Source organism: Brevundimonas sp. NPDC007368 (assembly GCF_042869015.1).
Taxonomy (GTDB): Bacteria; Pseudomonadota; Alphaproteobacteria; order Caulobacterales; family Caulobacteraceae; genus Brevundimonas.
On the sequence record NZ_JBIAFA010000004.1, the window covers coordinates 53652 to 468850 of the forward strand.

The 415199-nt window shown below is 68.5% G+C and carries 405 protein-coding genes, 5 tRNA genes, 1 other RNA gene, 3 pseudogenes and 1 riboswitch (1 of these 415 only partly in view); of the genes and pseudogenes, 211 read left to right on the forward strand and 203 right to left on the reverse strand.

Annotated elements, in window-relative coordinates:
• Nucleotides 1–329, forward strand: partial view of a reverse transcriptase family protein gene (locus tag ACFYLW_RS09405; protein WP_181543096.1) — the end only. Its footprint begins 559 nt before the window's first position; 329 of the gene's 888 nt are visible here — the last part of the coding sequence; its start codon lies off the left edge, out of view; its stop codon occupies nucleotides 327–329.
• Between the two features lie 90 nt (nucleotides 330–419).
• On the forward strand, nucleotides 420–1193 hold the full coding sequence (locus ACFYLW_RS09410; protein ID WP_312065731.1) for a hypothetical protein: 774 nt from the start codon (nucleotides 420–422) through the stop codon (nucleotides 1191–1193).
• A 190-nt stretch (nucleotides 1194–1383) separates the two neighbouring features.
• On the opposite strand, the gene ACFYLW_RS09415 is transcribed toward ACFYLW_RS09410, so the two are convergent.
• A complete protein-coding gene (locus ACFYLW_RS09415) occupies nucleotides 1384–2058 on the reverse strand; it encodes a DsbA family oxidoreductase (protein ID WP_312065732.1) in 675 nt (224 codons plus the stop codon).
• A gap of 63 nt (nucleotides 2059–2121) precedes the next feature.
• A complete protein-coding gene (locus ACFYLW_RS09420) occupies nucleotides 2122–2397 on the reverse strand; it encodes a hypothetical protein (RefSeq protein ID WP_292085626.1) in 276 nt (91 codons plus the stop codon).
• A gap of 120 nt (nucleotides 2398–2517) precedes the next feature.
• Here ACFYLW_RS09420 and ACFYLW_RS09425 point away from each other — a divergent pair, with 120 nt between their 5' ends.
• The 4 genes from ACFYLW_RS09425 (at nucleotide 2518) to ACFYLW_RS09440 (ending at nucleotide 5171) form a co-directional block, all read left to right on the forward strand.
• Nucleotides 2518–3285: a ribonuclease gene (locus ACFYLW_RS09425; RefSeq protein WP_312065734.1), complete on the forward strand. Its 768-nt coding sequence runs from the start codon at nucleotides 2518–2520 to the stop codon at nucleotides 3283–3285.
• Nucleotides 3286–3343: 58 nt separating this feature from the next.
• On the forward strand, nucleotides 3344–3721 hold the full coding sequence (locus ACFYLW_RS09430) for a hypothetical protein (RefSeq protein WP_312065735.1): 378 nt from the start codon (nucleotides 3344–3346) through the stop codon (nucleotides 3719–3721).
• Nucleotides 3722–3748: 27 nt separating this feature from the next.
• A complete protein-coding gene (locus ACFYLW_RS09435) occupies nucleotides 3749–4522 on the forward strand; it encodes a hypothetical protein (RefSeq protein WP_312065737.1) in 774 nt (257 codons plus the stop codon).
• A gap of 97 nt (nucleotides 4523–4619) precedes the next feature.
• Complete coding sequence (locus ACFYLW_RS09440) at nucleotides 4620–5171, forward strand: hypothetical protein (RefSeq protein ID WP_312065739.1); 552 nt, start codon at nucleotides 4620–4622, stop codon at nucleotides 5169–5171.
• On the opposite strand, the gene ACFYLW_RS09445 is transcribed toward ACFYLW_RS09440, so the two are convergent.
• The 4 genes from ACFYLW_RS09445 to ACFYLW_RS09460 all read right to left on the reverse strand — a co-directional run bounded on the left by ACFYLW_RS09445 (nucleotide 5168) and on the right by ACFYLW_RS09460 (nucleotide 9438).
• Nucleotides 5168–6514 (reverse strand): GGDEF domain-containing protein, encoded by a 1347-nt coding sequence (locus ACFYLW_RS09445; protein ID WP_313471932.1) that lies wholly within the window; start codon nucleotides 6512–6514, stop codon nucleotides 5168–5170. The genes ACFYLW_RS09440 and ACFYLW_RS09445 overlap by 4 nt on opposite strands.
• Nucleotides 6515–6635: 121 nt before the next feature.
• On the reverse strand, nucleotides 6636–7640 hold the full coding sequence (locus tag ACFYLW_RS09450; protein WP_313471931.1) for a hypothetical protein: 1005 nt from the start codon (nucleotides 7638–7640) through the stop codon (nucleotides 6636–6638).
• A gap of 95 nt (nucleotides 7641–7735) precedes the next feature.
• Complete coding sequence (locus ACFYLW_RS09455) at nucleotides 7736–8503, reverse strand: ABC transporter permease (RefSeq protein ID WP_292085617.1); 768 nt, start codon at nucleotides 8501–8503, stop codon at nucleotides 7736–7738.
• Nucleotides 8503–9438: an ABC transporter ATP-binding protein gene (locus ACFYLW_RS09460; RefSeq protein ID WP_312066216.1), complete on the reverse strand. Its 936-nt coding sequence runs from the start codon at nucleotides 9436–9438 to the stop codon at nucleotides 8503–8505. The genes ACFYLW_RS09455 and ACFYLW_RS09460 overlap by 1 nt, the downstream gene beginning before the upstream one ends.
• 137 nt (nucleotides 9439–9575) lie before the next feature.
• Between ACFYLW_RS09460 and ACFYLW_RS09465 the strand changes: the two genes are divergently transcribed.
• The gene (locus tag ACFYLW_RS09465; RefSeq protein ID WP_390182989.1) at nucleotides 9576–10160 is read left to right on the forward strand and encodes a lipocalin family protein; all 585 of its coding nucleotides are present in this window, start codon (nucleotides 9576–9578) and stop codon (nucleotides 10158–10160) included.
• 12 nt (nucleotides 10161–10172) lie between these two features.
• Entirely contained in the window at nucleotides 10173–11486 is a 1314-nt protein-coding gene (locus tag ACFYLW_RS09470; RefSeq protein WP_312066220.1) for a sorbosone dehydrogenase family protein, read from the forward strand.
• Nucleotides 11487–11537: 51 nt separating this feature from the next.
• On the opposite strand, the gene ACFYLW_RS09475 is transcribed toward ACFYLW_RS09470, so the two are convergent.
• On the reverse strand, nucleotides 11538–12095 hold the full coding sequence (locus tag ACFYLW_RS09475) for a hypothetical protein (RefSeq protein ID WP_390182990.1): 558 nt from the start codon (nucleotides 12093–12095) through the stop codon (nucleotides 11538–11540).
• 337 nt (nucleotides 12096–12432) lie between these two features.
• Here ACFYLW_RS09475 and ACFYLW_RS09480 point away from each other — a divergent pair, with 337 nt between their 5' ends.
• From ACFYLW_RS09480 to ACFYLW_RS09515, 8 genes are all read left to right on the forward strand, one after another.
• Nucleotides 12433–14232: a long-chain-acyl-CoA synthetase gene (locus ACFYLW_RS09480; protein WP_312066255.1), complete on the forward strand. Its 1800-nt coding sequence runs from the start codon at nucleotides 12433–12435 to the stop codon at nucleotides 14230–14232.
• 128 nt (nucleotides 14233–14360) lie between these two features.
• Nucleotides 14361–15230, forward strand: a complete 870-nt coding sequence (gene motA / locus ACFYLW_RS09485; RefSeq protein ID WP_292085609.1) for a flagellar motor stator protein MotA — start codon at nucleotides 14361–14363, stop codon at nucleotides 15228–15230.
• A gap of 473 nt (nucleotides 15231–15703) precedes the next feature.
• A complete protein-coding gene (locus tag ACFYLW_RS09490) occupies nucleotides 15704–15982 on the forward strand; it encodes a hypothetical protein (RefSeq protein ID WP_313471929.1) in 279 nt (92 codons plus the stop codon).
• Nucleotides 15983–16168: 186 nt separating this feature from the next.
• Nucleotides 16169–16450, forward strand: coding sequence for a hypothetical protein (locus tag ACFYLW_RS09495; protein WP_292085606.1), 282 nt, complete (start codon nucleotides 16169–16171; stop codon nucleotides 16448–16450).
• Nucleotides 16451–16565: 115 nt separating this feature from the next.
• Nucleotides 16566–18398 carry an FAD-dependent 5-carboxymethylaminomethyl-2-thiouridine(34) oxidoreductase MnmC gene (gene mnmC, locus ACFYLW_RS09500; protein WP_313471928.1) on the forward strand — a complete coding sequence of 611 codons (1833 nt, stop codon included), beginning with the start codon at nucleotides 16566–16568 and terminating at the stop codon, nucleotides 18396–18398.
• 58 nt (nucleotides 18399–18456) lie between these two features.
• On the forward strand, nucleotides 18457–18873 hold the full coding sequence (locus ACFYLW_RS09505) for a DUF6491 family protein (protein WP_312064576.1): 417 nt from the start codon (nucleotides 18457–18459) through the stop codon (nucleotides 18871–18873).
• 157 nt (nucleotides 18874–19030) lie between these two features.
• A complete protein-coding gene (locus ACFYLW_RS09510; protein WP_312064574.1) occupies nucleotides 19031–20158 on the forward strand; it encodes an efflux RND transporter periplasmic adaptor subunit in 1128 nt (375 codons plus the stop codon).
• 9 nt (nucleotides 20159–20167) lie between these two features.
• Nucleotides 20168–23272, forward strand: a complete 3105-nt coding sequence (locus ACFYLW_RS09515) for an efflux RND transporter permease subunit (RefSeq protein WP_312064573.1) — start codon at nucleotides 20168–20170, stop codon at nucleotides 23270–23272.
• 174 nt (nucleotides 23273–23446) lie between these two features.
• On the opposite strand, the gene ACFYLW_RS09520 is transcribed toward ACFYLW_RS09515, so the two are convergent.
• Nucleotides 23447–26077 carry a TonB-dependent receptor gene (locus ACFYLW_RS09520; protein ID WP_292085600.1) on the reverse strand — a complete coding sequence of 877 codons (2631 nt, stop codon included), beginning with the start codon at nucleotides 26075–26077 and terminating at the stop codon, nucleotides 23447–23449.
• Between the two features lie 231 nt (nucleotides 26078–26308).
• Nucleotides 26309–27520: a Na+/H+ antiporter NhaA gene (gene nhaA / locus ACFYLW_RS09525; RefSeq protein ID WP_312064572.1), complete on the reverse strand. Its 1212-nt coding sequence runs from the start codon at nucleotides 27518–27520 to the stop codon at nucleotides 26309–26311.
• Between the two features lie 226 nt (nucleotides 27521–27746).
• Here nhaA and ACFYLW_RS09530 point away from each other — a divergent pair, with 226 nt between their 5' ends.
• From ACFYLW_RS09530 to ACFYLW_RS09575, 10 genes are all read left to right on the forward strand, one after another.
• Nucleotides 27747–29207 (forward strand): protein adenylyltransferase SelO family protein, encoded by a 1461-nt coding sequence (locus ACFYLW_RS09530; protein ID WP_312064570.1) that lies wholly within the window; start codon nucleotides 27747–27749, stop codon nucleotides 29205–29207.
• Nucleotides 29208–29479: 272 nt separating this feature from the next.
• The gene (locus tag ACFYLW_RS09535; protein ID WP_312064569.1) at nucleotides 29480–29890 is read left to right on the forward strand and encodes a DoxX family protein; all 411 of its coding nucleotides are present in this window, start codon (nucleotides 29480–29482) and stop codon (nucleotides 29888–29890) included.
• A gap of 149 nt (nucleotides 29891–30039) precedes the next feature.
• Nucleotides 30040–30525: a MerR family DNA-binding transcriptional regulator gene (locus tag ACFYLW_RS09540; RefSeq protein ID WP_292085593.1), complete on the forward strand. Its 486-nt coding sequence runs from the start codon at nucleotides 30040–30042 to the stop codon at nucleotides 30523–30525.
• 2 nt (nucleotides 30526–30527) lie between these two features.
• Nucleotides 30528–32309, forward strand: a complete 1782-nt coding sequence (locus tag ACFYLW_RS09545; RefSeq protein WP_312064568.1) for an acyl-CoA dehydrogenase C-terminal domain-containing protein — start codon at nucleotides 30528–30530, stop codon at nucleotides 32307–32309.
• Nucleotides 32310–32420: 111 nt separating this feature from the next.
• Complete coding sequence (locus tag ACFYLW_RS09550) at nucleotides 32421–33584, forward strand: acyl-CoA dehydrogenase family protein (protein ID WP_312064567.1); 1164 nt, start codon at nucleotides 32421–32423, stop codon at nucleotides 33582–33584.
• 31 nt (nucleotides 33585–33615) lie between these two features.
• Complete coding sequence (locus tag ACFYLW_RS09555) at nucleotides 33616–34503, forward strand: bestrophin family protein (RefSeq protein WP_312064565.1); 888 nt, start codon at nucleotides 33616–33618, stop codon at nucleotides 34501–34503.
• A gap of 70 nt (nucleotides 34504–34573) precedes the next feature.
• On the forward strand, nucleotides 34574–34858 hold the full coding sequence (locus ACFYLW_RS09560; RefSeq protein ID WP_292085588.1) for a GIY-YIG nuclease family protein: 285 nt from the start codon (nucleotides 34574–34576) through the stop codon (nucleotides 34856–34858).
• A 43-nt stretch (nucleotides 34859–34901) separates the two neighbouring features.
• Nucleotides 34902–35621 carry a 16S rRNA (uracil(1498)-N(3))-methyltransferase gene (locus tag ACFYLW_RS09565; protein ID WP_312064563.1) on the forward strand — a complete coding sequence of 240 codons (720 nt, stop codon included), beginning with the start codon at nucleotides 34902–34904 and terminating at the stop codon, nucleotides 35619–35621.
• Between the two features lie 70 nt (nucleotides 35622–35691).
• Nucleotides 35692–37053, forward strand: a complete 1362-nt coding sequence (locus ACFYLW_RS09570) for a glutamate--cysteine ligase (RefSeq protein ID WP_312064562.1) — start codon at nucleotides 35692–35694, stop codon at nucleotides 37051–37053.
• Between the two features lie 91 nt (nucleotides 37054–37144).
• Nucleotides 37145–38722: an ATP-binding protein gene (locus ACFYLW_RS09575; protein WP_312064561.1), complete on the forward strand. Its 1578-nt coding sequence runs from the start codon at nucleotides 37145–37147 to the stop codon at nucleotides 38720–38722.
• Here the strand turns inward: ACFYLW_RS09575 and ACFYLW_RS09580 are convergent.
• A complete protein-coding gene (locus ACFYLW_RS09580; protein ID WP_312064560.1) occupies nucleotides 38719–39510 on the reverse strand; it encodes a TSUP family transporter in 792 nt (263 codons plus the stop codon). The genes ACFYLW_RS09575 and ACFYLW_RS09580 overlap by 4 nt on opposite strands.
• A gap of 135 nt (nucleotides 39511–39645) precedes the next feature.
• Here ACFYLW_RS09580 and ACFYLW_RS09585 point away from each other — a divergent pair, with 135 nt between their 5' ends.
• The 6 genes from ACFYLW_RS09585 (at nucleotide 39646) to ACFYLW_RS09610 (ending at nucleotide 44143) form a co-directional block, all read left to right on the forward strand.
• Nucleotides 39646–39852: a hypothetical protein gene (locus ACFYLW_RS09585; protein ID WP_312064559.1), complete on the forward strand. Its 207-nt coding sequence runs from the start codon at nucleotides 39646–39648 to the stop codon at nucleotides 39850–39852.
• A gap of 21 nt (nucleotides 39853–39873) precedes the next feature.
• Nucleotides 39874–40479 (forward strand): hypothetical protein, encoded by a 606-nt coding sequence (locus ACFYLW_RS09590; protein WP_312064557.1) that lies wholly within the window; start codon nucleotides 39874–39876, stop codon nucleotides 40477–40479.
• Nucleotides 40480–40545: 66 nt separating this feature from the next.
• The gene (locus ACFYLW_RS09595; RefSeq protein ID WP_312064555.1) at nucleotides 40546–41295 is read left to right on the forward strand and encodes a DUF72 domain-containing protein; all 750 of its coding nucleotides are present in this window, start codon (nucleotides 40546–40548) and stop codon (nucleotides 41293–41295) included.
• 77 nt (nucleotides 41296–41372) lie between these two features.
• On the forward strand, nucleotides 41373–42443 hold the full coding sequence (locus ACFYLW_RS09600; protein WP_312064554.1) for an NAD(P)-dependent alcohol dehydrogenase: 1071 nt from the start codon (nucleotides 41373–41375) through the stop codon (nucleotides 42441–42443).
• Nucleotides 42444–42541: 98 nt separating this feature from the next.
• Nucleotides 42542–43267, forward strand: a complete 726-nt coding sequence (gene phbB, locus ACFYLW_RS09605) for an acetoacetyl-CoA reductase (protein ID WP_312064553.1) — start codon at nucleotides 42542–42544, stop codon at nucleotides 43265–43267.
• A 129-nt stretch (nucleotides 43268–43396) separates the two neighbouring features.
• Nucleotides 43397–44143 (forward strand): DUF4908 domain-containing protein, encoded by a 747-nt coding sequence (locus ACFYLW_RS09610; protein WP_313471927.1) that lies wholly within the window; start codon nucleotides 43397–43399, stop codon nucleotides 44141–44143.
• Between the two features lie 27 nt (nucleotides 44144–44170).
• Here the strand turns inward: ACFYLW_RS09610 and ACFYLW_RS09615 are convergent, their stop codons facing one another.
• A complete protein-coding gene (locus ACFYLW_RS09615; protein ID WP_312064549.1) occupies nucleotides 44171–45049 on the reverse strand; it encodes an MBL fold metallo-hydrolase in 879 nt (292 codons plus the stop codon).
• A gap of 71 nt (nucleotides 45050–45120) precedes the next feature.
• Here ACFYLW_RS09615 and ACFYLW_RS09620 point away from each other — a divergent pair, with 71 nt between their 5' ends.
• The 5 genes from ACFYLW_RS09620 to ACFYLW_RS09640 all read left to right on the forward strand — a co-directional run bounded on the left by ACFYLW_RS09620 (nucleotide 45121) and on the right by ACFYLW_RS09640 (nucleotide 49125).
• Nucleotides 45121–45441 (forward strand): helix-turn-helix transcriptional regulator, encoded by a 321-nt coding sequence (locus ACFYLW_RS09620; protein WP_292085571.1) that lies wholly within the window; start codon nucleotides 45121–45123, stop codon nucleotides 45439–45441.
• A 10-nt stretch (nucleotides 45442–45451) separates the two neighbouring features.
• A complete protein-coding gene (locus ACFYLW_RS09625) occupies nucleotides 45452–45982 on the forward strand; it encodes a rhodanese family protein (protein ID WP_312064548.1) in 531 nt (176 codons plus the stop codon).
• Nucleotides 45983–45984: 2 nt separating this feature from the next.
• Nucleotides 45985–46755 carry a sulfite exporter TauE/SafE family protein gene (locus ACFYLW_RS09630; RefSeq protein WP_390182991.1) on the forward strand — a complete coding sequence of 257 codons (771 nt, stop codon included), beginning with the start codon at nucleotides 45985–45987 and terminating at the stop codon, nucleotides 46753–46755.
• Nucleotides 46756–46943: 188 nt separating this feature from the next.
• Entirely contained in the window at nucleotides 46944–47699 is a 756-nt protein-coding gene (locus tag ACFYLW_RS09635; RefSeq protein ID WP_292085566.1) for a Crp/Fnr family transcriptional regulator, read from the forward strand.
• Between the two features lie 28 nt (nucleotides 47700–47727).
• Nucleotides 47728–49125 (forward strand): transporter, encoded by a 1398-nt coding sequence (locus ACFYLW_RS09640; protein ID WP_313471925.1) that lies wholly within the window; start codon nucleotides 47728–47730, stop codon nucleotides 49123–49125.
• A gap of 36 nt (nucleotides 49126–49161) precedes the next feature.
• Here ACFYLW_RS09640 and ACFYLW_RS09645 read toward each other — a convergent pair whose 3' ends face one another.
• From ACFYLW_RS09645 to ACFYLW_RS09660, 4 genes are read right to left on the reverse strand one after another with little or no spacing between them, the layout of a single operon-like run.
• Entirely contained in the window at nucleotides 49162–50073 is a 912-nt protein-coding gene (locus ACFYLW_RS09645) for a hypothetical protein (protein ID WP_390182992.1), read from the reverse strand.
• A 35-nt stretch (nucleotides 50074–50108) separates the two neighbouring features.
• Nucleotides 50109–50846: a C39 family peptidase gene (locus ACFYLW_RS09650; protein WP_312064622.1), complete on the reverse strand. Its 738-nt coding sequence runs from the start codon at nucleotides 50844–50846 to the stop codon at nucleotides 50109–50111.
• Nucleotides 50843–51226, reverse strand: a complete 384-nt coding sequence (locus ACFYLW_RS09655) for a hypothetical protein (protein WP_312064624.1) — start codon at nucleotides 51224–51226, stop codon at nucleotides 50843–50845. Before ACFYLW_RS09655 ends, ACFYLW_RS09650 begins: the two co-directional genes overlap by 4 nt.
• A 54-nt stretch (nucleotides 51227–51280) precedes the next feature.
• The gene (locus ACFYLW_RS09660; protein WP_312064626.1) at nucleotides 51281–52162 is read right to left on the reverse strand and encodes a hypothetical protein; all 882 of its coding nucleotides are present in this window, start codon (nucleotides 52160–52162) and stop codon (nucleotides 51281–51283) included.
• A 307-nt stretch (nucleotides 52163–52469) separates the two neighbouring features.
• On the opposite strand from ACFYLW_RS09660, the gene lepA reads away from it, so the two are divergent.
• A complete protein-coding gene (gene lepA / locus ACFYLW_RS09665) occupies nucleotides 52470–54278 on the forward strand; it encodes a translation elongation factor 4 (RefSeq protein WP_312064628.1) in 1809 nt (602 codons plus the stop codon).
• Between the two features lie 85 nt (nucleotides 54279–54363).
• Nucleotides 54364–55749: a helix-turn-helix domain-containing protein gene (locus ACFYLW_RS09670; protein WP_390182993.1), complete on the forward strand. Its 1386-nt coding sequence runs from the start codon at nucleotides 54364–54366 to the stop codon at nucleotides 55747–55749.
• Here ACFYLW_RS09670 and ACFYLW_RS09675 read toward each other — a convergent pair.
• Complete coding sequence (locus ACFYLW_RS09675) at nucleotides 55632–56432, reverse strand: DUF3883 domain-containing protein (RefSeq protein WP_312064630.1); 801 nt, start codon at nucleotides 56430–56432, stop codon at nucleotides 55632–55634. The genes ACFYLW_RS09670 and ACFYLW_RS09675 overlap by 118 nt on opposite strands.
• A 169-nt stretch (nucleotides 56433–56601) precedes the next feature.
• On the opposite strand from ACFYLW_RS09675, the gene ACFYLW_RS09680 reads away from it, so the two are divergent.
• Entirely contained in the window at nucleotides 56602–57390 is a 789-nt protein-coding gene (locus ACFYLW_RS09680) for a hypothetical protein (RefSeq protein ID WP_312064631.1), read from the forward strand.
• A 97-nt stretch (nucleotides 57391–57487) separates the two neighbouring features.
• Complete coding sequence (locus tag ACFYLW_RS09685) at nucleotides 57488–60340, forward strand: pitrilysin family protein (RefSeq protein ID WP_312064632.1); 2853 nt, start codon at nucleotides 57488–57490, stop codon at nucleotides 60338–60340.
• Between the two features lie 62 nt (nucleotides 60341–60402).
• Here ACFYLW_RS09685 and ACFYLW_RS09690 read toward each other — a convergent pair whose 3' ends face one another.
• Nucleotides 60403–60831 carry a hypothetical protein gene (locus tag ACFYLW_RS09690; protein WP_312064634.1) on the reverse strand — a complete coding sequence of 143 codons (429 nt, stop codon included), beginning with the start codon at nucleotides 60829–60831 and terminating at the stop codon, nucleotides 60403–60405.
• A gap of 86 nt (nucleotides 60832–60917) precedes the next feature.
• On the opposite strand from ACFYLW_RS09690, the gene ACFYLW_RS09695 reads away from it, so the two are divergent.
• Genes ACFYLW_RS09695 through ACFYLW_RS09705 form a run of 3 tightly spaced genes read left to right on the forward strand, consistent with a single transcriptional unit; the run spans nucleotide 60918 to nucleotide 64582 of the window.
• Nucleotides 60918–61694, forward strand: coding sequence for an NYN domain-containing protein (locus ACFYLW_RS09695; protein ID WP_312064635.1), 777 nt, complete (start codon nucleotides 60918–60920; stop codon nucleotides 61692–61694).
• 45 nt (nucleotides 61695–61739) lie between these two features.
• On the forward strand, nucleotides 61740–63611 hold the full coding sequence (gene cobT, locus ACFYLW_RS09700; RefSeq protein ID WP_312064637.1) for a cobaltochelatase subunit CobT: 1872 nt from the start codon (nucleotides 61740–61742) through the stop codon (nucleotides 63609–63611).
• Nucleotides 63608–64582 carry an esterase-like activity of phytase family protein gene (locus ACFYLW_RS09705; RefSeq protein WP_312064639.1) on the forward strand — a complete coding sequence of 325 codons (975 nt, stop codon included), beginning with the start codon at nucleotides 63608–63610 and terminating at the stop codon, nucleotides 64580–64582. Before cobT ends, ACFYLW_RS09705 begins: the two co-directional genes overlap by 4 nt.
• 174 nt (nucleotides 64583–64756) lie before the next feature.
• On the opposite strand, the gene ACFYLW_RS09710 is transcribed toward ACFYLW_RS09705, so the two are convergent.
• The 3 genes from ACFYLW_RS09710 to ACFYLW_RS09720 are packed head-to-tail and all read right to left on the reverse strand — an operon-like array spanning nucleotide 64757 to nucleotide 66515.
• A complete protein-coding gene (locus tag ACFYLW_RS09710) occupies nucleotides 64757–65347 on the reverse strand; it encodes a demethoxyubiquinone hydroxylase family protein (protein WP_312064641.1) in 591 nt (196 codons plus the stop codon).
• Between the two features lie 10 nt (nucleotides 65348–65357).
• Nucleotides 65358–65897: a disulfide bond formation protein B gene (locus ACFYLW_RS09715; RefSeq protein ID WP_312064642.1), complete on the reverse strand. Its 540-nt coding sequence runs from the start codon at nucleotides 65895–65897 to the stop codon at nucleotides 65358–65360.
• A 36-nt stretch (nucleotides 65898–65933) separates the two neighbouring features.
• A complete protein-coding gene (locus tag ACFYLW_RS09720; RefSeq protein WP_312064643.1) occupies nucleotides 65934–66515 on the reverse strand; it encodes a YqaA family protein in 582 nt (193 codons plus the stop codon).
• A gap of 193 nt (nucleotides 66516–66708) precedes the next feature.
• Between ACFYLW_RS09720 and hppD the strand changes: the two genes are divergently transcribed.
• From hppD to ACFYLW_RS09795, 15 genes are all read left to right on the forward strand, one after another.
• Nucleotides 66709–67794, forward strand: a complete 1086-nt coding sequence (gene hppD, locus ACFYLW_RS09725; RefSeq protein WP_312064644.1) for a 4-hydroxyphenylpyruvate dioxygenase — start codon at nucleotides 66709–66711, stop codon at nucleotides 67792–67794.
• A complete protein-coding gene (locus ACFYLW_RS09730; RefSeq protein WP_312064645.1) occupies nucleotides 67795–67980 on the forward strand; it encodes a hypothetical protein in 186 nt (61 codons plus the stop codon).
• A gap of 28 nt (nucleotides 67981–68008) precedes the next feature.
• Nucleotides 68009–69088: an isoaspartyl peptidase/L-asparaginase gene (locus ACFYLW_RS09735; protein WP_312064647.1), complete on the forward strand. Its 1080-nt coding sequence runs from the start codon at nucleotides 68009–68011 to the stop codon at nucleotides 69086–69088.
• Nucleotides 69085–69453 carry a cupin domain-containing protein gene (locus ACFYLW_RS09740; protein WP_312064648.1) on the forward strand — a complete coding sequence of 123 codons (369 nt, stop codon included), beginning with the start codon at nucleotides 69085–69087 and terminating at the stop codon, nucleotides 69451–69453. The genes ACFYLW_RS09735 and ACFYLW_RS09740 overlap by 4 nt, the downstream gene beginning before the upstream one ends.
• Nucleotides 69450–69920: an isoprenylcysteine carboxylmethyltransferase family protein gene (locus ACFYLW_RS09745; protein ID WP_312064650.1), complete on the forward strand. Its 471-nt coding sequence runs from the start codon at nucleotides 69450–69452 to the stop codon at nucleotides 69918–69920. The genes ACFYLW_RS09740 and ACFYLW_RS09745 overlap by 4 nt, the downstream gene beginning before the upstream one ends.
• Nucleotides 69911–70201, forward strand: coding sequence for a hypothetical protein (locus tag ACFYLW_RS09750; protein WP_312064651.1), 291 nt, complete (start codon nucleotides 69911–69913; stop codon nucleotides 70199–70201). Before ACFYLW_RS09745 ends, ACFYLW_RS09750 begins: the two co-directional genes overlap by 10 nt.
• A gap of 67 nt (nucleotides 70202–70268) precedes the next feature.
• Nucleotides 70269–71276: a fumarylacetoacetate hydrolase family protein gene (locus ACFYLW_RS09755; protein ID WP_312064652.1), complete on the forward strand. Its 1008-nt coding sequence runs from the start codon at nucleotides 70269–70271 to the stop codon at nucleotides 71274–71276.
• 62 nt (nucleotides 71277–71338) lie between these two features.
• Nucleotides 71339–71860, forward strand: a complete 522-nt coding sequence (locus ACFYLW_RS09760; RefSeq protein ID WP_312064653.1) for a CcdC protein domain-containing protein — start codon at nucleotides 71339–71341, stop codon at nucleotides 71858–71860.
• Nucleotides 71857–72675, forward strand: coding sequence for a hypothetical protein (locus ACFYLW_RS09765; protein WP_312064655.1), 819 nt, complete (start codon nucleotides 71857–71859; stop codon nucleotides 72673–72675). The genes ACFYLW_RS09760 and ACFYLW_RS09765 overlap by 4 nt, the downstream gene beginning before the upstream one ends.
• Before the next feature lie 65 nt (nucleotides 72676–72740).
• Nucleotides 72741–72825, forward strand: a tRNA-Leu gene (locus ACFYLW_RS09770).
• 186 nt (nucleotides 72826–73011) lie between these two features.
• Complete coding sequence (locus tag ACFYLW_RS09775; RefSeq protein ID WP_313471920.1) at nucleotides 73012–73575, forward strand: TetR/AcrR family transcriptional regulator; 564 nt, start codon at nucleotides 73012–73014, stop codon at nucleotides 73573–73575.
• The gene (locus ACFYLW_RS09780; RefSeq protein ID WP_292085530.1) at nucleotides 73572–75257 is read left to right on the forward strand and encodes an MFS transporter; all 1686 of its coding nucleotides are present in this window, start codon (nucleotides 73572–73574) and stop codon (nucleotides 75255–75257) included. Before ACFYLW_RS09775 ends, ACFYLW_RS09780 begins: the two co-directional genes overlap by 4 nt.
• 13 nt (nucleotides 75258–75270) lie before the next feature.
• The gene (locus ACFYLW_RS09785; RefSeq protein WP_313471919.1) at nucleotides 75271–76392 is read left to right on the forward strand and encodes an HlyD family secretion protein; all 1122 of its coding nucleotides are present in this window, start codon (nucleotides 75271–75273) and stop codon (nucleotides 76390–76392) included.
• A 244-nt stretch (nucleotides 76393–76636) separates the two neighbouring features.
• The gene (locus tag ACFYLW_RS09790) at nucleotides 76637–77893 is read left to right on the forward strand and encodes a multidrug effflux MFS transporter (RefSeq protein ID WP_312065189.1); all 1257 of its coding nucleotides are present in this window, start codon (nucleotides 76637–76639) and stop codon (nucleotides 77891–77893) included.
• A 52-nt stretch (nucleotides 77894–77945) separates the two neighbouring features.
• Nucleotides 77946–79910: a M1 family metallopeptidase gene (locus ACFYLW_RS09795; protein ID WP_312065188.1), complete on the forward strand. Its 1965-nt coding sequence runs from the start codon at nucleotides 77946–77948 to the stop codon at nucleotides 79908–79910.
• 190 nt (nucleotides 79911–80100) lie between these two features.
• Here ACFYLW_RS09795 and ACFYLW_RS09800 read toward each other — a convergent pair whose 3' ends face one another.
• Nucleotides 80101–80532: a DUF488 domain-containing protein gene (locus ACFYLW_RS09800; protein ID WP_312065187.1), complete on the reverse strand. Its 432-nt coding sequence runs from the start codon at nucleotides 80530–80532 to the stop codon at nucleotides 80101–80103.
• Between the two features lie 75 nt (nucleotides 80533–80607).
• Between ACFYLW_RS09800 and ACFYLW_RS09805 the strand changes: the two genes are divergently transcribed.
• Both ACFYLW_RS09805 and ACFYLW_RS09810 read left to right on the forward strand, forming a co-directional pair.
• Complete coding sequence (locus ACFYLW_RS09805) at nucleotides 80608–82275, forward strand: amidohydrolase (RefSeq protein ID WP_312065186.1); 1668 nt, start codon at nucleotides 80608–80610, stop codon at nucleotides 82273–82275.
• 115 nt (nucleotides 82276–82390) lie between these two features.
• On the forward strand, nucleotides 82391–83365 hold the full coding sequence (locus ACFYLW_RS09810; RefSeq protein WP_312065185.1) for a complex I NDUFA9 subunit family protein: 975 nt from the start codon (nucleotides 82391–82393) through the stop codon (nucleotides 83363–83365).
• A gap of 189 nt (nucleotides 83366–83554) precedes the next feature.
• Here ACFYLW_RS09810 and ACFYLW_RS09815 read toward each other — a convergent pair whose 3' ends face one another.
• Nucleotides 83555–84361: an undecaprenyl-diphosphate phosphatase gene (locus tag ACFYLW_RS09815; protein WP_312065184.1), complete on the reverse strand. Its 807-nt coding sequence runs from the start codon at nucleotides 84359–84361 to the stop codon at nucleotides 83555–83557.
• A 115-nt stretch (nucleotides 84362–84476) separates the two neighbouring features.
• Here ACFYLW_RS09815 and ACFYLW_RS09820 point away from each other — a divergent pair, with 115 nt between their 5' ends.
• The 3 genes from ACFYLW_RS09820 to queG all read left to right on the forward strand — a co-directional run bounded on the left by ACFYLW_RS09820 (nucleotide 84477) and on the right by queG (nucleotide 87506).
• Nucleotides 84477–85445 carry a cation diffusion facilitator family transporter gene (locus ACFYLW_RS09820; RefSeq protein ID WP_312065183.1) on the forward strand — a complete coding sequence of 323 codons (969 nt, stop codon included), beginning with the start codon at nucleotides 84477–84479 and terminating at the stop codon, nucleotides 85443–85445.
• Between the two features lie 60 nt (nucleotides 85446–85505).
• On the forward strand, nucleotides 85506–86192 hold the full coding sequence (locus ACFYLW_RS09825) for a glutathione S-transferase family protein (protein WP_312065182.1): 687 nt from the start codon (nucleotides 85506–85508) through the stop codon (nucleotides 86190–86192).
• A gap of 198 nt (nucleotides 86193–86390) precedes the next feature.
• A complete protein-coding gene (gene queG / locus ACFYLW_RS09830; protein ID WP_312065181.1) occupies nucleotides 86391–87506 on the forward strand; it encodes a tRNA epoxyqueuosine(34) reductase QueG in 1116 nt (371 codons plus the stop codon).
• 156 nt (nucleotides 87507–87662) lie between these two features.
• Here queG and ACFYLW_RS09835 read toward each other — a convergent pair whose 3' ends face one another.
• Both ACFYLW_RS09835 and ACFYLW_RS09840 read right to left on the reverse strand, forming a co-directional pair.
• Nucleotides 87663–88205, reverse strand: coding sequence for an FKBP-type peptidyl-prolyl cis-trans isomerase (locus tag ACFYLW_RS09835; protein WP_312065180.1), 543 nt, complete (start codon nucleotides 88203–88205; stop codon nucleotides 87663–87665).
• A complete protein-coding gene (locus tag ACFYLW_RS09840; protein WP_312065179.1) occupies nucleotides 88186–89388 on the reverse strand; it encodes a threonine ammonia-lyase in 1203 nt (400 codons plus the stop codon). The genes ACFYLW_RS09835 and ACFYLW_RS09840 overlap by 20 nt, the downstream gene beginning before the upstream one ends.
• Nucleotides 89389–89536: 148 nt before the next feature.
• On the opposite strand from ACFYLW_RS09840, the gene ACFYLW_RS09845 reads away from it, so the two are divergent.
• Both ACFYLW_RS09845 and ACFYLW_RS09850 read left to right on the forward strand, forming a co-directional pair.
• Nucleotides 89537–90058 carry a hypothetical protein gene (locus tag ACFYLW_RS09845; RefSeq protein ID WP_312065178.1) on the forward strand — a complete coding sequence of 174 codons (522 nt, stop codon included), beginning with the start codon at nucleotides 89537–89539 and terminating at the stop codon, nucleotides 90056–90058.
• Between the two features lie 90 nt (nucleotides 90059–90148).
• Nucleotides 90149–90412 carry a hypothetical protein gene (locus ACFYLW_RS09850; protein WP_312065177.1) on the forward strand — a complete coding sequence of 88 codons (264 nt, stop codon included), beginning with the start codon at nucleotides 90149–90151 and terminating at the stop codon, nucleotides 90410–90412.
• A 13-nt stretch (nucleotides 90413–90425) separates the two neighbouring features.
• On the opposite strand, the gene ACFYLW_RS09855 is transcribed toward ACFYLW_RS09850, so the two are convergent.
• Entirely contained in the window at nucleotides 90426–91097 is a 672-nt protein-coding gene (locus ACFYLW_RS09855; RefSeq protein ID WP_312065176.1) for a LuxR C-terminal-related transcriptional regulator, read from the reverse strand.
• Between the two features lie 784 nt (nucleotides 91098–91881).
• Here ACFYLW_RS09855 and ACFYLW_RS09860 point away from each other — a divergent pair.
• The 4 genes from ACFYLW_RS09860 to ACFYLW_RS09875 all read left to right on the forward strand — a co-directional run bounded on the left by ACFYLW_RS09860 (nucleotide 91882) and on the right by ACFYLW_RS09875 (nucleotide 95691).
• Nucleotides 91882–92139, forward strand: coding sequence for a DUF6356 family protein (locus ACFYLW_RS09860; RefSeq protein WP_312065175.1), 258 nt, complete (start codon nucleotides 91882–91884; stop codon nucleotides 92137–92139).
• Nucleotides 92132–93307 (forward strand): aromatic amino acid transaminase, encoded by a 1176-nt coding sequence (locus ACFYLW_RS09865; protein ID WP_312065174.1) that lies wholly within the window; start codon nucleotides 92132–92134, stop codon nucleotides 93305–93307. Before ACFYLW_RS09860 ends, ACFYLW_RS09865 begins: the two co-directional genes overlap by 8 nt.
• Nucleotides 93308–93382: 75 nt before the next feature.
• Nucleotides 93383–93784 (forward strand): DUF3597 domain-containing protein, encoded by a 402-nt coding sequence (locus ACFYLW_RS09870; RefSeq protein WP_312065173.1) that lies wholly within the window; start codon nucleotides 93383–93385, stop codon nucleotides 93782–93784.
• A gap of 56 nt (nucleotides 93785–93840) precedes the next feature.
• Nucleotides 93841–95691, forward strand: coding sequence for a DNA polymerase III subunit gamma/tau (locus ACFYLW_RS09875; protein WP_313471916.1), 1851 nt, complete (start codon nucleotides 93841–93843; stop codon nucleotides 95689–95691).
• Between the two features lie 21 nt (nucleotides 95692–95712).
• Here ACFYLW_RS09875 and ACFYLW_RS09880 read toward each other — a convergent pair whose 3' ends face one another.
• Nucleotides 95713–96327 carry a malonic semialdehyde reductase gene (locus ACFYLW_RS09880; RefSeq protein ID WP_292085503.1) on the reverse strand — a complete coding sequence of 205 codons (615 nt, stop codon included), beginning with the start codon at nucleotides 96325–96327 and terminating at the stop codon, nucleotides 95713–95715.
• Nucleotides 96328–96486: 159 nt separating this feature from the next.
• On the opposite strand from ACFYLW_RS09880, the gene ACFYLW_RS09885 reads away from it, so the two are divergent.
• The 8 genes from ACFYLW_RS09885 (at nucleotide 96487) to ACFYLW_RS09920 (ending at nucleotide 101440) form a co-directional block, all read left to right on the forward strand.
• Nucleotides 96487–96816, forward strand: a complete 330-nt coding sequence (locus tag ACFYLW_RS09885) for a YbaB/EbfC family nucleoid-associated protein (protein WP_105562538.1) — start codon at nucleotides 96487–96489, stop codon at nucleotides 96814–96816.
• 208 nt (nucleotides 96817–97024) lie between these two features.
• The gene (gene recR / locus ACFYLW_RS09890; RefSeq protein WP_312066106.1) at nucleotides 97025–97627 is read left to right on the forward strand and encodes a recombination mediator RecR; all 603 of its coding nucleotides are present in this window, start codon (nucleotides 97025–97027) and stop codon (nucleotides 97625–97627) included.
• 245 nt (nucleotides 97628–97872) lie between these two features.
• Entirely contained in the window at nucleotides 97873–99090 is a 1218-nt protein-coding gene (locus ACFYLW_RS09895; RefSeq protein WP_312066105.1) for a DNA recombination protein RmuC, read from the forward strand.
• Between the two features lie 61 nt (nucleotides 99091–99151).
• A complete protein-coding gene (locus ACFYLW_RS09900; RefSeq protein WP_292085495.1) occupies nucleotides 99152–99610 on the forward strand; it encodes a hypothetical protein in 459 nt (152 codons plus the stop codon).
• A 10-nt stretch (nucleotides 99611–99620) separates the two neighbouring features.
• The gene (locus ACFYLW_RS09905) at nucleotides 99621–99815 is read left to right on the forward strand and encodes a helix-turn-helix transcriptional regulator (protein WP_105562535.1); all 195 of its coding nucleotides are present in this window, start codon (nucleotides 99621–99623) and stop codon (nucleotides 99813–99815) included.
• 6 nt (nucleotides 99816–99821) lie between these two features.
• A complete protein-coding gene (locus tag ACFYLW_RS09910; RefSeq protein ID WP_312066103.1) occupies nucleotides 99822–100769 on the forward strand; it encodes a TraB/GumN family protein in 948 nt (315 codons plus the stop codon).
• An 86-nt stretch (nucleotides 100770–100855) separates the two neighbouring features.
• Nucleotides 100856–100930: transfer RNA gene (locus ACFYLW_RS09915), tRNA-Gly, on the forward strand.
• 48 nt (nucleotides 100931–100978) lie between these two features.
• Entirely contained in the window at nucleotides 100979–101440 is a 462-nt protein-coding gene (locus tag ACFYLW_RS09920; protein WP_312066048.1) for an Lrp/AsnC family transcriptional regulator, read from the forward strand.
• A 103-nt stretch (nucleotides 101441–101543) separates the two neighbouring features.
• Here ACFYLW_RS09920 and ffs read toward each other — a convergent pair.
• An RNA gene (gene ffs / locus ACFYLW_RS09925) (signal recognition particle sRNA small type) lies at nucleotides 101544–101637 on the reverse strand.
• Between the two features lie 73 nt (nucleotides 101638–101710).
• On the opposite strand from ffs, the gene nudC reads away from it, so the two are divergent.
• Nucleotides 101711–102628, forward strand: a complete 918-nt coding sequence (nudC, locus tag ACFYLW_RS09930; RefSeq protein WP_312066046.1) for an NAD(+) diphosphatase — start codon at nucleotides 101711–101713, stop codon at nucleotides 102626–102628.
• A gap of 183 nt (nucleotides 102629–102811) precedes the next feature.
• Here the strand turns inward: nudC and ACFYLW_RS09935 are convergent, their stop codons facing one another.
• On the reverse strand, nucleotides 102812–103534 hold the full coding sequence (locus ACFYLW_RS09935) for a 3-deoxy-manno-octulosonate cytidylyltransferase (RefSeq protein ID WP_312066044.1): 723 nt from the start codon (nucleotides 103532–103534) through the stop codon (nucleotides 102812–102814).
• A 143-nt stretch (nucleotides 103535–103677) separates the two neighbouring features.
• Between ACFYLW_RS09935 and ACFYLW_RS09940 the strand changes: the two genes are divergently transcribed.
• Entirely contained in the window at nucleotides 103678–104382 is a 705-nt protein-coding gene (locus ACFYLW_RS09940) for a cytochrome c family protein (protein WP_313471915.1), read from the forward strand.
• Between the two features lie 130 nt (nucleotides 104383–104512).
• On the opposite strand, the gene ACFYLW_RS09945 is transcribed toward ACFYLW_RS09940, so the two are convergent.
• Nucleotides 104513–105316 carry an NlpC/P60 family protein gene (locus ACFYLW_RS09945; RefSeq protein WP_312066297.1) on the reverse strand — a complete coding sequence of 268 codons (804 nt, stop codon included), beginning with the start codon at nucleotides 105314–105316 and terminating at the stop codon, nucleotides 104513–104515.
• Nucleotides 105317–105395: 79 nt separating this feature from the next.
• Entirely contained in the window at nucleotides 105396–106781 is a 1386-nt protein-coding gene (locus tag ACFYLW_RS09950) for a leucyl aminopeptidase family protein (RefSeq protein ID WP_313471914.1), read from the reverse strand.
• A 94-nt stretch (nucleotides 106782–106875) separates the two neighbouring features.
• Between ACFYLW_RS09950 and ACFYLW_RS09955 the strand changes: the two genes are divergently transcribed.
• The 4 genes from ACFYLW_RS09955 to thrS all read left to right on the forward strand — a co-directional run bounded on the left by ACFYLW_RS09955 (nucleotide 106876) and on the right by thrS (nucleotide 110637).
• Nucleotides 106876–107712 (forward strand): tetratricopeptide repeat protein, encoded by an 837-nt coding sequence (locus tag ACFYLW_RS09955; RefSeq protein WP_313471913.1) that lies wholly within the window; start codon nucleotides 106876–106878, stop codon nucleotides 107710–107712.
• Between the two features lie 187 nt (nucleotides 107713–107899).
• A complete protein-coding gene (locus ACFYLW_RS09960; RefSeq protein ID WP_312064854.1) occupies nucleotides 107900–108370 on the forward strand; it encodes an iron-sulfur cluster assembly scaffold protein in 471 nt (156 codons plus the stop codon).
• Between the two features lie 81 nt (nucleotides 108371–108451).
• Nucleotides 108452–108700, forward strand: a complete 249-nt coding sequence (gene yidD, locus ACFYLW_RS09965; RefSeq protein WP_121481541.1) for a membrane protein insertion efficiency factor YidD — start codon at nucleotides 108452–108454, stop codon at nucleotides 108698–108700.
• Nucleotides 108697–110637: a threonine--tRNA ligase gene (gene thrS / locus ACFYLW_RS09970; RefSeq protein WP_312064852.1), complete on the forward strand. Its 1941-nt coding sequence runs from the start codon at nucleotides 108697–108699 to the stop codon at nucleotides 110635–110637. The genes yidD and thrS overlap by 4 nt, the downstream gene beginning before the upstream one ends.
• Nucleotides 110638–110712: 75 nt before the next feature.
• Here thrS and ACFYLW_RS09975 read toward each other — a convergent pair whose 3' ends face one another.
• The gene (locus ACFYLW_RS09975) at nucleotides 110713–111054 is read right to left on the reverse strand and encodes a hypothetical protein (RefSeq protein ID WP_312064850.1); all 342 of its coding nucleotides are present in this window, start codon (nucleotides 111052–111054) and stop codon (nucleotides 110713–110715) included.
• Between the two features lie 124 nt (nucleotides 111055–111178).
• Between ACFYLW_RS09975 and ACFYLW_RS09980 the strand changes: the two genes are divergently transcribed.
• The 7 genes from ACFYLW_RS09980 to arfB all read left to right on the forward strand — a co-directional run bounded on the left by ACFYLW_RS09980 (nucleotide 111179) and on the right by arfB (nucleotide 117419).
• On the forward strand, nucleotides 111179–111943 hold the full coding sequence (locus ACFYLW_RS09980; protein WP_292085467.1) for an electron transfer flavoprotein subunit beta/FixA family protein: 765 nt from the start codon (nucleotides 111179–111181) through the stop codon (nucleotides 111941–111943).
• The gene (locus ACFYLW_RS09985; protein ID WP_312064848.1) at nucleotides 111943–112872 is read left to right on the forward strand and encodes an electron transfer flavoprotein subunit alpha/FixB family protein; all 930 of its coding nucleotides are present in this window, start codon (nucleotides 111943–111945) and stop codon (nucleotides 112870–112872) included. Before ACFYLW_RS09980 ends, ACFYLW_RS09985 begins: the two co-directional genes overlap by 1 nt.
• Before the next feature lie 253 nt (nucleotides 112873–113125).
• Complete coding sequence (locus ACFYLW_RS09990) at nucleotides 113126–113407, forward strand: DUF167 domain-containing protein (protein WP_312064846.1); 282 nt, start codon at nucleotides 113126–113128, stop codon at nucleotides 113405–113407.
• A gap of 87 nt (nucleotides 113408–113494) precedes the next feature.
• On the forward strand, nucleotides 113495–114985 hold the full coding sequence (locus tag ACFYLW_RS09995) for an amidohydrolase (protein ID WP_312064844.1): 1491 nt from the start codon (nucleotides 113495–113497) through the stop codon (nucleotides 114983–114985).
• Between the two features lie 3 nt (nucleotides 114986–114988).
• Nucleotides 114989–116332, forward strand: a complete 1344-nt coding sequence (locus ACFYLW_RS10000; RefSeq protein ID WP_312064843.1) for an amidohydrolase family protein — start codon at nucleotides 114989–114991, stop codon at nucleotides 116330–116332.
• A gap of 230 nt (nucleotides 116333–116562) precedes the next feature.
• Nucleotides 116563–117021 carry a YaiI/YqxD family protein gene (locus ACFYLW_RS10005; protein WP_312064841.1) on the forward strand — a complete coding sequence of 153 codons (459 nt, stop codon included), beginning with the start codon at nucleotides 116563–116565 and terminating at the stop codon, nucleotides 117019–117021.
• The gene (arfB, locus tag ACFYLW_RS10010) at nucleotides 117018–117419 is read left to right on the forward strand and encodes an alternative ribosome rescue aminoacyl-tRNA hydrolase ArfB (RefSeq protein ID WP_312064838.1); all 402 of its coding nucleotides are present in this window, start codon (nucleotides 117018–117020) and stop codon (nucleotides 117417–117419) included. The genes ACFYLW_RS10005 and arfB overlap by 4 nt, the downstream gene beginning before the upstream one ends.
• 14 nt (nucleotides 117420–117433) lie before the next feature.
• On the opposite strand, the gene ACFYLW_RS10015 is transcribed toward arfB, so the two are convergent.
• The 3 genes from ACFYLW_RS10015 to ACFYLW_RS10025 are packed head-to-tail and all read right to left on the reverse strand — an operon-like array spanning nucleotide 117434 to nucleotide 120263.
• Nucleotides 117434–117886, reverse strand: coding sequence for a hypothetical protein (locus ACFYLW_RS10015; protein WP_390182994.1), 453 nt, complete (start codon nucleotides 117884–117886; stop codon nucleotides 117434–117436).
• 23 nt (nucleotides 117887–117909) lie between these two features.
• Nucleotides 117910–119493 (reverse strand): 2-polyprenylphenol 6-hydroxylase, encoded by a 1584-nt coding sequence (ubiB, locus tag ACFYLW_RS10020; protein ID WP_312064837.1) that lies wholly within the window; start codon nucleotides 119491–119493, stop codon nucleotides 117910–117912.
• Complete coding sequence (locus tag ACFYLW_RS10025; RefSeq protein ID WP_312064836.1) at nucleotides 119481–120263, reverse strand: class I SAM-dependent methyltransferase; 783 nt, start codon at nucleotides 120261–120263, stop codon at nucleotides 119481–119483. The genes ubiB and ACFYLW_RS10025 overlap by 13 nt, the downstream gene beginning before the upstream one ends.
• 178 nt (nucleotides 120264–120441) lie before the next feature.
• Here ACFYLW_RS10025 and ACFYLW_RS10030 point away from each other — a divergent pair, with 178 nt between their 5' ends.
• Entirely contained in the window at nucleotides 120442–120735 is a 294-nt protein-coding gene (locus ACFYLW_RS10030) for a 4a-hydroxytetrahydrobiopterin dehydratase (protein ID WP_312064835.1), read from the forward strand.
• Nucleotides 120732–121526, forward strand: coding sequence for an SDR family oxidoreductase (locus tag ACFYLW_RS10035; RefSeq protein ID WP_312064833.1), 795 nt, complete (start codon nucleotides 120732–120734; stop codon nucleotides 121524–121526). Before ACFYLW_RS10030 ends, ACFYLW_RS10035 begins: the two co-directional genes overlap by 4 nt.
• 19 nt (nucleotides 121527–121545) lie before the next feature.
• On the opposite strand, the gene ACFYLW_RS10040 is transcribed toward ACFYLW_RS10035, so the two are convergent.
• Entirely contained in the window at nucleotides 121546–122118 is a 573-nt protein-coding gene (locus ACFYLW_RS10040) for a cob(I)yrinic acid a,c-diamide adenosyltransferase (protein WP_292085451.1), read from the reverse strand.
• A 20-nt stretch (nucleotides 122119–122138) separates the two neighbouring features.
• On the reverse strand, nucleotides 122139–122342 hold the full coding sequence (locus tag ACFYLW_RS10045; protein ID WP_292085444.1) for a twin transmembrane helix small protein: 204 nt from the start codon (nucleotides 122340–122342) through the stop codon (nucleotides 122139–122141).
• 148 nt (nucleotides 122343–122490) lie between these two features.
• Here ACFYLW_RS10045 and ACFYLW_RS10050 point away from each other — a divergent pair, with 148 nt between their 5' ends.
• Nucleotides 122491–124650, forward strand: a complete 2160-nt coding sequence (locus ACFYLW_RS10050) for a TonB-dependent receptor domain-containing protein (protein ID WP_312064830.1) — start codon at nucleotides 122491–122493, stop codon at nucleotides 124648–124650.
• A 103-nt stretch (nucleotides 124651–124753) separates the two neighbouring features.
• Nucleotides 124754–125875 carry a hypothetical protein gene (locus ACFYLW_RS10055; RefSeq protein WP_312064828.1) on the forward strand — a complete coding sequence of 374 codons (1122 nt, stop codon included), beginning with the start codon at nucleotides 124754–124756 and terminating at the stop codon, nucleotides 125873–125875.
• A 183-nt stretch (nucleotides 125876–126058) separates the two neighbouring features.
• On the opposite strand, the gene ahcY is transcribed toward ACFYLW_RS10055, so the two are convergent.
• Nucleotides 126059–127450, reverse strand: coding sequence for an adenosylhomocysteinase (gene ahcY / locus ACFYLW_RS10060; protein WP_292085440.1), 1392 nt, complete (start codon nucleotides 127448–127450; stop codon nucleotides 126059–126061).
• Nucleotides 127451–127674: 224 nt separating this feature from the next.
• Here ahcY and ACFYLW_RS10065 point away from each other — a divergent pair, with 224 nt between their 5' ends.
• Both ACFYLW_RS10065 and ACFYLW_RS10070 read left to right on the forward strand, forming a co-directional pair.
• Nucleotides 127675–129159, forward strand: a complete 1485-nt coding sequence (locus tag ACFYLW_RS10065) for a globin-coupled sensor protein (RefSeq protein ID WP_312064826.1) — start codon at nucleotides 127675–127677, stop codon at nucleotides 129157–129159.
• Nucleotides 129160–129274: 115 nt separating this feature from the next.
• A pseudogene (locus ACFYLW_RS10070) lies at nucleotides 129275–130566 on the forward strand (amidohydrolase family protein).
• Nucleotides 130567–130637: 71 nt separating this feature from the next.
• On the opposite strand, the gene ACFYLW_RS10075 reads toward ACFYLW_RS10070, so the two are convergent.
• The 11 genes from ACFYLW_RS10075 to ACFYLW_RS10125 form a co-directional block, all read right to left on the reverse strand.
• Nucleotides 130638–131030: a hypothetical protein gene (locus ACFYLW_RS10075; protein ID WP_313471911.1), complete on the reverse strand. Its 393-nt coding sequence runs from the start codon at nucleotides 131028–131030 to the stop codon at nucleotides 130638–130640.
• Between the two features lie 60 nt (nucleotides 131031–131090).
• A complete protein-coding gene (locus ACFYLW_RS10080) occupies nucleotides 131091–132287 on the reverse strand; it encodes a divergent polysaccharide deacetylase family protein (protein WP_312064821.1) in 1197 nt (398 codons plus the stop codon).
• A gap of 127 nt (nucleotides 132288–132414) precedes the next feature.
• Entirely contained in the window at nucleotides 132415–133839 is a 1425-nt protein-coding gene (locus tag ACFYLW_RS10085; protein ID WP_312064819.1) for a S41 family peptidase, read from the reverse strand.
• Nucleotides 133840–133984: 145 nt separating this feature from the next.
• Entirely contained in the window at nucleotides 133985–135052 is a 1068-nt protein-coding gene (locus ACFYLW_RS10090; protein WP_313471910.1) for a peptidoglycan DD-metalloendopeptidase family protein, read from the reverse strand.
• Nucleotides 135053–135078: 26 nt separating this feature from the next.
• Nucleotides 135079–135543, reverse strand: coding sequence for a 23S rRNA (pseudouridine(1915)-N(3))-methyltransferase RlmH (gene rlmH / locus ACFYLW_RS10095; protein ID WP_207824803.1), 465 nt, complete (start codon nucleotides 135541–135543; stop codon nucleotides 135079–135081).
• Between the two features lie 21 nt (nucleotides 135544–135564).
• Entirely contained in the window at nucleotides 135565–135996 is a 432-nt protein-coding gene (rsfS, locus tag ACFYLW_RS10100; protein ID WP_292085429.1) for a ribosome silencing factor, read from the reverse strand.
• A 118-nt stretch (nucleotides 135997–136114) separates the two neighbouring features.
• The gene (locus tag ACFYLW_RS10105; RefSeq protein WP_312062992.1) at nucleotides 136115–136789 is read right to left on the reverse strand and encodes a nicotinate-nucleotide adenylyltransferase; all 675 of its coding nucleotides are present in this window, start codon (nucleotides 136787–136789) and stop codon (nucleotides 136115–136117) included.
• 102 nt (nucleotides 136790–136891) lie between these two features.
• Nucleotides 136892–137509 (reverse strand): DUF6655 family protein, encoded by a 618-nt coding sequence (locus ACFYLW_RS10110; protein ID WP_312062990.1) that lies wholly within the window; start codon nucleotides 137507–137509, stop codon nucleotides 136892–136894.
• A gap of 1 nt (nucleotide 137510) precedes the next feature.
• Nucleotides 137511–137951, reverse strand: a complete 441-nt coding sequence (locus ACFYLW_RS10115) for a VOC family protein (RefSeq protein ID WP_312062988.1) — start codon at nucleotides 137949–137951, stop codon at nucleotides 137511–137513.
• 3 nt (nucleotides 137952–137954) lie between these two features.
• Nucleotides 137955–138191 (reverse strand): zinc-finger domain-containing protein, encoded by a 237-nt coding sequence (locus ACFYLW_RS10120; protein ID WP_292035349.1) that lies wholly within the window; start codon nucleotides 138189–138191, stop codon nucleotides 137955–137957.
• 58 nt (nucleotides 138192–138249) lie between these two features.
• Nucleotides 138250–138543, reverse strand: a complete 294-nt coding sequence (locus ACFYLW_RS10125) for a hypothetical protein (protein WP_312062985.1) — start codon at nucleotides 138541–138543, stop codon at nucleotides 138250–138252.
• Between the two features lie 187 nt (nucleotides 138544–138730).
• Between ACFYLW_RS10125 and ACFYLW_RS10130 the strand changes: the two genes are divergently transcribed.
• The gene (locus ACFYLW_RS10130) at nucleotides 138731–139705 is read left to right on the forward strand and encodes an ABC transporter ATP-binding protein (protein WP_312062984.1); all 975 of its coding nucleotides are present in this window, start codon (nucleotides 138731–138733) and stop codon (nucleotides 139703–139705) included.
• A 199-nt stretch (nucleotides 139706–139904) separates the two neighbouring features.
• Here the strand turns inward: ACFYLW_RS10130 and ACFYLW_RS10135 are convergent, their stop codons facing one another.
• A complete protein-coding gene (locus tag ACFYLW_RS10135) occupies nucleotides 139905–140309 on the reverse strand; it encodes a Tat pathway signal protein (protein ID WP_312062983.1) in 405 nt (134 codons plus the stop codon).
• 77 nt (nucleotides 140310–140386) lie between these two features.
• On the opposite strand from ACFYLW_RS10135, the gene ACFYLW_RS10140 reads away from it, so the two are divergent.
• Nucleotides 140387–140869, forward strand: coding sequence for an RNA pyrophosphohydrolase (locus ACFYLW_RS10140; RefSeq protein WP_312062981.1), 483 nt, complete (start codon nucleotides 140387–140389; stop codon nucleotides 140867–140869).
• 215 nt (nucleotides 140870–141084) lie between these two features.
• Here ACFYLW_RS10140 and ACFYLW_RS10145 read toward each other — a convergent pair whose 3' ends face one another.
• The 5 genes from ACFYLW_RS10145 to ACFYLW_RS10165 all read right to left on the reverse strand — a co-directional run bounded on the left by ACFYLW_RS10145 (nucleotide 141085) and on the right by ACFYLW_RS10165 (nucleotide 146009).
• Nucleotides 141085–141354 carry an ATP synthase F1 subunit epsilon gene (locus ACFYLW_RS10145; protein WP_312062979.1) on the reverse strand — a complete coding sequence of 90 codons (270 nt, stop codon included), beginning with the start codon at nucleotides 141352–141354 and terminating at the stop codon, nucleotides 141085–141087.
• Between the two features lie 3 nt (nucleotides 141355–141357).
• Nucleotides 141358–142896: a F0F1 ATP synthase subunit beta gene (gene atpD / locus ACFYLW_RS10150; RefSeq protein ID WP_312062977.1), complete on the reverse strand. Its 1539-nt coding sequence runs from the start codon at nucleotides 142894–142896 to the stop codon at nucleotides 141358–141360.
• A 37-nt stretch (nucleotides 142897–142933) separates the two neighbouring features.
• Nucleotides 142934–143824, reverse strand: a complete 891-nt coding sequence (locus tag ACFYLW_RS10155) for a F0F1 ATP synthase subunit gamma (protein WP_312062976.1) — start codon at nucleotides 143822–143824, stop codon at nucleotides 142934–142936.
• A gap of 30 nt (nucleotides 143825–143854) precedes the next feature.
• Nucleotides 143855–145387, reverse strand: coding sequence for a F0F1 ATP synthase subunit alpha (atpA, locus tag ACFYLW_RS10160; protein WP_105563148.1), 1533 nt, complete (start codon nucleotides 145385–145387; stop codon nucleotides 143855–143857).
• A gap of 67 nt (nucleotides 145388–145454) precedes the next feature.
• Complete coding sequence (locus ACFYLW_RS10165) at nucleotides 145455–146009, reverse strand: F0F1 ATP synthase subunit delta (protein ID WP_312062974.1); 555 nt, start codon at nucleotides 146007–146009, stop codon at nucleotides 145455–145457.
• A gap of 324 nt (nucleotides 146010–146333) precedes the next feature.
• On the opposite strand from ACFYLW_RS10165, the gene ACFYLW_RS10170 reads away from it, so the two are divergent.
• Both ACFYLW_RS10170 and ACFYLW_RS10175 read left to right on the forward strand, forming a co-directional pair.
• Nucleotides 146334–147161, forward strand: coding sequence for a TerC family protein (locus ACFYLW_RS10170; RefSeq protein WP_312062972.1), 828 nt, complete (start codon nucleotides 146334–146336; stop codon nucleotides 147159–147161).
• 26 nt (nucleotides 147162–147187) lie between these two features.
• Nucleotides 147188–147961, forward strand: coding sequence for a glutaminyl-peptide cyclotransferase (locus ACFYLW_RS10175; protein WP_390183005.1), 774 nt, complete (start codon nucleotides 147188–147190; stop codon nucleotides 147959–147961).
• Between the two features lie 190 nt (nucleotides 147962–148151).
• Here the strand turns inward: ACFYLW_RS10175 and ACFYLW_RS10180 are convergent, their stop codons facing one another.
• On the reverse strand, nucleotides 148152–150314 hold the full coding sequence (locus ACFYLW_RS10180) for a primosomal protein N' (protein WP_312062969.1): 2163 nt from the start codon (nucleotides 150312–150314) through the stop codon (nucleotides 148152–148154).
• Nucleotides 150315–150503: 189 nt separating this feature from the next.
• Here ACFYLW_RS10180 and fsa point away from each other — a divergent pair, with 189 nt between their 5' ends.
• The 4 genes from fsa to ACFYLW_RS10200 all read left to right on the forward strand — a co-directional run bounded on the left by fsa (nucleotide 150504) and on the right by ACFYLW_RS10200 (nucleotide 153892).
• Nucleotides 150504–151157 carry a fructose-6-phosphate aldolase gene (gene fsa, locus ACFYLW_RS10185; RefSeq protein WP_312062968.1) on the forward strand — a complete coding sequence of 218 codons (654 nt, stop codon included), beginning with the start codon at nucleotides 150504–150506 and terminating at the stop codon, nucleotides 151155–151157.
• A 25-nt stretch (nucleotides 151158–151182) separates the two neighbouring features.
• The gene (locus ACFYLW_RS10190; RefSeq protein WP_312062966.1) at nucleotides 151183–151884 is read left to right on the forward strand and encodes a DUF484 family protein; all 702 of its coding nucleotides are present in this window, start codon (nucleotides 151183–151185) and stop codon (nucleotides 151882–151884) included.
• On the forward strand, nucleotides 151866–152795 hold the full coding sequence (locus ACFYLW_RS10195; protein WP_312062964.1) for a tyrosine recombinase XerC: 930 nt from the start codon (nucleotides 151866–151868) through the stop codon (nucleotides 152793–152795). The genes ACFYLW_RS10190 and ACFYLW_RS10195 overlap by 19 nt, the downstream gene beginning before the upstream one ends.
• 77 nt (nucleotides 152796–152872) lie before the next feature.
• The gene (locus ACFYLW_RS10200) at nucleotides 152873–153892 is read left to right on the forward strand and encodes an aspartyl protease family protein (protein ID WP_312062962.1); all 1020 of its coding nucleotides are present in this window, start codon (nucleotides 152873–152875) and stop codon (nucleotides 153890–153892) included.
• On the opposite strand, the gene ACFYLW_RS10205 is transcribed toward ACFYLW_RS10200, so the two are convergent.
• From ACFYLW_RS10205 to ACFYLW_RS10230, 6 genes are all read right to left on the reverse strand, one after another.
• Nucleotides 153879–154670: an SDR family oxidoreductase gene (locus ACFYLW_RS10205; protein ID WP_312062961.1), complete on the reverse strand. Its 792-nt coding sequence runs from the start codon at nucleotides 154668–154670 to the stop codon at nucleotides 153879–153881. The two genes, ACFYLW_RS10200 and ACFYLW_RS10205, sit on opposite strands and share 14 nt — an antisense overlap.
• Nucleotides 154671–154995: 325 nt before the next feature.
• Nucleotides 154996–156129 (reverse strand): methyltransferase domain-containing protein, encoded by a 1134-nt coding sequence (locus ACFYLW_RS10210; RefSeq protein WP_312062960.1) that lies wholly within the window; start codon nucleotides 156127–156129, stop codon nucleotides 154996–154998.
• 221 nt (nucleotides 156130–156350) lie between these two features.
• Nucleotides 156351–157763 (reverse strand): dihydrolipoyl dehydrogenase, encoded by a 1413-nt coding sequence (lpdA, locus tag ACFYLW_RS10215; RefSeq protein WP_312062958.1) that lies wholly within the window; start codon nucleotides 157761–157763, stop codon nucleotides 156351–156353.
• Between the two features lie 205 nt (nucleotides 157764–157968).
• Nucleotides 157969–160767: a TonB-dependent receptor gene (locus tag ACFYLW_RS10220; RefSeq protein ID WP_312062957.1), complete on the reverse strand. Its 2799-nt coding sequence runs from the start codon at nucleotides 160765–160767 to the stop codon at nucleotides 157969–157971.
• Nucleotides 160768–161017: 250 nt separating this feature from the next.
• Nucleotides 161018–161092: transfer RNA gene (locus ACFYLW_RS10225), tRNA-Gly, on the reverse strand.
• Between the two features lie 275 nt (nucleotides 161093–161367).
• Complete coding sequence (locus ACFYLW_RS10230) at nucleotides 161368–162150, reverse strand: SDR family oxidoreductase (protein WP_312065436.1); 783 nt, start codon at nucleotides 162148–162150, stop codon at nucleotides 161368–161370.
• 55 nt (nucleotides 162151–162205) lie between these two features.
• On the opposite strand from ACFYLW_RS10230, the gene ACFYLW_RS10235 reads away from it, so the two are divergent.
• Nucleotides 162206–162613, forward strand: coding sequence for a YkvA family protein (locus ACFYLW_RS10235; RefSeq protein ID WP_292085395.1), 408 nt, complete (start codon nucleotides 162206–162208; stop codon nucleotides 162611–162613).
• Here the strand turns inward: ACFYLW_RS10235 and ACFYLW_RS10240 are convergent.
• From ACFYLW_RS10240 to ACFYLW_RS10250, 3 genes are read right to left on the reverse strand one after another with little or no spacing between them, the layout of a single operon-like run.
• Complete coding sequence (locus ACFYLW_RS10240) at nucleotides 162610–163353, reverse strand: 2OG-Fe(II) oxygenase family protein (protein ID WP_312065435.1); 744 nt, start codon at nucleotides 163351–163353, stop codon at nucleotides 162610–162612. The two genes, ACFYLW_RS10235 and ACFYLW_RS10240, sit on opposite strands and share 4 nt — an antisense overlap.
• On the reverse strand, nucleotides 163350–164351 hold the full coding sequence (locus tag ACFYLW_RS10245; protein WP_292085393.1) for an NADPH:quinone oxidoreductase family protein: 1002 nt from the start codon (nucleotides 164349–164351) through the stop codon (nucleotides 163350–163352). The genes ACFYLW_RS10240 and ACFYLW_RS10245 overlap by 4 nt, the downstream gene beginning before the upstream one ends.
• Nucleotides 164352–164357: 6 nt before the next feature.
• A complete protein-coding gene (locus tag ACFYLW_RS10250; RefSeq protein ID WP_313471908.1) occupies nucleotides 164358–165035 on the reverse strand; it encodes a 2OG-Fe(II) oxygenase family protein in 678 nt (225 codons plus the stop codon).
• 184 nt (nucleotides 165036–165219) lie between these two features.
• On the opposite strand from ACFYLW_RS10250, the gene ACFYLW_RS10255 reads away from it, so the two are divergent.
• Together ACFYLW_RS10255 and ACFYLW_RS10260 are read left to right on the forward strand one after the other, a co-directional pair.
• A complete protein-coding gene (locus tag ACFYLW_RS10255; RefSeq protein WP_390183006.1) occupies nucleotides 165220–166101 on the forward strand; it encodes an isoaspartyl peptidase/L-asparaginase family protein in 882 nt (293 codons plus the stop codon).
• A 260-nt stretch (nucleotides 166102–166361) separates the two neighbouring features.
• The gene (locus ACFYLW_RS10260) at nucleotides 166362–169220 is read left to right on the forward strand and encodes a pitrilysin family protein (protein WP_312065433.1); all 2859 of its coding nucleotides are present in this window, start codon (nucleotides 166362–166364) and stop codon (nucleotides 169218–169220) included.
• Between the two features lie 120 nt (nucleotides 169221–169340).
• On the opposite strand, the gene ACFYLW_RS10265 is transcribed toward ACFYLW_RS10260, so the two are convergent.
• The 3 genes from ACFYLW_RS10265 to rlmN form a co-directional block, all read right to left on the reverse strand.
• Nucleotides 169341–170168 carry a serine protease gene (locus ACFYLW_RS10265; RefSeq protein ID WP_313101297.1) on the reverse strand — a complete coding sequence of 276 codons (828 nt, stop codon included), beginning with the start codon at nucleotides 170166–170168 and terminating at the stop codon, nucleotides 169341–169343.
• Between the two features lie 13 nt (nucleotides 170169–170181).
• The gene (locus ACFYLW_RS10270) at nucleotides 170182–170625 is read right to left on the reverse strand and encodes a DUF350 domain-containing protein (protein ID WP_292085385.1); all 444 of its coding nucleotides are present in this window, start codon (nucleotides 170623–170625) and stop codon (nucleotides 170182–170184) included.
• Between the two features lie 134 nt (nucleotides 170626–170759).
• On the reverse strand, nucleotides 170760–171935 hold the full coding sequence (gene rlmN / locus ACFYLW_RS10275; protein ID WP_292085378.1) for a 23S rRNA (adenine(2503)-C(2))-methyltransferase RlmN: 1176 nt from the start codon (nucleotides 171933–171935) through the stop codon (nucleotides 170760–170762).
• 119 nt (nucleotides 171936–172054) lie between these two features.
• Nucleotides 172055–172223, forward strand: a riboswitch (yybP-ykoY riboswitch).
• A 6-nt stretch (nucleotides 172224–172229) separates the two neighbouring features.
• Here rlmN and ACFYLW_RS10280 point away from each other — a divergent pair.
• Both ACFYLW_RS10280 and ACFYLW_RS10285 read left to right on the forward strand, forming a co-directional pair.
• Nucleotides 172230–172814: a manganese efflux pump MntP family protein gene (locus ACFYLW_RS10280; RefSeq protein WP_312065241.1), complete on the forward strand. Its 585-nt coding sequence runs from the start codon at nucleotides 172230–172232 to the stop codon at nucleotides 172812–172814.
• An 83-nt stretch (nucleotides 172815–172897) separates the two neighbouring features.
• Complete coding sequence (locus tag ACFYLW_RS10285) at nucleotides 172898–173122, forward strand: hypothetical protein (protein WP_312065242.1); 225 nt, start codon at nucleotides 172898–172900, stop codon at nucleotides 173120–173122.
• Nucleotides 173123–173756: 634 nt separating this feature from the next.
• On the opposite strand, the gene ACFYLW_RS10290 is transcribed toward ACFYLW_RS10285, so the two are convergent.
• Nucleotides 173757–173833: transfer RNA gene (locus ACFYLW_RS10290), tRNA-Met, on the reverse strand.
• Nucleotides 173834–174028: 195 nt separating this feature from the next.
• Here ACFYLW_RS10290 and ACFYLW_RS10295 point away from each other — a divergent pair.
• The 3 genes from ACFYLW_RS10295 (at nucleotide 174029) to ACFYLW_RS10305 (ending at nucleotide 178922) form a co-directional block, all read left to right on the forward strand.
• On the forward strand, nucleotides 174029–175249 hold the full coding sequence (locus ACFYLW_RS10295) for a PQQ-dependent sugar dehydrogenase (RefSeq protein ID WP_312065243.1): 1221 nt from the start codon (nucleotides 174029–174031) through the stop codon (nucleotides 175247–175249).
• 279 nt (nucleotides 175250–175528) lie between these two features.
• Entirely contained in the window at nucleotides 175529–176734 is a 1206-nt protein-coding gene (locus ACFYLW_RS10300; protein ID WP_312065244.1) for an acetyl-CoA C-acetyltransferase, read from the forward strand.
• Between the two features lie 16 nt (nucleotides 176735–176750).
• The gene (locus tag ACFYLW_RS10305; RefSeq protein WP_312065245.1) at nucleotides 176751–178922 is read left to right on the forward strand and encodes a 3-hydroxyacyl-CoA dehydrogenase NAD-binding domain-containing protein; all 2172 of its coding nucleotides are present in this window, start codon (nucleotides 176751–176753) and stop codon (nucleotides 178920–178922) included.
• A gap of 269 nt (nucleotides 178923–179191) precedes the next feature.
• Here the strand turns inward: ACFYLW_RS10305 and ACFYLW_RS10310 are convergent, their stop codons facing one another.
• From ACFYLW_RS10310 to ACFYLW_RS10320, 3 genes are all read right to left on the reverse strand, one after another.
• Complete coding sequence (locus ACFYLW_RS10310; RefSeq protein WP_312065246.1) at nucleotides 179192–180013, reverse strand: TIGR02186 family protein; 822 nt, start codon at nucleotides 180011–180013, stop codon at nucleotides 179192–179194.
• The gene (locus tag ACFYLW_RS10315) at nucleotides 180013–180936 is read right to left on the reverse strand and encodes a sulfite exporter TauE/SafE family protein (RefSeq protein WP_292085276.1); all 924 of its coding nucleotides are present in this window, start codon (nucleotides 180934–180936) and stop codon (nucleotides 180013–180015) included. Before ACFYLW_RS10315 ends, ACFYLW_RS10310 begins: the two co-directional genes overlap by 1 nt.
• Before the next feature lie 117 nt (nucleotides 180937–181053).
• A complete protein-coding gene (locus ACFYLW_RS10320) occupies nucleotides 181054–183885 on the reverse strand; it encodes a hypothetical protein (protein ID WP_312065247.1) in 2832 nt (943 codons plus the stop codon).
• A 221-nt stretch (nucleotides 183886–184106) separates the two neighbouring features.
• On the opposite strand from ACFYLW_RS10320, the gene ACFYLW_RS10325 reads away from it, so the two are divergent.
• On the forward strand, nucleotides 184107–184319 hold the full coding sequence (locus tag ACFYLW_RS10325) for a hypothetical protein (protein WP_312065248.1): 213 nt from the start codon (nucleotides 184107–184109) through the stop codon (nucleotides 184317–184319).
• A gap of 155 nt (nucleotides 184320–184474) precedes the next feature.
• Here the strand turns inward: ACFYLW_RS10325 and argF are convergent, their stop codons facing one another.
• The 4 genes from argF to ACFYLW_RS10345 all read right to left on the reverse strand — a co-directional run bounded on the left by argF (nucleotide 184475) and on the right by ACFYLW_RS10345 (nucleotide 188513).
• Nucleotides 184475–185392 (reverse strand): ornithine carbamoyltransferase, encoded by a 918-nt coding sequence (argF, locus tag ACFYLW_RS10330; RefSeq protein ID WP_312065249.1) that lies wholly within the window; start codon nucleotides 185390–185392, stop codon nucleotides 184475–184477.
• 42 nt (nucleotides 185393–185434) lie between these two features.
• The gene (locus ACFYLW_RS10335) at nucleotides 185435–186610 is read right to left on the reverse strand and encodes an aspartate aminotransferase family protein (RefSeq protein WP_312065252.1); all 1176 of its coding nucleotides are present in this window, start codon (nucleotides 186608–186610) and stop codon (nucleotides 185435–185437) included.
• A gap of 132 nt (nucleotides 186611–186742) precedes the next feature.
• Complete coding sequence (locus tag ACFYLW_RS10340) at nucleotides 186743–187639, reverse strand: M20/M25/M40 family metallo-hydrolase (RefSeq protein ID WP_312065250.1); 897 nt, start codon at nucleotides 187637–187639, stop codon at nucleotides 186743–186745.
• 49 nt (nucleotides 187640–187688) lie between these two features.
• Nucleotides 187689–188513: an ABC transporter permease gene (locus ACFYLW_RS10345; RefSeq protein WP_292085268.1), complete on the reverse strand. Its 825-nt coding sequence runs from the start codon at nucleotides 188511–188513 to the stop codon at nucleotides 187689–187691.
• A gap of 231 nt (nucleotides 188514–188744) precedes the next feature.
• Here ACFYLW_RS10345 and ACFYLW_RS10350 point away from each other — a divergent pair, with 231 nt between their 5' ends.
• Complete coding sequence (locus tag ACFYLW_RS10350) at nucleotides 188745–189290, forward strand: GcrA family cell cycle regulator (RefSeq protein WP_313101283.1); 546 nt, start codon at nucleotides 188745–188747, stop codon at nucleotides 189288–189290.
• Between the two features lie 364 nt (nucleotides 189291–189654).
• Here the strand turns inward: ACFYLW_RS10350 and apaG are convergent, their stop codons facing one another.
• Nucleotides 189655–190062, reverse strand: a complete 408-nt coding sequence (gene apaG, locus ACFYLW_RS10355) for a Co2+/Mg2+ efflux protein ApaG (RefSeq protein WP_312064210.1) — start codon at nucleotides 190060–190062, stop codon at nucleotides 189655–189657.
• Nucleotides 190063–190166: 104 nt separating this feature from the next.
• Here apaG and ACFYLW_RS10360 point away from each other — a divergent pair, with 104 nt between their 5' ends.
• Nucleotides 190167–191201 (forward strand): 2'-deoxycytidine 5'-triphosphate deaminase, encoded by a 1035-nt coding sequence (locus tag ACFYLW_RS10360; RefSeq protein ID WP_312064211.1) that lies wholly within the window; start codon nucleotides 190167–190169, stop codon nucleotides 191199–191201.
• 55 nt (nucleotides 191202–191256) lie between these two features.
• Here the strand turns inward: ACFYLW_RS10360 and ACFYLW_RS10365 are convergent, their stop codons facing one another.
• Nucleotides 191257–192510, reverse strand: a complete 1254-nt coding sequence (locus ACFYLW_RS10365) for an MFS transporter (protein WP_390183007.1) — start codon at nucleotides 192508–192510, stop codon at nucleotides 191257–191259.
• Between the two features lie 47 nt (nucleotides 192511–192557).
• On the reverse strand, nucleotides 192558–193034 hold the full coding sequence (locus tag ACFYLW_RS10370; RefSeq protein WP_312064214.1) for a cupin domain-containing protein: 477 nt from the start codon (nucleotides 193032–193034) through the stop codon (nucleotides 192558–192560).
• A gap of 49 nt (nucleotides 193035–193083) precedes the next feature.
• Here ACFYLW_RS10370 and dapE point away from each other — a divergent pair, with 49 nt between their 5' ends.
• Nucleotides 193084–194271, forward strand: coding sequence for a succinyl-diaminopimelate desuccinylase (dapE, locus tag ACFYLW_RS10375; RefSeq protein WP_312064216.1), 1188 nt, complete (start codon nucleotides 193084–193086; stop codon nucleotides 194269–194271).
• Between the two features lie 27 nt (nucleotides 194272–194298).
• Here the strand turns inward: dapE and uraH are convergent, their stop codons facing one another.
• The 5 genes from uraH to ACFYLW_RS10400 form a co-directional block, all read right to left on the reverse strand.
• Nucleotides 194299–194700, reverse strand: a complete 402-nt coding sequence (uraH, locus tag ACFYLW_RS10380; protein ID WP_312064218.1) for a hydroxyisourate hydrolase — start codon at nucleotides 194698–194700, stop codon at nucleotides 194299–194301.
• Between the two features lie 99 nt (nucleotides 194701–194799).
• Nucleotides 194800–195009, reverse strand: a complete 210-nt coding sequence (locus ACFYLW_RS10385; protein WP_292085260.1) for a hypothetical protein — start codon at nucleotides 195007–195009, stop codon at nucleotides 194800–194802.
• Nucleotides 195009–195350, reverse strand: a complete 342-nt coding sequence (locus ACFYLW_RS10390; RefSeq protein ID WP_312064219.1) for a RidA family protein — start codon at nucleotides 195348–195350, stop codon at nucleotides 195009–195011. The genes ACFYLW_RS10385 and ACFYLW_RS10390 overlap by 1 nt, the downstream gene beginning before the upstream one ends.
• 29 nt (nucleotides 195351–195379) lie before the next feature.
• Complete coding sequence (locus ACFYLW_RS10395) at nucleotides 195380–195520, reverse strand: hypothetical protein (RefSeq protein ID WP_292085258.1); 141 nt, start codon at nucleotides 195518–195520, stop codon at nucleotides 195380–195382.
• Nucleotides 195521–195586: 66 nt separating this feature from the next.
• Entirely contained in the window at nucleotides 195587–196900 is a 1314-nt protein-coding gene (locus ACFYLW_RS10400; protein ID WP_312064221.1) for an amidohydrolase, read from the reverse strand.
• 82 nt (nucleotides 196901–196982) lie between these two features.
• Here ACFYLW_RS10400 and ACFYLW_RS10405 point away from each other — a divergent pair, with 82 nt between their 5' ends.
• Both ACFYLW_RS10405 and ACFYLW_RS10410 read left to right on the forward strand, forming a co-directional pair.
• Nucleotides 196983–197354, forward strand: a complete 372-nt coding sequence (locus ACFYLW_RS10405; protein WP_312064222.1) for a hypothetical protein — start codon at nucleotides 196983–196985, stop codon at nucleotides 197352–197354.
• 28 nt (nucleotides 197355–197382) lie between these two features.
• Nucleotides 197383–197814 (forward strand): SRPBCC domain-containing protein, encoded by a 432-nt coding sequence (locus ACFYLW_RS10410; protein ID WP_292085254.1) that lies wholly within the window; start codon nucleotides 197383–197385, stop codon nucleotides 197812–197814.
• Between the two features lie 13 nt (nucleotides 197815–197827).
• Here ACFYLW_RS10410 and ACFYLW_RS10415 read toward each other — a convergent pair whose 3' ends face one another.
• The 9 genes from ACFYLW_RS10415 to ACFYLW_RS10455 all read right to left on the reverse strand — a co-directional run bounded on the left by ACFYLW_RS10415 (nucleotide 197828) and on the right by ACFYLW_RS10455 (nucleotide 207086).
• Nucleotides 197828–198814 carry a type II secretion system F family protein gene (locus ACFYLW_RS10415; protein WP_292085251.1) on the reverse strand — a complete coding sequence of 329 codons (987 nt, stop codon included), beginning with the start codon at nucleotides 198812–198814 and terminating at the stop codon, nucleotides 197828–197830.
• A 13-nt stretch (nucleotides 198815–198827) separates the two neighbouring features.
• Nucleotides 198828–199802: a type II secretion system F family protein gene (locus ACFYLW_RS10420; protein WP_292085250.1), complete on the reverse strand. Its 975-nt coding sequence runs from the start codon at nucleotides 199800–199802 to the stop codon at nucleotides 198828–198830.
• Between the two features lie 6 nt (nucleotides 199803–199808).
• Nucleotides 199809–201383, reverse strand: coding sequence for a CpaF family protein (locus ACFYLW_RS10425; RefSeq protein WP_312064223.1), 1575 nt, complete (start codon nucleotides 201381–201383; stop codon nucleotides 199809–199811).
• Between the two features lie 4 nt (nucleotides 201384–201387).
• Nucleotides 201388–202941, reverse strand: a complete 1554-nt coding sequence (locus ACFYLW_RS10430; protein ID WP_292085246.1) for a pilus assembly protein CpaE — start codon at nucleotides 202939–202941, stop codon at nucleotides 201388–201390.
• 5 nt (nucleotides 202942–202946) lie between these two features.
• Nucleotides 202947–203639, reverse strand: a complete 693-nt coding sequence (locus ACFYLW_RS10435; protein WP_312064224.1) for a CpaD family pilus assembly protein — start codon at nucleotides 203637–203639, stop codon at nucleotides 202947–202949.
• A gap of 5 nt (nucleotides 203640–203644) precedes the next feature.
• A complete protein-coding gene (locus ACFYLW_RS10440) occupies nucleotides 203645–205186 on the reverse strand; it encodes a type II and III secretion system protein family protein (protein ID WP_312064225.1) in 1542 nt (513 codons plus the stop codon).
• Between the two features lie 11 nt (nucleotides 205187–205197).
• The gene (gene cpaB / locus ACFYLW_RS10445; RefSeq protein WP_312064226.1) at nucleotides 205198–206151 is read right to left on the reverse strand and encodes a Flp pilus assembly protein CpaB; all 954 of its coding nucleotides are present in this window, start codon (nucleotides 206149–206151) and stop codon (nucleotides 205198–205200) included.
• A 107-nt stretch (nucleotides 206152–206258) separates the two neighbouring features.
• Nucleotides 206259–206771: a prepilin peptidase gene (locus ACFYLW_RS10450; protein ID WP_312064227.1), complete on the reverse strand. Its 513-nt coding sequence runs from the start codon at nucleotides 206769–206771 to the stop codon at nucleotides 206259–206261.
• Nucleotides 206772–206903: 132 nt separating this feature from the next.
• The gene (locus ACFYLW_RS10455; protein WP_312064228.1) at nucleotides 206904–207086 is read right to left on the reverse strand and encodes a Flp family type IVb pilin; all 183 of its coding nucleotides are present in this window, start codon (nucleotides 207084–207086) and stop codon (nucleotides 206904–206906) included.
• Nucleotides 207087–207371: 285 nt separating this feature from the next.
• Between ACFYLW_RS10455 and ACFYLW_RS10460 the strand changes: the two genes are divergently transcribed.
• From ACFYLW_RS10460 to ACFYLW_RS10470, 3 genes are read left to right on the forward strand one after another with little or no spacing between them, the layout of a single operon-like run.
• The gene (locus tag ACFYLW_RS10460) at nucleotides 207372–207773 is read left to right on the forward strand and encodes a pilus assembly protein N-terminal domain-containing protein (protein ID WP_312064230.1); all 402 of its coding nucleotides are present in this window, start codon (nucleotides 207372–207374) and stop codon (nucleotides 207771–207773) included.
• A gap of 3 nt (nucleotides 207774–207776) precedes the next feature.
• On the forward strand, nucleotides 207777–208325 hold the full coding sequence (locus ACFYLW_RS10465) for a TadE/TadG family type IV pilus assembly protein (protein WP_312064231.1): 549 nt from the start codon (nucleotides 207777–207779) through the stop codon (nucleotides 208323–208325).
• Nucleotides 208322–208879: a TadE/TadG family type IV pilus assembly protein gene (locus tag ACFYLW_RS10470; RefSeq protein ID WP_292085236.1), complete on the forward strand. Its 558-nt coding sequence runs from the start codon at nucleotides 208322–208324 to the stop codon at nucleotides 208877–208879. Before ACFYLW_RS10465 ends, ACFYLW_RS10470 begins: the two co-directional genes overlap by 4 nt.
• Here ACFYLW_RS10470 and ACFYLW_RS10475 read toward each other — a convergent pair.
• From ACFYLW_RS10475 to ACFYLW_RS10490, 4 genes are read right to left on the reverse strand one after another with little or no spacing between them, the layout of a single operon-like run.
• Nucleotides 208876–210198 (reverse strand): chorismate-binding protein, encoded by a 1323-nt coding sequence (locus tag ACFYLW_RS10475; protein WP_312064233.1) that lies wholly within the window; start codon nucleotides 210196–210198, stop codon nucleotides 208876–208878. The genes ACFYLW_RS10470 and ACFYLW_RS10475 overlap by 4 nt on opposite strands.
• Entirely contained in the window at nucleotides 210195–210971 is a 777-nt protein-coding gene (locus ACFYLW_RS10480) for a tyrosine-protein phosphatase (RefSeq protein ID WP_312064234.1), read from the reverse strand. Before ACFYLW_RS10480 ends, ACFYLW_RS10475 begins: the two co-directional genes overlap by 4 nt.
• Before the next feature lie 33 nt (nucleotides 210972–211004).
• On the reverse strand, nucleotides 211005–211319 hold the full coding sequence (locus ACFYLW_RS10485; protein ID WP_312064235.1) for a transcriptional regulator: 315 nt from the start codon (nucleotides 211317–211319) through the stop codon (nucleotides 211005–211007).
• Entirely contained in the window at nucleotides 211319–211945 is a 627-nt protein-coding gene (locus tag ACFYLW_RS10490; protein ID WP_312064237.1) for a hypothetical protein, read from the reverse strand. Before ACFYLW_RS10490 ends, ACFYLW_RS10485 begins: the two co-directional genes overlap by 1 nt.
• Before the next feature lie 101 nt (nucleotides 211946–212046).
• Between ACFYLW_RS10490 and ACFYLW_RS10495 the strand changes: the two genes are divergently transcribed.
• A complete protein-coding gene (locus ACFYLW_RS10495) occupies nucleotides 212047–212793 on the forward strand; it encodes a class I SAM-dependent methyltransferase (protein WP_312064239.1) in 747 nt (248 codons plus the stop codon).
• A gap of 106 nt (nucleotides 212794–212899) precedes the next feature.
• Here the strand turns inward: ACFYLW_RS10495 and ACFYLW_RS10500 are convergent, their stop codons facing one another.
• A complete protein-coding gene (locus tag ACFYLW_RS10500; RefSeq protein ID WP_292085230.1) occupies nucleotides 212900–214345 on the reverse strand; it encodes an AMP nucleosidase in 1446 nt (481 codons plus the stop codon).
• Nucleotides 214346–214454: 109 nt separating this feature from the next.
• Between ACFYLW_RS10500 and ACFYLW_RS10505 the strand changes: the two genes are divergently transcribed.
• On the forward strand, nucleotides 214455–214982 hold the full coding sequence (locus ACFYLW_RS10505; protein WP_312064240.1) for an SRPBCC family protein: 528 nt from the start codon (nucleotides 214455–214457) through the stop codon (nucleotides 214980–214982).
• Here ACFYLW_RS10505 and ACFYLW_RS10510 read toward each other — a convergent pair.
• Nucleotides 214979–215653 (reverse strand): hypothetical protein, encoded by a 675-nt coding sequence (locus ACFYLW_RS10510; protein ID WP_313471904.1) that lies wholly within the window; start codon nucleotides 215651–215653, stop codon nucleotides 214979–214981. The genes ACFYLW_RS10505 and ACFYLW_RS10510 overlap by 4 nt on opposite strands.
• Before the next feature lie 191 nt (nucleotides 215654–215844).
• Here ACFYLW_RS10510 and ACFYLW_RS10515 point away from each other — a divergent pair, with 191 nt between their 5' ends.
• Entirely contained in the window at nucleotides 215845–216177 is a 333-nt protein-coding gene (locus ACFYLW_RS10515) for a hypothetical protein (protein WP_312064244.1), read from the forward strand.
• A gap of 72 nt (nucleotides 216178–216249) precedes the next feature.
• On the opposite strand, the gene ACFYLW_RS10520 is transcribed toward ACFYLW_RS10515, so the two are convergent.
• On the reverse strand, nucleotides 216250–218358 hold the full coding sequence (locus tag ACFYLW_RS10520) for a S9 family peptidase (RefSeq protein ID WP_312064245.1): 2109 nt from the start codon (nucleotides 218356–218358) through the stop codon (nucleotides 216250–216252).
• Between the two features lie 71 nt (nucleotides 218359–218429).
• Complete coding sequence (locus ACFYLW_RS10525; RefSeq protein WP_312064246.1) at nucleotides 218430–220523, reverse strand: S9 family peptidase; 2094 nt, start codon at nucleotides 220521–220523, stop codon at nucleotides 218430–218432.
• Between the two features lie 103 nt (nucleotides 220524–220626).
• Here ACFYLW_RS10525 and ACFYLW_RS10530 point away from each other — a divergent pair, with 103 nt between their 5' ends.
• From ACFYLW_RS10530 to trxA, 7 genes are all read left to right on the forward strand, one after another.
• The gene (locus ACFYLW_RS10530) at nucleotides 220627–221466 is read left to right on the forward strand and encodes a 1-acyl-sn-glycerol-3-phosphate acyltransferase (RefSeq protein WP_312064248.1); all 840 of its coding nucleotides are present in this window, start codon (nucleotides 220627–220629) and stop codon (nucleotides 221464–221466) included.
• Nucleotides 221463–221924, forward strand: coding sequence for a tRNA (adenosine(37)-N6)-threonylcarbamoyltransferase complex ATPase subunit type 1 TsaE (gene tsaE / locus ACFYLW_RS10535; RefSeq protein WP_312064250.1), 462 nt, complete (start codon nucleotides 221463–221465; stop codon nucleotides 221922–221924). The genes ACFYLW_RS10530 and tsaE overlap by 4 nt, the downstream gene beginning before the upstream one ends.
• Nucleotides 221917–223005, forward strand: coding sequence for an N-acetylmuramate/N-acetylglucosamine kinase AmgK (gene amgK / locus ACFYLW_RS10540; RefSeq protein WP_312064252.1), 1089 nt, complete (start codon nucleotides 221917–221919; stop codon nucleotides 223003–223005). Before tsaE ends, amgK begins: the two co-directional genes overlap by 8 nt.
• Before the next feature lie 166 nt (nucleotides 223006–223171).
• Nucleotides 223172–223864 carry an N-acetylmuramate alpha-1-phosphate uridylyltransferase MurU gene (murU, locus tag ACFYLW_RS10545; protein WP_312064254.1) on the forward strand — a complete coding sequence of 231 codons (693 nt, stop codon included), beginning with the start codon at nucleotides 223172–223174 and terminating at the stop codon, nucleotides 223862–223864.
• 2 nt (nucleotides 223865–223866) lie between these two features.
• The gene (gene addB / locus ACFYLW_RS10550) at nucleotides 223867–226944 is read left to right on the forward strand and encodes a double-strand break repair protein AddB (protein ID WP_313471902.1); all 3078 of its coding nucleotides are present in this window, start codon (nucleotides 223867–223869) and stop codon (nucleotides 226942–226944) included.
• Nucleotides 226941–230390, forward strand: coding sequence for a double-strand break repair helicase AddA (addA, locus tag ACFYLW_RS10555; protein ID WP_312064144.1), 3450 nt, complete (start codon nucleotides 226941–226943; stop codon nucleotides 230388–230390). Before addB ends, addA begins: the two co-directional genes overlap by 4 nt.
• 125 nt (nucleotides 230391–230515) lie before the next feature.
• On the forward strand, nucleotides 230516–230848 hold the full coding sequence (gene trxA / locus ACFYLW_RS10560) for a thioredoxin TrxA (RefSeq protein ID WP_292036557.1): 333 nt from the start codon (nucleotides 230516–230518) through the stop codon (nucleotides 230846–230848).
• 174 nt (nucleotides 230849–231022) lie between these two features.
• On the opposite strand, the gene ACFYLW_RS10565 is transcribed toward trxA, so the two are convergent.
• The 8 genes from ACFYLW_RS10565 to ACFYLW_RS10600 all read right to left on the reverse strand — a co-directional run bounded on the left by ACFYLW_RS10565 (nucleotide 231023) and on the right by ACFYLW_RS10600 (nucleotide 238289).
• A complete protein-coding gene (locus ACFYLW_RS10565) occupies nucleotides 231023–232309 on the reverse strand; it encodes a folylpolyglutamate synthase/dihydrofolate synthase family protein (protein WP_312064139.1) in 1287 nt (428 codons plus the stop codon).
• A gap of 9 nt (nucleotides 232310–232318) precedes the next feature.
• Entirely contained in the window at nucleotides 232319–233209 is an 891-nt protein-coding gene (locus tag ACFYLW_RS10570) for an acetyl-CoA carboxylase carboxyltransferase subunit beta (RefSeq protein WP_312064137.1), read from the reverse strand.
• A 10-nt stretch (nucleotides 233210–233219) separates the two neighbouring features.
• Nucleotides 233220–234062: a tryptophan synthase subunit alpha gene (trpA, locus tag ACFYLW_RS10575; protein ID WP_312064133.1), complete on the reverse strand. Its 843-nt coding sequence runs from the start codon at nucleotides 234060–234062 to the stop codon at nucleotides 233220–233222.
• Nucleotides 234059–234541 carry a hypothetical protein gene (locus ACFYLW_RS10580; protein ID WP_312064130.1) on the reverse strand — a complete coding sequence of 161 codons (483 nt, stop codon included), beginning with the start codon at nucleotides 234539–234541 and terminating at the stop codon, nucleotides 234059–234061. The genes trpA and ACFYLW_RS10580 overlap by 4 nt, the downstream gene beginning before the upstream one ends.
• A gap of 2 nt (nucleotides 234542–234543) precedes the next feature.
• Nucleotides 234544–235758 carry a tryptophan synthase subunit beta gene (gene trpB / locus ACFYLW_RS10585; protein WP_312064128.1) on the reverse strand — a complete coding sequence of 405 codons (1215 nt, stop codon included), beginning with the start codon at nucleotides 235756–235758 and terminating at the stop codon, nucleotides 234544–234546.
• 32 nt (nucleotides 235759–235790) lie between these two features.
• Nucleotides 235791–236429, reverse strand: a complete 639-nt coding sequence (locus tag ACFYLW_RS10590; RefSeq protein WP_312064125.1) for a phosphoribosylanthranilate isomerase — start codon at nucleotides 236427–236429, stop codon at nucleotides 235791–235793.
• 202 nt (nucleotides 236430–236631) lie between these two features.
• Nucleotides 236632–237321 carry a pseudouridine synthase gene (locus tag ACFYLW_RS10595; RefSeq protein WP_312064123.1) on the reverse strand — a complete coding sequence of 230 codons (690 nt, stop codon included), beginning with the start codon at nucleotides 237319–237321 and terminating at the stop codon, nucleotides 236632–236634.
• Nucleotides 237322–237389: 68 nt separating this feature from the next.
• Nucleotides 237390–238289 (reverse strand): class I SAM-dependent methyltransferase, encoded by a 900-nt coding sequence (locus ACFYLW_RS10600; RefSeq protein ID WP_312064120.1) that lies wholly within the window; start codon nucleotides 238287–238289, stop codon nucleotides 237390–237392.
• A gap of 204 nt (nucleotides 238290–238493) precedes the next feature.
• Between ACFYLW_RS10600 and recQ the strand changes: the two genes are divergently transcribed.
• Together recQ and ACFYLW_RS10610 are read left to right on the forward strand one after the other, a co-directional pair.
• Nucleotides 238494–240368, forward strand: a complete 1875-nt coding sequence (gene recQ, locus ACFYLW_RS10605) for a DNA helicase RecQ (protein ID WP_312064118.1) — start codon at nucleotides 238494–238496, stop codon at nucleotides 240366–240368.
• An 86-nt stretch (nucleotides 240369–240454) separates the two neighbouring features.
• Nucleotides 240455–241957 (forward strand): S41 family peptidase, encoded by a 1503-nt coding sequence (locus ACFYLW_RS10610; protein ID WP_312064117.1) that lies wholly within the window; start codon nucleotides 240455–240457, stop codon nucleotides 241955–241957.
• A gap of 4 nt (nucleotides 241958–241961) precedes the next feature.
• Here ACFYLW_RS10610 and ACFYLW_RS10615 read toward each other — a convergent pair whose 3' ends face one another.
• Complete coding sequence (locus ACFYLW_RS10615) at nucleotides 241962–242840, reverse strand: alpha/beta hydrolase (protein ID WP_312064115.1); 879 nt, start codon at nucleotides 242838–242840, stop codon at nucleotides 241962–241964.
• Nucleotides 242841–242942: 102 nt separating this feature from the next.
• On the opposite strand from ACFYLW_RS10615, the gene ACFYLW_RS10620 reads away from it, so the two are divergent.
• Nucleotides 242943–243386, forward strand: coding sequence for a surface-adhesin E family protein (locus ACFYLW_RS10620; RefSeq protein ID WP_292085203.1), 444 nt, complete (start codon nucleotides 242943–242945; stop codon nucleotides 243384–243386).
• An 81-nt stretch (nucleotides 243387–243467) separates the two neighbouring features.
• Here the strand turns inward: ACFYLW_RS10620 and ACFYLW_RS10625 are convergent, their stop codons facing one another.
• From ACFYLW_RS10625 to ACFYLW_RS10635, 3 genes are all read right to left on the reverse strand, one after another.
• On the reverse strand, nucleotides 243468–244733 hold the full coding sequence (locus tag ACFYLW_RS10625; RefSeq protein WP_313471899.1) for a dicarboxylate/amino acid:cation symporter: 1266 nt from the start codon (nucleotides 244731–244733) through the stop codon (nucleotides 243468–243470).
• 209 nt (nucleotides 244734–244942) lie between these two features.
• Complete coding sequence (locus ACFYLW_RS10630; protein WP_313471898.1) at nucleotides 244943–246274, reverse strand: HAMP domain-containing sensor histidine kinase; 1332 nt, start codon at nucleotides 246272–246274, stop codon at nucleotides 244943–244945.
• Nucleotides 246271–246966, reverse strand: coding sequence for a response regulator transcription factor (locus ACFYLW_RS10635; RefSeq protein WP_312065848.1), 696 nt, complete (start codon nucleotides 246964–246966; stop codon nucleotides 246271–246273). The genes ACFYLW_RS10630 and ACFYLW_RS10635 overlap by 4 nt, the downstream gene beginning before the upstream one ends.
• 124 nt (nucleotides 246967–247090) lie before the next feature.
• On the opposite strand from ACFYLW_RS10635, the gene ACFYLW_RS10640 reads away from it, so the two are divergent.
• Complete coding sequence (locus ACFYLW_RS10640) at nucleotides 247091–248152, forward strand: hypothetical protein (protein WP_312065846.1); 1062 nt, start codon at nucleotides 247091–247093, stop codon at nucleotides 248150–248152.
• 151 nt (nucleotides 248153–248303) lie between these two features.
• Nucleotides 248304–248417: pseudogene (locus ACFYLW_RS10645) on the forward strand (arsenical resistance protein ArsH); the annotation flags it as partial.
• Nucleotides 248418–248527: 110 nt separating this feature from the next.
• Here the strand turns inward: ACFYLW_RS10645 and ACFYLW_RS10650 are convergent.
• Nucleotides 248528–248604, reverse strand: a tRNA-Arg gene (locus tag ACFYLW_RS10650).
• 136 nt (nucleotides 248605–248740) lie between these two features.
• Between ACFYLW_RS10650 and ACFYLW_RS10655 the strand changes: the two genes are divergently transcribed.
• Together ACFYLW_RS10655 and ACFYLW_RS10660 are read left to right on the forward strand one after the other, a co-directional pair.
• Nucleotides 248741–250024 (forward strand): hypothetical protein, encoded by a 1284-nt coding sequence (locus ACFYLW_RS10655; protein ID WP_312065844.1) that lies wholly within the window; start codon nucleotides 248741–248743, stop codon nucleotides 250022–250024.
• Between the two features lie 69 nt (nucleotides 250025–250093).
• Nucleotides 250094–250393, forward strand: coding sequence for a hypothetical protein (locus tag ACFYLW_RS10660; RefSeq protein WP_292085196.1), 300 nt, complete (start codon nucleotides 250094–250096; stop codon nucleotides 250391–250393).
• A gap of 179 nt (nucleotides 250394–250572) precedes the next feature.
• Here ACFYLW_RS10660 and ACFYLW_RS10665 read toward each other — a convergent pair whose 3' ends face one another.
• Nucleotides 250573–251178: a TlpA disulfide reductase family protein gene (locus tag ACFYLW_RS10665; protein ID WP_312065843.1), complete on the reverse strand. Its 606-nt coding sequence runs from the start codon at nucleotides 251176–251178 to the stop codon at nucleotides 250573–250575.
• On the opposite strand from ACFYLW_RS10665, the gene argH reads away from it, so the two are divergent.
• The 3 genes from argH to lysA are packed head-to-tail and all read left to right on the forward strand — an operon-like array spanning nucleotide 251177 to nucleotide 254112.
• On the forward strand, nucleotides 251177–252580 hold the full coding sequence (gene argH, locus ACFYLW_RS10670) for an argininosuccinate lyase (RefSeq protein ID WP_312065841.1): 1404 nt from the start codon (nucleotides 251177–251179) through the stop codon (nucleotides 252578–252580). The genes ACFYLW_RS10665 and argH overlap by 2 nt on opposite strands.
• Nucleotides 252577–252798, forward strand: a complete 222-nt coding sequence (locus ACFYLW_RS10675; protein WP_292085193.1) for a hypothetical protein — start codon at nucleotides 252577–252579, stop codon at nucleotides 252796–252798. Before argH ends, ACFYLW_RS10675 begins: the two co-directional genes overlap by 4 nt.
• A gap of 33 nt (nucleotides 252799–252831) precedes the next feature.
• A complete protein-coding gene (gene lysA, locus ACFYLW_RS10680) occupies nucleotides 252832–254112 on the forward strand; it encodes a diaminopimelate decarboxylase (protein WP_312065840.1) in 1281 nt (426 codons plus the stop codon).
• Nucleotides 254113–254186: 74 nt separating this feature from the next.
• Here the strand turns inward: lysA and ACFYLW_RS10685 are convergent, their stop codons facing one another.
• The gene (locus ACFYLW_RS10685) at nucleotides 254187–254726 is read right to left on the reverse strand and encodes a phosphoribosyltransferase family protein (RefSeq protein ID WP_312065838.1); all 540 of its coding nucleotides are present in this window, start codon (nucleotides 254724–254726) and stop codon (nucleotides 254187–254189) included.
• The gene (locus tag ACFYLW_RS10690) at nucleotides 254719–255600 is read right to left on the reverse strand and encodes a DUF3426 domain-containing protein (RefSeq protein ID WP_312065836.1); all 882 of its coding nucleotides are present in this window, start codon (nucleotides 255598–255600) and stop codon (nucleotides 254719–254721) included. The genes ACFYLW_RS10685 and ACFYLW_RS10690 overlap by 8 nt, the downstream gene beginning before the upstream one ends.
• A 74-nt stretch (nucleotides 255601–255674) precedes the next feature.
• Between ACFYLW_RS10690 and ACFYLW_RS10695 the strand changes: the two genes are divergently transcribed.
• Genes ACFYLW_RS10695 through ACFYLW_RS10715 form a run of 5 tightly spaced genes read left to right on the forward strand, consistent with a single transcriptional unit; the run spans nucleotide 255675 to nucleotide 259467 of the window.
• Entirely contained in the window at nucleotides 255675–256400 is a 726-nt protein-coding gene (locus ACFYLW_RS10695; RefSeq protein ID WP_312065834.1) for an ATP-binding cassette domain-containing protein, read from the forward strand.
• Nucleotides 256397–257278 carry an ABC transporter permease gene (locus ACFYLW_RS10700; protein WP_313471897.1) on the forward strand — a complete coding sequence of 294 codons (882 nt, stop codon included), beginning with the start codon at nucleotides 256397–256399 and terminating at the stop codon, nucleotides 257276–257278. Before ACFYLW_RS10695 ends, ACFYLW_RS10700 begins: the two co-directional genes overlap by 4 nt.
• Before the next feature lie 9 nt (nucleotides 257279–257287).
• On the forward strand, nucleotides 257288–257917 hold the full coding sequence (locus ACFYLW_RS10705; protein WP_312065517.1) for a YdcF family protein: 630 nt from the start codon (nucleotides 257288–257290) through the stop codon (nucleotides 257915–257917).
• The gene (locus ACFYLW_RS10710; protein WP_292085185.1) at nucleotides 257918–258625 is read left to right on the forward strand and encodes a 1-acyl-sn-glycerol-3-phosphate acyltransferase; all 708 of its coding nucleotides are present in this window, start codon (nucleotides 257918–257920) and stop codon (nucleotides 258623–258625) included.
• Nucleotides 258626–258678: 53 nt separating this feature from the next.
• Nucleotides 258679–259467 carry a MipA/OmpV family protein gene (locus ACFYLW_RS10715; protein ID WP_292085184.1) on the forward strand — a complete coding sequence of 263 codons (789 nt, stop codon included), beginning with the start codon at nucleotides 258679–258681 and terminating at the stop codon, nucleotides 259465–259467.
• A 6-nt stretch (nucleotides 259468–259473) separates the two neighbouring features.
• Here the strand turns inward: ACFYLW_RS10715 and hisC are convergent, their stop codons facing one another.
• From hisC to ACFYLW_RS10730, 3 genes are read right to left on the reverse strand one after another with little or no spacing between them, the layout of a single operon-like run.
• The gene (gene hisC, locus ACFYLW_RS10720; protein ID WP_312065514.1) at nucleotides 259474–260577 is read right to left on the reverse strand and encodes a histidinol-phosphate transaminase; all 1104 of its coding nucleotides are present in this window, start codon (nucleotides 260575–260577) and stop codon (nucleotides 259474–259476) included.
• A gap of 38 nt (nucleotides 260578–260615) precedes the next feature.
• Complete coding sequence (locus tag ACFYLW_RS10725) at nucleotides 260616–261308, reverse strand: hypothetical protein (RefSeq protein WP_312065512.1); 693 nt, start codon at nucleotides 261306–261308, stop codon at nucleotides 260616–260618.
• A complete protein-coding gene (locus ACFYLW_RS10730; protein ID WP_312065510.1) occupies nucleotides 261308–262369 on the reverse strand; it encodes a DUF2125 domain-containing protein in 1062 nt (353 codons plus the stop codon). Before ACFYLW_RS10730 ends, ACFYLW_RS10725 begins: the two co-directional genes overlap by 1 nt.
• 102 nt (nucleotides 262370–262471) lie before the next feature.
• Here ACFYLW_RS10730 and ACFYLW_RS10735 point away from each other — a divergent pair, with 102 nt between their 5' ends.
• On the forward strand, nucleotides 262472–262906 hold the full coding sequence (locus ACFYLW_RS10735) for a VOC family protein (RefSeq protein WP_312065508.1): 435 nt from the start codon (nucleotides 262472–262474) through the stop codon (nucleotides 262904–262906).
• A 9-nt stretch (nucleotides 262907–262915) separates the two neighbouring features.
• On the opposite strand, the gene ybaK is transcribed toward ACFYLW_RS10735, so the two are convergent.
• The gene (ybaK, locus tag ACFYLW_RS10740) at nucleotides 262916–263389 is read right to left on the reverse strand and encodes a Cys-tRNA(Pro) deacylase (protein ID WP_312065506.1); all 474 of its coding nucleotides are present in this window, start codon (nucleotides 263387–263389) and stop codon (nucleotides 262916–262918) included.
• 232 nt (nucleotides 263390–263621) lie between these two features.
• A complete protein-coding gene (locus ACFYLW_RS10745) occupies nucleotides 263622–266294 on the reverse strand; it encodes an ATP-dependent DNA helicase (RefSeq protein ID WP_312065520.1) in 2673 nt (890 codons plus the stop codon).
• 272 nt (nucleotides 266295–266566) lie between these two features.
• Here ACFYLW_RS10745 and ACFYLW_RS10750 point away from each other — a divergent pair, with 272 nt between their 5' ends.
• The gene (locus ACFYLW_RS10750; protein ID WP_312065504.1) at nucleotides 266567–267526 is read left to right on the forward strand and encodes an alpha/beta hydrolase; all 960 of its coding nucleotides are present in this window, start codon (nucleotides 266567–266569) and stop codon (nucleotides 267524–267526) included.
• An 18-nt stretch (nucleotides 267527–267544) separates the two neighbouring features.
• On the opposite strand, the gene ACFYLW_RS10755 is transcribed toward ACFYLW_RS10750, so the two are convergent.
• Nucleotides 267545–268033 (reverse strand): Lrp/AsnC family transcriptional regulator, encoded by a 489-nt coding sequence (locus tag ACFYLW_RS10755; protein ID WP_312065502.1) that lies wholly within the window; start codon nucleotides 268031–268033, stop codon nucleotides 267545–267547.
• A gap of 145 nt (nucleotides 268034–268178) precedes the next feature.
• On the opposite strand from ACFYLW_RS10755, the gene ACFYLW_RS10760 reads away from it, so the two are divergent.
• The 7 genes from ACFYLW_RS10760 (at nucleotide 268179) to ACFYLW_RS10790 (ending at nucleotide 275353) form a co-directional block, all read left to right on the forward strand.
• Nucleotides 268179–269411, forward strand: coding sequence for a 3-methyl-2-oxobutanoate dehydrogenase (2-methylpropanoyl-transferring) subunit alpha (locus tag ACFYLW_RS10760; RefSeq protein WP_312065500.1), 1233 nt, complete (start codon nucleotides 268179–268181; stop codon nucleotides 269409–269411).
• Nucleotides 269412–269413: 2 nt separating this feature from the next.
• Entirely contained in the window at nucleotides 269414–270439 is a 1026-nt protein-coding gene (locus ACFYLW_RS10765) for an alpha-ketoacid dehydrogenase subunit beta (protein ID WP_312065498.1), read from the forward strand.
• Nucleotide 270440: 1 nt separating this feature from the next.
• Complete coding sequence (locus ACFYLW_RS10770) at nucleotides 270441–272084, forward strand: 2-oxo acid dehydrogenase subunit E2 (RefSeq protein ID WP_313471895.1); 1644 nt, start codon at nucleotides 270441–270443, stop codon at nucleotides 272082–272084.
• A gap of 68 nt (nucleotides 272085–272152) precedes the next feature.
• On the forward strand, nucleotides 272153–272440 hold the full coding sequence (locus tag ACFYLW_RS10775) for a GIY-YIG nuclease family protein (protein WP_312065390.1): 288 nt from the start codon (nucleotides 272153–272155) through the stop codon (nucleotides 272438–272440).
• Between the two features lie 52 nt (nucleotides 272441–272492).
• Nucleotides 272493–273887, forward strand: coding sequence for a dihydrolipoyl dehydrogenase (gene lpdA, locus ACFYLW_RS10780; RefSeq protein ID WP_312065389.1), 1395 nt, complete (start codon nucleotides 272493–272495; stop codon nucleotides 273885–273887).
• Between the two features lie 236 nt (nucleotides 273888–274123).
• Nucleotides 274124–274480: a hypothetical protein gene (locus ACFYLW_RS10785; protein ID WP_312065388.1), complete on the forward strand. Its 357-nt coding sequence runs from the start codon at nucleotides 274124–274126 to the stop codon at nucleotides 274478–274480.
• Between the two features lie 69 nt (nucleotides 274481–274549).
• Complete coding sequence (locus ACFYLW_RS10790; RefSeq protein WP_312065387.1) at nucleotides 274550–275353, forward strand: hypothetical protein; 804 nt, start codon at nucleotides 274550–274552, stop codon at nucleotides 275351–275353.
• Between the two features lie 109 nt (nucleotides 275354–275462).
• Here ACFYLW_RS10790 and clpB read toward each other — a convergent pair whose 3' ends face one another.
• Nucleotides 275463–278048 carry an ATP-dependent chaperone ClpB gene (gene clpB / locus ACFYLW_RS10795; RefSeq protein ID WP_312065386.1) on the reverse strand — a complete coding sequence of 862 codons (2586 nt, stop codon included), beginning with the start codon at nucleotides 278046–278048 and terminating at the stop codon, nucleotides 275463–275465.
• Between the two features lie 169 nt (nucleotides 278049–278217).
• Here clpB and ACFYLW_RS10800 point away from each other — a divergent pair, with 169 nt between their 5' ends.
• Nucleotides 278218–278862, forward strand: a complete 645-nt coding sequence (locus tag ACFYLW_RS10800) for a LysE family translocator (RefSeq protein WP_312065385.1) — start codon at nucleotides 278218–278220, stop codon at nucleotides 278860–278862.
• A gap of 3 nt (nucleotides 278863–278865) precedes the next feature.
• Here the strand turns inward: ACFYLW_RS10800 and ACFYLW_RS10805 are convergent, their stop codons facing one another.
• Nucleotides 278866–281139, reverse strand: a complete 2274-nt coding sequence (locus ACFYLW_RS10805; RefSeq protein ID WP_312065384.1) for a TonB-dependent receptor domain-containing protein — start codon at nucleotides 281137–281139, stop codon at nucleotides 278866–278868.
• A gap of 152 nt (nucleotides 281140–281291) precedes the next feature.
• Between ACFYLW_RS10805 and ACFYLW_RS10810 the strand changes: the two genes are divergently transcribed.
• Both ACFYLW_RS10810 and ACFYLW_RS10815 read left to right on the forward strand, forming a co-directional pair.
• A complete protein-coding gene (locus ACFYLW_RS10810; protein ID WP_312065383.1) occupies nucleotides 281292–283202 on the forward strand; it encodes a BCCT family transporter in 1911 nt (636 codons plus the stop codon).
• Nucleotides 283203–283261: 59 nt separating this feature from the next.
• Nucleotides 283262–284914: a serine hydrolase gene (locus tag ACFYLW_RS10815; protein WP_312065382.1), complete on the forward strand. Its 1653-nt coding sequence runs from the start codon at nucleotides 283262–283264 to the stop codon at nucleotides 284912–284914.
• A gap of 59 nt (nucleotides 284915–284973) precedes the next feature.
• On the opposite strand, the gene ACFYLW_RS10820 is transcribed toward ACFYLW_RS10815, so the two are convergent.
• The 5 genes from ACFYLW_RS10820 to prmC all read right to left on the reverse strand — a co-directional run bounded on the left by ACFYLW_RS10820 (nucleotide 284974) and on the right by prmC (nucleotide 289866).
• A complete protein-coding gene (locus ACFYLW_RS10820) occupies nucleotides 284974–285378 on the reverse strand; it encodes a hypothetical protein (protein ID WP_312065381.1) in 405 nt (134 codons plus the stop codon).
• Between the two features lie 68 nt (nucleotides 285379–285446).
• The gene (locus ACFYLW_RS10825; protein WP_312065380.1) at nucleotides 285447–286178 is read right to left on the reverse strand and encodes a DUF4893 domain-containing protein; all 732 of its coding nucleotides are present in this window, start codon (nucleotides 286176–286178) and stop codon (nucleotides 285447–285449) included.
• 115 nt (nucleotides 286179–286293) lie between these two features.
• Complete coding sequence (locus tag ACFYLW_RS10830) at nucleotides 286294–287652, reverse strand: ATP-binding protein (RefSeq protein ID WP_312065379.1); 1359 nt, start codon at nucleotides 287650–287652, stop codon at nucleotides 286294–286296.
• An 82-nt stretch (nucleotides 287653–287734) separates the two neighbouring features.
• The gene (locus ACFYLW_RS10835) at nucleotides 287735–288685 is read right to left on the reverse strand and encodes a DUF4167 domain-containing protein (protein WP_390182995.1); all 951 of its coding nucleotides are present in this window, start codon (nucleotides 288683–288685) and stop codon (nucleotides 287735–287737) included.
• 284 nt (nucleotides 288686–288969) lie between these two features.
• Nucleotides 288970–289866, reverse strand: coding sequence for a peptide chain release factor N(5)-glutamine methyltransferase (gene prmC, locus ACFYLW_RS10840; RefSeq protein ID WP_312066019.1), 897 nt, complete (start codon nucleotides 289864–289866; stop codon nucleotides 288970–288972).
• A 66-nt stretch (nucleotides 289867–289932) separates the two neighbouring features.
• Between prmC and ACFYLW_RS10845 the strand changes: the two genes are divergently transcribed.
• Complete coding sequence (locus ACFYLW_RS10845; RefSeq protein ID WP_312066016.1) at nucleotides 289933–291192, forward strand: YihY/virulence factor BrkB family protein; 1260 nt, start codon at nucleotides 289933–289935, stop codon at nucleotides 291190–291192.
• Between the two features lie 45 nt (nucleotides 291193–291237).
• Here ACFYLW_RS10845 and prfA read toward each other — a convergent pair whose 3' ends face one another.
• Nucleotides 291238–292305, reverse strand: a complete 1068-nt coding sequence (gene prfA / locus ACFYLW_RS10850) for a peptide chain release factor 1 (protein ID WP_312066014.1) — start codon at nucleotides 292303–292305, stop codon at nucleotides 291238–291240.
• A 188-nt stretch (nucleotides 292306–292493) separates the two neighbouring features.
• Here prfA and ACFYLW_RS10855 point away from each other — a divergent pair, with 188 nt between their 5' ends.
• Both ACFYLW_RS10855 and ACFYLW_RS10860 read left to right on the forward strand, forming a co-directional pair.
• Complete coding sequence (locus ACFYLW_RS10855) at nucleotides 292494–293102, forward strand: response regulator (protein WP_312066012.1); 609 nt, start codon at nucleotides 292494–292496, stop codon at nucleotides 293100–293102.
• A gap of 78 nt (nucleotides 293103–293180) precedes the next feature.
• Nucleotides 293181–293963: a sulfite exporter TauE/SafE family protein gene (locus ACFYLW_RS10860; protein ID WP_292085148.1), complete on the forward strand. Its 783-nt coding sequence runs from the start codon at nucleotides 293181–293183 to the stop codon at nucleotides 293961–293963.
• A 59-nt stretch (nucleotides 293964–294022) separates the two neighbouring features.
• Here the strand turns inward: ACFYLW_RS10860 and ACFYLW_RS10865 are convergent, their stop codons facing one another.
• The 5 genes from ACFYLW_RS10865 to ACFYLW_RS10885 all read right to left on the reverse strand — a co-directional run bounded on the left by ACFYLW_RS10865 (nucleotide 294023) and on the right by ACFYLW_RS10885 (nucleotide 300553).
• On the reverse strand, nucleotides 294023–294619 hold the full coding sequence (locus ACFYLW_RS10865; protein ID WP_312066010.1) for a glutathione S-transferase N-terminal domain-containing protein: 597 nt from the start codon (nucleotides 294617–294619) through the stop codon (nucleotides 294023–294025).
• Nucleotides 294620–294621: 2 nt separating this feature from the next.
• Nucleotides 294622–295752, reverse strand: coding sequence for a flavodoxin-dependent (E)-4-hydroxy-3-methylbut-2-enyl-diphosphate synthase (gene ispG / locus ACFYLW_RS10870; RefSeq protein WP_312066008.1), 1131 nt, complete (start codon nucleotides 295750–295752; stop codon nucleotides 294622–294624).
• A gap of 64 nt (nucleotides 295753–295816) precedes the next feature.
• The gene (locus ACFYLW_RS10875) at nucleotides 295817–296857 is read right to left on the reverse strand and encodes a helix-turn-helix domain-containing protein (RefSeq protein WP_313471891.1); all 1041 of its coding nucleotides are present in this window, start codon (nucleotides 296855–296857) and stop codon (nucleotides 295817–295819) included.
• Between the two features lie 94 nt (nucleotides 296858–296951).
• Nucleotides 296952–299219: a phosphoenolpyruvate--protein phosphotransferase gene (gene ptsP / locus ACFYLW_RS10880; RefSeq protein ID WP_292085140.1), complete on the reverse strand. Its 2268-nt coding sequence runs from the start codon at nucleotides 299217–299219 to the stop codon at nucleotides 296952–296954.
• Nucleotides 299220–299278: 59 nt separating this feature from the next.
• The gene (locus tag ACFYLW_RS10885; RefSeq protein WP_292085139.1) at nucleotides 299279–300553 is read right to left on the reverse strand and encodes an aspartate kinase; all 1275 of its coding nucleotides are present in this window, start codon (nucleotides 300551–300553) and stop codon (nucleotides 299279–299281) included.
• On the opposite strand from ACFYLW_RS10885, the gene ACFYLW_RS10890 reads away from it, so the two are divergent.
• From ACFYLW_RS10890 to ACFYLW_RS10900, 3 genes are read left to right on the forward strand one after another with little or no spacing between them, the layout of a single operon-like run.
• The gene (locus ACFYLW_RS10890; protein ID WP_255413100.1) at nucleotides 300501–300623 is read left to right on the forward strand and encodes a hypothetical protein; all 123 of its coding nucleotides are present in this window, start codon (nucleotides 300501–300503) and stop codon (nucleotides 300621–300623) included. The genes ACFYLW_RS10885 and ACFYLW_RS10890 overlap by 53 nt on opposite strands.
• Complete coding sequence (gene ubiG, locus ACFYLW_RS10895) at nucleotides 300610–301428, forward strand: bifunctional 2-polyprenyl-6-hydroxyphenol methylase/3-demethylubiquinol 3-O-methyltransferase UbiG (RefSeq protein WP_313471890.1); 819 nt, start codon at nucleotides 300610–300612, stop codon at nucleotides 301426–301428. The genes ACFYLW_RS10890 and ubiG overlap by 14 nt, the downstream gene beginning before the upstream one ends.
• The gene (locus tag ACFYLW_RS10900) at nucleotides 301425–301967 is read left to right on the forward strand and encodes an AAA family ATPase (RefSeq protein ID WP_312065267.1); all 543 of its coding nucleotides are present in this window, start codon (nucleotides 301425–301427) and stop codon (nucleotides 301965–301967) included. Before ubiG ends, ACFYLW_RS10900 begins: the two co-directional genes overlap by 4 nt.
• Here the strand turns inward: ACFYLW_RS10900 and ACFYLW_RS10905 are convergent.
• Genes ACFYLW_RS10905 through ACFYLW_RS10940 form a run of 8 tightly spaced genes read right to left on the reverse strand, consistent with a single transcriptional unit; the run spans nucleotide 301964 to nucleotide 306730 of the window.
• Nucleotides 301964–302524 (reverse strand): lipocalin family protein, encoded by a 561-nt coding sequence (locus ACFYLW_RS10905; RefSeq protein ID WP_312065266.1) that lies wholly within the window; start codon nucleotides 302522–302524, stop codon nucleotides 301964–301966. The genes ACFYLW_RS10900 and ACFYLW_RS10905 overlap by 4 nt on opposite strands.
• Before the next feature lie 25 nt (nucleotides 302525–302549).
• On the reverse strand, nucleotides 302550–303038 hold the full coding sequence (locus ACFYLW_RS10910; protein ID WP_312065265.1) for a GNAT family N-acetyltransferase: 489 nt from the start codon (nucleotides 303036–303038) through the stop codon (nucleotides 302550–302552).
• An 11-nt stretch (nucleotides 303039–303049) separates the two neighbouring features.
• Nucleotides 303050–303508 (reverse strand): DUF6265 family protein, encoded by a 459-nt coding sequence (locus ACFYLW_RS10915; protein WP_312065264.1) that lies wholly within the window; start codon nucleotides 303506–303508, stop codon nucleotides 303050–303052.
• Between the two features lie 36 nt (nucleotides 303509–303544).
• Nucleotides 303545–304360: a helix-turn-helix domain-containing protein gene (locus tag ACFYLW_RS10920; protein WP_312065263.1), complete on the reverse strand. Its 816-nt coding sequence runs from the start codon at nucleotides 304358–304360 to the stop codon at nucleotides 303545–303547.
• A 3-nt stretch (nucleotides 304361–304363) separates the two neighbouring features.
• Nucleotides 304364–304798, reverse strand: coding sequence for a DUF1178 family protein (locus tag ACFYLW_RS10925; protein WP_312065262.1), 435 nt, complete (start codon nucleotides 304796–304798; stop codon nucleotides 304364–304366).
• Nucleotides 304795–305634 carry a carbon-nitrogen hydrolase family protein gene (locus tag ACFYLW_RS10930; protein WP_312065261.1) on the reverse strand — a complete coding sequence of 280 codons (840 nt, stop codon included), beginning with the start codon at nucleotides 305632–305634 and terminating at the stop codon, nucleotides 304795–304797. Before ACFYLW_RS10930 ends, ACFYLW_RS10925 begins: the two co-directional genes overlap by 4 nt.
• Complete coding sequence (grxC, locus tag ACFYLW_RS10935; RefSeq protein ID WP_312065260.1) at nucleotides 305634–305891, reverse strand: glutaredoxin 3; 258 nt, start codon at nucleotides 305889–305891, stop codon at nucleotides 305634–305636. Before grxC ends, ACFYLW_RS10930 begins: the two co-directional genes overlap by 1 nt.
• A gap of 32 nt (nucleotides 305892–305923) precedes the next feature.
• Nucleotides 305924–306730, reverse strand: a complete 807-nt coding sequence (locus ACFYLW_RS10940; RefSeq protein ID WP_312065259.1) for a ComF family protein — start codon at nucleotides 306728–306730, stop codon at nucleotides 305924–305926.
• On the opposite strand from ACFYLW_RS10940, the gene ACFYLW_RS10945 reads away from it, so the two are divergent.
• Nucleotides 306729–307616, forward strand: coding sequence for a methyltransferase domain-containing protein (locus tag ACFYLW_RS10945; RefSeq protein WP_312065258.1), 888 nt, complete (start codon nucleotides 306729–306731; stop codon nucleotides 307614–307616). The genes ACFYLW_RS10940 and ACFYLW_RS10945 overlap by 2 nt on opposite strands.
• A gap of 8 nt (nucleotides 307617–307624) precedes the next feature.
• Here the strand turns inward: ACFYLW_RS10945 and ACFYLW_RS10950 are convergent, their stop codons facing one another.
• Genes ACFYLW_RS10950 through ACFYLW_RS10965 form a run of 4 tightly spaced genes read right to left on the reverse strand, consistent with a single transcriptional unit; the run spans nucleotide 307625 to nucleotide 310553 of the window.
• Entirely contained in the window at nucleotides 307625–307807 is a 183-nt protein-coding gene (locus tag ACFYLW_RS10950; RefSeq protein WP_312065257.1) for a Flp family type IVb pilin, read from the reverse strand.
• A 24-nt stretch (nucleotides 307808–307831) separates the two neighbouring features.
• The gene (locus ACFYLW_RS10955) at nucleotides 307832–308248 is read right to left on the reverse strand and encodes a (deoxy)nucleoside triphosphate pyrophosphohydrolase (protein WP_312065256.1); all 417 of its coding nucleotides are present in this window, start codon (nucleotides 308246–308248) and stop codon (nucleotides 307832–307834) included.
• Complete coding sequence (argJ, locus tag ACFYLW_RS10960; RefSeq protein ID WP_312065255.1) at nucleotides 308245–309618, reverse strand: bifunctional glutamate N-acetyltransferase/amino-acid acetyltransferase ArgJ; 1374 nt, start codon at nucleotides 309616–309618, stop codon at nucleotides 308245–308247. Before argJ ends, ACFYLW_RS10955 begins: the two co-directional genes overlap by 4 nt.
• Nucleotides 309615–310553 (reverse strand): peptidylprolyl isomerase, encoded by a 939-nt coding sequence (locus ACFYLW_RS10965; RefSeq protein WP_292085124.1) that lies wholly within the window; start codon nucleotides 310551–310553, stop codon nucleotides 309615–309617. The genes argJ and ACFYLW_RS10965 overlap by 4 nt, the downstream gene beginning before the upstream one ends.
• A gap of 260 nt (nucleotides 310554–310813) precedes the next feature.
• On the opposite strand from ACFYLW_RS10965, the gene secA reads away from it, so the two are divergent.
• Both secA and ACFYLW_RS10975 read left to right on the forward strand, forming a co-directional pair.
• Nucleotides 310814–313666 carry a preprotein translocase subunit SecA gene (gene secA, locus ACFYLW_RS10970; RefSeq protein WP_313471888.1) on the forward strand — a complete coding sequence of 951 codons (2853 nt, stop codon included), beginning with the start codon at nucleotides 310814–310816 and terminating at the stop codon, nucleotides 313664–313666.
• A gap of 77 nt (nucleotides 313667–313743) precedes the next feature.
• Nucleotides 313744–314907 carry an aminotransferase class V-fold PLP-dependent enzyme gene (locus tag ACFYLW_RS10975; RefSeq protein WP_312065253.1) on the forward strand — a complete coding sequence of 388 codons (1164 nt, stop codon included), beginning with the start codon at nucleotides 313744–313746 and terminating at the stop codon, nucleotides 314905–314907.
• Between the two features lie 4 nt (nucleotides 314908–314911).
• On the opposite strand, the gene ACFYLW_RS10980 is transcribed toward ACFYLW_RS10975, so the two are convergent.
• The 3 genes from ACFYLW_RS10980 to ACFYLW_RS10990 are packed head-to-tail and all read right to left on the reverse strand — an operon-like array spanning nucleotide 314912 to nucleotide 316861.
• The gene (locus ACFYLW_RS10980) at nucleotides 314912–315415 is read right to left on the reverse strand and encodes a hypothetical protein (RefSeq protein WP_313471887.1); all 504 of its coding nucleotides are present in this window, start codon (nucleotides 315413–315415) and stop codon (nucleotides 314912–314914) included.
• A gap of 55 nt (nucleotides 315416–315470) precedes the next feature.
• Nucleotides 315471–316361: an alpha/beta hydrolase gene (locus tag ACFYLW_RS10985; RefSeq protein WP_312065342.1), complete on the reverse strand. Its 891-nt coding sequence runs from the start codon at nucleotides 316359–316361 to the stop codon at nucleotides 315471–315473.
• A 5-nt stretch (nucleotides 316362–316366) separates the two neighbouring features.
• Nucleotides 316367–316861 carry a Fur family transcriptional regulator gene (locus ACFYLW_RS10990; protein WP_312065329.1) on the reverse strand — a complete coding sequence of 165 codons (495 nt, stop codon included), beginning with the start codon at nucleotides 316859–316861 and terminating at the stop codon, nucleotides 316367–316369.
• 157 nt (nucleotides 316862–317018) lie between these two features.
• Between ACFYLW_RS10990 and ACFYLW_RS10995 the strand changes: the two genes are divergently transcribed.
• Complete coding sequence (locus ACFYLW_RS10995) at nucleotides 317019–317810, forward strand: SapC family protein (RefSeq protein WP_292085118.1); 792 nt, start codon at nucleotides 317019–317021, stop codon at nucleotides 317808–317810.
• Between the two features lie 214 nt (nucleotides 317811–318024).
• On the opposite strand, the gene ACFYLW_RS11000 is transcribed toward ACFYLW_RS10995, so the two are convergent.
• Together ACFYLW_RS11000 and ACFYLW_RS11005 are read right to left on the reverse strand one after the other, a co-directional pair.
• Complete coding sequence (locus ACFYLW_RS11000; RefSeq protein WP_312065330.1) at nucleotides 318025–318432, reverse strand: acyl dehydratase; 408 nt, start codon at nucleotides 318430–318432, stop codon at nucleotides 318025–318027.
• Nucleotides 318433–318446: 14 nt separating this feature from the next.
• On the reverse strand, nucleotides 318447–319469 hold the full coding sequence (locus ACFYLW_RS11005) for an NADP-dependent oxidoreductase (protein WP_312065331.1): 1023 nt from the start codon (nucleotides 319467–319469) through the stop codon (nucleotides 318447–318449).
• Between the two features lie 336 nt (nucleotides 319470–319805).
• Between ACFYLW_RS11005 and ACFYLW_RS11010 the strand changes: the two genes are divergently transcribed.
• Nucleotides 319806–320060 carry a hypothetical protein gene (locus ACFYLW_RS11010; protein WP_312065332.1) on the forward strand — a complete coding sequence of 85 codons (255 nt, stop codon included), beginning with the start codon at nucleotides 319806–319808 and terminating at the stop codon, nucleotides 320058–320060.
• Between the two features lie 63 nt (nucleotides 320061–320123).
• Here ACFYLW_RS11010 and ACFYLW_RS11015 read toward each other — a convergent pair whose 3' ends face one another.
• Nucleotides 320124–320921, reverse strand: coding sequence for a response regulator (locus tag ACFYLW_RS11015; protein ID WP_312065333.1), 798 nt, complete (start codon nucleotides 320919–320921; stop codon nucleotides 320124–320126).
• 195 nt (nucleotides 320922–321116) lie between these two features.
• Between ACFYLW_RS11015 and ACFYLW_RS11020 the strand changes: the two genes are divergently transcribed.
• The 5 genes from ACFYLW_RS11020 to ald all read left to right on the forward strand — a co-directional run bounded on the left by ACFYLW_RS11020 (nucleotide 321117) and on the right by ald (nucleotide 325335).
• The gene (locus ACFYLW_RS11020; RefSeq protein ID WP_292085110.1) at nucleotides 321117–321323 is read left to right on the forward strand and encodes a NepR family anti-sigma factor; all 207 of its coding nucleotides are present in this window, start codon (nucleotides 321117–321119) and stop codon (nucleotides 321321–321323) included.
• Entirely contained in the window at nucleotides 321320–321928 is a 609-nt protein-coding gene (locus ACFYLW_RS11025; RefSeq protein ID WP_292085109.1) for a sigma-70 family RNA polymerase sigma factor, read from the forward strand. Before ACFYLW_RS11020 ends, ACFYLW_RS11025 begins: the two co-directional genes overlap by 4 nt.
• Before the next feature lie 6 nt (nucleotides 321929–321934).
• Nucleotides 321935–323656, forward strand: coding sequence for a sensor histidine kinase (locus tag ACFYLW_RS11030; RefSeq protein ID WP_312065334.1), 1722 nt, complete (start codon nucleotides 321935–321937; stop codon nucleotides 323654–323656).
• A gap of 92 nt (nucleotides 323657–323748) precedes the next feature.
• A complete protein-coding gene (locus ACFYLW_RS11035) occupies nucleotides 323749–323886 on the forward strand; it encodes an entericidin A/B family lipoprotein (RefSeq protein ID WP_312065335.1) in 138 nt (45 codons plus the stop codon).
• 330 nt (nucleotides 323887–324216) lie between these two features.
• Nucleotides 324217–325335: an alanine dehydrogenase gene (gene ald, locus ACFYLW_RS11040; RefSeq protein WP_312065336.1), complete on the forward strand. Its 1119-nt coding sequence runs from the start codon at nucleotides 324217–324219 to the stop codon at nucleotides 325333–325335.
• On the opposite strand, the gene ACFYLW_RS11045 is transcribed toward ald, so the two are convergent.
• Nucleotides 325332–326075 carry a hypothetical protein gene (locus ACFYLW_RS11045; RefSeq protein WP_312065337.1) on the reverse strand — a complete coding sequence of 248 codons (744 nt, stop codon included), beginning with the start codon at nucleotides 326073–326075 and terminating at the stop codon, nucleotides 325332–325334. The two genes, ald and ACFYLW_RS11045, sit on opposite strands and share 4 nt — an antisense overlap.
• 96 nt (nucleotides 326076–326171) lie before the next feature.
• On the opposite strand from ACFYLW_RS11045, the gene obgE reads away from it, so the two are divergent.
• The 5 genes from obgE (at nucleotide 326172) to ACFYLW_RS11070 (ending at nucleotide 332416) form a co-directional block, all read left to right on the forward strand.
• Nucleotides 326172–327227: a GTPase ObgE gene (obgE, locus tag ACFYLW_RS11050; protein WP_312065338.1), complete on the forward strand. Its 1056-nt coding sequence runs from the start codon at nucleotides 326172–326174 to the stop codon at nucleotides 327225–327227.
• Nucleotides 327228–327409: 182 nt separating this feature from the next.
• Entirely contained in the window at nucleotides 327410–330313 is a 2904-nt protein-coding gene (gene polA, locus ACFYLW_RS11055) for a DNA polymerase I (RefSeq protein WP_312065339.1), read from the forward strand.
• Between the two features lie 20 nt (nucleotides 330314–330333).
• On the forward strand, nucleotides 330334–330642 hold the full coding sequence (locus ACFYLW_RS11060) for a GNAT family N-acetyltransferase (RefSeq protein ID WP_292085102.1): 309 nt from the start codon (nucleotides 330334–330336) through the stop codon (nucleotides 330640–330642).
• Between the two features lie 50 nt (nucleotides 330643–330692).
• Nucleotides 330693–331913 (forward strand): NAD(P)/FAD-dependent oxidoreductase, encoded by a 1221-nt coding sequence (locus ACFYLW_RS11065; protein ID WP_312065340.1) that lies wholly within the window; start codon nucleotides 330693–330695, stop codon nucleotides 331911–331913.
• A 143-nt stretch (nucleotides 331914–332056) separates the two neighbouring features.
• On the forward strand, nucleotides 332057–332416 hold the full coding sequence (locus tag ACFYLW_RS11070; RefSeq protein ID WP_312065341.1) for a zf-TFIIB domain-containing protein: 360 nt from the start codon (nucleotides 332057–332059) through the stop codon (nucleotides 332414–332416).
• Nucleotides 332417–332422: 6 nt separating this feature from the next.
• Here the strand turns inward: ACFYLW_RS11070 and ACFYLW_RS11075 are convergent, their stop codons facing one another.
• The gene (locus ACFYLW_RS11075; protein ID WP_390182996.1) at nucleotides 332423–334135 is read right to left on the reverse strand and encodes a hypothetical protein; all 1713 of its coding nucleotides are present in this window, start codon (nucleotides 334133–334135) and stop codon (nucleotides 332423–332425) included.
• 222 nt (nucleotides 334136–334357) lie between these two features.
• Between ACFYLW_RS11075 and ACFYLW_RS11080 the strand changes: the two genes are divergently transcribed.
• The 5 genes from ACFYLW_RS11080 to ACFYLW_RS11100 all read left to right on the forward strand — a co-directional run bounded on the left by ACFYLW_RS11080 (nucleotide 334358) and on the right by ACFYLW_RS11100 (nucleotide 337872).
• Nucleotides 334358–335062, forward strand: coding sequence for a response regulator transcription factor (locus tag ACFYLW_RS11080; RefSeq protein ID WP_292085097.1), 705 nt, complete (start codon nucleotides 334358–334360; stop codon nucleotides 335060–335062).
• Nucleotides 335031–336641: an ATP-binding protein gene (locus ACFYLW_RS11085; protein WP_312065936.1), complete on the forward strand. Its 1611-nt coding sequence runs from the start codon at nucleotides 335031–335033 to the stop codon at nucleotides 336639–336641. The genes ACFYLW_RS11080 and ACFYLW_RS11085 overlap by 32 nt, the downstream gene beginning before the upstream one ends.
• Complete coding sequence (locus ACFYLW_RS11090) at nucleotides 336638–337069, forward strand: serine kinase (protein WP_312065935.1); 432 nt, start codon at nucleotides 336638–336640, stop codon at nucleotides 337067–337069. The genes ACFYLW_RS11085 and ACFYLW_RS11090 overlap by 4 nt, the downstream gene beginning before the upstream one ends.
• A gap of 108 nt (nucleotides 337070–337177) precedes the next feature.
• The gene (locus ACFYLW_RS11095) at nucleotides 337178–337582 is read left to right on the forward strand and encodes a PTS sugar transporter subunit IIA (protein WP_292085094.1); all 405 of its coding nucleotides are present in this window, start codon (nucleotides 337178–337180) and stop codon (nucleotides 337580–337582) included.
• Nucleotides 337579–337872 (forward strand): HPr family phosphocarrier protein, encoded by a 294-nt coding sequence (locus ACFYLW_RS11100; protein ID WP_292085092.1) that lies wholly within the window; start codon nucleotides 337579–337581, stop codon nucleotides 337870–337872. Before ACFYLW_RS11095 ends, ACFYLW_RS11100 begins: the two co-directional genes overlap by 4 nt.
• Nucleotides 337873–337898: 26 nt before the next feature.
• On the opposite strand, the gene ACFYLW_RS11105 is transcribed toward ACFYLW_RS11100, so the two are convergent.
• The 13 genes from ACFYLW_RS11105 to mutM form a co-directional block, all read right to left on the reverse strand.
• Nucleotides 337899–338369 carry a peptidase S1 gene (locus ACFYLW_RS11105; RefSeq protein WP_312065934.1) on the reverse strand — a complete coding sequence of 157 codons (471 nt, stop codon included), beginning with the start codon at nucleotides 338367–338369 and terminating at the stop codon, nucleotides 337899–337901.
• A 207-nt stretch (nucleotides 338370–338576) separates the two neighbouring features.
• Nucleotides 338577–341006 (reverse strand): DNA topoisomerase (ATP-hydrolyzing) subunit B, encoded by a 2430-nt coding sequence (gene gyrB / locus ACFYLW_RS11110; protein WP_312065933.1) that lies wholly within the window; start codon nucleotides 341004–341006, stop codon nucleotides 338577–338579.
• Nucleotides 341007–341283: 277 nt separating this feature from the next.
• Nucleotides 341284–342429: a DNA replication/repair protein RecF gene (gene recF, locus ACFYLW_RS11115; protein WP_313471883.1), complete on the reverse strand. Its 1146-nt coding sequence runs from the start codon at nucleotides 342427–342429 to the stop codon at nucleotides 341284–341286.
• A gap of 12 nt (nucleotides 342430–342441) precedes the next feature.
• Nucleotides 342442–342957 carry a hypothetical protein gene (locus ACFYLW_RS11120; RefSeq protein ID WP_312065170.1) on the reverse strand — a complete coding sequence of 172 codons (516 nt, stop codon included), beginning with the start codon at nucleotides 342955–342957 and terminating at the stop codon, nucleotides 342442–342444.
• Nucleotides 342941–343432 carry a hypothetical protein gene (locus tag ACFYLW_RS11125; protein ID WP_312065169.1) on the reverse strand — a complete coding sequence of 164 codons (492 nt, stop codon included), beginning with the start codon at nucleotides 343430–343432 and terminating at the stop codon, nucleotides 342941–342943. The genes ACFYLW_RS11120 and ACFYLW_RS11125 overlap by 17 nt, the downstream gene beginning before the upstream one ends.
• Nucleotides 343429–344547: a DNA polymerase III subunit beta gene (gene dnaN / locus ACFYLW_RS11130; protein WP_292085086.1), complete on the reverse strand. Its 1119-nt coding sequence runs from the start codon at nucleotides 344545–344547 to the stop codon at nucleotides 343429–343431. Before dnaN ends, ACFYLW_RS11125 begins: the two co-directional genes overlap by 4 nt.
• Nucleotides 344548–344725: 178 nt before the next feature.
• Entirely contained in the window at nucleotides 344726–346192 is a 1467-nt protein-coding gene (dnaA, locus tag ACFYLW_RS11135) for a chromosomal replication initiator protein DnaA (protein ID WP_390182997.1), read from the reverse strand.
• Nucleotides 346193–346694: 502 nt separating this feature from the next.
• Nucleotides 346695–346964 carry a 30S ribosomal protein S20 gene (gene rpsT, locus ACFYLW_RS11140; RefSeq protein ID WP_292085084.1) on the reverse strand — a complete coding sequence of 90 codons (270 nt, stop codon included), beginning with the start codon at nucleotides 346962–346964 and terminating at the stop codon, nucleotides 346695–346697.
• 144 nt (nucleotides 346965–347108) lie between these two features.
• Nucleotides 347109–347894, reverse strand: a complete 786-nt coding sequence (locus ACFYLW_RS11145; RefSeq protein ID WP_312065167.1) for an enoyl-CoA hydratase — start codon at nucleotides 347892–347894, stop codon at nucleotides 347109–347111.
• A gap of 39 nt (nucleotides 347895–347933) precedes the next feature.
• On the reverse strand, nucleotides 347934–348152 hold the full coding sequence (locus ACFYLW_RS11150) for a helix-turn-helix transcriptional regulator (protein ID WP_312065166.1): 219 nt from the start codon (nucleotides 348150–348152) through the stop codon (nucleotides 347934–347936).
• The gene (locus ACFYLW_RS11155) at nucleotides 348152–348640 is read right to left on the reverse strand and encodes a hypothetical protein (protein WP_312065165.1); all 489 of its coding nucleotides are present in this window, start codon (nucleotides 348638–348640) and stop codon (nucleotides 348152–348154) included. The genes ACFYLW_RS11150 and ACFYLW_RS11155 overlap by 1 nt, the downstream gene beginning before the upstream one ends.
• A gap of 25 nt (nucleotides 348641–348665) precedes the next feature.
• Complete coding sequence (locus ACFYLW_RS11160) at nucleotides 348666–349130, reverse strand: hypothetical protein (protein ID WP_292085080.1); 465 nt, start codon at nucleotides 349128–349130, stop codon at nucleotides 348666–348668.
• Nucleotides 349131–349227: 97 nt separating this feature from the next.
• Nucleotides 349228–350091, reverse strand: a complete 864-nt coding sequence (gene mutM, locus ACFYLW_RS11165; protein WP_312065164.1) for a bifunctional DNA-formamidopyrimidine glycosylase/DNA-(apurinic or apyrimidinic site) lyase — start codon at nucleotides 350089–350091, stop codon at nucleotides 349228–349230.
• A 119-nt stretch (nucleotides 350092–350210) separates the two neighbouring features.
• On the opposite strand from mutM, the gene ACFYLW_RS11170 reads away from it, so the two are divergent.
• Nucleotides 350211–352259: an OPT family oligopeptide transporter gene (locus ACFYLW_RS11170; RefSeq protein ID WP_313471877.1), complete on the forward strand. Its 2049-nt coding sequence runs from the start codon at nucleotides 350211–350213 to the stop codon at nucleotides 352257–352259.
• A 5-nt stretch (nucleotides 352260–352264) separates the two neighbouring features.
• Here the strand turns inward: ACFYLW_RS11170 and ACFYLW_RS11175 are convergent, their stop codons facing one another.
• Nucleotides 352265–353134, reverse strand: a complete 870-nt coding sequence (locus tag ACFYLW_RS11175) for a LysR family transcriptional regulator (protein WP_312065162.1) — start codon at nucleotides 353132–353134, stop codon at nucleotides 352265–352267.
• Between the two features lie 83 nt (nucleotides 353135–353217).
• Here ACFYLW_RS11175 and ACFYLW_RS11180 point away from each other — a divergent pair, with 83 nt between their 5' ends.
• Nucleotides 353218–354276, forward strand: a complete 1059-nt coding sequence (locus ACFYLW_RS11180) for a YeiH family protein (protein ID WP_390182998.1) — start codon at nucleotides 353218–353220, stop codon at nucleotides 354274–354276.
• 128 nt (nucleotides 354277–354404) lie between these two features.
• Nucleotides 354405–356237: a translational GTPase TypA gene (gene typA, locus ACFYLW_RS11185; protein WP_292085072.1), complete on the forward strand. Its 1833-nt coding sequence runs from the start codon at nucleotides 354405–354407 to the stop codon at nucleotides 356235–356237.
• 80 nt (nucleotides 356238–356317) lie between these two features.
• On the opposite strand, the gene ACFYLW_RS11190 is transcribed toward typA, so the two are convergent.
• A complete protein-coding gene (locus tag ACFYLW_RS11190; protein ID WP_292085071.1) occupies nucleotides 356318–357982 on the reverse strand; it encodes a phosphatidylglycerol lysyltransferase domain-containing protein in 1665 nt (554 codons plus the stop codon).
• A 148-nt stretch (nucleotides 357983–358130) separates the two neighbouring features.
• Between ACFYLW_RS11190 and ACFYLW_RS11195 the strand changes: the two genes are divergently transcribed.
• Nucleotides 358131–358583, forward strand: coding sequence for a superoxide dismutase (locus tag ACFYLW_RS11195; RefSeq protein WP_292085070.1), 453 nt, complete (start codon nucleotides 358131–358133; stop codon nucleotides 358581–358583).
• Nucleotides 358584–358649: 66 nt separating this feature from the next.
• Here the strand turns inward: ACFYLW_RS11195 and ACFYLW_RS11200 are convergent, their stop codons facing one another.
• Complete coding sequence (locus ACFYLW_RS11200; protein WP_292085068.1) at nucleotides 358650–358907, reverse strand: GlsB/YeaQ/YmgE family stress response membrane protein; 258 nt, start codon at nucleotides 358905–358907, stop codon at nucleotides 358650–358652.
• Between the two features lie 182 nt (nucleotides 358908–359089).
• Here ACFYLW_RS11200 and ACFYLW_RS11205 point away from each other — a divergent pair.
• Together ACFYLW_RS11205 and hisN are read left to right on the forward strand one after the other, a co-directional pair.
• Nucleotides 359090–359362 (forward strand): annotated as a pseudogene (locus ACFYLW_RS11205) (helix-turn-helix domain-containing protein); the annotation flags it as partial.
• 64 nt (nucleotides 359363–359426) lie between these two features.
• Nucleotides 359427–360215, forward strand: a complete 789-nt coding sequence (hisN, locus tag ACFYLW_RS11210; protein WP_312065160.1) for a histidinol-phosphatase — start codon at nucleotides 359427–359429, stop codon at nucleotides 360213–360215.
• Here hisN and ACFYLW_RS11215 read toward each other — a convergent pair.
• The 3 genes from ACFYLW_RS11215 to ACFYLW_RS11225 all read right to left on the reverse strand — a co-directional run bounded on the left by ACFYLW_RS11215 (nucleotide 360212) and on the right by ACFYLW_RS11225 (nucleotide 363012).
• Complete coding sequence (locus tag ACFYLW_RS11215) at nucleotides 360212–361237, reverse strand: alpha/beta hydrolase (RefSeq protein WP_312065159.1); 1026 nt, start codon at nucleotides 361235–361237, stop codon at nucleotides 360212–360214. The two genes, hisN and ACFYLW_RS11215, sit on opposite strands and share 4 nt — an antisense overlap.
• Nucleotides 361234–362133, reverse strand: a complete 900-nt coding sequence (locus ACFYLW_RS11220; RefSeq protein WP_313471875.1) for a methyltransferase — start codon at nucleotides 362131–362133, stop codon at nucleotides 361234–361236. Before ACFYLW_RS11220 ends, ACFYLW_RS11215 begins: the two co-directional genes overlap by 4 nt.
• Before the next feature lie 78 nt (nucleotides 362134–362211).
• On the reverse strand, nucleotides 362212–363012 hold the full coding sequence (locus ACFYLW_RS11225) for a methyltransferase domain-containing protein (protein WP_312064707.1): 801 nt from the start codon (nucleotides 363010–363012) through the stop codon (nucleotides 362212–362214).
• Between the two features lie 267 nt (nucleotides 363013–363279).
• Here ACFYLW_RS11225 and ACFYLW_RS11230 point away from each other — a divergent pair, with 267 nt between their 5' ends.
• Complete coding sequence (locus ACFYLW_RS11230) at nucleotides 363280–363756, forward strand: Hsp20 family protein (protein WP_312064708.1); 477 nt, start codon at nucleotides 363280–363282, stop codon at nucleotides 363754–363756.
• Nucleotides 363757–363820: 64 nt separating this feature from the next.
• Here ACFYLW_RS11230 and ACFYLW_RS11235 read toward each other — a convergent pair whose 3' ends face one another.
• Genes ACFYLW_RS11235 through gpmA form a run of 3 tightly spaced genes read right to left on the reverse strand, consistent with a single transcriptional unit; the run spans nucleotide 363821 to nucleotide 366513 of the window.
• Nucleotides 363821–365098, reverse strand: a complete 1278-nt coding sequence (locus tag ACFYLW_RS11235; protein ID WP_312064709.1) for a pentapeptide repeat-containing protein — start codon at nucleotides 365096–365098, stop codon at nucleotides 363821–363823.
• Between the two features lie 60 nt (nucleotides 365099–365158).
• Entirely contained in the window at nucleotides 365159–365791 is a 633-nt protein-coding gene (locus tag ACFYLW_RS11240; RefSeq protein WP_312064711.1) for a bifunctional diaminohydroxyphosphoribosylaminopyrimidine deaminase/5-amino-6-(5-phosphoribosylamino)uracil reductase RibD, read from the reverse strand.
• On the reverse strand, nucleotides 365788–366513 hold the full coding sequence (gene gpmA, locus ACFYLW_RS11245; RefSeq protein ID WP_312064713.1) for a 2,3-diphosphoglycerate-dependent phosphoglycerate mutase: 726 nt from the start codon (nucleotides 366511–366513) through the stop codon (nucleotides 365788–365790). Before gpmA ends, ACFYLW_RS11240 begins: the two co-directional genes overlap by 4 nt.
• A gap of 191 nt (nucleotides 366514–366704) precedes the next feature.
• Here gpmA and ACFYLW_RS11250 point away from each other — a divergent pair, with 191 nt between their 5' ends.
• The 3 genes from ACFYLW_RS11250 (at nucleotide 366705) to ACFYLW_RS11260 (ending at nucleotide 370959) form a co-directional block, all read left to right on the forward strand.
• The gene (locus ACFYLW_RS11250; protein ID WP_312064715.1) at nucleotides 366705–368204 is read left to right on the forward strand and encodes a phosphomannomutase/phosphoglucomutase; all 1500 of its coding nucleotides are present in this window, start codon (nucleotides 366705–366707) and stop codon (nucleotides 368202–368204) included.
• A gap of 41 nt (nucleotides 368205–368245) precedes the next feature.
• Nucleotides 368246–369553: an FAD/NAD(P)-binding protein gene (locus ACFYLW_RS11255; protein ID WP_312064717.1), complete on the forward strand. Its 1308-nt coding sequence runs from the start codon at nucleotides 368246–368248 to the stop codon at nucleotides 369551–369553.
• Between the two features lie 119 nt (nucleotides 369554–369672).
• On the forward strand, nucleotides 369673–370959 hold the full coding sequence (locus ACFYLW_RS11260; protein ID WP_312064718.1) for a cystathionine gamma-synthase family protein: 1287 nt from the start codon (nucleotides 369673–369675) through the stop codon (nucleotides 370957–370959).
• A 39-nt stretch (nucleotides 370960–370998) separates the two neighbouring features.
• On the opposite strand, the gene glmM is transcribed toward ACFYLW_RS11260, so the two are convergent.
• Nucleotides 370999–372351: a phosphoglucosamine mutase gene (gene glmM / locus ACFYLW_RS11265; RefSeq protein ID WP_312064719.1), complete on the reverse strand. Its 1353-nt coding sequence runs from the start codon at nucleotides 372349–372351 to the stop codon at nucleotides 370999–371001.
• 191 nt (nucleotides 372352–372542) lie between these two features.
• On the opposite strand from glmM, the gene glmS reads away from it, so the two are divergent.
• From glmS to ACFYLW_RS11290, 5 genes are all read left to right on the forward strand, one after another.
• On the forward strand, nucleotides 372543–374357 hold the full coding sequence (gene glmS, locus ACFYLW_RS11270; RefSeq protein ID WP_312064720.1) for a glutamine--fructose-6-phosphate transaminase (isomerizing): 1815 nt from the start codon (nucleotides 372543–372545) through the stop codon (nucleotides 374355–374357).
• Between the two features lie 85 nt (nucleotides 374358–374442).
• Entirely contained in the window at nucleotides 374443–375321 is an 879-nt protein-coding gene (galU, locus tag ACFYLW_RS11275; RefSeq protein ID WP_312064722.1) for a UTP--glucose-1-phosphate uridylyltransferase GalU, read from the forward strand.
• 159 nt (nucleotides 375322–375480) lie between these two features.
• On the forward strand, nucleotides 375481–375834 hold the full coding sequence (locus ACFYLW_RS11280; protein WP_312064723.1) for a UrcA family protein: 354 nt from the start codon (nucleotides 375481–375483) through the stop codon (nucleotides 375832–375834).
• 138 nt (nucleotides 375835–375972) lie between these two features.
• Nucleotides 375973–377208, forward strand: a complete 1236-nt coding sequence (locus tag ACFYLW_RS11285) for an NAD-dependent epimerase/dehydratase family protein (protein WP_312064724.1) — start codon at nucleotides 375973–375975, stop codon at nucleotides 377206–377208.
• A gap of 18 nt (nucleotides 377209–377226) precedes the next feature.
• Nucleotides 377227–378165: an NAD-dependent epimerase/dehydratase family protein gene (locus ACFYLW_RS11290; protein WP_312064726.1), complete on the forward strand. Its 939-nt coding sequence runs from the start codon at nucleotides 377227–377229 to the stop codon at nucleotides 378163–378165.
• A gap of 62 nt (nucleotides 378166–378227) precedes the next feature.
• Here ACFYLW_RS11290 and ACFYLW_RS11295 read toward each other — a convergent pair whose 3' ends face one another.
• The 12 genes from ACFYLW_RS11295 to ACFYLW_RS11350 all read right to left on the reverse strand — a co-directional run bounded on the left by ACFYLW_RS11295 (nucleotide 378228) and on the right by ACFYLW_RS11350 (nucleotide 387327).
• Nucleotides 378228–378851 (reverse strand): EipA family protein, encoded by a 624-nt coding sequence (locus tag ACFYLW_RS11295; RefSeq protein WP_292085041.1) that lies wholly within the window; start codon nucleotides 378849–378851, stop codon nucleotides 378228–378230.
• A gap of 242 nt (nucleotides 378852–379093) precedes the next feature.
• A complete protein-coding gene (locus ACFYLW_RS11300; RefSeq protein ID WP_292085040.1) occupies nucleotides 379094–379645 on the reverse strand; it encodes a TIGR00645 family protein in 552 nt (183 codons plus the stop codon).
• A 2-nt stretch (nucleotides 379646–379647) separates the two neighbouring features.
• Complete coding sequence (gene pheT, locus ACFYLW_RS11305) at nucleotides 379648–382071, reverse strand: phenylalanine--tRNA ligase subunit beta (RefSeq protein ID WP_312064728.1); 2424 nt, start codon at nucleotides 382069–382071, stop codon at nucleotides 379648–379650.
• Nucleotides 382068–382466, reverse strand: a complete 399-nt coding sequence (locus tag ACFYLW_RS11310) for a hypothetical protein (protein WP_292085037.1) — start codon at nucleotides 382464–382466, stop codon at nucleotides 382068–382070. The genes pheT and ACFYLW_RS11310 overlap by 4 nt, the downstream gene beginning before the upstream one ends.
• A complete protein-coding gene (locus ACFYLW_RS11315) occupies nucleotides 382463–382858 on the reverse strand; it encodes a hypothetical protein (protein WP_390183000.1) in 396 nt (131 codons plus the stop codon). The genes ACFYLW_RS11310 and ACFYLW_RS11315 overlap by 4 nt, the downstream gene beginning before the upstream one ends.
• Before the next feature lie 36 nt (nucleotides 382859–382894).
• Nucleotides 382895–383284 (reverse strand): hypothetical protein, encoded by a 390-nt coding sequence (locus tag ACFYLW_RS11320; RefSeq protein WP_312064732.1) that lies wholly within the window; start codon nucleotides 383282–383284, stop codon nucleotides 382895–382897.
• A gap of 1 nt (nucleotide 383285) precedes the next feature.
• Nucleotides 383286–384362: a phenylalanine--tRNA ligase subunit alpha gene (gene pheS, locus ACFYLW_RS11325; protein WP_312064733.1), complete on the reverse strand. Its 1077-nt coding sequence runs from the start codon at nucleotides 384360–384362 to the stop codon at nucleotides 383286–383288.
• A 58-nt stretch (nucleotides 384363–384420) separates the two neighbouring features.
• Nucleotides 384421–384624 (reverse strand): dodecin family protein, encoded by a 204-nt coding sequence (locus ACFYLW_RS11330; RefSeq protein WP_292085032.1) that lies wholly within the window; start codon nucleotides 384622–384624, stop codon nucleotides 384421–384423.
• Nucleotides 384625–384770: 146 nt separating this feature from the next.
• Nucleotides 384771–385127: a 50S ribosomal protein L20 gene (rplT, locus tag ACFYLW_RS11335; protein WP_292085030.1), complete on the reverse strand. Its 357-nt coding sequence runs from the start codon at nucleotides 385125–385127 to the stop codon at nucleotides 384771–384773.
• Between the two features lie 111 nt (nucleotides 385128–385238).
• Nucleotides 385239–385436, reverse strand: a complete 198-nt coding sequence (rpmI, locus tag ACFYLW_RS11340; RefSeq protein ID WP_003166435.1) for a 50S ribosomal protein L35 — start codon at nucleotides 385434–385436, stop codon at nucleotides 385239–385241.
• A gap of 280 nt (nucleotides 385437–385716) precedes the next feature.
• On the reverse strand, nucleotides 385717–386238 hold the full coding sequence (gene infC, locus ACFYLW_RS11345; RefSeq protein ID WP_292085029.1) for a translation initiation factor IF-3: 522 nt from the start codon (nucleotides 386236–386238) through the stop codon (nucleotides 385717–385719).
• 126 nt (nucleotides 386239–386364) lie between these two features.
• Nucleotides 386365–387327: a glycosyltransferase family 9 protein gene (locus ACFYLW_RS11350; RefSeq protein WP_312064735.1), complete on the reverse strand. Its 963-nt coding sequence runs from the start codon at nucleotides 387325–387327 to the stop codon at nucleotides 386365–386367.
• A gap of 79 nt (nucleotides 387328–387406) precedes the next feature.
• Here ACFYLW_RS11350 and ACFYLW_RS11355 point away from each other — a divergent pair, with 79 nt between their 5' ends.
• The gene (locus ACFYLW_RS11355; protein ID WP_312064738.1) at nucleotides 387407–388147 is read left to right on the forward strand and encodes an alpha/beta hydrolase; all 741 of its coding nucleotides are present in this window, start codon (nucleotides 387407–387409) and stop codon (nucleotides 388145–388147) included.
• Between the two features lie 141 nt (nucleotides 388148–388288).
• Here ACFYLW_RS11355 and hslU read toward each other — a convergent pair whose 3' ends face one another.
• From hslU to hslV, 3 genes are all read right to left on the reverse strand, one after another.
• The gene (hslU, locus tag ACFYLW_RS11360) at nucleotides 388289–389593 is read right to left on the reverse strand and encodes an ATP-dependent protease ATPase subunit HslU (protein ID WP_292085025.1); all 1305 of its coding nucleotides are present in this window, start codon (nucleotides 389591–389593) and stop codon (nucleotides 388289–388291) included.
• 19 nt (nucleotides 389594–389612) lie between these two features.
• Entirely contained in the window at nucleotides 389613–390506 is an 894-nt protein-coding gene (locus tag ACFYLW_RS11365; protein WP_313471872.1) for a DUF4440 domain-containing protein, read from the reverse strand.
• A gap of 194 nt (nucleotides 390507–390700) precedes the next feature.
• A complete protein-coding gene (gene hslV / locus ACFYLW_RS11370; protein ID WP_312064704.1) occupies nucleotides 390701–391255 on the reverse strand; it encodes an ATP-dependent protease subunit HslV in 555 nt (184 codons plus the stop codon).
• Between the two features lie 129 nt (nucleotides 391256–391384).
• On the opposite strand from hslV, the gene ACFYLW_RS11375 reads away from it, so the two are divergent.
• Together ACFYLW_RS11375 and ACFYLW_RS11380 are read left to right on the forward strand one after the other, a co-directional pair.
• The gene (locus ACFYLW_RS11375) at nucleotides 391385–391795 is read left to right on the forward strand and encodes a BLUF domain-containing protein (protein WP_292085020.1); all 411 of its coding nucleotides are present in this window, start codon (nucleotides 391385–391387) and stop codon (nucleotides 391793–391795) included.
• A 31-nt stretch (nucleotides 391796–391826) separates the two neighbouring features.
• Entirely contained in the window at nucleotides 391827–392600 is a 774-nt protein-coding gene (locus tag ACFYLW_RS11380; RefSeq protein ID WP_312064702.1) for a molybdopterin-synthase adenylyltransferase MoeB, read from the forward strand.
• Here the strand turns inward: ACFYLW_RS11380 and ACFYLW_RS11385 are convergent.
• Complete coding sequence (locus ACFYLW_RS11385; RefSeq protein ID WP_312064700.1) at nucleotides 392597–393583, reverse strand: D-glycerate dehydrogenase; 987 nt, start codon at nucleotides 393581–393583, stop codon at nucleotides 392597–392599. The genes ACFYLW_RS11380 and ACFYLW_RS11385 overlap by 4 nt on opposite strands.
• A 68-nt stretch (nucleotides 393584–393651) precedes the next feature.
• Between ACFYLW_RS11385 and ACFYLW_RS11390 the strand changes: the two genes are divergently transcribed.
• From ACFYLW_RS11390 to fabB, 3 genes are all read left to right on the forward strand, one after another.
• Entirely contained in the window at nucleotides 393652–394206 is a 555-nt protein-coding gene (locus ACFYLW_RS11390) for an SH3 domain-containing protein (RefSeq protein ID WP_390183002.1), read from the forward strand.
• A 68-nt stretch (nucleotides 394207–394274) separates the two neighbouring features.
• A complete protein-coding gene (gene fabA / locus ACFYLW_RS11395) occupies nucleotides 394275–394814 on the forward strand; it encodes a 3-hydroxyacyl-[acyl-carrier-protein] dehydratase FabA (RefSeq protein WP_207824497.1) in 540 nt (179 codons plus the stop codon).
• Between the two features lie 60 nt (nucleotides 394815–394874).
• Entirely contained in the window at nucleotides 394875–396104 is a 1230-nt protein-coding gene (gene fabB / locus ACFYLW_RS11400) for a beta-ketoacyl-ACP synthase I (protein WP_312064696.1), read from the forward strand.
• 271 nt (nucleotides 396105–396375) lie between these two features.
• Here the strand turns inward: fabB and ACFYLW_RS11405 are convergent, their stop codons facing one another.
• Nucleotides 396376–397719, reverse strand: a complete 1344-nt coding sequence (locus tag ACFYLW_RS11405; protein ID WP_312064694.1) for a trypsin-like peptidase domain-containing protein — start codon at nucleotides 397717–397719, stop codon at nucleotides 396376–396378.
• 124 nt (nucleotides 397720–397843) lie between these two features.
• Here ACFYLW_RS11405 and ACFYLW_RS11410 point away from each other — a divergent pair, with 124 nt between their 5' ends.
• Complete coding sequence (locus ACFYLW_RS11410; protein WP_312064692.1) at nucleotides 397844–398650, forward strand: DUF3313 domain-containing protein; 807 nt, start codon at nucleotides 397844–397846, stop codon at nucleotides 398648–398650.
• Here ACFYLW_RS11410 and ACFYLW_RS11415 read toward each other — a convergent pair.
• Complete coding sequence (locus ACFYLW_RS11415) at nucleotides 398647–399837, reverse strand: acyl-CoA dehydrogenase (RefSeq protein ID WP_312064690.1); 1191 nt, start codon at nucleotides 399835–399837, stop codon at nucleotides 398647–398649. The genes ACFYLW_RS11410 and ACFYLW_RS11415 overlap by 4 nt on opposite strands.
• Before the next feature lie 155 nt (nucleotides 399838–399992).
• Here ACFYLW_RS11415 and ACFYLW_RS11420 point away from each other — a divergent pair, with 155 nt between their 5' ends.
• Together ACFYLW_RS11420 and ACFYLW_RS11425 are read left to right on the forward strand one after the other, a co-directional pair.
• Entirely contained in the window at nucleotides 399993–400259 is a 267-nt protein-coding gene (locus ACFYLW_RS11420) for a DUF6356 family protein (protein ID WP_312064689.1), read from the forward strand.
• A gap of 166 nt (nucleotides 400260–400425) precedes the next feature.
• Nucleotides 400426–401619 carry a CaiB/BaiF CoA-transferase family protein gene (locus ACFYLW_RS11425; RefSeq protein ID WP_312064687.1) on the forward strand — a complete coding sequence of 398 codons (1194 nt, stop codon included), beginning with the start codon at nucleotides 400426–400428 and terminating at the stop codon, nucleotides 401617–401619.
• A gap of 15 nt (nucleotides 401620–401634) precedes the next feature.
• Here ACFYLW_RS11425 and ACFYLW_RS11430 read toward each other — a convergent pair whose 3' ends face one another.
• The 7 genes from ACFYLW_RS11430 to ACFYLW_RS11460 all read right to left on the reverse strand — a co-directional run bounded on the left by ACFYLW_RS11430 (nucleotide 401635) and on the right by ACFYLW_RS11460 (nucleotide 413045).
• Nucleotides 401635–402042: a hypothetical protein gene (locus ACFYLW_RS11430; protein WP_312064685.1), complete on the reverse strand. Its 408-nt coding sequence runs from the start codon at nucleotides 402040–402042 to the stop codon at nucleotides 401635–401637.
• 113 nt (nucleotides 402043–402155) lie between these two features.
• Nucleotides 402156–403643: a 2-oxoglutarate dehydrogenase complex dihydrolipoyllysine-residue succinyltransferase gene (odhB, locus tag ACFYLW_RS11435; protein WP_312064683.1), complete on the reverse strand. Its 1488-nt coding sequence runs from the start codon at nucleotides 403641–403643 to the stop codon at nucleotides 402156–402158.
• Between the two features lie 56 nt (nucleotides 403644–403699).
• A complete protein-coding gene (locus tag ACFYLW_RS11440) occupies nucleotides 403700–406720 on the reverse strand; it encodes a 2-oxoglutarate dehydrogenase E1 component (RefSeq protein ID WP_312064681.1) in 3021 nt (1006 codons plus the stop codon).
• Between the two features lie 324 nt (nucleotides 406721–407044).
• On the reverse strand, nucleotides 407045–407947 hold the full coding sequence (sucD, locus tag ACFYLW_RS11445; protein WP_292085003.1) for a succinate--CoA ligase subunit alpha: 903 nt from the start codon (nucleotides 407945–407947) through the stop codon (nucleotides 407045–407047).
• A gap of 58 nt (nucleotides 407948–408005) precedes the next feature.
• Nucleotides 408006–409196 carry an ADP-forming succinate--CoA ligase subunit beta gene (gene sucC, locus ACFYLW_RS11450; protein WP_292085002.1) on the reverse strand — a complete coding sequence of 397 codons (1191 nt, stop codon included), beginning with the start codon at nucleotides 409194–409196 and terminating at the stop codon, nucleotides 408006–408008.
• A 133-nt stretch (nucleotides 409197–409329) separates the two neighbouring features.
• Nucleotides 409330–410697 carry a spinster family MFS transporter gene (locus ACFYLW_RS11455; protein WP_390183004.1) on the reverse strand — a complete coding sequence of 456 codons (1368 nt, stop codon included), beginning with the start codon at nucleotides 410695–410697 and terminating at the stop codon, nucleotides 409330–409332.
• A gap of 140 nt (nucleotides 410698–410837) precedes the next feature.
• Nucleotides 410838–413045 (reverse strand): TonB-dependent receptor, encoded by a 2208-nt coding sequence (locus ACFYLW_RS11460; RefSeq protein ID WP_312064678.1) that lies wholly within the window; start codon nucleotides 413043–413045, stop codon nucleotides 410838–410840.
• 177 nt (nucleotides 413046–413222) lie between these two features.
• On the opposite strand from ACFYLW_RS11460, the gene ACFYLW_RS11465 reads away from it, so the two are divergent.
• A complete protein-coding gene (locus tag ACFYLW_RS11465) occupies nucleotides 413223–413954 on the forward strand; it encodes a TetR/AcrR family transcriptional regulator (protein WP_312064676.1) in 732 nt (243 codons plus the stop codon).
• The gene (locus ACFYLW_RS11470; protein ID WP_312064675.1) at nucleotides 413954–414712 is read left to right on the forward strand and encodes a LytTR family DNA-binding domain-containing protein; all 759 of its coding nucleotides are present in this window, start codon (nucleotides 413954–413956) and stop codon (nucleotides 414710–414712) included. The genes ACFYLW_RS11465 and ACFYLW_RS11470 overlap by 1 nt, the downstream gene beginning before the upstream one ends.
• The last annotated feature ends 487 nt before the right edge of the window (nucleotides 414713–415199 follow it).

Below are 415199 nucleotides of genomic sequence, written 5' to 3' on the forward strand. Positions count from 1 at the left end.
GGCTCACTGTTTACATGGACGACATTACTGTTTCAGGTAACAATGTACCAGATTCGCTTATATGGGCAATCAAGCAAGAAATCCACAAGACTGGACTCCGCCTAAACAACAAAAAACAACGTCGATACTCAAACGGAGAAGGCGTTGTAACTGGAATAGTCGTCACTCCATCAGGCATCCGACTACCAAAAGGGTCACATCTTCGGCTGTCTGAAGCTCGAAAAGATTATGCCGCCGAAAGCGACCAGATGGTTAAATCGAAACTGCTCCGCCGTGTAAGAGGGATGGAATCTCAACACCGGCAAGTACAGGGTGAGAAATCTTCTTAGATGGCGCGTATTGCCTCCCCTTTGATGCCCCCCGTCCGATCCTGACGCACCCGTCCGCCATCCTGCTGCGCTCAGGCAGGAGGCGGCGAGATGGACGACGAGACCTACTGGCACGAGGGCGAGCCCCGCATCATCGCCTCGGGGCGGTGGGAGCAGGATGAGCACGGCGCTGCCACCTACATCCCCGACCACATCCGCCCCTCGACGGCGCCGCCCGCCGATGCCGACGCGGCCCCGATTGGCGATTTTGCGGGCGATCCTGGCGGCGAGAGGACCGGGGCCGACGGCTATCGCATCCGCTCCGACGCCGTCTGGGCGGCGGCGCGGCGCGACTATCTGGCCGGGGACGCGGCCGAGGCCGTCTGCGCCCGCTATGACCTGAAGCTGGGGACCCTGCGGTCCCGCGCCGCGCGCGAGGGCTGGCGCCGCAGCGACATCGAGGACGTCTGGCCCGATCCGCAGGACGAGGACGCCGATGCGACCCCGCCCGACCTGACCCGGATGGCGGCCCAGGCCCTGATGCGGCTGAACCGCGCCCTGCAGCGCGGCCGCGCCGCCGAGGCCGCCTCCTGGCTGCGCACCTGGCGCGCGCTTTCCAGCGTGAGTTTGGGCGACCCCGCCCTTCTGGCCGCCGCTGAACCCAAGGCCGAACCCGCCCCCCTCTCCACCCTGGAGCAGGACCTGCAAGAGGTCGCCGCCGTCGCCCGCGACGCCGCCGCCCTCTCCCCCGACGACCACGCCGGCCGCCGCGCCATCGAGGCGCGCATGGCCGCGCTCAAGGCCCGCCTCGACCCCGAGGGGGCGATTTCAGACGATTCAGACGAATTGGACTCTGTTTTTCCCGTCGAGCCAGCCCCGCCCTGACCCTGCCTCCGTCATCCTCCGGCAAGCCGCGCAGCGGCGCCGACCGGGGAACCCAGCGGCGCCGAAGGCGATCTTTGCAGCAAAGTCGAGCGTGATGGTTTGGCTGCTACGCGCCGCCCTTCGGGTCGCCCTGTCGGGCGCCGCTGGGTCCCCCGGTCTCGCTGCGCTCGCCGGAGGATGACGAAAGGGTTTAGACCTCCGCCGCGATCTGGCGCAGGGCCTGTTCGAAGGCCGCCGCCGGCTGGCCGCCGCTGATCAGATACTTGCCCTCGACGACCACGGCCGGCACCGAGGTGATCCCCCGCGCCCGCCACAGCTCCTCGGCGCCGCGCACCTCGGTGGCATAGCGGCCCGAGGCCAGGACCTCGCCCGCCTCGGCCCGGTCCAGCCCCGCCGCCTCGGCGGCCTCGGTCAGGACGCGGGCGTCGGTGATGTTGCGGTTGTCGGTGAAGTGGGCGGTGAACAGGGCGTGTTTCAGGGCTTCCTGCTTCTCCGGCGCCGTCTCATGCGCCCAGTGCAGCAGGCGGTGGGCGTCGAACGTGTTCCAGATGCGGCTGTCCGGCCCCATGCGCATGTCGAAGCCGACCTCGGCGGCGCGGGCGCGGATCATCTCGCGGTTCTGGGCCGACTGTGCGGGGGTGGAGCCGTATTTCTTGCCGATGTGCTCGACGATATTCTCGCCTTCCGGCGCCATCTGCGGGTTCAGCTCGAACGGCTGGAAGGCGATGTCGGCGGCGATCCCCTCGCCCTTGAGCTTGTCCAGCGCCGTCGTCAGCCCGCCCAGCCCCACGGCGCACCAGGGGCAGACCACGTCCGAGACGAAGTCGATCTTCAGGGTCTTCAGGGCGGGGGCGGCGTCGGTCATGGTGCGGTTCCTCGAGTTATCCGCACCATATGGTGTTGCTGATCGGGCGCGCCAGTGGCGGAGCTACCGTTTCCCCATCAAGGGGGTCAGCAGGGTGTTGACCTCGTCCATCTGGCCGTGGCCGAGAGCGGCGCGGCGCTCCAGTTCGTCGGCCCGGGCCTGCAGCTCGCGGGCGCGGGCGGCGCGGGGGTCGTCTTCGGGCACCGCCTCCAGATCGGGGCGGCGGGCCTCCAGCTCGGCCAGCAGTTCGTCGAAGCGGGCCTGGTTCATCGCCTCGCCCTGCTCGAACAGGGCGATCGCCTCTTCCAGGGCGGCTTCAAAGGCGGTTTGTTCAGGCATCACAGGGTCCCCTATGCTCACGCTTATCAATGGGCGAGACGGGCGCCGGGTTCCGTCTCGACCCCATGGCGTGAAGCGTCTAGTCGTCATTTTTTCCCGCCGACCCGACCGGAGCCCCTGATGCGGCCGACCCTGCTGATCCAGTCCCGCGTCCCGGGCGCCGTTCTGGGCGCCGCCCTGCTGCTGGCCGCCTGCGAGCCGCGTCTGTCGTCCCCGGTCATGACCGCCGCCGAGGGCGCGACCTGCGCCGTCCCCGCCGACTTGCAGCCCGCCCGCCCCTATACGCCGCCCGCCGACGAGGTCGCCGCCGACGTGCCGGTCGCCTTCAACATGCTGGCCGTCAGCTGGTCGCCCCAGGCCTGCCGCTCGGGCAAGGACTACCCGGACGAGCGTTACCAGTGCGCCCGGAACCAGTTCGGCCTGACCCTGCACGGCCTGTGGCCCAACGGCGCCGACAACCGGCACCCGCGCTACTGCGCCGCCCCCGGCCCGGCCATCCCGGTGGCGACGGTGAAGAAGCACTTCTGCATGACCCCCTCGCCGTCCTTGCAGCAGCACGAATGGGCCGCCCACGGCACCTGCGGCTGGGACAGCCCCGAGGCCTATTTCGAACAGGCCGCGCGGATGTGGAACGGCCTGAACAAGCCCGATCTGGAGGCCATTCCGGCCGAGCGCCTGACCGCCGGCGCCATCCGCGACGCCTTCGTCGCCGCCAACCCCGGCCTGCCCCGCAACGGGGTCTTCATCGCCACCACCGACGGCTGGTTCCGCGAGGCGCGGCTCTGCTACTCGAAAACCTATCAGCCCATGGCCTGCCCGCGCGGCCTCGGCGCCCCCGACCGCGAGCGGCTGAAGCTGGCCCCTACCGGCATGCAAACGACCCGTTAACCGAAGCGGCGCAGCCTCAGGCCGCAGTCCGCGTGGACCGCCCAGTGGAGCGCCGCCGATGTCGACCGTGCTGACCCAGAGCTATCGCCGCCAGCGCGACCATTTCGAGCCCCAGGACATGGACCCGCAGGAGCAGCGCCGCCTGCGCGGCCTGCTGGAGCAGATCGACTACGCCGCCTTCATCTCGAACCGCGAGGTCATCAGCCAGACCTTGTCGCAGGTGAACACCGGGACCTTCCAGAAGCTGGCCGTCCTGACCGCCAACGCCCGCGCCCGCTGGGCCGCCGAGGCCCTGCGCCTGTCCGAATCCGGCTCGGCCGTGACCCCCGACCAGACCGCCCGCCTGACCGCCGCCCGCACCGCCTATGAAGAACTGGCCGAAGCCTACGAGGCCCTGCGCCGCATGGTGGAACGCGGCTACCTGACCTTGCGATAGGGCCGCCTCCATGCGCCTATTTGAGGCATGATCGCCGCAGCAACCCTTCTGTCCGCCCTGCTCGCCGCCACTCCGGCGGCCGCGCAGGACAAGGACGGCTGGACCCTGACGGAGGCCGGCGGCGCCCTGATCGCCAGCGCCAGCTATGAGAGCGGCCAGTCCTTTGTCGTCCGATGCCGCAACAGGCGCCTGGACGTCATGATGACCGGCGTGCCGACCGAATCCGGCCCGCAAACTCGTCGGCTCGAATGGGCGGTGCAAGGCGAGGAGCATCAGAGACAGACCTGGCTCAACCTGGCCAATCAGCCCATGATCTTCGCCAGCCGCCCCGTCCATGTCGCGCGCATCTTGAGAAAGGGCGGTACGGCGTCGGTTCGATTGCCAGCCAGGAGCGAGACCGCCCAGGCCCGTCGATACGACCTGCCTCTCCCATCTGACGCTGACGGCCTCGATCAGGTCCTCGCCGCCTGCGAGACCCGGCTGGACGATCCGCGTGACGATCTGATCGAGATCGATCCGCCCTACGAACGTCCCGGCGTCTATCCCGACATCTGGCAGAGGCTCGCGACGCCGCAGTATCCCAACAGCGCCATGTCGGCCGGCGCTGGAGAGGTCCTGTTCAGCTGCATTGTGGCCGAGGGCGGCCGACTGCGCGATTGCCGCATTGAAATGGAGAACCCGCCGCGCGTCGGCTTCGGGCAAGCCACCCTGGACGCCCTGCCTTCCTCGCGCCTGCGCCTCGGACCGGGTGTGGAGCCTGGCCGTCTCGTCATTAGCCGCCTGCTCTACCGCCTGGAGTAGAAGGGCCTGTCCATCCGGACGACCGGCCCTCGCCCGAGATCACAGAACAAAGATACCCAGACTTGCGCCAAGCGTTGCCGTTCCCCTTATCGGGGGCATGAAACCTCTGGCTCCCCTCCTCGCGGCCCTGCTCCTGCTCACGGCCAGCGGTCCCTCGGCTCGCACTGACGACGCACCCGCGCCCGTGGCCGTGGCGGACAACCGGGCGCTAGCGGCCTTGTTCAGGGACGATCAAGCCGCGCGCAAGCACGGCGGGCCCGATCTGATGGAAAGCCTCGCCGACGCCGAGCGCCGGGACCAGGTCCAGTCCATGCTGGACCGAGGCAAGGTGCGGTCCGGCAGGGACTACTGGCGAGCGGGTTTCATCTTCCAGCATGGCGACCGGCCCGAAGACTTTCTGCTGGCCCACGCCCTGGCCACCGCCGCCCTGAGCCAAGGCGAACCGGACGGCGCCTGGCTGGCGGCCGCCAGTCTGGATCGCTACCTGCTGGCGACGGGCCGGCCGCAGATCTACGGCACCCAGTTCATCGCGTTTTCGAACCAGCCGACGATCCAGAGCGCCCTCGACCGCGACCTGCTCACCGACGCCATTCGCAAGGCGACCCGCGTGCCGGCCCTGGCCGAGCAGACGCCCCGGCCCGGACACTAGCCTCGTTCGACGCGGTTCCGGCCCGTGTTCTTGGCGCGATACAGGGCCTCGTCTGCGGCCTTGATGAGGTAGTTCTCGTCGGGGTGGCCGCCGTGCTCGGCGACGCCGATCGAGGCGGTGACGCTGAAGGGCTCCAGCCCGCCGGCCTTGATGGCGCGTCCCTGCAGGGCGGCGCGGACGCGCTCGGCGATGGTCATGGCCTGATCCAGCCGGGTCTCGACCAGCACCACCAGGAACTCCTCGCCGCCGTAGCGGAAGACGAAGTCGCTGGGCCGGACGTTCTCGGTGATGGCCTCGGCGACCTGACGCAGCACCTCGTCGCCGGCCTGGTGGCCGCGCGTGTCGTTGACGGTCTTGAAGTGATCCACGTCGATCAGCATGACCGACAGGGCGCTCTTGTTGGCGTTGGCGAACCCGATCTCGCGGCTCAGGATCGAGGGCAGGAAGCGCCGGTTCAGCGCCCGCGTCAGGGGATCGCGTCCGTTCTCCATGTCGCCCAGGACCTGGAACATCTCGTTCAGCAGATAGGCGACCTCCTCGACCGCCGTCTGCAGGGCCTTCAGGGCCTCGGCGCGATCGCCGCCGCTGTCGGGCTCCAGCCGGGGCAGCAGAACCCCGTCGATCCGCGCCATGGCCTGGTTCAGCGCAGCCAGATGCGGCGACGTCTCGAACAGGAAGCCCGCGCGGTGGCGAATCCACAGGCCGAAGGGCGAGTTGGCCATGGCTTCGCGGCCGTCGCCGGCGCCGTTGCCGAGGATGCGGAACAGGGTCTTCTGGCCCCACTCCATCAGGCTGGCGCGCTGGCTCTCGCGCTCCAGATTGACGTCCTGATCCAGGGAGAACAGGCGATAGGCCTCGTCGAGGCGGGCCCGGTTCATGGTGCCCTTCACATAGGACTGGCTCATCAGGCGGATCGCCGCGTCGATGCGCTCGTCGATCAGGCGGAACTGGCGAAAGCCGTCGGCCTCGTTCTCCAGCAGGTCGGCGAGACGGGCCTTCAGGACCGAGGCCCCGGCCATGACCAGGTGGACCGGGATCTTGATGCGGGCGTGGACCTCGCCGATCTTGATCTGGCGGGCGATGAAGGCCGCGTCGTTCGCGTCGCCGGTCGTGTCCAGCAGGTCCAGCAGCCAGTCGTGCAGCGACCGGCTCAGCCGCTCCTGAACAATGGAGTGATGCAGGAAGGCCTTGGCCTCCGGGTCGTCCAGCAGGGTGTCGTAGAAGGCCTGAACCAGGCCGTCGGCGTGCGCGTTCAGCAGAGCCCGGACCGAGGCCGCCGTCTCGCCCCTATGCCCCTCGCCGCCGAGACGCACGGCGAAGGCTGCTGGGTTGGAGGTAGGCATAGGCTGGACTCGCGCGACATTTACTGGGGACGGCAGAGCGCCCCGACCAGCGCGCCCTCTCAGACCCCGGCCATAGCCAAGCCCGACAGGCCGGACAAGCGCCTCCCGCCCCTTTGGCGCCCTAGTCCAGCGGCTGGGGCTTGGTGACCACCGGGGCGTCCGGGTCGCTCTGGGCCGGGCGCGCGGCGGTGGGCGGGGGACCGGCGGGCGGGGCCGGCTCCGACGCAGGCGCGACCACCACGACCGGCGGCGGGGCGACCGGCGCGGGCGCGACAGACGCCGCGGCCTGGGGCGTCGTGGCCTGAGGCGTCGTGGCTGGGGGCGTCGTGGCGGGGCGCGCGGCCCTGTTCGCCGCCAGGGTTTCCGGCGAGGCCGATTGAGCCCGGCGGGGGGCGGAGGAACGGGCGGCGGCTGGCGGCGGGGCGGGCGTCAGCGGCGCCGCGTCGGGCGCAACGGCCTCGGTCGCCGGGGCGGCCGCCGTCTCAAGCACGGAAGTCGCCGGCGCCGACGGCGCGACCGGTTCGCTGTTCGAGCGCGTGATCAGCCAGGTGGCCAGGGGCGCCCCGATCACCACCAGGACGGCGGCGGCGACGTAGAGCGGCGTGCGGCTGCGCGCCGGGGCCTTCGCGGCCGTCACCGCCCGGGGCGCCGCGATCTCAGGCGCGACAGCTGGGCGAGGCGCGGGCGCGGGCTCTGGAGCAGGCGTCGGCTTAGGCGCGACCGTCGGCTTCGGGGCCGGCTGCGGGTCGCGGGCCACAAGCGGGGCCGCCGGCAGGGGCCTGGGCGTGGCGTCGACGGGCGCCGACGGGGCGACAGGGCGCGGTGGCGTCGGCGTGGTCGGCATCGGCGCCGTGAGCAGGGTCGGTCCGACGGCGGGTTGCGGCGCGCGGCGCTGCGGCACCAGGGAGCCGCCGAAGACCCCGCTCGAACCTTGCGACGGAGCCGGTCGCGGCGAGGTCGCCGCCGGAGCCGCCGGACGGGGCGCAGGCTTCGGCGCTTGCGGCGCCGGTGGGATCAGACCCGTGCCGCGCGGCAGAGGCCCGGCCATGAAGGTCGTCTGTGGCGGGCGTCCCCACTGCACCTGACGGCGGGCGAAGGGAACGGGCTTGTCGTCGGCGTCGGACATTCGGGCTCCGGCGCCGGGCGGCGCGCATCACGGTAGGTCGGCAGACCTCAAACTGCTGAGCGAGTTCGGCGGTTTCGTGACACGCTGAATCGACCTCAGTTCTTCAGACGATAGCCCGTCTTGAAGATCCAGCCGACCACCGCCAGGCAGGCGAAGAAGAAGCCCAGCGTGGCCGTCAGGCTCAATCCCACGCTGACGTCGCCGACGCCATAGAAGGCCCAGCGGAAGCCCGAGATCAGATAGACCACCGGATTGAACAGGGTCACCGTGCGCCAGGCCTCGGGCAGCATGTCGATCGAGTAGAAGGCCCCGCCCAGGAAGGTCAGGGGCGTGACGATCAGCATGGGGATCATCTGCAACTGCTCGAAACTCTGCGACCAGACCCCGATGATGAAGCCGAACAGGCTGAAGGTGGTCGAGATCAGGATCAGGAAGGCCAGCATCCAGAAGGGGTGCAGGATCTGCAAAGGCACGAACAGGGCCGCCGTCGCCAGGATGATCAGCCCCAGCACGGCCGACTTGGTCGCCGCCGCCCCGACATAGGCGATGACGATCTCGAGAGGGCTGACGGGCGCCGACAGGATCTCATAGATGGTGCCGGTGAATTTCGGGAAATAGATGCCGAAGGAGGCGTTGAAGATCGACTGGGTGAACAGGCTCAGCATGATCAGGCCCGGCACGATGAAGGCGCCGTAGGGCACGCCCCCGACCTCTTCCATGCGGCTGCCGATGGCCCCGCCGAATACGACGAAGTAGAGCGCCGTGGTGATGACCGGCGTCACGATCGACTGCCACAGGGTGCGCAGGGCCCGCGCCATCTCGAAGCGATAGATGGCCCAGACGCCATGTCCGTTGAACGTCATCACGCGCTCTCCCCGTCGCGGTGAACCAGGCTGACGAAGATGTCTTCCAGCGAGCTCTGGCGGGTGTTCAGGTCCTTGAAGGCGACGCCCAGATCGGACAGGCGGCGCAGCAGCGACGGCACCCCGGTCTTCTCGGCGTGGGCGTCGAAGGCGTACTCCAGCTCCCCGCCCTCGTTCTTCAGGCTCAGATCCCATTCGGCCAGTTCCGGCGGGATCGCCGCCATCGGTTCCTGCAGGTTCAGAGTCAGGGTCTTCTTGCCCAGCTTCTTCATCAGGACGGCGGTCTGCTCGACCAGGATCAGTTCGCCCTTGAGGATGACCCCCACCCGGTCGGCCATCTCCTCGGCCTCCTCGATATAGTGGGTTGTCAGGATGATGGTGACGCCCTGATCGCGCAGCTGGCGCACCAGACCCCACATGTCGCGGCGCAGCTCCACGTCCACGCCCGCCGTCGGCTCGTCCAGGAAGAGGATGTCGGGTTCGTGGCTCAGGGCCTTGGCGATCATGACGCGGCGCTTCATCCCGCCGGACAGGGTCATGATCTTGGCGTCCTTCTTGTCCCACAGGCTGAGGTCGCGAAGGATGCGCTCGATCAGGGCCGGGTTCGGGGCCTTGCCGAACAGACCCCGGCTGAAGGTGACAGTGGCCAGCACGGTCTCGAAGGCGTCGGTCGTCAGCTCCTGCGGCACCAGACCGATCTTGGTGCGCGCGGCGCGATAGTCCTTCTGGATGTCATGGCCGTCGGCGACCACCGTCCCCGTCGAAGGCGTGACGATGCCGCAGATGATCGAGATCATCGTCGTCTTGCCCGCGCCGTTCGGGCCCAGCAGGGCGAAGATCTCGCCCTTTTCGATCTCCAGATCGACGCGCTTCAGCGCCTGATGACCGGACTTGTAGGTCTTGGTCAGACCCTGAATGGTGATGACTGACGGCATGGCCCCTCCCGGCTCAGGTTGCGCAGATAGGAAGGCGTGGAGACGCGCTCAAGGCCCGCCGCCGACAGGTTTTCCAACCGAAGTCATCCGACAGGGGACGGCGGACGTAAACCTGTGTTCGTCACACGGAGGCTCCCATGCCCGTCGCCGCCCCGCCCTTGCGTCGCCTCGCCGCTGCGGCGCCGGCCGCCGCCCTGGTTCTCATGCTGGTCCTGACCCTGGCCGCCTGCGCCACGGCCCCGTCCATGAGCGAAACCCGCGCGCCCCAGCCGCTGAAGCCCGTCGACGCCCAGCGCCTGTGGTCGGGCCGCTGGCACGAGGTGGCGCGCCTGCCCATGAAGATCACCGACGGCTGCGTGGCCGGGGCCAGCCACTACGTCTTCAGCCCGCCGACCCGCGTCGCCGTGCGCGACACCTGCCAGGTCGGCACGCCCCAGGGCCGCGAGAAGGCCATCGAGGGTCGCGGCGAAATCCTCGACCCCGGCATGAACGCCAAGCTGCGGGTCAGATACCTGTGGGGCTTCATCACCTGGGATTACTGGGTGCTGGACCGGGCCGAGGACTACAGCTGGTTCATCTCGTCGGACCCGACCTTCGACAAGCTGTTCATCTACACCCGCGAGGTCCCCACGCCGGATCAGCTGGCGCGGCTGAGGCGAAGGGCGGGAGAACTGGGGTATGATGTCAGCCGCCTGGAGTTCCCGGCCCTGCCCGAACGCTGAGGAGACAAGCCCATGAGCCGTCGCCGCCTCGTCGCCGCCCTGCCCCTGCTGACGGCGCTCGCCGCCTGCGGCACGGAAAGCACCCTGCCGGAAAGCGTCGGCTTCGGCGCCGACCCGCAACTGCCCGAGGCCCGGCCCCAGACCATCCCGACCGTCAAGATCGCCCCCGCCGTCGGCTGGCCCGCAGGCCGCACCCCGGTGGCGGCGCAGGGTCTGGCGGTCAACGCCTTCGCCACGGGCCTGGACCATCCGCGCTGGCTTTATGAGCTGCCCAACGGCGACGTCCTGGTGGCCGAAAGCAGCGCCCCGCCCAAGCCGGACGACAAGAAGGGCGGGCTGCGCGGCTGGGTTCAGGGCCTGGTCATGGGCAAGGCGGGCGCGGGCGTGCCCAGCGCGAACCGCATCAGCCTGCTGCGCGACGCCGACGGCGACGGCGTGGCGGAACTGAAGACCGCCTTCCTGTCCGGCCTGACCTCGCCCTTCGGCATGGCCTTGGTCGGCGAGCGCCTTTACATCGCAAACGCCGACGCCGTGGTCGCCGTCCCCTATCAAACCGGCCAGACGCAGATCACCGTCGCGCCGGTCAAGGTCGCGGACCTGCCCGCCGGCCGCAATCACCACTGGACCAAGAGCCTGGTCGCCTCGGCGGATGGCTCGAAGCTCTATGTCGGTGTCGGGTCCAACTCCAATGTCGGCGAGAACGGCCTGGACGAAGAGGTGGACCGCGCCGCCGTGCTGGAAATCGATCCGGCGACCGGCGCGCGGCGCGTCTTCGCCTCGGGCCTGAGAAACCCGGTCGGCATGGCCTGGAACCCCGAGGACGGGCGGCTGTGGGTGGCGGTCAACGAGCGCGACGAGATCGGCGACGATCTGGTCCCCGACTACATGACCTCGGTCACGCCGGGCGGCTTCTACGGCTGGCCGTGGAGCTACTACGGCCAGACGGTGGATGCACGGGTCCGGCCGCCCCGCCCCGACATGGTGGCCAGGGCCATCAAGCCCGACTACGCCCTGGGCTCGCACACTGCCTCGCTCGGTCTGACCTTCTACACCGGCGCCCTGATGCCTCGGTGGCGCAACGGGGCCATCGTGGGCCAGCACGGCTCGTGGAACCGCAACCCGCCCGCCGGCTACAAGGTCATCTTCATCCCCTTCAGCGGAGGAAAGCACGCAGGTCCGCCGCAGGACGTCCTGACCGGCTTCCGCAACGAGAAAGGCGAGGCCATGGGCCGCCCGGTCGGGGTGCTGGGCGTTCGCTTGGGCGCGCTTCTCGTGGCCGACGACGTCGGTGACGTGGTCTGGCGTGTGACCCCGTCACAGCCCTGAGCGCGAAGGAAAAGGCCCGGCGCGAGCCGGACCTTTCCTGACGGACGACGATCAGGTCGTCGGAACGATGATGACGGGCGCGGGCGGCGCGGCGGGCGTGACAGGCGCCGGCGGCGGCGTCACGACCGGAGCCTGGGGCGCGACCGAAAGATAGGGCTGCGGTCCGGTCGACACGATCGGCGCCTCCGCCTCTTCGACGGGAGCGGCGCGCGGGGTCCTGGCCGGGGCGGTCGGCGCCGGGGGCGCGCGACGCTCGACCGGGGCGGCGACCGACGGAGCCGCGGGCGTGGCCGTCGTCAACTCGGCCGGCGCGATCGGAGCCGCCGTCAGCGACGAAACCTCAGGCGAGACTTCCGGCGCGACCAGCGGCGCAGGCGGCGCAGGCGTCGCGGCCTCGATGGCCGCAGGCGTCGCCTCCTCGCCGGTCTGCATCAGCATGGCCGCCGCCGCGCCCCCGATCACCAAGACCCCCAACGGGGCCAGAATCATCCACGTCTTCACGGGTTTCTTCGACATCCGGCCGCTGCGGCGGGCATAGACGGGCACATAGGCCTCGCTGTCCAGGCGGTCAGCGGCGGGGCGAATTTGATCAGTATAGGTCACGGACATGATGTCTTCTCCTTGATCCAGGGCCACTCAACCCGGTCAAAAGAGCGTGGTTCCGCGAATAACGTCATCGCCCCCAAGAAACACCACTGGCGCCACAGTTCAGGCGAAAGCGTGATCAAGTCATCCAGCCGTCATTTCTTCGGCCATTCTCGCCGTTGATCGCCGCACAGGTTGACGTAACGTCGCGCATCAACCTTACCCAACGTCATCGAAAACGAGGCTCAAGCATCGCGCCGATGAAACATTGTGGCGATGTGCGCTTGCTACCTGTTGACCCGCCGTCGCCGCCCGTTCATCACCGTTGAAAGTCATAAACTCGGGAAGAGGCGGCGCAACCATGGGTCTGGCAGCGAACATCCGGCGCGATATGAGATTCGCGGGCGGGCTGTACCGCCTCCTGAAGCGCATCAAGCCCATCACTCTCGACAGCGACGTCCTGGTCTGTGACGACATCGAGGAGGCCGTCGACAAGTTTCCCGACAATGTCGCGCTCGAGGATGAACACCGCCGCCTGACCTATCGCGAGCTGGACGCCCTGGCCAACCGCTACGCCCACTGGGCCAAGGCGCGGAACCTGAAGCGTTCGGACGTCATCGCCCTGGTCATGCACAACAGGGTCGAATACCTGGCCGCCTGGATCGGCTTCTCCAAGGTCGGCGTGGCCACGGCCCTGATCAACACCAATCTGACCGGTCAGGCCCTGGCCCACTGCCTGACCATCTCCAACGCCTTCAACGTCGTCACCGATCAGGAAAGCTGGCGCGCGGTCGAAGAGGCCCGCCCCTTCATCGACCGCAACCTGATGGTCTGGGTCCACGGCCTGGCCGACGAAGACGAGACCAACGAGCGCCGCGACATCGACAACGCCGTGCGCAGCGCCTCCTCCGTTCGCCCGGACAAGGGCCTGCGCAGCGGTCTGACCAACCGCGACACGGCCCTGTTCATATTCACCTCGGGCACGACCGGCCTGCCCAAGGCAGCGCGCATCCCGCATTCGCGCGCCCGCACCTATATGCGCGCCTTCGCCGGGGCCACCGCCTCGACGTCCAGGGACGCCCTCTACAACTGCCTGCCGCTGTATCACTCGACCGGCGGCCTGGTGGGGGTCGGATCGATCCTGCTGAACGGCGGTCGGATGATCATCCGTCGCCGCTTCTCGGCCACTCATTTCTGGCCCGACGTGAAGACGTCCGGCGCCACCATGTTCGTCTATATCGGCGAGCTGTGCCGCTATCTGGTCAACTGCCCGCCCAACGAGGACGAGCGCGCCCACAAGCTGCGCCTGGCCTTCGGCAACGGCCTGCGTCCCGACGTCTGGACCGAGTTCCAGAAACGTTTCGGCATCAAGAACATCATGGAGTTCTACGGCTCGACCGAGGGCAATGTCTCCCTGTTCAACTTCGACGGCAAGGCGGGCGCCATCGGCCGCGTGCCGGGCTTCCTGAAGTCGCAGTTGAACATCCGCCTGATCGCCCTGGACCCCGAAACCGGCGAGCCGATCCGCGGCGCCGACGGCATGTGCCGTCTGGTGGCGACGGGCGAAACCGGCGAGGCCATCGGCCAGATCGCCGCGGACATCCGTCACGACTTCTCGGGTTACGCCGACAAGAAGGCCTCGGAGAAGAAGATCCTCACCGACGTCTTCAAGAAGGGCGATCGCTGGTTCCGCACCGGCGACCTGATGCGCCAGGATCGCGACGGCTACCTCTATTTCATGGACCGTCTGGGCGACACCTATCGCTGGAAGGGCGAGAACGTCTCGACCGCCGAGGTTGAACAGCGCCTGCACGACGCCCCCGGCGTTCAGGAAGTCATCGCCTACGGCGTCGTCGTCCCCGGCCAGGAAGGCAAGGCCGGGATGGCCGGCCTAGTGCTGGAGGGCAAGTTCGATCCCGCCGCCTTCGCCGCCTACGCCGATGAGCAGTTGCCGCCCTACGCCCGTCCGGTCTTCCTGCGCCTGATGAAGTCGGCCGAGACCACCGGCACCTTCAAATACCGCAAGGTCGATCTGGTCGCCGACGGCTTCGATCTGGAGAAGGTCGAGGGCCCAGTCTATGTGCGCGGCGGCAAGGCCGGCTACCAGAAGCTGACCGCCAAGGCCTATGAGGCCATTCTGGACGGCACGACCCGGCTTTAGGCGCCCGACGCCTGCGACATCTCGCGCCTTCATTGCGTCCCGAACCGGGATTCGTGAAACGCGCCCTTAAGCATTAACGCCGATAACGGGCGTCCTGAGCTTTCTCCCGCAGGACGTCCGACCCCGCCATGTTCCAGATTATCGGCATCATCATGCTGTTCGCCATGGTGTTCGGCAGCTACGTCCTGGCGGGCGGCAAGTTCGGCGTCATCATGCACGCCCTGCCGCACGAGTTCATGGCCATCGGCGGTGCCGGCGTCGCCGCCTTCCTGATCTCCAACAGCCTGCCGGTGATCAAGGCGTCGCTGGCAGGTTTCGGCAAGACCTTCGCCGGGCCCAAGTGGAAGAAGCAGGACTACAAGGATCTGCTGAGCCTGCTGTTCCAGCTGACCAAGACGATGAAGTCCAAGGGCGTCATCGCCCTGGAAAGCCACATCGAGAAGCCGGCCGAGAGCAGCATCTTCCAGAAGTACCCCAAGGTGCTGAAGGACCACTTCGCCACGGACTTCATCTGCGACACCCTGCGGATGATGACCATGAACCTCGAGGATCCGCATCAGATCGAGGACGCCATGGAAAAGCAGCTGGAGAAGCACCACCACGAGGCCCTGGCCTCGGCTCACGCCCTGCAGAACCTGGCTGACGGCCTGCCGGCGCTCGGCATCGTGGCCGCCGTTCTGGGCATCGTGAAAACCATGGGCTCGATCACCGAGCCGCCGGAAGTCCTGGGCGGCATGATCGGCGGCGCCCTGGTCGGCACCTTCCTGGGCGTGTTCCTGGCCTATGGCCTGGTCGGTCCCTTCGCCGCGCGCCTGAACGCGATCATCGAAGAGGAAGGCGCCTACTACAAGATCATCCAGTCGGTGCTGGTCGCCCACCTGCACGGCAACGCCGCCCAGATCTCGGTCGAGATCGGCCGCGGCGACATCCCCTCGACGGCCCAGCCGTCCTTCGCCGAAATGGAAGAGGCCCTGGCCGCCGCTCCGACGGACGCCTGACCGGTCTTCTCCCCTTCCGTTCACGGAGGGAACACGGATCGCTCACGACGGTTCTCCACAGGTCACGTTCGCGTGCATTCCTGTGGAGCCCTGCATGAAAGCCCTGCCCGCCCTGCTTCTCAGCGCCAGCGCCCTAACGGTCCTGGCGGCGTGCGAAGACGAGCCGTCGCCGGCGCCGGCCGCCCCGGCTGCCGAATCGGCGGCCGTCCCCGCCGAGGGCGCCGCGTCCGCACCGGCGCCGGACTCCGCCGCGCCTCCGCCCGGCGAATCGACGACGCCGACTTCGCCGCCCGCCCAGACACCGCCGCCCCTCCCCGAGGACAGGCCGCCGACCGACCCCATGGATCCGGCCGCCCGTCCGGTCCCCCCGGCCTGAGGCCGGTCCGGGCTTGTCGAACCCTGCAATCTCGCGTTACGCCTTGCATCGGCGGGATGGTCCCGCCGAAACTTGAAGTCAAAGGGGCTATAGTCACATGACCATCCGTCGCCTGATGATCGTCGCCGCGGGCCTGAGCGCCCTCTCGCTGGCCGCCTGCCAGCAGCCGGCGCCCAAGACCGAAGAAGCCGCCGCTGTCGCTGACGCGGCCGCCGACACCGCCACCGACGCCGCGGCCACCGCCGCTGACGCCGCCACGGCCGCCGCCGGCGCCGCCACCGACGCCGCCGCCTCGGCCGGCGACGCCGCTCAGACGGCCGCCGACACGGCCGCCGCCGCTACGACTCCGCCGCCCGCCGAGAAGGCCGCGCACTAAAAAAATCGGTCCCCCAAAGACCGTGAAAAGGCCGCCCCGACGGGATGTCGGGGCGGCCTTTTTGCTGGGAATAACGAGACTTCACGAACCCGTGAGAATTTCGCTTGCGGTTTTGCTCACGATCCCGTTATCTCCCCCCTAGCGAGGGTTCATGATCTCGCTTTTACCTTCTGAAGGATAACAACTATGCGCATCACCGCTCTGATCGCCGCTTCGGCCGCCGCTCTGGCCCTGGCTGCTTGCCAACCGGCCGCCACCGACAAGGCTGAAGACGCCGCCGCCGACGCCACCGACGCCGCCGCCACCGCCACGGACGCCGCTGCCACCGCCGACGCCGCCGCCACCGACGCCGCCGCCGCTGCTGGCGCCGCCACCGACGCTGCTGCCGCCGCTGCTCCGGCTGCTGCCGACGCCGCTGCTGCTCCGGCCGCCGCTGCTCCGGCTGCCGCTCCGGCCGCCGCTCACTAAGACTTACGTCTTGGATCGCGGCCTCCGGGTCGCGATGCGGAAAGGGGTCGTCTTCGGACGGCCCCTTTTTTCGTGCCCGCTATCCAGCCGGACGCCTGACGGCTAAAGCCCCGCCATGACCGACGACCCGCGCGAACAGTCCCCCGGCGACGCCTCCCCACAGCTGGTCTGGGCCGAGGACGGCTCGCCCCGCTCAGGCCGGTTCGGCGACGTCTATTTCTCCAAGGACGACGGTCTGGCCGAGACCCGCGCCGTCTTCCTCGACGGCTGCGGCCTGCCCCAGGCCTGGGCCGACCGCGCCGACTTCACCGTCGCCGAACTGGGCTTCGGCACCGGACTGAACATCGTCGCCCTGCTGGACCTGTGGCGTCGCGCCCGCCCCGAGAACGGCCGTCTGCACGTCTTCTCCGTCGAAGGCTTCCCCCTGATCCGGGACGAGGCCGCCCGCGCCCTGTCCGCCTGGCCCGAACTGGCCGAGACCGCCGAGGCCCTCCTCGCCGTCTGGCCCGAGGGAACGCCCGGCTTCCACCGCCTCGACCTGCCGCAGTGGAACGCGACCATCGACCTGGCCGTCGGCGACGCCGAGTGGGCGCTGGAACAATGGTCCGGCGTCGCCGACGCCTGGTTCCTCGACGGCTTCTCGCCCGCCCTGAACCCCGGCATGTGGTCGTCCGAGATCATGGCCCTGATCGCCGCCCGTTCCGCCCCCGGCGCGCGGGTCGCCACCTTCACCGTCGCGGGCGCCGTGCGGCGCGGCCTGGCCGAGCACGGCTTCGTCGTCGAGAAGAAGCCCGGCCACGGCCGCAAGCGCGAACGCTTGGAGGCCCATCTGCCCTCGCCCCCGCCCCCCGCCCGCCCGCAACGCCATATCGCCGTCGTCGGCGCCGGGATCGCCGGGGCCTCGGTCGCGCGCGCCCTGATCGCCGGCGGCGCCCGCGTCACCGTCATCGAGGCCGAACGCCCCGGCGCGGGCGGCTCGGGCTTTCCCGCCGCCCTGGTCACGCCGCGCCTCGACGCCGGCGACGCCCTGATCGCCGGCTTGCACGCCCAGGCGCTGGAGCGCGCCCGTGACCTCTACCGCGCCCTGCCCGACGCCGTGATCGCCGAGGGCGTGCTGCAACTGGAGCAGGCGCCCCGCGACACCGCACGTTTCGACAAGATCGCCGCCCAGGACCTGTGGCCCTACGACGCCATGACCCGTCTCGACGCCGCCGCCTGCGCCGAACACCTCGGCCAAGCCGTCCAGAGCGGCGGCCTGATGATGCGCGGCGCGCTGGCCCTGCGCCCTTCGGCGGTGCTCGAAGCCTGGCTGGCGGGCGCCGAACGCCTTAGCGCCGCCGTCGAGACCCTCCAGCCCGAAGGCGAGGGCTGGGCCCTGCTCGACGCCGACGGCGCGCTCCTGATCGAAGCCGACGCCGTGGTCCTGGCCGCCGGCTGGGGAACAGCCGCCCTCGCGCCCGACCTTCCCCTCGCCCCGGTCGCCGGTCAGGCCGACTGGGTCGAGGATCCGACCACTCCGCCCGTCGCCTGGGGCGGCTACGCCGTGCCCACGGGCGAGGGCCTGCTGTTCGGCGCCACCCACGACCGTGGGCAGGTGGACACCCTCCCCACGGAGGAGGCTTCAGCGCGCAATCTCGTAACCCTCAGCGCCGCCCTGCCCGCGCTCGCGGCCCAGGTCGAGACCGCAGGCCCCGTCCGGACCCGCAAGGCCGTGCGCGCCACCACGCCGGACCGTCTGCCGGTCGTCGGCGCTCTGGGCCGCCTCAACCTCTACGCCCTGACCGGTCTCGGTTCGCGCGGCTTTTGCGTCGCCCCCCTGCTCGGCGAGCATCTGGCGGCGTGCATCCTGAACCAGCCGTCTCCCCTGCAAAACACAGCGGCCGACCGCCTCGCGCCCGGCCGATTTCCGCCGGGCTCAGGCAACCCGCACGCCGCTTCGCGCGCTTAGACAGCCAAGGTTCATCTTCTCGGCGTTAGGGAACCGCAGCGCTTTCAAGGAGCCTCACATGCCCCGCCTCATCCCCGCACTTCTGACCGCCACCGCAAGTCTGGTCGCCCTGGCCGGCTGCGCCCCGACCGCCTCTAACCCGACCGCCGCCTCGACCTCCGCCGCCCAGCGACAGTGTCTTTTCCAGAACGACGTCCAGAGCTTCCGGGTTCGCTCGTCGGACCAGACCGTGTTCGTGCGCGGCATCGGCAAGGCCGTGTTTGAACTCCAGGTCTCGGGCGCCTGCCGCGACATGGACCACGCCATGGGCATGGCCTTCTGGCCGCAACGCGGACTGGATCGCCTGTGCACCGGCGACTCGACCCAGATCGTCTTCTCGGGCGGCACGCCGCCGGCGACGCCTTGCCACGCGCGGATCGTCAAGAAGCTGTCCGAAGCCGAGGTCGCCGCCCTGCCGGACCGGGACCGTCCCTAGCCGAAAAGACGGCAGGATTACTTCGCGGTAATCCTGCCGTGCGAGGTTTGAGAACGGCTCGCTGAAACGCTAAGAACGGGCCCAATCCCTAACTGCGTTCCGGCGTGGAACAGAAGGTTCGCACGCCATGCCCCGACCCTCTCAAGGATCCTCGCACGTGGCGAAAACCCCTCGCACCCCGGCCCTCTTCCTGATGGCCGCCGCAGCCCTGACGCTCGCCGCCTGCGGCGGACACGGCGACGACAAGTCCAAGGCCGGAGAAAAGGCGGGCGCCTCGCGCCAGACGGTCAGCGTCGCCACGGCGACCGAGGTCGCCCTTCCGCGCGTCATCGTCGCCTCGGGCAGCGTCTCGGCCTGGGAGGAGGTGCCGGTCGGCGCCGAGACCGGCGGCCTGACCGCCGTCGGCGTCTATGTCGATGAGGGCTCCTACGTCCGTCAGGGTCAGGTCCTGGTCAAGCTGAACGACGCCCTGCTGCAGGCCCAGCTGCGTCAGCAACAGGCAGGCGTACAGACCGCCGAAGCCAACGCCGCCCGCGACGACGCCGCGCTCGGCCGCGCCCAGGAATTGAAGTCTCGCGGCTTCCTCAGCCAGGCCTCGCTGGACACCGCCCTGGCCAACCAGCGCGCCTCGCAGGCCAATCTGGCCTCGGCCCGCGCCTCGCTGTCGGAAACTCGCACCCGCCTGGCCCAAAGCGAGATCAAGGCCCCCGTCTCGGGACTGATCATCAGCCGCAGCGTGACCAAGGGTCAGATCGTCGAGGCCGGAACCCAGCTCTTCCGCATGGTCCGCGACGGCCGTCTGGAACTGGATGCTCAGGTGCCCGAGACCGATCTGCCCGCCTTGCGCGCCGGCCAGACCGCCACCATCACCTCCAACGAGGGCGTCGCCACCTCCGGCACGATCCGCATCGTCACCCCCGAGGTCGACGCCCAGACCCGCCTGGGTCTGGCCCGCATCACCCTGTCGCCCGGCAGCGGCCTGAAGCCCGGCATGTTCGCCCGCGCCTCGATCAACGCCGGCGCCCAGCCCGCGACCGTGGTGCCTACCGGAGCCGTCCTCTACCGCAGCAACAAGTCGGGGGTCTTCGTTCTGGATACGCAAGGCGCCGCCCACTTCCGCCCGGTGACGGTCCTGTCGCGGCGCGACGACCAGACCTCGGTCAGCGGGATCGAGCCCGGCGTCCGCGTCGTGGTCCAGGGCGCCGGCTTCCTGAACGAGGGCGACAAGGTGACGATCGCCGCCGCCCCGACTGCCGCACCGACCGTTGCTCCGGCCGCGAAGTAAGGCCCGGCCATGAACAATATCTCCTCCTGGGCCATCAAGAACCCCATCCCCATCATCCTGCTGTTCCTGTTGCTGACCCTGGCGGGCGTGACCGGCTTCATGGGGATGCGGATCAACAACAACCCCGACATCGACTTCCCCCTGGTCTCGGTCACCGCCGCCCGCCCGGGCGCCGCCCCGGCTGAGATGGAGGTCCAGGTCACGCGGGTGATCGAGGACTCGATCGCCGGCCTGTCGGGCGTGCGCCACATCTATTCCAACGTCACCGACGGCGTGTCCTCGACCACCATCGAGTTCGAGCTGGGCACCGACACGGAACGCGCCACCAACGACGTGCGCAACGCCATGAGCGGCGTGCGCGGCTCCCTGCCGCAGGACATGCAGGAGCCCACGGTCCAGCGCATCGACATCACCGGCGACGCCCTGATCACCTATGTGGTCCGCTCGCCCACCATGTCGCCGGAACAGATCAGCTGGTTCATCGACAACGAGATGAGCCGCGCCCTGCTGGCGCTTGGCGGCGTCGGCGAGGTGAATCGCTCGGGCGGCGTCGATCGCGAAATCCGCGTCGAGCTGGACCCCGTGCGCCTGGCGTCGTACGGCGTCACCGCCGCCCAGGTCAGCCAGGCCCTGACCAACGTCAACAACAACCTGCCCGGCGGCCGCGTCACCGTGGCCGGGTCCGAGCGCGCCGTCCGCACCCTGGGCGCCGCCGGTTCAGTCGAGCAACTGCGCGAGACCCTGGTGCCGCTGGGCGACGGCAGAAGCGTGCGCCTGGGCGACCTGGGCGCCGTGGTCGACAAGTGGGGCGAGCCCCGCCGTCTGGCCCGCTACAACGGCCAGGAAGCCGTGACCTTCAACTTCCTGCGCTCCCGCGAGGCCAGCGAGGTCAAGGTGGCCGAAAAGGTCCGCGCCGAGGTGGCGAAGATCGACGAGGCCCATCCCGAGCTGACCATCGAACAGGTCACCTCCAGCGTGAAATACATCGAGGAGAGCTACCTCGCCTCGCTGGAGGCCCTGCTGCTGGGCGCCGTTCTGGCCGTCATCGTGGTCTTCATCTTCCTCCGTGACTGGCGCGCGACCCTGATCGCGGCCACCGCCATGCCGATGTCGCTGATCCCCACCTTCGCCCTGCTCGGGCCGATGGATCAGTCGCTGAACGTGGTCACCCTTTTGGCCCTGTCCCTGACCATCGGCATCCTGGTCGATGACGCCATCGTCGAGATCGAGAACATCGTCCGCCACATGCGGGACGGCAAACCGCCATACGACGCCGCTTTTGAAGCCGCCGACGAGATCGGCCTGGCCGTCGTGGCGACGACCGGGACCATCATCGCCGTCTTCGCTCCCGTCGGCTTCATGCCGGGCATCATTGGCCAGTTCTTCAAGGCCTTCGCCCTGGCCGCCTGCATCAGCGTCTTCTTCTCGCTGGTGGTGGCGCGGACGCTGACACCGCTGATGGCCGCCTATCTGCTGAAGCACACCAAGCACGAGGACAAGGACCCCTTCTGGATGGCGGGCTATCTGCGCGCCCTTCACTGGTGCCTGGGCAACCGCTGGAAGGTGTTCGTCATGGGCGCCCTCTTCCTGATCGGTTCGATCGGCCTGTCAGTCGTGGCCAAGATGTCCTTCGAGTTCATGTCGCCGGGCGACGAAGGCCGCGCCGCCTTCCAGGTCGAACTGCCGCCTGGCTCGACCCTGCGCCAGACCGACGCCGTGGTGCATCAGGTCACCGCCAGGCTGAACGCCAGGCCCGAGGTCACCTCCGTCTACGCCGCCATCGGCGGTCAGGACGTGGGTCAGGCCAACATCTACGCCGATTTGACCCCCAAGGGCGAGCGGGCGCTCAGCCAGCAAGCCTTCCAGCGCGTCATGGTCGACGAACTGAAGCAGATCCCCGGCGCCCGCATCCGGGCCGGCATCGCCCAGCAGGGCGGCGGCCCCGGCGACGGCACCAGCTACACCTTCTCCATCCTGGGCGATGATCCGGCGACCCTGGAAGCCGCGGCCCGCAAGGTCGAGGAGGAGATGCGCGGCGTGCCGGGGCTGGCCAATGTAGTCAACACCGCCGCCATCGCCCGACCGGAAATCCTGGTCACGCCGCGCCCCGACGAAGCCGCCCTGCTGGGCGTTTCGGCCGGCAGCATTTCCCAGGCCGTGCGTGTCGCCACCATTGGCGACATTGAGCAGAACCTGCCCAAGTACAACCTGGGCGACCGCCAGATCCCGATCCGGCTGCAACTGACCGAAGAGGCCCGCGAGGATCTGAACGTGCTGGAAAACCTGCGCGTGCCGACCGCCTCGGGCGCCTCCGTTCCGCTCAGCGCCGTGGCCGACATCGAGTTCGGCGCCGGCCCGGCCACCGTCAGCCGTCAGGATCGCTCACGCATCGCCTCGATCACGGCGGAACTGGACGGTATCACCACCGGCGCCGCGGGACAGGCCGTCAACCGTCTGCCTTCGGTCAAGAACCTGCCGACCGGCGTGCGTCAGGTGCCCGCCGGCGACGCCGAGTTCATCCAGGAAATGCTGGTCGGATTCGGCATCGCCTTCATTTCCGGCATCCTGCTGATGTACGCCGTCCTGACCCTGTTGTTCAAAAGCTTCGCCTATCCGGTCACCATCATGGCGGCCCTGCCCCTGGCGATCGGCGGCGCCTTCATCGGCCTGGTGATCGGCGGCAAGAGCTTCTCCATGTCCGCCCTGATCGGGGTGCTGATGCTGATGGGGATCGCGGCCAAGAACTCCATCCTGCTGGTCGACTACATCATCATCGCCGAGAAGGAGGGGATGACGCGGCGCGAGGCCATCATGGACGCCGCCCACAAGCGGGCGCGCCCCATCCTGATGACCACCTTCGCCATGGGCGCCGGCATGGTGCCCATCGCCATGGGGATCGGCGCCGACGTCGAGTTCCGCTCGCCCATGGCCATCGCCGTCCTGGGCGGTCTGATCTCCTCGACCTTCCTGTCCCTGCTCTATATCCCGGCCATTTTCACCATCGTCGACGACATCGCCGGCTTTGGTCGCCGGGTTCTGGGCCGCATGTTCGCCGGACAGCGCAAGCTGGCCGACGGCACCCGGCCGGGCGAGGCGACTGCCTTGCACGACTGAATACACCTCCAGACGAAGAGCCCCCGGAGAGCGATCTCCGGGGGCTTTTTCATGCGCGACCTCGGGGAGGCTTTCCGCCAAGGTCCGAAGATCGGTCCGGCTCAGATCGTCAAAAGAAAAGGCGGCCCGGATCGCTCCGGGCCGCCCTGACCTCGCCGCGAGGGCGAAGGCCGATCAGTATTTGACGCGCAGGGTGGCGCCGTAGGTGCGCGGCTGGCCCATGAAGGCGTTGTAGGTCTGGGTGTCCAGGGCCGGGTTGAAGTAGGTCCCGTTCGGCTGGACCGTCGTCTGGAAGGCCGAACCTTGCAGCGGGGCGTTGATCGCCACCTGCTTGTACTCCTCGTCCGTCAGGTTCTGCGCCCAGATGTCCAGGGCCCAGCGCTCGTCCTCCGAGCCCAGGGTGACGCGGCCGTTCACGAGGGTGAAGGCGTCCTGCATCTTGTAGGGCAGCAGGTCCGAACCGGTGTTGTATTCGGTCGAGTACTTGGCCGAGAGGTTGAAGCCGACCTTCAGGCCCGAGCCGATCGAACGATCAAAGGCGACCGAACCCGTGGCCGACCATTCCGGCGCGAACGACGCCCGCGCGCCGGGCAGCAGCGACAGCTGCGGGAAGTTGCCCGGGTTGGTCAGGTCGGCGGCGACGAAGTCCCCGTACTTGGTGTCGGTGTAGGTCAGGCCGCTGCTCAGCGACAGGCCCTCGATCGGGGTGAACCAGACGAAGTCGGCGTCGAAGCCCTGCGACTTCAGCTCGGGGATGGATTCGACAACGAAGGCCGTGCCCAGGAAGGTGTTGAGCTGGAAGTCCTCGAACTTCTGGTTGAAGTAGGTGAGGTTCAGCAGGACCGTACGATTGAACAGGGTGTTCTTCAGACCCAGTTCGAAGCTGTCGACGGTTTCCGAGGGGAACAGCAACGAGGCGGTCGGCGTGATGCCCGTCTGCACGCGGTCCAGGTTATAGCCGAACGACTTGTAGCCGCGGGCGTAGGAGCCGTAGGCCATGACCGAGTCGTTGAAGCGATAGGCCGCCTTGATCGTGCCGCTCAGTTCGCCGTCGTCGGTCTCTTCCGAGATGCGACGGTTGTCGAACAGCGGGTTGGCCCAGGGCAGGCAGACGTTGCCGGCGACGCGCTGGGCGCTGGCGGCGGCCGCGGCCGGGGTCAGACCCGCGCCGATGAAGGCGTTGGTCAGGTTGGTGACATTGCCCAGGGCGCCGCCGCAGGCCGCGCCATTGGCGCCCAGGTTGTCCTGCACGCCCAGAAGGCGCTTCTTGTCCTGGGTGTAGCGCAGGCCCAGGGTCACATCGAACTGGTCGGTGACATGCCAGGTGTTGTTGGTGAACAGGGCCAGCGAGTCCGAACGCTGGCTATAGTGGTCCTGCACCCCGTGGCCGACGCCGAAGCCCGGCCCGGTCGGCGCCAGGGGTCCCGAAGTCGAGGTGCCGCCGTTCAGCAGGCAGCCCGCCAGGAAGGTCGGGGTGGTGCCGGCCCGCGTCAGGCAGCCGATGATATTGCCGCTCTGCGGAATGGCGCCGCCCGTGCCGGCGTTCAGTTGCGACGAGATCAGCAGCGACAGGAAGGGCGTATAGCCGGCGCCGTACCAGTAGCTGTCGTTGCGGCTGATGTTCTCACGCGTGGCGAAGACGCCGACCAGCCAGTCCAGCTTGTCAGTCGAGCCCGCCAGGCGGAATTCCTGGGTCAGGTTGTCCAGTTCGAAGCCGTAACCGCCGTCATCGACACGATACAGCAGGTCCGCCGTCGTATAGTCGAGGTCCATGGCGTTGATGCCCTCCCAGTTCCGCCAGGAAGTGACGGAGGTCAGGGTGGCGTCCCACGAGGGGATGTCGATGTTGGCTTCCGCCGAGAAGCCCATGTCTTCCATGGTCTGGGCGGTGCTGCGGTTGGCGTAGGCCGTGCGCGAGAAGGGCAGAGCGCCGAAGCCGGGCGCCGGAGGCTGCTGCTGGCCGCCGACCGCCGTGACCGCACCATAGGTCTGGCCGGTGCGCACCTGGGTCGAGACGCAGCAGTATTCGTCGCGCTTGGAGTAGTCGGCGATCAGACGGATCGACACCTCGTCGGACGGTAGGATCAGCAGTTGGCCGCGCGCGGTCCAGAAGTTCTGGTTCTGGTCGTCCTTCTCGGTGCGGGGACCGGCGCCGGTGACCACGTCATAGAAGCCGTCGCGCTCGCGCTTGGCCACATACAGGCGACCGGCGATCTGATCGGTGATCGGTCCGGTGACCGAGCCGGCCACGCCCCAGGCGTTGAAGTTGCCGTAGGTGGCCTCGGCGTTGAAGCCGGGCGTGAACGAAGGCGCCTCGGTAATGATGTTGATGACGCCGGCCGAGGTGTTCTTGCCGAACAGGGTGCCCTGCGGCCCCTTCAGCACCTCGATGCGGCTCAGTTCGCCCAGGTCGCCGAAGCCGACGCCGTTGCGCGAACGATAGACGCCGTCGATGACTACGCCGACCGAGCTTTCCAGGCCGGGGTTGTCGCCGACCGTGCCGACGCCGCGGATACGGGCCGTGGTCGAGGCTTCCGACTGGGTCGAGGTGACGGTCATGCCCGGCGTCAGGATCTGCAGATCCTTGATGTCGCGCACGCCCGCGCCGTCTAGCGCCTCCTGCGACAGGGTCGTGACCACGATCGGCACGTCCTGCAGGTTCTGTTCACGCTTCTGCGCGGTGACGATGATGTCGTCGATCGTCGTCGGCCCCTCCTGGGCCGAGGCGGCGCCGGCGAAGCCGAAGGCGACGACGCCGACGACGGCGGCCGACGCGGTGCAGCGAAGGATGTTGTTGAAACGCATATGGCGGCTCCCCGGCTCTGTGGCCCGGCCGCCCGCGGCGACCGTGGCGATTCCTGTCCCTGTCGATCCACGCTCATTGAACGGCGTGAATTCTCCATGAACAGGGGTAAGCCAGGGTCGGGAAAGCGACAAGAAGCCGCAAAGCTGCGAATGGCGATTTCAGCCAACGTCGCTCTACGTGTGGCGAGAAAGCGACAAAAATCGATTACGCAAGGTCAATATTATCAACGTTCACTGCAAGATCTTGGCAGTTGAGGCGGCTTGCCTTTGTTGCTGACGTCGCGCCGCGAGGTTCAGAATCAACGCCGCCGCCAGGGCCGAGAGCACCGATCCGCCGATAACGCCCAGCTTGACCTCGATCTGCACGGGCGAATCCACCGCGCCGGGGAAGGCCAGGACGCCGATGAACAGGCTCATGGTGAAGCCGATGCCGCACAGCAGGCTGACGCCGTAGAGCTGAAGCCAGCTGGCGCCGGAGGGCTTGTCGCCGATCTTGAGCTTGGCGGCCAGCCAGGCGGCGCCGAAGACGCCGACCTGCTTGCCGACGAACAGACCAAGCGCGATGGCGATGACCAGGGGCGCGAAGGCCTGCTCCAGCGACAGACCGGCGAAGGACACGCCCGCCTTGGCGAAGGCGAACAGGGGCAGGACCAGGAAGGCGACATAGGGGTGCAGGTCGTGCATCGCCTCCTTGAGCGGGCTTTGAGAGGTCTCGGGACGCGGCGCGACCGGCACGATCATGGCGAAGGCCACCGCCGTCAGCGAGGTCGACAGCCCCGACATCACCGTCAGATACCAGACCGCGCCGAAGCCCAGGACCCAGAAGGGGCCGGCCAGACGGCGACGGCCGATCAGGGCCAGGGCGGCCAGAACCCCGGCCACGCCCAGCAGCGGCAGCCACTGCACGCCCTGACTGAAAAGGACCGCGATCAGGGCGATGGCCCCGAGGTCGTCGACGATGGCCAGGGTCAGCAGGAAGACCCGCAGCGATGACGGCAGGCCCTTGCCCACCATGGCGAAGACGGCCAGGGCGAAGGCGATGTCGGTGGCCAGGGGGATAGGCCAGCCCTGCGACGGCCCTCCCAGCGCCCCTGCGACGGCCAGATAGACCAGGCCCGGAACCGCCATGCCGCCCAGGGCCGCGATGATCGGCAGGGCCAGCTTCTTGGGATTGCTCAGCTCGCCCCTGAGTATCTCGTATTTGATCTCCAGCCCCACCACGAGGAAGAAGACCGCCATCAGGCCTTCCTTGATCCAGCCGGAGATCGTCTCTTCCAGCCGCAGCGGGCCGACTTGAAGTACGTGGACGCTCTTCAGCCAGGCGAAGTAGTCGGCGGACATAGGCGAGTTGGCGACGATCAGGGCGGCGACGGCGGCGAGGCCGAGCACCGCGCCGGAACCGGCTTCGGTCTTAAGAAAGTCGAGCGTGAGCTTCTTGGCCACGGCGGTCTCCGAAATCAAAAGGACTGTCGTGGCGTCAGGTTATCGACGGACGCCGGACCGGATTCGCACATCAAAGGACGGCGCCAGCCTGGCCCCGACGCACGACAAGCGAAGCGGGACCTGATCTCTGCTGTTGAAAATAGCCGACCCACCCACAGGTTCAAGACCAACTCGACCGTCGATGTTGCGGTTGCGAACCGAGCGACGAACGCGCATCTGCCAGTTCATGCCCGTCTCCCCCGCCTATCGTCCCGACCCGCGCTTCTTCGATCTCGGCCCCGACTTCGGCGATCCGGTGTCGGCGGCGGACTTCCCCCAAACGATCCTGCGAGTCCGCAACGACCGTGCGGCGGCGGACGTCGGGCTGGAGACGCTGAGCGACGACGAATGGCTGAGCGGTTTTGGCCGTTTCAATCCCCTGCCCGGCCAGCCCGCCCCCGTCGCCATGCGCTATCACGGCCACCAGTTCCGCACCTACAACCCCGACCTCGGCGACGGCCGCGGGTTTCTGGCGGCGCAACTGCGGGAGGTGGGCGGCGCCCAAGCAGCGAGCGACCGCGTCGCGAGCGATAGCGCCCCTCCAGGTCGACTTCTCGACCTGGGAACCAAAGGCTCGGGCCAGACGCCCTGGTCGCGGCGCGGCGACGGGCGGCTGACGCTGAAGGGCGGGATGCGCGAAGTCCTGGCCGCCGCCATGCTGGAAAGCCTGGGCGTTCCGACCTGCCGCATCCTGTCCCTGATCGAGACCGGCGAGGCGTTGGAACGGAACGATGAGCCCTCGCCCACCCGCTCGGCGGTCATGGTGCGGCTGTCGCACAGCCACATCCGTTTCGGGACCTTCCAGCGCGCCGCCTATTATGGTCGCAAGGATCAACTGGAAGTCCTGCTGGAGCACGCCCGCAGCCTGTATCATCCCTCGGTCACGCCCGGTGACGCGCCCGGCTTCCTGGCCGCCGTGGTCGAGGTCTCGGCGCGGCTGACGGCGAAGTGGATTTCCGCCGGCTTCGTCCACGGGGTGCTGAACACCGACAATCTGAACGTGACGGGCGAGAGCTTCGACTACGGTCCGTGGCGCTTCCTGCCCCACTATGACCCGGCCTTCACCGCCGCCTATTTCGACAATTCCGGCCTCTACGCCTTCGCGCGCCAGCCCGAGGCGGTATTCTGGAACCTGACCCAGCTGGCCGGCTGCCTGAAGTTGATCGCCGAGCCGCAGGTTGCGGCCCTGACGGAGGCGCTGAACGGCTTTGGGCCGGCCTATATCCGCCACCTGCGCGCCGCCTTCCTGAACAGGCTGGGGGTCAAGAGCCTGGGCGAGGCGGCGGACCAGAGACTGCTGGACGCAAGCCTGGCCCTGCTGCGCGACAAGGGGGAGGCCCTGCGTTGGGAGCCCCTCTTCTTCGACTGGTTCGGCGGCTTCAGCTCCGGCGCGCGGGCGCTGGGCGGCGTGCGCGGCAAGGCCTATCAGGGCGAGGCCTTCGACGCCTTCCGCTTCGCCCTGCTGGAGCACGAGCCCGACCGGCCCGAGCGGCTGGAGCATCCGATGTTCGCCTCCGCCGAGCCCGAGGAAATGCTGATCGACGAGGTCGAGGCTGTCTGGTCGGCGATCGATCAGGGCGACGACTGGTCGCCGCTGTACGCCAAGCTGGCCCGCCTGGAGGCGGCACGGCAGGCCTGGGCCCTATAATTTCGCTCATCCCCGCGGAGGCGGGGATGAGCGGATTTCGTTACACCGACACCTCATGTCATCAGTTGATGTCATCAAGCGTTGACAGGCCGCTTCGCGCGGCCTAATGCCTTTTGACGATCACTGTCGGATTACGGGGAATTGTGGTTTCAGCCACGCCGTCGCCGCAGGTCGCGCCTACCCCGGTTCACAGATTGTTACAGTTCCTTGACGACGGGACCCCGCAATCTGATCTAGCAACTGTTACCAATCAAACCTCCCCGGTTTCGACCATGACCTCGACCACCTTGACGCCCCGATCCCGCGCAAAAGCCGATTACCTGAACCTGACCCTGTGGACCTTCCAGGGCTGGATCACGATGTTCTTCATAGCCGCCGGCTACGCCAAGCTGACGGAGTCGATGGAGAACCTGACCGTGCTGATGCACTGGCCCGCCATGGCCAGCGTCAACTTCGTGCGCGGCCTGGGCGTGGTGGAGATCGTCCTGGCGGTCATGATGCTGGCCCCGCTGATCTCCTGGCGCTTCGGTCGCCCGCTGTTGCTGACCGCAAGCGTCGGCCTGCTGGCGCTGCAAAGCATCATGCTGATCCTGCACGCCACGGAGTTGGACATCGGCCTGGCCCTGACCAACCTCTTCCTGATCGCCATCACGGCGCCGGTCTTCTGGTTCCGCCGCCACTAGACCACCCCAACAGTTCCTCCCCGGATCGGCCGCGGCGGGGCGCAAGCTCCCCGCGGCCGATTTGCGTTTGCAGCGCCCGCTGTTCACAACTTGTCGAGGGGCGGCGCGAGAAGCTTCCCTTTACGTCCGCGTCAAGTTATGGATGACGCATGGCGACCGCAGACGATCACCGCACCTATTCCATCCGGCACCTGTGCCGCGAGTTCGGCGCGACCGCGCGGGCTCTGCGTTTCTATGAGGACAAGGGTCTGCTGACCCCGGCCCGCAAGGGCCAGACGCGAGTCTATGACAGCCGCGACCGCGCCCGGCTGAAGCTGATCCTGCGGGGCCGCCGCATCGGCTTCACCCTGCAGGAGATCCAGGAGATGCTGGATCTGTATGACCGCAAGGACCACAACGTCCATCAGATGGCCGTGGCCCTGCGCCGTCACCGCGCCCAGGTCGAGGCGCTGAAGCAACAACTCGAAGACATCGAGGGCGCCATCCAGACGGCCGAAGAGGCCTGCGCCTGGATGGAGTCCAAGCTGGGCGAACACCGCCCCGACCTGCTGCCGGGGGCGGACGAATACGCCAGCCTGCTGAGCGAACGGCTCAACCCCGACAATCAATTCCAGCCCTTCAAAGCGAGAGCCTGATCATGGCCTACAAGGCGCCTGTCCGCGACCTGTCCTTCGTCCTGCACGACGTGCTGGAGGTCGAACGCTACGCCAACCACTTCGCCGACGCCGATCTGTCGCGCGACCTGATCGACCAGATCATCGAGGAAGGCGGCAAGTTCGCCGAGGAGGTCATCGCCCCGATCAACCGTCCGGGCGATCAGGAAGGCTGCACCATCGAAGGCGACGTGGTGACGACGCCCAAGGGCTGGAAGGAAGCCTATCACCAGATGGTCGAGGCCGGCTGGACCAGCCTGGCCTTCGGCACGGAATACGGCGGTCAGGGCCTGCCCTCGATCGTGTCCATGGCGGTGGGTCAGTTCACGGCGGCGGCCTCGGCGGCCTTCTCCATGTATCCCGGTCTGACGGCGGGCGCCTATCACGGCATCGAGGCCTCGGCCTCGGATGAGCTGAAGCAGACCTATCTGCCCAAGATGGCGACCGGCGAATGGACCGGCACCATGAACCTGACGGAGCCGCAGTGCGGCACCGACCTGGGCATGGTCCGCACCAAGGCCGTGCCGAACGGCGACGGCAGCTACTCCATCACCGGCCAGAAGATCTGGATCTCGGCGGGCGAGCACGACTTCGCCGACAACATCATCCACACGGTCCTGGCCCGCGTCGAAGGCGCGGTTCCGGGCATCAAGGGCCTGTCGCTCTTCGTCGTGCCCAAGTTCCTGGTCAACGAGGACGGCTCGCTGGGCGAGCGCAACGGCGTCCAGTGCGCGGGCCTCGAGCACAAGATGGGCATCCACGGCAACGCCACCTGCGTCATGGCCTATGAGAACGCCAGGGGCTGGCTGATCGGCGAAGAAGGCCGCGGCATGAACAACATGTTCGTGGTCATGAACGAGGCCCGCCTCGGCACCGGCCTGCAAGGCCTGGCCATCGGCGACGCCGCCTATCAGGCCGCCGTCGAGTTCGCCAACGACCGCCTGCAGGGCCGCGCCCTGACCGGCGCCAAGAACCCGGACGGCCCCGCCGACCCCATCATGGTCCACCCCGACGTGCGCCGGATGCTGCTGGAGTCGAAAGCCTTCGTCGAAGGCGGTCGCGCCTTCATCCTGTGGACCGCCCTGCAAGCCGACCTGCAGAAGTCCTCGGACGAAGCCACGGCGACCAAGGCCAAGGACTACATGGGCCTGATCACGCCCGTGCTGAAAGCCTATCTGACCGACAAGGGCTTCCATGTCGCCAGCCTGGCCATGCAGGTCCACGGCGGCTCGGGCTATACCGAGCACTTCCCCGCCTCGCAGTACCTGCGCGATGCCCGCATCACCATGATCTATGAGGGCACCAACGGCATTCAGGCGCTCGATCTGGTGGGCCGCAAGCTGCCGTCGAACGGTGGCCGCGCCATCATGAGCTGGTTCGCCGACATCGACGCCTTCGTGGCCGAGAACGGCGCCGACGAGGCCATCAAGCCCTTCGTCGACGGCCTGGCCGACACCAAGAAGAAGCTGCAGGACGGCACCATGTGGCTGATGCAGAACGGCATGGCCAACCCGGACAACGCCGCCGCCGCCTCGACCGACTACCTGCACATCTTCGGCCTGACGGCGCTGGCCTATATGTGGGCGCAGATGGCGAAGTCGGCCCAGGCCAAGATCGCCGCCGGCGACGCCGATCCCTACTACGTCACCAAGCTGCAGACCGGGCAGTACTTCGTCGAGCGCATCCTGCCCGACGCCGCCGCCCATCTGACCAAGCTGAAGACCGGCGCCGAGGTGCTGATGCAGATGCCCGCCGAGGCCTTCTGATCCGCCACTGAACCACAGGGCCTCTCTCGCCGACGCGGGGGAGGCCCTTTCTCTATCGACCGCGCCCAGACGACCGCCAGAGTCCGAACCGCGCCCGCAGGAAACGCGACCATGAACGTGCTCAACACGCCCGAACCCGACTTCATGCTTGATGAGGAGATCACCCTCTTCTCCGACAGCGTCGGCAAATGGATCGACGAGCACGCCCCGCCCGAGAAGTTCCAGCAGTGGATCGCCGCCTCCTCGGTGCCGCGTCAGTTGTGGAACGACGCGGGCGACGCCGGCCTGCTGGGCCTCAGCCTACCGGAAGAAGACGGCGGCTTCGGCGGCGACTATCGCCACGAGGTCGTGCTGATGCGCCAGCTGGGCTGGAAGGGCGCGGACCACTTCGGCATCTCGCTGCACAACGCCATCGTCATGCCCTACGTCTGGCACTACGGCACGGCCGAGCAGAAGGCGCGCTGGCTGCCGCGCCTGGCGTCTGGCGAACTGGTCGGCGCCATCGCCATGACCGAGCCGGGCGCCGGTTCCGACCTGCAAGGCATCAAGACCACCGCCGTCAAGCTAGGCGACCACTACGTCTTGAACGGCTCCAAGACCTTCATCACCAACGGCCAGCTGGCCAACTTCATCATCGTCGTCGCCAAGACCGACCCCGCCGAAGGCGCCAAGGGCACGTCGCTGATCGTGGTCGAGACCGACGGCGCCGAAGGCTTCGAGCGCGGCCGCAACCTGCACAAGATCGGCATGGAGGCCAACGACACCTCCGAGCTCTTCTTCAACGACGTCAAGGTGCCGCTGGAGAACGCCATCGGCGGCGGCGAGGGCCAGGGCTTCGTCCAGCTGATGCAGCAACTGCCGCAGGAGCGCCTGAACATCGCCGTGCAGGGCGTGGCCGCCGCCGAGCGGGGGCTGGAAGCGACGCTGGACTACGTCAAGCAGCGCAAGGCCTTCGGTAAGCGGGTGATCGACTTCCAGAACACCCAGTTCAAGCTGGCCGAGGTCAAGACCAAGCTGACGGTGGCCAAGGTCTTCGTCGACCACTGCATTGGCCTACACCTGAAAGGCCAGCTGGACGCCGCCACTGCCTCCATGGCCAAGTACTGGGTCACCGACATCCAGGGCGAGACCATCGACGAGATGCTCCAGCTCTTCGGCGGCTACGGCTACATGAACGAGTACCCGATCGCCCAGCTCTACAAGGACGCCCGCGTCCAGCGCATCTATGGCGGCACCAACGAGATCATGAAGCTGCTGATCGCGCGCACGCTGTAAAACGGCCCGGCACAAGGGTAAGGGGTGGCGCATGATCGTCCGCTCCCGCCCCGGCCCGCTGGAAATCCTGTTCGCCCTGAACGGGTCCATCCTGCCGCGCGTGGTCGGACGGCTGGCCCTGACCGTGGTCATCACCGTGGCGGCGGTGATGCTGCACAGAGAACGGCCCGACCTGCCGGTGCATCTGGCGGCGGCGCCCTTCGCCCTGATCGGGCTGGCGCTGTCCATTTTCATGAGCTTTCGCAACAACGCCTGCTACGACCGCTGGTGGGAGGCGCGCAAGCTGTGGGGCGAGCTGATCATCGCCGTCCGCTCTTTCATCCGCCAGACGGCCCTGCTGCCCGAGGAGCGCCGCACGCCCATGCTGAACGGGATGGGCGGCTTCGTCTTCGGCCTGGCCGCCCGCCTGCGCGACCGTGACGAGACGGGCGAGATCGCCCGTTGGACGCCGGTCGAGCCCGCGCCCCACGCCACTGACGCCGCCCTGACCGGCGTGGGCCGCCAGTGCGCCGAACTGCTGCGCGACGGCCTGATCGACCCGATCCGCTATTCGGTGCTGGAGTTGCGGCTGACCGAGATGAGCCATGTCCTGGCCGGCTGCGAGCGGATCAAGACCACGCCCCTGCCCTTCGCCTACGCCCTGTTGCTGCACCGGACGGCCCATGCCTTCTGCCTGATGCTGCCCTTCGCCCTGGCGCCCGCTCTGGGGTGGTGGACGATGGCTGTGTCGCTGCTGGTCGCCTACACCTTCTTCGGTCTGGACGCCCTGGGCGACGAACTGGAAGACCCCTTCGGCGACGATCCCAACGACCTGCCGCTGGACGCCATGAGCCGGATGCTGGAACGCGAACTGCGCCACGCCCAGGGCCAGACCGACCTGCCCCCCGTCTGGCCCGCCCAGCGCGACCGGCTGACATAGAAAGTAACTGCGTTACCTTACCCGCTCATCCCCGCGAAAGCGGGGACCCAGTCCTTTTGCGGGGCAGATCGTGGCCTTCTTCACCTATATCGTCGCCAACGGGCGGAACGGCGCCCTCTACACCGGCTCGACCGACGACATCGTCGAACGCACGTCGCAGCACCGCGAAAAGGTGTTCAGAGGCTTTTCGGCCAAGTATGGGTGCGCCGTTCTGGTCTGGTACGAACTTCATCCGACCCGGCACGACGCCTTCATTCGCGAACGCCAGATCAAGAAATGGAATCGCGTCTGGAAACTGGAACTCATCGAGCGAACCAATCCGGGTTGGCGCGATCTGTTCAACGACCTGTTCTGAGGCTCTCACTGGGTCCCCGCTTCCGCGGGGATGAGCGGAAAAAATGATACGCCTTCACGTTACTTCAGACCTCGCCCCCGGCCACGCCGTCGCTCCGACCCTCGATCAGTCGCGCTACCTGACCCAGGTGATGCGGCTGAAGGCGGGCGACGACCTGCTGGTCTTCAACGGCCGCCACGGCGAATGGCGCGCCAGCGTGGCCGAGGTGCTGAAGAAGGGCGTCATCCTGCGCGCCGAGGAGCAGGTGCGCGAACAGACCCATGGCCCCGATCTGGAGCTGATCGTCGCCGTGGTGAAGAAGGCGCGGATCGAAACCATCGTCGAGAAGGCGACCGAGCTGGGCGCCAAACGCGTGCGGCTGGTCCTGACCCATCGCACCAACGCTGACCGCCTGCGGCTGGACCGGCTGGACGCCATCGCCGAGGAGGCCGCCGAGCAGACCGGGCGGCTGGACGTGCCCCTGGTCGATGATCCGGTCAAGCTGGACGCCCTGCTGGACGGCTGGGACGCCTCGCGCCGCCTGATGTTCTGCGACGAGACCGGCGGCGCGCCCGCCGTCTCGGCCCTGACCGCTGCGGGCGGTGGCAAGTGGGCCATCCTGATCGGCCCCGAGGGCGGCTTCTCGCCGGAGGAAGGCGAGCGGCTGCGTAGCCTCCCCTTCACCACCGCCGTGTCTCTGGGCCCGCGCATCCTGCGCGCCGACACCGCCGCCATCGCCGCCTTGACCCTCTGGCAGGCGGCTGTCGGCGACTGGGAACGATAGAAGTTTATCGCCTTGCCTCTTGAGCGGGGCCGTATCCTCGCCCATCTAGCCGCGACAGCAGGGGTTACAGATGTCCGACACGGCGCCGCTTTCGAAAGAGCAACTGATCCACGCCATGTCGAAGGGCGAGAAGCCCGCCGACCAATGGCGCATCGGCGCCGAGCACGAGAAGTTCGGCTTCGACAAGTCCACCCTGCGCCGCCCCGCCTATGAGGGCGAGAACGGCATCCTGGCCATGCTGACGGGCCTGCAGCGCTTCGGCTGGTCGCCGGTCGAGGAAGCCGGCCACGTCATCGCCCTGGAGCGCAAGAACGCCGAGGGCTTCACCGCCTCGATCAGCCTGGAGCCGGGCGGCCAGTTCGAGCTGTCGGGCGCGCCCTTGCAGACCATCCACGACATCTGTTCGGAGACCGGCCAGCACCTGATGGAGGTCAAGCAGGTCGCGGACCAGCTGAACCTCGGCTTCCTCGGCGCCGGTTTCGATCCCCTGTGGCGGCGCGAGGACGTGCCGGTGATGCCCAAGGGCCGCTACGGCATCATGCGCGCCTACATGCCCAAGAAGGGTTCGCTGGGCCTCGACATGATGCTGCGCACCTGCACCATCCAGGCCAATCTCGACTTTGATTCAGAAGCCGACATGGTGATGAAGTTCCGCACCTCGCTGGCGCTTCAGCCCATCGCCACGGCCCTGTTCGCCTGTTCGCCGTTTACCGAAGGCAAGCCCAACGGCTTCCTGTCGGCGCGCGCCAACGTCTGGACCGACACCGATCCGGACCGCACCGGCATGCTGGACTTCGTCTTCGCCGACGGCTTCGGCTACGAGCGCTACGCCGACTATGCGCTGGACACCCCCATGTATTTCGCCAAGCGCGGCGAGAAGTACGTCGACCTGTCGGGCCAGTCGTTCCGCAAGTTCATGACCGAGGGTCTGGACGCCCTGCCGGGCGAGCGCGCCACGGCCAAGGACTGGGCCGACCACCTGACCACCCTCTTCCCCGAAGTGCGCCTGAAACAGTATCTCGAGATGCGCGGCGCCGACGGCGGTCCGTGGAGCCGCATCTGCGCCCTGCCCGCCCTGTGGGCCGGCGTCCTCTACGACGCGCCGTCTCTGGCCGCCGCCTGGGACCTGTGCAAGGACTGGGACATCGCCGACCACGAGCGTCTGCGCCGCGACGTGACCCGTCTGGGCCTCAAGGCCGAGGTGGCGGGCCGCAGCGTGCGCGACATCGCCGTCGACCTGGTCGAGATCGCCAAGCACGGCCTGAAGAACCGCGCACGCTTCAGCGGCGGCATGGTCGACGAGCGCGGCTATCTGTCGGAACTGGAAGACATCGCCGACAGCGGCGTGACCCCCGCCGACCGTCTGCTGGAGCTGTACCATGGCGAGTGGCAGGGCGACGTCAGCCGCATCTATCGCGACTTCGCCTACTGATCCGCGCTGCCCGCGCTCCCCTGTCACACGATGGAAATGCGGCCTTAACCGGCGACCTTTAGACATGACGGCGAGTACGCAAGGATCGCCCATGACCATCGCCACGGCCGCCCCCTCCTTGACGGGAAAGCCGCAGTCGACCCGCGACGAGGCCGCCGACCTGGCGACCTTCTTTGACGTGTCCCTGGACCTGCTGGTCATACGCGACCTGCAGGGGATCATCGTACGGGTCAGCGCCTCATGGGCCTCGACCCTCGGCTATGAGCCGAAAGATCTGATCGGCCGGGCCATCCTGAGTCTGGTCCATCCCGACGATCTGGCCGCCACGCTAGATAGCGCGACCGAGGTCGAGAACCGCCGCCCCGACGCCCCGGTCAAGGGCCACGTCAACCGCTACCGGCACCGCGACGGCCACTACGTCACCCTGGAATGGCGGGCGCGCAAGTTCGGCGACCGCATCTACGCCGTAGCCCGCGACGTCACCGCCAAGATGGCTGCCGAACAGGCCCTGATCGAGGCCAAGGCCGCCGCCGAAGCCGCCAACCGCGCCAAGTCCGACTTTCTCGCCAATATGAGCCACGAGATCCGCACGCCTCTGAACGGCGTGATCGGCATAGTCGACGCCCTGTCGCGTACCGATCTGGCGCCCGAGCAGGCCGAGATGGTGGGGTTGATCAGCACCTCGGGCGTGACGCTGGAACGGCTGGTCTCGGATATGCTGGACGTCTCGCGCATCGAGGCCGGCAAGCTGGAGCTGGAACTGCGGCCGTTCGATCTGAACGAGGCCCTGGCCGCCCCGCTGGACACCCTGCGGATGCGGGCGGAGGACAAGGGGCTGGGCTTCCACGTCGAGCGCGCCGAGAACGCGCGCGGGGCCTTCATCGGCGACAGCGTCCGCATCAACCAGATCCTGGGCAATCTGCTGTCCAACGCCGTCAAGTTCACCAACCAGGGCGCCGTCACCGTCCGCTTCGCCCTGTCCGAGAACGACGGGGCCCCGACCCTGCTGAGCTTCGAGGTCGAGGACACGGGCGTCGGCTTTGACGCCGATCACGCCGCCCAGCTGTTCCAGCGCTTCAGCCAGGCCGACGCCTCCATCACCCGGCGCTTCGGCGGCACGGGTCTGGGCCTGTCGATCTGCCGCTCGCTGACCGAGATGATGGGCGGGCGCATCGAGGGGGCGTCGACGCCCGGCGTCGGCAGCCGGTTCCGCGTCGAACTGCCCCTGCCCCGCGCCCGAAGCCTGAGGGACTATGACGCCCGCGAGGCCGTCGCCCCCCAACCGTCGCGAGGGCTGCGCGTCCTGCTGGCCGAGGACCACCCGGTCAATCAGCGCGTCGTCCAGTTGATCCTGGCGGGCCATGTCGCCGAACTGGTCACGGTCGAGGACGGCGCCCAGGCCGTCGCCGCCTGCGAGAGCGGAAGCTTCGACGTGGTGCTGATGGACATGCAGATGCCGCGCATGGACGGGCTGAGCGCCACCCGCGCCATCCGCGCCATGGAGGCCGAGCGGCCGAACGCGCCGCGCACGCCGATCCTGATGCTGAGCGCCAACGCCATGGCCGAGCATCGCGACGCCGCCCGCGAGGCCGGCGCCGACCTGCACCTGGCCAAGCCGGTCACCGCCCGCGACCTGCTGACCGCCCTGACGATGCTGACGCCGACCTAGCCGAACCAGCCGGTCATCATGACCCGCAGCGGATTGGCCGGATCGGACAGCAGCCGCGCGGTGATGGCCAGGGAGATGATCACCAGCAGGGGCCGGATCAGGCGCGGGCCGAAGCGCATGGCCGCGTGCGAGCCTAGCCGTCCGCCGACGAACTGGCCCACGGCCATGATCCCCGCCAGGGCCCAGACCACGTGCCCGCCCGCCGCCAGCACCACGATGCCGACGACATTGCTCATCAGGTTCAGCGCCTTGGTATGGGCCGTGGCCCGCGTCAGCCCCATGCCCAGCAGCATGACCAGGCTGAGGGCGAAGAAGGAGCCGGTGCCGGGCCCGAAGAAGCCGTCATAGAAACCGATCCCGCCCGCCACGAAGGCATAGGCCAGCGGCGTCAGCCGCGCATGAGCGTCCTCGTCAGACGCCTTGGGCCCCAGCAGGAAATAGAGGGAGATGCCGATCAGCAGAACCGGCAGGACAATCATCAGCCAGCGCGTGTCCACCAGCGTCACGGCGAAGGCCCCCAGCCCCGCCCCGACGCCGACCAGGGCCAGGGGCCAGCGGATCAGGCGGAAATCGACGCGGCCTTTTCGCCAGAAGTTCCACAGGGCCGAGGCCGTGCCGACGCTGCCCTGAACCTTGTTGGTGGCGATGGCCGCCACCGGGTTCAGCCCCACCGACAGCAGGGCCGGCAGCGAGATCAGTCCCCCGCCGCCCGCGATGGCGTCGATGAAGCCGGCGATCACCGACGCCAGACCAAGAAGGGCGATGATCTCAGGCGTCAGTTCCGGCACGCGCACAGTTCTCCCACGACAGCGGCGCTATAGACCCCGACCGCACCGCACGCCACTCCTGCGCGCTTGACGAAAGGCGCCGTCGCGCCGTTGATGCGACCTCTTCGGCTCGGCCGGAATCGCAGGGGGTGCGTGATGAAGAAAACCGTGGTCGTGGGCCTTCCCATGGGGCTGATCATCGGCGTCGTCCTCGGCGCCCTGATCGACAACATGGCGATCGGCCTGCTGCTGGGCCTGGCGCTCGGTTTCGGCGTCATCAAGTTCGGGGGCGGCAAGAAGCCGGCCGACGAAAGCGAGGCCTCGCCGCCCCGCGACATGGACGAGAAAGCGCCCAAGCCCTAAGCGGTACAGCGGAGGGCCGACATGAGCGCATTCGAATTCTTCTTCAGCTTCTATGGCCTGGTTCTGGGTCTGTCGGTGGCGGTGATCGCCACCGGGGTCGCGCGGGCCTTCAAGCACCGCAAGACCGTGAAGGTCGGCTGGAAGACGCCGGTGCTGGCGGCCTTCGTCGCCCTGGACATCGCCACCTTCTGGGACGCGGCCTGGACCAATTTCAGCACCGCCCCCTACAGCTATGGTCTTCTGATCGCGGGCCTGGTCGTGGCCACGGTCTATTTCGTCGCCACCAGCCTGATCTTCCCCGAGCCGGACGACGAGGTGCAGGATCTGGACACCCACTTCTGGGCCAACAAGCGCGCCGTCATGCTGCTGCTGATCCTGGCCAACCTGATGATGCTGGTCGGCGCGGTCTGCGTGAACCTATCCAAGAGCAGCGGTCTGCAAGTGGCCGCCAGCTACGGGCTCAACCTGGCCATCTATCTGGTCCTGGTCATTCCGGCCGCCCTGACGCGACGGGCCTGGGTGTTCGCGCTGACCGTGGGTCTGCACATCGCCCTCTATCTCTTCCTGGCTGGGCTTAGCATTCTGAACCCCGCCCGCATGGCCGCCGCCGCGGTTGGCGCGTCCTGACGCGGCCGGTTGCCCGTCGCCCGGGCTCGGGTGCATGAAGAGGTCCGCATTCACGGAGGCTCGGCCATGACAGGTTCCATCCACATCGGCGTCGGCGGCTGGACCTTCGAGCCGTGGCGCGGGGTCTTCTATCCCGAGGGCCTGACGCAGAAGCGCGAGCTGGAGTTCGCCAGCCGGGCGCTGACGAGCATCGAGATCAACGGCACCTATTATTCCACCTTCAAGCCCGACAGCTGGATGAAGTGGCGCGACGAGACGCCTGAAGGCTTCGTCTTCGCCGTCAAGGCCAGCCGCTATTGCACCAATCGCAAGGTGCTGTCCGAGGGCGGCGAGAGCTTCGAGCGCTTCCTGTCGCAGGGGCTGACTGTGCTGGGCGACAAGCTGGGCCCGATCAACTGGCAGTTCATGGGGACCAAGAAGTTCGACGCCGAGGACTTCGAGGGCTTCCTGAAGTTGCTCCCCAGGGAAAAGGACGGGGTGCGGCTGCGTCACGCCCTGGAGGTGCGCAATCCGACCTTCGCCTGTCAGGAATTCTATGATCTGGCGGCCAAATACGGCGCGGCCATCGTCTATGCCGTCGACGCCGAGGAACCGACCTGGCCGCAGATCGACCAGGCCACCGCCGACTTCAGCTACGCTAGGCTGATGTCCAGCCGCGAGGACGAACCGACGGGCATGACCTCGGACGAACTGGACGCCGTGGCGGCCCAGACCCGCCAGTGGGCCAAGCGCGGCGACGTCTTCGCCTATTTCATTTCGGGGGCCAAGGTGCGGAACCCGGCGGCGGCCCAGGCGCTGATCGCGAAACTGAAATAGCGGCCGGGTCGTCTTGCGGCGACGCGGGGCGCGTCCCATCTGCGGCGCGCCTTCCCGCCCAGCTTGAGGACGTCCCCATGCCGATCGCCACGCGCGCCTTCGCCGCCACCGCCGCCGACCAGCCCCTGACGCCCTACAGCTTCGACCGCCGCGACCCGGGGCCCGACGACGTGGCCATCGAGATCAAGTATTGCGGCGTCTGCCATTCCGACCTGCACGTCGTGCACAACGACCTGGGCGGCACCCGCTATCCCATCGTGCCGGGCCACGAGATCGCCGGCGTCGTGACGGCGGTCGGCGCCAATGTCACGCGCTTCAAGGAAGGCGACCGGGTCGGGGTCGGCTGCATGGTCGACAGCTGCCGCACCTGCCCCTCGTGCCAGGCGGGCGAGGAGCAGTACTGCGTTCCCGGCATGACCCAGACCTACGGCTCGCCCGATCCCAAGGGCGAGGCGGTCGGCCAGACGATCACCCAGGGCGGCTATTCCGACCGGATCACGGTCGATCAGAACTATGTCCTGTCCATTCCCGACAGCCTGCCGCTGGACGCCGCCGCGCCCCTGCTGTGCGCGGGGATCACCACCTACAGCCCGCTGCGTCACTGGAAGGTGGGGCCGGGATCGAAGGTGGCGGTCGTCGGTCTGGGCGGCCTGGGCCATATGGCGGTCAAGCTGGCCGTGGCCATGGGAGCGGAGGTCAGCGTCCTGTCGACCTCGGACCGCAAGAAGGCCGACGCCGAGCGCATGGGCGCCAAACACTTCCTGATCAACTCCGACAAGGCCGCCATGAAGGCGGCGGCCGAGAAGTTCGACCTGATCATCAACACCGTGTCCGCCACCCACGAGATCGCCAGCCACCTGAACCTGCTGGCGCGCGACGGAACCATGGTCATGCTGGGACTGACGACCGAGGGCCTGCCGGTCTTCGCCATGCCCCTGCTGTGGCGTCGTCGCAGCGTCGCCGGCAGCCTGATCGGCGGCATCCGCGAGACCCAGGAGATGCTCGACTTCTGCGCCGCCCACGGCATCGTCTGCGACATCGAGACCATCGCCCCGCATCAGATCAACGAGGCCTATGCGCGCATGGAGAAGTCCGACGTCCGTTATCGCTTCGTCATCGACATGGCGCAGATTGATCAAGCCGCGTAACGACGCCCTCGCGCCGCCGCTTCCCCCTTGCCAATCCAGGGCGGGTTGCCGAGGGTAGGGCGACGTCGATGCGGCGTCGTCACTACAGGGGAGGGATCATGGCGCGTGTGGCTCTGGTGACCGGGGGAACCCGAGGGATCGGCAAGGCGATCGTTCAGCGGTTGAGAGAAGACGGCCTGGCCGTCGCCGCCGGCTATTCCGGCAATAACGAGGCCGCAGAGGCCACCGCCCGCGAACTGGGCGTCATGGTGGTCAAGGGCAATGTCGGCTCGTTCGAGGACTGCGAGCGGGCGGTGAAGGCGGTCGAGGCCGAACTGGGCCCCATCGACGTCCTGGTGAACAACGCCGGCATCACCCGTGACGGCTTCTTCCACAAGATGAGCGCCGATCAGTGGTCGGACGTGATCCGCGTCAACATGGACAGCGTCTTCAACATGACGCGGCAGGTGATCAACGGGATGCGCGACCGGGGCTTCGGCCGGATCGTCAACATCTCCTCGATCAACGGTCAGAAGGGGCAGATCGGCCAGACCAACTATTCCGCCGCCAAGGCAGGAATGATCGGTTTCACCAAGGCCCTGGCCCTGGAAAACGCGCGCAAGGGCGTGACCGTCAACTGCATCGCGCCCGGCTACATCGACACGGAAATGGTCGGGGCGATGGACCAGAAGGTGTTGGACGGCATCATCGCCCAGATTCCCGTCGGCCGCCTGGGCAAGGGCGAGGAGATCGCAGACATGGTGTCCTGGCTGTCGGGCGAACGTGCCGGATATGTCACAGGCTGCACCCTCTCGCTGAACGGCGGCCAGTACCTGGTTGGCTGAACCGGCTTTGCCTAAAATCCGCCGTTCGGGCGTTCCACGACTTCAACCATGATGACTACGGTCGAGGTTGCGGCGGAGAATCCGCCATGCTTCGCCGTCCCGGCGCCCCGCGCCAGGACGGTCGGAGGCGTGCGCCTCGAGCTTGCCGCCCTGATGGCGCTCGGCGTCTGCCTGTCGGCGACCCCGGCGGCGGCGCAACTGCGTTCCAACGTCCAGACCGAGCAGAGCCGGGTCATTCGCGACCAGTCGGTGACCCGCACCCTGCCCCCGCCCGGCCGCTATTCCTCCGAAGCCGGCCAGACCTTCATGCTGGACCGGGCCGGCAACCTGACCCTGCTTCGTTTCGAGCGCTCGACCGAGACCTGGGCCCTGCGCCCGACCTCGGCGCCGCGTGGCGACACCATCTATCGCAACGACGCCGGCGAGCAGGTCCTGCGCGTCACCCCCTCGGGCGGCATCACCGTCTATACGACGCGCAATCCGGGCGGCTCGCCCGTCTCCCTGACCGGCCCCGCCGTCAGCCTTGAGCCGACCAGCCTGGGGCCGGTGCAGATGTTCAACCTGATGACCCGGCGCAGCAGCCTGGTCAGCGAGGCTCTGGGCCGGCTGGTCCGCATCAATCTGGACGGCCAGGAGTCCGAAGCCCTGTGCATCGAGGCCCTGATCGTCACCACCGACGCCGTGGTCCGTATCGCCCGCTCGCCCAGCGCCCGCCCCTTCCTGGATCGCCTGCGCAGCATCACCGTGATCGAGGGCACACGCGCCTCGGTCAGCTATTCCAACGGCGACCTGCGTGTCGTGGTCGATCCCAAGCGCGGCATCGCCGGCCGTCCGTCCTCCGCCCGCGTCATCCGCGCGGTGATCCCCCAGGACTGACGACCAGGGCCGGCGCGAGCCGAACCCTCAGAGGGCGTTCAGCGGCGTCTTCAGGAAACGGCGCCCCGACGGCTCGGCCGGCGGCAGGGCGCCGGCGCGAATGTTGATCTGCAGCGCCGACAGGATCAGCTGCGGCGGGCTGAGCGTCGCGTCGCGGGCCTCGCGCATGGCGACGAAGTCGTCTTCGGACCGCCCCCCGCCGATATGGATGTTGCCGGCCTTCTGGGCGCCCACCGTCGTCTCCCAGGCGAAGACCTCGCGTCCTTTCGGCAGATAGTCGTGACCGACGAAGACGCGGGTCTCATCTGGCAGAGCGAGCAGCCGCTGGATTGAACGATACAGGGTCCGCGCGTCGCCGCCGGGAAAGTCGCAGCGCGCCGTGCCGTAATCGGGCATGAACAGGGTGTCGCCGACGAACAGGGCGTCGCCGATCCGATAGCTGACGCAGGCTGGCGTATGCCCCGGCGTGTGCAGGACCTCGACCTCCAGCTCACCCAGACGGAAGCGGTCGCCGTCGGCGTAGGTCTCGTCGAAGACCCCGGCGTCCGGCGTCACGTCGAGGGCCTCGAACAGGTCGCCGAAGGTCTTCTGAACCTGCTTGATCCGCTCGCCGATGCCGATGGGGACTCCGGTGCGAACGCGAATAACGTCAGCGCCCGTCAGGTGGTCGGCGTGGGCGTGGGTCTCCAGCACCCGTTCCAGACGCCAGCCGCGCTCGGCCACGATGGCCAGCAGGCGGTCCACCGATACAGTCGAGGTGCGCGCCGCCGCCGGATCGAAGTCCAGCACCGGATCGATGATCGCCGCCGCCCCGGTGACGGGATCGGCCGCCACATAGCTGATCGTGTGGGTCGCCGGATCGAAAACGCCGACGACGTGGGGAATGGACGGTGCGGCCTGGGTCATGAAACGATCTCCTTGCAGCGCCCTATATATTAGCAATTGCTAATTTAGCAATGACGCATATATTGCCCGCCATGATCACACACAAATCCATAGGACTGGAGCAGTTCCAGCAAAGCGCCGGCGAGGCGACGCGACTGCTCCGGTCGCTGTCGAACGAGCACAGACTGATGATCCTGTGCCAACTCGGCAGCGGCGAACTGCAGGTGTCGCAGCTTCAACTGCTGGCCGGTCTGTCCCAGTCCGCCCTTTCGCAACATCTGGCCCGCCTTCGCGAAGACGGACTGGTGGCCACGCGTCGGGACGGCACCGCCGTCTTCTACCGTATCCACGACCCGGCCGCCCTGAAGGTGATCGCCGTGCTCGCCGACATCTACTGCCCCCCGCAAGCCTGAGGACCCCGCCATGACCCTGATCCCCCTGTCCCCTGCAGACGTGGCCGCCCGACTGAAGTCCGGCGCGGCGCGTCTGATCGACATCCGTGAGCCGGATGAATACGCCCGCGACCACATCGCCGGCGCCCTGCCGGCGCCGCTGTCAGCCTTCGAGGCCGCCGACCTGACCCTCAAGGCGGGGCAGGACGTGGTCTTCATGTGCCGCTCCGGCAACCGCACCGGCGTCAACTGCCAGCGCCTGGCCGACCGCGTGGCAGGCCCGGCCTATGTCCTGGACGGCGGTCTGGACGCCTGGAAGAAGGCCGGACTGCCGACCCGGATCGACGCCAAGGCCCCGCTGGAGCTGATGCGTCAGGTCCAGATGGCGGCGGGCGGGCTGATTCTGCTCGGCGGGCTTCTGGGCGTGACGATCCATCCTGCCTTCTGGGGTCTGAGCGCCTTCGTCGGCGCGGGTCTGTTCGTGGCCGGGGCCACCGGGTTCTGCGGCATGGCGCGTCTGCTTCTGCTCGCCCCCTGGAACCGGGCCCTGAAGCGGAGCTGACCGTGGAAACCGTCCAACTCGCGCTCGCCGCCCTCAGCGGCGGGGTGGTCGCCCTGTTCCTGACCGTCTTCGGCGGCGGGGGATCGGTGCTGGCCGTGCCCCTGCTGCTCTATGTCGTCGGCGTACGTGATCCGCATGTCGCCATCGGCGTCTCGGCGGCCGGGGTATCGCTGAACGCGCTGACCGCCCTGGCCGGTCAGGCGCGCGCCGGCCGCGTGCGCTGGCCCTGCGCCCTCACCTTCGCCCTGTTCGGCGCGACCGGCGCCTGGTTCGGTTCGTCGATCGCCAAGGCGATAGACGGGGAGCGTCTGTTGCTCTTCTTCGCCCTCGCCATGGCGGCGGTGGGTCTGGCCATGCTGCGCCCGGCCCGCAGCGAAGGCTCGGCGGCGGTGCGCCTGTCGCCCCGCCTGGCGCCCGGCGTCGCCTTGTCGGGGGCCGGCGTCGGCGCCGCCGCCGGCTTCTTCGGCATCGGCGGCGGCTTTCTGATCGTGCCGGGCCTGATGGGCGCGACGGGCATGACCCTGGCTTTGGCGCAGGCCTCCTCGCTGGTCAGCGTCGCCGCCTTCGGCGCCACGACGGCGGTCAACTACAGCCTGTCGGGCCTGGTGTCCTGGCCCCTGGTGGGCGCCATGACCGCCGGCGGCGTGATCGGAACCCTGCTCGGCCTGCCCCTGGCCCGACACCTCGGGGCCAACGCCGCCCTTGGCCGCCGCCTGTTCGCCGGACTGATCATCCTGGTCGCTGTCTATGTGGCGGGGAAAGCTCTGCTCTAGGCTCACAGCCTCCCGACCGAAGCCTCGCCGTCACGCCCTGGCGCGGAAATACGTGTTTCTACGTACTTAACGGAACACCGGCGTTCGGCGGCCGTTTGGCCGGACGGAGGAGCGCCGGATATGCATTTGGCGAAGGAGGGGCGCAGCACGGCTGGAGGGCCGTCGCCGCGCAGGAAGGCATGCCGAACATGACGTCGCGAACGCTCAGCGTGCGACGCACCGCGTCCGTGCCCACGGACACGGCGGCCCTGCGCATACTCAACACGGTCGCCCGCCTGTCCGAAGAGGAACGCGCCCTGGTGCGTCGCCTGTGCGTCTTCCAGGAAGTCATAGCGGCAGGTGAAGCCTTCAGCGCCGAGGGCCGGGCGGTGACCCCGCGCCTGATCCTCAGCGGCTGGGCCTGCCGCCAGCGCACCCTGGCGGACGGCCAGCGACAGATCTTCGGCTTCCTGCTGCCGGGGGACGGCCTGGGCCTGGGCGCGGAGCCTCGCCCGCTGGACGAGACCACCACCGTGGCCCTGACGCGCGTCGAATGCGTCGATGCGGTCATGCTGCGCGAAATCCTCAGTCTTCAGGACCCGCGTCATGATCGGCTGCGCCGCGCGCTGGTGGCCGCCCGTCGCTATGAGGACGTTTGCCTGCTGAACCATGTCGTGCGGCTGGGCCGGCAGTCCGCCCTGGCCCGCATCGGACATCTGTTGCTGGAATTGCGCGATCGCCTGCAGCGCGCGGGGCTGTGCAGCGCTGATCGGATGCACCTGCCGCTGACCCAGGAGACCCTGGCCGACGCCCTCGGACTCAGCCTGGTGCACGTCAGCCGAACGCTTGGCCAGATGAAGCGCAGCCGCCTGATCTCCATGCAGAACGGCTGGCTGACCATTCTGGACGAAGCCTACCTGCGGACCGCCTGCGACTACGGCGCCGACTACCCCGTCCTTCATTGATCCCCTGTAGCAAGAGAAAGAGAGCGTCATGATCCTGCATCGTCCTTCGCCTCGGCAGCGCGACCTGCGCGGCTCTCGTCGAAAGGGAATCCGATCCAGCCTTTTGCTGGCGTCGGTCGCGACAGTCGCCCTGATCAGCCCAGCCGCCGCCTTTGCCCAGGACGCCGATCTGGCCGCGCGGGTGGCCCGGCTGGAAGCTCTGGTGCTCGATCAACAGAAACGGATCGAGGCCCAGGAAACGCTCCTGGCCGAGCGCGCCGCCGGGACGGTCTCGACCGCCGGGGACCCCGCATCCGAGGTCGATAGCCGCTGGCGCGTCCAGACCGATGCTTCGGGGCGCGCCATCTTCGCCGACCGCGACATGGCGGCCCTGCGCGCCGGCCAGGCGCCCGGCCAGACCGGCGCCGCGCCGCCGACCCAGGTCGCCAGCCAGGTGAACCCCAACGGCCAGATCCAGCCCACCCCGGCGCCGTCCGGCGCTCCGCCGGTCGCCCCCGCGCAAATGGAGGCCCGACGTGAGCAACTGGCGGCCATTCCGGAAGGCATCGCGGTGCTCAGCCGCGCCGGCAAGCTGTCGCTGGACCTGTCGACGGAATACACGCGCTCCAGCGCCAACCGCCTGGTCTTCCGCGGCATCGAGATCGTGCCCGGCGTCCAGATCGGCGTGATCGAGGCCAACGAGGCCGACCGCGACACCAGCGCGGTCAACATCGCCGCCAAGTACGGCCTGACCTCGCGCATGGAAGTGGACCTGCGCGCCAGCTACATCCGCCGCAACGACACCATCACCACCGTCCAGCAGCGCGATGAGGCCGTGACCCGCACCATAGACCTGAGCGGCGACGGCATCGGCGACGTGGAGGCCTCCGTCCGCTATCAGATCAATGGCGGCGAACGCGGTCGTCCGATCTTCATCGCCGGTCTGCGCGCCAAGAGCGACACCGGCGAAGGGCCGTTCGACATTCCGCGCGACGAGTTCGGGGTCGCCACTCGCCTGGCCACCGGCTCGGGCTTCTGGGGCGTGGAGCCCAGCCTCAGCTTCCTCTATCCCAGCGATCCGGCGGTCATCTTCGGCAGCGTCAGCTATTTCGCCCACCTGCCGCGCGACATCAACAAGACCGAGGGCGGCATCACGATCGGCGAGGTCGATCCGGGCGATGCGATCGGCATGTCCATCGGCTTCGGCTTCTCGCTCAATCCGAAGTTCTCGTTCTCCCTGGGCTACAAGCACAGCTACATTCGTCCCACCTCGAGCGAGTTGAACGACATCGTCGAGAAGTCCGACTCCCTGCAGGTCGGCGCCCTGCAGTTCGGCATGTCCTATCTGCTGACCGACCGCTTCAGCCTGAATGGCAATTTCGAGTTCGGGGTGACGGAAGACGCGCCGGATATGCGGTTCGTCCTGCGGCTGCCGATCGCCTTCTAGCCGCGCCCAGACCTCCGCTCGCGAGAGCGGGGGTCGTCAGCGGCCCAAGGATCCCACCAGGGATGTGTTGAGGTCGTAGGTCAACTGGGAAACACGCTGCTGCGCGACGCTGTTGGCCTGAATCGTCGCCAGATCGGGCAGGAATAGATTCAGCTCCATGTCCTGACGCAGATTGCGATTGTTGGCGTTGTTGACGATCAGGCTCTGCAGCTGGCCCGCCGTCACACTGTGGATCAGGGCCGTCGCGCCATTGCCGTCCACCAATGCAACGCCGCCGATGATTCCTCCGGCGACGACGGTGTTGGCTGTATTAGCTGTATTAGCTGTATTAGCTGTATTGGCTGCGTTGGCTGCGTTGCCCGTGTTGGCTGCGCTGCCTGTGCTGCCTGCGCTGCCTGCGCCGCCCACACTGTCCGCACCGCCTGCGCTGCCTGCGCTGCCTGCGCTGCCTGCACCGCTTGAGCCGCTCGCGCCGCTTGGGGTTCCTGCGCCGCCGGCGCTAGCTGTGCCGCCCGCGCTGCCCGCACCACCCGGGCCAGGCACGCCGCCGGTGATCGCGGTCAGATCAATGCCGTTGCTTACCAACGCGGTCACGGCGCTGGCCAGGTCCGTCACGCCGGGCACATTGCCCTGCACCTGCGTGGTCACAGGCCCCGCAGGCGTCCAGGTCAGCTGCGTCTTCAGCGCCAACTCATTGTTGATGTAGGAGCGAATGACGACACCGAAGCCGAAAGTGAAGCCGTTGGTGGTGACGAAGCCGCCACGCAGCCCCGACAGTTCCTCATCGGACAGCGCCTGGGGTCCCTTGGCTTCGGCCTGGGGCGCGTGCTCCGGTCCAGGGACATAGGACCGCAACCCGTCCTCCGGAGCCACCGGCTGGTCCCAGGTCGGCGCTCTGGCCACCGAGGTCGTCGTCAGGACGACCGGCGCGAGGGCCGTCAGGGCCATCAAAAGAGAGAGAGAATATGGGCGTCGCATGACCATCACCTCAGGAACGGATCTAGAGGGAAACGCGTGGTGACCTGGTAGAGCGGCGGCAGTTCCCGCGTCAGCTCCGCCAGGGAGCTGTTCGGCAGGGCCTGCCCGAGCCGCGCCCGGTTCCAGGGCGTCCATTCCGCCGCCTGGTTGAACTTGTCCGCGGGCTCACGAAGCACGAAGGCGACGCCGTTCCACATCGCCGTGAACTGCTCGCGCGTGTAGATCTTCAGCCCCAGGGCGGGGTCGCCGACCAGGACGCGTCCCGCATCGTCCCCCTTGAACACCACGAAATGCTTGTAGCCGGCCGTGTCGATCATGACGATCGCAGGCCGGTTCATGTCTTCGAGGTCTTTCAGGCTCAGCCGGAAGCCGTCCGCCTGATAGCCGTTGGCTTCGAGAAACTTCTTCATGTCGAGCAAGGAGAAGCCGACGCGCTGGATCACGCTCTGATCACCGGCGGCGTACATGGCGCGAAACACCTGCTCCTCGCCGACATCGCGGTTGTAGTGATAGCGCAGCAGCGTGGCCAGGGCGGCCGAGCCGCAGCTGAAGTCGTAACGCTGGCGCACCACCGTGCGGAACGGAATGTCACGGTAGCTGACGACGTTGAGCCGCGACTGCGCGGGACCGTTGCTGAGGATCACCTCTGCGCCCGCAGGCACCGCGCCCAGCCAGGCCGTACACAGGACCGCGAGCGTCAGGCCCGCGCCGCCACGAAAGCCATGACCCCCCGTGCGTTTCACGGCGTGGGCCCCGTCGTGACGATGTTGATCGTGATGGCGCCTTGCAGATTATTGTTGTGGCCGGTGTTCATCACGAAATTGCCGATGCCGTTGTAGCCCGCGAAGGCGCCGCCCGCGAAGGTGATGCCGCCGGAACCGACGCTATTGGCGTTGACGCTGTTGCCGCTGTTGGTCGCCTTTAGCAGCTGATCGCTGGCGATGACGACCACGACGCCCTGACGACCGTTGAGATCGTGCAGTTCCTCCAGGTCCAGAGGCTGGATGGCGGCCGGTGTCGACGTTGCGACGGTTTGCGACGCGACGGGCGGCACGACTTGCGGCGGCGGGGGAGCAGGATCCGAGCCGGCGAACAGCAGCCCGGCTGTTAGAACGATAAGCATGGCTTCCTCCCAGAAGAGATCGGCGGCCGGGAAACCCGGCCGCCGACTGCAGGCTTAGAGTGCGCCGCCGTTGCCGAAGGTCACATTGGCGTTGGCGCTGACGGCCGTTGCCGCCTGGCCGATCGAACCCATGCCGGTGTTGTTGCTCACCGTCTGGATGCCGGCGAAGCCGGCGAAGGCGCCGCCGTCCTGGCCGATATTGCCGGTGGCCAGCGTACCGATATGGTGATCGCTGCCGCCCGCCGCGAAGCTCTGGCCGCTTACGGTGGCGTCGAGGTCCTGGTTGGTCAGGGACACCCGGATATTCCAGTTCGTGGTCGAGTTATCGGTATTGAAAGAGTCGTCCACCCTGGTGTTGTAAGAGTCGTCCACCTTGGTGTTGAACGAGTCATCTACCGAGTTATCGACCGAATTATCCGTATTGTAGGAATCGTCAACCTTGGTATTGGTCGAGTTGTCCGTATTGTACGAGTCGTCGACCTTGGTATTGGTCGAGTTGTCCGTATTGTACGAGTCGTCAACCTTGGTGTTGTAAGAATCGTCAACATCAGTTTTCGAGTTATCGTTGAACGAATCTTCGTAGTCAGTCTTGGTGTTGAACGAATCGTCATAATCGGTCTTGGTGTTCACCGAATTGTCGGTCTTCGAGTTATCGTTGAACGAGTCGTCATACTTCGTGTTGGTCGAAGCGTCACTGTTATACGAATCATCAACCTTTGTGTTGGTCGAAGAGTCGCTATTGAAGGAATCGTCGACCTTGGTGTTGGTCGAAGCGTCGTTCTTGGTGTTGAACGAGTCATCGATGTCGTTCTGCGACTGGCTGTTATACGAGTCATCCGTCCCGTTCGGGTCCGGATGAGCCTGGGCCGAAGCCACAGTTGCAAAGGTCAGCACCCCCAAGAGAATAGCTGCCGAACTCATCAATTTGGCACGCATATCGTTAGCCTCCAGATCAAAATGGATACGGAGGTTCCTCCACCTCCGGACAACCCAATCGCTCTGAGAGACCCTCGTTCCCCATTCGCGCGGCAGGGGAATTGGCCCAAAAACGTACATTCTTCAGGCGCCTCCGCGACGCCGAACCTCATTTGTTATGGCGCCGGGCGGCCGGGCGCAGCAGGTCGGATCATTTGATCAGGCGACCACCCGGAATAAACTCTATCCCTCGCGGCGCTCGGCCAGAAAATCGCCTCGCACACCCGACGCATGGCGTTTGCGCGCGCCGGATGCTAAGCGCGCGACCATGACGACGCCCCCTATCGAACGTATCCGCAATTTCTCGGTGGTCGCCCACATCGACCACGGCAAATCCACGCTGTCGGACCGGCTGATCCAGCACACCGGCGGCCTGTCCGCGCGGGAAATGTCGGAACAGGTCCTCGATAACATGGAGATCGAGAAAGAGCGCGGCATCACCATCAAGGCGCAGACCGTGCGCCTGAACTACAAGGCCCAGGACGGGCTGGAGTATGTTCTGAACCTGATGGACACGCCGGGGCACGTTGACTTCGCCTATGAAGTCTCGCGCTCGCTGGCCGCCTGCGAAGGCTCGATCCTGGTGGTGGACGCCTCGCAGGGCGTCGAGGCCCAGACCCTGGCCAACGTCTATCAGGCGATCGACAACAACCACGAGATCGTGCCGGTCCTGAACAAGATCGATCTGCCCGCCGCCGAGCCGGACCGGGTGCGGGCCCAGATCGAGGACGTCATCGGCATCGACGCCTCCGACGCCGTCATGTGCTCGGCCAAGTCGGGCATCGGCATCGAGGACGTGCTGGAAGCCATCGTCACCCGCCTGCCGGCGCCCAAGGGCGACATCGACGCCCCCTTGAAGGCCATGCTGGTCGACGCCTGGTACGACCCCTACCTGGGCGTGGTCCTGCTGGTGCGCGTCTTCGACGGCGTGCTGAAGGCCGGCATGCGGGTCAAGATGATGCAGTCGGGCTCGACCCACCTGGTCGATCGCGTCGGCGTCTTCCTGCCCAAGAACACCCCGGTCGAGCAGCTTGGCCCGGGCGAGGTCGGCTTCATCACCGCCCAGATCAAGGAAGTGGCCCACGCCGCCGTCGGCGACACCATCACCGACGAGAAGAAGCCGACCGCCGAACCGCTGAAGGGCTTCAAGGACGTCCAATCCGTGGTCTTCTGCGGCCTCTTCCCGGTCGACGCCGCCGACTTCGAGGACCTGCGCGCCGCCATCGGCAAGCTGCGCCTGAACGACGCCAGCTTCACCTTCGAGATGGAATCCAGCGCCGCCCTGGGCTTCGGCTTCCGCTGCGGCTTCCTCGGCCTGCTGCACCTGGAGATCATCCAGGAGCGCCTGAGCCGCGAGTTCAACCTGGACCTGATCGCGACGGCGCCCTCGGTCGTCTACAAGATCGGCCTGCGCGACGGACGCGAGATCGACCTGCACAACCCGGCCGATCTGCCCGACGTGATGCAGATCGAGACCATCAGCGAGCCGTGGATCAAGGCCACCATCCTGACCCCCGACGAATACCTGGGCGGCGTCATCAAGCTGTGTCAGGACCGCCGCGGCACCCAGGTCGAGCTGTCCTACGTCGGCAGCCGCGCCCTGGTGGTCTATGAGCTGCCGCTGAACGAGGTGGTGTTCGACTTCTACGACCGCCTGAAGTCGATCTCGAAGGGCTACGCCAGCTTCGACTACGAGATCACCGACTACAAGGTCGGCGACCTGGTCAAGATGAGCATCCTGGTCAACGCCGAGCCGGTCGACGCCCTGTCGATGCTGGTCCACCGCGCCCGCGCCGAAACGCGCGGCCGCGGCATGGTCGAGAAGATGAAGGAGCTGATCCCGCCCCACATGTTCGTCATCCCGATCCAGGCGGCCATCGGCGGCAAGATCATCGCCCGCGAAACCGTCCGCGCCCTGCGCAAGGACGTGACCTCGAAGTGCTACGGCGGCGACGCCACCCGCAAGAAGAAGCTGCTGGAGAAGCAGAAGGCCGGCAAGAAGCGCATGCGCCAATTCGGCAAGGTCGAGATCCCGCAGGAAGCCTTCATCGCGGCGCTGAAGATGGACGAGGATTAGGGGGCGGCATCCAGCCCTGAATCAAAATCGTGGTTCAGGGCACCGACTTTAAACGTGATGCCGCATGCGTGACATTCCACACTGAGTGAGCAACGATAGCCGAACTCAAGTGAATTGGTTCGGCATGGCGACGCGAAGTATAAGTGATGAGGAAGTCGGCCTCATCAAGACGATGCTCGATAGGGAGATGAAGAACCGGGACATCCAGTTCTTCTTCAATCGCCCCGACCGACCTGTGAACTCAGGGCGTATCACCCAAATCCGACAGGGTACGTATGGCGCAAACGTCGCCAAGGCTCCAGCCGCTGCCCTTGATGCTTTTCTCACATCGCAAAAAACGACGCCACTAACACCCGCGTCACCCCCGCAGCCGCTTCAGAGGCGCGATGAGTTGGCTGCCATGTTCGAGCAGGCCACATCCGGATGGCGCCTTGTTGGAGGCGAGACCGAGCGGATCGAGTGCAAGCGCGAGATCGACGTAAAGAAGCTGACGCCAATCGTCAGGGCCATCGCCGCGATGGCCAACAACTGCGGCGGCACCATTCTGCTCGGCGTCGAGGACAAGTCTAGCCGGGTCGTCGGCTTGGCCGATGATAGCTTCACCAAGATGGACTTAGTAAAGCTAACCAACGCGGTGAAGGCGCATTTGCAGCCAACACCAACTTTTTCGAAAGGCGTATTCAATGTTGGTGGGCATGAAATCGGATTTGTCGACGTCGAAGCGCACCCAGACAAACCCGTCATTGTCTATCGACAAGGCGACCGCCTAGAGGACGGTGCGATCCTGTTTCGCTACCCAGCCGAGTCGGCGAATATCAAATTCGGCGATCTCCGTACGCTTCTCGACGATCGCGATGCTCGGCGGCTCAGGGCGCTTGCGATGGCGACCCGACGCATTGCAGAAATCGGACCCGAGAACGCGGCGGTGCTGAGCACACTAGACGGATCCGTGTCGGTCGGCGACCGACCGCTCGTTGTCGATAAGGATTTGCTTGATCGAGTTAACCTCATTCGTGAAGGGCATTTCGACGAAATAAACGGAGGACCGGCCCTCAAAATTCTTGGCGAAATCACTTCAACTGACGCAACTGCTGCGTCTGCGTCAGGAAGGCGCGTTATCACCGACGAGGACGTCCTTCGAAACTTCCTTGACCAAGAGGTCGTATTCGCCCCGATTGAATATCTGCGGTTTGCCGCCACCGCGACCAACCGCGACTGGCTGCCGATATTCTACTTCGCAGGTCAAGCAGGTCTGACAGGGGGAGAGCTATCGGGTCTGATCGGAACGTTCGAAACGCCCAAGACGAAACACCGCGCTGAGATGGTTGAGAGAGCCCAAGGCTCACGCTCAGCCTACGCGAAGCCTACCGGATCACCGGCTGCTTGGGTGGCCTTGACCTCGATCAGGCGCTCCTTGCCCGCCGGGTCGAAGCTGCGGATGTCGTATCCGGCGCCGTCGCCGTGCTCCTGAGACGTCCATTCGACCTTGCGGGCCAGGTCGGGGCGGTCATGGGCGGTCAGGAAGGCGCGTTCGTGGTGGAAGACGTGATGCTCGCCCCACTGGCCGAGGACGCGGTTGCGGTGGTCGCGGGCCGCGGGGTCGTATTTGCGGACGATGCGAGCGAGGCCCTCGGGGCGGGGCTTGCGACCGGGGCCGAGCGGCGGCGGGGCGGTGATGGGGAGGATGCTTCCTGAGGCGAGAGGCCCCTCCACCGCATAGCCTGTCCTCGGGTTCGCCTGCGGCGAAGCCCGGGGGCGGTCCCCCTCCCCATTCCATGGGGAGGAAAAGGGGGCGGCGGCTGGGTCTGAAAAGCCTGGACGGGCTTCGGCGGCGAGGCCCAGGCTCCAGGCGTCGGGGTGGGCATCGAGGTAGCGTTCGACGGCGGGGAAGATCGCGCCCTGGATATTGTCCTTTCGCTTGTAGCCGCGGATCGTCGGCAGGCCGAGATCGGCCAGCACCGACGACAGGTTCATGTGCTTGAACTCGACCGAGCGGTGCGAACGCCCGGTGCGCGCCATCAGGTCGCGGGCGTGGTGCGCCTTGACGAAGGCGCGCCCCGCCAGCTCAGCGGTCAGCATGGCGAAATACTCGGCGACGATGGCGTCGAGTTCGTCGGCCCGCCAGTCGGTTCCTACTTTTGATGGGTCGATCATGGCCCCTCCGCCTACCAGAGGTTAGCTTTGCCGTGAGGGGTTGACCAGGCGGGGGCGGGTGGGTCGCCTGGGGTATTATCAGCACCTTGAATCAAGGCCGCGCCTGCTCTGGCGGGCCGTTCCGAGTCTTTTGCCAGCCGAGGTCGGGCGCGGGTCTATCCTCTGACGCATGACAGACGCCCCGGAGCCGCCTCGCGGCGAGTTTCCCTTCCGCCGACCCAAGAAGGCACCGACGCCCGGCGCCGGAGACAAGCCGGCCCATTATCGGCTGTCGGGGGCGACGTGGGAGATCATTCTCGACGAGTACCGCAACGGGGCGACCGTGCCGGAGCTGAGCGAGCGGTGGCGGGTGTCGGGCCATGCCCTGCGCAAGCGCATCACCGTGCACGGCGCGACCAAGCGCGACTGGGGCGATCAGATCGCCATCGAGACAGCCAAGGCGCGCGAGGCGGCGCAAGGCGAGGCCGAAAAGGCCAGGGTGGAGCAGGAAGCCGCGGCCGAGGCGGCGCTGGCCCAGGCCCTGTTCGGGCCGCTGACGGCCGAGGACGCGCATGAGGGCAAGGCGGCGGTTCTGGCCTCGACGGCGATGATCGCCTCGGGCCGGGCCATGCTGATGCGGCGGCTGCCCGAGGCCCAGGGGCTGGCGCGACTGGCCGAGGTCTATGTGCGGCTGATGGACCGGCAGGAGAAGACCCACAGCTTCGAGAACACGCCGCTGGAGGTGCTGCTGGCGGCGCGCTTCAATGCGGAAATGATGAGCGCGCGCTTCGCCCTGACGCCGGAGTCGAAACACGACGACCCCCAGTATGAGCTGAAGGCCCTCTACTGGGATCAGCTGAAGCTAGAGAGGGACGTCTACCGGGACGTGGTGACGGAGGCCCAGCGCGAGGCCGCCGAGGCCCGGCGCGAGATGCGCGAGGCGCAGGCGGCGCTGGAGGCGCTGAAGGCGGCGACCTGAACATGAACAATCGTTCATGGACGCATGTGTCGCGTTGCCGTTCGGTGATGCACAGTTAAGGTCCGCCCCCAGCATTATCTGTTGGGGACTGAAATCCATGCGTCTTGCCGCCTCTTCCGTCGCGCTGGCCGCCCTTGTGGCCGTCGCTTCGCCCGTTCTGGCCCACGCGCCCGCCGCCGCGACGGCCGTGAGTGCGCCCTCGGCCACGCCGCTGCGCGGTGCGCCGGTGTCCGAACTGGTCGCCCGCGTCGACATTCCGTGGAAGCGCTTCCAGCTGGAGAACGGCCTGACCGTTCTGGTCCATGAGGACCGCAAGGCGCCGGTGGTGGCGGTGTCGGTCTGGTACAATGTCGGCTCCAAGGACGAGCCCAAGGGCTCGACCGGCTTCGCCCACCTGTTCGAGCACCTGATGTTCGGCGGGTCGGAGAACTCGCCGTCCAGCCACATCCAGACGATGAACGCGGCCGGCGCCACGGGCCTGAACGGCACGACCTGGTTCGACCGGACCAACTACTTCCAGACGGTGCCGACCCCGGCGCTGGACTACACCCTGTATCTGGAATCCGACCGCATGGGCTATCTGCTGGGGCAGGTCAGCCAGGAGGTGCTGGATCTGCAACGCGGCGTCGTCCAGAACGAGAAGCGCCAGGGCGACAACCAGCCCTACGGCCTGACCTATTACGCCACCCTGGAGGCCCTCTTCCCCGAGGGTCACCCCTATCGCCACTCGACCATCGGCTCGATGGCCGATCTGGACGCCGCCAGCATGGAGACGGTGCGCGACTGGTTCCGTCAGAACTACGGCCCCAACAACGCCATCCTGGTCCTGTCGGGCGACATCGACGAGGCCAAGGCCCGCGAACTGAGCCAGCGCTACTTCGGCGCCATCGCGCGCGGCCCGGTGCACACCCCGGTTCCGGCCGACGTCCCGACCCTGGCGGCCCCGGTCGAGCAGGTGCTGCATGACCGCGTGGCCCAGACCCGCATCAGCCGCACCTGGACGACGCCGGGCCTGAACGACCCGGACTCGGTGCCGCTGAGCGTCGGCGCCTCGGTGCTGGGCGGCCTGGCCAGCTCGCGTCTGGACAATGTCCTGGTGCGCGACGAGCAGATCGCCTCCAGCGTTTCGGCCGGCAACCAGACCTTCCAGCGCGTCAGCATGTTCAGCTACTCGGCCATGGTGAAGCCGGGCGCCGACGCCGACGCCGTGGCCAAGCGCATGGACGAGGTCCTGGCCGACCTGATCGCCAACGGCCCGACCCAGGACGAGATCGACCGCGTGGTGACGCAGTACGCCTCGCGTCGCATCCAGGGTCTGGAAATGGCCAACGGCAAGGCCTCGGTCCTGGCCGAGGGCCAGCTCTATTCGGGCGATCCCGACTTCTACAAGAAGGAGCTGGCGGCCTATGCGGCGGTGACCCCGGCCCAGGTTCAGGCCGCGATGAAGAAGTGGCTGAGCCGCCCGGTCTATAGCCAGATCGTCAAGCCGGGCGAGCGTGAGGCCTATGTCGACGCCGCCGCCGCCCCGTCGGGCGCGACCCCGACCCCGGCCGCGCCGATCCAGCGCGTGGCCCGCGAAGCCACGCCGGCCATCGGCCAGGTCTCCAACGTCGACTTCCCCGCCGTCGAGCGCGCCGCCCTGTCGAACGGGATCGAGGTGGTTTACGCCCGCTCGACCACCGTGCCGGTGACCCGCGTGGCCCTGGAGTTCGACGCCGGCGTCGCCGCCGACCGGGCCGACCGCCTGGGCGCCCACACCCTGATGCTGAACGTCATGCAGGAAGGCACCACGACGCGCGACTCCAAGGCCCTGGCCGAGGCCCAGGAACGTCTGGGCGCCAGCGTCTCGGTCGGCTCGTCGATGGACCGCACCACGGCCAGCCTGTCGACCGTGACCACCAACCTGCAACCGTCGCTGACCCTGCTGTCGGACGTGGTGCGCAACCCCGCCTTCGCTCCGGCCGAGGTCGAGCGTCTGCGCGCCCAGCGTCTGGCCGGCCTGGCCAATGAGAAGACCCAACCGGCCGCCATCGCCGGCCGCGCCCTGCCGCCGCTGATCTATGGCGAGGGCCACCCCTATGGCCGTTCGTTCAGCGGCTCGGGCGACGAAGCCGTCGTTCGCGGCCTGACGCGCGCCGATCTGGTCGCCGAGCACGCCGCCTGGATCCGTCCGGACAACGCCAAGCTGTTCGTCGTGTCGGACCTGCCGCTGGCCGAACTGAAGCCGCAGCTGGAAGCCGCCTTCGGCGACTGGCGCGCGCCGACCTCGGCCAAGGGGACCAAGGCCTTCAACGCCGCCCTGCCCCAGACCTCGGCGCGGATCGTCCTGATCGACCGTCCGCAATCGCCGCAGTCGCTGATCTACGGCGGTCAGGTCCTGCCGGTGTCGGGCACCGACGACATCCTGACCCTGACCACGGCCAACACCGTGCTGGGCGCGGACTTCCTGTCGCGGATCAACGCCGACCTGCGCGAGACCAAGGGCTGGTCCTACGGCGTGCGCGGCAATGTCAGCACCCTGCAGAACCGCTCGCCCTACATCGTCAACGCACCGGTTCAGGCCAACCGCACGGGCGAATCCATCGCCGCCCTGATCGGTCAGTACGAGCGCTTCCTGAGCGCCGACGGCGTGACCCAGGCCGAACGCGACCGCACCGTGCTGGGCGACACGCGCGGCCTCTCGGGCAGCTATGAGACCTCGTTCCAGGTCCTGGGCGCCCTGCGCTCCAACGCCCTGTACGGCCGTCCCGACGGCTATCAGGAAGCCCTGGCCGGCCGCATCAACGCCCTGACGGCCCAGCAGATGGACGCCGCCGCCCGCGCAGCCATCGACCCGGCCAAGTTCGTCTGGGTGGTGGTCGGCGACGCCTCGGTGGTCAAGCCGCAGCTGGACGCCCTGGGTCTGCCGGTCGAGGTCCGCTCGGCTCCGGCCCCGACGACGGCCCAGTAAGGCCCGTCAGTCGACACGAACGGAAAGGCCGGCGGGGCGACCCGCCGGCCTTTTTCGTTGGGCTAGCGCTTGCGGAAGCGCGCCGCGTCGGCGGCCAGACCCGCGCCCCAGTCGGTCGTGGGGTGATCGGGCTCGGGCACGAAGGGCAGCTCGCCGGCGACGCCGCGAATGGCCAGAGCCAGAGGCAGGGCGTAGTGGGGCATGAGACGCAGCGGCTTCCTGCGCTTGTCGGTCACGTCCCAGCCCAGGGCCTCGAAGGCCTCGGCCAGATCGGCGCCGGACAGGCGATGGATATCGTCCCAGTCGTCCGGCAGCGCGACAGCCTCGGCCGCATCGCCGCTCAGGCCGAACAGGGAGCCGGTCAGGGCGTCGATCTCGGGGAACTCGTCGCGGGCGTCGGGGTCGGCGTACCGCGGCTTCATCAGCGCCTTCAGTTCCAGATCATCGACGCCGGGCAGGTCGATCAGGCGGCGCAGGGGTGCATTGGTCATGGCCTGCTGTAGCACGCCCGACGCCGGTTGACCGCGCCCGCCCGCGGGTCGAGGCTGACGGCGTGTAAATCCAGAAGGCCTCGTCCATGCCGACCGACCTGCCCACCGCCGCCCGCGCGCCGCGCCTGGCCGTACTGATAGACGGCGAGAACGCCTCGGCCCGGATCGCGGAGGCCCTGTTCACCGAGATCGTCACCTTGGGCGAGGCCAGCGCCAGACGCATCTATGGAGACGCGGCCAATCCCTCGCTGAAGGGGTGGGTCGACGTTCTTCCGCTCTGGGCCATCCAGTGGCAGCAGAATTTCGCCAACACCAAGGGCAAGAACTCCGGCGACATCGCCCTGGTGATCGACGCCATGGACCTGTTGCACTCCGGGCGGTTCGACGGCTTCTGCCTGGTGTCGTCGGACAGCGATTTCACCCGGCTGGCGGCGCGCATCCGCGAGCAGGGCGTGCCGGTCTACGGCTTTGGCGAACAGAAGACGCCGGAGAGCTTCCGCCAGGCCTGCACTCGCTTCATCTACACCGAGGACCTGCCGATCCCGGCTTCGGCGACGACCGGTGACGCCGCGCCGCCCCCGCCCGCCCGTCGCAAACCATCCGCGGCCGTCCCCCTGATCACCGCAGCCATCGCGGCCGCCATCGCCGACATGGACGAGGACGGCGACGGCTGGGTCCATATCGGCCCCATCGGCAACCGGTTGAGGAACACCTATCCCGACTTCAGCCAGCGCACCTATGGCTACGCCAAGCTGTCAGACCTGATCCGCGACACGGGCCGCTTCGATGTGAAGAAAGGAGCTGGAAACGCCATGTATGCTCGCGTCAGGCCGAAGAAGGAGGCCGGCGGCAAGGCGAAGTAGCGCCCGCCCCCTTCCCCCGCGCGCGGGGTGGTCTATGTGTGGGCCATGGCCGCCGCAGAGACCCCGACCGAGACCTTCAAACGCGCACTGGCCAATGCCGCGCGCGCCCTGGCCGAGCAGGCCGAGCTGGAGGTCCACTTCGGTTCGGACGGACCGCGGCTGTCGAACGGCGTCCTGACCCTGCCCCATCCGCCGCGTGATCCCGGCGCGCCCGAAAGCGCGACCCTGCGTGGTCAGGCCGACCGCCTGGCCCTGCGGCTGGCCAATCATGACGAGGGGCTGAACGCCAGGCTGCGCCCGATCGACCAGACGGCGGCCGAGGTCTTTGACGCCGTCGAACAGGCCCGGGTCGAGGCCGTCGGCGCGCGCGAGCTGAAGGGGGTGCGCAACAATCTGAACGCCGCGCTTCTGACCCGGCTGGAGAAGTCGGGCGCCCTGAGGGCCGAGGCCGAACGGGTGCCGGTGGCCGAGGCCGCCGCCCTGCTGGTGCGCGAACGGCTGACGGGCGAGGCCGCGCCGGACGGCGCCAAATCTATGCTCGACCTGGTGCGCTCCAACATGGAGCTGAAGGCGGGCGCCGAACTGGACGCCCTGGCCGCCGTGGCCGATGACCAGACGGCCTTCGCCGCCCGACTGAAGGACGTGTTGCGGGCGCTGGACCTCGACCCCGGCGACGGTCAGGCCGAGGACGCCAACGACGAGGAGGGCGAGGACGAGCCCGACCAGTCTCAGCAGGATCAGCCCGACGAGCAGGAACAGGAAGAAGAGGACGGCGGCGAAGGCGGCCAGTCGCTGGAAGGCACGGCCGACGACCAGTCCGCCGAGGACGAGCGCCAGACCCGCCCCGACGGCGCCCCCGCCGAGCCCGACGGCGAGGCCTCGGACGACGGCCCCGAACTGAACGAAGGCGCCCTGCCCAACCGTCAGGACAGCCTCGACGACGGGCGCGCCGTCGACGCCTATCGCGTCTTCACATCCGTCTATGACGAAACCATCGGGGCCGAGGAACTGTGCGATCCGATGGAGCTGGACCGGCTGCGGTCCCTGCTGGACGCCCAGCTGGCCACCCTGTCGAGCGTGGTGTCGCGCCTGGCCAACAAGCTGCAGCGCCGCCTGATGGCGCAACAGAACCGCAGTTGGGCCTTTGATCTGGAAGAAGGCGTGCTGGACACGGCCCGTCTGACCCGCGTCATCACCGATCCGACCAGCCCCCTGTCGTTCAAGATGGAGAGCGAGAGCCCGTTCCGGGACACGGTCGTGACCCTGCTGATCGACAACTCGGGCTCGATGCGCGGGCGTCCGATCATGGTGGCGGCGGTCTGCGCCGACATCCTGGCGCGGACGCTGGAACGGTGCGGGGTCAAGGTCGAGATCCTGGGCTTCACCACCCGCGCCTGGAAGGGCGGCCAGTCGCGCGAGGCCTGGATCAGCGCCGGCAAGCCGGCCAACCCCGGCCGCCTGAACGACCTGCGCCACATCATCTACAAGTCGGCGGATGCGCCGTGGCGCCGGGCCAAGAAGAACCTGGGCCTGATGATGCGCGAGGGTCTGCTGAAGGAAAACATCGACGGCGAGGCCCTGACCTGGGCGCACGAGCGGCTGCTGGGACGCACCGAGTCGCGCCAGATTCTGATGGTCATCTCGGACGGATCGCCGGTGGACGACTCGACCCAGTCGGCCAACGCCGCCCTCTATCTGGACAAGCACCTGCGTCAGGTGATCGAGCAGATCGAGACGAAGTCGCCGGTCGAGCTGATCGCCATCGGCATCGGCCACGACGTGACCCGCTGGTATCGCCGCGCCGTGACCATCGTCGACGTCGAGCAACTGGCGGGCGTCATGACCGAGAAGCTGGCCGAGCTGTTCGAGGCCAAGCCCAAGACCGTGGCCCGATCTGCGGGGAAACGCGCGGCGTGAACCGGCGGATCTATGTCGCGGCGCTGGCGGCGCTGACGCTGGCGGCCTGCGCCGGCGCGGTCGTGACCTCGCAGCCGTGGTCGCCCACGCCCGAGGCCGATGGCTGGACGCCGGTCAGCGCCTCCACACGGACGGTCGGGCTGGGCCTGCCCGGCGCGGCGGCGCTGGGGCAAGGCGTGCGCTTCGCCGGGGGCGTGACCGTGCTGGCGGGCATGGACTCGCCCTTGCACAGCCTGTCCGACCTGAAGCTGACCGGCGACGGCGGCTTCATCAGCGTCTCCGACGTCGGCGATCTGGCGCGCGGCAAGCTGGCGCTGGACGGGCGCGGGCGGCTGATCGGACTGGAAGGCCTGCATGTGCGCCGCCTGACCCTGACCGACGGCACGCCGATCAGCCAGAAGATGGAGGGCGACGCCGAAGGGCTGGCGATCACCACCGGCGGCGACCTGCTGGTCAGCTTCGAGCGCGACCACCGTATCTGGAACTATGGCCCGCTGACCGCGATGCGAAACCCGCAGGCCGTGCGACGGCCCGACTTCCCCTTTGCTGAAAATGACGGAATGGAGGGGCTGGCGGCCTCCGGCGACGGCTGGCGGGTTGCGGGCGAGTCCGGCGGGGTCTGGGACTGTTCAGCCCTGCGTTGCGCGGTTGTGACCGCCCCGCCCGAGACGCCGCTGCTCGACAGCGACTATCGCATCACCGGCATGGATCGCGATCCGGCGGGCGGCTGGTTCGTGGTGCAGCGCTCCTATCGCGCGCCCATCGACGTGCGGGCGCGGGTGCGGCGGATGGCGGCGGACGGGACCCTGGGGCCGGTGCTGATCGAGCTGAAGCTGCCGGGCACGACGGACAATTTCGAGGGAATCGCAGCCGAGCGGCGCGGCGACCGGACGCGCCTCTACATCCTGTCCGACGACAACTTCAACGCCGTGCAGCGGACCATGATGCTGGCGTTTGATGTAGCCGCCTGATCCTTCTCCCCTTGCGGGAGAAGGTGGCAGCCGAAGGCTGACGGATGAGGGGTGTCGGCGCAGTCGGAAAAAAGCGAAGGCAGAGCGCATTGCGCACACTAGAAAAATGTCGCGCTGACACCCCTCATCCGAGCGCCTTCGGCGCCCACCTTCTCCCTCAAGGGGAGAAGGGCGCTAGATCCGTTCGCTGATCTTGATGGCGGCCTTGCAGCCGACCTTGATGACGCTGGAAAGCAGGCGGTAGGCCGGGGCTTCGCGGCTGCCGTGTTCGATGGCGTGGTCGTGGTGGGCCAGTTCCTCTTCGCGGAACTTCGTCAGTTCGGCGGCCAGTTCGGGATCGCGCTCGCGGACCTCCTCGATCTGGTCGGCATAGTGTTTTTCGATGACGCTCTCCACCGCCTCGGTGCAGGCGTGGGCGGCCTTCTCGCTGATCAGAGCCGTGCCGGCGCCGAGCGCCGTGGCGGCCAGCTTCCACAGCGGGATCATGGCCGTGGGGCGGACGCGGTTTTCCGTCAGCAGGGCCTCGAAGCGGGCCAGGTGGACGGCCTCGTGCCCCTCCATCTCGGTCAGGTCGGCGGCGATGGCGGCCTTGCCCTTGCGGCCTTCCAGCACGGCGCGCTGGGCGCGGTAGATGTGGACGGCGGCGAACTCGCCCGCGTGATCGACGCGCAGCATTTCGGCCATGCGGGCGCGGGTCTGACCCACGCCGGGGCGGGCCAGGGGGATGCGGCGAGCGGCGGCGACGGTGTCGGATGCCTCGGTCATGATCGCTTCCTTACGCCTTCGGCGCGCGCGCGTCCTTGGGACGTTTCGCCGCCAGCAGGCTGAAGATCGCCAGCGCCAGGGACACGAAGAAGTTCCAGCCCGCCATGGAAATCCCGAACAGGCTCCACGGCACGTCGCCGCAACCGACGATGGGCTTCATCTCGGCGGTGCCGTCGGCCAGGGCGCTGAGGGCGCTGAGGTCGATGGTGGTCGAGGGGATGGCCGAACAGGTGGCCGGCAGGTCCCACCACTTCAGCTCGCCGCCGGCATGGAAGCCGGCCGTGATCGCCCCGGTGAAGAAGACGGCGGCCAGCAGGAAGGAGGCGATGCGCGGCGTGCCGCGGCTGGCGCGGCTGAACACGGCCCAGAAGGTGGCGGCCCCGGCGATGGCCACGGCGGCCCAATAGACCTCGCGCTGCTTGAGGCAGAGGTTGCAGGGCGCCAGGCCCGCGAACCGCTCGAAGGCGTGGGCCGCGCCCAGCATGGCCAGAGAGGCCGCCAGAGCAAAGGCGGTCCACCAGCGGGTCAGGCGTTGATACAGGCGCGTCATGGCGCCTTTCTTAGCCTCAGCCGAGGCCCGCGTCGATCAGTGTCCGATCAGCTTGACGGCAAAGAAGGCCCCGACCAGCAGAACCACGAAAAGCACGGTGAAAAGCGCCAGTCTTTTCTCGATCACGGCCAGCATGGGCTCGCCCCAGCGCTTGAGCACAAAGGCCACCAGGAAGAAGCGGGCGCCGCGCGTGATCACGCACAGGGCGACGAACAGGGCCAGATTGAACTGGAAGATGCCCGAGGCGATGGTGATCAACTTGAACGGGATCGGCGTCAGCCCCTTGATCAGAATGACCCAGGCGCCGTGCTGCTGGAACAGGGCCTTGGAGGCCTCGAACGCATCCGCCTTGCCGAGAACGGCCAGCATCCACATCCCGACCGGCTCAAGAAAATAGCCGATGGCGTAGCCCAGCAGGCCGCCCAGCACCGAGGCGATGGTGCAGACCGTGGCGTAGAAATAGGCGCGCTCGGGCTTGGCCAGCACCATGGGCGCCAGCATGACGTCGGGGGGAATGGGGAAGAAGGAGCTCTCCGCGAAGGAGACCACGGCCAGCGACCGGGTCGCGTGACGGTGGCGGGCCAGGGAGAAGACCCAGTCATAAAGCTTGCGAAGCATACAGGCGTCCCGGTTGAGCCTGCGGCTCCTAGCAGGATGAAGGCCCGCGCGCACCCGTTGATCGGCGGCTGCGACACCGCAACGTGTCCTGTTTCGATGCAGCCCCGCCTTGCGCCCGACCGGGGCCGCCCATTAGGTTCCGCCCCAATCGGCGGCAGAGGTCGCCCTAAAAGACAGTATGAGGAGACGCGCCATGATGGACGCCGCCAAACTCGACCAGGAAAATCCGCTGGGCGTGGACGGTTTCGAATTCGTCGAATTCACCGGTCCCGAGCCGGAAGCCATGATCGCCCGGCTGGAGCTGATGGGCTTCACCCAGACCCATGTGAACCCGACCACGGACGCGGTGCGCCTGAAACAGGGCGACATCACCATGCTGGTCAACCGCAGCCCCAAGGGCCAGGCGGCGGACTTCGCCAAGGACCACGGTCCCTCGGCCAACGGCATGGCCTTCCGCGTCGCCGACGCCAAGGCGGCCTATGAGGGCGCGCTGGCGCGCGGCGCCCGCGCCGCCGAGGGCGTCCACGGCGGGGCCCTGGGGAACGACTATCCCTACATCCTGCAAGGCATCGGCGGCAGCTTGCTGTATGTCATCGACCAGTATGGCGAGCACGGCTCGCTGTATGACGCCTGGGATGAGATCGAGGGCTGGGAAGAGGCCGAGCGCAAGAACTCGATGGGTCTGGAGATCCTCGACCACCTGACCCACAACGTGCGTCGCGGCGAGATGCGCACCTGGTCGGGCTTCTATGGTTCGGTGTTCAACTTCGAAGAGCAGAAGTATTTCGACATCAAGGGCAAGGCCACCGGCCTGTTCTCGCAGGCCATGATCGCGCCCGACCGCGCCATCCGCATCCCGCTGAACGAGAGCCAGGACGACAATTCGCAGATCGAGGAGTTCCTGCGTCGCTATAACGGCGAAGGCATCCAGCACATCGCCCTGACCACCGAGAACATCTACGAGACGGTCGAGGCCATGAAGGCTCGCGGCGTGGACTTCCAGGACACGATCGAGACCTATTTCGAACTGATCGACAAACGCCTGCCGGGTCACGGCGAGGACGTGGAGCGGATGCGCAAGAACCGCATCCTGATCGACGGCTCGGACGAGGAAGGCCTGCTGCTGCAGATCTTCACCCAGGACACCTTCGGCCCGATCTTCTTCGAGATCATCCAGCGCAAGGGCAACGAAGGCTTCGGCAACGGCAACTTCCAGGCCCTGTTCGACTCCATCGAGCTGGACCAGATCCGTCGCGGCGTCATCAAGGTCGACGCCTGAATGAAGATGCGGCCGCCGCACTGGCTGCCCTGGCTCGGTCCGCTTCTGGCGGCCGGGGCCGGGGCGCTGGCCGGGGAATACTGGCTGGGGGGAGGCTTCTGGATGGTGCTGTTGGCGGCGCTGGTCTGCGGCTTCGCCCCCATCCTCGGCTACCGCATCTGGAAACGACTGCACCACCGGCGCTGAGGGGCGCCGTCAACCGGGGAAACCGTCGATGAAATCCGCCCTGACCGCCGCAGCCGTCCTGATCCTGCTGGCGTCGCCTGCCTTTGCCCAGGAGGCGCCGACCTGGTCGCTGGCCATTCACGGCGGGGCGGGCGTCATCGAGCGCGCCAACCTGAGCCCGGAACGCGACGCGGCCTATCGCGCCGGTCTGCAGGCGGCGCTGGACGCCGGGTCGGCGGTGCTGGCCCAGGGCGGCTCGGCGCTGGACGCGGTTCAGGCGGCGGTTGAAACGATGGAGGACAATCCCCTGTTCAACGCCGGGCGCGGGGCGGTCTTCACCGCCGCCGGCAAGAACGAACTGGACGCCGCCGTGATGAACGGCGTCGACCGCAGCGCCGGGGCCGTGGCCGGCCTGACCCGCACTCGTCACCCCATTGCGGCGGCTCGGGCGGTGATGGAGCGGTCTCCCCACGTCATGCTGATCGGCGAGGGCGCCGAGACCTTCGCCGCCTCGGCTGGTCTGGAACAGGTCGAGCCGGGCTTCTTCTTCACCGAGAGCCGCTGGCAGGCCCTGCTGAAGGCCTTGCGCGACAAGGGCCTGCCCCTGCCGCCGCGCCCGCAAGGCGCGCCGCCGGAACCGGCCACCCTGTCCCGGCCCGTCCCGCTGGCCTCGCTGAATGAAGCCCCGCTGGACGAGCGCAAGTTCGGCACCGTCGGCGCCGTGGCCCTGGACAGTCAGGGCCGTCTGGCCGCCGCGACCTCGACCGGCGGCATGACCGCCAAGCAGTGGGGCCGGGTCGGCGACGTGCCGGTGATCGGCGCGGGCACCTACGCCTCCAACGCCGACGGCTGCGCCGTCTCGGCCACCGGATCGGGCGAGTATTTCATCCGGGCCACCGTCGCCCGTGACATCTGCCACCGCACCGCCGCGGGCATGGGCGTTCAGGCCGCCGCCGACGCCGAGATCGCGGACGTCGCCTCGATCGGCGGCGACGGCGGCGTCATCGTCATGGGCAAGGACGGGACGGTCGCCTTCTCGATGAACACCTCAGGCATGTATCGCGGCGAGGCCGGTTCGGGCCGCGCCGCGCGCGTCGCCATCTACGCCGATGAGGACGCCTCGCGATGACCGGGCAGGTCGTCGATCTGGCGCAGAAGTTCGGCGGCTTTTCCGACCACTGGCGGCCGCGCGTCGCCGCGCAACTGAACGGGCAGGACGTGCGGCTGGTCAAGGTTCAGGGGGTCTTTCCCTGGCACAGCCACGCCGAGGCCGAGGAGATGTTCCTGGTCTGGAAGGGCCGCTTCCGGGTCGAGTTCCGCGATCGCGTGGAGACGCTGGAGCCCGGCCAGTTCATCGTCGTGCCGCGCGGCGTCGAGCATCGCACCGCCGCCGACGAGGAGGCCGAGGTGATGATCTTCGAGCCCTCGGACGTCATCAACACCGGCGACGCCCCGACCTCCGACTTCACCGCGCCCTCGGGGCAGACGATATGAGCACGCCCGACCATCCCGGCGTCATCGCCCCGCCGCCGCTGATCTATCTCGGCTTCCTGCTGGCCGGGTTCGGGATCGGGCGGCTGGTCAGCGAGCCGTCGCTCGGCCTCGACGTCGACTGGCGACGCGGCCTGGCCTTCATTCTGGTGATCGGCGGCCTGCTGCTGGACGGGATCGCGGCGGGGACCTTCCGCCGTCTGGGCACCCCGCCCGAGCCGTGGAAGCCGACCACGGCGCTCGCGACCGGGGGCCTCTACCAGTACAGCCGCAACCCCATCTATGTCGGGTTCGCGATCACCTACGCCGGCTTCGCCCTGGCCATGGACAGCCCGGTCGCCCTGGCCATGCTGGCCCCCTGCCTGATCGTGATCGACCGCTTCGTCGTCGCCCGCGAGGAGCGCTATCTGACGGCGAAATTTGGCGCCGAGTATCAAGCCTATCAAGGAAAGGTCCGCCGATGGCTGTGACCCCGAACCGTCCTGCCCCGCATGCCGACGAACTGTCGGAAATGGCCATCGAGGAACTGGACGCCGCCTGCGGCCTGTTGTGGGTCGAGATGAAGGCCATCACGCCCTGGGGTGATGTCTATGAGGGCATGGCCCCGTCCGGCCGCGCGGTCGAGATCGAGCGCCGCTACCTGTGGGCGCACGAGCCCGCGGGCGCCATCGCCGTCGAGGTCGAGGTGCGCGACCCGGCCCTGCGCACCGGCGCCGAGGCCCGCGCCGTCATCGCGCCCCCGAACAGTTGATCGAACGGCGTCCGCGCCAGCCATGTCTCCGCTTCCCAATCCCCTCGCCCAAGACTAGCTTCACCCCATGAAACTCGCCTCGCTCAAGCACGGCCGTGACGGCCGCCTCGTCGTCGTCTCCAAGGACCTGAACTGGTTCACGGACGCCTTTCTGATCGCGCCCACGCTGCAGGCGGCGCTGGATGACTGGGACCGTTGCGAGCCGCTGTTGCGCGCCCTGGCCGAGAGCCTGGAGCACGAGGCCGTTCCGCGCGCCCGCTTCCACGAGCGCGACGCCGCCGCCCCCCTGCCCCGCGCCTATCAGTGGGCCGACGGCTCGGCCTATGTGAACCACGTCGAACTGGTGCGCAAAGCCCGCAACGCGGAGATGCCGGCGACCTTCTGGACCGACCCGCTGATGTATCAGGGCGGCTCGGACCACTTCATGGGTCCGCGCGACGCCATCCCGCTGAAGGACGAGGCCTGGGGCTGCGACCTGGAGGCCGAGATCGTGGTCGTGACCGGCGACGTGCCCCTGGGCGCCAGCCGCGACGAGGCCCTGGCCTCGATCCGTCTGGTCGGTCTGGTCAACGACGTCAGCTTGCGCAACCTGATCCCCGGCGAACTGGCCAAGGGCTTCGGCTTCGTCCAGTCCAAGCCGGCCAGCGCCCTGTCGCCGGTCTTCGTCACGCCCGACGCCCTGGGCGATCGCTGGAAGGACGGCAAGCTGTCCGGCGCCCTGTCGGTGCAGCTGAACGGCAAGGACTTCGGTCAGGCCGACGCCGGCGTGGACATGACCTTCGACTTCGGCGTGCTGATCGCCCACCTGGCCAAGACCCGCGCCCTGATCGCCGGGTCGATCATCGGCTCGGGCACGGTGTCGAACAAGGACGCCGACGGCGGTCCGGGCAAGCCGGTGGCCGAGGGCGGTCTGGGCTATTCCTGCATCGCAGAGGTCCGCACCGTCGAGACCATCCTGACCGGCGAGGCGAAGACGCCCTTCCTCAAGCATGGCGACACCGTCCGCATCGAGATGCTGGACGACAGGCACCACACCATCTTCGGCGCCATCGAACAGACGGTCGCGCCCGCCTGATCTCCGCTTTTCGAGCGCCGTTCGCCGGGCTAGGCTGACGGCGCTCGGAGGGGAGTTTCCGCATGTCGCCGCAAACCATGGGCCCGCTGATCGGCATCGCCGTGGCCCTGATCATCATCCTGCTGCGCAACCGGCGCAAACGGACCCTGCGGCCGCACCTGCTGTGGGTCATGCCCCTGCTGGTCACCACAGCGATCGGCTTCGGCCTGTGGGCCAACACCCAGCACCCGCATTTCGGCCCCCTGGCCTGGATCGCCTTCGTGGTCGCCCTGGCCCTGGGCGGCGTCGCCGGCTGGTGGCGGGGCAAGACCATCACCATCGAGAAGGAGGCCGACGGCTCGCTGAAGGCCCAGGCCTCGCCCCTGGGGCTGATTCTGGTGATCGGCCTGTTCGCCGCGCGGGCGGGCCTGCGGGAAGTCATGCAGACCAATGCGGCCGCCTGGCATCTGGACGCCGTGGTCGTCACCGACGCCTTCATGCTGTTCGCGATCGGCCTGATCGTCATGCAGCGCGTCGAGATGTACATCCGCGCCCGCCGCGTTCTCGCGGGCGGAACCGACAGCCATGTGGAGGTTGCAGCATGAGCCCTGTTCGACACATCGCGACGGCGGCGCTTCTTTCAGCCCTGTCCATGTCGGGTCCAGCGGCGGCCCAGGACGCTGCGCCCCCGGCGCCGGCCGAAGTCAATCCGCCTGCCGACTGGGACATGGTGCGCGATCCGCGCAAGAAGATGGTCGCGGCCTACGTCAGCCTCGACAGCGGCGTCAGCGTCATCCTGCGCTGTTCCGACGGCGTCTATGACGCCCTGGTGTCGGGCCTGCCCGAAGCGCCCCGACGGGACACGCGCGTGCTGCGGATTTCCTATGACGATCATTTCCACGCCGAGACCTGGAATGTCGCGACCGTCCGCTCCACAGCCCTGAGCGCCCTGCCGGCGCCTTTCGCCCGCAAGCTGCGCGAAGGCGGCAAGGTGTCCATCGTGGTCCCCGACGGCGCCGGACCGGGCCGCAACCTGCGGCATGATCTGGAACTGCCGCGCTCCTCGACCGCCGTGGACGAGACCCTGACCGCCTGCAACCGGCCTCTGGTCGACGCTCGGGACGCCGCTCTGCCGGACCTCGACGAATACGGACAGTCGCCCAGGGTGACCTGGGCGCGCCCGCCGCGGCCCGCCTATCCCTTCCCGGCGAAATACACCGCCGGTTTCGCCATGCTGTCCTGCATGGCCCTGCCGGACGGACGCCTGGACGCCTGCCTGGTGGAAAGCGAGTTCCCCGTTGACGGCGGCTTCGGAAAGCAGGCGCTGAAGAGCACGGACGACGCCCGGCTCCAGTCGTCGGACGGCGCCCCCGTCTCGCCCCGGCTCGTCGTGTTTCGCACCAACTTCATGATGCGCTGATTTTCCAGGCCTGGCGATTGACCCGGCGCATTCCCTCGCTAGATTGCGCGGCCTCCCAGACCTGTGCCGGTGTGGTGGAATTGGTAGACGCGCTGGATTCAAAATCCTGTTCCGAGAGGAGTGCCGGTTCGAGCCCGGCCACCGGCACCACATCTGGATGAGCGCCCGAGGGCGCGCCCCCCTTTCGTCATCATCATCGCCCGGAACGCAGCCTTAGCCGTTCTGGCGCATTCCGCTGTGCAAGGAGGGATTCGCCCGCGCCCGCACACAGCGAAACAAAGAATGAGTCCGACCGCTCTTGATTAAGCGGACACAAGTGTCCACTTGGCGATCTTCATGACCCGTCCCCTGCGAAAAGACGCCGCCGAACGCCGCGAGGCCCTGCTGACGGCCGCCGCTGAAGCCTTTGCACGCGACGGGCTGGACACGCCGCTGCACGTCATCGCCGAGCAGGCGGGCGTGGGCCGGGCGACGCTTTATCGCAACTTCGCCGACCGGTCCGAACTGGCCCTGGCGGTTTTCGTGGGACAGATCGACGACCTGCACGAACGCACCCAGGCCCGCCTCGATGATCCCGAGGTCTTCCTGTGGTTTCTCGGCCAGATGGTCGAGCTGATGATCCAGAGCGCGGGCCTGGCCAGCGCCATCCGCGATCTGAAGGACGAAGCCCTGGCCCCGATCCGCAGCGGGCTGAAACGCGCGGGGGCCGAAGCGCTGGCGGTGTCGCAGGCCGCGGGACGGGTGCGCCCCGATCTGAGCGTGGAGGACACGCGCGTTCTGGCCCTGATGCTGGGGGCGCCGTCGCGCACTGTCGGGGCGGCCGACCGGGATCAACTGAGTCGCCGGGCGCTGGAGCTGGTGCTGGACGCCGTTCGGCCTCGGCCGGAGCCGCTCACATGAGCCGCCGCGACTGGAACCTGCCCTGGGACGAGTATCTGGCGACGCTGAAGCCGCACGAGCGGCCCGCCCTGCCCGGCTCGCCCGCCACGCCCGACCATTCGACGCCGATGCGCTGGGCCTATGCCGCCGTGGGCATTCTGGTCGCCCTGACCGGCAGCCTCGGCAATGCCGCGGTGACGGCCAACATCCCGCAGCTGGCGGGCGATCTGGGCGTGACCATCGCCGAGGCGACCTGGCTGCCCGTCATCTTCGTCATGACCAACGCCTGCATGAACCTGCTGCTGGTCAAGTTCCGGATGCAGTACGGGCTGCGGCTGTTCACCGAGATCATCCTGATGGTCTTCCTGGCCACGGCGGCCGCGCACCTCTTCCTCGAGGACTTCGGCTCGACCCTGGTGGTGCGCGGCATCGCCGGGATCGCGGCGGCGGGCATGTCGACCCTGGGCATCCTCTACATCATCCAGGCCTTCCCGGCGCAGCACCGCCTGAAGGGCATCATCATCGGCGTGGGCCTGTCCAGCCTGGCCATCCCCCTGGCGCGGCTGGGGGTCGGGCCGCTGCTGGACCATGATCTGTGGCGGGCGGTCTACATGTTCGACCTGGGGCTGGTGCTGATCGCCCTGCCCGCCGTCTTCGCGCTGAAGATGCCGCCGTCGCAGCGGGTGAAGACCTTCGAGAAGCTGGACTTCGTCACCTTCGCCCTGTTCGCGCCGGGCGTGGCCCTGCTGACGGCCGTCCTGGGGCTGGGTCGCATCGTCTGGTGGACCGAGGCGGCGTGGATCGGCTGGGCCCTGGTCGGCGCCCTGGTCCTGCTGACCGCCGCCGCCGTCATCGAGTACAACCGCGCCAATCCGCTGATCGACCTGAAATGGCTGGCGGGCGGCGACATCGTGCGGCTGCTGCTGGCCATCCTGCTGGTGCGGATCGTCCTGTCGGAGCAGACGACCGGCGCGGTCGGCTTCCTGCAACAGATGGGTCTGGGCAATGACCAGATGCATGGCCTGTTCTGGGTCATGCTGCTGGCCACGGCGGCGGGGACCCTGACCAGCGCCCTGACCCTGAATCCCATGAAGCTGTGGAAGCCCATCTCCATCGCGCTCGCCCTGATCGCCGTCGGCGCCTTCATGGACAGCCATGCGACGGTGCTGACCCGGCCGGTGAACCTCTATTTCAGCCAGGCCCTGCTCGCCTTCGCCGCCGCCTTCTTCATCGGCCCGACCATGATCATCGGCTTCGGCAAGGTCTTGCAGGGCGGCGGCAAGAACCTGATCAGCTTCATCGTCGTCTTCTCGATCGGCCAGAACATCGGCGGCCTGATGGGCTCGGCCCTGATCGGCACGATCCAGACGATCCGCGAGAAGTATCATTCCAACCAGCTGGCCGAGCACATCGACCTGGGCGATCCCGAGGTGGTGCTGCGGCTGCAGCAGCTGGGCGGGGCCTACGCCCACACCCTCGGCGACGCGGCCCAGCGCCAGGGCGCGGCGCTGAAGCTGCTGCAGCAGCAGGTCAGTCAGCAGGCTCAGGTGCTGGCCTACAACGACGTCTTCCTGCTGATCTCGGGCGCCGCCGCCGTCGGCGCGCTCTGGGTCGCCGCGAACCATTTCCGCCCCCGTATCGAGGCGCGCCGCGCCGCCAACCGCCAGGCGGCCGAGGCCGCCGCCGCCGCCGCTGTCGAATGACCCGGACCCGACCATGACCGACGCCACTCCCGCCCCTGCTCAAGCCCCCGCCGCTCCGGCTCCGGCCGCGCCCCCGCCGCCCGCCGCCGCTCCGCAACCGTCCAGCGGACGCAGGGTCATGATCAGCGTGGTGCTGGTCCTGATCGCCCTGGTCGGGGTCGGTCTGATCCTGCACGCCTGGCGCCTGCCGCCGTTCGACGGGGGGCCGCAGACCACCGACAACGCCTATGTGCGCGGCCAGGTGACCGTCATCAGTCCCCAGGTCAGCGGCTATGTGACCTCGGTCGAGGTGCAGGATTTCCAGACGGTCCAGCCCGGCCAGTTGCTGGCGACCATCGACGACCGCATCTATCGCCAGCGTCTGGAACAGGCGCAGGCGGCCCTGCATTCCGCTGAAGCGGCCCTGGCCAACTCCGCCCAAAGCCAGGCATCGGCGCGCGGGTCGGTCGCCCAGACCCGCGCCTCCATCGCCGGCGCCGAATCCGCCGTGACCAAGGCGCGCGCCGACGCCCAGCGCGTGCGCACCCTGTTCGCCGGCGGCTGGGTGGCCCAGGCCCAGGTGGATACCGCCCAGAACGCCCTGCGCGCCGCCGAGGCCCAGTTGGCCGCCGCCCGCGCCGCCGAAGGCGTGGCCCAGACCGGCGTCACCTCGGCGGTCGTCAGCAAGGGCTCGCTGGAAGCCGCCGTCGAGAACGCCCGCGCCCAGGTCCGTCTGGCCCAGATCGACCTGGACAATACCCGCATCGAGGCTCCGCGCGCCGGACGTCTGGGCGAGGTCGCGGTACGCGTCGGCCAGCAGGTCGCGGTCGGCACGCAACTGACCGCTCTGGTCCCCGATACGGTCTGGGTCACGGCCAATATGAAGGAGACGCAGATGCGCGACATCCGCGTCGGCCAGTCCGTCGAGATCTCGGTCGACGCCCTGGGCGGACAACCCCTGAAGGGCAAGGTCGAACGCATCTCGCCCGCCGCCGGGTCCGAGTTCAGCGTCATCCGCCCCGACAACGCCACCGGCAACTTCACCAAGGTGGCCCAGCGCATCCCGGTCCGCATCTCCATCGATCCGGGTCAGGAGGCCGCAGCCCGACTGGCCCCCGGCATGTCGGTCGTGGCGCGGATTCAGGTGCGGGAGTAGGCCTCCTCGCCGTCACCCCGGACGCCCCGCAGGGGCGATCCGGGGGCCAGGCGCCAGCCCCGGGCAGGACGCAGACATAAGCAACCGCCTGGGTTCCGGGTTCGCTGCGCGCCCCGGAATGACGGCAGGGAGACGAAGGGCATGACCAAATGGCTCAGCCCGAGCGCCGCCCTGTCTTGTTGCAACGCAAAATTCATGACGATCCGGGGTTGCGTCAGCCTGACGCAGCCCGCATCTGGTCCCGATGACCTCCGCCCCGACCACCACCACCGCCGCTCCCAAGGGGCCGGGGTTCGCCGAATTCGTCTGCCTGATCGCCATCATGATGGCGATGAACGCCCTGGCCATCGACGCCATGCTCCCGGCCCTGCCGCACATCGGCGAGGATCTGGGCGTGGTCAACGAGAACACCCGCCAGTGGGTCATCACCGCCTATCTGCTGGGTTTCGGCGGGGCGCAGCTGTTCTACGGCCCGCTGGCGGACCGGTTCGGTCGGCGGCCTATCCTTTTCATCGGCATCGGCCTCTATGTCGGCTTCAGCATCCTGGCCGCCTTCGCCCATTCGTTCGAGTGGCTGATCCTGTCGCGCATCGGCATGGGCCTGGGCTCGGCGGCGACACGGGTGCTGGCCGTCTCCATCGTGCGCGACCGCTATTCCGGGCGGACCATGGCGCGGGTCATGTCGCTGAGCTTCCTGGTCTTCCTGGGCGTGCCCATCCTGGCGCCGACCGTCGGGCAGCTGATCATGCTGGTGGCGCCCTGGCGCTGGATCTTCGGCTTCTTCGCCCTGTTCGGCGGCAGCTTCCTTTTGTGGGCCGCCCTGCGCCTGCCCGAGACCCTGCACCCCGAAGACCGCATGCCGATCAAGGTCAAGCGCATCGCCGGCGCCTTTGGTCAGGCCCTGAGCAGCCGCATCGGCATGGGCTACACCCTGGCCATGACGGCGATCAGCGGCGCCCTGTTCGCCTTCATCAACTCTTCGCAGCAGATCTTTTTCGACGTCTTCAAGTCGCCCGGCCTGTTCACCACCGTCTTCGCCATGGTGGCCGGCGGCATCGCCCTGGCCTCGGTGCTGAACTCGCGCATGGTGGAAAGGCTGGGTTCGCGCCTGATCGCCCACACGGCCCTGTTCGGCTTCATCGGCTTCAGCCTGCTGCACGCGGCCATCGCCTATGCCGGGCATGACAGCCTGTGGGTCTTCGCCGCGCTTCAGGCCTGCAAGATGTTCTGCTTCGGCTTCATCGCCGGCAATTTCGGCTCCATGGCCATGGAGCCCATGGGTCATATCGCCGGCACGGCGGCCTCGGCCCAGGGCTTCATCTCGACCATCGGCGGGGCCCTGCTGGGCTTCTGGATCGGCCAGCATTTCGACGGCACCACCGTGCCGATGACGGTCGGGTTCGCGGCGCTGGGCGTCGTCGCCCTGCTGCTGGTTCTGGCCGCCGAGAAGGGACGCCTGTTCAAGGCCCACCACCTGCGGCCGATGCCGGCGAAGGCTTGATCTTTCCGGCGCGAGGGAGCCTTTTCGCACGCATCTGAATACGGAGCGTTCGATGACCCTGAAGCTGGTTGGGCAGGTTTCCGCCCTCGCCCTCGCCGCCGCCCTTGTCTCTTCCCTCGGCGCCTGCGCCACCGCGCCCGGAGGATCGGACATGACCGCGCCCGCCGCCACGCCTGCGACGCCCGCCTTCGCCTATGCTGACGACATCCATTCCAACGCCCGCCCGGCCGAGGCGCGGGTCGGCCATGTGGCCCTGGACCTGACCGCCGACTTCGCGGCCAAGACCCTGTCGGGCTCGGCGACGCTGGACGTCACCGGCCGCGTCGGCGCGACCGAGGTCGTGCTGGACACCAAGAACCTGAACATCCGCGGCGTGCGCGACGCCCAGGGCCGCCCGTTGCGCCATGAGCTGGGCGCCGTGGACGCCATCAAGGGTCAGGCCCTGACCGTCCACCTGCCCGCCTTCGCCGGTAGCGAAGTGCAGAAGGTCGTCGTCGACTATTCCACCCGTCCCGACGCGGCGGCCCTGCAGTGGCTCAGCCCGCAGCAGACGGCGGGTGGGCAGAAGCCCTATCTGTTCAGCCAGGGCCAGGCCATCCTGACCCGCACCTGGGTCCCGACCCAGGACAGCCCCGGCATCCGCCAGACCTATTCGGCCCGCGTGGTCGCGCCCGCCGACCTGACCGTGGTCATGTCCGCCGAGCACCTGACGCCGGCCGGCGAAGCCGCCGTTGCCGGTCAGAAGGCCTGGCGCTTCGACATGGATCGTCCGATCCCGCCCTATCTGATGGCCATCGCCATCGGCGACATCGCCTTCGCCTCGTTCGACGGCCGCACCGGGGTCTGGACCGAGCCGAGCCGCCTGGAAGCCGCCCGCGCAGAACTGCAGTCCACCCCGCGCATGGTGGACGCGGCCGAGGCGCTTTACGGCCCTTATCGCTGGGGCCGCTATGATCTGCTGGTCCTGCCGCCCAGCTTCCCCTTCGGCGGGATGGAGAACCCGCGCCTGACCTTCGCCACCCCGACCATCATCGCCGGGGATCAGTCGCTGGTCTCGCTGGTGGCGCACGAACTGGCCCACAGCTGGTCGGGCAATCTGGTCACCAACGCCACCTGGTCGGACATCTGGCTGAACGAAGGCACCACGGTCTATTTCGAGAACCGGATCATGGAGGCCCTCTATGGTCGCGACCGCGCCATGCAGGAGCAGGTTCTGGGCTGGGGCGAGCTGTCAGCCGAGCTGGCGACCACGGCGCCGGACGATACGAAACTTCACATCGACCTGACCGGACGCGACCCCGACGACGGCCTGTCGGGCGTGCCCTATGAGAAGGGCGCGGCCATGCTGCGCACCATCGAGCGCATCGTCGGGCGCGAGACCTTCGACGCCTGGCTGCGCGGCTATTTCGACCGCCACGCCTTCCAGCCCATGACCGACGTCGGCTTCCTGGCCGACATCCGCGAGCACCTGATCAAGGGCGACGCCGCGCTGGAGGCCCAACTGCAGCTGGAGAACTGGATCTACCAGCCCGGCATGCCGTCGAACTGGGTCCCGCCGGTGTCCCACGCCTTCGAGGCCGTGGATCAACAGGCCAAGGCCTTCTTCGCCGACAAGGGCCCGGCCTCGGCCATCGACTGGAAGAACTGGAACACCCAGCAGCGCCAGCGCTTCCTGGCCTGGCGCCCCGAAGGTCTGGCGGCGGGTGCCGACTGGCTGACCACGGCGCAACTGGCCGATCTGGAGAAGACGCTGAACCTGGCCAATGAAGGCAACGCCGAGCTGACCTTCGCCTGGCTGCAGATCGCCCTGGCGCACCGCTATGAACCGGCCGTCGCCACCGCCGACCGCTTCCTGACCAGCCAGGGCCGCCGCAAGTTCGTCCTGCCCCTGTTCCAGACCCTGTGGAACGAAGGCGACTGGGGCCGGGCCAACGCCACGCGCATCTACGCCAAGGCCCGGCCGCTCTATCACCCTGTCACGACGGGTTCGGTGGACCAGCTGGTGGGCCGTCCGTAACGAAAAGATCCTCCCCCGCAGGCGGGGGAGGGGGACCGCGCAGCGGTGGAGGGGGCGGCTGCAGCCGCCGCCCTCAGCCCCTGGATCGCCGCTTTCGGAGGTCCAAAATTCCAAGCTGCGGGGCCATGATCTCGCCCCCTCCACCATGCTGCGCATGGTCCCCCTCCCCCGCTGCGCAGGGGAGGATCAGTTACAGATCCACCACCTCAACCCCGTCCTCGCGGGCCAGCCGGTCAGCGAGGACGGCGCGGTGGCAACCGCAGGCCTCGGCCTCGAAACACAGCAGGGCGACGCGCTTTTCGCTCGCCACATGGCGCAGCTGCTGGAAGGCGGCTTCGGCGTCGGGCTCCTGCATATGGGCGTTGAAGACGGCGTGCATGGTCGCCACGTCGCCCTTCCTCGCCGCGTCGCGCCCGGCCTTGGGCGTGCCCAGCGCCCGCAGTTGCAGATAGTCCAGCCCCTCGGCCTTCAGGCTCTCGCCCAGCACCGTCTTGGAAAAGCCCGCGATGCGCGACGAGGCCACGGCGCGCACGTCGGCCACCAGTTCGACGCCCGCCGCCTTCAGCCGCTCGATGACCTCGGGTTGGGTGGAGCCTTCATAGCCGATGGTGAACAGCTTCATGCGGCGATGATGCGCGCAGGATCGCTTGACGCCAAGCCCGGCTGCGGCTCCCCTGCCCCCGACCTGGAGGCGCTGATGTTCCGAACCCTGAAGACGACCCTTCCGCTGGCCGCCGCCCTGATGGCCGCCGCCGCGCCCGCCGCCTTCGCCCAGAACCTGCTGATCCGGGGTGGGACCATCCACACTGGCGTCGAGGCGGCGCCCACCGCCGAGGTCGTGGCCGTACGCGACGGGCGGATCGCCTATGTCGGCGCGGCGGCCGGCGCGCCTTCGAGCGACGGGCTGGAGGTCGTGGACCTGAGGGGCGCGACCTTGTTTCCCGGCTTCACCGACGGCCACGCCCATCTGGATGGCATCGGCTGGCGCGAGATGACGCTGAACCTGGAAGGCTCGGCCTCGGTCGTCGAGGCCATGGCGCGGCTGAGCGACTGGGCCAGGGCCCACCCCGAGGGGGTCATCGTCGGGCGCGGCTGGATCGAGACCCACTGGCCCGAGAAACGCTTCCTGACCGCCGCCGATCTGGACGCCGCCGCCCCCGGTCGCGTGGTGCTGCTGAGCCGCGCCGACGGCCATGCGGTCGCCGTCTCCAGCGCAGCGCTGAGCGCCGCCGGGGTCGATGCGGCGACGCCCGGCCCCTCGGGCGGCGAGATCCTGAAAGACGCCGACGGCCAGCCGACGGGTCTGCTGGTGGACGGAGCCATGGTTCTGGTCGAGCCGCTCATGCCCCAGGCCGACGCGGCGGCGACACGCGCGGCCTATCGCGCGGGCTTCGGCGTCTATGCCCGCTACGGCTGGACCGGGGTCCACTTCATGAGCGCGCCGTGGAAGGACGTGCCCCTGATGGAGGCGATGGCGCGCGAGGGCGAGGCGCCGCTGCGGGTCTATAACAGCATCGACATGGGCGACGCCCGCGCCCTGATGGCGGGCGGACCGCGCGACGCGGACGACGGGCGGATCATCACCCGGGCCGTCAAGTTCTACGCCGACGGCGCCCTGGGTTCGCGCGGGGCCAAGCTGTTTCAGCCCTATTCGGATCGCCCCGACACGTCTGGCCTGATGCTGGCGTCGCGGGAGACGGTCATGCCCCTGTATCAGGAAGCCCTGCGCACCGGCGTCCAGATCGCCACCCACGCCATCGGCGATCAGGGCAACCACGACGTCGCCGCTTGGTACGAGGAGGCGCTGCGGTCCGTGCCCAAGACCGAGTGGAAGCTGGCCGATCCGCGCTGGCGCATCGAGCACGCCCAGATCATCCGGCCCAGCGACTATCACTACTTCGACGACCTGCCGATCATCGCCTCGATGCAGCCCAGCCACGCGATCGGCGACCTGCATTTCGCGGCGGACCGACTGGGCGACGCCCGACTGGACGGAGCCTATGCCTGGCATACCCTGGTGGATCGCGGCGTGATCGTGGTCGGCGGGTCGGACGCCCCGGTCGAGCGCGGCGATCCCCTGATCGAGTTCTACGCCGCCGTGGCGCGGCGCGACCTCAACGGCTTCCAGGGGCCGGACTGGCGCCCGAACGAGGCCGTGGACCGGGCGACGGCGCTGAAGATGTTCACCCTGTGGCCCGCCTACGCCAGCTTCCGCGAGAAGGAGCTGGGCACCATCGAGGTCGGCAAGCGGGCGGACTTCTCCGCCTTCAACATCGACCTGATGACCGTGCCCGCCGCCGACATCCCCAAGGGCCATGCGGTCCTGACCGTGGTCGATGGTCGGGTGGTTTACAGGGCGGACTAAAGGCCCAACTCGCCCCGCTGTGCGTTGCGGCGGGGCGGCGCATCGGTTAAGCCCCGCCCATGGAATTCTCCTCCGGTCGCCCGTTGCGGCCGGGGTTTGGCGTTGGAGCGCTCAGATGGCTGATTTCGCCCCCGGACTGGTCACCGTTTTCGGCGGCTCGGGCTTTGTCGGAACCCAGGTGGTGCGAGCCCTGGCCAAGCGCGGCTGGCGCGTGCGCGTCGCCGTGCGCAAGCCGGCCCTGGCCTATGAACTGCGCATGGCCGGCGACGTCGGCCAGGTCCAGACCGTGCGCTGCGACATCACCGACAAGGCCGCCGTGGCCGAGGCGCTGAAAGGCGCCGACGCCGTGATCAACCTGGTCGGCATCCTGTTCGAGACCGGCGGCCGCAAGTTCGAGGCCCTGCACGTCGAAGGCGCCGTCAACGTCGCCGAGGCCGCCAAGGCCGCGGGCGTCAAGCGCCTGACCCATATGTCGGCCCTGGGCGCCGATGTGAACGGCAAGGCCGCCTATGCCCGCACCAAGGGCGCCGCCGAGGCCGCCGTGCGCGCCGCCTTCCCCGGCGCCGTGGTCATCCGCCCGTCGATCATCTTCGGCAAGGAAGACGCCTTCCTGAACAAGTTCGCCGCCATGGCGACTTTCTCGCCCGCCCTGCCCCTGATCGGCGGCGGCGTGACCAAGTTCCAGCCGGTCTATGTCGGCGACGTGGCCGAGGCCATCGCTCGCGCCACCGTCTCGCCGGAAGCCGAAGGCAAGACCTTCGAGCTGGGCGGACCGTCGGTCTGGACCTTCAAGGACATCCTGAAGTTCATCCTGCGCGAGACCAACCGCGATCGCTTCCTGGTCCCCGTGCCCTTCTTCGCCGCCCGTATCCTGGGGTCGCTGGCGCAGATTCCGGCGGCGATCGGCCTGAAGCCCGCCCTGACCAAGGACCAGGTCCTGCTGCTGGAGAACGACAATCTCGTCTCGCCGGGCGCCCAGGGTCTGGCCGAACTGGGCGTGGGGGCTACGGGTCTGGAAGCCATCGCCCCCAGCTATCTGTTCCGCTACCGCGTCGGCGGCCAGTACGCCGAAAGCCCGGCGGCGGCCTGATCGGGGCCAGTTACAAAAAGCCCCTCGGGACGCTGTCCCGAGGGGCTTTTCTTTGGGCGTTGACCTCTCCTCCCCACCATGTGGGGAGGTGGCGCGGCGGCGAAGCCGACGTGACGGAGGGGCCGCTTTCGCAGGAGCCCCTCCACCGCTACGCGGTCCCCCTCCCCACAGAGCGGGGAGGAAAGAAAGTTACAGCGCCCCGGTCACGGCCAGACCGACGATCCCCGCCACGCCCACCACGATGCGCCACCAGGCGAAGGGGCCGAAGCCGCGCTTGGACACGAAGTCGAGCAGGAAGCGCACCACCACCAGGGCCGTCAGGAAGGCGGCGACGAAGCCCACCGCGATCAAGCCGAAGTCGCTGAAGTCCAGAACGTCGCGGTTCTTGAACAGGTCATAGGCCACCGCCGCCCCCATGGTCGGCAGGGCCAGGAAGAAGCTGAACTCGGCCGCCGAACGCTTGTCGGTCTTGAGCAGCAGGCCGCCGGCGATGGTGGCGCCCGAGCGCGACACGCCAGGGATCATGGCCAGGCACTGGAAGAGGCCGATCAGGAAATAGATCCGCATCGGATAGCGGTCGGCGTCCAGATAGACCGGGAACTTGTCCACCCGATCCAGCCACAGAAGCAGCAGCCCGCCGACGATCAGGGCGATGCAAATGACCAGGGGCGTCTCGAACAGCACCGTCTTGATGAAACCGTAGGCGAAGAAGCCGATGACGGCGGCGGGCAGGAAGGCGACCAGCAGGCCGATCAGAAAGCGCCGCGCGGCCGGATCGAAGGGCCAGCGCGTCGCCAGCGTCCACAGCCGCTTGAAATAGACGCTGATGATGGCCAGCAGGGCGCCCAGCTGGATGACGATCTCGAACGTCTTGCCGGTGCTCTCGAAGCCGAGGAAATGCCCCAGCAGCAGCAGGTGTCCGGTGGACGACACCGGTATGAATTCGGTCAATCCCTCGACCAGACCCAGAAGGATCGCCGTCAGCCAGTCCGCCATGGAAACTCCGTCTCGACCGGCGACGGTTCGTCCGCCCCGGGCAGGCTTCTTCCTTAGCGCCCCGGACAAGACGCCGCCATTGGCGGATGCGCGGTTTTGCGCGACAAGGGCGGGGATGACCGCCTCCGCCCTCGACGACGCTCACGCCACGACCCGCCGCATCACCGCCCTGTCGGTGGGCACGGCGACGATCCTGATCGTGATGAAGGCCTTCGCCCTGGGCGCCTCGGGCTCGGTGTCGATCCTGGCGACCCTGGCGGATTCCGCACTGGACCTGATCGCCTCCCTGGCGACCTTCTTCGCCGTGCGCTGGGCGGCGGCCCCGGCGGACCCCGAGCATCGCTACGGCCACGGCAAGGCCGAGGCTCTGGCGGGTCTGGTGCAGGCGGGCCTGATCTTCGCCTCCGCCGTCTTCATCGGCTGGGAGGCGGTGCAGCGCATCTTCGATCCCCGCCCGGTCGCCGCAGGCGGCTGGGCCGTCGGCGTGGTCGTCGCCTCCATCGCCGTCACCCTGTGGCTGGTGTGGATGCAGACCCAAGCCTTGAAGAAGACCGCCTCCCTGGCCATGGCGGGCGACCGCGCCCACTACGCCGCCGATCTGGCGGCCAATGTCGTGGTGCTGATCGGGGTGATCTCGGGCGCCTATCTGGGCGCGCCCGGGCTGGACGCGGCGGCGGGTCTGGTGGTGGCGGTCTGGCTGTTTTGGGGCGCCATCTCGCTGCTGCGCGAGTCCGCCGATCACCTGCTGGACCATGCCGGCCCCGAGGAAGCGCGCGTGACCATCACCGCCGCCGTCCTGGCCGATCCCCGCATCTCGGGCCTGCACCAGCTGCGCACCCGCATGGCCGGGCAGGTGCTGATGGTGCAGATGCACGTCGATCTGGACCCGCAACTGACGCTGGAGGCGGCCCACGCCATCGTGGTCGAGGCCGAGCAGCGCATCCAGGCCGCCTTCCCCCACGCCGACATCCTGATCCACGCCGACCCGCGCGGCCGGGCCGAACTCCACGCCGCCGCCCCCTCCGTCGCCGCGTCCGAGGCCCCGGTCGAGCCCCTGGCGACCCGCCCCGGCCCCTGGTCATAGGCTGCGACGCGGCGTCGCGGTAAACGGAGCCTTAACGTGCATAGGCGCATGGGTGGAACAATGTCCGCGCCCGCCGTCCTCTATCATTTCGCCTTCCATCCCGGCTCGCGCACGGCGCGTCTGGCCCTGGGCGAGGCGCGCATCGATTTCGGCGAAGAACCGATCAAGCCGTGGGAAGAGGACTGCCCCGTCTTCGACCTGAATCCCTCGGGCATGCCGCCGGTCCTAAGCGTGGCCGAAAAGGGCAAGGTCCTGACCCTTTGCGAGACGGACGCCATCCTCGGTTGGATCGAGGACCGCTCCAAGGGCGACGTCCTGATGCCGGCCGACATCGGCGAGCGCGCCGAGGCGCGGCGGCTGGCGACCTGGTTCAACCGCCGCTTCATCGACGAGGTGGACGCCGTCCTGTTGCATGAGCGGATGGAAAAGCCCCTGCTGCGGCTGGGTCCGCCGGAGGCGCGGATGCTGCGCGAGGGCCGCGACGCGCTTCGCGTTCATTTGGCCATGCTGGAAGGCCTGGCCGCCGGGCGCGAATGGCTGGCCGGGCGTCGGCTCAGCCAGGCCGATCTGATCGCGGCGGGCCACCTGTCGGTGCTGGACTATTTCGGCGAGATCACCTGGGCCTCCTATCCGTCGCTGAAGACCTGGTATTCCAAGCTGAAGTCGCGGCCCTGTTTCCGCACCCTGCTGAGCGACCGTTTCCCCGGCGTCCATCCGGCGACCTGGTACGCCGACCTCGACTTCTGAGGTTCTCCCTTGCCGTCATCCCGGACGACGGCGCGCGCAGCGGGCCGAAGATCCGGGACCCAGACGGTGGAAATCAATCGCCCCCACCGTGCATGAAGCCGCCGCCTGGGTCCCGGATCGGCCTGACGGCCGTCCGGGATGACGGCAGGAGGTGTCAACGGACTCGACTCCCTCACTCAACCGCATCAAACGAGCCTCATGGCGGCCGATCCCCGCATCTTCATCCGACAACGCGCCGCCGAACTGGGCTTCGGCGTGTGCCGCTTCGCCTCGGCCAGCGAACCGTGGAGCGCGGGCGAGAAGCTGGCCCACTTTGTCGAAGCGGGCCGTCACGGCGACATGGGCTGGATGGAGACGACGCTGGAGCGCCGCGCCCACCCCACCGCCATGTGGGACGGGGCGAAGACGGCTGTCGTCCTGGGCATGAACTACGGCCCCGAGGCCGATCCCCTGCCGGAGTTGGAAGACAGGTCGGCGGGCTATATCTCGGTCTATGCGCGCGGCGACGACTATCACGAGGTCATCAAGGGGCGTCTGAAGATCCTGGCGGGGCAGATGGCCGCGCGTCTGGGCCAGGAGGTGAAGGTCTTCGTCGACACCGCCCCCCTGATGGAAAAGCCCCTGGCCCAGCGCGCCGGTCTGGGCTGGCAGGGCAAGCACACCAATCTGCTGAACCGAACGCACGGCAACTGGCTGTTCCTGGGGGTCATCCTGACCGCCGCCGAGATCGAGCCGGACAAGGCTGAGACCGAGCACTGTGGCCGCTGCACCGCCTGTCTGGACGCCTGTCCGACGAACGCCTTTCCCGCGCCCTTCCAGATCGATGCGCGGCGCTGCCTCTCCTATCTGACCATCGAGTTTGCGGACCCGTGGCCGGTGGAGTTCCGCATCGCGGCGGGGCCGCGCATCTATGGCTGTGACGACTGTCTGGGGGCCTGTCCGTGGAACAAGTTCGCGCAAGGCGCGTCGGAGGCGCGACTGCACGCCCGCGACAGCCTGAAGGGGCCGCGGCTGGCCGACCTGCTGGCGCTCGACGATCCGGCCTTTCGCACCCTGTTCACCAGGAGCCCGGTCAAGCGCATCGGGCGCGACCGGTTCATCCGCAACGTCCTCTATGCGGCGGGGAACTCGGCCGACGCTGATCTGATCGCCCCGGTCGAGACCCTGCTGGACGATCCGGCGCCCGTGGTGCGCGGGGCGGCGGTCTGGGCGCTGTCGCGGCTGGATGGAGAGCGGTTCGCCGCGCTGCGCGAGGCGCGGCTGGCGGGCGAAGAAGACGAGAGCGTCAAAGCCGAATGGTCCTTCTCCCCTTGAGGGAGAAGGTGTCGTGCGAAGCATGACGGATGAGGGGTGACGACGGCGCCCTGATAGAAGAGATCGACGTCAGCGCCGCGCGTTTCGAGCGCAGCGCTGACACCCCTCATCCGAGCGCCTTCGGCGCCCACCTTCTCCCTCAAGGGGAGAAGGGTCTTAGACTGCGGCCTGTCCCACGCCGCGACCGCCGCCCGGCACCGGGGCGACATCCAGCAGCTTCAGCCGGAACACCAGGACGGCGTTTCCGGGGATCAACGGCGGGCCGCCCGCTTCGCCGTAGCCCAGTTCCGGCGGGACATAGAGCAGCCACTCGTCGCCGGGCTTCATCAGTTGCAGGGCCTCGGTCCAGCCGGGCACGACCTGCTCAGGGCTGAAGACAGCGGGCGAGCCGCGCTTGAACGAACTGTCGAAGACGGTGCCGTCGGTCAGGCTGCCTTCGTAGTCGACGCGCGCCAGATCGTTGCGGTCGGGATGGACGCCGTCCGCCGGGCCGCTGGCGACCACCTTGTACTGCAGGCCCGACGGCAGGGTCTGCACCCCTTCCGCCGAGGCGTTGCTCTTCATGAAGGCGGCGGCCTCTTCCGCGTTCTTCGCCAGATCCGCGCCGGACACGGCGGGCTGGCGGTTACAGGCGGCGACCGCCAGCAGGGCGGCGGCCGAGGCCGCGACGAGTGCGGGCTTAGCCCATGCGAAGTTCATAGCCACGTTCCTTGAGGGCTTCGCCGATTTCCTCGGCATGACGGGCGTCGCGGGTCTCGACCATGATGTCGAACTCGGCGCCCTTGGCCGGCACGTCCAGCGCCAGCCGGTTGTGCACGACGTCGATGATATTGCCGCCCAATCCGCCGATCACGGCGGCCATGGCCGACAGCATGCCGGGGCGGTCGTCGCCCAGGATGCGATAGACGATCAGGCGCTTCTCGCGGACCATTTCGCGGTTCAGCACCACGGCCAGCATGCGGGCGTCGATATTGCCGCCGGTCAGCTCGATGCCGACCTTCATGCCCTTGAAGCGTTCCGGGTTGGCCAGGATGGCGGCCAGACCGCCGGCCCCGGCGCCCTCGGCCACCGTCTTCTCCAGCGTCGCCAGCAGGGCCACGCCCTTTTCAAAGTCGGCCTCCTCGCAGACAAAGACCTCGTCGATCAGCTTGTCGGCCAGGGCGAAGGGGATTTCGCCTACGGCCTTGATGGCGATGCCCTCGGCGATGGTCTGACCGCTGCATCTGGCGGGCTCGCCGCGACGACGGGCGGTGAAGGAGGGATAGCGGGCGGCCTCGACGCCGAAGATCTTGATGTCGGGCTTCATCGCCTTGGCGGCGATGGCGCTGCCCGCGATCAGACCGCCGCCGCCGATGGGGATGATCAGGGCGTCGAGATCCGGCGCGTCCTCGACGAACTCCAGGCCGCAGACCCCCTGCCCCGCGACGATGCCTTCGTCGTCGAAGGCCGAAACGAAGACATAACCGTGCTCGACCTGCAGCCGCCTGGCCTCCTCGGTCGAGCCTGAAAAATCGAGACCGTGGATGACGACGTTTGCGCCGTGGGCGCGGGTGCCGTCCACCTTCACGAAGGGGGTGCCCTCGGGCATGACGATGGTCACCGGCACGCCCAGACGGCCGCCGTGATAGGCCAGGGCCTGGGCGTGATTGCCGGCCGAGGCGGCGACGACGCCGCGCTTCATTTCTTCCGGCGTCAACTGCAGCAGCCGGTTAAGGGCGCCGCGCTCCTTGAAGCTGCCGGTGAAGTGCAGGTTGTCGTACTTGATCCAGATCTCGGCGCCGGTCAGCTGGGACAGGCGACGCGAATAGCGGACGGGGGTGCGGTCGACCTGACCGGCGATGCGTGACTGCGCCGCGCGGATGTCGTCGATGGTGACGGTCATGAAGCCCCTGAAAACGTTTCTCGGCCGGTCTCTGCGTCCGGTCTCCGGCGCCCTTTTGGCCCAGCCCGCGACGCCGGGCAACCTTGACTCGTCTCGCCTTCGGGCGTCATTCCCGTGGAGCTTGAAACGCGTTCCGGGAGCTCCCTCCATGTCGATCCGTCGCCCTTCCCTCGCCCTCGCCGCCGTCCTCGCGGGCGGCCTGGCGCTCAGCGCCTGCGCCACCACGCCCATGGGCGGCGCGACCGGCGCCGGCTCGACCGAGTTCAGCGCCGACGCCTTCGCCTGGTCGACCCGCACGGGTCAGGCCTCGATCGAGGGGCGCGTCGCCTACGCCCAGGACGGCAAGAGCTTCCATTGCGTCGGCAATGTCGGCCTGATCCCCGACACCGGCTATACGCGCGCCCGGATGCAGCGCCTTTACGGCTCGACCGAGCGCGCCGCCGTGCCAGCCGCCGTGGTGCGCGCGCGCTCGGCCGGCGAACAGGGCGCCGACTACCGCTCCTATGAACGCGCCCAGCCCTGCGCCGACAACGCCTTCCGCTTCTCCGGCCTGCCGGACGGCAGCTGGTTCCTGATCTCGCCGGTCAAGGCGGGAGACGACATCATCGTGGTCATGAAGCGCGTCCAGACGCGCGGCGGACGCATGATCAACGTCACCCTCGGAAGTTGAACCGACCAGGGGACCGGCGTTCGCCATCCTTTGGCCTTATCGGGCCGCTCTCTGAACTGATCCATTCCTGGACAGTCGGGGAGCGCGTTCTTGTCCCAGCATAATATCATCGGCTCCGAGGCTTTCTCGAAGGGCCCCTTCGTCATCATTCGCGGGGTCAAGTCCGGCGGCTTTCGGCGCCGCCGCTCGCGCTCGCTGGCGGCCTATGCCGTGGTTGCGGTTCTGGCCCTGTCGGCCGGCGCCGCCGCCGCCGCCTTCGCCCTCGGGCCGCTGCTGGTCCAGGTTGATCCCGCCGCAGCCGCACCGGCGATCGCCGCGCCCGCCCCCGCCGTTACCGGCACCCCCGCCGCCTAAGCGGGCCAGCGCTCTAGGGGCCGACGAAGCTCAGCGCCTCGGCGAACAGTTCGCCGCGGCTGCGCACGCCCAGCTTCTGATAGGCGTGCTTCAGGTGGGTGCGCAGGGTCTCGATGGAGATATCCAGCGCCTGGGCGATCCGACCGGTCTCGACCCCCGCCAGCAGCATTTCGATGATCCGTCCCTCGGACGGCGTCAGCAGATGGTTCTCGATCAGGGCCTGGAAACGGACTTCGCTGCGCGCCCTCTGCAGCGTCAGACCGATCAGGGCGTTGGGCGGGGCGCAGACTTCACGCGCCCAGGCCACCCAGTGACGACCGCCCTCGCCCGGCACCACGGCGCAACCCGCCTCCTCGGGCCGGGCCGCAACCACCAGACCCGCGATGATCGGCGAGCGCGGCGTCAGACGACCGTCGCAGACCTCGAAGGCCTCGCCGTCGTCGCGCAGCGCCCGCGCCGCCTCGTTCATCCACATGACGTCCAGATCGCGCGTGACGATCAGACGGGCGCGACGCTCGCCGTCGACCCAGTTGGCCAGGGCGCGACCGCAAAGGGCGTTCGGCGCGCCCTCATCGGTCGAAATCGCGCGGCGTCGATCGCCCGACACGCGACGATCGGCCGAAAACCAGAATGGCTCCTGCGACGCCTCAGGGGCGAAGCCGGCCTCAACTGAACCCTGTCTCACACCGACACTCCAAGCTCAGGCCGCCCCCGTCCGACCGGTTGTTGCACCACCCGCTTCACGCAACGCCACAATCCTGACGGATTTCACCATACCTCAAAATATTCTTGGTTACATCCCACAGATTGGTGATGCCAAAGAACATGGCGCAACGTAATTTCCACCGTCACGCCCATGTATTGGATATAATTAATACTGCTTTCAAAACCACGCAATCAATACTTGGAGATCAATATGCATAAGCTGAAGTGAAACAGCGATTACTAACAATAGGTTAATAATACAAATTGCTGAAATGACGAAGTTTTTTCAGGATCTCCCGGAACGCCGCGCCCTGGCAGACCCCGGATCGACGCTGAAAAGCCCCCGTTAGACTTCTCCCCGAGTTGAAACCTGTCGCGCCGCCAATGCACGCCAGGACCACGGCGCACGCCCCTCCTCCCCCGGGGTTCGCACGCCATCCAGACCCTGACACGCCGATCGCCACCACCGCGCTAGCGGGATCGGCGCGCCAAAGGGCGGGCCGGGCGAAGACGCATCCACGGCTTCGCTCAAACATGGGCGCTTCGGCGCGACGGCCTCACCGCGGAATCGCACGCCCCCCAGCGTTCCGCCCGACTGGAGTCGTCGCCGAAGCGCCAGGCCTGCGCCCGACGCTCGGATATTTCTTCGCGATCTTCGCCATTATGGAGAAAATTGATATCGCGCTTCACGCCAGGCGCGCGCGATTTCGGAAACTATTTCTCGCCAAACAGGGAGACATTCACGCCTTCAGCCGGAGGATGAGATGTTCAAGAGCCTGTTCACCGAACACCCCAGGTCCGTCGGCGAAAGCTATTTCGAACACATGGGCATGTCGGCCTCTTTCGGGGCCGCCATGTTCAAGGGGGCCGCGGCCTGCTTTGTTCACGCCCTGATCCCCGGCCTGTGCGTCCGCACCGGCAGCGGCGTGGTGACCGACCTGCATCACCGCATGGTCACCCACCGCAACAAGTCGGCCTGCGCCGAACAAACCACCGCAGCCTCGGCCGCCGCCGATGTTTGATCGCCTGCCGACAGCCAGAACCGACAGCCTCATGATGCTGGGCCGGCTGATGCAGGCCGACCCGCGCCCCGACAAGATCGACCTGGGCGTCGGCACCTATCGCGACGAGACCGGCGCCATTCCCATCATGAAGGCGGTCAAGACGGCCGAGGCCCTCCTGCACGCCGAGCAGACCTCCAAGGGCTATGTCGGCCCGGCCGGCGATGCGGCCTTCGCGCTCGGCCTTCAAGCCGCGACCTTCCCCAACCTCTCGCCCTCGCTTCAAGCCCGGATGTCGCGCATCCAGACGCCGGGCGGGACCGGCGCCCTGCGCCTGGCGCTGCAGATCATCGCCCAGGCCAATCCCTCGGCCCAGGTGTGGATCGGCACGCCCACCTGGCCCGCCCACCTGCCGATCATCGCCGCCTGCGGCCTGACAGCGCGGACCTTCGATCACCTGACGGCGGACGGCGGCCTGAACCGCGCCGCGTTGGACGAGGCCCTGGCGCAGGCGGCGCCGGGCGATGTCGTCCTGCTGCACGGCTGCTGCCACAATCCCACGGGCGTGGATCTGGACGCCGACGCCTGGCGCGCGGTGGCCGAGATCGCAACCGCCAAGGGTCTGCTGCCCCTGATCGACCTGGCCTACCCCGGCCTGGGCGACAGTGTCGAAGACGACGTGGCTGGAGTCCGGATCCTGCTGGAGCATTGCGAGAGCGCGCTGATCGCCCTGTCCTGCTCCAAGAGCTTCGGCCTCTATCGCGACCGGACCGGCGTTCTGCTGATGCTCAGCCAGGCGGAAGCCACCGCCGCCAACCTAGCCCAGGTCGCCGCCGGTCACGCCCGCCTGTTGTGGTCCAACCCGCCGGATCACGGCGCCGCCCTGGTGCGGATCATCCTGTCGTCGGACGAGCTGACCGGTCTGTGGCGGACCGAACTCGACGCCATGCGCCTGCGCGTCAACGCCTTGCGGGCGCAGCTGGCCGCCCTGCCCCTGCCCCGACTGGATCTGTCCGCCCTGTCGCGTCAGCGCGGCATGTTCGCCCTGCTGCCCCTGTCGGAAGCCTCGGTCGATCGCCTGCGCCAGGACCACGCTGTCTATGTGGACGCCTCGGGCCGCATCAATGTCGCGGGGCTGAACGCGGGCAATTTCGAGCGGTTCGCGACAGCGCTCGCTTCGCTGGACTGAGGCGTCGCGCAAGCGTCACGGAACCGGAAACGCCCTGACCCGCTGAAAGGACTTCACCCTTTCAGGAGCAGGCGAATGAGCATTCTCGGGTCCATTCTCGGCGGCATTTTCAAGAAAAAGAAGGACGAGCCCGCCGCACCGGCGGCGCCCGCGCCTGCGCCGACTGCGGCGCCTGTCGCGCCTCAGGCCGCGCCCGCTGCACCCGCCGCCGCAGCCCCGGCGCCCGAGGTCGATGTCGCCGGCATCCTCGACTTCATGAACGACCAGAAGGCGCAGAAGCTGAACTGGCGCACCTCCATCGTCGACCTGATGAAGCTGGTCGGGCTGGAATCCTCGCTGGCCGAACGCAAGGAACTGGCCGACGAATTGGGCTACACCGGCGACAAGTCGGACAGCGCCAGCATGAACATCTGGCTGCACGCCCAGGTGATTCAGAAGATCAGGGACAACGGCGGGCGTCTGCCCACCGATCTGTGAGCTGCGTCTCTCGCGAGGGGGTGCGCGACCGCGCCCTCTCGCGCTAAGACAGGATCATGAGCGACGTCGATCCGAGTCTTGATGGCCCTCCCTGGGAGGAGGACGTTCCCGAGCGGGACGAGAACACCGACGATATGTTCGGCGCTCCCGCCGCTGCGCCTGAACCTGTAGCGGCGCCCGTCGCCGCTGCCGCGCCCCCGCCCGCCAAGGCCGAGCCCTTCGCGGACGAGCCCGCCGACGACGGCGCCTACAAGGTTCTGGCGCGTAAATATCGCCCGCGCGCCTTCGAGGACCTGATCGGTCAGGAGGCCATGGTCAGGACCCTGACCAACGCCTTCGCCACCGGCCGCATCGCCCACGCCTTCATGCTGACCGGGGTGCGGGGCGTCGGCAAGACGACGACCGCCCGCCTGCTGGCCCGCGCCCTGAACAACGAAACGGACAGCATCGACAAGCCGTCGCTGGCCCTGACCGCCCACGGCCGGCACGACGCCTCGATCATGGCCGGCCAGCACATGGACGTCATGGAGATGGACGCCGCCAGCCACACCGGCGTCAACGACATCCGCGACATCCTGGAGAGCGTCCGCTACGCGCCGGTCGAGGCCCGCTACAAGGTCTATGTCCTCGACGAGGTTCACATGCTGTCGACGCAGGCGTTCAACGCCCTGCTGAAGACGCTGGAGGAGCCGCCGCCCCACGCCAAATTCATCTTCGCCACCACCGAGATCCGCAAGGTCCCGGTGACCATCCTGTCGCGCTGCCAGCGTTTCGACCTGCGCCGCGTCGAGCCGGAAGTCCTGGTCGGCCACCTGGGCCGCATCGCCGACCGCGAAGGCATGAAGATCGAGCAGGAGGCCCTGGCGCTGATCTCGCGCGCGGCCGAAGGCTCGGTGCGCGACGGCCTGTCCTTGCTGGATCAGGCCCTGGTTCAGGCCGAGAGCGGGGCGACGGTGCAGACCGCGACCGTGCGCGACATGCTGGGTCTGGCCGACCGCACCCAGACCATCGCCCTGTTCGAATCCATCATGGCCGGACGCACGGCCGAGGCGCTGGAAAACTTCCGCACCCTCTACGGCTATGGCGCCGATCCGGTGCAGGTGACCAATGACCTGCTGGAGCACTGCCACGCGGCCTCGGTCGCCAAGATGCTGGGCCCCAACGCCACCCGCCTGCCCAATGATCAGGCGCAGAAGCTGACGGCGCTCGGCGCGGCGATTTCCGCCGGAACCCTGTCGCGCACCTGGCAAATGCTGCTCAAGGCCCTGGACGAGGTGCGGCGCGCGCCCAACCCGGCCGACGCCGTGGAAATGGCCATCGTGCGTCTGGCCTACGCCGCCGACCTGCCGGGACCGGAAGAGGCGCTGAAGGCCATCCAGTCGGGGGGGACCCTGCCGGGCGGCGGCGCGGGCGGTCCGCGCGGCGGCGGCGGTGGAGGCGGCGGCGCCTCGGCCATGCTGGCGGCGCGGCCCGTGGCCCAGCCGGCCTTTCCCGATCCCCAGACCTTCGAGGCCGTGGTCGCCCTGATCGGCGACAAGCGTGAGATCACGCTGCAGATGGACGTCGAGCGCTATGTGAAGCCGGTGTCGTTCAAGCCGGGCGCCATCGTCTATGAACCGGCGGCGGGTTCGCCCGTCGATCTGGCGCGACGCCTGGCCTCGCGGCTCAAGGAGTGGACCGGGCGCACCTGGCTGATCGCCGCCAACGGCCAGGGCGGCGGCGAGACCCTGATCGAGATCGAGAAAAAGGCCCGCTCCGCCCGCCGTGCGGCGGTCGAGGCGGACCCCTTTGTGGTGTCGATCATGCAGGCCTTCCCCGGCGCCGAGATAAAGGAGATCAAGACCCTGGCCCCGGCGGTGGAAATGCCCGCCATCCCCGAGGACGACGAGGCGGGCGAGGACGACTGATCGTCCTCGCCGCTTTCGCGCTTACAGGATCTGCGCGGCTTCCTCGAAGTCGAGGCGGGGCGAGCGCGGGAAGAGGTTCTCGTCGGTGCCGTAGCCCAGGTTCATGATGAAGTTCGGCTCGACATTGCTGTCGGGGAAGAACTCGGCCTTCACGCCGGCGGCGTCGAAGCCCGACATCGGCCCCACATCCAGACCCAGGGCGCGCGCCGCGATGGTCAGATAGCCGCCCTGCAGCGAGGCGTTGCGGAAGGCGGCTTCGCGACGCCCCGCCTCGTCCAGGAACCAGTCGCGGGCCCCCGGCGCGTGCGGGAACAGCCTGGGCAGGGTCTCGTGGAAATCGATGTCCTGGGCGATGATCAGGTTGACCGGGGCGGCCAGGGTCTTGGCGCGGTTGCCCTCGCTCATGTGGACCGACAGGCGGGCCTTGGCCTCGGGCGAAGTCACGAAGACGAAGCGGGCGGGCGTGGCGTTCACCGCCGTCGGGCCGAACTTGGTCAGGTCGTAGAGCTTGCGGATCAGGTCCTCGGAGACCGGGCGGTCGCTCCAGCCGTTGCGCGTGCGCGCCTCGGTGAACAGCTGGGCCAGGACAGAATCGGAAACCGGAACGTCGCGGGCGGCAAGGGCGTCGAAGGCCATGAAAAAAGCTCCCGAACAGGATTAGCAACTTCAGTTGTGGCGAATATGGCCTGTCGCGCGCCGCCGTCAAGAGCACTGCCACAAAATCTGTTGCTGATTTGAATCCCTGTTCTGCAAGAGGGTCTGGAGCCGGACTGCGGATCGCCCTATCTAGGGGGGATGAAAGACCTCAACGCCCTGATGCAACAGGCCCAGGCGATGCAGCAAAAGCTGCAGGACGCCCAGGCCAAGATGGCCGAAACCACCGCCGAGGGCACCTCGGGCGGCGGCCTTGTCTCCATCGCCCTGAAAGGCCCCGGCGAGATCACCGCCGTGAAGATCGACGACAGCCTGATGGCGCCCGGCGAGGGTGAAATCCTGGCCGACCTGATCGTCGCCGCCCACGCCGACGCCAAGCGCAAGCTGGACGAGGTCAACAACGCCCTGATGCGCGAGGCCGCCGGCCCCATGGCCGGGATGAACATCCCGGGAATGCCGAAACTCTTCTGATGGCTGAGATGCGCTGGCCCTCTTTGATCCTCCCCCGTTCACGGGGGAGGGGGACCGCCGCAGGCGGTGGAGGGGGCGGCCTCAAGCTCGACCCTCGAGATTTGTCGCGCCCAGCCGCATCTGATTTCTCACCGAGTCGCTTGGCCCCGCCCCCTCCACCATGCTTTGCATGGTCCCCCTCCCCCGCTGCGCAGGGGAGGATGGGCTGATGGCCGCCTCCGCCGGCCCGGAAATCGAGCGGCTGATCAGCCTTCTGGCCAAGCTGCCGGGCATGGGTCCGCGCTCGGCCCGGCGCGCGGCCCTGGCCCTGCTGAAACGGCGCGAGCAACTTCTCGTGCCGCTGGCCGCCTCGCTGGCCGAGACAGCGGACAAGGTCGTCAACTGCTCGGTCTGCGGCGCGCCCGACACGCGCGACCCCTGCTCGGTCTGCTCGGACCAGAGCCGCGACAACGCCCTGATCTGCGTCGTTGAAGAGGCCGGCGCCCTGTGGGCCATGGAGCGCTCGGGCGCCTTTCGCGGCAAGTATCACGTTCTGGGCGGGCTGCTGTCGGCGCTGGACGGCGTCGGGCCCGAACAGCTGCGCATCGCCGAACTGATCGGCCGAGCGAAAGGCGGCGAGGCGCGCGAGGTCGTCCTGGCCCTGCCCGCCACCGTCGACGGCCAGACCACGGCCCACTACCTCGCCGAGCGCCTGTCCGCTGCGGGGGTCGAGGTCACGTCCCTGGCCCGCGGCGTCCCGGTCGGCGGCGAACTGGACTGGCTGGACGACGGCACCATCGTCCAGGCCCTACGGGCGCGACGGCCGGCGTAGAATTCCCTCTCCCGATGGGAGAGGGCTTGAGCCTCGGAGAGCCGAAGGCGAGCCGCCAGGCGAAAGGGTGAGGGTTCAAGCCTTCAGTCGGCGTGAGCCGTCGCACAGCGGCCTTCGGCCGACTTCACCCGCAAACCCTCACCCTTTCGCGCAAGGACGATCGCTGACGCTCTCGTGCGCTCAAGCCCTCTCCCATCGGGAGAGGGAGGCTATTATCAGCCTCCGACTCCGGCTAGGAACGGAGCATGAACACGCTCGAACTCATCCTGCTGGTCGTCGCCGTGGCTGCTGTGGCCGGCTTCTTCTGGGCCTTCATGGGCTGGCAGAAGGCCAAGGGGGCGCTGGACGCCGCCGACGCCCGGCTGGAGCTGATGGAGGAGAGCCGTGACTCCATGGCCGAGTTCCTCAAGGCCCAGGCCTCGCAGTCGGCCGAGGCCGTGGCCACCAAGCTGGTGGCCCGCGCAACAGAAACCTTCCAGGCCCAGGACCGCGTCGCCCGCGAGCGCATGGAGGCCCAGCTCAAGCCGGTCTCCGAGACCCTGGCCAAGTTCCAGGAGCACGTCGCCGCCCTGGAGAAGACCCGCGCCGAGGACACCGGCGGCTTGAAGGAGCAACTGGCCGCCCTCATGACCGCCTCGACCGCCACCCGCGACGAGGCGCGCCGCCTGACCGAGGCCCTGAAGGGCAATACCGGCCGTCGCGGCCGTTGGGGCGAGCAGACCTGCCGCAACGTGCTGGAAGCCGCCGGCATGGCGGGGCGCTTCGACTTCGAGGAGCAGAACTCCTCGGCCAATGACGAGGGGCGTCAGCAACGCCCCGACTTCATCGTCAAACTGCCGGGCGGCGGCATGTTCGTCATCGACGCCAAGGTGTCCCTGGCCTTCGCCGACGAGGCCGATGGGGACGACGAAGCCCAGGCCCAGGCCATGTCCCTGCGCACCGCCGCCAGCATGAAGACCCACGTGCGCCAGCTGTCGTCCAAGGCCTATCAGGACCAGTTCAAGCCCAGCCCGGACTTCGTCGCCATGTTCGTGCCCGGCGACGCCTTCCTGGCCGCCGCCCTGGATCACGAGCCGGACCTGATGACCACGGCCATGGCCTCGCGCGTCGTCATCGTCACCCCGACCACCCTGTTCGCCCTGTGCAAGGCGGTCGCCTATGGCTGGCGCGCCGAGGAGCAGGCCAGGAACGCCGAGGACGTCGCCAAGCTGGGCAAGGAGCTCTACAAGCGCCTGTCAGTCATGGGCGGCCACGCCGCCTCGGTCGGCAAGGCGCTGGACGCGGCGGTCGGGCGCTACAACCAGTTCGTCGGCTCGCTGGAAAGCCAGGTCATGGTGTCGGCGCGCCGGTTCGAGGACCTCAAGGTCGACCACGAGGGCAAGGACCTGCCGGAACTGCCGCCCGTCGAACAGTCGCCGCGCGCCCTCAGCCGCCCCGAACTGCTGAACGCGCCCGCCGACTAGGGCTTGCTTGACGGCGCACGAGGCTGGTGTAAAACACACTTGTCAACTTTGGAGGGGCGGCGTGGCCGGCAAGCGTAAACTTCTCATCCAGTCCGCCGTGGGGCTCGGGCTGGTCGTTCTGGCGGCCTTCGTCACCGGCGGCGTGCTGGGCTTCATGAAGGCCAGCGGTCAGGACGTCATGTCCAGTTCAGCCGCGCTCTGGACCGTCGGCGTTTTCGCCGTGATCACCATGCTGATCGCCATGTGGGTCAGTCTGAAGTGGATGTCCTCCATCGACGAGGCGGCGCAGGAAGCGCACAAGTGGGCCTGGTATTGGGGCGGATCCAGCGGCATGGCCGTGGGCGGCGCCTTGGTCATCATGGCCTCGCTTCCGCAGGCCGCCGCGATCAATATTCCCGCCTGGTACTCGGACCGGGTCGATCCCGCCGCCTACGCCGCCACGGGCGCCTTCGCCATGCTGACCCTGATGCTGATCGGTTACGGCGTCGCCTGGGCATGGTGGTGGTGGGCGCGGCGCTGAGGAGGCTCGCATGAACAATCGCCTCAAGGTCCTGCGCGCCGAACGCGACTGGAGCCAGGCGCACCTGGCGACCGAGCTGGGCGTCTCCCGCCAGACCGTCAATGCGCTGGAGACGGGGCGCTACGACCCCTCCCTGCCCTTGGCCTTCAAGATCGCGCGCCTGTTTCAACTGCCGATCGAATCCATCTTCTCGGACGAGGAATAGTTCCCCATGCGCATCGCCCTACTGTCTGACGGCCTTCGATCAGCCCTGACGGTCGGGGCGGCGCTGTCCGCCCTGCTGCTGGCGCCCTCGGCGATGGCGCAGACCTCGTCCGTCGCCCCGGCCGCCGTCGTCGCCGCGCCCGCCGGTTCGGGTCCGGGCCTGTGGGTGGTCAAGGACGAGGACTCCACCCTCTACCTGTTCGGCACGGTCCATGTGCTGAAGCCCGACACGCCCTGGGGCACGACGCGGGTCGACCGGGCCTTCGCCAGCGCCGACGAATACTGGTTCGAGATCGCCGATCTAAGCGACCAGTCGGGCGTCATGCCGATCATCCAGGCCAAGGGCGTCTCGCCCGACCGCCCCCTGTCCAGCCTGCTGACGGCGGAAGAGACGGCCGATCTCGACGCGGCCGCCCGCACCGTCGGCGCGACAGCGGCCCAGCTGGATCCGCTGCGCCCTTGGCTGGCCAGTCTGCAACTGGCCCTCGCCTCGATCCAGAAGGCCGGTTACGTGGCGGCCAACGGCGGGGATCAGATCCTGCACGCCCGCGCAGCCGCCACCGGCAAGCCCATCAAGGGCTTCGAGACCGCGCCCCAGCAGATCGGCTTCGTCGCCGACATGACCGAGGACGCCCAGCTGGCCCTGCTGCGCTCGGGCCTCAAGGAGTTCGATCAGGCGGACGCCATGCTCGGCCGCATGGTCGCCGCATGGTCCGCCGGCGACGTCGAAGGTCTGGACCGCCTGATCGGCCAGGAAATGAAGGCGGAATCGCCGGAAATGTACGCCGTGATGCTGACGCGCCGGAACCAGGCCTGGGCCGACCAGATCCAGACGCTCCTCGCCGGTTCGGGCACGGCCTTCATCTCGGTCGGCGCGGGCCATCTGGCGGGCGCCGACAGCCTGCAGGCCCAACTGGAACAGCGTGGAATTCGGGTCGAACGGCTCAGCGACTGACGAGGTCCACACCACTCGATTTTCCCCAGGCCCGGCCCCGCGCCGGGCTTTTTCTTTTCAGCCCCGACCTCTATGGTCCCCCCAGCGCGGTCGTAGTTCAGAGGTAGAACGTCAGCTTCCCAAGCTGAATGTCGCGGGTTCGATTCCCGCCGGCCGCTCCAGTTCCGCGTCGATGGGCTGTCCCGACGGGGGCTTAGCGGGGCTGTCCGGTGAAGCATTCTCTCGATCCGTCCGATCTTCGCATCCTGCGCGAGTTGCAGGCCGACGGGTCGTTGACCATCGCCGAGCTGGCCGAGCGGGTCGGGCTGTCCCAGACCCCGTGCTGGAAACGGGTGCGTCGCCTCGAGGACGGGGGCTTCATCGAGCGCCGGGTGGCTCTGCTCAACCGCGACAAGCTGGATCTGGTGCTGGTGGTCTTCGTCGCCATCCGCACCCGGCACCACGACGGCGAATGGCTGGAACGATTCGCCCAGGGCGCGTCGGCCATGCCGGAAGTCGTCGAATTCTATCGGATGAGCGGCGAGACCGACTATCTGCTCAAGGTCGTCGTCAGCGACATCGCCGCCTATGACCGCTTCTACAAGCGCCTGATCCAGATCGCCCCGCTGGTGGACGTCAGCTCGTCCTTCGCCATGGAACAGATCAAGTGCACCACGGCGCTGCCGATCTGAGGCCGCGCTCACGCGGCGCGCCGCCGCACAACGAACGTTAGCCGTCATTGCGCGCTCAAGCAGCCGATCACCGCGTGATCGACGATAGCGCCAAATTTCATGAGAGGGTGGAGACCGCGACCCGAAGGGGAATTCGTTGTGGCTGCTGCCTTCCGGCCCTGACCAGATTGGCGAAGCCTTCGCCCGCGATCTCCGAGGAGGGATATGACGGTTGGCGACGCGGGAATCAAGACCCCTCCCCGCGTCGTCTTGTCGGGGGTATGAAGCGCCATGCCTTATCGCAACGTCTTCTCCGGCAATCCGCTCGACCGCTCGGGCGACCTTCGCAACGACGCCGCCTGGCTGGGCGAGCAGGAGGCCAACCCCGAGGCCATGGCCATGGTGCTGTGGGAGGGTCGGCCTCTGGTCGAGGATCATGAGGGCGGGCAGCGCCTGGTCTGGCTCTCACTGGGGCATGGACGCGATCTGGTTCCCGACCGCGACGTCTTCCTCGGTCTGTGGAAGGGCGCGCCAGTGTTTGCGGTCGAGTTCGAGAGCTCGATCGACCCCACCACCGGCCCCGCCGGGGGCCTGGGTCAGTTCATCGAGATGCGCGCGGCCGCCGCCGCCCTGCCGGAAGCCGATGTCGCGATAGCGGGCACGGCCAAGAGCCTGTTCGATTGGCGCCGCCGCCATGGATTCTGCGCCGCCTGCGGCAAGGCGACGGATCAGGCCTCGGGCGGCTGGCGACGCGTCTGCCCGGCCTGCGGCGTCGAGCATTTCCCGCGCGTCGATCCGGTCGTCATCATGCTGCCGGTCTACAAGGGCGGCGCCGAACCCCGCTGTCTGCTGGGGCGCCAGGCGATCTGGCCCGAGGGCCGGATGTCGGCCCTGGCCGGCTTCATGGAGCCCGGCGAATCCATCGAGGAAGCCTGCGCCCGCGAGGTGATGGAGGAGGCGGGCCTGACGGTGTCGAGCGTCGCCTACCATTCCAGTCAGCCCTGGCCCTTCCCCGCCCAGCTGATGATCGGCCTGATCGCCGAGGTCACGGACGACAACGCCGCGCCGGACCAGACCGAGCTGGAGGCCGTGGCCTGGCTGACGCGGGCCGAGGCGCGAGCGGTGCTGGCGGGCACGCACGGGACGATCCACGCTCCGCCGCCGTTCGCGATCGCGCGGCGGCTGCTGGAAAGCTGGGCGCAAGAATAGAGACCTTCTCCCCTTGAGGGAGAAGGTGGCTCGCGCAGCGAGACGGATGAGGGGTGTGAGCGCTTCGGCGTCCGACAAATGACTTCGACGGCTGGGCGACGCTGAATTCAAGCGTCGCGTCGATACCCCTCATCCGAGGCCTTCGGCCCCACCTTCTCCCTCAAGGGGAGAAGGAAGGTTGGATCAGACCAGCTTCCTTGCCGCTTGCAGATCCGCCGGATTGTCGACCGACAGCGGGGCTTCGTCGATGACCGAGGCCCAGATCTGCAGGCCCATCTCCAACGCCCGCAGTTGCTCCAGCTTCTCGCGCTTCTCCAGCGGCGACGGCGGGGCGGCGCAGAAGCGCATCAGAGCCTCGCGGCGGTAGCCGTAGATGCCGACGTGGCGCCAGATCGGACCGTCCCCGTAGAGGGTCGAGCGAGTGAAGTAGAGGGCGCGGCCGCTGGTTCCGCCTTCCGGCAGGGCCAGGACGGCTTTCACCACGTCGGGATTGGTCCGGTCCGAGACGTCGGCCTCGGCCGCGACCAGGGTGGCGATGTCGCAGGCCGATTCGCGCGCCAGCAGATCGGCGCAGGCCCGCGCCAGATCCGGCGAAGCGAAGGGCATGTCGCCCTGGATATTGATGACCAGGTCATGGGCGCCGTCAGGATCGACCGCCTCGACCGCCGCGCGGATACGATCCGAGCCGCTGGGCAGGTCGGGATCGGTCAGAACGGCCAAACCGCCCGCCGCCTCGACCGCCTCGACAATCTCGGGATCGCCCGCCGCCACGGCCACGCGGAAGCCGGATAGGGCCGCCTGCTCCCAGGCCCGCACGATCATGGGCTTGCCGCCGATATCGGCCAGCGGCTTGTTCGGCAAACGGGTCGCCGCCATGCGAGCGGGTATCATTATCAGCGGATTCATCGACTTGACGACGTCCTGCGACGCCCGGAAACGCCCGGGCCGGTTGCGAAGGTCGCGCTAGCGTGTAAGAGACGCCGACGCAAGAATGCCTGAGGCCGCTTCGCGGTTGGGGGGCTCATTAGAGACGGGAAGCGACGACGCGCATGAGCGGCGATCTGAAGTGGAACAAGATTATGGGCGCGTGCCTGGGCACCGCCTTTGTGATCCTGGTGGTCCAGCAAGTTTCGGGCATGGTCTATCACACCAAGCAGCCGGAAAAGATGGGCTACTTTGTGGACGCGCCGGAAGAATCCGCGGGCGCCGAGCCTGCCGCCCTCCCGATCGACTGGGGCACGGTCCTGCCGACCGCCGACCTGGCCGCCGGTGAAGCCGCCTTCGCGCGCTGCCAGGCCTGCCACACCGCCAATGCGGGCGGCGCCGACGGCATTGGTCCAAACCTGAACGGCGTCCTCGGCGGTCCGGTCATGCACCGCGCCGGCTTCGCCTATTCGGACGCCATGGCCAAGCACAAGGCCGAGGCTCCGACCTGGGGCTATGACGAACTGGATCACTTCCTGACCGCGCCGGGCCGTTACGTCCCGGGCACCAAGATGTCCTTCGCCGGCATCCGCGACGAGAAGACCCGCATCAACCTGATCGCCTGGCTGCGCACCCAAGGTTCGGGCGGCGTCGCCATCCCGGCGTCGGACCCGGCCCGCCAACCGGGCGCCGCTGCGGCGGCTCCGGCGGCTGAAGGCGCGGCTGCGGCCGAAGGCGCCGCCGCTCCGGCGGCCGAGGGCGCGGCTCCGGCCACGACCCAGGCCACCCCGGCCGCCCCGCCGGCCGCGACCAGCGCTCCGACGGCCTAAGCGTCAGATATTCAAGACGACGGGAAAGGCGGCCTTCGGGCCGCCTTTTCTGCGTTCGGGGGTCGGCGCAGGCGAATGCGGCCAAAGGACTGGGTCCCCGCCTCCGCGGGGATGAGGGGAAATTAGAAAATCAGATCCGCCGGAAAACCGCCGAGGCGAAGCCTTCGCCGGTCAGGCGGGCCTCGACCTCGGCCAGGGTCTCGATGACGACGCCGCCGCGCACGCCGGTGGAGTGAATGACCTGATCGGCGTCGACCATGATGGCCGAGTGGCCGGTCCAGTCGTGGTCGCGGTTCGGCGCCATCCAGACGACCAGATCGCCGCGCCGGGCCTCTGCGCGCGCGATGGGGCGACCGAGGTCGGCCTGGGCGTCGGAGCGGCGCGGGCCGGGCAGACCGCAGGCCAGCAAGGCCTGCTGCACCAGGCCCGAGCAATCGGTTTCGAACGAGGAGCGGGCGCCCAGGGCGTGCGGGCGACCCAGCAGACGTTCGGCCACGGCGACCGGCTCGCGTTCGAAGTCGCCGACGGCTTGCAGATCGGCCTCGCTGACGCCTTCGGCGGCCTCGCCCACCAGGGCGTTCAGCGGCAGGGCGGCGGACACGGAGGAAACACGACGACGGGCCAGGGGGGCGCCGGACGCCAGGACCTCCAGCGCCACCCAGCCGACGACGCCGTCGCGACGGGCGCGCCCCCAGGCCCGGTCGTCCTGACGATGCAGGACGTCGAAGGCCTCGCCGTGCAGAAGCTGGTCGATGCGTTGATCCGCGTCCGACAGGATGTCGGCGACCGGCACCCGGCAATGCATGGGTTCAAGCCGCACATAGGCCTCGGCCGGCATCAGGCCTTCCAGCGCCTGTTCGGCCAGCACGATCCGCTCTCCGTCCCGAAGGATCAGAGGCGGGCCGGGCGGGAGAAGGGCCAGAAGGTCGGACAAACAGGGCCTCGGCGTCGGTTCACGCGGGTGAACCGTCATATGTAAACTCCGAAGCCAAATCGGGCGTTAACAGCCTTGGCTATTTCGCGAATCGGTCGCGCAGGTAGCGGTAGCAGGCGCGCAGGGCCTGGGCTTCGCCGCCTTCCGGGCGCCCCGGCTGGGCGCGCGGATTCCAGGCGAAGATGTCCATGTGCGCCCATGATCCGGTCGTCGGCGCGAACTTTTGCAGGAACAGGGCCGCCGTCACCGATCCGGCCTGGGCCCAGGCGGCGGAATCATTTCTGATGTCGGCGATCTCGCTGTCCAGCGAGGCGCGATAGCCGGCCCAGAGCGGCATCCGCCACAGGGGATCGCCCACCGCGCGCCCGGCGCTGAGAATGCCCTCGGCCAGGGCCTCGTCGTCGGTGTAAAGCGGCGGCAGCTCCGGCCCCAGCGCCATGCGCGCGGCGCCGGTCAGGGTGGCGAAGTCCAGTGTCAGGTCAGGATTGTGCTCTCCCGCCCGCGTCAGGACGTCGGCCAGGATCAGGCGGCCTTCGGCGTCGGTATTGCCGATCTCGATGGTCAGTCCCTTGCGGCTGGACAGGATGTCGCCGGGGCGGAAGGCGTCGGCGGACACCGCGTTCTCGACGGCGGCCACCAGCACCACCAGCCGCACGGGCAGGTCGGCCTGCATGATCAGTCGGCCGAGCGCCAGGGCGTGGGCCGAGCCGCCCATGTCCTTCTTCATGTTGCGCATCCCGGCGGCGGGCTTGAGGTCCAGACCGCCGGTGTCGAACACCACCCCCTTGCCGACCAGGGCCACCAGCGGCAGGTCGGTCCGGTCCAGCTTCCAGCCGATCTCGACGACGCGCGGGGCGCGGTGCGGGGCGGCGGCGCGGCCGACGGCGTGGACGGCCGGGTAGTTGTCTTCCAGCAAGGCGTCGCCGGTGACGACAGTCAGAACGGCCCCCGCCGATTGGGCGATTTCGCGCGCGATGGTCTCGATCTGCAGCGGCCCCATGTCGGCGGCGGGAGTGTCGACCATCTCGCGGGCCAGGGCGGCGGCGGCGGCGATGTTCAGGGTCTCGATCAGGTCAAGACTGGCGGGGGCCACGAGACGGGCGCGGCCGCGCTCGGGCCGGGCCTTGTAGCGGTCGAACAGATAGCCGCCGAGGGCGAAGGCCAGGGCGGCCTGCGTCGCCGTCTCGCCCTCGACGCCGTCGAGCCGCCAGTCGCCGGCGGGCAGGCGCGTCGGCAGCGACCGCGCGCTCATCGGCTCGAAGGCCTCGCCGGCGCCGAACAGGGCCTCGGCCGCCGCGCCGTCGTCGCCGGGGACGATCAGCAGCTGGCCCGCCTTGCCGGTGAAGCCGTTGGCCTCGGCCCAGACGGCGGACTTGCCGGTCAGCGCCTGCCCGGTCTTGACCACGCGCACGGGGCGCGCGGCTTCGGAAGCGGCGATCAGCAGGTCGGAGTGAACGACGGACATGGGGGCGAGCCTTTCCGGCCGTTAAGGCCGATTAACCAAACCTTGACCCGAAGGCGCGACCCTGGGGCCGCAGGAAACCGTCCGGACCCTCTCCATGTCGCGCACCGCCGCCGCCGCCGCAACCATGACGCTGGCCCTTTGGGCTCTGTCGGGCGTCGTTCAGGCCCAGACCTCCCCTGCCCCGACGACCGCCGCCGCTCCGGCGCGCAAGCCCGCCGACGCCGCAACGCGGGCCAGCTATGACCGCGCCGACGCCCTCAGCCGCTCGGTCTTCTGGTCCAACGAACAGCAGATCAATCCCATGGACCCCGTCGCCGGGGTCCGCATGGCCCAGGCCCTGCGCGAAATGGGTCAGTTCGATCAGGCCGCCGAGACGGCGCAGAACGTCCTGACCGTCCAGCCCGCCAATCTTGAGGCCATGCTGGAGGTGGGCCGCGCCCACATCGCGCGGGGTCAGGCCTTCTACGGCATCGCGACGCTGGAGCAGGCCCGCGCCGCCGCGCCGCGCGACTGGAGGCCCCTGTCGTTGCTGGGCGTGGCCTATCAGCAGGTGCGCCGTCCCGACGACGCCAAGACGGCCTGGACCGAGGCCCTGCGTCTGTCGCCCGACAATCCCGACGTCCTGACCAACGCCGCCATCGCCCGCATGGGCGAAGGCGACGCCGCCTCGGCCGAGATCCTGCTGCGCCGCGCCGCCGCCCAGCCGACCGCGACGCTCAAGGTGCGCCAGAACCTGGCCCTGTCGCTGGGTCTGCAGGGCAAGACCGCCGAGGCCGAGGCCATCCTGCGCCGCGACCTGCCGCCCGAGGCCGCCGACGCCAACCTGCGCTGGCTGGCGGAGCGGACGGCGGCGGCGTCCGGCGCCGCGCCCGTCGCGGCGGCTGAAACCGCCGGCCCGGCCCGCACCTGGTCCTCGGTTCAGGGCGGCTGATTCAATCCTCCCCTGCGCAGCGGGGGAGGGGGACCGCGAAGCGGTGGAGGGGGCAAGCCCCCAACCCCCGCGCTCGGCCCTTCGCCCCCTCCACCATGCTGCGCATGGTCCCCCTCCCCCGTTTCGCTTCGCTCGCAAGGGAGGATCGCATCTTCTCTCTTGCGTCTATCGGCCCTATCTTCCGCCCATGATCGACGACCTCTACAGCGCGCGCATCCTGTCGCTGGCGGCCAACCTGCCGCACAGCGGGCGGCTGGCTGAGCCGGAAGGCAGCGCCGAGCGCGTGGCCAAGCTGTGCGGATCGAGGGCCATCGTCGACGTGACGCTGGACAGCGAAGGCCGCATCAGCGACTTCGCCCAGACGGTGAAGGCTTGCGCCCTGGGCCAGGCGGCGGCGGGCGTGGTCGGCGAAAGCATCCTCGGCGCATCGGCCCAGGAAATCGTCGAGGCCCGCGACGCCATGCTGGCCATGCTGAAATCCGGCGGCGACGGCCCCGAAGGCCGCTTCGAGGGTCTGCGGGTTCTCAAGCAGGTCGCTGATTACCCGGCGCGTCACGCCTCGACCATGGTGGCGCTGGAAGCCACGCTCGACGCGGTCAATCAGGCCTTGGCGAAACACCACAGCGATACGCGAACTCGCCTCGCCGGCGCGGCCTGAAGGCTTCGTCCGGTTGATCCCCCTGCGATGAAGAGGGATAAGCGGCGCGAACCCGAAACAGAGCCCCCGGCGAAGGGACAGATGTCTCTCTACGAACGCAGCGTCCGCGCGGCCCATCGGGGCTACAAGGTGACGCTGTCCCCCTTCTTCGGCCAGTCGTGCCGGTTCCTGCCGACCTGTTCGGACTATGGGCGCGACGCCCTGCTCCAGCACGGGCCGGTTCGGGGGGGATGGCTCACTGTGCGCCGTCTCTGTAAATGCCATCCCTTCGGCGGTTCGGGCTATGATCCCGTACCGCCCGCCAAGACCGAAAAAGAACGACCGTCATGATCGAACTGAAATTCCCCGACGGCGCCGTGCGTCAGTATCCGGCCGGCTCGACGGGCCGCGACGTGGCCGCCGCCATCTCGCCCTCGCTGGCCAAGAAGGCGGCTCTGGTCGTCTGGAACGGCGAGCAGCGCGACCTGGACCGCGTCATCGACGGCGACGGCGATTTCCGCCTGCTGATGCGCGACGATCCCGAGGCGCTGGAGACCATCCGCCACGACGCCGCCCACGTCCTGGCCCAGGCGGTGCAGGAGCTCTTCCCCGGCACCCAGGTCACCATCGGCCCGGCCATCGAGGACGGCTTCTATTACGACTTCGCCCGCGACGAGCCCTTCTCGACCGACGACTTCGCCAAGATCGAAAAGAAGATGGGCGAGATCATCGACCGAGGCGCCCCGCTGGAGCGTCAGGTCTGGGATCGCGACGAAGCGATCAAGCATTTCGAATCGGTGGGCGAGACCTACAAGGCCGAGCTGATCCGCGACCTGCCGGGCACCGAGACCATCACCGTCTACAAGCAGGGCGAATGGGCCGACCTGTGCCGGGGGCCGCACTTCCCGACCACCAAGTTTGTCGGCAAGGCCTTCAAGCTGACCAAGCTGGCCGGCGCCTACTGGCGCGGAGACTCGTCCAAGGCTCAGCTGCAGCGCATCTACGGCACCGCCTGGGCGACCCAGGCCGACCTGGACGCCTATCTGCTGCGCATCGAGGAGGCCGAGAAGCGCGACCACCGCAAGCTGGGCCGCGCCATGGAGCTCTTCCACATGCAGGAAGAGGGCCGCGGCATGGTCTTCTGGCACCCCAAGGGCTGGGTCCTGTGGCGCGTTCTGGAGGCCTATATGCGCCGCCGCCTGGACGCGGCCGGATACGTCGAGGTCAAGACGCCCCAGGTGCTGGACCGCAAGTTCTGGGAGGCCTCGGGCCACTGGGAGAAGTACCGTCCCAACATGTTCGTCTGCGAGACGGTGGAGGGCGAGACCCTTTCGCTGAAGCCGATGAACTGCCCCGGCCACGTGCAGATCTTCGATCAGGGCCAGCGGTCCTATCGCGAACTGCCGCTGCGCATGGCCGAGTTCGGCGCCTGCCACCGCTATGAGCCGTCCGGTTCGCTGCACGGCCTGATGCGCGTGCGCGGCTTCACCCAGGACGACGCCCACATCTTTTGCCGCGAAGACCAGATCGTCGACGAGACGGCCGAGTTCATCAAGCTGGCCAAGAGCGTCCACGCCGACCTCGGCATGGAAACGGCCTACATCAACCTGGCCACCCGTCCCGACGTCCGCGCCGGGTCGGATGAGTTCTGGGACAAGGCCGAGGCCCAGATGGCCGAAGCCGCCCGCGCCGCCGGGGTCGAGCCGGTCATCGCCGAGGGCGACGGCGCCTTCTACGCGCCCAAGCTGGACTTCATCGTCAAGGACGCCATCGGCCGCGAATGGACCTGCGGCACGATCCAGCTGGACTATGTCCTGCCCGACCGTCTGGACGCGACCTACATCGCCGAGGACGGCCAGAAGCACCGTCCGGTCATGCTGCACCGCGCGATCCTGGGCAGCTTCGAGCGCTTCATCGGCATCATGATCGAGAACTACGCCGGGGCCTTCCCCCTGTGGCTGGCGCCGACCCAGGCCGTGGTGGCCACCATCACCTCGGACGCCGACGGCTATGCCGAGGAAGTGGTCGCCAAGTTCCGCGCCGCGGGCCTGCGCACCGAGATCGACCTGCGCAATGAGAAGATCAACTACAAGATCCGCGAACACTCGGTCGGCAAGGTGCCCGCCATCGCCGTCGTCGGCCGCAAGGAGGCCGAGGAAGGCAAGGTCGCCATCCGCCGCCTGGGCAGCCAGGCCCAGACCATCGTCACCGTCGAGGAGGCCATCGCCATCCTGACCGACGAGGCCCTGGCGCCGGACCTGAAGCGGATCCGCGACGGTCAGGCCTGAACATGAAAACGCCCCGGTCGAAAGGCCGGGGCGTTTTTCTTTGACCTATCCCTCCCCGCCCTCGGGGAAGAGGGGTTACCGCTGTTGCAGGGCGGCGACGCGGGCGCGCTCGGCTTCGGTCGCGGCGTCGCGGGCGCGCTTCTGGGCGTTCAGCTGATCCTCGATCTCGACCAGCTCCCTGTTCTTCTCGGCCGAGGCCTCGGCGCGGCTGACGCCGATGGGGCGGCCGGTGATCTCGGCGATCGAGATGGGCTGGGCGCAGATGCGGCTTTCCATGTCGTACCACTTGCCCTGGGCTTCGCAGCGCTCGCCCGGCTCCATCCAGAAGTGCTGGAAGACGAAGACCCCGGCCACCATGACGGCGAACAGGCTGAAAAACAGGATGTTCAGGCGGCTATTGGTCAGGAAGCGTTTCATGCAGGTCTCATAGATCAAAAATGCGCCCGCGACACGACCGCAGTTCACGTAGCGTTACGTTGACAGGCCGGTTTCCCCGGTCCAATCCCTCGGGCCATATTTCGATGACCAAGTGGATAGGCTCATGAAGGTACTCGTCCCGGTGAAACGGGTGATCGACTATAACGTCAAGGCCCGCGTCAAGGCGGACCAGACCGGCGTCGATCTGGCCAACGTCAAGATGAGCATGAACCCCTTCGACGAGATCGCCGTCGAAGAGGCCGTGCGTCTGAAGGAAGGCAAGGAACACCATGCCGCCGGCACGGCGACGGAAATCGTCGTCGTCTCCATCGGCGTGACCCAGGCCCAGGAAACCCTGCGCACCGCCCTGGCCATGGGCGCCGACCGCGGCCTGCTGATCCAGTCCGACGCAGACCTGGAGCCGCTGGCCGTCGCCAAGCTGCTGAAGGCAGTGGTCGATGAAGAGAAGCCCGATCTGGTCCTGATGGGCAAGCAGTCCATCGACGGCGACAACAACGCCGTGGGTCAGATGCTGGCCGCCCTGCTGGACTGGCCGCAAGCCACCTTCGCCGGCAAGCTGGTCATTGACGGCGGCAAGGCGACCGTGACGCGCGAAGTCGACGGCGGTCTGCAGACCGTGGCGGCGACCCTGCCGGCCGTGGTCACCGTGGACCTGCGCCTGAACACCCCCCGCTACGCCAGCCTGCCCAACATCATGAAGGCCAAGAAGAAGGAGATCGCGGTCAAGGCGGTCGCCGACTACGGCGTCGATGTCGCGGATCGCCTGAAGGTCCTGAAGGTGACGGAGCCGCCGAAGCGTTCGGCGGGCGTCAAGGTCGCCGATGCGGCCGAACTGGTTTCCAAGCTCAAAGACGCAGGGGTTCTGTAATGGCCGTTCTCGTCATCGCCGACCACGACGGCTCGACCGTTCGCGACACCACCCACAAGACCGTGACGGCGGCCCTGGCCCTGTCGTCGGACGTGGATGTTCTGGTCCTCGGCAAGAACGCCAAGGGCGTGGCCGACGCCGCCGCCAAGATCACGGGCGTGCGCAAGGTCCTGCTGGCCGAGGGCGACGCCATTTCTCACGGTCTGGCCGAAGCCGTCGAAGCCACCGTCCTGCCGCTGGCCGCCGGCTACGACGCCGTCCTGTCGCCCGCCACCACGGACGGCAAGAACTTCGCCCCGCGTCTGGCCGCCAAGCTGGACGTCGCGCCGATCTCGGACATCGTCGAGGTCGTCTCGGCCGATACCTTCGTGCGCCCGATCTACGCCGGCAACGCCCTGGAAACCGTGCAGTCAGCCGACGCCAAGAAGGTCATCACCGTGCGTCCGACGGCCTTCGCCGCCGCTGGTGAAGGCGGCTCGGCCTCGGTCGAGACCGTCGCCGCCGGTGAAGCGCCCAAGACCGGCTTCGTCTCCGAGGAAATGGTCAAGTCGGACCGCCCCGAACTGGGCGCCGCCAAGATCATCGTCTCGGGCGGTCGCGCTCTCGGCTCGGCCGAAGAGTTCCACGCCGTCATGGAGCCCCTGGCCGACAAGCTGGGCGCCGCCATCGGCGCCTCGCGCGCGGCGGTCGACGCGGGCTACGCCCCCAACGACTATCAGGTCGGCCAGACCGGCAAGGTCGTGGCCCCGGCCCTCTACATCGCCATCGGCATCTCGGGGGCCATCCAGCACCTGGCCGGGATGAAGGACTCCAAGGTCATCGTCGCCATCAACAAGGACGCCGACGCCCCGATCTTCCAGATCGCCGATTTCGGCCTGGTCGCCGACTACAAGACCGCCGTGCCGGAGCTGATGGCCGCCCTGGGCTGATCGGTTTCACAGGCTGAACATGAAGCGCGCCGGATGGGAGACCGTCCGGCGCGTTTTTAGTTGGCGTTCCATTCCTGCCGTCATCCCGGACGGCCGCCAGGCCGATCCGGGACCCAGTCGCCGGCTCCAGACGCGACATCTCCAGTCAAGGCTCCACCGCCTGGGTCCCGGATCTTCGGCTCGCAGGCGAGCCTTCGTCCGGGATGACATCAGGGAGTTGGCCGCAGGGCTCGAATGGGCCAAACACCTTCCCATGACCGCCCGCCTCGCCATCAAGCTGACGCCCCGCGCCGCCGCCGACCGCATCGACGGCTGGGACGTGGACCCCGACGGCCGCCCCGTGCTCAAGGTCCGCGTCCGCGCCCAGCCGGTCGAGGGCGAGGCCAACGCCGCCCTGACCGCCTTTCTGGCCAAGGCCCTGGGCGTGCCCAAGCGCGACGTGACCCTGGCGCGCGGCGGCCAGTCGCGGCTCAAGATGATCGAGATCGAGGGGCTGGACGAGGCCGAGGTCCGCGACCGCTTGTCCGGCTCCTGACAATTCCCCTTTACGGCGACGCTGAACCCCCTTTGTATGCCGTCCCGTTGTCAGCCCGCCGCATGCGGGCGCGAGGGGGTCTCGCCCATGTTGCTTAACCGTCTGCGGGGCCCAAGCCTCGCTGTCCTCACCTGCGCGCTCGGCGCCCTGGCCCTGTCGGCCTGCGCCACGACCGGCGACGCCAAGCCCAAGACCGAGACGGCCTCGGCCGCGCCCAGAGACCGCACCATGGCCCCGGGCCTGGACGGCTGGGCCAACACGGACCCCTATCCCTCGACCTATCGCGGCCTGCCGCGCGAGAACCTGGCCCTGGTCGGCGCCACGGTCCTGACCGGCACGGGTCAGAAGATCGAAGGCGGCGTGGTCATCGTCACCGACGGCCGCATCGCCGCCGTCGGCGGGGCGAGCACGCCGGTTCCGGCGGGCCACAAGGTGGTCGACGCGCGCGGTCGCTACGTCACGCCGGGCGTCATCGACATCCACAGCCACCTCGGCGTCTATCCCTCGCCCGGCGTCATGGGCATGAGCGACGGCAACGAGGCCACCAATCCGAACACGGCCCAGGTCTGGGCCGAGCATTCGATCTGGCCGCAGGACCCGGGCTTCAACACCGCCCGCGCGGGCGGCGTGACCACGCTCCAGATCCTGCCCGGATCGGCCAACCTGTTCGGCGGGCGCGGCGTGACGGTGCGCAACGTGCCGTCCGTCACCATGCAGGGCATGAAGTTCCCGAACGCTCCCTATGGCCTGAAGATGGCCTGCGGCGAGAACCCGTCGCGCGTCTATGGCGGCCGCAACCAGTCGCCGGCCACCGGCATGGGCAATGTCGCCGGCTATCGCGCCGCCTTCATCTCGGCTCGGGACTACAAGGAGAAGTGGGACAAGTGGCGCGAGACCGGTCAAGGCACGCCCCCGACCCGCAACCTGCAGCTGGAAACCCTGGCGGGCGTCCTGGACGGGTCGATCCTGGTCCAGAACCACTGCTACCGCGCCGACGAGATGGCGGTCATGCTCGATGTGGCCAAGGAGTTCGGCTACAAGGTCACCACCTTCCACCACGCGGTCGAGGCCTACAAGATCGCGCCGCTTCTGGCGCGTGAAGGCGTCTGCGCCGCCATGTGGACCGGCTGGTGGGGCTTCAAGATGGAGGCTCTGGACGGCATCGAGGAGAACGCCGCCCTGACCGACGCGCCCGAGGGCTCGTGCGCCGTCATCCACTCCGACGACGCCGAACTGACCCAGCGCCTCAATCAGGAAGCCGCCGCCGCCCTGTCGGCCGGTCGCCGCGCCGGGATGAACATCTCGGAAGAGCACGCCATCAGCTGGATCACCCTGAACGCCGCCCGTTCGATCGGCATCGACAAGGAGACCGGTTCGCTGGAGCCCGGCAAACGCGCCGACGTGGTGATCTGGAGCGCCGATCCCTTCTCGGTCTACGCCCGCGCCGATCAGGTCTTCATCGACGGCGGCCTGGCCTTCGACCGGTCCAACCCCGCCTTCCAGCCCGTATCCGATTTCGAACTGGGTCAGCCCGGCTTCGGCCAAGCCGCCGCCGGCGTCGCCCAGGGAGCTCGCTGAACCATGCGCATCCAAACCCTTCTGGCGGGCGCTGTCGCGGCCCTCGCCCTCGTCGGTCCCGCAGCGGCGCAGGACGTCGCCATCACCGGCGGCCGGGTCCTGACCGGCACCTCGGTGATCGAGAACGGCACGGTCGTCGTGCGCAACGGCCGGGTCGTTTCCGTCGGGACCGGCGCGGCCCCGGCCGGAATGCGCGCCATCGACGCGCGCGGCAAGATCGTGACCCCCGGCTTCGTCGCCGTGGACTCCGGCCTCGGCGGTTCGGAAGTCGGCTCGGTGCGCGGCTCCAACGACCTGTCGAACAGCGCCAACACCCTGAGCGCCGCCTTTGACCTGTCCTATGGCCTGGACCCCTGGTCCTTCACCCTGCCGGTCGCTCGCCTCGGCGGCGTCACCCGCGCCGTGGTCACGCCCCAGCACGCCGGCTCGGGCGGCGGCCACAGCCATGACGACAGCGACTTCGCCGGGGCCGGTCACGGCGGCTATCAGTCGCCGGGCCTGTTCGCGGGCCAGGCGGCGGTGATCAAGCTGGGCGGCGCCGATATTCTGGTGAAGCCGCGCGTGGCCATGGTCGCCCCCTTCGGCGAGGCCGGCAAGGGCGTCGCCGGCGGCGCGCGCGGGGCCGAGTTCGTCCTGTTCAAGGAGACCCTGGCCGAGGTCCGCCTCTACGCCCGCAACAAGGCCGCCTATGACCGCGCCGCGCTTCGCGACCTGTCGCTGTCGCGCGCCGACCTCGAGGCTTTGATCCCGGTGGCCAATGGCTCCATGCCGCTGATCGTCAGCGTCAATCGCGCCTCGGACATCCAGCAGGTCCTGCGTCTGGCCCGCGAGGAGGGCGTCAAGGTCATCCTCGACGGTGCCGCCGAGGGCTGGCTGGTCGCCAATGAGATCGCGGCGGCCAAGGTCCCGGTCCTGCTGCACCCGATCACCAACCTGCCCGGCAATTTCGAGATGCGGGCGGCGCGGATGCAGAACGCGGCGGCGCTGAACGCGGCGGGCGTGGTCATCGCCATCAAGGGCAATGAGGGCTCGACCCATCGCGCCCGCGACATCCGCTACAACGCCGGGAACGCCGTCTCGCACGGCCTGCCCTTCGCCGCCGCCATCCAGGCGATCACGGTCAATCCGGCCCGCATCTTCGGCTTCGACGGCCAGTTCGGCGAGCTGAAGCCGGGCGCGGCGGGCGATGTGGTGGTCTGGTCGGGCGATCCGCTGGAGCCGCTGAGCCAGCCCTCGGCCGTCTTCATCGACGGCGTGGAGCAGCCGCTGCAGGCCCGCAACCTGCTGCTGCGCGACCGCTATCGCACCGGCGGCGAAGGGGCCATGCCGGTGGCCTATCCGCAGTAAGCTCTTCGGCTTTCTGCACGACCATCAGCGCCGCGATCGAAAGGTCGCGGCGCTTTTTCTTTCCTCCCCACGTCGTGGGGAGGGGGACCACGAAGTGGTGGAGGGGCCTCTCGCCAAGCTCGACCGAGCCCCTCCGTCTCGTCGGCTGCGCCGCCGATCCACCTCCCCACAATGTGGGGAGGAGAAACCCCGACCTTCACCCTTGGCTCGCGACACGCCATAAGACGCCCATGCCCACCACCCTCTACATCGACGCCGACGCCTGTCCCGTAAAGGAGGAGGTCTATCGCGTGGCCCGCCGCTACGGGCTCAAGGTCTTTGTGGTGTCCAACGCCTGGATCAATGTCCCGCGCGAACCGATGATCGAACAGGTGGTGGTCGACGCCGGGCCTGACGTGGCCGACGACTGGATCGCCGAGCGCGCCGTCACCGGCGACATCGTCGTCACCGCCGACATTCCCCTGGCCGACCGCTGTCTGAAATCCGGGGCCCAGGCGCTGAAGTCCAACGGGCAGCCCTTCACCCCCGACTCCATCGGCTCGGCCCTGGCCGGGCGCATGGTGGGCGAGCATCTGCGCTCCATCGGCGTGGCCACCAGCGGCCCGCCGCCCTTCTCCAACGCCGACCGCTCGCGCTTCCTGCAAGCCCTTGATACGGCGGTCGTCCGTGCACGGAAAGTCAGCCTGTGAGCCGTATTCCCGAGGACGAACTGGAGTTCCGCTTCTTCCGCGCAGGCGGCCCCGGAGGCCAGAACGTCAACAAGGTGTCGACCGCCGTCCAGATGCGGTTCGATGTCAGGAACTCGCCCAGCCTGACCGAGCCGGTCAAGGCGCGGCTGATGAAGCTGGCGGGCAGTCGTCTGACGCTGGACGGGGTCATCCTGATCACCGCCGTCCGCTTCCGCACCCAGGAGCGCAACAGGGCCGACGCCATCGCCCGCCTGGACGAGATGGTGGCCGAGGCCTCGATCAAACCGGTCTATCGCGTGCCGACCCGACCGACGCGGGCATCCAAGGAACGGCGATTGCAGGCCAAGTCCACCCGCTCAAGCATCAAGAGCGGACGTGGCAAGCCGTCGCTGGACTAAGGCTCAGATCCGCGTCAGTCGCCGCGCGCCGGGCGATACAGCAGGGCGTTGATCCGGTCCTCGTTGTCGAACGCGATGACCCAATCGGTGGCCTGCTTCTCGAACACCACGCGGAACAGTTCGGCTCCGTCTTGCTGGCCGCGATACTCCATGACCTGCACGGCCCCGAGCTGCCGCACGCGCGGGGCGAATTCGGCGGCCCGGCTGCGGATCTGCTCGGCCAGACTGGGGCTGAACACCGAATAGTCGATCTCGTCGGATTGCAGCGAGGCGATCACAGCGCGAAGCGCGCCTTGCGTGCGGGCGATGTCGGGCGCCTCGCCTGAGGCCGGGGCCGGCGGCGGCGCCTGCACGGCGTCGGGTTCGCCAAAGCTGTTGGGGAACGTGGCCGCCGCCGTCTGCGCCGCCGCAGGCAGGGCCAGCAGGCTCGCGCCCATCACGGCGGCTGCGAAGATCCGGGTCTTCATAGGCGGCAGGCTCCGAAGAAACGTCAGGCGACGATCATCGGCCAGAGTGTCAGGACCAGGGCGGCGACCGAGGCACAGACGGCGACGGTGACGGCGGCGACCACCCAGGGCCGGGTTCCGGCCTTCTCGATCACTAACGTCTGAGATTGCGGTGGGTTCTGCGCCAGATGCGACAGAGCCTTCAGCGTGGCGAGAGCCTCCTCGATGGTCTCCTTGATCTGGGCCTGCGGACCCAGTTCGCGCTTGATCCAGCGCTCGACCACCGGCTTGGCCGCCTCCCACAGGTCGTGGTCAGGGTTGAGACGACGGGCGACGCCTTCGACCGAGACCATGGTCTTTTGCAGCAGCACCAGTTCGGGCCGCATGTGCATGTCGAACAGGGCAGTGATCTCGAACAGCTGGCCCAGAAGTCGGCCCATCGACACCTGGCTGGCCTGGCGACCGATGACCGGCTCGCCGACCGCGCGAAGGGCCTGGGCGAAGGTGTCGACCGAATGATGCGGCGGCACGTAGCCGGCTTCGAAATGGACCCGGCTGATGCGGTCGTAGTCGCGGCTGATGAAGCCCCACAGGATTTCGGCCAGGTAGCGCCGCTCGGCCGGGCCCAGTCGCCCGACGATGCCGAAGTCGATGGCGGTGACCTGGGCCGGAGCGTCGGCGAACAGATTGCCTTCGTGCAGGTCGGCGTGGAAGACGCCGTGGTCCAGCGCCTGGACCAGGAAGCCGCGCACCACCTTGTCGGCCAGGGCGTCCTTGTCGAGACCGGGAAGGCTTTCCAGCGCCGGGTCGGTCATCGGCAGGCCGTCGGCCCACGCCAGCGTCAGCACCCGCTTGCCCACCCCGTCCCAGACGACGGCGGGCGCGCTCATGAAGTCGTCCTTGGCCATGACCTCGGCCAGTTCCGAGGCGGCGGCGGCCTCCAGCCGCATATCCAGCTCCAGCGACAGGGCGCGGGCGATGATCTCGACGAAGGCCTGGGGCTCCAGTCGCCGGGCGGGCTCGACGAACTTCTGCACCAGCTTGGCGCCCAGACGCATGGAATCCAGCCCGCGCGCCACGCGGCGCTCGACTCCGGGACGCAGCACCTTGACCGCCACCTTGCGACCGTCCGCCAGGTAGGCCGGATGCGCCTGCGCCAGGGAGGCGGCGGCGACCGGCTGGCCCAGGTCGATGAACAGGCTCTCTACGGTGCGGCCCAGCGAGCGCTCGATCTCGGCGCGCGCCTCCTCCAGCGGGAAGGGCGGCAGCTTGTCCTTCAGTCGACCCAGATCCTGAGCGAACTGGATGCCGAAGATGTCGGCGCGCGTGGCCAGAACCTGACCCAGCTTGATAGCCACGGGGCCGAGGTGCTCGAAGGCTTGCCCCACGCGCTGACCGGGGCGACCGGCGCGATGCTTGCGGCTGGCCGTCATCTGCACCAGTTGCGCGAACGGGCGGGTCCAGGCGGGCAGCAGCGGATTGACCTCGCGCGGGATCAGCGCGTCGTGACGCGCCAGCACCCAGCCCCAGCCGATCAGGCGAAAGGCGGCGCCCAGCGGGTCGCGGACGGGCTCCGGCGTCGGCGCGGCGGGCGGGGTCTTGACGGACAGCCGGCTCAGATCGCCCACCCGTGGTGGATGGCGGCGATGCCGCCCGACAGGTTGGTGACGCTGACGCGGCTGAACCCGGCGTCCTCGATCATCCGCTTGAAGGTCGACTGATCCGGGAAGCGACGGATGCTCTCGACCAGATACTGATAGCTGTCGCGGTCCTTGGCGACCCATTCGCCGATGCGCGGAATGGCGTGGAAGGACCAGGCGTCATAGGCCTTGCGCAGGGCGCCGGTCGTGGGGTGCGAGAACTCCAGGCAGATGAAGCGGCCGCCGGGCTTCAACGCGCGGCGCGCTTCCTTCAGGGCGCCCGCCACGTCGGACACGTTGCGGATGCCGAAGCTGATCGAATAGGCGTCCAGGCAGGCATCGGGGAAGGGCAGGTTCATGGCGTCGCCGACGCCCCAGGCCATCTCGGGCTCGCCGCCCTTGGCCACGCCGTTAAGGATCATCTCGGCGTTGTAGTCCATGACGATGACGGTGGCGTCCTCGCCGCCGCGCCGCTGCTGGGCCGCGCGCGCCATCTTCGAATAGCGCCGCGCCATGTCGCCGGTGCCGCCGGCCATGTCGAGAATGACCTCGCCGGGCCGGGCGTTCAGCTTGGCCGCCGCAGCGTCCTTCCAGAGACGGTGCACGCCCGCGCTCATCAGGTCGTTCATCAGGTCGTAGTTGGACGCGACGGAGTTGAAGACCCCGCGCACCATCTGCACCTTTTCCTTCGCATCCACGTCGCGGAAGCCGAAGGAGGAGGTCTTGCCGGAGGAGGGGGAGGGATCGGCCTGGGTCATGGATGCGGGTGTAACGCCTCGCGCGGTCGGCGTCATCCGGGGAAGCGTCGCAGATGACAGGCTGAGATTCGATCCTCCCCTGCGAAGCGGGGGAGGAGAGCGTCTGTGTTGACGCGGCGTCACGGCTTGTCGCCCTTGCGGGGGCGCGATACGCCTGAACAAAATCAAGGAGACGCCCATGACCGCCCTCGACGTGACCGAAGTTCTGGCGGGCCTGCCCGACTGGCGCCGCGCCGACGATCCGCGCCCGGCCATCGCCCGCAGCCTGCGCTTCAAGGATTTCAACGCCGCCTTCGGCTTCATGACCCGCGTCGCCCTGCTGGCCGACAAGGCGGACCACCATCCTGAATGGTCCAACGTCTACAACCGCGTCGAGGTGCTGCTGACCACCCATGACGCCGGCGGCGTCACCGAGCGCGATGTCGCCATGGCCCGCTTCATCGACGAGATCGTCAAAGGCTTGGTCGAGTGAGCGCCCCTCGTCTTGGGCGCGTCGCGGGCAAGTCCGCCCTCATCACCGGGGCGGCGGGCGGTCTGGGTCAGGCCATGGCGCGGATGCTGGTGCGCGAGGGCGCCAAGGTCGCCGTCTCCGACCTCGACCTGAACGGGGCAAGGACCCTGGCCGACAGCATCAACGCCGAAACCCCCGGCTCCGCCTTCGCCTATGAGCAGGACGTGACGCGCGAGGATGACTGGGTTCGCGTGGTCGCCGCCGCCGCCGAGGACATGGGCGGCCTGTCCATCCTGGTGAACAACGCCGGCATCGGCGGCCATCTGGCCTGGGCCGAGCAGGACACGCTGGACAACTGGCGGCTGGTTCAGGCGGTCAACATCGAGTCGGTCATGCTGGGCTGCAAGCACGCCATGCCGCATCTGCGGGCCTCTGGCGCGGGCTCAATCGTCAACATCTCGTCGATCGCTGGGCTGGCGGCGGCGCCGGGCATGGGGGCCTATAACGCCACCAAGGCGGCGGTCTGGCTCTACACCAAGACGGTGGCGCTTGAGGCGGCCAAGGCGGGCTGGAACGTGCGCGCCAACTCTGTCCACCCGGTCTTCATCAAGACCCCGATCCTCGATCCCTTCGTCGCCATGGCCGGCGGCGACGAGACGACGGCGCACGAAAAGCTGGCGCGCGGCATTCCGCTCAAGCGCATCGGCGAACCGGACGACGTGGCCTACTGCGTCCTTTACCTGGCCTCGGACGAATCCAAGTTCGTCACCGGCGCCGAGTTCAAGATCGACGGGGGCCTGACGGCGCAGTAAGGCCCCTCTCCTGCCCGCCTCAGCGCGTCGCGCCGGGCTTCCACAGGATGTCGGCGGCGCCGTTGGCGTTGGCCCGGCGGGCGGCGACGAACAGGTGATCCGACAGGCGGTTCAGATAGCGGACCGCCTCCGGGTTCACCTGCTCGCCCGATTCCATGAGGCGGATGGCGTCGCGCTCGGCCCGGCGGCAGACGGTGCGCGCCAGATGCAGATGCGCCGACAGGGGCGAACCGCCCGACAGGATGAAGCTGTCCAGCGGCTTCAGGCTCTCGTTCATCCAGTCGATCTCGGTCTCGATCCGCTCGACCTGCGAGGCGATGATGCGCAGCGCCTCCCATTTCGGGGCCGGCTCCAGCGGCGTGGCCAGATCGGCGCCGAGATCGAACAGCTCGTTCTGGATTCGGCCCAGCATGGCGTCGATCCGGTCGTTCTGGCCGCTGTTCAGACGAGCCACGCCGATGACGGCGTTCAGTTCGTCGACCGACCCATAGGCCTCGACCCGCAGGTCGGTCTTGGACACGGGCGCGCCCGACGCCAGGCGGGTCTGCCCGGCGTCGCCGGTGCGGGTGTAGATCTTGTTCAGCGTGACCATCGGTCAGCCCCCTCGAATAATCAGCCGCCGTGCGTGGCCTTCCACCACATCCCGCCCATCAGCAACAGCACCGCCACCGCCTGCAGGACGATGCGGAGCCGCATCAGCTTGTTGGAGTGCGATCGGGCGAAGTCGCCGCCGCGATACAGACTGTAGACCCCGAAACCGAGGGTGATGGTCACCGCCGCAATGGCGATCAGGATCAGGATGTCGAAGATTTCCATGTCCGCCTTCTAGGCCCGCTGCACGCCGCGCGCCAGCGTCCCGGCGGTCGCATCCCGCCCAACGCAATTGCGACCTATTCGCACACCCCCGTTGCCACGCCGCCGCCCTTGATGTTGAGAAGCGCTCGCAAATCAACCGGGGCTGTTCATGTCTTTCTTCGCCGTTTCTCGCCGCTCGACCCTTATGGCCGCATCCGCCCTGGCCGTTCTCGCCACGGGTCAGGCCGCCACGGCTGAGGAACTGACCGAGCAACAGCGCCAGGCGACCACCACCGTCGCCGACGTCGTCGTCACCGCCTCGGGCTTCGAACAACGCATCACCCAGGCCCCGGCTTCGATCAGCGTGGTGCCGCGCCAGGAGATCGAGGAGATGCGCGCCGCCTCGATCGCCGAGATCCTGACCAATATCGAAGGCGTCGACGTCGGCGCCGCCGTCGGCAAGACCGGCGGCCAGACCATCAACATCCGCGGCATGGGTTCGGACTACACCCTGATCCTGATCGACGGCCGTCGCCAGAACACGGCCGGCAGCGTCACGCCGAACGGCTTCGGCGAGACCTCGTCCAGCTTCATGCCGCCGGTCTCGGCCATCGAGCGCATCGAGGTCGTGCGCGGCCCGGTCTCGACCCTCTATGGGTCTGACGCCATGGGCGGCGTGGTCAACATCATCACCCGCAAGGTCGGCGACGTCTGGGGCGGCTCGGCCTCGGCCAACTACACCCTTCAGGGCGACGATGATTTCGGCGACCTCTGGGGCAGCGACTTCTACGCCAACGGCCCGCTGGTGAAGGACCTGATGGGTCTGGCCGTGCGCGGCTCCTACCTGACGCGCGAGCAGTCGAACCTGAAGTTCGAGAACGTCGGCGGCGTCGAGACCCCCGTCACCGGCTTTGGCCGCAGCTCGACCGAGAGCGAGATCTGGACCCTGGGCGGCCGCCTGACCCTGACCCCGCACGCCGACCACGACCTGTGGCTGGACGTGGACGTCTCGCGCCAGTGGTACGACAACGCCAAGGGCCAGATGGGCACCAACACCACCGCCGGCGGCTACGGAAATGCGCTGGAGTTCAACCGGGACCAGTACGCCCTGGCCCATAACTGGCGCCTGCCGTTCGGCGTGCTGGAATCCAACCTGTCGTTCGGCAAGACCGAAACCATCGGCCGCATCATCCCCAACGGGGTGGCCGGCGCCGGCGGCGCGCGCGACCTGGTGTCGGAAAACACCATCTTCGACACCAAGCTGTTCTCGCAGTGGCGCAACCACACCTTTACCGTCGGCGGCCAGTACTGGGACGCCGAGATGGTCGACGGCGTGGCCCCGACGACGTTCGAGCACACCCAGTGGGCCCTGTTCGCCGAGGACGAGTGGCGCTTCACCGACAGCCTGGCCCTGACGCTCGGCGCACGTCACGACGACCATTCCAAGTTCGGCGCCCACTTCAGCCCGCGCGCCTATCTGGTGTGGAACGCCTCGCCGGAGTGGACCATCAAGGGCGGCGTCAGCCAGGGCTTCAAGACCCCGCGCCTGGAGCAACTGGCCGAGGGCATCAACGGCTTCGGCTCGCAGGGCCGCCTGCCCCTGCTGGGCTCGCCGGGCCTGAAGCCAGAGACCTCGACCTCCAGCGAGATCGCCGTCTTCTATGACAACGGCTCGACCTTCCGCGCCAACGTCACCGTCTTCAACAACGAGTTCCAGGACAAGATCGCCGCCGGCACGCCGGTCGTGAACTGCACCTTCGGCCTGACCAAGGCCCAGTACGACGCCGGGACCTACAACAAGACCGGCTGCACCGACGTCGGCTTCTGGGCCAACTACGCCACCTTCGGCCAGCAGGTGAACGTCGACGAGGCCGTCACGCGCGGCGTCGAGACGGCGGCGCGCTGGCGCTTCGCCCCCGACTGGACCCTGTCGGGCAACTACACCTACACCGACAGCGAGCAGAAGTCGGGCGCGGCCAAGGGCCAGCCCCTGACCGACACCCCCGAGCACATGGTCAACGCCAGCCTGCGCTGGAACGCCACAGACAAGATGAACCTGTGGCTGCGCGGCGAGTATCGCTCGGAGCGCTTCCGCGGTCTGGGCGCCGCCCGCGACGCCTGGGGCGACTACAAGGCCTATGAACTGTTCCACCTGGGCGGATCGTACGACGTGACCGATCGGGTCACGATCAACGCCACCATCTACAACCTGTTCAACAAGGACTTCGTCAGCCTGAAGCCCTACGGCACGCCCGTCGCCTATGCGCCGGAATACGCCAACAACCAGGAGCCGCGCCGCCTCTGGGTGTCGGTGACCACGACCTTCTGATCCCCCTTTCCTCCCCAAACTGACAAGGGCCGTCTCAACCGAGGCGGCCCTCTTTCTTTGCCAGCTAAGCCGTTAGTCATCTTTGCCGGGCAGTGTCGCCGCCATGACTGATCGCGCCGTCCGCAATCTGGAACACCTGCGCCGCACCGCCTCCACGGCGCGCGTGCTGAACCTGCTCAAGGTCTTTGACGAGCACGGCGAGACCGACGACTGGGCCGAGCGCCCCATGTTCCGCACCCCGGCGCTGAACACCTCTTTGATCATCAAGCACCGGCTGCGGCGCAACGAGACCGACTCCTTCCCCGGACGCCGCCAGGTAGCGACCAAGGTGGTGGTGCCGATCGACAGCACCGACCTGAAGACCGGCGGGCGCTTCGTCTTCGTCAATCAGATCGGCTTCGAGCGGGCCATGCAGGAGGCCTTCGGCATCGCCGCCGACCATCCCGATCTGAAGACCCTGCGGCTGATGGACCAGCTGCCTTCGCTGGACCCCTTCCTGCTGCGCGAGCAACTGCGTCGCGGCGAGGTGGATGCCGCCCCCTGCTACTTCGCGCTCAGCGAAGCCGACCTTGAGAAGATGCTGACCTTCGTCCAGGCCGAGATCGAACCCCTGGTCACCCTCAGCATGGGCGGCGGGGTGGCGGCGGTCGGTTCGACCGCGCGCATGGCCACCAAGATCCTGTCCAACGCGCCCGGCGACCGGCTGGAGGCCCTGCGCGCCACGCTTCGGCTGGAGCCCGAGCAGTATCAGGAGGGCGTCTTCTGCTGGAAGGGCTTCCTCTACTACAAGTGGACCCTCGCCAGCCTGATGGCGGACATCGTCAACGTCGCCGACGATGTAGGGACGGTGAAGCCCGTCGGCCCCAGCGACCGCGCCGCCAAGGAATACATCGACCGCGGCCGCGCCGTCCTGCGCGGACGAATCATGAAGACCTGCGAAGAGGTCAGCCGGACCCTGCGCTATTACGACGACGCCTATGCGGGGCTGACGCGCGAGGGCAATCCCATCGCCTTCCGCGACTTCCTGCTGGAGGCCCCGACCCTGTTCGCGCGGCTGGGCGATCAGCTGGGCGCCGTGCAGCACATCGTCAGCTTCTGGCGCTTCCGCTTCGGGCCCAAGGCGCCGCCGGTCGGGGTCGACGAACTGATCGACATCTTCATGGACTTCGAGACCGGCCTGATGGGCCGCGAGATCGAGGCCTACGATCCGCGCGACGCGGCGTAAACTTTCCTCCCCATGAAATGGGGAGGGGGACCGCGTAGCGGTGGAGGGGCTACCGCGCTGGATTTAAAGGAGCCCCTCCGTCTCGTCGGCTACGCCGCCGCGCCACCTCCCCATTTCATGGGGAGGAAACAAAAACCCCGCGCCGGCGACGGCGCGGGGTTTCTGCTTTCGGACCATCAGGTCTTAGTAGCGGTAGTGTTCCGGCTTGAACGGGCCTTCGACCGGGACCGAGATGTAGTCGGCCTGTTCCTTGGTCAGCTGGGTCAGCTTGGCGCCCAGCTTGGCCAGGTGGAGGAAGGCGACCTTCTCATCCAGATGCTTGGGCAGGGTGTAGACCGAGTTCTCGTAGGACTTGGCGTTGGTCCACAGTTCGATCTGGGCCAGGGTCTGGTTGGTGAACGAAGCCGACATCACGAAGGACGGGTGGCCCGTGGCGTTGCCCAGGTTCACCAGGCGGCCTTCCGACAGCAGGATGATCTTCTTGCCGTCCGGGAATTCGACGTGGTGGACCTGATCCTTGATCTTGTCCCACTTGAAGTTCTTCAGGCCGGCGACCTGAATTTCCGAATCGAAGTGACCGATGTTGCAGACGATGGCGTTGTTGCGCATGGCGCGCATGTGCTCGACGCGGATGACGTCCTTGTTGCCCGTCGTGGTGACGAAGATGTCGGCCTTGTCGGCGACGTCTTCCAGGGTCTGGACCTCATAGCCTTCCATCGCGGCCTGCAGGGCGCAGATCGGGTCGATCTCGGTGACGATGACGCGCGCGCCGCCGTTACGCAGAGAAGCGGCCGAGCCCTTGCCCACGTCGCCGTAGCCGCAGACCACGGCGACCTTGCCCGACAGCATGACGTCGGTGCCGCGACGGATGGCGTCGACCAGGCTCTCACGGCAGCCGTACAGGTTGTCGAACTTCGACTTGGTGACGCTGTCGTTGACGTTGATCGCCGGGAAGGGCAGCTCGCCGCGCTCGGCCATCTGGTACAGGCGGTGCACGCCCGTGGTCGTCTCTTCCGACACGCCGCCGATGGCGTCGCGGATGGCCGAATAGAAGCCAGGCTTCTCGGCGATGTAGCGTTTCATGACCGAGAAGAGGGCTTCTTCTTCCTCGTTCTGCGGGTTCGACAGGACCGAGATGTCCTTCTCGGCCTTCGGGCCGAGCACGCACAGAAGGGTGGCGTCGCCGCCGTCGTCGAGGATCAGGTTCGGATAGCCGCCGTCAGCCCATTCGAAGATCTTGTGGGCGTAGTCCCAGTATTCCACCAGGGTCTCGCCCTTGGTGGCGAAGACCGGCGTGCCGTTGGCGGCGATGGCGGCGGCGGCGTGGTCCTGGGTCGAGAAGATGTTGCACGAGGCCCAGCGCACTTCGGCGCCCAGGGCTTCCAGGGTCTGGATCAGAACCGCCGTCTGGATGGTCATGTGCAGGCTGCCGGCGATGCGGGCGCCCTTCAGGGGCTTGGCGGCGCCGAACTCTTCGCGCAGAGCCATCAGGCCCGGCATTTCAGTTTCGGCGATAGCGATTTCCTTGTTGCCGAAATCGGCCAGGGAAATGTCGCGAACGATGTAGTCGGTCATGAAGGGGTTCTCGCGGCGGGGATTTTCAAGGCGTCGCTATAGCGCGCCCGGCGCGTTGGGGCAATCAAGCCATAAGGATGTCTTTATATGAGCGCCGCCGCGACACGAACCCTCGCGCTTACGTGTTTCTACGCAAACCTCTCTTAAGAGGCGCAATACCCCTAAGGTTCAAAGGGATAAGCAGGCGCGCTCCCCTGCGCCGGTACAGGTAGCGAGACGACATCATGGCGGGCGAAAACATCGACCACCGCATGAGCTTCATGGGTCTGGGCCAGGCCTCCAGCGGCTACCGCGCCATGGGTCCCCTGCTGCGCCGCGAAACGCCCGTGGCCCTGGCCGCCTTCTACGACCGGGTGCGGGCCGAGCCGACCACGCGTCGCTTCTTCCGCGAAGAGGCGCACATCGCCGCGGCCAGCAAGGCGCAGGAGCGCCACTGGGACGCCATCATCGATGGTCGCGCCGACGAAGACTACGCCAAGTCCGTGCGCACCATCGGCCACGTCCACGCCCGCATCGGCCTGGAGCCGCGCTGGTACATCGGCGGCTACAGCGTCATCCTGGCTCACCTGACCCGCGCCATCGCCGAGCGCCCCCGGAAGTTCTGGGCCAACAAGCGCGAACATGACCGCGTCACAGCCGAGGCCGTGTCCGAGCTGACCCAGCGCGTCATGCTGGACATGGACCTGGCCATCTCCATCTACCTCGACGTCCTGCAAGAGCAGCGCGACAAGGTCCAGGCCGCCCACGACGAGGCCGAAGCCCGTCAGACCGAGGTGGTCCGCGCCCTGGGCGCCGCCCTGCACGACCTGGCCGAGAACGATCTGTCGACGACCATTCCCGGCGTCTTCCCCGAGCAGTACCGCAGCCTGCAGAACGACTTCCACGCCGCCACCCGCGCCCTGCGCACCGCCGTCCGCGCCGTGGCCGACAGCGTGCAGAGCCTGAGCGCCGGCTCCAACCAGCTGGCCACCGCCTCGGAAGACCTGGCCAGCCGCACCGAGCGTCAGGCCGCCAACCTGGAGCGCACGGTCAACGAGGCCGACGCCATCGCCCGCGCCGTGGCCTCGACCGCCGACAACGCCCGCCAGACCGCCGAGGCCCTGGCCGCCGCCCGCGTCGACGTCGAAGCCAGCAGCCAGGTGGTCGGAGAGGCCGTCGCCGCGATCCACGCCATCGCCGAATCCTCGAACGAGATCGCCCGCTTCACCAGCCTGATCGACGAGATCGCCTTCCAGACCAACCTTCTGGCTCTGAACGCCGGGGTCGAGGCGGCGCGCGCCGGCGACGCCGGTCGCGGCTTCGCCGTGGTGGCCCAGGAAGTCCGCGCCCTGGCCCAGCGCTCGTCGGAAGCCTCGGGCGAGATCCGCACCTTGATCTCGACCTCCTCGGCCCAGGTGGCGCGCGGCGTTGATCTGGTCGAACGCACCGGGGAGGCCCTGGATCGGATCGGCGGCCGCGTCGTGGCCATCGACGGCCTGGCCGGCGGCATCGCCGGCTCGGCCCAGGAACAGGCCGAGGGTCTGGCCCGCGTCCGTCGCACCATGGGCGAGATGGACGACATCACCCAACAGAACGCCGCCATGACAGAAGAGGCCACCGCCGCCGCCCGCCAGTTGGCCAACGAGGCCGTCAGCCTGAATCAGCAGGTCGGCCGCTTCCGTCTGGATCGCGGCGCATCCGGCGCCCCACACCTTCGCGCGGTCGGCTGACCCTCCGTTTAAAGACTGGCGTAGCGGACAAGGCCCGGCTTAACTCCCCTCGGATCGAGGGGGAGTTTCGACCATGAAGACCATGTTGACCGGCGCCGTCTGCGCCGTGGTTCTGATGACGGCCCTGCCCGCCTCGGCCCAAGCCACCACGCCCACATCGACGTCAGGGGCCGTGACCCTGATCCAGGCCGGACGCCTGCTGGATCATCCCGGCCGCGCGCCGCGCGGGCCCTCGACCATCGTCGTGCGCGACGGCAAGGTCGCCGAGATCCGCGACGGCTTCGTCGACGCCGCCGCCTATCCCGGCGCGACCGTGGTGGATCAGCGCGACCGCTTCGTCCTGCCCGGCCTGATCGACAGCCATGTGCACCTGGTCTCGGACGTGGCCGGTCAGGCGGGCTTCGTGGCCGGGATCACCGACAACCTGCCGACGCGCGCCTACAGCGCCGCCATGAACGCGCGCAAGACGCTGATGGCCGGCTTCACCACCGTGCGGAACCTGGGCGACACGGGAGGCGTCACCCTGGCCCTGCGCGAGGAAACCGCCGCCCACCGCCTGCCCGGCCCCCGCATCATCGACGCCGGGAACAGCATTTCGACCACCTCGGGCCACATGGACGGTCGCCTCGGCTTCAACGACGACTTCCGCGAGCACGTGGCCCACGACAACGTCTGCAACGGCGCCGAAAGCTGCCGCGAGGCGGTGCGCCTGCAGGTCGGACGCGGCGTCGACCTGATCAAGATCGCCACCACCGGCGGGGTCAACAGCCGTATCGCGCCGGCCTCGGGGCCCAGATGTTCGAGGACGAGGCCAAGGCCCTGATCGACACAGCCCATCTGTACGGCAAGAAGGTCGCGGTCCACGCCCACGGCGTCGAGGGCATCAACCTGGCCCTGCGCATGGGCGCCGATTCGATCGAGCACGGCACCATCTTCGACGACGAAACCCTGCAGCTGCTGCGCCGAACCCGCGCCTATTATGTCCCGACCCTGTCGGTCGTGAACGGCTACACCGAACGCCTGGCCGCCGACCCCGAGGCCTATCCGCCGGAGGTCCTGCCCAAGATCCGCTGGCGCATCCAGATCACCGGCCAGTCGCTGCAGCGCGCCGTGCCCGCCGGGATCCGCATCGCCTTCGGCACCGACGCCGGCGTGTCCAAGCATGGCCGCAACGCCGACGAGTTCGAGCTGATGGTGAAGAACGGCATGACCCCGATGACCGCCATCGAGGCCGCCACCGTCAACGCCGCCGACCTGCTGGGCCTGTCCGAGGAAGTGGGCGTGCTGGCGCCCGGCAAGCGCGCCGACGTCATCGCCGTGGCGGGCGATCCGCTGACCGACGTGACCACGCTGAAGACCGTGGCCTTCGTCATGCGCGACGGGCGAATCTATAAGGACGAGCGCTAGGCGCCGGGAAGGCTTCGACGCCAGCGCTGCACAGGCGCAAATGCGGGGGCGCGTCCGGTCAGGGCGCCAGTTTATTCGGGAGCAGCGGGCGGCGATTGGAACCGCTTTTCTTCCAGAATGAAGGCGTCCTTTTCCCCTCCGCCCTGCGGATACCATTTCCGTCCGATGCGACCTGCGACGTCCCGATAGGCGCGGATATGAACCCATCGAGGCTGCTCAGGCCTGCCCGGCGTGGAGAAGGTCCCCGCCACATCGACCCCGCCGTTGAAGAGCGCCACCGCCTCTGGCCCGATCCCGCAGCCGACGGGGTCTTCCAGGCCGACTTCGCACTGAGACAAGGGCTCGTCGCGGCCGCCGTACCAGCAAATCAGATAGACCGAGGCGACCATCGGTCGGCAATCGGGCGCCGCGCGCAGGGCTCCGGTGACGACAGGCTGCTCAGGTCCCGAATGACAGCCGCTCAAGCCTGCGACCATCAGGGCTACGACTGCGGTTGAGCGGATCAAACGCCCCAAAGCGGCCGCTTACCGCCCCGGTCGCCGGGTCATGGCCGAGGCCGGAGCCAGTTGCAGGCCTCGCGCCTCAAGTCCTGCCGTCCAGCGGGCGGCGGCTTCAACGGTGACCGGGTAGCTGAAGCCGGTCCCCAGCGCCGCGCCGCGCGTCTTGGCGGCGGCTTCCAGGGCGGTCAGCTGGCCCATGATCGCGGCCGGGCTCTGCTGCTCGTCGATGATGCGGTCGGCGCTGGCGCGGGCGAAGGCGCCGGGCTTGCGGCGCATGGAGCCGTCGTCGAGGAAGGCCACGCCGCGCTGGCGCAGCACGGCCAGCATGGCGCCCATGCCCTCGTCCGAGGTCGCGAAGCGGTCGCCCAGATAGTTGGTCACGCCGAAGTAGCCGGTCGCGCGGCCCAGCAGCCAGCCCAGCTTGGCCTCGACGTCGTCGGCGCCGCCGCTCGACAGCAGGGTGTAGGGGCCGGGATCATTGTCGGGATAGCCGGTCGGCTCCATCGGCAGTTCGATCATCACCTCGTGGCCCTGGGCGCGGGCCATGTCGATCCAGGCCTGCAGGCCCTCGGCGTAGGGAACGAAGCTCAGCGTCACCTCGGCGGGCAGGCGCTCGATGGCCGCGCGGGTGGTCACGGCGTTCAGGCCCAGACCGCCGACGACCAGCGACACCATCGGCTTGCCGTTGGAGCGGAAGGGTCGGGCATAGGCCTGGGCCGGGACGCGGCCGTCGGGCGCGATGCGCGGCAGGGGACCGTTGGGGCCGGGCGAGAACAGGCCCGCGATCGGCGCCTTGGGCAGGGGGTTCGACGGTGCGCGCACCGGGGCGGCGATGGCCGATCCGCCTGCCACGCTGGCGCCGTCCGGCAGGGTGATCAGAGCCTCGCCCCCGGCGGCGCCATTGGGGTCCAGCAGGGCCGGATCGCCCAGATCCTGATAGAGGTCGAGCCCGCTCATGGAGAAGGCGTCTGCGCCGGTGGGGGCGGTTTCAACGGCGGCGGGACGTTGCAAGGCCACACGGGCCGAGGGCGCGCCGGCGCGCGGGTCGCCCATGACGGCGATGAACAGGACCCCGGCGGCCAGAAGGAAGGCGCCCGCCGCGCCCACGGCGACCGGCGGCTTCTTCAGCGCCCCCAGAACGGCGTCGAGACCCAGGCGCGACCGCTCCTCCGGCGGCATACCGGCGGCGGCGGCGAGGGCGGACTGGCGCTTGGCGAACATGGACGGACGGCGCTCGAACGACGGTGAGAGGGCGGAGACCGCACGACGCGGTCTCCCTCGACCCTCACTTATCCCCAGCGCCGGTTAAGAAACCCTAACGGGCCGTTCACCACGTCGCCGAAGTCGGTCAGTCCTTCTTCGGCTCATTGCCCGGGTTGACTTCGGGACCCCGCGCCGGACGGTCGGAGAGCGCGTCCGTGTCAGTCTGGGCGGTTTCGACCGGCTTGGCGCCCGGCGCGGTGACCACGACGTCGGCCGGAGCGGCGGCGAGTTTCGTCAGGTCGCCGCCTGCGCGCAGGACGTCCAGCGCCCGCTGCAGCTGATAGTCCTTGGTCTTGTCGAAGCCCTCGCCCGGCGCCTCGTGCGGGGTGTGCGGCCCCTTGCGCTCGGCGCCGATGGAGGAGTCCAGCGCCGTGGCGTAGGCGGCCTCGGAATAGATGAAGCTGGAGCGCGAGACGATGCGGGCCTCGGCCTCGGAGCGGGCGACCTCCAGGTCCGGCTCGATGCCGATCTTCTGGATCGAGCGGCCCGAGGGCGTGTAGTAGCGCGCCGTGGTGATCGACAGGGCGCCGTCCGAACCGCCGCGCAGCGGAATGACCGTCTGCACCGAGCCCTTGCCGAAGCTGGTCAGGCCGACGACCGTCGCCCGTTCCTGATCCTTCAGGGCGCCGGCCACGATTTCGGACGCCGACGCCGAGCCGTAGTTGATCAACACCACAACCGGCAGGCCGCCGGTCAGGTCGCCGGGCTTGGCGGCGTAACGTTCGATCTGATCCGGCTTGCGGCCGCGCTGGCTAACGATCTCGCCGCGTTCCAGGAAGGTGTCGGAGACGTCGATGGCGGCGGTCAGCAACCCCCCGCCGTTGTTGCGCAGATCCAGGACGTAACCCTTGATGCCGGGCTTCTCGCGCTTCAGCCGCTCGATGGTCTCGGTCAGTTCGCGGCCGGTGTTCTCGTTGAAGGTCGAGATGCGCAGATAGCCGAAGTCGCCTTCCAGACGGCCCGTGACGGATTCCACCTTGATGACTTCGCGGGTCAGGACCACCTCGCGCGGCTCCTCGCCGTCGCGCAGGAAGGTGACGGTGACGCTGGTTCCGATGGCGCCGCGCAGCTTGTCCGACACTTCCGACACGGTCAGGCCGGCGGCGTTCTGGCCGTCGATGGCGCTGATGACGTCGCCCGCCTGGACGCCCGCGCGGCCGGCGGGACTGTCGTCCATCGGCGAGATGACCTTCACCAGCCCCCCCTCGGAGGTGATGGTCAGGCCGACGCCGGAATATTCGCCCGTGGTGCGCTCGCGCAGGTCGCCATAGGACTTGGGCGGCAGGTAGTTGGAGTGCGGGTCGAGCGCCGTCATCATTCCCTGCAGGGCGGCCTCGATCAGCTTCTTGTTGTCGACCGGCACCACATAGGCCTGCTCGACGATGCCCAGGACGTCGCCGAACATCTGCAGCATGCGGAAGGTCTCGTTGCGCGGGGTCTGGCTGGCCACAGCCGCCGCCGATCCGCCCAGGGCCAGGGCGGCGCAACCGATGAGAAGCAGTTTACGCATTCGGTGTCTTTCCATCGGACCCGCGCGGGCTCCGGTCGTCCAGGGAGGCGCGGGCGTTCGCACGCCAGCGTCAGATCAGCCGATACAATCAGCCTCGGCGCGGATTTGAAAGGACTTTCGCGCACAGGCGCGGCCTATTGCAGCCCTATTGCAGCCAAGGCGCCGGGTCGATGGGCCGCTCGTCGCGGCGCAGTTCGAAATAGGCCTCGCCGTCCTCGCCGGTGCGGCCCAGGGCCTGACCGTCGGCGACGCGCTGGCCGGTGTCCACCGACAGCTGATCCAGCCCGGCCACGACCACGCGCCAGCCGGGGCCGAGATCCAGGATGACCACCTCGCCCCACTCCTTCAGCGGCCCGGCGTAGGCGACGCGGGCGGGGGCCGGCGCCGCGATGACCTCGTGGCTGGAGCGCCAGCGCCAGCCGCTGGAGCCGCCGCCGAACCGCTGCGACGGCGCGCCCTGCACCGGCGCGGTCAGGCGGCTGCGTCCGGCGGGCAGGCGCGCGGCGGGGGCCTCCGTCACAGCCTCGGCCACGAGGGGCGCCTGTCCGCCCAGCTCGCGGATGCGGGCCTCCAGCGACCGGGTGGCGCGCTCGGCGCGGGCGGCCTCGGCGCGCAGCACGGCGCGCAGGGCGATCTTCCTTGCCGACAGGCTCTCGATCTCGGCGCGCCGGTCGCCCTGGGCGCTCTCGACGGTGAACAGGCGTTCGCTGGACAGGGCGGCCAGGCGGCGGATGCGGATGACCTCGGCCTGACGCTCGACCAGGGTCTTCGCCCGCGCCTGCAGCTCGGGCGTCATGGCGCGGATCAGGATGGAGGCGCGCACCGTGTCCACCGCCTTGTCGGCCGGGATCAGCAAGGGCGGCGGCGGCTTGCGGCTCATCATCTGCAGGGCCGACAACAGACGCCCCTGCCCCGCCCGCTCCCGGGAAAGCGCGGCGACCAGGGCGGCCTCGCGATCGCTCAGTTCCTTGAGACGGGCGCGCTGGGATTCCAGTTGCACGTCGTCCGCGGCCTCGGCGCGGCGCAGTTCGGCCAGTTGGCGGTCCAGATCGACCACCTCGTCCCCGGCGGCGGCGGCTTCGGCGCGCAGGCGCCGCGCGCGCGCGGTCTCATCGCGATACTCGGCCTGAAGCCGGGTCAGTTCAGGATTGGGCGCGGCCGCGCGCTGGCTGGACGCCGGCCCTGCGAGCAGCAGGGCCGCCCCCGTCGCCAACCAAAGAAGCCCCGCCCCCCGGCGCATCAGTCGCGATGATAGGGGGAGCCGGACAGGATGGTCACGGCGCGGTAAAGCTGTTCGGCCAGCATGGCGCGGGCCAGGGCGTGGGGCCAGGTCTGGGGTCCGAAGGCCAGGGTTGAACGGGCGGCGCGGCGCACGCTCTCGTCCAGACCGTCGGCCCCTCCGATGGCGAAGACCAGACGCCGCTCGCCCTGATCGCGCAGGGTCGCAATGTGGTCGGCGAAGGCGCGCGACGAATAGGTCTTGCCCCGTTCGTCGCAGGCGATCAGGTGCGCGCCCTCGGCGGCGGCCAGGATCAGCTCGGCCTCGGGGGCCTTGCCGGACTTGCGAGGTTCGAGATCGAGAAGTTCCAGCGGACCGAGCCCCAGCGGCCGACCCGCCAGGGTCGCCCGCCGGGCGTAGTCGTCGGCCAGGGCGGCCTCGGGACCGCGGCCCGGCTTGCCGATGGCCGCGATCGCCAGCTTCATGGGGTCAGCTCGGTTCGAGGATCAGGCGACGCCGGCGCCGCCGCGGTGGGCGCTGTCGATGGCCCAGATCTTCTCGATATTGTAGAAGGTGCGCACTTCGGGGCGGAACAGGTGGACGATGACGTCACCCGCATCCAGCAGCACCCAGTCGCAGTGCGGCAGGCCCTCGACCTTGACCTTGCCCAGGCCCAGATCCTTGAACAGGCGCAGCAGGTGGTCGGCCAGGGCGCCGACATGGCGGTGCGACCGGCCCGAAGCCACGATCATGGCGTCGGACATCGGGCTTTTGCCGCGCAGGTCGATCAGGACCATGTCCTGGGCCTTGTCTTCGTCGAGCTTGGCGATGATGGCGCGTTCCAGCTCAGTCAGGCCGACCGGAAGCGGGGCTTGATCGCCGGTACTGGGGCCTTCGGCCTGACCATCTTCGGAATGGACGGAATCCATCGGGTCCATTTCATGGGCCGCGTTGGAAACGGCGGCGTCTTGCGCATCGTGCGCGGGCGAGGGGGTCAGCGGAGGGCTCCAGGGGAGATTACTAAAGGCGGCAACCTAGCACGTCCCGCCAGAAAGGTCACCCGTTGGCGGGAATCATCGCCTCGCCCCGCCGGATCGCCGAGGAAGAGCGGGGATTCAGCGGCGCCGTCAGATAGGTCCAGGCCGGCGCCTCAAGGCTGGCCAGCAGCCCCGCCTGGGCCGCCGGGATGCGAAAACGGGCGTAACGCGCGGCGGCTGGCGCCGTGCGGCTGTCCAGCTGGCTGCCCGGTCGGGCGATCACCGCCACCGGCATCTGGTGCATGATGTCGGTCCAGCCGCGCCAGCGATGGAAGCTGGCCAGATTATCCGACCCCATCAGCCAAACGAACTTCACGCCCGGATAGCGCGCCTTCAGCGCCCGCACCGTGTCGATGGTCCAGCGCGTGCCGATGCGGGTTTCGACGTCCGAGACGATCATGGCCGGGCCGACGGTGGCGGCGACGGCGCGCGCCGAGACCATGCGCGCGGACAGCGGCGCGGTCTCGTGGTTGGACTTCAGCGGGTTCTGCGGCGAGACCAGCCAGACCACCCGGTCCAGTCCCAGGCGACGCATCGCCGTCTCGGCCACATGGGCGTGGCCGTCGTGGGCCGGATTGAAGGAGCCGCCGAACAGGCCGACCTTCATGCCGGGCTGCAGCCCCAGACCGTCGCGCAGGGCGCCGGGTCGAGGGCCGAGGCCTTTCGGCGCGGGACCGGCGTGGAAGAAGGACAAGGGCGGCTCTTTGGCGGCGACGACGAGAGGGCGGACTTATGCTCATCCGCGCCCTAACACGCCGCGACGGCTCTGTCTCGCGTCAGCGGACGGACGAAAGTCTCAGAACTCTTTCCAGCTCGAGCCCGGGTCGCGCTCGCCCGGCTGGGCCAGCTGCTGGCCCCAGGTCACGACCATGAAGGCCTTGTGGCTGCGGATCTTGTACTGGCCGATCATGGGAGCCACGGCGCCCAGCGGCAGACCGGTGCGGCCGTCGTAGAGAAAGCCGGAAAACTCGGCCACGCCCATCCGGTCGCGGTTGGAATAGATCGACAGCTCGGGGATGGAGACGACGTTCAGCGTCTCATTGATCGGCACCCGCATGTCGGGGATGCCGAAGACCCGGCGCATCTGCTCCAGCGACAGGGCGCCGGCGCGGACCTCGAAGATGGCGTCGGCGCTGTCGCGGTCGCGGCTGATGGCGTAGCCCGCGTCCGACAGGGCGGCGCGGATGGCGCTCAGCGCATAGCGGGCGTTCTCGGCCTGGAAATAGGTCTCGTCGATAAAGACCCGCGCGCCCTGGGGGATCGGCAGGGTCAGACCCTCGACCGCGCGATCGGCGGCGCGGTTGACCAGCAGCATGTCGGTGGCCGTCCGCGCCGGATTGGTCTCGGTCACCGAGGCGCAGCCGGCCAGCACAGCCGTGGCCGCGAACAGGACGATCAGACGCGCCGTGGTCAAATCACCAGGCTCCGACGTTGGGCATGGAGGCCCAGGGCTCGGCCGGGGCCAGACGCTCGCCGCCTTGCAGCAGTTCGATCGAGATCCCGTCGGGCGACCGGATGAAGGCCATGTGACCGTCGCGCGGCGGGCGGTTGATCGTCACCCCCCCGTCCATCAGACGCTGACAGGCGGCGTAGATATCCTCGACCTCGAAGGCCAGGTGGCCGAAGTTGCGGCCGCCCTGATAGTCCTCGGGATCCCAGTTGAAGGTCAGTTCGACCTCGGGCGACTTCTCGGCCGCGGCGCGCGCCGTGTCCTGGGGCGCGGCCAGATAGATCAGGCTGAAGCGGCCCTTCTCGCTATCCATCCGGCGCGTCTGCACCAGGCCGAGCAGGTCGCGATAGAAGTGCAGCGACGCCTCCAGGTCCTTCACGCGGACCATGGTGTGCAGATAGCGCATGGCTCAGTGGGCCTCGGGCGGACGGGCCGCCGGGTCCAGGTACTCGTTCTCGGGATGCGAGTGCGCCGACAGGACGAAGCGACGGTCGCAATAGCCGCACTCGACGAAGTCGTCCTCGCCCATCTCCAGATAGACCAGGGGGTGGCCGAGGACGCCGCCGCCGTCGCAGGCGACGCGCTTGGACGAGACCACGATCTCTTCGGGGGCGGGGATGACAGCGTCGGTATGGCGGGGAGGCATGGGGTCCGGTCCGGGTCTGGAAGGCTCGCGCCGTTCCTAGAAGGACCGGCCCGCTAGGTCAAACTTCCGAAGGTTGCGCTTTGCGCCCGAACAGCTTGTCCAACATGGCCTTGCGCTTCTTGAACAGGGTCAGGCCCAGGCAGCCGGCGCCGACCCACAGGCCGATTTCGCCGATCAGGGCGGCGACGGCGGCCAGCAGGGCCGCATAGGTCATGTCCAGATAGTCCATCTTGCCCGCCAGCAGGGCCAGACCCATGCCGGTGTAGCCGACGGCGCAGACGCCCAGGGCGGCGAAACCGATCAGGCGGATCTTGGTCAGAGGCTTCTTCATCTGGGCTTGCAGGGCGGTCATGAGCGTCTCTCCATCAAGGCAGGTTGTCTTTATGACAAGGAACCTAGACAACGCACCGCGCGACGTCAAGCACCATTTACACAAAGACGTGCACGCTTGTCGAGATCGGACGTAACAGCGCCTTGGCGAACCGGCCTGCGCCCCCTACCTATGCCGCACGCTTCCGCCCCTCCGAGTGAACGCCCGCATGACCGAGACCCCTGCCCTGCCCGTCAACGCCATCGAGGTGCGGGGCCTGAAGAAGACCTATGCGGGCAACAAGAAGTCGCCGGCCAAGACCGCCCTGCGCGGCGTCGATCTGACCGTGCCGCGCGGCTCGATGTTCGGGCTTCTGGGTCCCAACGGTGCCGGCAAGTCGACCCTGATCAACATCATCGCCGGGGTCGTGAACAAGTCCGAGGGCACGGTCCGCATCTGGGACCGCGACATCGACCATGAAGCCCGCGACGCCCGCGCCTCCCTGGGCGTCGTGCCTCAGGAAATCGTCGCCGATGTCTTCTTCACCCCGCGCGAGGCGCTGGAAGTCCAGGCCGGCTTCTATGGCGTGCCCGCCGACGAGCGCCGCTCGGACGAACTGCTGGCCGCGCTCGGCCTGTCGGACAAGGCCAACGCCTATGTCCGCGCCCTGTCCGGCGGCATGAAGCGCCGCCTGATGGTGGCCAAGGCCCTGGTGCACAATCCGCCGGTCCTGATCCTGGACGAGCCGACGGCGGGCGTGGACGTCGAACTGCGCCGCCAGCTGTGGGACTATGTGCGCAAGATCAACGAGGAAGGCGTCACCGTCATCCTGACCACCCACTACCTGGAAGAAGCCCAAGAGCTGTGCGACACCATCGCCATCATCAACCGGGGCGAGGTCGTGGCCTGCGAGCCGACGCATCAGCTGCTGAAGCGGCTGGACACCCGCAACGTGGTGGTGACGCCGGAAACCCCGCAAGACGTCCCGCCGCACCTGCACGGCTTCGCCGTCGCCCCGCGCCCGCATGGCGCCTTCGTCGTCACCTATCGCACCGGGGAATCCAGCGTCGAGCAGGTGCTGGCGGCCGTGCGCGCGGCCGGGGTGACCATCAAGGACATCGCCACCGAGGATCCGGATCTGGAAGACGTCTTCCTGGCCCTGACCTATGGCGACGCCAGCCGGCCCAGCCCGACGCAGGACTGAGGCTTGCAATCCTCCCCTGCGTAGCGGGGGAGGGGGACCATGCGAAGCATGGTGGAGGGGGCAAGATTGCGCCCTGCGTTTCAGGCTTAGGGCCGCCGGCAGGTGAAGATTTTCGGGCGATGTAGATACATCCGCCCCCTCCACCGCTTCGCGGTCCCCCTCCCCCGTTTCACGGGGGAGGATCAAAGACGGCCGGGCGCTAAACCACCATCACCGTGCCCAGCAGCAGCTTGCCGCCCGGGCGACCCAGCACGCGGTCGGTCGCCGCCTGAAGCGCGCGGCTCAGCCATTCGACGTCCGGCGGGGCGCTGGGCAGCATCCGCTCGCCCGCCAGCCGCACCACCTCGTTGAAGGCGGCGCTGAGGCGCGGCTTGGACTGGTCGGCGCGGGTCCGCAGGACCGGATCGGCCACGTCCACCCCGACCTCGACCGTCATCACGCCCCGGCGGCCGTCTCTGCGCAGGATGGTGGCCGTGGCCGTGGGCAAAGGAATATAGGCGTTGGCGGGCGCGCCCCCGCCCTCGCTCTTGCCCGAAGCCTCGGCTTCAGCGGCGACAAGGGCGGTGCTCAGGGCCGCAAGGCCGATCAGTGCGCGACGATCCATGCCCTTCCCCTAGTCCTCCTCCGCTTAAGGCCCGGTTACGGCTGGCGGGCCGCGCGGCCGAGGCGTAATCGGGACGGATGAGCCAGATCGATCTTTCCGCCTATCGCCCCAACGTCGGCGTGGTGCTGTTCAACCCCGCCGGTCAGGTCTGGCTGGGCCGCCGCGCCAGGACGCCTGAGCCATGGAACTGGCAGTTCCCGCAAGGCGGCGTCGATGAGGGCGAGAATCTGGAGGCCGCCGCCCTGCGCGAACTGCAGGAAGAGACCGGGGTGCGCTCGGTCGAGCTGCTGGGCCGCACCGGGGGCTGGATCGTCTATGACTTCCCCGAGGGCATGGGCGGGCCAAAGGCCTGGAAGGGCTTCAAGGGTCAGAAGCAGGTGTGGTTCGCCTTCCGTTTCACCGGCGACGACAGCGAGTTCGATCTGGCCGCCCACGGCGAGCCCGAGTTCGACGCCTGGCGCTGGGGCTTGCTGGAAGAGGCGCCGGACCTGATCGTGCCCTTCAAGCGCGAGGTCTATCAGCAGGTGGTGGCCGCCTTCGAGGACCTGCCGAAGAGCTGAGGCCGCCTAGCCCCCCGCACTATTTCAACCGTCATCCTCGGGCTTGACCCGAGGATCGGGTCGTCCGCCTGCGCCACCGAGGCAAGGACGAGCGCACTGCTTCGCTCGCTCCTCGGGTCAAGCCCGAGGATGACGGCGAGCCAACAGTCAGCAGTCAAAGAAAAAGGCCCTCCGCCGAAGCGAGGGGCCCTGATCTTGTTCGCATCGCAGAAGGCTTAGCCCTCAACGATCTCCGAGGCTTCTTCGGCCAGGATGCTAAGACCCTGGGCGTTGATGTCGGCGAAACCGCCCTTGACCGCGAACTGACGGCGCGCAGCGCCCTCATAGACGGTCACGACGCCCTCGCGCAGGGTGGTCATGAAGGGCGCGTGGCCCGGCAGGACGCCGAAGTCGCCCTCGACGCCCGGCGCATCGACCTGATCGACCGAACCGGCGAAGATTTCGCGTTCCGGGGCGACGAGGGAGAAGTTCAGCTTACCGGCCATGACTTAGGCTTCCGAAGCCATCTTGGCGGCCTTCTCGACGACTTCCTCGATGGCGCCGACCATGTAGAAGGCGGCTTCCGGCAGGTGGTCGTATTCGCCGTCGCAGATGGCCTTGAACGAACGGATGGTGTCCTTCAGCTCGACGAACTTGCCGGGCGAGTTGGTGAACTGCTCAGCCACGAAGAAGGGCTGCGACAGGAAGCGCTGAATCTTGCGGGCGCGCGACACGACCAGCTTGTCGTCTTCCGACAGCTCGTCCATGCCCAGGATGGCGATGATGTCCTTCAGCGCCTTGTACTGCTGCAGGATTTCCTGAACGCGGCGGGCGACGGTGTAGTGCTCTTCACCGATGACCAGCGGGTCCATGATGCGCGAGGTCGAGTCCAGCGGGTCCACGGCCGGGAAGATGGCCTGGGCGGCGATGTCGCGGTTCAGAACGGTCGTCGCGTCCAAGTGAGCGAACGAGGCGGCGGGCGCCGGGTCGGTCAGGTCGTCGGCGGGAACGTAGATGGCCTGGACCGAGGTGATCGAGCCCTTCTTGGTCGAGGTGATGCGCTCTTGCAGGTTGCCCATCTCGGTGGCCAGCGTCGGCTGATAGCCCACGGCCGAGGGGATGCGGCCCAGCAGAGCCGACACTTCCGAACCGGCTTGCGTGAAGCGGAAGATGTTATCGACGAACAGCAGCACGTCCTTGCCTTCTTCGTCGCGGAAGTATTCGGCGATCGACAGGCCGGTCAGGGCGACGCGGGCGCGGGCGCCGGGCGGCTCGTTCATCTGGCCGTAAACCAGGGCGCACTTGGAGCCTTCGGTCGAGCCGTTGTTCTTGGCCGGGTCCACGTTCACGTTGGACTCGATCATCTCGTGATACAGGTCGTTGCCTTCGCGGGTGCGCTCACCCACGCCGGCCAGAACCGAGTAACCGCCGTAAGCCTTGGCGATGTTGTTGATCAGTTCCTGCATGGTCACGGTCTTGCCCACGCCGGCGCCGCCGAACAGGCCGGTCTTGCCGCCCTTGGTGTAGGGGCAGATCAGGTCGATGACCTTGATGCCCGTGACCAGGATTTCCGCCGAGGTCGACTGTTCGTCGAAGGTCGGGGCTTCCTTGTGGATCGGGCGGTATTCAGTGGTCTGGATCGGGCCGGCTTCGTCGATCGGCTGGCCGACGACGTTCATGATGCGGCCCAGGGTGCCGGGGCCGACAGGCGCCATGATCGACTTGCCGGTGTCGACGACGGGCTGGCCGCGCGTCAGACCTTCGGTCGTGTCCATCGAGATGGCGCGGACCATGTTCTCGCCGAGGTGCTGGGCGACTTCCAGAACCAGGGTGAAGGGTTCGCCCGTCTTCTGGTCGACGTTCTGCGTCTCCAGGGCGCTCAGGATGGCCGGCAGGGTGCCGTCGAACTCAACGTCGACGACGGCGCCGATGACCTGGGCGATACGGCCCGAGCCAGCAACGGCGGCGGCGGCCTTCGGAGCGGCGGCCTTCTTGGGAGCGGCCGGCTTCTTGGCGGCGGGTTTCTTGGTGGCGGTGGCGTCGGTCATGGGGTGCGTCCGGTTCGGAATGTCGTGTCGGTCGGGATCAGAGCGCTTCAGCGCCGGCGATGATCTCGATCAGCTCGGTGGTGATCTGGGCCTGGCGTTTACGGTTGTACTGCAGGGTCAGGCTGTTGATGAGGTCGCCCGCGTTGCGCGTGGCGTTGTCCATCGCGGCCATCTGCGCGCCGAAGAAGCCGGCCTGGTTCTCGTAGAGAGCGGCCAGGATCTGCGTCGTCAGGTTGCGCGGCAGCAGGGTCTCGAGGATTTCCTCTTCCGAGGGCTCATACTCATAGACCGCGCCGTTCAGGTCGATCGGTTCGGCCCCAAGCGCTTCTGGGCCTTCGACGACGGCCGGGATCAGCTGACTGGCGGTCGGCACCTGCGAGATCACCGACTTGAACTGGCTGTAGAAGAGGGTGACCACGTCGGCCTGACCGTCTTCGAAGCTCTCGGCGATCAGTTCGGCGATCGGCTGCGCGGCCGGCAGGCCGAGGACCTTGTGCTCGCTCAGCTCGAAGGACTTGACCACCTTGTCGCCGAACAGGCGGGTCAGGGGATCACGCGACTTCTTGCCGACGGCGATGACGCGAACGTCCTTGCCCTGGGCGATCAGGCTGTTGATCCGGTCGCGGGCGGCGCGGACGACGTTGGACGAGAAGCCCCCCGCCAGACCCTTGTCCGCCGTGGCGACCACGATCAGGTGACGCTGATCGGCGCCCGTGCCGGCCAGCAGCTTCGGCGCGCCGTCGCCCGAGACGCCGGCGGCCAGGTTGGCGATGACCGAGGCCATCCGCGTCGCATAGGGGCGGGCGTTCTCGGCCTGCTCCTGGGCGCGCTTCAGCTTGGCCGCGGCGACCATCTGCATGGCTTTCGTGATCTTCTGCGTCGCCTTGACGCTTCCGATCCGATTGCGCATTTCCTTAAGGCTGGCCATCCGGCGCTACTCTCGCTCTCTGGTCAGATCTTAGGCGAAGGTCTTGGCGAAGGCGGCCAGGACGTCCTTGAGCTCGGCTTCCAGTTCCGGCGTCAGGGCCTTCTTGGTGCGGATGCCTTCCAGCAGCGAAGCGTGGTTCGAGTGGACGCGGGCCAGCAGCTCGCTTTCGAAGCGGCCGATGTCCGACACCGCCACGTTGTCCAGGTAGCCGCGCGTGCCGGCGTAGATCGACACGACCTGCTCTTCGACGGCCAGCGGCGAGTACTGCGGCTGCTTCAGCAGCTCGGTCAGGCGGGCGCCACGCGCCAGCAGCTTCTGGGTCGAGACGTCCAGGTCCGAGCCGAACTTCGCGAAGGCGGCCATTTCACGATACTGGGCCAGTTCGCCCTTAATCGAACCGGCGACCTGCTTCATGGCCTTGATCTGGGCCGAGGAGCCCACGCGCGACACCGAGATGCCGACGTTCACGGCCGGACGGATGCCCTGATAGAAGAGGTCCGATTCCAGGAAGATCTGGCCGTCGGTGATCGAGATCACGTTGGTCGGGATGTAGGCCGAGACGTCGTTGGCCTGGGTTTCAATGATCGGCAGGGCCGTCATGGAGCCCGAACCATTGTCTTCGTTCAGCTTGGCCGAACGCTCCAGCAGGCGGCTGTGCAGGTAGAAGACGTCGCCCGGGTAGGCTTCACGGCCCGGCGGACGGCGCAGCAGCAGCGACATCTGACGATAGGCCACGGCCTGCTTCGACAGGTCGTCATAGACGATCAGGGCGTGCATGCCGTTGTCGCGGAAGAACTCGCCCATGGCGGTGCCGGCGAACGGAGCCAGGAACTGCAGCGGGGCCGGTTCCGAAGCCGTGGCGGCGACGACGATGGTGTATTCCAGAGCGCCCGACTCCTCGAGCGTCTTCACGATCTGGGCCACCGTCGAGCGCTTCTGGCCGATGGCGACGTAGATGCAGTACAGCTTCGCCGACTCGTCTTCCGACTTGTTGACGTTCTTCTGGTTCAGAATGGTGTCGATGGCGATGGCGGTCTTGCCGACCTGACGGTCGCCGATGATCAGCTCGCGCTGGCCGCGGCCGACGGGGATCAGGGTGTCGATCGCCTTCTGGCCGGTCTGCATCGGTTCGTGCACCGACTTGCGGGGGATGATGCCCGGCGCCTTGACGTCGACGCGGCGACGCTCGGTGAACTGGATCGGACCCTTGCCGTCGATCGGCTCGCCCAGCGGGTTGACGACGCGGCCCAGAAGGCCCTTGCCGACCGGCACGTCCACGATTTCGCCCAGGCGGCGGACTTCATCGCCCTCGGCGATGGCGGCGTCCGCGCCGAAGATCACGGCGCCGACGTTGTCGCGCTCGAGGTTAAGGGCCATGCCCTTCACGCCGGCCTTAGGGAACTCGACCATTTCACCGGCCTGGACGTTGTCCAGACCGTGGATGCGGGCGATGCCGTCACCGACCGACAGCACTTGGCCGACGTCGGAAACGTCGGCTTCGACGCCGAAGTTGGCGATCTGCGACTTGAGGATGGCCGAGATTTCGGCGGCGCGGATGTCCATGGTGGGCTCTCTGGCTTTCGTCTTCGGTGCGGGCCCGCTGGCCCGGCTTGAACTTGGAATTCGGGGCTTAGGCGCGTTTCAGCGCGAACTTCATCTGGTCGAGCTTGGTCTTCAGCGAGGCGTCGAACAGCTTCGAGCCCACCTTGACCTTCAGGCCGCCCAGGATCGACGGATCGACGCGGGCGGTCAGTTCGGGATCGCGGCCCAGCGACGCGCGCAAGGCCGACTGAATGCTCTTGGTCTGGGCCGCCGACAGCGGCAGGGCCGAAACGACCTCGGCCGCGACGACGCCGGTCGCCTTGGCGTACAGGGCCTGGAAGCCGGCGATCACGCCGGGCAGGTCGCGGGCGCGGCCGTTCTGGGCCAGAAGGCCGAGGAACTTCTTGGTCGTGGCGTTGAACTTCGCCTTGTCGGCGATGGCCGACAGGCCCTTGGCCTGGTCGTCGGCCGAAATGACCGGCGACTGAGCCAGGCGGCGCAGGTCCGCGCTGTCCAGCCAGGCGGCCTTCAGCGAGGCGAGATCGCCGCGCACGGCGTCGAGCGCCCCCGTCTCTTGCGAGAGGTCGAACAGCGCCTGAGCATACCGTTCGCCGACTTCCGTCGTTCTGAAATCGTCCGCCACGTAATTAAGGTCCGCGATTTGAAGCGTTTGGGTCGAGTCCGGCTGCGATCGCTCGCGCCAGGCAAGGGCTTGATTTGCTTGTAGAAAGCACGCTTGGGACACATCTTTCGATGCGTCCTTCGCTAAAGCCGCGCGGCTGATAGCACGCAAGGTCCCCGGTCGCAACCGACGGGAACGGAACGATAAGGTCGCACCTGCGCTCTTTTGCCGGACTCCAGACCCTCGCGACGGCGTCGGGTGCGACGACAACGCCGCGTCCGGAAGCTTGATGCAACCTCACGGTCCCGTTACCGCTTATGGCTATCATCACATTCTGGAACCCCGATGCTTGAAAGCATAACTCCCCTGCTGAGCGATCCGGCCGCCTGGGCGGCCCTCGTGACCCTCGTGGTCATGGAAGTCGTCCTCGGCATCGACAACCTGATCTTCATCTCGATTCTGTCGAACAAGCTGCCGCCCGAGCATCGTCAGCGCACCCGCCGCATCGGCATCGGCCTGGCGCTGATCATGCGCCTGGGCCTGCTGGCCACGATCGGCTGGATCGTCGGCCTGACCGCCCCCGTCTTCGACCTGGGCTTCCACGGCGAAACCTTCGACACCGCCTTCAGCTGGCGCGACCTGATCCTGATCGCCGGCGGTCTCTTCCTCGTGTGGAAAGCCACCAAGGAGATCCACCACGCCGTCGACACCACCCCTTCGAACGACATGCTGGAGAAGGACAAGAAGGACGTCGTCATCAACAACGTCGGCTCGGCCATCATCCAGATCATCATGCTGGACCTGGTCTTCTCGATCGACTCGATCCTGACCGCCGTCGGCATGACCGATCACGTGCCGATCATGATGGTCGCAGTCGTCGTGGCCGTCGTCGTCATGCTGCTGGCCTCGGACCCGCTGGCCAACTTCATCGACAAGAACCCGACCGTGGTCATGCTGGCCCTGGGCTTCCTGCTGATGATCGGCGCCGTCCTGATCGCCGACGGCTTCGGCGTCCACGTGCCCAAGGGCTATATCTACGCCGCCATGGCCTTCTCGGCCCTGGTCGAGGGGCTGAACATGTGGTCGCGCAACGCCCAGATCAGAAAGAACCAGGCCGAGGAAGCCGCCCAGCGCGCGCTGAACAAGGCCGAAACCGCCGAGCCCGGCGTCTGATCGTGCGTCTCTGGCCGGTTCTGGCGATGCTCCTGCTGGCGCTTCCCGCGTCGGTGGCGGCGCAATCGTCGGGGCCGGCCGCCTCTGCTCCCTCCGCCGCCGTCCCGGTCTATGACTATGAGGTAGTGAGGACCTTCCCCCACGACCCGACCGCCTTCACCCAGGGGCTGGTCCTTCGCGACGGCGTCCTGCTGGAAAGCACCGGCCGCGCCCCGTCCAGCATCCGCCGCGTGCGGCTGGAGGACGGCGTCGTGCTGCAGAAGCACGAGCTCGCCCCCGAGTTTTTCGGCGAAGGCCTGACCGAGATCGACGGTCGCCTCGTCACCCTGACCTGGACCAACGGCGTCGGCTTCGTCTGGAACGCCGCCGACCTCAGCCCCGTCTCGCGCTTCGCCTATGCCGGCGAGGGCTGGGGCCTGACCCACGACGGATCGCGGCTGATCCTGTCTGACGGCTCGCCCAATCTGCGTTTCCTCGACCCCGCCACCTTCGCCGAGACCGGCCGCGTCGCCGTCACCCTGAACGGCCGCCCCGTGCGCCAGCTCAACGAGCTGGAATGGATCGACGGCGAGGTCTGGGCCAATGTCTGGCAGACTGACTTTATCGTCCGCATCAACCCGGCCTCGGGCCATGTGGTCGGGATCATCGACCTGCGCGGCCTGCTGCCCGCTGGCGTGGTGAAGGACCCGCGCGACGACGTCCTGAACGGCATCGCCTGGGACGCGGCGAGCCGCCGCCTGTTCGTCACCGGCAAGAACTGGCCCAGCCTGTTCGAGATCAGGTTGACCGGACCGCGCTGAGCGCCAGCTCCTATCCCCAGCCGTCATCCTCGGGCTTGACCCGAGGATCGAGTGAAACGGCGCGCTCAACCTTCAGACGTCGCGCAGACGGACGGCCCGATCCTCGGGTCAAGCCCGAGGATGACGGCGGTGCTGGATCGGACACCTGCGCTCAAGCAGCGAGCCGCCGCGCGGCGAGCGATAGCGCCCCCTACAGGAAACTGTAGGGATCGACATCAATGGTCAGCCGCACCGAGGCCGAGACCTTCACCCGCGCCAGCCAGGCGCGCAGGAAGGCCTGCAGGTTCACATCCCGGTCGGCCCGGACCAGCAACCGCTTGCGTCGCCGCCCCCGCACCAAAGCCAACGGCGCGTCGGCGGGACCATAGACCTCCAGCCGCTCGGCGTTGGGGATGGCCTCGGCCAGATCGCGGGCGACCTTCTCGACCGCCATGGCGTTCTCGCTGGACAGGATGATCGCCGCCAGACGCCCGTGCGGCGGCAGGGACGCCGCCTCGCGCTCGCCCATCTCGGCCTCGACGAAGGAGTCGCGGTCGCCCGCCGCCAGCGCCATCAGCACCGGATGCTCGGGCGTCCAGGTCTGCAACAGGGCGCGGCCCGGCTTGTCCGCCCGCCCCGCCCGCCCCGTGGCCTGGGCCAACAGCTGATAGGTGCGCTCCGCCGCCCGCAGGTCGCCGCCGCGCAGGCCCAGATCGGCGTCCACCACCCCCACCAGGGTCAGGCGCGGGAAGTTGTGGCCTTTCGCCGCCGCTTGCGTGGCCACCAGAATGTCGATCTCGCCCTCGGCCATCGACTGGATCAGGGCGCGCGCCGACTGGCCGTCCGGCACGGTGTCGGAGCTGAAGATGGCGGTGCGGGCCTCGGGAAAGAGGCGGCGCACCTCCTCCTCGACCCGCTCGACGCCCGGCCCCACCGGCACCAGCGAATCCTCGGCTCCGCACGCCGGACAGAGCTTGGGCTTGGCCATGGAGAAGCCGGTCAGGTGGCAGACCAGCCGCCCAGTGTAACGATGCTCGACCAGCCAGCTGTCGGTGTCGGGCGCGGTCAGCCGGTGGCCGCAGGCGCGGCACAGGACGACGGGGGCGTAGCCGCGCCGGTTGAGGAAGAGCAGGCTCTGTTCGCCCCTGGCGAAGGTCTCGCCGATGGCGTCGCGCAGCGGCTGCGACAGCCAGGTCTGCGGGTCGGGCGGACAGGTGCGCAGGTCGATCAGGTCGATGTCGGGCAGGACCGCCGCCCCGTGCCGGGCCGCCAGCTTCAGCCAGCCGTAGCGGCCCTGACGGGCGTTCCAGAGGGTCTCCAGCGACGGGGTGGCCGAGGCCAGAACCACGGTCGCGCCTTCGATCCGGCTGCGGGCCACGGCCAGGTCGCGGCCGTGATAGACCAGCCCTTCCTCCTGCTTGAACGAGCCGTCGTGCTCCTCATCCACCACCACCAGCCTCAGGTTGGCGTAGGGCAGGAACAGGGCCGAACGCGCCCCGACCACGATGTTGCAGCGCCCGGCGACCACCGCCTCCCACACCTGGCGGCGCTTGGGCGGGGCCACGCCCGAATGCCATTCGGCGGGCGTGACGCCGAAACGGGCGGCGATGCGTTCGATCACCGCCTGGGTCAGGGCGATTTCCGGCAGCAGGATCAGAATCTGCGCCGCCGGATCATGACGCAGCGCCCGCGCCGCCGCCTCCAGATAGGCCTCGGTCTTGCCCGAGCCGGTCACCCCGTCCAGCAGGAAGGGGGCGAAACCGCCCTTGGCCACCGCGTCGGCGATGGCCGTCGCCGACGCCGCCTGATCCGGGTTCAGACTGGCGGGGGCATGGTCGGGATCGGGGGCGTCGAAGGCGGCGACCGCCTCGATCTCGATGACCGTCAGAACGCCCTCGTCGACCAGTCCCTTGACCACGCCCGCCGAGACATCAGCCGCACGCGCCAGATCGGCGGCTGTCATCGAGCGCTGCCCCAGAGCCTCCAACACCGCCGTCCGGGTCGCCGTGGGCCGGGCCGGAGATCGCCCCTCGACCCGTTTGACCCGCCGCTCAGGCCGGGGCTGCGGCGCACGCAGCCCCTTCAGGGCCGTGGCCGCCATCTCGCCCGGCGGGCTCAGCGTCCAGCGCGCCGCCCATTCGACGAAATCCAGCGTCCGTTCCGGCAGGCGATGCTCGCTGACCACCTGATCGATCGCCTTCAGCTTGCGATTGGAGCCGGTCGTCTCGAACACCTCCGCCACCACGCCCCGGATCAGGCGCGGCCCCAGCGGCACGGCCACCTGATCGCCGCGCGCGACCGCCAGTTCCCCCGGAACCGCATAGTCGAAGGCTTCCGGCACCGGCAGGGGAATGAGGACGGAGGCGACTTTCATGATCTGCGATCCTCCCCCGCATAGCGGGGGAGGGAGACCATGCGCAGCATGGTGGAGGGGGCGAGACCAGACGCGGCGCTTGAAATCCGCCCCCTCCACCGCTTCGCGGTCCCCCTCCCCCGCCGCGCTGCGCTTGCAGGGGAGGATTGGGCTCGCCCTTCGCCTTCGTCGGCGCTAAAACCTGATCCCATGAAACTCTTTCTCGACACCGCCGACGTCGCCGTCATCAAGGACCTGCTGCCCACCGGGATGGTGGACGGCGTCACCACCAATCCGTCGCTGATCGCCAAGTCGGGTCGGAACATCGCCGAGGTCATCGCTGAGATTTGCGCCCTCGTCGAGGGGCCGATTTCCGCCGAGGCCGTGGCGACCGATTTCGAGACCATGGTCAAGGAGGGCGACAAGCTGGCCGCCATCGCTCCGAACGTGGTCGTCAAGCTGCCCCTGACCTGGGACGGCCTGCGCGCCACGCGGGCCTTCGCCGACAAGGGGATCAAGACCAACGTCACCCTCTGCTTCTCGGCCGCCCAGGCCATGCTGGCCGCCAAGGCAGGCGCCACCTTCATCTCGCCCTTCGTCGGTCGTCTGGAAGACGTCGGCGCCGACGGCGTGGGCCTGCTGGAGGAAATCCGCGCCCTCTACGACATCCATGATTTCGACACCGAGATCCTGGCCGCATCCCTGCGCAACCCTGACCACGTCACCGCCGCCGCCATCGCCGGCGCTGACGCGGCCACCCTGCCGGCGGACACTTTCAAGGCCTTGGTCAAGCACCCGTTAACCGACAAGGGGCTTGATGCCTTCCTGGCGGACTGGGGCAAGACCGGTCAGTCCATTCTGTAGATCCCGACCCGCAAAAGAGGTCCGCTTGAGCACTTCCCTGGACCTCTCTTCCGACGCCGCCGAGGGCCTTCACTGGCCCGAGGTGCGGGCCTGGCTGAACGCCCACCCGGATCGTCTGCTGGACGACCGCACCCTGCTGGAAGAACTGGGCCTGCGCGCCACCGGCCGCAACGTGGTCGATTTCGGCCGCGCCGCCCTGACCCGGCTGGAGGCCGTAGTCCAGCGCGAGGCCGGCGCCCGCAAGCAGATCGAAGAGATCGCCCGCGCCAACTTCGCCGCCCAGACCCAGACCCACGTCTCCGCCCTGGACCTGATGGAGGCGAGCAGCCACGCCGAACTGTCGCGTCAGTTGGACGCCACCGCACAGGCCCGCTTCGGTCTGGCGGGCGGCGCCATCGCCATGGAGAAACCCGGCATCGTGCCCTTCGGCTGGAAGGCGCTGGAGCCGGGCCGCGTCGACGCCCTGCTGGGCGACGACGGTCTGGAATGGCTCGGTCCCAACTTCACCGGCCTCGACCTGTTCGGCCCCGCCGAGGGCGAGGTAAAGTCGGTGGCTCTGGTCCGCATGAGCCTGCATCTGCCGGGTTCCGACGGCGCCCGCCCCGCCCTGTGCGCCTTCGGCTCGCATGAGGACGACGGCTTCACCCCGGCCATGGGCTGCGAACTGGTGGCCTTCATCACCCGCGTGGTGGAACGCATGGCCGAGCGATGGCCGACGCAGGCTTGACGGCAGATCAAGCCCTCCTCGCCTGGCTCGAACATCTGGCGCACGAACGTCGCCTGTCGCCGCGCACGCTGGAGGCCTATGGCCACATAGGCCGGCTCTATGTCTCCTTCCTCGAACGCCATCGCGGCGGGTCGCAGACACTGACTGATCTCGGCGCCGTCACCGCCGCCGAGGTCCGCGCCCATCTGGCCGAACGCCGCAGCGGCGACCGCCCCCTGAACGCCCGTTCGCTGAGCCAGACGCTCGCCGCCATCCGCGGTTTTCACGCCTTCCTCGACCGACGCTGCGGCGTAGCTGCGCCGCAATTGGCCCTGGTGCGCGGCCCCCGCGTCAAGCCGTCCCTACCCCGCCCCGTCACCGAGGATCAGGCGAAGGGCCTGCTGCACGAACCCGAGGCCGATCCCGACATGGAGCCGTGGGAGGCCGCGCGCGACCGCGCCGTCCTGACCCTGCTCTACGGCTGCGGGCTGCGGATCTCCGAGGCCCTGTCGCTGAAACGGTCCGACGCCCCCCTGCCCGACGCCCTGCGCATCACCGGCAAGGGCGACAAGATGCGGCTGGCCCCGGTCCTGCCCCAGGTGCGCGAAGCGGTGGACGCCTATCTGGCCGCACAGCCCTTCGTCCTGGAGGCCGACCAGGCTCTGTTTCGCGCCAGGCGCGGCGGACCCTTAAGCCCCCGACACGTCCAGGCCACGGTCCAGCGGCTGCGCGGGCGACTTGGCCTGCCCGCATCGGCCACGCCCCACGCCCTGCGCCACAGCTTCGCCACCCACCTGCTGGGCGCCGGGGCCGACCTGCGCTCGATCCAGGAGTTGCTGGGCCACGCCAGCCTGTCCACCACCCAGAAATACACCCAGGTCGACGCCGCCCGCCTGCTGGCCGCCTACGCCGAGGCCCATCCCAAGGGCTGACGCAGTAAGGCTATCCAACGACGACGAACAGCGCCTATTGTCCGAACGGGGATCGATTACGGTGTGGAGACAGGCCTGTGCGCCGACCAGATCCCGTTCCGTCCCGTCGCACCGCCCTCGCCCTGTCGGCGGGCGGCGCCGCGGCGCTGTGGCTGCCGGTCAACGCCGGCGCTCAAACCCGGCCACCGCCCGCTTCACTCCCGCCTGAACCTCCTCCGCCTGAGGCCCAGGAAGCCGCACGCCTGCTGGAAAACCTGCTGACACGGCTGGGAGCCAGGGTCGACGTCGGCAGTTTGCGCGACCCCGTGTTCGTCATCGACACCGGCGCAGAGCGGACGGCGATTTCAGACCGCTTGGCGGACGAGTTGGACCTGGCGCCCGGGCCGCCCGTACTGGTCCACGGCATCACGGCGGCGGAGGTGGTGCGGACCGTACGTCTGCCCAGGCTGGATTTTTCGGGCCGGCGTTTCACCAACCTGACGCCTCCGGTCTTCCCCTTCGCGGTGCTGGGGGCCGACGGGCTGCTGGGTCTTGACGTCCTGTCACGCTTTCGCCTGACGCTGGAGGTGCGCCGACGTCGCGCCATGATGACGCCGTCGGGTCCCGACGTGGACGAACGCGGGTTCTTCTTCAACGGTGTGGCCAGCCGAATGCCCTCCAACATCACCCCAGCGCGCAGCGGGCGCTTCGGCCAGCTGTTCCTGACCAATGTCCAGGTCGAGGGTGTCCCGACCGTCGCGTTCGTGGACAGCGGGGCTCAGTACTCGATCGGCAATCTGGCCCTGATGCGGGCCATCGACGCCCGGATCGGCCCCGCCGCGCGGCAATCCATCCGCGTCTATGGCGTCATTGGCCAGTCGCTGATGGTCGATAGCGGCGCGGTGTCGAACCTGCGGTTGGCGCGCCGCGAGCTGGGCGCCACGCCCCTGCTGTTCGGCGACCTCCACGCCTTTCGCGTGCTGGGCCTGGCCGACCAGCCTGCGCTTCTGCTGGGGGCCGACATTCTGACCCGGTTCAGCCGCATCACCCTCGACTACGGCCAGTCGCGCATCAGCCTGGGCGAATTGATCAAACCTCCGCCGCTCAGATCGCCCTGACGGCGCCGCCGTCGATGCGGATCAGGGACCCGGTGACATAGCCCGCCAGAGGACTGGCCAGGAAGGCGGCCACGGCGCCGAACTCCTCGGTCGCGCCAATGCGGCCCGCCGGGATCGACTTCACCGATTCCGCGCGCGCCTCGGCGGGTTCGACCCCGGTGGCGGCGGCGCGGGCGGCGTCCAGACGCTCGATGCGCGGGGTGTCGATCCGGCCCGGCAGCAGGGTATTGACCGTCACCCCGTTGATCGCGACCTCGCCCGCCAGCGTCTTGGCCCAGGCCGCGACCGAGGCGCGCAGGGTGTTGGACACGCCCAGCGTCCCGATGGGCTCTATCACGGAGGTGGAGGCGACGTTCAGGATCCGCCCCCAACCCATGGCCCGCATGCCCGGCAGCACCCGGTCCGTCAGGCGGAAGACCGAAAGCACCATGGCCTCGAACTGCTCGCGCCACAGCGCCGGTTCGAGACCCGCCACGCCCGAGGGCGGCGGGCCCCCGGTGTTGTTCAGCAGAATCTGGATCGGTCCGCCCAGGGCGGCCTCGGCCTCCTCCACCGCCCTCAGCAAGCCCTCATGGTCGGCCAGATCGGCGGGGGCGATCACCGCCTTGCCCGGCCCCATGGCGTTCAGCTCATCGGCCACCGCCTGAAGCTTGACCGCATCGCGCGACAGCAGGGCCACATGCGCCCCCTCGGCCACAAGGGCCGTCGCCACGGCCCGTCCCAGGCCGCTGGAGCCGCCGCACACGAGAGCGCGCTTGCCGGTGAGTTGCAGGTCCATGCCGATGATCCGATGCCGTTGACGAGGTCGCCCCCGGACATGGGCGCGACCGCCGCCGATTACGAGCGGGCAAGAGAGGATTTTGCGGTCAGCCGGTCCAGAGCCGGCGCCGGTTTACGCCTTTAGCCTTGGCAGCCTTGGTCCCGGCGACGGTCTTTCTGCTTAGCCGCCATGAACCGACATGGCGAAGCCGGCCCAGATCATGAGCGCCAATCCAGCCATCAACGCCGCCGCGCCAATGCCGATCACGACCTTGAGGGTCATGGCTTTCATTGGGTGTCTCCTTCCAAGGAGCGCGTATTGATCTGCGAACGGCGTAGCGCCGCTATGCGACCCAAGGCCGCGCCCCTCGAACGCCCGGCTGAGACCCCGGCTCATGGACCTTGACCCCGACTATCTGGAAAAAGGGCCCTATGGTCAGGAAGACGGCCCGCAGGGCAGGCGCGGCGGCGATGCTGTTGTAGAGCCGGGCCAGCCGGGCCTTGAGCGGAGAAAAGCGCGCCACCTCCTCGTCAGGCACAGGCGGGATGAGGATGCGGGCGGCGAAACGCGTACATCGCCTGAGCTTTCGGCCCAGTTCGGCGCTGCTCATCAGACAGGTCGAGACATAGGCCTTGCCGCTGCGCCAGGCGACATAGCGGGCCTGGTGACGGCGCGGCAGAAGGCCCACCCCCCACACCATGACGTGGGGCTCCGGCGACAGGCTGAAACGGTTGGGGGTGCTGAGCGCAAGTCGTCCGCCGGGGCGCACGACGCGGTCGATCTCGCTCAGAAAGGCATCAGGCCTGTCGACGTGCTCGATCACGTCGAGGGAGACCACACCCGACAGGGCGCCGTCTGAAAAAGGCAGGGCCTCGGCCAGCCCGGCGGCCAGAATCGGCGTCCCGCCATGGGCCTGGATCAACCGCTTGGCCACCACCAGCCAGGTCATCGACACGTCCACGCCCACGCCGGCCCCCGGCCCCTTCAGGCCGGCGGCGGCGGCCAGCAACATGCCGGGACCGCAACCCAGATCGAGCCACGCATCTTGAGACACCGCTTCGGCCAGCCATCCCGAGACGTCCTTCTGGAGCCGTTGCGGCGCGTCCAGAACCTGCCGCGTCCTCATTCGCACCAGATCCTCGCTCCAGGCGGACCGCCGCGCGTAGACCGCGCGAACCAGATCCTCCACGTCCAGGTCCAGCGCCGCGATCTCACGCGCCGTCCTCAGATCCTCCTCGATGTCGATCCAGCTGGGGCCGGGAACCCTCAGATCGGGGATCCCGTCGACCTGACCATAGCGATGGCCGCAGGCGACGCAGTCCAGTCGCTCGGCGACACGAGCCAGTTCGCCACGACACCGCGGACAGCGCCACAGGCTCGCCAGAGCCAGCGGCGCATCAACAGCCGCCCGACGCCGCCCCGGCAGCGTCGATGTCCACGCCTCATCGGCTGGGGCGACGGCCGCCGACCGGCCCATGAGCCTGCTCCTATGCGCGCCGCCGTCAGGGCGGGATGAAACCGGATGATTGGAACGCAAGGCCTTGAGGCGACCTATGCGATCAGGACGTAAGCGCGGGCCCGGCCGCGTCGTTGCGACCCGGCGCCTGCGACGTTTCGTCTCATCATCGAGAGCCCCCCAACGAAAACGGCACGCCCCTTGCGGAGCGCGCCGTGATGCAGTCGGGCTGAGGCCTGGTTTTAAGCCTGCATGGCCCAGCCTTCGACCGCCATGGCCGCCTGGCGGACGGCTTCCGAGCGGGTCGGGTGGGAGTGGCAGGTGCGGGCAATGTCTTCCGACGAGCCGCCGAAGGCCATGGTCATGCAGGCCTCGCCGATCAGTTCACCGGCTTGCGGGCCATAGATGTGCACGCCCAGGACCTTGTCCGTAGTGGCGTCGGCCAGAACCTTCACGAAGCCCTCGGTCTCGTGGTTGATCTTGGCGCGGCTGTTGGCGGCGAAGGGGAACTTGCCCTTCTTGAAGGCGACGCCCGCGGCCTTCAGCTGCTCTTCGTTCTTGCCGACCCAGGCCACTTCCGGGCCGGTGTAGATGACGCTGGGGACCAAGTCGTAGTCGACGTGGCCCGGCTTGCCCGCGATCAGTTCGATTACGGCCACGGCGTCTTCCTCGGCCTTGTGCGCGAGCATGGGGCCATAGGTGACGTCGCCGATGACCCAGACGCCCGGCGCCGTGGTCTTGAAGTGGTCGTTGGGGATGACGCCGCGCTTGTCGGTCTCGATGCCGACCGTCTCCAGGCCCAGACCGGCGGTGTAGGGACGGCGGCCGATGGCCACCAGAACCACGTCGCCTTTGAGCGTCTCAGCCGCGCCGCCGGCCGAAGGCTCGATCGTCAGTTCAACGCCGTCCTTGGACGAGGTCGCACCGGTGACTTTCGTGCCCATGCGGAAGGTCATGCCCTGCTTGGTCAGGCCGCGCTGGAAGGCGGTGGCCACCTCGGCGTCCATGCCGGCGCCGACCTTGTCGAGGAACTCGACCACCGTGACCTGGGCGCCCAGACGACGCCAGACCGAACCCAGCTCCAGACCGATGACCCCCGCGCCGATGACGATCAGATGCTTGGGCACCTTGGGCAGGAAGAGGGCGCCGGTGCTGTCGATGACCTTGCCGTCCTCGAAGGCGACGCCCGGCAGCGGGGTCGGCTCGGAGCCGGTGGCGATGACGATGTTCCTGGTCTCATAGGTGGTCTTGGCGCCGTCGGCGGCCTCGACCTCGACCTTGCCCGGACCGGCGATGCGGCCGCGACCCTTCAGCCAGACGACCTTGTTCTTCTTCATCAGGAACTCGATGCCCTTGGTCAGGGCTTCGACGCTGTCGTCCTTGGCCTTGTGCATCTGGGCCAGGTTCAGCTTGGGCTTCACCTCGATGCCGATGCCGGCGAATTCGGTGTTGGCGGCCTCGTACAGCTCCGAGGCGTGCAGCAGGGCCTTGGACGGCATGCAGCCGACGTTCAGGCAGGTGCCGCCGAGCGTAGCGCGCATTTCGATGATGGCGACCTTCAGACCCAACTGACCGGCGCGAATGGCGGCGTTGTAGCCGCCCGGCCCGCCGCCGATGATCACTACGTCGTAGGTCTGGGGAGCGGCGTCGGCCATGGATATCCTCTGATCGGTCTGGCGCTGGGAAGGAAACGGCGCGGACACTAGCGCCGACCCCGGCGGGGTCAACCGCCAGGCTCCATATAGGACCGGATTGCACGCGGGGCCATGCCGACGAAAGCCAAAGCTGCAACGCCCCGTTCCGAACGGCAAAGGGCCGGGCGTCGCCGCCCGGCCCTCCGTGGTTCGTTGACCGAAGCGATCAGTACTTGAAGCGCACGCCGACGAAGGCGTTGTAGCCGAACTTCTCGTACTCATAGGTCCGCTCGCGCGAGCCGTAGTATTTGATCCCGGCCGAGTCGGTCAGGTTCTTGGCCTCGCCGAACACCTCGACGCCGTTGCCGAAGTCGTAGCTGGCGGTGAAGTCCAGCTGCTCGCGGCCTTCGACATAGAGGTCGAGGTCGGCGGTGTCGGCGTTGATCTCTTCCAGATAGTCGCTGCGCTTGGTGTAGGACAGGCGGGCCGAGAAGCCGCCCATCTCGTAGAAGAGGGCCGCGTTGTAGTTGGTGTCCGACTGGCCCGGCAGGGCGAAGGTGTCGCGACCGCCGTAGTTCTGGGCCGTCTTGATCTCGGCGTCCGTGACCGTGAAGTTGGCGAAGACGCCGAAGCCCGACATCCAGCCCGGCAGGAAGCCGAACTTCTGCTGCCAGTTCAGCTCCAGACCCATCAGGTGGCCTTCGGGCGCGTTGATCGGGGTCTCGAAGTCAGCCTCGCCGCCGCTGGCCAGGTCCTCGGTGTAGTTCAGGATGTAGCGATAGTCGCTGAGGTCCTTGTAGAAGACATTGGCCGAGACCACGCCCAGCGAGGCGAAGTAGTACTCCAGACCCGCATCGAAGTTGTTCGACAGGGTCGGCTGAAGGTCCGGGTTGCCGATCTCATAGGAGATGTCCAGGCCGTCCGTTTCCTCAACGCGGCGCGGAACGATCTGGCTGAACTCCGGACGCGAGATCGAGCGCGTCAGGGCGACACGACCGATCAGGTTGTCGTTGAAGGCGTGACGGACGGTCAGGTTGGGGAAGAACTCGGTGTCGTCGCGGCTGACGGCGGCGGTCGAAAGCGCGCCGTCGATCACGGTCGGGGCGGAACCATCGAAGTTCGTCTGCTCGACGCGCAGGCCGACGGTGATGTTGGTCGCGCCGACATCGAAGCGGGCCTGACCATAGCCGGCCAGGATGTCCTCCTGGGCCGTGTAGTCCGCCGTCAGCGAGTCAGGCATCCGGCGCGGCGAGGCGGCCTTGGCGGCGGCCAGATAGGCGTCAACCAGACCCTTGTCGTACTGGGTTCCCAGGCGATAGCCGAAGTTGCTCCCCTGGGCGTCGCCCCACAGAGAGGCGAGCGTGCCCGGATTGGCCGAGGCGGCGCGGTCGCGCTGACGCTCTTCATCGGCGTCGACCTCGCGGGAGGCGTACTTCAGGCCGAACTTCCAGGCGACCTCGCGACCGGCGAACTGGCTGGGGATTTCCAGGTTGGTGCGGAAGGCGACGTCCTCCTGCTGGGTCGTGTTGGAGCGGAAGGTGTTCTCACGGAACGAGAAGTTGCCGGGCGTGGCGAAGAAGCCGCTCGCCGTGTCGCCGAAGATCGGATTGCCCGGCGCATAGAAGTAGCTCGGGGCGTAGTGGTTGCGCGTGTCGTAGCTCAGCGTGGTCGCGCTGGAGCGATAGATCAGTTCATCGCGGTGCGGATAGGTCTGCTCGCTGTTGGCCCAGGACAGGTCGGCGTCCCAGACCATGCCGTTGTCGAAGCTGTGTTCGCCGCCCAGGACCAGGGTGGTGATCTCGTTGTTCTGGGTGCGGTGACGCAGGCCGCGATAGATGCGGGCCCCGGTATAGGTCGCGGTCGTGTTGGTCGCGCCCGGCTGCAGGGCGCCGTCGGCGTAGCCCAGGATCAGGGTGTTGCGGTATTCGTCGTCCTCGAAATCGGCGTAAGACCCGCGAACATACAGGCGGGTCTGGTCGGTCGGACGCCACTCCAGGGCGCCGGTCAGGGCCTGACGGGTGCGCTGGGTCTCATACTGCTTGAACAGGGTCTCCTCGAGCACGAAGACGCCGTCTTCCTCGACCCAGGCATTCTCGATGTTCTCGGGGCGGCGGTTGGTCTCGGAGTAGCTGAGCGACAGAAGAGCGCCGAAGGTCTGGTTCGGACCGAAGAGGTTGGAGACCGTAGCCCCGGCGCGAACATCGTCGCCGCCGTAGTCGTTGTAGCTGCCGCCGGCGTAGCCGCTGAAGGCCAGACGGCGCGTGTCGAAGGGCGAGCGGGTCTTGATGTTGACGGCGCCGGCGATGGAGTCAGCGTCCTGGCTGGGCAGCAGGGTCTTGGAGACCTCGATGTTGGAGACGATGTCGCTGGGCAGGGTGTCCAGGTCGACCGCGCGGGTGCCGGGATCGACGGCCGGCACGGTCACGCCGTCCACCGACACGGCGGTGAAGGCCGAGGGCGCGCCGCGCACGTTGATGTAGCGGCCCTCGCCCTGGTCGCGCTGGATGGCGATGCCGGGGACGCGCTGAAGCGACTCGGCCACGTTGGGGTCGGGGTAACGGCCGATAGCGTCGGACGACAGGACGTTGATCGTGCCGTCGGCGTTCTTCTGCTGGTTCAGCGAACGGGCCACGCCGTCGGTGATGACGCCCGTCACCACCACGTCGGCCACCGTGGTCACGTCGTCCCCGCCCAGGGTCACCGTGACCTGCGCCGCGCGGCCCGGGGTCAGCACCACCGACTGGCTGGCGTGCGGCAGGCCGATGTAGCGCACGTCCAGCACCACATCGCCGGTCAGGCCCGGCAGGCTGAACTCGCCCTGGGTGTTGGAGACGGCGCGGCGGCCCGAGCCGCGAACGATGATCTCGGCGCCCGGCAGGGGCGAGCCGTCAGCGGAGACCACGCGGCCGAACAGGCCGTCGCCCGCCGGCTCGATCGCGGCGCTGGGCGCGACATCGGCGGCCTGGGCGGCCACAGCGAAGGTGAGCGGCAGAATAGCGGCGCTCAGCAGAAGGCGAAGTTTCATTTCAGTCATCCCCGTTCGCCGGGGCGCATCACGCTCCGGTCCATGGGGTGGGCTGGCTAACGACGTGCGGCGACGCGGCCGCGACGGTTTCACGAAAAGGAATCTGCGAACGGACCACAGAGACGCGACAAATCCTCCAGAAACGGAGGGACTGTCATTTCGGAGAAATCAGATCGTCACGGGAACGTCGGAGCCTGAACGCGAAACGGGGCCCGATCTTGCGATCGGACCCCGTGTTCCAGTCTCGACATGGAGCGGGCGAGGCGATTCGAACGCCCGACCCCAACCTTGGCAAGGTTGTGCTCTACCCCTGAGCTACGCCCGCACTCCGTAGGGAACAGTGTGCTGCGCCCCGTCGAGGAGGGGCTTTTAGCCGACCCTTCTCAGAACGCGCAACCCCCTTTTTTCATTTTCCGCTTTTCGGCTGCATTTTTTCGAATAGCTCTGAAATTTCAAACGCAAACGGCCCCCGCATCATCCCTGAAAGGGAGAATGCGGGGGCCGTTCAAAATGACCGCTACGGATGATCGCTCCGCACCAACCCGCTCAAGCAGCGAGCCGCCGCGCGGCGAGCGACAGCGGCTTCAGCCGCGCGGAGGATCAGCGCGGAGCCAGCCGGATGGCCCCGTCCAGACGGATGCATTCGCCGTTGATGTAGGTGTTCTCGGCCAGGTGCAGGGCCAGGGCGGCGTAGTCGGCCGGCGTGCCCAGACGCTTGGGGAAGGGGATCATGGCGGCGAGGGCGTCCTGCACCTTCTGGTCCATGCCCGCCATCATCGGCGTCCACATGATGCCGGGCAGGATGGTGTTGACCCGCACGCCCTCGTTCATCAGGTCGCGCGCCACCGGCAGGGTCATGGCGTAGACCCCGCCCTTGGAGGCAGAATAGGCGGCCTGGCCGATCTGGCCGTCCTGGGCCGCGACCGAGGCGGTGTTGACGATCAGGCCGCGCTCGCCGTCAGCCATCGGCTCCAGCGTCACCATGCCCGCCGCCGACTGCGACAGGACACGGAAGGTGCCGAACAGGTTGATCGAGACGGTGCGCTCGAACTGGGCCATGTCGTGGGCGCGCGGCTCTTGCGTCTCGCGGTTACGCGACACGGTCTTCTGGCCCGTGGCGATGCCGGCGCAGTTGACCGTGAGGCGCTCCTGGCCGTGGGCGGCGCGGGCCTTGACGAAGCCGGCGGCGACGCTCTCGTCCGAGGTCACGTCCACCTTGCAGAAGACGCCGCCGATCTCCTTGGCGATCTCTTCGCCGCGCTCCTCGTTGAGGTCGAACAGGGCGACCTTGACGCCCTTGGCCGCCAGGGCCCGCGCCGTGCCTTCGCCCAGGCCCGAAGCCCCGCCCGTCACCACCGCCGCAATCGAACCGTCGAGTTTCATGAAGATCGTCCCTATATTCTGGTGAACCGAGTGTCTGCGCGAGGATTTAGCGGCCATGACCGCCAAAGCCAAACCCGCCTCCCCCACCGAGGCGATCAACCCTGAAAAGGCCTTGGTCCCCACGGTGCAGAGGGTCAATGAAATGCGTGTCCGGAAGGGCTTCTGGCCCAAGCTTCGCAGCACCGCCTCACGCATCCCCTTCGCAGGGCAGGCCCTGGCCGCCTGGTACGCCACCCAGGACCCGCAGACCCCGATGGCGGCCAAGGGCGTGATGCTGGGCGCCCTGGCCTATTTCGTCATGCCGGTGGACGCCATTCCAGACGTCTTCGCCGGGATCGGCTTCACGGACGACGCGGCGGTGATCGCCGCCGTCCTGGCGACCCTCGGCGCCCACGTGAAGCGCAAGCACCACGACCAGGCCGAGGCCGCGCTGAAGCGCGTCCGCGAAGAGGCTGAGAGCTAGCGCTCCAGCGGCTTGGCCCGCCACCAGCCGGTGACGGAGTAACGCGGCCCGCCTGCGAACGGCGCGACGGTCGAGACCGCGTGCATCTGCGGCACGGCGAAGACGTTCAGGGCGCCGAAGCTGGGGACGAAGGTCTCGGTGATGTCGCCGCCCTCGTCGAGGAACTGCAGCAGGCCGCCCCACTCCGCCCGCCAGCCCGGCGACAGGTTCAGGACATAGGCGTAGAGCCGCTCGGTCTTCGGATTGGCGTCGCTGTGGCGGTTGAGGAAATGCCCCGGCAGATAGCGGGTCACCTGGCCGTCGGAAAAGGCGATGCGGTCGTCGCCGGTCAGGCGGCGCGCGAAGTCCAGAAAGGCCTTGGTGTTAAACAGGTCCAGCAGGTCGAACAGAACCTGGGGCGTCGCCGCCCCCGCCTCGCGCGCGGGCCCCAACCGCAGGCGATCGAACAGGAACTGCAGCCCCTCGGTCGCGCCGGCATAGGCCTGCTGCGTCACATGAGCCTGATCCTCGGGCGAGGACGCGTCCAGCGTCGCCACCGGAATGTCGGCCCCCAGCGGGTTGAGGAAGGTGCGAACCCAGGGCTGCTCGGGCGCAAGCACCGCCGCGTGCAGGGCCTCGGCCCCCTCGCCGAACAGGCCGGGCACGCGGGTGCGGCCGGTGCGGGCCAGACGCTCGGCGGCGGCGGCGACGTCCGCCTCGCCTACCGCCAGCTTCAAAGCCGGATCGAGAAGCCTGCTCATTCGTCGGTCGTCACGACAATCTTGCCCATGGCCGTCCGGTCGCCCAGGACCTTGATGGCGTCGTGAGCGTCCTGCAGCGGATAGGTGCGGCTGACGCGCGGCTTGATCTTGCCGTCCTTCCACAACTGCATCAGCTCGGCCATGTTGGCGGCGTGGGCCTTGGGATCGCGCGCCACCGCCGCGCCCCAGAAGACCCCGATCACCGAGACCGACTTCAACAGGGTCAGGTTCAGCGGCAGGGACGGAATGCCCGCCGGGAAGCCGACCACCAGATAGCGGCCGTTCCAGTCCATGGCCCGCAGGGCCGGCTCGGCGTAGTCGCCGCCGACCGCGTCATAGACCACGTCTGCGCCGTCGCGGCCGGTGGCCAGCTTCAACTCGCCTGACAGCGACTTCTGCGCCGCCTTGTCCATGGGCCCGGACGGATAGATCAGGCCATTGTCAGCCCCCAGTTCCAGGGCGAACTCCACCTTGTCATTGGTCGAGGCGGCGGCGACCACGCGCGCCCCCATGGCCTTGCCCAGTTCGACGGCGGCGGCGCCCACGCCCCCGGCCGCGCCCAGCACCAGCAGGGTCTCGCCCGGCTGCAGGTTGGCCCGGTCCTTCAGCGCGTAATAGCTGGTGCCATAGGTCATGGTCAGGGCGGCGGCTTCCTCGAAGCTCATGCCCTCGGGCATGGGGATCAGGCTGGAGGCCGGGACCGCCAGACGCTCGACCAGACCGCCCCAGCCCGGCACGGCGATGACCCGGTCGCCCTTGAACACGCCCTTGACGCCCTCGCCCACCGCATCGACCACGCCCGCCACCTCGCCGCCCGGCGAGAAGGGGCGCTCGGGCTTGAACTGGTACCTGTCCTCGATGATCAGGGTGTCGGGGTAGTTGATCCCCACCGCCTTGACCTCGATCACCACCTCGCCCGGCTTGGGCGTGGGGTCCATGATCTCCTCGACGACAAGGCTATCAGGGCCGCCGACGGCCCTGGACAGGACTGCGCGCATATTCTCTTAATCCTTGCTGGGGGAGGGCTCGTCGGCACGGATCCAGCCCGTGATCGAGTAGCGTGGCGCTGTCGCAAAGGGGGTCACAAAGCTGACCGAGTGGTTTTGCGGTACGCTGAACAGATTGAGGGCGTTCATGCGCGGGGCGTAGGCCTCCGCCAGATGGCCGTCTTCATCAATGAAGTTAAGCAGACCGCCCCAGTCAGAACGCCAGTGCGGCGTGAGATTCAAAACATAGGCGAACAGCCTCGCCCGGCCCGGCTGATAGTCGTCATGCTCTGTCAGGTAATGCCCGGGCAAAAACCTGGTGGCTCGCGCATCGACGTACCGCGCCTCGCTCGTCCCCGTCAGATCGCGGATGAAACCGAGGAACTCAGGTCCGTTCAGGAAGCGGTAGAAAGCGTTATAGAGGGGATTGACCCAATCGCCACGGACGATCGCCGTATCGATCCGAACCGTGTCGAACATGTAGTGCAGGCTGCCTGGCTGGCCGAGAACCGCAGCCGCTTCGTCATGGGACGCAGCCATAAGCCCCGCCTGCTGCTCTGGGCGCATGCCATTGATGGCCTCGACGGGAATGTCGACATTCTGTCGGCCGCTCATGGTGCTCCGCAGCCACAGCTTTTCGGTCGCAAGAGCCTGATGAAGCCTCACGGCGTCCTCGGGGCTCAGAAAGCCCGGCACGTGTATCCGGCCAAAGCGACGAAACGCAGGCCCGAGTTGATTCGCACGCAAGGCTGGATCAATACGCGGTCGCCAGACCGCGCCTGTTGCAAGACTGTTCACCGGTGCGTGCCGATACGAGCGTCGGTCATGGTTGCGCCTCCCCTGTCGATAACGCTAACAGGCTCGCTTCGCCGAGGTAAAGATCATGACTGCCAAAACCGCCCTCATCCTCCACGGCGGCGCCGGGGCCCGGCGCGAGCGCAACTACGACGCCGAGGTCGCCCATATGCGCCAGGTGGTCGAGGCGATGAAAGCAAGGCTGGACGCCGGCGCCTCCGCCGTCGACGTGGCCGTCGAGGCCGTGGTCATGCTCGAGGATTCGGGTCTCTATGTCGCCGGTCGCGGCGCCTCGCCCAATCTGGCGGGGGCCTATGAACTGGACGCCAGTCTCATGGACGGCGCTTCGGGCAAGGCCGGTGCCGTGGCCGCCCTGCAGGGTTTCCGCAACCCGGTCGTCGCCGCCCGCGCCGTCATGGACCGCACCCCCCACGTCATGCTGGCCGGCGAAGGCGCCGCCCTGTTCGCCCATGATCAGGGCCTGGAGCCGATCGGCGATGAAGAGGCCTGGTTCACCCGCGCCGGCAAGGGCGAGGACAATCATCCGCCCGGCGGTCTCAGCCACGGCACCGTCGGCTGCTGCGTTCTGGATAGTGAAGGCCGCCTGGCCGCCGCCACCTCGACGGCGGGCGTGTTCGGCAAGATGCCGGGCCGCGTCGGCGACACCCCCATCCCCGCCGCCGGCACCTGGGCCGACGACCATGCGGCCGTCTCCTGCACCGGTCAGGGCGAGTACTTCATCCGCGTCGCCGCCGCCGCCCGCACCGCCTTCGGCGTGGCCGCCGGCCAGACGCTGGCCGAGGCGTCGCAGGCGACCATCGACCGCATCGGCGGTCTGGGCGGCGACGGCGGCCTGATCGCCCTGGACCGCGAGGGCAATATCGCCCAGCCCTACAACAGCCAGGGCATGAAACGCGCCTGGCTGACGACCGACGGCGAGATCGGGGTTCAGGTCTTCGATCAGTAATTCTTCTCCGCTCATCCCCGCGGAGGCGGGGACCCAGTGCTTTGGGATCACATGCTGCCGCGCCTAATTGATCGCAACTTCACCCACGCTCGGCGTGTGAGGTTCTTACTGGGTCCCCGCCTCCGCGGGGATGAGCGGTGGATGTAGGGCCCGCCGCGCTTCATTACAGAGCCGTAAGGTGCGCGGCGGGATTTGACGCTGATAGGGTCCGGTCAACCTGCCCCCGGCGCTGCTTGAGGGGCGACCGGAACCTGACGCCCATGAAGACCCGCCTGATCCTGACCGCCTGCGCCTCGGCCCTGCTGCTGGGCCTGCCCGCCACTGCTTTCGCCGAAAGCGCGGCGCCCGTGACCGCAACCGCCGCCGCCCAGGGCGGGGTGGCCGTGCCGCCGCTCGGCTTCACCAAGCGCGTGCTGGCCAACGGCATGGAGGTCTATACGGCGCGCGACGCCTCGACCTCGAACGTCACGGTGCAGGTCTGGTACCGCGTCGGGTCCAAGGACGATCCGGCCGGCCGCTCGGGCTTCGCCCACCTGTTCGAACACCTGCTGTTCAAGGCGACGAAGAACATGCCGTCGGAGACCTTCGACCGTCTGACCGAGGACGTCGGCGGCATGAACAACGCCTTCACCGCCGACGACGTCACCGCCTATTACGAGGTGGTCCCTGCCAACCACCTGCAGCGCATCCTCTTCGCCGAGGCCGACCGCATGGGGTCGCTGGTGGTCGATGAAGCGACCTTCGTCTCCGAGCGCGACGTGGTGAAGGAGGAATACCGCCAGCGCATTCTGGCCAGCCCCTATGGCCGCCTGTTCGGCCTGTTCACGCCCGAAACCATCTATCAGGACCACCCCTATCGCCGTCCCGGCATCGGCTCGATCGAGGAACTGAATGCCTCGACGCTGGACGACGTCCTGCGCTTCCACGCCACCTACTACCGACCCGACAACGCCATGCTGATCGTGGCGGGCAACTTCGATGAGGCCCAGTTGGACGGCTGGGTGAACGAATACTTCGCCCCGCTGAAGCGTCCGACGACGCCCATGCCCGTCAATGATGTGAAAGAGCCCGAGCCGACCGGCCCGCGCACCGCCACCTACTACGCCCCCAACGTGCCCCTGCCCGCCGTCGTGCTGGCCTGGAACACGGTGGCCTACAAGGACGCCGACCGCGCCGCCCTGACCGTGCTGGACGGGGTGCTGTCCACCGGCGAATCGAGCCGTCTCTATCGCTCTCTGGTCTACGACAAGCAGATCGCCGCCTCGATCGGTTCCAACCCCGACTTCGCCCAGCAGGCCGGAAATCTGACCGCCTACGCCATCATGGCCGACGGCCAGACGGTCGAGGCTGGCAAGACGGCCCTCGAGGCCGAGATCGCCCGCCTGCGCGACGCCCCGATCACCGCCGCCGAACTGAGCGAGGCCAAGAACGAGTTGGTCGCCAACGCCCTGCGCGGCCGCGAGAGCATCGACGACCGCGCCACGACGCTGGGCATGGCCCTGATCATGACCGGCGACGCCACCGCCGCCGACCGCGAGATCGCCGAGATCCAGGCCGTCACCGCCGCCGACGTGCAGCGCGTGGCCCGCCGCTATCTGACGCCGCAGCGCCAGATCACCATCAACTACCTGCCCGCCGACGAGGCCCATCCGGCCAGCGTGCAGAAGATGAACGTCGACGCCCCCGTCACCGTGGCCGAACTGGCCCCCGCCGGTCCGGTCGCCGTCCTGCTGCCGGAAGCCGAGCGCGCCCGCCTGCCCCAGCCGGGCGCGGAAGTCGCCCCCGCCACCCCCGCCGTGGCCGACTTCCGCCTGGCCAATGGGATGCGGGTGCTGGTCGCCCCGACCGAGGGTCTGCCCCTGGTTTCGGCCCGCCTGAACTTCAACGCCGGTTCGGCCAATGATCCGGCAGGCAAGCCGGGCGTCGCCTCCATGACCGCCAGCCTGCTGACCCAGGGCACCAAGACGAAGTCGGCGCCCGAGATCGCCACCGCCATCGAACAGCTGGGCGCCAACATCGGCGCGGGCTCCGGCGCGGACTTCACCAATGTCTACGCCAATGCGCCCAAGGACGTGTTCGGCCGCTCCCTGAGCCTGATGGCCGATCTGGTGCGCAACCCGGCCTTCGCCGCCGAGGAGCTGGAGCGCCAGCAGTCGCAGACCCTGGACGGCCTGCGCGTGGCCCTCAGCCAGCCCGGCTCCATCGCCGCCCAGTCGGTCGGCCGCGTCGTCTACGGCGACGCCCCCTACGGCGCGCCCGGCGGCGGCACCCTGACCAGCGTGCCGGCCATCACCCGCGAGGACGTGGCCGCCTTCCACGCCGCCCGCTATCGCCCGTCGCAGGCCACCATCGTCTTCTCGGGCGCCGTGACCCCGGCCGAGGCCCGTGAACTGGCTCAGGCCGCCTTCGGCGACTGGCGCGACCCGTCGACCGCCGCCCCCGCCCCCGTCGCCAAGGCCGGCCAGACCCTGGCGCCGCGCATCGTCGTCATCGACCAGCCGGGCGCAGGTCAGGCCGCGGTCACCGCCGCCATCCGCGGCATCAAGCGCGCCGACGCCGACTACTTCCCGCTGACGCTCGGCAATACGCTGCTGGGCGGCGGCTTCTCCTCGCGCCTCAATCAGGAAATCCGCATCAAGCGCGGCCTGTCCTACGGCGCCCGCTCCTCGGTCGGCGCCCAGCAGGACGTCGGCGTCTTCACCGCCTCGACCCAGACCAAGAACGAGACGGCGACCGAGGTGGCCGACCTGATCCTGGCCGAGGTCGGCAAGCTGGGGAGCGCCCCGGCCACCGAGGCCGAACTGGCCCCGCGCCGCGCCGCGCTGATCGGCGGCTTCGGACGCTCGCTGGAGACGGTGGACGGTCTGGGCGGCCTGGTCGCCAACCTGGCCCTCTATGACCTGCCGATGAGCGACCTGGCGGACTACGCCGGGCGCGTCCGTTCGGTCACCCCGCAACAGGTCGAGGCCGCCTTCGCCGAACACCTGCCCACCGACCGCGCCAGCCTGGTCATCGTCGGGGACGCATCCAAGTTCATCGACGCCCTGCGGGCCAAATACCCCAACGTCGAGGTCATCCCCCTGACCGACCTGAACCTGAACAGCGCGACGCTGAAGTAGAAGCAGGCGTCATCCCGGCCAAGCTCCGCGCAAGCGGAGCGCAGAGCCGGGACCGCCCAAGACACCGCGCTTCCTGTGGTCCCGGATAGCGGCTCCGCCGCTTCCGGGATGACGCATAGATCAAGCCGTCAGACAGACCACCTGGGCCACGCGCAGGTCGCGCCGCAGACGGTCGGCGACCTTGCCGTAGTTGTCGGTGTTGACCTCTTCGCCCAGGGCCTTTTCATCGGCCCGCTGCTCGCCGCGAATGGCGGGAACGAAGGTGTCGGGCGCCGTGGTGTAGATCAGGCCGCGACGCGGCGCCTCGGCGATGGTCACGCCCAGAACCCGACCCCGACCGTCCAGCACCGGCGCCCCCGACAGGCCGGACAGCGTGCCCTTCAGTCCCTTGGTGCGCCCGGCCTCGGCCCAGGCCAGGACCGGCTCGTCGCGCTCGCCTCGACCCCGGACCTTAAGCGTCTCGCGGCCCAGCAGGCGCGAGGCCACCTCGCCGGGATTGCCCTGCGGGAAGCCCGGATGGAAAGCCCGCTGCCCCTTGCGCAACGGCGTCTGGGCGGCGACCGGCAGGGCGGGCGGGCCGCCCTCGGTCAGCAGCAGGGCCACGTCGGCGCGTTCAGCCAGCCGCACATCGGCGGCCAGGGCGCGCCCGCCGCCGATCACCAGGGCCGGGCGCCGGCAGCCCTCGACCACATGGCGCGCCGTAACCCACCGCCCGTCGCCGGCGATGGAGAAGGCGGTGCCGGAGGTCGGCTGTTCGGACTCCTCGGGGGCGAAAACGGTGACGGCGGGATCAAACGGCGTCACCGGCCCCAGCAGGGGCCCATGGGCCTCATCGTCCTCGGGCAGGTGCGGGGCGTCGGCCTTTTCACGTCGGCCCAGGGACACGATCAGCAAGGCGCCGACCACCGCCGCATAGATGGTCCAGTCGGGAAGACGGGGAAAGCCCATCACGGCGCCGCCCTCAACCCGTCAGGGCGGCGGCCAGGATCAGGGCCGTGGCCAGCTTGGCGCCCGCCAGCACCACGGCGGCGGCGACCTCGCCCTTCTCGATGCGCTGCGGCAGGCCGGTCAGCAGCAGGTCGACCACGCGGAAGGCCAGCAGTTGCAGCACCACCGTCGCTACGCCCCAGATGGCGATGTCGCGGATCGAGGTCGAGATCGACAGGGAGACGGCCAGCGGAATGGCCAGCCCGACCAGCACCCCGGAAAAGGCCACGGCGGCGGCCGGATTGCCCTGACGGATCAGCGCCACCTCGCGCCACGGCGTCAGCAGGGCATAGACCGTCGCCCCGATCGCCAGCAGGCCGAAGGTCACGACCAGATGCAGCACCAGAATCGGAAAACCGGTGGCGAAGGCCTGAACCTCGGGACTCGACAGCACGCTGGGCAAAGACGACGCGTCCATGATGTGCGAGCCCGCAACCTCCAGCTGAAACGGAACGAAAGCAAAACAAGCCTTGCCCGATCCGCCGCCCCTTCCGCAAGGGCGCCGGGGCCACACCCGATCAGGAAAACAGCGTTACCTCGGAGCGGACGACATCATGCCGCCGCGACGTCGTCCGAGCCCGCCTCGCGTTCGGCCTTGATCCGGGCGCTGGCCCGCTGCTTCTCGCTCTCGGACTTCAGCTGGCCGCAGGCGGCGAGGATGTCGCGGCCGCGCGGGGTGCGGATGGGCGAGGCGTAGCCGGCCTTGTTCAGGATGGCGGCGAAGCGTTCGATGGTCTTCCAGTCCGAGCATTCGTAGTCGGTGCCGGGCCAGGGGTTGAACGGGATCAGATTGACCTTGGAGGGGATGCCCTCGATCAGCTTGACCAGGGCGCGGGCCTCGTCGGGGCTGTCGTTGACGCCCTTCAGCATAACGTATTCGAACGTCACCCGGCGGGTGTTGGCCAGACCCGGATAGGCGCGGATGGCGGCCATCAGTTGGTCCAGCGGATACTTCTTGTTCAGCGGCACCAGGACGTCGCGCAGGGCGTCGTTGGTGGCGTGCAGGCTGATGGCCAGCATGGCCGCCGTGCGGTCGCCCAGGGCCTGAAGCTGCGGCACCACGCCCGAGGTCGAGACGGTGATGCGGCGGCGCGACAGGGCGATGCCCTCGTTGTCCGAGATGATGTCGATGGCGTCGGAGACGCTGTCCAGATTGTAGAGCGGCTCGCCCATGCCCATGAAGACGATGTTGGACAGGCGGCGGTCTTCCTTGGGCGACGGCCATTCCTCCAGATCGTCGCGGGCCACCTGGACCTGGGCCACGATCTCGGCGGTCGTCAGGTTGCGGACCAACTTTTGCGTGCCGGTGTGGCAGAAGGTGCAGTTCAGGGTGCAGCCGACCTGGGACGAGACGCACAGGGCGCCGGCCCGGCCCACGTCAGGAATATAGACGGCCTCGACCTCAATGCCCGGGGCGGTGCGGATCAGGTATTTGCGGGTGCCGTCCTTGGAGATCTGACGCTCGACGATCTCGGGGCGGGCCAGGGTGAAGGCCTCGGCCAGAGCCGCGCGGGTCTCCTTGCCGATGTCGCTCATCAGGGCGAAGTCGGTGACGCCGTAGTGGTGGATCCAGCGCCAGACCTGCGAGGCGCGCATCTTGGCCTTCTCAGGCGGGCAGATGTTCGCTTCGATCAACGCATTGCGCAGGCCCTCGCGCGTCAGACCGGACAGGTTGACGGGGGCTTTAGCTGCGGCGGAAGCACGCGAAAGGTCGAGCGTGATGCTCAAGGCTGAATATCCTGCGGCGGGGGTGAAGCGGCGGCGTCTAGCACAGATGGGACCTCTTGTCGCCTCCAGCCAGTCCGGCAGGGTTGAACCCGCCGTCCCCAGACGCTAGAGGGGCCGCGTTGGGGAGTAGCTTCCGGCGTCTGCCAGTCGGGATCGCGTCAACACACTTGCTCTGGCTTCAGGGCATGGCGCGATCAGCGGATTTCGTCCGCCTAGCGAGACCAGCACGATCCGGGGGCCGAGCCGGCCTGCGCCCGGACGTGCTGTCACGCGCCCGGCTTGAGTGTTCTGTCCATGACCCCCATCGCCATCGCCGTGCTGTCGCTGAGCATGTCCGCCGACGCCTTCGCCGCCGCCATCGGCCGGGGGGCGCAGCATCGCCCCACCCTGCCCCAGGCCCTGCGCTCGGGCCTGGTCTTCGGCGTGATCGAGGCCATCACCCCGCTGATCGGTTTCGCCCTGGGCGTCGCCGCCGCCGGCTTCGTCGAGGCGGTCGATCACTGGATCGCCTTCGGCTTGCTGGGCGCCGTCGGCGGCAAGATGATCTGGGAGGCGCTGAAGCCCGACGACGGGGCCGATGAGGAGGCCGAGGCGAAGAAGGCGGCGTCGCGCGGCCTGATCGCCCTGGTCGCGACCGCCGTCGGCACCTCGATCGACGCGGGCGCGGTCGGCGTGGGCCTGGCCCTGCTGGGCGAGAACATCTGGCTGATCGCCGCCTGTATCGGCGCCACCACCTTCGCCCTGGCGACGCTCGGCCTGCTGATCGGCAAGGCGGCGGGGGCGCAACTGGGCAAGATCGTCGAACTGATCGGCGGGGTCGCCCTGATCGCGCTGGGGCTCAAAATCCTGATGGAGCATCTGGGCGTGCTGGCGATCTGAAGCCTGACCTTGCATCCGGGCGTCAGGTGGCGGAACGTCGCGCGTCGCCCTCTCGTTACACCACCAGTCGCAAGGAAGTCACGATGCGCGCCGTCTTCATCCCGATCATCCTCGCCGCTCCCCTTGTTCTGGGAGCCTGCGCCAGCAACAAGGCCTTCCCGACCTATCAGCAGGAATACGACCGACTGAGCGCCGAATGCACGGCGGGCGGCGGCATTCTGACCACGTCCGGAGCCCAGACCGGTCGCCCGCAAACCGACTACGTCTGCAAGATCATCGGCAGCCCGACGCGTATTCCGCGGAACTAGGAATATCCGTGGTGGTTGGAGGCAGCGACCTCCTTGGACCCACACCGGGCCATGCCGTGAGGATCGCCGTCTGAGGCGTATTCCGGCGCATTACCCAATGTCGGCTTTCGACCCTAGGCGGACGTTGACCACTTGTAGCTGATGAACCCGTCTTCGGTTTCGAGAAGTAGGCGCCGGTCATCGTGACCACTTGGCAGTTCGCGACATGCCCAAAGGCAAGGCTCAGGCACCTCAATGCCAGCATACCGCCTGAGGTATTCAGTCACGGATTGAGAGCCGGGCAAATCACCGAGTGGGACCGAGTCGGGCAACACGCCCTCGAAGCCATGGGCAAATGCAAAGCTATTAAGGCTCGGAAACGGGAAGTCGCTCCGACGTGCTGTCGTGACCTCCAAGCGCTCTTCAGCGCTTGGGTTCTCAAACTCGAACTGATCGATGATTATGGTCCGCATGACGGGAGCCTAGTTATGCGAGCGTCGGCTTTCCACCCTTAGCGGACATTTCGCGAGCCTGCTTTCGGCGCCAGGCAGGGGGCCGCAGCCTCGAGTACAGATCGAAACGCTCGGCCTGCATGGGTCTAAAGCTGCAGTTCCCCCGAAAAACTGCACCTCACTGATTTTACCAGAGAAACCAGTGGTGGTTGGAGGCGGGATCGAACCGCCGACCTGTGGGTTATGAATCCACCGCTCTAACCATCTGAGCTACCCAACCCCTTACGGGACCTCGCGCGGGGTCGTGACCGACCGGGAGGCGCGAGAGGCGTGCGTATATCGCCGCCTTCCCTCGGGTTCAAGCCGCTTAAGCACGGAAATCGCACGGGACGATCGGTCGCGGGCGGTTTCGGCTCGCGCCGGGAACGGCAAGGCTTCATTCTGGATTGCACAATCTGCTGTTCAGGAGAGCCCCATGCGCCCGATCGTCCTCGCCGCTTCCGCCTCACTCCTCGTTCTCGCCGCCGCCTGCGGGGCCAACGGCCAAGACGCCGCCCCCGGCGCGCCGGTAGAGACCCGCCCGGCCAACAACCCTGATCAGAAACCGGCCTTCGAGGGCCAGACCCGCGCGCCGGGCGTGCGCACCGAGGCGCCGCTGAGCCACAGCGTCGTGGCGACCGGCCTGGTTCACCCCTGGGGCCTGGCCCTGCTGCCGGACGGTCAGTGGCTGGTGACCGAGAAACCCGGCCGGATGCGGGTGGTCTCGGCCCAGGGTCAGGTCGGCGAGCCGATCACGGGCCTGCCCGCCGTCGCCGCCCGCGGCCAGGGCGGACTGCTGGACGTCATCCTCAGCCCGACCTTCGCTCAGGACCGGCTGATCTACTGGTCCTACGCCGAGCCCCGTGACGGCGGCAACGGCACCGCTGTGGCGCGCGGTCGCCTGTCGAACGACCTGTCGAAGGTCGAGAACGTGCAGGTCATCTTTCACGCCCAGCCCACCTATGACGGTGACAAGCATTTCGGCTCGTCCCTGGCCTTCGCCCCGGACGGCAAGCTGTTCATTACGCTTGGCGAACGCTCCGACAAGCCGATGCGGCCCCATGCCCAGGACCTGGGCTCGCACATGGGCAAGACCATCCGCATCAACGCCGACGGCAGCGTGCCGTCCGACAACCCCTTCGTCGGCCAGGCGGGCGCAAAGCCCGAAATCTGGTCGCTGGGCCACCGCAACATGCAGGGCGTCGCCGTCCAGCCCGGAACGGGCGCCGTCTGGACCGTCGAGCACGGCACGCGCGGCGGCGACGAGATCAATCTGGATCAGGCGGGCAAGAACTACGGCTGGCCCGGCGTCGCCTACGGCATCGAGTACAACGGCTCGGCTATTCCCGAGGCCGTCACAGCCAGGGAAGGCACGGAGCAGCCGGTCTATTACTGGGACCCGGTCATCGCGCCGGGCGGCATGACCTTCTACAGCGGCCCCATGTTCCCCGGCTGGCAGGGCAATCTTCTGGTCACCGGCCTGGGCGGCAAGCAGTTGGCGCGCCTGGTGCTGGAGAACAACCGCGTCGTCGGCGAAGAGCGCCTGCTGACCGACCTGAACGCCCGCATCCGCGACGTGGCCGTCGCCGCCGACGGCGCCGTCTGGGTCATTACCGACGAGGAAGACGGCAAGCTGGTCAGGCTGGCGAAACAGTAGGCGCCGCCTTCCAAAAATCCGCTCATCCCCGCGGAGGCGGGGACCCAGTGAGAGCGCCGGTCAGGGAACTGCACATCGGTCGAAGCGCTTGGAAGCCAAAGGACTGGGTCCCCGCCTCCGCGGGGATGAGCGGGTCAGAACGGTGTCACGCGCCTTGTTACTTGACGTTGACGTAAACGTCGGGTTTCTACGCACCAAGTTTCAATTCCAGACCCGTCCCTCAAGCAGCGAGGCGCCGCGCGCCAAGCGTTAGGGACCCTAGAAGCAAGAGAGACATTCATGGCCGACGCCTACATCTACGACGCCGTGCGCACCCCGCGCGGCAAGGGCAAGAAGGACGGATCCCTGCACGAGATCACCGCCCTGTCGCTGGCCAGCCAGGTGCTGCAGGCCCTGCGCGACCGGAACGGTCTCGACACATCGAAGGTGGACGACGTCATTCTCGGCTGCGTCTCGCCGGTGGGCGAGCAGGGCGCCGACATCGCCCGCACCGCCGTGCTGAACGCCGGCTGGGCCCAGACCACGGCGGGCGTGCAGATCAACCGCTTCTGCGCCTCCGGCCTGGAAGCCGTGAACATGGCCGCCGCCAAGGTGAAATCCGACGAGGCCGACTTCGCCGTCGGCGGCGGCGTGGAGGCCATGAGCCGCGTGCCGATGGGCTCGGACGGCGGCGCCTGGCCGGTGGACCCGTCCTCGGCCTTCTCGACCTATTTCGTGCCGCAAGGCGTCTCGGCCGACATGATCGCCACCAAGTGGGGCTTCAGCCGCGCCGACGTGGACGCCTATTCGGTCGAGAGCCACAAGCGTTCGGCCAAGAGCTGGGCCGAGGGTCGCTTCAGCAAGTCGGTCATCCCTGTCCTGGACCAGCTGGGCCTGGTTCGCCTGGACCATGACGAGACCATTCGTCCGAACACGGACATGCAGACGCTCGGCGCGTTGAACGCCTCCTTCGCCATGATGGGCGAAATGGCCTTCGACAGCGTGATCAACCAGCGCTACCCCGAGGTCGAACGCGTCAACCACGTCCACACGCCGGGCAACTCCTCGGGCATCGTCGACGGTTCGGCGGGCGTCCTGATCGGCTCGCTGGAAGCCGGCAAGGCCCTGGGCCTGAAGCCGCGCGCCAAGATCCGCGGCGCCGCCTCGATCGGCTCGGAGCCGTCGATCATGCTGACCGGCCCGGAGTTCGTGACCAACAAGCTGCTGGGCCGTCTGGGCATGAAATCGACCGACATCGACCTGTATGAGCTGAACGAGGCCTTCGCCGCCGTCGTCCTGCGCTATATGCAGGCGCTCGACATCCCGCACGACAAGATCAACGTCTGCGGCGGCGCCATCGCCATGGGCCACCCGCTGGGCGCCACCGGCGCCATGATCACCGGCGTGGTGCTGGACGAGCTGGAACGCTCGGACAAGGAAACCGCCCTCATCACCCTGTGCATCGGCGGCGGCATGGGCACCGCCACCGTCATCGAACGCGTCTGATCGGGAGCGACTGACCATGGAAAACTTCAAGATCGACGTGGACGCCGACGGCGTCGCCCTGATCACCTTCGACGTCCCCGGGCGCTCGATGAACACCCTGACCTCGTCCGTCATGGCCGAGATTCCGCAGCTGGTGGAACGCATCAAGACCGACGACGCCATCAAGGGCGCGGTCATCACCTCGGGCAAGGCCTCGGGCTTCTGCGCCGGCGCCGACCTCGGCGACATCGCTGGCGGCATGATCGGCGGGGCCAGCCTGCAGGACGCCTATGACGCCGGCTGGAAGATGAACGGCGCCCTGCGCGCGCTGGAAACCTGCGGCAAGCCGGTGGCCGCGGCCATCAACGGCCTGGCCTTGGGCGGCGGCCTGGAACTGACGCTGGCCTGCCACTATCGCGTGGTCGAGAACGACAACAAGATCCAGTTGGGCCTGCCCGAGATCAAGGTCGGCCTCTTCCCCGGCGGCGGCGGCACCCAGCGCTTGACGCGCCTGATCGGCGTCCAGGCCGCCATGATGGCCATGACCGAGGGCAAGTCCTTCCGTCCCAATGACGCCAAGGGCGCCGGCATCGTCCACGAGATCGCCGAAAAGGGTCAGTCGGTCGAGGCCGCCAAGACCTGGATCAGGAACGGCGGCAAGGCCGTCCAGCCGTGGGACGACAAGGGCTTCAAACTGCCCGGCGGCGGCCCCTACCACCCGGCGGGCATCCAGAACTTCCTGGTCGGCAATGCGATGATCCGCAAGCAGACCTACGGCAACTATCCCGCCGCGACGAACCTGATGAAGGCTGTCTATGAGGGCGTTCAGGTGCCGATGGACGCGGCGCTGCGCATCGAGACCCGCTACTTCATCAAGACCCTGATGACGCCGCAGGCCCAGGCCATGATCCGCAGCCTCTTCCTGTCCAAGCAGGAACTGGACAAGGGCGCCGTGCGTCCGGCGGGCGTGCCCAAGTCGGACGCCAAGAAGGTCACGGTGCTGGGCGCCGGCATGATGGGCGCGGGCGTGGCCTATGTGCAGGTCATGGCCGGCATCGAGACCGTCCTGATCGACCAGACCCAGGAAGCCGCCGACAAGGGCAAGGCCCACGTCGAGGAACTGCTGAAGAAGCGTCTGTCGCGCGGCCAGATGACCCAGGAGAAGTTCGACGCCACCCTGGCCCTGGTCACGGCGACGACGGACTATGACCTGATCAAGGGTTCGGACCTGGTCATCGAGGCCGTGTTCGAAAACCGCGAGATCAAGGCCGACGTGACCAGGCGCGCCGAGGCGCAACTGGCTGAAGGCGCCGTCTTCGGCTCCAACACCTCGACCCTGCCGATCACCGGCCTGGCCGAGGCCTCGGTCCGTCCCGAAGACTTCATCGGCATCCACTTCTTCTCGCCCGTCGACAAGATGATGCTGGTCGAGATCATTCTCGGCGAGAAGACCGGCCCCGCCGCCATCGCCAAGGCCATCGACTACGTCCTGAAGATCAAGAAGACGCCGATCGTCGTGAATGACAGTCGCGGCTTCTACACCTCGCGCTGCTTCTCCACCTTCCTGATGGAAGGCATGGCCATGCTTGAGGAAGGCTACGCCCCGGCCCTGATCGACAACGTCGGTCGCATGACCGGCATGCCGCGCGGCCCGCTGGAGATGCACGACGACGTCGCTCTGGACCTGTCCTACAAGATCGCCAAGCAGACGGCGATCGACCTGGGCGACGCCTATGTCCCGTCGGAAGGCGCCGACATCGTCGCCAAGATGGTCGAGGGCGGTCGCTACGGCCGAAAGAACGGCAAGGGCTTCTACGACTACGCTGCCAAGCCCAAGACCCTGTGGGCGGGCCTGTCGGAACTGGCCCCGGTCAAGTTCGACTCATCGACCCCGGAACTGGTCGAGGAGCTGAAGACGCGCCTGCTCTATCGTCAGGCCGTCGAGGTCGCCCGCTGCTGGGCCGAGGGCGTCATCGACGACCCGCGCGAAGCCGACCTGGGCGCCATCCTCGGCTGGGGCTTCGCCCCCTGGTCGGGCGGCCCGATCACCCTGATCGACCAGACCGGCCTGAAAGCCTTCGTCGAGACCGCCGACCGCCTGACCGCCACCTACGGCGACCGCTTCAAGGTGCCGGAACTGCTGCGTGAGATGGCCGCCAAGGGCGAGACCTTCTACGGCCGCTTCGCGCCGGAGAAGAAGGCCGCCTGATCAGGCTGGCTTCGGACTGAACTGGAAAGGGCGGCTCCTTCGAGCCGCCCTTTTCTTTTTGCGCTACGCTCGCGACGCGGTCGCTCGCTGCTTGAGCGCGCGCCCTCGTCATCCCGGAAAGCGCGCAGCGCTTATCCGGCACCGCAGGAAGCGCCGGCGTCTCGGGCGGTCACGGCTCTGCGCTTCGCTGCGGCCGGGATGACGGCTGGGAGATAGCGCTCAAGCAGCGAACCGCCGCACGGCGAGCGATAGCGCCCAGAAGAGATGCCCTATCTGCTCCTGAACACCCGCGACGCCGCATAGCCCGTCAGGGCCGCCAGGAAGACGCACAGCACGCCGTAGGACCACGGCCGCCGATGGGCGAACTCATAGATGTCGCGCTCCAGACCGACCTTCTCGACCGTCAGGGTCAGGTTGGACACCGAGACCGGCGCCCCCTCCTGAAACAGCCAGACCTCGGCGTAGTATTTGCCGGTCGGGGCCACGGTCGGCAGCTCGACCTCGGCACGGAACAGGCCCTTGTCGACGAACTGCACGCCATCAGGATCCGTGTTGTAGAGGGCCGCCGCCTCCTTCAGACGGATCACGGCGCGACGCCAGTCGAGATAGTTCTCACCCAGGCGGCTGACCACCACGTCGCGCACGCCATAGCGGGTGACCGTGCGGCTTTCCTGCGGGGCGTCGATGCGCAGGTGATCGACGCCGACGCCCAGACGGCGCAGCTGGCCGAAGTCTGCAATGTCGCTCAGCGGCCGGGTCGAGGCGGTCATGTAGAAGCCGGGCGCGCCCTCGAACAGGACGGGTCGGCTGTTCAGCCAGACGCCCATGTTGCGCGTCTTCTTGACCAGACGCACCGGGGCGTCGGGACCACGCACCACCACCACCACGTCGGCTGGGCTGTCGGTCGGATTGAAGACCGCGCCATAGAGGACGATGGAGGCGCCGCGGAAGCTGGAGTCCACCTTGACCTGGGCGTCGGTCAGGGCGGCGGCGACGCGCACCTCGCCCTCGGTGGCGACCGAGCGTTCGATCATTCCGGGCGACGCGGGTGCGACCATGGGCGCGGGTTCGGGCGGCAGGGCCTGGAACATCAGTCTCCCACCCCCGGCGCCAACAGGAACAGATCACTGGGCCGCACGAACAGCTCCAGCCCCATCTGGATGCCGACCAGCAGGACGATCAGGCCGAGCGCCGCGCGCATCTCCTCGGCGCGGAACCGGCCCGACAGCCTGGCCCCGAACTGGGCGCCGACGACCCCGCCCAGCAGCAGGATGGTCGACAGAACGATGTCCACCGTCTGGTTGCGCCCGGCCTGAAGGATGGTGGTGATGGCCGTGGTGATGATGATCTGGAACAGGCTGGTGCCCACCACGACGCTGGCCCGCATCCGCAGCACATAGAGCATGGCCGGCACCAGGATGAAGCCGCCGCCCACCCCCATGATGGCCGACAGGATGCCCGCGAAGACGCCGAGGCCGAAGGGCGGAATGGCGCTGATGTAGAGCCCCGAACGCGGGAAGCGCATGCGGAACGGCAGGCCGTACAGCCACAGAGGGCGACGGCGTTCCTTCCGTTCCGGGGTCTCGCCGCGCACCCGGTGCAGGATCTGGGTCAGGCTTTCGTACAGCATCATGCTGCCAATCGAGCCGAGGAAGATCAGATAGGACAGGGCCACGACCAGATCGGCCTGCCCCAGCAGGCGCAGGTAGCGGAACAGCTCGACCCCCGCGAGCGCGCCCAGGGCCCCACCCACGGCCATGATGCCGCCGATGCGGTAATCGACCGCCTTCATGCCCGAATAGCGGATCACGCCCGAGGTCGAGGAGGCGACGACGTGGCTGGCCTGGCTGGCGACGGCCACGGTCGGGGGGATGCCCATGAAGACCAGAACCGGCGCCATCAGGAAGCCGCCGCCGATGCCGAACAGGCCCGAGACAAAGCCGACCAGCGCGCCCAGCATCACCAGGAACGGCCAGTTCACCGAAACCTCGGCGATCGGCAGGTAAATATCCACGGCACGCGCCTTCGGCTGGAAGGGAACGCAGAACAGCGCCGGAAAGGCGACTAGACTTCTGGTCTTAGCGAGCGCCGCGACGAACCGCCACCCCCGCCGCCGTTTCGATGCGTCGCGTTACGCGACCGGATCGACCGTGAAAGCGTCGGCCGCCTCGCGCGCCACGCGGCGCGTCTCGGCCGAGGTCACCGGCGTCAGCCGCTGCACCGCCGCCAGCGCCTGCTGGTCGCCGCGACGGGCCGCGATCATGTACCATTTGAAGGCCTCGGTCGCGTTCGGCGCCACGCCCTCGTCGCCTTTCTCGTAAAGACGCGCGACGTTGTACTGGCTGTCGACGCGGCCGGCCTCGGCGGCCTTCTTGAGCCAGGCCAGGGCCTCGACTCGGTTCCGCGCCCCGCCCTCACCGTCATAGAGCTGCATGGCGTAGTAGTGCATGGCCCGAGGCTCCCCGCCCTCGGCCGCGCGGCGCGCCCAGGCGCGAGCCTCGACCGGATCAGGGACTAGGCCGGCGCCGCCGTCCTGATAGAGGCCGGCCAGACGCAGCTGCGCCGGGCCATAGCCCAGATCGGCCGCCCGCTTCAGGGTTTCCAGACCACTGTCATCGCCGTTGTCGATCAACTGCACGCCACGCTCATAAAGGGCCGCGCCCTCGGTCGCCGCCACATCGGGCGACGGCACGGCCTCGGTCGGGGTGGTGCTGAGAGCGACAGCGGCGATCGGGGCCGTCGAGGTTTCAGCTTCCGGCGCCTGACCACCCGCCAGAGTCGTAAGGTCCGGCAGGATCAGACCCGATCCTTCAGCCAGTTGCAGCGAGGCGTAGCCGCCGCCCATCACCAGGGCCGCCACGGCCGAGGCCCCCAGGGCCTTGCGCATGGTCGAGCCTTCGCGGCTGGCCTGCTTGTCCAGGCGTTCCTGCAGCTTGGACTTGCCCCCGCGCTTCAGGCCGAAACCCTTGCGGGGGGCTTCGTCGGCGCCGGACATCGCGGCGCGCGCGGCGTCCAGAGCATCGCGGGTCGAGGCGCGCCCTGCAGCGGCGCCGGCCTTCAAGGCGCCGGGATCGATAAAATCTATCTCCGCCGAAAAGCCGTCATCCTCGCTCTCGGGCCCATCGACAAGAGGCGGCAAGCCGCCGACGGCCGTCTGATCGGGTTCGGCCAGGATATCGCTGACGTCGGCGCCGCCGAAGTCCTCGGCCGTATCGGCGAAGATCGGATCAGCGAGCGCCGGCTCGACCTCATCCATCGCATCCAGCGACGCCATGCCGAAGCGCGCGCGCTCCGGGCTGGAGCCGAACAGGGCCGCCGGGGTCTCGATCTCCTCGCTCGGCGCGTTCAGTTCGACATCCAGCGGGTCGGCGAAAACCGGCTCGGGATCTCGAACCGCCGGCGTCGGGAAAGGGGCCGCGTCCAGCAGGCCGCCCAGGGTGTCGTCGGACCAGATTTCAGCGGCTGTATCGGCGAAAGCGGCGGCGCGCCAGTCGCCGACGGGGCTCTCCGCCGGGCTCCAGGGCGTCGGCTCCGGGCTTTCCAGCGGCGTCTCGCGCCGACCGCTGCGAGCGCCGCGCTGCTCAATGCTGTCACGCGCCTCGGCCAGGAGGCGAGCCGTGCGCTCCTCGCTCTGGCGCATCCGCTCGCCCAGTTCGCCCGAGGCGCGGTCGTGGCGCTGCTCGATCTTGTCGGCGCTCTCCGTCAGACGACGACCGATGTCGTCCAGAGCCTGGGCCGAACGCCGCTCGGACTGGGCGATGCGCTCGCTGAGGCGATCCGAGATGCGGGTGATCTCGCCGCCCAGACGCTCCAGCGCCAGGGCGTGCTGATCGTCGGACCGCGTCATCCGCTGATCCATCGCCTGGACGTGACGCTGCATCTCGCGATCCAGCTTCTCGTTCAGTTCGCGCCCGAGCGTCGCCACATCCGCCGCCGCGCCGCCGGCCTCGACCTTCTCGACGCGCAAGTTCAGGTTCTGGGCGATGCGCAGGACCTCGCGGCCCATGGCTTCGACGGCGTCGGCCGAACGCTGCTCGGAAGCGCGCGTCTGGTCGCCGACGGCGGCCAGAGCCCGCTCGATGCGGTCCACCCGGCCTTCGGTTTCGGCCACGTCGAGTCGACGCATCATTTCGACCCGGCTGCCCTCGACCTGACGCGTCAGGGTCTCGGCCAGTTTTTCGAAGCGCGCGGATTCGCGGGCGTGTTCAGGCTCGATGCGGCTTTCGGCTTCGCGCAGGCGCAGATCCAGGGCGGCGAAGGAGCGCTCCAGCCCCTTCAGGGCCTCCGAGGTCCGGGCCTGAGCCTCGTCCAGACGGGCGCCGACCTGGGCCAGGACGTCCGTGCCGGGTCCGGGTCCAGCGGCCTGCTCGACCGCCTCCATGCGCGCGCGCAGGTCGCCGATGGTGGTGCGCTGACGCTCGTCGAGATCGAACAGGCGGCTGGAGACGGCGCCGAGGGCGGCGTCCAGCTTGGCCAGGCCCTCGTCGGTCCTGGGACCGACTTCCTGCTCGAAGCGACGCAGGCGCTTATGGCCTTCGCGCAGTTCATCGGCGATGTCGTCGATGCGACGCGCATAGCCCAGCCCGATCTCGTCCTGAGCTTCCATCCGGCGAACCAGACCGGCCACGGCCTGGTCGATGCCCTGGATAGCGACGGTCGAGCGACGCTCGGCGGCTTCCAGCCGCCCCGCGATGATTTCAAGCGAGGCGCCGACGCGCCGGTTGTCTTCCTCGACGCCATAGACGTCGTCCAGGCGGCGCGAGCGGCTGCGGCGGTCATAGGGGTCGGGAATAGGCGTGCGGCGGGGCAAGGGCGTGACGCCCTCGTCCTCGTCGGGATCGTCCATGATCATGGAATTCAGCCACTCGCCCAGAGTCATGCCTGAGCGGCGCGCAAGGTCCTTGGCGATCTCGCGAGCCTTGGGGTCGATCCCCTTCACGCTCCACGGCGCTGCTGCGCTCACTGATTCGCCTCCCGAGCCTTTGTGGGACGCTACCGCTCCAGATCAAGCGTGTAAACGTGTCGTTAACCGCAATATCTGGCGCCTGGGCGAGGGAATCACCGGCGACGCTTGATCGCGACCGAGCGCTTTTCAGGCCGACATGGTTAACGTCGCGTTTAGATTCATCGTCTTGCGGATTCCCGCCTTGCGAAGCGACGCCCCAGGCGCCAACTGCCCTCGCCATGAGCCCTTCACTGACCCTGGCCCTGCTGGCCGCCTCGACGGCTGTCGCCGTCTTCTCCGGCTGGCGCGGCGCACGGCCGCCGGACCTGTCAAAAGGACCGCGCATGATGCCGTGGCGGTTCATCATGCTGGTCGCTGGGGCGTTGACCTTCCTGCTGCTGATCCACCTGGCCACGGCGCTGAGCGGACGCACCTTCCCGACGCCCTACTGAGGCGCGGCAGAGTGGAGGTCTGGCGATGACTGAGACAGCCCCCCTCCCCTGCGACGCGGCCCTCAAGCAGCGCAAAGCGCGTTAGGGCCGCTCAAAAAGCCCTCAAGCAGCCTCGCCCCGCGGGGGAGGCGTTAGGGCCCTTTCTCAGGCGAGTTTCACTCGCCGCTGAAACACCAGGCGAGCACCGCCTTCTGGGCGTGGATGCGGTTCTCTGCCTCGTCCCAGATCAACGAGCGCGGGCCGTCGATGACGGCGTCCGTCACCTCTTCGCCGCGGTGGGCGGGAAGGCAGTGCAGGAAGACGGCCTCGTCCTTGGCCAGGCTCATCAAAGCCTCATCGACCGTATAGGGCTCGAAGGCCGCCAGGCGCGCCTCATAGTCCTGATCGCCCATCGAGACCCAGGTGTCGGTGACCACCACGTCGGCGCCGACCACGGCCTCGCGCGGGTCGCTGGTCAGGTGGACGTGGGCGCCGCCCTTTTCCAGATCGCGCAGGTCGGGGTGGTATTCCGCCGGGCAGGCCACGTTCAGGCGGAAGCCGAACTTGGCCGCCGCGTGCATGAAGCTGTGGCAGACGTTGTTGCCGTCGCCGACCCAGGCGATGGTCTTGCCCGTCACCGGCCCCATGTGCTCCTCGATCGTCAGCAGGTCGGCCAGGATCTGGCACGGGTGGCTGCGGTCGGTCAGGCCGTTGACCACCGGCACGGTCGAAACGCGGGCGAAACGCTCGACATCCTCATGGTTGTTGGCGCGGATCATCACGGCGTCGACCATGCGCGACAGGACCTTGGCCGTGTCCTCGACCGGCTCGCCGCGGCCCAGTTGCATGTCCGAGGCGGTGGCGATGATGGCCGAGCCGCCCAGCTGACGAATGGCGGCGTCGAAGCTGAAGCGGGTGCGCGTCGAGTTCTTCTCGAAGATCATGGCCAGGACGCGGTCCTTGCCCGGCGCATCGGCGTCGGGACGCCCCTGGGGCCAGCCCTTGCGCGCCTGTTTGCGAGCGTGGGCGTCGTCCAGGATGGCGCGCAGGTCGGCGGCGTCGAGCCGGTGAATGTCGAGGAAGTGACGGACCATCTCAGGTCTCCGTGGTCAAAGGCGTCAGCCGGGCTGGGGCGATCAGGCCGCCAGCTTCGTCCGAGCGAACTCGCAGGCGATTTCAAACTTCTCGACGGCCTCGCGGGCCTCTTCGAGGGTGATGTTCAGCGGCGGCAGGATGCGGACCAGGTTGTCGCCGCCGCCGGCGACCAGCAGTTTGGCCTCGTCGCGGGCCCAGCCCATGAAGTCGCGGTTGTTGGGGACCAGCTTGACGCCCACCAGCAGACCCTTGCCGCGGACCTCGACGATCACGTCGGGGAAGCGCTCGGCCAGGCCGTGCAGCTGCTGCTTCAGATAGCCGGCGACCTCGTTGACGTTGGCGATGATCGCGTCCGACGACACCTCGGCGAAGGCGGCCTGCCCCACGGCCATGGCCAGGGGGTTGCCGCCGAAGGTCGAGCCGTGGGCGCCGACCGTCATGCCCTTAGCCGCTTCGGCCGTCGCCAGGCAGGCGCCGATGGGGAAGCCGCCGCCCAGGGCCTTGGCCACCGCCATGATGTCTGGGGTCATGCCGGCCCATTCGTGCGCCCACAGCTTGCCGGTCCGGCCCATGCCGCACTGGACCTCGTCGAAGATGATCAGGACGCCGTACTGGTCGGCCATGTCGCGCATCCAGCGCAGGTCGGCCTCGGGCGTCGAGCGGCAGCCGCCCTCGCCCTGCACCGGCTCCAGAATGATGGCCGCCGTATTCGGATTTTCAAAAGCCGCCGTCAGGGCCGCCTTGTCGCCCCAGACCAGTTGATGGAAGCCTTCCATCTTGGGTCCGAAGCCCTCGGTGTAGCTGGGGTTGGCGGCGGCGTTGATGGCGCCATAGGTGCGGCCGTGGAACGAGCCGTCAAAGCCGTAGATGTCGATGCGTTCCGGCTGGCCGTTGGCCGAGTGGAACTTGCGCGCCGTCTTCAGGGCGCACTCGACGGCCTCGGTGCCCGAGTTGGTGAAGAAGACCACGTCGGCGAAGGACTTCTCGCACAGGGCGTCGGCCAGGGCGTCCTGGCCCGGAATCTTGAAGATGTTCGAGACGTGCCACAGCTTCTCGGCCTGATCCTTGACCGCCTGCACCAGCTTGGGGTGGGCGTGACCCAGGGCGTTGGTCGAGATGCCCGAGACGCAGTCCAGGTATTCGGTCCCGTCGGTCGACCACAGTCGGACGCCCTGGCCGCGCTCCACTTCCAGCGGCGCGCGATTGTAGACACCCATCAGATGACCGGACACAGGCAGACTCCATAAAGAGCGACGGTCCCGCAACCTTGGCTGCGGGACCGCTTTGAAAAAGGCGACGAACTTGTCGGGCGCTATTCCGGCTTAGTCAACACCACGCCGGGCGCGATTTCAGCGCAGTTGCGCGTCCAGCTTCTGGATCAGGGCGGCATAGGTGGCGCCGGCCGTGGCGATGGTCGCGCCCTCGACGGCCTCGACGGCGTCATCCTTGGTGTGGATCACGCGGAAGACCTTGGGCGTGAAGCCTTCGGCCAGCCCCTTGTCCTCGCCGCCGTTGAAGGCCAGCCACATCTGGTGGGCGCCGACTTCGTCCTGGAAGCCCAGCGACACCACCGGCGCGCCCGCCGCCGAGAAGGCGCGGTCATCCGACGGCGGATAGACGGGGAAGCCGACGCACTGCATGGCGCGCTCGGCGCACAACTCCTGAACGGCGCGCGTGACGAAGGCCGACTGCGCCCCGTTGTTCTGGCCGTACATCATGGCGTCGCCATAGGCCGCGACGTCCGAGTTGACCACGGCGGCGACATTGGCGACGCCGTGCGCCTCGATCCACTTGCGCGCGCCGATCAGGCCCAGCTCCTCCTGGTCGAAGAAGATGACTCGCACGCGGTGCGACAGCGGCTTGTCCTTCAGGATCTTGGCGGCCTCGATCAGGGCCACCACCGACCCGGCGTTATCGACCACGCCTTGCGACATGGTCCCGTCGCGCAGCTTCACCGCGTCATAGTGGGCGGTCAGCAGGATTTCCTTGGGACCATCCCCGATCGTCACGACGACGTTGGAGCCCTGCATCGGACCGGCGCGACCGCCGCCCTCGAAGGTCTCGACGGTCGGGTTGAAGCCCGCGGCGCGCAGCTGGGTCAGCAGCACGTTCATCCGCTCGGCATTCGACGGCTGGACATAGGCGGCGACCTGGGCCTTCAGCGCCTCGGCGTCCTGCGCCACGACGGGCGTGGACAGGAACGCGGCGGCGGCGACAGCGGACGCCAGAACGGATCGAAACAGCATGAGGACCTCCCAAGCCCCTCCCCGGGGGCGTTCGATCCTGCCTAACGGCTCAGCTCTTCAGGCGCCAGCCCGAACGGAACACCAGCCAGCAGGCCGCGCCCATCAGCACCGTCAGAACAGCGCTCATGACCACGCCGACCATCAGGTTCCCCTCGGCGTGGCCGATGAAGCCCGCCCGGAAGCCGTCGATCAGGTAGAAGAAGGGGTTGAAACGGCTGATGCTGGCGAAGGGCTCAGGCAGGCTGTCGATCAAGTAGAAGGTGCCCGACAGGAAGGTCATCGGCATGACCACGAAGTTCTGCACCGCCGACAGGTGGTCGAACTTCTCGGACCACAGGCCCGCCAGCACGCCGGTCATCCCCATCAGCAGGGAGGCGATCAGGCCGAACCAGACGATCAGGGCCACATTGGCCACGCCCAGCTTGGCGAAGGGCAGGACGCACAGGGCCGTCACCAAACCGACCGCCACCCCGCGCGTCGCCGCGCCCAGGGTGAAGCCGATGGTCAGCTCCAGCGGGCTGAGCGGCGGGGTCAGGAAGTCGGTCGCCGTACCCATGATCTTGGCCTGGATCAGGCTGGACGAAGCATTGGCGAAAGCGTTCTGCAGAATGGCCATCATGATCAGGCCGGGCGCCACGAACTCGGCGAAGGGGGTGCCATGCAACGGCGGCCGCGCGCCCTTCAAGGCCACCACGAAGACCAGCATGTAGAGCAGGGTCGTCACCACCGGGGCCGCCACGGTCTGGGCGCCCACCTTCCAGAAACGGCGCACCTCGCGCAGGTAAAGGGTGCGCAGGCCGACCCAGTTGATCCCGTCATAGCGACGCGGTTGAGGCAGGCCCGAGGGAGCGGTGGAGGCGAGATCGGTCTTCATAGGTGCCCAAATGCGCCCGCTAAGCTGGTTTCGCAAGGCGCCCGGCGTTCGATGAAGAGACGCAAAACTGATTCAAAACGGGACGTTAACCACACTACATCTGGTTTCTGTGGACAGCTGAATTGCCACATCTTGCGTGTTTTAAGCCCTGCTTTACGATTAGTAGCAGGTCGAGGCGGGGAAATTCGTCGATGACCCAAGATATTGAATCCGATCCCCGGGAGGGTGGCCATGACCGCAGCAAGCTGGACTGAAGACCGCGTCGGCGCGTTGAAGAAGCTCTGGCTGGAAGGCCAGTCGGCCAGCCAGATCGCCAAGACCCTCGGCGGCGGCGTGACCCGCAACGCCGTGATCGGCAAGGTGCACCGCCTGGGCCTGTCGGGCCGCGCCGCGCCGTCGCAACCGGCCCGCACCACCTTCCCCCGCGCCGCCACCCGTCCGCGCCCGGCGGCGCCGGCCGCTCCGGCCCAGGCCCCGTCGGCCCCGCGCCGCATCGAGGCCGCCGCGCCGCGTCCGGTCATGGTCGCCCAGCCGGTCGCTCCGGCCCCGACCCCGGAACTGCCCGGCACGGCCACGGTGCTGACCCTCGGCGCCCACATGTGCAAATGGCCGATCGGCGACCCGTCGTCGCGCGAGTTCAGCTTCTGCGGCCGTCGCGCCTCGGAAGGCGTCTATTGCGGCGAACACGCTCGCGTCGCCTACCAGCCCCAGATCCGCAAGGGCGCATCCAAGGACGGCGCCAGCGAACTGGCCCGCAGCCTGCGTCGCTATATCTAAGACCTAAGGGCGCTATCGCTCGCCGCGCGGCGGCTCGCTGCTTGAGCGCGCGCGAAGCGCCAGGCCGCGTCGGGTCGAAAAGGCGGAGCCTTTTGACCGCGGCCCGCAAAGAAACTGATTTCGTCCGGCTTGCCGGATGAAATCAGGGGGCTGCGGTTCATCCGGGTTGACGCAGCCCTATCGCCCTCGCCGCAAGGCGGGGGTTTTTTGTTGGGCGCGACACGACAAACTTGCCGTCATCCCGGGGCCGCGCAGCGGAACCCGGGACCCAGACGCCCGACTGCCCCACCGTCGCTTCCAGTCTGACCGCCTGGGTCCCGGATCGGCCCTACGGCCCGTCCGGGATGACAGCGGAGAGAGCATACTAGTTCAACACCCGCCGCGCATCCGGCACATCCAGACTGAACGCGGGGATGGCCGCCTCGAACATTCGCCCGTCGACGTCGGTCATGTAGTAGGCGCCGACCATCGACCCGGACGGCGCGCCCAGCGGACAGCCCGAGGCGTAGGAATAGCTGTCGCCAGCCTCGATCACCGGCTGTTCGCCGACCACGCCCTGACCACGCACTTCCTCGACGTGGCCATAGGCGTCGGTGATGGTCCAGCGCCGCGCCACCAGCTGCACCGGCGATCCGGTCAGGTTGACGATCTCGATCTGATAGGCCCAGACCCAGCGTCCCGCCGCCGGATCCGACTGGGCCGCCAGATAGGAGGGGCGGACGCGGACGACGACGCCTTCGGTTTCGGCGGTATAGGCAGGAGGCGCGTGCATAGGCTATATGCAGCCCGCCGACCTCGGGGTTCAACCCGTCTGGCGCTGCGGATGTCGCATTCCGAAGCGAGACAGATGGAAAAATCCGTGTGAGACAGGACGGCATGAGCATCTTCGAGATTCCCGCCCAGCCCGGCATTCTGCCCTTCCAGGGCATCGAGACCCTGATCGCCGTCGGCGCGATCAAGTCCGACACCCCCTTCGACCACGACCAGGTGCAGCCGGCGAGCCTGGACCTGCGCCTGTCGAACCAGGCCTGGCGCGTGCGCGCCTCCTTCCTGCCCGGTCAGCGCAAGGTCGAGGACCGCATCAACGACGTGGAGATGCACGCCATCGACCTGTCGGGCGGCGTGGTGCTGGAAAAGGGCTGCGTCTACATCGCCCGGCTGCAGGAACGCCTCAGCCTGCCCAAGGGCCTGAACGCCCGCGCCAACCCGAAAAGCTCGACTGGCCGCGTCGATGTCTTCGTCCGCCTGCTGACCGACAAGGGCGGCAGCTTCGACGACGTGGACGAGGGCTATGACGGCCCCCTCTATCTCGAGATCGCGCCCCAGACCTTCTCCATCCTGGTCAAGCCGGGCACCCGTCTGAACCAGCTTCGCCTCAAGGCCGGCGAGCCGCCCAAGCTAGAGACCCGCAGCGTCGGCGTCGACCTGCGCGCGGGCGACAACGGCGTCGTCGGCTATCGCGGCCGCCGCCACGCAGGCGTGGTCAACATGGACCACATCGACGGCCACGACCCGCGCGACTTCTGGGAACCCCTGACCCTGCGTCGCGGCGAACTGCTGCTGGATCCGGGTGAGTTCTACATCCTGGCCTCGTCGGACGACGTGGAGATCCCCGTCGATCAGGCCGCCGAAATGACCCCGATCGACCCCTCGGTCGGCGAGTTCCGCGTCCACTACGCCGGCTTCTTCGACCCCGGCTTCGGCACGGACGAGGCCCACGGCGCCGGCTCCAAGGGCGTGCTGGAGGTTCGCACCCACGACACCCCCTTCCTACTGGAACACGGCCAGATCGTCGCCCGCTTGGTCTATGAGCCGCTGACGGAACGCCCGACCCGCCTCTATGGCGAGGGCGGCAGCCACTATCAGAGCCAGGGCCTGAAGCTGTCGAAACACTTCCGCCCCTGGGGCTGATCCAAAACAAGAGCCCCGCGATCTGCTGATCGCGGGGCTTCTTTTTGGTCCTGGGTCAGGTCAACTTGTTGGCCTTCCTCAGGCTGGGGAAGACCCTGGCCCAGATGCCGGTCGCGGCCAGAGCCCCGACCCCGCCGAACACCGCCGCTCCGATGGGACCGAGCAGGCGCACCATGACACCGGAATAGGCCTCGCCCAGTTCGTTGGAGGCGCCGATGAACAGCATGGACACCGACGACACCCGTCCGCGCATGTGATCCGGCGTGGCCAGCTGGATCAGGGTCTGGCGAATGTTGACGCTGATCATGTCGGCGGCCCCGCCGATGAACAGAACCGCGCCCGACAGCCAGACGCTCTTGGACAGGCCGAAGATCAGGGTGCAGATCCCGAACACCGCCACAGCCGCGAACATCCAGCGCCCCCCGTGCCGCACGATGGGAAAGCGGCTGAGGTAGAGGGCCATGAGCAGGGCCCCGACCCCGAAGGCGGCGCGCAGCAGACCGAAACCCTCAGGCCCGACGTGCAGGATGTCGCGCGCGAAGATCGGCGTCAGAAGGGCCACCCCCGCTAAGAGGACCACGACCAGGTCCAGCGAGATGGTGCCCAGAACGATCTTGGTCTTCCAGACATAGGCCAGGCCTTCCTTGACCAGCTCCAGCGGCCCCACGCCCGTCTCGACGAACTGCGGCTTGCCCCGGGTGCGGATCAGCAGGAAGCAGCCGATGGCGACCAGGAAAAGAGCCATGGCCGAAGCGTAGGCCCAGGGCACCGCGAAGCCGACGATGACGCCGCCGAGCGCCGGGCCGGCAATGGCCCCGGTCTGGAAGGCGATGGACTGGGCCGCGATGGCCGGCGGCAGGGCCTTGCGCCCCACCACCATGGGCAGAAAGGCCTGACTGGCCGGGGCGAGAAAGGCCCGCGCCGCGCCGAAGACGGCGGCCACGGCCAGCAGCCCCCACAACGGCGGCGAGCCGTGCAGGGCCATGGCGAGGAAGGCCAGGGCGCACAGGCTCTCGACCACGATGGACAGGGTCACGGTGTGCTTGCGGTCGCGCCGGTCGGCCATGGCCCCGGCCGGCAGGGTGAAGGCCAGCAGCGGCAGGAACTGACACAGGCCCACCAGCCCCAGATAGAGGCTGGCTTCGGCGATAGGATGGTCGCGACGGGCGATCTCATAGACCTGCCACAACAGGGCCGAGGACTGGATCTGGATGCCCAGAACCGCCGCCACGCGCCCGACCCAAAGCAGGCGAAAATCGCGAATGGCCCACGGACTGGACGGCCCGCCGTCATGAGACTCCGGCGGCAAGGGCGGCTGGGGCGGAACGGTCGGGGCGGTGTCTACGGATTCAGTGGTCACGTTCTTCGGGGCGTCTTCGGATAGGGGCTTCCGTCGCGGTGGAAATAGCCGCCGGCACCCTTGGGGAGGATCATGTCGATATCGGGATAGTCGCAGGCGTCTTCGATCGGCCGGCGCGACCCGACCTCCAGCAGCACCGCCTCATGCTCGCTGCGGTTCTCGATCTTGTGGCCGTTGGCGACGCCCGCCTTGAAGCCGGCGCAGTCGCCGGCGGTCAGCACCGTCTCGCCGTCCTCCTCGATCAGGACCACCTCGCCCTCGATCACCCAGACGAACTCGTCCTCGGCGCTGTGCCAGTGGCGCTGGCTGGACCAGGCCCCGGCGGGCAGGCGCAGCAGGTTGACCCCGAACTGGTCCAGGCCGACCGCGTCGCCCAGACGCCAGCGGCGGCGCGGCTTGCACGGCGCGGCGAATTCTTCAGGATAGCCGGTGCCATGCCCAGTCGGTGCATGGTCGATGTCGATCTTGGGCACGGTTTCGGGCCTTCTCGCGGATGCGGGTTATGCCTAAAGCATAGAGCCCATGAGCGCCGCATCACATTCCGTCATTGATCCTGTCGAACTGACCCGCGACCTGATCCGCATCCCCTCCGTCACCCCCGCCGACGAGGGGGCGATGGACGTGCTGGAACGCACCCTGACCGGCCTGGGCTTCACCTGCCGCCGCATGGTGTTCGAGGGCCCGACCGGCGTGGGTCACGACGCCCGCATCGAGAACCTTTACGCCCGACGCGGCGCGGCCTCGCCCAATCTCTGCTTTGCGGGGCACACCGACGTGGTGCCGACGGGCGACGTCGCCGCCTGGAGCGCCGCCCCGTTCGAGGGCGAGACCCGCGACGGCATCCTCTACGGCCGCGGCGCCGTGGACATGAAGGGCGGCATCGCCTCTTGGGTCGCCGCCGTCTCGCGCGTGCTGACAGACGGCGACGTCCCCGGCTCCCTCTCCTTCCTGATCACCGGCGACGAGGAAGGCCCGGCCCTGCACGGCACCAAGCGGGTGGTCGAGGCCCTGGCCGCCGAGGGCGAGGTCATCGACGCCTGCGTGGTCGGCGAACCCTCCTCGGCCCACCACCTGGGCGACATGATCAAGGTCGGGCGGCGCGGCTCGCTCAACACCTGGATCACCGTCCACGGCAAGCAGGGCCACGTCGCCTATCCCGACCGCGCCGCCAATCCGGCCCCGGTCATTGCCAAACTGCTGGCCCGGCTGGACGCCCACGTTCTGGATGAGGGATACCCGGAGTTCCCGCCGTCGAACCTGGAAATCACCACCATCGACGTGGGCAATCCGGCGACCAACATCATCCCGGCCGAGGCGAAGGCGCGGCTGAACATCCGCTTCAACCCGACCCACACCGGCGACGGGCTGATCGACTGGCTGAACCGCGAGGCGGGCGCCGTTCAGGCCGAGACCGGCCTGCGCATCGAGCTGGAGCACATGTGCTCGGGCGAGGCCTTCCTGACCGAGCCGGGCGTCTTCGTCACGGCGGTGCAGGACGCGGTGGAGGCGACCCTGGGCCGCCGCCCCGAGGCCTCGACCACCGGCGGCACCTCCGACGCCCGCTTCATCCGCGCCCTGTGCCCGGTGCTGGAGCTGGGTCTGGTCGGCCAGACCATGCACCAGGTGGACGAGCGCGTGCCCGAGGCCGAACTGCGCGCCCTGGCCGACGCCTACCAGGCCGTCATCACCACGGTGTTCGAACGCCTCTGATCAGGGCGTCCGAACACCGCCGAGGCCTTAGTTGCCGCGATAGGTGCTGTAGCCGTAGGGGCTGACCACCACCGGCACGTGATAGTGGACGCTGGGATCGACCACCTGGAAGACCACGTCGATCTCCGGGAAGAAGGGCGGCGTCGTCGGCTCGCCGTAACGCGACATGTCGAACACCAGACGATAGGTCGCCGCCTCGGTCTTGATCGCGTCGCCGAACGAGCGGACCCGGCCGTTCTCGTCGGTGCGGCTGGTCGCCAGATCGCGCCAGCCGCCGTCGGTCGATTTGATCTGCAGGGTGACCGGGACGTCCCGACCGCCGACGCCGCGCGCCAGGTCCAGCACGTGGGTCGAGATCGTCTCGGCCGCGGCGGGGAAGGCGCAGGCGGACAGGGCGAGCGCCGCGACGGCGAGGGTGCGAAGGTTCATCGGACGAACTCCTGAAAGTGAAATGCAGTAGCGCGGCCTTATTCGCGCGAAAGACGGCGACGGATGGGTCGCGCCCCACATTTCATCAATCTGCGAAGATCAGGCTTCGCCCGCCGCCTCCAGACGCGCGATGCGGCGGTCCATGTCGGCGACCTGATCCTTCAGGCGCTGCTTTTCCGAGGCCATGTCGACGGGCGTGCCGTCCTCATAGGTCAGTTGCGCGCCCTTCTCGATCAGATCGAGGCGGTACAGGGCGGTCACGCGCGTCGCCTTGAAGCGCTCCAGTTCGCTGTCCTTGTCGAGGGCCATCAGACCGCCGCCACGACGATGATCTCGACCAGATACTCGGGCGAGGCCAGCTTACCTTCGCTGGTGGCGCGGGCCGGCGGATTGGCCGGATCGACCCAGGCGTCCCAGACAGCGTTCATGGCCTCGAAGTCGGCGATGTCGGCCAGCCAGATGGTGGCCATCAGGATCTTGGACTTGTCGGTGCCGGCCTGGGCCAGCAGGGCGTCGATCTCGGCCAGGGTCGTTTTGGTCTGGGCCGTGACGTCGTCGCCCGGCTCGCCGACCTGGCCGGCCAGATAGACGGTGTTGCCGTGGATGACGGCCTCGCTCATGCGGGCGCCGGGCTGGATGCGAGTGATCATGGGGAGGCTCCTGAAATCAGGCCACCGGCTTAACCCAGCATCATCTCCATCACCAGAAGGGCCGCGAGGAAGACCGCCGCAAAGGCGATGCAGAAGAAGACGAGGTCGCGCGGTCGGCCGCGTGCGGGCTGATTGGCGGCGGGCGGCAGTTTGACCGGCAGGCGCGACATCGGCTTTTCCTCGTCAGACGCCCGAGGATGCTCCGGCCATGCTTACCCCTTGATAAACAGAAACAATCAGTTTTGTTGCCGCTCCAGGAAGCGGAGCGCGCTGAAGACGTGGGCCTTCACGCCCAGCGGCAACACCTTCTCATTGACGTCGAACTCCGGCGAGTGATTGGGCGCCGCTGTCGCCGGATCAACGCCGTCCGGGCTGCCGCCCAGGTGGTAGAAGACGCCGGGAACCGCGCGCTGGAAGTAGCTGAAGTCCTCGGCCACCGTGGTCGCGGGCGTGGCGGGATTGACCTTGCCGACCCCCGCAGCCTCCTCCAGCACCGGCGCCAGCCAGGCCGAGAGCGCCTCGTCGTTGAAGACCAGAGCCGCATTCTGCCGAACGGAAAAGTCGGCGGTCGCGCCGTAGGCTTCGGCCACGTAGTCGATGGCCGCCTCGGCCCTGGCCACCAGGGTGTCGCGCTGGGCGACATCGAAGGTGCGCAAGGTGCCGCTCAGCGTCGCACGGTCGGGGATGATGTTGTAGCGCACGCCCGCGTCCATCGTCGCGATGGTGAAGACCGTCGGCGTCGTGGTCGGATCGATGGTGCGCGCCGTCAGGGTGTTGACCGTCTGAATGACGTTGGCCGCCGCGGCGATCACGTCGACGCCCTTCCACGGCCAGGCCCCGTGCGTCTGCTTGCCGTGCAGGACGATGTCGACCCGATCCGAGGCCGCCATGAAGCCCTGCGGTCGATAGAAGATGGTCCCCGGAACGCCGGGCACAACATGAAGGCCGAAAATGGCCTCGGGCGCCGGGTCCTTCAGCGCGCCCTCCTGGATCATCAGGGCGGCCCCGCCCAGAGGCTCGCCCGGAGGCGCGCCTTCCTCGGCCGGCTGGAAGATGAAGACGACCGTGCCGCTGATCTGGTCCTTCATGCCGGCCAGAACCTCGGCGGCTCCCATGAGCATGGCGACGTGGGCGTCATGGCCGCAGGCATGGGCCACCGGCACGGTTTCGCCCATGTAGGTTCCCGTGGCGGTCGAGGCGAAGGCCAGCCCCGTCGCCTCCTTGACCGGCAGGGCGTCCATGTCGGCGCGCAGCGCCACCGTGCGGCCGGGGCGCGCCCCGCGCAGCACGCCGACCACGCCCGTCTTGCCGACCCCGGTGCGGACCTCCATCCCCAGCGACCGCAGGTGGTCGGCGACCACGCCGGCGGTGCGCGTCTCGGCGAAGCCCAGTTCAGGATGCTGATGCAGGTCGCGCCGCCAGGCCACGACCTCGGGCATAACCCGATCCACCGCCGCCGAAACCGTCGCCTGCGGGACCTGAGCGGCGGCGGCGCCCGCCGACAGGAGGACCAGGACGGCGGACAGGCTCAAGCATGGGCGGACGGTCATGGCGGGCTCCCCTTTTGTGAAGATCATGTTGCGCGGGCGAACCCCGCTTGTGCAAGCCGTCGCGAACACCGATCTTCGGGCCATGAGCAAGACGCCCAAAACCTTCAAGGTGTCGAAAACCCGCTGGAACGAGGTGGTTCTGGTGTGTCGCAAATGCTCGAAGAAGCTGGAGGGCGGCTTCGGGCCCGATGGCGACAAGACCCTGAAAAAGGCCCTGCGGCGCTATCTGCACGCTGGCAAGGGTCGCAAGGCGGATCTCGCCGTGGTCGGCGCCGACTGCTTCGATGTCTGCCCCAAGAACGCGGTCGTGGCCGTCAACGCCCGCCGCCCCGAGGAACTGCTGATCGTGCCCGCCGGGGCCGACCTGTTCGAGGTCAAGGCGCGGCTGGGTCTGGACGACGGACGCCGCCTCAAGCCGCCCGTGCCCGCGCCCGCCGCCGAGACGACTTCCTAAAGTCGAAAAGCCGTGTCAGAGGCAGATCATGGACACGACCCGTATCGAGAAGCGTATCGGCGTGAACGCGCCGTCGGACCGCATCTGGGAGATCCTCAGCGATCTCGAAAACTGGCATAGCTGGAACCCCTATGAGACCGGGGTCGCCGGCGCCCTGGCCTTTGGCGCCGGCATCAGCCTGACCGAGGCCCTGCCCGGCATGGCGGAACGCCAGGTCCAGGCCCGCCTCGGCGACTGGCAGCCCTACGCCCAACTGGTCTGGGCCGAGAAGCGCGGCTTCATGTTCAACGCCATCCGCTACTATGAGATCGAGGAGTTGGAGCGCGGCAACTGCATCGTCGCCAACGGCGTGATCTTCTCGGGCCTGCGCGGCGAACTGTTCCACGACAAGCACCGCAAGCTGATCCGCGGCGCCTATGAGGACATCGCCGAAGCGCTCAAGCGCGCCGCCGAGGGATGAAGACGCGGGCGGCTCAGCCGCCCTTCATCATGTCCTGAATGTTGATGATCGCCGGTCCCAGGATGACCACGAACAGCACGGGCAGGAAGAAGACGATCATCGGCACGGTCAGTTTGGCCGGCAGGGCGGCGGCCTTTTTCTCTGCGGCGGCCAGACGCAGTTCGCGATTTTCCTTGGCCATCACCCGCAGGGCGGAGCCCAGCGGCGTGCCATAGGTCTCGGCCTGGGTCATGGCCGTGGCGACGGCGCGGATGCCGGGATGATTGGTCCGCTTGGCCATCCCCTCATAGGCCATGCGCCGGTCGGGCAGATAGGAAAGCTCGGCCGACAAGAGGCTGAGTTCCTCGGCCAGTTCGATCGACTGGCCGCCGACCTCCTGGCTGACCTTCTGAATCGCCGCCTCGATGGACATGCCCGACTCCACGCAGATCAGCAGCAGGTCGAGGGAGTCGGGGAAGGCCGCCACAATCGACTGACGCCGTGACGCGATGCGGTTCTGGACATAGATGTTCGGGGCGTAGAAGCCCGCCGCCGCTGCGAACACCAGGACGCAGAGCTTTAGCGTCAGGGTCATGCCGAAGTCGTTGACCACGAACAGGTAGAGGCCCGTCAGCACCATAAAGATAAAGGGCGTGGCGAAGCGGAAGAAGTAGAAGGTGGTCAGAGGACGGGGCCCACGGAACCCCGCCTGGATCATGTTCTCGGCGACCTTGGGGTCTTCCAGCAGCTGGGTCAGGTTCAGACGGTCGACGACGCGCTTCTTGAAGCCTTCATCCGAGTGACGCAGCGTGGCCGGGCTGCCGGCGCCGCCCTTCATGGCCTGCCGCGAACGGCGCTTCAGCTCCTCGCGGCGCTCGCCCACCGCCTTCATGCGCTTGTCCAGACGCGCGCCCCCCGTGAAGGAACTCAGCAGCGTCAGAACGCTGGCGAAGACGGCGACGCCCACGCCGATGCTCAGCAGGTTCTGAGGGTCGGTGATAAATCGCAAAAAGCTGTCCACGGCGTCCTCCCCCTCAGAACTTGAACGAGATCATGCGCTTCATCATGAAGATGCCGCAGCCCATCCAGAGCCCCGCCCCCAGAAGCATCGCCTGGCCGCGCATGTCGGTGAACAGCAGCATCATGTAGGCCGGGCTGGAGATCATCACGAGGATCATGACCACCGGCGGCAGGGAGCCGATGATGCCGGCCGAGGCGATGGCTTCAGACGACATGGCCTTGATCTTTTCGCCCATCATCCGCCGCGCCCGAAGCACCGACGTCAGGTTGCCGAGCGCCTCGGCCAGGTTGCCGCCGCTCTTCTGCTGGATGGCGATGACGATGGCGAAGAACTTCAGTTCAGGAACCGGCATGCGCTCGAACATCTTGTCCAGCGCCTCACTCAGCGTCATCCCGACGCCCAGCCCTTCGACCAGAAGCTGGAACTCTCCAGCCAGGGGCTGCGGGCTCTCGCGCGCGATGATCTTGAAGCAGTCGTGGACGGGCAGGCCGGTCTTGATGCCGCGCACCAGGATGTCGACGGCGTCGGCGAAGGCGAGCGAGAACTGCTTCATCCGCTTCTTGCCCCTCATGCTCACGACCCAGCGCGGCATGCCCAGCCCCATGGCCACGCCGACGCCCAGGGCCAGCAGGGGATTGAGGCCGAGCACGAAGGCCGCGGCGGCGCCGATGACGCCCAGGACCACGCTGATGATGATGAAGGTGCGCAGGCTGATCGGCAGGTCGGCCTGCTTGAGCTTGGCGCTCAGGGTCATGCGCGCCTTGCGGTCGCGCCGATCAACCTCCTGCAGCTGCTGCATGATCTGCTTGCGGCGCGCCTCGGGCGTGTTGACCACGGCGGCGCGCTTGCCGGCCGGTTCAGCCTTGGCCGCGCCGATGGACTTGGCGCGCTTGACCGCCTGGGCCGACGTATCGTCCCCGCTGACAAGAACCCAGCCCACGCCGCCGATGGTGATGAAGGCGAGGAACGCCGCGAGAATGGGAAGCATCAGGCCCTACTCCGCCGCGTCCAGGGCTTCGGCCAGTTCGCGCTCCAGCCCGTAATAGCGCGCGCGGTCCCAGAAACGCGGACGGGCGATGCCGGTCGAACGGTGACGGCCGGTGATCTTGCCGTGAGCGTCCTCGCCCGTGATCTCATAGACGAACAGGTCCTGGGTCACGATGACGTCGCCTTCCAGGCCCACCACCTCGGTGATGTGGGTGATGCGGCGCGAGCCGTCGCGCAGACGCGCCGCCTGGATGATGACGTCGACCGAGCCGACGATCATCTCGCGGATGGTCTTGGACGGCAGACCGTAGCCGCCCATGGTGATCATGGACTCCATACGGCTGATGGCTTCGCGGGGCGAGTTGGCGTGAAGCGTGCCCATCGAGCCGTCGTGGCCGGTGTTCATGGCCTGCAGCAGGTCAAAGGCCTCCGGGCCGCGCACCTCGCCGACGATGATGCGTTCGGGACGCATCCGCAGACAGTTCTTGACCAGATCCCGCATGGTGATCTGGCCCTGACCCTCCAGGTTGGGCGGACGGGTTTCCAGACGCACGACGTGGGGCTGCTGCAGTTGAAGCTCGGCGGCGTCCTCGCAGGTGATGACGCGCTCGGTCGGGTCGATGAAGGCCGTCAGGGTGTTGAGCAGGGTCGTCTTGCCGGAACCCGTACCGCCCGAGATGACCAGGTTGCATCGCGCCGCGCCGATGACGCCCAGGACACGCGCGCCCTCGGGGCTGATGGAGGCGTACTCCACCAGGTTCTTCATCGTCAGCTTGTCTTTCTTGAACTTACGGATCGTCAGCGTGGGGCCGTCGATGGCCAGCGGCGGGGCGATGACGTTGACGCGCGACCCGTCGGGCAGGCGGGCGTCGCAGATGGGGCTGGATTCATCGACGCGACGGCCGACCTGCGACACGATCCTCTGGCAGATGTTCATCAGCTGGGTGTTGTCGCGGAAGCGGACGTTGGTCAGTTGCACCTTGCCGCCGACTTCGATGAAGACCCGCCCGGCGCCGTTGACCATGATGTCGGCGATGTCGTCGCGCGCCAGCAAAGGCTCCAGCGGGCCGTAGCCGAGGACGTCGTTGACGATGTCCTGGACCAGGTGCTCCTGCTCGGCCACCGACATGGAGACGTTCTTGATCGCCACCAGTTCGGCGACGATGTCGCGGATTTCCTCGGACGCCGTCTTCTGGTCCAGCTGGGCCAGTTGGGACAGGTCGATGGTGTTCATCAACGCGTTGAAGATGGTCGTCTTCGTGGCGTGATAATAGTCGGACTGCTCGCGGACGATCTCGGCGACCGCCTGGGCCTTCTTCAGCTGTTCCAGACCGGCCGTCGCGCGCGGCCCCTTGACCGGGCCGCCTGGCGCGGGCGCGGCGGGCGCGGGCTGCGGGCGGGCGGCCAGGGCGTCCAGCCGATCACCGCTTTCAGGCGCAGCGCGCGCAGGCGCTTCCAGTTCTTCAAGCGAAAATCCGTCGACCGGCTCGAGCGGGCGCGTAACCGCCGCCGCCGGCTGGGGAGCCGGCACGGGTCGCGGGGCGACCGCGACGCCGGGCTGGGCGGTGCGCTTGCCGAACATGGCCTCAGCGCTTCTTGCTGAACAGAGAGGCGAGCAGAGAGCCGCCCTTCTTGGCCGGCGCCCCGCCCTTGACGGGCGAGGTCGGCAGTTCGCGCCGAGACACAATCTGAGCCAGGGTTTCGAAGGCCTCCGCCGACTTGGTCTTGGCGCCGGCCTCAACGATCATCTGACCGTTGTTGGCGGCCGCGCCGAACACCTTGGCGTCAAAGGGAATGATCAGGCTGGGATGGATGCCCAGGGCCGAGCCGAAGTCCTTGGCCGGGATCTCGGGACGTCCCGGCACGCCGACCTGGTTCAGCACCAGACGCGGAGGGGCGTCATTGGGACGGCCCTGCTTGATCAGGTCGATCATGTTCTTGGCGTTGCGCAGGCTCGCCAGATCGGGCGTCGCCACGATCACCACCTCGTCGGCCGAGATCAGGGTCTTGCGCATCCAGCCCGACCACAGGTGCGGCAGGTCCAGCACCACGAAGGGCGCGGTCGAACGGATCCGCGTGGTCACCTCCTCGAAGGCGTCCGGCTGAATATCCCAGTCAGCGTCCAGAGTGGCGGGGGCCGCGAACAGGCTCAGCTTGTCCGTGCAGCGGACCATCATCCGGTCCAGCAAGGTGGCGTCCAGACGGTCCGGCTGGCTCAAGGCGTCGGCCACCCCGCCAAGCGGATCCTGATTGAAGTCCAGGCCGGCGGTGCCGAACGGCAGGTCGTAGTCGACGATGACGGTGTTGACGCCGATCCGCTCGCTCATGGCGTAGGCGGTGTTGTGAGCCACGGCCGAGGCCCCGGCCCCGCCACGCGCGCCGACGAAGGCGATCGAGCGCCCGACGAAGGGCTGGGCCGGGTCAGCGAACAGGCCGCCGATGGCCGAGATCAGCTGCAGCGGCTGGACCGGCGCGACCAGATACTCGCTGACGCCGCGCCGCATCAGCTCGCGGAACAGAAGGATGTCGTTGGTGGCGCCGATGATCACCACCTTGGTGCCCGCGTCGCAGACCTCGGCCAGCTGGTCGATCTCCCAGAGCAGGGTCTGGGCATCCTTCATGCTTTCGACGACGATCAGCGGCGGGGTTGGCTCCGACCGGTAGGCTTCGATGGCGGCGCCCACGCCGCCGACCCGGATCTGGGTCGTGGCCCGCGACATGCGGCGGTCCTGTCCCGCGCGCTCTGCCGAAGCCAGGGTGTCTTGACGCTCCGCGAAGACGTGAACGGCGATGCGCGGGATCGACACCTCGACCGAGGCGCCCGATGCGATCGACAGGCTGGACGGCTCATAGGTCGCCAGAACAGGGGACGAGGGCGCGACCGGAACGGCCGCTTCTTCCAGAGAAACCTGCGACGCCGACGCCACGACCACAGCGGCCGCCGCCGTCTCCGTCTCGGCCACCAGTTGGCCGACGGGATTATAGGAAGCCGCTGCGTCCGCAGACGGCTCGACCACGTCGAACTGGGGCGCGAACGGCAAGGACTCGACCGGCGTCGCCGCGACGGCATCGACGAACTCGTCATCCATCTCGAACGCGTCCAGCGAATCGAAATCCTGTGCGGCGAAGGGCTTGGTCATCTGCATCACTCCACAGCGCGGGAAACACGCGTTCCCATGACCAGTTCTTCGCGACCGGCCGCAGTGGGCTCGCCCTTGACGTACTGATCGAACACCACGGCGCGGCGCTGAGCGTCGGCGGGGGTTATGGCCCTCGGCGAAACGATGTCGCGAGGATCGGCGATCTGAGCCGCCAGATTGGCGGTAACCGCGCACCCGAAGTTCGCGGCCGACTGATTGTCGCCGGTGCGGGTCAGGCTGCCCCACTGGGTTCCGCATTGCGGCACAGCGGCGCGCACGGTCTCGAACCCGGCCAGGATCGGCGCCCGAGGATCGGGTCCGGCATAGCTGACGACGCGGATCATGTGGTCCGGCGCGCCGGCGGCCACCAGCCCCGCCTTGACGTTCCACGCCGCTTGCTGGGCGACGGGATCGCCTCCGGCCGGAGCTTCGACCACAAGAGCCGACGCGCCTTCGACGGCGAAGCGCGCCACCAAATCGGCCAGCGCGGCCTGCTGGGCGCCGGACAGCCCGGTCTCGTGCACGGCCAGGGCGATACGGTCCAGGCCCGGCTCGACCTGCAGGCTGTATCGCGAGGTCGGCGTCAGCGGGGCCTCGCCGCCCAGGCTGGCGGGACCGCCCGCGCAGCTCGCCAGCAACAGGCCGCCGAAGGCCAGGGTAGTCGACAGGGTGACGAGGGATTTGGCGGTTCGGGTCATGGCGCTCACTCGATCACATAGCCGACAGGACCCCGCCACCCCGCACCCGCCTGGGCGGTGGGAGCCGGCGACCCGTAGGCCTGGTTCAGCTGACCAAAGAAGATGGTTTCGGCGTCCTGGGCGATGCGCAGGCCGTCGGCCGGCGTCTGCATCCGGCCCGGCGAAGTGGGGCTGACGATATAGGGTTCGACGATCACCACCAGTTCGGTCTCTCCCATCAGATAGTCGCGCGAACGGAATAGCGAGCCCAGGACCGGCAGGTTGGTCATGCCCGGCAGCGAGTCCACTGTCTGACGCGTCGATTCCTGCAGCAGGCCGGCGATCATCATCGAGCCGCCGGACGGAATTTCGATGGTGTTCTCGCTCCGGCGGACCGACAGGCCCGGCAGGCTGATCGACGACGCCGTGCCGGCGCCGATGGTCAGACCGCCCTGCGGCGTCAGCTCGGACACCTCGACCTTGACCTGCAGCGAGATGCGGCCGCCGGTCAGGACGACGGGGCGGAACGACAGGCCCACGCCATAGGGTTTGTACTCGACCGTGATCTGGCCTTCCTTGTCCCGCCCGGCGGGGATCGGGAACTCGCCGCCGGCCAGGAAGCTGGCGGCCTCGCCGTTGACTGACGTCAGGTTCGGCTCGGCCAGGGTGCGCACCAGACCCACGCGCTCGAAGGCCTTGATCGTGGCGTTGCCCTTGTTAAGCCCGTCGGAGCCAGGGCCGGTGCCCGGCTGGGCGGTGTCCCAGTTCGACGGATCGCCCGGAGCGCCGCCGTTCACCGTCGTGGGGCACATGGCGTCCGCCGGCCAGCCAGGGCCGCAGGGCATCTGCATCTGATAGTTCTTGGTGGTGTCCCGCGACACGCCGCCGGTGATCCCGCCCAGCAGTTCGCCGTTGACGCCCCAGGTGGCGGCGTTGCCCAGCAGCCACTGGGTGTCGCCGATCCGGCCGATCACCGCCTGGGTGTCGAAGCCCAGTTGCTTGACCGCGCTGCGCTGCACCTCGACCACACGAACCTTCAGCGTCACCTGGTCAGAGCCGGCCACGCTGATCATGTTGACCACCTTCTCCGGCGCCGAGACGAAGGCGCGGGCCACCTGGGCGGCGCGCTGGGCTTCCGCCGGGCTGGCGGCGGTGCCCGTGAGGATGATGCTGTCGTTGACGGCTTCAGCGCGGACGTTCGATCCCGGCGAGACCCGGCTCAGCGTGTCCTGCAGCGCGCTGGTCCCGGCGTCGACGCGCACCCTCAAAGCGAGGATGGTGCGCCCCGTGGCATCGAGGAAGACGGCGTCGGTCTCGCCCGCCGCCACGCCGATCACGGTGATGCGGCGCGGCGAATGCAGCATGGCCTCGGCCACCTGCGGGTTCGACACGATCACGTCGCGCGCGTCCGCCGGGAGGTCCACCGCGAAGGAGGTGCCGCGCGGCAGGTTCACCATTTGCGGCCCCGCCCCCGTCGAGACGGCGGCGCGGGTCTGGGCCAGGGGCGCCGAAGCGGCCCCGCCCAGGACGATCAGGGAGGCGCAGGCCGCCGCGATCAAACGATTCATGCCGGGTTTCCTCATGGGACGGCGACCGCTTCGGCCTGGCCCTCGCGATAGACGCGCACGACGCCGCCCGAAGCGGCGGCGTTTCCTCGACTCGTTGCGCCGGCGACGCGGCCCGACGGTCCCGCGGTGTCGGCGTAGGAGCGCAGCACCAGCGACAGTTCGCCTTCGGACTTGGCCAGGGCCAGAACCTCGGCGTCCCGCGCGCTGACCTCGAGGGTCGCGGTGGCGCCGACCACAGCCTGGGCGTCCTCGGCGGCGCGCGTGGCCTGATCGATGGCCAGGACCTTGACGTTCTGCATCACGGTGGCCGCGACGAATTTCGAGGTTTCCCCTCCGGCGGCTCCGCTCGGCAGCTTGACCTCGCGGGTCAGCAGCACGTCGGCCCGGTCGCCCGGCAGGATGAAGCCGCCCGCGGCGGTCTCGACCGTGACGCGAATGGCCATGGCCCTCATGCCCGGCTCAAGATAGGCCGCCATATAGCCGCTGTCGCCGGCCCGCACGATCTTGCGGGCGACAATGGGCTCTCCGGCCAGAATGGGTTCGCGGACGACGGAGCCTATGAAGTCTGCCTTGGCGCCGCCGGTGGCCAGGTCGGTCGCGGCGCGGGTCACGCGGGCGGCGGCGCCTTCAGCCCTGGCGGGCTTGGCGTCGTCCGCCTTGGCCGGGGCCTTGGCCTCGCCTTCGGCGGGCGGCGCGGCGGGAACCGGCACGCTGCCGTCCGTGATGAAGACGGGATTGACCTCGGCGACGGGCCAGTCCTTCCACGCCAGGTCGGCGTCGGTCAGGCGGCGGCCAGGCTCCAGGTCCTTGGCGGCGACCAGGACCTTGGCCATGGGCGGGGCCTCGACGGCAGCGACGGCGGTCGCGGTCGGCTTGCCCGACGAGCCCATGGCTCGCACGACCAGGGCCAGGCCGATGGCCGCGAGGGCGGCTATACAGATGACGGCGATTTTGGCGGGCTTCATCGACGGTCTCCGGCAGGCGCGGCGACGTTGATTCAGATCTTCGCCCTCTGCCGTTAACGACAATGAGGCCCGTCGGTTAACGCGCCCCTAAGCGGCCCGACGCCGCATCAGCCGCCGATGAAGGCGCGCACCAGGGGGCTGGACGGATAGGCCAGCAGGGCGCCGGCGGCTATGGCCACGCCATAGGGGATGTCCCCCTTGGGCTGCATCAGCCGGGCGACCCAACCAGGCCCGTTCAGGGCGAAGACCTGAAGCCGGGCGCGCGCCAGCAACAGCATCAGACAGAAACCGCCGCCGACCAAGGCGGTGTAAAGAACAAAAGGTCCCGCGCCCGAATAGCCGAACCAGAGGCTGGCCGCCGCCATCAGCTTGGCGTCGCCCCCGCCGACCCAGCGCAGGGCGAACATGCCCATGCCGATCAACAGGGCGACGAAGCCGACGGCCAAAGCCGTCGCCAACTGCGTCAGCGAAAGACCCAAGACCAGGGCCGCCGGGAAGAAGCCGAGGATCAACACCCCCGAGATCCAGTTCGGGATCTTCATGGTCGTCAGGTCGTGGAGACCGGCGACGATCACCAGCACCGGCATGACGCCCAGCAAAACGAGAGAGAGTTCAGTCATGCCGTCCACACTGCGCGGGAACCTTTAAGGTCCCGTTGCCGCCGATAGCGACACCCTGGACAAGGAAAAGGCCGGAACGTTTCCGTTCCGGCCCCTGCCCCTCAAGCCTGATGTCAGGCCAGAAGAATGCGATTACTGAGCGCCTTCAGCCGCACCGATCTCGTCGTTCACGGCTTCGAACGTGCCCTTGAGCTTGCCGCCCAGGGTGCCGACAGCAGCGATGATGGCGACGGCGATCAGAGCAGCGATCAGGCCGTATTCAATGGCCGTGGCGCCCGATTCGTCGTTGGCGAAGTTCTTGATGAAGTTACGCATGATTGTCTTCCTTCTTTGTCTAAGCGAGCAACAGTTCCACCACCAGGGTCACCGGCTTTGCCCGCTTGACCCCCGTTTGCATGACGACAATGCGCCGACGATCATTAAGGCCGAGTAAAACGACCCAGGCATCTCGGATTATTTGATGGTTACTGGTCTGTTTACTATAGATTTAGAAGAGTTTGCCCGCCTCACCCTCACATTCAGGATTTCTTGATCTTTCGAGGTGAAATTTCACGCTCAGCGCCCGCGCGCGCCCATTCTTTTCAGTCGGAGCCGCCGCCCATGCCCAGCACCTTCAAGAGGCTCGTCGTCGGCTCGGCCTCCGCGCTGCTCGCGCTCACCGCCGTCACCGCCGCTCAGGCCCAGGCGCGCCCGCTGAACGTCGAGATCGACCACGCCACGCGCGTGCAACTGCGGGCGCCGGCCGGTTCGGTGATCGTGGCCAACCCCAAGATCGCCGACGTCACCGTGGTGGACGCCAACACCCTGTTCATCACCGGAAAGGGCTACGGCGTGACCGAGATCGTCGCCGTCGACGCCCTGGGCCGCCCCCTGTTCCAGAGCCAGGTGGTGGTGAGCGCCGGCTCCTCCGGCTCGGTTCGCGTCTGGCGCGGAGCCCAGGCGACGGAAATGGCTTGCGGCGCCAGTTGCTCGCCCAGCGTCCGGGCCGCCCCGGCGCCCTGATCCATGGCAGGGCCGTCTTCTCGTTCGAGCCGCCTGTCGCCGCCGCGTCGTCGCAAGCGCGCGCGCGAGGGCTCCACGGCGGTCGAATTCGCCATGATCGCCCTGCCCTTCTTTCTCCTGCTTTTCGGCATCCTCGAGATCGGGCTGCTGCTGCTGCTGGACGCCGTTGTGGAGACCGCGGTGTCCGACGCCGGCCGCCTGGTGCGCACTGGCCAGGCCCAGCAGCAGACGCTGACGGCCGAAGACATCAAGCGGAGGCTGTGCGAAAACATGAGCGTCTTCGCCGCCGACTGCCCGACGCGATCCTTCATCGACGTCCAGGTGGTGGATAGTTTCAGCGACCCCATCGCCCCCGACCCGCTGGCCTCAGGCGTGTTCGACCAGAGCAAGCTGGTCTATCAGCCCGGCGGCCCCGGCGACCGCATCCTGGTGCGCATCTGGTACCAGCAACCGATCGCCACCCCCTTCATCGCCCAGGCCCTGTCGAGAACCAGCGACCACAAGGTCTATCTGACGACCTCCCTGGCCTTCCGCAACGAGCCCTATCAATGAGCCCGCGCCTTCGGTCCGGCGCCTTGCTGCGCTTCTGGCGCGATCGCCGCGGCGTCTCGGCCATCGAGTTCGCGCTGATCGCACCGGTCATGCTGGTGATCTACTTCGGCCTGATCGAGATCTGCCAGGGATACATGGCCAATCGTCGCGCCAGCCACACGGCCTCCATCGTGGCCGACCTGGTGGCGCAGGCCGACGAGACCTCGACGAAGGATCTGACCAGCGTCTTCGCTATCGGTGACATGATCATGCGCCCCTTCTCGGCCGCCGACCTGTCCATCCGCGTGTCCAGCGTGACCATGGACGCCAACGGCGTGGCCCGCATCGACTGGAGCCGGGGCAATGACAAAGCCCTGGTCGCCCTTACCAAGAACTCGACGGTGAGCGATCTGCCGCCCGGCCTGATCGAACGCGGCGAAAGCCTGATCCTCGGCGAGACCGAGTTCAAGTACACCTCGGCCTTCGCTCAGGTCATCAAGCATCCGATCGATTTCAAGCGCAGCTACTATCTGCGCCCGCGGACCCAGGACCGGATCGCCTGCACTGACTGCTAGCCGCCGATCAGGGCGTCCCGGAGCGCGCTAATCTTGGCCTCGGTCTCCTCGCGCTCGGCGCGAGGATTGCTATCGGCGACGATGCCGGCGCCTGCCAGGGCGCGGAAACGCCAAGCGTCCGCCTCCCGCTCGAACGACGCGGTGCGGATCAGCACCGAGGCGGTCAGGACGCCGTCCCCCGCCAGGCCCAGACCGAACAGGGAGCCGCACCACGGCCCACGCGGCGCCTCGTGGCCCGCGATCACCTTCATGGCCTGATGCTTGGGGGCTCCGGTGATCGAGCCGGGCGGAAAGGTCGCCTCCACCACCTCGGCGACGCCAACGCCGGGCCGTGCAGTCGCCGTGACCGTCGAGACCAAGTGATGCACGGTCGGATGGTTCTCGACCTCGAACAGCCGCTCGACCCGCACAGAACCGGGGACCGCGGCCCGCGCCAGGTCGTTGCGCATCAGGTCGACGATCATCAGATTCTCGGCCCGGTCCTTGGCGCTGGCGACCAGTTCGGCGGCCAGGTCGGCGTCGCGCGCAGGATCGGCGTGGCGCGGCCGCGTGCCCTTGATCGGCCGGGTCTCGATCCGGCCTGACGCGGGATCGAAGGTCAGGAACAGTTCCGGCGAGTTGGACACCAGGGCCCGCCTCCCCAGCCGCCAGAAGGCGCCATAGGCCGCGCCCCGCTCGGCCGACAGGCGCACAAAGACATCGAAGGGATCGCGCCCGGCCTCCAGCCGCCCTCCCCAGGCGCGAGCGATATTGGCCTGAAACAGCTCACCCGCCGCGATGCGGCCCACGACGTCGGCCACGGCGGCCTCATAGGCTTCGGGTGACGCCTCGCCGGCGAAGGCGGCAGCGGGCGCAGACGGCATCGAGAGTTCGACCGCTTCGCTTCGCCAGTCGGCCGCTCGCCGCGCCTGAACCTCCGCCTCGGCCTCATCCGCGCCGCGGCCCACCGCCAGGACCTCTCCCGCCATATGGTCGAACGCCAGCAGGGCCGGATAGCGGGCCAGCATCAGGTCCGGCCAGACTTCGGCCCGCGCCCCCGTCGCCGGGCGCGCCCCCGCGTCATAGCTCATCAGTCCGACTACGCCGCCGCCCGCGAAATCGCGGTCGCGCAGGGCTTCGAACGGCGCTGACTCGCCAACCGCACCCACGAACACCCGGTCCGGCTCGCAGGCGACGAAGGACCAGCGCCCGCCGTGCGCCGAAGGGTCGCCCGCCCCGGCCAGAAGCGCCAGCGCGCCCTCACGCCGGTTCAGCGCCGCCGCCACGGCCAGAGGCTCGCACCAGTCCAGCCACGCGATATGGACCACCGGCAGGCTCATGCCGTCAGCCGCGCCCGGATGCGCTCGGCCAGGGCGGCGTCCACGCCCAGAGCCTGCTCCAGATAGCCCTCGATCGACCCATGCCGCGCCGTAATCTCGGCGAAGGCGCCGTCCAGATAGTCGGCCTCGACGCCGAGGAAGGCGACCACGGCCCCGTGCGAGGCCGGACGCCCCGTCATCTCGGTCAGCTTCCTGGCGATCCCCTCGGCCCGGCCTTCCAGATCGACGGCGACATTGGTCAGCAGATAGTCGCTGATGAGATCGTCGCGCGAAACCCCCAGCAGGCTGTGGGTCAGGGCCGCCAGAAGGCCGGTCCGGTCCTTGCCCGCCGCGCAGTGGATCAGAACCGGCCCCCCGACCTCGGCCAGGGCGCGGAAGTAGCGGGCGAACAGGTCCACATGCGCCGCCTCGAACGGCAGGCGACGATAGGTGTCGGTCATGAAGGCGCGGCCCGAGGCCTCGGTCAGATCGGCGCTCTTCAGGAAGGTGATGTGGGGGGCCTCGCCGCCGTCGTCGTGGACGCTCTCGATCACCCGCCCGGCCCAATCGGCCGGTCGCCGCGACGGCTGTTCGCGACGCTCGCTGGGGCGGCGCAGATCCACGACGACCGCCAGGTTCAGTTCGGCCAGCCGCGCCAGATCGGCCTCGGTCGCCCGCGCCTGATGGGCCGAACGATAGAGACGCCCAGACGCAATCCGGCCGTCGCCGACAGCGTAGCCGCCATAGTCGCGGAAATTGTCGATGGCCTGAAACGGCGAAAGGCGGTCGCTCATGACCGCCTTCCTAGGACTATTCACGCGCCAAGGCTAACGGGCGCCGACCAGACCGGACATAGCGTCCAGATAGGCGACGAAGGCGTCGCGGCCCGACTCGGTCATGGTCGCGCGTGTCAGAGGCTTGCGACCCTGAAAGGTCTTGGCCACCTCGACGAAGCCCGCCTCCTCCAGCTTGCGCAGGTGCACCGACAGATTGCCGTCCGTGGTCTGCAGGCGGGCCTTCAACTCGTTGAAGTCCGCCGTCCCGACGCCAGACAGATAGGCCATGATCCCCAGACGCACCCGCCCATGGATGACCTCGTCGATGCGGCCGATGTCAAAGGCGTCAACCGTATCTGTCGCCATCAGATCACCTCCGAGGGTTCCTGACGCACCAGCAGGACGCCGGGAACGAGGGCGAACAGGAACAGGCCCGCCGCATAGCCCAGCCACATCAGCGGGCTGCCCGTCAGGAAGGCGATCAGGGGCGCCGCGATCCAGCAGCCAATGGCCAGCTTCCACTGCCACTTCTGGTCGCTCATGGTCGCCGACACGGCCCAGCCCGAGCCGTAGAGGGCGAAGATGAGCGATGGGAAGATCAGCGAGGGAATCGCGCTCTGCGTCTTCCAGCCGATGACGGCCATCGACAACGACATGACGAAGACGCCGAGGCCGACGCCCATCCAGCCGGCGCCCGAGGCGCGATTGGCCGCCGACTGGGCGCCGGGCTTGCCGCCGGTCTGGCGGATCTGCCAGATCAGAACTGCACAGAAGGCCAGCATGGCTCCGCCCCACAGGACCGCGTAGGCGACGGGCGGCACGGCGAGAATTCCGCTGTCGATGCCATAGGCCACGACCGAGGCCAGGCCGAAGATCAGACCCGCCGAAATCAGAATTCGACCACCCAGGAGCGGCGTCTGACGCCCCTCCTGGGCCAGGGCCTTCATATAGGCGATGTCGTCGTGGACGGACTGCACTTGATCGCGGGTCATGGCGTTTCTCCCTGCCTGTTGAATGGATAGTGCGACAAGAACTTTATGTTGTAAAGTTCTTTTTCTAGGACGAGGCGCGCGACGCATGGCAGGCCTTGGCCATGCGCGTCGCCTTTCATCACATCGCCTATCAGCCCCTGTCCGTCTGCAACGCCCTGTCGATCGACCGGCTGGAAGCAACCGTGCGTCGAGCCGGGCTCAAACCCGGCGCGGCGGTCATGGACATCGGCTGCGCCTATGGCGAGGTGTCGATACATCTGGCCCGCGCCATGGACGCGCGCGTCACGGCCGTCGAACTGGATCCTGTCATGGCCGAAGGCGCAGAGGCGCGGGTCCAGGCGGCGGGACTGTCCGAGCGGGTCGCCGTGCGGCGCGAGACCTCTGCGGCGGCGCTGGCCGCCCTGCCCCCGTTCGATCTGATCGTCGCCATCGGCTCGACCGAACCGGCGGGCAAGGGCGTGCGCGAACCCGCCGCCGTCTTCGCCGCCCTGAGCCGGCATCTGACGCCGGGCGGCGCCCTGTTGTGGGGCGACCTGTTCTGGAAGGAGGAGCCGCCCGCGCCCTTGCGCCAGCTGGTCGAAACCGGCGGCTACTACGTCAGCCACGAGGCCTGGCAGGCCGCCGCGCGCGAGGCGGGCCTCGAGGTCGTTTCGGCCGAGATCAGCGGCGAGGCCGAATGGGCGACCTATCGCACGGGCATGGAGACGGCGATCGCCGACTGGCTGGACGCCTGCCCCGACCACGCCGACGCCCCCTCGGTGGCGGCCACGGCGCACCGCATCAAGATGATGTTCGACTTCGGCGAACCCTACCTCGGCTTCGCCCACTACCTGTTCCGCAAGAACTGAAGCGCCAAAGCAAAGGGCGCCCGGAGAAATCCCCGAGCGCCCTGATCAATAGACCGCCACTCTTGCGCTCAAGCAGCGCCGCGCGGCGAGCGATAGCGCCCTTCTCTTACCGGAAAGGCGGCTCATCAAACGCGCGCAGCTTGCGCGAGTGCAGCTTGGCGCCCTCGGCCCGCAGCAGGTCCACCGCCTGGATGCCGATCTGCAGGTGTTCCGAGATCGAGCCTTCGTAGAAGCGGTTGGCCTGACCCGGCAGCTTGATCTCGCCATGCAGCGGCTTGTCCGAGACGCACAGCAGGGTCCCGTAGGGCACGCGGAAGCGATAGCCCTGGGCGGCGATGGTGGCCGATTCCATGTCGATGGCGACCGCGCGGCTCTGGTTGAAGCGCAGGGCCGACTTGGAATAGCGCAGCTCCCAGTTGCGGTCGTCGGTGGTGACGACGGTGCCGGTGCGCAGGCGCTTCTTGACCTCTTCGCCCGGCGCGCCCGAGACCAGCTTGGTCGCGTCATAGAGGGCGCGCTGCACCTCGGCGATGTTCGGCACCGGAATGTCGGCGGGCAGGACCGCGTCCAGCACGTGGTCGTCGCGCAGATAGGCGTGAGCCAGGACATAGTCGCCGATGGTCTGGCTCGCGCGCAGACCGCCGCAGTGGCCGATCATCATCCAGGCGTGCGGACGGGTGACGGCCAGATGGTCGCAGATGGTCTTGGCGTTCGACGGCCCCACCCCGATGTTGACCAGGGTGATGCCCTGACCGTCGGCCCGCGTCAGGTGATAGGCGGGCATCTGATGGCGGCGCCAGGCCGCGTCCATGATGGCGCGTTCCGGGTCGGGGGTCTCGCGGTCGATGACGACGCCGCCGGCGCACGACAGGGTCTGATAGACGCTGGTCGGATCGGCCAGTTGGGCGCAGGCCCAGCGCACGAACTCATCGACGTAGCGGTGATAGTTGGTGAACAGGACATAGGACTGCACATCCTCGACCGGCGTGCCGGTGTAGTGGCGCAGACGGGCCAGCGAGAAGTCGGTGCGCAGACCGTCGAACTGGGCCAGGGGGAAGTCCTCGCCCGGCGCGAAGAGGCCGTCCGAGATCTCGTCGCCGATGTGGGCCAGATCCGTGGTCGGGAACCAGCGGGCGATAGCCGCCGTCATGGTGCTGTCCAGCGCCACGCCCGAGCCGTCCAGCACATAGGGGAAGGGGATTTCCTGATCCGAAGGCTCGACCGTGATGGTGACGCCGAACTCGGTCGTCAGCAGGGTCAATTGCTCCAGCAGATAGTCGCGGTACAGGTCGGGACGGGTGACGGTGGTCGTATAGACGCCGGGCCGCGACAGGCGGGCGAAGGCCCGCATCTCGAGGTCATGGGGGCGGTCGCCGAACCAGCTGACGGTCAGTCGCGGATAGGCGAACAGGCCAGCGGCCCGGGCCTCGGGATCGGCGCGCTCGCCGGTTTCGAGGAAGCGCTTCACTGCGGTGCGCAGGTTGGCGACGGATTGATTGTAGAGGGTTTCGAGGCGGTCCAGCGCCGCCTGGGGGGTCATCTTGTCTGTCATGACTTCCTCTAGCGGAAAACCGTGACCATGGCGAGACGGGGGAAACACAAGGACACGACTGTTGACCGGACGGCGCGGAAGGCGTTCCGCTGTCACCCAGGAGGAACCCATGTCCAGACGCCTGATTTCAGCCGCCATCGCCCTGCTGACGCTGAGCGCCGCGCCCGCCATCGCCGAGGTAAAGTCGGCGACGCCCGGGGGATTCGAAGTCGGCGGGTCGGTGACGATCAGCGCCCCGCCCGCCCGCGTCTGGGCCGTGCTGAGCACACCCGACGCCTGGTGGAGCCGCGACCATCGCTGGTTCAGTCACTCGATCCTGTCCCTGGACCTGGCGCCCGGCGGTTGCTGGTGCGAGAAGGCTGCGGACGGCCGGACCTCGCGCCATCTGGAGACGGCCCTGGTCGAGCCGGGCTCCAGGCTGGTGCTGCGCGGGGGGCTGGGACCGCTTCAGGGTCAGGGCGCGACCGGCGGCCTGACCTTCGACCTCAAGGCCGAGGGCGAAAACAGCGTCCTGACCTGGTCCTATATCGTGGGCGGTTATACGCCCGGCGGGCTTGAAGCCTGGGCCGCCCCGGTTGACGGCGTCCTGTCGGCGCAACTGGTCAATCTGAAGACCCGCGCCGAGTCCGGCGACTAGATCAGTTCGCGGCGGAAGAAGGCCGCTGCGGCCTGCGTCAAACCAGCGTCGTCCGACCGGACGAGGCTTTGCACCTGGCCGCCGACCGCTTCGATCCGGCGCGCCAGCACGACCGAGGCCGGGTCCCGACCGCCCAGCCAGAGCGGCGGCCCGCCGGACCGGACATAGGCCTCGGGCCGCGTCGCGGTCAGGTCCCGCGCCGAAGCCGCCGGCCGGTCCATCGCCCCCGCCGCCCGGATCAGATCGGGCCGTCCCCGCGCGGCCATGTAGCGTCGGTCAAGGGCGAGCATCAGGGCGACGTCCGCGCTCGCCCCCAGGCCCAGCACGCCCAATCGCGCGGCGTCGCCTCCGAACGTCTGCGCCCGCGCGGCGACCCACGCCGTCGCCAGGCCCGCATCTGCGACCACGGCTCGCGGTGGCCTCCCCGCCATCCGCAAGCCCGCCGACACCACGACGACACCGCCCCTCGCCAGTCGAAGCGCCGCGACGCGTGTCCCGCCGAACACCACCAGAACCGGCAGCCCCCGCGCGCCGCGCGGCGCATGGACCTCGATCGTCTGATGCGGATCCTCGCCATAGCGCAGGCGACTGTTCCGACTTGCGGCCTTCGCGCCAAACGGCGCGACCAGCAGACCGCCAAGCAGGGAGACGAACAGGCCTCTGCGGGTCATGGCGCTCCGACGATCAGGAAAACTCGCCCTTTTAGGCATGAGGCGAGACGTTTGCTCAATCCCACTCGGGCGCCTTCGGGCCGAATGTCACGCTTCACTCATCGTTTTGTCGTAAAATATTTACATTGAAAAAATTGAGCGCATAATTCGCTCTGAAGTCGGAGCGAATTCCGGCCAAGGGAGGATATCGCATGCGCCTGATCGCCGTCGCCGTCTCGACCCTGCTGCTCGCCGGAGCCGCGCCTGTTCTGGCCCAGTCGCCCGAACAGAGTCCGCGGAGCCAGAGGCCGCAGCCGACGCGCGTCTCGGCCGTCCAGCCGCAGCGCGTGGTGTTGATCTGCGAGACCGACGCCGCCACCCGCACCGCCTTCACCCGGCAGTATGGCGCCGAACCCATCTTCCTGACCGCGCGTGAAGCCGCCGAGGCCAAGGCCGCCGGTCAGGGCTGGACCACCCCGCGCTGCATGACCGAGCGCGAGCATGGCCGTTACGTCCATCTGACCCAGGCCTACGCCGCCCACTGACCCACCAGTCCAAAACGACAAAGGGCGCGGCCGTCGCTGGCCGCGCCCTTCTCTTTGGTCGAATGTCCGGCCCTACTTGGCCAGATGCTTGTCCAGCCAGCCGAAGACCTCGTTGTGCCACTGCAGGCTGTTGGCCGGCTTCAGCACCCAGTGGTTCTCGTTGGGGAAGAAGACGAGCCGGCTGTCGATGCCGCGACGTTGCAGGGCGGTGAAGGTCGACAACCCTTGCGCCGTCGGGATGCGGTAGTCGAGGTCGCCCTGGACCACCAGCATCGGCGTCTTCCAGTTCTGGACGTGGTTGGCCGGGTTGAACTTCTGATAGCCCTCCGGGTTCTCCCACGGCGTGCCGCCGTATTCCCACTCGGTGAACCACAGCTCCTCGGTCGAATAGCCCATGCCGAAGGTATCGAAGACCCCGTCATGGTTGACCAGGCACTTGAACGCATCGGACCAGTTGCCGGCGATCCAGTTGATCATATAGCCGCCGTAGGAGGCGCCGAGCGCGCAGGCGTTGTTCCCGTCCAGGAAGCTGTACTTCTCCTGAGCCGCGGCCCAGCCCTTCTGCAGGTCTTCCAGCGGGCGGTCGCCCCAGTGCTGGCTGATCGCGTCGGTGAACTCCTGGCCGTAGCCGGTCGAACCGTGGAAATCGATCATCACCACCGCATAGCCGGCGCCCGCATAGGTCTCGGGGTTCCAGCGGTAGGACCAGCTATTGCCGAACGAACCTTGCGGCCCGCCATGGATCAGGAAGGCGACCGGATACTTCTGGCCCTCGACATAGTCAGCCGGCTTGATGACGAAGCCGTGCACCGTCTCGTCGTTCCAGCCGGGGAAGCTGAACTGCTCGAACTGGCCGAAGGCCTTGTTGGCCAGCTGCGGGTTCACATTGGTCAGGCGACGCGGCATCTCGCGGCCACGCCAGGTCTTGAAATAGAGGTCGCTGGGCGAGGTCAGGGTGTCGACCGCCATGACGAAGCCCGATGGCGTCTGGCCGAAGGCCGAGACATGACCTTCGCCCGTCAGGGGCATGACGGAGCCGTTGCGCGCATCAATGGCGAACAGGCGGGTCTGACCGACGTCGCCGGCGGTGGTGTAGAGGGTCTTGCCGTCCGCCGACCATTGCAGGCCGTCGGCCGAACGGTCCCAGTTGGCCGCGATCTGGCGCGTCTGGCCGGTAGAGACGTCACGCAGGAAGATCGAATACTTGTCGGCTTCGAAGCCCGGGCGGGCCATGGCGCGATAGGCCAGGGTCTGGCCGTCCGGCGAGAAGACCGGGCCGGTGTCCCAGGCGGGGTTGGCCTCGGTCAGATTGGTCAGTTGGCCGGGCGCCGAGACGGCGACGCTGTAGAGGTCGAAGTCCGTGCTCCACGGCTCGCTCTTGCCGGCTTCGCGGGCCGAGAAGACCAGCGAACGGCCGTCAGGGGCGAAGACGAACTCGCTCTCGTCGCCGAAGGGCTTGGAAGGGGTGTCGCCGTCAAAACCTTTCGTCACCCAGATCGGATCGCCGCCCGCCTTGCCGTCCGCGCCGATGGTCTGGACGAACAGGTGGTTCTGGGTGTGGTCGCTCCAGGTATCCCAGTGGCGCACGAACATGCGGTCATAGACCTGACCGGTCGACTTCACTTCGGCGGCGGCCTTGGCGCGCGCGACCGAAGCGTTGAGGTCGGCGGCTTCCGGATAGACGGCCAGGGACACGGCGACGGCGTCGCCCGCGGCGTTGACGCGATAGGCGTTGACGTCGGTCGGCAGGCTGGTGACTTGCGTGGCCGTCGCGCCCTTATCGGCCGAGACCCAGACCTGGCTCGACCCCGAACGGCCCGACAGGAAGTAGAGCTTGCCGTCGGCGCCCCAGCGGGCGGTGTTGGCGCCGCCCTCGGAAATGGCCAGCTTCTGCGCCTCGCCCTCGCCCTTCAGGCTCAGAATGTAGAGGGCGCTGGAGCGGCGGTTGGCCGCCACGTCCGTCTGGGTCAGCGAATAGACCACCCACTCGCCGTCCGGCGACACCTGCGGATCGCCCAGCCGATTGGCCGAGATCATGTCCTGATAGGTGAAGGCATTGGAGGCGGCAGGGGCAGCGACCGCAGCCGCGGGAACAGGCGCCTCGGCCAGGGCCGGCAGGGCCGAAGCCGTCAGCAGGGCGACGGCGCTGAGGCCAGACAGAAGATGGGGCAGGCGGCGCATGGACGCTCCTCAAGCGGATTTCGATCTGCCCGAAGGCCTATACCCCCATGCGCCGCCCGCAAAGTCCCGTTTTAGTTCTGCCCCTCCGCCGTCCAGCGCGCGGTCCAGTCCAGGATCTCCTGCTGCCAGTCGACCCAGGTCCGGGGCTTCAGCACCCAGTGGCTCTCATCCGGGACGTGGACGAAGCGGCTGGGAATGCCCTCGCGCTGCAGGGCCGAGAAGGTGGCCAGACCCTGCTCCATTGGCACGCGGAAGTCCTTGGACCCATGCAGCACCAGCATGGGCTTTCTCCAGTCCGCGACATAGGTCTCGGGGTTGAAGGCGTCGTACAGGTCCTTGCGCGTCCAGCTGGGGCCGCCGAACTCGTGGATGAAGTTGCCGATATCCATGGCGTTCATCAGCTGAGGCACGTCGAACACCCCGGCGTGGTTGACCAGGCAGCGCCACGGCCCGTTCCACTTGCCCGCGATGGTGTTGACCATATAGCCGCCGTAGGAGGCGCCGAGCGCGCAGGCCCGGTCGCCGTCGATCCACGGATTGGCCGACAGCGCGGCCTGCCAGCCCTTCTGCAGGTCCTCCAGCGGGCGGTCGCCCCAGTGGTCGTTGATGGCGTCGGTGAAGGCCTGGCCATAGCCCGGCGAGCCGTGAAAATTGACCATGACCACCGCATAGCCCGCCGCCGTATAGACCTGCGGATTCCAGCGATAGGACCAGCTCTCGGTCCACGGCGACTTGGGCCCGCCGTGGATCAGATAGACCGCCGGATACTGGCGGCCCTCGACATAGCCAGCCGGTTTGAACACCCAGCCGTGCGCCGTCTCGTTGTTCCAGCCAGCGAAGCTCAAGGGCTCGGCCTGCGGCAGGTCCAGACGCGCCAGAACCTCGGCGTTGTGCCGGGTCGCCTGACGCGCCGCGCCGCCGTTCTTCGCCACAAAGACCTGGGTCGGGGCGGTGAAACTGTCATGGGCGTAGGCCACGACGCCTGCCGCCTCGTCGAAGGCGTTGACCGCGCCGTCACCGGTCAGGGCCTTCACCGCACCGGTGCGGGCGTCGATCTCGAACAGGCGGTTCTGGCCTTCATCCGCAGCGGTGACGTAGAGGGCGCGACCGTCCGAGCGCCAGGTCAGGCCCGACGGCCCGCGATCCCAGTGGGTCAGTTGCCGGGCGTTGTCGCCGCTGGCGTCGGCGATCATGACCACGGCCTGATCCCCCCCGACGTTCTCGCGCGGCGAGGCCAGCCAGGCCAGGCGACGACCGTCCGGCGAGAAGGCCGGATTGCCGTCCGCGCCCTTGTTGCCCTCGGTCAGGTTGACCGGGGCGCCGCGGTCCAGCGACACGCGGTAGAGGTCGCTGTTGTTGGTGAACGGCTCGCCCGCGCCCTGCTTCTGGGTGCTGTAGATCAGGGTCTTGCCATCGCGCGACAGGGTGAAGTCGCCGTCGCCCGCCGCCACGTCGGCGTCCAGACCCGGCATCAGGTCACGCGCCTCGCCGCCGGCCAGGCCAGAGCCGTTCAGCGGCTGGCTGAACAGGTGGGTGCGACGCCCGTCGGCCCAGCGGTCGAACACCCGCAGCGGCAGGCGGTCATAGGCCTGAAGCCCGCTCTTGGCCCGCTCGGCCAGCCGGTCCTTGACGCATTGCAAGGTGGCGCAGTCGGTGAAGACCGAGACCGCCAGGATCAGCGAACGCCCGTCTTCGGCGATGCGGAAGCCCGAGACCTCGATCGGCAGGGTCGTCACCTGGGCCGCCGCCATGCCCTCACGATCGGCGCGCCAGACCTGGTTCGATCCGCCGCGCGAGGACAGGAAATAGATGGCCTGACCGTCCGGCGCCCAGCGCGCGCCCGAGACGCCGCCCTCGGAAACCGCCAGCTTGCGAGGCGGCGTCGCTCCGTCGATGTCGGCCAGCCACAGGGCGTTGACGCCCTTGTTGCCGTCCCAGTCGGTGGTGCGCACAGCGTAGAGGATGCGGCGACCATCGGGCGAGACGCGCGGATCGCTGACCCGCTCCATCATCGCCAGTTCCTTGACCCCGAGCCCGGCGCGGGCGGCGGGGGCCTCGACGGCAGGCGCAGCGGCGGTCTGGACCGCTTCACTCAGGGCGATGGCGGGCGAAGCCGCCGTCATCAAGACGCCGAAAGCGGCGGCCAGCATCCAGCGTGATTGCATCTTCTAACCCATCCCTGAAACAGCGTCGCAGGATTGATAGGCCGTCGAATCCCGCGCGCCAAGCCGCTTGCCGCCGCCGCCGGGAGCGGCGACAAGCAGGGTCATGAGTCCCGCCTCGTCCCATATCGTCGACGTGCTGATCGCCGAGCGCGCGCCGCGCCTGACGCGTTCCGCCGCCTGGCCGCTGGTTCGCCCCGCCCTCTATGGGTTGCTCGACTACGCCAAGGCCCGGCGCATGGCCGACGCCATCGGCCCGATGGCCGGGCGCGAGGCCCTGGACTATGTCTCCAACCTGCTGGAACTGACGGTCGAGACGCAGAACCTGAACCGTCTGCCCGCCACGGGCCGCTGCCTGGTCATCTGCAACCACCCGACCGGCATCGCCGACGGCCTGGCCGTGCACGACGCCCTGCGCACCGTGCGCGACGATCTGATCTATTTCGCCAACGCCGATGCGCTTCGCGTCTCGCCTCGCCTGGCGGAAACCGTCATCCCGGTCGAATGGGTCACCGCCAAACGCACCCGCGAGAAGACCCGCGCCACGCTGCAATCGGCCAAGGACGCCTTCGAGGCCGAGCGCTGCGTCGTCATGTTCCCTGCCGGGCGGCTGGCGCGCGTCGATGAGCAAGGCCGACTGACCGATCCCGAATGGGCCACAACGGCGGCGTCGCTGGCCCGTAAGTACGAGGCCCCGGTGGTCCCCATCCACGTCGCCGGGCCGACCAGCCGCCTCTTCCACCTGTTCGACCGCTTCTCCCAGGAACTGCGCGACATCACCCTCTTCCACGAGCTGCTGAACAAGCAGGGCCGCGCGTTCGACCTCAGCGTCGGCCACCCCATTCCGTCCGAACGGCTCGATATCGACGCGGCCAAGGCCACCGAGGCGCTGAAAACCTTTGTCGAGCGCGTCCTCTCGACCGACCCCGACGCGGTGTTCGCATGACGACCTTTGAACTGATCGACGCCGAGGCCACGACCCGCCTCGGTGAAGCCATCGCCCCCCTGCTGGAGCCCGGCGAGGCCGTCCTGCTCTACGGCCCGCTCGGCATGGGCAAGTCGACCCTGGCGCGCGGCCTGATCCGCGCCATGACCTCGCCCGACGAGGACGTGCCGTCGCCGACCTTCACCCTGGTCCAGTTCTACGAGAGCGATCCGCCCGTCGCCCATTTCGACCTCTATCGCCTGACCCGTCCCGAGGAGGCCTTCGAGATCGGTCTGGACGAGGCTCTGGACGAGGGCTGCGCCCTGATCGAATGGCCCGAGCGTCTGGGCGAAGACCCGGGCCGGATGCTCGGCCCTGACCGGCTGAGCATCACCATCGCCGAAGACGGCGAAGGCCGGCTTGCGACCGTTTCTGGCGCAGGGTCGTGGGAAGCGAAACTGAAGGAAGTCCATGTCTGACCGCGAAGCCCTCCGTCTCGATTTTCTGCGCTCGTCCGGTCTGGCCGAGGCGGCCCGCGCGCCCCTGCCCGGCGACGCCTCGACGCGTCGCTATGAGCGCCTGACCACGACCTCCGGCGCCACCCTGATGCTGATGGATCAGGCTCCCGCCGCCGAGAGCCAGCCCTGTGATCCGTCGTGGACGCCGGAGCAACGCCACGCCCACGGCTGGAACGCCGTCGCCCGCCTGTCCGCCGGTCGCATCGAGGCCTTCGTCGCCGTAGCCGCCCACCTCAAATCCCTCGGCCTGTCCGCCCCCGAGATCATCGCCGTCGACGCCCCGAACGGCCTGGCCGTGATCGAGGATTTCGGCGACGCCCTGTTCGCCAAGGTCATCAATGAGGGCGCCGAGGAGGCTCCCCTCTACCGCGCCGCCGTCGAGGCCCTGGCCGTCCTGCATGCCGCCCCGACGCCCGAGGTCCTGACAGGGGCTGCAGGCGACTGGCCCCTGCTAACCTATGACCAGACGGCGCTGCAAGGCGGGGCCGACCTCTTCGTCGAATGGCTGCCGAAGCTGATCCCGTCGCTGGCCTTCCATGAAGACGCCGTCGCCGAATGGCGCGCCGTCTGGGCCCCGATCACAGCGGCGGGCGAGGCGGGCGCCACCGTCATGGCCCATCGCGACTATCACGCCGAGAACCTGATCCGGCTGGACGGCAAGACCGGCGCCGCCTCGGTCGGCCTGATCGACTTCCAGGACGCGGTGAAGGACCACCCGTCGTGGGACCTCCACTCCCTGCTGCAGGACGCCCGCCGCGACGTCTCGCCGGAGTTGGAGACCCTCGCTCTAGACCACTACTTCACCCTGCGCCCCGACACCGACCGCGAGACCTTCATGGCGTCGTACGCCGGTCTGGCCGCGCTGAATGAGGCGCGGATTCTGGGCATCTTCGCCCGCCTGATCGCCCGCGACGCCAAGCCGAAATACGCCGCCTTCATGCCCCGCATGTGGGCCCACCTGAACGCCAACCTGAAGGCGCCCGGCCTCGAAGCCGTCGCCGCCTGGATGGACCGCCACGTGCCGGAGGATGTGCGTCGATGATCTTGAGACCCTCCGTCATCCCGGCCGCAGCGCAGCGAAGAGCCGGGACCCAGGCTTCGGCTTCGGGCATCCGACGCCTGGGTTCCGGATCGTCCCTTCGGGCCGTCCGGAATGACGGACATGGAGACGCCGCATGACCGCTCCCCATAATGCCCCCAAGACTGCGATGGTCCTCGCCGCCGGGCTCGGCACGCGGATGCGCCCCCTGACCAACGACCGGCCCAAGGCCCTGGTCGAGGTCGGCGGACGCGCCCTGATCGACCACGTCCTCGACCGGCTGGCGGACGCAGGCGTCGAGCAGGCCGTGGTCAACGTCCACTGGTTCGCCGACCGGCTGGAGAGCCATCTGGCCGCCCGCACACATCCAGCAGTCGTCATCTCCGACGAGCGCGCCGAACTGCTGGAGACCGGCGGCGGTCTGAAGAAGGCCCGCCCCCTGCTCGGCGACGATCCCGTCTTCGTCGCCAATATCGACAGCGTCTGGATCGACCACGGCGACGCCCTGTCTGCCCTGATCCGCCTGTGGGACCCCGAGCGCATGGACGCCGCCCTGCTGCTGGCCAAACGCGACGGCGCCATCGGCTTCGAGGGCGGCGGCGACTTCTTCCTGGCCGACGACGGCCAACTCACTTTCCGGGGCGAGGCCGCCTCCACTCCCTTCGCCTATATGGGCCTCCACATCACCCGCCCCGACTACGCCGACCAAGGCCCCGACGGCCCCTTCTCGCTCAGCCCCCTGTGGCGCGCTTCCGCCGCCGCTGGCCGCCTGTTTGGCTGCGTGCTGGACGGCGACTGGATGCACGTCGGCGACCCTCAGGCCCGCGACGAAGCCGAAGCGCGACTGAAGGACGAGGGCTGACCATGTCCACGGGGGGCCGTTTCGATCCGTTCGCCGGAACCGGCCCGCGCTGGCGCGCCGTGTCCGCCTGGCGGCCCTTCCTCGAAGACCTCGCGGCGGGCGTGCTGGACTGGCTGGGCGATCAGACGCCCGAAACCCTGACCGACGCCACCATCCTGCTGCCCAACCGCCGCGCCGCCCGCGCCTTCTCCTCGGCGCTCGGCAAGCTGGCCGGCGACCGCCCCGTCCTGCTGCCCCAGGTGCGCCCGCTCGGCGATCTGGAAGAGGACGAGCCCCCCTTCGCCCCCGGCGAACTGGGACTGGACCTGCCCCCCGCCATCGCCCCCCTGACGCGCCGTTTCGAGATGGCGCGGATGATCGTCGAGGAGTTCGAGCCGGGCCTGAAGCCCCTGCGCGCCCTGGAGATGGCCGACGCCCTGGGCGGCTTCCTCGATTCCTGCCAGCTGGAGGAAGTCTCCGACCTGTCGCGCATCGCCGTGCTGGCCGAACAGGATCTGGCCGCCCACTGGCAGGACAGCGCCCGCTTCCTCGGCCTCGCCGTCGAGGTCTGGCCCAGGCGGCTGGAGGCCCTCGGCCTCGTCGATTCCGCCTGGCGCCGCGCCACCCTGCTGCGCCGTCTGGCCGAGGCCTGGGACGCGCGCCCGCCGTCGCAACCCGTCATCGCCGCCGGTTCGACCGGCACCGTCCCCGCCGCCGCCGACGTTCTGGCCGCCGTGGCGCGCGCCCCCCAGGGCGTGGTCGTCCTGCCCGGCCTCGACCTCGATCTGGCCGACGGCGTCTGGGACCGCATTGACGACCAGCATCCGCAGGCCGCGCTGAAGGCCCTGCTGACCCGCGCCGAGGTCTCGCGCGATCAGGTCCGCCCCTGGTTCAAGCCTGCTGTCGAGCCGCGAATCGAGGCGCGCGGTCTGGCCCGCCAGCGCCTGATCAACGAGGCCCTGCGCCCCGCCGAGGCCACCGACGACTGGCGCGCCGAGATCGCCCGCCTGCGCGCCGACGCCGCCGAAGCCGGTCAGGCCGCCGACCCCATAGCCGAGGGGCTGAAGGACCTGTCCGCGCTCGCAGTCCGCGCCGAGGAAGAGGCCGCGACCGCCATCGCCTTGCTGATGCGCGAGACGCTGGAAACCCCCGGCCAGACCTGCGCCCTCGTCACCCCCGATCTGGACCTGTCGCGCCGGGTCGAAGCCCGGCTGGCGCGCTGGAACATCATCCCCGACGCCTCGACCGGCGCCCCCCTGTCGCGGATGAGCGCCGGGGTTCTGGTCGACCTGTGCGCCCGCTTCATCGAGACGCCGCTCAAGCCCCAGACCCTTCTGGGCCTGATCAAGCACCCGCTGACCCGCCTCGACCTCGGCGAGACCTCCCTGCCTGACGCCGCCTCGGCGCTGGAGGAGCACGCCCTGCGCGGCCCGCGTCCACGCGACTGGGCCGAGGTGCAGAAACGCCTGCTGAAGGCCGCCGAACCCGGTCGCGGCGGCCAGCCCCTGCCCGCGTGGGCCGCCCGCCTGTCCGGCGCCCGCGCCCTCGCCGCCCGGCTGGAAGCCCTCGCCGCCGAGGCCCTCTCGACCTTTACGCCGACCGCCGCCCCCGACGCCGCCGCCCGCGCCCTGACCGCCCTGATCGAGGCCCTGGCCGGTCAGAACGCCTGGGCTGGTCCCGACGGCGAGGCCGCCGCCTCGCTGCTGTCGGCCCTGATCGACGGCGGCGGGTCGCTGGGCGCGGTCAGCCGCGCCGACTTCGCCGCCCTGACCGCCGGCCTGCTGGGCGAGGAGACGGTGCGCACCGGCGGTGCCACCCATCCGCGTCTGCGCATTCTGGGGGCTATCGAGGCCCGCTTGACCCGCGCCGACCGCATGATCCTGGCCGGGCTGGAGGAAGGCGTCTGGCCTCGCCCCGCCCCCGTCGATCCCTTCCTGTCGCGCCCGATGCGCAAGGCGCTGGGCCTGCCCACGCCTGAGCGGCGTCTGGGCCAAACTGCGCAGGACTTCGTTCAGGCCGCCTGCGCCGACGAGGCCATCCTGATCCACTGCGAACGGCGCGGCGGCCAGCCGGCCGTGCGCTCGCGCTGGCTGTGGCGGCTGGAGATGCTGACGCGCGGCGCCGACGCCCCGGCCACCCCGGTCGCCATTCCCGCGCCCGCCGGTCTGGCCGAATGGACCCGCGCCCTGGACGCCCCGCCGCCCGGCGCCGCCCGCTTCGCACCGCGTCCCATGCCGAAGCCCCCGGTCGAGCGCCGCCCGCGCAGCCTCTATGTCACCCGCATCGAGCGCTGGGTGCGCGACCCCTACGCCATCTACGCCCAGTGGGTGCTGGGCCTGAACATCATGGACCGGCCCGGCGCCTCGGCCGAGGCTCTGGCGCGCGGCAATGCGGTGCACAAGGCCATCGAGCGCATGACCCTGATGTGGCCCCACGTCCTGCCCGACGACTGCGAAGACCAGATCGAACAGCTACTGATCGAGGAGCTGACCGCCCACGGCTTCGAGGACGCCGCCATGGCGCGCGAGACGCCGCTGGCCCGCAACTGCGCCCGCTGGCTGGCCGGGTTCGAGGCCGAGCGCCGGGCGCGCGGCGTCACCCTGCTGATCGAGCAACAGGGGACCATGACCTTTGACGCCCCCGCCGGCCCCTTCACCATGAAGGCCTATGCCGACCGCATCGAGGTGGGCGCAAGCGGGGCCGCCATCATGGACTTCAAGACCGGCGGCGTGCCGTCCGGCAAACAGGTCAAGGCGGGCTTTGCGCCCCAGCTGACCCTGACCGCCGCCATCCTCGCCGACGGTGGTTTCAAGGACACCAATGGTCCCGTGCCCGCCGACGAACTGACCTATGTCCGCGTTGTGGGGCGCAAGAAGGCGGGCGAGGTCGCGGTGCGCGCCTCCGGTCCCGAAGCCGCTGCGCTGGGCGAAGCCGCGCTCGAAGGCCTGAAGAAACGGGTGGCCCGCTTCGACCATCCCGACACCCCCTATGTCTCCTGGACCGCGCCCCAGTTCATGGGCAATTACGGCGGCAACTACGACCACCTGGCCCGCGTCTGGGAATGGCACGTCGTCGGCGGCGAAGAAGGCGACAGCGAATGAACATCGCCACTCCGCAGATGCGCCCGGACCCGCAGATCCGCGCCGCCGATCCCGCCCTGTCGGTCTTCGTCACCGCCAACGCCGGCTCGGGCAAGACCACCACCCTGGTCAGCCGCGTGGCCCGTCTGCTGCTGGCCGGGGCCGGAGCCTCGGCCATCCTCTGCGTCACCTACACCAAGGCCGCCGCCGCCGAGATGCAGGCCCGCCTGTTCGAGACCCTGGGCAAGTGGGCGGTCATGGACGACGCCGCCCTGTCCGCCGAACTGGCGAAACTGGACGCCAGCGATCCCGCCGGCCTTAACCCCGCGCGCCTGTCCGAGGCGCGGCGCCTGTTCGCCCGCGCCCTGGAGACGCCCGGCGGGCTGAAGATCCAGACCATCCACGCCTTCTGCGAAAAGCTGCTGCGTCGCTTCCCCATCGAGGCCGGCGTCTCGCCGCGCTTCACCGTGCTGGAGAACGAAGCCGCCATCGCCCTCAGCCACGCCGCGCGCGAGGAGCTGGCCCGCGCCGCCCTGCGCGATCCCGACGGCCCGGTCGGTCAGGCCTACAGCCATTTCGCCGTCGAACTGGACTGGGGCCGCTTCGAGAGCCTGCTGGCCATGATCGAGGCCAGACGGGCCGACCTGACCGACTATGTCGCCCGCGTCGGCGACGGCTCGGCCCCCGGCCCCCACGCCCTGACCGGCGCCGATCCCGACCAGACGCCGGACGAGATCGAGGCCGACTTCATCCGCTGGCTGGACCGAAACGAAGTCCGCCGCATGGCCGAGCTGATGGCGACCGGCGGCAAGACCGACAAGGATCGCGCCGCCGAGCTGATCCACGCCCTGGATCACGAGTGGAGCTTCCACGGCCTCGGCGTCGTCTTCCTCACCGGCACGGGCTCGCCACGCAAGTCGATGGCCACCAAACAGGCCCCGCCCGATGCGGGCGGCTGGCTGACCGATCTGCAGGCCAAATATCTGGCCACCCTGGACGTGGTGCGCGCCGCCAAGGTCGCCGCCGACACCATCAAGCTGCTGACGCTCGCCGTGGCCCACGCCGCCTTCTACGAGACGGCCAAGGCCGAGCGCGGGGCGCTGGATTTCTCCGATCTGGTGGCCAAGACGGTCGACCTGCTGACCGAACGCTCGACCGCCGCCTGGGTGCTCTACAAGCTGGACGGCGGCATCGACCACGTCCTGATCGACGAGGCCCAGGACACGGCGCCCGAGCAGTGGGCCATCATGCGCGCCCTGACCGGCGAGTTCTTCTCGGGCGAGGAAACCGACCGCACCGTCTTCGCCGTCGGCGACGAGAAGCAGTCGATCTACTCCTTCCAGGGCGCCCGGCCCGAGCGGCTGCGTCAGGAAGCCCAAGTCTACGACGAACTGATCCGGGCCTCCGGTTCCGCCTTCGAGGGCGTGCCGCTGGAGACCTCCTACCGCTCGACTGAGGACGTGCTGGCCTTTGTCGATCACGCCTTCGCTGATCCCGAACGCACCCGCGCCCTAGTCGGCGAAGCGGGCGACATCCCCCGCCACCTGCCCGCCCGCGTCGGCCAGCGCGGCAGCGTCGATCTCTGGCCCCTGTTCATGGACGAGGCCCCGCCCGAGCGCGACGCCTGGGACGACCCCGTCGATCAGGAAGGCGTCGCGGGCGCCCGCAAACGCATGGCCGCCGCCCTGGCCCAGGAGATCAGGCGTCAGGTCGAGACCGGCGCCACCGTCTATGACCGCAACACGCGCCAGCCGCGCGCCAGCGGCTACGGCGACTTCCTCATCCTGGTGCGCCGCCGCGACGCCACCTTCGAGGAGATCATCCGCGCCCTGAAGAGCGCGGGCGTCCCCGTCGCCGGGGCCGACCGGCTGAAACTGTCCAGCCATATCGTCTTTGACGACCTCAAGGCCCTGGCCCGCTTCGCCCTCTTCCCCGGCGACGACCTGTCGCTGGCCGAGGTCCTGCGCAGCCCCTTCTGCGACGTGGACGAGGCCTCGCTCTATGACCTGGCCGGACGCGAGAAGCGTCAGGGCCTGTGGCGCGAACTGAAGCAACGCGCCGACGAACGCCCCGAATGGCGCCGCGCGCTGGAGCTGTGCCTGACCGCCCGCGCGGCGCGCGACAGCGCCCCCTTCACCTTCTTCTCCGCCCTGCTGAACCGCGTGGACGACACCGGCGTCTCGGGCCGCGCCCGCGTGCTGACGCGGTTGGGCCGCGAGGCCGAGGAAGCCATCGACGAGACCCTCAACCAGGTCCTGGCCGCCGAGAACCGGGGCGGGGTTGATCTGGAGACCTGTCTCGCCCTGCTGGAAGCGGCCGACGTCGAGGTGAAGCGCGAACTGGAAGGGCCGCGCGGCGAGGTCCGCGTCATGACCGTCCACGGCGCCAAGGGGCTGGAGGCGCCCGTCGTCATCCTGCCCGACACCACCATGAAGGCGAAGGCGCAAGGCCCGAGCCTGATGCCCGTCGCGCTGGACGCCATCGGCATGGGCGACGGCGAGGCCTGGCTGATGTGCCCCGGCTCGTCGAAGGAAGACTGCGCCGCCTCCGAGGCCGCCCGCGCCGCGCGCGAGGCCCGCGTCAGCGACGAATCCCTGCGCCTGCTCTACGTCGCCCTGACCCGCGCCCGAGACCGTGTCATCGTCATGGGCCGCGGCTCGAAACGCTCGCCCGAGCCCGGCGACTGGTGGTCGGTCATCGAAGAGACCTTTGACCGGCTCGGCGACGAGGTCCGCACGCTGGACAACAACGTCCGCCGCTACGGCGTCGATCTCGACGTCCTGCCCGCCGTGACCGCCGCAGTTGAAGCTCGCCCCGAAGTCCCTGCGTGGGCGCGCACGACGCCCACCCGCGACGCCGCCGCCCGCTTCGCCTCGCCGTCGCAGATGCAGGAGCAGAAACGCATTCCCGCGCCGTCGCCGCTGGCGCGCGGCGAAGGCCCCGGCGCCGGTCTGGGCCGGTTCCGGCGCGGCGATCTGATCCACCGCCTGCTGGAACGCCTGCCCGACATCGCCCCGTCCGACCGGCCCGACGCCGCCGCGCGGATGCTGGCCCGCGAACGCGACCTGTCGGACGATCAGCGCGCAGAGATGATCGGGGCGGCTTTCGCCGTGCTGGACGACGCCCGCTTCAACCCCGTCTTCGGCGCAGGCTCCCGCGCCGAGGCGGCCCTGACCGGCTCCTCGCCAGACCTGCCGCCCGGCGTCTCCATCTCGGGCCGCATCGACCGGCTGGTGGTCACGCCCGAACGCGTATTGGTGGTGGACTTCAAATCCAACCGTCCGGCCCCGGATCACGTTGAAGACGCCGACCCGGCCTATGTCCTGCAGATGGCGATCTATACGGCGGTGCTGAAGCGCCTCTATCCCGACCGCGCGGTCGAGGCCGCCCTGGTCTGGACGGATGGGCCGAAGCTGATGGCCGTGCCGCAAGGCCTGATGGACGCGGCGCTTTCAAATGCGCGTTGATTTGTGCGCAAATCGCTCCCACATCTGCCGGGAACGCCGAGCCTTCCATTCGGCGCGCCGCTAAACGCGCTCAAACAGCGAGGCCTCGCAGGCCGAGCGATAGCGCCCCTTAAGGAGAGCCATTCATGGCGACCGTGAAAGTCACCGACGAAAGCTTCGACGCCGACGTCCTGAAGTCCTCGACCCCCGTCCTGGTGGACTTCTGGGCCGAGTGGTGCGGCCCCTGCAAGCAGATCGGCCCGGCGCTGGAACAGATCGCCGACGAACTGTCGGGCAAGGTGACGATCGCCAAGGTCAACATTGACGACAGCCCCATGACCCCCTCCAAGATGGGCGTGAAGGGCATCCCGACCCTGATGCTGTTCAAGGACGGCCAACTGGCTTCCATGAAGGTGGGCGCCATGCCCAAGGGCAAGATCGTCGAATGGCTGGCCGAAGCCGGCGTCAAGGCGGACTAAGAAATCTCCCTCCCCTTCATGGGGAGGGTGGCTGAGCCGTCAGGCGAAGCCGGGTGGGGGCGGCGCGGCGATAAGCCCGCCGCCTTTTGCTTGTCTGGGATGTGGGGATGGCAGCCTGGCCCTCCCCACCCGGTCGCTTCGCGACCACCCTCCCCATGAAGGGGAGGGAGAGGGCTAGACCGGCCAGGTCTCGGGACTGGCGCCCAGAACCTCGCCCGCCAGATAGAGCGATCCGCAGATGACGATGCGGCCCGCGCCGAGCGCCAGGGCGCGTTCCAGAGCCTCGTCCACCGAGGTCGTCGGCAGGGCGCCGAAGCCGCGCCCCTGCGCCACGGCGGCCAATGACGCCGGGTCCGCCGCCGCGCCGTCGAAGCCGACAGTGAAGACCTGGGCGTCGATCCCTTTCAGCGCCTCGAAGAACCCGCCCGCGTCCTTGTTGGCCAGCATGGCCACGATCAGGGCGGTGGGCCGCGGCGCCCGCGCCTGACGCTCGGCCAGGGTCCGGGCCAGGGCGCGCCCGGCGTGGGGATTGTGTCCGCCGTCCAGCCACAGCTCAGCGTCCGCCGCTTGCGCCTTCTCGGCATAGGGTCCCGCCGTCAGCCGCTGCATCCGCGCGGGCCAGCGCACGGATTTCAGCCCCTCGGCGATGGCGGCTTCGGGCAGGTCCAGCTCCAGGGCGGCGGCCACGGCCACGCCCGCGTTGTCGAACTGGTGCGGCCCGCTCAGCGCCGGGGCCGGCAGGTCGAGGAAGCGTTCCTGATCCTGATAGACCAGCCCGCCGCGCTCGGCCCAGGCGTCGAAATCCACGCCCATGACGGTCAGGGGCGAATGAACCTCGGCCGCGCGTCGCTCGATCACGGCCATGACGGCCTCGGACTGACGGGCGATCACGCCCCGCGCCCCGGCCTTCAGGATGCCCGCCTTCTCCACGGCGACGCCTTCGATCCTGTCGCCCAGGAACTCGGCGTGATCCAGATCGACGGGGGTGATGACGCTCAGCAGAGGCCGGTCGATGACATTGGTGGCGTCCAGCGATCCGCCCAGGCCCACCTCGATGATGGCCAGGTCGGCGGGGGTCTCGCTCATGGCCACGAAGGCCGCAGCGGTCGTGCTCTCGAACACGGTGGCCTCGCCCCCGGTCTCGGCCATGGCCGCCTCGATGCGGTCCAGCACGGCGTTCAGCTGATCGTCGCTGATCAGGGTCCCGGCCAGCCGGATGCGCTCGTTGAAGCGCACCAGATGCGGCGAGGTGTAGGCATGGACCCGCAGGCCCGCCGCCTCGGCGATGGCCCGGATCAGGGAGACAGTCGAACCCTTGCCGTTGGTGCCGGCGACATGGACCACCGGCGGCAACCGATCCTGCGGGTCGCCCAGCGCCGCGCACAGCGCCCGCATCCGGTCCAGCGACAGGTCGATGCGCTGGGGATGACGGGCGCGAAGGCGTTCCGAGATCGGGTCCATCAGGCGCCCTTAGGCCGCCTTGCGCTTGCCGCCCATCAGCATGGACATGATCTGGCCGAGCGTCGTCGGCAGATCGCCGCGCGCCACGACCTTGTCGACCATGCCCTTGCCCTGAAGATACTCGGCGCGCTGGAAGCCCGGCGGCAGTTTCTCGCGGATGGTGGTCTCGATCACGCGCGGACCGGCGAAGCCGATCAGGGCGCCCGGCTCGGCCAGGTGAACGTCGCCCAGCATGGCGTAGGAGGCGGTCACGCCCCCCGTGGTCGGGTCGGTCAGGACCACGACGTAAGGCAGCTGCGCCGCCTTCACTTCCTGCACGGCCAGGGTCGTGCGCGCCATCTGCATCAGGCTGAGAGCGCCTTCCTGCATCCGCGCGCCGCCGGCGGCGGTGAAGCAGACGAAGGGCACGCCGCGCTTCACGGCCTCACGGGCGGCGGCGACGAAGGCCTCGCCCGCCGCCATGCCCAGCGACCCGCCCATGAAGGTGAAGTCCTGAACGATGACGACCGCGGCCACGCCGTCGATCTTGCCGAAGCCGATCGCCATGGTGTCCTTGCGGCCCGCCGCCTTGCGCGCCGCGTTCAGGCGATCGCGATAGGGTTTGCCGTCCGAGAACTTCAGCGGGTCTTCCGGCACGTCCGGGGTGTCGATGCTCTCGAATATGCCGTCATCGAAAGTGGCCTTCAGGCGCGTCGGCGCATTGATCCGCATGTGACGGCCCGACGGCGTGACCCACAGGGCCGCCTCCAGGTCGGTGCGGAACAGCATCTCGCCGCTGTCCGGGTCCTTGACCCACAGATTGTCGGGCGTGTCGCGCCGGCTGACGATCTTGCGGACGCCGGGAGCGAAGCGGGACAGCCAGCCGCCGCGCGGCTTGTTCTCAGGATTCTTGTCGACCATGAGCGCGCCTTTAGACGGTTTCCGCGACGGAAGCACTAGTTCTGGCGGTTTTCACCGCGTCCGCCAGGGCCTTCACCCTGGCCAGAACGCGGGGGACGGCCGGTTCGTTCGCCGCCAAAGCGGCGGCCACTTCATCGACGAAAACCGAACCGGCGACCACCGCGTCGGCCACGCGGGCGATTTCGGCGGCGCGCTCGGGCGTCTTGACGCCGAAGCCGACGGCGACGGGGAGGTTGGCGGCCTTGCGGACCCGTTCGACGGCGGGGGCGACGGACGCGGCCTGCGCCTCCTTCACCCCGGTCACGCCCGCGACAGAGACGTAATAGACAAAGCCCGAGGTGCCGCGCGCAATGACCTTCAGCCGGTCGTCATCCGAGGTCGGGGTGGCCAGGCGGATCAGCGACACCGACTGCGCATCCAGCGCTGCTGCCAGAGGACCCGCCTCTTCCGGCGGGCAGTCGACCACGATCAGGCCATCCACGCCGGCAGCGGCGGCGTCGCGCGCGAAGGCCTCGTAGCCGTAGCTCTCGACAGGATTCAGGTAACCCATCAGGATGACCGGCGTGGCGTCGTCGCCTTTGCGGAAATCGGCCACCAGATCCAGCGTGCCGCGCAGGGTCATCCCCGCCGCCAGCCCGCGCAGGGCCGCGCGCTGGATCGGCGGCCCCTCGGCCATCGGATCGGAAAAGGCCAGACCCAGTTCGATCAGGTCGGCCCCGGCGGCGGGCAGGCCGCGCAGGATCTCCAGCGCCTCGTCCCGGCTGGGATCGCCGGTCATGACGTAGGGAATGAAACCGGCCCGGCCCTCGGCCTTCAGCTTGGCGAACCGGGCGTCAATGCGAGCCGTCGTCACTGGGGCGTTGCTCCGGCGGCGGGCTGACCGGCGCAGACATTGCCAGGAATGGTGGCGAAGCCGAGATAGCCCGGCGATTCCGGCGCGGCAGGCCCCGAGGTGTCATAAAAGGCCACCATCTGCAGGCCGTCGCAGACGCCGCCGTCCTTGCGCTTGATCAGGACCACGCGGTTGTCGTCGCCGCCCGCCGCCAACCAGCCCTGGCTCTCGAAATGAGCGATGTAGGCTTCGGCCAGGGCGCCGACGCCGGCCAGCGGGGCAGTGACGCAGAAGGCGCGGCCGTTCAGCCCGTGCAGGTTGCCGCAGTCGGGCGCGGCCTTGGCGGCTCCGAGCAGCGGGGTGTCGGCAGCGGGCACGCCTCGCGGTCCGGTGGCGGCCGCCTGAACCGGAGCCGGCGCCGCCGGCGCCGCCTGGGTCTTGGCCATCGTCAGGGTCGGAGAAACAGCGGCGACCAGGGCCGCGATCAGAAGGGTCTTCATGCTCAAAGCTCCACGCCCAGATGCTTGGCTACGGTGAAAATATCCTTGTCGCCCCGGCCCGACAGGACCAGCACGACATCGCCGCCCTGCCCCACGTCCCTGGCGATCTCGCCGATGCGGGCCAGGGCGTGCGAGGGCTCCAGCGCGGGGATGATGCCTTCCAGTTTCGACAGCAGTTGGAAGGCCTCCAGCGCCTCGTCGTCGGTGGCCGACAGGTATTCGCCTCGGCCCAGATCGTTCAGCCAGGCGTGCTCCGGCCCGATGCCCGGATAGTCGAGACCGGCCGAGATGGAGTGGCCTTCCAGAATCTGGCCGTCGGCGTCCTGCAGCAGATAGGTGCGGTTGCCGTGCAGCACGCCGGGGCGGCCGCCCTTCAGGCTGGCGGCGTGTTCGGGGGTGTCCAGACCATGGCCCGCCGCCTCGACGCCGATCAGGCGCACGCCCTCGTCCTCGATGAAGGGGTGCATGGCGCCGATGGCGTTGGAGCCGCCGCCGATGCAGGCGACCACCGCGTCGGGCAGGCGGCCGATGCGCTCCAGCGACTGCCGCTTGATCTCCTTGCCGATCACCGACTGGAAGTCACGCACCATGGCCGGATAGGGGGCCGGGCCCGCCGCCGTGCCGATGATGTAATAGGTGTCCTCAACGTTGGTGACCCAGTCACGCATCGCCTCGTTCATGGCGTCCTTCAGCGTCGCCGCCCCCGCCGTGACGGCCGCGACCTCGGCCCCCAGCAGCTTCATGCGGAAGACGTTGGGCTGCTGACGCTCGACGTCCACCGCGCCCATGTAGACGGTGCAGGGCAGGCCGAAGCGGGCGCAGACGGTGGCCGACGCCACGCCGTGCTGACCGGCGCCGGTCTCGGCGATGATCCGCGTCTTGCCCATGCGCCGCGCCAGCAGGATCTGGCCCATGCAGTTGTTGATCTTGTGCGCGCCGGTGTGATTCAGGTCCTCGCGCTTCAGCCAGATCTTGGCCCCGCCGAAGTGATCGGTCAGACGCTCGGCGAAATAGAGCGGGCTGGCGCGACCGACATAGTGTTCCAGAAAGCCGTCCAGCTCAGCCTGGAAGCTGGGGTCGGCCTTGGCCGCCTCATAGGCCGCATTCAACTCGTGAATCAGCGGCATCAGGGTCTCGGGCACGAAGCGGCCGCCATAGGGACCGAAACGGCCCTCGGCGTCAGGCCAGGCGTAGGAATTGGGGAGGATTGCGTTCACGAGCGGCAGTCTTTCGCGGGAAGGCGACGAAATCAGGACCGGGATACGGCCTTGAGGAAGGCGTGGATCAGGTCAGGGTCCTTAACACCGGGCGCGCTTTCGACGCCAGAGGAGACATCGACCAAGGGCGCCCCCGAAATCCGCACCGCCTCGGTGACATTTTGCGGGTCGAGGCCGCCTGCGAGGAACCAGCGTGCCGGCAGCGCCCGGTTCTGCATCAGCGACCAGTCGAACGAGGCCCCCACCCCGCCCGGCAGACTGGAGCCCTCGGGCGGCTTGGCGTCGAACAGAAGATGGTCGGCGACATCGGCCCAATCCGGCACGGAGGCGAAGTCGGCCTCGCTGCGGATCGGCAGGGCCTTGATGATCCCTGCCCCCGTCAGCCGCCGCACCTCGGCGGCGCGCTGCGGCGTCTCATGACCATGCAGCTGAATCAGGTCAGGCCGCAGGATCAGCCCCACCTCGGTCAGCAGTGCGTCGTCGGGATCGACTAGGACCGCCACGATCTTGGCCCGCTTCCTCGCCCGGTCGAACAGGGTCGCGGCGTGCAGCGGCGGAATGTGACGCGGGCTCTTCTCGAACACCACCGCCCCGACAAAGGCCGCGCCGCCCTCCAGCGCCGCCTCCAGCGTCTCGGGCGTCGTCAGTCCGCAAATCTTGGCCAGGGTCATGGGATGGAGGTGCGCGAGGGAGGCGAAGAGGTCAAGCGCCGCCCTTCCCTTTCAGGCCGTCATCCCGGAAGCGGCGCAGCCGCTATCCGGGACCCAGACGCCAGGTACGGGTTCAACCTCAGCGGATAGACCCGCCGCCTGGGTCCCGGATCTGCGGCTCGCCAGCGAGCCTTGTCCGGGATGACGGCGAGGGAGAGCATGTTCAGGCGAAGATCAGCTCGATCTCTTCCGGGCTCAGCAACCGCCACTCGCCCGGCCCCAGATCCTCCGGCAAAACCAGTCCGCCCAACCGCTCGCGGTGCAGGGCCTCGACGTGGTTGCCGGCGGCGGCGAACATGCGGCGCACCTGATGATAGCGTCCCTCGGTCACGGTCAGCAGAGCCTCGGTCGGCGACACCACGTCCAGAATGGCCGGCGACAACGGCTTGTCCTCGCCCTCCAGCACCAGATCCCCCGAAGCAAACAGCGCGCCCTCGGTACCGGTCAGCGGCCGCGCCAGGGTGGCGCGATAGACCTTGGCCACGTGGCGCTTGGGGCTGATCACCCGGTGCAGCAGGTCGCCGTCGTCGGTCAACAGCAGCAGGCCTGAGGTCTGCTTGTCCAGCCGCCCAATGGTCGAGATGGCCGGGTCGCGACGCTTCCACCGATCCGGCAGGATGTCATAGACCAGCGCCCCGTCTTCCTTGCGTGAACAGGTCATGCCCAGCGGCTTGTTCAACAGCATGACCAGACCGGCCACCGGGTCCAGCGGCTCGCCGTCGATCTCCATCCGCGTCGGCAGGTCGGGCGTCACCGGAATGCGTTTCGACACATCGGTCAGGTCGGCGCCGTCCAGCACGATGCCGCCCGCCTTGCCCAGCCGCGCCATCTCGGCCCGCGAGCCGTAGCCCATGGAACCGAGCAGTTTGTCGATCCGACTGGTTGGGGTCCTACCGCCCTTCGGGCTGCTTGAGGACGTGTTCACTTCACGGTCTCGAAGATCTTGTAGCCGCCCTGGTCGGCGACCATCCGCACCCGCTTGAAGGCGGCGTTCAGCTCGGCCTCATAGGGCAGGTGCCGGTTGGCGACCAGCCAGGCCACGCCGCCGGTCTTCAGCAGGGCCGCCGCCTGACGGATGAAGTTCTGGCCCAGACGCCGGTCCTCGGCCCCGCCGTCGTGGAAGGGGGGATTGCTGATGATGAAGTTCAGCTCGCCCGCCGTCGGCAGGGTGCGCACGTCGGCCCATTCAAAGCTCGCGCGCAGGTCCTCGACATTCTTCCTCGCCGCCGCCACGGCGCGCCGGTCGAGGTCGATCAGACGCAAGCTCGTGACCGTCGGCGAGCGCAGCGCCACCAGCGACAGGGCCCCGAAGCCGCAGCCCAGATCGGCGCCCGCCCCCTTCAGCGGCGGCATGACCCCGGCCAGCAGGGCCGTGCCCGGATCGACCCGATCCCAGGCGAAGACGCCCGGCTGCGACCAGGCCTCCAGACCCTCGACCTGTTGCAGGGCGCCTGCCGCAATCGCCGCATCCAGCCCCTCAATGGTCTCGGGACGGATGACGACGCAGCGGCGATGGTGGGCCTTGGCCGTCTCGCCGACTTCAAGACCGAAGCCCTTCAGCTCCTTGCCCAGGCGCGAGCCGCCCTTGTCCTTGGGCGCCATGACGTCCAACCGTCCGCCGACCTTCAGCGCCCGCAGCGCCAGAGCCAGGGTGTAGCGCCGCTCCACCACGCCCGGCGGGGCGTAGATCATCGCCTCGTCCACCGAACCGGGGGCGAGGTCTTCCAACGCGGTCGCGCCGGGGATCAGAGGCGAGGTCTGCACCGCGCCGGTCGGAACGTCGAACACCGCCGGCGGGCGGCCATAGAGGATCGTGGTCATGGGGCGGGCCTATAACGCTTTCCTCCCTGTTCGCGAAGCGAATGGGGAGGGGGACCACGGAGTGGTGGAGGGGGCGAAGCCGACCTGAACCGTCGAGACGCCCCCTCCGTCACGGCCGCTGCGCGTCCGCGCCACCTCCCCATTGCTGCGCAACAGGGAGGAGAAGCGGGTGACACCCCCGAACGGATCAGGCACAACCCGCCGATGCTCGCAGACCCCATCCGTTCCGCTTCGCCCGCTCAGCTCGACCTGGGCGCCGCGCGCGAGGTGCTGGGCCGGGTCTGGGGCCACGCCGATTTTCGCGGTTTGCAATCCCATGTCGTGGCCGAGGTTCTGGCCGGGCGCGACGTCATGGCCGTCCTGCCGACCGGCGGCGGCAAGAGCGTCTGCTATCAGATCCCGGCCATCCTGCGCCCCGGCGTCGGTCTGGTCGTGTCGCCGCTGATCGCCCTGATGACCGATCAGGTCGAGGCCCTGAAGCAGCAGGGCGTGGCCGCCGCCCGCCTCGATTCCGGCGTGCCGATGGAGGAGCGTTCCGCCATCTGGCGCGCCGCGCGCTCGGGCGAACTGGACCTGCTCTATGTCTCGCCCGAAGGCCTGGCCGCGGGCTCCATGCTGGAGCGGCTGTCCGAGATCGACCTCAGTCTGATCGCCATCGACGAGGCCCACTGCGTCAGCCAGTGGGGCCACGACTTCCGCCCCGACTACCGCTCGCTGGGCCGCCTGGCCGAGATCTTTCCCGGCGTCCCGCGCATCGCCGTGACAGCGACCGCCGACGCCCGCACCCGCGACGACATCCTGGCCTCGCTGCGACTGGGTGAAGCCCGCGTCTTCGTCGACAGCTTCGCCCGCCCCAACCTGCAACTGTCCGCCGAGCGCAAGATCAACGGCAGCCGTGCCCGCACCGACGCCGCCGTGGTCGAACTGGTGCGCGAGCGGCGCGGCAAGTCGGGCGTGGTCTATTGCGGCAGCCGCGACGGCTGCGAGCGCGTGGCGCAAACCCTGCGCGACGCCGGGACCAACGCCATCGCCTATCACGCCGGCTTCGACGCCAAGGACCGCGACCGGCGGCTGGAGCGCTTCCTGGCCGAGGACGGCGCAGTCATGGTCGCCACCATCGCCTTCGGCATGGGGGTGGACAAACCCGACGTCCGCTTCGTCATCCACGCCGATCCGCCCGGCAGCCTTGAGGCCTACTGGCAGGAGATCGGCCGCGCCGGGCGCGACGGCGAACCCGCCGAGGGCATCACCCTCTACGGCCCCTCCGACATCGCCTGGTCCCTGCGCCGCCTCGAAGGCCGCCCCATGGCCGAGGAGGTCAAGCAGGTCCAGACGCGCAAGGTGCGCCAGCTGTTCGCCATGCTGGACGGCGCCGTCTGTCGCCCCCAGGCCGTGCGCCGCTACTTCGGCGAAACCGACGCCCAACCCTGCGGCGTCTGCGACATCTGCGGCGACCCGCCCGCCACCTTCGACGCCGTGGTCCCGGCGCAAAAGGCCCTGGCGGCGGTGCAACGCCTGGGCGAACGCTTTGGTCGGACCCGCGTGGTCGACCACCTGCTGGGCAAGACCAAGGATGTCCAGCCGTGGGAGGCGAACCTGTCCACCTGGGGCATCGGCGCCGACCTGTCGCTGACGGCGTGGCGCGACGTCATCGACCACCTGCTGTTCGAGGGCCTGCTGGTCGAGGACCCGAACGAAGGCAAGCCCATCATCCAACTGGGCGATCCTGAGGCCGTCCGCGCCGTCTATCGCGGCGAGCGCCCCGTTCAGGTGCGCAAGGCGCCGGTCCGCGTGGTCGAGGCCGAACGTCCGCGTCGCAACGCCGGCCGCAACCTGGCCGCCGAGGCGCTGGACACGGACGTGCGCGCCCGCTTCGAGGTCCTGCGCGCCTGGCGCCGCGACCGCGCCGCCGAGCAGCACGTCCCCCCCTATGTCATCTTCCAGGACAAGACCCTGGTCGAGATCGCCCTCAGCGAACCACGCAACCTCGAAGCGCTCGGCCGCATTTCCGGCGTCGGGGCGGGCAAGCTCGAACGCTACGGCAAGGGCGTGCTCGAGGCCCTGCGCGCGGCGGACTGATCGCCCTTCCATGACCAAAGCTTAACTGGCGCGGCCGGCTTCGCCCTGCCACCCCTTCGGCTGACACCGGTAGGGGGAAGCGTAACATGAAGCGGTTTCTGACGGCGGGCGCAGCCTGCCTGGCGATGGCGAGCGCGGCTCAGGCGCAGGAGGCTCCGGCCAACGCGCCCAAGCCTATGGACCTGCCGCGCGACTGGTCCGCGACCCTGACGCAGGACGCCACCGGCCTGCACGACATCATGATCGACAGTCATCCGGGCGTGCACGATCCCCTCAACCCGGCCTTCAAACCTCGGCTGGAGGAAGGCCTGACCGTCGCGCTGGAGCGGGCCAGGACCACGACCGACGCAGGCGGCTGGTGGTGGGCGCTGCGGGCCTATGTCGCCAGCTTCGAAGACGGCCATGTCGGCATCAACATCACCCAGCCGAACTACGGCTTCCCCACCCGCTGGCCCGGCTTCCTGACCATCTATCGCGGCGCCGATCAGGTGGTGGCCGACCGCGAACCCGCCGACGCCGCGACGCCGCCCCTGGGCGCCCGGCTGATCGACTGCGACGGCGTGGCCGCCGAGGCCCTGGCCGAGCAGCGCATCGGCCAGTTCCGGGGCCGCTGGTTCCTGGAAGCCCAACGCACCCTCTACGGCGACTGGCAGTTCCTCAGCGCGCAAAACCCGTGGATCGGAGAGATGCGTCAGTGCCGGTTCGAGGCCGACGGCGCGACGAAGACCTACGCCCTGAACTGGCACGCCACGCCTGAGGACATCTACGCCCGTCGCGCCAGGCTGGCCCAGCGCGCCGCGACCGACTTCGGCCTGAAGCATTTCGACGACGGCGGCTTCTGGATCTCGACGCCTTCGTTCAACGGCGATCCCGCCAGCGAAACCCACGCCAAGCTGACCGCCCTGATCGCCGACATGAAGGCCAAACAGGACGCCCTGCGGCTGGCCCCTTACGTCGTGCTGGACCTGCGCGGCAATGGCGGCGGCTCCTCGCACTGGAGCCAGCTGATGGCCGAGGTCCTGTGGGGCGACGCCTGGATGGCCGCCCATCCCGAGCCGGCGATAGAGGCCGTCGAGTGGCGCGCCTCGGACGGCAATATCGCCGAAATCTCCGCCTTCCTGGACAAGCTGCGCGCCACGAACGGCCAGCCGGAGCTGATCACCTGGGCCGAAGACGCCATCAACGGCATGAAGGCCGCCCAGGCCGCCGGTCAGGTCTACTGGCGCAGCGCCAATGACGAGAAGCCGGCCGACGCCGCCCCCCCGCCGCCCGCGCCGCAGCTGATGGCCGGCCGGGTCTATGTCCTGACCGATTCCAGCTGCGGCTCCGCCTGCCTCGACGCCGTGGATCTGTGGAAGACCGCAGGCGCCCTCCAGGTCGGGCGCGAGACCTCGGCCGACACCGTCTACATGGAGATCCGCGAACCCGTCCTGCCCAGCGGCCTGGCCCAGATCGCCGTGCCGATGAAGGTCTATCGCGGCCGCGCGCGCGGCAACAACGAACCGCAACGCCCCCAGTATGTCATTGACGGCGACATGAGCGACGACGCCGCCCTGCTGGCCTCCATCCGCCGGCTGCAGCCTAACTGAAGCCTCAGCGCAGGAAGCGTTCGACCGCCGCCTGGAAACGGCGCGGCTGGTCGATCATGACCATGTGATCGGCCCCTTCGATCCGCTCGAAGGCGGCCGGGCGCGGCAGGCTGCGATAACCGGCGCGGAACAGGCCGTCGATGTGGCTGCGCGGGCTGCGGTCGTCAGCGCTCCAGCCATAGACGACGGTGACGGGGGCGGTGATCGAAGGCAGGCGCGAACGCAGGTCCACCGTCATCACCTCGTACAGGCCCTGCGCCAGGGTGCGTCGGTCGCCGCCCTGCCAGCCGAGCGTGCCGAACAGACTGTCCGCCGCGCCGCCCATATCGGCCCCCATGCCCCGGGCCTGGGTCTTCAACGCTTCGTCGCCGAACAGCAGCAGGCCCTGATAGGCCAGTCGCGCCAGAGGCTCGACATCCCCCGTCGTGGCGCCCGCGCTGATCAGCGACGGGAAAAAGGGCGAGGCGTCCACCACCATGACCCGACCCACGCGCGGGCCCGCGTCAGCGGCGACCCTCAGGGCGATCTGGCCGCCCATCGAGTGACCGATCACGGCAGGTCGGGTCAGTTCCCGCTCGGCGATGTAGCGCCGAATCTCGGCTGCAGCCGGAGCGCCGATCAGACCCGCATCATTGGCCAGGGCCGGCACGTCGCCGAAACCGCGCACCGTCACCAGATGGACCCGGTACCGCCCCTCCAGAGCGCTGGCTGTGCGCGTCCAGACGGCCGATGTCGAAGCCAGGCCAGGGATCAGGATGACGTCCGGACCGGAACCGCGCGTCTCGACCACGATCCGGTCAGACTGGAAAGCGCCGGGAGCCGCCGCCAGAGCCAACGCAGGGCTCCACAACAGGACCAGAAGACTCAAAAGAAAGCGCGTCATCAGAAAAACCTAGCCTTGGATCACGGCGAAGAGTCGGCAGAGGGAGCTAGTTGAATTTTCGCCGTTTCGGGTGTGAAATCGTCTCATCCTGGGGAGGATCCGATGAAGCCCATCCTATTGACCGCCATTCTCGCCGCCGCCGCCGTATCTGCGGGCGCAGCGTCCGCCGAAGAATGGAACGCCTTTTCGCGCAACGCCCGACTGGTCTATCTCGCCGATGTCGGGGGAATCGCCACGGTCGGCGACGCGTCCAGCATCCGCGTGGCCCGCGTCTCGCTGCAGTCTCCCGCCGGGGACTACAGCCACAAGATCGATGAATACGAGATCCGTTGCGCCGCCAAGCAGGCGCGCATCCTGGCCGAAATCGAGTACGGACCCGACGGCGCCGAAGTCGAGCGCTATCCCGAGGCTGACCCCGCCTGGGACGACATTCGCCCCACCAGCCTGAGCGCCTATATCCAGCCCATCGTCTGCGAGGGCGCCCGCGCGGACGGCCCCAACGCAAGCTCCATCAAGGCCTATATCGACAGCGGGCGCGGCCAGTAGCCGAGCGCACATCATCGCCACACAGCAAAACGGCCGCCCCAGGGATGGGGCGGCCGTTTCATTTTCAGCGCCTGGAAAGTTTCAGGCGGCGGCGGGCTTGGGCCCGTCTGCGCCCTCTTCGGGGATGTCGTCGAGTTCGCCCTCCCACTTGGCGACCACGGCGGCGGCGACGGAGTTGCCGACCACGTTGGTGGCCGAGCGACCCATGTCGAGCAGGTGGTCGACGCCCAGGACGATGGCGATCCAGGCTTCGGGCAAACCGAAGTAGGTCAGGGTCGCCATGATCACCACCAGCGAAGCGCGCGGAATGCCGGCGATGCCCTTGGACGTCACCATCAGCAGCAGCAGCATGAAGACCTGCTGCGAGACGCTGAGGTGCACGCCGTGCGCCTGCATGATGAACATGGTGGCGAAGGTGCAGTAGAGCATCGAGCCGTCGAGGTTGAACGAATAGCCCAGCGGCAGGACGAAGCTGACGATGCGGCGACGCACGCCGACGGTGGGCAGGGCGTCCAGGATGCGCGGATAGGCGGCCTCCGAGCTGGCGGTCGAGAAGGCCAGCAGGGCCGGGGTGCGGATCACCTTGAACAGGGGCAGGACGCGACGGCCCAGGACGGCGGCGCCGGCCAGGAACAGCAGGCCCCACAGGATGCCCATCGAACCGTAGAAGCCCAGCACGAACTTGGCGTAGACGGCCAGCATCTCCAGCCCTTGCGTGGCGATGGTCGAGGCCAGGGCGGCGAAGATGGCCAGGGGGGCCAGCTTCATCACGAACTCCGTCACCTTCAGCATGATGCTGGCGGCCTGTTCGACCAGGTTCAGCACCGCCGGCGCCTTGTCGTCCAGGGCGGCGACCGCCGTGCCGACGAACAGGGAGAAGACCACGATCTGAAGGATCTCGTTCTTGGCCATGGCGTCGAAGATCGAGGTCGGCACCAGGTGGGTGACGAAGCCGTGCAGCGAGAAGGCGTCGGTCGAGGCGGCCGGCGCCGTCGCCAGCGCCGCCTGCGGCAGGTGCATCCCGGCGCCCGGCTGCAGCAGTTGCACCATGATCAGGCCCAGCAGCAGCGACACCACCGAGGCGCCGATGAACCAGGTCATGGTCTTGACGCCGATGCGCCCGACCGAGGCGGCGTCTTCCATGTGGGCGATGCCCGCCACCAGGGTGGTGAAGACCAGGGGCGCGATGATCATCTTGATCAGACGCAGGAAGACGTCGGTGATCAGCGACAGATTCTTGGCGGCGGCCGCCGCCTGATCGGCGCTCAGGGACTGGTTGACGCCCCAGCCGACCAGCACGCCCAGGATCATGGCGCCGATGATGAGGTAGGCGAATATTCGGTTCATTTTCAATGTTCCAACTGCACTCGGCCCACCCCGTCGGAACACCGTCCCCCCGACCGTCCGAGCCTTGTCCGTCCATACGGAAGCGGGGCGGCGGACGCCCGAAACATCCACCGCCCCGCCTCGTTCACATCTTGCTAAAGCCTAACGGCCCGCACGACTAGATCAGAACGACCTGCGAATCGTCGCGTGCCCGGGACGCTCCCCGCTCTTCATCGGGCGACGCCGGCAAGGACAATGCCCGGCAGGCGCACCAACGCTCTCGTTCCGTCGACAGGTCCAGGGCGCAGTACGACCGTGCCGCCGCCGCGCTCCACGATCGATCGGCTGATGGGCAGGCCCAGCCCGGCGCCGCCGGTGGCGCGGCTGCGCGAGGCCTCCAGGCGACGGAAGGGGGTAAAGACCGCCTCCAGCTGATCCTGCGGCAGGCCCGGCCCTCCGTCGTCGATGACGACGACGACCTCTCCACCTTCCGACGTCACAGCGATCTCGGCCCGGTCGCCATACAGCACCGCATTGTCGATCAGATTGGCCAGGGCGCGCTCCAACTGGTCCCGATCGCCGCGAACCAGATGCTCGCCGTCCGCCACCAGCGTCACGTCTCGTCCCATCGCCACCTGTCGCGCCACGCATTCACGCGCCAGATCGGCAAGGTCCAAAGGCTCGGACGTCCATGGCGCCTCCTCGCCGCGCACATAGGTCAACAGTTGGGCGATCAGCCGCTCCATCCGGGCGATGTCGGCGATGGCGGCCTCGCGCGGGACTTCCGACAGCCCCTCCACCCGCAGACGCAGGCCGGTCAACGGTGTTCTCAGGTCGTGGGCCACGGCGGCCATGATGGCGGTCCGTTCCTTCAGCGCCTCGCCCAGACGGTCGCGCATGGCGTCCAGGGCCCGGGCCGCTTCCGCCGCCTCGCGCGGGCCGCCGACGAAGGCCGTCGCGGGTTCATCGCCGCGCGCCGCCTCGGCCAGGCGTTGGAACGGCGCAGCCAGCCGTCCCGCCCCCCACAGGGCCAGCGGCAACAGGACGGCGGCGGCGATCAGGAAGGCCAGCCCCATGCGCAACCGCTGCGGCGTCAGCCACGGCGACGGCGGCGTCACCATCGCCCAGCGCCCGTCCGCCTGACGCGCCGCCGCCTCGAAGGAGGCGAAGCTCATCCCCGGCGAAAGGGCCATGCTCGCCAACAGGGCCTTCAGTCCCTCCGACGGCGCAGGCGGCAGGGAGCCGCCCGCCGGAACGCGCTCGGGGCTCAACGGTCGCACCCGTACCTCGGCCATCGGCGCGTCCAGCAGCACCGCCAGCCCGGCCTGGGCCACGAGAGCCTGGCCGGCGCGCGCGGCCTCAAACGGCGGCGCGGCGACGACACGACGCCGCCAGCCCGTCTCCGCTTCACCGCTCAGGGCCGCCTGCGCCTCGGCCAGCGTCACCCGCGCGGGCGGCGGGGCGGGAAAGGCTAGGGCGATGACGAAGGCGACCGTCAGGCACAGCAGGATGGCCGCGACAGTGAAGCCCGCCGTCAGGGTGCGGATGGACAGCGTGCTCATCGTCGCACCGGCGCGCGGAAGCGATAGCCCGCCCCGCGCACCGTCTCGATCAGCGGCGCCTGCCCCGGCCGGTCCAGCTTGCGCCGCAGACGGCTGACCGCCAGATCGACGGCCCGGTCGAAGTTCTCGGCCAGAGGCCCGTGGGTGTTCTCCAGGATCTGGTCGCGGCTCAGGATACGCCCGCCCGACCGCATGAAGGTCAGCAGCAGGGCGAACTCGCCTGCCGTCAGTTCCACCGCCTCTCCTCCCGGATCGGACAGCCGCCGCGCCTCGACCTCCAGCGTCCAGCCCTCGAAGGCCAGGCCCCGATCCATCGCCTCGTCCGCGTGGACGGGGCGACGCAGAACGGCGCGGATGCGGGCCAGAAGCTCGCGCGGCTCGAACGGCTTGGGCAGATAGTCCGCAGCCCCGACCTCCAGGCCGACGATGCGGTCGGTCGTCTCGCCCATGGCGCTGAGCATCAGCACCGGGGCTCGCCCCTGCAACCGCCGACAGATCGACAGCCCGTCCTCGCCCGGCATCATCACGTCCAGCACGACCAGATCAGGCATGGCCTCGGCCAGCCGCGCGTCCATGGCCGCGCCGCCATCCGCCGTCCGCACGCCATAGCCCGCGCCCGACAGATAGTCCTGCAAGGCCCCCCTCAGGCTGGCGTCGTCATCGACGATCAGGATGTCGGCCGTCGCGTTCATGATCCCCCTGTCCTCTTCCCCTTTTGTATCTCTGTTGTGTCGGCGCGCGCTCGGCAAGCGCCCCGTCGGACATGAAGGCGATACGGAGCCCGGCGAGCCTGATCCTCCACCTTCGGAGACGCCCATGTTCGCCCTTGTCCTGCTGCTGACCTCGACCGCCGCATCCGCCGCCCCCCTTCATGCATCTGGCTCCCTCTGCGCCCGCGCCCTCGCCGCCGCGCCTGATCTCAGCTGCGCCGGGTCGGGGCACGGCGTCGCCCTGGCGGCCACTGCGGAGGAGGCGGAGCGGCTGGCGGGCTACGCTCGGGCGGGCGAGACCCGGTTCACCGCGCAGTTCGGTCGCGACATCGCCCCCTATGTCGTGATCTCGACCCCGCCCGTCCCGCAACGCGCCGCCCTGACCGCCGCCGGCTTCACCCACGTCCTGCCCTGGCCCGCCCCGCGCGCCTTCGATGAGGCGGCCCGTCGCGGCGTCGAACAGGGGACCAGACGCTTCGCCGCCTCCCAGAACATGACCCCGACCCAGACCGAGGAGGTCGTCGCCCGCGCCCTGTCCCAGATCCCGGACGCCAGGGCCCAGGCCGCACTGGACGCGGGCATGGTCCCGCATGAACTGGGCCACCTGTGGTTCACCCAGGCCTTCTGGCCACAGCCCGCCTCGACTGACGCCGACGCTCCGCGCCACTACGGCGGTCCCGGTCCCGACTGGCTGGACGAAGCCGCCGCCGTCGTACTGGAGGACGAGGCCACCGCCGCCCAGCGGCGCGACCAGTTCCGCGCCCTCATCAAGGGTGAGGTCGTGCCCGCCGTCGGCCCCATCGACGGCCGCGCCATGCTGCTGGACCTGCCCGGCCTGTTGACCCGCGAACATCCCGGTCTGGCGCGCGCCGTCGCCGTCGCCCCCGAGGTCGCGGCCAGCGGCGGCGTCGGCGTCAGCTTCACCCCGGCCGGCGCCGGTCCCCGTCCCGCCGCGATGGAACGCGTCTTCTACATCCAGGCCCGCGTCTTCGCCGACTATCTGATCCAGAAGTCAGGCCGCCCGACCATCCTCGCCGACATCGCACAAGGCATGGCGGGCGGCGTCAGCTTTGAGGTCTGGCTCGCCGCCAAGGGGGGCGATTTCGGCCTGCCCGCCTCCGTCAGGGACCTCCAGAAGGACTGGGTAGCATTCGCGACGACTGCATAGCCGGCGCTGAAGCCGCTGATCGCCGCATCGAAGGCTCTGGAAAAAATGACCGTTGGTCGAATTTCACTGACACGGACTCTCGCCGTTTTGAAAAATTTATAAATTACAAAATGCTACCGGGTTCTCGGGAAAGCTCCCACGACTCCAGCTCCCGACCCTGGGCCGCACCCTGGCCGTCATGCAGATGTCCGGCGGCTCGCAAAGCTTCAACGCGGTCGATACCCCGCGCCTGCAGGGCCGCTGTGTGCGGATGATCACCATCCCCCCCGGCGATCTTCAAAGGCATGCCGGTCATCGAATAGGCGGAAGCACGACCCAAGTCAGTTGGGCGAAACAGGAGTCGATTTCATGAAATTCGACAGTTCTGAACAGAAGTGGCGCACCCGACAGGATTCGAACCTGTGACCTCTGCCTTCGGAGGGCAGCACTCTATCCAGCTGAGCTACGGGTGCGTCTGCGGCGTCAAAGCCGGACGGCGGTGCTTACAGCATGGGCCGGGCGGCCTCAATCCCTGAATCTCGGCGGCGACGCCTTCTTGGCGTGAAGGCCGCAAGGGCCTAGCGTCGCGGTCGGAGAGAGGGAGTTTCCATGCGCCATATGACGATCGCCGCCCTGATAGGCGCCAGCCTCCTGACCGCCTGCGCAGGCACGCCTCGGCCCGCCGCCGACAGCCTTGACGCCGTGGCCCGCGACTATGTCGCCCTGACGCTGGAGATCGGCGAGCGCGAGCCGGGCTATGTCGATGCCTATTACGGCCCGGCGGAATGGGCCGAGGCGGCCAAGGCCCATCCGCGCGCCCTGCCCCAGCTGGCCGAGAGCGCCGCCGCCCTGAGCCGTCGACTGGAGACCTTGCCGACGGCGGGTCTGGACGCGCAGAGCCGGCAACGCCGCGCCTATCTGTCGGCCCATGTCTCGGCGGCCTCGGCGCGGTTGCGGATGCTGCAGGGCGAGAAGATGAGCTTTGCCGACGAGGCCCAGGCCCTGTTCGGGGTGCGGCCGGAGCTACGGCCTTTGTCTTCTTACGATCCCGTGCTGGCGCGCATCGACGCCCTGATCCCCGGCGAGGGCCCGCTGGCCGACCGGGTCGCGGCCTTCCGCGCCCGCTACGTCATTCCCAAGGATAGGCTGGAGCCGGTGATGCGGGCCGCCATTGCGGAGTGCAAGGCGCGCACCGAGCGGCGCATGACCCTGCCGGCCGGCGAGACCTTCACCCTGGAGTTCGTCAACAACAAGCCCTGGTCGGGCTACAACTGGTACAAGGGCAACGCCTTCAGCCTGATCCAGGTCAACACCGACCTGCCCATCTATATCGACCGCGCCGTCGATCTGGGCTGCCACGAGGGCTATCCCGGCCACCACGTCTACAACGCCCTGCTGGAACAGACCTTTGTGAAACAGAAGGGCTGGGTCGAGATGAGCGTCTACCCCCTGTTCAGCCCCATGTCCTTCATCGCCGAAGGCAGCGCCAACTACGGCATCGACCTGGCCTTCCCCGGCCATGAACGCACCGATTTCGAAAAGCGCGTGCTGTATCCGCTGGCCGGGCTGGACCCGGCGACGGCCGAGGCCCAGACGCAGTTGCTGGCCCTGACGCGCGAGCTGGGCCGGGCGGAGTACACCGTGGCGGACGCCTATCTGGCCGGGCGGATCGACCGCGAGACGGCGCTGGACCAATTGCAGAAATACAATCTGGTGGCGCGCGACCGGGCCAACCAGCGCCTCAGCTTTATCGAGACCTACCGCAGCTACATCATCAACTACGGCCTGGGCCGCGACATGGTGCAGGCCTGGGTCGAGGGTCAGGGGCCGGATCATTGGGCCACGACCGAGCGGCTGCTGGCCAGTCAGACCCTGCCGGTCGACCTGGACTAAGCCGCGAGGCAACCCCCTTCGGCGTCTTGCGTTTACCGCCAAGGTTCAACGCAAGAAGGGGGACAACCCATGCGCATCCTGATCATCGCCGCCGCCTCGGTTCTGGCGCTCGGCGCGAGCGCCTGCACCCAGGCCGAGCAGGAGAAGGCCGAGACCCACGCCGAGGCCGCAGGCGACAAGGCGGCCGAGGTCGCCGCCCAGACCGGCGAGGTCGTCGAGTCCGGCGCCATGAAGGCGGCTCAGGCGGTCGAGGAAGGCGCCGGCAAGGTCGCCGACAAGCTGGAAGACAATCAGGCCCAGGCCGCCGCCGAGGGTCGCCCCGGCGCCGTCGATCCGGCCACGGACACGCGGGTCCCGGCGAAGAACTGACTAGCCCTTCTCCCCTTGAGGGAGAAGGTGAGCGCCGAAGGCGCTTGGATGAGGGGTGTCAGCGCCTTGCTTGGCAATGTGCGCCGCTGATACCCGCGCCGGACTAACTGAAGGGCGCCGTCGTCACCCCTCATCCGTCATGCTGCGCACGACACCTTCTCCCTCAAGGGGAGAAGGATTCAGCCTTCCGCCAGCAGAGCCTCCACCAACGCCTTGGCCTCATCGCTGGCCCAGTCCGCCTCACCGGTCAGAACCGCGCGGACATTCCCCTGGCGGTCCAGCAGGATGGTCTGCGGCATGGCCCCCTTGCCGGGGAACTCGAACGGCAGCTGGAATTTCGGATCGGCGTAATAGGCCAGCGGGGGATGGTCGGCGATGAAGGCGCGGGCCTCGGGCACGGCCTTGTCGACGTCCATGCTGATCGTCACCACGGCGACGTCGTCGCGATCCTTATAGTGTTCGGCCAGAGCCGCGAGCGTCGGCATCTCGATCTTGCAGGGCGCGCACCAGGTGGCCCACAGGTTGACCACCGCCACCTTGCCCTTGAAGTCGGCGAAGCGGACATCGTGCCCCTCGGCGTCCTTGAAGACGTAGTCGGGGGCGGGCGTCGGGGCGGGAGTCAGCAGCTTGGCCAGCGAGCCTTTCGCATAGACCGACAGGGCCGATGACGCGGACTCTTTGCCCCCGCCGTCGCGATTGGCGTATAGCATCGCCGCGCCGCCGATCGCGCCGATCAGCAGCACAGCCGCCGCCACGCCCGCCAAAGTCCGTTTAGAGCCGCTCATGTCCGACACGCCTTCCAACACCCCTCAAGGCCAGTCTCTATGGGGCGGGCGCTTCAGCGCCAAGCCCGCAGACATCATGCAGGCCATCAACGTCTCAATCGGCGTCGACAAACGCCTGTGGGCGCAGGACCTCGCCGGCTCGCGGGCCCATTGTCGCATGCTGGCCCAGCAGGGCATCATCCAGCCGGCCGACGCCGAGGCCATCCTCGGCGGGCTGGACGTCATTGAGGGCGAGATCAGGGACGGGTCTTTCCCCTTCCGCGACGCCTATGAAGACATCCACATGAACGTCGAAGCTCGCCTGTCGGAGCTGATCGGCGAGCCGTCGGGGCGTCTGCACACGGCGCGCAGCCGCAATGATCAGGTGGCGACCGACTTCCGCCTGTGGGTGCGCGACGCCTGCGACCGCACCGTGGCGCAACTGAAAGACCTGCAGGCCGCCCTGCTGGACCGGGCCGAGCAGCACGCGGGCGACCTGATGCCCGGCTTCACCCACCTGCAGACGGCCCAGCCGGTGACCTTCGGCCACCACCTCATGGCCTATGTCGAGATGTTCGGCCGCGACGCGAGCCGCTTCAATGACGCCCGCGCCCGCATGAACGAGAACCCCCTGGGCGCCGCAGCCCTGGCCGGTTCGCCCTTCCCCATCGACCGCCACATGACGGCGAAGGCCCTGGGCTTCGACCGTCCCATGGCGAACTCGCTGGACGCCGTGTCGGATCGCGACTTCGCCCTGGAAAGCCTGGCCGCCGCCTCCATCGCGGCGGGCCACCTGTCGCGTCTGGCCGAGGAGATCGTGGTCTGGATGACGCCGATGTTCGGCTTCGCCTCACTGCCCGACGACCTGACCACCGGCTCGTCCATCATGCCGCAGAAGCGCAACCCCGACGCCGCCGAACTGGTGCGCGCCAAGACGGGCCGCATCAACGGCGCCCTGATCGCCCTGACCACGGTGATGAAGGGCCTGCCGCTGGCCTATTCCAAGGACATGCAGGAGGACAAGCCGCCGGTGTTCGAGGCCTTCGACGCCCTGGATCTGGCCCTGACCGCCATGACCGCCATGGTCGCCGCCATCATTCCCAACACGTCGCGCATGGCCGCCGCCGCCGGCGCCGGCTTCTCGACCGCCACCGACCTGGCCGACTGGCTGGTGCGCGAACTGAACCTGCCGTTCCGCCAGGCCCACCACGTCACCGGCGCCGCCGTGAAGCGGGCCGAGACGCTGGGCGTCGGTCTGGGCGAATTGCCGCTGACGGAGCTGCAGGCTCTGGATGGCCGGATCACCGAAGGCGTGTATGAAGTCCTGACGCCGGAAGCCTCCTGCGCCAGCCGCCAGAGCTTCGGCGGCACGGCGCCGGATCAGGTCCGCGCCCGTATCGCCGACTGGAGAAGCCGCCTGTGAAAAAGACCCTGATCCTCGCGGCCGCCGCCGCCCTGCTGCTCTCGGCTTGCGGCCGCATGGCCGATCTGGAAGCGCCCGGCGCCGTTCAGACGGAGCGCGCGCCGCGCGACAAGAACGCCGCCCGCCTGCCCGATCCAGCCACGATCAACACCGCCCCGCGCCAGAACCCGATCGACAGCGGGGCGTCGGACCCCTTCGGCCGCCCCCCATCGCTCTGATCGGCCCTCCCCCTCCAGACCGGACTCCCCGCCGTGCATTATTTCGACCTGAAGGACGGCGTTCTGCACGCCGAGGGCGTCTCGCTGGAGACGCTGGCGGCGGAGGTCGGCACCCCGACCTATGTCTATTCCTCGGCCACCCTGCGCCGTCACTACGGCCTGCTGCGCGACGCCTGCGACGCACACAAGGAGGCTCTGGGCGACGCCCTGATCGCCTTCGCGGTCAAGGCCAACTCCAACCTGTCGGTGCTGGCGACTCTGGCCAAGCTCGGCTGCGGCGCGGACACCGTGTCCGAGGGCGAGATCCGTCGCGCCCTGGCGGCGGGCGTTCCGGGTGAGCGCATCATCTTTTCCGGCGTGGGCAAGACCGACGCCGAACTGGCCTTCGCCATCGACGTCGGCGTGCGCCAGATCAACGTCGAGTCCTCGGCGGAACTGGAACGGCTGATCCTCGTGGCGGCGGCCAAGGCGGCGTCGCCCGCCATCGCCATCCGCGTCAATCCCAAGATCGGCGCGGGCGGCCACGCTAAGATCACCACCGGCGGCGCGGGCGACAAGTTCGGCGTCCCGGTCGAGGAGGCCCTGGCCCTCTACGCCCGCGCCTCCGCCTCGCCGCACGTCGCGCCCGTGGGTCTGGCCTGCCACATCGGCAGCCAGATCACCGACCTGACCCCGTTGGAAAACGCCTTCCGCGTTCTGCGCCAGATGACCGAGACCCTGCGCGCCCAGGGCCACAGCGTCACCCGCCTCGACCTCGGCGGCGGCCTGGGCGTGCCCTACTACGGCGACGCCGAAACCGCCTCGCCCGCCGACTATGTCGCCATGGCGGCGCGGGTTCTTGATGGCCTGAACGTCGAGGCGGCGTTCGAGCCGGGCCGTCTTATGGCCGCCAATGCGGGCGTGCTGCTGAGTCGGGTCATTCAGGTCAACGAGCGGACCGACGGGCGGCGTTTCCTCGTGCTGGACGCGGCGATGAACGACCTGATGCGTCCCGCCCTCTACGACGCCTTCCACGATCTGAAGCCGGTGCGTCCGTGCACAGGCGACGACCGTCCCTATGACGTGGTCGGCCCTGTCTGCGAGACCGGCGACACCTTCGCCCGCGACCGCGACCTGCCGCCGCTCGAGGCGGGCGATCTGGTCGTCTTCATGAGCGCCGGCGCCTATGGGGCCGTCATGAGCGGCGAATACAACACCCGCCCCCTGGCCGCCGAGGTTCTGGTCGACGGCGAGCGCTGCGCCGTCATCCGCCCGCGCCCGACCTATGAGCAGATGTTCGCGCGCGAGCCGATGGCGGACTGGCTGAAAGGGTAGCGACCTCAAACCCTGAGGTATCCAGCGATCCTCCCTCGCTTCGCAAGGGAGGATCAAGGACTTGAAGTACGTCGCTAATCCAGGGCGCAGATGTCCGGCAGGCCGCGCATCCCGCCCTTGTGGTCCAGGCCATAGCCGACGAGGAAACGGTTGGGGGCCTCCCAGCCGACGAAGTCCGGCTCGGGCGCGCGCGCCTCGGGCCAGGGCTTGCGGGCAAAGACGCAGGTCAGGACTTCCGACGCCCCGGCTTCCTTCGTGATGCGAACCGCCTCGGCCAGCGACAGGCCGGTGTCGAAGACGTCGTCGAGGATCAGCACCCGCTTGCCCGCGATGGGCCGTTGATAGGGGGCATAGACGTCGATCTTGCCCCGGCTGGTCTTCTCGTCGCCGTAGGAGGCCAGCCACAGGGCGTCGAAGCGGACGTGACGCCCCTCGCGCGACAGGGCGCGGGTCAGGTCGGCCCCGAACCACAGCCCGCCGGTCAGCAGGACGGCGGCCACCGTCTCGTCGTCGATGACGGGGGCGATGCGCCGCGCGAGGTCGGCGACGATCGCCTCGATCTCGGAATGCGGCAGGAGAACCGTGGGGGCGGGCGCCGGGTCGTGATCAGCCATGCCCGGCGGATACTCCCTGGGCGGGGCGGCTGTCGAGGGGCTGGGCGTCCCGGGGCGTCATATCGGCGCCCGTCCCGCGACGCAGACCCTCTTCGACAGCGGGCGGCGCACGACGAGCAGCCGGTTCGGCGGGGCGTGCCTCGGCCGGCGCGGCGGGAGCCTCGCGCTTCGGCTCCAGCACGAAATCGAAATTGGCTTCAGCGATCGTGTGATCCGCGTCGGGCACGACGACGGCGAAGCCCAGCACCTTCCCCGGCAAGACCGGCGCGGCCTCCAGGCGCACGATGCGATGCCCCACCTCTGCCCCGGCGGCGTTCAACAGGGCCACGCGCACGGGCGGCGCCACAACCTCGTTGTCGCGAATATTGCGCAGAGCGCCGGAGACCACGACCTTGCCCGGATCATAGGGAGCGAGGCGGATGCCGACGGCCTCGAACTCCAGCCCGGCCAAATTCACCGGCGCGCCGACCAGCTTGTAAACGGCGGCGGCCTGGGGCCAGGCCTGAACGATTTGCAGGCGGAAGGCGAAGGCGGCGCCGATCAGGGCCAGGAAGACCACGGTCAAGGCGGCCCAGACGGCGCCCTGGGTCGCCGCGCGACGCATCTTGCGCTGCTGCTCGGCCTTGGCGCGGAAGGCGCGCGGCAGTTCGGGCGCCGGCGTCTCGGCAAGGGTCTCGGGGGCCTCCTCGCGCTTGCCGAAACCGGCGGCCTCGGCGACCGGCTCGGCGGCGGCGGACAGTTCCAGGGGCTCGTCCTCCAGCGTCGCGCGCCAGTCATGACCGCAGGCCTTGCAGCGCACGCGACGGCCGTTCGGGCCAATCGCCTCGTCGGGAACAAAATAGCTGGTGGCGCAGGCGGGGCAGGTCAGTATCATGTCGGCTGACTGCGAGGCTCGACGCCCCCTCCTGTCGAGGCGCCCGCAACGCCCCGGTCCAATACGAAACCTGAATGCCAAACTCGACCCGACGCGCCGCCGACCCTGAACCCGCGCCCGACACCGTCCGCCTGCGGGGCGTGGGTTTCGGCTATGCGGGCAGGCCCGACGTCCTGCGCGACGTTAACCTAAGTCTGCCGCAGGGCTCTTTCCACTTCCTTACCGGACCCTCCGGCGCGGGCAAGTCTTCGCTGTTGCGGCTGCTGACCCTGGCCGAACGGCCGCAGACGGGGCGAATCAGTCTGTTCGGCCGCAACGTCACCGACCTGCCGCGCGGCGGCGTGCCCGCCTTCCGGCGGCGGATGGGGGTGGTGTTTCAGGACTTCCGCCTGCTCGATCACCTGACCGCCTTTGAAAACGCCGCCCTGCCCCTGACCCTGGCGGGCGGCAAGCCCGCCGACCACGCCGCCGACGTGGCCGAGATGCTGCGCTGGGTCGGCCTGGGTCAGAGGATGGACGCCCTGCCGCCCGCCCTGTCCGGCGGCGAGAAGCAGCGCCTGGCCATCGCCCGCGCCGTCATCACCCGCCCCCGCCTGATCCTGGCCGACGAACCGACCGGCAGCGTCGACCGGGCCATGGGCGAAAAGCTGATGCGGCTGTTCCAGTCGCTGAACAAGCTGGGCGCCACCGTCCTGGTCGCCAGCCACGACGAAGCCCTGGCCGCGCGCGTCGGCGCGTCCGTGCTGCGGCTGGAGAACGGCGAACTGCGTCTGACCGAGCCGACGGGAGCCGCCGCATGATCCGCGCCCTCTTCGCCACAGGGCCCGGCCTGTTGTCGCGCGAAGCGGGCGGCGAGCGCTGGCTGATGCTGGTCATCGCCGTGCTGTGCTTCCTCGCCTCCATCACCGCCGTCGGCGCCCTGGCCGCTGACCGGGCCGCCCACGGCTGGGCGCGCCAGTTGCGGGCCGAGGCCACGGTGCAGGTCCGCCCCCGCGTGGACGAGACCGGCCCCACCGCCGCCGCCCGCGCCGCCGAGACCCTGGCCGGGGTCAAGGGCGTGGCCGAGGCCGAGGCCATGGACCGCAAGGCGGCCGAAAGCCTGCTGCGGCCCTGGGTCGGCGAGGCGGCCCTGCCCGACCTGCCCTTGCCCTATCTGGTCACGGTGCGGCTGGACCCGCAGGCCCCGGCCAGCGCCCCGACGCTGAGCCGCGCCCTGGCCGAGGCCGGGCTGGACGCCACCGTCGACGACCACAGCCTGTGGCGCGGCGAGGTCGAGCGTTCGGCGGGCGTCATCACCGCCCTGGCCGGCGCGGCCTTCCTGCTGATCGCGGCGGCGACGGCGGCGGTCATCGCCTACGCCACCCGCGCGGGCATGGCGGCCCAGGCCGGCGTGATCGAGACCCTGAGCCTGAACGGCGCCTCGGACTTCTATGTCGCAGGCCTGTTCCAGCGCCGCTTCGGCGGACTGGCGGCGAAGGCCGGCGCCCTGGGGGCGGGTATCGCCGCCTTGCTGTTGGCCCTGCTGCGGCTGGTCGGTGGCGAGGGCGGCCTGACCCCGGCCCTGCCCCTGGCCTTCTCCGATCTCGCCATCCTGATCGCCTGTCCGGTTCTGGCCTTCGGCGTCGCCCTGCTGGCCGCCCGCTTCACGGCTCTGGCGAAGCTGGGCGCGCGTGGCTAGTTAAGCATCATGAAGTTCCTGACGCTGATCGCCGTGGTGGCGCTGATGTGGCTGGTGGGGTTGTTCGCCTTCGCCGAGCGCGTGCGCGGCCTGACGCCGGCGCCCGAGCCCGCACGCGCCGACGCCATCGTCGCCCTGACCGGCCCCTCGGCCGAGCGGGTCAACGCGGCCATCCGCCTGCTGGAACAGGACAAGGGCCGCCGGGTGCTGATCTCGGGCGTCAACCGCGACGTGCGCCGCCAGGAGTTGCGCGCCCTGACGCCGGGTTCCAGCAAGCTGTTCAACTGCTGCGTCGACCTGGGCTTCGAGGCCGAGAACACCGTGGGCAACGCCCAGGAGATCGCCGCCTGGGCCCGGGCCAAGGGCTATGACGACCTGATCGTCGTCACCTCCGACTACCACATGCCGCGCAGCCTGCTGGAAATTCGCGGCGCCGCGCCGGGCGTCAGGCTGACGCCCTACGCCGTCTCGACCCCGTCGCTGGACAATTCGCGCTGGTGGCGGGCCGCCGTCACCGCCCGGCGGATGACGCTGGAATACATGAAATACCTGGCCGTGCTGGGCCGCGAAGGCATGCATCGCCTGCGGGGCCATCATCCCGAACGCGCCGCGCCGCCGCCCCAGCCCGAGGCCGTCTGAATGACCACCGTCCGCTCGCTGCTTTTCGTCGTCTGGCTCTATCTGTCGATGGTGATTTTCGCCGTCGGCCTGTCGCCGGCCCTGCTGATGCCGCACGGCGCCGCCATGGGCGTCATCAAGCTGTGGTCGAAATTCGTCCTGTTCGGCCTGCGCTGGATCGCCGGGGTCAAGGTCGAGGTGCGCGGGCTTGAGCATCGCCCGACCGGCGCCGCTCTGCTGGCCTGCAAGCATCAGGGCATGCTGGACGTCATCGCCCCCTTCTCCTTCCTCGACGACACCTGCTTCATCATGAAGAAGGAGCTGATGCCCCTGCCCTTCTTCGGCTGGTTCGCCTGGAAGACGAAGATGATCGCCGTGGACCGTTCCGCCCATTCCAAGGCGCTGAAGGACATGGTGCGTCAGGCCCGCGCCCGTCACGCCGAGGGCCGCCAGATCCTGATCTTCCCCGAAGGCACGCGCGGCGAGATCGGCGCCGCCCCCGACTACAAGCCCGGCATCGCCGCCCTGTACCGCGACCTCGACAGCCCCTGCTGGCCCATCGCCACCAACTCGGGCGTCCACTGGCCGGCACATGGATTCAAGCGCTATCCCGGCACCATCGTCTTCGAGTTCCTGCCGCCCATTCCTGCCGGCCTGAAGCGCGCCGAGTTCATGGCCGAACTGGAGAACCGCATTGAAACGGCCTCCACCGCCTTGTTGAGGCCCTAAACACCGGCTTTGCAGGACGGCTATATCATCAGCCGTTGACCTGCGATCTTTCTATGTCCTCACGCGTCGCGCTCGCCGCCCTGGCCGCCGCCCTGTTCGCCCTGCCCGCCGCCTCCGCCCTGGCCCAGTCCATGCCCTATGAGGCGGTCGAGGCGCCGACCACGTGGAAGGTCGACATAGGCGGCGGGGTGGTGCGCGGCTTCAGCGCCACCGGCAATACCAACGACGAGTTCAACTTCACCGCCTGGGGCTCGGCCTCCTGGCGTGACGTGGTCTACGCCAACGGGCTGGACGGTCTGGGCTGGAACGCGGTCAAGCGCGACGATCTGCGCATGGGCGTGCAGGTGCGCCCGCGCTTCGCCGCCGGAGATATTGAAGGTCTGGATCGCCCCGAACTGGGCGCCGACGCGGCGCTCTACGCCTACAAGCGCCTGCCGGGGAATATCGTCGTCGGCGGCCGCATCCAGCACGACGTCAGCGGCGACGACGCGGGCCTGGAGTACTATGCCTCCGTCGGTCACCAGCGCGTGACGCGCGTCGGCCTGCTGCAGACCATGGGCTATGTGCGCGGCGGGAACGACGAACGCGCCCAGCGCTACTACGGCGTCACGGCGGCCGAGGCGCCGGGCAGCGGCTATGCCGCGTTCGAGCCGTCCGGCGGACTGACCGGTCTGGGCGCCGTGGCCCTGCTGGCCGTGCCGATAGGCGACCGCTTCGGCATGGGCGGCTTCATCAACTACGAACAGCGTCTGGGCGATCTGAAGGACAGTCCGCTGGTCGAGGACGACCACGTCTGGCGCGCGGGCCTGATCGGGGTCGTCCGTTTCAACAGCGGGCAGTAAGCCCAATCAGCTGGCGGCGAACTCGCTGAGGGCGTCGATCACGGCGCGGTTCTGGTCTTCCGTGCCGATGGTGACGCGCAGGCAGTCGGGCAGACCGTAGCCGCCGACCGGGCGCACGATGATGCCCTTGGAGTTCAGGTAGTCGTTGGCGGCGGCGGCGTTGCGCTTCTCGTCGGCGAAACGGATCAGGACGAAGTTGCCCGCCGAGGGAAAGACCTCGAAGCCGAAGCCGCGAATGGCCTGGGTCATGCGCGGGCGCCAGTCCAGCACCAGATCGCGCGAGGCCTTCTGGTGCGCTTCGTCGGACAGGGCGGCGGTGGCGGCGTCGAGGCCCGGCACCGAGACGTTGAACGGCAGGCGGATGCGGTCCACCGCCTGCTCGATGGCCAGCGGGGCGTAGCCGAAGCCGATGCGCAGGCCGCCCAGGCCGTGGATCTTGGAGAAGGTGCGGGTGACGACGATGTTCGACGCCTCGCGAGCCAGGCCGAAGGCGCTCTCCCACTCCGGCTCGACCACGAACTCGGCATAGGCCTCGTCGACCACCAGGATGATGTGCGACGGCAGGGCGGCGTGCAGGCGGCGGATTTCCTCGCCCGAGTTCCAGCTGCCGGTCGGGTTCGACGGGTTGGAGACGTAGACGATCTTGGTCCGCTCATCGACCTGTTCGAGAATGGCCTCGACCTCGGCCTTCATGTTCGGCTCGAGCGCCAGCTTGACCTCGGCGCTGCAGGCCTTGGCCGAGATGCGGTAGGCGAGGAAGCCGTACTGGCCGGTGACGATGTTGTCCCCAGGCTGCAGATAGGTCTGGTTCAGCAGGGCGAAGACCTCGTCCGAGCCGTTGCCGAAGATCAGGCGCTCGGGCTCCAGCCCGTGATGGGCGGCCACGGCCTCGCGCAGCTTGGTGGCGCGGCCGTCGGGATAGACGTGGATGTTCTTCAGCGCGGCGGCGTAGGCGTCACGCGCCTTCTCGCCCGCGCCGAGGGCGTTCTCGTTCGACGACAGCTTCATCGGCTCGGCGAAACCGGCGATCGAGCCCTTGCCGCCCACATAGGGGGCGATGTCGAGGATGCCGGGCTTGGGGGCGGGCGCGGCGTTCGGCGCGTCGGTCATGGGCGTCATCCTCGAAATGCGTGGCTCGAAATGCGTGATCAGTAAACGGGGGCGGCGCCGATGACGCCGCTCATCTGGCCGGGGGCGTTGGTCAACCGCCCGTCCTCGGCCTGCACATAGCCTGTCAGGACGAACAGCTTCAAGCCGCCGCCCGCCGCCAGAGGTCCGGCGATCAGCCCCGCCTCGCCCAGGGCCGCGACGATGCGGGCGTCGGAAGCCGGGCTGTCGGTGACCCAGAAGGTGCGGTCGTCGCCGGTTGGGCCCGGGGCCTCTGTCGAGACCAGCAGGGCGCGCGGGACGCCCGCCGCATCGTCCGGCAAGGCGGCGATGACCTTGAGCATGGGCAAGGCCAGCAGCTTGCCCCACCAGGGCCGAAGGCCGAGGTCGATCAAGGCGCGGCCGCCCCGCTCCAAGCCTTGTCGCGCCGCAGCCAGCGCCTGATCCGGCTCGGCGACCGGGCGACCGATCAGGCCCCAGCGGTCGGCGGCCAGAGCCTGAGACAGCGGCCCGCAGGTGGCCAGCGCCGGTCCGGTCGCGGCTTCGATCCGGCCAAGGAGCGCGCGCACAGCCGAGCGTTCCGCCGCCGGAATGTCGCGCAGCAGCGCGCGCAGGGCGATGGCGTCGGCGTCGGCGGAACCGCGTGGCCCGGCGGCGAGGCGCTCTCGCGCCGCCGCGATCAGGGCGCGGTCCAGGGCCAGACGCTCAGCATCCTCAGGCGGTTCGACCAGCATCAGAACAGCAGGGGCGCGGGGGCCAGGGCAAAGGGCCCCAGATAGGTGCGCCCGCCCTTGAAGTTCAGCACCAGATCGACGGCTTGCTCAGTTCCTGTCCCGCCCTGCGGCGTGGCGGCGGCGGCGCGAGCGGCGGCGGCGCGGTCCACCACCCCGCCCTGAGTAGCCCCAGCCAGACCGACAATGGCGGCCAGAGGCTTCTCGGCCCGCAGGAAGACCTCGCCTTCCAGACGGCCCTTGTCGTCGGCCGAGAGGGCGGGGCTGGACAGGAAGGTCTTGCTCTCGCCCGCGCCCAGTTCGCCCTTCATGTCGATGAAGCGGCCGCCAGCGGCGGTCCAGGCGGACAGTAACCCTTGCGCGTCGGCGCCCTTCAGCGCGCTGGCCTTTTCGATCACCGCCTCGACCTGGGCGTTCAGCTTGCCCGACTGGGTCAGGCCCTCAACCGGGCCGTTGGGGCGCCCCTCGCCGTCGACCAGACGGAACAGGACATCCACGTCGTCGGTCGGCGCATTCGATCCGGCCACGTGCGGCCGCATGTAGAACTGGACCAGCCCGGCCTTGGCCAGGGGGAAGGGTTCGGCGTCCGGCAGGGCGGTGAAGACCGGCTTGGCCAGCTCGACCGCGACATTGGGCCAGCGTTGGGTCAGGCCATGGACGCTCATGCGAATGGCCTCGGCCCGCACCGCCGTCTTGCCCTTGGCCCCGCGCGTCACGACCAGACCGTCCGGCGCGGCGATCACCCACTTGGTCGGGTTGTAGGCGTTGGCCTCGGCCACGATCTCGGGCGCGGCGACGGCGTGGCCCGAGGGGGCGACGACGTCCACATGCTTCATCGCCACCCGCGCCCGCAGCGGCCAGCCCGTCGTGGTGAGCCCTGCGTGCTTCACGGTCCAGCCCGACTGCTCCAGCCGGGCGATGCGGCCTTCCAGCTTCTGCTCGATCTGCTGCGTCAGGACGAACCACCAGCCGGTCCACAGGGCCAGGCCGACGAAGACGATGGCGAAGGGGATGATCAGCCCCTTGCGGCTGTGGCGGACAGGTTCGGCGGATGCGTCGGTCATGGGCGCGGTTTAGCAGGCCGCGCGGCTGCTGACACGCTCTGTCAGCAGGAACGGGCCACCCTGTCGCCCGTTCGAATCGCGCCCCGACAGGAGACAAGGCCAATGGAAACCCAACAGCTGCACCGCGGCCGGCTGATCGACCATCTGCAACTGATGACGCCGGACCTTGAGGCCAGCCGCCGTTTCTACGGCGCGGTGCTGGAGGCGCTGGGCGTGCCGATCGGCGGCGAGGCCGAGCGCTTCTTCTGGGCCGACGAACTGTTCGTCTCGGCGGTGGACAGCATAGCGGCGCAGGGCGCACCGACCGGCCGCTGCCATCTGGCCTTTCAGGCGAAAGACCGGGCCATGGTCGAGGCCTTTCACAAGGCGGGACTGGCGGCGGGCGGGACCGACAACGGCGCGCCGGGCGAGCGGCCCTATCATCCCGGCTACTACGCCGCCTTCCTGCTGGACCCGGACGGCAACAACATCGAGGCGGTCTTCCACGGCGAGGCCGAGCGCTCGGCGGACAGCGTGGTGGTGACCTTCGAAGGGTGAGGGCTCGGGCTAGGCCGTCAGGTCGGCCAGTTTCGCGCCGGCCGCCCGCGCGGCCTCGTCCGGCGTCAGGCCCAGCAGCAGGCCGCGCTGCCCTCCGTTGATCAGGATGCGATCGAACAGGATGGCCGTCTCGTCCATCACCGTCGGCACGGCCTTCCTCTGGCCGAAGGGGCTGACGCCGCCGACCTTGTAGCCCGTCAGGCGTTCGGCGTCGGCGGGCTTCATCATCTGCGCCGACTTGCCGCCGAGGACCGCCGCCAGCTTCTTCATGCTGACCTCGCAGTCGGAGGGGACGATGACACAGGCGGCTTTGCCGTCCACCAGGGTCATCAGGGTCTTGAACACCTGCTCCGGCGCCCAGCCCAGAGCCTCGGCCGCCTGCAAGCCCACGCGCGGCGCATCGGGGTCGTAGTCGTAGGGGAAGAGGTCAAAGGCGACCCCGGCCTTGCTCAGGGCCACGGTCGCGGGGGTGGTCTTGGACATGGTCGCAAGCTTTAGCCCAGCTTTCCCCTCGCCGTCATTCCTGACCTCACGCCCTTCTCTTTTCGTCATCCTCCGGCAAGCCGCGCAGCGGCGCTGACCGGGGGACCCAGCGGCGCCGGGAGGGCGAAAGCCCACGCGCCGCTATCGCATTAAAGATCGCCTTCGGCGCCGCTGGGTCCCCCGGTCTCGCTCCGCGCGCCGGAGGATGACGGAAGGAAGAGGTGGAGAAGCCTCAGGGTTGGTCGGCGAGGAAGCTCTTGGTCAGCTCCACCGCCTCGGCAAGGCCCATGCGCTGGACCTCGGTTCCGGGCGGCAGGCCCGCGAACAGACGCGTCGGGCAGGCGGCGTCCAGCATCAGGAAGACCCCCTTGTCGTCGGCCCGGCGGATCAGACGGCCGAAGGCCTGAGCGATGCGGCCGCGCGCCAGGGCGTCGTCATAGGTCTTGCCGCCGAAGCGCTCGCGCCGCGCCTTGTGCAGCAGGTCGGGACGCGGCCAGGGCACGCGGTCGAAGGCGAGGACGCGCAAGCTGCGCCCCGGCACATCGACGCCATCCCGCACGGCGTCGGTGCCCAGAAGGCAGCTGTCCTGTTCGGCGCGGAAGACGTCCACCAGGGCCCCCACCTCCAGCGGATCGACGTGCTGGGCGTAGAGGGGGACGCCCGCCTTGGCCAGATCTGGTCCCAGCCGCTCATAGACGGTCTTCAAGCGGCGGATGGCGGTGAAAAGGCCTAAGCCCCCGCCGCCCGCCGCCAAGAAGAGTTCGCGCATGGCCGCCGCGATCTGGCGCGGGTCGTCCTTCATCAGGTCGTTGACGACGATGATGCGGCTGTTGGCGGCGTAGTCGAAGGGGCTTTCCACCTTCAGCGTCCGCGCCGGTTCGATCAGCCGCGCCGCGCCGGTCCGCATCCGCGCCAGTTGGAACGGGTCTTCCGCCGCCGGGTCCGAGAGGGTGGCCGAGGTCACCAGCACGCCATGAGCCGGCATGATGACGGCGGCTTCCAGCGGCACGGTCGGGTCGATCCAGTGACGGCGCAGGGCCACGTCGTGGATGCGGCCGAAGGCGGCCTCCGCTGAAAGCCAATCCACAAAGTCGGGATCGGGCTCGTCGCCGCCTTCTTCGAGCGCCGCCAGCATGGAGCGCCAGCCCGGCAGGGTCATGCGCGCGCGCCGGTCCATGCCGCGCAGCGCCCCTTCGATGCGGGCGCGGGCGGCGCCGTCCAGCTCGGCGGCCTCCTCGTCAAGGATGTCCTCGAGGTGGCGCGACAGGGCCAGCAGCGGCGCCTCGACGGCGGCGATGGCGCGGGCGGCGGCGCGGGCGGTCTCCAGCACCGGCTCAGTGGCGGGGCGCAGGGCACATTCCATGCCGAACTCAGTCCCGCCGGTCTCCTGACTGCGGGCGCGCAGCTGTTCCAAGGCGGCGACCAGGAAGGCCTCGATCGGGCCGATGGGATTGATCTCGCCGGACGCTGGCGCGATGCGGCCGGATGCGCCCTCGCCCGGCAGAGCGGCGGCGGCGATCATGGCGTCCTTCAGGGCCTTGGCGGCGGCCTCGTTATCGGCGCACAGGTCGCCCAGCCGTTGTTCCAGCCCGCGCCCGCGACGGCCCCGCCCCTCGGGACCTCTGATCCAGCGGCGCAGCTCGGCGGCTTCCTGACCCGACAGAGCGGCGGAGAAGGCGCTGTCTGCGGCGTCGAACAGGTGGTGGCCCTCGTCGAAAACGATGCGTTTCAGCGCCGCCGTCTCGCCGTCCTGCTTCAGGCCGCGCGCCGAGCGGGCCCCGTCAAAGGCCGCCTGGGTCATGACCAGGGCGTGGTTGGCCACGACCAGATCGGCCCGGCGGCTGGCGCGGATGGTCTTCTCCACGAAGCAGAGGCGGTAGTGCGGACAGGCGGCGTGGACGCATTCGCCGCGCCGGTCGACCAGATTGGCCGGGCTGGCCTGATGGCTGGGCGCCGTCGCATAGAGGCCGGGCAGCCAGCCGGGATAGTCGCCGCCCGTCATGTCGCCGTCGCGGCTGTGCGCGGCCCAGCGGCTGGCCAGCCCCATGCCGATCAGGTCGCCGTTGCCCAGTTGGGCGGCCTGCATCATGTCCTGCAGGTTCAGCAGGCAGAGGTAGTTTTCGCGCCCCTTGCGCACCACCGTCTTCTTGCGGCGTTCGGCCTCGTCAGGCCACAGGGCGCGGCTCTCGCGGTCGATCTGGCGTTGCAGGGCGCGGGTGTAGGTCGAGACCCAGGCCGCCCCGAAGTTGCGCTCGGCCCACAGGCTGGCGGGGGCCAGATAGCCCAGGGTCTTGCCGGTGCCGGTGCCCGCCTCGGCCAGCAGGACGCGCGGGCGGCCCTCCTCGTTGCGCGGTGAAAAGGCGTAGGCGGCCTCGGCGGCGTAGTCGGACTGGGCGGGCCGCGTCTCGTCCAGACCCGAGGCCTGCAACAGCTTGTCCAGACGGATGCGGGCGCTCTCGGAGTCGACCGGGGCGGACCCGGCCTCGCCGCGCGGGGCCTCGTCCTCCCACTCGGCCAGACGGGACCAGACGTCCAGACCCGTGCCGCGTTCGCGCCGATCGCGCAGGGGTCCGGCCTGAAGCGCGGCCAGCACGCGCGAACCCCAGGACCAACCGGCCCGGTCCAACGTCCCGGCCAGGGTGAAGGCGTCCTCGCGCCCCGGATAGGCCGGGTCGGTCAGTTCGGTCAGCAGGTCGGCGGCGGCGTCGCGCAGGGCCTGGGCCTGAGCCTCGGCCCCCTTGGGCTCGGAGCGCCCCATGGCCAGGGCAAGCCCCGACGGCGAGGGCGCGCAGAACCTGGCCGGTCGCACAAAGGCGTAGAGCTCCAGCACATCCAGCATGTCGGTCGAGCGCGGCGGCGGGCTGAGGCCCAGACGGCGCGCGGTCAGGCTGGCGTGGGCGACCATGACGGCGCCGCCCAGAAAGACGCCCTCGGCCGCGCCGCGCCCGATCTTCCGAGCGCCCGCCGCATCGCACACGGCCCCTGCGCCCGGCGGGGTGGCCAGGGCGGGCGGCAGGTCCGCCGCGAAAGCAGTCGCGGGCTGGACGGTGGCTGGAACGGAGACGTCGGTCACGCCCGATCCATAGCGCCCCGCGCGGCGAAACGGAACGGGAACGTTCGTCCCTCTCGCCAGAGGCCGAAAACGGGCTAGGTTGGCCGGGACAGGGAGGACCGCCCATGCAGACCCGCCGCATCACCACCGACGGCCTGACGCAACAGGTGCTTGAGGCGGGACAAGGCCCCCTGGTCTTGCTGCTGCACGGTTTTCCCGAACTGGGGATCAGCTGGCGGGCGCAGGTGCAGGCCCTGGCCGAGGCAGGCTATCACGCCGTCGCCCCCGACATGCGCGGCTATGGCGGAACCGACAAGCCCGCCGATCAGGAGGATCACACGCTCCTGCATCTGGTTGGGGACATGGTCGATCTGGTGCGGGCGCTGGGGGAGGATCAGGCCGTCGTCGTCGGCCACGACTGGGGTTCGGCCGTCGCCTGGCACTGCGCCCTGATGCGGCCGGATGTATTCCGCGCCGTGGCCGGCCTGTCCGTCCCCTTCCAGCCGCGCCGGCCCAAGGGACCGCCGACGGCGGCCATGACGGCGATCACGAAACGCGCAGGCTTGGGCGATTTCTACATCAACCGCTTCCAGTCGCCGGAGGCCCATGTCGAACTGGACGCCGACCCGGCCACAGCGCTGAGGAAGATGTTCTGGGCCTATGACGGCGCCACCGCCCCGGCCGACCAGTCGACCGGCTTCATGCCCGAGGGCGTCAGCCTGCTGGACAGCATTTCCGATCAGGCCGCGCTGCCGCCGTGGATGAACCCGGCGCACTTCAACGAATACGTCGCCGCCTTCGCCGCCTCAGGCTTCAAGGGGCCGCTGGACTGGTACCGCTGCCTCGACCGCAACTGGGCCCTGACCGCCTTCTTGCAGGGCCGGAAGATCCGTCAGCCCGCCTTCTTCATGGTCGGCGACCGCGATCCCGTCCGTCACTACGCCGGCCCTCATGAGACGGCGCAACAAGAATGGCTGACCGACCTGCGCGGACAAGTCGTCCTGCCAGGCGCGGGACATTGGCTGCAGCAGGAACGAGCGAATGAGGTGAACGCGGCGCTGGTGGAGTTCATGCGGGGGCTCTAGGCCCCCGCGCAGGCCCCTTTAACCGACGTGAGGCGTGACAATGCCCAGCGGCAGGGTGGTGACGTTCTTGACCCCGCGCGTGACGATATGGCTGGCGCAGTCAGAGACGATGCCCAGGGTCAGCAGCTTGTCGCGCAGGAACTGGTCGAAGGCGTGCATGTCCGAAGTGATGATGCGCAGGACATAGTCTTCGCGGCCCGTGATGGTGGCGCACTGCACCACTTCCGGCCAGGTAGCGACGGCGGATTCGAAGATGTCGAGGTTCTCGCGCGACGGCAGGCTCAGCTTGACGATGGCGTAGACTTCGAAGTCGAGACCCAGCAGACCGGCGTCCAGAAGCGTGACCCGCTTGCGTATCAGGCCAGAGTCCTCCAGTCTCTTGATCCGGCGCCAGCACGGCGAGGCCGACAGGCCGACGCGATCGGCGACCTCGGCGACCGACAATCCGGCGTCCTGCTGCAGGATGTCGAGGATGCGGGCGTCGATAGGATCAAGTTCATCGGCCAAAGGCGTTTCTCCAAAAGGGGATTTCACGCAATAAAATACCCCAAATCAGCTTTTGGCAAGGGTATTTTTAGGAAGGCCAACAGAGACGCGCCATGCTATGCCCTCTTCCTAGAGGAAACGCGGACGGATCAACCGGACGGGACGCATGATGAAGAACACCCCCACCCTGTCGCTGCGCGTGCCGGAGCCCTCGGGTCGTCCGGGCGATGCGCCTGATTTCAGCCACCTGAAGCTGGACGCCGCCGGCGCCGTGACCCGGCCCGAGGTGTCGACCACACCCTATGACATGCGCGACCACGCCTTCCAGCTGGTGCGCGTTCTGGACGACGAAGGCCAGGCCGTGGGACCGTGGAATCCGAAGCTGGATCCAGAAATCCTGCGTCGCGGCCTGAAGGCCATGATCCTGACACGCGCCTTCGACGACCGGATGCACCGGGCCCACCGCCAGGGCAAGACCAGCTTCTATATGAAGTGCACCGGCGAGGAGGCCATCGCGGTCGCCCAGGGCATGATCCTGAGCCGCGAGGACATGGGCTTCCCCACCTATCGCCAGCAGGGCCTGCTGATCTCGCGCGGCTATCCGCTCGCGTCGATGATGAACCAGATCTATTCCAACGCCGCCGACCCGATCAAAGGCCGCCAGCTGCCGATCATGTACTCGGCCAAGGACTACGGCTTCTTCACCATCTCGGGCAACCTGGGCACCCAGTACGTCCAGGCTGTGGGCTGGGCCATGGCCAGCGCCGCCAAAGGCGACGACAAGATCGCCATCAGCTGGATCGGCGACGGCTCGACCGCCGAGAGCGACTTCCACTCGGCCCTGACCTTCGCCTCCGTCTATCGCGCGCCGGTCATCCTCAACATCGTCAACAACCAGTGGGCCATCAGCTCCTTCCAGGGCATCGCCGGGGGACTTGAGACCACCTTCGCCTCCAAGGCCATCGGCTACGGCCTGCCGGCCCTGCGCGTCGACGGCAACGACTTCCTGGCCGTCTGGGCCGCGACCCAGTGGGCCGAGGAGCGCGCCCGCACCAACCAGGGCGCGACGGTGATCGAACTGTTCACCTATCGCGGCGCTCCGCACTCGACCTCGGACGACCCCAGCCGCTATCGCCCCGGCGACGAGCACGAGAAGTGGCCGCTGGGCGACCCGCTCGAACGCCTGAAACAGCACCTGATCGTCATCGGCGAATGGTCGGACGAACAGCATGAAGCGGCCGAGAAGGACGCGGTCGAACAGGTCCGCGCCGCCGCCAAGGAATCCGAAGCCATCGGCACCCTGGGTCAGTCGCGCCCCAGCGTGAAGACCATGTTCGAGGAAGTCTTCGCCACCGAAGACTGGCGTCTGGTCGAGCAGCGTCGCGAGGTCGGAGTCTGAACATGACCACTGCGCCCATGAACATGATTCAGGCCCTCAACTCGGCCATCGACACCAAGATGGCGGAGGACCCCAACGTCCTGTCGTTCGGCGAGGACGCCGGCTACTTCGGCGGCGTCTTCCGCGTGACCGACCAACTGCAGCAGAAGCACGGCCTGACCCGCAGCTTCGACGCCCCCATCTCGGAAACCGGCATCGTCGGCACCGCCATCGGCATGGCCGCCTACGGCCTGCGCCCGGTCGTCGAGATCCAGTTCGCCGACTACATCTATCCGGCCTATGACCAGATCGTCTCCGAAGCGGCCAAGATGCGCTACCGCTCGGGCGGTCAGTTCACCTCGCCGCTCACCATCCGCAGCCCCTACGGCGGCGGCATTTTCGGCGGCCAGACGCACAGCCAGTCGCCGGAAAGCCTGTTCACCCACATCGCGGGCCTGAAGGTCGTCATTCCGTCGAACCCCTATGACGCCAAGGGCCTGCTGACCGCGGCCATCGAGGATGACGATCCGGTCATCTTCTTCGAACCCAAACGCCTCTACAACGGCCCCTTCGACGGCTGGCACGAAAAGCCCGTCAGCCCGTGGAAGACCCAGGAGCTGGCCCAGGTCCCGACCGAGAAATACGCCCTGCCGATCGGCAAGGCCCGCGTCATGCGCGAAGGCAATGACGTCACCATCCTGGCCTACGGCACCATGGTCTGGGTCGCCCTGGCCGGCGCCGAGCATGCGGGCGTGGACGCCGAGGTCATCGACCTGCGCACCCTGGTGCCGCTGGACATCGAGACCATCGAGGCCTCGGTCAAGAAGACCGGCCGATGCGTCATCGTGCATGAGGCGCCCAAGACCTCGGGCTTCGGCGGCGAGCTGTCGGCCCTGGTTCAGGAGCGCTGCTTCTATCATCTGGAAGCCCCCATCGCCCGCGTGACCGGCTGGGACACCCCCTACCCGCACGCCTTCGAGTGGGAATACTTCCCCGGCCCGCAACGCGTGGCCGACGCCCTGAAAGCCGTCATGTCGGGAGGCCGTTAAGATGGGTCGTTTCGTCTTCAAGCTGCCCGACGTGGGCGAAGGCACCGCCGAGGCCGAACTGGTCGCCTGGCACGTCGCGGTCGGCGACATGGTCGAGGAAGACCAGATCGTCGCCGACGTCATGACCGACAAGGCCACGGTGGAAATCACCGCCCCGGTCAGCGGCAAGGTGCTCGCCATCCACGGCCAGGCCGGTGAGATGGTGCCGGTGCGCGGCCCCCTGGTCGAGTTCGAGGTCGAGGGCGCGGGCAATGCGTCCGACGCCGAGCCGACGCCCGCCCCAGCCAAGCCCGAGCCCGCCCCGGTCGCCGTCGAAGCGCCGAAGGCTGAAGCAGCCCCGGTCAGCGCCCCGGCCGCTGTCGGCGCCAACTACGTCTTCAAGCTGCCGGACGTCGGCGAAGGCACAGCCGAGGCCGAACTGGTCGGCTGGCACGTCAAGGTCGGCGACGCGGTCGAGGAGGATCAGATCCTCGCCGACATCATGACCGACAAGGCCACCGTCGAGATCACCAGCCCGATCAACGGCGTGGTCGTCGCCCTGCACGGCGAGGCCGGCCAGCAGATCGCCGTCGGCGGCCCCCTGGTCAGCTTCAAGGTCGAGGGCGCGGGCAATGTCGCCGCCGCTCCGGCCGCTGCCCCGGCGCCCGCCCCCGTCGCCAAGGCCGAGAAGGCCGCGCCCGCGCCGGTCGCCAAGGCCGCTCCGGCCGCGCCCAAGGCTGACGCCAAACCCGTTCCGGCCCTGACCGGCCGTCAACCGGGCGAACGTCCGCTGGCCTCGCCCGCCGTGCGCAACCGCGCCCGCGACCTGGGAGTCGACCTGGTCTTCGTGCCGGGCAGCGGCCCCGCCGGTCGTATCGAACACGCCGACCTGGACGCCTATGTCGCGCGCGGGGGCAGCCTGCCCGCGGCGACCAGCGGATCGACCGCCTCGACCTACGCCCGCGCCGAGGGCGCCGCCGAGACCAAGATCATCGGCCTGCGCCGCAAGATCGCGGAGAAGATGGCCGAGAGCGTGCGTCGCATTCCGCACATCACCTATGTCGAGGAAATCGACATGACGGCGGTGGAAGAGCTGCGCGCCCACCTGAACGCGACCAAGGCCAAGGACCAGCCCAAGCTGAACGTCCTGCCCTTCATCGCCCGCGCCATCGTCGTCGCCCTGCGCGACCAGCCGACGATCAACAGCCACTATGACGACGAGGCCGGAGTGCTGACGACGCACGCCCCGGTTCACCTGGGCATCGCCGCCCAGACGCCGAACGGCCTGATGGTGCCGGTCGTCCGCCACGCCGAGGCGCTGGATCCCTACGCCACCGCCCTGGAAATCGCCCGCGTCTCGGGCGCGGCCAAGGACGGCTCGGCCAAGCGCGAGGAACTGTCCGGCTCGACCATCACCATCACCTCGCTGGGAACGCTGGGCGGCGTGGTTCACACGCCGATCATCAACCACCCCGAGGTCGCCATCGTCGGTCCGAACAAGATCGCCGAACGCGTGGTGGTCAAGGACGGCCAGATGGTCGTGCGCAAGATGATGAACCTGTCCTCCAGCTTCGATCACCGCATCGTCGACGGCCATGACGCGGCGGTCTTCGTGCAGAAGATCAAGAACCTGCTGGAGAACCCGGCCACGCTCTGGATGAACTGATCAAACCCACCCCCTTCCGCTCATCCCCGCGGAGGCGGGGACCCAGGCTTTAGCTTCGGACCCCGCCCTTGGCCTTCTTCACCTACATCATGGCCAGCCGACGGAATGGGACGCTCTATACGGGCTCGACAGACGACCTCGGTCTGCGCGCCTGGCAGCACAAGGAAGGGGCGGGATCGAAGTTCACCGCCGAGCACGGCGTAGAGCGACTGGTCTGGTTCGAGGCCCACGAAACCCGCGAGGCGGCGTTTCGACGGGAGCGGCAGATCAAGAAGTGGAACCGCCAATGGAAACTGCGGCTGATTGAAGAAATGAACCCCGGCTGGCGCGATCTCGTCGAGACGTTGAGCGCCTAGCCAAAAACCTGGGTCCCCGCCTCCGCGGGGATGAGCGGAAGTTGTTCGGATCATGCAGACCCTCAAGACCAAAGTCCTGATCATCGGCGCCGGGACCGGCGGCTATGTGGCAGGCATCCGTTGCGGCCAGCTGGGGCTGGACACCGTGCTGGTGGACGGCGGCGACGGCCTGGGCGGGACCTGCCTGAACGTCGGCTGCATTCCGTCCAAGGCCATCATCCACGCCGCGGGCAAGTATGAGACGGTGCTGAAGGCCGCCGGCGACGGCACCCTGGGCATCACGGCATCAAGCCCCGCCATCGACCTGTCCAAGACAGTCGCGTGGAAGGACGGCATCGTCAAGAAGCTGAACGCCGGCGTCGCCGCCCTGTTGAAGAAGGCCAAGGTCAAGGTCATCAAGGGCTGGGCCGAGTTCACCGACGCCAAGACCTGCCGCGTCGAGACCGCCGACGGCCCCATCCTCATCACCGCCGAACACGTCATCCTGGCCACGGGGTCGGAGCCGGTCGAACTGCCCTTCCTGCCCTTCGGCGGCGACGTGATTTCGTCCACCGAGGCCCTGAGTCTGCCGGAAGTGCCGAAGAAGCTGGTCGTCGTCGGCGGCGGCTATATCGGCCTGGAACTAGGCATCGCCTTCCGCAAGCTGGGCGCCGAGGTGGCCATCGTCGAGATGGCCGACCGCCTGCTGCCCCTCTACGACAAGGCCCTGACCGACCCGGTGCAGAAATGGCTCGAGAAGCACGGCGTCGAGCTCTTCCTCGGCGCCCGCGCCGGCGGCTTCGGGGACGGCAAGCTGAACGTCACCGACAAGGACGGAAGCCCGATGCAACTGGACGCCGACAAGGTTCTGGTCACCGTCGGCCGTCGTCCGCGCACGAAGGGCTGGGGTCTGGAGACCATGGGCGTGGCCATGGACGGCCCCTTCGTGAAGATCGACAACCGCTGCGCCACCAGCATGAAGAACGTCTGGGCCGTCGGCGACCTGACCGGCGAACCCATGCTGGCGCACAAGGGCTCGGCCCAGGGCGAGGTCGTGGCCGAGATCATCGCGGGGCATAACCGCGTGTTCGATCCCGTCACCATCGCCGCCGTCTGCTTCACCGAGCCGGAGATCGTCTCGGCGGGCCTCGGCGTCGACGACGTCCAGGGCCGCGACGACGTGATCCAGTCCGTCTTCCCCTTCGCCGCCATCGGCCGCGCCCTGGCCATCGAGGCCGGCGAGGACGGCGGCTTCGTCCGCGTCATCGCCTCCAAGACCGACCACCGCATCCTGGGCATCCAGGCCGTCGGCCAGCACGTCTCCGAGATGTCCAACAGCTTCGCCCAGATGCTGGAAATGGGCGCCGTGCTGGAAGACGTGGCGGGTGTCATCCACGTCCACCCGACCCTGGGCGAGGCCTTCCACGAGGCCAGCCTGCGGGCGCTGGGCCACGCCATTCACATCTAAGCTTCTTCCCTTCTCCCCTTGAGGGAGAAGGTGTCGTGCGGAGCATGACGGATGAGGGGTGACGACGGCGCCGCTTGCTCGCTCAGGCGCCGATCCTCTTCTTACTGAACCCTCAGCGCTGACACCCCCTCATCCGAGCGCCTCCGGCGCCCACCTTCTCCCACAAGGGGAGAAGGAACCGCCCCGCTTGCCCTCGTCTGACGAAAGACCGACCCTCCCGCAAACGGGAGGCTTCGATGAGCGCCGAGACCCATTACCTGGCCGTCTTCACCAGCGACAAGACCGGCCCCAAATGGCGGGCCTGGCGCGCCATGAGCGAGGCCCAGCAGACCGAGACGGCCCGCCGCGGCGTCGCCGCCGTCGCCGAATGGGAGGCGGCCCACCGCGACTCCATCGTCTATCAGGGCGGCCCGCTAGGCCCGACCAAACGCATCGGCGACGACGGCGCCGTGACGGACATGGTCAACCTGCTGACCGTCTTCATGGTGGTGCGCGCCGACAGCCACGAGGCGGCGGCCCGCCTGTTCGAGAACCACCCGCACATGAACCCCTTCCCCTGCGACGGAGTGGAGGTGATGCCGGTGCTGGGGTGAAGAGGATGCCGACCGAAGTTGACGCATACAGCCGCCACAACGAAGTTGATCGCCCTGGAGGGAGATAAGATGAAAATCAGTCGGGAAAGACGTGAACGTTGGGAGCGGCTGACAAAAAACGACCCGTTCAATCTATGGCTCAAGCCACAGATCACTACTCACGCCGGGATCCTTGATCTTGAAGCCTTACACCAGGTTGCGCGGCGTTATGGCATCGACCGGCGCGAGCAATACGCTCACCTGAACCCCGGCCAGATCCGAATGAACCTCGGAAACATGTTGAGGAAGATCGTACCGCCCGAAGAATACAGTTCCTCGATCAATACGAAAGAGCCCCTAGTCACATCTACACTGACAAACTCAGCAGAACCTTCGCCCGACGTTTCGCCGCTGGCCCGCGCGTCCATCCGCGAACTCCTGACCTTGCATGCTGAGGTCATGGAAGAACTGAGACGACGCGAAGTGGTGCGCACCTCAAACAATCCGGTTGGCGATTATGCTGAACTTCTGTTTGCAACCGTATTTGGCTGGGAGCTGGAAAATTCATCGGCGGCAGGCCATGACGCCACCGACAGGGATGGCCTGCGCTACCAGATCAAGAGCCGTCGGCTTACCCGCCATAACGGTTCGCGCCAATTGAGCTTCCTTCGCCGTCTGCCCGAAAGAAAGTTCGACTACCTTGCCGCCGTTTTGTTCGACGCTCGTTACCGGGTGCAACGGGCGATCATCTTGCCGCACGAGAGTTTGGAGGCACGATGCCGATACAGCAAACATGCGAATGGATGGCTATTCCGCCTGGAAGACAGTTGTTGGTCGCTTCAGGGCGCGCGCGATGTAACCTGGGAGATCCGAGCGGCCGCTGAGACCATCTAGGCCAGACGAAATTTCATCTGCTGGCGACGCGAAGACCGGGGGATGACGACAAAAAAGGGGCCGCGATATCGCGGCCCCTTTCCCTAATCAGGCCAGCAGGTGCCTGAAATCAATGCACCCGCGCCTTCCCGATCTCCAGCCCGTCGGCGCCCGCTGACACGGCCACCACGCTGCCGTCCTCGATCTCGCCGGCGAGGAGTTTCTTGGCCATGGGGTCGACCAGTTCCTTCTGGATGACGCGCTTGAGGGGGCGGGCGCCGTAGACGGGGTCGTAGCCCTTGTCGGCGAGCCAGGTCAGGGCGCTGTTGTCGAGAGCGAGCGTCAGGCGACGGTCGGCCATCAGCTTCTCCAGACGCGCCAGCTGGATGCGGACGATGCCGCCCATCTGTTCGCGGCCGAGGCGGTGGAAGAGGATGATCTCGTCGATGCGGTTCAGGAACTCGGGCCGGAAGTGGGCGCGGACCTGTTCCATGACCAGGGGGCGGACGGCCTCGACATCCTCAGCCTCGGGCTGGTCGGCCAGATATTGGCTGCCCAGGTTGGAGGTCATGATGATCAGGGTGTTCTTGAAGTCGATGGTGCGGCCCTGGCCGTCGGTCAGGCGGCCGTCGTCCAGCACCTGAAGCAGGACATTGAAGACGTCGGGGTGGGCCTTCTCGACCTCGTCGAACAGGACGACCTGATAGGGGCGACGACGCACGGCCTCGGTCAGGGCGCCGCCCTCGTCATAGCCGACATAGCCGGGAGGGGCGCCGATCAGGCGGCTGACGCTGTGCTTCTCCATGTATTCGCTCATGTCGATGCGGGTGATGGCATTGTCGTCGTCGAACAGATAGCCGGCGAGCGCCTTGGTCAGCTCGGTCTTGCCCACGCCCGTCGGGCCGAGGAAGAGGAAGCTGCCCAGCGGCTTGTTGGGGTCGTTCAGGCCGGCGCGAGCGCGGCGGACGGCGTCGGACACGGCTTCCAGCGCCTCGTCCTGACCGACCACGCGGCGGCCCAGCTCATCCTCCATCTTGAGCAGCTTTTCGCGCTCGCCTTCCAGCATCTTGTCGACGGGCACGCCGGTCCAGCGGCTGACGACGGCGGCGATCTGCTCGGCGTCGACGACCTCGGGGGTCAGGGGGGCGGCGACCGCCGCCGGAGATTCGGAGTCCGCGAGTTGCTTCTCAAGCTGCGGAATCTGGCCGTAGGCGATCTCCGAGGCGCGGCCGAGGTCGCCGGCGCGCTGGGCGGCGGCCAGTTCGACGCGCAGACGGTCGAGGGTCTCACGCAGTTGGGCGCCCTGGCCGACCTTGTCCTTCTCGGATTTCCAGCGGGCGGTCATGTCGTCCGACTGGCCTTCCAGATCGGCGATCTCGTCCTCCAGCTTCTCCAGACGCTGCTGCGAGGCGCTGTCGCTCTCCTTCTTCAGGGCCTCGCGCTCGATCTTGAGCTGGACCAGACGGCGGTCGATCTCGTCCAGGGCCTCGGGCTTGGAGTCCACGGCCATGCGGACGCGCGAGGCGGCCTCGTCGATCAGGTCGATGGCCTTGTCCGGCAGGAAGCGGTCGGTGATGTAGCGGTTCGACAGGGTGGCGGCGGCGACGATGGCGCTGTCGCTGATACGCACCCCGTGGTGGACCTCGTATTTCTCTTTCAGTCCACGGAGGATCGACACTGTGTCCTCGACGGTGGGTTCGGAGACGAAGACCGGCTGGAAGCGACGAGCCAGGGCCGCGTCCTTCTCGACGTGCTTGCGGTATTCATCCAGCGTTGTGGCGCCGACGCAGTGCAGTTCGCCGCGCGCCAGGGCGGGCTTCAGCAGGTTGGAGGCGTCCATGGCCCCGTCGCCCTTGCCGGCGCCGACCAGGGTGTGCATCTCGTCGATGAAGAGGACGATGCCGCCCTCGGCCTGGGCCACCTCGTTCAGCACGGCCTTCAGGCGTTCTTCGAACTCGCCGCGGTATTTGGCGCCGGCGATCAGGGCGCCCATGTCCAGCGACAGGACCTTCTTGTCCTTCAGGCTCTCGGGCACGTCGCCGTTGACGATCCGCAAAGCCAGGCCCTCGACGATGGCGGTCTTGCCCACGCCGGGCTCGCCGATCAGGACGGGGTTGTTCTTGGTGCGGCGGGCCAGGACCTGGATGGTGCGGCGGATTTCCTCGTCGCGGCCGATGACCGGGTCGACCTTGCCGTCGCGCGCGGCCTCGGTCAGGTCGCGGGCGTAGCGTTTCAGGGCGTCGTAGCTGTCCTCGGCCGAGGCGTTGTCGGCGGTCTTGCCCTTGCGCATCTCGGCGACGGCGTCATCGAGTTTCTTGGGTGTGACCCCGGCGGACTTCAGCGCCTCGGCGGCGGCCCCGCCTTCTTTCGCGATGGCGGCCAGCAGGCGCTCGGTCGTGACGAAGGCGTCGCCGGCTTTGTTCGAGGCCTCCTCGGCGGCGTTGAAGACGCGGGCGGTGTCGCCGTCCAGATAGAGCTGGCCCGATCCGCCCTCGACCTGGGGCCGCTTCTTCAGCAGACCCTCGGTGACCAGTTCGACGGCGGACGGATCGCCGCCGGCCTGATCGATCAGCTTGCGCGCCAGGCCGTCGCGTTCTTCCAGCAGCACCTTCAGCAGGTGCTCGGGCGCGAACTGCTGGTGGCGGCGAGCGAGCGCCAGCGACTGGGCGGATTGGACGGCCTGTTTGGCGCGGTCGGAATAGAGGTCGAGATTCATTTCGGTGCAGTCCCCTCGGAAGGCGGAAAACCAACAACGCGCCCTTCTGCGAAGCGACGCCTTGAGTTGTGTCAAACCGAGGTGGGTGTGGCCCATGGGACACGCAAGCCCCGGCCGTCGCGATTGATGCAGGCCGCCATACCGGCCTAGCGTGGCCGCAGGAGGCTCCATGGATTTTCTGACGCACGGCCCGGTCGATCCGACGGTCGTCCTGCCCTTCCTGGCGGCGGTGGCGCTGATGGAGCTGACGCCGGGGCCGAACATGGGCTGGCTGGCCCTGGTGTCGCTGTCGCAGGGACGGCCGGCGGGGCTGGCGGCGGTGGCCGGGATCACGCTCGGCCTGACGCTGTGGATGGTCGCCGCCGCCTTCGGCCTGACCGAGGTGGTCCTGCTGTGGCCCGCCCTCTATCAGGCCATCCGCTGGGCCGGGGTCGGCTTCCTGCTGTGGCTGGCCTGGGACGCCTGGCGCAACACCGGCGACGGGGCAGATGCGGCGCCGGTCGAGACGCGGCGGCGCGCCCTGTTCCGGCGCGGCCTGATCGGCAACCTGCTGAACCCCAAGGCGGCCCTGCTCTATGTCGTCCTGCTGCCCGGCTTCATCCGCCCGGCCCACGGCTCGACGCTGACGCAGGCCCTGACGCTGGGCGGCCTGCACGTCGTGGTCAGCGTCATGGTCCACTCGGTCATCGTGCTGACGGCGGCGCGGGCGGGCGGCGCCCTGCTGACCCGGGCGCAGGGGCCCATGATGCGCGCCGCCATGGCCCTGGGCCTGGTCGCCATCGCCGTCTGGACCGCCTGGGAGACGCGGGCCTGACGCTCAGCCGCCGGTCGGGCCCGTCGAGAAGTCAAACTGTTCCGGCTGACGACGCGGCCCCCCGCCGAACGACCAGGTCAGACCCAGATAGAAGGCGCGCAGGTTGATGTCCTGATCGACCCGCTCGCGGAACAGGGGCGTGTCATAGGTGGTGGCCCCGCCGAAGGAGTTGAGGATGTCGCGGGCCGTGAACTGCAGCGACCAGGCGTCGTTCAGCTTGCGGCGATAGCCGAGGTTGACCATCCCCCCGCTTTCGCGCGTGCCTTGCGCCAGCAGTTGGTCGCCCTGCCAGAAGCCCATGACCTGGACGAAGTCCTTGGGCGTGGCCTGCCAGTTCAGGCTGAGGCGGCCGGTGAGCATCTCGCCTTCGCGGTCGCGGGCGCCGGGGATGCCGGAAGCGTCGATCTCCTGACGGAAGGCGTTGATGCTGGCGTTGTAGCGCAGGGTCGGATGCAAGCGGCCGCTGGCGGTCAGCTCGAAGCCCAGGTCGCGGCGCGCGCCGAGGTTTTCGGGCCGGGTCAGCAGGACGCCGCCGCCGACATCGACGGCCACGTCGGTGAAGGCCTTGGTGGTGTCGCGATAATAGGCCGTGGCCTGATAGAAGTTCTGGCCTTGGCGCATCTGCCACATGGCCTCGAAGCTGTCCGTCTCCTGCGGCTCCAGGTTCGGGTTGCCCGAGCGCAGGTTCAGCGGGTCGCCATAGGAGACGAAGGGGTTCAGCTGGGTCGGCTGCGGGCGCTGAATGCGACGCGAATAGCTGGCGCGCAACGTCTGTGTGTCGGTCAGCTTGTATTGCAGGTGGCCGGTCGGATAGGCGCGGAAGTAGTCCTGAGAGGCGCGCACGGCGTTGGTGACGTCCTCGACCTCGATCTCCGCCTGTTCCAGACGCAGGCCGAACTGGGCCGACAGCTTCTCGCCGAACGGGCGCTCATAGGTGGTGTAGAGGGCGTGGACCGTCTGCTCGGCCTCGAAGCGATTGCTCAGACCGGGCACCGGGGCGAGAGCGGCTTCGGTCGGGCCGCGCCGCAGGACGACGTCCTGATCCGGGCGGTTGAGGCTCAGCTCATAGCCGGCGCGCAGCTTGGAGCCGTCGTCCATGGGCCGGGTGTAGGCGCTGGTGAAGCCGATGGTTTCCTGCGCGTTCAGGAACTTCTGGTCCTCATAGACCGTCGGGCTGACGGGCACCGAGAAGACGTTGGCGTTCAGCGAGGCGTTCTCGTTGTCGTTGCGGTCGTAGCGCAGCTCGTTGGACCACTCGTGGCCCGAGGCGTCGAACTGGTGCAGCACGCGGGCGGTGGCGCCCCAGCCGTCCATGCTGAAGCCCCCCACCCCGTCGCGGGTGTAGGCGCTGGTCAGGACGCCGGCAGCGTTGCGGGTCTCGAACAGGCTGCCGGCCTCGGCGTCGGCCTCGAAACGGTTGGCGCGCAGTTCCCCCGTCAACATGGTCTTGTCGGTCAGGCGATATTCGGCCGCGACCCGGCCGAAGGCGCCCTTCTGGATCATGTCGTTCTCCTGGATCGTCGTGGTCCTGGAGGTGACGGCGCCGGTGATCGGGTCCAGTTGTTCGCGCAGCCGGTCGAAGGCGAAGCTCTGATCGTCGTAGCGATAGCTGACGTCGCCGGTCAGGGTCAGCTTGCCGCGCTGGCGCGAGCCGCTGACGCCGGCGTTCCAGCGACCATTGTCGCCGACATTGACCCGCACGGAGCCGGTCGTGACGGTCGCCGTGGGCGCCCCGGCCGCGGCGGCGCGCGCGGCGGCGGGGATGGGCTTGGTGATCAGGTTGATGACCCCGCCCGAACCCTCGGGGCTGTAGGCGGCCGAGGGGTTGGTCATGACCTCGATCCGCGCATAGCGGTCAGCCGGCAGTTGCAGCACGGCGTCGGCGCGATTGGGACCCGACAGGATGGCCGAGGGACGACCGTCGACCAGGATGGTGACATTGCCGTCGCCGCGCAGGGAGACATTGCCCTGGGGGTCGACATCCACCGAAGGCACGTTGCGCAGCGCCTCGGCCAGAGAACCGGTCGCGGCCTGCAGATCGTCGGCCAGACTATAGCTGATGGAATCGATCGAGGTTCGCACGTCGTTGGCCCGGGCGGTGACGACGACGTCGCCGACGGTCGCGGGCTCGTCCTTGTCCTTGTTCTCCTGCGGAGCCGTCGGCGCCGGGGTCTGAGCCTGCGCCCCAGTCGCGGACGGTGGCGTCTGGGCCATGACGGCGCCCGCAGGCAGGGCCAGAACGACGCCCAGCAAAGGCGCAAGCTTGAGTTTCGACATGGTCGCGTCCCTGCGGACGTCCCCTCGACGTCCCCTCAAGCGCTGCGACTATCAGCCGGTCGTCGCTGACCACAGTTACATCTTTTTCATCCCGGGGGCGGGTCTGTGGCCAAGGCCGGGAACCCCAAGCGGCGCCGTGCGTTTGCGGCCCCATGCTGACGACCAAGATGAACCCCCGTGTCTTCTGGGGGGCCAGCGCCATCGCAGGCGCCCTGCTTCTCCTCGCCCTGATCGCGCCCGCCACATCCGACCTGATTTTCGGTGCCGCCCAGGCCTGGGTGGTGGAGACCTTCGGCTGGTTCTACGTGGCCTCGGTGGCCGGCTTCCTGCTCTTCGTCGCCGTTCTGGCGATCGGACCGACGGGGCGCCTGAGGCTGGGCCCGGATGACGCCGAGCCGGATTTCCCCTACGTCTCCTGGTTGGCCATGCTGTTCGCGGCGGGCATGGGCATCGGCCTGATGTATTTCGCCGTGGCCGAGCCCGTGCAGCACTACATCGCTCCGCCCGAGGCGCAGCCCGGCACGCTGGACGCCGCACGCGAGGCCATGGTCATCACCTATACCCACTGGGGGGTCCACGCCTGGGCCATCTACGCCGTGGTGGGCCTGAGCCTGGCCTATTTCGCGCACAGGAAAGGTCTGCCTCTGACGATGCGGTCCAGCCTCTACCCCCTGCTGGGCAAGCGGGTGAACGGCTGGGTGGGCGACCTGGTCGACATCTTCGCCATCTGCGGCACCCTTTTCGGCATCGCCACCTCCCTCGGCTACGGCGTGGCGCAGATGACCTCAGGCCTGAACTACGTCTTCGGCCTGCCCAACGACGTGATCATGCAGGTCGGGCTGATCGTCGTGGTCATGGGCGCGGCGACGATCTCGGTCCTGACCGGGGTGGACAAGGGCGTGCGGCGACTGTCGGAACTGAACCTGTTCATCGCCGTCTGTCTGATGCTGTTCGTTCTGATCGTCGGACCGACCCTGTTCCTGCTGCGGGCCTATGTGCAGAATTTCGGCCTCTATCTGGATCACTTCTTCGAGCGCACCTTCACCCTCTACGCCTATGAGCCCCGCGCCTGGATGGCGGACTGGACCTTGCTCTACTGGGCCTGGTGGATCTCCTGGTCGCCGTTCGTGGGCATGTTCATCGCCCGCATTTCGCGCGGGCGCACGGTGCGGGAATTCCTGATCGGGGTGCTGCTGGTCCCATCGGGTTTCACCTTCCTTTGGATGACGGTCTTCGGCAATACGGCCATGAGCCTGGACCTGGGCGTGGCGGCAGGCGCCATTTCAGACGCCGTGCAGGCGGACCTTTCGACGGCCCTGTTCCACTTCTTCGAATATCTGCCAGGCACGGCTGTCACCTCGATCCTGGCCATCGCCCTGGTCGCGGTCTTCTTCGTGACCTCGGCGGATTCAGGGTCTCTGGTCATCGACACCCTGGCCTCTGGCGGGGCGGAGGAGACGCCGCGTTGGCAGCGGATCTACTGGTGCGTGCTGCAGGGTCTGGCGGCGGCCCTGCTGCTGCTCGCGGGCGGCCTGGGGGCGCTTCAGGCGGCGACCCTGATGGCGGCCCTGCCCTTCGCCGTCATCATGATCCTGGCCTGTGTGGGCCTGGCGCGGCAGATGAACGCCGACCTGAGGGGCGAGGCGGTCGAGACCGAGGCCCCGCCGATCCGCGAACGGCTGAAGCGCATCTTCTCGCCCGCCAGCCGCAAGGACATCGCCCGCCAGATCGAACGCCAGGCCGCCCCGGCCCTGGTCGAGGTTCGCGACGCCCTGTCGAACGAGGGCCTGGACCACAGCCGGGTCGAAATGGACGAAAACGGCGTCTGGCTGGTGGTCGAACACGCCAACGGCCGCGACTTTCTCTATCGCGTCGGCGCCCGCTCGCGGCCCCTGCCCGCCCTGAGCGCGCTGGAGGCGCCCGAGGGCCGTCGCGCGCTGCAATGGCGGATGACGGCCCAGACCGGCGACGGCACGCGCCCGCGCGATCTCACCGGATTCAGCCGGGCGCAGATCGTCGCCGACGTGCTGGAACACCTGCAAAGGTGGCGGCTGGCGGCCTGAGCCCTTGGCCCGGCGGATCGGCGGCGCTAGCGTCGCCGCTCATGTCGGGAGCTTCGCCTATGTCCATCCGTCTGTCGCGCCGCGCGGCGCTGATTTCCTCCGCCGCAGCCGCATCGGGCGCGGCCCTGCCCGCGACCGGTTGGGCCCAGACCAGCGCCGACACCCGTTCGGACGAGGAGATCGCCGCCGCCGCCGACGCCTGGGTGCAGCGTTGCATGACCGCCTGGCCGGAACAGCCGGCGGTGTCGCTGGCTCTGGTCCGCGACGGCAAGACGGTGCTGGCGAAGGGCTATGGCGTGCGCCGTCAGGGCAAGGCTGAACCGGCCGACGAACACACCCTGTTCGCCATCGCCTCCAACTCCAAGAACGTCACCGCCGCCTGCCTGGCCATCCTGGTCGACGAGGGCAAGGTGAAGTGGGACGAACCGATCAAGACCTATCTGCCCGGCTTCACCCTGTCGGACCCGGTGATAGGCGAGCGCATCACGGTGCGCGACACGCTGAGCCACCGCGCCGGGTTCGGCCTGGGGGCCGGCGATCTGCTGTTCTGGCCCAACAGCGACCGGACCCGCGCCGAGGTCCTGGCCCAGGCCGCCTTCGTGCCGATCGAGGACGGCTTCCGCGAGGACTATCACTACTGCAACCTGATGTTCGTGGTCGCGGGCGCGGTGATCGAGGCCGTGTCCGGCCTGTCGTGGGAGGCCTTCGTCCAGACCCGCATCTTCGACAAGGTGGGTATGGCCGAGAGCGTGCCCCTGGCGCGTCTGGCTGATCCGGCCAAGTCCGCCCTGCCGCATGGCCGGGTCGGCCCGCCCCTGCGCTATCAGGGGGCGATGACCCAGATCGCCGACTCCATCGTCGAGGTCTGGAACTGGGATTCAGCGGCGGCGGCGGGCGGCATCTGCGCCAGCGCGACCGACTGGGCCAAGTGGATCGCCGTGCGTCTGAATGACGGCAAGCTGGCCGACGGGTCGCGCCTGTTCTCCGAAGCCGCCGCCAGGGAGATGTACAGGCCCAACATCATCGTCTCCGCCCTGGGCGGGCCGACGGCGGAACTGCCCAACCAGGCCGTGGCCTCGACCTATGCCATGGGTCTGCAGGTCCAGGACTATCGCGGCGAGCGGCTGGCCACCCACGGCGGCGGCTCGCCCGGCGGCATCTCGGCCACCGTCCTGATCCCGGGCCGCAAGATCGGCTTCAGCGTCTTCACCAACGCCGAAGAGAGCTTCCTGCTGCGCGCCCTGCGCTCGGGCCTGTCCGACATCGCCATGAACAAGGTGGACGTCGACTGGATCGCCGATTCCAAGAAGCGCGAGGCTGAGGGGATCGAAAAGTCGCTGAAAGCCGCCGTTGAGATCGACGCCAAGCAGGCGGCGGGCGCCCCGCCTTCCATGCCGCTGGACGCCTATGTCGGGACCTGGCGCGACCCCTGGTACGGCGACATCGTCATCGAGCAAAAGACCCAGGGGCGCGGCCGCAACCGCAAGTCCGGCCTGTGGCTGGCCTTCACTCACACCCCGGCGCTGCAGGGCTGGCTGGAGCCCTATGACGGCGAGACCTTCCGCACCCGCTTTGCCGACAAACGCGAGGAAGACGCCTTCATCACCTTCAACATCGCCACCGCCAAGCCGGCGACCGCCACGGTCAAGGGCGTCTCGCCCGACATCGACTTCTCCTACGACTATCAGGACCTGCGGCTGACGCGGGTCTGAGGCCAGCAAAAAGGGGCGGTCCCGACGGACCGCCCCTTTCTTCATTTCGTCCCGAGAGCTTAGCGCGCCGCCGGACGCTGACCGGCCTCGAGGATGGGCATGCCCGCCTCGGTCGGGATGTAGATGGTCTGGCGGCCTTCCTTGCCGGCCGTCTCCTGCAGCATGTTGATGTAGGACCAGCGCAGATAGGCCTCGGGGCCGCCCAGGGCCTCGGCCATGATGCGGTTGGCCTCGTTGGCGCCCTTGGCGCGCTCGATCTCGGCGGCGGCGGTCAGCTTGGCGGAGTCCAGGGCCGCCTGGGCCTCCAGCACGCGGATGCGGCGGTTCTGCACCGCCTCTTCATAGGCCGCCTTGCCCGCCATCTGCTTGGAATAGACGTTGTAGGTCGGGAAACCGACCAGGACGACGGCGATCAGAACGCCGATGGCGATGATCGAGCCGATGGTGAAACCTATGCCGCGCATCTGCGCCTCCCCGGAAATCTGAACGGCGCTCAGGGTGGACGGCGCCGCCCCCCGGGGTCAAGCGCGGCTCAGCGCCGCGTGGACGCGGCCGCCGGAACCAGCTCGATCAGATCCAGATTGGACTCGTTCGCCGGCCAGGGGATGACCAGCCGCCAGCGGCGCTCGCCGATGCGCTCGACCACCGCCACCATGTCGCGCTCGGCCCGCAGGCCATAGGCGCGCGCGGCCGGTTCGGAGGCCAGGGCCATGGAGCCCAGGAACACCATCTGGCGATCGTTCTCGGGGAAGAGCAGGCCGCTGGGACGCTGCGACCCGGTCAGCTTGCTGAACTTCAGGCCCGCCGACGTCTGTTCGATGCGGCAGGCGAACCAGCCGTAGACCACATAGCCCAGACCGCCCTCGCCGCCCTGCGAGCCCAGCTTGACGGTGCGACAGCGGTAGTTCCCGACCGGCGGCGCCACCGAGGGACGCCCCGCGTCCGGGTCGATCAGATCGCCCAGACCGTTCAGGTCGCCCGACCCGGCCTGACGCTTCGCCTGCTGCAGGGCCAGGGTCCAGGCAGCCTCGCGCCGCTGATAACGGTCGCGATCAGCAGCGGTGATGACCCCGCGCCAGTCGCTCAGGACCACACCGCCGGGGGCTTCGGACGCCGACGGGGGAGGCGGCGGGGGCGGAGGGGGAGGCGTGGTCGCACAGCCCGCCAGCACCGCCGCCAGCACGCTCGAGATCAGCGCGCCTGGAATGAGGGCGTGAGGCCCCCGCGCCTTGAAATGCGAACTACCGGCCGACGGACGTGACATGGGCTCTCCCTAGCACAGGGTCGAAAAAGCCCCCGCCCCCTAGGAAGCCCCCTGAAGCCTCCGCGTCAACCCTGCGGGCGGGCGACGTTGCGACGCCAGACCGTCTCCGCATGCCTCAAGCGGCGTCAATCGTTCCGGCCCGCACGGCGACGTCACCTGTCGTCGAGACCGGCGACAGGGCGCGCGACAGAGCTTCGGCCAAAGCCGGAATCTGCAGGGGCTTGGTCAGATATTCCATAAAGCCGGCCTCGCGTCCTCGGCGGATGTCGGCGAGGGCCGCGCCGGCCGACAGGGCCAGAACCGGCACCGTCCGGGTCAACGGGTCCTCGCCCAGACGCGCCTTGAGCTCGAAGCCGTCCATCCCCGGCAGGTTGATGTCCAGAATGATGACATCGGGACGCAGATCCCGGGCCAGGGCCAGGCCCTCCGGCCCTGTCTGGGCCACATGCAGCCGCAAGCGGCCAAAGGCCGTGGTCACATGGCGCATCAGGGCGACGTTCGACGGATTGTCCTCGACATAAAGCAAGGTGGCCTCGGGCAAGTCGGCGGCCGGGACGGGCGAAGCGATCAGGGCGCGCGGCTGGGCCGCCGAGGCCGGCAGATACATCGTGAAGACGGCCCCCTCGCCCTCGCGGCTTTCCGCCTCCAGCCGACCGCCCATGGCGTCGATCAGACGCCGCGCCACGGCCAGTCCCAGGCCCGCGCCGGGCACGTCTGAAGCTTCGCGGCCCAGCCGGTTGAAGGGCTGGAACAGGCCGTTCATGCGGGCTGCCGGCAGGCCCGGTCCCGTGTCGTGGACGCTGAGGCTAACGCCCTCGGCGGACTGGCGCGCCTCGATCAGGACGGCGCCGCCGGGGCGATTGTATTTGACGGCGTTCGCGATCAGGGCGGTCAGCACCTGACGCAGCCGCTCGCGGTCGGCGCGGGCGGCGAGGCCGGCGACGGGCGGCGGCTCCCGCAACTCGACTTCGGCGGCCTCGGCCATGGGGCGCAGGGCCTCGCAGACCTGACGCGCGACCAGCAGGGGATCCAGCCGCTCGACGTTCAGCGCCAAGCGCCCGCCTTCGATGTCGGCCAGATTCAGCACCTCGTCGACCAGGACCAGCAGCCGAGCCCCGGCGTCGCGGATCTGCTCCAGCGCCTGATGCTGGCGATGGGTCAGGGGCTCCTGCGCCTCATTCATCCGCATCAGGTCGGAGAAGCCGATGACCGCGTTCAGCGGCGTGCGCAGTTCATGGCTCATGCTGGTCAGGAACTCGGTCTTGGCGCGGTGCGCCGCCTCGACCTGGGCGGCCTGGCCTTCGGCGGCGGTCAGGGCCGCCTGAAGTTCACGCGCCCGTTGCTCGGAACAGGCCTCGAGCGTGGCGTTGACCCGCCGCAGGATCCTCACCTCGCGTCGGGCCTTCACCGTCATCCGCAACCCCGCCCAGCAGCCCGACAAGGCCAGGGCGACCACCACCAGAACGAGTTCCATCGCACGTCCCTCCGATGACTCCAGAGTGACGCCTATAGATTGCAGCTATGTAAACGTGCGCGTTAAGGTTGCACTCAGTCGATCAGCCTTCGTCGGTCGCCGGCTCGACCTTGCGGCGCGGAGCACGACGCTTGGGCGCGGGCGCTTCCTCCGAAGCGGCCTCCACCTCATCCGAAGACGGCGCGGTCGGGCGGGTCAGGAAGCCAGGCAGACCCATGCCGTCGCTGGCCTCGCCTTCGGCCGGCGCACGCTCGGCGCGCGGACGACGCGGAGCGCGGGCGGGACGGGCCTCGGCCTCTTCCTCGACGACCGGTGCGGCGGCTGGTTCGTTCGAGCTGGCGGCGGCGTCGTACTCAGCCTCGGCCGCGGCGCGGGCTTCGTCCTCGGGCGTGGCCTCGCCGACCTCGAAGCGACGGTTGCGTTCCTCGCGGCGGCGCTCCCAGCGCTCGCGGCGGGTCTCGCGGCGGCCGCCCTCCCGGGCCTCGCCCTCGGCGCGGGGCTCGCGGTCATTGTCGCGCGGCTCGCGCGGTTCACGATCCCGGTCGCGGTTGTAGTCGCGGTCCCGATCACGGTCACGGTCACGGTCGCGATTGGCGTCACGTTCGGCGCGCTCGGCCTGGCGACGGGCTTCGTCCTCGGCCTTTTGCTGCTCGGCGGCGGCGGCGGCGATGATGGCGGCGGCCTGGGCGCCGGACTCGTCCTCGAAGTCGATGTCGAAGCCCTGGCCGGCCAGTTCGCGCTGGGCGATCTCGCTGACCGGACGCTGCGGCTGCAGCGCGCGCAAGACGCGGAAATAGTGTTCGGCGTGCTGGGTGTAGTTCTCGGCCAGGACCCGGTCGCCGGCGGCCGAGGCGTCGCGCGCCAGCTGCATGTAGCGCTCATAGACGGTCTGGGCGTTGCCGCGGACCTTGATGTTCTCGGGGCCTTGCGAGTCCCACGACCGGTTCGGGTTGGTCGCATTGGCGTTGTTGCCGCCGCCGCCGGGCTTCCGGTTGCGTCCGCGCTGACGCTTCATGCCCTTGAAATCTCTCATCGGAGCTTACCGTGCTGGTGCGGGCCGCCGTCGGGTAAGGACGGGCAGGACCCAGTTCGTCGTTCCGTTCGGTCGGGGCCAATCCCCGTATCGATGTGCTCGGAAAACCGTTCGTCGCCCTGTGGTCCGCCGGGCCCTGCAGGCCCGACCGTCACTGGCCCAGACGCGCTTGAGCGAGCAAACCTGCCCGAAAAGACCGCGTTTGAGTGGGAGACAAGAAACGACTTAGCGCGCGATGAAGCGCTTTCCAAGGGTTTTGTTGCAGGCCCTGCGCTCGGCCCCGGTCACGCTTCCGGAAGGGGATCGACGCGCGGGTCCGGGCCGTTGGTGACGACGCGGTCGCGGTCGCCCAGGTCCTTGACCACCTTGACGCCGGTGAAGCCCGCCGCCTCGAACAGGGCCTTGACCGCCTCGCCCTGGTCCCAGCCGATCTCCACGGCGAACACGCCTTCGGGACGCAGGATGCGGGCGATCTCGGGGGCCAGGTCGCGATAGGGCTGCAGGCCGTCAGGGCCGCCGTCCAGCGCCAGATGCGGGTCGTGCTCACGCACCTCGGGGTCCAGGCCGGGAATGTCGCCGGTCGGGATATAGGGCGGATTGGACACCACCAGGTCGAAGCTGTCGTCGGCGAAGCCCGCGGCCCAGTCGGTACGGATGAAGGTGCAGCGGCCGTTGAGGTCCAGATTGGCGGCGTTCTCACGGGCCACGGCGATGGCCTCGGTCGAGATGTCGGTGCCGACGCCACGCGCCCCGGCGCGCTCCATCAGGGTCGCCAGCAGGATGGCGCCCGAGCCGGTGCCCAGATCGACCATCTCGAAGGCGCGGTGCGGCGGAAAGGCGCGGACGATGACATCCAGCAGGGTCTCGGTGTCCGGACGCGGACTGAGCACGTCGGGGGTGACGTTCAGCATGATCTTCCAGAAGCCCTTCTTGCCCAGGATGCGCGACACGGGCTCGCGCTTCAGCCGACGCTCGATCATGGCGTCCAGCGCAGCGATCTTGTCGGCGTCGACGACGCGATAGGGATCGGTCAGGATGTCGACACGGCCCGCGCCGGTCGAGGCCTCCAGCAGCAGGCGGGCGTCGATCGACGGACTGTCGATGCCGGCGGCCTTCAGGCGGGCCTGGGCGCCTTTCCAGGCGGTCAGCAGGGTCGGGGCGGCGGATACGTTTTCGGACATGAGGGCTGATTGGCGATTGCGAGGCGGGAATTCAAGACGCAAGCCGATCGGGAACAGGCGGCGAGCGTGGCCGTTGTGGGGCGGATGGGGATGCAGAACCTTCTGAAACGGTCGACGCGTCGGCGCAAAAACGGCGGCGCGATCTGGCGTTATCTGGGCGCGGCGGCGAGCGGTCTGGCGGCCGGAGCCACGGCGGCGCACCTTCTTTATACGCAAGGGCACAAGTACGGCGTCGAACTGCGGCCGAAGCGACCCGAACCCCTGCCTCCGCGCGATCCCACGCCCGAGGACTATGACGCCAAGGAGCCCGGCCGCGGCCGGCTGGCCCAGCACCCGGTCCGCATTCCGCGCAAGGGGTGGATCGACATCGCCTGGCGCACGACAATGGGCTACTTCGGCGACCGGGTCGGCTTTGTCGCCGGGGGCGTGACCTTCTTCATGCTTCTGGCCCTGTTTCCGACACTGGGCGCCTTCGTCACCATCTATGGCCTGTTCGCCGATCCGGCCGACGCCTGGAACCAGCTGAGCTTCCTCTATGAGGTGCTGCCGTCGAACGTGGCCCAGTTTCTGGGAGCCGAGATGACCAGGCTGGCGGGCGGCTCGACCGGGCAGCTGACCTTCACCCTCATCTGGACCCTGGCCCTGTCCCTGATGGCGGCCAACGGCGGGGTGAAGACTCTCTTCTACGGGCTCAATCTCGCCTATCACGAGGTCGAGCGGCGCAACATCATCACCTACAACCTGCTGTGCATGGGGATCACGGTCTCCGGCCTTCTGGCGGTTCTGGTCAGTTCCGCCCTGGTGGTCGGCGTGCCCGTGGTTCTGTCGGTCTTTGGGCTGGAGGAGGAATGGGCCCATCTGGCGCCGCTGCGCTGGCCCCTGCTCTATCTCGGCTATGTGGCGGCGCTTGCCCTCATCTATCGCATCGGGCCGTGCCGGGCGCGAGCGCGGTGGCGTTGGCTGACGCCGGGCGCCCTGTTCGCGGCGGCGCTCAGCCTGCTGGTGTCCTTCCTGTTCAGCTGGTTCCTGACCAACTTCGTGCGCACCGACTCCTACGGTCCGCTCGCGGCGGCCATGGGTTTCCTGCTGTGGACCTGGTTTTCGGTGCAGGTGATCCTGATGGGCGCCCGGCTGAACGCCGAGATCGAGCATCAGACCGCCATCGACACCACCACCGGCGCGCCCCTGCCCATCGGCGAGCGCGGCGCGGTCATGGCGGATTCGGTCGGCCCGCGCCGGGGCAATCCCGCGGCCCTCGCCTTCACCCTGAAGTACGCCGAGGCCCTGGGCGACCGGATGCTGAAGCGGCGCGTGCGGCGCAGATAACGCGACGCTTCTCCCTCCCCTTCATCGGGAGGGAGAATTTCCGGTTCAACTGAACTCGGCTTCCAGATCGGCCAGACGAGCGGCCTGATCCTCGGCGATCAGGGCGTTCAGCAGGGGGTCGATGTCGCCTTCCAGAATCTGCGGCAGGCTGTGCAGGGTCAGGCCGATGCGGTGGTCGGTCACGCGCCCCTGCGGGAAGTTGTAGGTGCGGATGCGCTCCGACCGGTCGCCGGAACCGACTTGCGACTTGCGCGCGTCCGAACGGGCGGCGTCCTTGGCCTGGCGCTGCATGTCGTACAGGCGCACGCGCAGGTTCTTCATCGCCTTGTCGCGGTTGACGTGCTGCGACTTCTCCGACGAGGTCACCATGATGCCCGTGGGCAGGTGGGTGATGCGCACGGCGGAGTCGGTCGTATTGACGTGTTGGCCACCGCTGCCCGACGAACGATAGGTGTCGATGCGGATGTCCTGATCGCGAATCTCGATCTCGACGTCCTCGACTTCGGGCAGGACCGCCACGGTCGCCGCCGAGGTATGGATGCGCCCCTGCGACTCAGTCGAGGGCACGCGCTGGACCCGGTGAACGCCGCTTTCGAACTTCAGACGGCCAAAGACGCCTTCGCCGCTGACGGTGGCGATGATCTCCTTGTAGCCGCCCGCGTCTCCCTCGGTCAGGCTGTCGATCTCGACCCGCCAGCCACGCGACTGGGCGTAGCGCGAATACATGCGGAACAGGTCGCCGGCGAACAGGGCCGCCTCGTCCCCGCCGGTGCCGGCGCGCACTTCCAGCACGGCCGAGGCGTTTTCGTCGGCGTCGCGCGGGGCCAGAAGCAGGGCGACCTCGCGCTCCAGCTCGGGCAGGCGCTCGTTCAGGGCGTCCAGTTCGTCGGCGGCCATGGCGGCCATTTCCGGATCCGAGGCCATGGTCTTCAGATCCTCGACCTCAGCGCGGGCGCGGGCCAGGGACTGCACCGCGTCGGCCACCGGCTTCAACTCGGCGTGCTCTTTCGACAGGCGCACGATCTCGGCGCCGTCCGAGGCCGCGCCCATGCGCGCCTCCACCTGGTGGAAGCGGTCGAGCACCTGATCGAGACGGGCCTGGGGCAGTCGCAAGAGAGCGTCCTTTGAAGGAAATTTCGAGCGCGGAGCCTTACTCGCCCGACCGGCCCCTGTCGATGGAAAGGCCGGAACACGCGCAGATGGAGCGATTGTGAACAGCCGTCACAAGCCCGTCAGGGCGGTTCCTTCGCAGGTGCAAACCCCCTAGCTCGACGGTGGCTGAAACAAGAACGGAGACAGGGATGTTCGATGGAAACGCGGATTCCACCGCCGGGGCGGACGCCAATGTGGCGCGGCTTTGCGCCCTCTACGACGGGCTGCTTGAGCGTTCGGACGCCGCGGTGTCGCCCGAGGCCGAGACCGAGTTGAAGGCTCTGGCCAAGATCTTCGACCTGGACGCCGACCGCCCCGCCGCCGAGCTGTGGCCCTATGTGCGCGCCGTCCTGGTGCGCCAGGCCCCGGCCGAAGCGCCGGACGTCCGGGCCGCGCCCGAGCCCATGACCGTCCTGCTGGTCGAGGACGACGCCGAGGCCGCCGCCGCCCTGACCGAGGCCCTGGACGCCGCGGGACACCGCGTGGTCGGGCCCTTCCACAGCGCCGAAGCCGCCGAGGCGGCCACCGCCCTGCACCCCATCGACGCGGCCCTGCTGGACATCAATCTTTCGGGCGAAGCCACGGGGATCGACCTGGCCCGCAGCCTGAAGGCGCGCTGGGGCGTGCCGGTCATCTTCCTGTCGGGCGACGTCAGCGCGGCCGCCGCCAACGCCGAACTGGCCGCCGCCATGGTGATCAAACCCTATACCGGCCGCGACGTGCTGGACGCTCTGGCGCGGCTGGAGCCCGCCGGCTGATCCACGCGCAACCAAAGCGCGGCTCCGGCCATTGCCACCGGGGCCGCGACCTGCGTCTGATGAGGCTTAGGGGGCTGAATGGACACTTTTTTCCTGTTTCTGCTGGTGGGCGTCCTGGCCCAGGCGGTCGACGGCGCCCTGGGCATGGCCTACGGCGTCATCTCCTCATCGGTCCTGCTGGCCCTGGGGGTGCCGCCGGCGACGGCCTCGGCCAGCGTCCACGCCGCCGAGGTCTTCACCACCGCCGCCTCGGCGGGCAGCCACGCCTGGCACAGGAATGTGGAATGGCGGCTGTTTCTGCCCTTGGCCATCGCAGGCGTGATCGGCGGGGTACTGGGGGCCTATGTCCTGACCGGCATCGACGGGGCGGTCATCAAGCCCTTCATCATCGGCTATCTGGCCCTGATCGGCGTATGGATCCTGTGGCGGGCCGGACATGACGTGCCGCACCGCCACCTGCCCGCCTGGATCACCGCCCCCATCGGCGTGGTCGGCGGCTTTCTGGACGCCGTCGGCGGCGGGGGATGGGGACCGACTGTGTCCTCCACCATGGTCGGCGCCGGACATGATCCGCGCAAGGCCATCGGCACGGTCAACACCGCCGAGTTCTTCCTGACCGTCGCCATCTCGGCCACCTTCGTCTGGGCCCTGGTGACGGGTCACTGGGAAGAGGCCGGGGCGCTGGAGAACCACCTCGCCGCCGTGGCCGGTCTGGTCGTCGGCGGCCTGATCGCCGCCCCGTTTGCGGGCCTGATCGTCAAGAAGGTGCCGCGCAAGGTTCTGACCTACGCCGTCGGCGGTCTGCTGCTGATCCTCGCCGCCTTCCAGGGCGCGCAACTGGCCGGCCTGATCGGCAAATAGAAGGGGGCGGGACCGACCCGAAGCCCGTCCCGCCCCTTCGTCTCAAGTCCTCGTCGCCATCAGACCGGCGCGGTCGCCTGGAAGCTGGGACGCTGTTCCAGCGCAGCCTGCAGAGCGACCAGATGGGGGCGGCCCGCCTTCCAGTCGTAGTCCGGGTGACGGAAGCTGATCCAGCTGACGACGATCCCGGCGCTCAGCACGCCCATGTTGAAATCCTCGGCGTCCGGCGCGGCCGCTTCCAGGGCGTCCAGGGCCCGCCCCATGTTGAAGGTCCAGCGCTCCATCCACGACGGCGAACGCTCGTGCTCGGGACGGCGCTTCTCCAGCACCAGCTTGACCCCCATCTCCAGCGCGGCGTTGGCCAGGGTCTCCAGACGCTTGACGCGCAGACGCTCGGCCCCCTCGACGGGCAGCAGGCGCGGACCGGCGCCCATGGCGTCCAGATACTCGGCGATGACCGGGCTGTCGGTCAGCGGCAGGCCGTCCTCAGCGATCAGGGTCGGCACCTGCACCACCGGATTGGTGGCCAGCAGCTCCGGCGCATTGGCGTAGGGATCGACGGCGATCTCCTCGATGCGGCCGGACAGGCCCTTTTCACGGGCGACGATGCGGACCTTGCGCGCGAAGGGCGAAGGGGTGGTGATGTAGAGCTTCATGTTTACTCGGCGGCTTTGCGCGCGGCGTCCAGTTCGGCGGCCTTGGCTTCGACCTGGGCGACGATCTCGTCGATCATGCCGTCATTGGCCTGTTTGTGGGCGATCTTGCCGTTCAGATACAGCATGCCCGAGCCCGCGCCGCCGCCGGTAAAGCCGACGTCGGTGTAAAGCGCCTCGCCCGGGCCGTTGACGACGCAGCCGATGATCGACAGCGACATGGCCGTCGAGACGTGGGCCAGCTTCTCTTCCAGGATCGCCACCGTCTCGATGACGTTGAACCCCTGACGGGCGCAGGACGGGCAGGCGATGATGTTCACCCCCCGGTGACGCAGGCCCAGCGACTTCAGAATGTCGAAGCCGACCTTGATCTCCTCGACCGGGTCGGCGGCCAGGGAGACGCGGATGGTGTCGCCGATGCCCGCCCACAGCATGCTGCCCATGCCGATGGCGGACTTGATGGTGCCGGTGCGCAAGGGTCCCGCCTCGGTCACGCCCAGGTGCAGCGGGCAGTCTATGGCCTCGGCCAGTTGCTGATAGGCGGCCACCGTCAGGAAGGGATCGGACGCCTTCACCGAGATTTTGAACTCGTGGAAGTCCAGGTCCTGCAGGATGCGGGCGTGGTTCAGTGCGCTTTCCACCATCGCATCCGGGCAGGGTTCGCCGTATTTCTCCAGCAGTTCCTTTTCCAGCGACCCGGCGTTGACGCCGATGCGCATGGAGCAGCCGTGGTCGCGGGCGGCCTGGACGACCTCCTTGACCCGATCCATCGAGCCGATGTTGCCCGGATTGATGCGCAGGCAGGCGGCGCCCGCCTGGGCCGCCTCGATGCCGCGTTTGTAGTGGAAGTGGATGTCGGCCACGAGCGGCACGCGGGCCTCACGCGCGATCGTCTTGAAGGCCGCTGTTGACTCCACGTCGGGGCAGGAGACGCGGACGATGTCGGCCCCGGCCTCTTCCAGCTGACGGATCTGCTCCAGCGTCGCGGCCGCGTCGGTCGTCGGGGTGTTGGTCATCGACTGGACGCTGATCGGGGCGTCGCCGCCGACCGGGACGGACCCCACCATGATCTGGCGGCTCTTGCGGCGCTCGATGTGGCGCCAGGGACGGATGTGGCCGAATTCGGAACTGCTCATGTCGCGCGGAACATAGGCGAGGAACGACGGCAAAACCACGACATCAGCCGCGGACCGCGACGATTCATCCGGCGGGAGCGACGGCCGGCGGCGGCGCGGCGGCTTGAGCAGCGGCCTGGGCGGCGCGGGCGCGGGCCTGGGCCTCGGCGGCTGCGGCGGCGCGAGCCTCCGACTGGCGCGCTTCGGTCTGCGCGCGGGCGTTCAGGGTCCCCAGCGGCGACTGGGCCGCAGGCAGGGCCCCGCTGTGCTCGCCGTTCAGATAGACGTCGAAGGCGGCCGGGTCCGAGACGTCGATCGTGGCCGAGAGCCCGGGGGGCGCCCGCCAGGCCTCGCCCGCCGCCAGCTGGCGCGCGAACAGGATGCGGCCGTCGCCCTGCCGCACCACCAGGGCGGCAGGCTTCTTGGCCTGAAGAATGACCTGGGACGTCGTGGCCGAGGCGCCGTAAACCGCGCCTCGCGGGTTGAAGGCGGCCTGCACCGGCGGCGCGGGAAGCACGACGGCGGCGTTGGGATCGTCCGGGTCGATACCCGTCAGCTGAGCCTCCAGCCCCGGCGTGATGTAGAGGGCCGGGGTGGTCTGGTCCGGCGGGGCGGCGCGCGGCGCGCCGAGGTACAGGGCCCGCTCGACCTCGGCGTCGGCCTCCTCGGCCCAGTTCCTGGGCACGGCGACCAGATCGGAGGGGTGCGGCGGCTCGATGCGGACCACGCGCTGGAAGACGTTCCATCCGACCACGGCCACGATCAGCACGCCCAGGGCGGCGAGGATCTTGGGCGAGGTGCGGCGCATCTGCTGCAGGGCGGCGCCGGTCGGGGCCTGAAGCGGCACGGCGGCTTCCGGGAACTCGCGCTTGAAGCGCTCGACGGCGGTCAGTTCGTCCAGCCCCAGGGCCCCCGCATAGGCGCGGACATAGCCCATGGAGAAGATGCGCGACGGCAGGACCGAGAACTCGTTCTGCTCCAGCGCCGTCAGGTAGCGCGGATGCACCCGCGTCATGGTCGACAGCTGGGCCATGGACCGGCCCGAGGCGAGGCGGGCGGCGCGCAGGGCTTCGCCCAGCGTCTCGGCGTCCTCAAGGGACGGCGCGTCCTGCCGATCCTGATCCATGCGGGGTTCCGTTGGTGCGGACGCGAAGGCGTCCTGCCCTTGGCTTAGACGAGCCCCGCCCGCCGGGCAACGCGGGAAAGCGGCTCCGCTTCGATCAAACGATGACGTTCAGCTTGCGCGCCAGGGACTCGATCTCGCCGCGCACCGACCCGGCCGAGGAGCCGAGCAGGACGTTCATGCCGCGACGGGCGGCGGGCAGGTCCGCCGACAGGATCATCCGCTTGACCGGCCCCACCCCGCCGGCGGGCGCCGACAGGCGGGTGTAGCCCAGGGTGATGAGGGCGAAGGCCTCCAGCGGACGGCCCGCCAGCTCGCCGCACACCGAAACCGGCGTGGCGCTGTCGGCGCACTTCTGCTGGATCTCGGCCAGGGCGCGCAGGGCGGGCGGCGACAGGGGGTCGTAGCGATCCGACACCAGGGGATTGGTCCGGTCGGCGGCGAACATGTACTGCAACAGGTCGTTGGTGCCGATCGAGACAAAGTCGGTCAGGGGCAGCAGGGCGTCCAGGTGCCACAGCAGGCTGGGGCATTCGACCATGGCCCCGACGCGCAGCAGGGACGGCAGGGGCCGCCCGCGACGCCGCGCCCAGTCGCACTCGACATCGACCAGTTCGCGCGCGGCGCGGAACTCGTCCACCGTGGCGATCATGGGGAACATGACGCGCAGTTCGCGCCCGGCGGCGGCGGCCAGAAGGGCGCGCACCTGCATCCGCAGCAGGGCCGGACGGTCCAGACCCAGACGGATGGCGCGACGGCCGAGCGCCGGGTTCTCCTCCCGCTCATTGTCCAGATAGGGAAGGACCTTGTCGCCGCCGATGTCGAGGGTGCGGAAGGTGACTGGTCGGTCGCCCGCCGCGTCCAGCACCAGCTTGTACAGCGCCGTCTGGGCGTCCAGGCGCGGCAGTTCGTCCGAGACCATGAACTGGAACTCGGTGCGGAACAGGCCGATGCCCTCGGCTCCGGTCGCGTCCAGGTTCTCCAGATCCACGGCCAGACCGGCGTTGGTCAGGATGGTGATGCGGGAGCCGTCCTTGGTCACCGCAGGCGTGTCGCGCAGCAGGTCGAACTCGGCCCGGCGCTGCTCGCGCAGAGCCATGCGGGTCTGAACCGCCGCCAGCATGTCGGGACGCGGCCGCAGATAGGCCTCGCCCGTCTCGCCGTCGACGATGACCTGATCGCCCTCCGACAGGCGGTCGCGCAGGCCTTGCAGGCGGCCGACGCAGGGGATCTGCAGGGCGCGGGCGACGATGGCCGCGTGGCTGGCGGCCGAGCCCTCTTCCAGCAGCAGGCCGCGCAGCTTGTGGCGCGGATACTCCAGCAGGTCGGCGGGACCGAGGTTACGGGCCACCAGAATGGCGTCGTCGGGAAGGTCGCGTTGACCCGGATTGTCGCCCGCCAGCACCCGCAGCAGACGGTTGGCCAGATCCTCGAAGTCGTGCAGCCGCTCGCGGATATAGGGGTCGCGGGCCTTGGCGAAGCGAGCGCGGTGTTCGTTGCGGACCCGGTCGACGGCCGCCTCGGCGGTCAGGCCCGAGCGCACCGCCTCCTCCAGCGACCGGTTCCAGCCCCGGTCGTCGGCGAACATGCGATAGGTCTCGAGCACCTCGAACGAGGTCCCGCCCAGCTTGCCCTGACCGCCTTCCAGCATGTCGTCGATGCCGGCCTTGAGCGCCGACAGGGCCTCGGCCAGACGCCTTTCCTCGGCGACAGGGTCGTCGGACAGCAGTTGCTCGGGCGCCAGCGGGGCCTCGTGCTGGACGACGACGCCGTAGGCCAAGCCCTCGGCGAACTTCTGGCCCTTCAGCCGTTCAGGGCGGTGGGGTGCCACCTCGACGTCGCGCAGTTCGTCCTGGGCCAGAAGCTCACCCGAGGCGACCGTCTCGGCCAGCACCATGGCGATGGTCTGGATATCCTCGACCTCTTCCTCGTCATAGCGACGGGCGGCGCGGTTCTGGACGACCAGAACCCCGATGGCCCGGCCGCCGCGCAGCAAGGGCGCGCCGAGGAAGGCGTGGAAGGGGTCTTCGCCGGTTTCCGGACGATAGGAGAAGCTGGGATGGGACGGGGCGTCCGACAGGCTGATCGGCTGGGCCAGCCGGGCCACCTCGCCGACCAGACCCTCGCCGGGCCGCAGTCGGGTGTTGTGGACGGCCTCGGGGTTCAGGCCCTGGGTGGCGAACAGCTCCAGTTCGCCCGAGGCGCGCCGCAGATAGATGGAGCAGACCTCGGCGACCATGGACTGGGCGATGACGCGCACCACCATGTCCAGCCGATCCTGCGCCGGGCCGCCGCCGGCCATGGCTTCGCGGATCTGGCGCAGGAGGTTGCGAGGCCCCCTCGTCGTCAAACCGCCCTTCACCATGCCGCCTCCCGCCTGACCGCCCCGCTGACCTCGTCAGATAGGGCGGCGTTGCTGTTTTCCTATAGGGCGTCGAGCCCGTAGGCCGCGTGCAGCGCCCGCACCGCCAGTTCGGAATAGGCGTCCTCGATCAGGACGCTGATCTTGATTTCCGAGGTCGAGATGGCCTGGAACTTGACGCCCTTGTCGGCCAGGGCCCGGAACATGGTCTGGGCCACGCCCGCGTGGCTGCGCATGCCGACGCCGATGACCGAGATCTTGGCCACGTCGGCGTCGATGCGAAGTTCCTCGAAGCCGATCTCGGCCTTGGCGGCGGTCATCATCTCGGCGGCGCGCTGGGCGTCGCGGCGACCCGTCGTGAAGGTCAGGTTCACCGCGCCCTCGGTGCGGGCCTGGCTCTGCACGATCATGTCCACATTGACGTTGGCCTCAGCCAGACGCGTGAAGACGTCGGCGGGGGCGTCGGTGCGGTCCGCCAGACCCAGCAGCGTGATCCGGGCTTCGTCCCGGCTCATGGTCACGCCGGAAACGATGCGCTTTTCCACGATCTCATCCTCGTCACAAATCAGGGTGCCGGCGTTTTCCGGCAGATTTCCATTCTCATCCGGCTCGATGAAGCTGGACAGGACCCGAACCGGGACCTGCTTGGCCATGGCCAGCTCGACCGAGCGGGTCTGCAGCACCTTGGCCCCGAGCGAGGCCATTTCCAGCATCTCCTCGTAGGAGACCTTTTCCAGGCGCCGCGCGCGGCTCTCGATGCGGGGGTCGGTCGTATAGACGCCGTCCACGTCGGTGTAGATGTCGCAAGGGGCGCCGAGCGCCGCCGCCACCGCCACCGCCGAGGTGTCGGAGCCGCCACGACCGAGCGTGGTGATGCGGCCGTCGCGGGTCACGCCCTGGAAGCCGGGCACGATGGCGATCTGGCCGCTGTCGACTGCGGCGCCCAGGACGTCGCCAGGCACGTCCTCGATGCGGGCGCGACCGTGGGCGTCGTCGGTCAGGATCGGAATCTGCCAGCCCATCCAGCTGCGCGCGTTAAGGCCCATGTTGCGCAGGGTCAGGGCCAGAAGGCCTGACGTCACCTGCTCGCCCGAGGCGACCACCACATCGTATTCGTCGTCCGACAGGGGCAGGCCCGCGGCGGCCGGTCCCGCGCCGTCGGTCCAGGCCACCAGCTCATTGGTCTTGCCGGCCATGGCGGACACCACCACGGCGATCTGTTTGCCCTTGGCGGCCTCGGCGGCGATAATTCGCGCCGCACGACGAATACGCTCGAGGTCCCCCATGGAGGTCCCCCCGAACTTCATCACCAGTCGTGTCGTTTCGGGCCGCGTCATCGTGGCGTTTCGTCCCCTGCTTGCATGGGCGGCCAAGGCGGTTCATGCCTGCGGCCATGTCCGCTTCTAACGACAGCCTTGAGCCGCGCAAACCCCAAAGCGATGAGGGTTTTTCACCCTTTGCAACCGATCGTGCCGAGGGGCCGAGCATTGATCCCGCCGATGTGGCGCGCTTTTCGGCCCAGGCGGCCGAGTGGTGGGACCCGAAAGGCCCGTTCGCGCCCCTGCATCGCTTCAATCCGGCCCGGCTGAAATTCGTCCGCGACCGGGCTGCCGAACACTATGGCCGCGACGTTCGGGCGCGGGCCCCGTTTGAGGGCCTCAGCCTGATCGACATCGGCTGCGGCGGCGGCCTGATCGCCGAACCGATGCGGCGCATGGGCTTCGAGGTCACGGCCCTGGACGCGTCGTCCGAGAACATCGGCACGGCCCGCGCCCACGCCGAACAGATGGGCCTAGACATCGCCTACCGCGCCGCCACGGTAGAACAGATGGTGGAAGCGGGCGCCGACCCCTTCGACGTGGTCCTGACCATGGAGGTGATCGAGCATGTCGCCGATCCCGAGGCCTTCGTCCGCGCCTGCTCGAAACTGATCAAGCCTGGCGGTCTGATGATCGTCGCCACCCTGAACCGCACCCTGAAGGGCCTGCTGCTGGGCAAGTTCGCCGCCGAATACGTGCTGCGCTGGGTCCCCGCCGGCACCCATGACTGGCGCCAGTTCCTCAAGCCCGAGGAGCTGCGCGCCATGCTGGACGGCGAGCCCCTGACCGTCACCGGCCCCTATGGCCTGGCCTATGATCCGCTGAACGACCGCTGGAGCGAGGGCGACGACGTGGGCATCAACTACATGATGATGGCGACGCGGGACGCGTGAAGACGCTGCGGCGCATCCTCGTCACCGGCGGGCCGGGATCGGGCAAGACCAGCCTGATCGAGGCGCTGGCGGCGGCGGGTCATGCGACCTCGCCGGAGGCGGGACGCGCGATCATCCGCCGCCAGCAGGCCATCGGCGGCCAAGCCCTGCCTTGGCGCGACCGCGCCCTGTTCGCCGAGTTGATGCTGGACCGCGATATGGACGCCTATGCCCGCGCAGAGGATACAGCCGCCCCGGTCTTCTTTGATCGCGGCGTGCCCGACGTGGTCGGCTACCTGACCCTGTGCGGCCTGCCGGTCCCGGCTCATGTCGAACGGGCGGCGCGCGAAGCCCGCTATGCAAGGCAGGCCTTCATCGCTCCGGTCTGGCCCGAGATCTTCGTTCAGGACGCCGAGCGCCGACAGGATCTGGACGAGGCGCAACGCACCTTCGACGTCATGACCGAGGTCTATCCGCGCTTCGGTTACACGCTGATCGAGTTGCCCAAGGCCCCGATCGCTGACCGGGTCGCCTTCGTGCTGGCGAACATCACCGCCTAGCCGGGCTGCTGCGTCTCGCGCAGCAGCGACAGGTCATAACCCAGGGTCTGAACCCGGTTGCGCAGGGCCTCACGGGTTTCCGCCGCGGGGCGGGCCTCGCGGCTGAGGATCCAGAGATAGCGGCCCGAGGGTTCGCCGACGATCGACCAGCTGTAGTCGTCGGCGTGGTCCAGCACCCAGTAGTCGCCGACATAGAAGGGACCGAAGAAGGAGACCTTCAGCTTGGCGTTGTCGCTGCCCTCAATGATCCTGGCGCGGGCCTCGGCCTGTTTCACGGGGCCGTCGACCGCGCCCTGGCGACAGCGGTTCAGCACGCCGATCAGGCCGTCGTCGCGCAGGCTGTAGTCGGCGGTCACCGCCTCGCAATCCTTCTGAAAGCCGGCCTCGTAGCGCGCCAGCTCGTACCAGCGGCCGAGATAGCGGTTCAGGTCCACCGACTTGGCGGGTTGCGGCACGGCGGCGTTGCCGACCGGCCCGCGTTGCAGGGTGGCGCAGGCGCCGAGGGCCAGGGCGGCGCCGGCCAGCAGGACGAGGGGAAGGGTGCGCTTGAAGCTCATGGGGTCCGAAAGGCCCGAGCCCGGCTTAAGGTTCCGCTTGGAGCGTCCGGATCATGTAGCGGGCGTCGGCGCCGTAGCTGGCCAGTTTCTCGGCCATGCCGGGCGGGTTCTGGACGACGAAGCCGTTGCGCTCCCAGAAGGCGGTCGCCTCATTGACGGCCACCAGGGCGATCTCGGGCCAGCCCGCCGCCCTCGCCTGTTCGGCCAGGCGCTCGACGATCAGGCGGGTGTAGCCGCCTCCGCGCGTGTCGGGGCGCACGGCCAGGTCGTGCAGATAGATGACCTCAGCGTCTTCCGGGACGGCGCCGATCAGGCTGTCCAGCGGCGGGGCGGCGTTGCGCTTCCACGGATAAGCCATCAGGTAGCCCATGACGGTTCCGGCGGCGTCGGACAGGACGAAGCAGCCCTCGGGCGCCAGTTGCTGACGCTCGGCGAAGCACTCGCGCGCCTCGAAATGGTCGGGAAAGGACAGGCGGGCCACCGCGACGACGCCGTCGACGTCGTCGGGCGTCATGGGTCGCCAGCTTAGCTGGGACAACGAGCGTTCAGCTCCGCCTTGTTGAAGTTCCATTCCACGCTCCGGGTCTCATCGTCGTTCGCCCCTTCGATACGGGCGGTCAGCACATCCCCCGCGCGCTGATAGAGGATGCGGTGCGGAAAGTCGTTGGCGGGATTGGCGAAAACCGCCCGCTGCGGCCCGCTTTCGATCAGGCGGAAGGGGGTCGGTCCGGCCCCGGCCGGCTGCGCGACATAGGCCAGGGCGCCGTCCTGCAGGCGGGTGATGCGCGCGAACTCGAAGCCGCTGCGGCCATTGCGCACAGTCACGGTATGACCGACCATCAGACCCGCGCGCGGGTCGCTCCAGGTCTCCGACGCCTCGCGCCCTCGCGAACAGTCCAGCCAGTAGCCGGCCAGCCACGACAGGTCGGGCGCGGGCGCCGCCTGTATCAGGGCGGCGGCCGAAAGCGCGGTCAGCAAGGCCATCGAAGTCTCCCTCATCGGTTCGGAAAGGAGCCTAGATCAATCCCGCCCGTCCCGCTTGTAGGATTGCGACGCCAACTGCCGGGCCAGTTCGATCTGATCGCGCGCCCATTCGGTGGCGGTGCAGCCGAGGAAGCGACGAAAATCGCGGGCCATCTGGGGCTGATCGAAATAGCCGGCGGCCAGACCGGCCTCCAGCCAGGAGGCGGCGTCGGCGTCCGGGCCCGTGGCATGGTCGAAAATGCGCCGGAAGCGGAAGACCGAGCGCAGGGTGCGCGGCGCCACGCCGACGCGGTCGCGGAAACGGCGTTGCAGGGCGCGGCGTTCGGCGGGGTTGAGCGCAAGCCCCTCGTTCTCGCGTTCGGCGGCGTCGACCTGGCCGCGCACGCCGGGATCGATGCGCCAACCGCCCGCCTGACGCTGAACTTCCAGCCAGTCGGCCAGAGCCGCCGCCTGGGCCGCCGGATCGCCGGACGAAGCGGTAAAGCCGCGTAGCCGCGCCGTGAGGTCCAGCCGCAGGTCCGTCGCCTCGATCAGCGGACGGGCCAGGAAGTCCCGCGCCCCGTCCGGCTCGAACTTGGCGGCGACGATCTCCACCGGGCCGACCGGACGGATGGCCATGGGCCGGGTCATCTGACCGGCGAAGATGACCGGCGGCTGGGGCCGAAAGACGCCGTCCTCGCCCGCTTCCTCGTAGGGGGCGGCCAAATCGATCACCAGTTCGGGACAGCCGTCGGGGGCGATGCGCTGCACCTCGCCGGTCGGGGTCGGCGCCGCATAGGTCCACAGGACGCGCACGAAGGGCCGCAGAGACGGCGGCGGCGCGAACTCCTGATAACGTTCCCCCTCTCCCATGCGTCAGTTCGCCTTCTTCGGGTCGGGCGGCAGGCTGGGCAGGGGAGCGCAGGGGACGCCGTCGTCCTTCAGCTTCTTCACCTCGGCGGGCGTGGCCTCGCCGTAGATCTCGCGCTTTTCGGAGCGGCCTTCATGGATGTCGCGGGCCTCGCGGGCGAAGGCGTCGCCGACATAGTCGAAATTCTGCTCGACATGGTCGCGCACCTCGCGCGCCGCCTGCATCATCATGGACTGCACCTGCTTCATGGCGTCCGGCGAAGGGGCGGTCTTCTTCGTGCCGGCGACGGACGGGGCCATGACCTGCTTGCGCACGGCCGTCGAGCCGCAGAAGGGGCACTCCACCAGACCGCGCGCGGCCTGATCGTCATAGTCGGTCGAAGAGGCGAACCAGGCCTCGAAGCCGTGGTCGTGGTCGCAGAACAGGGCGTAGCGGATCATTGCGGCGGGTCGAATTCGCGGTCGTGACGCAGGGCCGGGATGGAGGCGCGGGCGCGGTCCACGGCGCTCAGGTCCAGGGCGGCGTGCAGGACGCCGGGTTCATCGTGGTCGGCGCGGGCGATGACCTCGCCCCAGGGACCGACGATCAGGGAGCGGCCCCAGGTCTGACGACCGTCCTCGTGGGTTCCGCCCTGGGCCGGGGCCAGGACGAAGGCGCCGGTTTCGATGGCGCGGGCACGCAGGAGGGTCTCCCAGTGGGCTTCGCCGGTCGGGCGGGTGAAGGCTGCGGGGACGGCGATCATGGCCGCTCCGGCCTGGGCCAGTTGGCGATGCAGATGGGGGAAGCGCACGTCGTAGCAGATGGTCAGGCCCAGGCCGCCCCAGGGGGTGTCGGCCACGACGGCGGCGTCGCCCGGCCGCACCGAGGCGCTCTCGCGATAGGTCTCGCCATCAGCCAGATCGACATCGAAGACGTGCAGCTTGTCATAGCGGGCCGTGATCGCCCCGGTCGGGTCGATCAGCAGGGAGCGGTTGGCGGCGCGGGCGTCGCCGGGCGCGCTCGATCGCACGATGGCCGAGCCGATCAGCAGCCAGACGCCCAGTTCCACCGCCAGGGCGCGAAGGCCCAGAACCGCCGCGTCGGCCTCTTCGCTCGACAGGGCGGCGTCGCGCAGGGCCCGGCGCTGCTCGAGGAAGTTGGTCCCCTCGGGCGTCAGGATCAATTGCGCCCCGCCCGCCGCCGCCTGGCGGATCAGCGGCTCGACATGGGCCAGCCCCGCGGGCGCCGTCGCCGGCGTCCGCGCCTGGATCAGCGCGACCTCGAGCCGCTCGCCCATCAGGCCGCCAGGAGGGGATCCAGACCGCCCCTGCGGTCCAGGGCGTGGATGTCGTCCGAGCCGCCGACGTGCTGGCCGTTGATGAAGATCTGCGGGAAGGTGGCCTTGCCGCCCGAACGCGCGACCATCTCGGCCTTCTTTTCCGGGTCGTTCGAGGCGACGATCTCGGTGAACTCGGCGCCCTTGCGGGTGAGCAGGCCCATGGCGGCGACGCAATAGGGGCAACCGGGCTTGGTGTAGATGACGACTTCGGCCAACTCAGGAACTCCTTGAACTGCAGGCTAGCCCCCTACTTAGGCGGTTCGCGCGCGGTTCGCACCCTCGCGATCACCGCCAGGTCCACGGCGCGGGCTCCGACCTCCATCAATACCCGCGCGCAGGCCTCGGCCGTGGCCCCGGTCGTCAGGACGTCATCGATCACCAGGATGCGCCGCCCCTTGATCCGGCGACGCCCGGCCTCGGTTACGGCGAAGGCCTTTTTCACGTTCAGCCGCCGTCCGCGCGCCGACTTGCCGCCCTGGCTGGCGGTCGGGGCGCTGCGGATCAGGGCGTCGGGCAGGTAGTCGAGCCCGGCATGGCGGGCCAGCGGCCGCGCCACCTCGGCGGCCTGATTGAAGCGCCGCGCCAGCAGGCGGGACCGGTGCAGGGGCACGGGAACCACGGCGTCCGCCTCGCCCACCACGTCGGCGGCCGAGCGAGCGATCCAGCGGGCGAACAGGGGCGCGAACTGCTGCTGGTCGCCGTGCTTGAACTTGAGGATCAGCCCCCGCGAGGCCTCGTCGTAGACGCAGGCCGCCCGCGCCCGGGCGAAGGCGTAGGGCTGGACCTGACAGGCCAGACAGCGGTCGGAGGCGAAGTCGCCGCCGTCATATTCAAAGGCCGCGCCGCAGCCGTCGCAGACGGGCGCTTCCAGAAAGGCCACCCGGCTCCAGGCGTCGGGCGTCAGGCCCGCCGAGGCCGTGGCCTCGCGGCTGTCGTGCGCCGTGGGCGGCAGCAGAATATCCAGCAGACCGCGCCCCGCATCGCGCGCGCGGGATGCTATAGGCGCGATCACGCCTTTCATTCGACCCTGCCAGCCCCCATCCTGAACCGACATGAGCGCCCCCTCCTCCGGTCCCCCGATCATCTTCGACGCCGCCCGCCGCGCCGCGCGCCTGAGCCGCGCCGCCCGACGTTTCCCCGACGCCGACTTCCTGCACTTGCGCGCCGCCGAGAACGCGGTGAACAGCCTGGAGGTGATCCTGCGCGAGTTTCAGGCCCCCGTCGACCTGTCCCCCCATCCGGGCGTCTTCGCCCGCGCGGTGGCCGACAGTTCGGCGCGTGAGCGGGTGGCGGAGGTGCGCACCGTGGGGTCCGTTTCCGAACGCGCCGCGCCCGGGGCCGGGCCTCTGGGGCTGGAGGACCAGTCGGCGGACCTGATCGTCAACCTGCTGGGTCTGCATTGGGCCAACGACCTGCCCGGCGCGCTCAGCCAGATCCGGCGCGCCCTGAGGCCCGACGGCCTGTTCGTGGCCAGCCTGTTCGGGGCCGCGACGCTGAAGGAGTTGCGCGGGGTGCTGACCGAGGCCGAGCTGGAGGTCAACGGCGGGGCCCAGGCCCGCGTCTCGCCCTTCGCCGACGGCTTCGACGGGGCGGGCCTACTGCAAAGAGCGGGCTTCGCCCTGCCGGTCAGCGACGTGGACCGGGTGACGGTGCGCTATGGCGACCCCTTCGCCCTGATGCGCGACCTGCGGGCCATGGGCGAGACCAATGTGCTGGCGGGGCCGATCAAGCCCCTGAGCCGCGCCGTTCTGGCCCGCGCGGCGCAGCTTTACGCCGAGCGCCACGCCGAGGCGGACGGGCGCATCCCGGCGACCTTCGAGATGGTGCACCTGGCCGGCTGGGCCCCGCACGAGAGCCAGCAGAAGCCGGCCCGACGCGGCTCGGCCAAGACCCGTCTGGCGGACGCGCTCGGCGTCAGGGAACAGACCGGTCGGACCTGAGGCCGCCGTCAGGCGCCGCCGATGGCCGAGGAGATGGTTTCGCTGATGTAGTCGTACATGGCCCCGGTCCGCGCGGTGAAGACGCCGATGGCGGCAATGATGGCCACAAAGATCAGGCTGGCGATCAGGCCGTACTCAATGGCCGTGGCGCCGCTGTCGTCGTGAAGGAACCGGCCGATGAAACGTCGCATCCCGGCCCCTCCCTCGGCGCCTGATCAGAGCAGATCGCGCAACCAGGCGACCAGAGGTTCGTCAGCCGGCGGCATGGGATAGTCCGACAGCTTGTTCGGCTTCACCCAGGCCAGACCCGCATGTTCACGGGCGGTGACCACGCCGGACCAACGCCGGCACAGATACAGTGGCATCAAGAGATGAAATGAATCGTAAGCGTGACTGGTAAACACGAAGGGTGCCAGGCAGGCCTCGTTCACGTCGATGTCCAGCTCTTCCTTCAGCTCACGGATCAGGGCTGCTTCCGGCCGCTCGCCCGGCTCGACCTTGCCGCCGGGAAATTCCCACAGCCCGGCCAGTTGCTTGCCCTCGGGCCGCTTGGCGATCAGCACGCGGCCGTCGGGGTCGATCAGGGCGACGGCGACGACGAGAACGGTGGGGACGGCGGCGGCTTCGCTCACGAGCGATAGTCCCCGTTGATCTCGATGTAGCGCTTGGTCAGATCGCAGGTCCAGACCGTGGCCGAGGCCCGGCCCGAGGCCACGTTCACAGTGATGTCGATCTCGGCGTTCTTCATGTAGGCGCTCATCCTGGCCTCGTCGTAGTCCGGGGCCGGGGCGCCGTCGATGGCCGCCGTGTGCGGGCCGAACCGGATGGCCAGACGGTCGCGGTCGACGGCCTCCTCGGTCTTGCCCACAGCCATGACGATACGGCCCCAGTTGGCGTCCTCGCCGGCGATGGCGGTCTTGACCAGGGGGCTGTCGGCGATCGACTTGGCCAGCTTGCGGGCCGAGGCGGGGCTGGCGGCGCCGTCCACGGTGACGCGCACGAACTTGGTCGCGCCCTCGCCGTCCTTGACCAGCTGGTGGGCCAGATCGAGCATGACCTGGTCCAGGGCGGCGGAGAAGTCCTTGAGGCGGCGGTCGCCGACCCGGCCGATGCGCGGCGCGCCCGAGGCGCCGGTGGCGAACAGAAGGGCCGTGTCGTTGGTCGAGGTGTCGCCGTCCACCGTCACGCTGTTGAAGGTGGTGCGGACGTGCAGGTTCAGCAGGGCCTTCAGCACCGGCGGCGCGATATCAGCGTCGGTGACGATGAAGGCCAGCATGGTCGCCATGTCGGGCGCGATCATGCCCGAACCCTTGGCGATGCCGGCGATCCTGACCTTGACGCCCTCGATCTCGCATTCCGCAAAGGAGCCCTTGGGGAAGGTGTCCGTGGTCATGATGCCGAGGCCGGCCTGAGCCCAGGCGTCGGCCTTCAGGCCCGCCTTGATGTCGGGCAGGCGGGCGGTGATCTTGGTCTCGTCCAGCACCACCCCGATCACGCCCGTCGAGGCCAGCATGACGTCGCGCTGGCGACAGTCGAAGCGCTTGGCGACTTCCGACGCCGTGCGGCGCGCGGCGTCGGCGCCCGCCTTGCCGGTGAAGGCGTTGGCGCAGCCGGCGTTGACGACCAGGGCCTTGACCCCCTCGCCGCCCTTGTCGGCGTCCAGCTGGCGCTTGCACCAGTCGACCGGCGCCGAGCCCACCTTGTGGCGAGTGAAGACCCCGGCGCAGGACGCGCCTTCCGGGAAGCGGAAGACCACCAGGTCGTCGCGCTCGTGCTTGTAGAAGCCGGCGCGGGCGGTGGCGATCTCGACCCCGCCGATGGGCGGAATGGTCGGGAAGGGCACGGCCAGGGGCGAGATCATCAGGCCGGGCTTGCCGGGCGCCGCGGCCTTGGCCGGCTGGGTGGCGCGCTTGAGGGCAGAGGCCAGCGGATCCAGGGCCTTTTCGATGGCGGATTCGATCATCTGGCCGGTCGAGCCGGATTTGGCGGGCGGACGGTTCATGAGGCGACGGTTCCGGCGGGAGGAGCGGAGGAAGCAGCGGGCGCAGGCTCGACAGCCGGTTGCGCCGCCGGCTTGGCGGGATTGAGGAAGACCTCGACGGCGGCCTTGCCGCGCAACTGCTCCAGCAACTGGCGCACGCCCTCATAGGTCAGGTAGCGGACGATCAGGGGGCGGGCCTGATCCAGGCTCGGCGGGGTCTCCAGACGACGATCCTCGATGCGCAGCACGGCCCAGCCGCTCTCGGTCTGGACCGGGCCGACCACGGCGCCGGGGGCCTGACCGCGCAGGGCGGCGGCGTAGGCGTCGGGCAGGACGTCCAGCGTCGAATAGCCCAGGTCGCCGCCGGAATAGCGGGTGGCGTCATCGACCGAGCGCTGGGCGGCCACGGCCTCGAAAGCGGCCCCCTGCCCCAGGACCCCGACCACGGCGTCGGCCTGTTCCTTGGTGTGCGACAGGATCAGACGGACGCGGACCTCCTCGGTCGTCTGGGCGCGGCGCTGCTGCTCCTGATAGAGCCGCTCGACCGCCTGATCGGACACGGCGCCGCTGACGACGGATTCCACCAGCATGTCGCCGAGGATGCGTTCGTGCACGGCCTCCAGCCGACGCTGGGCGGCCGGGCTCTTGTCCAGGCCACGACGGCGCGCCTCGGCGGCCAGCAGCTTCTGGTCGACCACCTCGTCCAGCACGCGGCGGAACAGCTCGGACTTGACGTCCAGCGGCTCGCCTTCGCCGATCAGCCCCTGGGCCACCGCCTCGCGGCGCACGTCCGAAGCCCAGACCGAACGGTCCAGCACCCGCGCGACCACCAGATCATTCTTCTCCGGCGGAGTTTCCGCATCGCCGCGCCCGCAGGCGGCCGTCAGGGTCAGGGCCAGCAGGGCCGACGCCAGCACGGGCCGCAAGGATCTGGACAGGGGGCGCGAAAGACGCATCTGGCGCTCCGTGCGGGGCGAAAAACAGGGACGGGACGGCCCGTCTCGGCAAGCCGTTGAAAGCCCCTCGCGTTGACAGGGGTTAGGGCGGTGCTTAAGTCCCGGCTGCGCCCAAGTCGAGGGGTTTTCGATCGTCTGCGCGGCCCCTGCGCACGCCTCGTATTTCGAGGGTCGTTGGGACCGAGGTCGATCTGGGCCTTTGATCACGGCGCTTCCTGTTTTCAGAGCCTCAGCCGCTCGACCGCCTTACCGGATCGCCCATGCTCGGCTTCGCCAAGAAACTTCTCGGTTCCTCCAACGACCGCAAGGTCAAGACCTTCATGGGTCAGGTCGAGAAGATCAACGCCCTGGAATCCAAGTTCGAGGCCTTCTCGGACAACGAGCTGCGCATGATGACGCAGACCTTCAAGGACCGCATCGAAGCCGGCGAAAGCCTCGACAAGCTGCAGACCGAAGCCTTCGCCGTGGTGCGCGAGGCGTCCAAGCGGGTCATGGGCCAGCGTCAGTACGACGTGCAGATGACCGGCGGCATGATCCTGCATGAAGGCGGCATCGCCGAGATGCGGACCGGCGAAGGCAAGACCCTGGTGGCCGTGGCCCCGGTCTATCTGAACGCCCTGGCGGGCAAAGGCGTCCACGTCGTCACCGTCAACGACTACCTGGCGCGCCGCGACGCCGAGACGATGGGCAAGGTCTATCGCTTCCTCGGTCTGGACGTGGGCGTCATCGTCAACGGTCTGAGCCAGGGCCAGCGCCAGGCGGCCTACAACGCCGACATCACCTACGGCACCAACAACGAATTCGGCTTCGACTATCTGCGCGACAATCTGGTCTATGACCGTCGCGAGATGGTGCAGCGCGGCCACCACTTCGCCATCGTCGACGAGGTCGACTCCATCCTGATCGACGAGGCGCGCACGCCGCTGATCATCTCGGGCCCGACCGAGGACCGTTCGGACCTCTACAAGATCGTCGACGGCATCGTGAAGGAACTGATCCTCGACAAGGCCACCTACGACCTCGACGAGAAACAGCGCCAGGCCCTGCTGACCGAGCTGGGCTCGGAGCGCGTCGAGGAGATGCTGGAGGCCGGCGGCCACTTCGCCGAGGACACCACCGACCTCTATGACCCGGGCAACGTCAGCCTGGTCCACCACGTCAACCAGGCCCTGCGCGCCAACACCCTGTACACGCGCGACAAGGACTACATCATCAAGGGCGGCGAGATCGTCCTGATCGACGAATACACCGGCCGCATGATGACGGGCCGTCGCCTGTCCGAAGGTCTTCACCAGGCCATCGAGGCCAAGGAAGACGTCAAGATCATGCCCGAGAACCAGACCCTGGCCTCGGTCACCATCCAGAACTACTTCCGCCTCTACGAAAAGCTGTCCGGCATGACCGGCACGGCCGCGACCGAGGCCCAGGAATTCCTCGACATCTACAAGATGGACGTCCTGGAAGTGCCGACCAACCGTCCGATCCAGCGCAAGGACTACGACGACGAGGTCTATCGCACCTTCAAGGAAAAGAACGCGGCCATCGCCGCCCAGATCGCCGAGTGCCACGTCAAGGGCCAGCCCATCCTGGTCGGCACCGTCTCGATCGAGAACTCGGAAGAACTGTCCAAGGTCCTCGACGCCTATGAATACAAGGTCGAGACCGGCCGCACCCTCAAGGCCGAGTACGCCGGGCGCGAGAAGGAAGCGCAGAAGGTCGGCAACGACGCCTATGACATCACCTACGCCACCGGCCGCGGCATTCCGCACAACGTCCTGAACGCGCGCCAGCACGAGCAGGAAGCCTATATCGTCGCTGACGCCGGCCTGCCGGGCGCGGTGACCATCGCCACCAACATGGCCGGTCGCGGCACCGACATCCAGCTGGGCGGCAACCTGGAAATGCGCATCCAGCGCTGGGTCCAGGAACAGCGCAACATGGCCGTCGAGGTGACGCCGGAAATGCTGGCCGTCGTCGAGGCCGAGTACAGGTCCGAGATCGCCGTGAACCGCGAGGCGGCCCTGGCCGCAGGCGGCCTGTTCGTCCTGGGCACCGAGCGCCACGAGAGCCGCCGCATCGACAACCAGCTGCGCGGCCGCACCGGCCGCCAGGGCGACCCCGGCACCTCGAAATTCTATCTATCGTGCGAAGACGACCTGCTGCGCATCTTCGCCGGCGATCGCCTGGACGCCATCATGAAGTCGTTCGGCGTGGCCGAGGGCGAGGCCATCAGCCACCCCTGGCTGAACCGCGCCGTCGAAACCGCTCAGAAGCGCGTCGAAGCCCGCAACTACGACATGCGCAAGAACGTGCTGAAGTACGACGACGTCGTGAACGACCAGCGCAAGGCCGTGTTCGAACAGCGTCAGGAGTTCATGGACTCCCAGGATCTGTCGGAACTGGTCACCGACTTCCGCCTCGACGTCGTCTCCGACCTGGTCGAACGCTACATGCCGCCCAAGGCCTATGCCGAGCAGTGGGACATGGACGGCCTGGACGAGAAGGTCCGCTCCACCCTGGGCCTGGAGCTGCCGCTCAAGGACTGGGCCGCCGAGGAAGGCGTCTCGAACGAAGAGATCGAGGAGCGCATCAACGCCGCCGCCGACGCCCGCGCGGCCGAGCGTCTGGAAATGATCGGCGCCGACCAGACCCGTGGTCTGGAAAAGCAGTTCATGCTGCAGATGATCGACATGCAGTGGCGCGAGCACCTGGTCCACCTGGACCACCTGCGCGGCGTCATCGGCCTGCGCGGTTACGGCCAGCGCGACCCGCTGAACGAATACAAGACCGAAGCCTTCAACCTGTTCGAGACGCTGCTGCACGACCTGCGCCACAACGTCACCCGCTGGCTGATGACGGTCGAGTTCCGCTTCGAGGCCCCGCCGGCGATGGAGATGCCCGAGTTCCAGGAAATCCACCTGAACCCCGGCACCGGCGAAAACGAGATGGCCAACCCGTCGGCCCAGAACCCGGAAGGCATGCTGACCGGCGACGATCGTTCCAAACTGCCGGTCGAGGCCCTGCCCGTCGGCTGGGAACGCACCAGCCGCAACGCCGACTGCCCCTGCGGCTCGGGCCGCAAGTTCAAGCACTGCCACGGTAGTTTGATCTAGAAATCATGAGGCGGGTTCGCGAAAGCGGCCCGCCTCTTTTCTGTTGGGCCGCCCGCCGATCCGGGTAAGGTCGCGGGATGAGCTACAAGCCCCTCTTCTCGCGCGCCCTGGGTCTGGATCCCGAGCGGCTGCATTTCGCCGCCCACAGCCATCACCTGTGGCCCGACGCCAGCTTCGACGCCCAGGTCCAGGCCTGGGCCGAGGCCAACCGCTTCGCCGACCGCAAGTGGGACCTGGTCTTCGGCGAGGTCATTCCCGAGGCGCAGCAGCACGTGGCGAAGGAGCTGAACCTGCCCTCGCCCGACAGCCTGATCTTCACCTCCAACACCCATGACCTGCTGATCCGCCTCGTCTCCGGGGTCGAGAAGAAGCCGGTGCGCATCCTGTCCACCGACGGCGAATTCCACTCCTTCCGCCGCCAGTCCGAACGCTGGGAGGAGGCCGGCGAGGCCGTGGTCACGCGCGTGCCGCTGCAGCCCTTCAATACCTTCGCCGAGCGCTTCGTCGCGGCGGCCCGTGCGGGCGGGCATGACCTGATCCTGGTCAGCCAGGTCTTCTTCCGCACCGGGCAGGTGTTCGACGCCATCCCCGAGTTGGCGGAACTGGCCGATCCGGCGGGACCGTGGGTGGTCATCGACGGCTATCACGGCTTCATGGCGACCCCGACCGACCTGTCGGCGGTGGCGGACAAGGTCTTCTATCTGGCGGGCGGCTACAAATACGCCATGGCGGGCGAAGGGGCCTGCTTCCTGCATTCCCCGCCCGGCTTCTGCCCGCGCCCGGTCATCACCGGCTGGTTCGCCGAGTTCGGCCATCTGGAAGGCCCGCCCGGCGGGGTCCAGTACCGCACCGACGGCGGCCGCTTCTGGGGCGCGACCTTCGACGTCAGCGCGCTGTATCGCCTCAACGCCGTGCGCCGGATGCTGGACGAGCAGGGCCTGACCACCGCCGAGATCGCCGCCCATGCGCGCGGCCTGCAGGCCCGGTTCCAGACGGCGGTCCAGAACGGGAAGGCCGACGCCCTGTCTCAGGCCGAGATCCTCAACCCGGTCGAGGGCGATGCCCCCCGCGCCCGCTTCCTGGCCCTGCGTTCCAACGAAGCCTCGCGCTGGAAGGCCGACCTGCAGCACATGAACGTGGTCACCGACGTGCGCGACGACGTGATCCGCTTCGGCTTCAGCCTGTATCAGTCCGAAGAAGACGTGGAGCGGCTGATCCACGCCTGCGCCCGCCTGACCTGAGGTGTCAGAAGAAGAGGCTGTCGTCCTGGCGCTGGGCCTCGGGCGGGCGTCGGGGCGTGACCGGACGCGGCGCGGGACGAGGGGCGGCGGCGGGAGGGGCCGCACGCGGCGCCGCCGAAGCGGGCGCGGCTGGTGCGGCGGGCGCAGCGGATTGCCCTGTCTCGGCCTCGTCGTCGAAGATCGACCGCCAGATCGAGGTCGCCGCCCGGCGCGGCGGTTCAGCCGGCGCCGTTGCGGGCGGGGCCGGGGGCGCCGGCCCTAAGACGGGATAGGGCGTGGGCGAGGCCGTCGCCTCGGCGGCCGCCTCGCGCCGGACGGCGGCCGGCGGCTCGGAAGCCGCCCCTGACGCCGGCACAGGCACTGGCGCCGACGACGCCTCGCGGAGCTTTTGATCGGCCGCGTTCCACAGGATGGCCACGCCCAGCGCCAGCAGCACCAGGCCGATGGCCGCGCCGATGGCCGAGCCCAGCAGGATACGATTCAGATCATTGGCGGCGGGCGAACTCATGACCCGTCTAGGCCTAACATCGAACCAGGGACCACGACACCCCGGCGATCATGGTTCAGACCGCCGCGTCGAGCAGGGCGTCGCGCACCACGTCGGGATGGGTCATGGGGAAGAGGTGGCCGCCGCCCGCGACGGCCTCGACCTGCCGCGACGAGGCGGGGACGGAACTCGTCGGCAGGGCGCACAGGCTGCCGCTCTCGGCCTTCAGGATTCGCACGGCGCCGGGATACCGCCGCAGCGCCCGCCAGGGATTGTGCGCCTGGGCGGCGTAGTTCGAAGCCTCCCAGGCCGGGCTGCAGGTCAGCTCGAAGCCTTGATCGGTCTCGGTCAGTCCGTCGACCAGGTAGTCGGCCAGCACCATGTCGGACCAACCCTTGAAGGCCCCTCGTCCGCGATAGGCCTTCAGCGCCTGCTCGCGGCTGTCGAACAGAGCCCGGCGCTTCAACGTGCCCTGGACGATGGGAAAACGCTGCGCCAGCCGCCCGACCAGGGGCAGGCTCATCGCCAGCACCATCTCGCGGCGCCAGATCACGGGATCGAGCAGCAACAGCCGCGAGACCCGCCCGGGCCGTTCCGCCGCCGCCAGGAGGCCGCTGGTGCCGCCGATGGAGTGACCGGCCAGAGCCACGGGCGGCCCCTCGACGGCGTCCAGCAGCGCGATCAGGTCGTCGCGATGATCCTTCCAGCTGCGCCGCCCCTCGGGCCGCGCCGGCAGCCGGGTCTGCCCATGCCCCCGCAGATCAGGCGCCCAGATGCGCAGGGCCCCGGACAGGGGCTGTAGCAGTGAGCGATAGGCGTAGGCGTTGAAACCGTTGGCGTGGGCGAAGATCAGATCGACGGGCCGGGCCGGATCGCCGAAGTCCAGCACCGCCATGTCGCCCCCGCCCCATCGATTGTCGATGGGCACCGTCAGCCGCCGCGGCGCCGCCAGGGCCAGGGCGTCCATCGGCGTCAGGCCGCCACGCGGCAGGCCGGGCAACGGCCATGCCCCTCGATGGTCGTCCGCTCGATGGCGTAACCAGCCGAGGCGACGGCTTCGGCGAAGGCCTCGCCGCCGGCCACGGCCACCTCTTCGGTCGCCCCGCAGCAATCGCAGATCAGGAAGGCGGCGGCGTGGGCGCGCGCGTCGTCCGCCGCCGAGGCGCAGGCCACATAGGCGCTGATGGAGGCGATGCGATGCACCACGCCACGACGCTCCAGAAACTCCAGCGCGCGATAGACGGTCGGCGGCTTGGCGGCCTGACCGTCGGCGCCGTAGCGGGCGATCAGGTCATAGGCCTTGACCGGCTCCCCCGCCGCCAGCAGCAGCTCCAGCACGCGACGGCGCGGCGCGGTCATACGCTCGCCCTCGGCCGCGCACTGGCCTTCGACGACGGCCAAGGTCCGCTCGACCTCGGCTGGACCCGGTCGGCTGTCGGAATGTTCGTGATCGCATGCGGCGCCCATGCCTCACAGCTAAGGGGTCGCGAGGCCCGCCGCAACCGTCGCCTGAGCCGCAGGGGACCCTCGGCCTCGCCGCGTTCGCCGAACCGCCGCGTTTGCGGCGCGCCCGGCCATGGGCTAGAAGGCTCGACCTTTCTGTTCAGAGCCGATCCGACCCATCATGACCGACACCACGTCCCAAGCGTCCGGCGCCCTGTCCGGCAACGTCCTGTTCTACACGCAGCCGGAGCCGATCTCGTTCGAAGCCCACGGCAAGCTGGGCGTGACGCCGGCCGACAAGCCCTACGCCTTCGTCGCCGAGACCAACATCGTGCCGCTGACCGTGACCGAGTTCGCGCCGGCCGCCCTGTCCTACCCGATCATCTTCGTCGGCGACCAGAAGCAGCCGGTGGTGGCCATGGGCCTGCGCCAGGGCGAGAACCTGTTCGTCGACAACGGCGAGTTCCGCTCCGACGCCTATATTCCGGCCTATGTGCGCCGCTACCCCTTCGTCTTCGCCAACGACGACACCCAGAACCGCATGATCCTGTGCATCGACCGCGCCGCGCCCTTCCTCGGCGAAGCCGGCGAGGTGCCGCTGTTCGAGAACGACCAGCCCAGCGCCTACGTCAACAATGCGATGGAGTTCTGCAACAACTTCGAGCAGGAGCGCCTGCGCACGGAGTCCTTCGTCAAGCTGCTGACCGATCTGGACCTGTTCGAGACCCGCGAAGCCAACTTCACGCCGCGCAACGCCGACGGCTCGGCCGGTCCCGTCCAGAAGCTGGCCGAGTACTACGCCGTCTCGGAAGACAAGCTGAAAGCCCTGCCGGTCGAGAAGCTGGCTGAACTGCGCGACAACGGCGCCCTGGGCCAGATCTATGCCCACCTGGTGTCGCTGCTGGGCTGGGAGCGCCTGATCGCCATGGCCTTCGCCCGCGCCGCCGCCGTCCCGACCGCGGCCAACGCGTAATTCTCAGGAGCCTACCGCGCTATCGCGCTGCTTGAGGCCTTCTTTGGAGGCCTATCGCGCATTCGCGCTGCTTGAGGCCTTCTTTGGAGGCCTACCGCGCATTCGCGCTGCTTGAGGCCTTCTTTGGAGGCCTACCGCGCATTCGCGCTGCTTGAGGCCGCTAGAACGTTGAAAATGAAACGCCCCGTCGGGAAACCGGCGGGGCGTTTTCTGTCTAGCGCCGGGCGATCAGGGCGCGGGTCAGGCAGGAGAAGACCAACCTTCCGGCCTCGTCCAGCAGGTCCTGCTGGGCGACGACGATGCCCTTCTCGTCTCCTACGGGGTCCTTGCCCATGACGGTCAGCCGCCCGCGCAACAGCTCGCCTGCGGGCGGATTGCGCATGAAGCGCAGGCCATCGACCGCCAGGGTCTTGGCCCCGGCCCAATGCCCCGCCTTGTCCGCCGACAGCCGGCTCCACAGGGCGTAGATCATGGCGTCGGGCGCGCCATAGGCCACGTCCCAGCCTGGCGCGAACCGCTCGGCGAAGACGTCCAGCGCCGCCGCGTCCACCGCGCAGGCGCCCAGGGGAATGACCTGGCCGACCTCAAGGTCCTCGAAATGGACGTGCAGCGGTTCGGTCATCCCGTCAGGCCTCCTCAGGCGGCGGGCTCTTCCGACACCCGCACCAGCAGCTTGCCGTCATGGTCGCCGGTGAACAAGCGGTTCAGCGAGGTCACCGCCCCTTCCAGACCGTCATCGACGTGGACCTTCCACTTCACCTTCCCCTCCGCCAACCAGGGGCCCATCTCCTCGACCATCTCCCTGGCCCGGTGGGCGTAGTCCAGAACCAGGAAGCCCTGGACGTTGAGGCGATGGGTGATGATCCGGCTGAAGTTCGGCGACGGCGGCATCCGCGTGGCGTTGTAGCTGGAGATCAGACCGCAGACGGCCATGCGCGCATGGACGTTCAACCGGTTCCACACGGCGATCATGATGTCGCCGCCGACGTTCTCGAAATTCAGGTCGATGCCGTTCGGGGCCAGCCGGTCCAGGGCCTCGCCGACGTCTTCGTTCTTGTAGTCGACGGCGGCGTCGAAGCCGAGCTCCTCGGTCAGCCAGCGGCACTTGTCCGGGCCGCCGGCGATGCCGATGACGTGGGCGCCGCGCTGCTTGGCGACCTGCCCGGCGATGGAGCCGACCGCGCCCGCCGCCGCCGAGATCACCAGGGTTTCGCCCGCCTTGGCCTTCAGAACGTCGGTGACGCCGAAGTATGCGGTCAGGCCGGTCATCCCCAGCACCGACAGATTGGCCGTCAGCGGCATGCCCGGCGCGCGATGCACCGGACGCAGGCCCTGCTCATGCACCACGGCGTAATCGGCCCAGCCGCCCGACAGCGGGGTGACGATGTCGCCCTCCTTGAACCGTTCGGACTTCGACTGCTCGACCACGCCCAGAGTAAGCCCGCGCATGACCTCGCCCAGACCGACCGGCGGCAGATAGCCCTGGCTGTCGTTCATCCAGGTGCGGTTGGTCGGGTCCAGCGACAGATAGATGGTGCGGACCAGGACCTCGGCGTCCTTCAGGTCCGGCACCGGGGTCTCGATCAGTTCCAGGTCGCCGTCCTGGATCAGCCCCTGGGGCCGTTGGCGAAGAACCCACTGACGGTTGCGAGGGGCCATGGCTGTCTCCGATGCGTTTTCTTTGAGAACTCATTAGGCGTGGATGCGCCGCCCCTGTCGAGGGGCTTTCAAAGAAAAAGCGAACCGTTGCAGGTTCGCTTTGAGGTGGCATCATCGAGAATGAGGGCGGAAACGACGGACCGGCGAACCGGTCAGGTCGGGGGCTTTGTCGCCTCCGCATGCCGATAACGGCGGCGTCCGACGCCGGTTCCCTCAGACAGGCAAATCAGCCGCTCGCCGCGGCGCGCCGTTCGCTGATCGGAACGACGACGCCCTGCTCCGCGTTGCTAGGCCGTTAGAGGAGGACCAGCCGAGAGGCCCGTACCGGAGAGCGCGATGAGCCATCAGGATCCCCACTCCCATTCCGCCGACGCCGTCGAGCACCATGTGCCGATCGAAGCCCAGTACGTCCGGCAGGGTCGAGGCGGACGGCGCATTCTGTGGCTGCTGATCGTATCGGGCGGGGCGGCGGCCGTCCTGCTACTGGGCATGTGGCTGCTCAGCAATAGCGGCTTCCAGACCGTCAATCCCGATGCGGGCGGCCCGCGTGAGGACGTCGCCGCCTTCGATGCGCCGGCTCCGGCAGCCTGAACCCGGCAAGAGAAAGGCCCCGACGGCGAACCGACGGGGCCGATCAATCGCAATATCAGAAAATCAGGCGGCCTGTTTCTGACGCGACGGATGGAAGAAGAGGGCCTGGCTGATCGCCGCCTTCACGGTTTCCGGCTGGAAGGGCTTGGTGATCAGGAAGGTGGGCTCCGGCCGCTCACCGGTCAGCAGCCGTTCCGGGAAGGCCGTGATGAAGATGACCGGGACATCAAAGCGCTTGAGGATGTCCTTAACCGCATCAATCCCCGACGAGCCGTCGGCCAGCTGGATGTCGGCCAGGACCAGACCCGGACGATGACGGCTCACGGCGTCGACGGCCTCGTCATGGGTCGTGGCGGTGCCGGTGACGCGATGGCCCAGCTCCCGGACCAGGCTCTCGATGTCGGCCGAGATGATGGCCTCGTCCTCAATGATCAGGACGTCGGTGGCCAGTTCGGCGTCGATGTCGCTCTGGGCCTCGGCGATCAGGCGCTCCACAGTACGCGGATCCACGCTGAGAATTTGCGCGGCCTCGGACGGCGTAAACCCTTCCAGTGCGGTCAGCAGGAAGGCCTGGCGCGAGCGCGGCGCAATCCGCATCAAACGGCGTGTGGCGTCGTCGTCGCCGCCTTCCAGACCGCTGCCGTCCTCCAGCTGGGCGCCCGTGGACGACCAGATGGCGTGGAAGACATGATAGAGCGCCACCCTCGGCGTCATGTCCGTCGGCAGCTGACGCTCGCCGGCCGCCAGGGCCTCGAGCGCGACGCGGACATAGTTGTCGCCCGTAAGCTGATCGCCGGTCAACGCCCGCGCATAGCGGCGGACATAGGGCAGATGCGGCGCAAGCCTGGCCAATAGACTCATACAAATTCCCCGACAGTCGGCGTCCTCGATCTGAAGACGCGCCAGTCTGTCAGAACGTGATCGAGGCGCAACGGTTCCACGCCGAAGGCCAAGCTTGAGCATTAAAACGCAGCGGCCTAGGAACTCTTGGCGGGAAGCGGCGTTTTCGGCTTCCATGAACCCTCTACACCAGGCTTGGGCGGCGGCCGGAAATCCATGATCAACCCTAAGGAAACCACCCAGCGTCCTGACGCATCGACGTCCAGAGACAGCGGGTTGGAAGAAGTGCGTCTGCGCCAGCAAGCCATCGGAGTGAAGCTGCGCCACATGTTCGACCAGGTGGTGAACGAGCCGGTTCCCGACGAATTCCTGGACATCCTGCGCCGCGCCGACGAGCGCTCGTCGACCAAGGAGGGCCGATGAGCATCTCCAGCGCCCCTCCGAAGCCGCCTTCTGCCGACGACGCCGGCTTCAAGAAGGAGCTGGTGACGCTGATTCCTCATCTGCGCGCCTTCGCCCGCACCCTGACCGGCGACCCGACGTCCGCCGACGACCTGGCTCAGGAAGCCATGATGAAGGCCTGGGACGCCCGGGCCAGCTATCAGATGGGCACCAATATGAAGGCCTGGACCTTCATGATCCTGCGCAACCAGTTCTATTCGGAAAAGCGCCGCTCCTGGCGTCAGACCCAGCTGGATCAGGAAGCCGCCGAGCGGACCCTGGTGGCGGTCGACGATCCCGAGGCGCCGGTCGCTCTGGACGAACTGCGTCAGGCCCTCAAGACCCTGCCCGAGGAACAGCGTGAAGCCCTGATCCTGGTCGGCGCCGGCGGCTTCGCCTACGAGGAGGCCGCCGAGATCTGCCAGTGCGCGGTCGGCACGGTCAAAAGCCGTGTGTCGCGGGCCCGCAAGGCCCTGCAGGCGACGCTGGAACGCGGCGGGTACGGGCGCGACGGCCAGGCCGCGGGCGACGCCATGCGCTCCATTCTGGCCGACGCCGACAGGCTGAGCGGCGCCAGGCAGGACTGACGGCGCATGGTGCGGTTCGGCCGCGCATGGGGATTGCGGCTGACTCGCCCCAGCGTCCACGGCATCCGCTTCCGGATGGGCCTGGCCATGGCCGTCGCCCTGCTGCCCATCCTGCTGCTCAGCGCCGCCCAGACCCAGGCCGAGTTTCGACGTCAGGCCGAGGACCGCCGGCATGACCTGCAACTGGCCGCCGAGCGCAGCGCGACCGACGCCAAGGCCCGGATCGACAGCACCGTCGTCCTGCTTCAGGCCCTGGCGCCCGAAGCGACCGGCCTTTATTGCGAGCCGCGCCTGACGGCCCTGGTGTCGCGACTGGACGGGCTTTCGGCCCTGCAGCGCTACAGTCCGACCGGCGAGCCGGTCTGCGCCTCGCGCGCGGACAAGGACTCCCCCGCCCCGCCGTCCGAAGTCCGCAGCCAGGAATGGTATCAGCGGCTCAAGAACGGCGAGGACGTGGTCATGGTCCGCGCGCCCGACGCTCCCGGCTCGCTGATCGTCGCCGTGCGCTCGGAACGCCCGCTCGGCGCCTTTCAGGGCGCGGTCGCAGCGGTGATCCCGCTGACTGCGCTGCAGCCTGACATCCACGACCCCGCCCTGCCCGCCGGCGCCCAATCCGCCCTGACCGACGCCGACGGGCGGATCCTGGTCTCCACCGATCCCGCCGCCTTCGCCATCAACGGCACGACCGCGACCTGGGTGCGCGAAGCCCGACAGGAGCAAGCCGCCCTGTTCGAGGCGCGCGACGCCCGCGGTCGCAAGCACGTCTATGCGGGCACCGCCCTGGCCGGACGCGACCTCTACGTCCTCCTGTCAGCCCCGGCGTCAGGCCTGCTGTCATGGGCCCGGCTGAACCCGATCGGCTCCTTCCTTCTGCCCCTGGCCGCCTGGCTGGTCGCCTTCCTGGCGGTCATGCTGCTGTCCGAGCGCATCGTCATCCGCTGGCTGGTCTATCTGGAACGGGTGGCGGCCATCTATGCGCGCGGCCGCTTCTCGGTGCGTCCGGTCCAGGCCGAACACGCGCCCGCCGAAATCCGCACCCTGGCCCGGACGCTGGGCTCGCTGGGCGACAGCATCACCACCCGCGACAAGGCTTTGCTCGACTCGCTGGACGAGAAGGACGCGCTCATGCGCGAGATCCATCACCGGGTGAAGAACAACCTGCAGATCATCTCCTCGCTGCTGTCGATGCAGCAGAGAGCGGTGGCCGACCCTGCGGCGCGCTCGGCCCTGGGCGACACGCGCCAACGGATCACCGCCCTGGCCCTGATCTACCGGACCCTCTACCAGAGCGAGGACATTCGCGAGGCGGATTCCCGCGTCTTCCTGACGGAACTGGTCGGACAACTGATCGCCGGCGAAGCCATGCGCGGCCCCCTCGTCACCACTTCGGTCGACGCCGACGCCATCATCATCGACCCGGATCGGCTGGCTCCGGTGGCCCTGTGGCTGGTCGAGGCCGTATCCAACGCCCAGAAGCACGCCTTCGCCGGACGCGGGGGGGATCTCAGCGTCCGCTTCAAGGTGACGGGCGAGACCAGCGTTCTGGAGGTGCAGGACGACGGCCCCGGCCTGACCGAAGGCGACACGGCCGGCGTGGGCCGCACCCTGATGAGCGCCTTCGCCAAACAGTTGCGCGGCCAGGCCGAAATGATCGAGGCGCCCGGCGGCGGCTCCGTCGCCCGATTGACCTTCCCCACGCCCGTGGCCGCCGCACCCGGCGCACACTAGCGACAGCTTGACAGGAACCCGGCCCGCGCCCTCGCGTTGGTGTTGCGAGGGGCGGTCATTGGACCCCCTGCCCGTTTTCACAGGAGCCGACCATGCGCAAACTGTTCGTACTCGCCGCCGCCGCCGCCCTTCTGAGCACCGCCGCCTGCAACACCATCGCGGGCGTCGGCAAGGACACCCAGGCCGCGGGCTCGGCCGTCGAGGGCGCCGCCCGCGACGCCAAGAACTAGTCCCGACTTCAGAACCGATCGTCCCCGTCGCCTGAACAGGCGGCGGGGATTTTTCATATCCGCCTGCTTTCAGGCGAAGGTCGGGCTCCATGCCGCCCATCCGTCGTCAGCAACAGACGACGAGCGGCTCGAACGACGGCGCCCATCCGAACCAAAACATCCCGGCGTGATCCTTCGTCATCCTTCCCTCCAAGCTTGAGCATTCAGGGGGGCGGCGCGCGATCCGGGCGCAAGGTCGAATTCCGGCGTTACGGCCTAGCCGTTCCCCAAGGTCAGGTTTAGCCTTCGCCTCGCCCCGCGCGATGGGGCGCGAACTCAGGGACGGAACCCATGCGCGTCGGCGTGCCCCGCGAGATCAAGACCAATGAACATCGGGTCGGCCTGACCCCGACCGCTGTGCGCGAGTATGTCGCCCACGGCCACGAGGTCCGCATCGAGACCGGGGCCGGCCTGGGCGCCGGCTTCACCGACGCCGACTACAAGAAGGCGGGCGCGACCATCGTCGCCGACGCCGAGACCGTCTTCGCCGACAGTCAGATGATCGTGAAGGTCAAGGAGCCGCAGGCTGTCGAATGGGCGCGACTGCGGCCGGACCACATCCTCTTCACCTATCTGCACCTGGCGCCCGATCCCGAACAGACGAAGGGGCTGCTGGCCTCGAAATGCGCCGCCATCGCCTATGAGACCGTGACCGACAGGAACGGCGGCCTGCCCCTGCTGGCGCCCATGTCCGAGGTGGCTGGGCGCATCGCCGTCTTCTCCGCCGCCGAGACCCTGCTGAAGCACAATGGCGGCATGGGCCTGCTGTTCTGCGGCGTGCCGGGCGTGGCGCCCGCGCGGGTGCTGGTACTGGGCGGCGGGGTCGTGGGGCTGAACGCCGCGCGCATGGCCATGGGTCTGGGCGCCGAGGTCGTGGTGCTGGAGCGCTCCATCCCCCGCATGCGCGAGATCGACGAGCTGACCGGCGGCCGGGTCATCACCCGCTATTCCTCGATCGGCGCCATCGAGGAGGAACTGGTCAAGGCCGACGTGGTGATCGGGGCCGTCCTGGTCCCCGGCGCCGAGGCCCCCACCCTGGTCCGCCGCGACCAGCTGAAGTCGATGAAGCCGGGCAGCGTCCTGATCGACGTGGCCATCGACCAGGGCGGCTGTTTCGAGACCTCGAAGCCGACCACCCACGAAGACCCGACCTATGTCGTCGATGGGGTCGTCCACTACTGCGTCGCCAACATGCCGGGGGCCGCGCCCCGCACCAGTTCCGAAGCCCTGACCAACGCCACCCTGCCCTTCGGCCTGGCCCTGGCCGACAGGGGACTGGAGGCGCTGAAGCAGGATCCGCATCTGGCGCGCGGCCTGAATGTGCTGAACGGCGAGATCACCTATCCCGCCGTGGCCGAGGCCCTGGACCTGCCGTGGAGCGACCCCTTCGGCGTCTGGGCGCGAGGCTAGACCGTCAGGGCGACCCCGACGTCGGGCATGGCCCGTAGAGCCGCCTGCACCTCGCGGTCCATGCCGGCCACGGCCCGTTCGGCCTCGTCGCCCTCCGGCGTGTCCTTGGCCCTCTGCGCCATGGCCTTGATCCGGGCGGCCAGGCGTTTGACCTCGTCCATGGTGTCGCGGTCGGCCTGACGCTCGCCGCTGCGGCGGGCCTGTTCGTTGATGCGGGCCTGAGACGCGTCAATGGCCTGCTGATAGGGGTTGGACGCCTTGGGGGCCTCGGCCTCCTCGGCCGGCGCCTCGGCGGGCGGCGTCTCCGCCGAAACCTCCCCGGCCCCCGCCTCGGGTGCGGCTTCCGCTCCGCCGGTCCCGGATGCGCCTGTCGCAGGTGCCCCGCTCGCCGCGCCCAGACCGGCGCTCGAACCTCCGGCGGCGGCATAGGCCTTGACCGCCGCGCCCAGTTCCCGCGCCAGGGCCGCCGCCATGCGGGCCGCGCCCTTGGGATCGCCGATCATGGCCATCTGCAGCATCTGCAGCCGCGCCTTGATCTCGTCGATCTTCTTCTTGGCCGCCGCCTTCTTCTCTTCCGAAGCGCTGCTGGTGCGCTGCTTCAGGCTTTCGACGGCCGCACGGGCGTCGCTCAGCTTTGCATCGGCCAGCGCCTGTCGACGCTCCTCGCGGGCAGAGGTCGCCTCGGATCGCGCCTCCGGCTTGGCCGTCGGGAGCGCAGGAAACAGGGAGCCGATGTTCATGGCCGGGCAGGGTCGTCCGCGTCGCCTAACGGCGGGTAAACGCCGCCGAACCGCGTGACCCTCGCCCTTTGGCTCGAGTTTTGGCATAAGCCCGCGATGAAGTTCCTCGACCAGGCCAAGATCTACATTCGCTCGGGCGCGGGCGGCGCCGGCGCCGTCTCGTTCCGACGCGAGAAATTCATTCCCAACGGCGGCCCCGACGGCGGCGACGGCGGCAAGGGCGGCGACGTCTGGATCGAGGCGGTCGAGGGACTGAACACCCTGATCGACTATCGCTACCAGCAGCATTTCAAGGCCCAGACCGGCCACCACGGCCAGGGTCGCCAGATGCACGGCGGCAAGGGCGACGACGTGGTCCTGCGCGTTCCGGTCGGCACCCAGGTGCTGGACGAGGACAAGGAAACCGTCCTGGTCGACATGGACAAGGCGGGCCAGAAGGTGAAGCTGCTGTCCGGCGGCAACGGCGGCTGGGGCAACACCCGCTTCAAGGGACCGACCAACCAGGCCCCGACCTTCGCCAACCCGGGACAGGAGTTCCAGGAACGCTGGATCTGGCTGCGGCTGAAGCTGATCGCCGACATCGGTCTGGCCGGCCTGCCCAACGCCGGCAAGTCGACCTTCCTGGCGGCGGTCTCGGCGGCCAAGCCCAAGGTGGCGGACTATCCCTTCACCACCCTGACCCCCAACCTCGGCATGGTGGACCTCAGCCCCTCGGAACGCTTCGTCATCGCCGACATCCCCGGCCTGATTGAAGGCGCGCACGAGGGCGCGGGTCTGGGCACCCGCTTCCTGGGGCATGTCGAGCGTTCGGCCAGCCTGATCCACCTGATCGACGGCACCCAGGAAGACGTCGCCGAGGCCTATCGCATCATTCGCGGCGAGCTGGACGCCTATGGCGAAGGCCTGGCCGACAAGGTCGAACTGCTGGCGCTGAACAAGATCGACGCCCTCTCGCCCGAAGAGCGCGATGAGAAGGTCGCGGCGCTGAAGGCCGTCTCGGGCAAGACGCCCTATCTGGTGTCGGGCGTGTCCGGTGAAGGCGTGACCGAACTGCTGCGCGCCGCCTGGAACGAGGTTCGCCAGACCCGCGGCGAGATCGCTGTCGAGGGCGACGACATCGTCCCCGAGACGCCGGGCGGCTGGCAGCCGTAGGGCGCCGCCCTGCTCTCCTCCCCATTTCATGGGGAGGTGGCGCGGACGCACAGCGTCCGTGACGGAGGGGCCGCTTGGTTCGCCGCCGCCCCTCCACCGCTACGCGGTCCCCCTCCCCACACAGTGGGGAGGAAAATGGAAGCGCAGATGACGCGACCGTCGCCGCCCCCTATGTTCGCGCCATGACCGACGCGCCCATCGAATCCGCCGCCCGCCCCCTGAGCCAGGACGGACCGCCGCCCCGGCTGTGGCTGATCGACGCCTCGGCCTATATCTTCCGCGCCTATCACGCCCTGCCGCCGTTGACGCGCAAGTCAGACGGCCTGCCCGTCGGCGCGGTGCAGGGCTACTGCAACATGCTGTGGAAGCTGATCCGCGACATGAAGGGCGAGGACGGCCCCACCCATCTGGTCGCCGTCTTCGACCACTCGGAAAAGACCTTCCGCAACACCCTCTACGATCAGTACAAGGCCCACCGCCCGCCGGCGCCCGAGGACCTGGTGCCGCAGTTTCCCCTGGTGCGCGAGGCGACCGCCGCCTTCGGCGTCCACGGCGTCGAACTGCCCGGCTATGAGGCCGACGACCTGATCGCCACCTATGCCTGCAAGGTCCGCGACATGGGCGGCGAGGCGGTCATCGTCTCCTCCGACAAGGACCTGATGCAACTGATCGGGAACGGCGTCGTCATGTACGACCCGATGAAGGACCGACGCCTGGAAGAAGAGGCCGTCTTCGAGAAGTTCGGCGTCACGCCGGACAAGGTGGTCGAGGTCCAGGCCCTGATCGGCGACAGCGTCGACAACGTCCCCGGCGCCCCCGGCATCGGCCCCAAGACGGCGGCCCAGCTGATCCACGAATACGGCGACCTCGACACGCTTCTGGCCCGCGCGGGCGAGATCAAGCAACCCAAGCGCCGCGAGACCCTGATCGCCTTCGCCGACCAGATCCGTCTGTCGCGCGAGCTGGTCAAGCTGACCTGCGACGCCCCCGCGCCCGAGCCGGTCGACGACTTCCTGATCCGCGATCCCGACCCGGCGGTGCTGTCCGAGTTTCTGGAACGGATGGAGTTCCGCTCCCTGCTGCGCCGCGTCGGCGACGGCAAGGCCCCGGCCAAGGAAGGCTCGGCCTTCGCCCGCCAGCCCTCGGCCCCGGTCGCCACGCCGCGCTACGGCCAGACCGAGCTCGCGACGCCCGACGCCGTCCACGACTTCGACCGCGACAAGTACGAGTGCGTGCAGACGCTGGACGATCTGGACCGCTGGATCGCCCGCGCCCGCGCCGCCGGGGTCATCGGCTTCGACACCGAGACCGACGCCCTGTCGGCCACCCACGCCGGGCTGTGCGGCGTCTCGCTGGCCGTCGGGCCGAACGAGGCCTGCTACATCCCCCTGACCCACGACCATGAGCCGACGGGAGACGGCGGGCTGGACTTCGGCCTCGACCTCGGCGGCGGCGCCCCGCGCGAGCCGCTGACGCAGATCCACAAGCCCACCGCCCTGGAGCGCCTCAAGACCCTGCTGGAAGATCCGGCGGTGCTGAAGGTCGGTCAGAACATCAAGTACGACCTCGCCGTCATGGCGCGGCGCGGCATCCGCGTGGCCCCGATCGAGGACACCATGCTGATCAGCTACGTCCTCGAAGGCGGGCTGCACGGCCACGGTATGGACGAGCTGGCGCGCCTGCACCTCGGCCACGAACCAATTCCGTTCAAGAGCGTGGCGGGCACGGGCAAAGCCCAGAAAAGCTTCAAGCACGTCGAGCTGAAGCCGGCGACCTGCTACGCCGCCGAGGACGCGGACGTCACCCTGCGCCTCTACAGGCTGCTGAAACCGCGCCTGGCGGCCGAACGCCTGACCACCGTCTATGAGACCCTGGAACGCGGCATGCCCGCCGTCCTGGCCGACATGGAGCTGAACGGGGTGCGGGTCGATCCCGACCGTCTGCGCTCCCTGTCCTCGACCTTCGGCCAGCGCATGGCCGAGCTGGAGGAGCAGGCGCACAAGCTGGCGGGCCGTCCCTTCAACGTCGGCAGCCCGCGCCAGATCGGCGAGATCCTGTTCGGCGAGATGAACCTGCCCGGCGGCAAGAAGACCGCCAGCGGCCAATGGGGCACCGAGGCCAGCGTGCTGGAAGAGCTGGCGCTGACCCACGACCTGCCGCGCGCCATCCTGGACTGGCGCCAGCTGTCCAAGCTCAAGGGCACCTATACCGACGCCCTGGTCGCAGCCTCTGATCCGGCCACGCACCGGGTGCACACCTCCTATCAGCTGGCGGCGGCGACGACGGGGCGTCTGGCCTCGTCTGATCCCAACCTGCAGAACATCCCGATCCGCACCGAGACCGGGCGCCTGATCCGTCAGGCCTTCATCGCCTCGCCCGGCCATGTGCTGATCAGCGCCGACTACAGCCAGATCGAGCTGCGTCTGCTGGCCCATATCGGTGACATCCCCGAACTGAAGCGGGCCTTCACGGCCGGGCTCGACATTCACGCCGCGACCGCGTCGGAGATGTTCGGCGTGCCGGTCGAGGGCATGCCGTCCGAGACCCGCCGCCGGGCCAAGGCCATCAACTTCGGCATCGTCTACGGCATCTCGGCCTTCGGTCTGGCGGCCCAGCTGGGCATCGATCAGGGCGAGGCGGCGGCCTATATCAAGACCTATTTCGAGCGCTTCCCCGGCATCCGCGCCTACATGGATCGCACCAAGGCTTTCGTGAAAGAGCACGGCTTCGTTACCACCGTCTTCGGCCGTCGCATCCACATCCCGGCCATCCATTCCAAGTCGGGGGCTGAGCGGCAGTTCGGCGAGCGGGCCGCCATCAACGCCCCGATCCAGGGCGCCGCCGCCGACATCATCCGCCGCGCCATGATCCGCATGCCGGGCGCCCTGCTGGATGCGGGGCTGAAGACCCGCATGCTGCTGCAGGTCCACGACGAACTGATCTTCGAGGCCCCCGAGGCCGAGGCCGAACGCGCCCTGGCCGTGGTCCGCAAGATCATGGAAGGCGCCGCCGACCCCGCCGTCGCCCTCAGCGTGCCCCTGGTGGTCGAGGCCAAGGCCGCCGCCAACTGGGACGACGCCCACTAGCCCCCATGAAAGACGCCGACATGAGCCTGGACCCCGAGATCCGCGACAACACCGAAGCCAAGCGCTACGAGCTGACCGTTGACGGCCAGACGGCCGTGGTCATCTACAACCCCGTCGCGGGCGGGCTGCTGATCACCGAGACCATCGTGCCGATCCCGCTCGAAGGGCGCGGCATCGCCAGCCGCATGGCCAAGCACGTTCTCGCCGACCTGAAGGAACGCGGCCTGGTCATCCTGCCGACCTGCCCCTTCTTCGCCGGCTACCTGAAGAAGCATCCGGAATACGCCGACCTGGTGCATTCGGGCTATCGGGCGGCGCTGGGCCTGTAAGAAAGACCTGCGAGGTCGCTTCATCGCTTCGCGCCTGCTAGGGCGAGGCGATGAAGTCTTCAGATCTCGACGTCCTGATCGTCGGCGCCGGCGCGGCCGGCATGATGTGCGCCATCGAGGCGGGCAAGCGCGGCCGCCGGGTGCGGGTGATCGACCACGCCCGCGCGCCCGGCGAAAAGATCCGCATCTCGGGCGGCGGACGCTGCAACTTCACCAATACGAGAACCAGCGGAGCTGAGTTCCTGAGCGAGAACCCGCGCTTCGCCCTGTCGGCGCTGAAGCGGTTCACCCAGCACGACTTCCTCAAGATGGTCGAGCGCCACGGCATCGCCTGGCACGAAAAGACCCTGGGCCAGCTGTTCTGCGACGACAGCGCCAAGCAGATCATCCGTATGCTGACGGACGAGATGAAGGCGGCGGGCGTGACCCTGTCGCTGGGCCTCGGCGTCAATGCCATCGCCCGCGACGGCGAGCGTTTCACCGTCGATCTGGACGACGGGACGCGTGTCTCGGCGGCCTCGCTGGTGGTGGCGACCGGCGGCAAGTCCATCCCCAAGATGGGCGCGACCGGCTGGGGCTATGAGGTCGCCCGCCAGTTCGGCCTGCGCGTGACGGAGACCCGCCCGGCCCTGGTTCCCCTGACCTTCGAGCCCGGCCTGCTGGAACAGCTGAAACCGCTGGCGGGCGTGGCCCTCGACGCCGTGGTCAAAGCCGTCCCGAACCCGGCCTCAAGCAGCCCGAAGGGCGATAGGCCCCGATTCAAAGAAGCAATGTTGTTCACCCATCGGGGCCTGTCGGGTCCGTCGATCCTGCAGATCAGCTCCTACTGGCGCGAGGGCGAGGCGATCACCGTCGACATGGCCCCCGGCGAGGACGTCGCCGCTCGATTGCTGGCGGCCAAGACCGAAAACGGCAAGCAGGCGGTGCACACGGCGCTCGGCCACGTGATCCCGCGCCGTCTGGCCGAGGTCGTCTGCGCCCGCGAGGGCCTTTCGGGCAAGCTGGCCGAGGTCGGCGACAAGAAGCTGCGGGCCATGGCCGAGACGGTCAACGCCTGGACCGTCAAGCCGGTCGGGTCCGAGGGCTATCGCACCGCCGAGGTGACCCTGGGCGGGGTCGACACCGCCGCCCTGGACCAGCAGACGATGGAAGCCAAGACCGTGCCCGGCCTCTTCTTCATCGGCGAGGTGGTGGATGTCACCGGCTGGCTTGGGGGCTACAACTTCCAATGGGCCTGGTCGTCAGGCTGGGCCGCCGGCCAGAGCTGCTGACCTCAGGCTGCTGACGCCTGCGGCGTCTGCGCACGTTGTCGCAGGCCCGGCGCGCCCCTAACTCTGTCCCCAGCGGGACGGGCCCCTCTGGCGGCGCTTCGGCGGCGTGATGTCGGACCGCATCATTCGATGACGAGGACCCCATGCCCCTGTTGATGTGCCCCAACGACAACGCCGCCATGCAGACCCTGGACCGCAACGGCGTCCAGTTCGACATGTGCCCGACCTGCCGGGGCGTCTGGCTGGATCGCGGCGAGCTGGAAAAGCTGATGGCCGTCGCGACCGAAGAGGGCCGCGCCGCCGCCCCACAGGTCGCGCCGCCGCCCACCTATCAGCAGCCCGCGCCGCAACAACCCATGCAGCAACCCATGCAGCAACCCTGGGGCGGCCAGCCTCAGGGTTATCGCGAGCCGCCGCGCTACAAGGACGATCGTCGCCGCGACGACGACTACCACTACCGCAAGAAGAAGAAGCGGATGGACATCTTCGACATCTTCGACTGACGCGAGCTAGGCGGCCAGGCCGACCGCCTTCATCAGGGGGCGCAGGGTCTGCACCGTCTCGGGGGCCGCGCCCAGGGCGGTGCGCACCTCGGGCGCGCGAAATAGCTTGATCGCCTCGGCCTTGGCCCGATCCGCCACCGGGCCGGTCGGGCCGGTCTCGCCCGCCGCCAGCCGCAGCAGGGCCGCCAGCTTCTGCGGCGCGGGCGCCGGCGCGCGAACGATCTGGGCGGTCAGCCGGGCGTCCGCCTCGACCGATCCCCCGACCGCGCCCAGGGCGGCCGCCACCGCCTCGCAGTCGCGCTCGGACAGGGCCGCGTTGCGCACGGCCCGTTGCAGTTCCGCCAGGGCCAGCAGCTTCTGCCCCGGCGTCTGGCCCGAGGCCCGCATTTCGGTCTCGAAGCGCAGGGAGGTGACGCAGGCGTCCAGCCAGCGCGCTGCGGCCCGCTTGTTGGCCCCGCCCGTGACGTTCTCGCACAGCCGCGCCAGCCGCTCGACCTCGCACAGGATGTTGGGGCAAGTGCGCACATAGGCGGCGACGAAGTCGGCGGTGACCAGGCTCTTGGAGCGCTCGACGAAGGCGTTTTGAACCTCCTCCAGCGTCAGCAGCCGCCCCGCCGTGGCCGTCAGCGTCATGGCCAGGGCACGCAGGATGTCGATCTCGCCCTCGGGATCGCCGGGCCGCAGACGGCGCTGGCTCATCAGTTCGCGCAGGACGGTTCGGGCCAGCGCCGCCGCCAATATGGGAAACTCGCCCGCCGCCAGGCGCTCGCCGAGACGGGCCGGGCCGCCCTCGACCGGCGGGATCAGCAACGCCAGCCGGGGGTCGTGCGCCACAAGGGCCGCGATCTCGCGCGGGGCCACCATCCGCACCACCGCCGCCAGGCTGGAGCCCTGATCCAGAGCCGGACCGACGATCTGCGCCAGGCTGGCCCGCGACGTCAGCAGTTCGCACAGGATCTGCTCGACCGGCACCAGCACCAGGGCGCGGGGCTGGCCGTCGGCGGGCGCCCGGTCGCAAAGGTCCATCAGCCGGTCCAGCCGCGCCCGCGCCCCGACCAGGCCCTTCAGAGCTCCGGCGACCACCCCGCCCATGATGAAGGCGCGGTCAGGCGAGCCGTTCAGCCGGTGCGCCACATCGGCGACCGAGCGCTCGGCCAGACTGGGAAACTGCTTGCGACGGCCGGCCTGCAGCAGGCGCTCGATCGCCTGTTCGGCCAGCCGCTGATAGTGACGCACCAGATCATGCACCGGCTGGCCGGTGTGCTGGCTTTCCGGTACGGCCACCTTCTGGATGGCGTGCTGCAGCTCGACGCCCGAGGCCTCCAGCCGCTCGGCCAGGTCTGGACGGTGCAGCAGTTCGAAGGCCGTCGCCCCCTGGCGGTTCAGCCAGTCCTCCAGCACCCGACCCAGCAGGTCGCGGGCGTGCGGCGCGTAGAGGTCCTGAACGCCGCGGCAGCTGGGACCGCGGCTGTCCTCGGGCAACGGCGTCTTGCGCTTCACCTCGGGCGCGCCGCGCGTCAGGACAACGACGCTGGCGAACTCCATGGTGTCGGGGTCCAGCGTCTCCTTGGTCACGCGCACTGCGCAGGCCTGGCCGTCGCGCAGCAGGTCCTCGGCCGTCTCGATCGCCGTCTTGCGGTCCTCGGTCGCCATCGACAGCGACCAGGACGCCGGCGGCGTCTTGCGGATGTAGATTTCGTAGTGAACCGGACCGGCCATGGCGTCTTTCGCGCGTATCAGCCCGTCACCCTGCGCCCGGAGGCTTTAAGGCGAGGTTTCGCCTTTTCCCCGCCAAGGTTGAAAGACAGGCTCTGGCGAACCATTTGCTGTGGCCGTAATGTCACCACGATGGAATAGAACGGTTACGCTTGTCGCGCGTTGAGCCAAAAACACGCGACGGATGATCGAACGACCGCCGCCGCCCGCACTCAGGAGAAGCCTTTGGCCAACATCACTCTGGTCGACGACGACGAGAACATCGTCGCCTCCGTGTCCCTGGCCCTCGAAAGCCACGGCCACAAGGTCACGGCCTATCATGACGGCGCCTCGGGCCTTGAGGCCCTGGAGACCACGCCCCCGGATCTGGCGATCCTGGACGTGAAGATGCCGCGCATGGACGGGATGGAGGTGCTGCGTCGCCTGCGCCAGACCTCGCAGTTGCCGGTCATCATGCTGACGTCCAAGGACGAGGAGATCGACGAGATCCTCGGCTTCAACCTCGGCGCCGACGACTACATCCACAAGCCCTTCAGCCAGCGCCTTCTGATCGAACGGGTCAAGGCCCTGCTGCGCCGCACCGGCGCCGACGGCGGCGAGATCGAGACCGCGGCCGAAGCCGCCGGCAAGGCCATCAAGCGCGGCAAGCTGTCGATGGACCCGGCGCGCCACGAAAGCACCTGGGACGGCAAGCCGGTCAAGCTGACCGTCACCGAGTTCCTGCTGCTTCAGGCCCTGGCCCAGCGGCCCGGCTTCGTGAAGAGCCGCGACAGCCTGATGGACGCCGCCTACGACGATCAGGTCTATGTCGACGACCGCACCATCGACAGCCACGTCAAGCGCATGCGCAAGAAGTTCCGGGTCGTCGATCCCGAGTTCGACGCGATCGAGACCCTGTATGGCGTCGGCTACCGCTACCGCGAAAGCTGAGGCCGAGGACGGTCGGCTGCGGCGTCGATTCCGCTTCGGCGGGTCGCGCCTCGGCGGGTTCATTCTTGCGCTCAACCTGCTCAGCCTGCTGATCCTCTTCGGCGGCGCCCTGGCGCTGAACGAATGGCGGCGCGGCCTGATCGAGGCCCGCCAGGAATCCCTCTCGGTTCAGGCGGAACTGCTGGCCAATGTGTTGGGCGAGCTGGGCATCACCCGGGGCGAGCCCTATCCGGCGCTGGACCCCGGCGCGGCCGGGCTGTGGCTGCGCGACAACTTCATTCCAGAAGGCCAGCGCGCGCGCCTTTATGATCAGGACGGCCTCCTGGTCTCGGACAGCTTCGTCGTGACCGACGCCATTCCGGGCGAGACCCTGCCCCCTGCCAATCCCGCCGGCACCGCCCTGGCGCCCAGCGGGCCCTCGCCGCGCGAGGAGGCCCGCCTGACCCGCGCCAACGCCGACCTCTCGGCCGAGGTCGAGCGCGCCCTGCAAGGCGCGCCCCAGGCCGACATCCGCCGCAACGAAAACGGAGACCGGGTCGTCTCCGTCTCCCTGCCCGTGCGCCATGTCCAGCAGGTGCTGGGCGTGCTGACGCTGGAAGCCGGCGACGTCGACGAAACCCTGGCCGCCCAGCGCCGCGCCCTGACTCCCTTCGCCCTGGTGGCCCTGGCGGTGAACCTGCTGTCCGCCCTGGTGCTGCACATGTTCGTCGCGCGGCCCGTCATGCGCCTGTCAGCGGCGGCGGACCAGGTGCGCCTGCAACGCGCCCGCGCCATCTCCCTGCCCGACCTCGAGGACCGCAAGGACGAGATCGGCGACCTGGCCCGCGCCCTGGAATCGATGACCGACACCCTGTCGACGCGGATGGACGCCATCGAACGTTTCGCCGCCGACGTCAGCCACGAGATCAAGAATCCCCTCACCTCGATCCGCTCGGCGCTGGAGACCCTGCCCCTGGTCAAGACGGACGAGCAGCGTCAGCGCCTGACCAATCTGCTGCAGCAGGACGTGCGGCGCCTGGACCGGCTGATCACCGACATCTCCAACGCCTCGCGCCTGGACGCCGAACTGTCGCGCGACCGGCCGCGCGTGATCGACCTGAACGAGCTGCTGGGCGACATCATCGCCGTCTATGAGGGCGGCCAGAAGCCGGGCGAGGCCCGCGTGCGCTTCGCCTCGACGGCCGAGGCGGCGCGCGTTCTGGGGCGCGACATCCCCCTGGGTCAGGTGTTCCGAAACCTGATCGACAACGCCCGCTCCTTCAGCCCCGCCGACGGCGAGGTCCGCGTCCGGCTTGAACGCGACGATAGCCGCCCGGACCTGCCCCTGCGCATCCGCGTCGAGGACGACGGCCCCGGCATCCCGCCGGAGAACCTCGAGACAGTGTTCGAGCGCTTCTATACCTCGCGGCCCAAGGGCACCGCCTTCGGCGCCAACTCGGGCCTCGGGCTGTCCATCGTGCGCCAGATCGTCGACGCCCATGGCGGCCGCGTCCACGCCGAGAACCGTACCGGCGAGAACGGCGCCGTCGTCGGCGCCCGCTTCGAAGTCCTTCTGCCCCTGGCCGGACGACGCCCATGACCGCACCCATGCAACCCCTCCACGCCACCGCCGTGGCCCGCCACACGCCTCAAGGCTGGCGCGGCGTCCTGATCCAGGGACCGTCCGGCGTCGGCAAGAGCGATCTGGCCCTGCGGCTGATCGGTCACGGCTGGCGGCTGATCGCCGACGACTGGACCCATGTCTGGGCCTCGGACAGCGCCCTCTACGCCGCCGCCCCGGCGGCGATCGCCGGCCGGATCGAGGTGCGCGGCCTGGGCATCCTCGGCGCCCGGGCCCATCCGCTGGCGCGCATCGTTCTGGCCGTTCAGGGCGCCCATGAGGCGATCGAGCGCCTGCCAGAGCCCGCCTTCTGGACCTGGGAGGGCGTGACGATTCCGCGCCTGCGGCTCGACCCGCGCCCCGCCTCGGCGGGTCAGGTGGTCGCAACCGCGCTGGCCGCTCTTTGAACCGGCGCGCGATTGGCCTATGAAGGCCGGCTTGCAGATCAGTCCGGGCGCCCCAGGGGCGTTCGCTGAGAGCAGAAGCGCGGGGCGTATTGTCTTGGTGAAGCCTTCATGATCGGGCTGGTGATCGTCACCCACGGGGGCCTGGCCTCTGAATTCCTGGCGGCGATGGAGCACGTGGTCGGCCCGCAACGGGGCGTGGCCGCAATCTGCATCGGCCCCGAAGACGACATGGAGCGGCGCCGCCGCGACATCGTCGACGCCGCCGCGGCCGTCAACGACGGCGACGGCGTGATCCTGCTGACCGACATGTTCGGCGGCACGCCCTCCAACCTGGCCATTTCGGTGATGGAGCAGACCCATGCCGAGGTCATCGCCGGGCTGAACCTGCCCATGCTGATCAAGCTGGCCAGCGTGCGCGGACGCGAAGACCTGGAGACCTGCGTCGCCCATGCGCAGGACGCGGGGCGCAAATACATCTCGGTGGCGTCCTGGGTCCTGGCGGGGGAAAAATGAGCGACGCTTCCACCTCGGGTCCCATGCAGGTCACCGTCGGCATCTGCAATCAGCGCGGCCTGCACGCCCGCGCCTCGGCCAAGTTCGTCAAGCTGGCCTCCAGCTTCGAATCCGAAATCCGCGTCACCCGCGACGGCGTCACCGTGGACGCCCGCTCGATCATGGGCCTGCTGATGCTGGGCGCCGGCATCGGCTGCGGCGTCGAGATCGAGGCCGAGGGCGTCGATGCGGCCGAAGCCCTAGAGGCCCTCAGCGACCTGGTCGCCCGCAAGTTCGACGAGGACCAGTAGGCCCTCGCCGCTTCACCTCGGCCTGCTCAGGGCGTCTCGGTGATCAGCAGGGTGGCATTGGCCGTGCCGCCGCCGAAGGTGCCGATCCAGACATCGTAGGCGCCGCTGCGCGGCTTGTCGAAGCGCACCTGGGCGTCGCCGTCGCCATAGCTGTCGTCGTCGCACGACCAGCTGCCGTCCGGCCCATTGATGATCAGGGTCGTGTCCACCGAGGACAGGGTGCGGAACACCAGAGGCAGGCGACCGGCCTCGTAGGTCACCTCGAAATCGGGAGCGTCAGCGACATTGCCGACGCAGGCCGCCGGCAGGGGCGTGTCCTTGTAGGCGTCGATCGCGCCGCCCGCCGTCACCGACACCCGATAGGGATCCGGCGTGAAACCGGCCCGCAGGACGATCTCGCCATAGGTGGCCGTCTTGCTGGAATCCTGCGCCACGGCCCCCGGCGAAACCGATCCAAGCACCAGCGCCGCCGCGCCCGCGAACACCATGTTTCTCATCAGCCTCTCCCGCCCCAGCCCGGAGCATTCATCGAACCCCGTTAGGGATGCGCCGCACCCCGCCATGCGTCAAGACGCCGCAAGCACAACACGAAAAAGTCACAATTCAGCCACGAAAGACTTCTGCCCGGCCATGGCCGTCCCGATGCGAAAACGGGCCGCCCCGAAAGGGGCGACCCGTCAAGCCGATCTGCATTGGTCCCGTCGTCAGACGTCGACGGCGGCGTCCAGGGCGTTGTCCTGGATGAACTCGCGGCGAGGCTCCACCACGTCGCCCATCAGCTTGGCGAACAGGTCGTCGGCGTCGTCGCCGTGCTCGACCTTGACCTGCAGCAGGGTGCGGGCGTTGACGTCCAGCGTCGTCTCCCACAGCTGCTCCGGGTTCATCTCGCCCAGACCCTTGTAACGCTGGATGGCCATGCCCTTCTTGCCGGCGTCCAGCACGGCGTTCAGCAGGTCCAGGGGCCCGCGGATCGTCGTGGTCTTGTCCTTGCGGCGATAGACGGCGGGCTGATCGAACAGGCCCTCGAAGGTCGCGGCGCGTTCGGCCAGACGGCGGGCGTCCAGCGAGCGGCCCAGTTGTTCGTCCAGGACGATGGTCTCGCTGACGGCGCGGCGGACGCGACTGAACACCACCCCGCCCTGCTCGGCGCGGTCGCCCGACCAGGGGCCGTCGCCCTCCTCGGCATAGAGGTTCAGACGCGTCGCGGCGTTGGCGGCGCGCGTCTCCAGTTCGCCGGCGCTCTCGGTGAACAGGCCGGCCAGGGCGCCCTGCTCGATGGCGAAGGCCGGAGCGCGGGCGGCCAGACGGTCGACCAGGGCCTTGAAGGCCTTGGCCTCGCGCACCAGGGCCTGAAGGTCCAGACCCATGCGGCGCTCGCCGGTCGACAGGTCCAGCTCGGCGTCGGCGCAGCCTTCCTCGATCAGGTAGGCGTCCATCTCCGCCTGGTCCTTGACGTAGCGGTGCTGCTTGCCCTTGGAGACCTTATAGAGCGGCGGCTGGGCGATATAGACGTGGCCGCGTTCGATCAGCTCCGGCATCTGACGATAGAAGAAGGTCAGCAGCAGGGTGCGGATGTGGGCGCCGTCGACGTCGGCGTCGGCCATCAGGATGATCTTGTGATAGCGCAGCTTGTCGGCGTTGAAGTCGTCGCGGCCGATGCCGGTGCCGAGCGCCAGAATGAGCGTGCCGATCAGGTCGGACGACAGCATCCGGTCAAAGCGCGCGCGCTCGACGTTCAGGATCTTGCCGCGCAGGGGCAGGACGGCCTGGTTCTCGCGGTTGCGCGCCTGCTTGGCCGAGCCGCCTGCGGAATCACCCTCGACGATAAACAATTCAGACTTGGCCGGATCGCGTTCCTGACAGTCGGCCAGCTTGCCGGGCAGGCTGCTGATTTCCAGCGCCGACTTGCGCCGCGTCAGGTCGCGCGCCTTGCGGGCGGCTTCACGGGCGGACGCCGCTTCGATGATCTTGGACACGATCATCTTGGCTTCGACGGGGTGCTCCTCGAACCAGGTCGACAGGCCTTCCGAGCACAGGCTCTCGACCGCCGGACGCACCTCGCTTGAAACCAGCTTGTCCTTGGTCTGCGAGCTGAACTTGGGATCCGGCACCTTGACCGACAGGACGCAGGTCAGGCCTTCACGGGCGTCCTCGCCGGTCGGCGCGACCTTCTCCTTCTTGGCCAGGCCCGAGCTCTCGATATAGCTGCCCATGACGCGGGTCAGGCTGGCGCGGAAAGCCGACAGGTGGGTGCCCCCATCCCGCTGCGGGATGTTGTTGGTGAAGCACAGCATGGTCTCGTGGTAGCTGTCGTTCCACCACAGGGCCAGGTCCAGCTCGATGCCGTCCTTCTGGCCGCGAATGACGATGACGTCCTTCAGGATCGGCGTCTTGGACTTGTCGAGGTGGCGCACGAAGGCTTCGACGCCGCCCTCATAGTGCAGCATGATCTCGACCGGCTCGGCGCCGCGATGATCCGACAGCTTGATGACCACGCCCGAGTTCAGGAAGGCCAGCTCGCGCAGGCGGTGCTCCAGCGTCTTCAGGTCGAAGTCGATGTGGCTGAAGGTGGTGACCGACGGATAGAAGGTGACCTCGGTGCCGGTCAGCAGGCGGCCCTTGTCCTCGCGCATCGGCGCCTCGCCGATGACCGCCAGCGCACGCACGGTCTCGCCGCGCTCGAAACGGACGCTGTGCTTCTTGCCCTCGCGATAGATGACCAGCTCCAGCCAGTCGGACAGGGCGTTGACCACGGAGACGCCCACGCCGTGCAGGCCGCCCGACACCTTGTAGGAGTTCTGATCGAACTTACCGCCGGCGTGCAGCTGGGTCATGATGACCTCGGCGGCCGAAACGCCTTCCTCGGCGTGGATGGCGGTCGGGATGCCCCGCCCGTTGTCGGTCACGGTGACCGAACCGTCCTCGTTCAGGGTGACCGTCACCAGGTCGGCGTGACCCGCCAGGGCCTCGTCGATGGCGTTGTCCACCACCTCATAGACCATGTGGTGCAGGCCCGAGCCGTCGTCGGTGTCGCCGATATACATGCCGGGGCGCTTGCGGACCGCGTCCAGGCCTTTGAGAACCTTGATGGAATCGGCGCCGTATTCCGGCGAAGTCTCGGTCTGGTCGGTCATGAAAACGTCGGCTCAGGGTCCGCGGACGGACAGGGAAAAGACGGCCCTCGGGCCATCCGCGTCAGGCCGCAATTCACCACGCCCCGACGCCGATAACATATAGGAAATTTGACGGGAAAAGCCACTCTTTGTCCTTCTCCCCTTGAGGGAGAAGGTGGGCGCCGAAGGCGCTCGGATGAGGGGTGTCAGCGCGAGGTTTCAGGAGAAGGCAGGACGGGGGCGAAATACGTTACCGACGCCGCCGTCACCCCTCATCCGTCTCGCTGCGCGAGCCACCTCATCCCTCAAGGGGAGAAGGAGAAAGCAGCGCCCCGCCCTCCACGCTCACGAACTGCGCCCGCCCCTCCAGGGCGGCGAACAGACTGCGCTCGGTGCCGGTCATGAAGGCCTGCAGCTGCAGGGCCTCGATCTCGTCGAACAGGGCGGCGCGACGGGCCTCGTCGAGATGGGCTGGGGCCTCGTCCAGCAGCAGGACAGGTTGTGCTCGCTGATCCGCCAGCCGCCCGACCTGGGCCAGGATCAGGTTCAGCACCAGGGCCTTCTGCTCGCCCGAGGACCCCTCGGCGGCGGGGCGGTTCTTCTCGCGATGCAGCGCCGTCAGGTCCGAGCGATGCGGCCCGAACAGCGAGCGTCCGGCGGCGGCGTCGCGCCCACGCGCCCGCATGAAGCCCTCGCCCAGCATGGCCAGGATGTCCGCCTCGTCCGCCCCCGTCGCCGCCATTTCTTCGGCCGGGCCGCTCAGACCCAGGTCGGCCTGGGGGAAGGGCCGGTCGTCGCGGGCGTCGATGCCCGCCTGCAGCGCCGCCAGCGCCCGCGTCCGCGCCAGGGCGGCCCGCGCCCCGACTTCGGACAGCCGCGCCTCAAGAGCATCCAGCCACAGAGGATCCGCGGGCCTTCCCTCCGCCCCGTCGGTCAGCAGCTTCAGCCGCTCGCGCAGGGCCTTTTCATAGGTCGAGACCGTGGCCGCATGGTCGGGATCAGCGGCGAAGACCAGCCGATCGAAGAAGCGCAACCGCCCCGCCCGCGCGTCGGAAAACAAACGGTCCTGCTCGGGCGTGGCCCAGACGGGACGCAGGTGATCCAGCAGCCGTCCCGGCGGGGCCGTCTCGCCGTCGATGCGGACGATGCGCCTTGCCGTCCCCGGCGTCTGCACGCCGGTGCCCAGACGAACCTCTTCGCCGTCTTCATCCAGCGTCACCATGACGGCCCAGGCCCGACCCACGGCCTCGCCCGGCTCGCGCCGCCCCATCTCCTGCGCCGTCGCCCCGCGCAGACCCTTGCCGGGGGTCAGCAGGCTGATGGCCTCCAGCAGATTGGTCTTGCCCGCCCCGTTCGGCCCATGCAGCACCACGGCCCCGCCGGAAACCGGCAGGCTGGCGCTCGCATAGGAACGGAAGTCAGTGAGGGCGAGGGAGGTGATCACAAGGCGCCAGGGTCAGGACGGCGGCGCATAGCGCCGACGCCAGTCATTCAGAACCTTGACCACATACCCCGGCGATTCTTCAGGGAATACAGCGATTGCTCCATCAAATCCCGGCATCAGGAACCGTGTCAGGCTGCGATCACGGGCGCCGGACTTCACGCCCGGCTTCAAAACATAGCCGGCCACGGTCGTCCCGCCCCGCTGCTTGACCAAGTCGAAGCCCTGAACGTCACCCCAAGGGACCAGTTGAGCCTTTCTCAGGCCACGGACGCTGAACCCCTCATGCGTCAGGATAAGCTCCGGAGGAAAGCATAACCTCAGAAAAGAAAAGCCGGCGTTCCACCCGAACATCGCAATGCATCCGATCGAGATGATATCGCCCATCTCCTTCGAGTAGCGTCGCGTCTCCTGGCCGTAGATCAACATGAAGACGAAGATCGCAACGACCGCGAGCGATCCCAGCGTCCTGAGCCCCGACTTCCATGCCGCCCCCTGAAAGACCAGGCGCGGTTCAGGATCGGTCGGCATCGTCGCCAACCCAGCTTTTCAACAGCGCCAATTGAGCCGACGACCGCATCCCGACCTCACGACCGTGTTCGCGCACGCCGAGACCAGCCTCAAACAGACGGTTCTGGACGGTTAAACCCCTCGCACGCCCCTTCTCGTCCCGCATCCGCACGATCAGAGACCCCAGCGGCGGGCTCGCGACTTCTCCGACTTCGATGATGCGGTCACGCTCAATGCGCCTCGCCTTGCCGAGCACAGGTCGAATGACCATGCAGCCTGCCTCAAGCGATACCTGCCTCGGCCGCATCAGGCCGATCACGCCATACCCCGCGATCAGCAGGGGCCCGACGAAGGCGCAAGCGAAAGACGCGGGCGCGAACGGGGCCAACGCAAAAAGCGCGCAGATCAGAACAGCGGCGATCAGGACAACCAACCCGTACTCGAACGGACTGGTACGCCAGACAAAACCCTCGGCAGAGGCGACGCCGTCGATCACACCCGCAGCGGCATCAACACGTACTGCACGCCCACGTCGGCCGGATCGAGCACCAGCGTCGGCGACGCCGGGTCGGCGAACTTGAAGTGGGCGGTCTCGCCGGTGATCTGGCCGGCGACGTCCAGCAGATAGCGGGCGTTGAAGCCGATTTCGAAGGGCTCTTCGGAATAGCCGATCTCGACCTCTTCCTCGGCCTGACCGGCTTCCATGTTGCGGACGGTCAGCTTCACCCGGTCGTTGTCGAAGGCCAGCTTCACCGAGCGGCTCTTTTCGGCCGAGATGGTGGCCACGCGGTCGACGGCCTTGGCGAACAGGGCGTTGTCGATGTCGGCCTGCTTGTCGTTGCCCTTGGGGATCACGCGCAGATAGTCGGGGAAGGCGCCGTCGATGACCTTGGAGGTCAGGCTGGCGTGGCCGAACTCGAAGCGGATCTTCTGGGCCGAGACCTGGATCTCGACCGAACCGGCGCCGTCGTCCAGCAGGCGACGGACCTGATCGACCGTCTTGCGCGGCACGATGACGCCGGGGCCGCCCGCCGCGCCTTCCGGCGCCGGGGTCTCGGCCAGGGCCAGGCGATGGCCGTCGGTGGCCACGGCGCGCAGCAGCGGAATGCCGCCGTCCGACACCGTGTGCAGATAGAGGCCGTTCAGATAATAGCGCGTCTCTTCGGTCGAGACGGCGAAACGGGTCTTGTCGATCAGACGCGCCAGATCTTCCTTGGGCAGGCTGTAGCGCGCGCCCGAGGTTTCCGTGGACATGACCGGGAAGTCGCCCGCCGGCAGGACCGGCAGGTTGAAGCGCGAACGTCCGGCCGAAATCACCAGACGCGGATCGTCGCCCGAGTAGGTCAGGGAGACCTCCGCGCCGTCCGGCAGCTTCTTGACGATTTCATACAGGGTGTGGGCCGGGGCCGTGATCTGCCCCTCGACGTTCACCTGGGCCTCGGCCTCGTCGACCATCTCCATGTCGAGGTCGGTGGCGGCGAAGGACAGGCGGTCGCGCCCGGCGCTCAGCAGCACGTTCGACAGGATCGGAATGGTGTTGCGGCGCTCGACCACGCTCTGAACGTGCCCGAGGGCTTTCAGGAGCGCGGAACGTTCGATGGTCAGCTGCATGTGGTCTCGCCCGGGCCGCGACGCCGTTTGCAGCGTCGCCGTAAGGATGGGCTGGAACACTAGCGCATTGAGCGAAAGGGGCAACGGGGGCCTGACATCCTGCGACGTCTGCCCCCGCTATCCACAGGCGCTCCGTGGACGAAAACCTTAGCCGCGCAGCTTGCGAGGCACTTCCCTTTTATCCGCGCAGCTTGCGCGTCAGGGCTTCCACGTCGCGGGCGATCTGCTCTTCCTTGGGCATCAGCTCCTCGATCTTGCGCACGCCATGCAGGACGGTCGTGTGATCGCGTCCGCCGAAGCGACGGCCGATGTCGGGATAGGAGCGGGTCGTGTGCTGCTTGCACAGATACATGGCGATCTGGCGCGGGCGGGCGATGGCGCGGGTGCGGCGCTCGCTCAGCAGATCGGCCTGCTTCAGGTTGAAGTGGTCGGCGACCGTCTTCTGGATTTCGTCCACCGTGATGCGGCGCTCGGGCCCGCCGCGCAGGGCCACGCCCAGCAGGCTCTGGGCCTCGTCGACGGTCAGGGCCGACAGGCGGGCGCCGGCGACGGCGGCCAGGGTGTTCACCGCGCCTTCCAGCTCGCGCATCGAGCCGGGGGTGCGGTCCACCAGATGCTCCAGCACCTCGGCGCGGGCCTCGCCCGAGACGACGCCCAGCTTGGCCAGGGCGCCGAGACGCGACTGGGCCACAGCGACCTTCAGGCTGCGATCGGCGGCCTCGACCGGGCAGGTCAGGCCGGCGGCCAGGTGGCTGCGCAGACGCGGCTCGACGTCGGTCAGGGCGGTCGGGGCGCGGTCGGCCGACAGGACGATGCGTTTGCCGTCCTCGATCAGCGAGGTCAGGGTGTTGAGCAGTTCCTCTTGCGTCGAGGTCTTGCCGCCGACGAACTGGACGTCGTCCAGCAGCAGCATGTCGGCCGAGCGCAGGCTCTCCTTGAAGGCCGCGGTCGAACGGTCCTGCATGGCGCGCACGAAGGTCGAGAGGAAGCGCTCGGCGGTTAGATAGACCACCTTGGCGTCCGGGCGCAGGCGCTGCGCCTCCCAGGCGATGGCGTTCAGCAGGTGGGTCTTGCCGTAGCCATAGGGGCCGCAGAAGAAGACCGGGTTGAAATGGCCGTCGGCCCAGCTGGCGACCTGCTTGGCGATGGCCAGGGCGAAGGCGTTGCCCTGGCCCTCGACGAAGCTGTCGAACGTCAGGCGTTCCTGCAGGCCGGCGGCGCGCACGGCGCGAGCGCCGTCGGTCGAGGGCGCGAAGGCGGAGGCGGCCATGGCCGAAGCCGCGACCGAAGGGGCGACCACGCCGCCGACCGAAGCCAGGCGCGGGGCCTCGCCGGCCGGGAAGGCGGTCGCGGGGGCGGGCGAACCCACCTCGGCGCGGCAGCGCACGTCCAGACGGCGCGACAGGCCGTCCAGGCCCAGCCACAGCTCGTTCATGCGACGCAGGGCGTTCTTGCGCACCCAGTCCCGCGCATAGGCGGTCGGCGTCACCAGGATCAGATTGCCCGAAGCGTCCAGCCTCACGGCCGAGGGCGCGATGTAGCTGCTGAAGGGCCCATCGCCGATCTCGGCCTTCAGGCGACCCGCCGCCTCGGTCCAGATACGGTCAGGATCCGTCATGCCCGTCATTAGTGCGCCCCCGATCATTCTCAGACACCCGCCAGAGTTAAGTTAGTCCACCGAACGAACGCCCTTCGAAGCGGCCAAATCCGGGACGACTTCTCCTGTCCCGCGAAGCCAGGCTTCGCGAGTGGGGTCGTACTCACAGACAGACATCTCCCGCCGAGGGAAACCTTTGATTTCCCTCGCCTTCATCCAGATTGGATGGAAGTGCGTTACCCCTCGAACTTACGCACAGCGGAGCGGAGATCAACGCTGATTCGAGTCGAGATTCGCACTTAAATTGTTTGACTCCGGCAAACCTCGGCCACGCTTAGGAAAATGGCGATTTCGCCCCATTTCCGAACGTCGGATTCTGCCGGATTCCATCGGGCACTTAGCGCCGCACAGCAAGACGGCGAGGGAGCTTGCGCTTCCTCGCCGTTGAAATCGTTAGATTTTCTTGCGACAACCCTGTTACGGGTGGTCCGAACCCATCAAATGACGTCGTTTGACAAAGGAGTGAAACCCCGTCCCGACGCCACCTAAATCAGGCGGCCGACAGCTTCTTCAGCTGGGCGGCCAGGCGCGAAACCTTGCGCGAGCCGGTGTTCTTGTGAACCACGCCCTTCGACACGGCGCGCATCAGTTCCGACTGGGCCGTGATGAAGGCGCCCTTGGCGGCTTCGACGTCGCCGCCGGCCAGAGCTTCCTGGAACTTGCGGAGGTAGGTGCGAACGCGCGTACGGCGGGCCTTGTTCACTTCGGTCCGCGCTTCGATCTTGCGGATCGCCTTGCGGGCGCCTGCATTGTTGGCCATCGGGTAAAAACCTTCGAACGAAAACGCCGCGAACCCACGTCCACGGCGAGGAAATCTCAAGAGCGGGCGGCTATAGCGGAAAGGCTCCAGCCGGTCAACGCGACACGGCCGGAATTGAATCAGGGCCTGGGTTTGAGGCTGGGCTCAACGGCCGGTGAAGGCGGGTTTGCGCTTCTCGACGAAGGCCGCCATCCCCTCCTTCTGGTCCTCGAAAGCGAACAGGGAGTGGAACAGGCGGCGCTCGAACACCACCCCTTGCGCCAGGGTCGTCTCGAAGGCGGCGTTGACCAGCTCCTTGTTGGCCATGACCGCCAGGATCGACTGCCCGGCGATCTTGGCCGCGGCGGCCCGCGCCTCGTCCAGCAGGACTTCGGACGCCACCACCCGCGAAACCAGTCCGGCGCGTTCAGCCTCGGCGGCGTCCATCATCCGCCCGGTCAGGCACATGTCCATCGCCTTGGCCTTGCCCACGGCGCGGGTCAGGCGTTGCGAGCCGCCGATGCCCGGCGCCACGCCCAGATTGATCTCGGGCTGGCCGAACCTGGCGGTGTCCGAGGCGATGATGAAGTCGCACAGCATGGCCAGTTCGCAGCCGCCGCCGAGCGCATAGCCCGAGACCGCCGCGATGATCGGCTTCCTGAAGTTCGCCACCCGGTCATGAGCGCGGGCGAAGAAGTTGCCGCGATACATGTCGGCATAGGCCTGATCCGCCATCTCCTTGATATCGGCGCCGGCCGCAAAGGCCTTCACCGAGCCGGTCAGGACCACGCAACGCACGCTGTCGTCGTCGGCCACGCTCTCCAGGAAGTCGCCCAGTTCGCCGGTCAGGGTGGTGTTCAGCGCGTTCAGCGCCTCGGGCCGGTTCAGGGTGACGACCGCATAGCCGTCCGCGTGGCGTTCGATCAGCAGGGTGGAATAGGCGTCGGCCATCAGGCGCTCCTCTATATCTTCGGCAGGAGGTCTAGCGCCTCAGCCCTCCCACTGGAACACCTCGCCGATCTCGACGCCGAAGACCTGGGCGATGCGGAAGGCGGCCTCCAGGCTGGGCGAGTATTTTCCCTGCTCCATGGCCACAATGGTCTGGCGGGTCATGCCGATGCGCGCGGCCAGATCGGCCTGGGTCATCTCGCTGGCATGAAAGCGCAGTTCGCGGATGCGGTTCCTTATAGGCGGCGGCGTCTTGCCCATCACCGCCCCCGCTTCAGCAGGGCCAGGGACAGGGCCCAGCGCGCCAGTTCCGACAGCATGATGCAGCCCAGCACCGCATTGGCGACCAGCACCAGACCGTTGCCGGGGATCATCCACCGCGCCAGCCCCTCAGGCTTCACGCTGCCCCAGAAGCCGACGCCGTAGGCGACGGCCGAGACCGTCACCAGCAAACCGATCAGCAGCATCAGCGAAACATGGCTGGCCTGCAGCGTCGCCAGACCCTCGCGTTCGTCGCGCGCCCGGCGCTCGGCCCTGGACGTGGTCAGGCGAGCCAGCGCCGTCAGCCCGGCCTCCAGCACCACCACCGCGACCAGGCCCAGAATGAACAGCCCGCCCATGTCGGCGGCGAAGTCGGCCTGCTTCAGCCCACCGGCCAGCACCCGTTCAAAAAACTTCCAGCCATAGGCGCCCCAGACCGCCAGACCGGCGATGATGGCGACCCACAGATGCTTTTCGCGAAAGCTCATGTCGCGCTCCTTATCCGTCGCGGCCTCAGCCGACCCGACGCAGCAGGGTGATCAGGGTCGCGTGGCGCACCACCTCCGACAGGGCCAGGGCGAAGATCACGCCATTGGCCGCCAGCAGCATGGCCGCCGCAAGGGGCTCCGCCCCCAACAGGTCGGGATGCTTCCGCGCATAGACATAGGCGAAGGCCGCCAGACCGCCGAGCACGGCGCTCATCGTCAGAAAGGCCGCCTGACTGGCCTTCAAGGCCACGCCCTGCTCGCGCTCATCGACCACCGACCGCTCCGCCTTCGACGTGCTGACCGCCGCCAGAATGGAAAAGCCGACATGGGCCGCGACGCTGAACCCGATGCAGACCCCCATGGTCCACAGCACCAGATCCTGAGTCAGCAGGCCGTCGGCCGCCCTCAGCCCCAGCCGCACAAAATAGAAGCTCCACACCGCCGACGTGGTCAGCAGCACGCCCCACGACAGTTTTTCCCTGAACGACATTGCCGCCTCCTCCTTGATCCCAAGCGATGAGGCGATGTCGCATGACGTAGACACGATGTCTATTATTTTTTACATCACGTCGAATTTTTCCGACACATCACCGCTTCTGGCAGACCGGACAGAAGAAGGTCGAGCGCCCGGCCTGAACCACGCGCGCCACCACGCCGGAACAGCCTTCCGTCCGGCACGGCGCGCCCTCGCGGCCATAGACGTCGAAGCGATGCTGGAAATAGCCCTGCCCGCCCTCGACATTGGCGAAGTCCTTCAGCGTCGAGCCGCCCGCCGCGATGGCGTCGGCCAGGACATTGCGCACCTCGGTCGCCAGCCGCTCCAGCCGAGGCCGGCTGACCTTGCCCGCCGCCGTCAGCGGCGAGATGCGGGCGCGATAGAGGGCCTCGCAGACATAGATATTGCCCAGCCCCGCCACGATCCGCTGGTCCAGCAAAGAGACCTTGATGTTCTGCGCCTTGCCCGCGAAGGCCTCGGCCAGATGCGCCGCGGAAAAGCCGTTGCCCATCGGCTCCGGCCCCAGGTCCACGAACCAGGCATGACCCTCGACCGCCTCGGTCGGGATCAGCCCCATGAAGCCGAACCGCCGCGCGTCGGCGTAGCCCAGCCGCGTCAGCACCCCGCCGCGCTCCGCCGTCAGGCTCATGTGCTCGTGCTTGCCCGCGATCGGCGCATCCGTCTCGAACACGCCCGGCGCCGCGCCCTCCAGGGTGAACCGCCCGGTCATGCCCAGATGCGTCACCCAGGTCTCGCCGGTCGACAATGGGAACAGCAGATACTTGGCCCGGCGGTCCAGCCGCAGCACCGTCGCCCCGTCCAGCCGCTCGACGAACCGCTCGGGAAAGGGAAAACGCAGATCCGGCCGGTTCTGACGCGCCATCGTCAGCCGCGCCCCCTCCAGCACCGGTTCCAGACCACGTCGCACGGTTTCGACTTCGGGTAATTCAGGCATGGAGAAAGAGGTAGAGCCTGACGCCGCACAAGAGAAGAGGCCGACCCCAAGCCCCGCGACCCGTTGTCACGGCCGCGCTTTCGGGCTTACCTCCGGCGCGACAACGGAAAGAACCGCGCATGACAGACAAACCCGCCGGAACCGGCAAACGCATCGAACTGACCATCCGCGCCCTGATCCTGGGCTGCTTGCTGGCGGCGGTCTTCACGGCGGCCAACACCTATCTGGGACTGAAGGTCGGCCTGACCTTCGCCTCGGCCATTCCGGCGGCGGTCATTTCGATGGCCCTGCTGCGCGCCTTCAAGGGTTCGACCATCTGGGAGAACATGACGGTTCAGACCGTCGCCTCGGTCGGCGGCGCCATGAGTTCCATCATCTTCGTCCTGCCGGGTCTGGTCATGATCGGCTGGTGGATGAACTTCCCCTTCTGGGAGTCGGTGGCCATCTGCGTGCTCGGCGGCGTCCTGGGCGTGACCTTCTCCATCCCGCTGCGCCGGACGCTGGTGGTTCAGGGCGGCCTGCCCTACCCCGAGGGCGTCGCCGCCGCCGAGGTGCTCAAGGTCGGCTCGCCCGGCGCCGATGAATCCGCCGAGGCCGTGCGCGAGAACCGCTCGGGCCTGTTCGTGGTGATCGGCAGCGCCATCGCCTCGGCCTTCTTCGCCTTCCTGGCCTCGGCCCGAGTCTTCGCCGCCGAAACCACCGCCTTCGCGCGCCTGCCCGCGGCTCTGGGCGGCGGCGCCACGGGCGTCGGCTTCTCCATGCAGTTCGCCCTGCTGGGCGCCGGTCACCTGATCGGTCTGGCCGTCGGCCTGACCCAGCTGTTCGGCCTGGTCCTGGCCTGGCTGATCTTCGTCCCCATCCTGACCTCGCCCGAGTTCGTCGCCTGGGCCGCCGCCCACGGCATCCCCTCGATCGCCGCCAGCCTGCCCGCCGGCGCCCCGGCCGAGGAACTGGCCATGACCGTCTGGGCCAAGGAAGTCCGCTTCATCGGCGCCGGCGTCATCGGCGTGGCCGCCCTGTGGACCCTGGCCAAGCTGGCCGCCCCCCTGGTCGCCGGCCTGACCTCGGCCATCGCCGCCCAGACCAAGCGCGCCCACGGCGAGGTTCTGGACCGCACCGAGCAGGACATCCCGATCAAGATCGTCGGCCTGTTGTCGGTCGCCGCCCTGGTCGGCATCGCCGTCCTGCTGGCCGTCTTCGCCCAGGGCACCGCCCTGGCCGGCTCGACCCCGCTGCTGGTCGTCGGCGGCCTGATCTATGTCGTGGTCATCGGCTTCGCCGTGGCCGCCATCTGCGGCTACATGGCCGGCCTGATCGGTTCGTCGAACAGCCCGGTTTCCGGCGTCGGCATCCTGGCCATCATCATCGCTTCGCTGCTGATGCTGGGCGTCATGGCCGTGTCCGGGGTGCCCGCCGATCCCTCGATCATCGCCTTCGCCCTGATCGTCACCGCCGTGGTCTTCGCCGTGGCCGTCATCTCCAACGACAACCTGCAGGACCTCAAGACCGGCCAGCTGGTCGAGGCCACCCCCTGGCGTCAGCAGACGGCCCTGCTGGTCGGCGTCGTCGCCGGCGCCCTGGTCATCCCCTTCGTCCTGGACATGATGAACCAGGCCTTCGGCTTCGAAGGCGGCCCGCCCGCCATCGTCGAGGGCTCGCAGACCCTGGCCGCGCCGCAGGCCACCCTGATCTCGGCCCTGGCCAAGGGCGTCATCAGCGGCGAGCTTCGCTGGGACCTGATCGGCGTCGGCGCCCTGGTCGGCGTCGGCGTCATCATCCTCGACGTCGTCCTGCGCCGCGCCACCAAGGACAAGGTCAAGCTGCCGCCGCTGGCCGCCGGCATCGGCGTCTATCTGCCGGCCGCCGTCACCACCATGCTGGTTGTCGGCGCCGTCTGCGGCTGGGCCTATGAGAAGTGGATCGCCACGACCCGCTTCGCCGAGGTCGGCCGCCGTATGGGCGTCCTGCTGGCTTCGGGCCTGATCGTCGGCGAGAGCCTGTTCGGCGTCTTCACCGCCGCCGTCATCGTCAGCACCCGCAACGAAGCGCCGTTCGCCCTTCTGCCCAAGGATACGATGTGGCCCGCCATGTGGGCCGGTCTGATCGCCTTCGCGGTCCTCACCGGCGCCCTCTACGCCTGGATCCGCAGCCGCTCGGCCAAGGTCTGAACTGACTAAAGCGCGGAGGCGAAAGCTTCCGCCGCCCGGCTGGGCCGCCGTTCGCGGTGGCGCAGCAGATGAAACGGCCGCTCGGGCAGATCGAGCGGCAGACGAACCAGCCGCCCCGCCTCGATCAGGGGCTGGGCGGCCAGTTCCGAAATCGCCGTGACCAGCCCCCCCGCCGCCACCGCCGACAGGATGGCCTCGTTGGACGGCAGGGTCAGAACCGCCCGCAGCCCCGCCGCGACGCCGCTCGGCAAGGCCGCCTCGAACTCGCTGCGGGTGCCCGACCCCTCCTCGCGCAGAACCCAATCCAGCGCCTTCAGCTCCGCCGCCGACAGAGGCTCGACCCGCCCCGCCAGCGGATGCCCCGGCGCCGCCACCACGACCAGCCGGTCGGCGTCGATCCGCACTTTCTCGACCCGAGACGCCTCGAAGGCCCCCTCGATCAGGCCCAGTTCCGCCTCGCCCGCCAGCACCGCCTCGACCACCCGGTGCGTGTTGCCGATCGACAGGTGCAGCTGAATCTCGGGGTGGGCCCGCGCAAACGCCGCCATCCGCGGCGGCAGCCAGTAGGCGGCGATGGTCTGGCTGGCGAACAGCCGCACCGCGCCGCGCTTCAGCCCGGCCAGATCGTCCAGCACCCGCTCCGCCGCCTCAGCCTGAGCCAGCACCGCCCGCGCCTCCGGCAGGAAGGCCGCGCCGGTCGCGTTCAGAGCCAGACCCCGCCCGACCCGGTCGAACAGCCGGACCCCGTACCGGGCCTCGAGCGCCGCCACCGCCGCGCTGACCGCCGACTGGGTCAGGTGCAGCGCCTCGGCCGCCCGCGTCATGTGCAGGCGCTCGGCCACGGCGACAAAGATGCGGAGTTGTTCCAGCGTCATGAGCAATCAATCGCCCTTATCGATCATTAAATCCAGAACAATACGTTGGATCGATCAGATGACGGAGCAGATGATGCGGCGTCATGACGACCGCCCACCATTCCGCCCACGCCCCCTCTCATCAGGCCGCTCCCCTGCGCGGCCTGGCCCGCCTGCTGCCCGGCGTCCTGCTGAGCGCGGGCGTCGGCGCGGTCGCCTATGGCCTGCAACTGATCGAGACCTCGCTGTTCGGCCATCCCTGGGTCGAGGGGCTGGTCATCGCCATCCTGATGGGCGCGGGGATCCGGCTGTTCTGGACCCCGTCGAACGTCTGGACGCCCGGCGTGCAGTTCAGCGCCAAGACCCTTCTGGAGGTCGCCGTCGCCCTGCTGGGCGCGACAGTGTCCGGCGCCGCCGTCATGGCGCTCGGCCCTGTCCTGCTACTGGCCATCGTCGGCGTGGTCGTTCTGGCCATTATCGGCGGCTATGCCCTGGGCCGCGCCTTCGGCCTGCCGCCCGCCATAGCGCTGCTGGTCGCCTGCGGCAACGCCATCTGCGGCAACTCGGCCATCGCCGCCGTGGCCCCGGTCATCGAGGCTGAGGGCGAGGACGTGGCCGCCGCCATCGGCTTCACCGCGGTTCTGGGCATTCTGGTGGTCCTGCTGGTCCCCGTCGTCGGGGCGCTGATGGGCTTTGACGCGACCAGGGTCGGGGTTCTGGCCGGTCTGACCGTCTATGCCGTGCCCCAGGTCCTGGCCGCCGCCGCCCCCGCCGGCATGCTGGCGGTTCAGACCGGCGCGATCGTCAAGCTGGTCCGCGTCCTGATGCTGGGACCGATCTGCCTGGTCCTGGGCCTGCTGCGCTCCGGCAAGGCAGAAGGCGCCAAGCGGCCCAGGCTGCAGCACATGGCGCCCTGGTTCATCCTCGTCTTCCTGGCTCTGATGGGTCTGCGCTCGGCGGGCCTGATCCCGGGGGTCGTCCTGCCGCCGCTTCAGGCCGGCGTGACGTCGATGACCCTGATCGCCATGGCGGCGCTGGGCCTGATGGTCGATCCGCGCGCCGTGGTCCGGGCCGGGCCGCGCGTGGCCGCCGTGGCCGCCCTGTCGGCCCTGCTGATCGGCGGCCTTGCACTGGTCACGATCGTGCTCATTTTGCCCGGCTGACGCACAATCGAACCGCCCCGCTGGTCTTTCAGACGATAGGGCTGTAAGAGGCGCCGCTTCCTTCCCGCTTTCCGCATCTTGCAGCGGCCCGGACTTCCGTGGCCGAACACAGTCCGCCCGAGCCCGAAATGAACCTTCGTAACGTCGCTATCATCGCCCACGTTGACCACGGCAAGACTACCATGGTTGACCAGCTGCTGGCTCAGTCCGGCGTCTTCCGAGCCAACGAGGCGACCACCGAGCGCGCCATGGACTCCGGCGACCAGGAAAAAGAGCGCGGCATCACCATCCTGGCCAAGTGCACCTCGGTCCTGTGGAACGGCAAGGCCGGTGAAACCCGCATCAACATCATCGACACCCCCGGCCACGCCGACTTCGGCGGCGAGGTCGAGCGTATCCTGGGCATGGTGGACGGCTGCGTCATCCTGGTCGACGCCGAAGAGGGCGTCATGCCCCAGACCAAGTTCGTCCTGACCAAGGCGCTGAAGATGGGCCTGCGCCCCATCCTCTGCATCAACAAGGTCGACCGCGCCCACGCCGATCCGGACCGCGTCCACAACGAAACCTTCGACCTGTTCGCCGCCATCGGCGCGACGGACGAGCAGCTGGACTTCCCGCACATCTACGCCTCGGGCCGCTCGGGCTGGGCCACGCTGGATCTGAACCAGCCCAACGACAACCTGGCCCCGCTGTTCGACCTGATCGTCGACCACGTGCCGGCGCCCAAGGTTCAGGAAAACCGCGACAAGCCGTTCCAGATGCTGAACGTCCTGATCGAAAGCGACCCCTTCCTGGGCCGTCTGCTGACCGGCCGCATCCAGAGCGGCAAGGCCGTCCCCGGCATGGCCATCCACGCCCTGGACCGCGACGGCAAGGAAATCGAGCGCGGCCGCATCACCAAGGTTCTGGCCTTCCGCGGCCTGAAGCGTCAGCCCCTGGACGAGGGTTCGGAAGCGGGCGATATCGTCGCCATCGCCGGCATGTCCAAGGCCACCGTGGCCGACACCCTGTGCGCCATGGAAGTCGTGGACGCCCTGCCGGCCCAACCGATCGACCCGCCGACCATCTCGATGACCGTCTCGGTCAACGACAGCCCCCTGGCCGGCCGCGAAGGCGACAAGGTCCAGTCGCGCGTCATCCGCGACCGCCTGCTGAAGGAAGCCGAGGCCAACGTCGCCATCCGCGTCACCACGACCGAAGGCGGCGACGCCTATGAGGTCGCCGGCCGCGGCGAACTGCAGCTGGGCGTTCTGATCGAGAACATGCGCCGCGAAGGCTTCGAGGTCTCGATCTCGCGTCCCCGCGTGGTCTTCCAGACCGGCCCGAACGGCGAGAAGATGGAACCGATCGAAGACGTCATGGTCGACGTCGACGACGAGTTCTCGGGCATCGTCATCGAGAAGCTGTCGGCGCGTAAGGCTGAAATGACCGACATGGGCCCCTCGGGCGCCGGCAAGACCCGCATCCAGCTGAAGTGCCCGTCGCGCTCGCTGATCGGCTATCAGGGCGAATTCCTGACCGACACGCGCGGTTCGGGCGTGCTGAACCGCGTCTTCTCGCACTACGAGCCGCACAAGGGCGCCATCGAGGGTCGCCTGAAGGGCGTGCTGATCTCGAACTCGGACGGTGAAACCGCCGCCTTCGCCCTGTGGAACCTGGAAGACCGCGGCGTCATGTTCGTCGGCGCCGGCGAGAAAACCTATCAGGGCATGATCATCGGCGAGAACAGCCGCTGGGACGACCTGGACGTCAACCCGATCAAGGGCAAGCAGCTGACCAACGTCCGCGCCGCCGGCAAGGACGAGTCGGTTCGCCTGACCCCGCCGCGCCAGATGTCGCTGGAGCAGGCCATCGCCTATATCGAGGAAGACGAACTGGTCGAGGTCACGCCCAAGTCGATCCGCCTGCGGAAGCAGGTGCTGAACCCTTCGTTCCGCAAGAAGCGCGTCAAGCCTGAGTAAGACAAAGGGGCGGACCATACGGTCCGCCCCTTTTTTGTTTGTGGCGCCTATCGCTCCTCGGGCTGCTCGAGGCCTTTGAGCTACTTCTTCAAGCCCAGCAGACCCAGCCAGCCGCCGCTGGTCAGCAGGGCCACGTCCAGCAGGGCCAGGGCCAGAGGCGTGGAGGTCGAGGCGGCGATGAACTTGGGCCGCCACGCCGGGCCGAACTTGCCCTTGTAGGCGCGCAGGCCCTGGAAGCCGTAGACCGCCCCGCCCTCCTCGAACACCAGGGCGCCGACCCGGGCGAAGACGGGGGCCAGACGCCGGTCCTCCAGCCCCGACAAGGGCGCCATGCCCAGGTCCAGGCGCTCAAACCCCTCGGCGCGCGCCCACTGCGCGGTGCGGGTGAAGAGATAGTCCATGATCCCGTGCGGCCCCTCCGGATCATGCCGCATCAGGTCGATCATCGCCTCTTCGCCGCGCGCCCCGACCAGCAGGTTGGCGAAGGCGACGATGCGTCCCCCCTCGCGCGCGACGGCGACCGGCGAGCGATCCAGATAGTCGATATCGAACCGCCCCAGGGAGAAGGCCTTTTCCGACCCGTTGTGGTGATTCAGCCAGGCGTCTGACACCGCTCGCAGTTCGGCCTCCAGCGGCCGGACGGCGCCGGGCGCCAGGACCTCGAACGTCGCCCCCTCACGCTCGGCCCGGTTCACGGCGGTGCGCAGGTTCTGCTTGCCCTTGCCCTCGGTCGAGAAATGCGCGGCGTCGATCACCGCCGCCTCGCCCACCTTCCGGACCGCCAGCCCCAGGGTCGCCAGGTCCGCCAGCATGCCCTCGCCCACCGAATAGAAGACCGGCGCCCCGCCGTAGCTGTCGGCCATCTCGGCGAAGGCCCACAGAAGCTCCAGCCGTTCGGCCTTCAGGCCCGCCGCCTCGCCCATGGCGATCCAGCGCCGTCCTCGCACGCGGTAGGCGATGAAGCTGCGCCCCGACGGGCTGAACAACAGCGCCTTGTCGCCCAGAAGGGCCAGGCTGGCTTCGGGCGCCGCTGTATCGGCCTGATCCAGCGCGAGTCGAGCGCGCGCGATCTCGGCGGGCCCCGCCGGGCCATGGCTCCTGGCGCCCGGGGCCGTCAGCAGCGAGCGCACCGCCACCGCCAGGGTCAGCACCGCCAGAACGGCCCCTGCGCGCAGGAATCCCGAGGCCTGCTTGTCGGTCAGGAAGGTCCACCACAACTCGTCGGTATAGGCCGTGTCGCGATAGGCGAAGAAGCCCAACCACAGCATGGCGGCGACGGCGGCGGCCAGCATCAGCAGCCAGCCCGGCCGAAGCGGCTCGCCCAGACGCGAGCGTCGGTTGAACGCGGCCCGGCACGGCAGCAGCAGGGCGGCCGCCAAAGTCAGTTCCGCCGCCTCTTCCCAGTCCAGCCCCTTCATCAAGGAGAAGACCGCCCCCAGCATCAGTCCGAACAAGGCGGCGTAGTAGGCCCCTCGGCGGCGACGCCACAGGCCCGCCGACACCAGCAACAGCAAGAAGCCGGTCACGCTGGCCGCGAAATGCGACAGGTCGATCAGGATGGGAGCCGAAATCCGGTCCAGCGCCTGCAGTCGCCCGCTAAAGGCCGGCGTGGCCGCCGACAGCAGCATGACCGCGCCCAGACCGAACGAGGCCACGGCGAAGACCTGCGGCGTCAGTTCATAGGCCAGCCCCCCCAGCCGCTGAAGGATCCGCCCGAGTCCGCCTGGCCGTTTCGTCGTCGTCATTCATCCTCGCGGGGCGTTGCGCCCCTCATAAAGCAGGAATCGGCCGTTTGCGGCGCTGAAAAGGTCATTTCTAGGCGTCTGAAACAATCCGAAACGCAGCGAGTTCACCTTTTCGCGAGCGCCAGACTCGCCCAACCGGAGTGACCTCATGATCCGCAAAACCGCCCTGCTGACCGGCATCGCCGGCGCCTTCCTCATCGCCGCCCCTGTGCTCGCCCAGGACGCCACGACGCCGCAGACGCCCGAACCGGCTACCGCTGAGGCGGCCGCGGCTCAACCCCAAAGCCTGACCCTGACGCCCGGAACTGTGGTCAAAAGCGCCGACGGATCGGAGCTCGGCAAGCTGGTCGGCGCCCAGAACGGCCCCTCGGGCCAGGAACTGACCGTACGAGGCGCTGACGGCTCTGTCCGCCCCGTGCCGGTGGCCGGCATCCGTCAGGATGGCGACGCCATCGTCGTCAACGCCAGCCTGTCGGACTTCCAGGCCGCAAGCCCGATCGCCGGCGAAGCCCCGGCCGCGGCCACGCCCCCGGTCGATACGCCCGACACGCCCCCGACCGAACCCGTCGAGCCGCCGGCGGCTGACGAACCGACCGCCTGATCACCGGGCGAAATGCAAAGGGGCGGCCCGTCGGGCCGCCCCTCTTCATGTCGGCCTGACCAGCCGTCAGGCTCGCTTTTTCACCAGACCGAGCAGGAACAGCAAGACCACCGCGCCCAGGGTGGCGACGATGATGCCGACGATCCAGTTGCCCGAGGCGTCGATACCCAACAGGTTGTTGGCCAGAAAGCCGCCGATCAACGCGCCGATGACCCCGACGATCAGGTTGGTCAGCAGACCGTGGCTGCGCTTCATGATCTTTTCCGCCAGCCATCCGGCCACGATGCCGATGATGATCCAGGCGATGAATCCAAATCCGCTCATTCAGTCCCTCCCATGACAAGGCGTGACGCCTTGACCGTTAATGCGTCTCGCCCGCTCAGGTTGCCTCTCCTGTCGAAAGCTTCGCCGTTCGCGTCCCAGGCGAACTCGGCACGCGCCTTGCGACGACGGGCCTGAGCCGTGCCGATCCGGTACAGCACAGATTGTCAGAAGGAGGGGCCGTCATGGCCGCCGATATCGATCTTCATCTGGGCCGCCGCCTGCGTCGCCGCCGTCGCCTTCTGGGCATGACCCAGCAGCAGTTGGCCGTTCAGGTCGGCGTCCGTTTCCAGCAGGTCCAGAAGTACGAGTGCGGCGCCAACCGCATCTCGGCCGCCCGCCTGTGGGAACTGGCCGAAGCCCTGTCGACCCCGGTCAGCTACTTCTACGACGGCCTCGGCGAGGCGAGCGAACGCCCTCCCGCTACGACCGGCGTCGAACCCTTTACGCGCGACGAAGCCGCCTGAGGTCATCCTGACAAGCCCCCTCGCCCCTGGGCGGCGGGCGGTGTATCAGCCCGGCATGACCGCACTGGAAGCCTTCGCCGTCGAACTGTCGCATGAGGCCGCGCGCACGGCCCTGCCCTATTTCCGCGGCGACAACGCCGAGGAGAACAAGGCCGGCCCCGGCGCCTTCGACCCCGTCACCGAGGCCGACCGCGCCGCCGAGGCGGCCATCCGTCGCCTGATCGCCGCCCGCTATCCCGAGCATGGCGTCATCGGCGAGGAATACGGCGAAGACCGTCCGGACGCCGAGCACGTCTGGGTGCTGGACCCCATCGACGGCACCCGCGCCTTCATCGCCGGCCTGCCCTTGTGGACCACCCTGATCGCCCTGCGCCACGAAGGCGCGCCGGTGATCGGCGCCATCGGTCAGCCCTATCTCGACGAGATCTTCCTGGGCGGGCCGTCCGGCGCGCGCCTGTTGCGAAACGGCGACGAGACCCCGTTGAAAACCCGTGCCTGTCCGGCACTGTCCGACGCCCTGATCGCCACCACGGACCCCGACATCTTCGTCGGCGACGACCGCGAGGCCTGGGCGCGCTTGCGCGCCTCGGCCCGGCTGGCCCGTCTGGGCTGCGACGCCTACGCCTACGCCATGCTTGCGGCGGGGCGCATCGACCTGGTGGCCGAAACCGAGCTGAAGGTCTGGGACTGGTCGGCGCTGAAGCCGGTCATCGAGGCGGCGGGCGGCCAGGTCACCAGCTGGACCGGCCAGGCCCCGGACGGCGACGGCCGCATCCTTGCGGCAGGCGACGCCGCCCTGACCGCTCAGGCCCTGGCCGTTCTGAACGCCCAGGCGGTGCCCTAGGTAGATCCTGTGGCCGGAGCCGGCGTCGCCGCCTCGCCTTCGGCCGGGGCGACATAGCCGGCCAAGGCGTCGAACTCATCGAGGAAGACGCCGCGCAGCGGGTCCGCCTCCATGATCACCTCATGCAGGGCGCCCGGCACCTCGACATAACGCCCCCGGCCCAGACGGCGCGCCGCCCAGCGATTGGTCTGCTTCCAGACCTTGTCGTCCTCGGTTGCCTGAACCACGCAGACCGGAATTTTGACCGACTTGAGCGCCCGCGGCTTCAACGCCCGCTCGCCGGCGTCCAGGGCGAAGGCCAGCCACCCCCAGGTGGGGCCGCCGATGGCCAGATGCGGGCAGGCGTAGAGCTGCTGACGCCACAGGTCGTAGCGCGCCTGGTCCGAAGTCAGGCCGTCCTTCTCGAAGGTGTGATCGAAAGGATCGTCTGGGTCGTCCAGCACATAGTCGCCTGCCTTGCCGTGGCGCAGGTTCCACCGCACCGCCAGCTTGACCGACCACATCGACCGCTTGCCGGTCTTGATGCGCAGCATGGGGCTGGAAAGGACCGCCCCGGCGAAGCGGTCCTCACCGTCCTCCAGAGACAGCAGGTTCAGCGCCCCGCCCATGGAATGGCCCACCATGATCCAGGGCTTGGGCGCGCGCGCCTCATAGGCGTCCAGAAGGCGGGCGTAATCGTCCAGGAACTCCTCCACCGCCCGGGCGTGGCCGCGCAGCCGGTCGGGCAGAAGCCGCGCCGACAGACCCTGGCCGCGCCAGTCGTGGGCCAGGACGCAGAAGCCGCGCGCCAGGAAGTTGCCGATGACCTCGAAGTATTTCTCGATCGGCTCCGTGCGGCCGGGACTGAGGACCACCGTGCCGCGCGGCGTCCTGGCCTGCATGGCCGACGGCGTCCAAAGAGCGGCGCGCAGACGAAGCCCGCCCGCGCCGCGATACCAGTCGCCCTCTCCGCCGGGGGGCGAGGCGGCGCCGGGAACCCCCATCAGGGGCGCGTGGGCGGCGAAGGCGTTGGCGCGGGTCACTCGGGCTTCCTGAACTTCAAGGTCATGCGATCGCTTTCGCCGATCGCGTCATACTTGGTGCGGTCGAACTCGGGATTGGCCGGCTGGCCCATGGGCGCGGTCAGGCGAATGGGGGCGAGGGTGTCGGCCCCGAACGGGTGATCCTTGCTGTCCTTGGGATTGGCGTTGATCTCGGACGCCTCGACGAAGACGAAGCCGGCCTCGGCGGCCAGTTGTTTGACAAAGGCCTCCTGCACATAGCCGTTGGCCGCCGCCGGGTCCTGATCCTCATCGGGTTGAAGCCGGTGTTGCTCAACACCGAGGACCCCGCCCGGACGCAGAGCAGCGAAGGCGTCGGCGAAGGCCTTCTCGGCGATGCCCGCCGCCATCCAGGCGTGGATGTAGCGCATGAAGAGAACCAGATCGGCAGTCCCGGCGGGCGCCACCGGCCCAGTGCCCGCGCCGAAGGCGCTGAACTGGACTTCGCCGTAAAGCTTCTTGTCCGCCTCCAGCCGCGCCTTGAGCGCGGCGTTCAGCGCCACCTGGGCGGGGTCGGCCGCCGGTCCTTCGGCGAAGCCGGCGAGATAGAGCGCGCCGCCGCCCTTGTTCAGATAGGGGGCCAGGATTTCGATGTACCAGCCGCTGCCTGGCCAAAAATCGATGACCGTCATCTTCGGTTGCAGACCGAAGAAGCGCAGGGTCTCGATCGGATGCCGCGAGGCGTCGCGCGCCTTGTCCGCAGCGGACCGCCAGGGGCCGGCGACCGCCCATTCCAGCGAGCCTTCCGGCGGCCCCGCCGGAGCGGCGGGCGCCTCAGGCGTCGCCTTGTCTTCCTTCTTGCCGCAGGCGGCCAGGCCCGCGAAGGCGGCCATGCAGGCGCCCGCCAGAACCGCGCGTCGCGTCGAACGCTCAGCCATGCGCGCCTCCCTGGGTCAGGATCATCATGACTTCGGGCTTAAAACGCTTCTTCCCCGTGGTCAAAACCGCAGACGGCATCAGTTCGCGGCCTCGGGCTTGCGGAAACGCAGGGTCATGCGATCGCTTTCGCCGATCGCGTCAAAGCCGGCGCGTTCCTCGGCGGTCAGGGTGCGGCCGTTGCGCTCAGAGGTCCGCGTCGGCGGCAGGGTCCAGACGCCGAACGGGTGATCGCGGTCGTCCCTGGCGTTGGCGTTCAGTTCGCTGCGGGCTTCCAGCTCGAAGCCGGCGCTGCGGGCCGCATGGATGACGTAGCTCTCGGGCACATAGCCCGTCGGGGCGACATCGGCGACGTTCAGACCGTCGACGCTGCGGTGCTGCTCCACCGCAAGGACGCCGCCCGGTTTCAACGCCTTGAAGAAGGCCGCCAGGTATGGCTCGGCGCGACCGTCGCGCGACCAGTTGTGGAAGGCGCGCGCCACTACCACCATGTCGGCGGAACCATCCGCCACGCCCATGCTCTCCGTCGGCTTGCTGACCGGCACGTAGCGCCCGCCGGTGGCCGCCGCATAGGGCTCCAGGATGTTACGCCACCAGCCGGCGCGGCCCGGCTCTATCTCCACCACCGTCAGACCGGGCTGCAGCCCCCAGAAGGTCAGGGTTTCGAACGGATGGCGCTGGCTGTCGCGGGCGCGGTCGGCCTCGGGACGGGTCGTCGAGGCGACGGCGGCCTGAAGGGCGGCGTCCTCGCCCATGGTCGGCATTTCCATCGACAGGCCCTGACGATGCGGCAGAGGCGCAGACTCGGGCGGAGCGGTTTGCGCCAGGGCCGGCGCGGCGAGGGCGGACGCCAAAAGGGCGGCGAGGACGAGGGGTCGCATGGGGGGCTCCGGTCAGTCCTGGAAGAAACAATCTGTAACCCTTACGGCGCTTCGCGGTCTCGGCAAGGCGCGGATTGGGCCAAGCGACGATTTCGCACGCCCCTTGCGCGATGGAAAACGCCGCCTACCTCTTCATTCGAGAGCGCCGATCCCGGGCTCTCCAGACCTTGCGGGGCCGAATGCGGACCGTTGGGCCTGAATCCCCTCCGCCGTCCGGGGCAAAATCGCCGGGCGGCTCAACCTTGCTGAATGTCAGAAGGATGACCCATGCGTACCTATGATTTCTCGCCGCTGTACCGTTCCGCCGTCGGCTTCGACCGTCTGGCCCGCCAGCTGGAAAGCGCCGCGCGCTCCAGCCAGGAAAACGGCTGGCCCCCCTATAATATCGAGACGACCGGCGAGAACGCCTATCGCATCGAGATCGCCGTCGCCGGCTTCTCGCCCGATGAACTGAACATCGAGGCGAAGGAAAACCAGCTGACCGTCACCGGCAAGAAGGCCGCCAACGACGATACGGCGCCCCAGAAGACCTATCTGCATCGCGGCCTGGCCGAGCGCGACTTCGAGCGCCGCTTCCAGCTGGCCGACTATGTGGTGGTCAAGGGCGCCGACCTGTCGAACGGCCTGCTGACCATCGACCTGCAGCGCGAGCTGCCCGAGGCCCTGAAGCCGCGCCGCATCGAGATCGCGACCGGCCAGCCCCTCATCGAGGGCAAGACCGACAAGGCGAGGAAGGCCGCCTAAGCGCGGCGATCGCCTGAAGAACCGGGAAGGGGCGGCGTTCGCGTCGCCCTTTTTCGTGCGCGTCTCAGGCGGCGAAGGCCTTGGTGTCCGCCGGATCCAGGCCGCGTGCGCCACCGATCTGGGCATCGGTGAAATCAGCCTGCTTGGTCTGGGCGCCGTGCATGATCGCCCGGCTGAGGTCCGCACCCTTGAGCACCGCGCGACGAAGGTCAGCCCCCGACAGATCCGCTCCGCGCAGGATGGCGCCCGACAGATCCGCCGGCAGCAACCGGTCGGCTCCCAACATCAACGGCCCCAACTGTGCTTCGCGCAGGTCCGATCCGTTCAGCTTGGCCCGTCCCAACCGCGCCCCGCGCAGGTCGGCCCGACGCAGATTGGCCGAGCGCAGGTCCGCGCCCTCCAGTTGCGCGCCCTGAAGCTGCACGCCTTCCATGTCCAGGCCGTAGAAGACCGCCCCCTTGGCCGACAGGGCCGTCAGGTTCAGGCCTCGAATGGATTCCAGCGGACGCAGGTCGACCCCGTCGAACACCGAGGGCTGGCCTTCGGCCCCGCCCGTCTCGCACCACTGGGCGTGGTCGCGCAGCATCTCGGCGGCGGGCATGCGGCTGACGGACTCGCCTGCCGGGCGGTTGTCGGTCAGGGCCCCTTCCATATTGGCCCCGTCGGTGCGCCACATGGCGGCTTTCACCCCCACCAGGATGGCGTCGGTCAGGTCAGCGCCCGACAGGTCCGCGCCCGAGAGGTCGGCCCCGGCCAAATCGGCGCCGGTGAAATTGGCCTGCTTCAGATTGGCCCGGACCAGCTTGCAGTCCTTCATGACAGCGTCGGTGAAGTCGGCGGCGATGGCCACCATGCCCGTCATGCGCGAGCGCTGCAGGTTGGCCCCGACCAGGCTGGCGCCCTGGGCCTGGGTGTCGCCGCGCTTCTGGGCCTCAATGACCCGAAAGCCCAGCTTGCCGTCGGCGGCCGCGATCGTGCCCTCTCGCAGGTCGGCCTCGAACAGGTCGGCGCCCGACAGGTCGGCGCCGCGCAGGCAGGCGCCGCGCAGGTCCGCCCGGCGCAGGCTGGCGTCGGTCAGGTTGATGTCCTGCATGTCCGCGCCGAAGAAGTTGGCGTTGTCCAGCTTTGCCCCGGACAGGTCGCAGCCATGCAGGCGAGCGGCGGCGAAGTCGGCGTCGGCCAGATTGCGTCCGCGCAGGGTCAGCCCCGACAGGTCCATCCAGGCGAAGACCGCGCGCGCGCCGCCGGGCTTGGCCTGCCACAGGCGGTCATGCTTGGCGCAGATCAGGTCGACCTCGGCCTGGGTCGGTTTCTTGCGGACAGGATCGGCGACATCGCTCATGACGCCAACATGGCTTACGGCCATTAAGGAAGCTTTGCGGAAACAGCCGTTTCCGCCTGCCTAGTCGGTCAGCAGACCCTGGTCGCGCAGGGCCTCGGCCAGTTCGCCCTCATGGGTCCACAGCCGGGTGTAGCCCGCTTCTCCCAGCCGGTTCAGCTCGGTCGTCAGATCGGCGCGCGGCGCGGCGACGAAGCGGCCGTCGAAGCCCTTGCCCTCCTCGCTGATGCGGACCATGGGCCGCCCGGTCTCCAGCCGATGCAGGAAACCTTCGCTCAGGACGGCGGCGTCCTCGGCGAGCAGGCCCGTCTCGACCGTCAGGCCCGACTGACGCAGGCGTTCGGTGCCCCGGCCCGAGGCGAAGGGCGAAGGATCAAGCGCGGCGATGACCACCCGCTCGACCCCGGCCTCGGCCAGGAAGTGGGCGCAGGACTTGCGGCCGGACGAGCGCGCGCCGCAGGGCTCCAGCGTGACATAGGCGGTCGCGCCCTTCACGGCCTCGCCGGCGGCGGGCACGGCCTGTTCCTCGGCGTGGGGACGTCCGCCCGGCGCCGTGGCGGCCTCGGCCAGCACGACCCCGTCCTTGACCAGGACGCAGCCGACCGCCGGGTTGGGCCAGGTCTCGCCCATCCGCGCCAGCGCCAGATCAATGGCGCGGCGCATGTGGACGGCGTCGTCCTTTGAAGACGTGCTCACGCGCCCACGCTCGCAATGGGCGGCAGGGCTTGCGCCCGGCCCTGGTCCAGATAGCGGGCGGCGACCGGCTTCAGGTCGGCGTTCAGGTCGATCTCCAGCGGATTGCCGGTGGGGATTTCCACGCCGACGATCTGGTCATCCGGCACGGCGAACAGCAGCTTGACGATGGCCCGCAGCGAGTTGCCGTGGGCGGCGATCAACACGTCCTCGCCCGCCTTCAGGCGCGGGGCGATCTCGGCGTCCCAATAGGGCTGGACCCGGTCCAGGGTGGTCTTCAGGCTCTCGGTGTCGGGGATGGACTTGCCCGCGTAGCGCGGGTCGGCGTCGAAATCGAACTCGCCGCCCGGCGCCAGAGGCGGCGGCGGCACGTCATAGCTGCGGCGCCAGACCTTGACCTGATCCTCGCCGTGCTTGGCCGCCGTCTCGGCCTTGTCCAGACCGGTCAACCCGCCATAGTGGCGCTCGTTCAGGCGCCAGTCCTCGACGACCGGCACGTTCTTCAGTCCGGCCGAATCCAGCGCCAGGGCGCCGGTGCGTTTGGCCCGCGTCAGGACCGAGGTGAACATGACGGCGGGCTTGAAGCCGGCCTCGGCGATCAACTCGCCGCCGCGCCGCGCCTGGGCTTCGCCCTCGGCGGTCAGATCGACGTCCACCCAGCCGGTGAAGCGGTTTTCCAGGTTCCACTGGCTCTGGCCGTGGCGGAGCAGGATCAGGCGGGGCATGGGCGTCTCCAAAACTTCCCCTTCGCGTAGGCCGTGGATGCGGGGGCGGTCAAGGTTTCACGATGCGGGACAGGATGCAGCCGGAACCGCCGACGCGCGTTGTTGGCCTCTCGGGGGACGACCGCTATACCGCGACGCTAGGGTTGCGGGCGGATCACGCCCCGCCCATTCGCCGACCCTCAGGAAGACCCATGTTCAAACCGCGCCAGGACATCCGCCCCAATACGGCGGCGTACGAAACCCTTCCGCTGGTCAAGCCGACGGGCTTCCGCGAGTACGACGCGCGCTGGATTCTGGAAAAGGAGATCAACCTTCTGGGCATTCAGGCCCTGGGTCTCGGCCTGGCCACCTATGCGCATGAGATCGGCGTGCGTCCGCGCATCGCCGTCGGCCACGACTTCCGCTCCTATTCCCTGTCGGTGAAGCAGGCCTTGATCCTCGGCCTGCTGGAAGGCGGCATGGAGGTGGTCGACATCGGCCTGGCCCTGTCGCCCATGGCCTATTATGCTCAATTCGCCCTGGACTGCCCCTGCGTGGCCATGGTCACGGCCAGCCACAACGAGAACGGCTGGACCGGGGTCAAGATGGGCGCCCAGGCCCCCCTGACCTTCGGCCCCGACGAAATGACCCGCCTGAAGGCGATCGTCCTGAACGGCGAGGGCGTCGCCCGCCCCGGCGGCCGCGTCGAGCGCGTCGAGGGCTTCCGCGAGCAGTATATCAAGGACGTCGCCTCCAAGCTGAAGCTGTCCCGCCCGCTCAAGGTCGTCGCCGCCTGCGGCAACGGCACCGCCGGCGCCTTTGCCCCCGAGGCCCTGCGCCTGATGGGCTGTGAAGTGATCGAGATGGACACCCACCTCGACTGGACCTTCCCCAAATACAATCCGAACCCGGAAGACCACGTCATGCTGGTCGCCATGGCTGAAAAGGTGAAGGAGACGGGCGCCGACCTGGCCCTGGGCTTCGACGGCGACGGCGACCGCTGCGGCGTGGTGGACGACACGGGCGAGGAGATCTTCGCCGACAAGATCGGCCTGATGCTGGCCCGCGACCTGTCGGCCATCCATCCGAACGCGACCTTCGTCGTCGATGTGAAGTCGACCGGCCTTTACAAGACCGACGAAGTGCTCAAGGCCAATGGCGCCGAAACCGTCTACTGGAAGACCGGCCACTCCTACATCAAGCGCAAGACCGCCGAACTGGGCGCCCTGGCCGGGTTCGAGAAGTCGGGCCACTTCTTCCTGTCGGGCGACCTGGGCCACGGCTATGACGACGGCCTGGTCGCCGCCGGCGCCGTCCTGGCCATGCTGGACCGCAACCCCGGCAAATCGCTGAGCGAACTGAAGTCCGCCTTGCCCGACGCCTGGACCAGCCTGACCATGTCGCCCCACTGCGACGACGAGCTGAAGTACGACGTCCTGGCCAAGATCGTGAAGGAATACGAAGATCTGGCCGCAAGCGGCGGCTCGATCCTGGGCCGCAGGATCGTCGAGGCCATCACCGTCAACGGCGTGCGCGTTCACCTCGAGGACGGCTCCTGGGTCCTGGTCCGCGCCTCCAGCAACAAGCCGGAACTGGTGGTGGTGGTCGAGAGCATGCGCTCCGCCGACGACATGCGCGACCTGTTCAGGAAAGAGGTCAAACCGCGCCTCGCCGCCCATCCCGAGATCGGCGCCTTCAATCAGGAAATCTGAATCCCTTTGACGCGACGTGACGGCTCTGGCGTGGTGACCCGATGAACGACGCCTCCTCCCTGCCCGTGGTCATCGTCGGCGGCGGCTTCTCGGGCGCCATGCTGGCCGCCCGCCTGGCCGAGCGCGGCCAGGCCTCGGTCCTGATCGAGCGCGGCGAGGCTTTCGGCCCCGGCGTGGCCTATTCGGCGACGCTGGACGTCCATCGCCTGAACGTGCGCGCCGAAAGGATGAGCGCCCTGGTCGATCAACCGGGCGACTTCGTCGACTGGCTGAGGGCAAACAAGCCCGACCACGCCGATCCGAACGGCTTTCCGCCGCGCCGGCTCTACGGCCTTTACGTTCGCGACCGGCTGGACGCGGTCGCGGCCTCGCGCCGCAGCCTGATCCGGCGCGTGACGGGACAGGCGGTCGCCATCGACGGCCAGACCGTGGCCCTGTCGGACGGTCGCCGCATTGAAGGCCGGGCCGTGGTGCTGGCCACCGGCAATCCCGCGCCGCGCAATACGCCGACGGGGCAGAGTCCGCGCGTCCTGTCTGATCCCTGGGCGCCGGGCGTTCTGGAGCGCATCCAGCCCGATGACGCCGTCCTGATCCTCGGCTCGGGCCTGACCATGGTCGACGTGGTTCTGGCGCTGCAGGCCCAGGGCTGGCGCGGCCGGGCGACGGCGTTGTCACGACGCGGTCTTCTGCCCCGCGCCCACGGCGAACATCATGACGCGCCGGTCGCCCTGCCGCCCGAAGCCCTGACCGGCGCTCTGTCGCACCGTCTGGCCTCGGCCCGGCGGCTGGCGCGCGAGCATGGCTGGCGCCGCGTCATGGAGGGCTATCGCCCGACCACCGCCGAGCTGTGGCGCGCCGCGACGACGGCCGAACGCGCCCGCTTCCTGCGCCATCTGCGGCCCTGGTGGGACGTCCACCGCCACCGCATCGCGCCCGAGATCGCCGCGACGCTGGACGCCCTGATCGCCGAGGGCCGGTTGAGCGTCCGCGCCGGCCGCGTCCGCGCCGCCGAAGTCTCCGGCGACGCCGTAACCCTGACCGTCAACGCTCCCGGCGGCGCGGTTCAGACCTTGACGGCCCAATGGCTGATCGACTGCACCGGCCCCGGCCATAGCGCGGCCACGACGCCCCTGACCGCCGCCCTGATCGCCGAAGGCCGCGCCCGACTGGACCCGCTGAAACTGGGTCTCGACCTGGACGAGACGGGCCGCATCCTGCACGCCGACGGGACAGTCGACCCCGACCTCTACGTCCTTGGCCCGCCCGCCCGCGCCGCCCTGTGGGAGACCATCGCCGTGCCGGACCTCCGCCAGAGGATCGAGCAGTTGAGCCAGGCGCTGACGACCTGACCCGCTTGCGGAGCGCGGGTCGAAACGTCCAACAAACTGTAGCTTCCTCTCAAGTCCATGGCGGCTGGCGGCCCCTTCCTGGGTCGGCTATCACCCGCTCAGGAGAGGAAATATAAAAAATGAACCGTCACCGCACCCGCGTTCTTGGGGATCGCACCCTCGCGCCTGAAACCCTGATGATGGGCTATGGCTATGATCCGGCCCTGTCGGAGGGGGCGATCAAGGCGCCCCTGTTCCAGTCGTCCACCTTCGTCTTCAAGTCGGCCGAGGACGGCAAGCGCTTCTTCGAGGTCGCCTACGGCCTGCGTCAGCGCGACCCGGACGAGGCGCTCGGCCTGATCTATTCGCGCATCAACAACCCCAACCTGGAAATCCTCGAGGACCGCCTCGCCGTCTGGGACAAGGCCGACAAGGCCCTGGTCTTCTCGACCGGCATGGCCGCCATCTCGACCGCCATGTTGGCCATGGTGCGCCCCGGCGACGTCATCCTCTATACGGCCCCGGCCTATGGCGGCACCGAATACCTGTTCGACCGCATCCTGCCCCGCTACGGCGTCAAGGCGATCAGCGTCCCGGCCGCCGAAGGCGCCGACGCCCTGGACGCCGCCATGGTCGCGGCCGCCGCCGAGGCGAAAACGACCGGCGGACGCCTGGCCGCCGTCTATCTGGAGACCCCCGCCAACCCGACCAACCAGCTGGTCGACATCGCCCGCGCCGTGGCCGGCGCCAAGGCCGTGGATCAGGCCGAGCGCCCGATCGTGGCGGTGGACAACACCTTCCTCGGGCCCCTGTGGCAGAGCCCGCTGGAGCTGGGGGCGGACCTCGTCCTCTACTCCCTGACCAAGTATGTCGGCGGCCATTCCGACCTGATCGCCGGCGGCTGCATGGGCGCAGCCGACCTGATGGCGCGGGTGGGCGAGATGCGCACCATCTGCGGCACCAACACCGATCCGCACACCGCCTGGCTGCTGCTGCGCAGTCTGGAGACCCTGCATATCCGCATGGAGCGGGCCCAGGAAAACGCCCTGATCCTGGCCGAGCGTCTGCGCGCCGATCCGCGCGTCAGCGCCGTCCTGACCGCCGGCGGGCCGGACGCCTCGCCGGACCAGCAGGCCATCTTCGCGGCCCAGTGCAAGGGCTCGGGCTCGACCTTCTCGCTGGAGCTGCCCGGCGGCGAGGCCGAGGCCTTCCGCATGCTGAACGCCCTGCGGCTGTTCAAGCTGGCCGTCAGCCTGGGCGGCGCCGAGAGCCTGGCCTCGCACCCGTCCAGCATGACCCACTCGGACTATACGCCCGAGGCCAAGCAACGCAGCGGCATCGGCGACAACCTGGTGCGGCTGTCGGTCGGGATCGAGAACGTCGAGGACCTTTGGGCCGACCTGCAACAGGCCCTGGCCGCGATCTGAGGCGGCAGGCGGGCGCCGTTCGCGGCGCCCGCCGAACCCTTACTGACCCGCCGCCTTCACCGCCGCCGAGACCTCGGCGACGACCCGCTTGACCAGGGCCTCGTCGTCGCCCTCGGCCATGACGCGGATCAGCTTTTCGGTGCCGGACGGACGCACCAGCAGGCGGCCCGAGCCGTTCAGGGCGGCCTCCGCCTCGGCCATGGCGGCCTTGACCTTGGCGTCCTCCAGCGGCTTGCCGGCGCTGTAGCGCACGTTCTGCAGCAGTTGCGGCACCGGCTCGAACTGGCGCGCCAGATCGCTCATCGGCACGCCGGTCTCGACCAGAACCGCCAGCACCTGCAGCGCCGCCATCAGGCCGTCGCCGGTCGTGGCGTGGTCCTTCAGGATGATGTGGCCCGACTGCTCCCCGCCGATGTTGAAGCCGCCGGCGCGCATCCGCTCCATGACGTAGCGGTCGCCGACCTTGGTCCGCTCCAGCGTCAGGCCCTCGGCTTGCAGTTTCCGCTCCAGCCCCAGGTTGGACATGACGGTGGCGACCACCCCCTTGCCGTTCAGTCGCCCGCGTTTGGCCCAGTCCAGACCGATCAGGGCCATGATCTGGTCGCCGTCGACCACATGGCCCTTTTCGTCGCAGATGATGACCCGGTCGGCGTCGCCGTCCAGGGCGATGCCGATGTCGCAGCGATAACGCTTCACCGCCTCGGACACGGCCTCGGGATGGGTGGAGCCGCACTCGGCGTTGATGTTCAGGCCGTTCGGCTCGACGCCGACGGGGAAGACCTCGGCCCCCAGCTCATAGAGGGTGGTCGGCGCCACGCGGTAGCCGGCGCCGTTGGCGCAGTCGATGGCGATGCGCAGACCCTTGAGGCTGAGCCGCTTGGGGAAGGCCGACTTGGCGATCTCGATATAGCGCGGCGGGGCGTCGTCGATGCGCTTGACCCGGCCCAGCTTGTTGGCGGGGGCCAGATCCTGATCCAGGCCCTCGTCCATCATGGCCTCGATCTTCAGTTCGATCTCGTCCGACAGCTTGTAGCCGTCCGGCCCGAACAGCTTGATGCCGTTGTCGGCGTAGTCGTTGTGCGAGGCCGAGATCATGATGCCCAGATCGGCGCGCATCGAGCGCGTCATCATGGCCACGCCCGGCGTCGGCAGGGGGCCGAAGGTGCGCACGTCCATGCCCACGCTGGCCAGACCAGCCACGAGCGCCGGCTCGATCATGTAGCCGGACAGACGCGTGTCCTTGCCGATCACCACCAGGTGGCGACGGTCGTCGTCGGTGCGGAACAGCTTGCCCGCCGCCAGACCCACCCGCAGCGCGACCTCGGCCGTCATCGGATGGGTGTTGGCCCGGCCGCGAATGCCGTCGGTGCCGAAGTATTTTCTCTCGCCCAAGGGCGTCGTCCTTCCCTGGCGGCCCGGACGGTTTGCAAAGAAACCTTCCGAAACCCATTTTTTGATGTCGCCGGCCTTGGCTTCCCCTAGACGAAAATCAAAGGGCGAGACGGGCTGAACCCTCTCGCTTACCTCCTATGGCGGCCTCGCGCAAAGCGTGACCGCCCGGCCCCTTCACCGGAGCAGACCTCATGTGCGGCATCATCGGCATCACGGGCGCAGGCGCCGTCGTTCCCCGTCTGATCGACAGCCTGAAGCGGCTGGAATACCGCGGCTATGACTCCGCCGGCATCGCCGCCGTCGTCGACGGCCGCATCGAACGCCGCCGCGCCAAGGGCAAGATCCGCGAACTGGAGGCCGTTCTGGCCGCCGAGCCCCTGTCTGGCACCATCGGCATCGGCCACACCCGCTGGGCCACCCACGGCGCCCCGACCACCGCCAACGCCCACCCGCACAAGGCCGGCCGCGTCTGCCTGGTCCACAACGGCATCATCGAGAACTTCGCCGAGCTGAAGGCCGAGCTGGAGGCCGAGGGCCGCGTCTTCGAGAGCCAGACCGACACCGAGGTCGTCGCCCATCTGCTGGACCACAAGCTGGCGGCGGGCCTGGCCCCGCTGGACGCCTTCAAGGCGACCCTGGACCGTCTGACCGGGGCCTATGCCCTGGCCGTCCTGATCGAGGGCGAGGACGACCTGATCCTGGGCGCCCGCCGCGGCAGCCCCCTGGTCGTCGGCTGGGGCGAGGGCGAGATGTACCTGGGCTCGGACGCCCTGGCCGTCGGCCCCTTCACCCAGAAGATCTCCTATCTGGAAGAAGGCGATTACGTCGCCATGACCCGTTCAGGCGCGCGCATGTTCGACGCCTCGGGCCATCCCGCCGACCGCGCCATCGTGCAGGTCTCGGCTTCGTCGGCCATGGTCGAGAAGGGCGCCTATCGCCACTTCATGGAGAAGGAAGTCCACGAACAGCCCGACAGCGTCCAGCACACCCTGTCGGAATACCTCGACCTGGTGACCGGCGCGGCCAAGCCGCAAGCCATCGACTTCGCCGCCGTCGACCGCATCCAGATCATCGCCTGCGGCACCGCCTTCTACGCCGGCCAGATCGGCAAATACGCCTTCGAAAAGTATGCGGGCCTGCCCTGCGACGTCGAGATCGCCTCGGAGTTCCGCTACCGCTCCCCGGCCCTGACGCCGGGTACGGTGGCCGTGGCCGTCAGCCAGTCGGGCGAGACCGCCGACACCCTGGCCAGCCTGACCTGGTGCAAGGCGCAGGGGCTCAAGACCGCCGCCGTCGTCAACGTCCACACCTCGTCCATGGCGCGCGAGGCCGAGGTCCTGTGGCCGACCCACGCCGGGCCGGAAATCGGCGTGGCCTCGACCAAGGCCTTCACCGCCCAGGTCTCGGCCCTGCTGGCCCTCGCCGTCGCCGCCGGGGTGGCGCGCGGCCGCATCGACGCCGCCCGCGAGGCCGAACTGGTCAAGGCCCTGTTCGAGGCCCCGCGCCTGATCGCCGAAGCCCTGCAGATGGACGGCCAGATCCGCGCCATCGCCCACGACCTGGCCAAGGCGACCGACGTGCTGTTCCTGGGCCGAGGCGCCATGTTCCCCCTGGCCATGGAGGGGGCGCTGAAGCTGAAGGAGATCAGCTACATCCACGCCGAAGGCTACGCCGCCGGCGAGCTGAAGCACGGCCCCATCGCCCTGGTGGACGAAAAGACCCCGATCATCGCCCTAGCCCCGCTGGACGAGGTCTATGAGAAGACCGCCTCCAACCTGCAGGAAGTGGCCGCCCGCGGCGGCCCGGTGGTCATGATCGCCCCGGCGAGCGCGCCCGCCCCGCACGGCGCCGGCATCCGCCGCGTCGACGCTCCCGATTGCCAGCCCCTGATCGCGCCCCTGGTCTATGCCGTCCCGGTCCAGCTGCTGGCCTATTACACCGCCGTCCAGAAGGGCACGGACGTCGACCAGCCCCGCAACCTGGCCAAGTCGGTGACGGTGGAATGAGGGGAACCTGAACCCTCAGGCGCCGTTTGGAACGGTCACGGTTTGCGCCTATGACAGGCGCCTAACGGCTGTTTCAGGACGACTGATGACGACTTCCCCCGCGCGCCTTCGCAAGGCGGTTCTCCCTGTGGCCGGCCTGGGCACCCGCGTCCTGCCCGGCACCAAGACCACGCCCAAGGAGCTGCTGAACGTCGTCGACCGGCCGATCCTGTCCTACATCGTCGAAGAGGCGCGCGAGGCGGGGATCGAGCACATCGTCTTCGTCACTGGCCGCGCCAAACAGGCCATCGAGGACTATTTCGACCACCAGATCGAGCTTGAGGCCCAGCTGGCGGCCAAGGGCAAGACCGAGATCCTGGCGGCCATGAACGCCGAACTGGCCACCGCCGGCGAGATGAGCTTCACCCGCCAGATGCAGCCCAAGGGCCTGGGCCACGCCGTCTGGTGCGCCCGTGACATCATCGGCCATGAGCCCTTCGCCGTCATCCTGCCCGACGTCATCGTGGACTCCCAGCCCGGCGCCCTGAAGCAGCTGGCGGACCTGTACGCCGAGGTCGGCGGCAATGTCATCGGCGTCGAAGCCGTGCCGGAATCCGAGACCCACAAGTACGGCATCGTCGATCCGTCGAGCCGCGACGGCCGCCGCTTCGCCATGAAGGGCATGGTCGAGAAGCCCAAGCAGGGCACGGCCCCGTCCAATATGTCGATCTCGGGCCGCTACATCCTGCAGCCGGAAATCTTCGACCTGCTGGAAACCCAGGAGAGCGGCGCGGGCGGCGAGATCCAGCTGACCGACGCCATGGACCGGCTGATGAAGAGCCAGACCTTCACCGCCTACGAGTACGAGGGCGTGACCCACGACTGCGGCGACAAGATCGGCCTGCTGCGCGCCAACGTCGCCCTGGCCCTGAAGCGTCCCGACCTGGGCGAGGCGGCGCGGGCGGCGATCACCGCCCTGCTCTGAACTTGTCCGTCCCCGAGAACGCGCTTTTGACGTTCGCCGGGCGGAACGACGCGTTTCATTGAGAACAAAAAGCGCGCCGGCCTGTTGTCAGACATCAGTCGGACGCTGGCCTTTTGAGGAGGGACAAGCGCAGCGGAAGGGCGATCAGGAGATCGCAAGATGCAATCGACGATCATTGGAGCAGTCCTGCTTCTGGCTGCAACCGCACCGAACGGCGCTCAGAGCCAAATCCAAACCACTCGCCCCATCGAAGGCGCCGAAGCCGTCATGGTTTCCTATGCCGACCTCGACCTGAACCAGCCGACACAGGCTGGAATTCTTGACCGCCGGCTCAAGGCGGCGGCACGGCGGACCTGCGACACGGCCAAGCTGCCGATGGACCATTATCTGGTCCGCCACTGGTGCATCAGGGACGCCGTGGCGGACGGCTGGGCCCAGGTCGCCGCCCATCGCGCGGACGGCTACGCCGCCAAGCCCACGGTGATCCTCGCGGCGCTGAGAACGCATCCCTAGCCCAGAACGCCGCGCGGGTTCCCGAGGCCCCAGCAGCCGGCGCGGTTCCGCCGCAGGGGTCCTGCATCGCCGCCGCTTTCGCCTGCCCGCGCCATCGGCTAGGCAGGAGGGAGTGATGGACGACACAGGGTTCTACCGATGCGCGTGATGATCCTCGGCGGCGACGGTTTCTGCGGCTGGCCGACGGCCCTGCACCTCTCGGCGCGCGGCTGGGAGGTCTTGATCGTCGATAACCTCAGCCGTCGCAACATCGACAATGAGCTGGAGGTCCAGTCCCTGACCCCCATCCGCACCATGGGCGAACGCATCAAGGCGTGGAATGAGGTCAGCGGCCGCACCATCGACTTCGTCAATCTGACGGTCGGCAAGGAGTTCGACCGACTGGTCGCCCTGATCAAGGACTGGGCGCCCGACAGCGTCGTCCACTTCGCCGAACAGCGGGCCGCCCCCTATTCGATGAAGTCGGCGCGGCACAAGCTCTACACCGTCGACAACAATCTGAACGCCACCAACCATCTGCTGGCGGCCATCGTCGAGAGCGGACGGGACGTCCACCTGGCCCACCTCGGGACCATGGGGGTCTATGGCTACACCACCGCCGGCCTGCGCATTCCCGAGGGCTATCTGAAGGTCACGGTCGACACCGACCACGGTCCGACCGAGCAGGAGATCCTGTTCCCGCCGAACCCCGGCTCCATCTATCACATGACCAAGACCCAGGACGCCCTGCTGTTCCAGTTCTACGCCAAGAACGACGGGCTGCGGATCACCGACCTGCACCAGGGCATCGTCTGGGGCGCCCAGACCGAGGAGACGAAGCAGGACGAACGCCTAATCAACCGCTTCGACTATGACGGCGATTACGGCACGGTGCTCAACCGCTTCCTGATGCAGGCCGCGGTCGGCTATCCGCTGACGGTCCACGGCTCGGGCGGTCAGACCCGCGCCTTCATCCATATCCAGGACACGGTGCGCTGCGTCGAGCTGGCGCTGAACAACCCGCCGAAGTCCGGCGACCGGGTCAAGATCCTCAACCAGATGACCGAGAGCCGCCGCGTACGCGATCTGGCCCGGATGGTGGCCGACATGACCGGCGCCGAAGTCCACAACGTCGCCAACCCGCGTCAGGAAGCCGACGAGAACGAACTGGTCGTCGCCAATGACCAGTTCCGCGACCTGGGCCTGAAGCCCATCACCCTGGCCGAGGGCCTGATGGCCGACGTGACCGACATCGCCCGCCGCTACGCCGACCGCGCCGACCGATCCAAGATCGCCTGCGTCTCGGCCTGGAACGACAAGCGCGCCGAAGCGCTGCAGTCTCAGGGGGCGGACACAGCCCCCGCCGCCGCCCCCGTCGTCGTCAAGACCGCCTGATCGCCTGACCGGACCGCCATGACCCAGCCTGCCCCCGCCGCCCCTTCGCTTCTGGTCTTCGGCGGCGGCTATCTGGGGCTTGAGGCGGCGCGCGAGGCGATACGCAGGGGCGGCCGCGCCCTGGCCACCTCGCGCGATCCGGCGCGGCGCAAAGAGCTGACCGAGGCGGGCGTCGTCGCCGTCGATCCCGCCGACGCCGAGGCCATGCAGACCGCCGTCGCCGAGGCCTCGGCCATCCTGATCACCGCCGCGCCCGACGGCGCCGGCTGTCCGGGCCTCAAGGCCCTGATCCCGGCCATCAGCGCCGCCCAGGCCTATCCCGACTGGATCGGCTATGTCTCATCGACCGCCGTCTATGGCGATCGGGCGGGCGGCTGGGCCTTCGAGGACGACGAGTTGAACGCCGCCAGCCTGGAGGGGGCACGTCGCGTGCGGGCCGAGCAGGACTGGCTGGACGCCGGGCGCGGCATGGGGCTGACGGTGCAGATCTTCCGCCTGCCCGCCATCTATGGGCCCGGCCGCTCGCCGCTGGACCGCCTGCGCGACGGCAGCGCCCGGCTGGTGAAGAAGCCCGGTCAGGTCTTCAACCGCATCCATGTCGAGGATGCCGTCGCCGGCTTCTTCGCCTCCATGGCCCGTCCCCATCCAGGCCGCGCCTACACCCTGTCCGACGACGAACCGGCCCCGGCGGACGTGGTGATGGCGGGGGGGGCGGCACGCCTGGGCCTGCCCCTGCCGCCCGAGGTGTCGCTGGACGACCCGTCGGTGTCGGACGCCATGCGCCGCTTCTACAACGACTCCAAGCGCCTCTCGAACGCCCGCGCCAAGGCCGAGCTGGGCTGGCGGCCCCAATACCCGACCTGGCGCGAGGGGCTAGAAAGCATCCTCACGGCGCCTTCGCCGCAAGCGCACCCCTCAAGGCGCTCAAACAGTCCGCCGCCGCGCGGCGGACGCTAGCGCTCTAAAATGCCGCTCAAGCAGCGAGCGGCCGCGTCGCGAGCGTTAGCGCCCCTTCTTCCTTAGAAAGGAAGAATGTTCCGCTGACGGCTGTAGCTCATGGTGCCGACATTGGCGCCCAGGCGCAGGCCGACGCCGGTGCGGATCGGGGCCAGAACGATGCCGTCGGCCCGCTGATAGTTCACGCCCAGACCCGCGACCAGATAGGCCGAGCCCTCGACGCCGGGGTAACGACGATAGAGCATGTCGGGGTGATAGAGGCCGTAGACCAGGGTGAAGACCCGGCTGGCGTTGCCGCCGACGTCCCAGCCGACCGAGGCCCCCTGCCAGAAGACCTCCTGCGAGGCGGACAGGTCCTTCATGTGCAGGGCGCCGCGGCCGTAGCGCACACCCACCACGGCGGCCCCGGCGGCTTCCTCACCGGCGATATAGGCGGTCGGGCGGTCGCCCTGTTCGGCGAAGATGCGCTCGATGGCCGAGCCCATGGCCTCGGCGGCGATGCCCATTTCACGCGAGCCGGCGGCGACCAGTTCCTCGAAGGTATAGGCCTGGGCCGTCTGATCCGAGGCGATCGGATAGTTGGGGTCGGTCGGCTGGCGCGTCGAGGCGCAGGCGCCGAGGCCGGCGGGCAGGGCGCCGGCGGCGGCGAGACCAAGGCTGGTGCGGATCAGTTGGCGGCGATGCATGTCGAGGCTCCTGACAGGGGACGGGTCGCCCATCGTCGCGGGCTTGGCCCACCGTCCGTGTCTTTTGCGGCAGCCTTGGGGCTTTAAGGTTAACCGAACCTTGCTTGGCCGTATTGGAGGCCGCCAAAGCCAATCAAGCCTTTGTCAGCAGCCCCCGGACGCCGCTAGAAGCCCCAATATCGCGGGCCTCGAGTAGCGCGTAAGCGCGATAGGCCCCAAAAAGAAAACACTAGGGCGAAGCCCTAGTGCTTGTCGGTCTTGGCGGCGACCCAGTCCATGACCGCGAGCAGGACGCCCGAGGCCACGAAGGTCAGGTGGATGATCACCGCCCACATCAGCCCGGCCTCGTCCAGGGGATGGCCCGGCTTGCCGATGTTCATGAAGCTCTTGAGCAGGTAGATGGCCGAGATCGCCACGATGGAGGCGATCAGCTTCATCTTCAGACCCGAGAAGTCGACCGAGCCCATCCACGGCGGCCGGTCGACATGGTTCTCGTCCAGGTCCAACTTGGACACGAAGTTCTCATAGCCCGAATAAAGAACAATCAGCAGCAGATTGCCCGCCAGCGACAGGTCCACGAGGCTGAGGATGGCCAGGATGGCGCCGTCCGACCCCATATGGCCTTCGCCGACGATAAAGGCCTGCGGCACGTAGTAGATCAGCTCGCGCACGAAGACGACGAGCAGCATCACCAGGGCCGCCACCAGGCCGAGATAAAAGGGTGCCATCAGCCAGCGGGCGCGGAACAGGTTGCGCTCGAAGGTGGTCTCCGCCCAGGGTTTCTTGTCCGCCATGCTCAGCTCCGCAGCGTGCCGCCGGCCTTGCCGGCAGCCGCGACGATCTTGGCCGTCAGGGCCTCGATCTCCGCTTCGGTCAAGGTCGCGTCGCGCGGCTGGATCTCGACCTCGATCGCCACCGACTTCTGGCCTTCCGGCACGCCCTGGCCGCGATAGACGTCAAAGACGCGCACCTCGGCGATCAGGGTCTTGTCGGCGCCGACAACGGCGCGAGTCAGGTCGCCCACGGCCTTGGCCTCGTCCATCAGGAAGGCGAAGTCGCGCGACAGCGGCATCAGGTTCGGCAGATCCGCCGCGCCCCGGGCCTTGCCGCCTTTTCCACGCGGTTCCGGCACGGAATCGAGGATGATCTCGAAGGCCAGCATGGGGCCGTCGGCGTCCAGGGCCTTGAGAACGCGGGGATGCAGGGCGCCGAACTCGACGATGACGTTCTTGGGCCCCAGTTGCAGGCGGGCCGAACGGCCAGGGTGCCACCAGTTCTGGTTCGAGCCCTGCGCCAGCTGCAGCGAGGCGACCGGCGCGCCGATCTCTTCCAGCAGGGCGAGCAGGTCGCCCTTCAGGCCGAACAGGGCGTCCTCGCCCGCACCGCCCCAGTGACGATCGGAATGGGGCGCGATCAGACCGGCAATGGCCGTGCGCTGACCGGTCGGCTGGTCGTTCAGATAGATCGGGCCGATCTCGAACAGGGCGGCGTCGGCGTGGCCGCGCGCGGCGTTGCGCGCCGCCGCCTGAATCAGGTTGGGCAGGATCGACGGCCGCATGCAGTCGAGGTCCGCCGCGATGGGGTTCTCCAGCACCAGGCGATCATCGCCGCCGCCGAACAGGGCGGCCGTCGACTGCTTGGTGAAGGACCAGGTCACGGCCTCGGCGTAGCCCAGGGCCGCCAGGGCGCGACGCGCCGTGCGGACGCGGGCCTGACGCGGGCTGAGCACGCCGCCGGGGGCGCGGGCGACCTCGGGCAGGGGCGTGTTCGGCAGGGCGGCGAAGCCTTCGATGCGCGCCACCTCCTCGACCAGGTCGGCACGGCCCTCAACGTCGCGACGCCACGACGGCGGCGTCACGGTCCAGGGTTCGGCCTGATCGGAACCGCCCGCGGTGACCAGGAAGCCGAGCTGGCCCAGGATGGTGCCGATGCGGTCGTCGGCCAGCTCCATGCCCGTCAGGCGCTGCACATAGGCCGGGTCGAAGGCGAAGGGCGCCGGGCTGGCCGGCGGCTCGCCGACAAAGACGATCTCGGACGGCTCGCCGCCGCACAGGTCGAGGATCAGACGCGTGGCCAGCTCCAGACCCGGCGTGACGGAGACCGGATCGACGCCGCGCGCGAAGCGGTACTGGGCGTCGGAGTGAATGCCCAGGGTGCGGCCCGTCTGGGCGATGACGATGGGCTCGAACCAGGCGCTTTCCAGGAAGACGTCGGTGGTGTCGTCGCTGCAACCGGTGCTCTCGCCGCCCATGACGCCGCCCAGGCCGATGGGGCGCTCGCCCGCGGCGTCGGCGATGACGCAGTCGGCCGACGAGGCGGCGTAGGTCTTGCCGTCCAGGGCGATCAGGTGCTCGGGCTCGCCCGTCTCGGCCGAGGTCAGCCCCCCGCGCACGACGATCTCGGTCCCCGACAGCTTGGCCATGTCATAGACATGCAAGGGCCGAGCGCGGTCATAGGCGATCAGGTTAGTGACGTCGACCAGACGGTTGATCGGGCGCAGGCCGATGGCGGTCAGGCGTTTCTGCAGCCAGGCCGGCGACGGGCCGTTCTTGACGCCGCGAATGACGCGACCGGCGAAGACCGGACACATCTCTGGCGCATCCAGCCGCACCGAGATCGGCGAGGGGAAGGCCCCGCGCACCACGGCGATGTCGAAATGCTTCAGCTTGCCGACGCTGGCGGCGGCCAGGTCGCGAGCGATGCCGGCGACGCCCAGCCAGTCGGGGCGGTTCGGGGTCACTTCGAAGTCGATGACCGGCTCGGCGCCGAACAGGCCGGCGACCGGGGTGCCAACCGGGATTTCCGGCGGCAGCTCCTGAATGCCGTCGCTTTCGTCGGCCAGCTCCAGCTCGGAGGCCGAGCACAGCATGCCGTGCGAGACGACGCCGCGCACCGGCTTTTCGACCAGGGTCACGCCCAGGCCCGGCACATAGGCGCCGATGGGCGCGTAGATGGTGGTCAGGCCCGGACGCGCATTGGGCGCGCCGCAGACGATTTCCTTCATGCCGTCGACGGTGTCGACCTGGCAGACCTGCAGGCGATCGGCGTCGGGATGCCGCGCGGTCGAGATGATCTTGGCCACGGTGAAGGGGGCCAGGGCGGCGACGGGGTCGTGAACGTCCTCGACCTCCAGCCCGGCCATGGTCATGGCCTCGGCGATCTGGTGGGCGTCGGCCTCGGTCTCGAGGTGGTCCTTCAGCCAGGAAAGCGTGAACTTCATTGGGCGGCTCCGCCGCTGATCGCCTCGGCCATGGAATCGAGGAAGGCCGGCGTGCCGGTGAAGCCGACGCCGACGAAGCGGCAATTGATGAACTGGCAGTTCCGGAACGGGATCGGGCCGACGACGCGGCTCAGGCTCTGCGGCGCCAGCATCAGGCTGCGCGGATCGCCCTTGGTCTCTCCCAGGTCACAGCCGTCGAACTCGCACCCCTCGATCGGCAGGACCACTGCGGGCCCCTCGAACAGGCAGCCCTCGAAACGACGGTTCTCGATCGCCGGCGCGCCGGCCCGCATGACCTCAAGGAGAAGTTGCGGCAACCAGATGCTGATGCGGGTGTAGGTCGGCCCTGGGCCGATCGGTTCAAGCGTAAGGGGAGCGTTGGCGACTTCGGTCATGCCTGAACCGCCGTTCCCCATGCGCTCGCGAGATCCTTCTCCATCTCATCCAGCATCTCACGCGCCCCCGTGAAGGCCACCTGCACGAAGCGGCAGCGAACAAACCGGCAGTTCGACATGCCAACGGCGCCAGCGATCATGTCGCCGCGCGGGTCCATAAGCAGAGTGCGCGGATTTTGGGCCACGCCCATGTGGCAGGTGTCGAAGGTGGTGCCGTTCATGACGGCGATCACCGCCGGGCCTTCAATCAGACACTCGGTGAAGGTCTTGCCCTCGATGAAGGTCTGGCCGGCATTCATGTGATGAACCGCCAGAGAGGGAAGCCAGACGGCTTCCTTCTCGAAGGTGGTGCGCGCCACCAGTTCGCGGCCGAACTTTTCTTCGGCGGACATCGGGGTCTGTGTCGTGTCGGTCATGTCTGTTTCGATCTAGAGAGAGTTCGGCAGGGCGACGATCTGGGCGACGAACTCATCGGTCCCGGTAAAGCCTACGCCGTAGAATTCGCAGCCGATGAAGGCGCAGTCACGCATCGGGATGGTCCCGATCGCCTTGTCGCCGACGGGCTTGAGCACCAGGTTGCGGATGTCGCCGCGGCTGTCGCCGAAATTGGTTTCGTCGAACGTCACGCCGTTGGAGACAAGGATAATCGCGGGCCCCTGGATGCGGCAGCCCTTGAAGGTGCGGCCCTGGATCAGGCCAGGCCCGTTCCTCGCAGCATGGGCGAAAACCTCAAAGAGGGTCAGATCGACATTCTCGAAGACCGCGGCGCCGAAGTCCTCGACCAGGGCGACGGGGCGGTTGATCGGCAGTCGGCTCATGTCAGGACAGTCCGCTGGCGGGGTTCGGCGCGGCAAAGGCCGAGAAGCCGTAGTGGGCCAGCCAGCGCGTGTCGGCCTCGAACATGGGGCGCAGGTCGGAGACGCCGTATTTCAGCATGGCCAGGCGGTCGACGCCCATGCCGAAGGCGAAGCCCTGATACTCGTCCGGGTCGATGCCAGCGTTGCGCAGCACGTTCGGATGCACCATCCCGCAACCCAGGATCTCCAGCCAGTCCTCGCCCTCGTTCAGGGTCAGCTTGCCGCCCGAGCGGTCGCAGCGGATGTCCATCTCGGCCGAGGGCTCGGTGAAGGGGAAGTGGTGCGGGCGGAAACGGGCGTTGACGTCGTCCAGCTCGAAGAAGCGGGCGATGAAGGTCTCCAGCGTCGTCTTCAGATGACCCATGTGGATGTCGCGGTCGATCACCAGACCCTCGATCTGATGGAACATCGGCGTGTGGGTGGCGTCGGAATCCTTACGGAAGGTGCGACCGGGCGCGATGATGCGGATCGGCGGCTTCTGCGACATCATGGTCCGCACCTGCACCGGGCTGGTGTGGGTGCGCAGCACCTTGCGCTCGCCCGTTTCCGGGTCGGGCTTGAGGAAGAAGGTGTCGTGCATTTCCCGCGCCGGGTGCTTGGGCGGGAAGTTCAGGGCGGTGAAGTTGTGGAAGTCGTCCTCGATGTCCGGGCCTTCGGCCACGGCGAAGCCCATCTCGGCGAACAGGGCGATCATCTCGTCCATGACCTGCATGGTCGGGTGCACCCCGCCCTTGCGGCGCGGGCGGCTGGGCAGGGTCAGGTCGACGCGCTCGGCCAGCAGACGAGCGTCCAGCTCGGCGGCCTCCAGCTCGGCCTTTCTGGCGGCGATGCCGGCGCTGACCCGATCGCGCAGACCGTTGATGATCGGCCCCTGTTCGCGGCGTTCATCGGGGCTGAGCGCGCCCATCCCTTTCAGCAGGGCGGAGATGGTCCCGGTCTTGCCGAGGGCGGCGACCCGCACCTCTTCTATCGCAGCGACGCTTGGCGCCGCCCCGATGGCGTTGATCAGGTCGAGTTCTAGCTGGGCGAGATCGGTCATGGTCCGCAGCGTCTAGCCCGACACGGCCGTCACGCAAAGCCTTCAGCGTCGATCAGGCTCAGTCCGCAAGGACGAATGTGACCTTCATGTTGACCCGGTATTCGGCGATCTCGCCGTTACGGACCACCACCTTCTGGTCCTGAATCCAGGCCCCTTCGACGTGACGCAGGGTCTTGTCGGCCCGGGCAATCCCCTGGGCGACGGCGTCGTCGAAGCTGACGGTGGACGATGCGGTGATCTCGGTGACGCGGGCGACGGACATGGGCAAAGCCTCCTCAACCGCCGGTTCGCCTGTCGAACCGGCTGCCGAACCCAACGCCCGATCCGCCCAAAAGTCAGGCTTGGCCATGAAAAACGCCCGTCCCGGTTCCGGGGCGGGCGTATTCAGCATCAGTGATGCGGTATCGCTTAGGCGGCCAGAGCGGCGCGGACCTTGTCGGCGATGGCCTTGAAGCCGGCCTCGTCGGCGGCGATCGTCGACAGAACCTTACGGTCCAGCACGATGCCGGCCTTGTCCAGGCCGTGGATGAACTGCGAGTAGGTGAAGCCTTCCAGACGGGCGGCGGCGTTGATGCGCTGGATCCACAGGGCGCGGAACGAACGCTTCTTGTTGCGACGGTCGCGGTAGGCGTACTGGCCGGCGCGGTCGACGGCGGCCTTGGCCGTACGGATCGTATTCTTGCGGCGGCCGTAGAAGCCCTTGGCCTGCTTCAGAACCTTCTTGTGCTTGGCGTGGGACGTAACGCCCCGTTTGACGCGTGCCATGTTTTTATTCCCTTCGGGAAGTCCCTAGCGCTCGACCCGCGGGGTCTCGCTGCTTGAGGGACTGTCGTTCAAATTCAGTGTGACAGGATGATCAGGTATGCAGCGCGCCGATCAGGCGTACGGCATGTAGGACTTGATCTTCTTGGCGTCGGCGTCGGCCATGACCGAAGTGCCGCGGTTTTGGCGGATGTACTTCGAGTTGTGGCTGATCAGACGGTGGCGCTTGCCGGCGACGCCAGCTTTCACCTTGCCCGTGGCCGTGAATTTGAAGCGCTTCTTGGCGCCAGACTTCGTCTTCAGTTTCGGCATTTTCACTCTCTCTAATTTTAGTGGGCTACCGCTCTGCGAGCTACATGAGCCCGTAGTGCGGAGCTGAAACGAACGGCCCAGGCATGCCTGTTAGCCCGGCTGTTCGGTACGCGAAGGGGCGGCTTTTACGGCGCCGCCCCCCCAAAAGCAAGACGCCCGGCGCCAGAACAGAGCGTCTGGGCCGGGCGTTTGAACCGGATCCGAGATCCTCGCTCAAGTCGCGAACCGCCGCGCGGCGAGCATAGCGACCCGAAAAGCCTCGCCAGGAGGCGGCAGCCTCTTAGCGAGGCGCCAGGATCATGATCATCTGACGGCCTTCCATACGCGGGGCGTATTCGACCTTGGCGACTTCGTCGAAGTCGGCCTGCACCTTGTTGAGCAGTTTCATGCCCAGTTCCGGGTGCGCCATTTCACGGCCGCGGAAGCGCAGGGTCACCTTGACCTTGTCGCCCTCCTCGAAGAAGCGGTGCATCGACTTGGCCTTGACCTCATAGTCATGGGTGTCGATGTTCGGACGAAGCTTGATTTCCTTGAGCTCGACGATCTTCTGACGCTTGCGCGCCTCGGCCTTCTTCTTCTGCTCCTGGAAACGATGCTTGCCGTAATCCAGGATCTTGCAGACCGGCGTCTCGGCGTTGCCGACGATCTGGACCAGATCCAGGCCAGCCTCTTCGGCGGCTTCCAGGGCGGCGGACAGCGGCATGACGCCCTGTTTCTCACCGTTCTGATCGATCAGCAGAACGCGGGTGGCGCGGATTTCCTGGTTGATGGGCGGCCCGTCCTTGACGGGCGGCGCTTGCATGGGACGGCGAATGGGCGTCGTTTCCTTATGTGGTCAGAAGACAGTCTGTAATCTCTCGCGAGGATCAGCGCGCGACAGAGCGGCGCGTTCCCGGCGGGCGGAATATGACGACAGAAGCCCTGAAATTCAAGGCTGGTCAGGGTTTGCGCCGATGTAGGCGTCGTACAGCGCCAACACGCCCTCGAATACATGGTCGACCGTCAGATCCTCGATCGGCGCGAACTCTCCTCGCGTCTCGTTGGAGGCGACGGTGCGGGTCTTCGGACCCCACGGCCCGTAAAGCCACCACTCGGTCGGTCCGAACAGGCCCAGTGTCGGACGGCCCAGCGCGGCCGAGACGTGCATCAGACCGCTGTCATTGCCGACGAACAGCGCCGCACGATCAATGGCGGCGGCCGAGCACAGGATGTCGCCCTTGCCCACACAGTCGATGGCGCGGTCGCCCGCAGCCTCCAGCGCCGGGGTCGCCGGCGGGCGGTCGCCGGGTCCGCCGACGGGCATGAAGCGCCAGCCGTCGAAGCGCGGCTCGGCCTTCAGCTTCTCGACCAGCTGACCCCAACGGTCGGAGGGCCAGGACTTGCCCGGCTGGTGGGCGATGGGCGCCAGGGCGATGATCGGGCCTTCGCCCGACCCTGCCTGAAGCTGAGGATCGATGACGGCGGCGGCCTCGGCGCGGGCCTGGGCGTCGAGGAAGATCTCCGGATCCAGCGGCGCGGCCGAACCCATCAGGCGCGACACCATCTCGACCTTGCGCAGCCCCGTCTCCCAACGACGATTATAGACGATCCGGCGTTTGGTCGGGATCAGCCAGGCCAAAGCCGAGCCGCGGATGTCGACGACCAGATCCCATTTCGTGGCGCGCACCTGCTTCCACAGATCGACCCAGTGTCCGGCGGCCTTCTTCTTGTCGAGGATGATGACCCGCTCGACATTGGGCGCCGAGCGGAAGAAGGGCGCGGGCGGACGCCCGCAGGCCACGGTGATCTGAACCCCCGGCAGCTGGCGCGCGATCTCGCGGATCACCCCCGAGGAGATGACGCAGTCGCCGATGCGGTTCGAACTGACAAAGAGGGCTTTGGGTGCGGACAAGCGGGGCTCTCGCGGCCTGTGAAGAAACGCCGTCTCTGCTAAAGCCATTCCGCGCCGAATGACAGTCCGAGGAGTTTCCATGTCCGACATCCAATCGCTGAAGCGCCCCGACGGCGAGACCCTGGCCTTCAAGACGGTGCGGGGCGTCGGCCCCACGGTCATCTGGATCGGCGGCTTCCGCTCGGACATGGAGGGAACCAAGGCGCTCGCGCTTGAGCAGGCGGCGCGCGAGCGGGGCTGGAACTACGTCCGCTACGACCACTTCGCCCACGGCCAGTCCTCGGGCGACTGGAAACAGGCCACCATCGGCCGCTGGCGCGAGGACGCGATCGCCCTGATCGACAGTCTCAAAGGCCCCGTCATCCCGGTGGGTTCGTCGATGGGTGGCTGGGTGGCCCTGCTGGCGACGCTGGCGCGACCGGAGCGGATCAAGGGTCTGGTCCTGGTCAATCCGGCCCAGGACTTCACCGAAAAGCTGATGTGGCCCGGGCTGGCCGATCATGAGCGTCAGGCCATCCTGCGCGAGGGCGAGACCGTCATCACCGAGGAAGGGCTCGGGTCCTACGTCCTGACCCGGCGCATGTTCGAGGAGGCGCGCGACTGGCTGCTGCTGGACGGCGTGATCGAGATCACCGCGCCCGTTCACGTCCTGCAAGGTCGCGCCGACGACGTGGTGCCGTGGCGCCATCAGGTCGAGCTGGCCGAGCGCCTGACCGGCGGCGACCTGCGTCTGGACCTGATCCAAGGCGGCGACCACCGCCTGTCGAACCCCGCCGATCTGGCGCGGTTGGTGGAGGCGGTGGAGGCTATGCGGGCTTAGCGCCGCGTCTTTCCTCCCCACTCTGTGGGGAGGGGGACCGCGTAGCGGTGGAGGGGCCTGCTCGGCGGGAACGGCCCCTCCGTCACGGCGCTATCGCGCCGCGCCACCTCCCCATGGAATGGGGAGGAAAGGCTCAAGCCATCACAGGATGAACCGGCTCAGGTCGATGTTCCTGGCCAGATCGCCGACCTTTTCGCGCACCTTGTCGCCGTCGAAGGTCAGGGTCTGGCCCGACAGGTCCGAGGCCTTGAAGCTGGTCTCTTCCAGCACCCGCTCCAGCACGGTCTGAAGCCGGCGCGCGCCGATGTTCTCGACCGTGGAGTTGGCCGCCACGGCGGCGTCGGCCATGGCCTCGACCGCATCATCGGTGAAGACCAGGGTCACGCCTTCGGTCTCCAGCAGGGCCTGGTTCTGACGGATCAGATTGGCCTCGGGCTCGGTCAGGATGCGCTTGAAGTCGTCGCGGGTCAGGGCCTTCAACTCGACCCGGATCGGCAGGCGGCCCTGCAGTTCGGGCAGCAGGTCCGAGGGCTTGGCCACATGGAAGGCGCCCGAGGCGATGAACAGGACATGGTCGGTCTTCACCGGCCCGTACTTGGTCGACACCGTCGTGCCCTCGATGAGGGGGAGAAGATCGCGCTGCACGCCTTCGCGTGAAACATCGGCCCCGGACGCCCCCTGTCGCGCCGCCACCTTGTCGATCTCGTCGAGGAAGACGATGCCCTCGTTTTCGGCCAGCAGCAGGGCCTCCTTGGTCAGGCTTTCCTGATCCAGCAGCTTGTCGCTTTCCTCGGTGACAAGCGGGGGAACAGCTTCGGCCACAGTCAGCTTGACCGTCTTGGTGCGCCCGCCGCCCATCTTGCCCAGCAGGTCCGACAGGTTCAGCAGGCCGACGTTGCCGCCGCCGCCCGGCATGTCCAGGCCCTGCAGGGGCGAGGTGGTGTCGGCCAGGGCGATCTCGATCTCCTTGTCGTCCAACTCCCCGGCGCGCAGCTTCTTGCGGAAGGCGTCGCGGGTGGCGGGCTGCGAGCCCGGCCCCACCAGGGCGTCCAGAATGCGCTCCTCGGCCTGCCCCTCGGCGCGGGCCTTCACGCCCGCCCGGCGCTTCTCGCGCACCATGACCAGAGCGCTCTCGACCAGATCGCGCATGATCTGATCCACGTCGCGACCGACGTAGCCGACCTCGGTGAACTTGGTCGCCTCGACCTTGAGGAAGGGCGAACCGGCCAGCCTGGCCAGGCGGCGGGCGATCTCGGTCTTGCCCACGCCCGTGGGGCCGATCATCAGGATGTTCTTGGGCGTGACTTCGTCGCGCAGATCCTCGGGCACGCGCTTGCGGCGCCAGCGGTTCCTCAGGGCCACGGCCACGGCGCGCTTGGCGTCGTCCTGGCCGACGATGAAGCGATCCAGTTCGGAGACGATTTCACGGGGGGATAGGTCGGTCATGATCGCCAGATAGGGGGTCTCAGCCGCCGGCGGGAGGGGGTGCGACGACAGGCGCGGCGGAAACGGGCGGGGCCGGGATCAACTGGGCGAACATCAGGGCCCATCCGTCCGTCCCCTTGCGCCACAGCCGCACATAGTGGCCGCGCCGCTCGGCCTCGTCCCGCGTCCAGCGCGCCGAGCCCCAGGTCCAGGCCAGGTCGCCCGCGCGCGAGGCGCCGCCGCCCTCGGTCGGGCCGAAATCGAAGCTGGAGGGCCAGCCGTCCAGCGCCGCGGCCATGGCCGCCCGACCGATGGCCGGCGGCCGCGGCGCGACATAGAGCCGCCCGTCCTCGGCCAGCACCGCCAGATGGGCCGCCTTCTGATCCGTGCGCGCGGCCCCGGCCAGCTTCGCCTCGGCGGCCCGCACCTCGTTCATCGCCGCCTCGGGCGAGGCGGAGACGCCCTGGCCTGCCGCCATCAGGTCGGGTTCACTGTCAGGGCCGGGAACCTCGGCCGCCGTGGCGCCGGAACCGCCGTCATAGACCCAGCGCCATCGGCCGTCCGGCTGGCAGGCCCAGAGGGTGAAGTAGTGCCCCGTGCGCGCGCCGTTGACCGCCACCCCGCCGGTGGTGAAGCCCAGGTCGCCCGACCGGGCGAGACCCGCCCAGTTCGGCCACCATTCCAGACGCGGCTCATCAACTGGACGCGCTGCATCGGGTGAGTAGACCTCGCGCACCGTCTGGGCGCGTCCCTCGGCGATGACCACGGCGTCGGGCAGGGCCCATTTGTTGAAGCTGCCGCCGACGCCCAGGCCGGGCGCGTCGGCGGCGAAGGCCCGCTCGGCGGCCACCACCGGCGCGGGCGAAGACGCGGGACACGACGGCCCTTCGGTCGAAACCAGGGCGGCGGCGAACAGCAGGGCGGCAAGCGGCATGGCGAAGTCCTCCGCCGACCATTGATCGCCCGGAAGCGCGTCCTGTCGCGTTAATTCGCTGAAAGCCGACGCTCAGGCGACCAACCGCCTGAAACCCTGCGGGGACGCGCTCAAGAAGCGCGCGACCGCGAGCCACGCGATAGCGCCCTACGATCGCTCAAGCAGCGAGCCGCCGCGCGGCGCGCGTAGCGCCCTTAAAGACTCTCGATGGTCAGATTGCCGTTGGTGTAGACGCAGATTTCGGCGGCGATCTTCATGGCCTTGCGGGCGATCTGCTCGGCATCCTGTTCGCTGCTTTCGTCGATCAGGGCGCGGGCGGCGGCCAGGGCGTAGTTGCCGCCCGATCCGACGGCGGCCACGCCGTACTCCGGCTCCAGCACGTCGCCGACGCCCGTCACCGTCAGAATGGTGTCCTTGTCGGCGACCAGCAGCATGGCCTCCAGCCGACGCAGATAGCGGTCGGTGCGCCAGTCCTTGGCCAGTTCGACGCAGGCGCGGGCCAACTGGTCGGGGTATTGCTCCAGCTTGGCCTCCAGCCGCTCGATCAGGGTCAGGGCGTCGGCCGTGGCCCCGGCGAAGCCGGCCAGCACCTTGCCGCCCGCCAGGGTGCGCACCTTGCGCGCCGCCCCCTTGACGATGGTCTGCCCCATAGAGACCTGGCCGTCGCCGGCGATGACGGTGCGGCCGTTCTTGCGCACCGCCAGAATGGTGGTGCCGTGCCAGTCGGGAAAGCTCGAGGTCTGGGTCATGGTCGCTCAGATGGCGAGGAAAGATCGCGCTCGCAAGACGCCGTCGCGCCGCAGGGACTTCCGTTTTGTTAACCCTGGCGTGACAGGGAGCCTTCCCCAGTCGCCTCGCCTAGCGTTCGAGTACCCGCCTTGCCTCTGCACCGCGCCATCTATGTCAGCGACGCCGTCGGCGAGGCTGCGACCAGCCTGCTGGTTCTCGCCGAAATCCTCGGCGCCTCGGAACGCAACAATCGTCGCGACGGCCTGACCGGGGCTTTGATGCGCCACGGCGGCCGCTTCATGCAGGCCATCGAGGGGCGCCGCGCCGACGTGGATCGGCTGATGGACCGACTGCGCGCCGATCCCCGTCACCAGAACATCCGCCTGCTGTCCGACCAGGATGTCGCCGGCCGCCTCTTTCCCGAGTGGCCGATGACCCTGGCCCAGATGACGCCCGCCGCCGCGCGCGTGCTGAACGGCGCCGGGTTGGACCAGTTGAGCCCTGATCGCGCCGAAACCTTGCTGAGCACGGCGACGCAGGCCCTGACTGTTCCGGCCTGACGGGCCGCCGCGACTGCGCTAGACAGGGTGCGTGATCCAGCCTGCCGCCCCCGCCCCTGTCCGTTTTTCCGACGAGGAAGTCGATCGCTACGCGCGCCAGCTGGTGCTGTCCGAGATCGGCGGCCCCGGCCAGCAGGCCCTGAAGCGCGCGCGGGTGCTGATCGTCGGCCTGGGCGGGGTCGGGGCGCCCGCCGCCCTCTATCTGGCCGCCGCCGGGGTCGGGACCCTGGGTCTGATCGACCATGACGCGGTGGCCCTGTCCAACCTGCAGCGGCAGATCATCTTCACCACCGCCGACGCCGGACGTCCCAAGGTCGAGGCGGGCGCCGCGCATCTGGCCGCCCTCAATCCCCATGTGGCCGTCGAGCCCTTCATCGAGCGGCTGACGCCCGATAACGCCCGCGACATCATCGAGCGCTTCGATCTGGTGCTGGACGGCACGGATGACTTCGACACCCGCTTCGCCGTCAACGCCGCCTGTGTGGCCACGGGCAAGCCCCTGGTGTCCGGGGCCCTGGGCCGATGGAACGGTCAGGTCGGCGTCTTCGTCGGCGAGCCCTGCTATCAATGCCTGGTGCCGGAAAGCCCGCCCGACGCCGAGACCTGCGCCCGTGTCGGCGTGGTCGGCGCCCTGGCCGGGGTCATCGGCGCCATGACGGCGCTGGAGGCGATCAAGCTGATCACAGGCGCGGGCCAGCCCCTGACCGGCCGGCTGATGCTCTATGACGGTCTGGCGGGAAGCAGCCGGGTGGTGAAGATCGCCGCCGACCCGGCCTGCCCGGTCTGCGGATCAGCCCACGCCTAGAGCATGGCCGGGATGACCCGGTCGGGCGGCCGGTGGCCGTTCTGATAGGTCATGATGTTGGCGATGACCCGGTCCCCCATGTCCTGACGCGCCTCGATGGTGGCCGAGCCGAGGTGGGGCAGCAGCACCACGTTGGCGCGGCCCATCAGGCGCGGATGCACCGCCGGTTCGTGCTCGAATACGTCCAGACCCACGCCGAACAGGGCGCGACGGTCCAGCGCCTCGACCAGCGCCGCCTCGTCGATCAGTTCGCCGCGCGCGGTGTTGACCAGAATGGCGTGGGGCTGCAGCCGCGCGATACGCTCGGCCGACAGGATGTGGCGGGTGTCTTTCGTGGCCGGACAGTTCAGCGAAATGACATCCATTCGCGCCAGCATCTGATCCAGATCGTCCCACCAGGTCGCGCCCAGTTCCTCGGCGATCATGTCCGAGACGGGTTTACGGTTGTGATAGTGGACCTGCATGCCGAAAGCCTTGGCCCGGCGCGCCAGCGCCTGGCCGATGCGGCCCATGCCGACGATGCCCAGGCGCTTGCCCCACAGCTTGCGGCCGCACATCCAGGTCGGGCTCCAGCCCTGGAACTGGCCCGCCGCGACGACATTGGCGCCTTCGACGATGCGGCGGCTGACGGCCATGATCAGGCTCATGGTCAGGTCGGCGGTGTCCTCGGTCAGGACGCCAGGGGTGTTGGTGACGATGATTCCGCGGCCCACGGCGGCGTCGATGTCGATATGGTCCACGCCCGCGCCGAAGTTGGCGATCATCTTCAGCTGCTCGCCCGCCCCCGCGATCAGCTCGGCGTCCAGATGGTCGGTGATGGTCGGGATCAGGACCTCGGCGCGCTGCAGGGCGGCGGCCAGGTCGTCGCGCGACATCGGACGGTCGGTCAGGTTCAGTTCGGCGTCGAACAGCTCGCGCAGGCGCGTTTCCACCGTATCGGGCAGGCGTCTGGTTAATACGACCTTAAGCTTGCGAGCGGACATAGGAAGCCTGGGTTTCGACGGGCGGTAACGCCCGAACGGGACGTGTCGATCCGGTGTCTAGCAAAGCTGTGGTCAGGTTCAAAAGTTTCCGGCGTATCGCCGTCATCGCCGCCGTCCTCGGATCGGGCGTCTTCGCGGGCGCCAGCGCCCGCATGCCTGACGGCCGGCCGACCCCGACAGGTCTGGAAGTGCCGCGCTGGGTCACGCTGAAATCCTCTCAGGTCCGCGCCCGTCAGGGGCCGGGCCTCGATTACCAGATCCTGTGGGAATACCGCGCCGCGGGCCTGCCCGTGCAGGTGATCGCCGAGACCAAGGAGTGGCGCAAGATCTGCGACCCGGACGGCTCGGTCGCGTGGATCCACCGCACGGTCGCCTCGGGCCGCCGCAGCGTCCTCAACCGCTCGGCCGAAGAGATCCTGATCCACTCGGGCCGGTCCGCCGCCTCGTCGGTGCGGGCCCGCCTGTCGCCGCGCTCCATCGTCTCCCTGGACGAATGCGAAGACGGCTGGTGCCGGGTGCGCGCGCGCAAGATTCGGGGCTGGGTGCCCGAACGGGCGGTCTTCGGAACCCAGGAACGCGCCCTGTGCAACGCCGCCCGGCCCGCCGGCGCCGGTCGCAGCTAGACTTCACAACAGTTGAGCGGGCGCGCAGGGTCGTGTAACCCGCCCGCAACACTTCCGGAGCGTCATCCTTGAGCCAGTCCCAATATCCGTCGTCGTTCGATCATGAAGGCCTCCTGGCCTCGGGCCGCGGCGAGCTGTTCGGTCCGGGCAACGCCCAGCTGCCGGCCCCGCCGATGCTGATGTTCGACCGGATCAAGACCATCACCGCCGACGGCGGCGACTACGGCAAGGGCTATGTCGAGGCCGAACTCGACATCAACCCGGACCTCTGGTTCTTCCAATGCCACTTCATCGGCGACCCGGTCATGCCCGGCTGCCTCGGCCTGGACGCCATGTGGCAGCTGGTCGGCTTCTATCTCGGCTGGATCGGCGGCCCCGGCAAGGGCCGCGCCCTGGGCGTCGGCGAGGTCAAGTTCACCGGCCAGGTGACCCCCGACGTCAAGAAGGTGGTCTATAAGGTCCACCTGAAGCGCGTCATCAACCGCAAGCTGGTCATGGGCATCGCCGACGGCGTGCTCGAGGCCGACGGCGAGGTCATCTACACCTGCGCCGACATGCGCGTCGGCCTGTTCGGCGGCGCGGCCACGGTGGCGTCGACGGACGCCTGACCCCATTTGATGCAGACCGCGGTCAACGCGGCGCCTGAAGACTGAATGTTAGGAAACACCATGCGGCGTGTCGTCGTCACCGGATTGGGCATCGTCTCCTCCATCGGCACCGGCCAGGACGAGGTCGCGGCCTCCCTGCGCGAGGCCAAGTCGGGCGTCCAGCACGCCGCCGACCACGCGAAGTACGGTTTCCGCTCGCAGGTCTGGGCGCCGCCGGCGCTCGGCGTCACCGCCGAGGACTGGGCGCCCCTGGTGGACCGTCGCGCCGCCCGCTTCCTGGCCAACGGCACGGCCTGGGCCCACATCGCCTTCGAGGAAGCCTTGAAGGACAGCGGCCTGAGCGCCGAGGAGATCAAGGACGAGCGCATCGGCCTGATCGTCGGCGAGGGCGGCCCCTCGACCCAGGTCATCCTGCAGGCGGCCCAGACGACCGTCGAAAAGGGCTCGCCCAAGCGCGTCGGCCCCTTCGCCGTGCCCAAGGCCATGGCCAGCGGCCCCTCGGCCGTTCTCGCCACCTGGTTCCAGCTGAAGGGGATCAACTATTCGATCTCCTCGGCCTGCGCGACCTCGGCTCACTGCATCGGCGCCGCCGCCGAGCAGATCGCCTGGGGCAAGCAGGACGTGGTCTTCGCGGGCGGCTGCGAGGACATCGACTGGTCCATGTCGAACATGTTCGACGCCATGGGCGCCATGTCCTCCAACTTCAACGAAACGCCCTCGGTCGCCTCGCGCGCCTATGACAAGGACCGCGACGGCTTCGTCATCGCGGGCGGCGCCGGCATCGTGGTGCTGGAGGAATACGAACGCGCCGTGGCGCGCGGCGCGACCATCTACGCCGAAGTCACCGGCTACGCCGCCAACTCGGACGGCTATGACATGGTCGCCCCCTCGGGCGAGGGCGCCGAGCGCTGCATGAAGCTGGCGCTGAAGATGGCGGGCGATCCGAAAATCGACTACCTCAACCCCCACGGCACCTCGACCCCGGTCGGCGACGCCAAGGAAATGGGCGCGGTGCGCAACGTCTTCGGCGACGCCATGCCGATGATCTCCTCGACCAAGTCGCTGACGGGCCACTCGCTCGGCGCGGCGGGCGCGCAGGAAGCCATCTACTGCCTGCTGATGATGAAGCACGGCTTCGCCGCCGAGAGCGCCCACATCGAAAACCTGGACCCCGAGTTCGAGGGCATGCCGATCCTGCGTCAGCGCCACGACGGCGAGCTGAAGCACGTCATGTCCAACAGCTTCGGCTTCGGCGGCACCAACGGGACCCTGATCCTGTCCAAGGTCTGAGATCAGCTTGGCGGCAGGAATTGTCGCCTCGGACACGAAAATAACGCCATTCGGCCCTTCGTCCGCCCGGATGGACGTTCAGAAAGGCACCATCGGCCTGTCGGAGTTCGGAAAAGTCCCGGATCCTGAACAGCCCCCCCAGCCCCCCAGGATTTTTCCGCTAAAGGGCTTCGACGGGCCGATGCTTCCTCCAAGCAGAGACGCCCGCGACCGCCCTCCTCCCCCTCCTGGCGACGCGGGCGTTTTGTTGTCTGGACCTCAGTGAGACGGATCAGCCGGGCAGGCTGATCGTTGTCCGCTCGCCGTCACGCATCACCGTCAGTTCGACCGCGCCGTCTTGCAGAGCCCCTGCCAGGGCGGCCATGTCGGCCACGCGCGCGCCGCCGACCTCGATCACCACGTCGCCCGCCTGAACCCCCGCCGCTGCTGCGGCTGAGCCGCCCTCGACCACGGTGACCTGCGCCCCTGCGCCCTCTCCCGAATTGCGGAAAGTCAGGCCGCGCGCCATCGCCGCGCTGCGCCCAAGGCGCACGGCGGGCAGGTCAGCGGACTGCACCGTCAGGCTCGCCGTGGCCTCGCGCCCGTCGCGTAGATAGACCACCGGCAGGGTCGCGCCGGGCCGGGCGATGCCGACGGTGGCCTGGACCGAACCCGCGTTGGCCACGGGACGATTCTGCAGACGCGTGATGACGTCGCCGGGACGCAGGCCCGCCTGCTCTGCCGCCGAGCCCGGCGCCGCGTCATAGACCACCGCGCCGCGCACGATGTTCAGGCCCATCTCCCGCGCGCGCTCGGCCGTCAGCGAACCCAGGGCCACACCGATCTGGCCGCGCTTGACCTCGCCGGTGGCGCGCAGCTGATCAACCACGAACATCATGATCCGGGTCGGCACGGCGAAGGCGATGCCGTCGTTGCCGCCGCCCATGCCGCCGGACAGGATGGCGGTATTGATGCCGATCAGCCGCCCCCGACTATCCAGCAGCGGTCCGCCCGAGTTGCCCGAGTTCACCGCCGCGTCGGTCTGGATGTAGTCCTCGATGGCGTCGCCCATGCCCGAGCGGTTCAGGCCCGAGATGACCCCCATGGTCAGGGTCTGGTCCAGCCCCAGGGGATAGCCGACCGCGAAGGCCAGGTCGCCGGTGCGCAGGGTGTCGGAATCCACCGTCTGGACCTGGGACAGGCCGGACGCCTCGATCTTCAGCACGGCGATGTCGGTGGCCTTGTCGGCGCCGATCAGCGTGGCGTCGAAGAGGCGGCCGTCGATCAGGTCGACGGTAAACTTCTGGCCGTTCTCGATGACGTGGTGGTTGGTGACGATGATGCCGTTCGCGGCGTCGATGATAACGCCAGATCCGCCCTGCGAGGGCTTGGGATCGCCTTCCGAACGCGGGCCGCGCGACTGGCCCAGGGTGGTCACCTGGACCACGGCGGGCAAGGAGGCGTCGAGGCCCGAGGCGAAGGTGAAAACCCCGCGCCGCGCATCATAGGGCAAACCCTGGACCGCAGGCGTCTGGGCCGAGGCAGCCGCCGGAGCCGCCGTCGCCGCAACCGGCGCAGCGCTCAGGGTCAGGACAAAGGCGGCGCCGGTCGAGGCCAGCAGGGTGTGTCGCATCATGGTCGGTCCCTTCGCAGACCCACAGCCTAGCGCGGGAAGTCGGTCGTGACGACCGCCTATGAACCAAAGCCGATGCTGGAGCGTACTCAGAAAAATCGTCGGTTCTCGACGATGGAGGGATCCTATGAGCAGAACGTTCCCAGGCGCGGTCTCGACAGCCTGCCTGGCCCTGTGCACCGCCGCTTGCGCCACCGCCCCGGAGCCGCCATCCGGTTTCCTCTCCAGCTATGAAGGACTTGCAGCCCGCTCGGACACGGTGCGCGCCTCTGTGCGACAGCGGCGGGACGAGCAGGCGGCCCGCGCCGTGGAAAAGGTTCATATCGAACGCGCCGTGCTGACGTCGGACGCGGCCCCGGCCCTGCGCGCCGAAGACTGGAGCCTGGTGCTGGGCGAGATGGATCGTCAGGTCTGCTATGAATTGAGCGAACGCTTCACGGTCCTGGACGCCCCTGCGCCGGATGCCGCCAGGGTTCGTCTGGCCGCGACGCGCATCAGCCCCACCGGTCAGGCGGGATCGGCCGCCTCGGCCGTCGCCAGCTACTTCATCCCCGGCCCGATCGGACTCCGGGCGCCGGGCACCACCGGCGGCCTGGCCGCCGAAGCCGAGCTGCTGGACCCCGATGGCCGTCAGGTCGCGGCCATCGTCTGGGCCCGCAACGCCACCGTCGTCGGCACGGACGACCCGTCCCTGTCGCGCGTCGGCGACGCTCATCAGTTGGCCGAGGTCTTTGGCGACATGGTCGGCGACGCCTTCGCCCCCGCCGACCGCAAGCCGCGCCCAATCGCCCAGCCCGACCCCTGCTCACGCTTCGGCCCGCGCGTCCGGCCCGAGGGCTTCGTCGTGCGCGCCGTCACGGGCCTGTATCAACCCGAGGTCAGCGGGGGCAGGAGACAGGAAGAAACGGCGCCGGCCGACTCCGACCGCCCCTAGAAGGCGCTTTCGCCCGTGATGGCCCGGCCCAGGATGAGGGCATGGACGTCGTGGGCGCCTTCATAGGTGTTGACGGTTTCCAGGTTCATGGCGTGGCGCATGACGTGCAGTTCACCGGTGATGCCGGCGCCGCCGTGCATGTCGCGGGCTTCACGGGCCACGGCCAGGGCCTTGCCGCAGTTGTTGCGCTTCATCAGGCTGATGGCCTCCGGCACCCAGGCGCCGGTATCCAGCAGACGACCCAGGGCATAGGCGCCCTCGAAGCCGAGGAAGATCTCGGTCTGCATGTCGGCCAGCTTCTTCTGCACCAGCTGGCGCGACGACAGGGGGCGGCCGAACAGCATCCGCTCGGCCACATAGTCGCGGCTGGCGTGGAAGCAGAACTCGGCGGCGCCCATGGCCCCCCAGGCGATGCCGAAGCGCGCCTTGTTCAGACAAGAGAAGGGGCCGCGCAGGCCCTGCACGCCCGGCAGGATGTTGGCTTCCGGCACGAAGACGTCGTTCAGGCCGATGTCCCCGGTGATCGAGGCGCGCAAGCTGAGCTTGTCGCCGATCTTGTCCGTGGTGAAGCCGTCGAAGTCGCGCTCGACGATGAAGCCGCGGATCTTGTCGTCGAGCTTGGCCCAGACAATCGCCAGGTCGCTGATCGGGCTGTTGGTGATCCAGTATTTGGCGCCGTTCAGGCGATAGCCGCCCTCGACCTTGACCGCCTTGGTCTTCATCGAGGCCGGGTCCGACCCGCCGTCGGCCTCGGTCAGGCCGAAGCAGCCGACCAGTTCGCCCGCCGCCATCTTGGGCAGGAATTTGAGTTTCTGCTCTTCCGAACCGAAGGCGTAGATCGGGTACATGGCCAGCGACGACTGGACGCTCATGGCCGAGCGATAGCCGCTATCGACCGCCTCGACCTCGCGCGCGATCAGGCCATAGGCGACGTGGCTGGCTTCCGAGCCGCCGTATTGTTCCGGCAGCATGGCCCCGAGGAAGCCCATCTCGCCCATCTCGGTCATGATGGCGCGATCAAAGGTCTCGTCGCGGAAGGCTTCGACCACGCGCGGCAGCAGGGCTTCGCGGGCATAGGACCGCGCCGCGTCCTGGATCATCCGCTCGTCGTCCGTCAGGCGGCCGCGCAGGTCGAAGGGATCGTCCCAACGGAAGGTCTGTTGCGAAGCGTGCGAGCCGTCGGCCATGGATGTTTCCTGAGCAGTTCAGTGTGCGGGGTTCTCTGGGCCGTCACGCGCGGGTCATCAGAGCGTGACGATGCGACCCCTGTTCCGAGGGCCGGTTTAGGCGATAATGACGGGGCCGGGTAGAGGGAGGCGGGGAACCGCGTTAGGCTGGGATCATGTCGAGCACGTTTTCACGTCTGTTCCGCGATCACCCGCGTGAGGTCAGCGAGACCTATCTGGAGCACATGGCCGCCTCATCGCGTTTCGGATTCAAGCTGATCCGCCTGGCCGCCTGCGCCTTCACCCATGCGGTCGTGCCGGGCGTGCACAAGAGCACGGTGTCCGACGCCATTCGCGGCATGGCCCGCGACATGGGCGGCCGCGCCGAGGAAGCTCGCGAATGCCGCATGAAGAACGCCGGCGTCTGGGACGTGGGGCTCTAGGACAGGAATTCTCCCTCCCCTGCATGGGGAGGGTGGCTGGCGCGCAGCGTCAGACGGGTGGGCGCGCTGGGCTGTTTCATGCGCACCGCACGTTCGCCGCGCCCTCCCCGCCCGGTCGCTCCGCGACCACCCTCCCCATGAAGGGGAGGGAGAGGTAAGAAACGTGATGACCCAAGCTCAAGGCCCCCTCGCTGGCGTTCGCGTCCTCGATCTGTCCCGCGTTCTGGCCGGCCCCTGGGCGACGCAGACCCTGGCCGACCTCGGCGCCGAGGTCATCAAGATCGAGCGTCCCGGCGAGGGCGACGACACCCGCCACTGGGGGCCGCCCTTCACCACCGCGACTGACGGATCAAAGGGCGACGCCGCCTATTTCCTGTGCGCCAACCGGGGCAAGAAGTCGGTCGAACTGGACATCGCCAGCCCAGAAGGCGCCGAGGCCGTGCGTCGACTGGCCGCCACCTGCGACGTGGTGGTCGAGAACTTCAAGACCGGCGGGCTGAAGAAGTACGGCCTCGACTACGCCGGTCTGTCGGCGAGCAATCCCAAGCTGGTCTATTGCTCGATCACCGGCTTCGGTCAGGACGGGCCGGACGCGCACCGGGCCGGCTACGACTACATGATCCAGGCCATGGGCGGGCTGATGTCGATCACCGGCCAGCCGGACGGGGCGCCCGGCGCCGAGCCGATGAAGGTGGGGGTGGCGGTCGTGGACCTGTTCACCGGCCTCTACGCCTCCAACGCCATCCTGGCCGCCCTGTGGCATGCGCGAGCGACCGGCGAGGGTCAGCACGTCGACGTCGCCCTGTTCGACGTTCAGGCGGCCATGCTGGCCAATCAGGCCACCAACTGGTTCGTCTCGGGGACCGCGCCGACGCGGATGGGCAACGCCCACCCCAACCTGGCGCCCTACCAGCCCTTCCCCTGTTCGGACGGCATGGTGGTCATCGCCGTCGGCAACGACGGCCAGTTCAGAGCCCTGGCGAAAGCGCTGGGCGTCGAGGCCATGGGCGCCGATCCGCGCTTCGCCACCAATGCGCTCAGGGTCCAGCACCGCGCCGAGCTGTCGCCCACCCTGTCCGCCCTGACGGCGGCTTTCACCATGAAGGGGCTGATGGCGACGCTGGAGGCGGCGGGCGTGCCCTGCGGCCCGGTCAACACCGTGGATCAGGTCTTCGAGGAGCCGCAGGCGCTCCATCGCGGCCTGACCGTCGAACAGTCGCGCCCCGACCTGGCCACGCCGATCCGCACCGTCGCCTCGCCCATCCGCCTGTCCAGGACCCCCGTCCGCTACGACGCCCCGCCGCCGAAGCTGGGGCAGGACACGGAGGCGGTTCTGGCTTCGATCACTCGAAGCGACTGACCTCGCGGCGGGAGCCTAGAAGGCCAGGACCTGCCACAGCCAGCCGATCCCGCACAGGCCAAGGATCGTGATCGCCACATAGCGGACGACGGTTTTCATCGAACCGATCGCCCCATAGACCTCGTCTTCGCGAAGTTCGCCAATCATGCCCGGCGTCGCGTCCAGTCGCCATTCTTCGGACTCTGCGCCGCCGAGATCGCCGAACTCGCCGCGCCGGGCGCGGGCGATCAGATCCCGCGCCTGGACGATCTGAAAGTCGGGCGCGGTCACCCGGAGCCCGCCAAACGCCACCTGCAAATGCGCCATGTTGGTCGCGGCGTCCCGGTCAGGCACGCGGGCGTCGATCCCGTGTCGCTTCAGAAAAGCTGCCGCCAGCTCCGCTTCGGGCAAGGTCGTGAACCGCGCCACTTCCAGTCGATCCATCTTGTCCTCAAGCCCTCAGTCCGCCCATACGGCGAAGCTAACACGGATCTCCCAATTGAAAACGGCGGGCCCCTTTCGAGTCCCGCCGTCGTCAGTTGTTGCTCGCGAAGACCTTACAGGTCCAGCAGGGCGCGGGCCGGGTCTTCCAGCAGTTCCTTGATGCGGACCAGGAAGGTCACAGCTTCCTTGCCGTCGACGATGCGGTGATCATAGCTGAGGGCTAGGTACATCATCGGACGGATCTTGACCTCGCCGTTGATGGCCATCGGGCGCTGCACGATGTTGTGCATGCCCAGGATGCCCGACTGCGGCGCGTTCAGGATCGGCGTCGACATCAGCGAGCCATAGGTGCCGCCGTTGGTGATGGTGAAGGTGCCGCCCTGCATCTGGTCCATGGTCAGGGCGCCGTCACGGGCGGCCTTGCCCAGGGCGCCGATGCCCTTTTCGATGCCCGCCAGCGACAGCGCATCCGCGTCGCGCAGGACCGGAACCACCAGACCCTTGTCGGTGCCGACGGCCACGCCGATGTCGTAGTGGTTCTTGTAGATGATGTCCGTGCCGTCGATCTCGGCGTTGACGGCCGGGATTTCGTGCAGGGCCTGGACCACGGCCTTGGTGAAGAAGGACATGAAGCCCAGCTTCACGCCGTGGCGCTTCTCGAAGACTTCCTTGTACTGGGCGCGCAGGGCCATGACGTTGGTCATGTCCACCTCGTTGAAGGTGGTCAGCTGGGCGGCCGTGTTCTGGGATTCCTTCAGGCGACGGGCGATGGTCTGACGCAGGCGCGTCATCTTCACCCGCTCCTCGCGCGGCTGGTCGGCGCGCGGCGCGGCCGGCGCAGCAGCGACCGGAGCCGCCGGAGCGGCGGCGCCGATGGCGGCGATGGCGTCAGCCTTGGTGATGTTGCCCTTCGGACCCGTGGCCGACAGCGAGGCCGGGTTCAGGTTGTTTTCCGACACGACGCGCTGGACGGCGGGCGACAGGTGAGCCGAGGCCGGCGCCTGGGCTGAGCCGCTGTTGGCCGGAGCAGCGGCGCCAGGCGCAGCCGCCGGGGCCGCAGCGGCGCCCGAGGCCGAGATGGAGCCGATGACCTGACCGGGGGTCACGGTCGCGCCGTTGTCGGCGGCGATGGTCAGGACGCCGGCGGCCGGGGCCGAGACCTCCACCGCGACCTTGTCCGTCTCGATCTCGACCAGAAGCTCGTCCTTGGCGACGGTGTCGCCCGACTTCTTCAGCCAGGTGCCGATCGAACCTTCGGCGACGCTCTCGCCCATGGTCGGGACGGCGATCTCGACCGAGGCGCCGCCCGAAGCGGCCGGGGCAGCCGGAGCCGCAGCGGCGGCGGGCGCAGCGGCCGGAGCCGAGGCGCCTTCGCTCACCGAACCCAGGACCGTGCCGGGAACGACCGTGTCGCCCTCGGCGGCGTTGATGGCGGCCAGGACGCCGTCGGCCGGGGCCACGACTTCCAGCGAAACCTTGTCGGTTTCCAGCTCGACCAGGACTTCGTCCTTACGGACGGAGTCGCCGACCTTCTTGGTCCACTTGGCGATGGAGGCTTCGCTGACGGATTCACCGAGGGCGGGGGTGAGGATATCGGCCATGGTTCGGTCCAGTGTCTTTTCGTGTCTTGGCGTATCTATAGGTCAGGCGAGGCCGATCAGGCCATGGCCTCGGCGAGGAAGGTCTCGAGTTCCTTCAGGTGGCGGCTCATCAGGCCGGCCGCCGTGGAGGCGGAGGCCGGACGCCCGACGTAACGCGCGCGCTTGGCCTTGATATCCATCTTCTCGAGGGTCAGTTCGATCCACGGATCGACGAAGGTCCAGCCGCCCATGTTCTTGGGCTCTTCCTGACACCAGACCAGGTCGGCGTTGGGGAAGCGGGCCAGTTCGGCCGAGATCGACTTGATCGGCCACGGATAGAACTGTTCCAGGCGCAGGATGTAGATGTCGTTGACCCCCGCCTTCTCGCGCGCGTCCAGCAGGTCGTAATAGACCTTGCCAGAGCAGACGATGACCTTGCGGATGTCCTTGTCGGCCTTGAGCGTGACGCCGGCCACCTCCGGACGCAGCTGGGCGTCGTCGCGCAGAACGCGGTGGAAGGACGAGCCCTCCGCCATGTCGGCCAGGGTCGACACCGCCTTCTTGTGACGCAGCAGCGACTTGGGCGTCATCAGGATCAGCGGCTTGCGGAAGTCGCGGTGCATCTGGCGACGCAGGATGTGGAAGTAGTTGGCCGGGGTCGTGCAGTTGGCGACCTGCATGTTGTTCTCGGCGCACTGCTGCAGGAAGCGCTCGAGGCGGGCCGAGGAGTGCTCGGGACCCTGGCCTTCATAGCCGTGCGGCAGCAGCATGGTCAGGCCGCTCATGCGCAGCCACTTGCGTTCACCCGAGGAGATGAACTGGTCGATGACCACCTGGGCGCCGTTGACGAAGTCGCCGAACTGGCCCTCCCACAGGGTCAGGGTGTTCGGATCGGCCAGCGAGTAGCCGTACTCGAAGCCCAGCACCGCCTCTTCCGACAGGGCCGAGTCGATGACCTCGAAGTGGGCCTGGCCGTCACGCAGGTGGTTCAGCGGGAAGTAGCGCTTCTCGGTCGTCTGGTCGGTGATGCCCGAGTGACGCTGCGAGAAGGTGCCGCGCACCGAGTCCTGACCGGACAGGCGGATGTTGTAGCCCTCGTCCAGCAGCGAGGCGAAGGCCAGGCTTTCGGCGGTGGCCCAGTCGATGTTCTGGCCGCTGTCGACGGCCTCGCGACGACCGTCGATGACCCGCTTCAGCGTCTTGTGCACGTCGACGCTGTTGGGGATCTGGGTCAGGCGGTGGCCGTAGCCCTTGAGCTTGTCCGTGGAGACGGCCGTGTCGCCACGCTGGGCGGCGTCGTCGGTCTTCTCGGCGCCCAGGCCCTGCCACTGGCCGTCCAGCCAGTCGGCCTTGTCGGCCTTGAAGGTCTTGCCCGCTTCAAACTCGGCGTCGAGGAAGGCTTCGAAGCGCGCCAGCTCGGCGTCGACCTCGGCCTGGGTGATCACGCCCTCGGCCACCAGACGCTTGGAGTAGATCTCGCGCGTCGACGGCTGGTTCCTGATCTTGGCGTACATCAGCGGCTGGGTGAAGGTCGGGTCGTCGCCTTCGTTGTGGCCGAAGCGGCGGTAGCAGAACATGTCCACCACCACGTCCTTGTGGAACTTCTGGCGGTATTCCGTCGCCACCTTGGCGGCGAAGACGACCGCTTCGGGGTCATCGCCGTTGACGTGGAAGATCGGCGCCTGAACCATCAGCGCCACGTCCGAGGGATAGGGCGACGAGCGCGAGTTGCGCGGCGCCGTGGTGAAGCCGATCTGGTTGTTGATGACGAAGTGCAGGGTGCCGCCGGTGCGGTAGCCCTTCAGCCCCATCAGGGCGAAGCACTCGGCCACCACGCCCTGACCGGCGAAGGCGGCGTCGCCGTGGATCAGCAGGGGGGCGACCTTGGAGCGGTCCAGCACCCATTCGGCGTCCGACTTGCCCTGGTTGACCTCGGCCTCGCGGATGTCGAAGGCCTGCTTGGCGCGCGACTTGCCCAGGACGACCGGGTTGACGATTTCAAGGTGTGACGGGTTGGCCGTCAGCGACAGGTGGACCTTCTTGCCGTCGAACTCGCGGTCCGACGAGGCGCCCATGTGATACTTGACGTCGCCCGAGCCCTCGATGTCCGACGGCACCGACGAACCGCCCTGGAACTCGTGGAAGATGGTCTTGTAGGGCTTGCCCATGACGGCGGCGAGCACGTTCAGGCGGCCGCGGTGGGCCATGCCCAGAACGATCTCGTCCACGCCCAGGGCGCCGCCGCGCTTGATCACCTGCTCCAGGGCCGGGACCATGGCCTCGCCGCCGTCCAGGCCGAAGCGCTTGGTGCCGGGGAAGCGCTTGTGCAGGAAGCGCTCGAAGCCCTCGGCCTCGATCAGCTTGTTCAGGATGGCCAGCTTGCCTTCCTTGGTGAAGGCGTTCTGCTCGAACTTGTCGGCGCCTTCAAAGCGCTGCTGCAGCCAGGACTTCTCTTCCGGCTCGGCGATGTGCATGAACTGCACGCCGATGTTGCCGCAGTAGGTGCGCTTGAGGATGTCCAGCACCTGACGGATCGAACCCGTCTGCAGGCCCAGGACGCCGTCCAGGAAGATCGGGCGGTCCATGTCGGCGGCGGTGAAGCCGTAGAATTCGGGGGTCAGCTCGGCGTTCTCGACCGGCTGCTCGATGCCCAGCGGGTCCAGCTTGGCCTGCAGGTGGCCGCGCACGCGGTAGCTGCGGATCAGCATCAGGGCGCGGATCGAGTCATGGGCGGCGGCGCGCACGTCGGCGGCGGTCAGCGCGCCCGAGGCGTCGGCAGCCGGAGCGGCGGGACGCGGACCGGGCTTGCCGGCGGCCTTGGGATCGACCTTGGGGGCGGGCCAGCGACCGTCGAAGACAGCGGTGTCCTCGGTCGGCTCGGCCGGACCCGAACGGCCCCACGAACCGGCGGCGGCCGACTGCTTCACCAGGTCGGCGTTGTCCTTCAGCTGGTCGAAGAAGGCGCGCCATTCCCCCGGCACCGAGCCGGGGTCCGCAGCCCATTTTTCGTGCAGGTCCTCAATGAAGGCGGCGTTCGCGCCATAGAGGAAACTGGTCTCGGCAAAGACCTGGTTCAGCTGACCTGCATCGTCCGCCATTTTGCTCTCGTCGTCCTACATTCCAGCCGCGCGCGCACGCCTGCGCGGTGAGCGGCGCCGCTCATATAGGCCGTGTTTCCTTACTGGTCATGACCGAAGGGAGGCGATGCGGGTGGAAATTGGTCGAATCCGCAAGAAAAAACGCCCCCGGACGATTCCGAGGGCGTTTCAAAGGGTCACAGGGCGCGAAATTTCGCCCCGGAACATCGTTCGGTCGCGCTCCCTGCCCCCGAACCCCCGACATCGACCGGAGCGGAGGCGCGGCGAACTCGCTCAAGCAGCGAGCCGCCGCGCGGCGAGCGTTAGCGACCTTGCTGAAGGGCTTTAGCCCTTCAGCACTTCGAGAAGCGTGTGACCCAGGCGCGCCGGCGACGGCGAGACGCGGATGCCCGCGGCCTCCATGGCGGCGATCTTGGATTCCGCGTCGCCCTTGCCGCCCGAGACGATAGCGCCGGCGTGGCCCATGGTGCGGCCGGCCGGAGCCGTGCGGCCCGCGATGAAGCCGGCCATCGGCTTCTTGCGGCCCTTCTTGGCTTCGTCGATCAGGAACTGGGCGGCGTCTTCTTCGGCGCCGCCGCCGATTTCACCGATCATGATGATCGACTCGGTGGCGTCGTCGGCCAGGAACATTTCCAGGACGTCGATGAACTCGGTGCCCTTGACCGGGTCGCCGCCGATGCCGACGGCCGTGGTCTGGCCCAGGCCCGCGTTCGTGGTCTGGAACACGGCTTCATAGGTCAGGGTGCCCGAGCGCGAAACGACGCCGACCGAGCCCTTGGAGAAGATGCTGCCCGGCATGATGCCGATCTTGCACTGTTCCGGGGTCAGGATGCCGGGGCAGTTCGGGCCCAGCAGGCGCGACTTGGACTTCTCGAGGCGGGCCTTGACGCGCACCATGTCCAGCACCGGGATGCCCTCGGTGATGCAGGTAATGAAGGGGATCTCGGCCTCGATGGCTTCGATGATGGCGTCGGCGGCGCCTGCCGGCGGGACGTAGATGACCGAGGCGTCAGCGCCGGTGCGCTCCTTGGCTTCGGCGACCGAGGCGTAGATCGGCAGGGTTTCGCCGTGCGAGCCGGTCCAGTTGGTGCCGCCCTTGGTCGGGTGCACGCCGGCGACCATCTGGGTGCCGTGATAAGCCAGGGCCTGTTCGGTGTGGAAGCCGCCGGTCTTGCCGGTCAGGCCTTGCACGATGATCTTGGTGTTCTTGTCGACGAGAATGGACATGTGTCTGTGCTCTGAATTCTGTGTGTCAGCTGGGCGGTGGCGAGTAAGGCTCTAAGCCTTAGCCGACCGCCGCGACGATCTTCTGGGCGGCGTCGTCGAGGTCGTCCGCAGCCGTGATGGCCAGGCCGGACTCGTTCAGGATCTTCTTGCCCAGGTCGACGTTGGTGCCTTCCAGGCGGACCACCAGCGGCACCTTCAGGCCCACTTCCTTCACGGCCGCGACCACGCCTTCGGCGATGACGTCGCACTTCATGATGCCGCCGAAGATGTTGACCAGGATGCCCTGGACGTTCGGGTCAGCGGTGATGATCTTGAAGGCCGCCGCGACCTTCTCCTTGCCGGCGCCGCCGCCGACGTCGCAGAAGTTGGCCGGCTCCTTGCCGTACAGCTTGATGATGTCCATGGTCGCCATGGCCAGACCAGCGCCGTTGACCATGCAGCCGATGTTGCCGTCCAGGGCGACGTAGGCCAGGTCCCACTCCGAGGCTTCGATTTCCTTGGCGTCTTCCTCGGTCTCGTCGCGCAGTTCCTTGATGTCGGGGTGACGGAACAGGGCGTTTCCGTCGAACGACACCTTGGCGTCCAGGACGCGCAGGCGGCCGTTTTCCATGACGATCAGCGGGTTCACTTCCAGCATGGCCATGTCCTTCTCGACGAAGGCCTTGTACAGGGCCGGGAACAGCGACTTGCCGTCTTCACGGGCGTCGCCTTCCAGCTTCAGCGCGTCCGACAGGGTGGCGCAGTCGGCTTCGGTCACGCCGGTCGTCGGGTCGATGACGACGGTGATGATCTTTTCCGGGGTGTCGTGGGCGACGGTTTCAATGTCCATGCCGCCTTCGGTCGAGACGACGAAGGAGACGCGGCCGTAGGCGCGGTCGACCAGGATCGACAGGTAGAGTTCGCGCGAGATGTCGGCGCCGTCTTCGATGTAGAGACGGTTGACCTGCTTGCCGGCGTCCGTGGTCTGAGCGGTGACCAGGGTGTTGCCGAGCATTTCCTTGGCGTTCTTGACCACGTCCTCGATCGAGAAGGCCAGGCGCACGCCGCCCTTGGCGTCAGCCGGCAGTTCCTTGAACTTGCCCTTGCCGCGGCCGCCCGCGTGGATTTGCGACTTCACCACATAGAGCGGGCCAGGCAGTTGCTTGGCGGCGGCTTCGGCCTGGTCGGCCGAGGTGATGGCGACGCCTTCGGCGACCGGAGCGCCAAAGGCCTTGAGAACCTGCTTGGCCTGATACTCGTGAATGTTCATGTCTGATCCGCGCCGTTGGGAGGAGGGTTGTGGAAACTTTGGTCGCGCTTATAGGCGTCGCGCCTTCGCCTGCGCAACCGCCCCCCTCCTTATGGCCGTCAGAGCCTTTTCCTATGGCCCAAGCTGGGCTGGATCAGTCGACCCAGTCCTTCTTGAGGGTGCGCGAGGCGCCGAACAGCAGGGCCGAGGACAGCAGATAGAAGCCCATCCCCGTATAGATGGCCCAGCGCAGGCTCTCCTCGCCGAAGGTCGGGCGCAGCAGATCCGACATCCAGCCGAAGTAGTAGATGCCGACGGCGATCCCCAGCAGGTTGTTGATCAGCAGGAAGAGGGCCGAGGCCGTGGTGCGCATGGCCGGGGTCCCCAGATGCTGCACCGCCGCCGTGATCGGTCCCAGCCAGGTCAGGTTCAGCCCGGTCGGGATCAGGAAGATCAGGAAGGCCAGGGTCAGGGCCGCCGCCCCGTTCGGATTGGCGCCCGGCATCACCGCCCCGACCAGGGTGCCGGAGTTCATCGCCAGCAGGAAGCAGGGCACTGAAATCAGGAAGGCGATCGCGGGCGTCAGCGGATAGGCGCCCTTGGACTTCTTGCCCAGGCGGTCGGCCATGACCCCGCCCAGCCAGATGCCGGCCACGCCGCCGACCATGACGATGGCCGAATAATACCAGGCGGTCTGCGACAGGGTCAGGCCGAAGCTGCGCATGAAGAAGCTGGGCAGCCAGGCGGCGACGCCGTAACCGCACACCGAGGAAGATGCGGCGCCGAAGGCCAGCAGCCAGAAGCTCGGCTTGGGCGCCAGGGTGCGCACCACCTCGCCGAACGGCGGGGCCTTCTGCACGACCGGCGCGGCAGCGGGCGCGACGGCGACCGGGGCGTCCAGACCCCCGCGCTTGGGGTCCTTGACCGTCAGGCGCAGGATCGGCGCGACCAGGACGCCCAGAACACCCACGACGATGAAGGCCGTACGCCAGCCATAGGTCGCCGCCAGCAGACCCCCGACCAAGGTGCCCGCGGCCATGCCGAGCGGAATGCCGAAGGCATAGGCGGCGAGCGCCCGCGCGCGCTGCGACTTGGGGAAGTAGTCGGCGATCAGCGAATAGGCCGGGGCCACGCCCCCCGCCTCGCCGATGCCCACCCCCATCCGGCACAGGAACAGCTGGCCGAAGCTTCCGGCCACACCGCACAGGGCGGTGAAACCCGACCAGATGGTCAGGGCGGCGGTCATGATCCACACCCGGCTGACCCGGTCCGCCAGCCAGGCGATCGGGATGGCCAGGGTCGAATAGAGCAGGGCGAAAGCCAGACCGCCCAGCAGGCCGAACTGGCTGTCGGACAGCCCGAACTCGGCCTTCAGCGGCGCCGCCAGGATGCCGATGATCTGCCGGTCCAGGAAGTTCAGCATGTAGATGAGGATCAGGATCCCCAGCACATAATAGCGATAGCCGGGGGAGACGGCCTTCTCGCCGGCCTCCTCGGGCGCTGCAGCCTCGGACGTGGTCATGGCGTGCCCCCCTCGGGCTTGTTCTATTTGAACGGACGGTAGCGGCGTCGTGCGAGGACGCCAAAAGAAAAAGGGCGGCGGCTCTCGTCGGAACCGCCGCCCGCGATCAGATGATCAGGCGCTCAGGAGAGAAGTCCCGATCAGAACTTGTACTGCAGCGAGGCCGTGACCGTGCGCGGCGGGCCGTAGTAGCCGATCAGCGAGTTGTTGTAGGCGGCGCCGGCGAAGTTGTAGCCGCCGACGCGATATTCCTCGTCCGTCAGGTTTTTGCCATAGACGCCGACAGTCCAGGTGCGGCTCGGATCCGTCCAGACCACCGACAGGTCGACCAGGGCGAAGGCGTCCTGGTCCAGCACGGGGTTGGGGAACTCGAACTGGCTGTAGTCGTCGCGGTAGCTGACCGACGGGGTCACCGCCAGCGAACCGCCGGCCACGTCGCCGCGCCAGGTCAGGCCGAGGTAGCCCGTCCACTTCGGCGCGTTCTGCAGCACCACCAGGCTCGAGATGTCCTCGTACTTCTGGGTCGTCAGATTGTAGCGCAGGAACTCCTCGAACTTGGAGTCGAGGTAGCCGACGGCGAAGTTGGCCGTCAGGCTGTCGGTCAGGACCAGAGCGCCTTCCACCTCGGCGCCGAAGAACTTGGACGAGCCGACGTTGTCGACGAAGCTGGCGATGCCGCCCACGGCCGGAACCTGGGTGGTGACCTGCTGGTCCTGATACTCGTTGTAGAAGATGGCCGAGGCGAAGCTCAGACGACGGTCGAAGGCCGAACCCTTCAGGCCGATTTCATAGGAGTCGACCGTCTCCGGCTGATAGCCGTTGACCGTGTTCGGCGTCAGGATGGCGTCGCCGCGCATGTCGAAGCCGCCCGACTTGAAGCCCTTCGAATAGGAGGCGTAGCCGGTCAGGCGGTCCGAGAAGTCATAGGACAGCGAGGCCTTGGGCGTGAACTGGTCGAAGGTGTTCGAGCGCGTGTAGTCGGTGCGCAGCAGGATGGGGTTGCGCGCCGTGCCGCCCAGCAGCGGGCTGCGGGTCGCGCCCAGATAGTTGGCGCGGAAGACGTGACCGGTCTTGTCGTCCATCGTGTAGCGGGCGCCGAGGCCCAGGTGCAGGCGATCCGTCAGGTCCAGGTTCACATCGGTGAACAGGGCGATGCTGGTGGTCTCGACATAGCCGGCGGTGCCGATGACAATGCCGAAGTTCTGGGCGATGGTGTCGAAGGCGCCCGAGGCCGTGCCGTCCAGATAGAAGAGGCCGGCGACGCCCTGGATCCGGTCCGTGCTGAACAGGGCCTGGAATTCCTGGGTGAACTGGCGGTCGCCGTAGACGGCAGGCACGTCCAGCGTCGGCGCGGGCGTATTGTCGAAATCGATCAGGGTGTCGGTGTCGCCGGTGCGATAGGCGGTGATCGACTTGAACGACCAGACGTCGTTGAGATCAACCTGGGCGGTCAGCGACACGCCTTCGGTCGTCACCTTGTTCTTGTCGCCGAGGCCGGCGTATGTGTCATAGACGCTGCCGGGGACGCCGGAGCCCGGGCCGACGCCGGCCAGTTCGCGGTGGCCGTGACGCGGGTTCGACTTGTCCTCGACCCGGTCGTAGGCCAGGCGGAAGAAGGCGTTGTCGTAGGGCTGGAATTCGACGCTGACGCGACCGGCCAGAACGTCCTTGTTGTAGTGCTCGGCGCCCGTGTTCAGGTTCTCGCCGTAGCCGTCGCGGTTGTAGCTGGCGATAGCGCCGCCGATGCGCAGCTTGTCGGTGACGGGCATCGAGCCCTGGGCCAGCAGGTCAACCTGGTTGTAGCTGCCGTAGGCGCCGCGCAGGGTCAGTTCCGGCGAATCCGGGTCCAGACGCGAGGTGACATACTTGATGGCGCCGCCGACGGTGTTGCGCCCGTACAGCGAACCTTGCGGGCCGCGCAGGACCTCGATGCGCTGGATGTCGAAGATGTCCAGCACCGCGCCCTGGGGACGGGCCACATAGACGTCGTCCACATAGAGGCCGACGCCGGGCTCGAAGCCCCACAGCGGGTCCTGCTGGCCGATGCCGCGGATGAAGGAGATCAGGGTCGAGTTCGAGCCGCGCGCGACCTGAACCGTGGCGTTCGGGGTCTGCTGCTGCAGGGCGGTGATGTCGGTCGCGCCGGTTTCTTCCAGACGCTCGGCGCCCAGGGCCGAGACCGAGACCGGCACGTCCTTCAGGGTTTCCTCGCGACGGCGCGCGGTGACGACGACGTCGTCGATGCTGGAGACCTGGGTCTCGGTCGAGGCTTCCTGCGCCACGGCCGAGGCCGAGAGCGCACCCCAGGCGGCGCCCGCCAGCAAGACGGTCTTCACGAGTCTGTTCATTTGGATCCCAATCCTGATTTCCAGCCCAATCGACGCTTTTATTCAGCGTTCAATGATTTTCACGGAAGGTGCCGATCTTTCACCGGTCTGTCAAACGGCCACGCTGAAGGCCGCCGCAAATCCGCCGCCCCTGTGGCGCCGTTGCACTGAGGGTCGAAGCACGACTAGCTTGCGCGCATGAAATCCGTCGACGACCTCGCCCCGGCCCTTCCGCCCGTCACCGCCGCCCCGGCGCGACGCGGTCGCCCCAAGAAGACGAAGACCGCCGCGGCGGGCGAGACCCGCGACGCCATCCTGAACGCCGCCGAGGATCTGTTCTCCAAGCACGGCTTCTATGGCGTCACCATCCGCGAGGTGGCGCGCGAGGCGGGCGTGGATACGGCCCTGGTCCACTACTACTTCGGCGCCAAGAAAGAGCTGTTCGACGCCGTCTTCATCCGTCGCGCCGAGGTCTGGAACAACGAGCGGGTCGCCGCCGTCGATCGCTACGCCGAGGCCGCGGGCGAGGCCATGACCCTGGAGGGCCTGTTCGAAGCCTTCCTGCGCCCGCCCTTCCAGTGGTCGCTGAAAGGCGGCCCCGGCTGGAAGCACTACGCCGCCCTGGTGGCCCAGACCAACGCCAACCCGGCCTTCGGCGGCGAGACCATGGCCCGCTATTTCGACCCGGCCATTCGCCGCCTGCTGGAACTGGTCAAGCGCATCCATCCCGAAGCCCGCGACGAGGAGCTCTACTGGGCTTGGCACAACCTGTCGGGCGCCCTGACGCTGACGCTGGGCGAGACCGGGCGTCTGGACCGCCTGTCCGGCGGTCTGTGCAGGTCCGGCGACCTGGACAGCGCCTGCGACTACATGGTGCGCTTCGCCGCCGCCGGCTTCCGCGCCGTCTGCGGTTCGAAAACGAGCGCCTGATGCCCAGCCTGCTTCAGGGCAAGGCGCGCGACGTCGCGCGCGGCCTGATCGTCGCGGTGGTGGCCGGCGCCTTCCTGGCCTTCAGCGGGGCCTTCGGCTCCGGCGGGACGCCCCTGGGCCAGAGACTGATCTACTGGATATCCATGCTGGTGCTGGGCGGTCTCTGGGGCCACGTCTGCGGCGCCCTGGTCACGCGTTTCATCGACGCCGACGCCCGGCCGTGGACGACGGCGGCGATCCTCACGGCGGTCATCACCGGTCCGCTGACCCTCGGCGTCTGGGCCGCGACGGGCCTCTTCTTCTACCAGCGACTTCTGTCGATCGGCGTGCTGCTGAACTTCCTGCCGGCGGTGCTGCTGATCACCGCCGTGCTCAGCGTCCTCAACGTCTTTCTGGGCCGTGAGCGCCCGGTCGAGACCCACGCCTCGGCGCCCGGCGCCGCGCCCGCCCGCTTTCTCGAGCGCCTGCCGCCAAAACTGCGCGGCGCCCGTCTGATCGCGGTCCAGGCCGAGGACCACTACCTGCGCCTGCACACGGATCGGGGCTCGGACCTGATCCTGATGCGCCTGTCCGACGCCCTGGCCGAGCTGGAAGGCCTGGAAGGCGCCCAGACCCACCGCAGCTGGTGGGTGGCCAAGGACGCCGTCGCCTCCGTCGCCCGTGGCGACGGCCGCGCCGCCCTGACCCTGGACAGCAACCTCACCGCCCCCGTCAGCCGCCGCTACGCCAAGGCCCTGCGCGAGGCGGGGTGGTGGTGATCCCCCATCCGAATGTCCGCTACAGGGTGGGAAGCGGACCTATCAGGCAACGGCCTTCGGCTCCGTGCAGCGGCGGTTAACGCAAGGTCCGCGGCACGTAGTAGCGCATCATCACAAGCAGAGCGGCGAGCACTGCGATAATGATCAAAAGCCGCACCCAGCGAGGGTGCGCCCACCGAGGAAATACAGACGGATCTGAGCCTAGGGGGAGCGACTTTCCCTGATTCACGATCCGCATGACGAATACCGATCCGATCAACAGCGCCAACATGAGCGCGAGCTTGGCAAGATCCGACGTCATTTGGTTCCAAGCACTCGCGTTGGATTAGGTGGCTGCGCGTGATGGTAGCACTAGGCCGTCCCTCGACAATCGCCCAATGTCCGCAACGGGTCGAGGCCGTGTAAAAACCTGTTGGGCCACGGGGAGACGGTAGTGGCGACGAGGCGCGGAGCGCCTCCTTCTCAGGCTCTGATCGCTTCCATCAGG

What these genes read in the sequence shown, in the direction of transcription:
- ACFYLW_RS09410 (WP_312065731.1), top strand. Translation starts at nt 420, where the DNA reads ATGGACGACGAGACCTACTGGCACGAGGGCGAGCCCCGCATCATCGCC.
- ACFYLW_RS09415 (WP_312065732.1), bottom strand. Translation starts at nt 2,058, where the DNA reads ATGACCGACGCCGCCCCCGCCCTGAAGACCCTGAAGATCGACTTCGTC.
- ACFYLW_RS09420 (WP_292085626.1), bottom strand. Translation starts at nt 2,397, where the DNA reads ATGCCTGAACAAACCGCCTTTGAAGCCGCCCTGGAAGAGGCGATCGCC.
- ACFYLW_RS09425 (WP_312065734.1), top strand. Translation starts at nt 2,518, where the DNA reads ATGCGGCCGACCCTGCTGATCCAGTCCCGCGTCCCGGGCGCCGTTCTG.
- ACFYLW_RS09430 (WP_312065735.1), top strand. Translation starts at nt 3,344, where the DNA reads ATGTCGACCGTGCTGACCCAGAGCTATCGCCGCCAGCGCGACCATTTC.
- ACFYLW_RS09435 (WP_312065737.1), top strand. Translation starts at nt 3,749, where the DNA reads ATGATCGCCGCAGCAACCCTTCTGTCCGCCCTGCTCGCCGCCACTCCG.
- ACFYLW_RS09440 (WP_312065739.1), top strand. Translation starts at nt 4,620, where the DNA reads ATGAAACCTCTGGCTCCCCTCCTCGCGGCCCTGCTCCTGCTCACGGCC.
- ACFYLW_RS09445 (WP_313471932.1), bottom strand. Translation starts at nt 6,514, where the DNA reads ATGCCTACCTCCAACCCAGCAGCCTTCGCCGTGCGTCTCGGCGGCGAG.
- ACFYLW_RS09450 (WP_313471931.1), bottom strand. Translation starts at nt 7,640, where the DNA reads ATGTCCGACGCCGACGACAAGCCCGTTCCCTTCGCCCGCCGTCAGGTG.
- ACFYLW_RS09455 (WP_292085617.1), bottom strand. Translation starts at nt 8,503, where the DNA reads ATGACGTTCAACGGACATGGCGTCTGGGCCATCTATCGCTTCGAGATG.
- ACFYLW_RS09460 (WP_312066216.1), bottom strand. Translation starts at nt 9,438, where the DNA reads ATGCCGTCAGTCATCACCATTCAGGGTCTGACCAAGACCTACAAGTCC.
- ACFYLW_RS09465 (WP_390182989.1), top strand. Translation starts at nt 9,576, where the DNA reads ATGCCCGTCGCCGCCCCGCCCTTGCGTCGCCTCGCCGCTGCGGCGCCG.
- ACFYLW_RS09470 (WP_312066220.1), top strand. Translation starts at nt 10,173, where the DNA reads ATGAGCCGTCGCCGCCTCGTCGCCGCCCTGCCCCTGCTGACGGCGCTC.
- ACFYLW_RS09475 (WP_390182990.1), bottom strand. Translation starts at nt 12,095, where the DNA reads ATGTCCGTGACCTATACTGATCAAATTCGCCCCGCCGCTGACCGCCTG.
- ACFYLW_RS09480 (WP_312066255.1), top strand. Translation starts at nt 12,433, where the DNA reads ATGGGTCTGGCAGCGAACATCCGGCGCGATATGAGATTCGCGGGCGGG.
- motA (WP_292085609.1), top strand. Translation starts at nt 14,361, where the DNA reads ATGTTCCAGATTATCGGCATCATCATGCTGTTCGCCATGGTGTTCGGC.
- ACFYLW_RS09490 (WP_313471929.1), top strand. Translation starts at nt 15,704, where the DNA reads ATGACCATCCGTCGCCTGATGATCGTCGCCGCGGGCCTGAGCGCCCTC.
- ACFYLW_RS09495 (WP_292085606.1), top strand. Translation starts at nt 16,169, where the DNA reads ATGCGCATCACCGCTCTGATCGCCGCTTCGGCCGCCGCTCTGGCCCTG.
- mnmC (WP_313471928.1), top strand. Translation starts at nt 16,566, where the DNA reads ATGACCGACGACCCGCGCGAACAGTCCCCCGGCGACGCCTCCCCACAG.
- ACFYLW_RS09505 (WP_312064576.1), top strand. Translation starts at nt 18,457, where the DNA reads ATGCCCCGCCTCATCCCCGCACTTCTGACCGCCACCGCAAGTCTGGTC.
- ACFYLW_RS09515 (WP_312064573.1), top strand. Translation starts at nt 20,168, where the DNA reads ATGAACAATATCTCCTCCTGGGCCATCAAGAACCCCATCCCCATCATC.
- ACFYLW_RS09520 (WP_292085600.1), bottom strand. Translation starts at nt 26,077, where the DNA reads ATGCGTTTCAACAACATCCTTCGCTGCACCGCGTCGGCCGCCGTCGTC.
- ACFYLW_RS09530 (WP_312064570.1), top strand. Translation starts at nt 27,747, where the DNA reads ATGCCCGTCTCCCCCGCCTATCGTCCCGACCCGCGCTTCTTCGATCTC.
- ACFYLW_RS09535 (WP_312064569.1), top strand. Translation starts at nt 29,480, where the DNA reads ATGACCTCGACCACCTTGACGCCCCGATCCCGCGCAAAAGCCGATTAC.
- ACFYLW_RS09540 (WP_292085593.1), top strand. Translation starts at nt 30,040, where the DNA reads ATGGCGACCGCAGACGATCACCGCACCTATTCCATCCGGCACCTGTGC.
- ACFYLW_RS09545 (WP_312064568.1), top strand. Translation starts at nt 30,528, where the DNA reads ATGGCCTACAAGGCGCCTGTCCGCGACCTGTCCTTCGTCCTGCACGAC.
- ACFYLW_RS09550 (WP_312064567.1), top strand. Translation starts at nt 32,421, where the DNA reads ATGAACGTGCTCAACACGCCCGAACCCGACTTCATGCTTGATGAGGAG.
- ACFYLW_RS09555 (WP_312064565.1), top strand. Translation starts at nt 33,616, where the DNA reads ATGATCGTCCGCTCCCGCCCCGGCCCGCTGGAAATCCTGTTCGCCCTG.
- ACFYLW_RS09565 (WP_312064563.1), top strand. Translation starts at nt 34,902, where the DNA reads ATGATACGCCTTCACGTTACTTCAGACCTCGCCCCCGGCCACGCCGTC.
- ACFYLW_RS09570 (WP_312064562.1), top strand. Translation starts at nt 35,692, where the DNA reads ATGTCCGACACGGCGCCGCTTTCGAAAGAGCAACTGATCCACGCCATG.
- ACFYLW_RS09575 (WP_312064561.1), top strand. Translation starts at nt 37,145, where the DNA reads ATGACCATCGCCACGGCCGCCCCCTCCTTGACGGGAAAGCCGCAGTCG.
- ACFYLW_RS09585 (WP_312064559.1), top strand. Translation starts at nt 39,646, where the DNA reads ATGAAGAAAACCGTGGTCGTGGGCCTTCCCATGGGGCTGATCATCGGC.
- ACFYLW_RS09590 (WP_312064557.1), top strand. Translation starts at nt 39,874, where the DNA reads ATGAGCGCATTCGAATTCTTCTTCAGCTTCTATGGCCTGGTTCTGGGT.
- ACFYLW_RS09595 (WP_312064555.1), top strand. Translation starts at nt 40,546, where the DNA reads ATGACAGGTTCCATCCACATCGGCGTCGGCGGCTGGACCTTCGAGCCG.
- ACFYLW_RS09600 (WP_312064554.1), top strand. Translation starts at nt 41,373, where the DNA reads ATGCCGATCGCCACGCGCGCCTTCGCCGCCACCGCCGCCGACCAGCCC.
- phbB (WP_312064553.1), top strand. Translation starts at nt 42,542, where the DNA reads ATGGCGCGTGTGGCTCTGGTGACCGGGGGAACCCGAGGGATCGGCAAG.
- ACFYLW_RS09615 (WP_312064549.1), bottom strand. Translation starts at nt 45,049, where the DNA reads ATGACCCAGGCCGCACCGTCCATTCCCCACGTCGTCGGCGTTTTCGAT.
- ACFYLW_RS09620 (WP_292085571.1), top strand. Translation starts at nt 45,121, where the DNA reads ATGATCACACACAAATCCATAGGACTGGAGCAGTTCCAGCAAAGCGCC.
- ACFYLW_RS09625 (WP_312064548.1), top strand. Translation starts at nt 45,452, where the DNA reads ATGACCCTGATCCCCCTGTCCCCTGCAGACGTGGCCGCCCGACTGAAG.
- ACFYLW_RS09635 (WP_292085566.1), top strand. Translation starts at nt 46,944, where the DNA reads ATGACGTCGCGAACGCTCAGCGTGCGACGCACCGCGTCCGTGCCCACG.
- ACFYLW_RS09640 (WP_313471925.1), top strand. Translation starts at nt 47,728, where the DNA reads ATGATCCTGCATCGTCCTTCGCCTCGGCAGCGCGACCTGCGCGGCTCT.
- ACFYLW_RS09645 (WP_390182992.1), bottom strand. Translation starts at nt 50,073, where the DNA reads ATGGCCCTGACGGCCCTCGCGCCGGTCGTCCTGACGACGACCTCGGTG.
- ACFYLW_RS09655 (WP_312064624.1), bottom strand. Translation starts at nt 51,226, where the DNA reads ATGCTTATCGTTCTAACAGCCGGGCTGCTGTTCGCCGGCTCGGATCCT.
- ACFYLW_RS09660 (WP_312064626.1), bottom strand. Translation starts at nt 52,162, where the DNA reads ATGCGTGCCAAATTGATGAGTTCGGCAGCTATTCTCTTGGGGGTGCTG.
- lepA (WP_312064628.1), top strand. Translation starts at nt 52,470, where the DNA reads ATGACGACGCCCCCTATCGAACGTATCCGCAATTTCTCGGTGGTCGCC.
- ACFYLW_RS09675 (WP_312064630.1), bottom strand. Translation starts at nt 56,432, where the DNA reads ATGATCGACCCATCAAAAGTAGGAACCGACTGGCGGGCCGACGAACTC.
- ACFYLW_RS09680 (WP_312064631.1), top strand. Translation starts at nt 56,602, where the DNA reads ATGACAGACGCCCCGGAGCCGCCTCGCGGCGAGTTTCCCTTCCGCCGA.
- ACFYLW_RS09685 (WP_312064632.1), top strand. Translation starts at nt 57,488, where the DNA reads ATGCGTCTTGCCGCCTCTTCCGTCGCGCTGGCCGCCCTTGTGGCCGTC.
- ACFYLW_RS09690 (WP_312064634.1), bottom strand. Translation starts at nt 60,831, where the DNA reads ATGACCAATGCACCCCTGCGCCGCCTGATCGACCTGCCCGGCGTCGAT.
- ACFYLW_RS09695 (WP_312064635.1), top strand. Translation starts at nt 60,918, where the DNA reads ATGCCGACCGACCTGCCCACCGCCGCCCGCGCGCCGCGCCTGGCCGTA.
- cobT (WP_312064637.1), top strand. Translation starts at nt 61,740, where the DNA reads ATGGCCGCCGCAGAGACCCCGACCGAGACCTTCAAACGCGCACTGGCC.
- ACFYLW_RS09710 (WP_312064641.1), bottom strand. Translation starts at nt 65,347, where the DNA reads ATGACCGAGGCATCCGACACCGTCGCCGCCGCTCGCCGCATCCCCCTG.
- ACFYLW_RS09715 (WP_312064642.1), bottom strand. Translation starts at nt 65,897, where the DNA reads ATGACGCGCCTGTATCAACGCCTGACCCGCTGGTGGACCGCCTTTGCT.
- ACFYLW_RS09720 (WP_312064643.1), bottom strand. Translation starts at nt 66,515, where the DNA reads ATGCTTCGCAAGCTTTATGACTGGGTCTTCTCCCTGGCCCGCCACCGT.
- hppD (WP_312064644.1), top strand. Translation starts at nt 66,709, where the DNA reads ATGATGGACGCCGCCAAACTCGACCAGGAAAATCCGCTGGGCGTGGAC.
- ACFYLW_RS09730 (WP_312064645.1), top strand. Translation starts at nt 67,795, where the DNA reads ATGAAGATGCGGCCGCCGCACTGGCTGCCCTGGCTCGGTCCGCTTCTG.
- ACFYLW_RS09735 (WP_312064647.1), top strand. Translation starts at nt 68,009, where the DNA reads ATGAAATCCGCCCTGACCGCCGCAGCCGTCCTGATCCTGCTGGCGTCG.
- ACFYLW_RS09740 (WP_312064648.1), top strand. Translation starts at nt 69,085, where the DNA reads ATGACCGGGCAGGTCGTCGATCTGGCGCAGAAGTTCGGCGGCTTTTCC.
- ACFYLW_RS09745 (WP_312064650.1), top strand. Translation starts at nt 69,450, where the DNA reads ATGAGCACGCCCGACCATCCCGGCGTCATCGCCCCGCCGCCGCTGATC.
- ACFYLW_RS09750 (WP_312064651.1), top strand. Translation starts at nt 69,911, where the DNA reads ATGGCTGTGACCCCGAACCGTCCTGCCCCGCATGCCGACGAACTGTCG.
- ACFYLW_RS09755 (WP_312064652.1), top strand. Translation starts at nt 70,269, where the DNA reads ATGAAACTCGCCTCGCTCAAGCACGGCCGTGACGGCCGCCTCGTCGTC.
- ACFYLW_RS09760 (WP_312064653.1), top strand. Translation starts at nt 71,339, where the DNA reads ATGTCGCCGCAAACCATGGGCCCGCTGATCGGCATCGCCGTGGCCCTG.
- ACFYLW_RS09765 (WP_312064655.1), top strand. Translation starts at nt 71,857, where the DNA reads ATGAGCCCTGTTCGACACATCGCGACGGCGGCGCTTCTTTCAGCCCTG.
- ACFYLW_RS09775 (WP_313471920.1), top strand. Translation starts at nt 73,012, where the DNA reads ATGACCCGTCCCCTGCGAAAAGACGCCGCCGAACGCCGCGAGGCCCTG.
- ACFYLW_RS09780 (WP_292085530.1), top strand. Translation starts at nt 73,572, where the DNA reads ATGAGCCGCCGCGACTGGAACCTGCCCTGGGACGAGTATCTGGCGACG.
- ACFYLW_RS09785 (WP_313471919.1), top strand. Translation starts at nt 75,271, where the DNA reads ATGACCGACGCCACTCCCGCCCCTGCTCAAGCCCCCGCCGCTCCGGCT.
- ACFYLW_RS09790 (WP_312065189.1), top strand. Translation starts at nt 76,637, where the DNA reads ATGACCTCCGCCCCGACCACCACCACCGCCGCTCCCAAGGGGCCGGGG.
- ACFYLW_RS09795 (WP_312065188.1), top strand. Translation starts at nt 77,946, where the DNA reads ATGACCCTGAAGCTGGTTGGGCAGGTTTCCGCCCTCGCCCTCGCCGCC.
- ACFYLW_RS09800 (WP_312065187.1), bottom strand. Translation starts at nt 80,532, where the DNA reads ATGAAGCTGTTCACCATCGGCTATGAAGGCTCCACCCAACCCGAGGTC.
- ACFYLW_RS09805 (WP_312065186.1), top strand. Translation starts at nt 80,608, where the DNA reads ATGTTCCGAACCCTGAAGACGACCCTTCCGCTGGCCGCCGCCCTGATG.
- ACFYLW_RS09810 (WP_312065185.1), top strand. Translation starts at nt 82,391, where the DNA reads ATGGCTGATTTCGCCCCCGGACTGGTCACCGTTTTCGGCGGCTCGGGC.
- ACFYLW_RS09815 (WP_312065184.1), bottom strand. Translation starts at nt 84,361, where the DNA reads ATGGCGGACTGGCTGACGGCGATCCTTCTGGGTCTGGTCGAGGGATTG.
- ACFYLW_RS09820 (WP_312065183.1), top strand. Translation starts at nt 84,477, where the DNA reads ATGACCGCCTCCGCCCTCGACGACGCTCACGCCACGACCCGCCGCATC.
- ACFYLW_RS09825 (WP_312065182.1), top strand. Translation starts at nt 85,506, where the DNA reads ATGTCCGCGCCCGCCGTCCTCTATCATTTCGCCTTCCATCCCGGCTCG.
- queG (WP_312065181.1), top strand. Translation starts at nt 86,391, where the DNA reads ATGGCGGCCGATCCCCGCATCTTCATCCGACAACGCGCCGCCGAACTG.
- ACFYLW_RS09835 (WP_312065180.1), bottom strand. Translation starts at nt 88,205, where the DNA reads ATGAACTTCGCATGGGCTAAGCCCGCACTCGTCGCGGCCTCGGCCGCC.
- ACFYLW_RS09840 (WP_312065179.1), bottom strand. Translation starts at nt 89,388, where the DNA reads ATGACCGTCACCATCGACGACATCCGCGCGGCGCAGTCACGCATCGCC.
- ACFYLW_RS09845 (WP_312065178.1), top strand. Translation starts at nt 89,537, where the DNA reads ATGTCGATCCGTCGCCCTTCCCTCGCCCTCGCCGCCGTCCTCGCGGGC.
- ACFYLW_RS09860 (WP_312065175.1), top strand. Translation starts at nt 91,882, where the DNA reads ATGTTCAAGAGCCTGTTCACCGAACACCCCAGGTCCGTCGGCGAAAGC.
- ACFYLW_RS09865 (WP_312065174.1), top strand. Translation starts at nt 92,132, where the DNA reads ATGTTTGATCGCCTGCCGACAGCCAGAACCGACAGCCTCATGATGCTG.
- ACFYLW_RS09870 (WP_312065173.1), top strand. Translation starts at nt 93,383, where the DNA reads ATGAGCATTCTCGGGTCCATTCTCGGCGGCATTTTCAAGAAAAAGAAG.
- ACFYLW_RS09875 (WP_313471916.1), top strand. Translation starts at nt 93,841, where the DNA reads ATGAGCGACGTCGATCCGAGTCTTGATGGCCCTCCCTGGGAGGAGGAC.
- ACFYLW_RS09880 (WP_292085503.1), bottom strand. Translation starts at nt 96,327, where the DNA reads ATGGCCTTCGACGCCCTTGCCGCCCGCGACGTTCCGGTTTCCGATTCT.
- ACFYLW_RS09885 (WP_105562538.1), top strand. Translation starts at nt 96,487, where the DNA reads ATGAAAGACCTCAACGCCCTGATGCAACAGGCCCAGGCGATGCAGCAA.
- recR (WP_312066106.1), top strand. Translation starts at nt 97,025, where the DNA reads ATGGCCGCCTCCGCCGGCCCGGAAATCGAGCGGCTGATCAGCCTTCTG.
- ACFYLW_RS09895 (WP_312066105.1), top strand. Translation starts at nt 97,873, where the DNA reads ATGAACACGCTCGAACTCATCCTGCTGGTCGTCGCCGTGGCTGCTGTG.
- ACFYLW_RS09905 (WP_105562535.1), top strand. Translation starts at nt 99,621, where the DNA reads ATGAACAATCGCCTCAAGGTCCTGCGCGCCGAACGCGACTGGAGCCAG.
- ACFYLW_RS09910 (WP_312066103.1), top strand. Translation starts at nt 99,822, where the DNA reads ATGCGCATCGCCCTACTGTCTGACGGCCTTCGATCAGCCCTGACGGTC.
- nudC (WP_312066046.1), top strand. Translation starts at nt 101,711, where the DNA reads ATGCCTTATCGCAACGTCTTCTCCGGCAATCCGCTCGACCGCTCGGGC.
- ACFYLW_RS09935 (WP_312066044.1), bottom strand. Translation starts at nt 103,534, where the DNA reads ATGAATCCGCTGATAATGATACCCGCTCGCATGGCGGCGACCCGTTTG.
- ACFYLW_RS09940 (WP_313471915.1), top strand. Translation starts at nt 103,678, where the DNA reads ATGAGCGGCGATCTGAAGTGGAACAAGATTATGGGCGCGTGCCTGGGC.
- ACFYLW_RS09950 (WP_313471914.1), bottom strand. Translation starts at nt 106,781, where the DNA reads ATGTCCGTCGTTCACTCCGACCTGCTGATCGCCGCTTCCGAAGCCGCG.
- ACFYLW_RS09955 (WP_313471913.1), top strand. Translation starts at nt 106,876, where the DNA reads ATGTCGCGCACCGCCGCCGCCGCCGCAACCATGACGCTGGCCCTTTGG.
- ACFYLW_RS09960 (WP_312064854.1), top strand. Translation starts at nt 107,900, where the DNA reads ATGATCGACGACCTCTACAGCGCGCGCATCCTGTCGCTGGCGGCCAAC.
- yidD (WP_121481541.1), top strand. Translation starts at nt 108,452, where the DNA reads ATGTCTCTCTACGAACGCAGCGTCCGCGCGGCCCATCGGGGCTACAAG.
- thrS (WP_312064852.1), top strand. Translation starts at nt 108,697, where the DNA reads ATGATCGAACTGAAATTCCCCGACGGCGCCGTGCGTCAGTATCCGGCC.
- ACFYLW_RS09975 (WP_312064850.1), bottom strand. Translation starts at nt 111,054, where the DNA reads ATGAAACGCTTCCTGACCAATAGCCGCCTGAACATCCTGTTTTTCAGC.
- ACFYLW_RS09980 (WP_292085467.1), top strand. Translation starts at nt 111,179, where the DNA reads ATGAAGGTACTCGTCCCGGTGAAACGGGTGATCGACTATAACGTCAAG.
- ACFYLW_RS09985 (WP_312064848.1), top strand. Translation starts at nt 111,943, where the DNA reads ATGGCCGTTCTCGTCATCGCCGACCACGACGGCTCGACCGTTCGCGAC.
- ACFYLW_RS09990 (WP_312064846.1), top strand. Translation starts at nt 113,126, where the DNA reads ATGACCGCCCGCCTCGCCATCAAGCTGACGCCCCGCGCCGCCGCCGAC.
- ACFYLW_RS09995 (WP_312064844.1), top strand. Translation starts at nt 113,495, where the DNA reads ATGTTGCTTAACCGTCTGCGGGGCCCAAGCCTCGCTGTCCTCACCTGC.
- ACFYLW_RS10000 (WP_312064843.1), top strand. Translation starts at nt 114,989, where the DNA reads ATGCGCATCCAAACCCTTCTGGCGGGCGCTGTCGCGGCCCTCGCCCTC.
- ACFYLW_RS10005 (WP_312064841.1), top strand. Translation starts at nt 116,563, where the DNA reads ATGCCCACCACCCTCTACATCGACGCCGACGCCTGTCCCGTAAAGGAG.
- ACFYLW_RS10015 (WP_390182994.1), bottom strand. Translation starts at nt 117,886, where the DNA reads ATGAAGACCCGGATCTTCGCAGCCGCCGTGATGGGCGCGAGCCTGCTG.
- ACFYLW_RS10025 (WP_312064836.1), bottom strand. Translation starts at nt 120,263, where the DNA reads ATGACCCAGGCCGATCCCTCCCCCTCCTCCGGCAAGACCTCCTCCTTC.
- ACFYLW_RS10030 (WP_312064835.1), top strand. Translation starts at nt 120,442, where the DNA reads ATGACCGCCCTCGACGTGACCGAAGTTCTGGCGGGCCTGCCCGACTGG.
- ACFYLW_RS10040 (WP_292085451.1), bottom strand. Translation starts at nt 122,118, where the DNA reads ATGGTCACGCTGAACAAGATCTACACCCGCACCGGCGACGCCGGGCAG.
- ACFYLW_RS10045 (WP_292085444.1), bottom strand. Translation starts at nt 122,342, where the DNA reads ATGGAAATCTTCGACATCCTGATCCTGATCGCCATTGCGGCGGTGACC.
- ACFYLW_RS10050 (WP_312064830.1), top strand. Translation starts at nt 122,491, where the DNA reads ATGTCTTTCTTCGCCGTTTCTCGCCGCTCGACCCTTATGGCCGCATCC.
- ACFYLW_RS10055 (WP_312064828.1), top strand. Translation starts at nt 124,754, where the DNA reads ATGACTGATCGCGCCGTCCGCAATCTGGAACACCTGCGCCGCACCGCC.
- ahcY (WP_292085440.1), bottom strand. Translation starts at nt 127,450, where the DNA reads ATGACCGACTACATCGTTCGCGACATTTCCCTGGCCGATTTCGGCAAC.
- ACFYLW_RS10065 (WP_312064826.1), top strand. Translation starts at nt 127,675, where the DNA reads ATGGCGGGCGAAAACATCGACCACCGCATGAGCTTCATGGGTCTGGGC.
- ACFYLW_RS10080 (WP_312064821.1), bottom strand. Translation starts at nt 132,287, where the DNA reads ATGTTCGCCAAGCGCCAGTCCGCCCTCGCCGCCGCCGCCGGTATGCCG.
- ACFYLW_RS10085 (WP_312064819.1), bottom strand. Translation starts at nt 133,839, where the DNA reads ATGCGTAAACTGCTTCTCATCGGTTGCGCCGCCCTGGCCCTGGGCGGA.
- rlmH (WP_207824803.1), bottom strand. Translation starts at nt 135,543, where the DNA reads ATGAAGCTGGCGATCGCGGCCATCGGCAAGCCGGGCCGCGGTCCCGAG.
- rsfS (WP_292085429.1), bottom strand. Translation starts at nt 135,996, where the DNA reads ATGGACCCGATGGATTCCGTCCATTCCGAAGATGGTCAGGCCGAAGGC.
- ACFYLW_RS10115 (WP_312062988.1), bottom strand. Translation starts at nt 137,951, where the DNA reads ATGCGCTATCTGCACACCATGGTCCGCGTGAAGGACCTGGAGGCGTCG.
- ACFYLW_RS10120 (WP_292035349.1), bottom strand. Translation starts at nt 138,191, where the DNA reads ATGCCTCCCCGCCATACCGACGCTGTCATCCCCGCCCCCGAAGAGATC.
- ACFYLW_RS10125 (WP_312062985.1), bottom strand. Translation starts at nt 138,543, where the DNA reads ATGACCGCCCTGCAAGCCCAGATGAAGAAGCCTCTGACCAAGATCCGC.
- ACFYLW_RS10130 (WP_312062984.1), top strand. Translation starts at nt 138,731, where the DNA reads ATGACCGAGACCCCTGCCCTGCCCGTCAACGCCATCGAGGTGCGGGGC.
- ACFYLW_RS10135 (WP_312062983.1), bottom strand. Translation starts at nt 140,309, where the DNA reads ATGGATCGTCGCGCACTGATCGGCCTTGCGGCCCTGAGCACCGCCCTT.
- ACFYLW_RS10140 (WP_312062981.1), top strand. Translation starts at nt 140,387, where the DNA reads ATGAGCCAGATCGATCTTTCCGCCTATCGCCCCAACGTCGGCGTGGTG.
- ACFYLW_RS10145 (WP_312062979.1), bottom strand. Translation starts at nt 141,354, where the DNA reads ATGGCCGGTAAGCTGAACTTCTCCCTCGTCGCCCCGGAACGCGAAATC.
- atpD (WP_312062977.1), bottom strand. Translation starts at nt 142,896, where the DNA reads ATGACCGACGCCACCGCCACCAAGAAACCCGCCGCCAAGAAGCCGGCC.
- ACFYLW_RS10155 (WP_312062976.1), bottom strand. Translation starts at nt 143,824, where the DNA reads ATGGCCAGCCTTAAGGAAATGCGCAATCGGATCGGAAGCGTCAAGGCG.
- atpA (WP_105563148.1), bottom strand. Translation starts at nt 145,387, where the DNA reads ATGGACATCCGCGCCGCCGAAATCTCGGCCATCCTCAAGTCGCAGATC.
- ACFYLW_RS10170 (WP_312062972.1), top strand. Translation starts at nt 146,334, where the DNA reads ATGCTTGAAAGCATAACTCCCCTGCTGAGCGATCCGGCCGCCTGGGCG.
- ACFYLW_RS10175 (WP_390183005.1), top strand. Translation starts at nt 147,188, where the DNA reads ATGCTCCTGCTGGCGCTTCCCGCGTCGGTGGCGGCGCAATCGTCGGGG.
- ACFYLW_RS10180 (WP_312062969.1), bottom strand. Translation starts at nt 150,314, where the DNA reads ATGAAAGTCGCCTCCGTCCTCATTCCCCTGCCGGTGCCGGAAGCCTTC.
- fsa (WP_312062968.1), top strand. Translation starts at nt 150,504, where the DNA reads ATGAAACTCTTTCTCGACACCGCCGACGTCGCCGTCATCAAGGACCTG.
- ACFYLW_RS10195 (WP_312062964.1), top strand. Translation starts at nt 151,866, where the DNA reads ATGGCCGACGCAGGCTTGACGGCAGATCAAGCCCTCCTCGCCTGGCTC.
- ACFYLW_RS10205 (WP_312062961.1), bottom strand. Translation starts at nt 154,670, where the DNA reads ATGGACCTGCAACTCACCGGCAAGCGCGCTCTCGTGTGCGGCGGCTCC.
- ACFYLW_RS10210 (WP_312062960.1), bottom strand. Translation starts at nt 156,129, where the DNA reads ATGGGCCGGTCGGCGGCCGTCGCCCCAGCCGATGAGGCGTGGACATCG.
- lpdA (WP_312062958.1), bottom strand. Translation starts at nt 157,763, where the DNA reads ATGGCCGACGCCGCTCCCCAGACCTACGACGTAGTGATCATCGGCGGC.
- ACFYLW_RS10220 (WP_312062957.1), bottom strand. Translation starts at nt 160,767, where the DNA reads ATGAAACTTCGCCTTCTGCTGAGCGCCGCTATTCTGCCGCTCACCTTC.
- ACFYLW_RS10230 (WP_312065436.1), bottom strand. Translation starts at nt 162,150, where the DNA reads ATGAAACTCGACGGTTCGATTGCGGCGGTGGTGACGGGCGGGGCTTCG.
- ACFYLW_RS10235 (WP_292085395.1), top strand. Translation starts at nt 162,206, where the DNA reads ATGACCGCCAAAGCCAAACCCGCCTCCCCCACCGAGGCGATCAACCCT.
- ACFYLW_RS10240 (WP_312065435.1), bottom strand. Translation starts at nt 163,353, where the DNA reads ATGAGCAGGCTTCTCGATCCGGCTTTGAAGCTGGCGGTAGGCGAGGCG.
- ACFYLW_RS10245 (WP_292085393.1), bottom strand. Translation starts at nt 164,351, where the DNA reads ATGCGCGCAGTCCTGTCCAGGGCCGTCGGCGGCCCTGATAGCCTTGTC.
- ACFYLW_RS10260 (WP_312065433.1), top strand. Translation starts at nt 166,362, where the DNA reads ATGAAGACCCGCCTGATCCTGACCGCCTGCGCCTCGGCCCTGCTGCTG.
- ACFYLW_RS10265 (WP_313101297.1), bottom strand. Translation starts at nt 170,168, where the DNA reads ATGGGCTTTCCCCGTCTTCCCGACTGGACCATCTATGCGGCGGTGGTC.
- ACFYLW_RS10270 (WP_292085385.1), bottom strand. Translation starts at nt 170,625, where the DNA reads ATGGACGCGTCGTCTTTGCCCAGCGTGCTGTCGAGTCCCGAGGTTCAG.
- ACFYLW_RS10280 (WP_312065241.1), top strand. Translation starts at nt 172,230, where the DNA reads ATGACCCCCATCGCCATCGCCGTGCTGTCGCTGAGCATGTCCGCCGAC.
- ACFYLW_RS10285 (WP_312065242.1), top strand. Translation starts at nt 172,898, where the DNA reads ATGCGCGCCGTCTTCATCCCGATCATCCTCGCCGCTCCCCTTGTTCTG.
- ACFYLW_RS10295 (WP_312065243.1), top strand. Translation starts at nt 174,029, where the DNA reads ATGCGCCCGATCGTCCTCGCCGCTTCCGCCTCACTCCTCGTTCTCGCC.
- ACFYLW_RS10300 (WP_312065244.1), top strand. Translation starts at nt 175,529, where the DNA reads ATGGCCGACGCCTACATCTACGACGCCGTGCGCACCCCGCGCGGCAAG.
- ACFYLW_RS10305 (WP_312065245.1), top strand. Translation starts at nt 176,751, where the DNA reads ATGGAAAACTTCAAGATCGACGTGGACGCCGACGGCGTCGCCCTGATC.
- ACFYLW_RS10310 (WP_312065246.1), bottom strand. Translation starts at nt 180,013, where the DNA reads ATGTTCCAGGCCCTGCCGCCCGAACCCGCGCCCATGGTCGCACCCGCG.
- ACFYLW_RS10325 (WP_312065248.1), top strand. Translation starts at nt 184,107, where the DNA reads ATGAGCCCTTCACTGACCCTGGCCCTGCTGGCCGCCTCGACGGCTGTC.
- argF (WP_312065249.1), bottom strand. Translation starts at nt 185,392, where the DNA reads ATGGTCCGTCACTTCCTCGACATTCACCGGCTCGACGCCGCCGACCTG.
- ACFYLW_RS10335 (WP_312065252.1), bottom strand. Translation starts at nt 186,610, where the DNA reads ATGGGTGTCTACAATCGCGCGCCGCTGGAAGTGGAGCGCGGCCAGGGC.
- ACFYLW_RS10340 (WP_312065250.1), bottom strand. Translation starts at nt 187,639, where the DNA reads ATGCTGTTTCGATCCGTTCTGGCGTCCGCTGTCGCCGCCGCCGCGTTC.
- ACFYLW_RS10345 (WP_292085268.1), bottom strand. Translation starts at nt 188,513, where the DNA reads ATGAAGACCGATCTCGCCTCCACCGCTCCCTCGGGCCTGCCTCAACCG.
- ACFYLW_RS10350 (WP_313101283.1), top strand. Translation starts at nt 188,745, where the DNA reads ATGACCGCAGCAAGCTGGACTGAAGACCGCGTCGGCGCGTTGAAGAAG.
- apaG (WP_312064210.1), bottom strand. Translation starts at nt 190,062, where the DNA reads ATGCACGCGCCTCCTGCCTATACCGCCGAAACCGAAGGCGTCGTCGTC.
- ACFYLW_RS10360 (WP_312064211.1), top strand. Translation starts at nt 190,167, where the DNA reads ATGAGCATCTTCGAGATTCCCGCCCAGCCCGGCATTCTGCCCTTCCAG.
- dapE (WP_312064216.1), top strand. Translation starts at nt 193,084, where the DNA reads ATGAGCGCCGCATCACATTCCGTCATTGATCCTGTCGAACTGACCCGC.
- uraH (WP_312064218.1), bottom strand. Translation starts at nt 194,700, where the DNA reads ATGAACCTTCGCACCCTCGCCGTCGCGGCGCTCGCCCTGTCCGCCTGC.
- ACFYLW_RS10385 (WP_292085260.1), bottom strand. Translation starts at nt 195,009, where the DNA reads ATGGCCCTCGACAAGGACAGCGAACTGGAGCGCTTCAAGGCGACGCGC.
- ACFYLW_RS10390 (WP_312064219.1), bottom strand. Translation starts at nt 195,350, where the DNA reads ATGATCACTCGCATCCAGCCCGGCGCCCGCATGAGCGAGGCCGTCATC.
- ACFYLW_RS10395 (WP_292085258.1), bottom strand. Translation starts at nt 195,520, where the DNA reads ATGTCGCGCCTGCCGGTCAAACTGCCGCCCGCCGCCAATCAGCCCGCA.
- ACFYLW_RS10400 (WP_312064221.1), bottom strand. Translation starts at nt 196,900, where the DNA reads ATGACCGTCCGCCCATGCTTGAGCCTGTCCGCCGTCCTGGTCCTCCTG.
- ACFYLW_RS10405 (WP_312064222.1), top strand. Translation starts at nt 196,983, where the DNA reads ATGAGCAAGACGCCCAAAACCTTCAAGGTGTCGAAAACCCGCTGGAAC.
- ACFYLW_RS10410 (WP_292085254.1), top strand. Translation starts at nt 197,383, where the DNA reads ATGGACACGACCCGTATCGAGAAGCGTATCGGCGTGAACGCGCCGTCG.
- ACFYLW_RS10420 (WP_292085250.1), bottom strand. Translation starts at nt 199,802, where the DNA reads ATGCTTCCCATTCTCGCGGCGTTCCTCGCCTTCATCACCATCGGCGGC.
- ACFYLW_RS10425 (WP_312064223.1), bottom strand. Translation starts at nt 201,383, where the DNA reads ATGTTCGGCAAGCGCACCGCCCAGCCCGGCGTCGCGGTCGCCCCGCGA.
- ACFYLW_RS10430 (WP_292085246.1), bottom strand. Translation starts at nt 202,941, where the DNA reads ATGACCAAGCCCTTCGCCGCACAGGATTTCGATTCGCTGGACGCGTTC.
- ACFYLW_RS10435 (WP_312064224.1), bottom strand. Translation starts at nt 203,639, where the DNA reads ATGACCCGAACCGCCAAATCCCTCGTCACCCTGTCGACTACCCTGGCC.
- ACFYLW_RS10440 (WP_312064225.1), bottom strand. Translation starts at nt 205,186, where the DNA reads ATGAATCGTTTGATCGCGGCGGCCTGCGCCTCCCTGATCGTCCTGGGC.
- cpaB (WP_312064226.1), bottom strand. Translation starts at nt 206,151, where the DNA reads ATGAAGCCCGCCAAAATCGCCGTCATCTGTATAGCCGCCCTCGCGGCC.
- ACFYLW_RS10450 (WP_312064227.1), bottom strand. Translation starts at nt 206,771, where the DNA reads ATGACTGAACTCTCTCTCGTTTTGCTGGGCGTCATGCCGGTGCTGGTG.
- ACFYLW_RS10455 (WP_312064228.1), bottom strand. Translation starts at nt 207,086, where the DNA reads ATGCGTAACTTCATCAAGAACTTCGCCAACGACGAATCGGGCGCCACG.
- ACFYLW_RS10460 (WP_312064230.1), top strand. Translation starts at nt 207,372, where the DNA reads ATGCCCAGCACCTTCAAGAGGCTCGTCGTCGGCTCGGCCTCCGCGCTG.
- ACFYLW_RS10465 (WP_312064231.1), top strand. Translation starts at nt 207,777, where the DNA reads ATGGCAGGGCCGTCTTCTCGTTCGAGCCGCCTGTCGCCGCCGCGTCGT.
- ACFYLW_RS10470 (WP_292085236.1), top strand. Translation starts at nt 208,322, where the DNA reads ATGAGCCCGCGCCTTCGGTCCGGCGCCTTGCTGCGCTTCTGGCGCGAT.
- ACFYLW_RS10475 (WP_312064233.1), bottom strand. Translation starts at nt 210,198, where the DNA reads ATGAGCCTGCCGGTGGTCCATATCGCGTGGCTGGACTGGTGCGAGCCT.
- ACFYLW_RS10480 (WP_312064234.1), bottom strand. Translation starts at nt 210,971, where the DNA reads ATGAGCGACCGCCTTTCGCCGTTTCAGGCCATCGACAATTTCCGCGAC.
- ACFYLW_RS10485 (WP_312064235.1), bottom strand. Translation starts at nt 211,319, where the DNA reads ATGGCGACAGATACGGTTGACGCCTTTGACATCGGCCGCATCGACGAG.
- ACFYLW_RS10490 (WP_312064237.1), bottom strand. Translation starts at nt 211,945, where the DNA reads ATGACCCGCGATCAAGTGCAGTCCGTCCACGACGACATCGCCTATATG.
- ACFYLW_RS10495 (WP_312064239.1), top strand. Translation starts at nt 212,047, where the DNA reads ATGCGCGTCGCCTTTCATCACATCGCCTATCAGCCCCTGTCCGTCTGC.
- ACFYLW_RS10500 (WP_292085230.1), bottom strand. Translation starts at nt 214,345, where the DNA reads ATGACAGACAAGATGACCCCCCAGGCGGCGCTGGACCGCCTCGAAACC.
- ACFYLW_RS10505 (WP_312064240.1), top strand. Translation starts at nt 214,455, where the DNA reads ATGTCCAGACGCCTGATTTCAGCCGCCATCGCCCTGCTGACGCTGAGC.
- ACFYLW_RS10510 (WP_313471904.1), bottom strand. Translation starts at nt 215,653, where the DNA reads ATGACCCGCAGAGGCCTGTTCGTCTCCCTGCTTGGCGGTCTGCTGGTC.
- ACFYLW_RS10515 (WP_312064244.1), top strand. Translation starts at nt 215,845, where the DNA reads ATGCGCCTGATCGCCGTCGCCGTCTCGACCCTGCTGCTCGCCGGAGCC.
- ACFYLW_RS10520 (WP_312064245.1), bottom strand. Translation starts at nt 218,358, where the DNA reads ATGCGCCGCCTGCCCCATCTTCTGTCTGGCCTCAGCGCCGTCGCCCTG.
- ACFYLW_RS10525 (WP_312064246.1), bottom strand. Translation starts at nt 220,523, where the DNA reads ATGCAATCACGCTGGATGCTGGCCGCCGCTTTCGGCGTCTTGATGACG.
- ACFYLW_RS10530 (WP_312064248.1), top strand. Translation starts at nt 220,627, where the DNA reads ATGAGTCCCGCCTCGTCCCATATCGTCGACGTGCTGATCGCCGAGCGC.
- tsaE (WP_312064250.1), top strand. Translation starts at nt 221,463, where the DNA reads ATGACGACCTTTGAACTGATCGACGCCGAGGCCACGACCCGCCTCGGT.
- amgK (WP_312064252.1), top strand. Translation starts at nt 221,917, where the DNA reads ATGTCTGACCGCGAAGCCCTCCGTCTCGATTTTCTGCGCTCGTCCGGT.
- murU (WP_312064254.1), top strand. Translation starts at nt 223,172, where the DNA reads ATGGTCCTCGCCGCCGGGCTCGGCACGCGGATGCGCCCCCTGACCAAC.
- addB (WP_313471902.1), top strand. Translation starts at nt 223,867, where the DNA reads ATGTCCACGGGGGGCCGTTTCGATCCGTTCGCCGGAACCGGCCCGCGC.
- addA (WP_312064144.1), top strand. Translation starts at nt 226,941, where the DNA reads ATGAACATCGCCACTCCGCAGATGCGCCCGGACCCGCAGATCCGCGCC.
- trxA (WP_292036557.1), top strand. Translation starts at nt 230,516, where the DNA reads ATGGCGACCGTGAAAGTCACCGACGAAAGCTTCGACGCCGACGTCCTG.
- ACFYLW_RS10565 (WP_312064139.1), bottom strand. Translation starts at nt 232,309, where the DNA reads ATGGACCCGATCTCGGAACGCCTTCGCGCCCGTCATCCCCAGCGCATC.
- ACFYLW_RS10570 (WP_312064137.1), bottom strand. Translation starts at nt 233,209, where the DNA reads ATGGTCGACAAGAATCCTGAGAACAAGCCGCGCGGCGGCTGGCTGTCC.
- ACFYLW_RS10580 (WP_312064130.1), bottom strand. Translation starts at nt 234,541, where the DNA reads ATGAAGACCCTTCTGATCGCGGCCCTGGTCGCCGCTGTTTCTCCGACC.
- ACFYLW_RS10590 (WP_312064125.1), bottom strand. Translation starts at nt 236,429, where the DNA reads ATGACCCTGGCCAAGATTTGCGGACTGACGACGCCCGAGACGCTGGAG.
- ACFYLW_RS10595 (WP_312064123.1), bottom strand. Translation starts at nt 237,321, where the DNA reads ATGGGCTACGGCTCGCGGGCCGAGATGGCGCGGCTGGGCAAGGCGGGC.
- ACFYLW_RS10600 (WP_312064120.1), bottom strand. Translation starts at nt 238,289, where the DNA reads ATGACCACGATCCTCTATGGCCGCCCGCCGGCGGTGTTCGACGTTCCG.
- recQ (WP_312064118.1), top strand. Translation starts at nt 238,494, where the DNA reads ATGCTCGCAGACCCCATCCGTTCCGCTTCGCCCGCTCAGCTCGACCTG.
- ACFYLW_RS10610 (WP_312064117.1), top strand. Translation starts at nt 240,455, where the DNA reads ATGAAGCGGTTTCTGACGGCGGGCGCAGCCTGCCTGGCGATGGCGAGC.
- ACFYLW_RS10615 (WP_312064115.1), bottom strand. Translation starts at nt 242,840, where the DNA reads ATGACGCGCTTTCTTTTGAGTCTTCTGGTCCTGTTGTGGAGCCCTGCG.
- ACFYLW_RS10620 (WP_292085203.1), top strand. Translation starts at nt 242,943, where the DNA reads ATGAAGCCCATCCTATTGACCGCCATTCTCGCCGCCGCCGCCGTATCT.
- ACFYLW_RS10625 (WP_313471899.1), bottom strand. Translation starts at nt 244,733, where the DNA reads ATGAACCGAATATTCGCCTACCTCATCATCGGCGCCATGATCCTGGGC.
- ACFYLW_RS10630 (WP_313471898.1), bottom strand. Translation starts at nt 246,274, where the DNA reads ATGAGCACGCTGTCCATCCGCACCCTGACGGCGGGCTTCACTGTCGCG.
- ACFYLW_RS10635 (WP_312065848.1), bottom strand. Translation starts at nt 246,966, where the DNA reads ATGAACGCGACGGCCGACATCCTGATCGTCGATGACGACGCCAGCCTG.
- ACFYLW_RS10640 (WP_312065846.1), top strand. Translation starts at nt 247,091, where the DNA reads ATGTTCGCCCTTGTCCTGCTGCTGACCTCGACCGCCGCATCCGCCGCC.
- ACFYLW_RS10655 (WP_312065844.1), top strand. Translation starts at nt 248,741, where the DNA reads ATGCGCCATATGACGATCGCCGCCCTGATAGGCGCCAGCCTCCTGACC.
- ACFYLW_RS10660 (WP_292085196.1), top strand. Translation starts at nt 250,094, where the DNA reads ATGCGCATCCTGATCATCGCCGCCGCCTCGGTTCTGGCGCTCGGCGCG.
- argH (WP_312065841.1), top strand. Translation starts at nt 251,177, where the DNA reads ATGTCCGACACGCCTTCCAACACCCCTCAAGGCCAGTCTCTATGGGGC.
- ACFYLW_RS10665 (WP_312065843.1), bottom strand. Translation starts at nt 251,178, where the DNA reads ATGAGCGGCTCTAAACGGACTTTGGCGGGCGTGGCGGCGGCTGTGCTG.
- ACFYLW_RS10685 (WP_312065838.1), bottom strand. Translation starts at nt 254,726, where the DNA reads ATGGCTGATCACGACCCGGCGCCCGCCCCCACGGTTCTCCTGCCGCAT.
- ACFYLW_RS10690 (WP_312065836.1), bottom strand. Translation starts at nt 255,600, where the DNA reads ATGATACTGACCTGCCCCGCCTGCGCCACCAGCTATTTTGTTCCCGAC.
- ACFYLW_RS10695 (WP_312065834.1), top strand. Translation starts at nt 255,675, where the DNA reads ATGCCAAACTCGACCCGACGCGCCGCCGACCCTGAACCCGCGCCCGAC.
- ACFYLW_RS10700 (WP_313471897.1), top strand. Translation starts at nt 256,397, where the DNA reads ATGATCCGCGCCCTCTTCGCCACAGGGCCCGGCCTGTTGTCGCGCGAA.
- ACFYLW_RS10705 (WP_312065517.1), top strand. Translation starts at nt 257,288, where the DNA reads ATGAAGTTCCTGACGCTGATCGCCGTGGTGGCGCTGATGTGGCTGGTG.
- ACFYLW_RS10710 (WP_292085185.1), top strand. Translation starts at nt 257,918, where the DNA reads ATGACCACCGTCCGCTCGCTGCTTTTCGTCGTCTGGCTCTATCTGTCG.
- ACFYLW_RS10715 (WP_292085184.1), top strand. Translation starts at nt 258,679, where the DNA reads ATGTCCTCACGCGTCGCGCTCGCCGCCCTGGCCGCCGCCCTGTTCGCC.
- hisC (WP_312065514.1), bottom strand. Translation starts at nt 260,577, where the DNA reads ATGACCGACGCGCCGAACGCCGCGCCCGCCCCCAAGCCCGGCATCCTC.
- ACFYLW_RS10725 (WP_312065512.1), bottom strand. Translation starts at nt 261,308, where the DNA reads ATGCTGGTCGAACCGCCTGAGGATGCTGAGCGTCTGGCCCTGGACCGC.
- ACFYLW_RS10730 (WP_312065510.1), bottom strand. Translation starts at nt 262,369, where the DNA reads ATGACCGACGCATCCGCCGAACCTGTCCGCCACAGCCGCAAGGGGCTG.
- ACFYLW_RS10735 (WP_312065508.1), top strand. Translation starts at nt 262,472, where the DNA reads ATGGAAACCCAACAGCTGCACCGCGGCCGGCTGATCGACCATCTGCAA.
- ybaK (WP_312065506.1), bottom strand. Translation starts at nt 263,389, where the DNA reads ATGTCCAAGACCACCCCCGCGACCGTGGCCCTGAGCAAGGCCGGGGTC.
- ACFYLW_RS10745 (WP_312065520.1), bottom strand. Translation starts at nt 266,294, where the DNA reads ATGGTCGCCCACGCCAGCCTGACCGCGCGCCGTCTGGGCCTCAGCCCG.
- ACFYLW_RS10750 (WP_312065504.1), top strand. Translation starts at nt 266,567, where the DNA reads ATGCAGACCCGCCGCATCACCACCGACGGCCTGACGCAACAGGTGCTT.
- ACFYLW_RS10760 (WP_312065500.1), top strand. Translation starts at nt 268,179, where the DNA reads ATGATGAAGAACACCCCCACCCTGTCGCTGCGCGTGCCGGAGCCCTCG.
- ACFYLW_RS10765 (WP_312065498.1), top strand. Translation starts at nt 269,414, where the DNA reads ATGACCACTGCGCCCATGAACATGATTCAGGCCCTCAACTCGGCCATC.
- ACFYLW_RS10770 (WP_313471895.1), top strand. Translation starts at nt 270,441, where the DNA reads ATGGGTCGTTTCGTCTTCAAGCTGCCCGACGTGGGCGAAGGCACCGCC.
- lpdA (WP_312065389.1), top strand. Translation starts at nt 272,493, where the DNA reads ATGCAGACCCTCAAGACCAAAGTCCTGATCATCGGCGCCGGGACCGGC.
- ACFYLW_RS10785 (WP_312065388.1), top strand. Translation starts at nt 274,124, where the DNA reads ATGAGCGCCGAGACCCATTACCTGGCCGTCTTCACCAGCGACAAGACC.
- ACFYLW_RS10790 (WP_312065387.1), top strand. Translation starts at nt 274,550, where the DNA reads ATGAAAATCAGTCGGGAAAGACGTGAACGTTGGGAGCGGCTGACAAAA.
- clpB (WP_312065386.1), bottom strand. Translation starts at nt 278,048, where the DNA reads ATGAATCTCGACCTCTATTCCGACCGCGCCAAACAGGCCGTCCAATCC.
- ACFYLW_RS10800 (WP_312065385.1), top strand. Translation starts at nt 278,218, where the DNA reads ATGGATTTTCTGACGCACGGCCCGGTCGATCCGACGGTCGTCCTGCCC.
- ACFYLW_RS10805 (WP_312065384.1), bottom strand. Translation starts at nt 281,139, where the DNA reads ATGTCGAAACTCAAGCTTGCGCCTTTGCTGGGCGTCGTTCTGGCCCTG.
- ACFYLW_RS10810 (WP_312065383.1), top strand. Translation starts at nt 281,292, where the DNA reads ATGCTGACGACCAAGATGAACCCCCGTGTCTTCTGGGGGGCCAGCGCC.
- ACFYLW_RS10815 (WP_312065382.1), top strand. Translation starts at nt 283,262, where the DNA reads ATGTCCATCCGTCTGTCGCGCCGCGCGGCGCTGATTTCCTCCGCCGCA.
- ACFYLW_RS10820 (WP_312065381.1), bottom strand. Translation starts at nt 285,378, where the DNA reads ATGCGCGGCATAGGTTTCACCATCGGCTCGATCATCGCCATCGGCGTT.
- ACFYLW_RS10825 (WP_312065380.1), bottom strand. Translation starts at nt 286,178, where the DNA reads ATGTCACGTCCGTCGGCCGGTAGTTCGCATTTCAAGGCGCGGGGGCCT.
- ACFYLW_RS10830 (WP_312065379.1), bottom strand. Translation starts at nt 287,652, where the DNA reads ATGGAACTCGTTCTGGTGGTGGTCGCCCTGGCCTTGTCGGGCTGCTGG.
- ACFYLW_RS10835 (WP_390182995.1), bottom strand. Translation starts at nt 288,685, where the DNA reads ATGAGAGATTTCAAGGGCATGAAGCGTCAGCGCGGACGCAACCGGAAG.
- prmC (WP_312066019.1), bottom strand. Translation starts at nt 289,866, where the DNA reads ATGTCCGAAAACGTATCCGCCGCCCCGACCCTGCTGACCGCCTGGAAA.
- ACFYLW_RS10855 (WP_312066012.1), top strand. Translation starts at nt 292,494, where the DNA reads ATGTTCGATGGAAACGCGGATTCCACCGCCGGGGCGGACGCCAATGTG.
- ACFYLW_RS10860 (WP_292085148.1), top strand. Translation starts at nt 293,181, where the DNA reads ATGGACACTTTTTTCCTGTTTCTGCTGGTGGGCGTCCTGGCCCAGGCG.
- ACFYLW_RS10865 (WP_312066010.1), bottom strand. Translation starts at nt 294,619, where the DNA reads ATGAAGCTCTACATCACCACCCCTTCGCCCTTCGCGCGCAAGGTCCGC.
- ispG (WP_312066008.1), bottom strand. Translation starts at nt 295,752, where the DNA reads ATGAGCAGTTCCGAATTCGGCCACATCCGTCCCTGGCGCCACATCGAG.
- ACFYLW_RS10875 (WP_313471891.1), bottom strand. Translation starts at nt 296,857, where the DNA reads ATGGATCAGGATCGGCAGGACGCGCCGTCCCTTGAGGACGCCGAGACG.
- ptsP (WP_292085140.1), bottom strand. Translation starts at nt 299,219, where the DNA reads ATGGTGAAGGGCGGTTTGACGACGAGGGGGCCTCGCAACCTCCTGCGC.
- ACFYLW_RS10890 (WP_255413100.1), top strand. Translation starts at nt 300,501, where the DNA reads ATGGAGGTCCCCCCGAACTTCATCACCAGTCGTGTCGTTTCGGGCCGC.
- ACFYLW_RS10885 (WP_292085139.1), bottom strand. Translation starts at nt 300,553, where the DNA reads ATGACGCGGCCCGAAACGACACGACTGGTGATGAAGTTCGGGGGGACC.
- ubiG (WP_313471890.1), top strand. Translation starts at nt 300,610, where the DNA reads ATGTCCGCTTCTAACGACAGCCTTGAGCCGCGCAAACCCCAAAGCGAT.
- ACFYLW_RS10905 (WP_312065266.1), bottom strand. Translation starts at nt 302,524, where the DNA reads ATGAGCTTCAAGCGCACCCTTCCCCTCGTCCTGCTGGCCGGCGCCGCC.
- ACFYLW_RS10910 (WP_312065265.1), bottom strand. Translation starts at nt 303,038, where the DNA reads ATGACGCCCGACGACGTCGACGGCGTCGTCGCGGTGGCCCGCCTGTCC.
- ACFYLW_RS10915 (WP_312065264.1), bottom strand. Translation starts at nt 303,508, where the DNA reads ATGGCCTTGCTGACCGCGCTTTCGGCCGCCGCCCTGATACAGGCGGCG.
- ACFYLW_RS10920 (WP_312065263.1), bottom strand. Translation starts at nt 304,360, where the DNA reads ATGGGAGAGGGGGAACGTTATCAGGAGTTCGCGCCGCCGCCGTCTCTG.
- ACFYLW_RS10925 (WP_312065262.1), bottom strand. Translation starts at nt 304,798, where the DNA reads ATGATCCGCTACGCCCTGTTCTGCGACCACGACCACGGCTTCGAGGCC.
- ACFYLW_RS10930 (WP_312065261.1), bottom strand. Translation starts at nt 305,634, where the DNA reads ATGGGCGAGCGGCTCGAGGTCGCGCTGATCCAGGCGCGGACGCCGGCG.
- ACFYLW_RS10945 (WP_312065258.1), top strand. Translation starts at nt 306,729, where the DNA reads ATGAGCGCCCCCTCCTCCGGTCCCCCGATCATCTTCGACGCCGCCCGC.
- ACFYLW_RS10940 (WP_312065259.1), bottom strand. Translation starts at nt 306,730, where the DNA reads ATGTCGGTTCAGGATGGGGGCTGGCAGGGTCGAATGAAAGGCGTGATC.
- ACFYLW_RS10950 (WP_312065257.1), bottom strand. Translation starts at nt 307,807, where the DNA reads ATGCGACGTTTCATCGGCCGGTTCCTTCACGACGACAGCGGCGCCACG.
- argJ (WP_312065255.1), bottom strand. Translation starts at nt 309,618, where the DNA reads ATGAACCGTCCGCCCGCCAAATCCGGCTCGACCGGCCAGATGATCGAA.
- ACFYLW_RS10965 (WP_292085124.1), bottom strand. Translation starts at nt 310,553, where the DNA reads ATGCGTCTTTCGCGCCCCCTGTCCAGATCCTTGCGGCCCGTGCTGGCG.
- secA (WP_313471888.1), top strand. Translation starts at nt 310,814, where the DNA reads ATGCTCGGCTTCGCCAAGAAACTTCTCGGTTCCTCCAACGACCGCAAG.
- ACFYLW_RS10975 (WP_312065253.1), top strand. Translation starts at nt 313,744, where the DNA reads ATGAGCTACAAGCCCCTCTTCTCGCGCGCCCTGGGTCTGGATCCCGAG.
- ACFYLW_RS10980 (WP_313471887.1), bottom strand. Translation starts at nt 315,415, where the DNA reads ATGAGTTCGCCCGCCGCCAATGATCTGAATCGTATCCTGCTGGGCTCG.
- ACFYLW_RS10985 (WP_312065342.1), bottom strand. Translation starts at nt 316,361, where the DNA reads ATGGACGCCCTGGCCCTGGCGGCGCCGCGGCGGCTGACGGTGCCCATC.
- ACFYLW_RS10990 (WP_312065329.1), bottom strand. Translation starts at nt 316,861, where the DNA reads ATGGGCGCCGCATGCGATCACGAACATTCCGACAGCCGACCGGGTCCA.
- ACFYLW_RS10995 (WP_292085118.1), top strand. Translation starts at nt 317,019, where the DNA reads ATGACCGACACCACGTCCCAAGCGTCCGGCGCCCTGTCCGGCAACGTC.
- ACFYLW_RS11000 (WP_312065330.1), bottom strand. Translation starts at nt 318,432, where the DNA reads ATGACCGAACCGCTGCACGTCCATTTCGAGGACCTTGAGGTCGGCCAG.
- ACFYLW_RS11005 (WP_312065331.1), bottom strand. Translation starts at nt 319,469, where the DNA reads ATGGCCCCTCGCAACCGTCAGTGGGTTCTTCGCCAACGGCCCCAGGGG.
- ACFYLW_RS11010 (WP_312065332.1), top strand. Translation starts at nt 319,806, where the DNA reads ATGAGCCATCAGGATCCCCACTCCCATTCCGCCGACGCCGTCGAGCAC.
- ACFYLW_RS11015 (WP_312065333.1), bottom strand. Translation starts at nt 320,921, where the DNA reads ATGAGTCTATTGGCCAGGCTTGCGCCGCATCTGCCCTATGTCCGCCGC.
- ACFYLW_RS11020 (WP_292085110.1), top strand. Translation starts at nt 321,117, where the DNA reads ATGATCAACCCTAAGGAAACCACCCAGCGTCCTGACGCATCGACGTCC.
- ACFYLW_RS11025 (WP_292085109.1), top strand. Translation starts at nt 321,320, where the DNA reads ATGAGCATCTCCAGCGCCCCTCCGAAGCCGCCTTCTGCCGACGACGCC.
- ACFYLW_RS11030 (WP_312065334.1), top strand. Translation starts at nt 321,935, where the DNA reads ATGGTGCGGTTCGGCCGCGCATGGGGATTGCGGCTGACTCGCCCCAGC.
- ACFYLW_RS11035 (WP_312065335.1), top strand. Translation starts at nt 323,749, where the DNA reads ATGCGCAAACTGTTCGTACTCGCCGCCGCCGCCGCCCTTCTGAGCACC.
- ald (WP_312065336.1), top strand. Translation starts at nt 324,217, where the DNA reads ATGCGCGTCGGCGTGCCCCGCGAGATCAAGACCAATGAACATCGGGTC.
- ACFYLW_RS11045 (WP_312065337.1), bottom strand. Translation starts at nt 326,075, where the DNA reads ATGAACATCGGCTCCCTGTTTCCTGCGCTCCCGACGGCCAAGCCGGAG.
- obgE (WP_312065338.1), top strand. Translation starts at nt 326,172, where the DNA reads ATGAAGTTCCTCGACCAGGCCAAGATCTACATTCGCTCGGGCGCGGGC.
- polA (WP_312065339.1), top strand. Translation starts at nt 327,410, where the DNA reads ATGACCGACGCGCCCATCGAATCCGCCGCCCGCCCCCTGAGCCAGGAC.
- ACFYLW_RS11060 (WP_292085102.1), top strand. Translation starts at nt 330,334, where the DNA reads ATGAGCCTGGACCCCGAGATCCGCGACAACACCGAAGCCAAGCGCTAC.
- ACFYLW_RS11065 (WP_312065340.1), top strand. Translation starts at nt 330,693, where the DNA reads ATGAAGTCTTCAGATCTCGACGTCCTGATCGTCGGCGCCGGCGCGGCC.
- ACFYLW_RS11070 (WP_312065341.1), top strand. Translation starts at nt 332,057, where the DNA reads ATGCCCCTGTTGATGTGCCCCAACGACAACGCCGCCATGCAGACCCTG.
- ACFYLW_RS11075 (WP_390182996.1), bottom strand. Translation starts at nt 334,135, where the DNA reads ATGGCCGGTCCGGTTCACTACGAAATCTACATCCGCAAGACGCCGCCG.
- ACFYLW_RS11085 (WP_312065936.1), top strand. Translation starts at nt 335,031, where the DNA reads ATGGCGTCGGCTACCGCTACCGCGAAAGCTGAGGCCGAGGACGGTCGG.
- ACFYLW_RS11090 (WP_312065935.1), top strand. Translation starts at nt 336,638, where the DNA reads ATGACCGCACCCATGCAACCCCTCCACGCCACCGCCGTGGCCCGCCAC.
- ACFYLW_RS11095 (WP_292085094.1), top strand. Translation starts at nt 337,178, where the DNA reads ATGATCGGGCTGGTGATCGTCACCCACGGGGGCCTGGCCTCTGAATTC.
- ACFYLW_RS11100 (WP_292085092.1), top strand. Translation starts at nt 337,579, where the DNA reads ATGAGCGACGCTTCCACCTCGGGTCCCATGCAGGTCACCGTCGGCATC.
- ACFYLW_RS11105 (WP_312065934.1), bottom strand. Translation starts at nt 338,369, where the DNA reads ATGAGAAACATGGTGTTCGCGGGCGCGGCGGCGCTGGTGCTTGGATCG.
- gyrB (WP_312065933.1), bottom strand. Translation starts at nt 341,006, where the DNA reads ATGACCGACCAGACCGAGACTTCGCCGGAATACGGCGCCGATTCCATC.
- ACFYLW_RS11120 (WP_312065170.1), bottom strand. Translation starts at nt 342,957, where the DNA reads ATGCCGACCGATCCTGAACCGCGCCTGGTCTTTCAGGGGGCGGCATGG.
- dnaN (WP_292085086.1), bottom strand. Translation starts at nt 344,547, where the DNA reads ATGCAGCTGACCATCGAACGTTCCGCGCTCCTGAAAGCCCTCGGGCAC.
- dnaA (WP_390182997.1), bottom strand. Translation starts at nt 346,192, where the DNA reads ATGATCGGGGGCGCACTAATGACGGGCATGACGGATCCTGACCGTATC.
- rpsT (WP_292085084.1), bottom strand. Translation starts at nt 346,964, where the DNA reads ATGGCCAACAATGCAGGCGCCCGCAAGGCGATCCGCAAGATCGAAGCG.
- ACFYLW_RS11145 (WP_312065167.1), bottom strand. Translation starts at nt 347,894, where the DNA reads ATGGCCGACGCCTATTCCACCCTGCTGATCGAACGCCACGCGGACGGC.
- ACFYLW_RS11150 (WP_312065166.1), bottom strand. Translation starts at nt 348,152, where the DNA reads ATGGGCAAGACGCCGCCGCCTATAAGGAACCGCATCCGCGAACTGCGC.
- ACFYLW_RS11155 (WP_312065165.1), bottom strand. Translation starts at nt 348,640, where the DNA reads ATGAGCTTTCGCGAAAAGCATCTGTGGGTCGCCATCATCGCCGGTCTG.
- ACFYLW_RS11160 (WP_292085080.1), bottom strand. Translation starts at nt 349,130, where the DNA reads ATGTCGTTCAGGGAAAAACTGTCGTGGGGCGTGCTGCTGACCACGTCG.
- mutM (WP_312065164.1), bottom strand. Translation starts at nt 350,091, where the DNA reads ATGCCTGAATTACCCGAAGTCGAAACCGTGCGACGTGGTCTGGAACCG.
- ACFYLW_RS11170 (WP_313471877.1), top strand. Translation starts at nt 350,211, where the DNA reads ATGACAGACAAACCCGCCGGAACCGGCAAACGCATCGAACTGACCATC.
- ACFYLW_RS11175 (WP_312065162.1), bottom strand. Translation starts at nt 353,134, where the DNA reads ATGACGCTGGAACAACTCCGCATCTTTGTCGCCGTGGCCGAGCGCCTG.
- ACFYLW_RS11180 (WP_390182998.1), top strand. Translation starts at nt 353,218, where the DNA reads ATGACGACCGCCCACCATTCCGCCCACGCCCCCTCTCATCAGGCCGCT.
- typA (WP_292085072.1), top strand. Translation starts at nt 354,405, where the DNA reads ATGAACCTTCGTAACGTCGCTATCATCGCCCACGTTGACCACGGCAAG.
- ACFYLW_RS11190 (WP_292085071.1), bottom strand. Translation starts at nt 357,982, where the DNA reads ATGACGACGACGAAACGGCCAGGCGGACTCGGGCGGATCCTTCAGCGG.
- ACFYLW_RS11195 (WP_292085070.1), top strand. Translation starts at nt 358,131, where the DNA reads ATGATCCGCAAAACCGCCCTGCTGACCGGCATCGCCGGCGCCTTCCTC.
- ACFYLW_RS11200 (WP_292085068.1), bottom strand. Translation starts at nt 358,907, where the DNA reads ATGAGCGGATTTGGATTCATCGCCTGGATCATCATCGGCATCGTGGCC.
- hisN (WP_312065160.1), top strand. Translation starts at nt 359,427, where the DNA reads ATGACCGCACTGGAAGCCTTCGCCGTCGAACTGTCGCATGAGGCCGCG.
- ACFYLW_RS11220 (WP_313471875.1), bottom strand. Translation starts at nt 362,133, where the DNA reads ATGGCTGAGCGTTCGACGCGACGCGCGGTTCTGGCGGGCGCCTGCATG.
- ACFYLW_RS11225 (WP_312064707.1), bottom strand. Translation starts at nt 363,012, where the DNA reads ATGCGACCCCTCGTCCTCGCCGCCCTTTTGGCGTCCGCCCTCGCCGCG.
- ACFYLW_RS11230 (WP_312064708.1), top strand. Translation starts at nt 363,280, where the DNA reads ATGCGTACCTATGATTTCTCGCCGCTGTACCGTTCCGCCGTCGGCTTC.
- ACFYLW_RS11235 (WP_312064709.1), bottom strand. Translation starts at nt 365,098, where the DNA reads ATGAGCGATGTCGCCGATCCTGTCCGCAAGAAACCGACCCAGGCCGAG.
- gpmA (WP_312064713.1), bottom strand. Translation starts at nt 366,513, where the DNA reads ATGCCCCGCCTGATCCTGCTCCGCCACGGCCAGAGCCAGTGGAACCTG.
- ACFYLW_RS11250 (WP_312064715.1), top strand. Translation starts at nt 366,705, where the DNA reads ATGTTCAAACCGCGCCAGGACATCCGCCCCAATACGGCGGCGTACGAA.
- ACFYLW_RS11255 (WP_312064717.1), top strand. Translation starts at nt 368,246, where the DNA reads ATGAACGACGCCTCCTCCCTGCCCGTGGTCATCGTCGGCGGCGGCTTC.
- ACFYLW_RS11260 (WP_312064718.1), top strand. Translation starts at nt 369,673, where the DNA reads ATGAACCGTCACCGCACCCGCGTTCTTGGGGATCGCACCCTCGCGCCT.
- glmS (WP_312064720.1), top strand. Translation starts at nt 372,543, where the DNA reads ATGTGCGGCATCATCGGCATCACGGGCGCAGGCGCCGTCGTTCCCCGT.
- galU (WP_312064722.1), top strand. Translation starts at nt 374,443, where the DNA reads ATGACGACTTCCCCCGCGCGCCTTCGCAAGGCGGTTCTCCCTGTGGCC.
- ACFYLW_RS11280 (WP_312064723.1), top strand. Translation starts at nt 375,481, where the DNA reads ATGCAATCGACGATCATTGGAGCAGTCCTGCTTCTGGCTGCAACCGCA.
- ACFYLW_RS11285 (WP_312064724.1), top strand. Translation starts at nt 375,973, where the DNA reads ATGCGCGTGATGATCCTCGGCGGCGACGGTTTCTGCGGCTGGCCGACG.
- ACFYLW_RS11290 (WP_312064726.1), top strand. Translation starts at nt 377,227, where the DNA reads ATGACCCAGCCTGCCCCCGCCGCCCCTTCGCTTCTGGTCTTCGGCGGC.
- ACFYLW_RS11295 (WP_292085041.1), bottom strand. Translation starts at nt 378,851, where the DNA reads ATGCATCGCCGCCAACTGATCCGCACCAGCCTTGGTCTCGCCGCCGCC.
- ACFYLW_RS11300 (WP_292085040.1), bottom strand. Translation starts at nt 379,645, where the DNA reads ATGGCGGACAAGAAACCCTGGGCGGAGACCACCTTCGAGCGCAACCTG.
- pheT (WP_312064728.1), bottom strand. Translation starts at nt 382,071, where the DNA reads ATGAAGTTCACGCTTTCCTGGCTGAAGGACCACCTCGAGACCGAGGCC.
- ACFYLW_RS11310 (WP_292085037.1), bottom strand. Translation starts at nt 382,466, where the DNA reads ATGACCGAAGTCGCCAACGCTCCCCTTACGCTTGAACCGATCGGCCCA.
- ACFYLW_RS11315 (WP_390183000.1), bottom strand. Translation starts at nt 382,858, where the DNA reads ATGTCCGCCGAAGAAAAGTTCGGCCGCGAACTGGTGGCGCGCACCACC.
- ACFYLW_RS11320 (WP_312064732.1), bottom strand. Translation starts at nt 383,284, where the DNA reads ATGAGCCGACTGCCGATCAACCGCCCCGTCGCCCTGGTCGAGGACTTC.
- pheS (WP_312064733.1), bottom strand. Translation starts at nt 384,362, where the DNA reads ATGACCGATCTCGCCCAGCTAGAACTCGACCTGATCAACGCCATCGGG.
- ACFYLW_RS11330 (WP_292085032.1), bottom strand. Translation starts at nt 384,624, where the DNA reads ATGTCCGTCGCCCGCGTCACCGAGATCACCGCATCGTCCACCGTCAGC.
- rplT (WP_292085030.1), bottom strand. Translation starts at nt 385,127, where the DNA reads ATGGCACGCGTCAAACGGGGCGTTACGTCCCACGCCAAGCACAAGAAG.
- rpmI (WP_003166435.1), bottom strand. Translation starts at nt 385,436, where the DNA reads ATGCCGAAACTGAAGACGAAGTCTGGCGCCAAGAAGCGCTTCAAATTC.
- infC (WP_292085029.1), bottom strand. Translation starts at nt 386,238, where the DNA reads ATGCAAGCGCCGCCCGTCAAGGACGGGCCGCCCATCAACCAGGAAATC.
- ACFYLW_RS11355 (WP_312064738.1), top strand. Translation starts at nt 387,407, where the DNA reads ATGTCCGACATCCAATCGCTGAAGCGCCCCGACGGCGAGACCCTGGCC.
- hslU (WP_292085025.1), bottom strand. Translation starts at nt 389,593, where the DNA reads ATGACCGACCTATCCCCCCGTGAAATCGTCTCCGAACTGGATCGCTTC.
- ACFYLW_RS11365 (WP_313471872.1), bottom strand. Translation starts at nt 390,506, where the DNA reads ATGCCGCTTGCCGCCCTGCTGTTCGCCGCCGCCCTGGTTTCGACCGAA.
- hslV (WP_312064704.1), bottom strand. Translation starts at nt 391,255, where the DNA reads ATGACCCAGACCTCGAGCTTTCCCGACTGGCACGGCACCACCATTCTG.
- ACFYLW_RS11385 (WP_312064700.1), bottom strand. Translation starts at nt 393,583, where the DNA reads ATGTCCGCTCGCAAGCTTAAGGTCGTATTAACCAGACGCCTGCCCGAT.
- fabB (WP_312064696.1), top strand. Translation starts at nt 394,875, where the DNA reads ATGCGGCGTGTCGTCGTCACCGGATTGGGCATCGTCTCCTCCATCGGC.
- ACFYLW_RS11405 (WP_312064694.1), bottom strand. Translation starts at nt 397,719, where the DNA reads ATGATGCGACACACCCTGCTGGCCTCGACCGGCGCCGCCTTTGTCCTG.
- ACFYLW_RS11410 (WP_312064692.1), top strand. Translation starts at nt 397,844, where the DNA reads ATGAGCAGAACGTTCCCAGGCGCGGTCTCGACAGCCTGCCTGGCCCTG.
- ACFYLW_RS11415 (WP_312064690.1), bottom strand. Translation starts at nt 399,837, where the DNA reads ATGGCCGACGGCTCGCACGCTTCGCAACAGACCTTCCGTTGGGACGAT.
- ACFYLW_RS11420 (WP_312064689.1), top strand. Translation starts at nt 399,993, where the DNA reads ATGTCGAGCACGTTTTCACGTCTGTTCCGCGATCACCCGCGTGAGGTC.
- ACFYLW_RS11425 (WP_312064687.1), top strand. Translation starts at nt 400,426, where the DNA reads ATGACCCAAGCTCAAGGCCCCCTCGCTGGCGTTCGCGTCCTCGATCTG.
- ACFYLW_RS11430 (WP_312064685.1), bottom strand. Translation starts at nt 402,042, where the DNA reads ATGGATCGACTGGAAGTGGCGCGGTTCACGACCTTGCCCGAAGCGGAG.
- odhB (WP_312064683.1), bottom strand. Translation starts at nt 403,643, where the DNA reads ATGGCCGATATCCTCACCCCCGCCCTCGGTGAATCCGTCAGCGAAGCC.
- ACFYLW_RS11440 (WP_312064681.1), bottom strand. Translation starts at nt 406,720, where the DNA reads ATGGCGGACGATGCAGGTCAGCTGAACCAGGTCTTTGCCGAGACCAGT.
- sucD (WP_292085003.1), bottom strand. Translation starts at nt 407,947, where the DNA reads ATGTCCATTCTCGTCGACAAGAACACCAAGATCATCGTGCAAGGCCTG.
- sucC (WP_292085002.1), bottom strand. Translation starts at nt 409,196, where the DNA reads ATGAACATTCACGAGTATCAGGCCAAGCAGGTTCTCAAGGCCTTTGGC.
- ACFYLW_RS11455 (WP_390183004.1), bottom strand. Translation starts at nt 410,697, where the DNA reads ATGACCACGTCCGAGGCTGCAGCGCCCGAGGAGGCCGGCGAGAAGGCC.
- ACFYLW_RS11460 (WP_312064678.1), bottom strand. Translation starts at nt 413,045, where the DNA reads ATGAACAGACTCGTGAAGACCGTCTTGCTGGCGGGCGCCGCCTGGGGT.
- ACFYLW_RS11465 (WP_312064676.1), top strand. Translation starts at nt 413,223, where the DNA reads ATGAAATCCGTCGACGACCTCGCCCCGGCCCTTCCGCCCGTCACCGCC.
- ACFYLW_RS11470 (WP_312064675.1), top strand. Translation starts at nt 413,954, where the DNA reads ATGCCCAGCCTGCTTCAGGGCAAGGCGCGCGACGTCGCGCGCGGCCTG.